Here is a 447571-nt window from a genome sequence, read left to right as displayed (position 1 = left end):
TGACCGCAAGCCAGATCCCGATCGCAGTCAAGGCGATGGTGAAGGCAAGCGCGGCGATATTGGCGAGCATGCGATGCCGGAAATCGTCGGGCTCGGCGCGGGGCTGCTCGTAGCGCGACAGGTCGAGCGGCTCGGGCGTCGCTGCATGCAGCTTCTGGACGACACCGCTGCCCCGATGGATCGCCGGAGAGGGCGTCGTGCGCGGCCTGAACTGGAGCACCCGGTGCTCGTCGTCCGAGGTTATGGGCCGCTGGGATTTCATGGGGCGGGGATTACTCCGAAGCAGCGATTTTTAGATAGCATAGGCGACATCGGGGGTGCAGAAAATCTTCTCAACGCGCACGTGTATTGCGCGTTCGCATGATCGTCCAGGACAGAAGCGCCCCATCACGGGCCCGGTTGTCATCCCGGCATCAGGGACCTCTGGGGTTGCGCCGCAACAGAGCTGGTCGCATCGCGCTTGATGCCTCGAACGCATGTTGCCGTCGCAAGACCCATGGCATAATCGGGAACCCGGACGACAGCCTGCAACCAGACGAGGCCCTCGATCATGACGACCAATGCGCGCGAGCCGAGAGTGCACCCGGTACCGATCCTGTCGCTTCGGCCGACGCAGATGACGGTCGGCATGCGCGAGGTCAAGGAGAAGCGCAAGCGCTGGCGCGAGCACGGCAAGAAGAAGCAGGCCGACCTGCTCGGCACCCACATGATCCCCGTCGTCGCCGGACCTGACGGGCGCTACTACGTGATCGACCATCACCATCTCGGCCGCGCGCTGCACGACGAGGGCATCAAACAGGTGCTGGTGACGGTGGTAGGCGACCTTCGCATGGTCGAGAAAGAGGCGTTCTGGGGCGTGATGGACAACAAGCGCTGGGTCTATCCCTACGACTCCAAGGGCGAGCGTCGCTCGTTCCGAGATCTGCCGAAATCGGTCGCCGACCTCAAGGACGATCCGTTCCGCAGCCTCGCCGGCGAGCTCCGCCGCATGGGTGGCTTCGCCAAGGACACCACGCCGTTCTCCGAATTTCTGTGGGCCGACTTCCTGCGCCGCAAGCTGACGCGCAAGGCCGTGGACGTCAATTTCGACAAGGCACTCGAGAAGGCGCTGGCCGCGGCCAAGAGCAAGGACGCAATCTACCTGCCCGGCTGGTGCGGGCCGGCATCGGACGATTAGGCGCGCAGCGTTCGCATCAGTCGCGCTGGAATATCTTGGCGCCGGGGTAGGCACGCCTGGCGTATGTCACGACCAGCGCGCGGTCCTGGGTCTCCAGGAAGGGCGTGCGGATTCGATACGAGCCGACGACGAGGTGCCACAGTCCATTGAGCCTTTGAATGACGATTTTCATGTGAGTCTTCCTCGAAGACGCTGCACGCGAGCAGCTCCTGCTTGTCGCGGCCGTCTTGCGAGTCTCGATCGTGACCACGGGCGTAAAATTCCCGGTACCGCCCGCGCCGTCTGACGACAACGACACTGATTAGTTGGTTACGACATGCGGTCCCGTGAGCCGGATCGGATCACAGCCGCTTGAACGCAATCATTTTCCGCGCCGATGAAACCGTCCTGAAACAGAACCAGCCCACTTACGTAGGGTGGTGGAGCTCATACAGGAGGCTCACATGCGTCGTCTGATTTTCGGAATTGCTTTGGTCGTAGTCGCTTCAGCTGGTATCTCGGCGTCGTTCGCTGCGGTTCACCAGGCGAGGACTTTGACGTTTGAGGAGCGATTTGCGCCGGCGCTTCCGTTGATGACGAAGCACTAGCAGCGTAGCGCCTCGTCGTCGCAAGCAACGTCGCGGCGGAATTACTTCGGATGTTGCTGATCCGGCGAGGAGAGCAGTCGCTCCATGTCGGCAGCGGCTTCACCGTCGCGGGCCTTCTGCAGCAACGCGTGGCGCTCGGCGCCAGCCGGCAAGTTTCTGGCTGCGGCGCGAGCGTCTTCCGTGAACTTGTTCAGGCGCTCCTGGAGTGACAGGGCTGGGCGCGTACGGTTGCGTTTCTTGGTCATGATTTGCCCTTTCGAGGGCCAAGCAGACCATGAGGTGGCAAGTCGCGTCCTTAACTTTTGTTGGAACCGGGCAAGGCGATCGCGGGTTTCCGTTCTGACGGCGCTGCGGCGCTAACAGTTCCATCTCCATGACCGGAGCCAAACACAGTGCCCAGCGACGCGATCCGCGCGGCGCTCATCGAGCGCCTGCGCCTCTCGTCCGCAATCGCGGACGAGGACATCAAGGAAATCGAGGCGCTGCCGATCTCGGTCCGGCACTATCCGGCCGAGACGGCGGTCGTGCGCGACGGTGAGCGGGCGACCGATTGCTGCCTGATTGCGGACGGATTCTGCGCGCGTTCCAAGACGATCGCGAACGGCAAGCGGCAGATCCTCTCGCTGCACATTCCCGGCGAGATCCCCGATCTCATGAGCCTGTTCCTGCACGTGATGGACCATGATCTGTCGACGCTGACGCCAGCGACGCTCGGCTTCATCAGCCATGAGACACTGCAGAAGCTGCATCGCCGCCGCCCGGGTATCGCCGAACTGTTCTGGCGCGACACGCTGATCGATGCGGCGATGTTTCGCGAATGGATCGTCAATGTCGGCCAACGCCCCGCGCCCGCGCGCCTCGCCCACGTCATGATCGAGCTGCGCGAACGTCTCAGGGTGATAGGCCGCGTCGACGGCGGCAATTTCGAGATGCCGCTGACCCAGGAGCAGATCGGCGAAGCCCTGGGGATCACCGCGGTTCACGCCAACCGGGTGATCAGGCAGCTGCGCCAGGAGGGGATCGTCGAACTCAATCGCGGCCGGGTCACCGTGCTCGATGAGCGAAAATTTCAGGAACTGGCGGATTTCGACGACCGTTACCTCCATCAGTCGCCAACCCTTTGAGGTCCGGATGCCGCGCTTTCATTTTGACATCCATGAAGATAGCCGTCTCATCCGCGACGAGGATGGGCAGAATTTCGCCAGTGTCGACGTTGCCCGCAAGGAGGCGATGCTGACCGGCGCATCCATCGCCCGCGAAGCATTCGTGGCCGGCAGCGCCGACCAGGTCGTCGTCGACGTGCGCGAGGACGAACATGCGCCGTGCCTGAAAATCTCGATCACGCTCGAGGTCGAAGAGCCGGCAGACGGCTAGTTCCGGCGCCTTCGCGCGAGACGCGGAGAGGGCACGATTGTTCCTCCGATGCGAAAACTTATAAGCCTGCGCGCTGTAACGCACCCCTTTGAGCGAGAGCCGCTCTTTTCTCGAGGTCCGAGCTCGCGAGCAGTATAGAGCTCGCGGAGCAACGAACCCCGTTGTCGACCCTCAACTAGGACTGCCGCTGGCTCCAATGGTCATCCAGCGTCGGTGTCTCCATGTCGAAACGGTCGCGAATGGTGGAGCAGGTGCTGCCGCCGAGCCTGGCGATGGCATCGAGCTTCGCCGGGTCGATGTGCAGGCGCTCGGCATCCACGACGTCCGAATGGTAATGCGCGAACAGAATTTCGCCGAGGATGATCTGGCGCGACTTGCCGAGTTCGAGGGTGACATGGCGGCGACATTCGAATGCCGCCGGCGCCTCCTTGATCCAGGGTGACGCCACGGTCTTGCCGGGCATGGCGGTCAGGCCTGCAGCCTCGAGTTCATCATGATCAGGCGCGAACGGCACGGCGCAGACATGCATCGCTTCGGCAATGGCGTGCGAGACGATGTTGACGGTGAAGACCTCGGTCAGCCGGATGTTGAGGCCGGTGTCCTTGAACCGCATGTCCGGGTGGTTCTCGACGCCGAGCGCAAGGATCGGCGGATCGGCCGACAGGCAATTGAAGAAGCTGAACGGCGCGGCGTTGATCTTCCCTTGAAGATCGACCGTCGTCACCAGCGCGATCGGCCGCGGCACGACGGTGCCGATCAGCAGCTTGTATTTGTCGCGCGCCGACAGTTCGCGGAAGTCGAACGTGACGTTGCCGGGGTCGTGAGTGCTGCTATCCATGGTGTCTCTCGGGTTCGAACGGTCGCGGGATCGCCGACAACCGCGAAGTTTCGCGGTAATTATCGGTGCTTCGGACCAATAAGCGAGCGGAAGATTTGAGCAAAGGCCGCTAGGTCTGCCTGGTGTCCTCGTGCGGCTGGTCCTTGCCTCCGAGCATCCGGTGCAGGTGATGCTCAATGCGGCGACCGATCGTGAGCACCACAAAGGCGAGCCCCAGCGAGACTGCAACGATCTTCCGTTGCCCGGCGCCGCAGACCACACCGAGGCAGGCGGCAAGGAAGGTGCAGGCGGCGCTGGTCAGACCGCGGACGCGAAATCGGTCGCTTTCATGGACGATCACGCCAGCGCCGAGGAAGCCGATGCCGGTGAGGATGCCCTGGATCACCCGGCTGGTGGCATCGATGACCTTGCCGGGCTCGGAGAGTTGCAGTGCCAGCAGCACCACGGTCGCGGTGGAGAGGCTGACGATGCCGAGCGTCTTCAGTCCGATCGGATTGCCGTGCAGATCGCGGTTGAGACCGATCGCGCTGCCGGCAAGCGTCGCGACGCCAAGGCGCAGCAGGATTTCGGGCCAGTCGAGCTCAATCATTTCTTTTCAGTCTTGGGCAGGCGGCCCATCAGATAGAATTCTTCGTTCGGCCGCATGCCGGTGAAATTCGCCAAACGGTTTGACAGCGCGAAGAAGGCCGAGATCGCCGCGATGTCCCAGATGTCGTCGTTACTGAAGCCATGCGGAGCCAATGCGGCAAAATCCTCATCGGCGATCCGCTGTGCGTCGGTCGAAATCTTCATCGCGAAATCGAGCATGGCTTTCTCGCGCGGCGTGATATCGGCCTTGCGGTAGTTGATCGCGACCTGGTCGGCGATCAGCGGATTCTTGGCGCGGATGCGCAGGATCGCGCCATGGGCGATCACGCAATATTGGCACTGGTTGGCGGCCGAGGTCGCCACCACGATCATCTCGCGCTCGGCCTTGGTGAGCCCGCCGTCCTTCTCCATCAGTGCGTCGTGATAGGCGAAGAAGGCGCGGAATTCGTCGGGGCGATAGGCCAGCGTCAGGAAGACGTTGGGCACGAAGCCGCTCTTTTCCTGCACGGCGAGCAGGCGCGTGCGGATGTCGTCGGGCAGGCTGTCGATGGCGGGTGCGGCGAAGCGTTGCGCAGGCTTTGTCATGGGCATGGATTCCGGCTTGGGGCTGGCAAACATAGTCGATGCGGGCGGGCGCCTCAACATCAAGCCGGGGCATGACGGCGGAAGCTATTCTCGCCGCAAGGCCACCGCGCGGACCTCCGACGGCGTCACGCCGAAGCGGCGACGGAAGGTGCGGTTGAAATATGAGAGATCGCTGAAGCCGGCATCGAGGGCGATTGCATGGATCATCCGATCGGCGAGGCGCGGATCGGTCAGCATCCGGTGCGCCCGTGTCAGCCGCATGGCGACGACATATTCCGAGAAGGTGACGCCTTCGGTTTCGAACAACATGTGAATGTAGCGTGGCGTCAAGCCCTGGCGGGCGGCAACGCTTGCCACCGACAGCTCGGGGTTCTTCAGATTGGAAAGAATATCGGCCTTGACCGTCGCCAGCCGGCCGGCGCGACCGCCACGCTGTTCGGCGAAAGCCTGAGCATCGCGCGTCGTGCCGAGCGTCAGCGCTGCCAGGTCCTGCACATGGGTTGTCACGACATGTCGCATCTCCGGGTCGTCGATCGCCTCCTCGGTTTCGAGCATGCGCAGGTAGCCGATCAAGAGCCGAATGGCCTGAGCGTCGCCGGCATGCGGCGCTTGCGTCAGTTCCGAGAAATTCGGGACGAGTGGTTCGATCAGATGGCGCCGCACTGATATCGTCATGAATTCGGCGTCCCGCCCTGTGCGAAGAAAGCTTGCTGCGTTGTCTCGTCCGATCAGGGCCTGACCCGGCTGAAGCACGAGATTATCGTCACCCGCATGTAGCGACACCTCGCCGGCGAGGGCTACGGTGACGATGAAGTCGCCTCCCTCGGACGTGTCGACCAGCGTGCGACTACGCAGCGGCGAACACTTGCCACGGTAGAGGGAGAAGTCGGACAGGAACCGACTGGTGCCGTTCAAGCGGAGCGGGGCTTCGGCGTCAGGTTCGATATCCACCCTGAAGTGCCGGCGGCCGAACTCCTCCCGAATCCATTCCAGCGTCTTGCGATCGGACGTCTCGGGCAGATCGAATTGCAGTCTGCTGAAATTAGGTTCGCCGGACAATTTCCCTCCCAACACAATTCTGCCGACGTAGGCGCCAAGACATCGGCGCGCCTCAAAAAAGGTGCCTTCCGCGAGCGAAGGCTTCGTCCGTGCTCAACCTAGAGAGTTGGAAGTCCTGGACTCAAGTGCGTCGGCAGGCAGCGCCGCCGATTTGTCGTCTGCTGCAAGAAAATCGTCAGATATTGCAAAAGCCGTCGCGGGCGGACATCCGATCGCGTCGCCCGAAACAGTGCAGGCAAGGTTCGGTTCTGCGAACCACCTTCGCGGCGGGCATTAAATGCGGCGCATCCAGTCCCAGATCGTGCGGGAGCCATGGCGTGTGGAAACCTCGCCCTGCCAGCCGGCGCTTGCAAAGGCACGCACTGCGCGTGGACTCATGTCGAACGTGCGGCGAAAGGCACGGCTGAAATTCGTGGGGTCCGTGAACCCGTAGCCTTCCGCAATCTCAGCAATTGTCCTGTGCCGACAGGCCGGATCGATGAGCGCAGTGCGCACGCGGCGCAGCCTGACTTTCTGGATATAGGCTGCAACGCCGCCATGAATGCTCATGAGATAGTAAAGCCTCCGCTCTGACATGCTGAAGGCGGCGGCGATCTTGTCGACCGTCAGATCAGTATCGATCGCATGATCGTCGATATAGCGGCAGATTTCCGCCGTCAAAATCATCTGCGGTCCGACCGAATTCTCTTCGCGAACCGTCGCATTAATTGCCGCCGCTGCGAGCTCGAGTGTCGGGCGGTTGAGGGCGGTTGCAGCTTCCGGATGGAGCTCGGCTCCAGCCCGGTGCAACGCATGCAAATGGCTGCGAAACAGCATGACCAACGGGTTCTTCCCGGAGATGATGCGAGCGTTCTGCTCATCCGGTGCTTTCAGCAGCGGAGCCAGCATCGGGCGCGGTACGACCATATAGAGATCGTCCTGGCCATTGAGCTTGGAGGAGCTTGTCTGCGCTTGGTCGAGGATCAGCAGGTCGCCGGACTGCACAAGCTCGTGCGATCGGTTCTCGGCGGAAGCGACGCATTCCTTGCTATGAAAGTGAAGCGTGTAGCCGTCGAGTCCGTCTCGTGCGTAGCGCGAGCGCGAGCGCGCGACGTCCTGTTTAACGCCAACCTGCAGGTCGCCGAGGATGAAACCGTCGAAGTGGTAAGCCTTGGTACGAATGCGAAGCGGCTCATCCGCCTCGTCACGGTGGAGGCGGATATTGTACATGCTGCCGAGGCCCTCCTGCCAGGCGGCGACGGCATCTTTGGCGGGCAACGTCGTCAAATCGAACACGGATTGTGGAATCGTTGGCGCAACGGTCTCCGGTTTTGCTCCATCGTCGCCGACGATTTTCGGCACTGACGTTGCCCCCTCTGATCCGGTTTGCACTTGCCGGCCGAAACGAGGCCGTCGCGCGACAACTTGCCACACGAGGACACCCTAGTCGATCCTTCGCGCGAGCAACTGGTTCGGGAAGGATAGTCCCGGGCGCCAGGTCGATCAGGCGCAGGTCCCGCGCGGTAGGATCGTAATTTCCCTCCGGTCCAATTGGACTTCTCTCGAGTCCCGCTCTCCTGTGGCGCGCTCGCAACACGGCTCCGAAACCGCTCGACGCTTCTTTCCTGTCCGCGCCGCGCTTCCTTCCTGACCAAGCGCTCGGCGGAGCGTCACCCTACGGTGCTCCGATATCGGAAGCGCTGAGGAATCAATGATGTTTGGAGCAGGGCCGTCGCCAACCGGGAGTGTCATGCGCCGATGGCGCGCCGCCGCCGGCACGTTTGCCGCGGGGGTGATGCTGTCGTGGTTCACGGCACCCGCGGAAGCCGCATGTGTGGTGACCGGAGGCGGGGTCCAGACCGGGCTCCAGTCCGGAGACACTGCGACCTGCACGGGCTTAGGCAACACCGCCGTTGCAACGGCAGGCGGGGCGAGCGGCGTTACGGTCAATGTCGGAGACGGCAGCGTGCCCACTGTCTTGGACGGCGCAGGTCTGCCGGGCGTCAAATTCCTTAATGCGACAAGCAGCTCGATCATTGTGAAGAATATTGCCGCGTTATCGTCCAACAATACAGGAATCCTGTTGACGCTCAGCGACAACAATACGGTCGCGGTGAATGCTGGGGCGGTCCTGGGCACCGGCAACGCGTTCGGCGCTTCGTCGCTCGGGCTTGATGGCTCGAATAACAACACGGTCAACATCGGAGGCGGCGTTGGAAGCCTCTTTTTCGGCACCAATGCGATCAGCATCGTCAATGGTTCGGCCAACAATCAGGTGAACATCCTGTCGGGCGGCACCGTTCTAGCTGCCGACCAACCGGCAATCCTGCTCAGCGGGGCCGGCAATGGGAATGTCATCAACAATGCAGGCAAGATCTCGAGTGCCTCGAGCCACGCAATCCTCGGCTCGAACAATGATGACACCGTCATCAATTCCGGTGTGATCAACGGGAATGCCTTCGGGGTGGCCGTCGACTTGAAGGGCGGCAACGACCTCTTCGAACTTCGTGCCGGATCGGACATCACGGGACAGGTCCTGGGCGGCGCCGGAATCAATACTTTGCGCTTCGGTGGGGCGGTCGACCAGACGTTCGATCTTTCGAACTTTGGTCCGAGCGGCCAGTTCCGCCAGTTCGACAAGCTGGAGAAGACCGGGACGTCGACCTGGACGCTGACGGGTGCCACAGCCGATGCCTCGTCCCTGGACATCCAGGCCGGCACCGTTCTGGTCAACGGCTTCATGTTCGCGATCGTCAGGGTGAACGGCGGCGTGCTCGGGGGTACCGGCACCGTCGGCGATGTGGTCGTGAAGAGCGGTGGCACGCTGGCCCCGGGCTCGGGCACGCCCGGCGGCGCGCTCGCGATTTCGGGCAGCCTCGCGTTTCAATCCGGCGCGATCTATCTGGTGCATCTCGATCCCTCGACCGCCTCGATCGCCAAGGTCTTGACCACGGCGACGCTGACCGGTGGCAGCGTGCAGACGGCGTTTGCGGCTGGCAGCTATGCCGTCAGGCAGTACACGATCCTGCATGCGGCCGGCGGCCTCGGCGGCACGACGTTCAGCGGCGTCAGCGGCAACGTGCCGGCCGGCTTTGCCGAAAGCCTCAGCTATACATCGAGCGATGTGCTCCTGAACCTCACGGCCGCGCTCGGCACGCTTCCCGGAGCCGGCCTCAATCAGAACCAGCGGAACGTCGCCACGTCGCTCAACGCCTTCTTCAACAATGGGGGGACGCTGACGCCGAACTTCGTCACCGTGTTCGGTCTTACTGGAAGAGATCTCGCCACCGCATTGACGCAGCTCTCGGGCGAGGCCGCGAGCGGCGCGCAGCAAGGCGCGTTGCAGTTCACGGGGCAGTTCCTCGGCCTGATGCTCAATCCGTTCGTCGATGGCCGCGGTGGGTTCGGCGGGGGAGCGGGTCAGGCGGCGTTCGGCTTCGCGCCCGAGCGTGCGAGCCTGCCGGGGGATGTCGCGCTGGCCTACGACAAGGCGATGAAGGCGCCAGCCTTCGAGGAACGCTGGACCGCCTGGGGCGCGGCGTTCGGCGGCTACAACAAGACGAGCGGCGATGCCGTGGTCGGCAGCCAGGATCTCACGGCGCGTGCGACCGGCGTCGCGGCCGGGCTCGATTATCATTTCAGCCGCAATGCCGTGGTCGGCATCGCATTGTCCGGCGGCGGCACCAAGTGGGATCTGGCGAACGGGATCGGCGGCGGCAAGAGCGACGCGTTCCAGGCCGGCGTCTATTCGGCGGTTCGTTCGGGGCCGGCCTATCTCGCCGCCTCGATCGCTGCGGCCAATCACTGGATGTCGACCGATCGCTTCGCGCCGCTCGGCGATCATCTCACCGCCAAGTTCAATGCCCAGACCATCGGTGCGCGCCTCGAGGGCGGCTATCGTTTCGCGACTTCGATTGTCGGTGTGACGCCGTACGCGGCGTTGCAGGGCCAGAACTTCCGCACGCCGTCCTATAGCGAGACCGATCTCACCGGCGGCGGCTTCGCTCTCGCCTATAACGGCCGCGCTGCCTATGATGCACGCAGCGAGCTCGGTGCGCGCTTCGATCGCGCCACCATGGTCGCGCCCAATGCGGCCCTGACCTTGCGGGCCCGTGCTGCCTGGGCTCATGACTGGGTGAGCGATCCGAGCCTGGCCCCGGCTTTCCAGGCGCTTCCCGGCGCGAGCTTCATCGTCAACGGTGCGACGCCCACGAAGAATGCCGCGCTTGCCTCGGCCGGCGCCGAGCTCAAGCTCGCCAACGGCGTCACGCTGTCTGCGAAGTTCGACGGCGAGTTCGCGAGCAGGGCGCAGACTTACGCTGGCACGGGGAGCCTGCGATATGCCTGGTAGTTGACGCGTGCCCTGGCGTCTCAAGCGCGATGAGATAAGGATGAATCGTCATCGCGCCTTCGGTTAATGTTTGAGCATGATCGTTTCGGAAAACCGCTTCGCATTTTTCCGGATCATGCTTTAGCGCAGCGGCTTCTTCAATAGCGAGAAGCGGTCGGGGTCGAGGCCCATCGAAGGCTGCAGCATCGGCGTTTCGGCCGGCGCGAGCGTCTTGGCGGGCGGGGCTGCGAATACCGGATCGTTCGGCACGTCGCGCTGCGAGGTCGCACCGCGCCAGCGCTCGAGCACGGCGCCGACGAAATGCATGTCGTGACCGGAGGTGACAGAGGGAACGCTCGAGATGGTGGCCTCGCCGCGCGGCAATTGATGCGGCGGCACTTCCTTGAAGCGCAGGCGCGTCGGCAGGGCGACGCCTTCGCCGAACGCCAGCACCTCGCGGGTGCCGAGCGACGGCACGAAGGACAACAGGTTCGCGGCCGCATCCGAGACGGCGGCACGCAGCAGTGCCTGGTCGCGGTCGTTGGCAAGACGCATCGTGAACAGCGTGTTGCACTGGGAGATGATGGTGGCGTCGAGCTCTGCGGGGCGCTGCGTGATCAGCCCGAGATAGACGCCGTATTTGCGGCCTTCCTTGGCGATGCGCGAGACCGCCTTGCGGGTCGGCCCGAAGCCGATATTGCGGTCGGCGGAGGCGTAGCGGTGCGCTTCCTCGCAGACGAACAGCATCGGCGAGACGCCGTCGCTCCACAGGCCGAAGTCAAACGCCATACGGCACAGCACCGACACGACGGAATCGATGACCTCGGCCGGGAAGCCGGCCAGCTGCATCACAGTCATCGGCTTGCCGTTGGCGGGCAGGCGGAACAGATGGCTGATCACTTCGGCCATGGTGTCGCCGCCGACGTTGGCGTTGTCGAACATGAAAGCATAGCGCGGATCGTTGCGGACCGCTTCGATGCGCGAGATCAGCTTGTGATAGATGATGCGCGAGGAGCGGTTTTCCAGCTTGCCCATGCGCTCGTCGATCAGCGAGATCAGATCGACCAGGCGGTATGGCACCGGCGTATCGACGGTGAAGCCGATCTGCTTGGGATCGATGCGCTTCAAGCCGAGGCGATCGGTGTTTTGATATTGCGTGTAGATGCCCTTGGCGATCGGGATGACCTCGGCGAGGACGTCCAGCTCCTCCGGCACGCCGGCGCGGCCGCCGAACAGCACGTCGACGATTTCCTCGAAGTTGAACAGCCAGAACGGCAGCTTCAGGTTTCGCGGGTTGAGCACCAGCGCGCGGTCGCCGAAGCAGCGACCATATTCGTTGTGCACGTCGAGCAGGAAGATGCGCAGGTTCGGGCGCGCCTTCAGGATCTCGTTGAGCAGCAGCGACACGCCGGTCGATTTACCGACGCCGGTCGATCCCAGCACCGCAAAATGCTTGGACAGCATTTCCTCGATGTCGACATAGGCGATGACCGAGCGGTCCTGCTGGAGGAAGCCGACATTGATCTGGTCCGACCCGGTCGGCGCGTAGATCGTGCGCAGCTCCTGGCTCGTGATCAGATCGACGGCATCGCCGATGGTCGGATAATTGGTGACGCCGCGCTGGAATTTGGCCTTGTCGGCGGCGTTGAGGATTTCGCCCAGCAGGTCGACCGAGGCGATCGCGATGTAGTCGCCGGCGCCCGACAGGTTCTCGCAGGACACCTCGGTGATCATGGCGACGATGACCGAGCTGGCGCAACGGATGCTGACGAAGCGGCCGACGGTGGCCCGAGCTTCCGAGATCGACATCTGGCTCTGCGCCAGAAGCCCGACCCGGGCGAGCGATCCACGTACCGAAATCACGCGTCCAAAGGATGTCACGATGGATGAACCTGAAAAGTCAGACTGTTTTGCTGACTATGCGGGGTCGTCGCTGCACAAACGGTTAAACGGCAGACGCGGTCGCTTTGTTAAATCCGCTACAATCCGGCCATTAGGCTTGTTCCGAATGCATACTCGTGGGCGGAATTTGTCCGAAAATGCTGGTTTTGTAGGCCTGAGAGCCCCAATTCGAGTTAAGGAAGATTTTACCATCCGGGCAGTCCGTCCGCCGTTTGAAAGAGATGGCTGCTCTCAACCGCCGAACGGCGCCGGTCGCAGGCGGCATGCGTTGATTTGTTGACGAGACCTAATCATTTGTACATTAGTACAAATGAACCGCAGGCCGATCGCCTGCCTCGGACGCGCCGATGATCATTGTGCCGCGCGCCCGATTGCGCGATCCCGCAAAAGGGATCGCAGCCAAGTTTTGGAGGAATTATGCAGCCCGAACCGATCCTCGATCTCGCCCATCTCGGCCACATGGAATTGCTGACACCCAAGCCCGACGAGAGCTTGAAGTTCTTCGTCGACGTCATGGGCATGACCATCAGCGGACGGAAGGGCGAGTCGGTGTATTTGCGCGGCTGGGACGATTACGAGCGCTATTCGCTCAAACTCACGGCCTCGAAGACCTCAGGCATGGAGCACATGGCGCTGCGCGCGCGCAGCCAGCAGGCGCTGGAACGTCGCGTCGCCGCGCTCAAGGGCTCGGGCTTCGACATCGGCTGGATCGACGGCGACATGGGGCAGGGGCCGACGTTCCGTTGCCGCGACCCTGACGGACACATCGTCGAGCTCTACTACGAGACCGAATGGTATCAGGCGCCGCCGGAGCTGAAGCCCGCGCTGAAGAACCAGGCGCAGCGTTTTCCCGCGCGCGGCGTCAATGTCCGCCGGCTCGACCATCTCAACTGCCTCGCCGTCGACATCAAGGCCAACCGCGAGTTCTTCGAAAACTATCTCGGCTGCCGCCTCACCGAACAGATCGTGCTCAATGACGGCCGCGAGGCTGCGATGTGGCTGACCATGTCGAACAAGAGCTACGATTTCGCCTATTCGCTCGACCATTCCGGGACGCCCGGTCGCTTCCACCACGTCACCTACGCGCTCGACAGCCGCGAGGAAATTCTTCGCGCGGCGGACATCTTCCTGGAGAACGGGGTGCATATCGAGACCGGGCCGCACAAGCACGCGATCCAGCAGACCTTCTTCCTCTATGTCTACGAGCCCGGCGGCAACCGTGTCGAAGTCGCCAATGCCGGCGCGCGCCTGATCCTCGCGCCCGACTGGAAGCCGATCGTATGGACGGAAGAGGAGCGCAAGAAGGGCCAGGCCTGGGGGCTGAAGACGATCGAGTCCTTCCACACCCACGGCACGCCACCGGTGGAGATGAAGAAGCACGCTTGATTCAGTGTGCGGTTGACGCTCGTACCCGTACGATCGTCTCGCGCACGCCGGTCCATGTCGGTTTATCCGGTGCGAACTGTCCGCGCAGGAAGGTGACAAGCTCCTCGACCTGCGCATCGCTCATGCTATTCCCAAACGCGGGCATGTAGCCGAGATCGCTCGATGCGGGTTCGGTGATGCCGTGCAGGATCACCTGCACGAGATTGTCCGCCGTCGCGCTGTGCAAATTGCTGTTGAGCGCGAGCGAGGGACGGCTGCCGAACAGCGGCAGGCCGCCGACCTCGTGGCAGACGGCGCAGGCGCCCTGATAGAGCCGCGCGCCTGAAGATGATGTCGCGGTGACTTGTGTTGCGCTTTCGAGCTTTGCCGCGAGTGCCGGCGCATCAGTCGCGGCGTCGTTGAACGAGCCGAGATACACCGTCATCGCGCGGATGTCCTGATCGGGCAGGGCTTTGAGATCCCTCACGATGGGCGCCATCGGACCGGCCGCGACGCCGTGATAGCGCGAATGACCGGTGCGCAAATAAGTAAACAGCTCGTCCTCGTTCCACGGGATGGGCGCATGCGAGAGCGAGGTCAGCGGCGGCGCTTCCCAACCTTCCGCAAAGCCGCCGGCGAGATAGGCCTGGCTCTGCTCGGCGCCAACAGCATTGCGCGGCGAATGGCAGGCGCTGCAATGGCCGAGGCTCTCGACAAGATAGGCGCCGCGGTTCCATTGCTCGGACTTTGCGGGATCGGGCTTGAACTCTTTGGTGTCGTGGAACAATGCATTCCAGCCCGCGAGCAGCGGGCGGAAGTTGAACGGGAAGGCGAGCGTGTTCGCAGGTGCCGTTGCGCGCACCGCAGGCTGCGCCATCAGGTAAGCGTAGAGCGCCTGCATGTCGGCGTCGCTGGTTCTTGAAAAGTGAGTGTAGGGGAAGGCGGGATAGAGTTGCCGGCCGTCGCGATGCAGCCCCTCGCGCATCGCGCGCTCGAAGGCGGGATAGGACCAGGCGCCAATGCCGGTCTCGACGTCGGGCGTGATGTTGGTCGAATAGATCGTGCCGAACGGCGTCTCCAGCGCGCGGCCGCCTGCGTTGACCCCGCCGCTGATGTTGGTGTGGCACTCCGCGCAATTGCCAAGCGCCGCAAGCTGCGCGCCGCGCGCGATCGTTGCAGTGGAATAGACCGACGCATCGGGCCGGGCGACCGGCGCGATCGCACGCCCGGGCAGAAGCGCGGCGCCGATGCCGATCGCGGCGGTGCAGACGGCCGCGATCGTTGCGAAGACGCCGGCGCGTTTGGCGAACGGGTTCTCCCAGATGCGGGACCATTTGGGCGTTGCGGGCGCAGGTAGGGCTTGCGGCGCCGGCGACATTTCGCCGTGCAACCCCTTCAGGATGCGTTCGGGTGTAAACGGTGGCTCGCGAAAGCGTACGCCGGTGGCGTCGAAGATCGCATTGGCGATGGCCGCAGCGCTCGGCACTGACGCGGACTCGCCGACGCCGAGCGGCGGCTGGTCCTGACGCGGTAGCATCAGGACGTCGATCTTGGGCACCTCAGGGAACGGGATGATCGGATAAGCACCCCATTCCCGCGCTGTCACCGCGCCGCGCTCGAACGAGACCTCCTCCATCAGCGCGCGGCTCGTAGACTGGATCACATTGCCGTGGATCTGGTGGCGCACGCCGTCCGGATTGATCATCAGGCCGGAGTCCTGACCGGCCACGACGCGCGTGACGCTGACATCTCCGGTGGTTTTGTTCACGGCAACGTCGGCAACCCAGGCCGACCACGCGGCGCCATAGCCGGGAAACTTGCTGTGGACGTAGAGCGCATAAGCAAAGCCGCGCCCGTGCACGATCTCGCCGTCCTGCTCTTTGCGTATCGGACGCGGCATCCAGCCCGCGCGTTCGGCGACCGCATTGACGAGATCGACGGCGCGCTGGTCCTTGAGATAGCGCAGGCGGTATTCGATGGGATCGACGCCGGCCTCGGTCGCGGCCTCGTCGATGTAGGATTCATGCGCAAAGGTGTTCGGTAGCGCCGAGACGCCACGAAACCAGGAGGCGCGCACGATCGGCGCCATGTCGTGGGCGACGACGCGCATGTGGTCGTAATCGTAAGGCGGGATCGCGGTGCGGTCGCCCATTTGGAGCACGGCGGGCTCGGACGAGATGCGCCCCGTGAGCAGCAGCGCCAACGTCGGCGCGGCGTTCGAGGGATATCGCGTGGCGAGATCGTAACCGGCGATGCCGCCATCGGCATCGAGGCCGCCGTTGACGTCGATGAGCTGTGCCGTGCCCTTGGGCTCCCAGGCGTGCTCCTGCTCGCGCGTCAGCTGCACGCGCACAGGACGACCGACCGCGCGCGACAGCAACAGCGCATCCGCTGTGACGTCGTCGGCGCAGTTTCGGCCGTAGCAGCCGGCGGCTTCGAGACGGATGACCTCCACCTCGCTCTCGGGACGTTCAATCAGCAGTGCGAGATCGGCGCGCAGCACGTGCGGATTCTGCGTGCCCGACCAGACGCGAATATTGCCGTCCTGGAAATCCGCGACCGCGCAGGACGGGCCGATGGAGGCATGCATCTGGTACGGCCAGACGTAGGTGCGTTGCATCGGCTTGGTGGCGCCTGAGATCGCAGCATCGACATCGCCCTTGTCGATCAGCGTGCGGGGTATCGACGGATGGGCGCGAAGCGCTGTCTCGACATCGGCGAGATCGGTGAGTTTTGGCGTCGGCTTCCAGCTCACTTTAAGCTGCTCGGCCGCACGAATCGCATTCTCCTCGCGCTCAGCGACCACGCCGACGAAATCGCCGATGCGCACGACGGCGATGAGGCCGGGGACATCACGCACGGAGGATTCGTCGACTGCGATCAAGCTTGTGCCAACGAACGGGCCGGCATCGACGCCGGAATAGGGCGGGCGGACTACACGGCCATGCAGCATGCCCGGCAAGCGGATATCGTGCACGAAGGTCAATTCGCCCGTGGCCTTGGCGGGAAGATCGACGCGCGGCATCGACTGGCCGACGATGGCGTAGTCGCTGACGGCCTTGACCTGCACGTCGTCGGCCAGTTCGAGGCGAATGGTTTCGCCACCAATCAGCTCGCCATAGCTGACGCTGCGATTATGGCCGCGCACGAGGCCGTCTTCGATCTTGAGCTCGGTTTCCGGCAGCTCCAGTCGCTCGGCCGCGCGCGCGATCAAGAATTGTCGTGCTTGTGCTGCGGCCTTGCGCAGCGGAACGGCCGTGATCTGGATGGTTTCACTGGCAATCGTCGCCCCCTGGTTCGGCACGACCGCGGTGTCGCCGAGCACCACGACGACACGCGCAAACGAGACGTCCAGTTCCTCGGCGACGATCTGGCCGAGCGCGGTGCGGATTCCCGTGCCGAGATCGACATGGCCGTTATAGGCCGTGACCGAACCGTCCGCGGTGATGCGGATGAAGGTTTCCGACGTGACCTCGTCCACCGTGCGGACGACGATGAGCGAACCTCGCTCAGCTGCATTCGAAACGGGAGAGGCCATCAATCACGGGCCTCGGCGAGCTGGCTAGAGGCGCGCATCACGGCGCGCAGGATTTCCACATGCGTGCCGCAGCGGCAGAGATTGTAGCGCAGCGCGGCCAGCGCTTCCTGCTCAGTCGGCTGCGGGTTGATCGCGAGCAGCGCCTTGGTGGTCATGATCATGCCGTTGAGGCAGTAGCCGCATTGCGCGGCCTGCTCGTCGATGAAGGCCTGCTGCACCACGTCAGGCTTATCGCTTGTGCCGAGGCCTTCGAGCGTCACGATGTCGCGCCCGGCGCAACCGCTGACCGGAATGACGCAGGCGCGGGCGGCCGCGCCGTCGATCAGGACAGTGCAGGTGCCACATTCACCCAGGCCGCATCCATATTTGGGCCCGTTGAGTCCGAGATCATTGCGCAGCACGTAGAGCAGCGGCGTCTGGCGCTCCGCCGTAACGTCGTGGATCCTGCCGTTCACGGCGAGGCGGATCGGTGGCTGCGTCATCCTCGTTCCCAAACCCTGCGATCGCGAAATTTCTACGTCGCGACGATACCGTTTGTACACAAACGTGCAAGCCGTCATGCCGCAGTGCAGCGTGGCTGCCCGCTTTGTGGACAAGGCAGGGAGGCAAATGAGGTTTTATTCGGCAGGCGCGCCTTTTCGCGCGCGGCGCCGCTTGACAGCTATCGGGACCGCGCGCAACATCGTTCGTACACGAATGATAACCGCACTGTCTGCTGGCTTTGACATGGTGATGGAAACAACGAGCGCGGCCACCGACAAGATCCGCTGCGATGCCTGTCCGGTGATGTGCTACATCAAGCCGGGCGCGGCGGGCGCCTGCGACCGCTATGCCAACCACGACGGCAAGCTCGTCCGCGTCGATCCGCACGTCATTCTCGAGCGCACGGTGTCGCAGGGCGGCAAGCTGGTGCCGTTCAGCCGCAGCGAAGACTGGGACGGCAAGCTCGTCCACGAGCCCTCGACCTTCGTGACCGCGATCGGCGCAGGGACGACCTATCCCGACTACAAGCCGGCGCCCTTCATCGTCTCCTCCGAGGTCGACGGCGTCGACATGGTGACTGTCGTCACCGAGGGCATCTTCTCCTATTGCGGCGTCAAGGTGAAGATCGACACCGACCGCTATCTCGGGCCTGAGACCGCGACCGTGCGCGCGCAGGGCGAGGCGGTCGGCCATGTCACGACGAGCGAATACGGCTCGCAGATGCTGTCGCTCGGCGGCGTGCATCATCTCACGGGCGGCTCCAAGAAAGAAGGGCGCGTCACCTGCGACACGCTGATGGATCTCGCCAATTGCAAGGCGGTGGAGCTGACCATCGACGGCGGCGCCAGCGTGGTGGTGCAGGCCGGCCAGCCGCCGATCGTCAACGGCGTGAAAGAAGAGCGCATGCGCGTCGGCTGCGGCTCGGCGACCATCGGCATGTTCGCCAAGCAATGGCATGGCAAGGTCGACGAGGTCGTCGTGGTCGACGACCACATCACCGGCGTGCTCAGCGAGCATCAGGCGGGAAAACTGCTCGACATCGCCGACACCGGCATCAAGATGAAGGGCCGGCGCTCGACGCCCGGCCGCTATTTCCAGGTCGCCGATCCCGGCACCGGATGGGGCGGCACGAATATTTCCGATCCCTTGGCGATCCTCGGTCCGTTCGACGCCAAGGAGGCCAAGCCCGGCCTCTCGATGCTGATGGTGTCCACGACCGGCGAGCATTCCTCTTACTACGTGCTCGACGAGGCCTTGAAGCCGGTCGAGACGGAGATGCCGGTCGATCTGAAATTCTCGGTCGAGCGTATCCAGGAAAATTGCGAGCCGGCGCTGTGCACGGTGCTGTTCATGGCCGGTGCGGGCGGGTCCTTGCGTGCCGGCGTCACCGACAATCCGGTGCGGCTGACGCGCTCGGTGAAGGATGCGCTGACGCGCGTCACCAGCGGCGGTGCGGCGGTTTATGTCTGGCCGGGCGGCGGCATCACCTACATGGTCGATGTGACCCAAATGCCCGCGGGCGCGTTCGGCTATGTGCCGACGCCGGCGCTGGTCGCGCCGATCGAATTCACGATGAAACTGTCCGACTATGCTGCACTCGGCGGGCACATGGACTACGTCAAGCCGCTGTCCGAGGTGAGGGGTGGCGATGATGTCCGTCCGCTCCCCTGGCAGAACCCGATCCCGGGACGGCGGGCATGACACGCCTCCCGCAAATCGCATTGCTGTCTGATGGCCGGCGGCTGCATTTGCAGGATGGACCGATTGATCTGATCGTCGAGGCGAGGGGGGGCGAGCATCAGGTGCACGCGGCGTACGAGGCTGCGGCGCGCCGGTTCACCGGGCTGCTCGACGAGCTCTGCGCGGAGCTGCCGGAATTGCGGAGGGCGGCGCTGCCCGCGGCGTGTACGCTGACCGGTACGGTGGCCCGGCGCATGTATGCTGCCGTTACGCCCTACGCCTGGGATCGCTTCATCACGCCGATGGCTGCAGTGGCAGGCAGCGTGGCCGAAGAAATTCTCGGCGCGATGCTTCATGTCGCGACGCTCGATCAGGCCTATGTCAACAATGGCGGCGATATCGCGCTGCACCTCGGCGCGGGCCAGCATTTTTCCGTCGGCCTGATGGATCGGCCCGATCGCGACGGCGTGATGCACGCCATGAGGGTCGATGCCGACGATCCGGTCCGCGGCATCGCGACCAGCGGACGTCACGGGCGCAGCTTTTCGCTCGGCATTGCCGATGCGGTGACGGTGATGGCGGCAACGGCCTCGCAGGCCGACGCGGCCGCGACCGTGATAGCCAATTCCGTCGATCTGCCCGGACATTCCGCCATCGTCAGGCAACCCGCCAACGAGCTTCAGCCCGACAGCGATCTCGGCACGCGTCTGGTTGTCAGCGACGTCGGTGAATTGTCGCAGGAAGAGATCGCCACCGCGCTCGAAACTGGCGCGGAATGTGCACGTCAATTATTCGATCGCGGATTGATCGAGGGGGCCGTGCTCAGGCTTTGTGGTGATATGCTTGTCATCGGACCTAAGGATATAGAAGAGCAACGGCCGCGCCCGCTGGTGCTTGAGAACGCGGTCAGTGCCTGAACAGGGAAGCGAAGCATGAGCGCGATCATCCGCAAGATCGTTACCGTCGTCGAAGAGACGCAGATGGAGATGGGCCGCCAGGTCTCGCCGCCGACCCGGCGTGCGGCGGCGATCGCCGTGATCGAAAATCCCTTTGCCGGAAAATATGTCGAGGATCTCTCGCCGCTGATCGCGATCGGCGAGGAGCTTGGTGATTTGCTGGCAAAGCGCGCGGTGGCTGCGCTCGGCATCGATGGCGCCAAGGCGCAGAGCTATGGCAAGGCCGCCGCCGTCGGCGAGAACGGCGAGCTGGAACATGCCGCCGCCATCCTTCATCCCAAGATGGGCGCGCCGGTGCGCAAGGTGCTGAGCAAGGGCGCGGCGCTGATTCCCTCGTCGAAGAAGCGCAGCGGCCCCGGCACGACGCTGGACATTCCGCTTGGGCATAAGGACGCTGCCTTCGTGCGCAGCCATTTCGACGGCATGGAGGTGCAGATCAACGACGCGCCGCGCGCCAATGAGATCATGGTTGCGGTCGCCGTCACGGACAGCGGCCGTCCGCTGCCGCGCGTCGGTGGGCTGACGGTCGCCGAGATCAAGGGCGAAGACGGCTTGAAATAAGGGACAGTCCGGAGGGCGGGCACAGTCTCTCCGGCAGGATCGTGGTCGAGAGATAAAGTTCAAAACTGGAGGTTGGGATGCGAGCAAGAAATTATTTCGTCGGCGCGGCCTTCGCGCTTCTGGCTGCCGGCATGGGCCATTCGGCCCTGGCTGAGGACATCAAGATCGGCGAGATCAACAGCTATTCGCTGTTGCCCTCCTTCACCGAACCCTACCGCAAGGGCTGGCAGCTCGCGGTCGAAGAGATCAACGCCGCAGGCGGCATCAACGGCAAGAAACTCGTGGTCGTCTCCAAGGATGACGGCGGCAAGCCGGCGGACGCGCAGACCGCGGCCAACGAGCTCGTCTCCAGCGAAGGCGTCGCGATGCTGACGGGCACGTTCCTGTCTAACATTGGCCTTGCGGTCTCTGACTTCGCCAACCAGAAGAAAGTGTTTTTCCTCGCGGCCGAGCCCCTGACGGACGCCGTGACCTGGGCAAAGGGCAACAAGTACACCTTCCGCCTGCGTCCCTCGAACTACATGCAGGCTGCGATGCTGGTCGAAGCCGCGTCCAAGCTGCCGGCAAAACGCTGGGCGACGATCGCGCCGAACTACGAATACGGTCAGTCGGCGGTCGCGGTGTTCAAGAAGCTGATGTCGGAGAAGCGCCCCGATATCCAGTGGGTCGACGAGCAATGGCCGCCACAGGGCAAGATCGATGCGGGCCCGGTGGTGCAGGCGGTGGCGCAGGCCAATCCGGAAGCCATCCTCAACGTTACCTTCGGTCCTGACCTCGTCAAGCTCGTGCGTGAAGGCAACACCCGCGGCCTGTTCAAGGGACGCGAGGTCGTGTCGTTCCTGACCGGCGAGCCCGAATATCTCGATCCGCTCAAGGACGAGACGCCGGAGGGCTGGATCGTCACCGGCTATCCCTGGTACTCGATCAAGACGCCTGAGCACGATGCGTTCCTGAAGGCCTACCAGGCCAAATACAACGACTATCCGCGCCTCGGCTCGATCGTCGGCTACCAGACCATCAAGGCGGCCGCGGCGATCCTGGCGAAGGCGGGCTCGACCGACACCGACAAGATGATCGCGGCGGCCGAAGGCATTTCGATGCCGTCACCGTTCGGCGAGATCACCTTCCGCAAGATCGACCACCAGTCGACCCTCGGTGCCTTTGTCGGCAAGACCGCGCAGAAGGATGGCAAGGGCGTGATGGTGGATGCGTCTTACAAGAAGGGCTCGGACTATTTGCCCAGCGACGCCGAAGTCGAGAAGCTGCGGCCGAAAGATTGATGCCTCCTTATCTCTCCCTCTCCCCGCTCTTGGCGGGGAGAGGTGAAGTTCAGATCTAACCCGGACCGCCGATGGCCTTTTACGTCGTACAGTTTCTGACCGGTCTTGCCAGCGCGGCGTCGCTGTTCCTGGTGGCCTCGGGCCTGTCGATCATCTTTGGCGTGACGCGGATCGTGAATTTCGCCCATGGCGCCTTCTACATGATCGGCGCCTATATCGCCTTCACGCTCACCGAACGCTTCTCCGGCGCCTTCGGCTTCTGGGGCGGAGTTGTCATGGCGGCGCTGGCGGTGGCGCTGATCGGCGTGCTCGTCGAGATGGTGTTGCTGCGGCGCATCTATCACGCGCCCGAGCTGTTCCAGCTGCTCGGCACGTTCGGCCTCACCTTGATGGTCGAGGATCTCGTCGTGCTGATCTGGGGCCCCGACGATCTCGTCGGCCGCCGCGCGCCAGGCTTCAAGGGCGCAGTCGATTTCTTCGGCCAAAACATCCCGAGTTATGATCTGTTCCTGATCGTGCTTGGCCCGGTCGTGCTCGGCATTCTCTGGCTGCTGTTCCAGCGCACGCGTTGGGGCGTTTTGGTGCGCGCCGCGACGCAGGACCGTGACATGGTCGCGGCGCTTGGCGTCAATCAGAAATGGCTGTTCACATCGGTCTTCGCGGTCGGCGTCTTCCTTGCTGCGCTCGGCGGTGCGCTCCAGATCCCGCGCGATGCCGTGCATCACGCCATGGACCTGCGCATCATCGTCGAGGTCTTTGTGGTGGTGGTGATCGGCGGCCTCGGCAGCATCGTCGGCGCGTTCGTCGCGGCCGTGCTCGTCTCCGAGCTGAATGCCTTCGGCATCCTGATCTTTCCGAAGATTTCCATCATCCTGGTCTTCCTGGTGATGGCCGCGGTGCTGATCGTCCGGCCTTGGGGCCTGTTCGGCAAGCCGGAAGCGGCCGCGCGCAAGACGCCGGGGCTGTCAGTCAATCCCTGGCGGCCGCTGACGTCCAACGAGCGGCTGGCGTCGCTGGCCGCGCTGGTCATCGCCGCGCTGCTGCCGCTGTTCGCCGGCAATTACGCGCTGACTGTCGGCTCTGAGATCGCGATCTTCGTGATCTTCGCCGTCAGCCTGCATTTCCTGATGTCGGTCGGCGGGCTCGCATCCTTCGGCCACGCCGCCTATTTCGGTCTCGGCGCTTACGGCGTCGCCTTCCTCGCCAAGATGGCGGGACTGCCGATGATCGTCTGCCTCTTGCTCGGGCCGTTGCTCGGCTGCATGGGCGCTGCCGTGTTCGGCTTCTTCGCCGTGCAGCTCTCCGGCGTCTACTTCGCGATGCTGACGCTGGCCTTCGCGCAGATCGTGTGGTCGATCGCGTTCCAGTGGGTGAGCGTGACAGGCGGCGATAACGGCATCTTGGGCGTCTGGCCTGCGAGCTGGGCGGCGAGCCCGTCGCATTTTTACTGGCTGGCGCTGGGCGTCGCGGCGCTGGTGACGATTGCGCTCAGGATCGCGGTGTTCTCGCCGTTCGGCTATGCGCTCCGCGCCACGCGCGACTCTCTCCTGCGGAGTGAGGCGGTCGGCATCAATGCCAAGCGCATCCAATGGACCGCCTTCGTGATCGCAGGCACCACCGCGGGCATCGGCGGCGCGCTGTTCGCTTACCTCAAGGGCAGCGTCTTCCCCGATAATCTCGGCATCTCGCTCTCGGTCGATGCGCTGGTGATGGTGCTGCTCGGCGGCGTCGAGACCGTCTCGGGCGGGGTGATCGGCGCCATCGTCTACAAGGCCCTCAACATTTGGCTCGTGAGCCAGACTGATCTGTCAAAGCTCGTGCTTGGCGGCTTCATCGTGCTGATCGTGGTCGTCTTCCCCAAGGGCATCGTCGGCATGCTGGAAATGCTAGCGCAGCGTCGCAGGAAGTCACCACCGCCGGGATCCTCCTTGCTGGCCAAGCCGATCGAGTCCGCCGAATGAGCCTTGCACCCCCACTTCTTGCGGTCGAAGGTCTGACCAAATCCTATGGCGGCATCCACGCCGTGCGCGGCGTCTCGTTCTCGCTGCGATCAGGCGAAATTCTGGCGCTGATCGGTCCGAACGGCGCGGGCAAGAGCACCTGCTTCGACATGCTCAACGGCCAGAACAGACCTGATAGCGGCCATGTTCGCCTGCTTGGTGAGGAGACCACGGGCAAGAAGCCGCGCGAGATTTGGCGCATGGGCGTGGGACGCACCTTCCAGATCACCGCGACCTTCGCCACCATGACGGTGCGCGAGAACGTGCAGGTCGCGCTGATCTCGCATCGCAAGCAGCTGTTCGATCTCTGGGGCTCGGCGCCGAATGTCGACCGCAGCGAGGCCGGGCGGCTGCTCGAGCTGGTCGGCATGGGCGGCTATGCCGACCGTCCCTGCGGCGAACTCGCCTATGGCGACCTCAAGCGGCTCGAGCTTGCGGTCGCGCTCGCCAATGATCCAAAGCTCCTGCTGATGGATGAGCCGACCGCCGGCATGGCGCCGCGCGAGCGCGTCGAGCTGATGCGGCTGACGGCCCAGATCGCGAAGGAGAAGTCGATCGGCGTGCTCTTCACCGAGCACGATATGGACGTGGTGTTCGAACATGCCGATCGTATCATCGTGCTCAATCGCGGCACGCTGATCGCCGAGGGGTCGCCGGCCGAGGTGCGCGGCAATCCGCAGGTGCAGGCGATCTATCTCGGCGAGGGCCTGCTTTATGAGGGCGGCCATCGCGAGGGAGCCTCGGCATGAAGCTTACGGTACAGGACCTCAACAGCCATTACGGCCCCGCGCATATCCTGTTCGACATCGGTTTCGAGGTCGGAGAGGGTGAGGTGGTGGCGCTGCTCGGGCGCAACGGCGCCGGCAAGTCGACCACGTTTCGCTCGATCGTCGGCCTCGTCGCGCAGCGCACCGGCCGCATCGTGTTCGAGGGCAAGAATGTCTCGGCGAAACCGACCCACGAAATCGTGCGCGAAGGGCTCGGCTATGTGCCGGAGGAGCGGCGCATCTTCACGGATTTGACGGTGGAGGAGAATCTCGAAGTCGGCCGCCAGCCGAAACGGCCCAATGCACCGCACTGGGATCGGGAAAAGCTGTTCGCGCTGTTTCCGAACTTGGGCGAGATGAAGAACCGTCCCGGCGGCCGCATGAGCGGCGGCGAGCAGCAGATGCTGACGATCGCGCGTACGCTGATGGGCAATCCGTCGCTGGTGCTGCTGGACGAGCCCTCGGAAGGCCTGTCGCCGAAGATCGTGGAGCAGATGGTCGATGCCATCCTGACCATGAAGAAGGAGGGCGTCAGCATCGTCGTCTCCGAGCAGAATTTGCACTTTGCGCGGTTGATTTCCGATCGCGCCTATATCATCGAGCGCGGCCGCATTTGTTTCGGCGGTACCATGGCTGAGCTCGACGCGCGTCCGGACATCCGTGACGCGCATCTGTCGTTGTGAGGGGCGGGGGACGGATGGCGAGAAGCGTCACGGCGAAGAAGAGCGTCAAGCAGGGCAAGCCGCCTTACGTGCTCGACGAGCAGGTCGGCTTCATCCTGCGCCAGGTCTGGCAGCGCCACAGCTCGATCTTCTCCCGCGACATCGGCACCAATCTGACGCCGACGCAGTGGGCGGCGCTGTCCAAGCTCGCCGAGACCGGGCCGTGCTCGCAGAACCAGCTCGGACGTTTGACTGCGATGGATGTCGCGACCATCAAGGGCGTGATCGACCGCCTCACGGCGCGCGGCCTGACCGAGACCAGCCAGGATCCCGAGGACGGACGGCGCCTGCTGGTGAGCCTGACGCGTGCCGGTCAGCAGCTTGCGGAGAAGCTCGCGCCCAATGCGATTGCGATCACGCGGGAGACGCTGGCGCCGCTGGATGCGAAAGAGCGCGAGTTGCTGATGGCGTTGCTCAATAAGCTGAGGTGATTTCTAGTTTGTCACCGTCACCCTGAGGTGGCCGCTTCTTTAACGGCCCTCGAAGGGCGACGGCCCGGCTGCACCATCTCGGCCTTTTCATCCTTCGAGGCCCGCCTTGCTCCGCAAGGCGTGCACCTCAGGATGACGGGTCTGGTGTTTGCGCAAAGATTACTTCGCCACCACTTCCGGCACTCTCCCTGCCGGCGGTGTATTCCGGCTGCGCTGTGTCCGCACGATGCCGTCGATGATGGTCATGCCGATGCCGGGGAGGTCGCCGAGCTGGACGCTCTCCAAAATGTTCTTGCCGGGCGAGTGCTGGGCCTTGTCCATGATGACGAAATCCGCAGCGCGGCCCACTTCAATGAGGCCGCAGTCGAGCTGGCGCATCCGCGCGGTGTTGCCGGTGGCAAGACAGAACGCGAGCTCGGCCGGCAGTTCGCCGATCGAGGACAGCATCGAGACCATGCGCAAAATACCGAGCGGCTGCACCCCGGAGCCGGCCGGCCCGTCGGTGCCGAGGATGACGCGGTGCAGATCGCCCATCTCGCGTGCGATGCGCAGCGTGTAGAGCGCCGAGCGCTCATTGCCGTTGTGAACGATCTCGAGCCCGCGCTTGCAGCCCTCGCAGATGCAGCGGATCTGGTCGTCGGGCAGGGCAGTGTGTCCGCCATTGATGTGGCCGACCACGTCGGTGTCGGCCTCCAGCACGACGTCCTTGTCGATCAGGCCGGAGCCGGGGATCGACGGGCCGCCGGTGTGGATCGTGCTCTGGATGCCATATTTGCGCGCCCAACCGACCATCTTGCGCGCGGTCGGGCCGTCCTTGACGCCGCCAAGGCCGACTTCGCCGAGCAGCTTGACGCCGGCGGCGGCCATCTCCTTGAAGTCTTCCTCGACCATTTCGCATTCGATCACGGGCGCGCCGGCGTGAACCTTTACGCCGCCCGGACGAAGCGTCCAGAACGCGCGCTGGGCGAAGATCGCCATCGCCTTCAGCCCGACGACGTCGCGGGGGCGGCCGGGCATGTGCACTTCACCCGCCGAGATCATGGTGGTGATGCCGCCATGGAGCGAACTGTCGATCCAGTTGATCTGGTTCTGCCGCGGCGTCCAGTCGCCGGCCACAGGATGGACGTGGCTGTCGATCAGCCCGGGGGTCACCGTCGTGCCGTTGGCATCGACGATGGTGGTTGCACCTTCCGTGTTGAGGTCCTTGTAGCGGCCGATCGCAGTTATCTTGCCGTTCTCGGCGACGATGGTGTCGCCGTCCAGGATCGGCTTTTCCAGGGCGCCGGACAGGATCAGGCCGATATTGCGGATCACCAGCTTCGAGGGTCCGGTAGCCTGGGGTGCGTCATGCGCCATGGAAAGGGCTCCTAATTCCTAACTGCAACGCTTTCGATCTTGGGCAGCCTTGACCGCGGGATCAAGCAGGATTATTCATTAGTATACGAATGATCGTGTACAAACGACGCATAGCTGACCGCCTCGGAACCGCAGAGAAGCGAAACGGAAGGGTGAGATGAGCAATTTCAATCAGGAAAGCGTTTTGAGCGTCCACCACTGGACCGACACGCTGTTCTCCTTCAAGACCACCCGCAGCCCGACCTTCCGTTTCCGTAACGGCGAATTCACCATGATCGGGCTCAAGGTCGGCGAGAAGCCGCTGCTGCGGGCCTACAGCGTCGCCAGTGCCAATTACGAGGACACCCTCGAATTCTTCTCGATCAAGGTGCCTGATGGTCCGCTGACCTCGCGGCTCCAGCATCTGAAGCAAGGCGACGAGATCATCGTCAGCCGCAAGGCCACCGGCACGCTTGTCATCGACAATCTGGAAGCGGGGCGCAACCTCTACCTGATCGGCACCGGCACCGGCCTTGCGCCGTTCCTGAGCGTGATCAAGGATCCTGAAACCTACGAGCGGTTCGAGAAGGTCGTGCTGCTGCACGGCTGCCGTCACGTCAAGGAACTCGCCTATGGCGAGATGATCACCGAGCATTTGCCGAAGGACGAAATGCTCGGCGAGTACATCCAGAACCAGCTGATCTACTATCCGACCGTGACCCGGGATCCCTTCCGCAACCGCGGCCGCATCACCGACCTCATCACCTCAGGGAAGCTGTTCACCGATATCGGTTTGCCGGCCATCGAGGCCGCCCATGACCGCGTCATGATTTGCGGCAGCCCGGCGCTGGTGGCGGATACCCGCGTACTGCTGGGCGAGCGCGGCTTCGTCGAGGGCAACCACGGCGAGCCTGCCCAGTTTGTGGTCGAGAAGGCGTTCGCCGAGCGCTAAACGCAGCGCTTTCTCGCAATAAGACCGTATTTTCGCCGCGGCGCGGGCGTTGCCCCGCCGATTCGGCGCTTGATACACTGTGGGAGCGAATCAGCGGAGTTCCCACATGGTTGCGGACAGCGACAGCAACATCGCCTGGCACCGGGTTCAGTTGAAGAGAAACCGCGCCGAGTTGAAGGCGCTGGAGACCGCGCGCTTCACGATGGGCGAGATCGCGTCCTCCAAGCGCAACGGCCAGACCCAGAAGACGATCGGGGACCTCAAGCGCAAGATCGCGCAGTCCGAGCGCATCATCGCAGAGCATGACAAGCGCACGCGCAGGCCGCTCGGCACTGATCTGCAAAGCCTCAGCAATGGCAGCTGGAGCCATTGGGATGCCTATACGACGCAACAGCAGCGCAAGACCGGGCCACGCTCGCCGGGGCGGGGATAGCGAAAAGCCGGTTCCGGCCCTTGCGCCATTGGCCTCGCTCACCATCTGGTTGAGGCGCCACCAACCAATTCGGTGATCCCATGGCACCGCGCCTCGATTTCACCAGCGAGGCCTTCTTTCGCGATCCGCCCACGGCCATCGCCGCGCTGCGCGCGCAAGGCCCCGTGGTCGCGACCCGCTTTCCTCTTGTTGGCGACGTCTGGATCAACACCACCCACGATGCCACCGCGCAGGTGCTGAAGGACAGCGCCATCTTCACACTGCGCAAGGAAGACGGCGAGGTGGCAGGCCTGCGCTGGTGGATGCCAGGGCTGGTCAGGACGATCGCCAACAACATGCTGACGATGGACGAGCCGGACCATACACGGCTGCGCAGCATTGTGGACGAAGCCTTTCGCCGCCGCGCCATCGTGGCGATGGAGCCACGCATCCGCGCCATTGCGGATGGTCTGGCCGATGAGCTGTTTGCGAACGGCAGCCCGGCCGATCTGGTTGAGCGCTATGCGCGTATCCTGCCGCTGTCGGTGATCTCCGAGCTGCTCGGCCTGCCAATGGCCGATCGCCCGCGCTTCATCGCCTGGGCCAATGCGATGTCCTCACTGACGAACGCCGTCAGTTTCTTTCGCCTGCTGTTCGCGTTCCGCAAGATGCGTGGCTACCTCGAAGGGCAGTTGCAGATCGCGCGCGAGCGGGGCGGCGAGGGCCTGATTGCCGAGCTGGTCCAGGTCGAACGCGAGGGAGGCGAGATCACGCCGGACGAAATGGTCTCGATGGTGTTCCTGCTGCTCGCGGCGGGCTCGGAGACCACCACGCATCTGATCAGCGGCTCGGTCTACGAGCTGCTCAGAAATCCGGGATTGCGAGACTGGATGGAACAGGACTGGAGTCGCGCCGGGCTCGCCGTCGAAGAGTTTCTGCGCTTCGTCTCGCCGGTGCAGTTTTCTAAGCCGCGCTACGTGCGGCGGGATGTCGATCTCGAAGGCGTGCGCGTGAAGAAGGGCGATCGCGTCATGGTGATGCTCGCCGCCGCGAATATGGATCCGGCGGTTCACGAGCAGCCGGAGCGCCTCGATCTCGAACGCAAGCCCAACCGCCATATCTCCTTCGGCACCGGAATCCATTTCTGCCTGGGGCATCAGCTGGCGCGGATCGAGGGCGCCTGCGCGCTTCAGGCGCTGTTCACCCGCTGGCCGCGGCTCGGTCTCGCAGTCGATCCGTCGCAGATCCATTGGCGCAAGCGGCCGGGCCTTCGCGCGATTGCAAAACTGCCGGTCATCGCGTCCGATGGTCACCCCGTCGATTTGCGCGACGCGGCGAGATCGCGCTCCCAGCCGAACACCGAGCGGCCGTCGAGATCCGGCGAGACTTCACGCTCACCGGCGATATAGGCTTCGACCGATGGTCCGCTTGCGGTGCGCTCAAGCCGCCGTGCCTGATCGTCGAGGCGCTTGATCGCCTGCATCTCTTCCTCGCGTCCGAGTTTTGCGCTCTGGATTGCGCCCTTCAGCACGCGGATGGTCTCGTCATAGACCTTGATCGGAACGGGGTAGGGATGCCGGTCCTTGCCGCCATGTGCGAGCGAGAAGCGCGCAGGGTCCTTGAAGCGATAGGGCGCGCCGTGCACGACCTCGGCGACCATCGCCAGCGATCGCACGGTGCGCGCGCCGACACCCGGCGTCAGCAACAGCTCAGGGAAATCAACTGGTCCGCGTTCGGCTGCTGCGGCGAGCGTACCGTGCAAGCGGCGTGCGAACACATCTTTCGGCCTGACGTCGTGATGGGCGGGCATGATCAGATGCGGCAGCAGCGCTTGTGCCGGCTCGGGCGCAGTGCCCGAGAGCCGCTCGAATTCGGTGAGGATGCGATCGGGGCCGAGATCGTTGAGCAGCTCGAGCTGTGCGTTGCGCGAGGTTTCGGCGCGATGGTCGGTGAGATTGACGATTTCGCCCTGCTGCGGCCCGTCAATGGCGCTGTGGGGCGCGTCGACAAAACTCTTTAACGCTTCCGAATGCCAGTGATAGCGGCGGGCCTGGCGCTTGTCGCCGTTCATGCCCTGCTGCACCACCGTCCATTTGCCGTCAGCGGTGACGAAGAAGCCGTGCAGATAGAGATCAAAGCCATCCTGCACGGCGGCACTGTCAACCTTGGCCACGAGGCGGCTGGCGCGCGTGAGCTTTACGCCGTCGAAGCCGACGCGATTGCCGAGCTGCAACAGCTCGTCCGGCGTCTTGCGCGAATGCTGGCCGCGGCCGCCGCAGACATAGATGCCGAGCTCGTCCTGGAGCGGGCCAAGCCCTCGCTTCAGCGCGCCGATCACCGACGTCGTGATGCCTGAGGAATGCCAGTCCATCCCCATCACGGCGCCGAACGACTGGAACCAGAACGGGTGCGAGAGCCGCTGCATGAACGCATCGCGGCCATAATGCAGCACAATCGCCTGCGTGACGATGGCGCCCAACGACGCCATGCGGCTCGCAAGCCACGGCGGAACCCGTCCAGTGTGCAAGGGAAGATCGGCGCTGCCGGTTCGGCGAGTCATGATAGCCAACAAAATAGCGCAATTTGGCGACGGTTGCACCAGAGGGATGCTGCATTGCACTGAGCGTGGGAGCGAAGCCGCGGGGAGAGCGTTGGGTCGCCAACGCAATTGCGGGGACATGAATGAATCGCCAAGCCGTCATGACCGACATCGACAGGATGTTCGGGTGGGTACCGTCATGGTTTATTGGTCTCGGCCTGGTCGCCGGGGCGATGCTGATCGCGCTCTCGTTCTATCGGCTCGCGGCCTGGCTGCTCAACCGCACCTTCGGAACCCGGCTTCCGCTGCTCAGCGTGTTCATCGAACGCACGTCCGGCCCGGCGCAGCTCGCGCTGTGCCTTGCAGCCGTCGCGCTGGTTCTGCCGCTCGCGCCGTTGGACGATGCGTTCCGCACGCCGTTGACGCGCCTGTTCATCGTCGCCTTCATCGCGCTGATCGGCTGGATCTCGATCCGGATCGTCGACATGAGCGCGGCGCGCTATTTGCAGAATTTTCGCGACGTCACCGAAAACTTCGTCGCGCGAAAGCACGTGACGCAAGTGCGCGTGTTCAAGCGCGTGACCGACATCATCATCGTGATCATCACGGTGTCGACGGCGCTGATGACGTTCGACTCGGTCAGGCAATACGGCGTCAGCCTGTTCGCCTCGGCTGGCGCCGCCGGTATCATCGTCGGTCTGGCGGCGCGGCCGCTGCTCAGCAATCTGATCGCGGGCCTGCAGATCGCCATCACCCAGCCGATCCGCATCGAGGATGCCGTGATCATCGAGAACGAGTGGGGCTGGGTTGAGGACATCGCGGCGACGTATGTCGTGATCCGACTGTGGGACTGGCGCCGCATGGTGGTGCCGCTGTCCTATTTCATCGAAAAGCCGTTCCAGAACTGGACACGCGACACGGCCTCCCTGATCGGTGTCATCGCGCTCCATGTCGACTATCGCGCCGACGTGCCGCGTATCCGGCAATGGCTGAAGGGTGTGGTGAAGGACTCCAAGCTTTGGGACGGCGCAGTGGTCAATCTCCAGGTGATCGACGCGGACCATCGTACCATCGAACTGCGCGCGCTGGTTAGCGCGAGGAATGCGCCGCAATCCTGGGATCTGCGCTGCGAGGTCAGGGAGAAGCTGATCGCCTTCATCCGCGACGAGATGCCGGAGGCCCTGCCGCGCGAGCGTGCCATCCTGATCCCGTCGGGAGGAGGCGGTGATGTCGAATTCCTGCAGCACGCGACGGCGTCGGAGAAGATGCGGGCGAGCGCGCGCAACTAAGAGGGGATCCTCATTGCGCGCGGATGTCAGCGGCCTTCAGCACCGGCTCCCATTTGGTAGCCTCGGCGTGCATGTAGGCGTCAAAATCCTTGGCTGACGAGCCCACCGGAGTAGCGCCGATCTTGCTCAGCGTGGAGATCACGCTCGGGTCCTGGAGCACAGCCTTCAGATCGGCCTCGAGCTTTGCAACGATCTCGGGCGGCATTTTTGCAGGTCCCAGCATGCCCCACCAGACCGAGACGTCATAACCTGATACGCCTGATTCAGCGACTGTCGGCACATTGGGCAGTGCCTTGGAGCGCTCGGCCGAAGTCACCGCGAGCGCGCGTACGGGGCCGCCGTCGAGCTGGCCGATCGCCTCAGCGAGTGGATTGATGCTGAGCGGAATCTCGCCTGATATCACGGCGGTCAGCGCCGGCGCGCCGCCCTTGTAGGGGATCGCGACGATCCTGGTGCCGGACATGTGTTTCAGCAGCTCGCCGGCGAGATGTGCCGAGGTGCCGTTGCCGGACATGCCGTAGGAGAGCTTGTCCGGTTCTTTCTTCGCGGCGGCGAGGAGATCGCCGAGGGTCTTGTAGGGGCTGTCCTTGGCCACGACGATCGCGAGCGGTGACGAGGCGACTTCGGTGATCGCGGTAAAGTCCTTGAACGTGTCGTAGGGCACGCTCGGATAGATGAACTGGTTGAGCGGATGGCCGCTGGCGACCAGGATCAGCGTGTAGCCGTCGGGCGCGGCCTGCGTCAGCGCCTGCGAGGCGACGATGCCGCCGGCGCCGGGGCGGTTGTCGATCACGGGCTGCTGGCCCCAGTTTTTCGCGAGAGCCTGGCCGAGCGTGCGGGCGAGCACGTCGACGGCCCCGCCTGCCGCGTAGGGCACGAGGATATGGACCGGCTTGCTCGGATAGAGGTCGGCGGCACGCGCGGCGCCGCAAGCGAGCAGCAGACCGGCGCCGAGCATCAGGCGGCCGATCGTCGTATTCAACCCCAGCATATTTCAGCACTCCCTGAGAGCATTCGTGCCCGCGGAGCTCTTCGAGGCGCTCCGGGCGTTGCTCGTGGTTTTTGTTGACGAGACCTGATCTTTTGTACGATAGTACAAATCAGATGGCACGCAAGCCCACCAGCAAGGAAACGACCCGCAAGCCGAATATGCGCGAGGCGATCCTCGCCGCGGCCGAGGAGCTGTTCGCCACCAACGGCTTCAACGCCGTCTCGGTGCGCGATATCGCGCATGCGGCCGGGGCCAATCCCGGCAGCGTCACCTATCATTTCAAGACCAAGGACGGCCTGCTGCTGGAGATCTACCGGCGGCATTGCGGCCCGATGAACCTGCGCCGCTCCGAGCTGCTCGCCGCCGCCAAGCGCGTGCGCGATCTCCAGGACCGGCTGGAAGCGATCGTGCGGGCCTATGTGGTGCCGGCCTTTACCTCGGGTAGCGATCTCGCCGGCGGTGGGGCGCGCTTCACGCGTCTGCGCGCGGTGATGTCGGCCGAGGGCAACGAGGTCGCGCGAAAAATCATCGCGCAGACGTTTGACGACACCAGTCACGCCTTCATCGACGCGATCCACGAAAGCCTGCCGCACATTCCGCGCACCGACATCGTCTGGCGCAGCCACTTCCTGCTCGGCGCGCTCTATTACTCGCTGGTGACGCCGGACCGTGTCTCGCGCCTGTCGCGTGGCGAGGCCGATGGCAGCGATGCCGCCAGCGCCATCGAGCAATTGGTGCAGGCCACTGTCGCGGCGTTCCAGGCGCCCGCACTGGATCAGGCCGCGCCCGCAAGGCGACGGACTGTCGCAAGCAGCAAGACTTGAAAGAAACCGCCAGAGGGTGAGGCGCGTCACAGCGCATTCGCTCGCAAGCGGACAAGTAACGGGGTGTTTGAGGAAATGAACAGGCGAGAGTGCTTGCATCTCTTGACCGGGCTGGCCGGAGCCGCGCTCGGGAGCGAAGCGCGTGCGGAAGAGCCGAAGGCGATTCCGACGATCGCGCCGCCGGATCCCAATCCCAAGACACCGTCGTTCAAGCTGCCGCCGAAATCATGCGACAGCCACACGCATATCTTCGGGCCCGCGTCCCGCTATCCCTTCTCGGAAAAGCGCCCCTACAATACGGCCGACGCGCCGCTGGAGATGTTCCGCAGCGTGCACGAGAAGATCGGCGTCGAGCGCTGCGTGATCGTGAACGCGACCGTGCATGGTACCGACAACCGCGTTGTCACCAATGCCATCGCGCAGAGCGAGGGCGCCTACAAGGGCATCGCCAATGTCAGCGACGAGATGACCGAGAAGGAGCTTGCCGCGCTCGACAAGGCCGGCATCTGCGGCTGTCGCTTCGCCTTCCTCAAGCGCCTCGGCGGCGTCGGCGACATGACCAAGTTCCAGCGTATCGTGCATCGCGTTGCCGAACTGGGCTGGCACATCGATGTCTATTTCGAGCCCGGCACGATTGCCGAATTTGCGCCGATCCTGACTGCGCTGCCGACGCCCTACGTGATCGATCACATGGGGACCGTTCAAGCCGCGAAGGGTCTCGGCGATCCCGGTTTTACCGCGCTGCTCGAACTCCAGAGGAGGGACGAGAAGTGCTGGGTCAAGATCACCGGTCTCGAGCGCGCCTCCGCGGGCGGTAAGCCGTTCCATGATGCCGTGCCGTTCGCGAAGGCGCTGATCGACAACGCGCCGGAGCGCGTCATCTGGGGTACCGACTGGCCGCATCCCAACGTCAAGGTCATGCCCAATGACGGCGAGATCGTCGATCTGATTCCACTCTTCGCCCCGGACAAGGCCACCCAGCAGAAACTGCTGGTCGACAATCCCGCGCGGCTGTTCAAATTCAGCTGATGAAGATGACGTACACGCCCACCATTCCGCCGCCGGATCCCAACACGCGCACGCCAAAATTCAAGCTGCCGAAGCTATCCTGCGATGCGCATTGCCACATCTTCGGCCCCGGCGCGAAATACCCTTACGCGCCCGACCGATCCTACACGCCGCCGGATGCGCCGCTGGAAGATTTCAAGATCCTGCACGCCAAGCTCGGCGTGGAGCGCGCAATCATCGTCAATGCCAGCGTCCACGGCACCGACAACACGGTCGCACTCGACGCGATCGCGCAAAGCAACGGCGCCTACCGCGCCGTCGCCAATATCGACGATACCATCACCGAGCGTGGCTTGCGCGTGCTGCACGAAGGCGGCTTCCGCGGCTGCCGTTTCAATTTCGTCCGCCATCTCGGCGGTGTGCCCGACAAGCGCGTGTTCGACCGCATCGTCGCGATGGTGACGCCGCTCGGCTGGCACATCGATCTGCATTTCGACGCGATCGACCTGCCTGACTATGCCGACATGCTGACAAGGCTGCCGGTGAGCTACACCATCGACCATATGGGCCGGGCGAAGGCCTCCGAGGGGCTCGACCAGCTTCCGTTCAAGATCCTGATCGAGCTGATGCAGCGCGATGAAAAATGCTGGGTCAAGATCTGCGGCTCGGAGCGGGTGTCCTCGGCTGGCCCGCCCTTCACTGACGCCGTGCCGTTCGCGCGAAAGATCGTCGAAACCGCGCCGGACCGGGTCATTTGGGGCACCGACTGGCCGCATCCCAACGTCAAGGTGATGCCGAATGACGGCGACCTCGTCGACCTGATTCCGCTGTTCGCGCCCGAGCCGGAGTTCCAGCAGAAGATCCTCGTCGACAATCCCGCGCGTCTGTTCGAGTTCGACCGATGACCGCGATGGCGATCGACAAGCCGCGCCGGCGCGCCTGGTGGAAGGAGCTCTGGATCCAGGTGCTCATCGCCATGGCGGCCGGCATCGCACTCGGGATCGTCAACCCCGAGGCGGGCGCCAAGATGCAGCCGCTCGGCGACGCCTTCATCAAGGCGATCCGGATGCTGATCGCGCCGATCATCTTCTGCACCGTGGTGCATGGCATCGCCCACATGGCCGACATGGCGCGGGTCGGGCGCGTCGCGGTCAAGGCCATCATCTATTTCGAGATCATGACCACGATCGCGCTGATCATCGGTCTGATCGCGGTGAACGTGCTCAAGCCCGGCGCCGGCATGAACATCGATCCCGCCAGCATCAATGCCAGCGCGATCGAGCCTTACGTCAAGCAGACCGCCGTGATCGGCTTCGTTCCGTTCCTGATGAACATCGTGCCCGCGACCTTCATCGGCGCTTTTGCCGAGGGCAACATTCTCCAGGTCCTCTTCATCTCCGTGCTGTGCGGCTTTGCGCTGGTGCAGCTCGGCGAGCGCGCCGCGCCGCTGGTCCATCTGATCGACATCGCCGCCAAGATGGTGTTCGCCGTCGTTGGTTTCGTGATGTGGGCGGCGCCGATCGGGGCGTTCGGCGCGATTGCCTTCACCGTCGGCAAGTTCGGCGTGGGATCGCTGGCCTCGCTCGGCAAGCTGCTCGGCGGCTTCTATCTCACTTGCGTGATCTTCATCATCGTAGCGCTCGGCCCGGTCGCGCGGCTCTGCGGCTTCTCGCTGCTCAAGCTGATCCGCTACATCTGGGAAGAGCTGCTGATCTGCATCGCCACGACATCGTCCGAGACGGTGCTGCCACGGATGCTGACGAAGCTGGAGAAGGCGGGCTGCGAGCAGAGCGTCGTCGGGCTGGTGATCCCGACCGGCTATTCCTTCAATCTGGACGGTACATGCCTCTATCTCGCTGCCGCCTCGGTGTTCCTGGCGCAGGCGACCAATACGCCGCTCGGGCTCGCTGAGCAGATCGAGCTGCTGCTGATCCTGCTGGTGACGTCAAAGGGCGCGGCAGGGATCGCAGGGGCCGCCTTTGTCGTGCTGGCGGCGACACTGTCGGCCACCGGCACGATTCCGGTGACGAGCGTCGCGCTGGTGCTCGGCATCCATCGCCTGATGTCGCAGGGGCTGACGCCGACCAATCTGATCGGGAACGCGGTTGCGACCATTGCGATTGCCAAATGGGAAGGCGCGCTCGACGGCGAGCGCCTGAAGCGCGTGCTCGACGGTGAGGAACCTGCGGCCGTCGCCGCCTGATGAACCTGCTGCCGGCATGACGCGAGCAGCCTATGACGTTGATGAACGAAAGAGGAGAGTTCTCCCATGAAAACAGGTCTCGTGATCACCGCCCATCCTGGCGATTTCGTCTGGCGCGCCGGCGGCGCCATCGCTCTGCATGCGAAGAAGGGCTATCGCATGAAGATCGTCTGCATGTCCTTTGGCGAGCGCGGCGAGAGCCAGTTTGCCTGGAAGGAAAAGGGCGCGACGCTGGAATCGGTCAAGGCTGGCCGCAAGGACGAGGCGGAGCGGGCGGCCAGACTGCTGGGTGCCGAGATCGAGTTCTTCGATTGTGGCGATTATCCGCTCAAGCTCACCGAGGCGCATTTCGACCGCATGGTCGACATCTACCGCGAGCTCAATCCGAGCTTCGTGCTGACGCACGCGCTGGAAGATCCCTATAATTTCGACCATCCGAACGCAGCGCATTTCGCGCAGGAGACCCGCGTGGTCGCGCAGGCCATGGGCCACAAGCCCGGCGCGCAGTACAAATACTCTGCGCCGCCCGTTTTCCTGTTTGAGCCGCACCAGCCCGAGCAGTGCAATTACAAGCCGGATCTGCTGCTCAAGATCGACGAGGTCTGGAAAGAGAAGTACGAGGCTTTCCAGATTCTCGCCGCGCAAAAGCATCTCTGGGGCTATTACGAGCGCGTCGCGCTCAACCGCGGCATCCAGGGTAGCCGCAACACCGGTGTGCCCATGACCTATGGTGAGGCCTATCAGCGCCTGTTCCCGACGGTCGCGGAGGAGTTGGCATGAAGCGGGTCTTCATTCGCAATAGTGTCTGACCTGAAGGGAGTAGCGCGGATGGATCGTCTCAAGCTGAAAGCCGTGCTCGGCAGTCACCCTCATGTCAAGGCGGTGAAGAGTGGCGAGCTCCGCTCCGACCTGTTCGAGCTCGACTTCATCGAGTACACGCCGACCAACACGGCATTCAAGCCGATGGTGCGTGAGCAGGCCTTTGACGTCTGCGAAATGGCGATCGTGACCTATCTGATGGCGAAGGCCCACGGCAAGCCGCTGGTGCTGCTGCCGGCGACCATGCTCGGCCGTTTCCAGCATGCCTATGCGCTCTACAATCCGGCGCACGGGACGCTCGGGCCCGGCGATCTCGAAGGCAAGCGTGTCGGCATCCGCTCGTTCACGACGACGACCGGGGCCTGGATCAGAGGTATCCTTGCCAACGATTACGGCGTCAATCTCGACAAGATCCGCTGGGTCACCTTCGAGGATCCGCACGTCGCCGAATATGTCGACACCACCGAGCGTGCGCCAAAGGACAAGAAGGTGTTGCAGATGCTGCTCGATGGCGAGGTCGATGCCGTGCTCGGCGAGACCTCTGATAATCCCAGGCTAAAGCCGCTATTTCCCGATCCGGCGGCGGAGGCGGCCAAATGGTATGCGCGCCGCGGCGTCGTGCCGGTCAATCATCTCGTGGTCGTGACCGAAAGCCTTGCGGGATCGCGTCCCGATGTGGTCATGGGTGTCTATGATCTGCTCAAGCGGAACAAGGAACAGACGGGGCCGGCGGCGACGCCCGACCTCTTGCCCTTCGGGATCGAGGCGAACAGGAAACCGTTGGAGCTGATCGTCGACTACGCATTCCAGCAGGCGCTGATCCCGCGCCGCTATGCGGTCGAGGAGTTGTTCGACGCGACGACACGAGGACTGAACTGATGGCGGATCCGAAACGCTGGCAGATCGGGCTGGTTGGCTATGGCGAGGTTGGCCGTATCCTGGCCGAGGATCTGCGCCAGCAGGACATCAAGGTCGTAGCTTACGACATCAAGCTCGAAGGCGAGCAGGGCGCTGCATTGAAGGAGCACGCTGCGAAATTCGGCGTGATGCTTGCGGCTTCTCATGCGGAACTGACCGCGAAATCCGACTTCATCATCTCGGCCGTCACCGCCAGTCAGGCCGTGCCGGTCGCAAAAGCCTGCGCTGATGCTATCAACCAGGGCACCTGGTTTCTCGATCTCAATTCGGCCTCTCCAGGCGCCAAACAGCGTGCGGCAGCGCTGATCGATGGCGCTGCCGGACGTTATGTCGAGGGCGCGGTGATGACCTCGGTGCCGCCTTATCGGATCAAGGTGCCGCTGCTGCTTGGTGGCCCCGGCGCAAGAGAGCTGGAGCCGCTACTGAACGCGATCGGCTTCGCGGCGAAAGTCGCGAGCGACAAGCTCGGCGTATCCTCGGCCGTCAAGATGTGCCGCAGCATCATGATCAAGGGCCTGGAGGCCATGGTGATCGAAAGTTTCACCACGGCACGTGCCTATGGCGTCGAGGATGCGGTGCTGGCTTCACTCACGGAAACCTTTCCCGCGATCAACTGGGAGAAGCAGGGCGCCTATTTCTTCCAGCGCGTGATCGAGCACGGCCGTCGCCGTGCCGAAGAGGTGCGCGAGGTCGCCGAGACGGTGCGTGAGGCCGGGCTGACGCCTTGGTCTGCGCAAGGCACGGCCGAGCGTCAGGCCTGGGTCGCAGATCTCGCAGATGAGGGTCTGTTCGGCTCGAAGGGGACGAAGGAATTCGCTCGCAGCGCCGATTGGCGCATTGAGGCGGATCGCATTCTGGCGAAGATCAAGCGTTAGCGCTGAGGAACCGCTCAGCTCAGGACGCCGCTGGCGTGGTGCAGGCCCGATATTTCATCGCGGGCGAGTTCGATCAAGTCGATCAGGCGATTGGCTTCGCGGACGACGTCCTTGGTGCGCGAGCTCTTGAACTCGGTCAGGATCATGCGAATGCATTTGTCGGCTGTATCGAGCGTGCGCAGCCCGCGGGCCATGTCGTCCTGCGAGCGGATCGTGGCGATGTCGAGCCCCGACAACACTTCGCCGATGCCACTCAATCGCTTGACGGCCGTCTCGGCGGGCGTCTTGGCCCGGATGGATTGATAATCAATGCTGCTGAATGCGCTGAACGTATCCATAACTTCCCCAGAGAACGCAGATGGTCAGTGCGCATGCCCAATTATGGTTAGGGCCACCTTTCTAGCAACGCGGGGAGCTACGGTCCGGGATTCTACCGGACTCGGATTTCGGGGCGAATTGACGGTGAATCGGGCCAGAAAAGGCTGGTGATCAGCGCTGTTTCCCGACAATCCTACCGTCGCGCGCAACGAGCATACCTGCCTTGTACACAGCGCGGCCTTGTGGCACGGCGACCACGGCCTCCGGAACGTGCTCGGCGTCCAGCGCCACGAAATCGGCCTTGGCGCCGACATGCAGGCCGTAACCTTCAAGCCGGAGCGCCTTGGCACCTGATGTAGTGACGATTTCGAACGCGACGCGCAGTTCCTCATCGACGTTGAAACCCGAGCGATAGCCGAGCGTCGTTGCCCGCCGCAGCATGTCGCCGTCGCCATAGGGCCACCAGGAATCCCTGATGTTGTCGTTGCCGCTGAACACGGTGACGCCGGCGCTGCGTAGCGCCAGGATCGGCGGGAAGGCCCGGGCGCCCGGCGCATTGGTCATGATCGCGACGCCGGAGCGGGCGAGGATGTCGGCGATGCCCTTGAGCTGATCCGCTATGATATCGCCGAGCCCGTAAGCGTGGCTGATGGCGACATGGCCTTCCATACCGAGCGCACGCGTGCGCGCCGCGATCTGCTCGATCTCGAAAGCGCCGAGCGTGCCCATGTCGTGCAGGTGGATGTCGACATCGACGCCGTGCTTCTCGGCGACGCCGAACACGACGTCGAGATGCTTCTCGACATCGCGATCAAAGCTCGCGGGATCGAGCCCGCCGACGAGGTTCGCACCGAGGCCGATGGCCTCGTCGAGCAATTGCGGCGTGCCCGGGCTCGTCAAGATGCCGCTCTGGGGAAAGGCGACGAGCTGGATGTCGATCAAGCTCCTGTATTCCTCGCGTACGCGCAAGATCGTCTCCAGCGACTTCAGGCCGACCGAGCCATCGACCATGACGTGGCTGCGCATCTGCGTGGAGCCGTTGATGATGCAGAGATCGAGCTGGTTGCGCGCCCGCACGTCCATCGGCGCCGCCTCGGCCATGTTCTCGGCCTGGAAGGCCACGCGTTCGTGCACGTTGAAGCCGGCGGTGCACGGCTTGTGCGGCCGCCAGGCGTCGCCATAGAAGCTGGTGTCGAGATGGATGTGGCCCTCGACGAAGCCGGGAACGATCAGGGCATTGCCGAGGTCGACAGTCTCGGCACCGCTTGCGGGGGCGTCCGCCGGCAGCAGTGCGGCGATCAGGCCGTCCTTGACCGCGATGTGGTGCCGCGCCCCGCCGTCGAAGCGTGCGTTCAGGAAGATCTTGTCGAAGGCCATCCGGTTGCTCCCGTCGGGTCGATGTGTCGCGCGGTTCAGGTTCGCGGGTGAAGCAGCGCGGCCGGCGACCGCTCAAACGTCTGTCGCCCGGCCTTGAAGCCCATAAGGATATCCGGCAGCTCCGCAATGGCGAAGCGGCTGTCCTTGATATCGAGCACGACGAGATCGGCGGCGTTGCCGACCGCGATTCCGTAGTCTTTGAGATTCATCAGCCGCGCCGGCAGCTCGGTGACGAGATCGAGGCAGGTGTCGAAATCGCCGACTGAAGCGTGGGCGACATTGGCGTAAAAATTCGCCATCCGCAGCAGCGAAGCATCGCCGAACGGCGTGAAGGGGTTGAGCACATTGTTGGTCGCGACCGAGCAGACGATGCCGTCGCCCGCAAGCTTGTGTGCGAGCGTCAGTCCGCGCGGTGCGTTGTGGGTGGCCTCGCGCCCCATCAGGTAGAGATCGGTTGCGGGCAGCACGGTGACGGCGACGCCGGCGTTCGCAAGCTGGACGGTGGCTGCCTTCAGCCGTTCCGGCGGCAGGGCCGAGAGTTTGGTTGCATGCCCGATCGCGACACGCCCCCCGTAATTGCGTTGCTCGGTCTGCCTGATGACCTCGTCGAGATGTGACCAGGAGGGATCGAGATCGAAGTCGAGATGAAGGTCGACATCGAGATCGAACTCCTGGGCGAGATCGAAGATGCGCGCGAGATGCGCGTTCGGATCGGTGTCGGTATAGGGGCAGCCGCCGATCGCATCGGCGCCGTCGCGCAAAGCCTGAACCAGCAGCTCGTCGCTGCCGGGGTCGTTGGTCAGGCCTTCTTGCGGGAACACGCACAGCTCAAGATCGATCGCCCAGGCGTAGTCGCGCTTGAGCGCCTTGACCGCCTCGAAGCTGCGCAGGCCGATGCGCGGGTCAATCTCGACATGGGTGCGCATCCGCGTCGTGCCGTGCACGACGGCGCGTTCGAGCACCTTGGCGCCGCGCGCATAGACGTCGTCGGTGCTGAAATCCCGCTTCATCGCTGAGACGGCCCGGATGGCATCGCCGAGTGTGCCGTGAATGTGTCCGCAGCGCTCGAGCAGGCAGGCCTTGTCGAGATGAATGTGGGTGTCGACGAATCCGGGCAGCGCCAGCCGTCCCCCGAGATCGACCTCGACGGCTTCGCATGCCAGCCTGGGTGCGATCGCCGTGATGCGTCCGCCCGTCACGCCGATATCGACGGGCGTCGGGGATGATCGCGTCAGGGCGTTGCGGAAGATCAGGTCGAAGGCGGTCTGGGCTGTCATGGAGAGCGTCTGGCTTGATAAAGGCGGCGAGTCCTGGATGGTGGCAATGTAGCGGAGACGAAGGGCCTGCCGCCATATCGAAAGCCGCGATAGCTGGTAGACGCAGGCTGGTCTGGTGGCTGGGGCGTGGCTGGGCTATCAACCGCTCGATTGCGCCCGGCATGGCGGCGCAAGCGATTCTGGGAGCTCTCGATGCGTCTACTCGCCGTTCTCTTGGCCGTCACTTGTCTTGCCGGCGCAGCGTCAGCCGAGGAGCTCTCCGGTACGCTCCAGAAGGTCAAGGAGACCAGGAAGATCGCGTTGGGCTATCAGGAAGCCTCGGTGCCCTTCAGCTATCTCGACGGCAACCAGAAGCCTGTCGGCCTTGCCATGGATATCTGCCTCAGGATCGTGGACGCCGTGAAGAAGCAGCTCGGCATGCCCGACATCGCCGTCGACTACGTCGCCGTGACCTCGTCGAATCGCATCCCGCTGATGGTGAACGGCACGCTCGACCTGCACTGCTCGGCGACCACCAACAATGCGGACCGGCAGAAGCAGGTCGCCTTCACCAACACGCATTTCCTCAGCGCGACGCGATTTGCCGCCAAGAAGGCCGCGAAGATCAACACCATTGACGACCTCAAGGGCAAGGCGGTGACGGCAGTGGCGGGTTCGGTCAATTTGAACCAGCTCGCCAAGGTCAATACCGAGCGCAATCTCGGCATCAAGATCATGCCGGCCGTCGACCAGGCCGAAGCCTTCCTGCTGCTCGAGACCGACCGCGCGCAGGCCTATGCACTCGACGACATTCAGCTCGCGGTCGCCATTGCGCGCTCGAAGGAGCCGGCGCAGTTCATGATCAGCGACGAGACCTTCTCAAAGCCAGAGCCCTACGGGATCATGCTGCGGCGGGAGGATGCTCCGTTCAAGGCGTTGGCCGATCGCGCGACCGCCGATCTTTACGCGAGCCCGGAGATCGAGGTGCTTTACAGGAAGTGGCTGGAATCGCCGACTCCGCCGAACGGCATCAATTACAATGTTCCGATGTCGCCGGCCCTGCGCAGCGCCTTCAAGACCCCGAGCTCGAGCGCCGATCCGGACGTGTACGTCGTAAAGTGAGGCGAGGGCGGCTTCCACCTCTCACCGCCGGAGAGGAACCGCCGTGCCAAAACGTTACATTTGACAAAGGCGGGCGAGGCCAGGGTCGAGGAGACCAACCCACCCGCTGCGGCGCATTCGGGTGAGCCTGCTGAAGGATATCGGCGCGGACGAACTTGCGATAACCTTCGAGACGCTCCAGCGCATCGAGCAGCAAGTCAGCCGCCTGCTTGAGGCGAAGACGTTTCCAGAGGCGAAATAGTCATGCGCGAAAGTGAGCCGTTCCTGGTCCGCCACGCGGATCTGATTTTCGCCTTGAAGACGTTTGCCGCGTCGATGCTGGCGCTCGTCATTGCGCTCGCCATGGACCTGCCGCGGCCCTATTGGGCGATGGCGACCGTTTACATCACCTCGCAGCCGCTCGCCGGCGCCACCAGTTCGAAGGCCTTCTTCCGCGTGATGGGCACGCTGGTCGGCGCGATCATGACGGTGGCGCTGGTGCCGAACCTGATCAACGCGCCGGAGCTCCTGTGCCTCGCGATCGCGCTGTGGGTCGGGTTCTGCCTCTATCTGTCGCTGCTCGACGGCACGCCGCGCAGTTATGTCTTCATGCTGGCCGGTTACACGGTCGCGCTGATCGGCTTCCCCTCGGTGTCCCAGCCCGGAGCGATCTTCGACACCGCGGTGGCGCGGCTGGAGGAGATTTCGCTCGGGATCATTTGCGCGAGCCTGATCTCCACCATCGTGTTCCCCCGCAGCGTCGCACCGGCCGTGGCCCATCGCGTGGACACTTGGCTTTCCGATGCACGCCGGCTGAGCGAGGTTGTCCTGCTGCGCGAAGGCACCAACGAGACGCGCCGCGGCAAGCGCCTCAAGCTCGCGACCGACATCGTCGAGATCGACACGCTTTCCACTCATCTTGCCTATGATCGCCTGACCGACCGCAATGCCGTGACCGGCCTCGGCGAGATCCGGCTGCGGATGTTGACGTTGCTGCCGGTGATTGCCTCGATCGAGGACCGTCTGGCTGCGCTCGGCGAGGAGGCCCTGCGGCGCCAGCCGGAGCTGAAGCGCTTGCTGGAGGATCTTGCGCAATGGATCGCGAGTGACGTCAGCGCGCGGCAGCCGGCCGACCGTCTCCGTGGCGCGATAGCGGAGCAGCAGGCGGGCCTGAACGACGGTGCGTCCTGGGAGCGAATCATCACCACCAGCCTGCTGTCGCGGTTGCGCGATCTGGTCGACCTCTCGCGCGACTGCCGCGCGTTGACCGAGGCCATCGGCGAAGGCCGCAGCATCTCGACGATCGATCTTGCCTTCCATTCCGAAGCCGGCGCAGCGCCGGTGCGCCACAGGGATCGCGGCCTGGCGCTATGGTCGGCGGCAGGTGCTGCGACCGCTATCCTGATCTGCTGCGCGTTCTGGATCGGCACGGGCTGGCCGGACGGCGCCTCGGCTCCGATGATGGCGGCCGTAGCCTGCTCGTTCTTCGCCGCGCAGGATGAGCCGGCGCGATTCATCCGCAGCTTCGGCCTGTGGTCGCTGGTCGCCATCGTCGTGGTCGCGATCTATCTGTTCGCGCTGGTGCCCGCGATCTCTCATATCGAGGTTCTCATCGTCGCGCTGGCGCCGACGTTCCTGCTCTACGGATTCCTGATCGGCCGGCCCGCCACGGCGGGCACCGGCATGGCGCTCGCCGCTAACACCGCGACGCTGCTCGCGCTGCAATCGACCTACATCGCGGATTTCGCGTCCTACGCCAATTCCGCCGTCGCGTTCTTCGTCGGCGTCATCATCGCCGAGATCGTGACGCGGATCGCGCGCGGGGTGGGGGCGGAGTGGATCGCCAACCGCCTGGTGCTGTCGAGCTGGACCACGATCGCAGTCGCTGCCGAACGGCGCGGAAAGCGGGATCGTGCCGAGTTTGCCGGGCTCATGCTGCACCGTCTCGGGCTGCTGGTGCAGCGTATCGCGTTCCTGTCGGAGAGCGATCGCCGCGACGCCGATAGTCTCGTGCAGCTCCGCATCGGCATCAACATCATCGATTTGCGCCGCGCGCGCTACGGCCTTGCGGCGTCGACCATCGCCGTCATCGACGACATGCTCGACCAGCTCGCTGTCGCCTGCCGCAATTATGCCGGCGGAGGCATGCCGCGCGAGCTTCTGGTCAGCGTCGACCGGGCGCTAGGTCAGGCGGTGAAGGATCCCAATGACAGCGCGCGCGAAGATGCCCTGATCGGCCTCGTCGGCATCCGCCGCGGCCTGTTCCCGGCCGCGCCGGCCTATCGGCCGCGCGAGGATGCGAGTGTGGCGGCATGAGATATGTGATCGACATCTACGGCGTGCTGGTGCCGGCGCTCTTACTCTGGATCATCATCGCCTATGTGCTGAGTGCGCTGCTGCGCCGGATCATGCAGCGCTTCGACCTTTACCGCTTGGTCTGGCACCGCGCGTTGTTCGATTTCGCAGTCTTCGTCTGCCTGCTCGGCGGCGTCGTCTATCTCTCGGAGTATCTCTCATGAAAGGAAATTTCGCCTGGCTCGGCCGGATTGCCGTGACCATCATCGCTGTGATCGCGGCGATCGGTGTCGGCCGCGAGCTCTGGGGCTACTACATGGAGCAGCCCTGGACACGTGACGGCCGTGTGCGTGCCGACGTGGTGCAGGTCGCACCTGACGTCTCCGGCTTCGTCACCGACGTCCTGGTCAAGGACAACCAGAAGGTCCATCGCGGCGACGTGCTGTTCAGGATCGATCGTGAGCGCTTTGCGCTGGCGCTGCGGCAGGCCGATGCGTCTGTCGCCGGGCATCAGGCGACGCTCGATCAGGCCAATGCCGATCTGAAGCGCTATACCGCGCTGACGACGGACGCAGTATCGCAGCAGAAGCAGGAGCAAGTGCTCGCGACCCAGCTTCAGGCCAAGGCCGCCTTCGATGCCGCGGTCGCCGATCGCGCGGTCGCCCAGCTCAATCTCAATCGCAGCGAGGTGCGGGCATCTGTAAATGGCGTGATCACCAATATGGACCTGCGCCCCGGCGTTTACGTCTCCGCGGGCAGGGGCGTGATGGCGATCGTCGACAGCGACACGCTGCACGTCGAGGGCTATTTCGAGGAGACGAAGCTTGCGCGCATCCGCGTCGGTGACAGGGTTCAGGTCCGTCTGATGGGCGAGAAGGGTACGCTGTCAGGTCGTGTCGAGAGCATCGCCGCGGGCATCGAGGACCGCGACCGTGCCGAGGGGGCGAGCCTGCTTGCCAACGTCAATCCGACCTTCAGCTGGGTGCGTCTCGCCCAGCGCGTGCCCGTGCGCATCGCGCTGGATCCGGTGCCCGAGGCAATCTCGCTGGTCGCCGGCCGCTCTGCGACGGTCGAGGTGCTGAATCACCCCTAACCGATTTCCAGATAGTCCGGGCCGGGCAGCTCGGGGAATGATGCGGTCGGCAGCGTCTGGTACCAGAACGCGACCGAGGCAACGTCGTCTTGCAGCGGGAGATATTTCGATTCCTTGACGCCGGGCAGCCAGCCGAGGGCCTGGATGGTCACGCGCAAGTCGCTCTGGAAGCGGATCGGATCGGGGATGTGCCAACGGTACAGGCCGAAGCGCTGCTGCGACTTGTAGACGCCGTCGGGCCGGATCACCTGCGGCAGGCCGGCATAGGGCGTGGTGAACTCCACATAGCGGGATTGTCCCTGGCCGGCATGCGCGACATGGGGATCGAAATTGTAGGCGCCGCAGAAATAGTCCTCGGTGCCGGTGCCGCAGATCGTCGGGAATTCGCCGTCGCCGTCGATGAAGAACTTGATCTCGCCTTCGCCCCACCAGCCGTTGTTATTGACGCCCCAGGCCATGTAGGTGCCGACATAGTGACCGCGGCCATCGATGCCGTCGAGGATGGTGTAGACGTCCTTGTAGGGCAGCGGATTGGTGCGGCGGAACTGCGCATGGAAATAGGCGCAGTCCGCGGGCACCTCGGTCAGGGCGTAGTTGATCTGGTAGTAGACGGTCAGCGCCTCTTCGCTGCGGTTCTCCAGCGTGAAGCGGGCGCGCTTGCGGAACGGCATCTCCCAATAGCAGTTGAAGGCCCGTCCCGGATTGACGCAGACCGCGAGCGACGACACCTGCGCAAATTCCTCCCAGCCACAGGCGAAGAAATCGCCCGCCGGGCACTCCACGCTCGGATGCGCCTGGTCGTCCCAGTAGACGCGCAGGATGGAATGGCGCAGCCGTCCGCGTGCCAGCGTCATCCAGATCTGCTGGATCGCGCCCTGACCCTCGATGTCCGCGAGCGTGAAGGTCGCGCCGGGCTCGATCACGACAAAGGGAGACACCTTCCAGCCCTGGCCGAGGTCGCGGGCCTGACGCGCCGCCGGGCCATCGACGGACATGCCGCCCTTGCCCTTTTCGCCGGTGAAATTCTCGGGGCTGATTGAACGCGTCTGCGCATTCGACAGGCGCGACAGATTGCCGAGATGCAGGCCCAATCCGGAAAACGCCATGATGTCCTCGATCAGGAGTTAGCGATACCGGGATATATCGCTCCCGAATCTACCAAAAGATGAAGATGACGGCGTACCGAAAGCCAGAGACTACGCGACGCGATACGCTTTGAACTTCTCGCGCAGCGCCGATTTGAGCACCTTGCCGGTCCCGGTCATCGGGAATTCGTCCAAAAATTCGACCGCATCCGGCATCCACCAGCTCGCGATCCTCGGGCGCATGTGGTCGAGCAGGGTCTTGCCGTCCACGGTCGCGCCCTTCTTGCGGACGACCAGAAGGAGAGGGCGCTCCTGCCATTTCTCATGCGCGATGGCGACCACGGCGGCTTGCAGCACGTCAGGGTGGGACAGCGCGATGTCCTCGAGCTGGATCGACGAGATCCATTCGCCGCCGGACTTGATCACGTCCTTGGAGCGGTCGGTCAGCGTGACGTGGCCCTGCGGATCGATCACGGCCATATCGCCGGTGATCAACCAGCCGTCGTGATCGAGGCCTTCGTCGAGCTTCATGTAGCCGGAGGCGACCCAGGGCCCTCTGGCGCGCAAGTGCCCGACCGTCTTGCCGTCGCGCGGCAGCTCAACGCCTGAATCGTCGACGATGCGCAAGGTCGTGCCGAAGCAGGCGCGACCGGAGACCTGGCGCCGGTCGAAGAATTCGGTTTCGCTGAGATGCTCCGAGCCGGGCCGGAGGCCCGGCATCGAGCAGCCCAGCGCCTCCGTCATGCCCCAGGCCTGAATATAGTCGACCTTGTAATCGCGCTTGAGTTTCTCGACCATCGCGCGCGGCGGCGCCGAGCCCGATGACAACGTTGCGCGCAGCGTCGAGAATTTGTTGCCGGTGCGGCCGAGCCAGTCGAGCAGGATCAGCCAGAAGCTCGGCACGCCGGCCGAGAGCGTCACCTTCTCGCCCTCGAGCAGCTCATAGAGCTTGTCGGGCTCGTAATTGCGGCCAGGCAGGACCAGCTTCGAGCCGGTATAGGGCGCGGTGAACGGCATGTTCCAGCCGTTGCCGTGGAACAGCGGGGCCATCGGCATCATCACCTCGCGCACGCCTTCGACATGTCCGGGCAGGAAGTCGAAATTGCAGCAGGTCATGGTCTGCAGGATCGCCGCGCGGTGCGAATAGATCACGCCCTTCGGATTGCCTGTCGTGCCCGACGTGTAGCAGATGGTCGATGCGGACTTTTCGTCGAACTCCGGCCAGGCGAAGCCGGTGTCGCTCTCCTTTTCGAGCAGCTCCTCGTAGCAATGCACGTTGGCGAGTTTTGTCTCCGGCATCCGCTCGCGCGAGGACATGATGACATAGGCCTCGACCGTCTTCAGTTGCGGCGCGATCGCTTCGACGATCGGCAACGTCGCGCGGTCGATGAACAGCAGGCGATCTTCCGCGTGGTTGATGATGTAGACCAGCTGTTCGGGAAACAGGCGCGGATTGACGGTGTGCAGCACGTAGCCCATGCCCGGCGCGGCGTAGAACATCTCGAAATGGCGATGCGTATTCCAGGCCAGCGTGCCGACGCGATCGCCTTGCTTCATGCCGAGCCGCTTCAGCGCCAGCGCCATGCGCTTGATGCGCGGATGGGCGTCGGCATAGGTGTAACGGTGGATGTCGCCTTCGATCTCGCGCGCGACGATTTCCGCTTCGCCGTGGTAGTCGGCGGCATACTGGATCAGGCCGCTGATCAGCAGCGGCATGTCCATCATCAATCCCTGCATCGTTCCCTCCAGATCGCCACGTCGTTGCGTGGCATACGCTATGATTTGCGCGAAAGGTTAGCGGAACGCCGCGCGGCGTTCACGCAAAAAGCGATGGACGCGATTGCATGCGTCACTTTTTCGGGGCTAAGTGGCGCCAGCTCCCGGCGAAGCAGCGGGCCGCGGTGGAGGAGATCGATGTCAGCGGAAAGACACAAGACCGGAGCAGCCGGCGTACCTACGGTCGACATTCAAGCCTTGCGTGCGCGCTATCGCGACGAGCGTGACCTGCGTCTGCGCTCCGAAGGCAAGGCGCAATATGTCGAGGTATCAGGCGACTTTGCCCGCTATCTCGACGATCCCTGGGCCGATGCTGGCTTCACGCGCAAAGCCTTGAGCGAAGAAACCGAAGTGCTGATCGTCGGTGGTGGCTTCGGCGGCCTGCTGTGTGGCGCGCGTCTGCGCGCGGCCGGTATCAACGATTTCCGCATCGTGGAAAAGGCCGCCGATTTCGGCGGCACCTGGTACTGGAATCGCTATCCAGGCGCCGCCTGCGATACCGAAAGTTACATCTATCTGCCGCTGCTGGAAGAGACCGGCTACATGCCGGTGCGCAAATACGCGCGTGCGCCGGAGATCTACGAGCACTCGCGCCGCATCGGCCGTCATTTCGATCTGTACGAGCGCGCGCTGTTTCAGACCGTGATCTCGCGCATGACATGGCAGGAGCAGGAGGGGCGCTGGCTGGTCGAGACCGATCGCGGTGATCGCATCCGCGCGCGCTTTGTGATCCTGGCTGGAGGTCCGCTGAGCCGGCCGAAGCTGCCGGGCATCCCCGGCATCGAAAGCTTCAGGGGCCACAGCTTCCATACCAGCCGCTGGGACTATGCTTACACCGGCGGCAGCGCGGAGGGCGGTCTCGATGGTCTTGCCGACAAGCGCGTCGGCATCATCGGCACCGGCGCCACATCAGTGCAATGCGTGCCGCATCTCGGCCGTTCGGCCAAAGAGCTCTACGTGTTCCAGCGCACGCCGTCCGCGATCGGTGTGCGCGCCGACCGCCCGACGGATACCGCCTGGGCGGAAAGCCTGAAGCCCGGCTGGCAGCGTGAGCGGATGGACAATTTCACCGCGGTGATCTCAGGCGAGCCGTTCGAGCACGATCTGGTGCAGGACGGCTGGACCGGCCTGCTCGGCGAGATCCTGCTGGCGCCGCGCCGTCAGCCGCAGCCGGTGACCTCGATGGAAGAGGCGCTGAAGGTGATCGAGCAGGCCGACTATCGCAAGATGGAGGAGATCCGCGCCCGCGTCGATGCGATCGTGAAGGATGAGGCGGCCGCAGCGGCGCTCAAACCCTGGTACAAGGCATTCTGCAAGCGGCCGTGCTTCCACGACGAATATCTCGACACGTTCAACCGCCCCAACGTGCATCTGGTCGACACCAAGGGCAGGGGCGTGGAGCGCATCACGGAGAACGCGGTCGTGGCTGGCGGCAAGGCCTACGAGCTCGACTGCCTGATCTACGCCAGCGGTTTCGAGGTTGGCACCGACTATGCACGCCGCATGGGGTTTGAAGTCTACGGTCGCGACGGCAAGAGCCTGTCCGAGCGCTGGCGCGATGGTGTCAAGACGATGCATGGCTTCTACAGCCGCGGCTTCCCGAATTGTTTCCTGATCGTGACGGTGCAGGCCGGTCAAAGCGCCAACTTCCCGCACATCATCGACGAACAGTCGCAGCACATCGCCTATGTCATCGCTGAGGCACGCAAGCGCGGCGCAAGAACGTTGGAGCCGACGCTCGCGGCCGAGAACGCCTGGGTCGATGAGGTCGTGAAGGCCGCGGTCGGCCGCCAGACTTATCTGGCCGAATGCACCCCCGGCTACTACAACAACGAAGGCGTGTTCGATCCGGTCGCGGCGCGCAACAGCCAGTATTGGCGCGGGCCGATGGCGTTCCTCCGGCTGCTCGCCATCTGGCGGAAGGAGGGCAATCTGGACGGGCTGGAATTGACCTATGGAGCCGACGCGAAGAGCCAGGGGGCTCCGCTCTCGGCATGAACGGCATGATCCCGGCTCCATCAGGTGCGACCCGGCTCTACGTCATCATCGGCGATCCCATCGCACAGGTGCGTTCACCCGCGGGTGTTTCCGCGGAGTTCGCTGCGCGCGGCCATGACGGCATTCTCGTCCCGGTTCAGGTTGCGACCGACGATCTTGCTGATTTTCTCTCGGTGGCGAGCCGGTTGAAAAATCTCGACGGCATCGTCGTGACCATTCCGCACAAATTCGCCTGCTACCAGGCGTGTGCCAGCGCGAGCGATCGCGCGCGCTTCCTACGCACTGCGAACCTGATGCGCCGGCGTGCCGATGGTTCGTGGCACGGTGACATGGTGGACGGTCTCGGCTTCGTCGGCGCCGCGCGGACGAAGGGGATTGATCCCAAAGGGATGCGAGCTCTTCTTGTCGGCGCCGGTGGGGCCGGCTCGGCCATCGCGCTGGCGCTGGTCGAGGCCGGCGTCAGGGAGCTCGCCATTCACGATAGCTCGGCCGAGCGACGGGATGCGCTGATCGGCCGGCTCAACGAGCTCGGCAAAGCACCCGTGCGGTCGGGCAGCGGCGATCCCGCAGGCTTCGATTTCGTCGCCAATGCGACACCCGCCGGGATGAAGGGCGGCGATCCGCTTCCCGTCGACGTTATCAGGCTGGCGCCGTCAACTTATTGCGGCTGCGTCATCACCAAGCCGGAAATCTCGCCCTTCATCGCGGAAGCCCGCAAGCTCGGCTGCGTCACCGCGACCGGCACCGACATGTACCGGCAGCACCAGGGCATCATGGTGGATTTCCTGCTCGGGACCGACGGCAGCCTTTGATTCATGTCAAGCGTATTGCGTGCATCGATTGCACCGGTCGGGGCTTGAGCTGATACGGCTGACGTAGGATCATGCCCATGCGCGAGCCGGTCGCGCAATTTGAAAGAAGGATACGCTGGAATGACTGAGGGCAGGACCGTTGCGACGGCGATGATCGGCGCGGCCGCGCTGCTGTTGTTCCTGGCCCCCTCGGCCATGGCTGCGCAATGCGGCAACGGGCCCGGCGGATTCGAGGCCTGGAAGCGCGAGTTCAGCGCGGAAGCGCAGGGCAAGGGCATCGGCCAGACCGCGATCGCGGCGCTGATGCAGACCAATTATGCCAGCGCGACGATCAACGCCGACCGCAGCCAGCACAGTTTTTCGCTGTCGCTCGACCAGTTCCTGGCCAAGCGCGGTGCGACCACCATCGTCGCGCGCGGCCGGTCGCTGAAGCAATCGCAGGCCGCGATGTTCGCCTCGATCGAGCAGCGTTATGGCGTGCCGCCCGGGCCGTTGATTGCGATCTGGGGCATGGAAACCGGTTTCGGCAGCCAGCGCGGCAACCAGAACATGCTCTCGTCGATCGCAACGCTCGCCTATGACTGCCGTCGCCCCGAATTCTTTACCGAGCAGCTCTATGCGGCGCTGAAGTTGGTCGACCGCGGCGCGCTGTCTGGATCGACCCGCGGCTCCATGCATGGCGAGGTCGGCCAGACCCAGTTCATGCCCAAGAACATCCTGGCCTATGGCACCGGCAATCTCGACGTCGCCGCCAACGCGCTGAGCTCGACCGCGAACTTCCTCAAGGCCAACGGCTGGCGTGCGGGAGCCGGTTACCAGCCCGGCGAACCGAATTTCGCCGCCATCCAGGCGTGGAATGCGGCCGGCGTCTACCAGAAAGCCATCGCGCTGATGGGCCGGCAGATCGACGGGGGTGGCGGGGCGGCGGCCGTGCGTTGAGCTGCTCCGCAAGGCGTGACTGGGCGTCTCAGAGAAAGTTGTTGCTTTCGGGAACTGACGGCACGAGGTTTGCTTTGATCAAGTTCAGGGCTGGGCATGAGGAGACTCAACATGGCTACCCAGATCGTGATGGATCAGACCGGCGATACGCGCCACGAGTTTGATCCTGAAAATGCCGAAGCGTTGGCGCGGGCCGAACAGCGCTTTCGGGAATTGACCGGCGCGGGCTTTACCGCGGCGTACCGGACCGGACCCGGCGAAGTCACGCGTATCAAATCGTTTGACCCGACCGCGCACGAAACGCTGTTCTATCCCCGCCTGGTCGGCGGTTGATCTGAACGGTCCATGATCGCGGTCTTCAGGCTTCGCGCGCCCGCGCGAGCGCGTCTGCACGCGCTCCGCGAGCTCTACCGGCGCTTCTTTGGCGAGAACACGCCAGAGGCGCGGGGAAGGAGGCTATTGGCTGAATGGCTCACCGACGAGCAGCGCGCTCAGTTCGAGCAGCACCGGCACTTTGACGTCATCGGCTGCGACAGCGGCAAGCGTTATCGCATCCACTACGGTACTGCGGCCAATGTCCACGAGATCGACGCGTCAGGCAATGCAACGATGGGGTGGTGCTTCGTCCCGTCAGGCTTCCTGGTGCCCGGCGACGTCATGCTGGCGCAGAAGATCGCGCTCGAGACGGACGAGAAGGGGGCGCTGGCGCTCGCCAACCGGTTTCCGCCGGCGACGCATTCAGAGCATTTTTACCGGCGTCCGTTCTAGGCTACCGGGATCGCCGGTCAGAAGTGGGTGGTGCGATAAGCGTCCACCGCATGCGCCGCGAAGACGCCGATGCTGCAAAGCACGAGGAGGGCTGAGATCAACTCGATCATAGCTCATCCTCCCCAAGCGGCTGGGCGACGAGATGTTGGCAGCAGGCATATTCGCTGATCAGGTCGAGGAAGAATTGCATGACGCACGTCCCTGTATGATTTTGACAACCAGATAACCGGCCGTCTGTTTCAGGCGTGTTTCGTCGAGATAGGAAAGGGGTTTCGCGGGGAACCGGGACCTGGCCTGCAGGCCGCCGAACCGCTACATCCCCGTCACCGATCCATCCTCTGGCCGTGCGCAATGCGCGCGCGGCATGTCACATTTCGAGGCAAAATCATGGCTCAGGTCGCCTGGTTCGACGATCTCACCCTGGGGATGCGCTTCAAATCCCCCGAGGTCATGGTCAGCGAAGCCGACATTAAGCGGTTTGCCGCCGAGTTCGACCCGCAGCCGATGCATCTCGATCATGAGGCCGCCAAGGACACCCTGTTCAAGGGGCTGGCTGCCTCGGGTTGGCACACCGCGGCGATCGCCATGAACCTTGCGATCCAGACCCGCCCCTTCGGCCCGCACCCGCTGATCGGAGCCGGTGTCGACGGGCTGCGCTGGACCATTCCGGTGCGGCCGAATGACCGGCTGCATCTGGTCGGCGAGGTCATGAGCCTGACGCCGTCGAAGTCGAAGCCGCAGGGCATCGCCATGGTCAAATGGACGATGTTCAACCAGAACGGCGAGGAGGTTTACACCTTCACCCCGATCGCGATTGTGCCGCGGCGGGCGTAGGGAGCGCGCATTTCGCCACCGGCTGCGTCGAGCCGGCCCTTGCGGCCTTCCAGGAGAGATGGTCAGCTTGGCGTGGGGAAAACGCTGGAGGCTGACATGAAACGATTCTGCCTTGCCGCTGGACTATTCGCCGGGGCCTTGATCGCCGGGCCTGCGCTCGCGCAACAATCCAAGGTCGGTGACTGGACCATCGAGAAACGCAGCCAGGACACCCATTGCAACGCCAGCCGCGGCTACAAGGACAAGGACGACGAGAACCGTGACTACGTCATCGTCATCACCTACTCGGACAAGGCCATCGTCATCGTGATGATCTATGACGGCTGGGAGTGGGACAAGGTCGGCGAGATCCTGCGCGCCGACGTCGGCACCGACGATGCCGACATCATGTCGAAGGCGAAGTGGGAGGTCATGGACAAGACCACCGTGCGCGGCATCTTCGAATACGATCAGTCCATCATGGACCGCCTGTCGAAAGCCAAGCGTCTGACGCTGGACTTCGAGGACGATGACGACGACAGCATCGAGATGCAGATCCCGCGCGCCGGCGAGGCGCTCGCCGCGCTGAAGTTCTGCGAGGAGAACCGGAAATAGAGATCCGTGCCCTCAGGCGCGGTCGATTGAGCAGGCAGCGAGCGGACGCGTGATATCAGGCTCACAGTCCGCCCGCTGTTCGCTTTTATCCTAGTCTTTGGCGAAAACGTCCAAGCCGCACCCTGCGGTTGACGTTACGCAAGGACGATGTTCGATATTCCAGCATTTTTATCTTACGTTTTTGCTTCGTCCCCGGCGTCGTTCGTCCGATGACAATGCTGGAGGCGAACAGGTTCTCCGCGCTCGTCGGCGAGATCTACGATGCAGCGGTCGACCCAGCGCAGCGCGGTGCCGCGCTGGAGCAGGTCGCGGGGTTCGTCGGCGGCTCCGCCGTGACCATTCTCTCGCGGGATGCCGCCAGGCTCTCGCTCGAGATCCACCAGCACTACGGAACGGATTCCCGTTTCCGCGAGCTCTATCGTGACAGGTTTGTCGAGCTCGATCCGCTGCTCGATCGCCACCTTGATCTTGCTGTCGAACGGACCGTCGGCGTGGCCGACGTCATGCCCTATTCGGACTTCGTGGCGACCAGCTTCTACCGGGAATGGGTGGAACCGCAGGGCGCGGTCGACCTCGCGACCGTCACGCTCGAGCGGTCGACTGCACGCACGACGATTCTTCAGGTCATGCGCAGCCGGTCGCGTGGAAACGTCGATGATGCGATGCGCGAGCGCATGCGGTTGATTGCGCCGCACATCCAGCGTTCCCGCGTCATGAGCAAGCAGATCAGGGCCCGCTCGCACACCGTCGCCGATCTTGCGGAGGTCCTTGATCGCCTCAGCACCGCAATCTGCCTGTTCGATGCGGAGGGACGGGTTGTCCACGCCAATGCGGCTTGTCGCAAAATGCTCGCTGACGGCGGTCTGCTCGCGATCGTCGGCGATCGCATCGTGGCCCGCAACACCCAAGCCGACAAAATATTCCGCAGTATGTTCGATGTTGCCGCCAACAGCGGAATCGGCCCGGCCGAGCGCCGCAGGATCGAAATCATGACGTCGACCGACGGTCAGCACTACCTGGCTCACGCCTTTCCGCTGACGCACGAACGCAGCCTGCAACGCGACGGGGTCGCGACGGTGCTGTTCCTGCAAAAGGCTGCGATGGCCGCCCGGCTCGCAACGGAGGCGATCTCTGCTGCATTCAGGCTGACACCGTCTGAGATCCGTGTGTTGACGGCCATCATCGAGGTCGGTGGAGTTCCCGATGTCGCGGCAAAGCTCGGAATTGCCGAGACCACGGTGAAGACCCATCTCGGCCGTCTGTTCGAGAAGACCGGCGCGGGCAGGCAGGCCGATCTCGTGAAGATCGCGGCAGGCTTTGCTGCTCCGTTCGTTCAGGCGACCGGCCCTGACGACGCCGTGTGATCCAATTCATATTGTGCCCGACGAAATTGCGCGATCTCATTCCATTGTGAAGGCGAGGCGACGCGCGTCCTCCGAACGTATGACGCGTGTCATTTGACACTTTCGTATGGAACGTTTCCTGAAATGAGAAGGGCAATGCGCGCCACAACGATAATGCGCGATGGCACCGGATACGGGTGCGGGGAAACAACAGCGCGTGGCCGAGCCTGCTCTTCGGTTGGAGAGATTGCAGTGAGCAGCAAGGATCAGTCTTCCATTCTCAACGTGTCGACAAACGGCGTTCCCGAAAACGAACGTCTCGCGCTGCTGCGCGAATTCTATCGCTGCGGGGTGGTCAAAGCCGAGGTCGCCCCGAACGAAGGGCAGCCGCTCGACGCGAGCTTCAACTGTTACGCCGTGCCGGAAGCGCAATTGATGACGGGGAAGTTGTCGGGAGCTCGACTCATCAGGACGAAGGAACTGGTTGTCGACGGTGACGACAGTCTTGCCTTGGTCGTGGTTCGATCCGGAGCCGTCGGGATATCTGCGCGAGGTCGCGAACTGCTGCTCGGTCCTGGAGAAGCGGTGTTGGCCAGCGCCGAGGATACGGTAGTGCTCGAACGGCATCTGGCCGGCGATTGTTTCTCGCTTCGCGTGCCGCGGCGCATTCTCGCGCCGATGATCATGGATGTCGACGACGCGGTCATGCGCATCATCCGGGACCGGCCCAGCGAGATCAGGGTGCTCGTCGACTACGCGACCTCGCTGGTTCGGGAGAACGGGTTTGCGACGCCGGCGTTGCGCCAACTGGGTGTCGGACATTTGCATGATCTCCTGGCTCTCGTGCTCGGTCCCACCGACGACATCAGGGAAAGCGCTGGTCGGGGCGGCGCGAAGGCCGCCCGCTTGCGCAAGGCAAAATTCATGATCGTCAACAATTGCTGGCGGCAGGACTTGTCGGTCGCCGGCGTCGCGCAGGAACTCGGCGTCACGCCACGCTACCTCCAACGCCTGTTCGAAGCCGACGGCAAGACATTTTCTTCCTTCCTGATCGAGCAGCGCCTGAAGCGAGCCCATCGCATGTTGCGGGAACCGGAGTTCGCCGAGCGTCCGGTCTCGTCGATCGCCTACGACGTCGGCTTCGGCGATCTCTCCTATTTCAATCGCTCGTTTCGACGGGCCTACGGCGCGACGCCGAGCAACGTCAGGAGCGGCGCGGCGGAGTGAGCTCTTCCCGGCGAATTTGAGCAACCTGCCGTTCTTTCGAGCGCAAGCAGGGAATTTTTCACATGATCCTTGATCGTGGAATCATGACTGTTGCGGGAGTGTTGGGCAGGGGTGTCGTTGTTGCTGACGTGCTCTGCGGCACGCCGGTGCCGTATTCCGCCGACTACGTATTCCGGCGCGTGGAGTAGATATGCGCCGATTCTTCTTCGACCTCTTGGTCGGCAATGTCGTGAAGATCGATCCGGGTGGCATGGTGTTCGAGAATGCGCGGGCGACATTCGTCGTCGCCGACGAGATGGCAAAGCATCTCTTCGTCTGGCGCGATGATCTGCGCGATCGCGATGCCTGGATCCGCGTCAGGAATGACGGCGGCCGCGAGATATATCGCGCCGCGGTCTGGGCAGAGAGCGCGGAGAAGGCGGGCTGGGACCAGGCATAGTTCCTGCCGGCGGTGTCGCAACTCTGCACCAGTCGCAGCCGAAAGGGCCTCAGTTCGTTTTGAGCCGAAACCCAGTCGCATTAGTCCAAGTCGGATGATGGGCGTCCTTCTACCTTGGCGATCAGCGATTCACGGATCGCGGCGTCGCCCTCCTCCGATCGGAGGAGGGCGATCGCAACAGGCTGCACGCGCGTCGCGTGGCAGGCTTCGTTTGGGGAATGAAATGAAACGAAGGCTTCTTATGACCGTCAGCCCCCGCGTGCTGCGGATCCCGGTGTCCGCGCTGCTGCTGGCGCCATGGATCATGACTGAACGCGCGGAAGCCGCCTGCACGCCGCCGTCACCGGTCAATGATGCGGTCGTCACCTGCTCCGGAACGGTAACCAATGCGAACGGGACGATCGGCTATGGATCGGCAACCGACACCGGCAACACCATCAACGTGACCTCAGGCACATTCTTGAACGGCACGACCTCCGGCGTCACGCTTAACCGGGGCGCCATCAACAATGCCGGCGCCATCCTCGGCGGCACCGCGGCGTCGAATGACGCCACCGGAATTGCGGCCGGTGGGGACCTCGACCTGAAGAACACCGGAGATCGCGTTCAGGCAGCAGGGACCAATGGTATCGCCATCAGCAGCTCTGGTACGGTGAACATTGAGAATGCAGCAGGCATCTTCGCGATCGGCACAGGTGGAATCGCGATCCAGGCAAACATTGTCAACCTGGCGACCAACTCCGGCCAAGTCGATGGACTCCGGTTTGGAATCTTTGCAACGACCTCCGTTGTGGTCAACAACACCAGCTCCGGGTCAGTCTTCGCAGACGGAACGAACGGCGCAGCGATCACGACATCCGGTAGCGTCCTCATCAACAACGCCAACTCCGTTTTCGCAACATCGAGCGGCAGCGTGGCAATTCGCGCCGGCACCGTGACTGTCGCTAGCAACACCGGCACGATCGCGGGAGGCTTGGCCGGCATCTCCTCCGCCGGGGCGGCCACGATCAACAACGGCGCTTCTGGCGAAATTGAATCCACCCTCGCGAACAGCGTCGCCATATCGAGCGGGAGCGCTGTCACGGTTGCCAACGCCGGCGAGGTTATTGGCAACGCGGTGGGAAGCCGGGGCATCGCAGCGAATACCGTCGTGGTATCCTCGAATTCCGGAAGGATAGAAGCCGGAGCGCAAGGCGTCTTTGCCAATACGGCAACGGTGACGAACGGCAGCGGTGGCACCATACAGGCGCTCGACCAGAACGGATCCGCCGTCAATGCGCTGATCGCGAACGTCTCGAATGCCGGACAGATCCTGGCATTGAACGGCGGCGGCTTCGCTATCCTCGCCGGAACGGTGATCGTGACGGCCAACACCGGCACGATCTCAGGCGAGTTCAATGCGATCCGATCGCCGTCAGGTTCCGTGACGGTCAACAACAACGGTGGCACAATCCAGAGTACGAACTTCAATTCCACCGCGGTGTTCGCCAAAACGGACGCGACCATCGTCAATGCGGGCACGATCAAGGGCGGTGCAGGCGGCGGAATCGGAATCCGCGCCGATGGCACGGCGACGGTCGACAACGCCGCCGGCGGGCTGATCTCCGGCGGCCAATTCGGCATCAGTGCCGTCGACGTCAAGCTCAACAATGCCGGCATCGTGGAATCGAGCTTTGCGGCCGCTGGCGTCGATGCCCGGACAGCCGAGATCACCAATTCCGGCACGATCCGAGCGAATGACGGCGCCGCAATTCAAGCGTTCGATGCGCTGACGCTGAGCAATTCCGGAACGATCACCGGTGCACCGGCCGCGGAGGCCATTTCCGTTCGGGGAACCGCTGCGATCAACAATGCGGGCATCATCTCCACGGGCGTGCGCGGTGTGTCGGTCGATGGCGCCGCAACCATCGTCAACTCGGGTTCGATCTCCGGTGAAACCGGTGTGCAGGTGCGGGGCGGGGCTGAGATCGCGAACTCCGGCACGATTACCGGAACCGGCGGCACGGCGATCAAGCTCTCCGCCAACGCGGATACGCTGACGCTGCGGCCGGGATCGAAGATCAACGGCGTGGTCGATTTCGGCTTCGGCAACGACGTCGTCAACGTCGATTTCGGAGTGCGCAGCAGGGTATCGTCGCTGACAACGATCGACCTGCCGACCTTCATCAATTTCGACGGCACGATCAACACCATCACCTCGGGATTCAATGGTCCGTCAGTCGTCTCCGGAACGACGCTGGCAACCCTCGACCCCACTGCGCTCGCCCAGACGGACCGCACGCTGATGGACTTCACCGGCGGTGTGTCCTCGCTGGTGCGGGGCCGCTTGAGCGGCGCTGGGTCCGGCGCGAACAACATGATGGCGATGGCCTTTGCGCCAGATACCGCGCAGGCCGGCCCTTTCACCAAGGCACCGAAGAGTCTCTGGACCGATCCGGCGCCGATCACGGTCTGGGCCAACAGCTTTGGCGGTCAGCGCATCCAGGACGAAACCGCCGCAACCCTGCGCGCGACCTCGACCGCGTGGGGCGGTGCGATCGGCCTCGACCGCAAGGTGCAGCCGAACTGGCTGGTCGGCGCCTTCCTCGGCGGCGGGCAGGGCGGCCTCTCGGTCGACCTCAACTCGCAGTCGGTCGACACCGTTTATGTCTTTGCCGGCGCCTACAGCCGCTTCGAATGGGCCGCGCAGTTCTTCGATTTCACGCTCCAAGGCGGCAATGCCGACAACAAATCGCGGCGGCTGGTGCTCAACAATGCCGCGGTCGGCGGCATGGAGACGGCGACCGCCAGTTACAGTGGCTGGTACATCAGCCCCGAACTCGCCTATGGCTACAAGCTCGATATCGGCAACGGCTATCTGCTGACGCCGACGGCGCGGCTGCGCTACGTCGCGGGCCGGTTCGACGGCTATAGCGAGGCCGGCTCGGCGCAAGGCTTGTCGGTCGGCAGCCGCACGCTCCAGGATCTTGAGGAGCGTGGCGAGGTCGATCTCTCCAGGGTGACACGCTTCGACGGTGGCGCGCTCACGGCGAACGTCCACGGCGGCGTGATCGCACTCCAGCGCGTCGGCGACACCGGCATCAACACGGTGCTGCTCGGGCAGAACCTGTCCTTCGACACGCCGGGCAGCCGAAGCACGATCGGCGCGGTGGCGGGCTTCGGCCTCGACTATCGCACGACCAGGAACGTATCCGTGTTCGGTGCCGTGGAGGGCATGGTGATGTCCGACCAGAGCCGCACCGGAACCGCGAAAGGGGGCCTACGCGTCGCGTTCTGAGCCGGCATCAGCCCTGGCGGCCTGAACGCGGCGCTTGCCGGCCGGGCTCCATCCGCCCGGCCGGCGCATCCTCCGATCGGAGGATACCGCATGCGGGGGTTGTGATAGCTTGGTGATCGCTGTCTGAGTTGAACCTTTTGCTTCTGTGATAGACTCACCTAGGCCGCCGGGCATGAAGAACATTTCGCTATCGCCTGTTTGACCATTGGCTCTTTCGATGCCCCGACCTCCAAAACAGTCCGATTTGATCGAGCGCATCTATGATGCCGGTCTCGATCCTGGGTTGTGGGGCGACGTGGTCGTCATGCTCAATGGGTTCATTGGCAGCCGGGCCTGCGGTCTGATTTCGAAGGATCCGATCAGCAAGTCCGGTGCGACGCATTATTATTGCGGGGTCGATCCGCACTACATCCAGCTCTATGCGGAAACCTACGCCCGGTACGATCCCCTCGCCAGGCTTCCCCGCTATGGCGAGGTGCGCAACATCCCGGACCTCGTGAATTTCGAGGAATATCGCCGTGGCCGCTTCTATCAGGAATGGCTGCGCCCACAGGGCTGCGCCGATGTCGCCAACGTGGTTCTGGAGCAGTCGCAGTCGTCGTGTCCGATGTTGCTGACCGTGATTCCGGGTAAGGAGATGCTCGACGCGGTGCAGCGGGCGAGGATGCAGGCCGTCGTCTCGCATGCGAGCCGGGCCCTGGTGATCAATCGAGCGATCGAGCGGAAGCAGCAGCGCGCGACCGCGCTCGCTGACGTCGTGGATCAACTGAACGCAGGCGTGATCCTGCTCGATGCGGCCTGCAATATCGTCCACGGCAATCCGGCCGCGGAGGCGTTGCTCGCCGCCGACGACGTCCTGCGATCGGTTTCGGGGCGGCTCGTGGCAAGATCGTCCGCAGCAAATTCCGTCCTGCGCGAGACCTTTCGTGACGCGGGAGAGGTTGCCTTGGCGGCGGCCTCGGACCAGAAAATTCCGCTGATGTCGCACGACGGTTCCTACTACATCGCGCAAATCGTCGCGCTGCCCTCGCTGCTGCGTAACGGAGCAGAATCGGTTGGCGGCGCCATCGGAGCCCTGTTTGTCTGGAAGGCCGAGGTCGACAGTCAGTCGTGCGCCGGCCTGATCGACCGTACGTTCGGATTGACGCCTGCGGAGCTCAGGGTTCTGCAATCCATCGTCGAGGTCGGCGGAGTTCCAGAGACCGCGATCGCGCTCGGCATCGCGGAGACGACGGTGAAGACGCATCTGCATCGCGTCTTCGCCAAGACGGGTGTTTCGCGTCAGGCCGACCTCGTCAAGCTCGCGGCCGGGTTTTCCAATCCGCTCGTCCACTGACGCATCAGGGCGCTGAAGCAAGCATCAGCGCGTCGCCTTCAAATTCATCATCAGAATGTTATTGCGCGTCATTCGTTTGGGTGACGCGATTTGCTGCGTTCTCTCCTACCAGAACGCACACGATTTCTTGTTCGTCGCGCTCGAGCTTCGTGTGAAGCAACTCACAGCGCGCGGACGTGAAGTCCATCAATCTCGCTTGCAGGTTGAAAGGAGGTTGTCATGCCAACACCGTTCCGGAGCCTGGTTGGGACGTTCCACGGCGTTGCCAATCGCATGCTCGCAGCGCTGCATCAGCAGCGTGCGATCGAGGCGCGGCGCGTGTTGCGGCGCTATCGCCATCTCCTGGAAACGCAGCATGAAACATTGCCTTTGAACGAAATCGATTCTGTCTGCAGCGAAGAGGAATTTATAGAAGATGCCCACCGATCTGATGCGCACCAGCGTTCGGCCAGTCGCCGCAGTCTCGAGCACACGTAACCTCAATAGTGTCGCGCTGGCTCTCACCGCGGCCCTCGTCACGCTTCAACTCGCCGGTCTCGTCATGCTGGAGCGAGCTCACGCGCATGCCATGCAGGTGTCGTTTCCGCGCGAGCCTGCGGCGTGCGCGGACAGCACCGTAGCGCCCGTATCCCAGATTCCTTACGACTGAGCGGAGGGCGGACCATGCCTGACGTCGCGACCCTCCTGCTGCTCAGCGTTGCCGTGTTCGCCGGAGCCTTCGTCTCGGGGCTCTCCGGCTTCGCATTCTCGGCGGTGGCGGGCGCGGTCTTGCTGCGCGTGTTCCAGCCGCTGGAGGCGGTGCCGCTGATGATGGCGTGCAGCATCGGCGTGCAGGCAACCAATCTGTGGGCGCTTCGGCGCAGCATCCGCTGGGAGGGAAGCCTCCTGTTGATCGTCGGTGGACTGATCGGCGTTCCCATCGCAGTCTCGCTGTTGCAATCGACCGATACGCATCTGCTCCGGCGCGGCTTCGGCATCGTCGTGTCCCTCTATGCCGGCTACATGCTGCTGCGACCGACGCTGGTGACGGCCAGCGAGGCAGTCGGCCGGCACTGGGTTGCGCTGATCGGATTCGGAGGAGGGCTCGTCGGCGGGCTCACCGCCATGCCTGGCGCGATCCCGACGATCTGGTGCGACATGCGCGGCATGCCCAAGAGCGAGCAGCGCGGCCTGGTGCAGCCGTTCATTGCGGCGATGCAGGTCTTTGCGATCGCTCTGCTGGTGGGACACCAGGACCTCTCGTCAAAGGTCTTCGTCGACCTCGCCGTCAGCCTGCCTGCGCTGTTTGCCGGATCCGCGCTTGGCGTGATCGCGTTTCACCGGGTCAACGAGACGGTCTTTCGCAAGACTGTGCTCGTGCTGTTGTTGATCTCCGGGATATCCCTGATCTAGTGGCCGGGATTGGTGACTGAGCCCTGAACTGGCGCGGCGTTGGTGTCGCTGGTGTGATGCACCAGCGGCTTCATGCCGGTGATGGTTCGCAGCAGTACATAGAACACCGGCGTCAGGAACAGGCCGAACACGGTGACGCCGATCATGCCGGAGAACACGGCAACGCCCATCGCGCGCCGCATTTCGGAACCTGCGCCGGTCGAGAGCACCAGCGGCAGCACGCCCATGATGAACGCCATCGAGGTCATCAGGATCGGACGCAGGCGCAGCCGGCTCGCCTCGATCGCGGCCCGGATCGGCGTGCGGCCGGCGAATTCGAGCTCGCGCGCGAATTCGACGATCAGGATCGCGTTCTTGGCCGAGAGTCCCACGAGCACGATCAGTCCGATCTGGGTGAAGACGTTGTTGTCACCTTTCGAGAGCCAGACGCCGAACATCGCAGCCAACAGGCCCATCGGCACGATCATGATGATCGAGAGCGGCAGGGTCAGGCTCTCATAGAGCGCGGCTAGCACCAGGAACACCAGCAGGATCGCCAGCGGAAACACCCAGAGCCCGGAATTGCCGGCGATGAACTCCTGATAGGTCAGGTCGGTCCATTCGAAGGCGAAGCCGGGTGGCAGCACCTCCGCCGCAATCCGCGTCGCTGCTTCCTGCGCCTGGCCGGACGAATAGCCCGGCGCGGCCGCCGCGTTGATGTCGGACGACAGGAAACCGTTATACCGGATCGCACGCTCCGGACCTGCGCTCTGGCGGATCGTGAGCAGCGCCGACAATGGCACCATGTCGCCGGATGATGAACGCACCTTCAACTGCCTGATGTCGTCGGCCCGGGCGCGGAACGGCGCGTCGGCCTGGACATAGACGGAGTAGGTGCGGCCAAACTTGTTGAAGTCGTTGACGTAGTAGGACCCGAGGTAAATCTGCAGCGTGTTGAAGACCTCCGTCACGGGCACGCCAAGCTGCAACGCCTTGGTGCGGTCGATGTCCGCGAACAGCTGGGGCACGTTGACCTGGAAGCTCGAGAACACGCCGGCGATCTCCGGCGCCTTCTGCATCGCCGCCATGAACGCCTTGGTTGCATCGTTCAGGGCTTCATAGCCCAAGCCAGCACGATCCTCGATCTGGAGCTTGAAGCCGCCGATGGTGCCGAGACCGTTGACCGGCGGCGGCGGGAACATGGCGATGAAGGCTTCCTGGATGCCGGCATATTTCTTGTTCAGCTCGGCCGCCAGCGCGGGACCGCTGAGTGAGGGATCCTTGCGCTCGTCGAACGGTTTCAGCGTCGAGAACACGATGCCGGCGTTGGAGGAGTTGGTGAAGCCTGATATCGACAGGCCCGGGAAGGCGACCGAGCTCTCGACACCGGGCTGGGTCAGAGCGATGTCGCTCATCTTGCGGATCACCTCTTCGGTGCGGTCGAGCGTGGCGCCATCGGGCAGCCGCGAGAAGCCGACCAGATATTGCTTGTCCTGGCCCGGCACGAATCCACCAGGCACTTGCTGGAACAGGAAGGCGGTGACGCCGACGAGGACGACGTAGAGCCCCATCACCGCAGCCTTGCCGGAGATCACCTTGGTGACGGTGCCGCTGTAGCTGTTCGAGGAGTAGGTGAACGCCTGATTGAAGCGGCGGAAGAACCAGCCGAGGCTCTTCTCCATGATGATCGTCAGCCGGTCCTTCGGCTCGTCGTGACCCTTCAGCAGCAGCGCCGACAGGGCCGGTGACAGCGTCAGCGAGTTGACGGCCGAGATCACGGTCGAGATCGCAATCGTCAGCGCGAACTGCTTGTAGAACTGCCCCGTCAAGCCTGAGATGAATGCGAGGGGCACGAACACGGCGATCAGCACCATCGCAATCGCGATGATCGGTCCCGACACCTCGCGCATCGCCTGATAGGTGGCATCGCGCGGAGACAGCCCGCCCTCGATGTTGCGCTCGACGTTCTCGACCACGACGATGGCGTCGTCGACCACGATGCCGATCGCGAGCACCAGGCCAAACAGGCTGAGCGCGTTGATGGAGAAGCCGAACACGTGCATGACCGCAAACGTGCCCACGATCGACACGGGCACGGCGAGCAGGGGGATGATCGAGGCGCGCCAGGTCTGCAGGAACAGGATCACGACCAGCACCACCAATGCGATCGCCTCCAGCAGCGTGTGGATCACGGCCTCGATCGAGGAGCGCACGAACTGGGTGGGGTCGTAGACGATCTGATAGGACACGCCCTCCGGCATGTTCTTCTTGATCTCGGCCATGGTGGCGCGGACGTGGTCGGAGATCTCGAGCGCATTGGAGCCCGGTGCCTGGAAGATCGGGATCGCCACCGCCTGCTTGTTGTCGAGCAGCGAGCGCAGGCCGTATTCGGAGGCGCCGAGCTCGATGCGGGCGACGTCGCGCAAGCGCACGACCTCGCCGCGTGTGCCGGTCTTGACCACGATGTCGCCGAACTGCTCCTCGTTGGCGAGCCTGCCCTCCGCGTTGACGGAGAGCTGCAGGTCGATGCCCTTGACGTTCGGCGACGAGCCGACCACGCCGGCGGCGGCCTCGACGTTCTGCGCCTGGATTGCCTTGACGATGTCGCTCGCGGTCAGGCCATGCTCGGCCGCCTTCTGCGGATCGACCCAGACCCGCATCGAATAGTCGCCGGCACCGTAGAGCTGGACGTCGCCGACGCCGTCGATGCGCGCGAGGCGGTCCTTGACGTTGAGCACCGCATAATTGCGCAAATACGTCATGTCGTAACGGTTGTTCGGCGACAACAGATGCACCACCATGGTGAGGTCCGGCGAAGACTTCTTGGTGATGATGCCGAGCTGGCGCACCACGGCCGGCAGGCGCGGCTCGGCCTGCTGCACGCGGTTCTGCACCAGCTGCGTCGCCTTGTCGGGGTCGGTGCCGAGGCGGAACGTCACCGTCAGCGTCATCGCGCCGTCGGTGGTCGCCTGGCTCGACATGTAGAGCATGCCTTCGACGCCGTTGATCTGCTCCTCGATCGGCGTCGCCACCGTCTCAGCGATCACCTTGGGATTGGCGCCGGGATAGGTTGCACGCACGAGCACCGAGGGCGGCACGACATCGGGATATTCCGAGATCGGCATCGCGAACAGCGAGATCAGTCCGGCGAGGAAGATCAGCACCGACAGCACGCCGGCGAAGATCGGACGATCAATGAAGAACTTTGAGAGATTCATGGCTTTGCCCCTGGGCAATATCTTTCTCGTCTCCACACAGCTCCGCCGTCATTCCGGGGCGCGCTAAGCGCGAACCCGGAATCCAGAGGTGATGTGCTCTGAGCCTCGTTACTTCGAGATTCTCAGGTGCGCTATTGCGCACCGTAGTTCGCGCTACGCGCGCCCCGGAATGACGGTGACTAGCGTTGCACCACGTCCTGGTTGCTGTGGTTGGAGGCCTGCTGTCCGCGCGCACCCATCGCGGCCACTTCCATCTTGAGGAGAGCGCCAGGACGCACGCGCTGCAGACCGTTGACGACGATGCGATCGCCGGGCTTCAGACCCGCGGTGACGATGCGCAGGCCGTCGACCGCGCCGCCGAGCGTGATCGGCCGGTAGACCGCACGGCTGTCATCGCCAACAGCCATCACGAACTTCTTGTCCTGGTCAGTGCCGATCGCGCGCTCGTCGATCATCACCAGCGTCTGCTGCTTCGGCTGGCCCATCCGCACGCGGGCGAATTGGCCGGGGATCAGACGCCCGTCGTCGTTCTGAAAAACAGCGCGCACACGAATGGTGCCACTCTGGCCGTTGACCTGGTTGTCGATGAGCTGGATGTGGCCCTTGGCGGAGAGTCCGCCTGAGGTCGCCATTTCCACCGGGATCTGATCGAGATTGCCGCGCTTTCCCGACACCTCCGCGATCGAGTTCAGTGCGCGCAGCACAACCTCTTCATCGGCGTCGAAGGAGGCGTAGATCGGATTGACCGAGACCAGCGAGGTCAGAACGGGAGAGGCGGTGCCGGCGGCAACGAGATTGCCGACGGTGATTTCGATCTTGCCGACGCGGCCGTCCACGGGCGCGCGCACCTCGGTGTAGTCGAGATTGAGCTTCGCGGTCTGCAGAGTCGCCTCGGCCGCCTTCACATTGGCGATCGCTTCACGATTGGCATTGTCGCGCTGGTCGTAGTCGCGCCGCGTGACCACGGCATTGCCGACCAGTTGCGCGCCGCGCTCGAGCTCGCCCTGGGTGAAGACGACGCGCGCTTTCGCGGCCTCGAGCTGCGCGTTGGCCTTGTCGACCTCGGCCTCATAAGGCGCCGGATCGATCTTGAACAGGACGTCACCGGCCTTCACCAGTGCACCCTCGGTAAAATTGGTCGCGAGGATCGCGCCGGCAACGCGCGGCCGAAGCTCGACGCGGTTGATGGCCTCGAGCCGGCCGGAGAAATCGTCCCACAGCACGGTCTGCCTTGGTTCGATCAGCGCGACGGTGACGGGAACGGCCTGTTCGGCTGCCGCCGCCGTTGCGGTCGCCTGCGCGGCGCGAAAATAATGGCCGGTCGCGATCGAGCCGGCCACGGCGAGGGCGCCCACAACAGCAACGCCGCTGAGAAGTCGGCGGATCCGGCCGGGACGAGAGGTTGTTTGGGTGGGGGGCATTTGCGCGCTCCAGATATGTAGTGTTTACTACAGATGTGGAGCTGGATACCGCAGCGCAAGATACTTATATACCGTTCGCTAAGAAAATTGTACCCGCTTACCGCAAGATTGGGAAGGCGGAAGAGAAAAGAAAGATAGAACAAATAGATAGGACCAGGCGTTAGATCGAGGGACGACGCCGAATCCAAGGAGGATAGTGGCATGGGCATGGGACGCCCCCGCGAATTCGACGCTGATGTCGCGTTGGATCGGGCGATGGAAGTGTTTTGGCGCCATGGCTATGAGGGCGCCACGATCGCCCAGCTCACGGAGGCCATGGGTATCAACCCGCCGAGCCTCTATGCCTGCTTCGGCAACAAGGAAGGCCTGCTCAAGGCCGCGCTCGACCGCTACACCAAACTGCGTGGCGCGTGGATGGACGAAGTGGTGTCCGCACCGACCGCCCGCGAAGTCGCCGAGCGGATGCTGATGGGCATCGCCGAGAAGCAGACCGATCCCGCCAATCCGCCGGGCTGCCTGCTCGTGCAAGGCGGCATCGCCACCGGTGCCGGCTCCGAAAACGTCCCCTTCGAACTCGCAGCGCGCCGCGCCCAGAACGAAGAGCAACTGCGCGAGCGCTTTGTCCGGGCCAAGGCAGAGGGCGATCTCAAGGACACGTCGGATCCCGCAGCACTCGCGCGTTATGTCTCGGCGGTGTCCGTCGGCATGGGCGTGATGGCCTCTTCAGGCTCTGATCGCGAAGCGCTGCGGCAGGTGGCTGATGTCGCGGTGCAGGCGGTTGAGGCGCAGTCGGAGCGGGAGTAGGTTTGAACTCGTTAAGCGGCAGGCCGCCTAATGTCCGCTCAGACTCTTGCAGCCGCGGAAAAGCAGCATTCTCTCAATGTCGCTCAACGGCCAAGAGGCGGCGTTGATAAATCGCACCAAGACACAACTTATGTGGCCCAGGACTTATGTGGCCCATGCGTATTTGCAGATGATGACCGCCACGAGCAGTGCGAACATGAGCAAGTAAGAGAATTGCGAATTGGAAATCGTCTCTATGGGCCATTTCAGAATTGACGGCGGGACGCGCAAATAGTGTGCGTCTAGTGACGTCAGCCGGACATACACGAACCCGGTCCCGATGTAAGCCGCGCCAACAAGACTAACCAGTTGCCAGAAAATCATCACGCGCCTCCATCCGCGAGCCCGCCGGCGACAACACGATTCTAGAATGTTCGCGGCGAACCGTCGGCGTAGACCGGCTGCAACAATTCTTCTTCAAAATCCGCGACCATCTTCTGCTGGTTATCGATCCAAGTGCATTCGTATTTGACGTGCGGCATCATCTGGAGCCGAGGATATGCCATCGTCACCATCATGATGGGACCCCCGCTCTTGTGTCTGACGAGGTTGCCGGGTCTGAGAGAAGGGTCCATGGCGCTTCCTAGAGTAACGATCACCAGTTTACGGCCGTTCGCCAAACGCTTCACACGTCAAAATTGAATTAGGATACCGCGCCGTTAACGCCGAGTTTGCCTCGGGGCCGCGAGTACGTCGGCTCAAGGTCAAAATGCGAAGAGCTCAGGTTGAGCAAATCCGGTCCGCCCTACGGCGATGAGCGAACCTCCGTCAGACGCGGCGCAACTTCGCTGACGGGCCAACAGACGATATGGCCAGCGTCCTGCCTGGATGGCACCGCAAACAAAAAAAGCCCCGGCGCAAGCCGGGACTTTCTTCGCTTCCCGGAGGAAGACGTTCAATCAGTACTTCGCAACCACCGGACCACCGAATTGATAGGCCGCGCCTACGCGCACGCTGTCAATGTCGAGGTTGCCCCAGTTCGCGCGCCAGCCGCAACCCGCGCAAGCTGCTGCCCCGTTGGCTAGGACGGCCGGTACGATGCCGCTCGCACCGTCAAATCCGTAGTGGAGGTATTCGACGCGAACCAGCCACTGCGGCGCAACTCGCCATTCGACGCCGGCGCCGGCGACCCAGCCGACTTGGTTTCGTGAGAAGGCAACGGCCGAGGTCCCAAAACACGTGGTGGCAGCGGCGCCCGGACATCCGAATCCGAACAGGCCAGCCGGATTCGTCGACGGGGTGAACACGGCAGAGTACTTGGTATCAGTAAAGGCCACACCGCCTGTGCCGTAGAGCAACACGTTGTCGCCAGCACCCACGACCATGCCGACGCGTCCTCGCAACGAAGCCAACCACTGGGTTGAGCTGTTTAACTGCATGTTCGTGCCCAACGGGGGGAAGTTGGCGGGCTGCCCCGTGAACGAGCCGACGACGGTTTGGGCGTCGCTTCCCGTCTTATTGTCCGTCCATGTTATATCGCCCTCGAAGCCAAACACCCACTTGTTCTGCTGCCAGTTGCAGCCTCCATAGCCGCCGCCCAAGACGCTGTCGCGCGACAAACCATGCGATGTGGGTAGAACGCCGTACCCCGCGATTCCCGCTCCGTTGATCGCAGGCGCTCCGAAGCCCGGTGAGGGGAACGCCGATGTGTCCCCGTTCTGATGAGCGTGGTACCAGCCGACGTCACCACCGATGTAACAGCCGGTCCAGCTTACAACGACCGGCGGCGGCAGTGGAGGCGCCTTGACGGCCATGTCAGCCGCGTATGTGGAGCCGACGCTTGCGATGATCATCGACGACGCGATCGCCGATTTAAGAGCAGCCTTCATGCAGACTTCCCCCTTAGAAATTATTGATAATGCAAATTCCAACGGCAGCGTAATTTGAGGACGTGCGATTGACGAGCGCAAACGCCGGTTCCATTTGGCTTACCAGCATTTTCCTCGACCGATGTTGCCGGATTGCAACCTCAAAGGGTCAGCATCGCTGATGCATTTCAAGTTGGTGCGCCAAGCTGCCCGGACTGCGTGAAATATTTTTCATGAGCGTAGCCGTCCGTTCGGACGACCTGGTCTCATTGGCTTGCGCAAGTATGCGGCGCTCCGCAGCGGTTGTGTGGGGTGTTCGTCCAGGATATTTCGGTGAGCCCGTTCGAGCCCCTTGTTGCCAAGTACACGCTCCAGCTCGCCGCCGGAGAGTGCAGCAAAGCAAGACGCCCCGATGTCAGCCATCGGAGCGTCATGAGCGAGAGAGCGTGGAGCTATTGGTTCTCAGGACACTTCGCTCAGAACGGGCGCCGCCGCTTCCTCCGTCTTCAGCTCCTCGAGGCTGCGATGCCTGGGCTCGATGCCAAGCGCCCAGACCGTGATGATCTGAATCACCAGCAGCCCGATCATCAGCGCCATCACGCCGGCAACGCCGCGCGATTCAAACAGCGACACAACGAGGAACGGTGTGACGATCGTGGCGCCGCGCCCCAGCGTATTGACGATGCCGGAGGCGCGCAGGCGAACCTCGGTCGGAAACAGCTCGGGGATGTAGATGCCGAACAGCAGGGCCACCAGGACGTAGATCGGCACCGTCAGCGCAAAGCCCACGGCCGGCAGCAGGATCGGATCCGAGATCATGGGATAGAGGATGCCCAGCGCCACCGAGACCAGCGACGCCCCGATGATGGTCGGCTTGCGGCCCCAGCGATCTGCAGTCAGCGCACCGATCGCCGAGCCGATCGGCGCACCGAGTGCCATCAGCAGCGAATAGCCAAACGAGGTTGCGATCGAGAGACCCTGCTTGACGAAGAACACCGGAAGCCAGGTGACGAAGCCGTAGAGCAGGGTGTTGATGGTGATGAGGCAGACCGCACCGACGATCATCCGCGACAGCAAGGGTGCGGTGAACAGCGTGCCGAGATCGGCAGCGACCGGGGCCGATGTCGTGGCCACCGGCGCGGGCAAGGGCTGGCCTTGTGCCGCTTCTTTCTCGATGGCCTGCATCAGCGCTTCGGCCTCCGCGGTCCGTCCGACCGCTTCCAGCCAGCGCGGCGATTCCGGCAGTGACTTGCGCATGTACCAGACGATGAGCGCGCCGATGCCGCCGAGCACGAACATGGAGCGCCAGCCGAACTGCGGCACCACCACCGACGCGACCAGCAGCGCGACGGGCAGGCCGGTGACGACGCACACGGTGGTGAAGCCGAGCCATTTGCCGCGGGTCCGCGCGGGCACGAACTCCGTCATCGTCGAATAGCCGACGACATTCTCCGCCCCGAGCCCGACGCCCATCACGAAGCGGCAGGCAATCAGGAAGGCCATGCTTGGCGCGAACGCGGCGGCCAGGGAAGCGAGACCGAAAAGCAGCAAATTGAATTGATAGGTGAAGCGGCGTCCGTAGCGGTCACCGAGAAAACCGGTGCCGAACGATCCCAGCATCATGCCGACGAAGGTCGCGGAGATGAAAACCGCGTTTTGGGCGAGGGTTGAGAAGCCCGTCTTCAGCGTCACGCTGAGCACGGTCCCGGCGATGTAAATATCAAAACCGTCGAAGAACATGCCAATGCCGATCAGCAGCATGATGCGGCGGTGGAATGGCCCGATCGGCAGCCGATCAAGACGGCTGCCTGCGTTCACCGATGTCGACATTGACGCTCTCCCTTGACTGAAATCCCGATGATGCGGCCCGCCTTCTCTGGGCGATCTGCCGCGTGTCGTTCTGCTAGTTCAGCCGTTTCTGGCTGGCCGTGTCGCGATACCAGTCGAACGGCTGCTCATGCGTGGCGACCATCACGCTCTTGGTGTTGAAGTGGTCGTCAAAACTTTCTGTGCCGCATTCGCGGCCGATGCCGGAATCGTCGACGCCGCCCCAGGGCGAGGCCGGATCGAGCCGGTGGTGGTCGTTGACCCAGACGATGCCGGCCTTGACGGAGGCGGCGACGCGGTGGGCGCGGGCGACATCCCGGGTGCGGATCGCCGCGGCGAGGCCGAAGGGCGAGTCGTTGGCAAGCCGCAGCGCGTCGGCCTCGTCCTTGAAGGGCGTCACCGAAGTGAAGGGACCGAACACTTCCTCCTGGAAGATGCGCATATCGGAGGTGACGTCGGCAAAGACCGTCGGCTCGACGAAATAGCCAGCGTCGTGACCCGGCACCTTCGCGGCAACGCCGCCGGTGACGAGACGCGCGCCGTCTTGGTGGCCGTAGCCGGAATAGGTGAGCACGCGGTCGCGCTGCCGTGCCGAGATCACGGGGCCGAGCTGGGTGTTGGCATCGAAGGGATCGCCGATGCGGATCGTGCGGGTCTTGGCTTTCAGCTTTTCGACGAACTCGTCATAGATCGAGGCCTGCACGATGTGACGCGATGCGCAGACACAGGTCTGCCCGGCACCGATGAAGGCACCGAACGCCGCGTAATTGACGGCGCGGTCGACGTCGAAATCGTCGAACACCATCACCGGTGTCTTGCCGCCGAGCTCCATGGTCTGATGCGCAAACACCTTTGCGGCCGCGCTGCCGGCGATGCGGCCGGCCTCGGTGCCGCCGGTCAGGACCAGCTTGTTGATGTCGCCATGCTCGGCGAGCATCTTGCCGGCGCTCTGGCCGAGACCGAGAACGATATTGAAGACGCCAGGCGGCAGGCCGGCCTCGGTGAAGATCTGCGCGAGCTTCAAGGTCGTCAGCGGCGTGTATTCGGACGGCTTGACCACGGTGACGCAGCCGGTCGCCAGCACCACGGCGAGCGACTTGCACAGAATCATCAGCGGATGATTGAACGGTGTGCAGTTGGCAACGATACCGATAGGGGTGCGAAGCGTGTAGTTGAGATACGCGCCCTCGACAGGGATCACGGAATCGCGGCGCGACAGCGCGACGCCGGCAAAGTAGCGGAAGAAGTCGGGGAGCCGGGAGAGCTGGGCGCGGGTCTCATTGATCGGGCGGCCGTTGTTGAGGGTCTCCAGCCGGTACAGGCTGTCGAGATTGGCCTCGAAGGCATCGGCAAGCTTGTTGACCAGCCGGGCGCGTGCGCGCGTGTCCATGCCGCCCCAGGCCTTGCCTTCGAAGGCGGCGCGTGCGCTTCGCATGGCGCGGTCGATATCCTCAGCGGTCGAATTGGGAATGCGGGCGATCACATCGCCGGTCGCAGGATTGCGCACGTCCAACATCGCGCCGCCTCCGGCTTCGACTTCCCGGCCATCGATGAAATTGCCGTGAATTTCGACGTCGATCGAGGCGGGTTTCGACGGAACGTTCATGATGACCTCTCTTCGACGATGACGGCGTTGCGCTTGAGCGCCGGCAGAACGCGTTTTTCGGTGGCCCCGATATGGGCCTTGATGATGCGTGCCGCGGTTCGCGTTTCGCGGCTCTGCATGGCGTCGATCAGCGCGACGTGTTCGGCGACGAGTTTCGCCGGGTCGTGTCCCTTCAGATTCGAAACGCTGACGCGGACCAGCCGATCGGCCTGGCCGATCAAATCGCAGAGCGCCGTTGCCATGCGGCGATTGCCGGACGCATGCGCCAGCGCGGTGTGGAAGCCGCGATTGTAGACGATGAAGTCTTCGTGGTTGCCCGAGAAGCGGCGAAAATCGTCGAGCGATTTCAAGACGCTGTCAGGCGCACTCTCGATCGCCTCGGCAACGCAGGCCGGCTCCAGCGCAAGGCGGAAGCGTAAGAGGTCGCGCGCATCCGAGAGCGAGATCGGCGTGACCCGATAGCCCTGGCGCGGCTGCACCGTCACGAGGTGCTCGCGCTGCAATCGCAAAAGCGCGTCCCGCACCGGTTGCCGGCTCACCTCATAGCGCTCGGCGAGGTCCTGCTCTCGCATTTCATCGCCAGGAGCAAGGCGGCAAGCTAAAATATCAGCTCTCAGAAGATCGTAGATATTCTCGCGCAAAAGCATGACCTGTAGGACCTCCGTGAGTATAATCTCTCAGTCCTGATATTTCACGTCAAGGCCTCAATGCTTGAATTCCCGGCGATTTGATTTATCAATCGAGCCAATAGGACGCGCGGGTCGCGCGTGCTCTGACCGACGCAATCGAGAAAGACCGGACATGGACAGGCTTCTTGCCAACGGAACCGTCAACGCCGCGGAATCGGGCGAGGGGCCGCCGTTGTTTCTCTTTCACTCGCTGTTGTCGGATCGCGCGAGCTTCGATGCGATCGCGCCGGAGCTTGCGACATCGTTTCGAACCATCGTGCCGGAGCTGCCCGGGTTTGGCCGTTCAGGCGCCGTGGAGGGCGGCCTTGCTGCGGTCGCGGACCGGATGGCCGAGGCCGTACGGGATGCGGCGAACGGCGCGCCGGCGATCGTGCTCGGCAACGGCTATGGCGGCTTCGTCGCCTTGCAGATGGCGATCCGGCATCCTGAGATCGCCGCCAAGCTCGTTCTCGCCGACAGCGGCGCTGCGTTCTCGGAGCCCGGCCGCGAAGCGTTTCGCAACATGGCGAGGGTGTCGCGCGAGAAAGGGCTGGAGGCGATCACCGACGTCGCCATGCGGCGCCTGTTCGCGCCGGAGTTTCAGGAGCAACATCCTGAGCTGATGAAGGATCGTCGCGCAGCGTTCCTGCGGACGGATCCCGATGTCTTCCGTGCCGCGTGCGATGCATTGGCAAGCCTCGATCTCCGCGCTCAACTCGGCACGGTGAAGGTTCCGGTCCTCGTTCTGGTCGGTGAGCACGATGAGGCGACGCCGCCGCCGATGTCGCACGAGCTCGCCGCCGGATTGCCGCACGCCAGGCTCGAGATCATTCCGGGCTGCGCGCACGTGCCGCAGCTGCAATCGCCGCGGCAGTTTCTCGTTGCTCTCAACGGCTTCTTGTTCTGATCGGCGCGGGCGCCGCGTTCGAAATGGCGATGGCTTCCGAACCGTTAATGGTTCGGAGTGATTGCGAATTCACGACTGGGGATCATGCCATCGTGCGCCTGTTTTGCCCGACGTGTCAAACGTCCGCCGTCGGCGAGGCGCGGGGCGTGAGGCGCGAATTTCTCCAGTGATTTGTACTGTGCATGGGGTTGTTTTCGCGTTTTCGATTGAGCGCCCTCACGCAGCGAGGCGCCTTCCTCAAATGGCAGCAGCGCATCCAGGCCGCAGAAGCCGCGTCGATGGGACTATACGCACTGCTGCCCACGTGGCATTGGGAACGGTGAGGCCGTCCGGGGGGGAGGTCTCGGCCGACCCGCTGGACAACTGACCGCCATGTTCGCCCTGACTTTCCTCGGCACCTCCGCGAGCGTTCCATCTGCAGAACGTAACCATCCAGCGCTTCTCCTGGAGGCCGCGGGCACGCGCATGCTGATCGACTGCGGGGAGGGGACGCAGCGCCAGATGCTGCGAAGTGGCGCCGGCTTTCGGCGGCTCGACCGCATTCTCCTTACGCATGGTCATCTCGATCACGTGCTGGGCATTCCCGGTCTCTTCTCGACTCTGGGATTGCGACAGATCTCCGACGTGATGAGCATCCATGGCGGGCCTGGGACGCTCGATATCGTGATCTCCATGCTCGCGGGCCTGTGGGGCGCGGGAAGGGCGCCGATCTCCGTACAGTTCGCGCCGCTGTCTGAAGGGCAGGTCATTGACGCCGGCGACTTCACCATCGACTGCTTTCCGGTCCGCCATCGCGACACCGACAGCTTTGGATTCTCATTCCAAAGTCCGGCGCGCCGCCATCTGTTGTCTGATCGCCTCTCAGCGCTGGGTGTGCCTGATGGTCCGCTGCGGGGCGAGTTGGCCGCAGGGCGTACCATCACGGTTGAAGGCGGCCGGACGATTGATCCGGAAGATGTTTTGGGGCCGCCAAGCGGCGGCAAGAAGCTCGTTGTGATCGGCGACACCGAGACCACCAATGGGCTTTCGAAGCATGTCGCGGATGCCGATCTGCTTGTGATCGAGGCGACGTTCCTGGATCGGGATGCGCCGACGGCGCGAGACTACGGCCACCTCACGGCAGCAGAGGCGGCCCGGTTTGCGGCCACCAACAATGTCCAACAACTCGTGCTGACTCATCTTTCGGGTCGCTATGAGGACGATGAGATCTTGGCCGAAGCGGCAAAGATCTTTCCGAGCGTCAGGATCGCCGCCGATCTGGAACGTATCGCTGTTTAGGCAGTGCGTTGCACGACCATTAATCTTACCTGTCAAGGTTGACGCGACTTCATTCCCGCAGCCACGCGTCAGCGCGATATTTTCGCGGATCAAAAGTCAGCTTGTACTGAGAGTATTTATGTCCCGTTCCGTTGAATTGATCGTTGAGGGCTATGTGAGGCTGAACGATCGTGATGCGCTGGAAGGTATCTTGACGCATCGCCAGGACCTCCTGCGGCAATTGGTGGCCGTGACTGGTGTCGATCCGAAGCAGGCCATCGCGCAGGTCAGCGAGGAAATCACCATTATCGAAGCCGGTCTCGCGACGCTCGTTCCGGAATAGCCGCCGCCAAGATCGCGTCCCGCCTGGAGATGCCGATCAGCTCAACAGTCCTGACTTGATCGCGAGCTCCTGTACTTTGCTCGTCAGCCGCATCAGCTTCGGCAGCGCCTGATCGCGGAAGGTCGGCATGTCCATGCGCATGGCATCCACGGTGACGCTCAGTCCGGCGATGACAGAACCCTGGGCGTCGAGGATCGGCGTCGCCAGCGTGCGCAGACCATAGGCGTTCTCGCCATCGGAGACGGCATGGCCCTTCTTCTTCACCTGGTCGAGCCGGGCGAGCAGGGCATCGAGATCGGTCAGCGTCCGCTCCGATAGCTTGACGCGGGGGCGTGACTCCAGCCGCGCAATCTGCTCATCGCGCTGAAGATGCGCCAGCATGGCATGGCCGAGAGCAGCGCTGTAGGCCGGGATGCGGGTGCCCGGCCGGCGATCCATCTTGTAGCGGTCGAGGCCTGCACTGACGCGTGCGAGATAAATCACGTCACCGCCATCGAGTATGCCGAGCGAGGCCGCATCGCCGACCTCGGGCACGAGGTCGCGCAGCAACGGCTCGACGATGGCGCGCAACGATCCGTGCGATAGCACGGTGTAGCCGAGATCGAGGCAGGCAACGCCGAGACGGAACCGGCGGCTCTGCGGCACCGCCTGGAGGTAGCCGAGCTCGATCAGGGTCTGGATCAGCCGGAACGCCGTGCCGCGATCGAGATCGGCGCGCGCGGCAACTTCGCTCAATGTCAGCTCGAACGCCTCGCTGGTGAAACTCTTGAGCACCGCAAAGGCCTTGCCGACGGATGCGACGTAATTCTTGGAGTTATTCTTCGGATTTTTGGGCTCCGGTGATTTTGCAGCCGCGTCCGCTGTGCGCTTCGCCGCTTTGTTTTCGACCTTGGCCATGCCTGAATGCCCTATCATGACAGCTACGGCCCTTGACGCCGCGGCAGCCTGCTCTTACCAACGAGGCAGATTATAACAAATGTTCGCATTCCGAACAACATCGATCTGACGATCGGAGGAAGCTTTGTCGACATCGTCGTTGCACCCCCAGTCCTTGAACTCCCACGGCGTGTTCTCCGCGGCGCTGACGCCGCTCGACGCCGATCTCGCGCCTGATCACGCGCGCTTCATCGCGCATTGCCGCTACCTTCTGGACGAAGGCTGCGATGCCATCGCGATGCTGGGTACGACGGGGGAGGCGAACTCCTTCTCGGTCGCCGAGCGCACTGCATTGTTGGAGGCCGTGATCGCCGGCGGCATCAAGCCGAACCAGTTGCTGCCGGGCACCGGCGTCGCGGCCTTCACCGAGACCGTCGCGTTGACGCGCCACGCACTGTCGGTCGGCGTCGGTACCGTGGTGATGTTGCCGCCGTTCTATTACAAGAACGTCAGCGATGACGGCGTCTATGCCGCCTACAGCGAGATCATCCAGCGCATCGGCGATGCCAGGCTCAAGATCGTGCTCTATCACATCCCGCAGATGTCGATGCAGCCGATCTCGCATGCGCTGATCGAGCGGCTGCGCAAGGCGTATCCGTCGACCATCGTCGGCATCAAGGATTCCTCGGGGGACTTCGCCAACATGACCGCGATGGTCGAACGTTTCCACGGCTTTGCGGTGCTGACCGGAGCCGACCCCCTGTTGCTGCCGCTGCTGCGCAAGGGCGGCGCGGGCTGCATCACCGCGACCTCGAACCTCGTGGCGCGCGATCTTGCCTATGTCTTCAAGCATTTCCGCGACAGCGACGACGACGCAGACCTTGCTGCAGCGCAGGCGCGGATCGTGAAGGCGCGCGAGCTGGTCTCGCGCTTCGCACAGATGCCTTCGCTCAAGGCGCTGATGGCCGAGCGCACCGGTCACGCGGGCTGGCAGCGCCTGCGGCCGCCGCTTGAGACCTTACCCGCAGCTCAAGTGAAAGAATTGCTCGCGAGTGCCGCGGCATTCGCGAAAGCCGCTTAGAGGCGGACGCGCACGACGAGGCGATCCGATGTCCGAACCTTTCGGAGAGGCGTTGACCAGCGTCCGTATGCTTGCCGACGACCTCACCGGGGCGCTCGACACCGCGGCGGAGTTCGCCGGCCCGTGCGGACCATTCGACGTCGTCTGGGGAGAGGCGCCTGTTGCGTCAGATTCCCTGAGCCTTGCGATCGACAGCGGCACACGTGAACGTTCGAAGGCCGAGAGTGTCGAGATCGTCGCTCGGCTGGCGCCGCTGCTTTGGGACGGAGAGATCGCCTACAAGAAAGTCGACAGCCTGCTTCGTGGCGCATGGGCGGCCGAGCTCGGTGCCTGCCTGAGCACCGGCCATTGGGCGTCTTGCGTCGTCGCGCCTGCTTTCGACTATCAGGGACGCCGCACGGTCGAGGGCCAGCAATATGCGCGCACCGTGCAGGGCGACTGGCATCGTGTCGGCGACAACCTGCTGGACCAGTTGAGGCAGGACGGCATCGCGGCGCTACGTGGCAGCTCCGACACGCTGCCGCAAGGCGGCGTTCAGGTGTTTGATGCCGAGAGCGATCTCGATCTTGATCGCGTCGTCGAAATGGCCCGGCGCATGCCAGGACCTGTGCTCTGGTGCGGCAGCGGCGGTTTGGCCGGAGCGCTTGCGCGAAATCATGGGGCCGCAGCGCCGTCGGTTCTGAAGCGTCCGGTGCTGGGCTTGTTTGGTTCCGATCAGGCGACATCAGCCTCTCAGCTCGCGGCGTGTGGCGAGGCCACCATTGCGTTGGCTGAAGGCGAGGGCGGCGCCGTTGTTGAGCGGAAGCTCATGGATGACGGTGTGGCCCTGGTGAAATTCACGCTTGCCGAGGGCCTTGCGCGTTCCGAGGCGGCGCGGCGGATCGCGCATGAATTGACGGCACTGATCGCGTCGCTCGATCCGCCTGGAACCCTGATCGTTGCTGGCGGCGAGACGTTGAAGGCCGTATGCCTTGCCCTCGGCGCGCGTGCGCTCCAGGTCACGGGTCGCATCGCGCCGGGCTTGCCGCGTTCGACGCTGCAAGGTGGCCGCTGGGCCGGCGTCGACGTCATCTCGAAATCCGGAGCGTTCGGCGCGCGCGAGCTGTGGCGCGATCTGCTGCGGGCCAATCATTTTCTCAACTTGGAGAATCCGACATGACCTCTCGTCACCTTGCCATCACCATGGGCGATCCTGCCGGTATCGGGCCGGAGATCATCGTCAAGGCCTGCGTCGGACTGAAGCACCGGATCGCAAAAGGCGATCTGCGTCTGTTGATCATCGGCAGCGGCGCGGCGCTGGATGGCGCGAAGGCCGCGCTCGGCGCCAACGTTGCAATCCCGCAAGTCACAGCCGATGATAGCGACTGGCCGAACCTCTGTTATCTGCAAGCCGACGCCGAAGGCGAGCCGATCAAGCCCGGCGTGCTCAGCGCCGATGGCGGCCGCTTTGCCTACAAGGCGATCGAGCAGGGCGTGCGCCTGACACAGGCTGGTCGTACGGCGGCGATCGTCACGGCGCCGCTGAACAAGGAAGCGCTCAACAAGGCCGGCTATCATTTCCCGGGCCATACAGAGATGCTGGCGCATCTCACCGGCGTGCGCGGCTCGGTGATGCTGCTTGCCCACGGCAACATGCGCGTCAGCCATGTCTCGACCCATGTGGCGCTGGAGGACGTGCCGAAGCGTCTGACGCCGGAGCGTCTGCGCATGGTGATCGATCTCACCGATGATGCGCTGCGCCGGCTCGGCATTGCAAAGCCCAAGATCGCGATCGCCGCGCTCAATCCGCATGCCGGCGAGGGCGGTCTGTTCGGCCGCCAGGACATCGACGTTTCCGCGCCGACGATCGCCAAGGCGGTAGCGGACGGTCTCGACGTTGTCGGCCCCGTGCCCGGCGACACCATCTTCGTCAAGCTGCGCGCCGGCCAGTTCGACGCGGCGGTCGCGATGTATCACGATCAGGGGCATATTCCGGTCAAGCTGCTCGGCTTCCAGGTCGATCCCGCCACCGGCCGCTGGCAGGAGCTGTCCGGCGTCAACATCACGCTGGGCCTGCCGATCATCCGCACCTCCGTCGATCACGGTACCGCTTTCGACATTGCCGGACAGGGCATCGCCAACGAGCACAGCCTGATCGAGGCCATCGACTATGCCGAGCGGCTCGCCGCGGGCGCTTCCAAGTAACGAGATCGAGCCTGAGATGACCAACGCCTTCACGCCCATCGAAATCCTTCGCCCCACCATCCTCGAGTTCGGTAATGGCACGATCACCGCGGCCGCGCGCTTCGCCGAGCGGATTGGAGCCAGGCGACCACTGGTCATCTCCGACCCCTTCAATGCGCGCCGCGTCGACACGTTGGCGCTGCCGGGCTCAGTCAATGTGTTCGGCGAGGTCAAGCCTGAGCCGGACCTGCCCAATCTCGAGAAGGCGGTAGCGATGGCGAAAGAGGTCAGGCCCGATCTCGTCGTCGGCTTCGGCGGCGGCAGCGCGATGGATCTCGCCAAGCTGGTCGCGGTGATGTGCACGTCGGATGTGCCCTTCGCCGACATCGTCGGGCCGGAGAAGGTGGCCGGCCGCAGCGTCCCGCTGATGCAGGTCCCGACGACGTCCGGCACCGGCAGCGAAGCCGGCACCCGCGCGCTCGTCACCGATCCCATCAGCCAGAACAAGCAGGCGGTGCAGAGCCGCTTCATGCTGGCCGATATCGCCATCGTCGATCCTGATCTGACGACGACCGTGCCGAAGGAGATCACCGCCGCCACCGGCGTCGATGCGCTGGCGCATTGCGTCGAGGCCTATACCAGCCGCAAGGCGCATCCGACGATCGATCTCTACGCGCTCGAAGGCGCGCGGCTTGTCGGGCGTTATCTCAAGCGCGCGGTCGCCGATGGTGGTGATCGCGAGGCGCGCGCCGGTCTCTCGCTGGCCTCGCTCTATGGCGGCTATTGCCTCGGGCCGGTGAACACCACCGCCGGTCATGCCGTGGCCTATCCGCTCGGCACGCGCCATCACATCGCCCACGGTCTCGCCTGCGCAATGATCTTCCCGCACACGCTGGCGTTCAACATGCCGGCGGTCGAAGAGAAAACGGTCGCGGTGCTGCGGGCGCTCGGTTTGCCCGAGCAGAGCGATGCGAAGCGCGCATTCGAAGCCACCTATGCGTTCTGCAAGAATCTCGGTGTCGAGATGCGGCTGTCGGCACTCGGCGTGCCCAGGAATGATCTTGGCCTGATGGCCGACGAGGCTCACGCCATCAGGCGCCTGCTTGACAACAACCCGCGCGATCTAAGCCGGGATGCGATCCTCAACATGTACGAGGTCGCGTTCTAGGCCTCTCCGCATCAAGATGGACGGGCGAGCGATGGCGGCGGCACGAAGCCGCCGAATTCGCGTTCGATCAATCCGGCAAGTGCGATCGTCGTGCGGTCCTCCAGATACGGTCCGATGATCTGCACGCCGATTGGGAGACCCGACGGCGACCGGTCGATCGGAACGGCGGTCGCCGGCAGTCCGCAGGTCGATGCCGGATCGGCCCAGATGAAGCAGGCGTCGGCGTAGGGATGTGCCTTGCCGTCGATGTCGAGCTGCCGCGCATCGAACGGCTCGGAATGATCATGCGGGAAGGCCGGCACGGCCGCTGCCGGGTAGATCACCGCGTCGAAGTCGCGGAATAGCGCGTGCCACTGCGCCTGCAGACGCAGGCGCATCGCATCGGCTGCGAGCCAGTCTCGATGGATCATGCCCCAGCCGCGGGCGCGCTCGGCTTGCAGGCTGCGGTCACCAGGCGCGAGCGCAGCGGCCAATTGCTGGGCTTCGGTCAGGGCCTCTGGTGTCAGGCGCGGACTGCGCGCTGCGTTCAACAACCTCATATAGAGGCGCGCCGAGTCCGCGAGATCGGGCAGCGCGGTGCTCGATCGCGAAACGTGTGCGCCCGCTTTGGCGAGCCGCTCGGCCAGTCGGACGATCGCCGAACGCACGGCTTCGCCCGTTGGCATCAACGGATGGCTATCGATGGCGAGGATTCTGAAATCCCTGAGGCTGTTGTGCCGGGAGGAGGGCAAGGCGAGGCGATAGCCGATGCCGTCGCGGGCTTCGTCGGGCCCGGCAATCACGTCGAGCGCCAGCGCGAGGTCGAAGGCGGTGCGCGCCATGGGGCCGACGACGGCAAGATCGCCCTGGCCCGGAACGGGCGGCGCCGGCGGGAGGCTGTAGCCTCGCAGCGGGACCAGGCCGAGGCTCGGCTTGTGTCCGAACACGCCGCAGAAATGTGCGGGCACGCGGATCGAGCCGCCGATGTCGGAGCCGATCGACAGCGGACCGAATCCCGCCGCCAGCGCTGCCGCGCATCCGCCTGAGGAGCCGCCAGGCGAACGGCCGAGGTCCCATGGGTTCTTCGTGGTCCCGTAGATCTCGTTGTAGCTTTGGAAATCCCGCAGTCCGATCGGGATATTGGTCTTGCCGATGATGATTGCGCCGGCCGCCTTCAATCTGGAGACGAGCAGCGCATCCTCTGCCGGCCGGAAATCCCGAAAATGCGGAAAGCCCCATGTGGTCGGCAGGCCCGCGACGTTGAAGGGCTCCTTCAAGGTCACGGGAATGCCGAGGAGCGGGCCCCGCTCGCCGCGGCCGAGCGCGGTATCGGCGACGCGCGCAGCGTCTCGTGCGCGATCGAAGTCGCGAACGACAACCGCGTTGATGTCGCCGTCCAGCGCCTCGGTGCGCGCAATCGTGTGCGCGAGCAGCTCCGACGCCGACAGCTTTTGCGCAACCAAAGCGCTCTGCAGTGCGCCGATTGAGCCGTAGTCGAGGTCGGGGGTGTCTGCGGGTAACCCTCGCTGCATCGGAATCTCCAATTGGAATCTCCAAGTGTCTCGCAGTCATTTCGGCGCCGGCACGGCCACCGACCAATGCTGACATTTAGAGATTTGGGCGGCCGGGCGGGAGAGGTTCCTGAGCACGCGCATCCGTGCACAGCCGCGCTTGCCAGCCTATGGCTGAGCGGGTAGAAGGCTGCACGCCTGAGCCGTGATTTGCGCAAATTGCGCTGCCGGCCACAGTCGGACAAATCAGTAAGGCATTGAATTTGTTCGACTATTCCGTTGGGGAATGGTGTAACGGTAGCACAACAGACTCTGACTCTGTTTGTCTTGGTTCGAATCCAGGTTCCCCAGCCAAGCGTCAGATTCCCGACCGGAAGCGCTGATTGATCCGCTGATCGCGGAACCTCCCTGTCAGCATTGCACCCCTTGCTCCGCTCGGACCAAATCAAGCGCATCGGAGGACGACGCGAACTATGCAGGCGTCCTGCGCAGTTCGCTCGCGTTCACATGTCGTCGTGTTGTGTGTTGAGTTCTTGACGTTTGCAGATGCAGATGCCGGCAAAGATTGTCGCCGTTTGCCTTCGCAGAATTTCGATCATCACTCGCTGCACATCATGCGGCTCGTTTGAAAGCTTGGTGATTCTGTCCGCGATATTGAGAGGCTTCTCTCTGATTGCCCTGCAGCGGCTCGGCGAGAGCGAGGCATTTGCAAGATTTGCCGGCGAGCCATCCGGGCTGTTGCTTCCGGCTTTCGGACGACCTGAAGAGCGACGCCTTCCGCTCATCGAGATGTCCCGCGGTCGCTGCGAGCCTCTGATTCCAGTGATTGCGGGGATGCGGGGCCAGTTCGGCTCGCCGGGGATGGACGCTTTTGCGATCCTGGCCTGGTCCGTAGCCCGAAGCGGCTGAAATTTCCCCTTTATTTTCAAGTCGCGGTTCGCTCAGGAGCGCGCCTTTCGAGCGCTTTTTCCTTGCGGTCCGATTCGACCTTTTCAAGCTCGGAAGTTGGTCTCCCGGGATCGGCTTCCCAACCCCGCTGCGAGGAGTTCCATTGGCAACCTTGCGCGTCACGCAGCTGTGATCGATATTTTATGCAGCGTAATCAATTAGTTATTTATTCTCCGCCCCAAAAATGTTGCGTGATTTTTGTGCAACACCTGACCGGATTCGGATTGTTGGGGGCTGTTTGGGGCCGTTCGGTTGTTGCGTGTGCATCGGCCATCGATCATGGTGATCAGGCGACGGAGGGGGGCATCCCAAGGTCGTCCCGTTTAGGTCTTTCGCTTAAGTCCCTCGCGTTCATGCGGGTGTGTCCGAAGACGCGAAGGCGGCCAAAGCGGTGATTTAAAGGGGGTTGGGGAATTGGCCGTTCGGGTCAGTGACCTTCCCTGAAGAGCAACTTGGAGGTTTAACATGAAGTTGGTTAAGAGCCTTTTGCTCGGCTCAGCGGCGGGTCTGATCGCCGTGGGCGGAGCTCAAGCAGCCGATCTCCCCGTGAAGGCCAAGGCGGTCGAATACGTGAAGATCTGCTCCCTGTACGGTGCGGGTTTCTACTACATGCCGGGCACCGACACTTGCATCAAGTTCGGTGGCTACCTGCGCGCTGACGTCTGGGCCCAGGGTGGCGACTACGGTTTCCGTCAAGGCGCGAACCAGGGTTCGAACAACCGTCTGACGAACTACTGGGGCGAACGCGCTCGTATGGACTTCACGGTCGATACGCGCACGGCGACCGAGTATGGCGTGGTTCGCACCTTCGCCGACATGGTCTTCTCGTGGGATACGACTTCGGTCACCGGCAGCGCCCCGTCGGCGTTCTCGACCGGTTCGGCTTCGCTCGGCCTGTACCATGCGTTCATCCAGTTCGCCGGCTTCACGTTCGGCCGTACGGTCTCGATCTTCGACGCTCCGTGGCAGAGCTATCCGGCTGGCGGTCCCGACACCCTTCCGGGCGGTTCCAACCACGTGACCGGTATCAACCAGGTTGCCTATACGGCTGATTTCGGCCAGGGCATCACCGGTTCGATCGCGTTGGAGGATGAATCGACCTCCGCTGGCGGTCAGACGAACCTCTGGAACCTGTCGGGCGCGACCGCGGCCAACATGGTCCAGGGCATCTACGGCAACAACAGCTGGGGTGGCACGCGCGCTCCCGACATCACCGGTGCGATCCGTGTTGACCAGGCCTGGGGTCTGGCTCAGATCTCGGTCGCCGCGCATGACATGCACGCCGCCTACTACGGCCTCACCGAGCCGACGGGTCATCCCGGCGACAAGTGGGGTTGGGCGGTTCAGGGTTCGTTGTCGATCAAGAACATCCCGACTGGCGCGGGTGACTCGATCAACTTGCAGGCGGTCTATACCGACGGTGCGAGCCGCTACAACTTCCAGAGCCTGTTCCCGCAGACGTTCTTCATGTACAGCGGCACGGGCCTGGCTGGCGCCTATCAGGGTCTCGGAATCGCCGGCATTGCTGATGGTGTCTTCACCACCGGCTCTGGCATCGAAACCGTCAAGACCTGGGGCTTCCGTGGTGGCTACACCCACAACTGGAACCCGAACTGGGCGAGCGCCATCTATGGTGGCTACGGCGCCGTGCAGTACGGTGGTGCTGGCAAGGCTACGATCTGCGCGAACATGGTTGGTCTGCTCGGCCTCACCGGCAACTGCAACCCCGACTTCAACTTCGCTGTGATCGGTGTCAACACCATCTGGACCCCGGTCAAGAACCTGGCCTTCACGGCGGACGTGAGCTGGTCGCGTCTTGACCAGAAGTACTCGGGCACCGTTGCGAGCCCGGGCGTTGCGGCCGCTGCCAAGCCGGCAGCTCTCTATGAGATGAAGGACCAGGACTCGGTCGCCCTGCTCCTCCGCGCTCAGCGTAACTTCTAAGCTCACTCCTGAGCCGATAACGAAGACCCCCAGCGGTTTCGCTGGGGGTCTATTTTTTTGCCTGTCACTTTGATCATCGTCGCAGCGCGAAGGAAAAGCCAAACGAGTTGGTGGCATCAACAATGTCGCGCGCGAAATCGATATACACGCGGTCTTTAGTGCTTTGCAGCGCGACGGCGCTGCCGTTGTTCTCTCCGGCAAAGGCGACTAGAGTTTTTTGCACCAGTTCACCTGAAAACCGACCCGTCGTCGGGTGCGGAATCCAATCATATGGCGCAGCAAAGCCGCAACAAGGGAGCCTCGGCTCCCATCTCACTCCATCCGTCGGCTGGTCTGGACCAGGCAATTGCAGCGCACCGTTCCGGCAATCTGTTGGAGGCGGAGCGGGCCTATACGACCATCCTGAAGGGAAGCAAAACGCATCCTGTAGCGCTGCATATGCTGGGGCTATTGCGCGCTCAGCGGGGTGATTTCGCGGACGCCGAGCCGCTGCTCAAGAAGGCAGCTCGCCTTGATGGCGGCAATCCCCACGTTCTTTTCAACTATGCCAACGTGCTGCGTGCATTGAGCAAGACGGACGACGCGCTCGTTTGGCTTGCGAAGGCGATTGCCCTTTCGCCTGATTTCGCCGATGCGTATCTCAATCGCGGAGCGATCCTGATGGCGCGGCAGGAGCTTCACGGGGCCATCGCGGAGTTTGAGCGCGCCATTGCGATCGCGCCATCGAGCGCGGCGTTCGCAAACCGGGGCAGCGCGTTCCAGCAACTCGGTCAGCTCGACCAAGCGCATGACAGCTACCAGCGTGCGGTCGCGCTCGCACCGTCGAATCCACAGAACCATTTCGCTTTGTCCGAGGTCCTTGGCCAAATGGGCCGACACGACGAAGCGATCGGAGCGCTCGAAAGAACTGTCGCACTGGACAAGGCCTTCCCGTTCGCGTTGAGCAAGCTCGTTGATTCCAGGCGGAAGCGCGCCGACTGGCGCAGTTTCGAACGTGAACAGGCCGGCCTGGACGAGGCCGTCGAGTCAGGCGTGGCGGTCGATCCCTTCACGTTCCTTCATGCCTCGTCGTCTCCCGCACGCCAATTGACCTGCGCGAAGACATTTGTCGCCAAGGTCGCCCCGGAGCGAGGTGCGGCGAGGCCCAGAACGCCGTCACCGGTTTCCCGGCTGCGGATCGGGTACATGTCTGCCGATTTTCGCAATCACGCCATCGGGCACTTGATGGTCGGAGTCATCGAGGAGCACGACCGCGAGCGCTTCGAGGTCAGCGCCATTTCCTACGGACCCGACGACCGGAGCGAGTTGCGCGACCGCCTGAAGGCAGCATTCGAGCGCTTCGAAGACGTCAGCCATCTTCCCGACGAGGACGTGGTCAAGCTGATACGCCAGCTCGACATCGAGGTTCTCGTCGATCTGGGAGGCTTCACCGCCGGTGCGCGGCCGAGGATCCTCGCGCACCGGGCGGCTCCCATCCAGGTCAACTATCTCGGCTACCCCGGCACGATGGGCGCGCCCTACATGGACTACGTCATGGCCGACCCGATCATCGTCCCCGAAGCAGAGCAGAAGCATTACAGTGAGAAGGTGATTTATCTCCCCGACAGCTATCAGGCGACCGACGCGAGGCGATCGCTCGCAAATGTACCTGCCAGGAGCGAGGTCGGGCTGGCGGACGATGCATTCGTCTACTGTGCGTTCAACAGGACGTCCAAGATCACGCCTGTGCTGTTCGATGTCTGGATGAGGCTGCTTGCCAAGACCGCCGGCAGCGTCCTCTGGCTGCTCGATGGGGACCCGATCGCGAAGGAGAACCTGAAGCGTGAGGCCGTTGCGCGCGGCATCGCGGCAGAAAGGATCGTGTTCGCCTCACATGCGCCTGCCGACGCACACTTGGCGCGCCACCAGCTCGCCGATCTGTACCTGGACACGCTGCCCTACAATGCCCATACGGCGGCCAGCGACGCTCTCTGGGCCGGCTTGCCGGTTGTGACCTGCCTCGGCACCGCCTTTGCGGGACGCGTTGCAGCCAGCATCCTGAACGCTGTCGGCCTGCCTGAACTGGTGACGCAATCGCTGGACGACTATGAGAGCTTGGCGCTTCGGATCGCGCATGATCCCGAACTTCGAGCCGCCCTGAAGGGCAAGCTGGCGTCGCAGCGGACCACTTGGCCGCTGTTCGATACGGCCCGCATGACGCGGCACATCGAAAAGGCCTTCAATGAAATGTGGCGACGGCATTGCGCTGGCGAAGCGCCGGCCTCGTTTGCCGTCTAAATCTCATCATGAGGTCGCCTTGGTGTGAAGCCTCATGTCATTCCTTCCATGGGCTTCGCATGACTGACAACGAACCGGACCTGCTCAATAATCTCATCCGGCCGGCACGGCTGACCTCGGTCGTTGATATCGGGGCCAATCCGATCGATGGCGAGCCGCCCTACAAGGCGATGCTGCAACGAAGGCTTTGTACCGTCGTTGGCTTTGAACCGCAGGACGAAGCGCTTGCAGAGCTCAATGCCCGCAAGAGCGACCTCGAGAGCTACTATCACTATGTCGTTGGGAATGGGCACAAGGCCAAGCTGCGTCTATGCCGAATCCCGGGAATGACGAGCCTGCTGCTTCCGGATCAGAATGTGCTGTCGCATTTTGCCAAATTTTCCGAATGGGGCACCGTCGTCAGCGAACATCCGGTCCAGACCCGCCGGCTCGACGATATTGCCGAAATCCGGGATCTGGATTTCCTGAAAATCGACGTTCAGGGCTCCGAGCTGGCTGTCTTCGGAAGCGGGCGGCAGAAGCTGAAGCAGGCCGTCGCCATTCAAACGGAGGTCTCGTTTCTTTGTCTCTACAAGGACCAGCCGACATTCGGCGATATCGATGGCGAATTGCGCAAGCAGGGATTCGTTCCTCACGCCTTTACGGCCATTAATCGGCGTATGATCGCTCCCTTGAGCGACCCATCCAATCCCTATGCGGCGATGAACCAGTTGCTGGAGGCCGATATCGTCTATGTGCGAAACTTCATGCGGCCGGCCGACATGACCGTGGAGCAACTCAAGCATCTGGCAATGATCTCTCATCATTGCTACCGCTCATTCGACCTTGCTGCGAACTGTATTCACCACCTGATCGCGCGCAAATCGATCCCTGATCAGTCGATCCACGATTACATGGCGTCGATCAAGCTTCCGCAAAGCTGACCTGCGCTGGTCGCGCCGGGATCAGAAGTTACAATCGCGGCTTCACGATGCCGTTGCCGGCGGGCGAGCTGAACGGCTGACCGCCTCGCCTGAAGCAGTGGCAGTCAAGCAGGTGTCTCGAAGGACGACCGTAAATTACTTGATCTTGTCGTAGGCCGCCGCGAAATCGTTCAACGGCATCGGGATCGCGATCGTCTCCTTGGCCATGTTCTGGAAGGAAACCTTCAGCTGCTTGCCCGAGCGAAGGCTCGCAAGCAGGTCGGGCGCGATCGGCGTCGAGGCGTAGCAGCCGCGGTTCTCGCAGGTCTGGATCTGCAGATCGATCGCCTTGCCTTCGTCGACCTGAAGCTTGGCGCCGAGCGGAAGATTGAGACCGAGCGGCAGCTGCAGCAGTGCAACCGGCGTGCGTGTGTCGGGCGCGATGCGGATGTTGACCAGGACGATGGTCTGGCCGGTCTTGGTCAGCACTGCGTTCTGCTCGATCGCGCATTCGAGCGGGGCGTCGCGGCTCGCGCTGGTGCAGCGTGCGATCCAGCCAGGCTGCGGCGGCGTGCCCTCGGCTTGCGACTGGGTCGGAGCGGGCGCGGGCTGGGCCGCGAGGGAAGGGGGAGCCGCGTTCTTCTTGGCGCCCTGCTGGGCAGACGCGGTGCCGCTCGACAACAGGACAGCGGCGGCAAGGGCGACGAGTCTGGATTGCATGGGCATGGCGTGACCACGTTGGCGTGAAGCGAGGGCTTGGCTGTAGCGTCGCGAAAGCCGCGACGCAACTTTACTCGGCGGCTTCCTTGACGGCGCCGTGCGCCGACGTCTCGTGCCGATCCGCGTCGGTCGAGCTGCCCTTGAACAGGTTCGAGAACTTGTCGAGATAGAGATAGACCACCGGGGTGGTGAAAAGGGTCAGCGCCTGGCTGACGATCAGGCCGCCGACCATGGCGTAGCCAAGCGGCTGGCGGATCTCGGCGCCGGTGCCGTGGCCGAGCATCAGCGGCACGCCGCCGAGCAGTGCTGCCATCGTCGTCATCATGATCGGGCGGAAGCGCAGCAGCGCGGCCTGGCGGATCGATTCCTCCGGCGTCTTCCCGTCGCGCTCGGCTGCGATGGCAAAGTCGACCATCATGATGCCGTTCTTCTTCACGATGCCGATCAGCAGGATGATGCCGATCAAGGCAATGAGGCTGAAGTCGAAGCCGGCCGCCATCAGGATCATGAGCGCCCCGACGCCGGCCGAGGGCAGGGTCGACAGAATCGTGATCGGATGAATGTAACTTTCGTAGAGGATGCCGAGGATCAGATAGACCACGACCAGCGCCGCGAGGATCAGCAGCGGCACGGTGCCGAGCGATTGCTGGAACGCCTGCGCGGTGCCCTGGAAGCTCGAATTCAGCGTCGCCGGCGCGCCGAGATCGGCCATCGCCTTCTGAACGGCCTGGGTGGCCTGGCCGAGCGCAACGCCCTGGGCGAGGTTGAAGCTGATCGTGATCGCCGGGAATTGGCCCTGGTGGCTGATCGAAAGCGGACGAACCGGATCGGTGGTCCAGGTCGCAAAGGTCGACAGCGGCACCTGATCGCCGGTCAGCGGCGATTTCAAATAGAGCTTGTTCAGCGAATCCAGGTTGCCTTGCATCTCCGGCAGGATTTCCAGGATCACCTTGTAGGTGTTGAGCTGGGTGAAATACTGCGTAACCTGCCGCTGGCCGAAGGCATCATAGAGGGTGTCGTCGATCAGCTGCGGCTGGATGCCGTAGCGCGAGGCGGTGTCACGGTTGATCTTGAGCTGGACCGTGGTGCCCTGGGTCTGCTGGTCGGTCGCGACGTCACGCAGCTCCGGCAGCGTCTGCATCTTGGCGAGAATTTTCGGCGCCCATTCGTTCAGCTCGGAGAGATCGGCATCCTGCAGCGTGAACTCGAACTGCGTGCGTGTCGGCCGGCCGCCGAGCCGGACGTCCTGGGCCGCCTGCATGTAAAGCCGCGCGCCCGGCACCTTCTCGAACTGCGGACGGAGCCGTCCAATGACCTGCTGCGCCGAAACGTCGCGCTGATCGCGGGGTTTCAAGGTGATGAACAGGTTGCCGTTGTTGCCGGCCCGTCCGCTGCCGCCGATGGCCATGGCGACGCTGGCGACGGCAGGATCTGCCTGTATGATCTTGGCGAGCGCCTCTTGCCGTTCCTTCATGGCCGAGAAGGAGATGTCCTGCGAAGCTTCTGAGGTTGCGGTGATCAGGCCGTTGTCCTGCTGCGGGAAGAAGCCCTTGGGGATCAAGACGAAGAGATAGACTGACAGCGCAAGCGTTGCGAAGAAAATGACGAGCGTCGTGCGCTTCCAGCTCAAAGCGATGTCGAGGATATGCTCATAACCGCGCAGCATCGCGTCAAAGGCGCGTTCGCTCCACTGATAGAAGCGGCCGTGTTGGATCTCCCCATGGGCGCGCAGGAAGCGCGACGCCATCATCGGAGTGAGTGTCAGCGAGACGATCATTGAGACGAAGATGGTCATCGCCAGCACGACGGCGAACTCGCGGAACAGACGGCCGATGATGCCGCCCATCAGCAGCAGCGGGATCAGCACCGCGACCAGCGAGATACTGATCGAAACGATGGTGAAACCGATTTCCTTCGCGCCCCTGAAGGCGGCAGCCATCGGCGCTTCACCTTCCTCGACGTAGCGGGAGATATTCTCGAGCATGACGATGGCGTCGTCGACCACGAAGCCGACAGCGATCGTCAGCGCCATCAGGGACAGATTATCCAGGGTGTAGCCGAACACCCACATCAGGGAGCAGGCGCCGAGCAGCGCCAGAGGCACCGTGATCGTCGGAATCACCGTCGCCCAGAAGCTGCGCAGGAAGATGAAGATGACCATGACCACCAGGAAGATGGTCAGAAGCAGAGTGTACTGCACGTCCTCGACCGCGGCCCGAATGGTCTGGGTTCGGTCGCTCATCAGCTCGATCTTGATCGCCGGCGGGATCGCCGCAACGAGGCGGGGCAAGGCCGCTTTGATCTTGTCCACGGTTTCGATGACGTTCGCGCCGGGCTGCTTGAACACCACCAGGAAGACGCCGCGTTTGCCATTCGCCCAGGCGGCCTGTTTGGCGTCCTCGGGGCCGGTGACAGCCTGGCCGATGTCGCGGATGCGCAGCGGACCGCCATTGCGATAGGCGATGATGACGTCGTTCCAGTCCTTCGACTGCGTCAGCTGATCGTTGGCGTAGATTGTATAGGCGCGCTTCTCGCCGTCGATATTGCCTTTGGGACTATCGACTGTCGTGATCGCTATCTGGGTCCGCACGTCCTCCAGTGACAAGCCCTTGGCGACGAGCTTGGCGGGATCGATCTGGACCCGGATGGCCGGCTTCTGCTGACCGCCGATGATGACCTGTGCGACACCGGAGATCTGACTGATCTGCTGGGCAAGCTGCGCGTCGACCGCATCGCTGACGCTGGTCAGGGGCAGCGTCTCGGAGGTGGCGGACAGAAGCAGGATTGGAGAGTCCGCCGGATTGACCTTGCGATAGGTCGGCGGCGAGGGCAGGTTTTTCGGCAGTTGACCGGCGGCGGCGTTGATGGCGCCCTGCACGTCGTTCGCGGCGCCGTCGATGCTGCGATTGAGGTCGAACTGGATGGTGATCGAGGCGGTGCCCAGATAGCTCGTCGAGGTCATCTGCGCGATGCCGGGAATCTGGGCGAACTGGCGCTCCAGCGGCTGGGCGACCGATGAGGCCATCGTCTCCGGGCTGCCGCCCGGCAGATTGGCCGTGATCTGGATGGTCGGGAAGTCCACCTGCGGCAGCGGCGCCACTGGCAGCAGCGGATAGGCGACGAGACCGACAAAAAGAATGCCGGCCATCAGCAGCGATGTGCCGATGGGATAACGGATGAAAGGTGCCGAAATCCCGCCTTCGGTCATTCCTGCTGAACCTTGTTTTTCTGGACCGGATCCGAACTCGCGACAGTCGTCGAGACCAGGCTGCCGGGCTGAACCTTGTACTGTCCGCCGGTAATCACCTGCTGACCGGGACTCAACCCTTCATCGACGACCGAACGTCCGTCGATGGAGTAGCTGACCTTGATCTTGCGGACCTCGGCCTTGTTGGCTGGGCTGACAGTGTAGGCGTAGAGGCCGTTGGTCGAATGCTGGACCGCGTCATCGGGGACGATGGTCGCGTCCTTCAGCGTCCGTACCAGGAGGCGTGTCGACACCGATTGTCCCGGCCACAGCGCGTGCTCCTTGTTGTCGAACACCGCCTTGAGCCTGATAGTCCCGCTGGTCGTATCGACCTGGTTGTTGATGACGGCAAGCTTGCCTTCGGCCAGCGTCTTTTTGCCGTCGGTGGTGAACGCGATCACCTTGAGCTCGCCGGACTTCTGGCCCTCGCTGATATAGGGCAGCTGATCCTCCGGCGCGGTGAAGATCACCGTGATCGGCTCGACCTGCGCGATGGTGACGACGCCGGTCTGGCTCGAGGCGTTGACGATGTTGCCGATGTCGACCTGGCGAAGGCCTGCGACGCCGGTGATCGGCGACTTGACCTGGGTATAGTCGAGCTGGGTCTGGGCGTTGGAGATCGCGGCTTCGTCGGAGGCGATCTGGGCGGTGAGCTGGGCAACGGTGGAGCGCTGCGTATCGGTCTGCTGCCGCGTCGCGAATTCACCGAGTTTGGTGTAGCGCTGAAGGTCGAGATTGGCGTTGGCGAGGTTGGCCTCGTCCTGGGACTTCTTGGCCTTGGCCTGGTCGAGGGCGGCCTGGAACGGGCGCGGGTCGATCTCGACCAGAAGATCGCCTTGCTTGACCATTTGGCCCTCGGTGAAGGCGATCTTGTCGATCTGGCCATCCACCCGGGTCCGGACTTGGACGGTGTTGAAGCCCTGAACGGTGCCGAGGCCGGTCAGGTAGACCGGGAAGTCGGCCTTCTGGACCGGTGTGATGCTGACGGGCACGGCAGGGGCGCGCGGCGCACCCTTCTGAGCCGTTTGGGCTTTTCCGGCCTCCGCGGCCCGATATCGCTGCCAGCCGTAATAGCCGCCGCCGGCCACGGCTGCGATGATGACAATCCACAGGATCGGCCGTGACTTTTTCATTTGTGAGCGTATCGGCTTGTATGCCCAAAACAACGAATTGCGGGGCAATCAATGGGTTCCAGCGAGGCTTGTATATTACACGCCAAGTTCCAGTGTAAACAGCACTATCAGTTGAGAATCCTAAACAATTGGAAAGCTTTGCACCCCGTAGGCAAACGGGTGACGCGCCGGTGTGCAGTGCTGCATTTTCCTCTGATGAACGAGGAGCGTGCGAGAGACAGGAAATGCTCGCGGACGGCGTGGGCCTGCGACGGGGGCGCGAGTGAGCGCGCCGTGCGGGGAAGGCGAATTTGCCTTCGCGAGAACGGTTCTAAACCACCGGGGCCGCGTTTCGGTTGTCACCAAAACCAGCGTCGTTCATATCAGCGCCGCCATATCAGGAGTGCGGAATGGACGAATTGAACGGCAAGCTGATCGCGTGCCAGATCTTGATCACGGGATTGATCGCGCGCGTCGCCAATGAACAGCGCGATCCCTTGCGCTTCCTCACAGACTTCCGCGACGAGATCAAAGCCGTCGTTGGCGGCGTCAACATCGCCGGCATGGACAACACCGACCGCGTGCGTGTAACCGCGCAGCGCACCGTCGATGAATTGTTCTCGCTCATGAAGCCGCCGAGCAGCGACTGACGCCTGCGCGAGATGATGCGCGAAGACAAGTGCCTCAGCGTTCTGCTGCATCAATGTGTCGCGCGACACTTCAGCTTTTTCGAAATCGATTTTTTAGAATCGCTTTCATCTGGACCTATTCAAGTGCTGTCTCGGGCCCCGTTGCATTGACCAGATTTTTTGCGGTCGATAGCACCACCCTATCGTTCGTCGCGCATGTTGCGCATCGGCGAGTTTGGAATGGGGTGCGTTGGAATGGGGCTGGTGATGGCTCCGCGATCGCTGCGTGCGATCACGGCAAGAAATTCAGTTGAAGAGAAGCTCGAGGGCAATTCCGGCAAGTCGGCATCAGTCGTTGCCGGCCTGATTGCGGTGGCGTCGGTGTCGAGCGGCGCGCAGGCGCAACAATCAAGCCTGCCTCCGGTGAATGTCGATGCGCCGGTCGAGCGTCCGCGCCCGGCGGCCTCGAAGCCGTCGCCCGAGCAGGTCCGCGCGCGCAACGCGCTTCGCCGCGCCGCGCAGCGCCAGCAGGCGCAGCAGCAGGCTGCTGCTGTTGCGCCGGCCCCGGCCGGAGCGCTCGATCGAAATCCCTACGCCGATCCGGCCGCGCCCTACAAGGTCGACCACGTCCAGGCGTCCGGCAAGTTTCCCGAGCCGATGCTGAACACGCCGAAGACGATCACGGTGCTCAGCAAGGAAGTGCTCGAGGACAAGAACGCGACCACGCTGAAGGAGATCGGACGCTCGACCGCCGGCGTGACGCTGGGATCGGGCGAGGGCGGCAATGCTTTCGGCGACCGCTTCTTCATCCGCGGCTTCGACGCGCGCAACGATGTCTTCATCGACGGCATCCGCGATCCCGCCGTGTCGATCCGCGAGAACTTCTTCACAGAGCAGATCGAGATATTGCGCGGGCCGGCATCGTCCTATGCCGGACGCGGCACCGCCGGCGGCGCCATCAACATCGTCACCAAGCAGGCCGGCGACGTCAACTTCAAGCGGATGGACACCGAGTTCGGCACCGACATGACCAAGCGCGTCACGCTCGACGTCAACCAGGTCATCGATCCGACCTTCTCGGTGCGCACCGGTGGCCTGTTCCAGGACGCCAATGTCGCCGGCCGCAATTACGTGACCGACGATCGCTGGGGCACCTTCCTGTCGACCAAGTACACCCCGACCAACGACATCAAGATCACGACCAACTACGTCCACACCGATCTCAGCGGCCTGCCGGATTTCGGCGTGCCCTTTTACAAGCAGGGCAATTTGCCGGTGACGTCGGCCGGTATTCCGCGCGGCAACTGGTACGGCTTCCTCAACCGCGACTTCCAGACCGCGCGGCAGGATTTCGGCACTGCAACGGCCGAGTACAAGGTCAACGAAGCCATCACGCTGACCAGCAAGGTGCGCGGCGAGCATTCGCTGCTCAATTACATCGGAACGCTGCCGCAGAATCCGATCACGACCAATCCCAATCCGTTGCTCTGGACCACGACGGCGAGCGCGCAGAGTCGCTACCAGACAGCGGACGTGTGGGCCAACCAGAACGAGGCCACGTTCAAGCTCGACACCGGCGGGGTCAAGCATACCGCAGTGTTCGGCGCCGAATACACCAACGAGAATGTCTCGATCGATCGTTACGCGGGTCTGACGTCGGAGCTCGCCGGCTCGCCCTTCACGAGCAACGGGGCGATCTCGGGGGTTAATCTCTACTCACCTCAGTACACGTATCTCGGTGGCTTCGGGTCGGCGTCGCTGACAGGCAACCCGACACGCTATGGCGTCAACACCAGCAGCGTCTACGCCATGGACACCGCGAACTGGCAGGACACCATCATCCTGAACGGCGGCATCCGCTACGACGGCTACAACATGAGCTCGTCGACCAACTCCGCCTATCTGAAAATGAACTCCGATCTGGTCAACTACAATGTCGGCCTGGTCTACAAGCCGATGTCGATCGGCAGCCTTTACGCGGCCTATGCGACCTCGGCCAATCCGTTCGGCTCGGAGCTCGACGCGACCGGCACCGATTACGGCGGCGTTCCCGCCAACACGGCCGTCCTGCTCGGGCCCGAGCGCAACAAGGCGGCCGAGCTCGGCACCAAATGGGAGCTGGCTGATCGTCACCTGCTGGTGAGTGCCGCATTGTTCCAGACCACGAAGGACAACGCGCGCGAGACCAATGCGGCGGGCGTGCTCACCTCGAATGCGGCCTACCGCATCCAAGGGATCGACATCGAGGCCGAGGGCAAGATCACCGATCGCTGGAGCGTCTTCGGCGGCCTGGTCCTGATGCAGTCCAAGGTCACACAGAGCAACATTGCGTCCAACATCGGCCTTCAGCTCGCCAACGTCGCGCATCAGTCGTTCAGCATGCTGACCAAGTACAAGTTCGACGGCGACTGGGAAGTCGGCGGGCAGGCGGTATACCGCTCGAAGGTCTATGGCGGCACGTTCGCCGCCAACACCGGCAACGAGCTGCCGAGCTATTGGCGCTTCGATGCGTTCGTCGAAAAGAAGATCGACAAGAACTGGACCATGAAGTTCTACGCCCAGAACCTGACCAACAAGCTCTACTACGACACGCTTTACCGGAGCGCCGTGCCGTTCGTCGCAGTCGCGCCGGGGAGGGCCTTCTACATCATCACGACGGCCAAGTTCTGATGAGGTCCTTGTCAACCCGCCATAATCGCGATGCACGAGACCGTGCATCGCAAGGACAAACATCGGCTCCAGTTTAGAACGCTTACAAACTCGCGTTTAGAACGGTTTCAAACTCAAGTTTAGAATCGTTTTGATCTGGATGGATTCAAGATTGCTCTCGCCGTGACTGCGTTGACCCTCACTGCCCCGCTCGATACGACCAGTGTGTCGCACTGTCACGGTGCGACACACTGCAGCAATGGAATGGGGCGTAGGATGGGCATGGCAAGGGCTCCGCGGTCGTTGCGTTCGACCGCGGCACGGCAAGCATTGGTCGGCAATTTCGATGGTGCGGCCGGCAGGACTGTTTCCACCGTTGCAAGCCTGATCGCAGTCGCCTCCGTATCGAGCGCAGCACAAGCGCAGCAAACAAGTCTGCCGCCTGTCAACGTCGACGCACCCAAGGAACGGCCACGCTCCACCACCGCGAAACCGACGCCTGATCAGGTCCGCGCCCGCAACGCGTTGCGGCGTGCCGCGCAACGTCAGCAGGCTGCAGTGGCTCCGGTCGTCGATGCAGCCGCACCGTCGCCCGACCGCAATCCCTATGCGGATCCCGCTGCGCCCTACAAGGTCGATCACGTCCAGGCCGGCGGCAAGTTTCCGGAGAAGCTGGTCGATACGCCGAAGTCGATCACGGTGCTCAGCAAGGAAGTGCTCGAGGACAAGGGCGCCACAACGCTGAAGCAGGCGATCCTGAGCACGGCCGGCGTGACGCTCGGCACTGGCGAGGGCGGCAACGCCTTCGGTGATCGCTTCTTTATCCGCGGCTTCGATGCCCGCAACGACGTCTTCATCGACGGCGTGCGCGATTCCGGCGTAAGCGTGCGTGAGAACTTCTTCACCGAGCAGGTCGAGATCCTGCGCGGTCCCGCGTCGTCCTTCGCGGGCCGCGGCACGGCGGGTGGCGCCATCAACATCGTCACCAAGCAGGCCGTGACCGAGAAGAGCTTCTATAACATGGACACGACGTTTGGCACCGACCAGACCAAGCGTGTTACGCTCGACGTCAACCAGGTGATCAATCCGTCGCTCGCCGTTCGTGCCGGTGGCTTGTTCCAGGATGCCGACGTTGCGGGGCGGGACCGGGTCAAAGACAATCGCGATGGCGCCTTCGTCGCCACGACCTGGAAGCCGACCGACGCCATCAAGATATCAGGCAATTACATTCACACCGAACTGACCGGCATTCCCGATTTCGGTGTGCCGTACTATCGACCGAGTACGTCGTCGACATCAGGCGGTCCTTTCCCGGATTTCGGCGTCAACCGGAATAATTTCTACGGCTTCGTCAACCGCGACTTCTACCGGACCGGCCAGGACATAGGCACGATCAATGCCGAAGTCCAGGTCACGCCCGATCTGTTGCTCACCAACAAGATCCGGGAATCGCATTCGACGCAGAACTACATCGGCACACTGCCGGAATCGCCGACGCTGGCCACAGGCGCTCCATTCACGGCCTATACTTTGAGCGCCAACCCGCAGAGCCGGTACCAGGCCACGGACGTGTTCGCCAACCAGACCGAGGCCACGTACAAGTTCGACGATTATGCCGGCTTCAAGCATACGTTGCTTGCGGGCATCGAATACGACAATGAGCGATCGTCAATCGACACTTACACCGGGCTTGGCTCGGAGATCACGACGGGGACAACGCCTTTCACCGGTTCGGGATCGACGTCCGGGGTCAGCGTGTTTTATCCGCAGGCCACCGACAATCCCTTCCCGATACCGGGAGGCTTGACCGGCAGGCCGACCAAGATTGGAATCGAAACGATCAGCGGCTACGTCGTGGACAGCGCGAATTATCGTGACGTCCTCATTCTCAACGGCGGCTTCCGCTATGACGATTACAGCATCAAGACGTCGGCCTTCACGGCGGCGGGTGCTTTCGGGCAGCAGAGCGCGGAATTCCTGGTTCCGGACTACAACCTCGGCCTCACGCTGAAGCCGCTGCCCAACGGCAGCGTCTATGTGGCCTATGCGACCTCGGCGAACCCCGTGGGCGCGGAGTTCGACGGTACCAGCACCGCCTATGGCGGCATCAATCCGAATTTGGCCGGCGGCAACAACCAGATCTTCGGGCCCGAGAAGAACAAGGCGATTGAGCTCGGTACCAAATGGGAGTTGTTCGATCGCCACCTGCTTCTGACCGCAGCACTGTTCCAGACGACCAAGGAGAACGCGCGCGAGGCGCAGAACGTCGGAAGCACCGTCGCCGCCGCGGCGCTTGGCTGCACCTATGCTCCGGTGGCTCCGGCAACCACCGTATCCTGCATCACGGCGGGGGCGGCTTATCGCGTCCGCGGTATCGATCTCGGCGTCGGCGGCAAGATCACCGATAAGTGGAGCGTGTTTGGAGGCCTCGTGCTGATGCAGTCGGAGGTGACGAAGTCGCTCGCGCCGCCGGCCAATACGACACTCTATGCCTCGAACGTCGGGCGGCCGCTCGCCAACATCGCGCACCAGTCGTTCAGCCTGCTCTCGAAGTACCAGCTCAACGACACCTGGGAGTTGGGCGGGCAGGCGGTGTACCGCTCGAAGATCTATGGCGGCACATTGCTCGCGGCCAATCAGGGCACGTCAATCCCAAGCTACTGGCGGTTCGATGCGTTCGCGGAAGCCAAGATCAACAAGAACTGGCGCCTGAAGCTGTTCGTCAACAACATCTTCGACAAGCGCTACTACGACGCGCTGTACCAGAGCGCCGCGCCCTTCGTGCTCGAAGCACCCGGACGCGCCGCTTACGTGGTGATCTCGGCGCGCTACTGACGGAGACATGAGCTGCCATGCTGACATGCATAGAAGGCGTGCTGAACAAGGATGATGTGGCGGAATTCCGTCGCATCATGGACGCCAGCGAATGGGAAGACGGCCGTTCCACCGCGGGCGCGCAGTCGGCCATGGTCAAGCGCAACGAGCAGTTGCCGCCGGACAGCGAGGTCGCGCGCAAGCTCGGCCATCGCATCATCTCGGCGCTGACGGCGAACCCGCGATTTCTGGCCGCCGCAATCCCGCTCCAGATCTTTCCGCCGCTGTTCAACCGCTATGCGGCGGACAGCGGTCACCATTTCGGCCTGCATGTCGACAACGCCATCCGCGGCGACCGCCTGACCGGTCTTCGCATCCGCACAGATCTGTCGGTCACGCTATTCCTGAGCGAACCCGAGGATTACGACGGTGGCGAACTTGTGATCGAGGACACCTACGGTTCGCACGAAGTGAAGTTGCCAGCCGGGGACTGCGTGCTCTATCCCTCGACCAGCCTGCATCTGGTCACCCCGGTGACGAGGGGGGCGCGGGTTGCGTCTTTCTTCTGGCTTCAGAGCATGATACGGGACGATCAAGCCCGCAGCATGATCTTTGACCTCGACACCGCGATTCAGGCGTTGGTGGAAAGGCTCGGGCGCGACGATCCCGAAACGGTCAAATTGACGGGTATCTATCACAACCTCATTCGCAGCTGGGCCGAAGTATGAAGATCGCATCTTTCCACAAAAGCCTCGCTGCAGCCGCGCTGCTGACGGCCACCTGGCTCGGAGCGCCGGTTTCTGCCCAGACGCAACCCCAGGCGGCGCAGGCTCTTCCCGCAGCGCCTGCACCTGTGACGGCCTCGCCGGCGCCGGCTACTCCCGCTACTGCGGCGCAACCAAGCGTTGTTGCGGCGCCGTCGACCGTGGCCCCCACGGCGGCTGCGCCGGTGGCCGCGATGCCCAGCGGCCCCGCGACCGAGGCTGCCATCGCCCCGGCGCCCGAGGCAGCGCCGAAGGCGGCCATCGCGCCGGCCATGAAGGAATTGTCGCCCTGGGTGATGTTCATGTCGGCGGACATCATCGTGAAGGCGGTGATGATCGGGCTTGCCTTTGCCTCGCTCGTGACCTGGACGGTGTTCATCGCGAAATCGATCGAGCTGTCGATGGCCTCCGCCAAGCTTCGCTCGGCGCTGAAGAAGATTGCGGAGGCGCGCTCGCTCGCGGAAGCCCAGATGGCGCTCGGTACAAGGCAGGGCATCCTGCCGTCCTTCCTGGCGGCGGCGCTTCGTGAGGCGCGGATGTCCGCCGGCCTGTCCAGCGACATCGGCATCAAGGAGCGCGCAGCCTCGAGCTTCGCCGAGATCGTGCGCGCGGAAGCGCGCCGCATCCGCGTCGGTATGGGTGTGCTTGCGACCATCGGTTCGACGTCGCCGTTTGTCGGTCTGTTCGGCACCGTGTGGGGCATCATGAACAGTTTCATCGGCATCTCGAAGTCGCAGACGACGAATCTTGCTGTGGTTGCCCCCGGCATCGCAGAGGCGCTGCTCGCGACCGCCATCGGTCTCGTCGCCGCTATTCCCGCCGTCATCATCTACAATTACTTCTCGCGCGTGACGAAGGGCTATCTCGAGCTCGTCAGCCGGGCCTCGGGAGCCTCGGCACGGCTGTTGTCGCGCGATCTCGACCGCAGCCATGGCAGCGCGCATTCGCGCGCGGCGGAGTAAGCCATGGCCGTTTCGCTCACCGACAACGATGACGACGACGATTTCTCGGAAACGCATGACATCAACGTCACGCCGTTCATCGACGTCATTCTGGTGCTGCTGATCATCTTCATGGTCGCAGCCCCGTTGTCGACGGTCGACCTGCCGATCGATCTGCCGACATCAAGTGCGACCCCGCAGAAGAAGCCGGACAAGCCGACCTATGTCAGCATCAAGCCCGATCTGACGCTCGCGATCGGCGAAAATCCGGTCAAGCGGACCGACCTCGTCAGTTCGCTCGACGCCATCGCCGACATGAGCAAGGACAAATACGTGTTCCTGCGTGCCGACAAGGCCGTGCCGTACGGCGAGTTGATGGGCGTCATGGAAATCCTGCGATCCGGCGGCTATTCTCGGATCAAGCTGGTGGCGCTCGAGGCACCTCCTGCGGCGGCCGGGCCGGCGCAAGGGGCAGTCCAACCCTGATGGCGGCGCGATGACCGACCCTGTGTTCGAGGCGAAATCCTCGCGGCCGTTGTGGATCCTGGCCGCTGTTGCGGCGATTGGCCTGCACATTGGCGGGGCCGCGCTGGCGCTGGCGAACCTTCGCCCTGATGACGCTGACGATGGTCTCGGCGCCAACGGCGCGGAATACGCCGTCGAAATGACCTCGCCAAAGCTCCCCGAGACCGATCTGCCGCCTGGCCCGGACAGCGAAGCCTCGCAGTACCAGCCGCAGCAGATGCAGCAGCAGGCCGAGGTGAAAGAGACCGATCTGCCGAAGGATATCCCCCAGGAAGCCGAGGACCCGGACCGCCTGGTTACCGAGAACGACTCCAAGAAGCCGGTCGAGGACACCACGGAGGTGGCCAAGGTCGAAACGCAGGCGGTCGAGGAGATGCCGAACGCCCAGGAATCGGCCAGGCAGGCGCTGAACGAGGACGCGCGCGAGGGCGAGAAGGCGGCCGCCCCCCATCAGGGCATCGGCAAGGACATCCGCAAGCTGACGGCCGAATGGGGCAAGCGGATCAGTGCCTATTTCGAGATTCACAAGCGCTACCCCAAGGAGAAGAGCAAGACGACGACGGTCAAGCTCAGCCTGGTCCTGAACCGGCGCGGCAATGTCGTGTCCGTCAATGTCGCGGAGTCCTCAGGGGACCCCGCCTTCGACGATGCGGCCATTTCAATGGTGCGTCGCTCGGATCCGGTGCCGGTTCCGCCGGCTGAGCTGACGGATGACCAGTTCGCCTTTAGCCTGCCGGTGAATTTCAAGAAGCCGTCGAAATAGCGGCGTGGCCGTCAGCGCCAGTAGAACTTGATCCCGACATAGACCACGACCAAGCACGCAAAGATCAACGCCACCGGCAGGGGGCGCTTCTGCGTTCCCCCGACCGTCGTCGCCCCGAAGAAGCTGGCCTTTTTCGGTTTGGGGGCCGGGCGCCGGAAAGCGGTAACATTGTCCTTTGCCGGTTCGGCCGGCCGGGTGCGGACGTCGGGCGGGTTTCCACCGCCGCCCATCTCCAGATAGTAGGATTTATAGACCTCGGCGATGGTGGCCTCGGACGCTTCGTCCTCGTTCATCCGCTCCAGCAGCTTCTTGTAGCCATCGAGGAAGCCCTGTGCATCCGGTGGCAGCGCCGACAGCCCATTCAGCTTGGCCATCATCTTCCAGGTGGCGAAATCGGCGCGGGCACGGGTGTCGGCGCGTCGCGCGATCAGCATATCGGCAGCTTTGACCAAGTTGGCCTCTAGCCCTCAGGCTTGTCTTCAAGTGCAGGGTCGGGTGTACGGCTTCAACTACGCATTGCCGGTAGCGAAGAGAACAGCTTGAATCACATAACCGGTCAACGTTCGCAGTATTGCTGAAATAACATCAAGATTTAGACCGAACTGGGAACCCGCCAGCGGCAACAGGATCAGGAGCGCGATCAGGATCAGCATGCCGAACGGCTCGAGCCGGGACAGGGGCAAAGCGAGCGGCCGGGGCAACAGCCCGACCGCGACCCGTCCGCCGTCGAGCGGCGGGATCGGCATCATGTTGAATACGGCCAGCACGGCGTTGATCAGCAGCGCATTCTTGAGATTGTCAAAGATCCATTGCGCTGAGCCTGCCGGCGCCCAGGGCAAAACGTGGAGCGCGAGGCCTGCGAGCAGCGCCAGCAGGATGTTGGTGATGGGGCCGGCGAGGGCGACCCAGACCATGTCCATCTTCGGATTGTTGAGCTTGCGAAAATTCACCGGCACGGGCTTGGCATAGCCGAACAGGAACGGCGAATGCGCGAACAGCAGCATCGCCGGCAAAATGAGCGTGCCGAACGGGTCGATATGGCGGAGCGGGTTGAAGCTGACGCGGCCGAGCTGCCAAGCGGTGTTGTCGCCGAGCCGGTGCGCCACGAAGCCGTGCGCGGCTTCATGGAACGTGATGGCGAGCACCAGCGGCAGCACCCACACGGAGAGATCATAGAAGGAAATGTTCACGTCGTATCTTGCCCGTATGTGCCTGTCGCCTTGCAGACGACCCGGCCAAACCGGCGGTGCAGCAACGCTTCAGCTCAACATAGGGTGGCCGGTTCCGAAATGCCACGCTGCAAATGATCGGCGAGCAGCGCCGCCGGGCGAGGCAGCTTGCGCGCGCGGTGCAGGCGGATGTCCGCCGCGGGCAGCGGCGGCAGACCATCGCGCAGGCCGAGAGTGCGCAGGCGAGGCGGCAGGGTGCCTGCCTTCACTACGGTGACCGCGAGGCCCTGCGCCGCGATCGCTTCCACCGCTGCCAGCGTCCGGCTGACAAAGGCGAGCCGCCAGGGCCGGTAGGCGTGATCAAGCGCCTCGGTGGCCCATTGGCGGAACAGGCAGCCGCGCGGGTAGAGCGCCACGGGCAGGGTGTCTTCCGCCACGGCGCGACAAGAGGCGGCGGCCGCCCAGACGGCCTGCTCGCGCCGCAACAGCTCACCACCGCCGCGCCCTTCCGGATGCATGGCGATAACGAGATCATAGGCCTCGCCGAGCCGGGCCGGCATGGTCGCGGTCAGTCCGGTCTCGACCTCGACCCTGACAGTCGGATGGCTTTTGGCAAAGTCCGCCAGCAGCGGCGGAATGACGATCGTGCCATAATCGTCCATCACGCCGAGGCGGATGACGGCCTCCGGCTTGCGCCCATGCAGAGCACCGACTGCCTCGGCATGAAGGGCAAGGATTCGCTGCGCATAGGCGCGCAGCTCCTGGCCCGCCGCGGTCGGCACGACGCCGGAGCGATTGCGCTGAAACAGCTTTGTGCCGAGCCGCTCCTCAAGTCGCCTGACCTGCACGCTCACCGCCGACTGGGTCCGGTTGAGCTGGTCGGCCGCGCGCGTGAACGAGCGATGCTCGGCGACGGCGAGAAAAGCCCTCAGCAAATCGGGATCGAGATCGGACGCGGTCATGATGGAACGTTATCCCAGCATGACGGAAATTCTATTCCCAGTTTTGGCACGCCCCGTATGCTGTTCGTCGACCTGTCCGAGTGGAGGAATTGTGGGCGAGATTTTTGGCGTTCTGGCCGCAGTGCTGTCGAGTGCGCTGGGCGGCACCTCGATCGGCGCGACGCGCTATCTCGTGAGCAGTATCGATCCGCTGGCGATCGGCTCGTTCCGGTTCGGCATCGGCTTTTTGCTGCTGCTGCCGCTGACCTTGCTGCGAGGCGATCGTTGGCCGGCGCGAGGCGACTGGGCTGTTGCTATTGGGCTCGGCATCCTGTTCTTCGCGCTGTTTCCGATCCTGTTCAATGCATCGTTGATTTTCACGACGGCCGCGCGCGGTGCGCTCGCGCTGTCGACGCTGCCGCTGTTGTCGCTGGTGATCGGCGCCGCCCTCGGCAGCGAGGCCCTGAGCTGGCGCAAATCGATCGGTGTCGTGGTGGCGACGCTTGGTGTTGCCGTCGCGCTGCTCACCGACCTCAGTTCGGCGCCATCAGGCGCCTGGCGCGGTGATCTCCTGATGATGGCGGCTGCACTGTGCATGGCACTGTACGGCATCTGGTCGAAGCCGGTGATCCGGCGCTCCAGCCCGATCGCCTTCACGACCATGAGCATGGCCGCAGGCGCTGCCTGTCTCATCGTGCTCTCGAGCGTCCGTGGCAGTTTCGCACCCATCGCAGATTTCGGCAGGTCGCAATGGCTCGCGGCGTTCTATCTCGGCGCATTTGGTGCGGCGCTGACCTTCTATCTCTGGGCCTTCGCGTTGGAGCGGACCACGCCGACGCGCGTGGCGATCTCGGTGACGGTCAATCCGACCACGGCATCGCTGGTCGGCGCCTGGCTGCTGCATGAGCCGCTGCGCTGGAATCTCGCCGCCGGCATCGTCGCGGTGTTCGCCGGGATCTGGCTCGCCACGACGACTGGACGGCGCGTTGAGGCCGCCGGCCTGTCTGCTTCAAGCCGCTCCTAAGATCACGCCGGGATCGTTCCCTGATATTGCGTCAGGCCGTCGTCGAGCTTCACCCAGACGAGCTTTTCCGAGACCCAGATGTGTTCGGTCGGTGCGAAAGCGTTGCGGTCGTCGAAGGTCGCGAGTGCGACGCCTGCCAGCGTGCCGTTGCGCCGCCAGGAGAACAGCCGCGTGCCGCAGGTCTTGCAGAACACGCGATCGATCGCTTCGGACGACTTATAGCGGCCGGTGTCTCCCTCGACGGTCAGCATTTTCTGGTCGAACTGGGCGCGGGCGAAATAGGGCGAGCCCATCGCCTTCTGGCACATGCGGCAGTGACAGATGCGCACGTTCAGCGGCTCGCCCTCCGCCTTGAACCGCACCGCGCCGCACAGGCATCCACCTTCTCTAATCATGCCACCCGCCATTCGCTGACTTGCCGCGCCATGTTCCAGTTGAGCTCATCGAGGTCGCCATCCATGTTGGTGTTCGGCCGGCTGACATTGGTGAAGGCGGCCCAGCAGAAGCCGCCATGGGTTCTGACCGCAATGGTGCTGGTGCCTGGCAGGCTGCCATTGTGCCACCAATTGTCTGATTTGTTGATGCAGAAACCCTTGGCGTAATCAGGGCTGTAGCTCGGCGCTGATGTCATCGTCTGGATGGTGTGCGGCCGCAAAATGTTCGCCGGCCGTGCATAGCCGTCGACATGCATCAGGAATTGCACGAGGTCGGTCGGCGTCGCGATCCAGCCGCCATGGGAATCCATGCGGTGGACGTTCATCTCGTAGGGACTTTCGACCTTGCAGTAATAGGCGACTTCGCCCGCCTGGCGCTGATCGCGAGTGTTGCCTGCGAGCGTCATGTCGTTGACGCCGCAACGGCCGAGCACTTCGGCGCGGACATGCTCGGCGTAGCGCTGGCCGGTAAGCTTCTCGATCACCCGGCCCAGCACGCAATAGCCGAAATTCGAGTAGGCGTAGTGCTGGCCCGGCGGACGGTCCAGCGGCCGGTTGGCCAGCGTCCAGGTGATCAGCTGCGCATGATCCATGTGCGGATGCGTGAACATGGGATCGTGGTTGTCGTTGGTCCAGCCGCCGCCGGTGTGTGTCAGGAGATGCTCGAGCGTGATCTGGTCGATGCCGGGCGAGGTGGGCGGCGCGCCGTAATCGGTGCCGAGCAGCGCACCGGGGCCGAACACGCGGTCGCCGAGCTTGACGCGGTTCTCCTCGATCAGCCGGAACAGCGTGACCGATGTGATCATCTTGCTGACGCTGGCGATGCGAAACAGGTGCTGCGGCGTCGTTGCTTCGTTCTGCTCGCGATCGGCCACGCCAAAGGCGGCCTGGTGCACGATCGCGCCGGCATAACCGATCGCAAAGGAGAGCCCCGGCACGTCGTATTTGCCCATGAAGGTCTGCGCCAGTCGGCCCATCGCTGCGCGTTCGGCCGGCGAGGGCGGGCGGATGCTTGGCGGGTTCGGCGCGAGCTGCGCGATTGCAGGATGCGAAAATAGCGACAGCGCGCCTGCGCCCGCTGCGAGCTTCACAAAATCGCGTCGCCTGAGCTGCATGGTCCGCCCCTTCGGAGTCCCCTTGGGGCGGCCAATGGCTCAGTAGGTCGCCCGTCCCCCGGAAATATCAAAGACCGCGCCGGTCGAGAAGCCACAATCCTGAGATGCAAGCCAGCTCACCATCGCGGCGAGCTCTTCGACCAGCACGAAGCGCGCTTTGGGGATCTTAGACAGCATGAAATCGATATGCTGCTGCGTCATCTGGTCGAAGATCGCGGTCTTGGCCGCGGCCGGCGTGACTGCATTCACGAGAATGTCATGCGCGGCGAGCTCCTTGCCGAGCGACTTCGTCAGCGCGATCAGGCCGGCCTTGGAGGCGGAATAGTGCGCGGCGTTCGGGTTGCCTTCCTTGCCGGCGATCGAGGCGATGTTCACGATCCGCCCGTATTTCTGCTCGAGCATCACAGGCACGATCGCCTTGCAGACGATGAAGGGGCCGTCGAGATTGATGCGCAGCACCTTGCGCCATTCCTCGAGGTCGGTTTCCCAGACCGGCTTGTTGACGCCGGCGATGCCGGCATTGTTGATGAGGATATCGATCTTGCCGAAGGCGGCCAGCGTCGCATCGCGGGCCTGCTCGACGCCTGCGGTGTCGGTGACATCGACCTTGAAGGCGCGAACGTTGTCGCCGATGTCCTTGGCGGTTTTCTCGGCCAAGCCTGAGTCGAAATCCCAGATCGCGACCCGGGCGCCGGAGGCGACGAAACGTTCGGTGATGGCGCGGCCAAAGCCCTGCGCGCCGCCGGTGACGACGGCGACCCGATCGTTGAGATCAATCTTGTTCATCAGATGTGATCCGGGTGGACGTCAGAGCATGTAGCCGCCGTCAACGACGAGGTCGACGCCAGTGGTGAAGGCACTCTCGTCGCTGCCGAGATAGATCGCCATGTTGGCGATTTCGTCGGCCGTGCCGAGCCGACCCATCTTCTGGCGCGAGATGAACATCTCCTTGCCCTGCGGGCCTTGCGCGGCCGCGCGGTCGAGCATCGAGGGGGTCTCGACGGTGCCGGGGCAGATCGAGTTGCAGCGGATGCCCTTGGTGATGAAGTCGAGCGCCACTGCACGCGACAGCAGCGACACCGCTGCCTTCGATGAGCTGTAAACGTAGCGGTTCGCCGGCGGCCGCAGCGCCGCGCAGGACGAGATGTTGACGATGCTGCCGCCGCCGCCTGCGATCATGTCGGGCAGGAAGGCCTTGATGGTCCGGTGCATCGACTTGACGTTGAGGTCGAACGAGAAATCGAAATCCTCTTCCGAGCAGTCCAGGATGCTGCCGTGGTGCACGAAGCCGGCTGCGTTGAGCAGGATGTCGATCTTGCCGACACGCTTGGCGAAGGCGTTCACGTCGGCGGTGTTGCGGACGTCGAGCTTGGCGACCTCGGCGATGCCTTCCTTGGTCAGGCCTGCGATGCCGGCCTCGTTGATGTCGGTTGCGATGACGGTCGCGCCCTCACGTGCGAACGCAACGGCGCATGCGCGCCCGATGCCGGCCGCTGCGGCCGTGATGACGGCGCGCTTGCCCTTGAGGCGGTCTGCCATGTTGTTTTTCTCCAATGTGTTCATTCGAATGCCAACCCCACCTCATTGCGAGGAGCTCGTGACAAAATTGCGGAGCAATTTTGCACCGATGCGACGAAGCAATCCAGGACTGTCTCCGCGGAGATATCTCTGGATTGCTTCGCTTCGCTCGCAATGACGGTGTGGCTGCTAGTGATTATCCCGCGGCACGCCAAACGCCGAGGCGACGTTCTGGTAGCGCGTGGCGAGCTCCATACAGGCGCCGGTCGATTGCTGGCCGACGGTGTTGCGATAGATCTCCTGCCACGGCGTCTGGTTCGGCGGATGCTTGAAGCCGCCGGCGGCCTTGAGGTCGGCGTGACGCTTCTTCAGCTCCTCGTCCGTGATCAGGATGTTGGCGCTGCCCTTGTTGAGGTCGATGCGGACCTTGTCCCCGGTCTTGAGGATCGCGAGCCCGCCATTGGCGGCCGCTTCCGGCGAGGCATTCAGGATCGAGGGCGAGCCCGAGGTGCCGGACTGGCGGCCGTCGCCGATGCAGGGCAGGGCGAGGATGCCACGTTTGATCAGCGCGGCCGGCGGCTGCATGTTCACGACCTCGGCGCCACCGGGGTAACCGATCGGGCCGGTGCCGCGGATGAACAGCACGCAATGCTCGTCGATCCCGAGCGCGGGATCCTCGATCCGTTCATGATAATCTTCCGGCCCCTCGAACACGACCGCGCGTCCTTCGAACGCGTTCAGGTCTTTCGGGTTGCTGAGATAGCGCTCGCGGAACTCCTTTGAGATCACGCTGGTTTTCATGATCGCGGAATCGAACAGATTGCCGCGCAGCACAAGGAAGCCGGCATCCTTCACCATCGGCTTGTCGTAGGCCCAGATCACATCCTGATCGGGCTTGGGCGCACTTGCGCAGTTCTCGCCGATGCCGCGGCCGTTGACGGTGAGCGCGTCCTCATGGATGCGCTTGTGCTTCACGAGTTCGCGAATCACGGTGGGCACTCCGCCGGAGCGATGGAATTCCTCGCCGAGATAGAAGCCGGCCGGCTGAAGGTTGACGAGCAGTGGCACGTCGTGACCGACTTTCTGCCAGTCGTCGATTGAGAGCTCGACGCCGATGTGGCGCGCGAGCGCGTTGATGTGGATCGGCGCATTGGTCGAGCCGCCGATGGCCGAATTTACCACGATGCAGTTCTCGAACGCTTTGCGGGTCAGGAAATCCGAGGGCTTCAGATCCTCCCAGACCATATCGACGATGCGCTTGCCCGTCTCATAGGCGATCTGGCCGCGCTCGCGATAGGGCGCCGGGATCGCCGCGCAGCCCGGCAGCGAGAAGCCAAGTGCTTCTGCAAGCGCATTCATGGTCGAGGCCGTGCCCATGGTGTTGCAGTGGCCGACCGAGGGGGCCGAGGAGGCCACGATCTCCATAAACTCTTCATAGTCGATCTCGCCGGCGGCGAGCCGCTCGCGCGACTTCCAGACGATAGTGCCGGAGCCGGTGCGCTCACCGTCATGCCAGCCGTTCAGCATCGGGCCACCCGACAGAACGATCGCAGGCAGGTTGACAGTCGCAGCGGCCATCATGCAGGCCGGCGTGGTCTTGTCGCAACCGGTGGTCAGCACCACGCCGTCGAGCGGATAGCCGTAGAGCACCTCGACCAGGCCGAGATAAGCCAGGTTGCGGTCGAGCGCCGCCGTCGGGCGCTTGCCGGTCTCCTGGATCGGGTGGGTCGGGAACTCCATCGCAATGCCGCCGGCCTCGCGGATGCCTTCGCGGACGCGGTGGGCGAGCTCGATATGGTGGCGGTTGCAGGGCGACAGGTCATTGCCGGTCTGGGCGATGCCGATGATCGGCTTGCCGGATTGCAGCTCGGCACGGGTGAGGCCGAAATTCAGGTAGCGCTCCATATAGAGCGCGGTCATGCCCGGATTATGCGGATTGTTGAACCAGTCCTGCGAGCGCAGATGGCGGCGGGTGCCGTTGCCGGCGGGCGCGTGCCCATTGGTTGGCTTTTTTGTCATGGGTTTCTCCTTCAATGCAAACGCACGGGCCGACGTTTGGGATGTCGATCGGTGCGCTGCCCGGCAGTGCGAGCAAGTAAAGACGGCCCGCCTGCTGGCGAACATTTCCTCATCGTTGGGATATTACTCACGGGTCGTTGGTAACGCTATCATTTTGTACGGCGGGCGCCCATTCACCCGCGCGGGGGCTCGCCGTCGGCCGTTGTGCTTGTGAACTCTGCCGTTCGATGACCGTGAAGCCGAGATCGAGCACGGGCTTTTCGGGACGCTTTCCCTCGATCGCCTCAATCAGCATCGCGGCAGCTGTGCTGCCCATCTCGTAACGGTTGGTCCGCACGCTCGTCAGCGTCGGCACCGAGGAGGCCATGAATTCGAGGTCGTTGAAGCCGACGATTGCGATCTGATCGGGGACCGGGATCTCGCGGCGGCGGCATTCGAAGAGAACGCCGAGCGCAAGGTCGTCATTGGCGCAGAACACCGCGTCGATGTCAGGCTCGCGCGCGATCAGATCGGCAAACAGCGCGCCACCCAGCGTCACCGAGGTCGGCGTCGCCGTCGTCACGATCAGTCTTTGGTCGAACAGGCCGGCGTCTTTCATGGCTGCGGCATAGCCGTCGAGCCGGCGCTGCACCCGGGGATCCATGCGGGCGCCTACGAAGCCGATCCTGCGGTGGCCCTGTGCGAACAAATGCGCAATTGCTGCGCGCGCTGCATCATAATGGGAAAAGCCGATCATCATGTCGACCGGATTGGGCCCAATCTCCATGATCTGCACGATTGGGCAGTCAGCCGCCTCTAGCATCGCGCGGGATTCGGTGGTCTGGTCGATGCCCGTGACGATCAGTCCCGCCGGCTTCTGCGCCAGGAACAGGCGCAGCAGCTTCTCCTCCTGAAGAATGGAGTAGCGCGTGTTGGACAGCTGGATCGAATAGCGGCTGCCTTCGGACGCATCGTAGATCCCGCGGAGCACATCGGAAAACACGTTGTTGGTCAGTGACGGAATCAAGACACCGATCACCTCGGTGCGCTGCGAAGCCAGCGCCCGTGCCGCAAGGTTGGGCACATAGCCGAGCTCCCGGGCCGCGCTTTCGACCCGCGTCCGCTTGGCGACCGACAGCGCCTCGGGATTGCGGAAGAAGCGGGACGCTGTGATCGGGCTGACGCCGGCCAGCTCGGCGACTTCCGCCAGCCGAATCTTGCCAGACTTGGTGCGCTTTCGACCCATTTGTTGCTCTTAACACAGCCTATCCCGCAAACAAAGGATCGTTGACAGCGCTACCAGCAGCGACTAACCAAAGACAAATTGCCAAACCCGCACAAACTGCTGACAATGTCGCCTGTTAAGAGGGCTTCAGGTCAGCGAAGTTCAGAAAAACAAGACGGTGGCGGCGCGCCAGTTGCGTCGTCTAAGTCGAAGGAGGGAGCTAGATGTCGTCTGTGCAAATCCGCGACGTGCGGAAATCGTTCGGCAATTTTGAAGTCCTGCACGGCGTCTCGATCCCGATCGAGGACGGCCAGTTTGTCGTCCTGGTTGGCCCCTCCGGCTGCGGCAAGTCGACGCTTCTGCGCATGCTCGCAGGCCTCGAGAACATCACATCAGGCACGATCTCGATCGGCGACCGCGTCGTCAACAATGTCCAGCCCAAGGAGCGGGACATTGCGATGGTGTTCCAGAACTACGCGCTCTATCCGCACATGACCGTCGCCGAGAACATGGGCTTCTCGCTGAAGCTGCGGAATGCCGGCTCGGACGAGATCAGCAAGCGCGTCAAGCGTGCCGCTGAGATTCTTGCACTGACGCCATTGCTCGACCGCTATCCGCGCCAGCTCTCAGGTGGCCAGCGCCAGCGCGTCGCCATGGGCCGCGCCATCGTGCGCGATCCCCAGGTGTTCCTGTTCGACGAGCCGCTGTCGAACCTCGACGCCAAGCTGCGCGTCGCCATGCGGACCGAGATCAAGGAGCTGCACCAGCGGCTCAAGACCACCACCGTTTACGTCACCCACGACCAGATCGAGGCCATGACCATGGCCGACAAGATCGTCGTGATGCATGACGGCATCGTCGAGCAGATGGGCACGCCGCTCGAGCTCTACGACAAGCCGGAAAACCAGTTCGTCGCCGGCTTCATCGGCTCGCCGGCCATGAATTTCCTGAAGGGGCACATCCGCGTCAACGGCGTTGCCACCTTCGAGGGACCGAACGGCGTCAAGCTGCCGCTCAAGAGCGCGCCGGCTGCCTCGGACGGCAAGCCCGTCGTTTACGGCGTCCGTCCCGAGCACTTCACCATTGCCGACGACGGCGCCGACGCCGAGATCGTCGTGGTCGAGCCGACCGGCTCGGAGACGCAGGTATTTGCGAAGGTCGGTGGCGAGCAGGTCGTCGCGGTCTTCCGCGAACGTCACCAGTTCAACCCGGGCGACAAGGTCAAGCTGAAGCCCGATCCGGACGTGATTCACTTGTTTGACGAGGCGACAGGCAAACGCCTGTAGCGACTTCAGAACGACCAAATACAATTAAAAAATCAGGGAGAGAACGATGAGCGATTTCGACAGGCGAAGTGTGCTTAAAGCCGGCCTGGGCGGCGCAGCGTTGCTGGCTGGCCCGGGGATCGTCCCCGTCCGGGCTGCGGAGTGGACCAACACGCCGGAGCCTAACGCCTCGATCCGCGTGCTGCGCTGGAAGCAGTTCATCCAGGCCGAGTTCGACAAGTTCGCCGAGCAGACCAAGAAGTTTTCCGAGAAGACCGGCATCAAGGTGAAGCTCGAGGCCGAGAGCTGGGAAGACATCCGCCCCAAGGCCGCGGTCGCCGCCAATGTCGGCGCGGGTCCGGACCTGATCATCGGCACGCTCGACGATCCCTTCAAATTCCCGGAGAAGCTGATCGACGTCACCGACGTTGCCGACTATCTCGGCAAGCAATATGGCGGCTGGTATCCGGTGGCCGAGCGCTACGGCAAGAAGGGCAACAACTGGATCGCGATTCCGCAAGGCGCGACCGGCGGCTGCCTGAACTACCGCATCAGCCACATGAAGGCCGCGGGCTTCGAGCAATTCCCGAAGGATACCGACGGCTTCCTCAAGCTGTGCCAGGCCCTGAAGAAGAACAATACGCCGGCCGGCTTCGCGCTCGGCCACGCCACGGGTGACGCCAACGGCTGGTGCCAGTGGGCACTGTGGGCGTTCGGCGGCAAGGTCGTCAACGACAAGAACGAGGTCGTGCTCGATTCTCCCGAAACGATCGCAGCCCTCGAATACGTCAAGCAGCTCTATGCGACGTTCATTCCGGGCGTGCTGTCGTGGAACGACTCGAACAACAACAAGGCGTTCCTCAACGGCGAACTCAGCCTTACCCTGAACGGCATCTCGATCTGGACCGTCGGCAAGACCTCGCCCGATCCGAAGCAGCAGGAGATCGCCAAGGACATGGACCATGCGCCGATGCCGATCGGGCCCGTGGGCGTGCCGACCGAGCAGCAGAACGTCCTCGTCTACTACGGTTACAAGCACTCGAAGTATCCGAAGGCGGTCAAGGAATACATCAAGTTCATGATGGATAAGGAGAACTACGACGCGTGGGAGGTCGCCTCCAACGGCTACGTCTCGCCGCCGCTTCCGGCCTATAATGACAATCCGGTGTGGACCTCCGATCCCAAGATCACGCCGTATCGCGACTGCCTGAAGCGTTGCCGCGACAACGGCTATGCCGGCGATCTCGGCTACGCCTCGGCCGCCGTCATGGGCGACTTCGTCGTGGTCGATATGTTCGCCGAAGCCGCCTCTGGACAGGCCACGCCGCAGGAAGCAGCAAAGCGCGCCGCCGAGCGCGCCAAGCGCTACTACCAGGTCTGATCTGCTACCACCTCGGCGGCGCCCGGTTTGCTGGGCGCCGCCGTTGTCGTTCTTGAAGGGGAGTCCGACATGGCCGTTATCGCCGAGCCCGCCGCTGCGCAGGTCAAGCGCAGCAGTTTGTGGAGCAGGGCGTTCGAAAGCCGAAACTTCCTGGGCGCCATGTTCATGGTGCCGGCAATCGCCATCCTCATTCTGTTTCTGGCTTACCCTCTGGTGCTCGGCCTGTGGCTCGGCATGACCGACACCAAGATCGGAGGGGTCGGGCGCTTCATCGGCTTCGGAAACTTCGTCTCGCTGGCGAAGGACTCCGTGTTCTGGCTGTCGGTGTTCAACACCATCTTCTACACCGTGGCCGCCAGCATCGTGAAATTTGCGATCGGTCTTTACCTGGCGCTGCTGCTCAATGAGCGGCTGCCGTTCAAGTCGATGATCAGGGCTATCGTGCTGTTGCCCTTCGTGGTGCCGACGGTGCTCTCGGCGATCGCGTTCTGGTGGATCTATGACAGCCAGTTCTCGATCATCTCCTGGGTGCTGATCAAGGCCGGCTTGATCACGCGCTACATCGACTTCCTCGGCGATCCCTGGAATGCGCGCTGGTCGGTGGTTGTCGCCAACATCTGGCGCGGCGTGCCCTTCGTTGCGATTACGCTTCTCGCCGGACTCCAGACCATCTCTCCCTCGCTTTACGAGGCCGCTAATCTTGACGGCGCCACCAATCTGCAGCGATTCCGTCACATCACGTTGCCGATGCTGTCGCCGATCATCGCTGTCGTGATGACGTTCTCGGTGCTGATGACGTTCACCGACTTCCAGCTGATCTACACCATCACGCGCGGCGGTCCGATCAACGCCACGCATCTGATGGCGACGCTGTCGTTCCAGCGCGCCATCACCGGCGGCAATCTTGGCGAGGGCGCAGCGATCTCGAATGCGATGATCCCGTTCCTGGTTGCGGCGATCCTGTTGAGCTTCTTCGGGCTTCAGCGCTCCCGCTGGCAGCAAGGCGGAAGGGACTGACCATGAGCACCGCGGACGACCAAAGCGTCGGAATGGACTACCTCGAACGTTTTCCGCGGAAGTTTCTCCGCGTCTACCTTCCGCTCGGCCTGATCGTCGTCTTCCTGTTGTTTCCGTTCTATTGGATGACGGTCGCGACCTTCAAGCCGGACGCGGAGATGTACGACTACGAGAAGTACAATCCGTTCTGGATCGTACATCCGACGTTCGAGCACATCACAAAACTGTTCTTCGAGACCGACTATCCGCTGTGGATGTGGAACACGGTGATCGTCTCGGTGTCCTCAACTTTCATCTCGCTGTTCGCCAGCGTCTGCGCCGCCTATGCGATCGAGCGTCTGCGCTACAAGGGGTCGCGTTATGTCGGCCTTGCGATCTTCCTTGGCTATCTCGTACCGCCCTCGATCCTGTTCATTCCGCTCGCCGCGATCGTGTTCCAGCTCGGCCTGTTCGACGGCAATCTGGCGCTGATCCTGACCTATCCGACTTTCCTGATCCCGTTCTGCACCTGGCTGCTGATGGGCTATTTCCGCACCATTCCCTATGAGCTGGAGGAATGCGCGCTGATCGACGGGGCCACGCGGCTGCAGATCCTGGTCAAGATCACGCTTCCTTTGTCTCTGCCGGGAGTGATCTCCGCCGGCATCTTCGCCTTCACGTTGTCCTGGAACGAGTTCATCTACGCGCTGACCTTCATCTCCTCCTCGGAGAACAAGACCATTCCGGTCGGCGCCATCACCGAGCTCGTCAATGGCGACGTCTACCATTGGGGCGCCCTGATGGCGGCGGCCCTGACCGGCTCGGTCCCCGTAGTTATCCTTTATTCCTTCTTCGTAGAGTACTATGTGTCGGCAATGACCGGCGCCGTGAAGGAATGACCAGCGGGGCCTGCCTGAGAACGCGCCAACATGTCTCAAGAGCGACGCGTTCCGGCCAATAAGAAGGAGTAGGCTCTTGCACATTCTGGTTCTGGGCGCCGCCGGCATGGTTGGCCGCAAATTGTGTGAACGTCTCTTGCGCGACGGCCGTCTCGGCAAGAGCGACATCACCAAATTGACCATGCACGACGTGGTCGAGCCCAAAAAGCCGGAGAAATCAGGTTTTACCGTCGAGACCGTCTCGGGCGATTTCGCCGTGCCGGGCGCTGCCGAGAAGCTGATCGCCGGCCGTCCCGACGTGATCTTCCATCTCGCCGCCATCGTCTCGGGCGAAGCCGAGCTCGATTTCGACAAGGGCTACCGCATCAATCTCGACGGCACGCGGATGCTGCTGGATGCTGTCAGGCTGGTCGGCGGCGGCTACAAGCCGCGCGTGGTGTTTACGTCCTCGATCGCGGTGTTCGGCGCGCCGTTCCCGGATGCGATCGGCGACGAATTCTTCCACACCCCGCTGCTCAGCTACGGCACCCAGAAGGCGATCGGCGAGTTGCTGCTCGCGGACTATTCCCGCCGCGGCTTCCTCGACGGCATCGGCATCCGCCTGCCGACCATCTGCATCAGGCCCGGCCTGCCCAACAAGGCGGCATCGGGCTTCTTCTCCAACATCCTGCGCGAGCCCTTGGCCGGCAAGGAAGCGATCCTTCCGGTGTCCGAGGACGTTCGCCACTGGCACGCCACGCCGCGCTCGGCCGTCGGCTTCCTGCTGCACGCCGGCACCATGGACCTCGCCACGGTCGGTCCCCGCCGCAATCTGACGATGCCGGGCCTGTCGGCGACCGTCGGCGAGCAGATCGCGGCCTTGAAGCGCGTCGCCGGCGAGAAGGTTGCTGCCCGCATCAAGCGTGAGCCCGATCCTTTCATCGTCGGCATCGTCGGTGGCTGGCCGCGCAACTTCAACGCAAAGCGGTCACTCGAGCTCGGCTTCACCACCGCCGAGAAGAATTTCGACGATATCATCCGCATTCACATCGAAGACGAGCTGGGCGGCAACTTCGTCGCCTGAGCTATCAGACGAACAGCGTGGATATGACGATGGCGAGCGTGGCTTGCATCGGTGAATGCATGGTCGAGCTTCGGCAGGCCCAGGGCGGCCAGTCTGCCGGGCAGGGCGGTGGCCTGTACTCGCGTGGCTTCGGCGGCGATACCCTCAACACGGCGGTTTATCTGGCGCGGCTCGAGGTCAAGGTCGACTATCTCACCGCGCTCGGCGACGACGGCCTCAGCGAGGAAATGATCGCGGCTTGGAACGCCGAGGGCGTCGGCACGCGCCGTGTCGTGCGGCTGCCGGGGAAGCTGCCCGGCCTCTACATGATCCAGCTCGATGCCAACGGCGAGCGCCAGTTCTTCCACTGGCGCGACAGCGCGGCGGCGCGGCAGTTGATGAGCCTCCCGGAGACCGACGAGCTGCTCAACTCGCTGATGAGCTATGACATCGTCTATCTCTCCGCGATCACGCTCTCGATCTACGACGCGGCCGGGCGCGATCGCCTGTTCGCGGCGATCAAGCGCGCACGCCTGCTCGGCACCCGCTTCGTGTTCGACACTAATTTCCGCGCACGCGGCTGGCCCGATCGCGACGTCGCGCGCGAGGTGTTTGCCGCGGCGTTTGCGGCCGCCGACATCGTGCTGACGTCGGCCGAGGATCTGCTCGCGCTCTATCCCGGCGAGAGCCCCGAGCAATTGATGGCGCGCATCCCGACGCCGGAGCTGGTGTTCCGGCTCGCCGAGCCCGTCAGCCTGCTGCGCTACCCCGGTGGTACCCACGAGGTCCGCGCTGAACCCATGACGAAGCCCGTCGTTGATACCACCGCTGCCGGAGACAGCTTTGCCGCGGCCTATATCGCGGCCCGGCTCGGCGGCTCCGATCCGGTCGAGGCGGCCCAATCAGGCCATCGCCTCGCCAGCCTCGTGATTTGCTATCCCGGCGCCATCATTCCGGGCTATGCCATGCCGCCGAAGAAGCGGCACCGGCCGGCAACCACGCGCCAAGCCACGAAGTAACGCGACCACGTCAACGAAAAGATCCCTGAGATGCCCACTGCTGCCCAACAGAACCACCTCGTCGCGCTGTTCAAGGCCGCGACCGTCATTCCCGTGCTCACCATCGAGCGGATCCAGGATGCCGTACCGTTGGCAAAAGCCCTGGTGGCCGGCGGCGTTCGCACGCTGGAGGTGACCATGCGGACGCCCGTTGCGATCGAGGCGGCGCGGGCGATGATGGCCGAGGTCCCCGATGCGGTGGTCGGCATCGGCACCATTCTCACTCCGGCCGACTTCACCCGTGTCGAGAAGCTCGGTGTCGCCTTTGGCATCAGCCCGGGCCTGACCCCCGATCTCCTCAAGGTCGCCGGAGATAGCTCCCTGCCGTTCGCACCCGGTATTGCCACGGCGTCCGAGCTGATGACGGCGCTGTCCTACGGCTTCGACGTCGCCAAGTTCTTCCCGGCCGAGCAGGCCGGCGGCATCAAGGGCCTGCGCTCGCTTGGCGGGCCGTTCCCGAATGTGCGGTTCTGCCCGACCGGCGGGGTGGGCGAGGCCAATGCAGCGACCTGGCTCGCCGAGCCAAATGTGGTCTGTGTTGGCGGTTCCTGGCTGTGCCCGACGGCGGAGATCAGGGCCGGGAACTGGGCCGGCATAACTGCCATCTGCCAGCGCACCCTCCAGGCCCTTAAACCCGCGTGAAGTCTTGCCATCCCTCGGCTAAGACTTAGGTCAGCAAGAGACCGCCAGGGAGAGAAGACCATGACTGCCAGCATCGTCGGATGGGCGCATACGCCGTTCGGCAAGTTCGACACCGAAACTGTCGAAAGCCTCGTCACCCGGGTCGCCAATGAGGCGATGGCCGATGCCGGCATTTCGGCCTCCGATGTCGACGAGATCGTGCTTGGCCATTTCAACGCTGGCTTCTCGGCGCAGGATTTTACCGCCTCGCTGGTGCTCCAGGCCGACCCGAAGCTGCGCTTCAAGCCGGCGACCCGCGTCGAAAATGCCTGTGCCACGGGGTCTGCTGCCGTGCATCAGGGCCTGCGCGCGATCGCCGCTGGCGCCGCCAAGATCGTGCTGGTCGTCGGCGTCGAGCAGATGACCCGCACGCCCGGGCCCGAGATCGGCAAGAACCTGCTCAAGGCCTCCTATCTGCCCGAGGACGGCGACACGGTCGGCGGCTTTGCCGGCGTGTTCGGCAAGATCGCCAGCTCCTACTTCCAGAAATACGGCGACCAGTCCGATGCGCTGGCGCTGATCGCGGCCAAGAACCACAAGAACGGCGTCGCCAATCCCTTTGCCCAGATGCGCAAGGATTTCGGCTTCGACTTCTGCCGCGCCGAGAGCGAGAAAAATCCTTATGTCGCCGGCCCCCTGAAGCGCACCGACTGCTCGCTGGTGTCCGACGGCGCCGCCGCGCTGGTGCTAGCCGACGCCGAGACCGCCAAGGGGATGAGCAAGTCGATCGGCTTCCGTGCCACCGCGCATGCGCAGGATTTCCTGCCGATGAGCAAGCGCGACATCCTCCAATTCGAGGGCTGCACGGTTGCCTGGCAACGCGCCTTGGCGAAGGCTGGCGTGACGCTGTCCGATCTCTCCTTCGTCGAGACCCATGACTGCTTCACCGTCGCCGAGTTGATCGAGTACGAAGCGATGGGACTGACGCCGAGGGGGCAGGGAGCCCGCGCCATCAAGGAGGGCTGGACGCTCAAGGACGGCAAGCTGCCGGTCAATCCGTCCGGCGGCCTGAAGGCCAAGGGCCACCCGATCGGCGCTACCGGCGTCTCCATGCATGTGATGACCGCGATGCAACTCGCCGGGCAAGCGCCCGAGGGCATGCAGCTGAAGAACGCCAAGCTGGGCGGCATCTTCAACATGGGCGGCGCCGCGGTCGCCAACTACGTTTCGGTTCTCGAGCCATTGAAATAGGTCTTGTAGGGTGGGCACAGGCGCAAGCGCCGTGCCCACCTTTTCCTTGCGTTAGATCATGGTGGGCCGGTTTCAGCTCGCCTTAATGCTCCTGATTGATTTGCAGGGAATGCATCATGGGCAATGACTACGAAGATTCACTCTCTATCGAAGCTCTCAACGATCGCATCGCGATCCTCGAGGACAACATCCGCCAATTGATCGAGCAGGCTGCCGCCGCCTCCGGCGAGCAGAACGAGTCGCGCATCGCCGACCGCATCAACCAGCAGAACGACGAGCTCGAGCGTCTCATGAAGATCCGCGAATCCCGCCAGAAGAAATAGCGGCTGCGTCCATGCGCATGCGGCCATACGCCGGCCGCCCTTGCGCATGTGCCGTTACTCCCCTTAGCTGGACCGAAATCGCGCATCTTGAGTGCGCGCAATCGGGAGCGAACCAATGGGGCCGTTGAAGGGCATCAAGGTCGTCGACATGACAACCGTGCTGATGGGCCCCTATGCGACCCAGATGCTCGGCGACTACGGGGCCGACGTCATCAAGGTGGAATCGCTCGACGGCGACGTCACCCGCCTGATCGGCCCGATGCGGCACACCGGCATGGGCCCGGTGTTCCTCAACACCAATCGCAGCAAGCGCTCGATCTGCCTCGACCTGAAGAAGCCCGCAGGCCGCGAAGCCGTGCTGCGGCTGCTGAAGGATGCCGACGTGCTCGTCTACAACGTCCGCCCGCAGGCGATGGCGCGGCTGCAGCTCGGCTATGACGTCGTCTCGGAGATCAATCCGCGCCTCGTCTATGCCGGCGTGTTCGGCTTCGGCCAGGACGGGCCCTATGCTGCTAAACCCGCGTATGACGATCTGATCCAGGGCGCGACCGCGCTGCCGGCGCTGATGGCTCAGACCGGCGACGGTGTGCCACGCTATGTGCCGAATGCGCTAGTCGATCGCATCGTCGGCCTCACCGCCGTCGGCGCGATCTGCGCCAGCCTCGTGCATCGCGACCGCTCCGGGCGCGGCCAGCGGGTCGACATCCCGATGTTCGAGACCATGGCCGGTTTCGTCATGGGCGATCACATGGGCGGGCTCACCTATGAGCCGCCGCTCGACAAGGGCGGCTATGCCCGGCACCTCTCGCGCGACCGCAGGCCGTACAAGACTTCGGACGGCTATCTCAGCGTGATCGTCTACAACGACAAGCAGTGGGAGAATTTCTTCAAGGCGACAGGCCGCGACGATCTGCGTGCCGATCCAAAGTTCGCGACTTTCGCCGGCCGCGCCGCCAATATCGATGTCGTCTATGCCGAGCTCGCGCGTATCTTCGAGGCGCGCACCACCGCCGAGTGGATCGACCTTTTGACCAGGGCCGATGTGCCCGTCATGCCGATGCACGATCTCGCCTCGATCCTGCACGACGAGCATCTGGAGGCGACCGGCTTCTTTCCGGTCGTCAACCATCCCACCGAAGGCCCAATCCGCAGCATGAAGGTGACGGCGACCTGGTCGGAGACCGAGGCTGAACCCGTGCGCCTCGCGCCACGCCTCAACGAGCATGGCGCGGAGATTCTTCGCGAGATCGGCTACTCCGCTGACGAGATCGCTGCCATGGTCCGCGACGGCGCCACGCGCTCGGCGCCGGAGTAGGAGAGCGCCATGAGCTTCATCACCGGCGTCGGCCTCACGCCTTTCGGCAAGCACGACGGCTCATCCTCGCTCGACCTGATGAGCAAGGCGGCGCAATTCGCTCTCGACGATGCCGGCCTCAAGCGTGCGGAAATCGACGGTATCCTCTGCGGCTATTCCACCGTCTCGCCGCACATCATGCTGGCGACGGTGTTCGCCGAGCATTTTGGCATCCGCCCGTCCTACGCCCACGCCGTGCAGGTCGGCGGCGCCACCGGCCTTGCGATGACCATGCTCGCCCATCATCTTGTCGAAGAGGGTGTCTGCCGTAACGTGCTCGTCGTTGCCGGCGAGAATCGCCTTACGGGCCAGAGCCGCGACGCCTCGATCCAGGCGCTGGCACAGGTCGGCCACCCCGACTACGAGGTGCCGCTCGGTCCGACCATCCCCGCTTACTATGGCCTCGTTGCTAGCAGATACATGCACGAATACGGCCTGACCGAAGAAGACCTCGCCGAATTCGCGGTGCTGATGCGTGCGCACGCCTGCACTCATCCCGGCGCGCAATTCCACGATCCCATTTCGGTTGCCGACGTCATGGCCTCGAAGCCGGTGGCGATGCCGTTAAAATTGCTCGATTGCTGCCCGGTGTCCGACGGCGGCGCGGCGTTCGTCATCAGTCGCGAGCGGACCGGCGACGCCGGCGTGCGCATCCGCGGGTGTGCCCAGGCGCATACGCATCAGCACGTCACCGCCGCGCCGGGCTTAAGCGAGCTCGGCGCCGAGATCTCCATCGCGCGCGCGAAGGAGGCCACGGGCCTGGCGATATCAGACGTGCGTTACGCCGCGATCTACGACAGTTTCACCATCACACTCGCCATGCTGCTGGAAGACCTCGGCCTTGCTGGACGAGGCGAGGCGGCTGCGCGCGTGCGATCGGGTCATTTCGGCCGCGACGGTGCGATGCCGCTCAACACCCATGGAGGCCTGCTCAGCTACGGCCATTGCGGCGTCGGCGGGGCCATGGCGCATCTGGTCGAGGCGCATTTGCAGATGACGGGGCGGGCGGCGAATCGCCAGGTGCGGGACGCCTCGATTGCGCTGCTGCACGGTGACGGCGGCGTGCTGTCGTCCCACGTCAGCATGTTTCTGGAGCGAGTGAGATGAGCGAACGTCTGGCCGACTGGACCAGGGGCGAAGAGGCCATCACCTACCAGACCTGCGCCGCGTGCGGTCATGTCCAGTATTTCCACCGCGCCTTCTGCGCCGCATGTGGAACCGCAGGTCCGCGCGAGGCGCGTGCCAGCGGCAAAGGCAGGGTCTACGCGACCTCGCTGGTCTGCCGCGCCGCCACGACCGAGACGCGCGCGCACGTGCCCTACAATATCCTGCTGGTCGATTGCGCCGAGGGATTTCGCATGATGGCCCATGGCGACAACGGATTGGCCATCGGCGATGCGGTCACGGCGAGCTTCAAGCCTTTTGCCGGGAAGCTGGTACCGTTTTTTACGAAGTAAGGGATTTCGCCATTCGGGGGCGGTCATGGGACCGAGCCTGGAACGGGAATTCTGGGCCTGGCCTGTGCGAGGGCCACCCCGGAATGGCGAAAACTGTAAAACTCCAACTCAGCGCGCGTAGAACAATATGCTGGCGATGACGAGCATTGCCATCACCGCCAGCATATGCGCGAGCGCTTCCGAGGCCGCCCCCTTGGAGGCTTCCTTCATGCCGTTTTCTCCCTAGACTTGGGCGTGACTCATCGTTGCGTGGTAAGCGCGCAGACGGCCAATTGTTTTTACTCGGAACACCCCACTCGAGTATTCACCGCAATGTGTCCCCACGCGGCGAATATCGACTGTGCCAAGGTCGATCAGCAATGCGGCGGCAATTTGACTCGATGATGTTGCTCCTGCGTCGGGCTGCGAATAGAGTTTTTGGGAACTTATTCCGGTAACGACAATAAGCCTCAAAGGCGTCAGGAAAAACTCAAGGTAAATCATGGCCCGTATCGACTACAGCGATCCGTCCAAGGCGTCGGACCGCACCCGCGAAATCCTCGACAAGAACCGCAACGCCAACATTTTCCGCATGATGGCGCACTCGCCGAGCTATTTTGAGCAGTATTGCCGACTCGGCGGCGCCATCAGGCACAAGGGCGAGCTCGACCCCATCGTGCGGGAGCTCGCGATCACGCGCACCGGGATTCTGTGCGAGGCGCCGTACGAGATCATCGCGCACAAGCGCATCGGCAAGAATGTCGGCGTCACCGACGCGCAGAACGAGGCGCTCGAGAACTGGCAGGCCGCAGACTGCTTCGATGAGACGCAGCGCGCCGCACTCGCCTTCACCGATGAGATCGTCAAGCTGAAGAAGCCGACGGATGCGACCTTCAAGGCGATTGCTGCAAGACTGACGCCGGCGGCACTGGTCGAGCTTCAGCTCTCGATCGGCTTCTACATCATGACGTCAAAGTTCTTGGAGACATTTGAGATCGATCTCCAGCCCGTCACCGAAGTGGTGGGCTGATCAGGCGCGAGCCGCGAGGAATGGCCATGACGATCGATGAATATGCGGTCTGGGCCGCAACCATTGCGAAAGTCGATGAGCAGCCCTCGAACGAGCGGCTGTCCTATCTCGGGTTGGGCCTCGCCGGTGAAGCCGGCGAGGTCGCCGAGCACATCAAGAAGCTGCTCCGCGACGACTGGCTCGACAAGGCGGGTCTCGTCGAAGAGCTCGGCGATGTCATTTACTACTGGGCCTGTCTGTGCGCCGCCACCGGCCACCAGCCGTCCGAACTGCTGAAAGCAAGTGCTGCCAAGATCAAGCGGCGCATCAGCGAGGCGGCGAGCCGCTAAGCTTAGCTTACATCGACGTCAGGATATCCACCTTGGTGTTGGCAACGATCAGGCGATCGGCCAATAGCTGCGCCAGATTGCGCATGATGCGCTCGCTCGCCCGCGGGTGCTGCCTGCGAAAGCGCTCAAAGTCCTTCAGCGGGACTTCAAATGCCGTCGCTGCCATGTCCGCGAACACGTCGGCGGAGCGGGTGGTCTCGATCAACGCCATCTCGCCAAAGGCCATGCCGGCGGTGAGCGTCGCCAGGCGCACGCCATCGGGCAGGGTGACGTGCACCGCGCCGCTGCGCAGGAAGAACAGGGCATCGGCAGGATCGCCGGTCGTGACGATCTTTGCGCCGGTCTGATAGGTCCTGATGGTGCAGATCGAGGCAAGATCCGTCAGCTCTTCCGCGCCGAGGCCGTCGAGTAGCGGTTGCTCCGACAGCTCGGTGGTCTCGTGAAAGTCGATCGAGCCGCCGTAGCGATAGACGATCTGGTCTTCCGCCCATTCGATCGCGGTGTCGAGCAGATAGAAGTCGCGGACGTTCTTCAATTCGGCCGTCCATTCGCGCAGCGTGTCCCATTCCTTGGAGGCGCGACGAACGCCTGAGATCACCACGGTGACATCAAGCGCGGCGAGCCCCTCGAAGGCTTCGGCGAACAGCCGGGCGCCGGCGCGGGTCGTGGAGGTGACGCGGTGCAGGTCGAACACGGCGATTTGCGGTCGCGGCCGCCCGGCGAGCCGCCGCGAGACATAGTCGACGGCCGACAATGACAGCACGCCAACCAGCTCGATCACGCGCACGGCTTGCTCGTGCGCGGCGAGGATGTCGCGCTCCTGCTGACGGCGGACGCGGCGTGACGGGCTCTTGCCGATATCGTAGTCGGCGATCACGGCGTTGCGGGCGTCGTCGCTGCGGTTGAGCATGTGCAGATCATAGTGCGAGGACAGCGCCTCGCAGACCTTGATGCCGCGCACGCTGTTTCCATGCTTGTCGAGTTTTGGCGAATAGCTGCCGAGCCCGAGACGGGCAGGGAGTGCAGCCAGGATGCCGCCGCCAACGCCGCTCTTGGCGGGAATGCCGATGCGGTAGATCCACTCGCCGGCATAGTCGTACATACCCGACGACGTCATTACCGACAGCGTGCGCGAAATCGCATACGGCGTCACCACCTGTTCGTTCGTGACTGGATTGACGCCGCGATTGGCCAGCGTTGCGGCCATCACCGCGATGTCGCGCGCGGTGACCAGCACCGCGCATTGCCGGAAATAGACGTCGAGGACGCCGGCGACATTGTCCGAGATCACCGCATTGGTCTTGAGCAGATAGCCGATGGCGCGGTTGCGGTCGCCGGTCTGGCTCTCGGAGGAGTAGACCGCCTCATCGACGGCGAGATCGCGACCGGCAAAGCGGCTGAGCGCAAGCCGGATCTGCTCAAAGGCCTCAGGGCCCTTGCTGTCGTAAATCAATCCCGTGCAGGCGATCGCGCCTGCATTCACCATCGGATTGAACGGATGGTTGTCCGCATTGAGCCGGATCGAGTTGAAGGGATCGCCCGAGGGCTCAACACCGATTGCGCTCTCGACCTTGCCCGCGCCCAAGAGATCCAGTGCCAGCGCAAACACGAACGGTTTTGACAGCGACTGGATGGTGAAGGGCACCCTGGAGTCGCCGACTTCATAGACGTGGCCATCGAGCGTGGCGAGGCTGATGCCAAAATAGGCAGGGTCGGCTTTGCTCAGCTCGGGGATGTAGTCCGCAACCGCGCCCGAGGTCTCCGCGGAGAATTCATTCAGGCATGTGTCGAGAAACCGCAGCAGCGGCGGCTTCGAGCGGGTCCAGGCGGAGGCATGCGACGGTTGCGCTATCATCGCTCACTTGTGCAACGCAATCAGGGAACACGCAACCCGTCCGGCCTCCTGTGGTGGCGCCCGAACGCAAGATGCCGCGCGCCATTCCGATATCATCTGCTCCAGATTGTCACGGCCGCGAGGAGCCGCTGATGGCGCGTGCTCAGCTCGCGACGATCGCGATCGCTTGTCCCTCGGCAACGAGGTCATCGATCTTCACGAGCAGTAATTTCAGCGTGCCTGATGCAGGAGAGGCTACCGGTATCTCCATCTTCATGGCCTCGACGACCACAACGTCGTCGCCATCGGCGACAGTTCCTCCAACTTGCACGGGAGTTGCGCAGATGCGGCCGGCGACCTCCGTCACGATCTTAATTTCTGGCATGCCATCGCCTTTTTGTTGTCGTCGCAAAATGCCTGAGGTAGCGTCGTTCACAAAGTGGAATTTAATTCCGCAGAGCGGAACAAACGGTAGGGATCATGGGACGACGATCGGAGCGGTTAAGCAGGCAAGGTGCGCTCGCTGGTGATGCCGGCGAGGGTGATGTCATCCAGGTGGTGTCGCGCGCGTTCGACGTGTTGCGATGCTTCGAGGGCCACGAGGCGCGGCTCGGCAATCTCGAGATTTCAAATCGCTGCGGCCTGCCGCGCTCGACGGTGTCGCGGCTCACGCACACGCTGACGCGCATGGGGCAGCTCGTCTATTTGCCGCGCGATCAGAAATATCGGATCGGTCCGAGCGCGGTAGCGATGAGCGCTTCGATGATGAAGGGCGCGCAGCTGCGCAGCATGATCCGGCAGCGACTTCAGGAAGTCGCCGAGCAGTTGCCGGGCACCGTCGGCTTCGTCGTGCCTGATCGCTTCCATCTGGTCTATCTTCAGTTCGCACGCTCGCCTTCAGCGCTCGGTCTGCACGAGGGCACCGGTAGCCGCATCTCGATGGCCTCCACCGCGGCGGGCGCGGCCTACACCGCGGCCTTGGCGCCTGAAGTCGGCGATGCCTTTATCAACGACATGGAGCGCGAAGCGCCGGAGGCTGTAAAGATCCTGCGGCCCCGCATCGAGGCCAACAGGCAATCGCTGCGCGAGCGCGGCTATGTCACGGCTTGCGGCCTGTGGAGCCCGCACATCAATGGCCTGGCGGTCCCGATCTGGTCGCCGCAGTACCAGACCTTCGTGGTCGTCACGATCGGTTTGCTCTCGGCGATGTATGACGAGCAGCGTCTGCATGCCGAAGTCGCGCCGCTGATGCTGGCGCTCGGCCGATCGCTTGGCAGCCTGATGGAGGGCGCCGAAGGCGATGCCTTCAACAACCGCATCTCGCGCAAACCGGTCGCAATATCGGTGCATAACAATAACAAGCCGATGAGTTCGGAGGGAGTGAATGAACTGGAAGACGGAACTCGACGAGCTCGCCCGGCGCGAAGCCTTCGCGCGGGAGATGGGCGGCGTTGACAAGGTCAAGCGACAGCATGACCAGGGCCGGCTGACAGTTCGGGAACGCATCGACAGACTGATCGACAAGGGTAGCTTCCACGAGATCGGTGCCGTCTCCGGCATCGGTGAGTACGATCCCACGGGCGAGCTGAAGACCGTGACGCCGGCGAACTGCGTGTTCGGCCGCGCGCGCGTCGATGGCCGCACCGTGGTCGTGGTCGGTGACGATTTCACCGTGCGCGGCGGCTCGGCGGACGCGTCGATTTCGGCAAAGCCCTTGATGGCGGAGGAGATGGCGCACGACTTCCGCCTGCCCATCTTCCGCATCATCGAAGGCTCCGGCGGCGGCGGCTCGGTCAAGACCATCGAGACCAAGGGCGCGGCGAATCTGCCTGGCGGTATCGGTGGCACGCGCTGGTATCGCTTCACGACGGAGAATTTGTCGCGCGTGCCCGTGGTCGCGCTCGGCCTCGGCTCGGTCGCGGGCCTTGGCGCGGCGCGCCTTGCCGCCAGCCACTATTCCATCATGACCCGGAAGTCCGCGATGTTCGTCGCAGGGCCACCGGTGGTGAAGGCGCTCGGCCAGAACCTCTCGAAGGAAGAGCTTGGCGGCGCCGATATCCAGACCAAGGCCGGAGCGATCGACCATGCCGTCGATACCGAGGAAGAGGCCTTTGCCTGCGCGCGGCGCTTTCTGTCCTATCTGCCGTCGTCGGTCTACGAGCTGCCGCCGACGCTGCCTTGCATCGACAATCCGGAGCGCACGGAAGAAGCGCTGATGAAGGCGGTGCCGCGCAACCGCAAGCAGGTCTACAAGGTCAGGCCGATCATTGAATCGGTCGTCGACAAAGGCTCGTTCTTCGAGGTCGCCAGCAATTTCGGCAAGCCGATCATCGTTGGCCTGGCGCGGCTCGAGGGCAGGGCCGTGATGGTGCTCGCCAGCGACAGTTTTCACTATGGCGGCTCCTGGACGGCGGATGCCTGCCAGAAAGTGGTGCGCTGGGTCGACTTCGCGGAGACCTTCCATCTGCCGATCGTTTATCTCATGGACTGCCCGGGCTTCATGATCGGCCTCGATGCCGAGAAGGCGGCGACCATCCGCCACGGCGTCCGCGCCATGGCCGCGGTCAACCAGACCACCGTGCCCTGGTGCACGGTGATCCTGCGCAACGCTTTTGGTGTGGCCGGCGTTGTGCACCAGCCCGCCGACCGCTTCTCGATCCGCTACGCCTGGCCGTCGGCCTATTGGGGCTCGCTGCCGCTCGAAGGCGGCATCGAGGCCGCTTACCGCGCCGACATCGATGCGGCCGAGGACAAGGCAGCAAAGCTGAAAGAGATCGAGGAGCGTCTCAACAAGCTGCGCTCGCCGTTCCGCTCGGCCGAAAAATTCTGGGTCGAGGAGATCATCGATCCCCGCAAGACGCGCTCGCTGCTCTGCGAGTTCGCGCGCCTCGCCGAGCCGCTGCGGAAAGCGGGGCCGCCGGAGAACATGACGATCCGGCCGTAAAGCTCGGCTGCGGGGAAGTTAACGCAGGTTAATCGCACACAAAGGCAGCCCTTTTCCGCCGCTCTTCAGGCCCATTTCAGCCAAACCAATATTGGTTGTTGCCGATCGGGGCAGGACCCTCCAACCCAGAGTCCTGCAATGATCAAGCAAGTTGTTTCTGCGTGTCTCGCTATTGCCGCCAGCTCCATTGCCGCGGAAGCGCGGCCTCATCGGAGTCTTCAGGCGCCAGAGTGTAACGTCACCATGCCGTGCGATTTCGCGTATGCGCAGACGCGCCGCGAGCGGGCTCCCAGGCCGTCATTGCAGGCCTATCGCTCAACGCAAATGACGGTGACCGATGCCGGCGCCACGGCCACCACGATCAGCGTTGCCGGCGAGCGCGTCGTCGGAGGCCGACCCGCCGGCTGCCCGTCGTCGTTCTGTGGCTGCGGCGCAGCGATCCGTGTGTTCGGCCATGTCGTGCCGGAATTGAATCTTGCATCCAACTGGCTGCGCTTTCCGCGCGCGGCGCCGGCGCCGGGGATGGTCGCGGCGCGCCGCGGGCATGTCTTTGTTCTCGAGCAGTCTCTCGGCGGCGATATGTGGATGGCGTATGACGCCAACTCGGGCGGTCACGCCACACGTATGCACGCGCGTTCGCTGCGGGGCTATACCGTCGTCAACCCGCGCGGCTGAGGAAACGGCGAGGGTGCTCGACCCCCATCACACCCGCAACACCTTGCCGGGATTCATGATGTTCTGCGGGTCGAGCGCGCGCTTGATGGTGCGCATGATGTCGAGCTCGGTCTTCGAGCGGTAGTCGCTGAGCTGGTCGAGCTTTTCGATGCCGATGCCGTGCTCGGCCGAGATCGAGCCGCCCATGGAGGTGATGAGGTCGTTCACGGCGCGCGTAATCGCGGCGGTGTATTGGTTCAGCGTCGGCTGATCCATGCCATCAGGGCCCATGAAGGAGAAATGCAGGTTGCCGTCGCCGATATGCCCGAGCGGATAGGGACGAATGCTCGGGAGAATGTCGAGCACGGCCTTGAGCCCCTTGTCGATGAACTCCGGAATTCTGGAAATTGCCACCGAGATGTCGTAGCTGATCCCCGGTCCCTCGGCGCGGGAGGCCTCGGCCATGGCTTCCCGGATGCGCCACATGTTGCGGGATTGACTGACGGTCTGCGCGATCACCGCGTCGAGCACGCGACCGGCCTCGAGTTGGTCGGCGAGAAACTGCTCCAGCTTCTCCGACATGCCATCGGCCCCGTCCTGTCGCGGGCGCGAGGACGACCATTCCAGCAGCAGGTACCACGGCGTATCCGCCTTGAGTGGATCCTGGACGCCGGGAATGTGGCGCATCACGAGATCGACCGCCGCGCGGCTCAAGAGCTCGCAGGACCCGACATTGTCCTCGGAGGCCGCATGCGCCTCGGACAGGATCTCCAGCGCCGCGCGCGGATCGCGAACGGCCAGCCACGCGGTGGAGATGTCCTTCGGCGCCGGCCACAGCTTGAGCACGGCCTTGGTGATGATGCCGAGCGTCCCTTCGGCGCCCATGAAAAGGTGCTTGAGGTCGTAGCCGGTGTTGTCCTTCTTCAGCGCCCGCAAGCCGTTCCAGACATCGCCATTGGGCAGCACGACCTCGAGCCCGAGCACGAGATTGCGGGCATTGCCATAGCGCAGCACCTGCACACCGCCGGCATTGGTCGAGAGGTTGCCACCGATCATGCAGGAGCCCTGGGCACCGAGGCTGAGCGGCAGGAACCTGTCGTGTCTGGCCGCGGTCTCCTGAAGCGTTTCCAGCACGCAGCCGGCCTCGACCGTCATGGCATAGCCGACGGGATCGACGTCCAGCACGCGGTTCATCCGGCCCAGCGACAGCACGATTCCGGTGTGCGCAGGCCAGGGCGTCGCCCCGCCCATCAGCCCGGTGTTGCCGCCCTGGGGCACGATTGCGATGCCATGCTCGTGGCACAGCCGGACGACTTGCGAGACCTCCTCGGTGCTGCCAGGGCGCACGACGGCCCCGGCGCCGCCAACCAGCAGGCCACGCCAGTCCCGTACGAAGGGCTGCATGCCATGCTCGTCCTCAATAAGCCCCTTTTCGCCCACGATCGCGCGCAACCCGTCGCGGATCTGGGCGGTCAAGGGCACGGTCGGAATGGTGGGGACGGGCGACGGGAAGGCAGTCGGCATGTTGTTTCCTCAGGCGCATCTTGGTGTGCACTGTGCGCGCGAAGCGCTTGAGGTCGTATTGTCCACGTTTGGGCCGTCAAGTCTAACGGCAATATGTCCCGAGCGAGACCGTGGGAGGCAACGCCCGGCGGCCGCTCTGGAGGGCGCCCCAGCGCGAACGGTAGGCCGTCTCGATGCAGCCCGTGCTATTTTTGCTGAATACGGCTGAGATAATCGATCACAGCGAGGATGCGCTTTCGCACGACGACCTCAGGCTTTTGATCCGGACCGGCCTTTTCCCAATACGACGGATCGACATAGTGAGGCAGATTGACGATGGGATTGAATCGCTCTCCCCAGACTGGCATTTCGCGCGTGCCATGAGCGGGGACGGTTTTCGTTCCATCGATGGCTTGATAAAGAGCGTCCGTGGGAAACACGCCGTTGTTGTTCTTGGCCAGCATCGTCAGATCGGCAGGCGGTACGCGCAGCTGGGCGCTGACCGGACCCTTGCCCCTCGCATCCACACCATGACAACTCGCGCAGGACGACTGAAACTCTCCCTTGCCGATGTCGACGTCTTCGGCCTGGGCCGCGGCGGTGAAACCAGCGGCAAGACCGGCAATAATCAAACACTTAAGACTATGTTTTTCCATGTCGCGCTCCGACGCCGGCTTGCAAGGCTTCAATTCCTAGCTGCTATGTTCCCCGATCGCTTGATGCACATCAAGACCCGCTTGCGGCACCGGCCTGCGAATGTTCCGGGCTCATGCGGATTCGTGCAGGCGCGGCTTTGGGCCAAGGTTCTGGGAAAGGGAGCATCGCGCCGTCCGCGCACGGCTTGCCGGAGCGGATGATTGATCTGGATCAATCGGAATTGCCGGTAGCTGCCCTTGTTTGCTGGATACACGCGCTGGCGGCGTCAAAATCGAGGCCGGCAACGAGCGATTGTCAGACTGCTCCGGAGCCAGTTGTGCGCGCCGGAAGGAGAACCGGATGCATCCTCGGGGCCGTACCGCTGCTTCTATGCACGTCGCCGCTGCCGTGCTGACGGTGCTGGTCTCCGCCTCCTGCTCGATGCGCCCTCTGCAGGGCGTTCTGGTGCCGAGCAGCGAGGCCGTTGAAGCGGCCTCCCAGGTCCCAATCCTGATCGGAACGACGCGCGCGCGATCCAGCAGTGACCCCGGCGAGATGTTCAGCCGCGAGCCGTCCAGCGAAATGGCTTTTGCGCAAGTCACAGTGTCGATTCCACCGGATGGATCGCGCAAGGCCGGTGAAATCCAGTGGCCATTGTCGCCTCCCGGGGACCCGCGCAAGGAGTTCGTCACGGCATCGGCGGGCTATCTGGATCGCACCGAATTCGGCGCTGCCGTATCCAGCGCGGCAAAGGCCAGACATCTGACCAAGACGTTGGTGTTCGTGCACGGCTTCAACAACCGTTTTGACGATGCGGTGTATCGCTACGCGCAATTCGTCCATGACGGCCGGCTTCCCGTCATTCCGATCCTGTTTTCTTGGCCATCGCAGGGGGCCGGCAACCTCGGGTCATACGACCACGATCGCAAGGTCGCGGGCCGATCGGGCTCGGCATTGACCGAGCTGCTGGACACCGTCAACGCCAATCCCGCCGTCAAGGAGATCACGTTCGTCTGCCATTCCATGGGCTGCCTGGTCACGCTCGATGCGTTGCGGAGCAGGGCCTCGCACGGCGGATCGGTGCCGAAGCTGAAGAATGTCGCGCTGGTCGCGCCCGACATCGGCTTCGACGAGTTCATCAGCGCGGTCGGAGCTTTGGGGCCGCGGCGCCCCCGCATCGGCCTGTTTCTGTCGCAGGATGATACGGCTCTCAAACTATCGAAGTCGCTCGCCGGAGGGACAACGCGCCTCGGCGATATCAATCCGCAGGATGAGCCGTACAAAAGCGCGCTGGCGCAGCAGAAAATCCTGGTGTTCGACCTCACGCATCTTGGCGGAGACGATTCCCACTCCAGAGCCTTCGGCGAGGTAGGTTCCGTCATGGGGATGATCAAGCAGAGGCTCGCGCAGGGCCAGCAGCTCGGTGAGGATCCGTCGCGAACAGCCTCTCACTAGCGCGGCTTTGGCATCGTAAAGCCGAGCACGTCCTTGACGCCAATGATGAGGTGGTCGAGATCGCAGCCCGCAATGGTGGGATCGCTCCTCCCGATCGGTTCGGGATCATCTCGCGGATCGGTGACGCCGCGGTGCGCGGCGCCACCACCACGATCAGGTGCTAACTAGGCCATCGCGGGTTTTGCTTGCGGCTTCGGCTGCCGCGACAGTGTCAGCACGATCAGCGAGGCAAATACGCAGAGCGTACCGGCGACGAAGAAGGCCGGCAGATAGCTTTGCAGCAGCGTCCGCGACAGGCCCGCGCCGAAGGCGGCCGTGCCGGCGCCGAGCTGATGGCCGGCGAAGATCCAGCCAAACACCAGATTGGCGCGCTCGGGTCCGAACTTCTGCGCCGTTAGCCGCACCGTCGGCGGCACGGTGGCGATCCAGTCGAGGCCGTAGAACATCGCGAAGATGGACAGGCCATAGAACGAGAAATCGCTGAAGGGCAGGAAGATCAGCGAGAGCCCGCGCAGGCCGTAGTACCAGAACAGCAGGAAGCGGTTGTCATACCGGTCCGACAGCCAGCCCGACATGATGGTGCCAAAGAAGTCGAAAATGCCCATCGCCGCCAAAAGGCTCGCCGCCTGCACCTGCGGGATACCGAAGTCGAGGCACATCGGAATCAAATGCACCTGGACGAGGCCATTGGTCGAGGCGCCGCAGACGAAGAAGGTCGCAAACAGGATCCAGAACGCGCTCGACTTCGAGGCATCGCGCAGCGTGCCGAGCGCCACTGATGTGATCGAGCCGTGATTCACGGGCGGCGCGGGCAGGGGCTCGGTGCCTTCGTCGCCGAACGGGCGCAGGCCGAGGTCGCTTGGGCGATCGCGCATGATCAGCAAGACCGCGGTCGCGGAGACGCCGAGCATGATGCAGACGAAGGCGAGCGCAAGCCGCCAGCCGAAGCGCTCGGTCAGGCTTGCGAGCAGCGGCAGGAACACGAGCTGGCCGGTGGCGACGCTCGCTGTCATGATGCCGATGACGAGGCCGCGGCGCGCTGCGAACCAGCGCGTTGCGATGGTCGCGCCCAGCACCAGCGCGGTCATGCCGGTGCCGATGCCGATCACCACGCCCCACAGCGCCACGAGCTGCCAGACCTGCGTCATGCCGAGCGAGAGCACCAGCGCCGAGACGACGAAGAGCTGCGCGGTCAGCGTGACGTTGCGCAGGCCATAACGGTTGAGGAGAGCGGCGGCGAATGGCGCCATCAGCCCGAACAGGATGAAACGGATCGAGAGCGCCGAGGAGATCTCCGCCGTGCTCCAGCCGAACTCCTTCTGGAGCGGAACGATGAACACGCCGGGCGCGCCGACCGTGCCCGCGCTGATCAGGGCGGCGAAGAAGGTCACCCCGACCATCACCCAGCCGTAATGGATGTTGCGACGGCCTAGCGTGGCCGAAAGCCAGTTCGAGATCATTGCCCTCAATCCAGGTTGGCGGGCTCCGGAACACCCGCGTCATTGTTGCAGTCTGGCACGAGATCGGGAAGTCTGAAATGACAGACTTCCCTCAATTTCGGACGTTACGACGGTTAGTGTGCGAGACGCTCGACCGCGATCGCGGTGGCCTCGCCGCCGCCGATGCAGAGCGCCGCGACGCCGCGCTTGAGGTTGTTGGCCTCGAGCGCATGCAGCAGGGTCACGATCAGCCGGGCGCCGGTGGCGCCGATGGGATGACCGAGCGCGCAGGCGCCGCCGTTGATGTTGAGTTTTTCGCGCGGGATGCCGAGATCGCGCTGTGCTGCCATCGCGACCACCGCAAACGCTTCATTGATCTCAAAGAGATCGACATCGCCTGCGCTCCAGCCAACCTTGTCGAGCAGTTTCTTGATCGCCGGAATCGGCGCAGTGGTGAACCATTGCGGCTCCTGGCTGTGCGTAGCGTGGCCCTTGATCTCGGCGATGGCAGGCAGGCCGTTGCGATCGGCGAGCGAACGTTTCGTCAGCACCAGCGCAGCGGCGCCGTCGGCATTGGCGGAGGAGGCCGCCGGCGTGATGGTGCCATTGGCGCGGAAGGCTGGCTTCAGTCCGGGAATCTTGGCGGGATCAACCTTCAGTGGATGCTCGTCATTGGCGATGACGCGCGGGCCTGCCTTCTCGGTCAGCGTGATTGGCGCGATCTCCGCCTTGAACGCGCCTCCCTCGACGGCCTTGCGGGCACGGCTCAGCGTCTCCATCGCATAGGCGTCCTGGTCCTTGCGGGTGAACTGATAGGCTTCGGCGGTGGCTTCGCCGAAATCGCCCATCGAGCGGCCGGTCTCATAGGCGTCTTCGAGGCCGTCCATCATCATGTGGTCGATGATGCGATCATGGCCGGCGCGATAGCCGCCGCGCGCCTTCGCGAGTAGATAGGGCGCATTGCTCATGCTCTCCATGCCGCCCGAGACGACGATCTCGGCCGAGCCGGCGCGAATGATGTCGTGCGCCAGCATGGTCGCCTTCATGCCGGAGCCGCAGACCTTGTTCACAGTGGTAGCACCGGTGGCATCGGGTAGAACAGCGCCACGCGCGGCCTGGCGCGCTGGCGCCTGGCCCTGGCCGGCCGGCAGCACGCAGCCCATGAACACCTCGTCGACCTTCTCGGGCGCGAGCTTGGCGCGTTCCAGCGTTGCATTGATCACATGCGAGCCGAGCTTGTGGGCGGCAAGCGGCGACAGCTCGCCCATGAAGCGGCCGAGCGGAGTACGGGCGGCGGAGACGATGACGACGGGATCGACGGCTTCGGCCATGACAAACTCCCTGTGATGATCCGTTAGATTATGATCATCATATGATGCGGCGCAAAAAATGCAACCGCGCCTGGCATGAGAAAATGTCGTAGTTCGGATGAATTGATCGTCCGATTGGCGCTGGACCGCCTACCGCTTCCTGTTCACGAACGCGCCCATCAGTCGCGTCGGCTCGTCCGTCAGGAACGACTCGCCGAACACCTTGACGCTGAGGTTCACCGACTCGGTGAGCGGCAATTCCTCCCATTGCCGCAGCAGTGCCTTCTGCGACCGCAGCGCCTCGGGGCCGCATTCGAGCAGCGCCTTCACGAGGTGCTCGATCTCGGCATCCAGCCCGTCCGCCGGCGCGATCTTGTCGATCAGGCCCCAGGACAGCGCCGTCGACGCATCGATGTTCTCCGCGGTCATCACCAGCCAGCGCGCGCGGGCCCAGCCGATCAGGCGCGGCAGCAGTGCAGCGTGGATCACCGAGGGGATGCCGACGCGTACCTCCGGCATGCCGAAATGCGCATCATGCGCGGCGATCCGGAAATCGCAGGCGGCTGCGACCTCGAGCCCGCCGCCGAGGCACCAGCCGGGCATGCGCGCGATCATGGGGGCAGGGAATTGCCGCACGGCCTCGCAGAGATCGCGCAGGCGGCTGATGAAGGCCTCGGCCGACTTTTGGTCGAGCTTGGCCATCTCCTTGATATCGGCGCCGCCGATCATGCTCTTCTCGCTTTGGCCGCGCAGTACCACGACGCGGATGCTGCGGTCGGTGGCGAGCTTTTGCAGCCCTTCCCTCACCGCCTCGGTCACACGAGAGCCCAGAATGTTCAGCGAGCCGGCGTTGCAGATCGCGACATGAACGACGCCGCGCGCATCGCGCGTTACGCCGCAGTGGTTATTGAGCATTTCCATCTGATGTCTCGAAGGTTTCCTGGACGGGCGCAAGGCGCGTCAGTCGACGCCACTTCCGGGCCGAAACGCCTCGCTTGTCAAGCGGGCGAGGACGAAGTTGCCAGCGCGAAGTCCGTGGAATAGTATGACGTATATCATACAAAGAGGCGGCCATGACCGAACCCCATCAGCGCGACTTGTTTACGTCCATACTTCGGCGCGAGCGCGTCGTGGACTGGCAGGTCCCGGCGCCGGTCGCGAAAGTGGCCATGGGTCTGTCGGGCATGGACGCCATGCTTGGCATCCGCGACGGCAGGCTGCCGCCGCCGCCCTTCGCAAAACTGATCGGCTTCATCGTGGGCGTAGTCGAGCCGGGCCGGATTGTGATGGAACTGGAGCCGCGCGAGGATCTCGAAAATACCATCGGCCTTCTGCATGGGGCGACCGCGGCCGCTCTGCTCGACACCGCCATGGGCTGTGCGATTTCGACTCGGCTTGAGGCCGGCCAGTCGTCGGTGACGCTCGACCTGAAGATGACCTTCCTGCGTCCGCTCTCGGTCCGGTCGGGGCTGATCTCGGCCGAAGGCAGGGTGATCAAGCTCGGGCGCCAGACCAGCTATACCGAGGGCTTCGTCCGCGACGGTAAAGGGGCGCTCGCAGTCCATGCAACTGCAACCTTTTCCATGGTCGGCAACATCTTTACCGGGAATTAATGCGCCGCTGGGCTGATATCCGTGTTATGAGATGACCTCCGACATCCAATGAGAGCCGCATGCGCTATTCCAGGGAACACAAGCAGGAAACCCACGACCGCATCGTGAGGAAGGCGTCCGTGCGGCTTCGGGAAAAGGGTGCCCACGGCATCGGCGTCGCCGACCTGATGAAGGAGGCGGGCCTCACCCATGGCGGCTTCTACGCCCATTTCGATTCGCGCGAGGCGCTGGTGATCGAGGCTTTTGCCTACGCCATGGACCGCTCGATGGAGCACTGGCGCAAGCAATCCGATCAGCTTGCGCCCGAGAAGCAGCTTGCCCAGATCGTGGAGACCTATCTCTCTGCACTGCACCGCGACAATCCCGGCCATGGCTGCTCGATCCCCGCGCTCGGCGCCGAGATCGCCCGCGAGAGCCCGAAGACGCGAAAGGCATTTGCCGGCAAGCTCGATGAGATGGTCGAGATGATGACCGATTTCATCCCGAACGTTCCACGCAAGGCCGCGCGCAAGCAGGCGATCGCCACGCTGGCCACGATGGCGGGCACCATGCTGCTGGCGCGCATTGCCGGCTCCAGCGAGCTGTCGGATGAAGTGCTGAAGGCCGGTAAGGAGAGTGCCCTCGAGGGCGCGAAGCGTGAGCCGAAGGTAACTGCTGCGAAGAGGGCGAAGCAGAACTAGGCGAGATGCCGCAGTGTATGCAAAGGCGCGCAAGCGCCGTGCCCACGATCTCTCTCGTTCGCAAAAAATGCGTGGGCACGCTTCCGCCTTCGCTCTGCGAGCTACGGCGGACAAGTCGCTTTGCCCACCCGGCGATTTCTCACCGTCCCGCAAACAGCGCCCGCTCACGGTCCACGATCTCGCCGATGTAATCCGCGACCGCCCGGATCCGCGCGAGATCCTTGCTGTCGGCGTGCATCAGCATCCAGAACGTCCTGGTGATCGAGATCTCCTCGGGCAGCACCGCCACGAGCTGCGGATAATCGCTCGCCATGAAATGCGGCAGCACCGCGATGCCGAAGCCTGAGAGCGTGGCGTTGAGCTGCGCGATCAGATTGGCGCTGCGGAAGCGTGCCGAGATGCGCGGCGACACCTGCGGCAGGTAGTCGAGCTCAGGCGTGAACAGCAGCTCTTCGATATAGCCGACGAAGCGGTGCTGCGGCAGATCCTGCCGCGAGGCGATTTTTGGGAAGCGGTCGAGATAGGCGGGGGCGGCATAAAGCCCGAGGCGGTAGTCGAGCAGCTTGCGGCCGACGATGCGGCCTTCCTTCGGCATGGTCAGGCTGATCGCGATGTCGGCCTCGCGCTTGGAGAGACTGAACAGCCTTGCGGTCGCCACAAGTTGCAGATCGAGATCGGGATAGCGGTCGGCGAACGGGGCGAGCCGCGGCGCCAGGAAGGCGGTGCCGAAGCCGTCGGGCGCGCCGATCCGCACCGTCCCGGTCAGCCGTGCCACCGAGCCGCCCACCTGCTCCTGGTTGGCGACAATGGTCGATTCCATTGCTTCGGCGCTGTCGGCGACGCGCTGGCCGGATTCGGTGAGGAGATAGCCGGTCTTGCGCCGGTCAAACAGCTTGGCCGAAAGGTGCTTCTCCAGCCGGTCCACACGCCGGATCACGGTGGCATGGTCGACCCCGAGCTGCTTTGCCGCAGCCGACACCGAGCCGCCCCGCACGATGGCCAGCACGAAGCGGAAGTCGTCCCAGTCGATGCTACCTTGATCCAGCATTTTCGCACATCTATGGTGCATTATCTCAGACTTGAATCCTATAAAATGCAGGTCGATAGGATTTGTCAAAGCGAACAGGCTGGCCTCAAGGAGATCATTCCATGCGTTCAATCGGACATTTCATCGGCGGCAAGGAGGTCAAGGGCACCTCGGGCCGCACCGCCGACGTCTTCGAGCCGATGACCGGTGACGTCCAGGCCAAGGTCGCGCTGGCGTCCAAGGCCGAGGTTCGCGCCGCCGTCGAGAACGCGCGCGCCGCCCAGCCCGAGTGGGCCGCGACCAACCCGCAGCGCCGCGCCCGCGTGATGATGAAGTTCGTCGAGCTGGTGCAGCGCGATTACGACAAGCTCGCCGAGCTGCTTGCGCGCGAGCACGGCAAGACCGTGCCCGACGCCAAGGGCGACATCCAGCGCGGCCTAGAAGTCGCCGAGTTCGCCTGCGGCATCCCGCATCTGATGAAGGGTGAGTACACCGAGGGCGCCGGCCCCGGCATCGACATCTATTCGATGCGCCAGCCGCTCGGCGTCGTCGCCGGCATCACGCCGTTCAATTTTCCGGCGATGATCCCGATGTGGAAGTTCGCGCCGGCGATCGCCTGCGGCAACGCCTTTATCCTCAAGCCGTCCGAGCGCGATCCCGGCGTGCCGATGCTGCTCGCCGAGCTGATGATCGAAGCGGGCCTGCCGGCCGGCATCCTCAACGTTGTCAACGGCGACAAGGAAGCGGTCGACGCCATCCTCGACGATCCCGACATCAAGGCCGTCGGTTTCGTCGGCTCCACGCCGATCGCGCAGTACATCTACGAGCGCGCGGCCCAGAGCGGCAAGCGTTGCCAGTGTTTTGGCGGTGCCAAGAACCACGCCATCATCATGCCCGACGCCGACATGGACCAGGCCGTCGACGCGCTGATCGGTGCGGGTTACGGCTCGGCCGGCGAGCGCTGCATGGCCGTCTCGGTTGCCGTTCCCGTCGGCAAGTCCACCGCTGATCGCCTGATGGACAAGCTGATCCCGCGCGTCGAATCGCTCAAGATCGGCACCTCGATCGATCCGTCCGCTGACTACGGTCCGCTGGTGACGCGCGAGGCGGTCGAGAAGGTCAAGAGCTACATCGACATCGGCATCAAGGAAGGCGCGACGCTCGCCGTCGACGGCCGCGGCTTCAAGATGCAGGGCTACGAGAAGGGCTTCTATCTCGGCGGCTCGCTGTTCGATAACGTCACCAAGGACATGCGGATCTACAAGGAGGAGATCTTCGGGCCCGTGCTCTCGGTCGTGCGCGCGCACGACTACAAGGAAGCGCTGGCGCTGCCGTCCGAGCATGACTACGGCAACGGTGTTGCCATCTTCACCCGCGACGGCGATGCCGCGCGCGACTTCGCAGCCAAGGTCAACGTCGGAATGGTCGGCATCAACGTGCCGATCCCGGTGCCGATCGCCTATTACACCTTCGGCGGCTGGAAGAAGTCGGGCTTCGGCGATCTCAACCAGCACGGCCCGGACTCGGTCCGCTTCTACACCAAGACCAAGACGGTGACCTCGCGTTGGCCGTCCGGCGTCAAGGAAGGCGCGGAATTCTCGATCCCGCTGATGAAGTAATCCTCCCAGGAGCGAGGCCGGGATGCAGTTCGCTCTGAACGAGGATCAGGTCGCGGTTCGCGACATGGCGTTGGCGTTTGCGGCTTCGAGGATCGCGCCGCACGCGCTGCGCTGGGACGAGGAGAAGCACTTTCCCGTCGACGTGATGCGCGAGGCGGCCGCCCTCGGCATGGGCGGCATCTATATCCGCGACGATGTCGGCGGCTCCGCGATGTCGCGGTTCGACGCGGCGCTGATCTTCGAGGCGCTGGCGACGGGTTGTCCAACCACCTCGGCCTTCATCTCCATCCACAACATGGCGAGCTGGATGATCGATGCCTTCGGCAGCGACACCCAGCGCCATCAATGGTTGCCAAAACTCTGCTCGATGGAGCTGATCGCGAGCTACTGCCTGACCGAGCCGGGCGCCGGCTCCGACGCAGCGGCGCTGCGGACGCGTGCGGTGCGCGACGGCGATCATTACGTGCTCAACGGCCAGAAGCAATTCATCTCCGGAGCCGGCGGTACTGATCTGCTGGTCGCCATGGTGCGGACCGGCGGCGATGGCCCCGGCGGCATCTCGACGCTTGTCATCGACGGCAAGACGCCTGGCGTTTCTTTCGGTGCCAACGAGCGCAAGATGGGCTGGAACGCGCAGCCGACCCGCGCCGTGATGTTCGAGAACGCCCGCGTCCCGGTCGCGAACCGGCTGAGCGAGGAGGGCGTCGGTTTCAAGATCGCGATGGCAGGCCTCGACGGCGGCCGCCTCAACATTACGGCGTGCTCGCTCGGCGGCGCGCAGACCGCGCTCGACAAGGCGCGTTCCTACATGAAGGAGCGCAAGGCGTTTGGAAAGCGTCTGGACGAATTCCAGGCGTTGCAGTTCAAGCTCGCCGATATGGCGATCGAGCTCGAGGCCGCACGCACCTTCCTGTGGCGTGCCGCGGCTGCATTGGATCGCAAGGATCCCGACGCCACCATGCTCTGCGCGATGGCCAAGCGTTTCGGGACCGATGTTGGCTTTGAGGTCGCCAACCAAGCGCTTCAGCTGCACGGCGGCTACGGTTACCTCAGCGAATACGGCATCGAGAAGATCGTGCGCGATCTACGCGTGCACCAGATCCTCGAGGGCACCAATGAAATCATGCGGCTCATCGTGGCGCGCAAGTTGATCGAGGGCGCGCGATGAGTTCGGTGGAAGAGGGCGATCTCGTCGCCCGTGTCGAGGGCGCGGCCGGCATTATCAGGCTGAACCGTCCCAAGGCGATCAATGCCGTCACGCTGGAGATGTTTCGCGACATCGAGAAGGCGCTCGACCGCTTCGAAGCCGATCCCGCTGTTGCCGTGATCATGCTGGAAGGCGCCGGCGAGCGCGGCCTGTGCGCCGGCGGCGACATCCGGGCGCTCTGGGAGAGCTCGAAAGTCAACGGTGATCTCGGCAAGATCCTGTGGCGCGAGGAATACATTCTCAACGCCCGGATCAAGAAATTCCCTAAGCCCTATGTCGCCTTCATGGACGGCATCGTCATGGGCGGCGGCGTTGGCTTGTCCGCGCATGCGAGTCATCGGGTCGTTACGGATCGGACCAAACTTGCGATGCCTGAGGTCGGGCTCGGTTTCTTCCCCGATGTCGGCGGCACCTATTTGTTGTCGCGCTCGCCCGGCGAGATCGGCACGTTCTTCGGCCTGACCGGTCAGACCATGAATGGACCGGATGCTATCCATGCGAAGTTCGCCGATTGGGTGGTCCCGGCAGTGAAATTGCCGGAGTTGCGTGAGGCCCTGACCGAGGTTCGCCCGGGCTCGACTGCCGCCGACGTCAGCAAGCTGATCAGGGATTTTGCGACTGGCGAGACCGCCGGCCCGGTGGCGGCGAAGGAGCCCGCGATCGATGCGCTGTTCGGCTTCGACCGTATGGAAGACATTTTTGCGGCGCTCAAACGCGACGGCTCCGACTTTGCGCTGGCGACGCTGAAGACACTCAACGAAAAATCGCCGCGTGGCATGGTGGTGACGCTGAAGCTGCTGCGGCTGGCGCGCACTGCGTCAAGTCTGGAAGAATGCCTGGTGCGCGAATATCGCGCCGCGAACGAGGTCTTTCGCAGCGACGATTTTCGCGAGGGCGTCCGCGCCGCCGTCATCGACAAGGATCGCAATCCGAGCTGGTCGCCACCGCGGATCGAGGATGTGACGCCGAAGATGCTTGCACCCTATTTCGCCGAGATCGGCGCCGACGAGCTCAAGTTCAACTAATCAACGAAACGAGCGGAGGAAACGACAATGGCCACGATCGCATTCATCGGTCTCGGCAACATGGGCGGCCCGATGGCGGCTAACCTCGTCAAGGCCGGGCACAAGGTGGTGGCATTCGACCTCGTCGCGGCCTCGCGCAGCCAGGCCAAAGCCGACGGCGCCAGTATCGCGGACAGTGCGTCAGGCGCGGTGAAAGGCGCCGATGTGGTCGTCACGATGTTGCCCGCCGGCAAGCACGTGCTCGGCGTTTGGAACGATGTCGTGCCGGCCATGACCAAAGGCGCGCTGATCATCGACAGCTCCACAATCGATGTCGAGAGCGCGAGGGCCGCGCACGCGCTCGCTGCCAAGAACGGCGTGCTCTCGGTCGACGCGCCGGTCTCGGGCGGCACCGGCGGCGCCAAGGGGGCAACGCTCACCTTCATGTGCGGTGGCGAGGAGGGCGCGTTCGCGGCGGCAAAGCCTGTGCTGGAAAAGATGGGCAAGAAGATCGTCCATTGCGGCGGCGCCGGCGCGGGCCAGGCCGCAAAAATCTGCAACAACATGATCCTCGGCATTTCCATGATCGCGGTGAGCGAAGCCTTTGCGCTGGCTGAGAAGCTCGGCCTCTCGCATCAGGCGTTGTTCGACGTCGCCTCGACTTCGTCGGGCCAGTGCTGGTCGCTGACCACCTATTGCCCGGTTCCGGGCCCGGTGCCGACGTCGCCCGCAAACAACGATTACAAGCCGGGTTTCGCCTCGGCGCTGATGGTGAAGGATCTGACCCTGGCGCAGGACGCCGCGAAAGCGACGGGCGCCGCGACGCCGCTCGGCAAGCATGCGCAGGAGATCTATCAGTCTTTCGACGCAGCCGGCCAGGGCGGGGTGGATTTTTCCGGAATTATCAAGCACGTTAGGGGGCTAGCCGGGAAAGCTTAATGACGACATTTCAGGACGCGCGCGCGCTTCTTCTCGCACACCGCACGGATTACGAGACAGCGGTCAGGGATTTCCGCTGGCCCGATCCTGCGCCCTTCAACTGGGCGCTCGACTGGTTCGACGCCGAGCTGGCGGCGAACGCGGAGAGTAGGGATCGGCCCGCGCTCTGGATCGTCGATGCCGCGCAGGACAAGCAGACGAAGCTGTCCTTCGCGACGCTCTCGAAGCGCTCCAACCAGGTTGCCAACTTTCTTCGCGCGCAGGGCCTCAAGCGCGGCGATCATCTGCTGTTGCTGCTCGGCAATGTGGTTCCGCTGTGGGAGACGATGCTGGCCGCGATCAAGCTTGGCGTCGTCGTCATCCCCGCAACCACGCTGCTGACCGCCGACGAGTTGCGCGATCGCCTCGAGCGCGGCAAGGCGAAGGCGGTGGTGGCCGCGCAGGACCAGGTCGCGAAATTCGCGAGTCTTGGCGTGAACGATGTGGTGCGTATCGTCGTGGGCGAGGCGTCCGATGGCTGGCTTGCCTATGACGAGGCGGCGAACGCTTCAGAGAGTTTTGCGGCTGACGGTCCGACCAATGCCGACGACCCGATGCTGCTGTATTTCACCTCGGGCACGACGGCAAAGCCAAAGCTCGTCAGGCACAGTCAGCGAAGCTATCCTGTCGGGCATCTGTCGACCATGTACTGGATCGGGCTGAAGCCCGGCGACGTCCATCTCAACATCTCCTCTCCCGGCTGGGCCAAGCACGCCTGGAGCTGCTTCTTCGCACCGTGGAATGCAGGCGCCACCGTGTTCGTGGTCAACCAGCCGCGCTTCGACGCGAAAGGCCTGCTTGCCACCATCGGCCGCTGCGGTGTCACCACGCTGTGCGCGCCGCCCACCGTGTGGCGATTGTTCATCCAGGAGAACCTGGCCTCGTTCAAGGTAGCCCTTCGCGAAGTCTGCGGCGCCGGCGAGCCGCTCAACCCCGAAGTGATAGACCAGGTGCAGGCCGCCTGGGGCCTGACCATCCGAGACGGCTACGGCCAGACCGAAACCACGGCACTTGCCGGCAACTCGCCGGGCCAGAAGATCAAGGTCGGTTCGATGGGCCGGCCGTTGCCGGGCTATCGCGTGCAGGTTAGCGATGCCGACGGCCATCCGGCCGGGGAGGGCGAGGTGGCGCTGCTGCTGGGCGCTGATCGTCCGGCCGGCCTGATGCAGGGCTATCAGGGCGACGACGGCAAGCTCTCGGGCGCCGAAGGCGAGCTCTATCGCAGTGGTGACGTGGTCTTCGCAGACGAGGACGGCTATCTCACCTTCGTCGGCCGCTCCGACGACGTGTTCAAATCCTCAGACTATCGCATCAGCCCGTTCGAGCTGGAGAGCGTGCTGCTCGAGCACGAGCTTGTCGCCGAAGCCGCGGTGGTACCGAGCCCCGACCCCATCAGGCTCGCGATCCCCAAGGCCTTCGTGCTGCTGACCGCAGGCGCCGAACGGACGCCCGAAACCGCGCTCTCCATCTTCAGACACCTGCACACGCGGCTTGCGCCGTTCAAGCGCATCCGCCGGCTCGAAATCGTCAGCGAACTGCCGAAGACGATCTCTGGCAAAATCCGCCGCGTGCAGCTACGACGGCTCGAACGCGACAATGATCGCGACGATCCGCTGCGCGGCCGGGAATTCCGTGAGGAGGATTTTCCCGAACTGCCGAAAACGAGAAGTGAGACCTAAGTGAACGAAATCTGGAAGAAGCCGCCGATCACGCTCGAGGCCTATCAGGCCATGGTCGGCAAGGAGATCGGCGTGTCGTCCTGGCACCTCATCGACCAGCCCCGGATCGACACCTATGCCGACGTGACCGCAGATCACCAGTTCATCCACGTCGACCCCGCGAGGGCGAAGCAGGAGACCGCGTTCGGCACCACCATCGCGCACGGTTTTCTGACGATGTCGATGTTGTCAGTGATGTCCTATGAGGTGATGCCGGCGATCGCCGGCACCACGATGGGCGTCAATTACGGCTTCGACAAGCTGCGCTTCATCTCGCCGGTGCGCTCGGGCAAGCGCGTTCGCGGCCGTTTCGTCCTGGCGGAAGCCAAGCTGCGTAAGCCGAACGAATTGCAGTCCCGTACCAATGTGACGGTCGAGATCGAGGGCGAGGACAAGCCGGCGCTGGTCGCGGATTGGCTCGGCCTGATTTATTTCGCGTGAGGCAGGCCGTGTTGGCCGGGCTTGACCCAGCCATGCATCGCTGCTCAAAAGCCTCTCAATTTTGATGGGTGGCCGGCGCAAGCCCGGCCGTGACACCTAACATCCAGGAAGCACACTCATGGCAATCAGGTTCGACGGACGCGTCGCCATCGTCACCGGCGCGGGCAATGGTCTCGGCAAGGCGCATGCGCTGGGCCTTGCGAGCCGCGGTGCGAAGGTCGTCGTCAACGATTTCGGTGGCGCCCGCGATGGCACCGGGGCTTCGCTCTCGCCGGCCGAAGCCGTGGTCGAGGAGATCCGGAAAGCCGGCGGCACCGCAATGGCCGACGGCGCGGACGTCTCGAGTTTCGAGCAGGTCACCGCCATGGTCGAGCGCGCCACCAGGGAGTGGGGCAGCGTCGACATCATGTGTGCCAATGCCGGCATCCTGCGTGACAAGTCGTTCGGCAAGATGGAAGCAACCGATTTTCAGAAAGTGCTGGACGTGCATCTCGTCGGCACTTTTTACTGCTGCAAGGCGGTGTGGGCCGGCATGCGCGACCGCAACTATGGTCGCATCGTGCTGACGACATCGTCCTCGGGCCTCTATGGCAATTTCGGCCAGGCCAATTACGGCGCGGCCAAGTCAGGCATGGTCGGTTTGATGAATGTGCTCGCGGAAGAGGGCCGCAAGAACAACATCCGCGTCAACATCATCTCGCCGACGGCGGCGACCCGTATGACCGAAGAGCTGCTGCCGCCTCAGGCGCTTCAATTGATGAAGCCGAATGCGATCACGCCGGCCGTCGAGTACATGCTGAGCGAGGACGCGCCGACCCGCACCATCATGGGTGCCGGTGCGGGCTCCTTCGCCGTGATCAAGATCATCGAGAGCGAAGGCATCAACCTGCCGGAATCCGACTGGACCCCGGACGCGATCGCCGCGCATTTCGCCGAGATCAGCGACATGTCGAAGGCCAAGGCGCTCGCCGGTGCGTTCGAGCAGACGCAAAAGTATGTCGCGCAGGCCGCGGCGCGGGCGGGGATCAAGCTCTGAGCGACGTCGCCGTCATCGGTGCCGGTCCCGCCGGGCTGATGGCGGCGGAAGTGCTGGCGCAAGGCGGCGCCAGCGTCACCGTCTACGATGCCATGCCGTCGGCAGGCCGCAAGTTTTTGATGGCCGGCCGGGGTGGACTCAACCTCACCCACAGTGAGCCGTTGGCGGATTTCCTCCCTCGCTACCGGGAGGCGATGCCTCACTTGCGCGACGCGATCGAGGCGTTTCCTCCCGACGCGCTGCGTGACTGGAGCGCAGGCCTCGGGCAACAGACCTTTATCGGCAGCAGCGGGCGTGTGTTTCCAAAGACGTTCAAGGCCTCGCCCCTGCTGCGTGCCTGGCTGCGCCGGCTCGATGCGGCGGGTGTGCAATTCGCCTTCCGCCACCGCTGGGCCGGATGGGACGAGCAGGGTCGGCTTGAATTCCAGACGCCCGATGGCACGCGCGCCGTCGCCGGCAGTGCAACAGTGCTCGCGCTTGGCGGTGCGAGCTGGCCGCGGCTCGGCGCGGATGGCGCATGGGGCGATTTGCTCGCAGCAAAGGGCATCACCGTCTCAAAACTGCGGCCGGCGAATTCCGGCTTCACTGTCGCCTGGTCCGATGTGTTTCGCGATCGGTTTGAAGGCCAGCCGCTCAAGGGCGTGGCACTGACGATCGGCGCGCGCACGGTGCGTGGCGAGGCGATGATTACGCGTGCCGGCATCGAGGGTGGCGCGATCTACGCGCTGTCGGCAGAGCTGCGCGATGCGGTGCTGGGGATCGGGCAGGCGACGTTGACAATCGCATTACGGCCCGATCTCGACACGGCCGCACTGACCACGCGCCTGTCGGGCACGCGTGGCAAGCAATCACTGGCGAATTTCCTGCGCAAGGCGGCACAGGTGTCGCCGGTCGGCATCGGCCTGATGCAGGAGGCGGCCATCGCCTCCGGCCGGTCACTGGCTGCGTTCTCGCCGGCAGAGCTTGCGCATCTGATCAATGCCATTCCGATCCAGCTGACCGGCGTTGCCTCGATCGATCGCGCCATTTCCACCGCAGGCGGGATTGCCTTCGACGAACTCGACGACCACTTCATGTTGCGCAAGCTGCCCGGCGTGTTTGCCGCCGGCGAGATGCTGGACTGGGAAGCCCCGACCGGCGGCTATCTGCTGCAGGCCTCGTTCGCGACGGGGGCAGCAGCGGGCAGGGGCGTGCTGGAGTGGCTCGCCCAATTGCAGAAATCGTAAGGTGGGCAAAAGCGCACAGCGCCATGCCCACCATCTTTCGTAGTTGGGACACAAAGTCGTGGGCCCGCTTCGCTTGGGCCCACCCTACGGCAGCGGCGATCTACCGCAGTTTCCCTCGCGCCGCCACCGGCAGCGTACCGATGATCTCGTCGCCGCGGACCATCAACACCTCGTCCATCATGTTGACGACGACACAAACGTGGTTCGGGACGATGCGGACGACGTCGCCGACATTGGGCCGCGTGTTGCTGCGGGAGAGATCGAGGAAGCCGTGCTCCTCGGCGAACTTCGCGATCTTGGCTTCGGGGTGCTCCAGGATCAGGCCGTGGCCATCGAGGCCGCCGGTGTCCGTCGTCAAGGTCTTCGAGCCGGCATCGAGAATGCCGCGCTCGGGGGCGGCGCGGCTCACCACCGTCGAATAGATATGCAGCGCGCAATCGTCCCAGGTGGCGGAGCCGGCCGCGACCTGCATGCGGTCGTTGTAGATATAGGTGCCGAAGCGATGCTCGGTGCCGCCTTTGAGCTTGCCGATGTTGACGAGGTTTGGCGTGCCGCCGGTCGAGACGATTTTTGCGTCCAGCCCGTGCGCGCGCACGCCGGCGAGCGCCTCGTCGTAGAATTTCTGCGCGTCCGCCCAGCCGGTCTCGGTCGGATACAGCATGAAGCCGGCGAACGCGAGCCCCTTGGACGCCGCGATCTCGCGCGCCAGCGCAATCGCTTCCGCCGGCGTCTCGACGCCCGCGCGCTTGCGACCGGTGTCGCATTCGACCACGACCGAGAGCGGGCGGCCCGAGGCCTCGGCGGCCTTCGGCAAGCCCGCGACGACCGTCGAATTATCGGCGGCGACCGTCATCCTGGTCTTGGCATTGAGCGCGCCGAGCCGCGCCATCTTCTCTTCGCCCAGGAGATTGTAGCTGATCAGGATGTCGTCGATGCCGGCATTGGCCATGATCTCGGCCTCGCCGATCTTCTGGCAGGTGATGCCCTTGGCGCCGGCCGCGACCTGCATCTTGGCAATGGTCGGGTTCTTGTGCGTCTTGATGTGCGGGCGATTGGCAACGCCGGCGTCATCGCAGGCCTTCTGAATCCGCGCGATGTTGCGCTCGACCTTGTCCATGTCGATGACAGCACAGGGCGTGCCGTATTCGCGGGCGATCTTGGCGGCGAGGGGTGTGGTCATGGGTTAAGCCTGTTCAATTTCTTCGCGGAGCATTTCAAGTTCAAGCCAGCGCTCTTCGGCAGCGGACAGTTCTTCATGCGCCTTGGCGATGGCGGTCGACGTGTCGTCGAATTTCTTGCGATCCCTGGCATAGAGATTGGGATCGTCGAGGACGCGTTGCAGACTGGCGATATCGGCGTGCAACGTTTCCATCTTCTTCGGCAGCGTCTCCAGCGCGTGCTTCTCGTTGAAGCTCAGCTTCCTCTTCGCTGAGGCGGGGACAGCGGCGCGTTCCTCTTTCTTTTCTGTTGGCGCCGGGGTCTTCGTGGTCTCACGCTTGAGATCCGCGCCGCGCTGCGCCAGCATGTCGCTGTAGCCGCCGGCATATTCGATCCACTTGCCGTTGCCCTCAGGCGCGATCACGGAGGTGACGACGCGGTCGAGGAAGTCACGGTCATGGCTGATGAGGATGACCGTGCCCTCGTAGTCGCCGAGCATTTCCTCCAGCACGTCGAGCGTCTCGAGATCGAGATCGTTGGTCGGCTCGTCCAGCACCAGGAGGTTTGATGGCTTGGCGAGCGCACGCGCGAGCATCAGCCGTCCGCGCTCACCGCCGGAGAGCACCTCCAGCGGCGTGCCGCGTTGCTCCTGTGCGAACAGGAAGTCCTTCATGTAGCCGACGACATGCTTGGGCTTGCCGCCGACCATGACGTGATCGCCGCGGCCGCCGGTCAGCGCTTCGGCAAGCGTCGATTTGGGGTCGAGGCTTTCGCGGTGCTGGTCGAGCGTTGCCATCTCCAGATTGGCGCCGAGCCGCACCGTCCCGGAATCCGGCTGCATGCCGCCGGTGAGCAGATTGACCAGCGTGGTCTTGCCGGAGCCGTTCGGCCCAATGATGCCGAGCCGGTCGCCGCGCTGGATGCGGGTGGAGAAATTGTCGACGATCACGCGATCGCCAAAGGCCTTGGTGATGCCCTTGGCCTCGATCACCAGCTTGCCGGATTGTTCGGCCTCGGTCGCGGCGAGACTGGCTGTGCCGGCGGTGCCGCGATAGTCGCGGCGCTGGTCGCGCAGCGCATGCAGATTGGCGAGCCGCTTGACGTTGCGCTTGCGCCGGCCGGAGACGCCGTGGCGTAGCCAGTGCTCCTCGTCCACGATCTTGCGGTCGAGCTTGTGCTGGTCGCGCTCTTCTTCCGCCAGCACCTCGTCGCGCCAGGTCTCGAACGAGGCAAAGCCGCGATCGATCTGCTTGATCTTGCCGCGATCGAGCCAGGCGGTGGAGCGCGAGAGGTTGGCGAGGAAACGCCGGTCGTGGCTGATGATCACAAGCGCGCTGCGCCGGGAGTCGAGCTCCTTTTCCAGCCATTCGATGGTGGAGAGATCGAGATGGTTGGTCGGCTCGTCCAGCAGCAGGATATCGGGTGAGGGCGCCAGCACCCGCGCCAGCGCCGCACGGCGCGCTTCGCCGCCGGAGACGTTGGCCGGGTTCTCGTTGCCGGTGAGCCCAAGCTGCTCGACCAGATAACGCGCCTGGTAGGGATCGTCGCCTGGTGCAAGGCCTGCCTCGACATAGGCGAGCAGGGTCTTGTGCTCGCCGAAGTCAGGCTCCTGCGGCAAATAGCGGACGGTGGCACCGGGCTGCACGAAGCGCGTGCCGCTGTCGGGCTCGACGAGGCCGGCCGCGATCTTCAACAGCGTCGACTTTCCGGAGCCGTTGCGGCCGATCAGGCAGACGCGCTCGGATGGCGCGACGTTGAGCTCGACGCCGGACAGCAGCGGCGTGCCGCCGAAGGTCAGCTTGATGTCTTTCAGTTGAATCAGCGGCGGCGCCATGATCAGCCCTGACTCGTAGCAGCCTGGTCAGCGCGGCGGCGCTGGATCCGTCGCAGCGTCTGGTCGAGCGCCGAGAGAAAGGCGGAGCGGTCGCGCGGTGCGAACGAGCGCGGGCCGCCGGTGACTTCGCCGGCCGAGCGCAGATCCGTCATCAGATTGCGCACCGCCAGCGTCATGCCGATCGATTCCTCCGTGAACGGCTTGCCGTTCGGCGCGATCACGTCGGCGCCGGCCTTCACGCAGCGGCTCGCCAGCGGAATGTCCGAGGTGATGACGACATCGCCGGGCCTCGCCCGTTCCGCGATCCAGTCGTCGGCCGCATCCATGCCCGAGCCGGCCGCGATGCGCTCGATCAGGGGCTCGTGCGGCACGCGGATAAAATTGCCGGCGACCACGCTCACCGGCACGCCGTGGCGGAGCGCGACGCGATAAATCTCGTCCTTCACAGGGCATGCGTCGGCGTCGACATAGATGCGGGTGGGGGTGTTGGTCATTCGCCGCGTGGTACCGCATTCGGGCCGCAAAGGCGAGGGGATTGACCGGTGTTCCCCGGGGCCTACGATCAGCCCCGAAACAACAAGAATTTTGGGGAAGCCAAGCCATGCCGAACCGGCTCGAAACCTGGCGCGTCGAGGCCTACAACACCGCCAAACAGTCCGAAAACAAGATGCATGACGACACGGTGGCGCGCCGCTTCGGCTTTTCCGGTGGGCTGGTCCCCGGCGTCGACGTCTTCGCCTACATGATGCACGTGCCGGTGGCGCGCTGGGGCCGCGATTTCCTCTCCCGCGGGCTGGTCGAGGCCCGCTTCATCAAGCCTGTCTATGACGGCGAGACCGCCGACGTCGATGCGACCGAGCACAACGGCCTGCTCACGATCGAGGTGTTCAGTCGCACCGAGCTGTGCGCCACTGGCACTGCCTCGCTGCCGGCGGCGGCGCCAGTGGTGTCATTGGGCGACTATGTCGAAGTCCCCGCGGTCGCTGAGCGCAAGCCGGTCAGCCCCGACATCTTCGAGGTGGGCAAGTGGCTCGGCACGGCGCCACGTCGCTGGGCCGGGCAGGACGCGAGCGACTATCTCGCCGACATCAGGGAGACCGATCCGATCTTTGCGCGCGAGGGCCTCGGTCATCCCGGCCTGATCCAGCGCGTCATGAACCGCGTGCTGGTCGACAACACCATTCTGGGCCCCTGGATTCACGTCGGCAGCCGCATGCAGCTCTTGTCAGCCGCGCGCGCCGGCGACGAGATAGTGGCGCGGGCAAAGGTCACCGCGAATTACGAGAAGAAGGGCCACCGCTTCGTCGAGCTCGACGCGCTCGTCGTCGCGAATGGTGCGACCCCGATCGCGTACTGCCAGCACACCGCGATCTACCAGCCGCGCGAGCAGGCGGCGGCGTAGCATCCAGCACCGTCATTCCGGGGCGGTCCGTCAGGACCAAACCCGGAATCTCGAGGTTCCGGGTTCGATGCTTTGCATCGCCCCGGAACGACGAATGTCGCCTACGCCGCCTTCCCCTTCGCGTCCTGGATCGCGCGCCACACCCGTTCCGGGGTCAGCGGCATGTCGATGTGCTTGATGCCGTGGTCCGAGAGCGCGTCGAGCACCGCGTTCACCACCGTCGACAGGCTGCCGGCGCAGCCGGCTTCGCCGCAACCCTTGCTGCCGAGCGGATTGGTGGTGGCCGGCACCGGGTGATCGCCGACCGTCATGTTCGGCACATCCTCGGCGCGCGGCAGCGCGTAGTCCATCAGCGACCCCGTGATCGGCTGGCCGCTCTCGTCGTAGCGGACATGCTCCATCAGCGCCTGGCCGATGCCCTGGACCACGCCGCCATGGAGCTGGCCCGCGACCAGCATCGGGTTGATCACGGTGCCGAAATCGTTCACCGCGCTGTAGCGCACGATCTGCACCACGCCCGTCTCAGGATCGACCTCGACCTCGGCGACGTGGCAGCCGTTCGGGAACGCCGAGGCGATGGGATCGCTGGTGTGATCAACATCGAGCGAGTCAGGCACACCATCCGGCATTTTGCCGTCATGCAGCTTCTTGGCGAGCTCCATGATGTCGATGCTGCGGTCAGTGCCGGCGATGGTGAAAGCGCCATCGGCGAATTCAATGTCGGCCTCCGAGGCCTCCAGCATATGCGCGGCGGCGCGCTTGCCCTTCTCGATGACGAGCTTTGCGGCGCCCACGATGGCCTGGCCGCTCGCGGTGATCGAGCGCGAACCGCCGGTGCCGTTGCCGGTGTGAACGATGTCGCTGTCGCCCTGCACGAGCTTCACGCTCTCGAAGGGAACGCCAAGCTGCGCACACAGCACCTGAGCGAACGGCGTGGCGTGGCCCTGGCCGTAGTCGAGCGTGCCGGTGATGAGCTGCACGGTGCCATCGGGATCGAACACGATCTTGCCGAGTTCGGGGCCTGGCGGCGCGGTGACCTCGAGATAGGAGCCGACGGCGATGCCGCGCAGCTTGCCGGCCTTCTTGCTCTCCTTCTTGCGCTTGGCAAAATTCTCGTGGTCGGAGATTTCCAGCGCTTTGTTGAACACGGCCTGGAAGTCGCCGCTGTCATAGGTGACGCCTGACGAGGCCGGGAAGGGCATCTGGTTCGACTTGATGAAGTTGCGCTTGCGCATCGTCAGCCGGTTGATGCCCATCTCGTCGGCGGCACGGTCGATCAGCCGCTCCATGTAGTAGTTGGCCTCGGGCCGGCCGGCGCCGCGATAAGCACCCATCAAAGTGGTGTTGGTCAAGACCGTCTTGATGTCGATCGCCATTAGCGGCGTCCGGTAGACGCTGGAGAAGTTCTTGCCGGTGTTGAGCGAAAGCGGGCTGGGCGCAACGCCGGTGATATAGGCGCCGAGATTGCCGTAGCCGGACAGTCTTGCTGCGAGGAAGTGCCCCTCGGCGTCGAGCGCCAGCTCGGCGTGGATCTTCTGCGCGCGGCCGTGGCTGTCGGACAGGAAGCTGGTCGAGCGCTCGTCGAGCCACTTCACCGGGCGTCCCAGTGCCTTCGCGGCGTACAGGATGCACATGTACTCGGGATAGTTGACGTTCTTCATGCCGAAGGAGCCGCCGACATTGGCGGTGAGGATTCGCACCTTGTCGTTCGGCACCTTCAGGTTCTTGGCAAGGTTGGCGCGGTTGCCCGCGACGCCCTGGGTCGGCATCTGGATGGTGTAGCGCTCGGTCTTCTTGTCGTAGGAGGCAAGGCCGACGCGCGGTTCCATCGACACCACCGCGACACGGGTGTTCTCGATGTCGACCTTGGTGACATGGGCGGCGCTGGCGAAGGCCGCGTTCACCTTCTCCGTGTCGCCATAGTGATAGTCGAGCGCGACATTGTTGGGGATGTGATCGTAAAGCTGCGGCGCGCCCGGCTTGGCAGCTTCCTCGGGATCGGTCACCGCCGGCAACGGCTCGATGTCGAGCTCGACTGCCTCGGCCGCATCGCGCGCCTGCGCCAGCGTCTCCGCGACGACGAAGGCGACGGGATCGCCGACGAAGCGGACCTTGTCGGTTGCCAGCGGATGGCGGTTGGTCTGGAGCAGGGGCGAGCCGTCGCGACTCTTCAGCGGCAGACCGCAGGTGAAGGGGCCATAGCCGGCGGCATTGAGATCCGTCCCGGTCCACACGCCCAGCACGCCCGGCATCGCCTTGGCCGCGTCAACGCCGATGCCGCGGATCATGCCATGGGCATGGGTGGAACGGACAATCACGGCATGGGCCTGGCCGGGCAGATTGAAATCGTCGGTGTAGCGGCCCTTTCCGCGCACCAGCGTGTCGTCCTCCTTGCGGCGGACGGGCTGCCCGACCCCATATTTTTGCAGTGCAATAGCGTTTTCGAGCGTGGACGATTTGGTGTGTTCTTGCATGGAGTTGACCTGAAAAGCCGGCAATTGCGCGATTTGGGGGCGCCTGGAGGACCGGACCCGCCAAAAATAGCCCACGGTCCCGTTCACGACAACGCACGAATGGGCATGGTCCTATGTGATGCGATGTTGCGCATGCCAGCCGCGCTGCTAATGTTTCAGGCGAAAAATCAATTCCGGATCGGCCCCTTAGGGTCGTGGAAAGACAGTTTGTATGAATGACGACACGCGGCTCCGCGACGGCCTTGCGCCGCACGGTGAGCTGGAGGGGTCGATGGCGGCGGTGGCGTTGGCCACGGAGCCTGCAGTCCCTGCGCAGGCGCCGGGAACCGGCGTCTATGCGGCGCTGGACCTCGGGACCAACAATTGCAGGCTCCTGATCGCCTGTCCGACCCACGATGGTTTTCGCGTGGTCGATTCCTTCTCGCGCATCATCAGGCTCGGCGAGGGCGTCTCGGCGACGGGATGCATCAGCGAGGCTGCGATCGATCGCGCCATCGCCGCGCTCAGCATTTGCCGGGACAAGATCAACCTGCGCAAGGCCAAGCGGCTGCGGCTGATCGCCACCGAAGCCTGCCGCGCGGCCTCGAATGCGGAAGGTTTTCGCAGCCGCGTCGCGGCCGAGACCGGCATCGAGCTGGAGGTGATCGACCGCGAGACCGAAGCCGCGCTCGCGATGCTCGGCTGCTCGCCGCTGGTCGATCCCAGGGGCCGCGGCGCCATCCTGTTCGACATCGGCGGCGGCTCGACCGAGCTGGTGCGGATCGAGCGCGACCCGCAAGATCCGGAGCCGCGGATCAAGGCGTGGATGTCGATCCCGCTCGGCGTCGTGACGCTGGCCGAGCAATTTGGTGGTCGCGACGTGACGCCGGCGATCTATGCCGCAATGGAGCAGGAGGTCGCCAATCACGTTGCGCCGTTCGCTGCGGAGCACGGCCGCGATCTCACCGACATGCATCTGCTCGGCACGTCGGGCACCGTGACGACGCTCGCCGGCATCCATCTCAATCTCGTGCGTTACGATCGCCGCCGCATCGACAGCATCTGGATGAACGATCCCGACATCACCGCGACCATCAACAAGCTGCTCAGCATGAGCTACGAGGAGCGCGCGGGCAACAGCTGCATCAGTGTCGAGCGTGCTGATCTGGTGCTGGCTGGCTGTGCCATCCTCGATGCCATCAGGCACGCGTTCCCGCTGCCGCGCCTGCGCGTCGCCGACCGTGGCCTGCGCGAGGGCATGCTGGTCGAGATGATGCGCGAGGACGGCGCGCTCAGGAGCTGGTGAGATGGCGAAAGACACCACCGGCCGCTTGCACGTCCAGGTCAAGACCGGCGGCAAGCGCAAGCTGTCGTCGAAGCTGTGGCTGGAGCGGCAGCTCAATGATCCCTATGTCGCCAAGGCGAAGGCCGCGGGCTATCGGTCGCGCGCCGCGTTCAAGCTACTGGAGATCGACGACAAGTTTCGCTTCTTAAAGCCGGGCATGGCCGTGGCCGATCTCGGGGCCGCACCCGGCGGCTGGAGCCAGATCGCGGCCAAGCGCGTCGGCTCGGTCGAAGGCAAGGGCAAGGTCGTCGCCATCGACCTGCTGGAGATGCCGGAGATTCCCGGCGTCGATTTCGCGCAGCTCGACTTCATGGACAACGACGCGCCCGACAAGCTCACCGCGATGCTGGGTGGCGGCGCCGATGTCGTGATGTCCGACATGGCCGCCAACACCACCGGCCACCGCAAGACCGACCAGCTCCGCATCGTCGGCCTGGTCGAGACGGCGGCTGCCTTCGCATGCGATGTGCTCAAGCCCGGCGGCACGTTCCTCGCGAAGACCTTCCAGAGCGGCGCCGACGCCGACCTGCTCGCGCAGCTCAAGCGCGATTTTGCGACGGTGCGTCATGTCAAGCCGGCAGCAAGCCGGCAGGATTCCTCCGAGCGCTATGTGCTCGCGACGGGGTTTCGTGGGCGCAGTTAGAGTGCGCCGATCATCGGCGCTGCGATTGGTTTGGACGCTCGAGCCTTAGGCCACTTTTTTCTCGAAATTGGCATACACGCTGAGCTTCAACCAAGCGCGGAGGTCGGTGGCCAGCTTGCTGCTCCCGGTCAGGACAAGCCGACCATCATCCGACATCTGGTCGGCAGTTACGTATCCAAGCCAGATCTCGGTCATCGATTGAAGATCCGTCGACACGTAGAGATCGACATCGAAGCCTGGATCGACGAGGCAGAGGTCAACGTCCTTGTTCGGCTCCACGATCAGCCAATAGTTGCGCTCCGAGTTGGGTCTGTCCTTGAAAATGAATTGGATGGTGTTGCGGCGTGGCGGCATCGGATCGGTATTGAGAGTTCGCCTGACGTCCCACATCAAAAGATTGGCATCGAGGTTCTTCAAGGTTGCTTCTGTCGTCACCCATCTGTGGCCCCAGGCGCCGATGGCTTCGATGATTGGGCGCAGCTCCGTCCCCGCTTCGGTGAGATGATATTCGTGGACGCCGGAGTCCCGCTCTGCGGCGACGCGGGTGACGATGCCCGCGGCTTCGAGCTCTTTGAGTCGCTTGGATAGAAGAGCAGGCGACATGCTGGGGACGCCTCGCCGCAGCTCATTGAACCGGGTCGATCCCATTACCAGCTCTCGCAAGACAAGCAGCGTCCAGCGAGAGCAAATGATTTCGGCTGCCATTGAAACTGGGCAGAACTGATTGTAGCCGCCATCCGCCATTCGATTGCTTCCTTTCGGCCAGTCGTCTCCGAGGTCGCGAGGCTAGGAGGAAGTCGACAGATTGGCCAGTACAGAATCTGTACCGCTCCGGTTCAGTTACGGAACTGGATGCCTTCGGGCAGTTATGGCTCGCTGTTGTCCAATCGCGAGATGCGATGCCGCTTCCGGCGGGTTGCCGGGCAACAGGAGATGACTGATGTCAGTGACGACGCTCCCCCTCGACTATACTTCCATCAAACAACGACAGCGCACGGTCTGGTCGGCAGGTGACTATGCGATGATCGGGACCACGCTTCAGATCGTGGGCGAGCGGCTGTGCGAGGCTCTCGATCTGCGGGCTGGGAGCCGCGTGCTCGATGTCGCCGCCGGTAACGGAAACGCGACGCTTGCCGCTGCGCGCCGCTTCGCGCAAGTCACGTCCACCGACTATGTCGGCGCGCTTCTCGAGCGGGGTCGGGAGCGCGCCGCCGCCGAACGCGTTGCCGTCGATTTCCAGGAGGCCGATGCCGAGGCGCTGCCGTTTCCCGACGGCAGCTTCGATACTGCGTTGTCTACATTCGGCGTCATGTTCACCCCAGATCAGGATAAGGCGGCGGCCGAGCTCGTGCGTGTGGTGCGCCGCGGTGGAAAGATCGGGCTCGCCAACTGGACGCCGGACGGATTCATCGGTCAGCTCCTCAAGCTCGTCGGAAAGTATGCGCCGCCGCCGTCCGGCGTTAGGTCGCCGACGCTGTGGGGCACCGTCGCGCGGCTTGGCGAGCTGTTTCCCCGTCAGCAGATCAATGCCTTGGAGCAGACGTTCACTTTCCGGTACCGGTCTCCGGCCCATTGGCTTGACGTTTTTCGTTCATTCTACGGTCCCACCAACCGCGCATTCGCCGCGCTGGACGCGGACAAGGCAGCGGCGCTGGAGGCCGACATTCTCGATCTGCTGGAGAAATCGAATTGGGGCGATCGCGGCGACCTCGTCGTTCCCAGCACCTATCTCGAGGTGGTCGTTACGATCACGTGAGTGCTGGATGAACGACGGGGCCACGACTGTCCGGTCCGTGGGCCGCACGAAAGTCCCGGCGGTCGAGTGATCATTGGATCGAACAGGTAGAGGCCTCGCTACAGACGGGCAGCGGCCTCTACACTCCGGTCACATTTCGGACCATGCAGATCCATGGTCTACGCAGGAGTGACTCCATGAGATGTTGTGCCGACGTTCGCGACACGAACCAAAGGTGTCTCACCGAACAAGAACGTATCGAGGAACGCTTTCTCGAACAATTCGCTCTGCTTGAGGACGGTCTGGCACATCTTCAACTTCAGATGCGCCGCATGTCGGAGGGCGCCAAGCAGTTTGGCAGCCTCGCGAGGCAGATGCGGCGAGCAACCTATCCCGCAGATCGCGGCGACGAAGGCATGTCCAGTCGGTTCGAGAACCGCGGAGGTCATTCGGTCAAAGGCGAGTAATCCTTTTCCGAGCCTGACGCGGATTGAGCGACGGTTTCCGGGCTCCGAATCTGAGCGATTGGTATCGTGGGCTACCCAAGCCGCTGATCGCGCATGTCCTGCGTATCTTCGGTCGCCGCTTTCACCGCAGCGCTCGCGGCGCTCTTCGCCGCGCCCTTGCGGCTTGCGACCTCGATCGCCTTGCGGCCGGAGATCTCGTGGCCTGCATCGCTCGGCATCTGCCAGAAGAACCAGCTCGAGGCCGCCGAGGTCAGCGCCACCACGACAAAGGCCGGCATGAACACGGTGGCATTGAGCTCGCTGACATGGTTCAGCCACATCGTCGTCTCCACCGAGGCGGCGCCGACCGCGACGCCGGCGGAGACGGCGAGCTGCTGGTTGACGCTGACCAGCGTGGTGGCGCGGCTCATCTGCGGGCTGTCGACCTCGGCATAGGCCACCGTATTGATCGCGGTGAATTCGAGCGAGCGGAAGAAGCCGCCGACCACCAGGATGACCATGATGATCAGCAGCGGGGTCGTCACCGTGAACAGCGCGCAGACGCCGAGGAAGAACGCGCTGACGATCGCATTCACCGTCATCAGATTGCGGAAGCCGAAGGCGCGGATGAGGCGCGCCGCCAGCGTCTTCATGCCCATCGCGCCGAGCGAGGAGGAGAAGGTGACAAGGCCGGAATGGAACGGCGACAGGCCGAAGCCGATCTGCATCAACAGCGGCAGCAGAAAGGGCAGGGCGCCGATGCCGAGCCGGAACATGAAGCCGCCGATAATAGCCGCGCGCAATGTCGGCAAGGTCAGCAGCGAGAAATCCAGCACCGGCGAACCCGTCCGTCGGGCGTGAATGACGTAGAGCGTCATCGAGATCGCGCCGCCCGCAACCAGGGCCGCCACCGTGCTCCAGGGCAACAGATTGAGGCCGGCGACCGAAAGACCGAACGCGATGCCGGCAAGCCCGACACCGGCGAGCACCATGCCGTAGAGATCGAACTTCTCCTGTGTCTCGCTCTTGATCGGCTCAATGAACTTCAAGGCCATGAAGATGCCGAGCAGTCCGATCGGGATGTTGATCAGGAAGATCCAGTGCCACGACGCGTAGGTCGTGATGAAGCCGCCGAGCGGCGGGCCGATCACGGGGCCTATCAGGGCAGGGACCGTCACCCAGGCCATGGCGTTGACCAGCGCGCTCTTGTCGACCGAACGCAGCAGCACGAGGCGCCCGACCGGCGTCATCATCGCCCCGCCCATGCCTTGCAGGATGCGTGCGACCACGAAGCCGGTAACCGAACCTGACAGCGCACAGCCGACCGAGCCGATCATGAACACGCCGACCGCGATCGCGAACACCATGCGCGCGCCAAACCGGTCGGCGGTCCAGCCACTCGCCGGGATGAACACGGCGAGTGACAAGAGGTAGGACGTGATCGCGAGCTTCAGCGTCAGCGGGCTGGTGCCGATGTCGGCCGCGATCGCCGGCAGCGAGGTGGCGATGACGGTGGAATCCATGTTCTCCATGAAGAGAGCCGTGGCCACGATCAGCGGAATGATGCGTTGCTTGTCGAGCATGTCGGGTTGGTCATGGAAATGGAGCGGGGGCGAGAATTTCGGCTTATCATCGCCATCCCGCCGGGACTATTGCGGATGAACGCATAGCACCTAAATCCTGAACCCACCCCCTTTGTCATTCCGGGGCGCGCCACTTGGCGCGAGCCCGGAATCCATTGGGCCGCAGGGACCGCTGCGGAATGGATTCCGGGCTCGCGACTTCGTCGCGCCCCGGAATGACTGCGGGGATGGGCAATCCCCGCCGAATTTGCGCAAAAAAGCCTGTGCATGGCTGGCCAGCGGTCCGATTTGCTTTGATTCGTCACGCGGACATGCTATCGACCCGCGTCAACCCCACCGATGGGCTCCGATTCTCAAGGCGATGCCGCAAGGTACGCCGAGGGCGGCGCTCATCCATAATCGTTTGCGGCACGGCCGCAGGAAGGAGTTGGCATATGGCCACGGTGCAACTTCAGGGCATCCGCGAAGCTTTTACGTTCGATGACGTGCTGTTGAAGCCGGGCCTGTCCGACGTCATGCCGGGCGAGGTCGACATCCGCTCCCGCGTCACCCGCGCCATTCCACTCAACATCCCGATCATGGCCTCCGCCATGGACACCGTCACCGAAGCCCGCATGGCCATCGCCATGGCGCAGGCCGGCGGCCTCGGCGTCATCCATCGCAATTTCGATCCCGAAGGCCAGGCCGCTCAGGTGCGGCAGGTCAAGCGCTACGAGTCGGGCATGGTGGTTAACCCGCTCACCATCAGCCCCGAGGCCACGCTCGACGATGCGCTCAAGCTGATGAGCGATCACGGCATCTCCGGCATTCCCGTCGTCACCGGCGCAAGCAAGGCGACGCCCGGCAAGCTGGTCGGCATCCTCACCAACCGCGACGTGCGTTTTGCCACCGACCGCCGGCAAAAAGTCTCCGAGCTGATGACGCGCGAGAACCTCGTCACGGTGCGCGAGAATGTCAGCCAGGACGAAGCCAAGCGGATGCTGCACCATCACCGCATCGAGAAGCTGCTGGTCGTCGACGATCAATATCGCTGCGTCGGCCTGATCACCGTCAAGGACATCGAGAAGGCCGTCGCCCATCCGCTCGCTTGCAAAGATGCGCAGGGGCGCCTCCGCGTCGCCGCCGCCACCACCGTCGGCGACACCGGCTTCGAGCGCACCGAGCGCCTGATCGATGCCGGCGTCGACCTCGTCGTCGTCGACACCGCGCACGGCCATTCCCGTCACGTGCTGCATGCGGTGAACCGCATCAAGCGTCTCTCCAACTCCGTGCAGGTCGTCGCCGGCAACGTCGCGACGTCGGACGGCGCGCAGGCGCTGATCGATGCGGGCGCTGATTGCATCAAGGTCGGCATCGGCCCGGGCTCGATCTGCACCACGCGCATCGTCGCCGGCGTCGGCGTGCCGCAGCTCACCGCGATCATGGATGCGGTCGAGGCCGCCAAAAAGTCCGACATCCCCGTCATTGCCGATGGCGGCATCAAGTTTTCCGGCGATCTCGCCAAGGCGCTCGCCGCCGGCGCTGACATTGCGATGGTCGGCTCGCTGCTCGCCGGCACCGACGAGACGCCCGGCGAAGTGTTCCTGTGGCAGGGCCGTTCCTACAAGGCTTATCGCGGCATGGGCTCGGTCGGTGCGATGGCGCGTGGATCTGCCGACCGCTACTTCCAGCAGGACATCAAGGATTCCCTCAAGCTCGTGCCTGAAGGCATCGAGGGCCAGGTGCCCTACAAGGGCCCGGTCGGCAACGTCATGCACCAGCTCGCCGGTGGCCTCCGCGCTGCCATGGGCTATGTCGGCGCCAAGGACATGAACGAGCTGCACGCGAAGGCGCAGTTCGTCCGCATCACCGGCGCGGGCCTGCGCGAAAGCCATGTCCACGACGTGACCATCACGCGCGAGAGTCCGAACTATCCGGGCGGCGGTTAGTTCTCGCTTTCGTGCCTGATCCGCGGTCTCGTGCCCCGCGAAGGCGGGGCATCCAGTACGCCACGGTTCCTCGGTTCAATCACGACTGTCTCGGAGTACTGGCTCGCCCGCCTTCGCGGGCGATGACAACGAGCGTGTTGGGATTTGCTTCATTCCCGCGTACCTCCTAAATGACTGCAACAAGCAGTCAGGAGGAAGCCATGTCCCAAGATCAGCATAGCGCCAAACGCATCGTTCTCGCCGCGCGTCCCGTCGGCGAGCCCAAATCATCCGATTTTCGTCTGGAGGAATTCGCGGTGCCGACGCCGGGCGCTGGCGATGTTCTGCTGCGCACGATCTGGCTTTCGCTCGATCCCTATATGCGCGGGCGCATGAGCGATGGTCCGTCCTATGCCGCGCCGGTGCCGGTCGGCGGCGTGATGGAAGGCGAAGCGGTGAGCGAGGTCGCGGCCTCCAACAATCCTGATTTTGCCAAGGGCGACATCGTGCGCGCACGGACTGGCTGGCAGACGCATGCGATCTCGAACGGCAAGGGTCTCATCAAGGTCGATCCCAAGCTCGGTCCGATCTCGACCTCGATCGGCGTGCTCGGCATGCCCGGGATGACCGCCTACACGGGCCTGCTCGACATCGGCAAGCCGCAAGCCGGCGAGACCGTCGTCGTCGCCGGTGCCTCCGGCGCAGTCGGCTCCGCCGTCGGCCAGATCGCGAAGATCAAGGGCGCACGTGCGGTCGGCATCGCCGGCGGCAAGGACAAGTGCGACTACGTGGTGAAGGAGCTCGGCTTCGATGCCTGCATCGATCACCGCGATCCTGATCTGGCGGCGAAGCTGAAAGACGCCTGCCCGAAGGGCATCGACGTCTATTTCGAGAATGTCGGCGGCGCGGTGTTCGAGGCGGTCTTCCCGCTGCTCAATCCGTTCGCGCGCGTGCCGGTCTGCGGCCTGATCGCGCATTACAACGACACCGAAGCCAAGCCGCCGAAATGGGCCGCATCGATGATGCGCGCGACGCTGACCAAGCGGCTGACCTTCCGCGGCTTCATCGTCTCCGATTTCGCCTCGCGCCATGGCGACTTCCTGCGCGACATGTCCGGATGGGTCCGCGATGGCAAGGTGAAGTACAAGGAGTTCGTCACCGACGGCCTGGAGAGCGCTCCCGGCGCCTTCATGGGGCTCCTGAAGGGCGCCAATTTCGGCAAGCAGCTGGTCCGGGTCGGGCCTGACAAGGCGTAAAGCCAGGGCTTCTAGCGTCTCCAGGAGGCCTGGGGCGTCCTGGAGTTGCGCCTGTGCCACATACGGGACGTTGCTGGTTAACAAATAGTTACCGATCGGCCACACCTGCCCGTAAAAGGCGCAGCGTGTGACCGAGGGTTCATTGACGCCAAGGCGAAGGCATTGAATCATCGCGCATATTTCAGGTGCTGCGATGTTAGAGATCGGTATTTTCTGCGTAATCCTGCTGGCTGCCGGCTATTGGGCGGCCATGTATGTCATGGGCCGCCATGACGACGTCATCCACGGCAAGTTCGTGCACAGCGAGGAGGAGGGCGAGTCTGCTGCTCCCGCGATGCCGGCGCCTCCGCCGCGCTTTCCGAAGCCATCGGTCAGGACGACCGACCGCGTCAACGTGGTCCCCGCCAATGGTCCGGCGCCGCAGCCGGTGAGCAGCGAGGCGCTGCAGTCGTTGCTGGCTGCAATCCAACACGATCTCAAGAGCTTCGCCTGAGAGCTGAGCTAGTGCTCGCCGCCCATCTGGGCGAACAGCTCTTCGATGTCGATATCGACCTGGCCCGCGGCGCGGACGTGGCGGACTTCAAAACTGTCTGACGCGAAGCGGTACTCGACGAGGCCCGTCTCCTTGATCGCGATCCGATCCTGGCGTGTGTCATTGATCTTGAAGCCGGCTGAGGGCGCCCAGACGTGCCTGACGTGGCGGGACGTGAAGTCGCGGCGCTGATGCACGTGACCGCTGGCGACCAGGCGGAGATCGGCGCGCGCGAACATCTCGATCAGCCGCGCGCGCGCCGGCTGCGGCACGTAGCGGATCGAGGTCTCCGGGAGTTCAGGATCGTCGGGCAGGTTGAGAAACAGCGGCTTGTGGATGAACAGCGCGACCGGCCTGCCGTTCACCTCGGCGATCTCCGAAGCGAGCCAATCGAACTGCTCGGCCTCGAACGCGAGCCCTGAATTCATCACCAGCGAGTTGAGGCCGATGAAGCGCCAGCCGGCAGCATCGAATGACCAATGGTCCTCGCCGATGATGTCGCGAAATTGCTGGCGGTGCGCCTCGGTGACCGGCGGCTTCGGCGCCGGCCCGAGCGCCGTCGGATTGTCACCGATGTCGTGATTACCAGGGATGTAGCGACAGTCGACGGGCAGGGCGGCGTGCAGGCTCTTCGCGAACGCGACATCGTCGCGGCTCGTCGGTCCGTCGAACGACACGTCGCCGGTGTTGATGACGAGATCGGGCCTGCTTGCATCGATGTGCTCGCTGACCGCCTGGAAGTTTGCGATCAGGCCGGCAAAGCGCCGGCCGAGATGCGTGTCGGAAATCTGCGTGATGCGAAATTCGGACATGCGCGAAGTATCATCTAGCCAAACGTCGGAACGATGACATCGGCGCAAGATCGGCGATGAAACAAAGTTTAAAGCACGCGATAGCGGATCGTGTAGGCGTCCTGCTGCGCGACGCTGCCCGCCACGGGCGAGGCGATGCGGTCGGCGAGATGCCAGGGGCCGAACTGCTCGGTGCGATGCGGCTCGGCCGGCAGGCGCAGGCGGAACTCGAACGTGCCCTTGCCCGGCAGGTTCACCACCAGCATGCGGTCGGTGGTGCGATGGGTGAGGGCGACCGCGCCGCGCAGCACCGCGCGTCCGTCAGTGAGGTCGCTGACGCCGTCGACCAGCGCAAGTGTCTGGTTGCGATCGGTGTGCAGCTCGATCTGAGCGTCGGCGGACGCAGCCGTCAAGGTTTCGCGTGGCATCCGGATCTCGAACTCCACCGCCGGCTTGGACGGGTTGAGGCCGAGATAGGCAAGCGCGGCGTGGCGCATGTCGAAGGCAACGAACGCGAGCAGCGCGGCTGCCGCGAGCACCGCCAGTCCGTGCCTGACGACATCGCGCCAGGTGCGGTAGGCCAGGCGGAAATAGACTGTCATCGCCAGCGCGACGGCGAGCGCCGCCGCGACGCCTGACAGCGCCGACATCCAGATGCCGAGCTGGCCGTCGGCGGATTCGGACCAAAGGCTGGACAGGGTGCTCATGGCGGCTCGCCTCGAAGGCCCGCAATGGGGCAAAATCGCTTTAACAATCGCTGGTTGGTCGCGGACTCGGGAACGCTGGTTCAACTCCCTGATTGTCAGCGTGAGAAGTCGCGGCTAATGACGGTCCGCGGCATACCGCCTCACGGGAAAGTTCCGATGTCCGTTCAAATGGTCCTGCTGCCTGTTTTCGTGCAGATCGGGCTGACCTTCGCGCTGCTGATCGGCATGGTGTTCGGGCGGCGGAATGCGCTGGTCTCGGGCGAGACCAAGATCCGCGACATCGCGCTGGGCGAGCCGAACTGGCCGAAGGGCGCCACGCAAATCGCCAATTGCTACCGCAACCAGTTCGAGCTGCCGGTGCTGTTCTACGCCCTCATCGCGCTGGCGCTGCCGCTCCGCCATGCCGATCTCTTCATCGTGCTGATGTCCTGGGTGTTCGTGGTGACACGCTTTGCCCATGCCGGCGTGTTCGTTACCTCGAACGATCTCGGCCGGCGCTCTACGGTCTGGCTTGCCGGCGTGCTCGTGCTGCTGGCGATGTGGATTTACTTCGCACTCAAAATTCTGTTGCTGATCTAGGCGTTTGCTCGCCGATCCTGATCTGAAAGATTCAAATGACTCCCGCTGCCCGGCTGTCCGCAGCCATCGAAGTGATCAACACCATCGAGAAGGACCGCGTGCCGGCGGCGAAAGCGCTGAAGGAGTGGGGCACCGCGCACCGCTTTGCCGGCTCCGGCGACCGCGCCGCCATTGCCGGTCTCGTCTGGGGCGTGCTGCGCCGCTTTTCCTCCAGCGCCTACCTGATGGATTCCGATACCGCCCGCGCGCGGCTGATCGGCATGCTCCGCCTCGAGCGCAACATGGACACCGCGACCATGGCCGCGATGTTCGACGGCAGCCGGTTTGCACCTGAACCACTGACGGACGCCGAGCAGGCCGCGCTCAGCCATCGCTCACTGAAAAACGCGCCCGCCGCGATCGCCGGCGACTATCCGGAATGGCTCGATTCCCATCTTGCAAAAGTGTTCGGCGAAGACCGCGCCGCCGAGGCGGTGGCGATGGCGAGCCGGGCGCCGCTCGACTTGCGCGTCAACACGCTAAAATCCAATCGCGACAAGGTGCTGAAGGCGCTTGCTCATCTTCATGCGAAACCGACGCCGTGGTCGCCAAACGGCCTGCGCATCGAGCTTTCAGCCGATGCGCGCAACCCCGGCATCCAGGCGGAAGAGGATTTCATCAAGGGCGGCATTGAAGTGCAGGATGAAGGATCGCAGCTTGCGGCCCTGTTCACCGCGGCAAAGCCGGGCGAACAGGTGATCGATCTCTGCGCCGGTGCCGGCGGCAAGACGCTGGCGCTCGCCGCCTTGATGCAGGGCAAGGGTCGCCTCATTGCCACCGACCGCGACAAGCGCCAGCTTGCGCCGATTCACGAACGCCTGTCGCGCGCCGGCGTCCACAATGCCGATGTCCGCACCCCCAAGGGCGAGGCCGATCCGCTTGTCGATATCAGCGCGACCGCCGACCTCGTCGTCATCGATGCGCCCTGCACGGGAACAGGAACCTGGCGCCGCAACCCCGATGCCAAATGGCGCATGCGGCCGGGCGCGCTCGAGATCCGCCTGAAAGACCAGGCCGAGGCGCTGGAGCGCGCGGTTCCGCTGGTGAAGCAGGGTGGCCGCATCGCCTACATCACCTGCTCGGTACTGTCGGAGGAGAACGGCGAGCAGGTGAGGGCCTTCATCGCCAGGCACCCGGAGTTTGCGGTGGTGCCGCCGGAGCAGACCGCGAGCGTGCTCTGGGACAAGGCCGAGGACTTCGCACAAGCCGCGCTGCAATCGCCTGAGGGCTGGCTGATGACGCCAAGGCGCACGGGGACGGATGGCTTCTTCGTGTCGGTCCTGAAGAAGGCGAGCTAATCCCAAACAAAAACCCCGCGAACCGGATCCCGGTCGCGGGGTTTCTTGTCTCAACACTCTGCCGGTACGTCCGTGGTCAGAGCGTCTGCGCGGCCACTAGCCGGCGCGGAGGTTGTCAGCCGAGGACTTGCCGCTGCGGCGGTCCGCGACGATGTCGAAGGAAACCTTCTGGCCCTCGTTGAGGGTCGACAGACCAGCGCGCTCGACGGCGCTGATGTGAACGAAGACGTCCTTTGCGCCGTCATCCGGCTGGATGAAGCCAAAGCCCTTTTGGTTGTTGAACCACTTCACGGTGCCCATTGCCATAGTCATTTCCTTTCAATTGACGATGCACTCAGGGGGACAAATGCGCATTTTGCGCCCACGTCCCGATTGGTCGATTTTGGAGAAATACCTGAAACGTGCTCGCCCATTGGAAATGAGACGGAGCGGCCCAGTCGTTCGGCCAAGGATCGATGATCACAATCTAGCGATTTTTTGGGGCAACTTCAAGGCGGCACGCCCAGACAGCGAGTCGCGCGACATTTGCTATTTTGCGCTGCACACCGGGCCCCGAAAGACAGTTCCGTCAATCCACGATGAAGAGCGTCGCGCCCACTGATGTCGAGGAGCGATGCGCGGCATCCCCGAAATCCGAGACCTGGTAGCTCATCCCCGGCGTCAGCTTGAACTTGCGCCCGTCGCGCAGCTCGCTGTCGAGCTCGCCCTTGAGCACGTAGAGCACGTGCCCACGATCGCACCAATGATCGGCCAGATAGCCCGGCGAATACTCGACCATCCGCACGCGGAGCTCGCCGATATCAAGCGTGCGCCACAGCGCGTGCCCGGTCTCGCCGGGATGCCTGGTGGCTTCGACCTTGCTCCAGTCGGTGACGGTGAACGGCGAGGCGGGGAGTTTCATGGGTGGGTCCTGTTTCAGAGCCGGCGAGGCCGTTGTTAGCGCAAGCTGTCGCCACAGTCTCCGTTGTTGCAAGCTTGGGCACATGCGTCCCTCGCTCTCGCTGTCATCGCCCGACTTGATCGGGCGATCCAGTATTCCGAGACGTCCGTGGTTCATCGAAAAGCCGCGGCGTACTGGATTCCCCGCCTTCGCGGGGAATGACAGCGGTGGTTGGCACTCACCCCACCAGATGGTTTGCCGATCCCTGCACGATCAGCCCCGCATCATTCACCCGCAGATACTCGCAGATCCTTTTTCCGCGCTCGTTCTCGTAAAACACCACCAGACTGTCGGGGCTGACGAACACGTCGATCAGCGAGAAGTGCAGTTCCGGCAACAACCCCAGCGCCTTGCTCCAATAGGCACGCAGAGCATCCTTGCCGCGCACGGTGCCGCTGGCATCGAACCCCATCGCGGGGATGCGGTCCGAGGTCATCACGGTGGCATCGTCATAGAGGGTGAGCACGCGCTCGAGATCGCGCGCATTCCAGGCCTCGACCCAGGTGCGGCCGAGTGCGGCGAGCGTTGAAGGCTGATGGAATTTCGACATGGCGTTCTCCCTGATCGGCCCCTGGTTCGCGGCGAGGCAATTATGTCAATAATACTTACCTATATCCATTTGTCCATGCCCAAAGAAGCATGTGGGCGCGCGCAGAGGCGTGGTTGCGGGCCGGGGGCTCATCGCGTATTGGCTTGCCATGACAGCAGCACAGAACGACCGCTCCGCGTCGACGCCCTCGGTGGCCTCGGCGCACGACAAGATTCTCATCGTCGACTTCGGCAGCCAGGTGACGCAGCTGATCGCGCGTCGCGTGCGCGAGGACGGCGTCTATTGCGAGATCGTCCCGTTCAACAAGGCCGAAGAGGCCTTCAAGGAGATGAAGCCGAAAGCGGTGATTCTCTCCGGCGGCCCCGAGTCGGTGCATGAGGCCGGCTCGCCCCGCGCGCCGCAGCTGATCTTCGCCTCCGGCGTGCCCGTAATGGGCATCTGCTACGGCCAGATGACCATGGCCGCCCAGCTCGGCGGTGAGGTCGAGGGCGGCCATCACCGCGAATTCGGTCGCGCCGACGTCGAGGTCAAGGCCGACAGCAAGCTGTTCGAGGATGTCTGGTCGTCAGGCAGCAAGAACCAGGTCTGGATGAGCCATGGCGACCGCATCACCAAGATGCCGCCGGGTTTCTCCGTCGCCGGCACCTCGCCGAACGCGCCCTTCGCGATCATCCAGGACGAGAAGCGCAAATATTATGGCCTGATGTTCCACCCCGAAGTGGTGCACACGCCAGACGGCGCAAAACTGATCCGCAACTTCGTGCGCAAGATCGCCGGCCTCACCGGCGACTGGACCATGCGTGCCTTTCGCGAGGAGGAGATCGCAAAGATCCGCCAGCAGGTCGGCAAGGGCAAGGTGATCTGCGGCCTTTCCGGCGGCGTCGATTCCGCCGTTGCCGCCGTGCTGATCCACGAGGCCATCGGCGATCAGCTCACCTGCGTGTTCGTCGATCATGGCTTGCTGCGTCTCGACGAGGCCAAGACCGTCGTCGACCTGTTCCGCCACCACTACAACATCCCGCTCGTGCACGTGGATGCGTCCAAGCAATTCCTCGGCGAGCTCGAAGGCGTCACCGATCCGGAAACCAAGCGCAAGACCATCGGCCGCCTCTTCATCGAGGTGTTCGAGGCTGAGGCCAAGAAGATCGGCGGCGCCGACTTCCTCGCACAGGGCACGCTCTATCCTGATGTGATCGAGAGCGTCTCCTTCACCGGCGGCCCCTCGGTGACGATCAAGTCGCACCACAATGTCGGCGGTCTCCCCGAGCGCATGAATATGAAGCTCGTCGAGCCCCTGCGCGAGCTGTTCAAGGACGAGGTCCGCAAGCTCGGGCGCGAACTCGGCCTTCCCGAAATCTTCGTCGGTCGCCATCCGTTCCCGGGCCCGGGCCTCGCCATCCGCTGCCCCGGCGACATCACGAAAGACAAGCTCGACATCCTGCGCAAGGCCGATGCCGTCTACATCGACCAGATCCGCAAGCACGGCCTCTACGACGAGATCTGGCAGGCTTTCGCCGTGCTGCTCCCGGTGAAGACCGTCGGCGTCATGGGCGATGGCCGCACCTACGACTACGTCGTGGGCTTGCGCGCCGTCACCTCCACCGACGGCATGACCGCGGACTTCTACCAGTTCGACATGAAGTTTTTGGGCGAGACCGCCACGCGCATCATCAACGAGGTGAAGGGCGTGAACCGGGTGGTGTATGACGTGACCAGCAAGCCGCCGGGGACGATTGAGTGGGAGTAGGGGGAGGCCTTAGCGGGCACGCCTCCGAGAAGATCTGGTCACGCAACAACTGGACGAGTGGGAAGCGCGCCGTGAAATACCTGCGCGCCGGCGACCGCATCAAGCCGCAACTCCCTGATCCACATATCGATCGCGTCTGCACGTAGACGGAACAGGCAATAGGTATTCCGCTCGCCGGGAGGTAGCCTGTCATTTTTTGCACCCGCACTACCGTTGGCGATGACGTGGATTGGTGCTCCGGCCAACTCACCGTTGAGGGGAAGGCTATGGTACATGGCGATCTTCGGCTTGTGCTGGTGTCCGTGAAGAGCCACGTTAACGCCTGCACGCTGCGCAGCGGCAAGGATATCCGACGCGTCGAGTGTCAAAGTAACCCCCTTGGACTTCGGAGCTTCGACGTTTGCTACGGGAAGTAAGTGATGGTGGATCGCCAGAAATCGGAAGGTCGGTCTTTCCGGTTTTTGCTTTGCTAGATCCCCAATGGCGTCTAAGCCGTTGCGTCCCACATAGCCATACTCAGTCCACTCGGTGGCTGCGATTGTACATGAGTTGAGCACGCACACGTCGAGATCCGCTGCGCCAAGATGGACTCTACGGACGTAGTTTAGCGATGCTTTCCAATCGCGACCGATCAATTCGTCGACGAAGGTTCTGAACATCGTTTCGTGCTCGTAATTGGCCTGCTTCTCCACCGCGTTCGAGCGAACGTCGAGTTTCGAGGGGTCGGAATAACGCACCACGTCGTGGTTGCCGGGCACGACGATGATTTGATCCCTCTCGAGTCCAAGCCGCTTGCGGAGTTCTTCGAATTCGGCAAGCGCAGCGCGACGTGGAGCTGTGGCCCAGTCACCGTGAGTCATAAAGTCGCCTGTTACGATGACTGCTGCGACCTCGTTCGTTAAGCCCAGCCGGTCGAGATCGGCAACTATACATGTCGTGAGCGTCTCGCGGCCGTCACCGATCGTGACGTCCTCCCCTTGGAGGCGAAAGCCGTAGTCTTTGCCGAAATGCAGGTCAGAAAGATGAAGGACGCATGATCGTCCGGGTGCTTCAGCAGCCTCTGCTATGTGACCAAGAGCTGGGTCGGCAACTGCGCCGATCCAGAGGAAAGTTTGCTCCCTGATCGCGTCAGCCAGTGCTTGGTCGTATTTCAAGTCTTCGATAGTCTGGAGCATGAAGACGCCAGCGGTCTCATCGAGATGGTCTCTATAGTAAGACGGGACGATGCTTGCTTTCGCCGCTTTCGGTTCAACAAAATCGACGCAGATGCACAGATATGCGCGCTCGGCGGTGCGATCGATCAGAACGATGCTTATCTTCTGCTGGTCTTTTAAGAGCGTTAGGATCTTTTCCGTCTCCGCGGTCTCGAACGTCTTTTTCCACCAGCCCCATCCGACTATGCCTTGTTCCGCGATCAATTCGCGGTGTGCCTCAATGGTGTTTACACCCGGCGTGGTGTCGCGGAATCGGAGGGCTATTGCTGGTGATGCCATTCGATCAATCTCCGATATGGTGGGCGTGGGATGCTCCACGCGAGCAGGGCTGGCTCGCCGATTAGCGCTCGTTCGAACCCCTTTGCATCGGGCGCGCGCAAGGCCTGTCTTAGGATATCGATTAGACGTTGCGATGATCCTAGGGTCGCGACTTCTCCGTCGGAGCTCCAGAGGTCAATTTGATCGATGCGCGGTGCGCGAGCGCTGACATAGGGCCAACGCCATCCGATCGCCGACGCGACGGGTTCCATTTTGACGGGGCCGAGGCCTGAGCGCTTCCTTATGGCAAGCTGATAGTTATCAATCGTGAAACGCAGCCATTCATCAGAAGCGGTCCCCGCCGAAGTGACAGGTGGGGCTGTATTAATATCTAGACGAACAAGTTCTCCGATCAGTGGTGATGTAGAGAGTTCGGCAGTTGCTGCATATCTGCGCGCCAGAGTTTCAAACTGAGGCATGAGGTAGTGAAGTGTTGCCGTATGGCGACTAATTTCAGCCCATTCCGAGAAACGTTTGAACGCATGCGTCAGCTCTGAAATCGCCGAGGGGCGCGTCACACTGGGCCAAACCGAAACGAAGACAGTGCCCCCCGGACCAACGGCCCTCGCGGCCGTCTCAGTCCAGGTCGTCAGTTGTGCCGGATACCACGGTGGATCTACGAGCGCAGCACGGTAGTTGCGATCAGCGGTGAAGCTGGCGGCATCGCATTTGATGTGATGGTGTACACCTTGAAGCGGTTGGCGATCCACTAGCGTTACGTCAATTCCGGTTGCCTCGAGTAGACGAGCGACCGTTGGCGACCCGATGGTAACGATCGGACCCAACCTGCAAACCAAGTCCGCCAGCGCTTTAGCTGTCGCTTCGTCGTAGCGCCAGTCAAAGTCGAGGGGATGCGGTGCAGGAGGGGGAGCTGGCGATCTCGAATTCGCTCCTATAGTAAGCGGCGGTTCACCGATTGGATCGTCTCTCTCCAGATTCACGTGGCAGGACGCTTAATTTGTGCGGGGCTGGGCCAGAAAAATCGAGAAACACCGGCGCAAATATTCAGGACTTCTGACGATATGCTTTTCGGAAATACTTCAGGTTGTCAACAACGTCAAATGCCATCCTTTAGAAGGGGGGACTCTGCGCGGTTGCCCGATCGAATTGCCTGGCACGGGCGACCCCGTCTAGGAACGTATCTCCTGCGCGATCTCCCACATATGACCGGACGGGTCGGCAAAGGCGGCCGTGCGACGACCCCAGGGGCGATCGATGGGACCGTTCACCAGCTCGACGCCGTTTTGCCGGAGCTTCGCGCAGGCTTCATCGACATCGGCGACGCGAATGGTCATGAGCATGCGAGGCCCAGTGCTTGAAGCCGCCGGCACCATCGGCTCCACGAGCTGCGGTGCCTCCGTCTCCTGCAGCAGATTGACCATGACGCCCCCGAGCCCGATCACGCTGCATACGGCGTCGGAATAGATCGGCCTGGCGTCGAACGCGGCCTCGTAGAATGCCCGCGTGCGCGCGAGGTCGTCAACGAAGAGCGTCACGCACTCCAGATTGTTCAAGCTGTTCATTTCGAGGGACCTCGGTTGACCAGGCGGTGTTTTGACAAAAGATAATGACGTATTTGGAAATAAGGAAGCGGATCGCCATTTCGCGATATCTTGCCAAACCGCAAGATCGGTCGAGCGCGTCGTGGCCATTCCGGCCTAACTCATGCCGCCACGAAAGGAAGGACGATGACGGCAGCGCTGCAAAACTATCGGGACCGGATGCGGCGGGTGCTGGACTATATCGACCGGCATCTCGACGCTGATCTGGACCTGGAAACGCTGAGCGGCGTTGCCGCCTTTTCGCGGTTTCATTTCCATCGGCAGTTCACGGCGACCTTCGGGTTGTCAGTGCATCGCTATGTCCAGCTGGCCCGTATGAAGCGCGCTTCCTACCTGCTGGCCTACAGTGACGCTGACAGCGTCACCGACATCGCGATGGAGGCCGGTTACGATGCCCCTGACGCCTTCGCCCGCGCCTTTCGGCAACGGTTCGGGCAGTCGCCGTCGTCGTTCCGCAACGCGCCCGAATGGGAGCCGTGGCTTGTGGCCTTCGGGCCTCTCGATAGTGCGAGGAGCAAGCTCATGAAGATCTTTACCACCGACGACGTGACGATCCGCGATGTGCCCCCCACGCGGGTGGCGATCATGGAGCATCGGGGCGACCCGGCAAGGCTCGGCGACACCGTCAGGCGGTTCATCGCCTGGCGCAAGGCGGCCGGGCTGCATCCCAGGACAAGTCCGACCTTCAATGTCTGGCGCTCCGAACGGCGTCCGTCTTCGCCGGCCGCTTACAGCACGGACCTCTGTGTCGGGACCGACCTGCCGATCGAAGCGAAAGGCGAGGAGATCAAGGTCGGCGAAATCCCCGGCGGGCGCTGCGCGGTGCTGCGGGTCGTCGGCTACACCGACAATCTGGAGCCCGCCGCGCTCTATCTCTATCGCGACTGGCTTCCGGCGAGCGGCGAGGAGGCACGCGACTTCCCGCTCTATTGCCGGCGGCTGAGCTTCTTCCCCGAGGTGCCGGAGTACGAGACTGAAGCCGACGTGTTTCTGCCGCTGAAATAGCGCGCTGTGCCGATCCTGTATGTTGCCTGCCTATGCCGCCGCGAGGCCTTGTTCCAGGGTTCGCTTCTCGCGGCGGTACGTCTCGGTGATGGCGTTCGAGACGGCCTTGATGCGCGCGGCGCGCTTCATGTCCTGATGCATGATCATCCACAGCGCGCGCCGCGCCGGCGGCCGGTCGGGCCAGACGCGGACGACGTCAGGCGCGCGATCGCCGAGAAAGCAGGTGACCTCGGCGATGCCGGTATGGTTCGCCGCGGCGCGAAGCTGGATGAAGGGGCTGTCGGAGCGAAGCGCGACCTGCGCGCCGTCGATCGACTCCCCCATGAAGAAAGGGCCCATTGCGGTTGGCGTGCCGCTGTAGGTGATCAGGTCGAAACCCGCCAGCCCCTGGCCCTGCTTCGGCGCGCCCTTGCTCGCCAGATAGCGTTTTGAGGCGTACAGCGAGAAGGCGACGTCGCCGAGCTTGCGGCAGATCAGGTCCGAGGCCGAGGGCCGCGCGAACCTGACGGCGAGGTCGGCTTCGCGCCGCGCGATGTCGAGTGTGCGAACGCCGGTGATCAGGTCGACGCGCAGCTCCGGATGGGTCTTGCGCAGCGTTGCGATCGCCGGCGCGACCAGCTGGTAGCCGAGCGCCTCGGTCGTGGCGACGCGAACCGAGCCCTTCAGCAGCGCGTCATGTCCGGCGACGATGCGCTCGAGATCAGCAGCGGCGCTCTCCATCGCCGCGCATTGGCGCAGGATCGCTTCGCCGGCCGGCGTCGTGACGAAGCCGTCAGGATTGCGGTTCAGCAGCGTCACGCCGAGCTGCTTCTCCAGCAGCGCAATTCGCCGCCCCACCGTGACATGACCGACGCCAAGCGTGCGCGCCGCCGCCGAAAGGCTGCCGGCACGCGATACGGCGAGGAAGAAGCGGATGTCGTCCCACTGCCAGGTCATGTGCGCTCCCTGTTCATTTCCGAACAACATATGTGAACAAATCGACCATACAAGCCGCGCCCCGCGCGTCTATGTGATCAGGCGCGGCCGACGCCGCCGTTTCAGAACAAGGAGGCCCGCCATGACCGCACTCAAGAGACCGATGGGCGCGCTGCGCAGCGTCGTCGTCGCATTCGTGCTCGCTTTGACAGGAGGATCATTGATGACCATCCCGGCCGCCGCTCAAACCCAAACCCAATCCCAAACCCAAGCCGCTGCGCCCGCCGTAACTGGCGTATTCGTCATCCTGACCGTGAAGCAGGGCGTTGCCCGCGAGCAGGTGATGGCGGTGCTGCCGGCTGAAATCCGGGCGACGGTGCAGCTCTATCTCGGCGGGAAAATCCGCGAATGGTATTCGCGTGGCGATGGTCGCGGCGTCGTCTTGCTGCTGGACACCAGGGACGTCGCCGAGGCGCAGGCGATCATGGACGGGCTGCCGCTCGGCCAGGCGCATCTGATGGATCACGACTACATCCCGGTCGGTCCGCTGCAGCCGCTTGGCCTGCTCGTGGCCAATCCCGCTGCGACGAAGGGAGCACGGTGATGTCGAGGGAGCCGACGCTGTCTCGCCGCGACATGCTCTGGGCGGCGGGCGCGCTCACCGCCGGTGTCGCATTGGCGCGGCCGTCGCGCTCTGCTGCGACCGGGCTCGCTGCCGCAAATGCGGAGCCGTCCTCCTGGGTGGATCCCGCGATGCCGGAGGTGAAGCATCGCATGATCGAGGCCAATGGCATCCGCCTTCACATCGCCGAACAGGGCGAAGGTCCGCTCGTCATTCTCTGTCACGGCTTCCCCGAGTGCTGGTACTCCTGGCGGCATCAGCTCGGCGCGCTGGCGAAGGCCGGCTTCCATGCGGTGGCGCCGGACCTGCGCGGCTATGGGCACAGCGACCGTCCGGAAGAGGTCGAGAAATACACGATCCTCCACGATATCGGCGATGTCGTGGGTCTCCTCGATGCCTTGGGCGCAAGGCAGGCTGTCATCGCCGGGCACGACATCGGCGCTGCGATCGCGTGGCAGGCGGCGTTGTTGCGCCCGGACCGCTTCTCGGCCGCGATCGCCATGAGCCCGCCGTTCCGGCCGCGCGCGTTCGGCGACAGCGCGGCGCCGCCGACCACGCTGATGCCGCGCAACGAGGATGCGGTGTTCTATCAGCTCTTCCTGCAGACGCCTGAAGCCGAAGCCGGGCTGGGCCGCGATCTGCGCCACACCTTCCGCTCCCAGTTCTATCTGCAATCGGGCGATCGGCCGCCGTCGGCTTCAGGCGGATTTGCCGCCGGAATGGTGCCGCGCAAGGGCAATGTCCTGGCCGAGCCGCCGGCCTTGCCGCCATGGCTCACGGAGGCCGATCTCGACGTCTATGTCGAGGCCTATGCGCGAAGTGGATTCCATGGCCCGCTTGCCTGGTGGCGCAATGTCGATCGTGGCTGGGAGCTGATGTCCGCCTTCAACGGGGCGATGGTCACCGTGCCCGCGCTCTATCTCGTTGGCGACCGCGATTTCGTTGCTGCCGCATTTGGGCAGGATATCAAGAGGCAAGCAGCGTTCGTGCCGAAGCTCCGGCCGCCGATTGTGCTGCGGGATTGCGGCCACTGGACCCAGCAGGAACGCGCGGGCGAAGTCAGCGCCGCCATGATCGATTTCCTTCGGAGCCTCTAGGGCCATCGCCGATGGCGCGCCGGATGTTCCACTCTCTGGCGCTATCGCATGAATATAAGACTTGACTTATATTAGTGTCGATCGATATTCGTCCTCGCGCTCAACGACAGGGAGGACAGCAATGGAGATCGACGTCGCCAGGGCATTGGGGCTCGTGACGCGCTCGGTGCGCAATTTCGAGAAAGACGGGAAGCCGGCCAGCGCGGTGACGCTGACCAGGCTCTACGACACTGATGTCGAGGACCTCTGGGACGCCGTGACCAGCAAGGAACGCATTCCGCGCTGGTTCTTGCCGGTCGAGGGCAACCTTCAGACCGGTGGAAAGTACCAGCTGAAGGGCAACGCAGGCGGCACCATCACGGCCTGTACGCCGCCGACGCATTTTGCAGCCACATGGGAATTCGGCGGCGCCGTCAGCTGGATCGACGTCAGGCTTGCGGCGGAACGCAGTCAGGCGCGGTTGACGCTGGAGCACACCGCGATCATCGAGGATCACTGGACTCAGTTTGGCCCGGGCGCAGTCGGGATCGGCTGGGATCTCGCCATTGCCGGCCTCGAGCGGTATGTTGCGACGGGAGCGGCAGTCGACCATGCAACGGCTGAGGCATGGATGGGTTCTCCCGCGGGCAAGGACTTCATGGCAAATTCGGGCGAATATTGGCGCGCGGCTCATGTCGCAAGCGGCGTCGATCCCGACACGGCGAAGCAGCGGTCGGACCGCACCATCGCGTTCTATCGCGGCGAGATGCCGCCCGACGTCGCACATCCGGGCACGGGAAGCTGATGCACGTCTTTGAGGTCCTCGCCGATCCCGTGCGCCGCCGCATCCTCGAGTTGCTGGCGCCGGGCGAAATGGCATCCGGTGAGGTTGTCGAAGTCATTGGGGCTGAGTTCGGCATCACGCAGGCGGCCGTATCGCAACACCTCAAAGTGCTGCGCGAAAGCGGCTTTGCCACAGTTCGCGCGGAGGCGCAGAGACGGCTCTATCAGGTTGATGGCGCGGGGCTTCGCGCGGTCGATGCCTGGGTCGGCCAGTTCAGGACTTTCTGGGAGCCGAAGCTCGACGCACTGGCGACGGAGATCGCGCGCGGCAAGCGGGCGCGTCGGCACGCGCCATTGACGAAGCGGGGCGGGAAGAGAGCCTGACCGCTTCGTGGAGTGGAGAGCCCCGAAGGCGCTATCTCGATGCCGGATGCCATTCCGGCAGCTTTGGGAGTTCGGGATCGAGATAGTCCCAGGCATAGCCGCGCGAGCAGAACAACACGACGGACGGCCTGAATGTGCTGGCATCGTCCAATGTGCCGACATAGATGCCGATGTAGTCCGGCTTCTCCTCCGGCTTGTTGTAGATGGGCGAACCGCAGTTCGGACAAAAGCCTTTGCGCTTGACGGCGCCGCTGTCCGCGGCGCGTGCGATCTCGCGCACCTCGCCGGTCACGGAGACCGCCTGGCGCGCGAACACCAGGACCGAGCTGTGGCCGCTTCCGGTATCACGCTGGCAGTCCGTGCACTGGCATTGAAAGCCGCGGATCGGTGCGGCAGCGATGGTGTAGCAAACCGCGCCGCAGGCGCAGCGGCCGGAAAAATTCATTCGTCACTCTCCCGCGAAGAAGTCGACGGATTGCCATCATATCAGCCCAGACACGTTTCTCCACATCGAACAGCCGGCGCCGGCTCAAACAAGCTCGATGGACGGCACGTCAGTCGCGCGACATCTTCTCAAACCGCTTCACCAGCCGCTCCCGCTTCAGCCGTGACAGCCGCTGGAGCCAGAACATCCCGTCAAGCTGATCAATCTCGTGCTGGTGGCAGACAGCGCGCAAGGTCTCGGACTCCTCGGTCTGCGAGATGCCGTCGAGATCCCAATAATTGATCCGCACGCGGGCGTGGCGCTGCACCTCGTCATTGACGCCGGGCATCGAAACGCTGCCTTCCTTGTGCATGATCATCTCGGGCGAGGCCCATGCGATCTCGGGATTGACGTAGGTCTGCGGGCCCGCCTTGGCATCGAGCTCGAGCACCACGACGCGCAGGGGCACGCCGATATGGGGCGCCGTGATGCCGATGCCGGGCGCGGCGCGCATCGTTTCAAGCAAATCCGCTGCAAGCTCGCGCAAGCCATCGTCGAAAGCGGTGACGGGGCGGGCGGGCACAGTGAGCCGGCGGTCGGGATAGCGGACGATCGGGCGAATGGCCATGAAGTCTCGGCGCCAGAGGCGCGGTGCAATCGAATTGTCGGGATGATGCCATGATGCCGGTGTTTTGCCCGACGTGTCAAATCGCGGCTTTGGCGCGGCAGGTTCCGGAGTCAGGAGTTGTCAGCATCAAAGTCGGTGTTCCCGCTGCGGCCGTCTACTGTGCATGGGGTTGTTTTCGCGTTTGCCGCGACCAGACGGGATTTCGGGCTCCGTCCGGCCGTGCGCGGTCGCGACGGTCTGCGAAATAAAGTAGGATCGCCTGTCTGCTTTTGCCATTTCCATTCGTCTTCCACCCAGAGAGACCTGACGGGAGACCAAGATGACCTCTTCCAGATATCGCTGGGTGATCGTCGCCGCCGGCGGCTTGCTCGGATGCGTCGCCATTGGCGGCATGTTTTCGCTGCCGGTGTTCCTGCAGCCGATCGCGAAGGACACCGGCTGGTCGGTGACCGGCATCTCCAGCGCGATGACCATCGGCTTCCTGGCGATGGCCTGCAGCAGCATGATCTGGGGCACGCTGACGGACAGGTTCGGGCCGCTGCCGGTGGTGCTGACCGGGTCGACCGTGCTGGCGCTCAGCCTGTTCGCCGCCAGCCACGCGACCTCGCTGATCGCGTTCCAGTTCGTGTTCGGCCTCTTGGTCGGCGCATCCTGCGCTGCGATCTTTGCACCGATGATGGCGACCGTCACCGGTTGGTTCGACACCCATCGCGGCCTCGCCGTCTCGCTGGTGTCGGCCGGCATGGGCGTGGCGCCGATGACGATGGCGCCGCTCGCGGCCTGGCTGGTGTCGCATCATGACTGGCGCACCGCGATGCAGATCATATCGCTGGTGGTTGCCGTCATCATGATCCCGGTCGCGCTGCTGGTGCGCCGTCCGCCGGCGCTCGCGCATCCGCAAGGTCAGGCAGCAGGCCCGGGTGGCCCGCAGGCCGACATGACGGTGGGCGAGGCGTTGCGCTCCCCGCAATTCCTGATCCTGCTCGCCACCAATTTCTTCTGCTGCGCCACTCATTCCGGCCCGATCATCCACACGGTCAGCTACGCCGTAAGCTGCGGCATCCCGCTGATCTCGGCGGTGACGATCTACAGTGTCGAGGGTCTTGCCGGCCTCGGCGGCCGCATCGCCTTCGGCCTGATGGGCGATCGCCTCGGTGCCAAGCGCGTGCTGGTCTCGGGCCTGTTCGCGCAAGCCTTCGGCGCGCTCGCTTATGTCTTTGCTCACCAGCTCACGACCTTCTACGCGGTCGCGACGGTGTTCGGCTTCATCTATGCCGGCACCATGCCGCTCTATGCCGTGATCATCCGTGAAAACTTTCCGCTCAAGATGATGGGCACCGTGATCGGCGGCACGGCGATGGCCGGCAGCCTCGGCATGGCGACCGGCCCGCTCGCCGGCGGCATGATCTACGATGCGTTCTCCAGCTACGCCTGGCTCTATATCGGCTCCTGGGCGATGGGCCTGGGCGCATTCCTGATGGCGATGACGTTCCGCCCGTTCCCGAAGCCGCAAGCCGAGCCGGCTCCAGCGCCGGTGGCGGCGTGACGAACTCTACGACCGGATCTGTTTTTCGAAGAACAGGTCCGGATACGGGTCGTCGTTGAAGCGCGGGATCTCGCGCCAGCCGGTGGTGCGATAGAGCTGACCGGCCTCCGGCAGCGCGCTGTTGGTGTCGAGCCTCAACAGCGCGATGCCGAGCGAGCGCGCGGCCTGTTCAGTCCGGTCCATCAGGCGCTTGCCCAGCCCCAATCCGCGCGCCGAAGGGGCAACCCACAGACGCTTGATCTCGGCATAGCCGTGATCGGTGCCCTTCAGGCCGACACAGCCGATCGGCAGCGTGTCCGACATCGCCACGATGAAGCTGCCGCGCGGCCGGCGCATGTCCTTGGCGTCAGGATCGCGTGACAGTGAAACGTCAAAGCCTTGTTTGAAGCGGCGTCCGAGCTCGGCGTAGTACTCAGCCAGGCAATAGCGCGCCTCGTCGCTGCGCGGGTCCAATTCGGTGAGCGCGATGCGGTCGCGTGTCAGCGCGGAGGCGATTAAATCCATCGCCGCAAGCAGCGCCTCGCGTTGCGAGTTGCGGGCAAGAAAACCTTCGGCCTGACTGTTCGACAAGTCCTCATAGGCTGCGAACTCGCGCTTGCCTGTGCGCGTCAGGCTCACCACGCGGCGCCGCGCATCCTCCTCATGCGCGTGCGTCTCGACCAGGCCTTCGTCTTCCAGGCCGCGCAATAGCCGGCTCATCAACCCGGAATCGAGGCCGAGATAATCGCGGATCTCGCCGATTTCGGAGCGCCCGTGTCCGATCGCGTTGAGCACACGCGCCGCCCCGAGCGGCCGCCCGCGCCCGAGGAAGGACGTATCGAGCGCGCCGACGGCGGAGGTCACGGCGCGGTTGAAGCGGCGGACGCGGGAGATGGGGTCGAGCATTATCTGACTTTAGTCAGATAATTGCTTCAGTCAATGGCGAGCGGATGATCTCGTGGCGGCCGCGCCGCTGCGACGGTTCTGGACCCCAAACCGGTCACCCTTCGGACCGGATCAGCTTGATATCCTGGTCGGCCGCCCAATCCGCAACATCCTCGCGCTTCAGCGCGGTTGCCATCAGGTCGGGAAACTGATCCGGCGTGCAGGCAAAGACGGGGATGCCAAGACTGGCAACTCTTGCCGAAAGCACGGGGTCGTAGGACGGACGGCCGGTGTCAGTCAGCGCCAGCAGCACGATCACGTTGATCCCGCGCGTCGCGAGCCGGGCCAGCCGGTCGACCAGCGCATCCGCATTGCCGCCTTCATAGAGATCGGTGATCAGGATCAGATGCGCCTTGGACGGGCGCTCGATGCGCTCCTCGCAATAGGCGACCGCGCTGTTGATGTCGGTGCCGCCGCCGAGCTGAACGCCGAACAGGACCTCGACGGGATCGGCGAGGTCTTCGGTCAGGTCGACGATCGCAGTGTCGAAACAGACGAGCTTGGTCGCGACAACAGGCAGCGAGGCCATCACCGCCGCGAAGATCGAGGCATAGACGACGGAGCTTGCCATCGACCCCGACTGGTCTACGCACAGAATGACTTCCTCGAGATCGACGATGCGACGCTGCTGGCGCAGGAAGCCGATCAGCCGTTCCGGCACCACGGTGCGATACTCTGCCTGGTAATGGCGCAGATTGGCCTTGATGGTGCGCGGCCAGTCGATGTCGGCAAAGCGCGGGCGATTGGTTCGCAGCGAGCGATTCAGCGCACCACGGACCGCGTCCGCCGTGCGTCGCTCGAGCCGTTCCATCAGCTCGGCCACCACCTTGGCGATGACGATCCGTGCGGTCTCCTTGGTCTTCTCGGGCATCACACCACGCAGCGCGACGAGGTCGGCGATCAGGTTCACGTCGGCTTCGACGGTTGCGAGGAATTCCGGCTCGAGCAGCATCTGGCGCAGCCCCTTGCGCTCGAACGCGTCCTTCTGGATCACCTGGACCACAGGAGCCGGGAAGAACTCCCTGATATCTCCAAGCCATTTCGCGACACGGGGTGCCGAGCCGCCGAGACCGCCGCGGCCCTTCTTCGGCGCGTCGTCGCCGTTGCCGTAGAGCGCCGTCAAGGCTTCGGACATGCGGCGGTCGCTGTCGGAGAGCGCGCTTGTGTTTTCGGCATCCTCTGCGTCAACGCCGAGGGCCAGCGTCCATCGGCGATTGCGCTCGTCGGTCTCGCTCATCGGGGGGCTCCGGCGTTCAGCAGCGCGATCACGCGCGCCTCGTGCTGCTGCCAGATCGCGGCGGCATCTGCGATCAGCCGATATCCTTTCGCGCCGCCGCTGTTCCGAGCAAACAACGCGTCCATCAGCCGCCTGCGCTCGTTGCGGTCCAGTGCCGAGAAGACGCGGCGAAACAGCGGCAGGCTGGCAGTGAAGGCGTCGTCATCGAGAGACAGCAGCCAGCCGTCGACCGCGCCGCGCAGCGCCGCGTCGTGGATCAGCCGCTGGCCTGCGCCCTCGAAGAAACCTTCGAAGAAACCTGCTGCGTCGGCAATTGGCGTGCCCGGCGACAGCATCCGCGCCAGCAGGTCGGCGGTGTGATCGGCCGCCAGCAACTCCGCCTCGTACAATAGCCGTGCCGCAGTGCCGGCGATCAGCCGGGTGGCCTGGCCATCGTGCAGCAAGGCCGTCAGCGCCGCGCGCCATCCGGCCACGACGTCGGTCTCGAGCTGGGCCAGCTGGATCGCCGCATCGCCCGCGAGGATCGCGCCGCGCAGCTTGGCTGCGGCAGGAACATCCAGATTGCGCGCGGCGTAGGGCAGGGCAAGCGCCGCCTGTACCACGATCCGCGGCATCAGGGCCGCGAGATGCTGGGCGGTGCCGGCACGCGCCTCGCCATAGCGCAGGATGTCGGCCATCGGCGGCAGCGCGTCGAGCAGCGACTGGCCGTCGCTGGTGAGGGCTGCCTTGGTTTCGAGCGCCGCGATGCCGGATTCGGTGGCCCCAGGCAGATCCGCGATCATGGCGTTGCGCACGAGGCCCGCCAGCGCGCCGAGCTCGCTCTCCTTGCCCATGGCTTCGATCAGGCGGCCGGCAGCGGCTTCCATGATGGTCGAGCCATAGAGCAGGTTCTCGACCAGCCGCACCGCGAATTCCGGCTCCCAGCGCAGCTGCCAGTTTTCGCGGAACGTCCCGCGGCTGCGGCCGGCGTCCGTCAACCGTCCCCAGGGCACGTCGAGCGCATTGAGCCGGTGCAGCAGCGTCGAGCGCATCAGCCCGCTTTCGCTGCGCAGATCGAGTGTCAGCGGCCGTTCGAGCGCTTCCGGTTTCAGCCTCGTCGCCTTCTGTTGTCTTTGGAGATCTTCCAGCAGCGGCGCCAGCGGCGTCGCCGACGGAATCGAGCCGACGCCCGCGCCGACCAGGAGCTCGGCGGCGATGTCGTTCCACATGGCGCGCTCGCCGTTGCACAGGCACGCGATCGCCGCCTGGCGCAGCTCCTCGAAGCCGGGCGAGGGCCGTTCGCGCAATGCCGCCAGCGCCACGCCGAGACGCTGCGCCTCGATCACGGAGGCGGTCGAGACGAAATGACCGCGATCGCGCAGCACACGCGTTACCTTGGCAAGCCAAAGGGCGACGCGGTCGCCGTCGTGCGTCTCCCAGAGATGCGCGCACCAGCCGGGCGCGACCACGCCTGCGCCATAGCCGCTCGCGCGCGACAGGCGCGGCGCGGTCCACGGCGCCCAGGTCGCCTTGATCTTCGTCTTCGGCCGCCCCTTGAGCAATTCGCGGTCGGTCGCGAGGCTGCGACGCTCGGCCAGCGCCGGCACGTGCCAGGCGCCGCAGACGACCGCGACGGCACCGTCGCACTCCTTCGCCGCCTTGGCGATCTCGATCCGCATATGCGCCTCGCGCGCGGCCTCCCGGGTCGATACCGCCTTTTCGTCCGCGCGCAGCGCCGCCATCGCATCGGCCACGGCCGCGAACACAGGACCTGTCGCTGGATTTTCCTCGATGACGTCGGACCACCAGGACTCGCCGTCGTCATAGCCAGCAGCGGTAGCGAGCGCCCCGATCGGATCACGGCTGACCGGATCCTCCTCCGATCGCGCGGCAATTTCCCCGGCGATGTCCGCGGCTGAGGCTCCCAACCTGTCGGAGGCAGGCAGATCGATGAAGCGCAAGGCCGCGCCGTGCCGCACGGCCCAGCAGGCGGCTTGGTATTCCGGTGAATAGGCGGCGAAGGGAAAGAAGCTGGCGTTGGCCGGATTGTCTTCGGCGTAAGTGAGCAGCGCTACCGGCGTCACCATTTCGGGGGAGGCGAGCATCGGCAGCAGGTCGGAGGCATCCGCAGGGCCCTCGATCAGCACCGCGACGGGCTGGAGCGCGTCGAGGGCTTCGACCAGCCGCCGCGCTGATCCCGGCCCATGGTGCCGGATGCCGAAGAGATGGACGTCGCCGGCCATGATGTCAGATCAGATCGGTCAGCGAGGCATAATAGCCTTCGAAGCCGCGCTTTTTCTTCAGCACGGTCTCGAGATATTCGCCGAACACCGCGGTGTCCTGCACGGGATCCTTGACCACCGCGCCGATCATGTTGCTTGCCAGCGTCTCCGGCGTCAGCTTGCCGTCGTTGAAGAAGGTTGCCTGGCTGATGCCGCCGACCATCACCGCGATCGCCTCGGCGGTCGAAAGGCCGCCGGAGGGAGATTTCAGCGCGACCTTGCCGTCCTCGGTCGAGCCCGAGCGCAACTCGCGGAAGATCGCGACAACCCGCGCCACCTCGTCGGCGACGTTCTTCGGTGCGGGCAGATCGAGGTTCTGCGCCATCTCGCCGACGCGCTTGACGACGATCGACACTTCTTCTTCGGCGCTGTCAGGCAGCGGCAGCACGACGACGTTGAAGCGGCGCTTGAGCGCGGATGACAGCTCGTTCACGCCCTTGTCGCGATTGTTGGCGGTCGCGATGATGTTGAAGCCGCGCTGCGCATAGACGGCGGTGTTGAGCTCCGGGATCGGCATCATCTTTTCGGACAGTACAGTGATCAGCGTGTCCTGCACGTCGCTGCCCATGCGCGTCAGCTCCTCGAAGCGACAGAGCTTGCCGCCCTCCATTGCGCGCATCAACGGGGTCGGCACCAGCGCTTCTCGGCTCGGTCCGTGGGCAAGCAGCTGGGCATAGTTCCAGCCGTAGCGGATCTGGTTCTCGTCGGTCCCTGCGGTGCACTGGATCACGAGCGTGGAATCGCCGGTGACGCCGGCGGCCAGATGCTCGGAGACCCACGACTTGGCCGTGCCGGGCACGCCGAGCAAGAGCAGCGCACGATCGGTCGCAAGCGTCGCAACGGCGGTCTCGATCAGCCGCTTGTCGCCGACATATTTGGGTGTGATCGTGGTGCCGTCGGCCGCCTTGCCGCCCATCAGATAGGTCACGACCTGGCGCGGCGAGAGCGCCCAGCCCGGCGGGCGATGCCCTTCGCCGGCGGCGAGCGCCTTCAGCTCGCTCGCAAAGCTGTCCTCGGCGGGTAACCGCAGTTTCTCGCTCATGGCTTCTCTCCTTGATCGTCCAACGCGGCGTTGAGCCGCAGCATGTCGAGGCGCGGGTCGCCTTGCAGCAGGCCCGCAGTCGTCAGGCGCTGCAAGGTCTGCTGCGCCGCCGCCTGCGAGGCGAGCACGCCCAGCGCGTGAAATTCCTCAGCATGGTCCGACGGCTTGGCGTCGTCGCGCCTGATCTCGGCCAGCAGTTTTGCGCCAGCCAGCGCCGAGAGCGGATCGTCGAGGCGCGCCGCAACGCCGGCGATCACCTGCGCTATCTCGAAGCGGAAACCGTGCGTGCGCAAACCAGCCACGGCGAATTTGGCTCGCTCAGTGGGGGCGAGACGCGGTGCAAGCGCCACGATGAGGCCGGTCGCATCATGTTCGCTGACGATCTCGGCTGCCTGTACAAGCTGCGCATCGGTGCCGGTCTCTACAATCAACTTGATCAGCCCGGCATCGGCCGCCGGGTCCACCTTCCAGTCCCAGGCAGCGATCAAGTCCTGCGGGGCAAGGCCGAGCGCGCCGGCGAACGATGTCAGGTCGGTGCCGTCGAGCAGGGCTTTCCGTCGTTGCCATTGTGCCGGCGTTTTGGGCGTTTGAAAGTCGATCACGCGGGAGCGGCGCAGCAGCCCCTTCGTCTTCACCGAGAAGAAGCCGGCAAGCTCCGCGATATCCTCGCCCGCGGCGGGACCGTGGCCGAGTCGGGCGAGCATGGATGTTGCAAGCGCCTTGACCTTCGGCGCGCGATCGTTCGCTACGAGGCCTTCGAGAAAGGCAACGTCGTCATCGGACAACCGCTCCGAAAGCAGGGACACCAGGCGCGGCCGCGCATCGGCATTTTCGTTGCCGACTTTTGCTTCAAGCAGCGCGCGTGCCGCTGATGGATCGCGCCGCCTCAAGCCGATCAACGCGGCCTTGCGCGCGGCGGGCCAGAAGTCTTGCCAATTCTCTGCTGTGATCTGGTCGTTCGCCTGTCGCTGCGTCGTCGCGCCGGCAGCGGTGAATGCGCTCCAGTCGCGCCACGCGGCGTAGACATCGGGCGCGTCCTCGTCGCTTGCATCAGGCATCCAGTCGGCAGGATGGGTCGTCCAGCCGCGTGCGGCGAGGAAGTGGACGAGCTCGGTTCTGGACGCTGCGTCCTTGCTCGCCGCAAGGATCCGGCGCACCAGCGGTCGCAGCGCCTCTGCTACGGTCGGCAGTGCAAGCGGGGGAATGTCGGGCAGCACGCGCAGCGCAGACGCCGGCTCGGCCGTCACGGTTGCGCCGAGGAATTGGCCGGACAGAGCGAGCAGCCGCAACTCGGCCTCGACGGGATCGTCGCCAAGTTCAGTTCGCCAGAACGAAGCCGCAGCGGCTGCGGTCGAACCCATGGTCCAGCGCGTCACGACCGCCCCCATGGCCTCGAAGATCGCTTCCGCGCCCGCTGTTTCAGTCATGGCTGTCAATCCGACCCCAGGGAGACTGTGCGGCAAGGATCGTGAGTCGGTTGCCCGACCAGATCGCGGCGGTGCGCGTCAGCTCCGTGCCGGTTAGCAAGCCCTCAGCGCTGCCTGCGACGGGCAGCGTGGCCGTGCCATCGGCCGCTCGCCACCAGGCGGCTCCTGAATCGTCTCGCGCGATCCGCCCCTGCGGGAGAAGCAGGGGAAGCTCGATCATCCACGGCTCGGCCAGCAGCGGCCGCGTCAAGGCATCGGAGAGCGTGTGACCCGGCGCGGGCCATTCAGACACAAGCGTCTCATCCGCGGCGTCGCGCCGCACGAGCAGGGCGCGGAGCGGTTGCTGCGACGGATAGAAGACGAGCTCGCCCCGGAAGCGCTCGCCTGAGGTGAAAACCGAACCGCGACGTCCGGCACTTGCCGGGAAAAAGTCGAGCAGCATGGCGAAGCGCGGGCCTGACGCGGCAAGGTTGAGCAGCCATGTGGTCTGCGAGACCAGACCGTCGCGGCGCGTCTGCACCTGCTCGGCGAGAACCTCCCAATGCCCGTTCACGCGCGGCGACTGAGGATCGGCCAGCACCGTCTCGCGTGTCTCCGATGTCGCAACGGCGCGCCGGATCTCGGCGTCACGTGGCGTTGCCCGGAAGGCGCGCGCGAGCAGTACCAGCTTGCCAAGCTCAACGACCGCCCCGCGCGGCCGGTCGCCGGCGGCGAGCGCGAGCAGGCGGGAGGGCAATTCGTCGATCCGGCTGGCGAGCGCCGCGGCCTTGCCGTCGACCAGGCGCGCCGCGATGCGCCGGCATCGCGCCGTGGCATCATCGATGAAGCCTGACAATCCCAGGCGGAGCTGATCGCCGATCCATTGCTCCAGCGCATCCAGCGCATCGAGGATCGCGCGCTCGGTGTCTTCGTTGCGCTTGGCCGCCTGCGCCTCGCGCCGTGCGGCATCCTTCGGATCTTCGGGCGCTTCGGGCTCGAGGGCGCGTGCGGCGCGCAGATCCTTGTCGACCGCTGGGGCGCCAGCGCTCGCCGGCTTTGCGGCTGAGGTGCCGCGCCTGCGCCCGAGCCAGTCGCTGACCCAGGCCGGCGTGTCGGCGGGCGCGAACGGCACGATCGATTCCGCATTCAGCCACAACAGGCCGAGCACATGTTTGCAGGGAAATTTGCGCGACGGGCAGGTGCACTTGTTACCGAGGTCACGCAGGTCCGCCATCACCCGGTAGGGATTGGCGCCGGAGCCCGCGCATTCGCCCCAGATCAGCGCGCCATCCGGGCTGCCGCCGACGCCAGACCATTTCGCCGGCTTGGCAAGGCCGGCGGCCGCCTTGAGCGAGGATTGATCGGTAGCGAGTTGCTCGACCGCCTTCAGATCAATCGCCACGCCGGCTTCCCAATTCGAATCCAGGACCGGCAGTATATCGGGGCAGGATGAAAGCTCAATGTCGCCGCGCGCAGACGATCCGCTGCACGCGGAGATCGTCACGCGGGTGTGGCGACGCAAGCCCAAGCTCATTGCGCTTTTTGATTGTCAGCTTCGCCACGATCAGCCCGTGGGCCTGCGCCAGATAGGCCGTGAGCTGGGCATCGGGCAGCGCGTTGTTGCTGACGAGCTGCACCCATTTGGCCCGCGCGAGATAGGGCGCAGGCCGCGCCAGGCCGTGCTCGATCAGCATGGCATAAGCCATGTTCGAGACCTTGAACATGTAGCCGCCGGTCTCGGCCGTATAACCGCCGCTCAGCGCGAACATCTTGCCGCCGACCTTGAACACGGAGGTGCCTTCCCACTGCACCACCTTGGTGGCGGCGGGCAGGCGCAGGCAGCGTGTTTCGAAGCTCTTGGGAGTCATGCGATTGCACTAGCGGACACCGGCGCACCTTTGTGGCAGCATGTGTGTTCCAACCGAGGATGGGATGCCATGTCGCGCGTGTCGATCAAGACCCGAAACGATCTGCCGGAAGCATTGCGGCCGCTGTGGGACAAGATGACGACCTATGGTGCGTTCGAGAACCAGGCCGGTGCGATGGCGCATCGCACCTCGATCTTCAAGCACATGTGGTCGCTGCTGGTCGATCTCGCCAGCGACGGCATGATCTCGAAGCGCCATCTTGAGCTGGCGCTGGTCACGGTGTCACTGCTCAACAAATGCGACTATTGCGTCTCCCATCACGCGCCGAAACTTGCGGTGCAGGGAGTGTCAGCGGAGGGTGCCGCGCAGCTCCTCGATTACAAGGATCACCCCGAGCTCGATGAGCTCGACAAGCTCGTCGTTGAATACTCCATTGCTGTGACCAACACCTGGAACCGGACGCGCGACGAGATCTTTGCTCGCCTGCGCACCCATTTCTCCGAAGCGCAGATCGTCGAGCTGACCTGGCGCATCGCGCTGTGCGGTGCCTTCAACCGCTTCAATGACATTCTTCAGCTCGAGGTCGAGCAGGGCGGGTCCCACAGCGAGGCAGCCGAGTAGCGGCCGTCGGTCGCTGCTCCCGCTGGCGCATGATCACGGATCGGTGATTTGCGCCCCGGCTATCGCAAACTATATCGTAAGATATGTTTTGAGAAGGAGACGTACGATATGTTCGGCAAACACCGAGACCACAGAGACTTCCATTTCGGGCACCTCGCCCATTTCGCCATGGGCCGGCACGGCGGGCGGCATCGCTTCGGCCGCGGCGGCCATGGCTTTTTCGGACGCGGCGGCAACGATTTCCCGGGCGCACGCCGGCTGTCCTCGCAGGACCTCCAGCTCGTGATCCTGGCCCTGCTCGCCGACAGGCCGGCGCATGGTTACGAGCTGATCAAGATCATCGAGGAGCGGTCGGAGGGATTTTATACGCCGAGCCCCGGCGTGATCTATCCAGCGCTGACCTATCTCGAAGAGGTCGGTCACGCGAGCGTCGCGCAGGATGGCGGCCGCAAGCTCTACAGCATCACGCCGCAGGGCGAAGCGTTTCTTGCCGAGCAGCGCGGCACCGCTGATGCGATCCTGCAAGCGCTGTCGCGGATCGGACGGCGCATGGACGAGGTGCGCGAGGCTTTTGCCGGCGTCAGCGATCTCGATGCGGATGCCTCTGACGAATTGCATCGCGCCCGCCACAACCTCAAGCGCGCGCTGCGCAGCAAGCACGGCAGCGATTCCGCCGAGGCGCGTCGCATCGCCGGCATCCTGGAGCGCGCGGCGGCTGAAATCCTCGGCAAGTGAGGGACGCCAGATATGAATGATCGGCCGCACAGCCCGATTCAAGATCCGCGCGTCAACGCCGTGATCGCGCGCCTGCAAGGCGCGCGGCAGCGGCCCTCCGGTGGCGGCCCGCGCGGCGGCTCCGGCAGCCGCGATCCTCACGCCTATGCCGAGCAGGGCTTTTCGATTCATCCCGAGCAGGGCGAGCTGATCTATTTGTTGTGCCGCGGTTTGCGCGCCACCCGCGTCGTCGAGTTCGCGACCTCGGTCGGGATGTCCACGCTCTATTTTGCCGCCGCGCTCCGCGATAATGGCGGCGGCACGGTGATCGGCTCGGAGATCGTGCCGGCCAAGGTCGAAGCCGCCAAGCGCAATCTCGCGGAAGCGGGATTGGCCGACTATGCCGAGATCCGCGACGGCGACGCCCGCAAGACGCTGCGCGATCTCGGCGGCCCCGTGGACTTCGTGCTGATTGACGGCTGGCCGGGCGAGGGTGGCCCCTCGCTCGCCCGCGAAGTGATCGAGATCGTTGCGCCGCAGCTGCTCGTCGGCGGCTATATCATGAATGACAATGCCGAGCCCGACTTTCTCGCCTTCATCCGCGATCCCAAAAACGGCTTTGTGTCGATGACGCTGCCGCTCAAGGGCGGCACGGAACTGTCATTGAAGGTGAAGTGAGGCACAAGCCCTTGCGTTGCCTGACGGGCTAAAGCACGCCGCGAGGACGCAAATGTGTCTCTGCGTGGTCGGGCGAATTGAAAGAGCGCAGCGCGGTTGCTCACACTCCATCGGTTGTTGATGGAGTGATGCGCCGCTTTGTGAATTGTGCCCGCGGCTCAGTTGGCTACCATGAGATGGCTTCGGGAACACGGAGCCAGCAGCAAGCGGAGGCGACATGAGTGGGCAGGAACGCAAAGTTAAGGGATCGGACCTGTTCGTCGCGGCGCTGGAGAACGAAGGGGTCGACCGCATTTTTGGCGTGCCTGGCGAGGAAAATCTCGACCTCGTCGAATCGCTGCGCACCTCGAAAATCGAGCTGGTGCTGACCCGCCATGAGCAGGCCGCCGCCTTCATGGCCGCGACCCATGGGCGATTGACCGGCAAGCCTGGCGTCTGCCTCTCCACGCTCGGCCCTGGCGCTCTGAATCTCTCCACCGGTGCGGCCTATGCGAATCTCGGCGGAATGCCGATGATCCTGATCACCGGCCAGAAGCCGATCATGAGCAGCCGGCAGGCGCGCTTCCAGATCGTGGACGTGGTCGCGACCATGAAGCCGCTGACAAAGCTGTCGCGACAGATCGTCAGCGCCTCGTCGATTCCAACAGTGGTGCGCGATGCCTTCCGCGTGGCGATGGAGGAGCGGCCGGGACCGGTGCATCTCGAATTGCCCGAGGACATCGCAGGCGACGAGGTCGAGGCCGTTCCCGTGATCCCGGTCCATCCGATCGAGATCCCGGTCGCGCATCGCGCCGCGCTCGACCGTGCCGCCGAGATGATTCTGGCCGCAAAGCGTCCGCTGGTGATGATGGGCGCCGCGACCAGCCGGCCGCGGTCGACCCACGGCATTGCGAGCTTCGTGCGGCGGACCGGCATTCCGTTCTTCACCACCCAGATGGGCAAGGGCACCGTGCCCGGCGGCACCAATCTCTACATGGGCACCGCGGCGCTGTCCGAGCGCGACTATGTCCACGATGCCATCGATGCCGCCGATCTTATCATTGCGATCGGCCACGATCCGATCGAGAAGCCGCCCTTCATCATGGGGCCATCAGGGCCGAAGGTCATTCACGTCAGCTACACCTCGGCCAGCGTCGAACTGGTCTATTTTCCCGACGCCGAAGTGGTCGGCGACGTCGGTCCGAGCCTGGAGCTGCTCGCCGACCGGCTCGAAGGCAAGCTGCCGCAGGCGGCGGCGCTGTTGCCGCTACGCGAAGGGATCCTCAATCACATCGCCGACCGCGCCACTGAAGCGCGCTGGCCGCCGACGCCGCAGCGCATCGTGCACGACATCCGCCAGGTCATCCCGGAGAACGGTATCGTCGCGCTCGACAACGGCATGTACAAGATCTGGTTCGCGCGCAACTATCGCACCCGTGTCGCCAACACGCTGCTGCTCGACAACGCACTGGCGACGATGGGCGCCGGCCTGCCGTCGGCGATGATGGCCGCGATGCTCTATCCCGATCGCCGCGTGCTCGCAGTGGCCGGCGACGGCGGCTTCATGATGAACAGCCAGGAGATGGAGACCGCGGTCCGCCTCAAGCTCAACCTGGTCGTGTTGGTGCTGGAGGACAACGCCTACGGCATGATCCGCTGGAAGCAGGCGGTCGATCATTTCGCCGACTACGGCATGACCTTCGGCAATCCCGACTTTGCGCTTTACGCCAGGGCCTATGGCGCCAAAGGCCATCGTATCGAAAGCATCGACAGCTTCGGTCCGACGCTGGATGCCGCCTTCAAGGAGGGGGGCGTGCACCTGGTCGCGATCCCGATCGACTATTCGGAGAACGTGCGGGTGCTGGTCGACGAGCTGCGGGCGCGGCAGAGATAGCAGCAACTCTGCGGAAATTGCCCGGGAGGATCATACCAGCCATTCCTTGATATATATCGTTCTACGATATATTTCAGGCGCGAAGAATCCTCCCGACAAGAGACATTCATGCGCCAGACCCCCGACATCGCCGGCGGCCTCCCGCGTCCTCGCGGCAAGCCCGGAGATTTTACCGCCGACCGCCGTGTTCTGGTCCTGATCGGCATGGCGCTGCTGGTCGGCAGCATCAGTGCCGGGGCCGCCTGGGTGCTGCTGAAGCTGATCGCGCTGGTGACCAATCTGGTCTGGTTCGGTCACCTGAGCACCGCGAACGTCTCGCTGGCGAACGCCCATCCAGGGATCTGGATGGTGCTCGCGCCGGCGCTGGGCGGGCTGGTGATCGGGCTCATGGCGCGGTTCGGCTCGGAGAAGATCCGGGGCCACGGCATACCCGAGGCGATTGAGGCGATCCTGATCGGCGGCAGCCGGATGCAGCCGAAGGTCGCGATCCTGAAGCCGCTGTCATCGGCGGTGTCGATCGGAAGCGGCGGCCCGTTCGGCGCCGAGGGACCGATCATCATGACGGGCGGCGCGATCGGATCGATCTTCGCCCAGTGCTTCCATCTCACCGCGGCCGAGCGCAAGACGCTGCTGGTTGCAGGCGCTGCCGCCGGCATGACGGCCATCTTCGGCACGCCGATCGCCGCGGTGCTGCTCGCGGTCGAATTGCTGCTGTTCGAATGGAAGCCGCGCAGCTTCCTGCCCGTGGTGACGGGGGCGGTGATCTCGGCTGCGTGGCGTCCGCTGCTGTTCGGGACCGGACCGCTGTTTCCGTTCGCGGAGCGGCCGGACCTGCCTTGGTGGGGCCTCGTGGCTGCGATCGGCGTCGGCATTGTTGCCGGCCTGCAATCGGGGCTGATGACGCGGCTGCTCTACGCGATCGAGGATTTGTTCGATCATCTGCCTGTGCACTGGATGTGGTGGCCGATGCTTGGCGGCCTTGTCGTCGGCCTTGGCGGGCTGATCGATCCGCGTGCGCTCGGCGTCGGCTACGATGTCATTGCCGATCTGTTGTCCGGCCACATGGTGCGCGACGAAGCGATCCGGCTGTTGCTGGTGAAGTCAGTGATCTGGGTGGTCGCGCTGAGCTCGGGCACGTCGGGCGGCGTGCTGGCGCCGCTGCTGATCCTCGGCGGCACCGCCGGCTGGATGGAGGGCTTGGTGCTGCCCGGCGGCGCGTCGTTCTGGGCGCTGGTCGGCATGGCCGCGATGATGGGCGGCACGATGCGCTCACCGCTGACAGGCGTGATGTTCGCGATCGAGCTGACCGGCAATATCGACATGCTGCTGCCGCTGCTGGCGGCGACCGGCGCCGCGCATGCCGTCACCGTGCTGTTGCTCAAGCGCTCGATCCTGACCGAGAAGATCGCGCGCCGCGGCCAGCACATCACCCGCGAATACGCCATTGATCCGTTCGAGCTGATGCGTACGGCCGACGTCATGGTGACTAATGTCGACACGCTGCCGGTCGACATGACCATCGACGCGGCGGTGGCGTTTTTCACCTCCGACCAGCGCCGTCACAAATCCTATCCCGTCGTCGCTGGCGATGGACGGCTGACCGGCATGGTGACCCGTGCCGACGTCCTGCGCTGGCGCACCGAGGGCGATCATCAGGCGGCAACGCTCGATGACGTCGCGTCGGACAGCTCGAGCGTGGTGGCGCATCCCGATGATGTGCTGGGGCGGGTCGCCGATCTCATGGTTGCCTCCGATCTCGGGCGGCTGCCGGTGGTCGATCGCGTCAGCCATCGCGTGGTTGGCCTCATCGCTCGCAAGGATTTGCTGCGAATTCGCGCGGTCGTGAACGCGCAGGAGGAGGACCGCAACGCATATTTCCTGCGCGAAAAGGCGCTTGTGCCGGAGGCGCGGATCGCGGAAGGTCAGCCCCTCTGAACTCCAGCACCGACAGGAATGAGCATGACTCGCGTTCGTTGTGTTACCGAGATGGGCATGGGCGTCGACGTTCACGGCAGGGACGCCACCAAGGCGGCGAAACGCGCGGTGTCTGATGCCATCAGGCATTCGAGTCTCGGCTTCTTCCGGATGATCGGCAAGACCGCGAACGACATGTTCGTCGACGTTACCATCGGCGTGCCCAACCCTGAGGCCGTCGACAAGGATGCGGTCGCCAAGGAGCTTCCTTACGGCACCGTGACCGTCACCGCGGTCAAGGGCGGGCTGGAGATTCCCTCGGCCACGGAAGTGGCGAACGATCCCATCCTCATCGCCAATGCTGCCGTCATCGTCAGCTTCGACAAGGACTAGACCGGTGTCCGACAGCGATGAAGCATTGTTGGATCGTCCGATCTGGAGCGCGCTGACGACGAGCCATAAACATCTGGCCGAGGGCGGCCCACGCGCGCTACGCTATCCCGTGGACATGACGCCGTTCGCCGACATGGTCGACATGTCCGCTGAGAGTTTCGCCGCGCTGGGCGATCTCATGGCGCCCTCGCAGGTTGTCGCGCTGTTCACGCCGGAGGCGGTCGACGTTCCCGCCGGCTTCAAGGTGGTGCTGGCCGAGAGCGGTGACCAGATGATCGGCTCACCCGCCGACAGCCCGCTCCGCGATGCCGAGATCGTCACGCTCGGGAAGGCCGACGTGCCCGCGATGACGGCGCTGACCACCCTGACCAAGCCCGGGCCGTTCGCCGCGCGGACGCACGAGCTCGGGACCTTCCTCGGCATTCGTGCTGGCGGCGAATTGGTCGCGATGACGGGCGAGCGGATGAAGCCGGGCAAGTTCGTCGAGATGACGGCGGTCTGCGTCCACCCCGATTATCGCGGGCGTGGCTACGCGCAGGCGCTCCTCGCAGCTGTCGCGCGCCGGATCGAGGCGCGCGGCGAAATTCCGTTCCTGCACGTGTTTTCGAACAACGCATCCGCCATCGCGTTGTACGAGCGACAGGGCATGCGCATCCGTCGCCGGCTGCACGTGACGGCATTCATGAAGCAGGGGTGAGAGCCCGGCACGTACGCCGGAGCGGGCGCATCGGCTCGCGTCGTCGACGAGCAGCGAGTTCGGCTGCTCAATCTGCTCCGCGAACGGGCTTCCCCGCGGCTGATTTGTTGCTATATCCATCGCAATCATCTCGGGGAGGAACCGATTTATGGACGCCAGGACGCCAGATTTTTCCGCCGCGCGGACGGCGATGCAGCGCTACGTCGATCAGGAGATCATTCCTGGCGTGTCCTGGGCGGTGCTGCGCGGGCGCGAGGTGGTCGATCAGCAATGCGTCGGCTTCGCCGATCGCGAGGCGAAGACCGTGCTCCGGCCCGACCATATTTTCCGCGCATTCTCCAACACCAAGATATTCGTCACCTCCGCGATCATGCTGCTGGTCGAGGAAGGCCGCATCGGACTCGATGACCCCATCGAGAAATTCCTGCCGCAGCTCGGCAATCGCAAAGTGCTCAAGCAGGGCGCATCGAGCCTTGCCGATGTCGAGCCGGCAAAAAGCTCGATCACGATCCGGCATCTGCTGACCCATACGTCCGGTCTCAGCTACGGCATCTTCGATCCCGGCACGGTGCTGTTCAAAGGCTACAACGACGCGCGCGTGCTCAATCCGCTGACGCCGCTGACCGACATGATCGACAAGCTCGCCGATCTGCCGCTGTCCTATCATCCCGGTACGAGCTGGGAATACTCAGTGGCGACCGACGTGCTCGGCCGCGTGGTCGAAGTCGTCGCGGGCAAGCCGCTGGATGTCGTCTTCAAGGCGCGTATCTTCGATCCGCTCGGCATGACCGATACGGGTTTCTTCGTGCCCGAAGCGAAGCAGGGCAGGCTGGTCGCACATTACACCGGTGCCGACGTGCTCGATCCGATGAAGCCCGGTCTCACGCGCGCCGACGATCTGCCTTTTCCGCAGGCCTATCGACACCCGTTCCCGCGCCTGTCGGGTGGCGGCGGGCTGGTCTCGACCCTGCCTGATATGCTGGCCCTGGTGAAGGCGCTGCTCCCCGGGCCGGATGCGCTGCTGAAGCCGGAGACGCTGCAGCAGATGTTGACCAATCAGCTGCCGGCAGGTCAGACCATCCGCTTTGCCAATCTCGGGCCGATGCCTGGCAAGGGCTTTGGCCTCGGCGGCGCATTGACCTTCGCGCCGACGCCGTTCGATCCGCCGAATTCCACCGGCGAATTCCAGTGGGGCGGGCTCGCCGGCACCCATTGGTGGATCTGCCCTGAGGCCAATACCGCTGGCGTGCTGATGGCGCAGCGCCATCTCGGTTTCTGGAATCCGTTCTTCTTCGAGTTCAAGCGCCTGGCCTACCAGGCCGTCGGAGCCTGACCGCAAAAAATTGCGCATCCCCGCGAATCCTTTTCGGCCGTCGCGCCCTCCTAGTGGTCGAGGCAATCCGCCTCAACTCATTTGGGAGGATGCGATGGGGTTCTACAGGAAGAATATCGGCGGCCTGCACCAGGCGGTGCGGGTTGCCGCCGGGATCGCGGTCGCGGTCGCCGCCTTTGTCTATTTCACCGGCGCGTTGGCCTGGCTGGTCGCGCTCGGCGGCGCTGGCTTCGCGCTGACCGGCCTCGTCGGCTATTGCCCGATGTGCGCGATGGCGGGTATCGACCGGGGAGGCGTCTCGTGAGTGCGGCGGCGATCTCGCAAAACCTGTTCGAGGCCGCGCGGCTCGGCGACATCAAGGCGATTGCCCGCCTGCTCGAGACGGCGCAGCCTGACATCCGCCGCTACGCACGAGCGACGTGCCGCAGTTCGGCGGATGCCGAAGATGCCGCGCAGGAGACGCTGTGGATCCTGTTCCGGCATGTCGGCACGATCCGCTCGCTGCTCGCGTTGTCTGCCTGGTTGTTCAGCGTCGTTCGCCGCGAATGCCTGCGGCTCGCACGCAAAGCGGGCTTGGCCGTGCCTGTCGGTGACAGCGAGACGGAGGTCGCATTGCTCGCGCGGCCCGAGGCTGAACTGCGGCTCGATGTTGCCGCGGCGTTAGAAGCGCTGCCGCCGCATTACCGCGATGTCGCGCTGATGCGCGACGTCAGGGAAATGACCATCGATGAAATCGCCGAAGCCCTCGGTGCGACGCGTCAGACAGTGAAAGCTCGGCTGCATCGCGCCCGTGCCTTGATGCGCGAATACCTGACGAGATAAGCCATGACCGACTATCAGAGTTCTGACGACTTGAAATCGATTCCCGCTTTCGTCGCGCTGGCGCCGGTCGAGGCCAACGCGTTCCTCGCGTTCAACCATGCGGTCGAGCGCAAGGACGGATTGATCCCGCCCAAATATCGCGAGCTGATCTCGCTCGCGGTCGCGCTGACGACGCAATGCGCCTATTGTCTCGACGTGCATACGGCGCAGGCGGCGAAGGCAGGCGCCACGCGCGAAGAAGTCGCGGAGGCCGCGTTGATCGCAGCCGCTGTGCGCGCCGGCGGCACCCTTGGCCATGCGCTGCTGGCGCAGCGGCTGTTTGACGGACATCGCGGCGAGGGAGAAAACTAGATGTTGTGGGTGGGAGGCCATGCCTCCCACCCACGATTTGCGTTAGTCCTTCCACGGATCAAATTCGCCTTCGCCGGCCATGGCGACGGCGAACGGCCGCAGCGTGTGCAGCACCCGCACGGTGCCGGCGTGCTGCGCGAGCACGTCGGGCAGGCGACGATAGGCCATCGGGCTCTCGTCGAGATCGGCACCGATCAAGGTGACGCCGCGTTCGTTGAGCCAGCGGTCCATCTCGGCGCGCGAGAAGCGGCGCTTCGCTTCCTTTCGCCCGAACATGCGGCCGGCGCCGTGCACGGTCGAGTAAAGCGAAGCCTTGGCTTCCGGACTGTCGATGCCTTCGAGGATGACGGCGTCGTCGCCCATCGAGCCGCCGACAAATCCTTTCTGGCCGGGAAACGCCGGTGTCGCCCCCTTGCGCACCACCCACAGATCCTTGCCGTCGTGGGTCTCACGCCAGGCATAGTTGTGGTGGTTGTGCACGCTCTCGGTCACGCTGCCGCCGATGATCTGGCGGACGCGTTCGACGACCCACTCGCGGCCCGCATAGGCATAACGCCCGGCGAGCTGCATCGCCGCAATGTAGCGACGGCCGAGCTCGGAATCCTCGTCGACCACGGCGGGCGGGACGTTCATGCCGTCCTTGCCGCCGGCGGCCTTGAGGTAGCGCGTCGCGGACGTATGCCCGAGGCCGCGGCTTCCGAAGTGGACACCGATCCAGACGAAGCCCTCTTCGTCGCGCATGAGGTCGACATAGTGGTTGCCCGATCCGACCGTGCCGAGCTGGCCCACCGCCTTCTGGCGGTAGGCCTCCATGTCGCTTTCGCGCCAGGCATCGCCGTCGTCGAATAGCGCGTGCTCGGCCCGCTCTGCGTTGGCGCGGCCGACACCGAACGAGATCACCTTGGCGACGTCGCGGATGATCGTCGGAGCGACCGCCGCGATGTCGTCGAAGCGCGTGTCGAGCCGGGCCGCCATATTGCCGCAACCGATGTCGAAGCCGACGCCGGAGATGCTGATCTGCTTCTCGTAGGCGATGACCCCGCCGACCGGCTGGGCGTAACCGAGATGGCCGTCGGCGCAGATCACGCCGGACACGACGTTGCCGACCGCCATGCAATTGCGCATCTGGGCGATGGTCGCATCTTCATGCGGGCCGAAAATCTTCAGCGGCGCATTCTGGAAGCGGGCATCCTGCGGGCGCAGTGCGGCGATGGCGCCCGCGGTCGCATCGGCCTCGCGGGCCAGATGCTCCTTGCGCGCCGCGTCCTTGTATAAACACCAGGCCGGCCGGCCGCGTCCCTCGCCAACGCGCGAGTCCGGATCGACGCCGGCAGCGAGGCAGAGCTCTCGGGCGCGTTCCATGTAGGGATCAGGTCGTCGCATGATCGTGTGTCCTGCTTTGCATTCCGCCCGCACCATAGCCGGGACGGGCGGATCATTTCAGAGGTTTCAGTGGCCCCGGGCGCGATGTCTTGCGTCCGGGGCGGTTGTTGTGGAGGGATCAATTCAATGCCATCTCCGACGCCGCGATCCACGCGACCACGGCCTCGGAGAAGCCGTTGACGCGGGTCCAGGCGCCGTGGCCGACGCCGTGCTGATACGAGGCCACGTTCACCATGGTGCCGTGCGCCTTTGGCTCGCTCACGCGGTCGTGGCTCTGCTCGTCGGTGAAGACGATCAGTCGATCGCCCTTGCGGTCGATCTCCGCCACTGCCTTGCCAAGCCAGGTCCCGCTATGGGCCTGCGAGTTGATGATCGCGTCCCGAAGCGCGAAGCCGCGGCGGGGAGGGACCTTCACCACCTTGTCGGAGAAGGTGAAGATCTCGACCTCGTCGCAGATCTCGCGCGCCAGGATGGCAAGACCGCACGCCGCCTCCGCCCGCGTCATTTCCGACTGTGCGGAGAGCGGCGTGAACATCGAGCCGGATACGTCGATCAGGAGCCGGATGGGGCCGGGAAGCCGCACATGGTCCTTGACCGACTTGAGCATCGCAGTCTCGAGCTCAGGCTCGAAGTCCGGCGCGTAGCGCGCCGCTGTGATGAAGCGATAGGGAAGGATACGATCCGTCCGCATCGCCTCGATCGCGCCTGCGATGGTCTCGCGCGGGACCTCCGCATTCTGCATCAGCCGCAGGTTACGCAGCAGCGCCAGTCCGCCGAGCTTCTTCTCGGCGATCAGCCGCTCGAAGGTCTCGCGCTTGCTCTTGCCGGCCGAGAGCGAGACCTCCCAGGTGTCGGGGGAGGCAAGCTCGCCATCGACGAGCTGCTTCCACACCTTTTCCTGCTCGGCGTCCTTCGGCTTGGCGTGCACCAGGAACAGCACGTCCCGGATGCGCACCGCGCCGTCGCGGTCGTACTTCGCGAGCTGGTAGGCGTCGAACTTGGTCAACGCGCGGGCAAGGCCTTTCTTGACCTGCGCGGAGACCGGCTGACGCTTGCGCTGCTGCATCGGCCCAAGCGCATCCGCCCAGTAGATCGCGAGCAGCTCCGTCATCTCGTCGGGGCGCTGGATCACCTGGGCAAGCGTGTCGGCGACGAGCGCGCGATGCTTTTCGCTGCGCGCCATCTCGCGGATGACGAGCAGAGGCGCGTGCCGCAGCTTCATCACCTCGCGCGCCTCGATCGCGAGCTGCGCCACGCGGGCAGGAGCGACCTTGGGCACGAGGGCCTTGATGCGGTCGGCGATGGAGACGCCGTCCTCGTAGAACTGGTCCTCCCACAGGAGGCAGTTCATCAGCGCCCGCTTCAGCTCCATCTCGGGCGTGAAGCGCACGGCGCGCGCACCCTCACGCGTGAAGGCGCGAACGATCTTGTTGAGCTCGACCATGACGGCCTCCTCTGGGTTGATGGGGAATGAAAGCGGTGCCGGGGAACAAACGAGGCTGTACTGCTCCTCTCGGAGCTTCGCAGAGCGGGCTCGATGTCCGAAGAAGATCGAGGCACTGCCGCTGCGATCACGAAGTAACAGCGCTCTTCACCACCGGCGGTGGGGATGAGAAAGACACGATCCGGGAACGGGCGATGCTGAGACCCCAGCTTGCAGCTTACCCTGCGTGCCGGGTAGCGCTCTATCCTCTGAGCTACCGGTGCACAGTACACCGGGCGGGATTCGAACCCGCGACCTCTCGATTATCAGTCGAAGTAACAGCGATCTTCACCACGGACGGTGATGGGGTTGGCGGGGAACGGGCGACGCTGTTGCTGCCCTTGCGGGCGATCCGCCTTTCGGCGCGCAGGGTTCGAACCTGCTCGGCGCTCTCGCGCCTTCACCACGAAGTAACAGACATCTTCACCACCGCCAGACCGATGCTTTCGCATCGGCTGTTGAGGGGTACGCTGGGGAACGGGCGATATCGGCTCTCAGTGACGACAACACAGGCGCCGTCCTTGCGGACGGATCCTGCGCCGGGCCGCGTGCGAACCTTTTCCGAGGCCGCATCCCGGTGCGTGTGTCAAAGGCGGGGTTCGAGCCCGCTTTACCGCGGAGGAAGTATCCGACATCTTCACCACCAGCGTCGGTTGAGCCGCGATCGTCGCGACAAACCGAACTACGAAATTTCTATCGCGGCGCTGTCGACGCGCCGCCAATTGCGAACCCTCAGGGTTCGCTCTGCCATCGGTTTCCGGCTCTTCGCCTCGTTCCCTCCGGCAGGCCCCGCGCGCTTGGGCACGCGCATCGTTTGCGCGAGCCCCGAGATCCGGGTCTCTCGTTCCGGCCATGGCCGGGATGTTCGAACGAGCCGCGCGGCGGGCAACAAAAAACCCTCCGGAGCGGCAGGCTCGGGAGGGTCCGTGAGAAGCGGACTGTCGATCTTGCGGTCAGGCAAGATCGCTCCCATGAGCCAGGCATGCGCAATCGATTGGCCGGAGGCCATTCGACAGTCGCGCAAATCTTTCGTAGCTGTGCTTCATCACTGGGTTCATGCGTTTACGAACGGAAGTGTTCGTGAGGGCGCGGGACATACGCCCGCAACTTGCGGATGTCAAGCGACGCGAATGTGAAACTCGCGAGACGGGAAAGCGCGACGTGCCAAACTATCTCGGTCTCGATGGATTTCGGTTCGGCTGGGTTGCTGCCTGGATCGACGAGCGCGGCCAACATGGATTCGATTATGCACCTGGCCTGACGCGTCTGCTTGCGATGCCGCATGCGCGTGCGATGATCGACATGCCGATCGGGCTGAAGCCGAGCGGCTATCGTACGTGCGATTTGCATGCGCGCGAACTCATCGGCCCCGCCGTGTTTCTCGGGGCTCGCCGCGACCTCTGGAGATTTCCGGACATGGCCGCGGCGAACGGGCATTACTGGGAGCGCGAAGGCAAGGGCAGGGGCATCTCCGCGCAGCTCTGGAATATCAGGGACAAGATCAGGGACGTCGACGAGATCATGACGCCGGCGCGGCAAGCGACGATCGGCGAGGCACATCCGGAATTGATCTTCTGGAATCTTGCGGGGTGCGTCCGGCTTGCGACGAAGACATCGGCGGATGGTCGCGAGCAGCGCATTGCACTGCTGATGCAGCGCGGCTTCACGCGTTTGCCGAAATGGCTGACGCACCGCCACGGCACCGGCATCGGCCGCGACGATCTCATCGATGCCTGTGCCTGCGCGGTCGCTGCACGCGACAGCACGGAGCGCGTCGGCGGCGATGAAATCGATCCGCGCGGTTTGCGGATGGAGATCAATTACTGATGCGGCCGGCGGGTCATACATTCGGGAAAAACAGGCAAATTATTTGAACCCCGCAGGAACTGGCGATGACCGGTCTGCGTTCCCCGTGCGAACCTGTTTGAGAGAAGCTCGTGCGATGAATGATGCCAGTCAGTTCGCGACCGCCATGCTCGCGCTCGTTTTCGTCGGAGCATTGCTCGTCACCGGGCAGCTCTTCATCGAGCAGCGCGCCCAACGCGACGCGGTCTACGCCACTACGCACCTGCTGCGGCCGTTGTGATCGAGATTCTTCGACAGAGATCGGTGTAACGACGGCCCGGCCTTGCGCCATGTCCCGGCTCGCCTAGATTAGTCAGAATCTCACGCAAGCAGCCGGGGTCCCCATGCCTGATTTATCCGTCTTTCCGATCACCACGCGTTGGCCGGCGAAGAATCCCGAATTGCTTCAGCTTTATTCGCTGCCGACGCCGAACGGCGTGAAGGTCTCGATCATGTTGGAGGAGATCGGGCTGCCGTACGAGGTCCATCTCGTCGATTTCGGCAAGGACGATCAGAAAACGCCGGAGTTCCTCTCCCTCAATCCGAACGGCAAGATCCCGGCGATCCTCGATCCCAACGGTCCAGGCGGCAAGCCGTTGCCACTGTTCGAGTCCGGTGCGATCCTGCAATATCTCGCGGAGAAGACCGGCAAGCTGCTGCCGCAGGATGCCGGGCGGCGCTATCAGACCCTCCAGTGGCTGCATTTCCAGATGGGCGGCATCGGGCCGATGTTCGGCCAGGTCGGCTTCTTCCACAAATTCGCCGGCAAGGACTTTGAGGACAAGCGGCCGCTGGAGCGTTACGTCGGTGAGTCCAAGCGCCTGCTCGGCGTGATGGAGACGCATCTGTCCGGGCGGCAGTGGTTCATGGATGACGAGTACACCATCGCCGACATTTCCATGCTCGGCTGGGTTCGCAACCTCATCGGCTTCTACGGCGCTGGCGATCTGGTCGCATTCAACCAGTTCAAGTCGGTCGGTGCCTGGCTCGAGCGTGGGCTGGCGCGCCCGGCCGTGCAGCGCGGCTTGAACATTCCGAAGCGACCTTGAATCTAGCTCAGCGCCTTGTAGGTCATGTAGAGCGCCATCAGAGCGACGAGGGCGATCATGCTCCGGCGCAGCACCGTCTTGTTGACGCCGTTGGCCGCGCGGGCGCCGAGATCGGTCCCGACCCAGAGGCCGGCAACAATTCCGATGATGGCGGGCCAGCCGACCATCAGCCCCTTGCTCCAATAGATCCACGCTGCCGGAATGTTGGTCGGGATCACCGAGAAGATCAGGCTGACGAGTTGCGCCTGATGCTGTGGCACGCGCAAGCCCGCGGCGAGGCCGACTGTGATCGCGAGGCCGCCACCGATGCCCATGAAACCGGAGGAGAAGCCGGCAAGCCCACCGATGAGGAGCAGGGGAGGCCAGGGCAACTTGTCGCGATCACCGGCGCCGTCCCCGTCCTTGCGGTCGCTCCGCAGGATCAGCAGCGCGATCAGCGCGACGAGATAGGCGACATAGGTCCATTGCAGCACCGCGTCGGAGACGGCGGCTGCGGCATAGCCGCCGCCCATACCGCCGATCAGAAATCCGATGCCGATCCAGACGATCCATGGCAACGGGCTGCGATTGCCGCTCTGCCAGTAACGGCGCGCGCCCGCGAGGCCCGTCGGCGGTATCTGCGTGATCAGCGACGTGCCCTGAGCGACGTGCTGTTCGGCGCCGAGCAGCAGCACGCTGAAGATGACGAGGCCGCCACCCGGACTGGTGCCGCTGAAGCCCGATGCCAGCCCCGCGACGAGGCCGACACCGCCGCCGGCGAGAAGCTCGTGAATCCAGGACATCGCTTACGTCCTGGTTCGCCGCTTCATATCGGCCGTGGTCGGGCGAAAGCCGTCAATCACGGTGGTGACCGTCGCCATGCAGGCTGCGACGTCAAAATCTTCGCCCCAGCATTTTTGCAGCACAAAGCCCTGGAAAATCGCGATCAGCATGCGCGCGATCGCATCGGCGCCGATGTCGCGCCTGATCAGGCCGTCGTGTTGCCCGCGCTCGACCAGCGCCACGATCAGCGCGCGCGGCATGTCGATGCCCTCGACGACGCTGATACGAACGCGGCGGTTGCGCAGCGCCTCGGCCCAGCCGTGGATGCCGACACGGCGCCGTGCTTCGCCCATCGGGTCGGTCAGCCACTGCGCATAGACGCGCGCCAGCGCGTGCAGTCCCTCGATCGGATCGCCGGAGCCTTGTGCGACCGAGTTGAGGATAGCCTCGCGGCGATGCCGATCGTCGGCGAGCGCCTCGATCAGATCGTCCTTGCTCTGGAAGTAGAGATAGACCGCGCCGTGGCTCAGGCCCGACCGCTTGACGATGGCGGCCATGCCGGTCTGGTGAAATCCGTCTTCGGAGAAGCAGGCCAGCGCCGCTTCGAGGATCTGCTGACGCCGGTCTTCCCGCTTCTTGTCGCTGATCTTGGGCATCCATCCGGTCCATAAATAACTGACAGATCGATCGTTTTAGAAAAATGCCAAGACCAGCTCAGCTATAGCCGATCCATATAAAAAACGATCAGTCAGTCATTAATATTCGCGGAAAGGACCTTGGTCAAGCCTGGACGGCTGGGCCTTGGAAGGGAGGATGAAGTATGGGTGGCTGCGAAGGCGCTGCCGCCTAGAACAGCCGTCCGCCGTTCGGCACCGGCTTGCTCGGCTGCATCAGCACGACCTTGCCGTCGGCATCGGGGAAGCCGAGCGTCAGCACCTCCGAGACGACAGGTCCGATCTGGCGCGGCGGGAAATTGACGACGGCGGCGACCTGCTGTCCGACCAGTGTCTCGAGCGGATGGTTTTCGGTGATCTGTGCCGAGCTCTTGCGCACGCCGATGGCCGGGCCGAAGTCGATCCACAGCCGCCAGGCCGGCTTGCGCGCTTCAGGAAACGGCTTTGCGTCGACGATGGTGCCGACGCGGATATCGACTGCGAGGAACGTATTGAAGTCGATGGTCGGCGAGGCGGATGCGGCGGGATCGTGGGTGACGTGCATTGGTATGTCCGTTCGGAAGAGGTCGAAGGCGTCGTTCGCAATATTGTCGCGTGATCAGGAGTTGCGTACAACGCCACGGGACGTGAAACGCCCTAGAGATCACTCACGACGCATGCGCGAGGACCGTCTTGCCCAACATCATCTACGGTATCAAGAACTGCGACACCATGAAGAAGGCGCGCACTTGGCTCGACACTCATGGCGTCGCTTACGAGTTCCACGATTATAAGGCGGCCGGCGTCGAAAAGGACAAGCTCAAGCAATGGAGCGACAAGCTCGGCTGGGAAACGCTGCTCAATCGTGCCGGTACGACCTTCAAGAAGTTACCCGACGCCGACAAGGAGGGCCTGACGGAAAAGAAGGCGCTGGCGCTGATGCTAGCGCAACCATCGATGATCAAGCGGCCGGTGCTTGAGATCGGCGGCAAGCTCCTGGTCGGGTTCAAGCCTGATATCTACGACAAGGAAGTCGGCGCAAAGGCAAGCAAGAGCTAATTCAGCTCGATGATCTCGGCGCTGACGGCGGGACCGGACTGATCGGCGAATTCCACGACGTCGGCGGCCGCGATGCGGCCGGGGGCGCGGTGAAACAGATCGCGGTCGATCACCGTGCGCAGTTTCGGCCGCGGCGGCGCGTCATTTCCGCGCAGCAGATCCTTGATCTCGAAGCCGCCGTCCTCGCAGAAGGTCTTCACCGACGCGATGATGTGGCTGACCTTGTCGTCGGTCAGGAAAGGCAGCAACAGCCGTTCATAAGCGACGACACGGCCGTAGATGTCGTCGACATCGGCGACGCTATAGACCGGAAGTCCACGCGCGATGCATTCGTGATAGATCGGCATCACGAAAGGCGCCATTCGCGGCCCGACATAGTCCTCCAGCAGGATTCCCTTGCCGGTATGGCCGTAGGCGCGGGAGATCCGCGTGCCTTCGCTCTGGATGGTCAGGCGCGGCGTCGGCGTCGAATTGTCCACTGTGTAGTAGATGAGATCGGACAGTTCTTCCTCGAGCCGCGCGGGCTGATATTCCCAGATCGCAGGTGCAACCTGATGACGCGCGTAAAGTCGCAGCCACGTGTTCAGCAGGTCACGTTGCTTGATCGATTTGACGACGGAAGGAGCAGCGCTGGCAAAATCCAAAACAATAGTCCCGGCGAGTGAAACCCGCTGATAATCTCGCTCGCGGGAAAATTTTTGATGAAGGCTGGCGCACGGAAGCAAAGACCGTTAACGACGACTTGATGACCGGTGTCTTGTGAGCCGGGAAGCCGGCAGGCGACATCACGAGGCCTCCGACTAAGGGAGCATGAGGCTCCCCGCCAAAGGCCTGACCTGCTCAGCTTTCCGCCTTGCCTAACCCCCGTCACCTCCGGCATATTCCGCGCCCGGAGGCGGTGTTCCGGAACAGGCTCCAAGGCCTCCGGAAAGCCGAATTAACAAGGATAGCTACGCGTATTGCGCGGGCAGGGGGAAATCTGTTTGGCCGATGAGTTCATTCTCGAAACGGAAGGCTTGACCAAGGAGTTCGCGGGCTTCTTCGCCGTCCGCGACGTTGCGCTCAAGGTTCGCCGTGGGAGTATCCACGCGTTGATCGGCCCGAACGGTGCCGGCAAGACGACGTGCTTCAATCTTCTGACCAAGTTCCTCAAACCGTCTGCCGGAAAAATCCTGTACAAGGGACAGGACATCACCGCGATGGCGCCCGCAGACGTGGCACGCCTGGGGCTGGTGCGTTCGTTCCAGATCTCGGCGGTATTTCCGCATATGACAGCGCTGGAGAATGTCCGTGTCGCGCTCCAGCGCCAGCACGGCAGCTCCTTTGATTTCTGGCGCTCCAAGTCGGTGCTGAATCAGTTCAACGACCGGGCGCGCGAGCTATTGAACGATGTGGGTCTCAGCGAGTTCGCCAACACGCCAGCGGTCGAGATGGCCTATGGGCGCAAGCGCGCGCTCGAGATCGCAACCACGCTCGCGCTCGATCCGGAAATGATGCTTCTGGACGAACCGATGGCCGGCATGGGTCACGAGGACATCGACAAGATCGCGGCGCTGATCAAGCGGATCTCGGCGAAATACACCATCCTGATGGTCGAGCATAATTTGAGCGTCGTCGCCAATCTCTCCGACATCATCACCGTGCTGACGCGCGGGCAGGTGCTCGCGCAGGGGCATTATTCCGAGCTCACCAAGGACGAGCGCGTCAAGGAAGCTTATCTGGGAGCCGGTCATGCCTGAGACTGCAATGGCTGAGGCCCCGGTGACGGCTGCATCCGGCGGCAATATCCTCCAGGTTCGCAACTTGGAGGCCTGGTACGGCGAGTCCCACATCCTGCACGGGATCAATTTCGACGTGAATGCGGGCGAGGTCGTTACGCTGTTGGGGCGCAACGGCGCCGGCAAGACGACCACGTTGAAGTCGATCATGGGAATCATCGGCAAGCGTACCGGTTCGGTCAAGTTCAACAACCAGGAGATCATCCGCACGACCTCCGACAAGATCGCGCGCATGGGTATCGCGTTCTGTCCGGAGGAGCGGGGAATTTTCTCCAGCCTCGACGTGAAGGAGAACCTGCTGCTGCCACCGGTGGTGCGCGCAGGCGGATTGCCGCTCGAGCAGATCTTCGACCTGTTTCCGAACCTGAAGGAACGGCTGAGCAGCCAGGGCACCAAGCTGTCCGGCGGCGAGCAGCAGATGCTCGCGATCGCGCGCATCCTGCGCACCGGCGCAAGCTTTCTGATGCTGGACGAGCCGACCGAAGGTCTGGCACCCGTCATCATCCAGCAGATCGGTCACACCATTGCGCGGCTCAAGAAGGAGGGCTTCACGATCCTTCTGGTCGAGCAGAACTTCCGCTTCGCCTCCACCGTCGCCGATCGCTATTACGTGGTCGAGCACGGCAAGATCATTGACGGATTTTCCAATGCGGAGCTTGCCGCCAACATGGACAAGCTCCACACCTATCTCGGCGTCTAGTACGGCCAACGGTCGAACGGTCACGAGAGGATTTACGAGGGAAGTAGCATGACAAAGTCGATTGCATCGTTGTTGCTCGGCACGGCATTGGCCGTGACCACAGCTGGCGCCGCCTTCGCACAGGACAAAGCCGTCAAGATCGGCGCATTGTCCGATCAGTCCGGTCTCTATGCCGACCTCGGTGGGCCCGGCTCGACGCTTGCGGCGCAGATGGCGGTTGAAGATTCGGGCCTCGCCGCGAAGGGTTGGAAGATCGACATCATCTCGGGTGACCACCAGAACAAGCCTGACATCGGCACCGCGATCGCGCGGCAATGGTTCGACGTCGACAAGGTCGACATCATCGTGGACGTGCCGAACTCCGGCGTGGCACTCGCGGTCAACAATGTCGTCAAGGAAAAGAACGGCGTCTACATCAATTCCGGTGCGGCGACCTCGGACCTCACCAACGCGCAGTGCTCGCCGAACACCGTGCACTGGACCTACGACACCTACATGCTGGCTCACACCACGGGTCAGGCGCTGGTGAAGGCCGGCGGCGACACCTGGTTCTTCCTGACAGCAGACTACGCCTTCGGTGCGGCGCTGGAGCGCGATACCACTGCGGTCGTCACCGCCAATGGCGGCAAGGTGGTCGGCGGGGTCAAGCATCCGCTCAACACGCCGGACTTCTCCTCGTTCCTGCTCCAGGCGCAGGCCTCCAAGGCCAAGATCATCGGCCTTGCCAATGCCGGTGGTGACACCACCAACACGATCAAGCAGGCTGCCGAGTTCGGTATCGGCAAGGGGGGCCAGAAGCTCGCCGCGCTGCTGCTGTTCCTCACCGACGTCAAGGCGATCGGGCTGGAGACCGCGCAGGGCCTCAACTTCACCGAGACGTTCTACTGGGACATGAACGATCAGACCCGGGCCTTCTCCAAGCGGTTCTCGGAGAAGATGAAGAACGGCGCGATGCCGACCATGGTGCAGGCGGGTGTCTATGCAGGCGTGCGCCACTATCTGAAGGCGCTGGAAGCGCTCGGCGGCAATCCGCATGACGGCGTCAAGGTCGTCGACAAGATGAAGTCGATGCCGACCGAAGACGATCTGTTCGGCAAGGGCGAGATCCAGCCGAACGGCCGCACCATCCACAACGCCTATCTGTTCGAGGTGAAGAAGCCCTCCGAGTCCAAGGGACCGTGGGACTTCTACAAGCTCGTCGGCACCGTGCCGGGCGATCAGGCGTTCACGCCGCTCTCCGAGAGCAAGTGCGCGCTGCTCAAGAAATGAGACCAACAGCCCGCCGGCTGCGTGCCGACGGGCGCTACTTTGGGAAACGCCGAAGGGACTGGGTGCTGGATCGATGCAGGCTCTCTACGCACAGCTACTGGTGGGACTGATCAACGGCTCGTTCTACGCGCTGCTCAGTCTCGGGCTCGCCGTGATCTTCGGCATGCTCAACATCATCAATTTCGCCCATGGCGCGCTCTACATGATGGGCGCCTTCGTCGCCTATTTCCTCCTGAACATCGGCGGCATCAGTTACTGGTGGGCGCTGCTGCTGGCGCCTGTCATCGTCGGCATCTTCGGCATGATCCTGGAACGGACCATGCTGCAATGGTTGACCGGGCTCGATCACCTCTACGGCCTGCTGCTCACCTTCGGCATCGCGCTGATCGTGCAGGGCGTGTTCCAGAACTATTTCGGCTCGTCCGGCTTGCCTTATTCCATTCCGGACCAGCTCAAGGGCGGCGTGAATCTGGGCTTCATGTTCCTGCCGATCTATCGCGGCTGGGTCGTCATCTTCTCGCTGGTGGTGTGTCTGGCCACCTGGTTCCTGATCGAGAAGACGCGGCTTGGCGCCTACCTGCGCGCCGCCACTGAAAATCCGACGCTGGTGCGCGCCTTCGGCATCAACGTGCCGCGCATGATCACGCTCACCTACGGCCTCGGCGTCGGTCTTGCCGCGCTCGCGGGCGTGCTGTCGGCGCCGATCAACCAGGTGCGGCCGCTGATGGGCGCCGACCTCATCATCGTGGTGTTCGCGGTGGTGGTGATCGGCGGCATGGGATCGATCATGGGCTCCATCATCACCGGCTTTGCGCTCGGTGTGATCGAGGGCCTGACCAAATATTTCTACCCCGAGGCCTCCAACACCGTCGTGTTCGTGCTGATGGTGCTTGTGCTCCTGGTGAAGCCAACGGGATTGACGGGAAGGGCAGCCTGATATGACAGCCTTGACGGACGATACGCTGCCGGTCACCCCGCGCGCGATGCGTGACGAGATGATCTTGTTCGTGGTGATGGCGGTGCTGCTCGCGGCCGTGCCATTCAGCGGCATCTACCCCTTCTTCGTGATGCAGGCGCTGTGCTTCGCGCTGCTTGCCTGCGCCTTCAACCTTTTGATCGGCTATGGCGGCTTGCTGTCGTTCGGCCATGCGATGTTCATGGGCACGGCAGGCTATTGCAGTGCGCATGCGCTGAAGGTGTGGGCGCTGCCCCCGGAGCTCGGCGTCCTCGTCGGCATCGCCGCGGCGTTCGTGCTGTCGATCATCACGGGCTATATCTCGATCCGCCGCCAGGGCATCTATTTCTCGATGATCACGCTGGCGCTGTCGCAGCTCCTGTATTTCATCTACCTGCAGGCGCCTTTCACCCATGGCGAGGACGGCATCCAGGGCATTCCGCAGGGGCACATGTTCGGCGTGCTCGATTTGTCCAAGCCGACCGTGCTCTATTATGTCGTGCTCGTCGGCTTCCTCGCCGGCTTCCTGCTGATCTACCGCATCATCAACTCGCCCTTCGGCGAGGTCCTGAAGTCGATCCGCGAGAACGAGCCGCGTGCGATCTCGCTGGGCTACCGGACCGACCAGTACAAGTTCCTGGCGTTCGTCCTGTCGGGGACGCTGGCAGGTTTCGCCGGCGCACTGAAAGTGTTCGTGGCGCAGAACGCCTCGCTCACTGACGTGCACTGGTCGATGTCTGGCGAAGTCGTGCTGATGACGCTGGTCGGCGGTCTCGGCACCATCTTTGGTCCCGTGGTCGGCGCCTTCGTGATCATCGCCATGCAGCAATATCTGGCCGGCTTCGGCCAGTGGGTGACGGTGATCCAGGGCTCGATCTTCGTGATCTGCGTGCTCACCTTCCGCCGCGGCGTCATCGGTGAAATCGCGCATTACTTCCGACGATCGCTGTAACTCATTGATGTAACACGAGTTTCGTTGGCACGCGAATCCGGTGGATGATCCGGCTCCGCAAGCGCGAGATGACACGCGCGCGACGCGAAAATGGTCTATGACGGTTTTGTGACGGCTCGTTCGGGCCTGCCCATTTCCATCAGGTAGACTATCCCCATGATGCGTTGGTTTCGCGCTTTCCTGCCCAAGGAAGAACGGTTTTTCGACCTGTTCGACCGCCATGCCCAGACCGTGATCCAGGGCGCAATCGCGCTCCAGGGCGTGCTGAACGGCGGCGAGGAGACGCCGGTCTATTGCCAGCGCGTCAGCCAGTTCGAGAACGACGCCGACAACATCACCCGCGAGGTGCTGACAGCGGTGCGCCGCACGTTCATCACGCCGTTCGACCGGGGCGACATCAAGAACCTCATCACCTCGCTGGACGATGCCATCGACCAGATGCAACAGACGGCCAAGGCCGTGATGCTGTTCGAGGTTCGCACCTTCGAGCCGCCGATGCGCGAGATCGGTGCGCTGCTGATCGAGTGCGCCAATCTGGTCGGCCGTGCGCTGCCGCTGATGCAGGAGATCGGCAAGAACGTGGCGATGCTGACCGCGATCACGGAGGAGCTGACCAAGCTCGAGGGCCGCGTCGACGATCTCCACGACATCGGCCTGAAGGAGCTGTTCCTCAAGCACCGCAACGGCAGCGCGATGGACTTCATCGTCGGCGTCGAGATCTACGATCACCTTGAAAAGGTGGCCGATCGCTTCGACGACGTCGCGAACGAGATCAACAGCATCGTCATCGAGCAAGTGTAGCGCATGATCCGGAAAAGTGTGCAGCGGTTTTCCTTCGCGACAAACGCGGAACGCGTTTGCGCGGAGATCATCCGCAAGGCTTAGAGCAGGGGCCACGCCGTGGATGCTGCGTTGGGTCTTCCCGTCCTGGTCGGCTTGGTTGCCGTCGCGCTGCTGTTCGATTTCCTGAACGGCCTGCACGACGCCGCCAATTCGATCGCGACCATCGTCTCGACTCGCGTGCTGCGGCCGCAATTCGCGGTGTTCTGGGCGGCGTTCTTCAATTTCGTCGCCTTCATGGTATTCGGCCTGCACGTCGCCCAGACCATCGGCACCGGCATCATCGATCCCGCCATTGTCGACGCCCAGGTGATCTTCGCGGCGCTGGTCGGCGCCATCGTCTGGAATCTCGTGACCTGGGCGCTCGGCATCCCATCGTCCTCGTCTCACGCCTTGATTGGCGGCTTATTCGGTGCTGGCGTGGCAAAGGCCGGGCTCTCGGCGGCGGTCTGGAGCGGATTGTCCAAAACGGTGATCGCGATCGTGCTGTCTCCGCTCGTCGGCTTCCTACTTGCGATGATGCTGGTCGCGATCGTGTCGTGGCTTTCGGTGCGCTCGACGCCATTCGCGGTCGACCGCGCCTTCCGCATCCTGCAATTCGCCTCCGCCTCGCTCTATTCGCTCGGCCATGGCGGCAACGATGCGCAAAAGACCATGGGCATCATCGCCGTGCTGCTCTATTCGCAGGGCCAGCTCGGGAGCGAATTCTTCGTGCCGTTCTGGGTGGTACTGTCGTGCCAGGCGGCCATGGCGATGGGGACGCTGATGGGCGGCTGGCGCATCGTGCGTACGATGGGACTGCGGATTACAAAACTGACGCCGATGCAGGGCTTTTGCGCCGAGACTGGCGGCGCGGCGACCCTGTTCATGGCAACCTTCCTCGGGGTTCCCGTCTCGACCACCCACACCATCACCGGCGCCATCGTCGGCGTCGGGGCTGCCCGTCGGCTCTCGGCGGTGCGCTGGAATGTTGCGAGCTCGATCGTCTATGCCTGGGTCATCACGATGCCCGCCTCGGCAATCGTCGCGGCGCTGAGCTGGTGGGCGGTCCAGATCTTCAAGTAACGAGCTTCAGCCCGACGATGCCTGCCACGATCAGCCCGATGCTGGCGAGGCGAAGCGCTGTGGCCGGCTCGCCGAACAGGAAGATGCCGAGCGTGGCCGTGCCGACCGCGCCGATGCCGGTCCAGACCGCATAGGCAGTTCCGACGGGCAGGGACTTCAGAGCAATGCCGAGCAGGATCACGCTGCCGGCCATGGCCGCGAGCGTGATGACGGAGGGAACCAGCCTGGAAAAGCCCTCGGTATATTTCAGGCCAATCGCCCAGGTGATCTCGAGCAGGCCGGCGACGAACAGGACGCTCCAGGCCATGACGACCCTCCATTCAAGGCAGGGCCGTCCCCGCTAGGCTAATATGCTGGTGAACGGGGAGGTCGTCCTCCCCGGAAGCCGATATGGGGCTGGCCGAAGGGCTGTGCAATCACCAAATGAGGCTTGATCGCTCCCATTTTCCCTGCCAAACGCTCCCGCCATGTCCGACATTGCAGCCACCACAGCCGAATCGCCGGCCCGTTCCCCGCTTGCCGCAGAAGTGTCGCGGCGGCGCACCTTTGCGATCATCTCGCACCCGGACGCCGGCAAGACCACGCTGACCGAAAAGCTGCTGCTGTTCGGCGGCGCCATCAATCTCGCCGGTCAGGTCAAGGCCAAGGGCGAGCGGCGCAACACCCGTTCGGATTGGATGAAGATCGAGCGCGAGCGCGGCATCTCGGTCGTGACCTCGGTCATGACCTTCGAGTTCGAGGGCCTCGTGTTCAACCTGCTGGATACGCCGGGCCACGAGGACTTTTCGGAAGACACCTACCGCACGCTGACGGCGGTCGATTCCGCCGTCATGGTGATCGACGCCGCCAAGGGCATCGAGGCGCGCACGCGAAAACTGTTCGAGGTGTGTCGTCTGCGCGATATCCCGATCATCACCTTCATCAACAAGATGGACCGCGAGAGCCGCGACGTGTTCGAGCTGCTCGACGAGATCGAGAAGACGCTGGCGCTCGACACCACGCCGATGACCTGGCCGGTCGGCCGTGGCCGCGACTTCCTCGGCACCTATGACGTCATCAACGGCGGCGTGCGTCTGCTCGAAGGCGGCGGCGCCAAGACCGGTGCAGCGCAGCAGATCGAGATCGCCGAGCTTGCCAAGCTCAACGCCAATCTCGATGCCTCCGCGGTGAAAGACGAACTCGAGCTCGTCACCGAGGCCTCAAAACCGTTCGAGCTCGAGGCATTCCGCGAGGGCCATCTGACGCCGGTCTATTTCGGCAGCGCGCTGCGCAATTTCGGCGTCGGCGACCTGCTCGAAGGTCTTGGCAAGTTCGCTCCCGAGCCGCGCGCTCAGGACAGCGACCAACGCAAGGTCGAAGCCACCGATCCGCGCATGAGCGCGTTCGTGTTCAAGATCCAGGCGAACATGGATCCGAACCACCGCGACCGCATCGCGTTCGCGCGCCTTTGCTCCGGCAAGCTCAGCCGCGGCATGAAGGCGAAGCTGGTACGCACCGGCAAGAGCATGCCGCTGTCGAGCCCTCAATTCTTCTTCGCACAGGACCGTTCGGTGGCGGACGAGGCCTTTGCCGGCGACGTCGTCGGCATTCCCAATCACGGCACGCTGCGCATCGGCGACACGCTGACCGAAGGCGAGGACTTCAATTTCGTCGGCGTGCCGAGCTTCGCGCCGGAAATCGTCCGCCGCGTCCGTCTGACCGACGCGATGAAGGCGAAGAAGCTGAAGGAAGCCCTTCAGCAGATGTCGGAAGAGGGCGTCGTGCAGGTGTTCCGTCCGCGCGACGGGGCCCCGGCGCTGGTCGGCGTGGTCGGCGCACTGCAGCTCGACGTGCTCAAGGCACGGCTCGAAGCAGAATATTCGCTGCCGGTCGAGTTCGAAGTGAGCGAGTTCCAGCTCGCGCGCTGGATCTCCTCGGAGGATCGCAAGAAGCTCGATACCTTCGTTGCCGCCAACACCTCCAGCATCGCCGATGACGTCGACGGCGATCCCGTGTACCTGGCCCGGAACGAGTTCTATCTCGGCTACACCAAAGAGCGCGCCGAAGGCATCGAGTTCACCAACGTCAAGGACGTCAAGAAGAAGGGCTAGGGGCTCGTGCTGCCTACCGCCCTTAGGCTCTGCGGCCACACCCTCCGCTGTCATGCCCCGGCTTGGCAAGCCGGGCGACGACAGCGTACCTGAACGCGAGCATGTGAACGCCCGCAGGGTTGACGCGTTCATTGAGGATGCCACGTTTGTTCGCGTGACATCGCGGGCTCAAAGCATGTGGCGCGGCATTCTCGTTTTCACGTTGTTGGCGATCTCGACCGTTGCCTCCAACGCGCAGCGTCGCCAGATCAATCCAATCCCGTTTGCGCATGAGCCGTGCAGTGTGCTCGATGGTCGGCCTTGCACGCCGTCCTATTGCAGTCCGCTCGAGCCCGGCCCCTGCATTCCCGAGATCGACTATCCCTACGGCGAGAACCTTCAGCTCACGATCGAGAGCGTGCCGGCGGAGGCTGATCGGGCCAAGTATCAAAAGCCGGATCACGATCTCGATACGATCGGCGACCTCTTTGCCGAACTGCGCACGTGCTGGTCGCCGCCGTCCGACAATGTGCGCGCAGGCATGCAGATGGCTGTTCGCTTCAGCTTCAATAAAGCCGGCGGCCTGGTCGGCCCGCCGCGGCTGACCTTTGCGACTGCGGGCGTCCCCGCCGATATCAGAACCACTTACCTCAACGCGATCAATTCGTCTCTGAACGCCTGTCTGCCGCTGAAGTTCACCAGCGGCCTCGGCGGTGCTCTGGCCGGACGACCAATTGCGATCCGCTATGTCGACAATCGCGAGCCCGGAAAGTAGCGCATCAGTTGCGACCGGCGGCCAATCGATGATACCTCAGAGTCGGGGCGCTGGTTCAAGGGGAGGATGTCGTGGGTCTGTTGGTCATGATCCTGGGGCTGGTGCTGTTTTTCGCCGCCCATATTTTCACAACGAAGCGGGACGCACGCGCACAGGCGATCGCGCGCCTGGGTGAGGGGACCTACAAGATCCTCTATTCGGTCGTCTCGCTTGCAGGGCTGGCGCTGATCGTCTGGGGCTTTGCCCACTATCGCGCGACCGGCTGGATCGACGTCTGGTATCCGCCAAAGGCGATGAAGCACATCACGGTCGCGCTGATGCTGCCTGCCGTCATCCTCGTGGTCGCCTCCTACCTGCGCGGGCGCATCTATGCGACGCTGAAGCATCCGATGCTCGCCGGCGTGAAGCTTTGGGCGTTTGCGCATCTGCTCGCCAACGGCGATCTCGGCTCCATCATCCTGTTCGGCTCGTTTCTCGGCTGGGGCGTGTATGACCGCATTTCGCTGAAACATCGCACCGACAGCGGTGGCCCGCCGATCCCGGTGGGCGGCGTCACCAACGATCTGATTGCGATCGCAGTCGGCATCGTCGCCTATCTGGCGCTGGCGTTTGCATTCCATCCTGTCGTGATCGGCGTTCCCGTGATGGGCGGTTAACCGATCAGCGCAACATATCGCCTCCGTGCTGATGCGCGGAGTGTGACAAAAGCAACAAGACGAGGGCTCTCCGATGGACTGGTCACGATCTCAGATTCCGCCGATGCGGTCCGAGGCGCGCTTTGGTGATCGGGTGGTGCCGGCCTTCGTCGATCGGCCTTCGAGCTTGTGGGCAATGATAGCGCAGACCTCGGCGCGCAATGGCGACGGCGAGGCGCTGGTCTGCGGCAATGTCCGGCTGAGCTGGCGGCAGACGGTGGAGCAAGCCGCGCGGATTGCATCGGGCTTTCGCAAGCTCGGCCTGCAGCGCGGTGACCGGGTTGCGATCCTGCTCGGCAACCGCATCGAATTTCCGCTGTTGCTGTTCGCCGCCGCGCATGAGGGGCTGGTTACGGTGTTGCTCAGCACGCGCCAGCAGAAACCAGAGATCGCTTATGTGCTCGCCGATTGCGGCGCCAAGATCCTGATCCACGAGGCGGCACTCGCTGAACGGCTGCCGGATGCGCGCGATGTTCCTGACGTGATGCACCGCATTGCCGTCGATGACGACGCGAAGCTTTCGCGCTTCTCGGTGCTGGCGGACAACGCGCCGGCGTCGACGCCGATCGAGACGAACGAGGAGGATACTGCGATGATCCTCTACACCTCGGGCACGACGGGCAAGCCGAAGGGCGCGATGCTGGCCCATTGCAACATTGTGCATTCCTCGATGGTGTTCGTGTCCTGCCTGGAATTGACGGCGTCCGACCGCTCGATAGCAGCCGTCCCACTTGGTCACGTCACCGGCGTCGTCGCCAACATCACCACGATGATCTGCTGCGGCGGCGCGCTGATCATCATGCCGGAATTCAAAGCGGCCGATTACCTCAAGCTCGCGGCGCGCGAGCGCGTCACCTATACGGTGATGGTGCCGGCGATGTACAATCTCTGCCTGCTGCGGCCCGATTTCGATAGCTATGATCTCTCGAGTTGGCGCATCGGCGGCTTCGGGGGCGCGCCGATGCCGGTCGCGACGATCGAGAAGCTGAAGGCAACGATTCCCGGCCTGAAGCTCGCAAATTGCTACGGCGCGACCGAGACGACGTCGCCGTCCACCATCATGCCGGGCGAGCTGACGGCAAGCCATATCGACAGCGTCGGCCTGCCGTGTCCGGGGGCGCGGATCATTGCTATGGGGACGGATGGCCGCGAACTTCCACCCGGCGAGATCGGCGAACTCTGGATTCAGAGCGCCTCCGTCATCAAGGGCTACTGGAACAACCCGAAAGCGACGGCCGAGAGCTTTACCGCCGGCTTTTGGCATTCCGGCGATCTCGGCTCGATCGATCTCGATGGGTTCGTCCGCGTGTTCGACCGCCAGAAGGACATGATCAATCGCGGTGGCCTCAAGATCTACTCGGCCGAGGTCGAATCGGTGCTGGCCGGTCATCCCGCCGTGGTCGAGAGTGCGATCATCGCAAAGCCATGCCCGGTGCTGGGCGAGCGGGTCCACGCGGTCGTGGTCACGCGGGCGCAGGTCGGCAGCGACGACTTGCGGGCCTGGTGCGCCGAGCGACTGTCCGATTACAAGGTGCCGGAGACAATGGTGATCACCGCCGATCCCCTGCCGCGCAACGCCAACGGCAAGGTCCTGAAGCGACAGTTGCGGGAGCTCTGGTAGGGACCTCCCGCATCTCCAGACTATCCCGGATCGCGCGTTAACGCCTTGATCGGCCTTGCTTTGCCTTGCCACCGCCATATCGTTAGGGTATCGCCGCCGCCAAGTGGGGACGGGCTTTCGACGCGCGCGATCTAGCGCGCGCTCCCGGCCGGGCATGGGATTACCTTAAGTGTCTGAATTATTTGACGAAGTCGACGAGGAAGTACGTCGCGAACAGCTCAAAAAGCTGTGGGACAAATATTCGCTCTACTTCATCGCCCTGATGGTGCTGATCGTGGCCGCCGTGGGCGGCTGGCGCGGCTACCAGTACCTGGAGGCCAAGAAGGCCGCCGAGGCGGGCGCCACCTTCGAAAAGGCCGTCGAGCTGTCGGAGCAGGGCAAGCACGCGGAGGCTGAAACAGCTTTCGCCGATCTTGCCGCCAAGGCCCCGTCTGGCTATCGCATCCTGTCGCGGCTGCGTGCCGCAGCAGAGGTGTCGGCTCGCGATCCCAAGGCCGCGGCAAAGATGTTCGACGACATCGTCGCCGACCGCAGCGTCGGCAGCGAGTGGCAGGATTTGGCGAAGATCCGCGCGGCGAGCCTGCTGGTGGACAGCGCGAGCTACGCCGACATCCAGCAGCGGCTGGAAACGTCCGCCGAGCCCAAGTCGACCTTCCGCCACAGCGCCCGCGAGTTGCTGGCGCTGTCGGCCTGGCGCAACAACGATATGACCGCCGCCCGCAAATGGGTCGACGCGATCGCCGAGGACGGCGAAACGCCTCCTAGCCTGCGCTCGCGCGCCGAGGCGCTCCAGGCCCTGCTGCCGCCCGTCGCCAAAAGCTGACGGTCCTGAGAGCTGACTGAGACGAGATATCGATATGCGCCGCACGCCACGTTTGATTGCAGCCGCCGTCCTGATCGCCTTCACGGGCGTCCTGGGCGGCTGCTCCAGCGGCGGATTCGATCCGAGCGACCTGATGGACTTCCTCGACACCAAGAAGAAGCTGCCGGGCGAGCGCAAGCCTGTTTTCCCCGAGGGCGTGCCGGGCCTCGAGCAGGGCGTGCCGAAGGAGATGTACAAGGGCGCGCAGCAACAGCAGGACGCGCCGGCCGTCGCGGCGCTGCCGGCTGAGCCGCCGCCCGCCGAGCCCGCCAAATCGTCAAAATCGGCCAGGGGCAAGAAGACGAGGCAACCGGCCCCCACCGCTGCTGCACCGGCTGAAGCGCCGGCCGGCGAGGTCGACGGCGAGGCTCAGCCCGAGGCGGCACCGGCACCGGCCGCCCCGCCGCCCAAGCACAAGATCGTTCGCAAACGCACCACCGCGCCGCCGCCGGACCAGCAATCCACTCAGCAGCCGGCGCAACCGGCGCAGCAGACCACCCAGCAACAGCAGACGCAGGGAGCCTTCCCGGCGCCGATGCCCAGCGGCAGTTTCTCGCGCTGATATTTTTCACCGAATTGACAGGCGCAGCCTCCGCGGCGCACGAATGACCAATGTCCTTTACGATCGCCATTATCGGCCGGCCCAATGTCGGCAAGTCGACGCTGTTCAACCGCCTGGTCGGGCAGAAGCTCGCGCTGGTCGATGACCTGCCGGGCGTCACCCGCGACCGACGCGAGGGTGAGGCCAGGCTCGGCGATCTCGAATTCACCATCGTCGACACGGCCGGTCTCGACGAGGGCGCCAAGGGTTCGCTGACTGCGCGCATGCAGGAGCAGACCGAGGCCGCGATCGCGCAGGCCGATGCCCTGTTCTTCGTGATCGATGCCCGCATCGGCCTCACGCCGACGGACCGCGCCTTCGCCGATTTCGCCCGCAAGGCCAACAAGCCGGTGCTGCTGGTCGCCAACAAGAGCGAAGGCAAGCATGGCGATGCCGGCGCCATGGAATCCTTCGCGCTTGGCCTCGGCGATCCCATCCAGATTTCCGCCGAGCATGGCGAAGGCATGGGCGAGCTCTACGACGCGCTTGCCAAGCTGATGCCGGAGCCTGTCGAGGAGGATGAGGCCGAGGACGACGAGCCGATCTCCGAGGAAGAGGCTGCAACGCGCCCGATCCGGGTGGCCATCGTCGGCCGTCCCAATGCCGGCAAGTCGACGCTGATCAACCATCTGCTCGGCGAAGAGCGCCTGCTGACGAGCCCGGAAGCCGGCACCACGCGCGATTCCATCGCAGTCGAGATCAACTGGAAGGGCCGCGAGTTTCGGGTGTTCGACACCGCAGGTCTTCGCCGGCGCTCGCGCATCGAGGAGAAGCTGGAGAAGCTCTCGGTCGCCGATGCACTGCGTGCGGTGCGCTTCGCCGAAGTCGTCGTGATGATGATGGATTCGCAGAATCGCTTCGAGGAGCAGGATCTGCGCATCGCCGATCTGATCGAGCGCGAGGGCCGCGCGGTCGTGCTTGCCGTCAACAAATGGGACCTGATGGAAACCAAGGGCGGCGGCGCGATTTCGGGGCTGCGCCGCGATGCCGACCATTTGCTGCCGCAGCTCAAGGGCGTGCCGATCGTCGCCGTCTCCGGCCTGATGGGCGAGGGTATTGATCGCCTGATGCAGGCGATCCAGGACGCCTACGCGCTCTGGAACAGGCGCGTGCCGACATCAGCGCTCAATCGCTGGTTCGAGCAGGCGGTCCAGGCCAATCCGCCGCCGGCCGTCTCAGGACGCCGGCTGAAGCTGAACTACATCACCCAGACCAAGGCGCGCCCGCCGAGCTTTGTCTTGTTCTGCTCGCGCGCGGACGCGGTGCCGCAGTCTTATTTGCGCTACCTCATCAACTCGATGCGTGAGGCCTTCGATCTGCCGGGCACGCCGGTGCGCATTACCCTGCGCGAGAAGGCCAATCCGTTCGCCCACAAGCGCAAGCGGCCGTCGTGAGCGGCGATGCCGGCGAGGCGATAGCGCAAGGCGCTGCGCCAATCCGGCGCGGGGCCGCCGCCTTCATCTTCGTCACCATCCTGTTCGACATGCTCGCGCTCGGGGTGATCATGCCGATCTTGCCCAAGCTGATCGGGAGTTTTGTCGGCAACGACACCGCGCATGCGGCCCGCATCTTCGGCCTGTTCGGCACCGCATGGGCGCTGATGCAATTCGTGTTCTCGCCCCTGCTCGGCGCGCTGTCGGATCGTTTCGGCCGCCGGCCGGTGGTGCTGCTGTCGAATTTCGGGCTTGCCGCCGACTACGTGCTGATGGCGCTGGCACCGTCGTTGAACTGGCTGTTCGTCGGCCGCGTGATCTCAGGCATCACCTCGGCCAGCATCTCGACCGCCTTTGCCTATATCGCCGACATCACGCCGCCGGAGCGGCGCGCTGCGGTCTTTGGCAAGATCGGTGCGGCATTCGGCGCCGGCTTCATTCTCGGCCCGGCGCTGGGCGGTCTGCTCGGCGATATCGATCCGCGACTGCCGTTCTGGGCATCGGCCGCTCTCAGCCTTGCCAATGCGCTCTATGGGGTGTTCGTCCTGCCGGAATCGCTGGCCCCCGACAAACGCGCGCCGTTCCGCTGGACCAGCGCCAATCCGATCGGTGCGCTTCATCTGCTGCGCTCCAGCGCGGCGCTGGCGGCGTTATCGGTCGTCAACTTCATCGCGCAGGTCGCGCATGTCGTGCTGCCCTCGACCTTCGTGCTCTATGCGACCTATCGCTATGGCTGGGATTCCAAGACGGTGGGACTGACGCTCGCGATGGTCGGCATCTGCGCCATGGTGGTGCAGGGGCTCGCGATCGGCCCGATCGTGCGCGTGCTGGGCGAGCGCAACGCGTTGCTGCTTGGCCTGTGCTGTGGCGCGCTCGGCTTTATCGTTCTCGGCACCGCGCCGACCGGGCCGCTCTCCTGGATCGGTATTCCGATTCTGGCGCTGTGGGGCATCTCGGGAGCCGCGTCTCAAGCGTTGATGACGCGGCTGGTGGCGCCCGATCAGCAGGGCCAGTTGCAGGGCGCGACTTCGAGCGTGCAGAGCGTGTCACAGCTCGTCGGCCCGTTCCTGTTCACGCTGACGTTTTCCTATTTCATCGGCGCCGGCGCGCCGCTGCATCTGCCCGGCGCACCGTTCTTGCTTGCCGCAGCCTTGATGGTGGTGTGCGTGGCGATCGCTGTGCGGACCCTCGCGACCGCAAAGACGGTCCCGTAGAGTGGGCAAAGGCGCCCTTGCGCCGTGCCCACGATCTCTCTCGATCAGGTAAAATGCGTGGGCACGCTTCGCTTTGCCCACCTACGGCAGTCTCGTTCCGGGCTGGGAACGAGAATGCCCGGGACTAGCCCGGGCATGACGTCGTGGAGTTAGAGACCCTTACGCGCTTACTTCTTCACCAGCGGACATTCGCTGTCCTTGAGCGGCCTTGCGGCGTCTTCCGCAGAAATGGTCGAGACCAGCTTGTAATAGTCCCAAGGGCCCTTCGACTCTTCAGGCTTCTTCACCTCGAACAGATAGGCCGGGATGATGCGGCGGCCGTCCTCGCGAAGCGGGCCCTTGCCGAACAGCGGGTCGTCGGTCGGGATTTCTTTCATCTTGGCGACGACCTTGGCGCCGTCATGCGGATTGCCGCCGAGCGCCTCGAGCGCCTTGAGGTAATGAATCACGCCGGCATAGTTGCCGGCCTGGGTCATCGACGGCATTGCCTTGTTGGCCGTCTTTTCCTGGAAACGCTTCGACCAGGCGCGCGTGGCATCGTTGAGGTCCCAGTAGAAGGATTCCGTGAAGGTCAGGCCGTGCGCGGTCTTGAGGCCGAGCGAGTGGACGTCGTTGATGAACAGCAGCAGCGCTGCGAGCTTCTGGCCGCCCTCGACGATGCCGAATTCCGCCGCCTGCTTGATCGAGTTGGTGGTGTCGCCGCCGGCGTTGGCAAGCCCGACGATCTTTGCCTTCGAGTTCTGCGCCTGGAGCAGGAAGGATGAGAAGTCGGAGGTGTTGAGCGGATGCTTGACGCCGCCGAGCACCTTGCCGCCATTCGCGGTCACGACCGCGCTGGTGTCGCGCTCGAGCGCCGCACCGAAGGCGTAGTCGGCGGTCAGGAAGAACCAGCTGTCACCACCGGCCTTGGTCAGCGCCTTGCCGGTGCCGGTGGCGAGCATGTAGGTGTCGTAAGTATAGGAGATGGTGTTGGCGTTGCAGGCCTTGCCGGTGAGGTCGGCGCTGGCGCCGCCATTGTTGAGCAGGACGACGTTCTTTTCCTTGGCGACGTTGCTGACCGCCAGCGCCACGCCCGAGTTCGGCGTGTCCGTGATCATGTCGACCTTCTGGGTGTCGATCCACTGCCGCGCGATGTTGACGCCGACATCAGGCTTGTTCTGGTGGTCGCCGCTGACGACCTCGATTTTCCAACCCTTGGCAGCCAGACCGGAATCCTCGACCGCCATCTTGACCGCCACCACGGAGCCGGGACCGCCGATATCGGCGTAGAGGCTGGACATGTCGTTGAGCACGCCGATCGTGACGGTCTTGTCTTGAGCGGAAGCGGGTGATGCAAATCCGAAAGCGGCGGCACAGGCCAGAAGGGCCGCAGAGCGGCGCGCGAACATCGTCATAAAAGGTTTCCTCCATTGTCAAATATGCGGACGGCTCTCTTGCGGAGCCTCGGTCCGGCAAATTCCGTAGCCTGTCCCAGGGACGGCGGCAATGCACCTTAAGCCGGATCATGCTGCGTCGTAGCGTCATCCGTCGGTTAACTTTTGGGCAAGATGCGTTGAGACGCTATTTCAGCGCTCGGGCAGTCTGGATCCCGGCGAGGCGCGGCAGCCAATCAGGCCGGCGCGCGGAAGCTCATCAGGCTGCGCGTCTTGTAGTCGTAGAACTTGCCGGTCTCGGTCCAGTCGGGCGCGCACATCGGAACGATGAATTCGGCGACTTGCTCGGGCGTGTCGAGCGTCGCGGGATCTTCGCCCGGCATCAGGGTGGCGCGCATGCGGGTGCGGACCGGGCCCGGGTTGAATAAATTGACGCGGATGGCCGTATTCGCGGTCTCCTGCGCCCAGGCGCGCGCCAGCGTCTCCAGCGCGGCCTTGGAGGCGGCATAGGGGCTGACATAGGCCGTCGCCTTGTTGGCGGCGCCCGAGGTGATGAACACGGCGCGGCCGGCATCGGACTGCTTCAGCAGCGGCTCCATGCAGCGGATCAGCTGGAAGTTCGCGGAGACGTTGACGGCCATCACGTCGTTGAACGTCTTCAGCTCGATATGGCCGATCGGTGAGGAGGGGCCGAGCACGCCGGCATTGCCGACGAGGATGTCGAGCTTGCCGTAGCGCTCGTGCAGGCCCGCGCCGAGCCGCGCGATGCCGTCGGTATCTGTGAGGTTGAGTGGTACCAGCGTGGCGCTGCCGCCTACTTTCCGGATCTCGTCGTCGAGCTCCTCGAGGCCGCCTTGCGTGCGCGCGGTGGCAACGATATGCGCGCCGGCCTTGGCGAGCACGAGCGCCGTGGCAAAGCCGATGCCGCGCGAGGCGCCGGTGACGAGAGCGATGCGACTGGCGAGGGGTTTTGTCATGTCCGTGTATCCACGTCTTCGCGACGGGTTTTACAGACATGGGTCACCGAGACAAGCCCGGTATGACGCAATTATTGCCTCCGCGCCTTAGCGGTCGCGGGTCAATTGCTTATTATCGTCGTTCGAGCCGCTTTCCGAGTTTTTGGGCGTGACCTTCATGCCCTGGACGAATGCGAAGACGATGAAGCCGACCAAAAGCACCCCGCAAAGAATGGCGATGATCGTCTGCATCGGCGCCGCTTCGTCGTCAGCTCGCCTCCGCCAGCAGCGACAGCTGCCGCGGCTGCGGCTCGATCTGGGTCTGGTCGGTGAGGTGGGTCGGATAGACACCGGTGAAGCAGTGATCCGCAAACTTCGGATTGGCGGGGTCGCGGCCGGGCTCGCCCATCGCGCGGTACATGCCGTCGATCGACAGGAAGGCGAGTGAGTCCGCGCCGATCAGCTCGCGCATCTCCTCCAGCGAATGCGTCGCGGCCAGGAGACCGCCGCGGTCGGGCAGGTCGATGCCGTAATAGTCGGGATAGAGGATCGGCGGCGAGGCGAGGCGGAAGTGCACCTCCTTGGCGCCGGCATCGCGCATCATGCGCACGATCTTCTTCGACGTGGTGCCGCGCACCAGGGAGTCGTCGATCAGGATGATGCGCTTGCCTTCGATCGCGGCGCGGTTGGCCGAGTGCTTCATGCGCACGCCGGATTCGCGGATCGCCTGCGTCGGCTGGATGAAGGTGCGGCCGACATAGTGGTTGCGGATGATGCCGAGCTCGAACGGCACGCCCGAATGCTGGCTGTAGCCGACCGCCGCGGGCACGCCGGAATCCGGCACCGGCACCACGACGTCGACAGGCACATGGCTCTCGCGCGCGAGTTGCGCGCCGAAGGCCTTGCGCACTTCGTAGACCGAGCGGCCGTGGACGATGGAATCCGGACGCGAGAAGTAGATGTATTCGAAGATGCAGGGGCGCGGCGCCATCGGCGGGAACGGCTTGTGGATGTCCTGGCCGTTCTCGTCGAACACGATGACTTCGCCGGGCTCGATGTCGCGCACGAAGCGCGCGCCGATGATGTCGAGCGCGCAGGTCTCCGACGTCAGGATCGGGCAGCCGTCGAGATCGCCCAGCACTAGCGGGCGGATGCCACGCGGATCGCGCGCGCCGACCAGCTTCTTGTTGGTGAGCGAGACCAGCGCATAGGCGCCTTCGATCTCACGCAGCGCGTCGATATAGCGCTCGATGAAGCGGCTGCGCCTCGAGCGCGCCACCAGGTGCAGGATCACCTCGGTGTCGGAGGTCGACTGCATCATGGCGCCGCTTCTGACGAGTTCGCGGCGCAGCGTCAGGCCGTTGGAGAGGTTGCCGTTGTGAGCGACCGCGAGGCCGCCGGCATTGAGTTCGGCGAACAGCGGCTGGACGTTGCGCAGAATGGTGGCGCCGGTCGTGGCGTAGCGGACGTGACCGACCGCCATGGTGCCGGGGAGGCGATCGATCACCTCGCGGCGGGAGAAGGTGTCACCGACGAGGCCGAGGCGGCGTTCACTGTGGAAGCGGCTGCCGTCGTAGGAGACGATGCCGGCTGCTTCCTGGCCGCGATGCTGAAGGGCGTGGAGACCAAGCGCCGTGATGGCGGCGGCTTCAGGATGTCCGTAGATGCCGAATACGCCGCATTCCTCGCGGACCGTATCTCCGTCCAGGTCGTCCTGAAGCTCTAGCGCGGCGGAGCCGGGATCGCGTTCAGTGTGGGCGTCCTGGTCAGGGTGTCGCATCTCGTCCGCGCCTCTCTTTAGGGCTAAAATCAACGCGCCGCAGGTTTCTCGATCAGCTTCTTCAGGCTGTCACGAGCCGGTTTGCTGTAGCCGTCGCCACTGCCCGAAGGCTGCTGCTCGGTATCAGCTTGATCATCATCTGGTTTGTTTTTCTTGAATCTCTTCAAGATGGTGTTCTCGGGGTCGTCCGGCAAGAGGGACATCAGCCAATCCCCGGTTCCCTGGAGCACCACGCGGGATTTGGCCCCTGAGACCCAGTCCGGGCGCTGCTTGTCCGGCACCAGCCAGGTGAAGAACAGGAAGGCGACCACGACGATCAAGAGCCCGCGAGCCAGGCCAAACAGGAAGCCGAGGGTGCGGTCCAGCGCGCCGATGCGCGAATCCAGGATCATGTCGGAGATCCGGACCGTGATCACGGAGACCACGACCAGGGTACCGACGAACACGCCGGCGACCACCACCACGCTCGCGACGGTGTCGTTGTTGAAATAGGTCTTGGCGGTCGGCAGCAGCTTGGAAAACGAGTACAGCGTCACGATCGCCGCCGTGCCCCAGGCTGCGATCGAGAGGATCTCGCGCATGAAGCCGCGGACCATGGCGAGCAGGCCCGAGATCAGCATCACACCGAGCAGGATCAGGTCGAGGAGTGTAACTGGCATCGGCTGGTCTGGTCCGCTCGTACGCTCAAAGGGTGCTCAGCGAATCGGTGTTTGGCCGCCGCCCTAACTGAAGGCCAGACGACGTTCCCGGCAAGGCCGCAACCACGCAATCCCATGCTGCTTTTGTGACGGCTGTATAGCGGTGGGGGCGCTTGGCGTCACCTCCAGCTACCCCTCTCCACGGCGGAATCTTGCCGGTGTGGCATTTTTCTCCGCCGGCGGGGGTGGGTCGCCGCGGCGGGAGCCCTTGGCGGCGATCTCTGCAACCAGTGTCGTCAGGCTGTTCACCGCGTTCAGGGTCAGTCCCGCATCACCGCCGGCATCGCCGCCGCGGGCCGATTCGGGCAGCACGGCGCGCTTGAAGCCCAGCTTGGCTGCTTCCTTGAGCCTGGCCGGGGTCTGCGCCACCGGGCGGATGACGCCGGAGAGCGAAATCTCGCCGAAATAAACGGCATCGGTGGGTAACTGCGCATTAACCAGGGACGACACCAGCGCGGCGGCCGCGGCCATATCAGCTGCCGGTTCGTGGATGCGCAGACCACCCGCGACATTCAGATAGACATCGTGGCCGGACAGCTTGACCCCGCAATGGGCTTCCAGCACCGCCAGCACCATCGAGAGCCGGCTCTGATCCCAGCCGACCACGGCCCGTCGCGGGGTGCCGAGCGAGGTCGGCGCCACCAGCGCCTGCAATTCGACCAGAACGGGCCGCGTGCCCTCGATGCCCGCAAAGACTGCGGTGCCGGGCGTGCCGAGATCGCGCTCGGACAGGAACAGCTCGGAGGGATTGGTGACCTCGCGCAAGCCGAGCCCCGTCATCTCGAACACGCCGATCTCGTCGGTCGGGCCGAAGCGGTTCTTGACGGCGCGCAGGATGCGAAACTGCTGCGAGCCTTCGCCCTCGAAGGACATCACGGCATCGACCATGTGCTCGACGACGCGGGGGCCGGCGATCTGGCCGTCCTTGGTGACGTGACCGACCAGAATGATGGCAGCGCCCGACTTCTTGGCGAAACGAATGAGCGCCTGCGCCGACGCGCGCACCTGCGTGACCGTGCCGGGGGCGGATTCCACTGTGTCGGTCCACATGGTCTGGATCGAGTCGATCACGATCAGCCGCGGCACCGCGCCTTCGGACAGGGTCGAGATGATATCTTCCACCGACGTCTCGGCCGCGAGCTGCACCGGCGCGTCCGACAGACCAAGCCGCTCGGCGCGTAAGCGCACCTGGGCGATGGCTTCTTCGCCGGAGATGTAGACGATGCGGTGGCCGGCGCGCGCCATCATGCTGGTCGCCTGCGTCAGCAGCGTCGACTTGCCGATGCCGGGATCGCCGCCGACGAGCAGTACGGATCCGCGCACAAAACCGCCGCCGGTGACGCGGTCGAGTTCGGTCATGCCCGAGGACATGCGAGGCGCATCCGGGCTTTTGCCGGCCAGGCTCTCAAGCGCAAAGGTTCGGCCCTTGCGCTTGGAGCGGATCGAGACCGGCACGCTGCCGCTGGTGTCTTCCTCGGCGAGCGTATTCCACTCGCCGCAGGACTCGCATTTGCCCTGCCAGCGGTTGTAGGCCGCGCCGCAGTTCTGGCAGACGAAGGAAAGCGTGTTCTTGGCCATGAGTATGGTGAGTCGGAGGTTACAAAATGCGCTGATAGCACGGAACGGTGGGCGGCGCGGGTGTCCGTAAGCCCTTCCATGAGCCCATTCCGCGCAGCCGATACACCCTTTGTTAGCACTACGCCGCCGCATCATACCGGACTTTGCCAAATGTTAGCGGACGCGGGTCCAGTTTCGGAACCAAGACGGGGTGACGAAACAAATGACGATAATCTTGCGCATATGGCTCGCAGTGAGCATCGCCTGCGGCATTCTTGCGCCAGCCGGCTCCGCTGTTGCGGCCGATGCAAAACCGCTCAACATCGTCTTCGTGAGCCCGGGCAAGACCGGCGAGGTCTATTGGGACATGGTCGCCCAGACCATGCAGGCCGCCGGCCGCAAGCTTAACGCCAGGGTCGAGGTGCTGACCAGCGAGCGCAACTACCGGACCATGCAGGAGCTCGGTCTCGGTGTGGTCGCACGCGCCGATAAGCCCGACTTCCTCATTCTCTCGAACGAAGAGTCCGCCGCCGTTCCGATCCTGGAGGCCGCAGAGGCCGCGGGCATCAAGACGCTGTTGCTGTCGAATTCGTTGATCGGCGAGGATGCGAAACGTCTTGGACCGCCGCGCCACATTCTCAAGAATTGGCTCGGGGACATCACGACCGATCTGGCGACCGCAGGCGCGCGGATGGCGAATGCACTGATCGGCGCGGCCCGCAACGAAAAATGGCAAAGCCCCGACGGCAAGATCCATCTCCTCGCGATCGGCGGCGACGAGATCACGCCAGCTTCGATCGCCCGCAATGCCGGCCTCCAACTCGCGGTCGCAGCCGCGCCTGACGTGGTGCTGGATCGGATGCTGTTCGCGAACTGGACGCAGTCCGAAGCGGAGCAGGTCGCGGCCAATTATCTCGGCTGGGCGCAGCGCAAGGGCATTCGTCCCGCGGGGATCTGGGCCGGCAACGACCCGATGGCGCTGGGCGCGCTCAAGGCTGTCGCGGCCGCCGGCATCACACCGGGTGAGGCGATCCAGGTGGTCGGCCTCAACTGGTCGGAGGACGCGCTGCGCGAAATCAAGGCCGGCCGCCTGCTGCTGACCGATGGCGGCCACTTCCTGCTTGGCGGCTGGTCGATCGTGCTGCTCCGCGACTTTGCCGACGGTTGCGATTTCGCGGCCACCTCGCCGCATGTCGAGGTCAAGACGTCGGCGATCACGCGCGACAATCTCGCCTCCGTCGCTACGCTGATCGCCACTCATGCCTTCGACCAGATCGATTTTGCGCAGTTCAGGGCCAAGGCAGGACATTGTGGCCAATACGACTTCTCTGTGGAGGCTCTGATCTCCTCAATATCGCCTCCAGGCGGCGCCGGTGAATGATGCGGGACGCTGACGGGATGAACGGTTCGAGCAAGCCGGCACCATCGCGCTCGGTCGTTCGCGCGATGATCTGGGCGACCGTGCCCGTGCTGCTGCTGGTGCAGCTGTTCGCTTCGGCCGGCGTCGAGGTCTCGAGCTTCTGGTCGCAGATCAGGCAGCTCGATGCACGCATTGCCCGCGTTGCCGAGAGCCGCGCCGAGCTGATCGCCGAGCCGCTCTGGAAGATGCGCTACGACCGGGTCACAGGCGTGCTCAACGAGATCATGCACGACGAAACCATCGCGGCGGCCGCCGTCTACGACGACACCGGCGTCGTGGTCGCCCGCGTGGTGGCGCGGCCCGAGGTACAGGCGCTCACGGAAGTCTCGCGCCCGATCAACTACAGCAACGGCAACATGGCCGTTCAGGCCGGTCGCATCGCGATCGCCTATTCCTACGCGAGCCTCTATATGGACGCGGGCAGCAGGCTGGGGCTGCTTCTCGTCGTCGGTCTGCTCGCAACGCTTGCGACCGTGATCGCGATGCGGATCTCCGCCAACATCTTCATCGGCAAGCCGCTGGCTGCGATGATGTCGGCGATCCAGCGCAGCAAGCAGGACAGCCGCGCTTATCCAGCCGATGTCAAATCGTCCAACGAATTCGGCCAGCTCGCGATCGCCTTCAACGCGATGCAGCATACGACCTCGGGCGCGCTCGACCGGCTCGGCCACATGGCCTCGCACGATCCGCTCACGGGGCTGCCCAACCGCCGCACCCTGTCCGAGCGCCTGGCGACGTTGAGCCGGGATGCCGGCTCTCAGGACGCGCTGATCGCGTTCTGCTTCATCGATCTCGATGATTTCAAGGGCATCAACGACACCTTTGGTCACGACGCCGGCGACAAATTCCTGGTCCATATCTCGGAGCGGCTTCGGGGCACGGTCGAGGCGGAAGATTGGGTCGCGCGGCTCGGCGGCGACGAGTTCGTTGTCATTCGCCCCGAGGTCAGCAATGAAGCGGTCGCGCAGGCTTTCGCGCGGCAATTGCTGGAGGCGATCTCCGAGCCGATCATGCTGCATGACAAGCAGGTCGTGCCGCGCGCCAGCATCGGCCTTGCCGTGCGCCGTGCCGGCGATCCTGAATTGTCGCACTTGCCGGCGCTCGCCGACATCGCGCTCTACCACGCCAAGAGCAAGGCACCCGGCACCGTCGCGGTGCTGGATGAAGCGCTTCAACACGATTATCGCCGCCGCAGGGATCTGGAGCTTGCCATTCCGACAGGCTTCTCCGAGGGGCAGTTCGAGGTCTGGTATCAGAGCCAGGTCGACCTCGTGACCCAGGACATCATCAGCCTGGAGGCACTCATCCGCTGGCGTCATCCGGAGCATGGCGTGATCGGCCCTGGTGAATTCCTGCCGCTGATCGAGCGCAGCGGCAACAATGCGCGCCTGACGCGCTACGTGCTGACCGACGCCTGCCGCGCGCTGCAACAGCTGGCCGAGGCTGGCAGGCCGCACATCAGGATCGCGATCAATTTGCCGCCCTCGGAGCTTGCCGACCATTCGCTCGCCGCCTGCTTGCGCGAGACGTGCGAGCGGTTCGATGTTGCGCCCTCGTTGCTCGAGCTCGAGATCACCGAAGGATCGCTGATCAACAACATGGCCAGCGCATCGGACACGCTGCGCCGGCTGCGGCGCCTGGGGGCGACCATTGCGCTCGACGATTTCGGCACCGGCTACAGCTCGCTTGCGCATCTCAGGCGGTTTCCGCTCGACAAGGTCAAGATCGACAAGGCCTTCATCCGCGAAATTCCTGAAAGCGCCGAGGACAAGGCGATCGTCGGCGTGATCGCCTCGCTCGCGGGCACGCTGGGGCTCACGCTGGTTGCGGAAGGCATCGAACGGGCCGAGCAGGCGCAGGCGATGCGCGAGATGGGTGTGAGGCTCGGCCAGGGCTTTCTGTATCACAAGCCGCAGCCGCTCGATGCGGTCCTGCGCCAGCTTGCGGAAATTGGCGGCGGCGAAGACCGCGGGCTGGTCGACAGCCCGTCGATCGCGCCCGAATTCGCCGCTTGAGCGCTAGAGCATGATCCGGAAAGTGTGAAACGGTTTTCCGAAAAGATCATGCCAAACAAAGAGCTAAAGCGCGATGACGACTCAACTCAATCTCATCGCGCTTTACGGCTGCGTTGCATTCCAGAGCATCGAAAGCCCGGCTGCGATCATGATCGCGTCCATCACCAGGCGAAACATCTCCGGTTTCAGGTGCAGCACGAAGCGCTTGGCGACGAAGGCGCCTGCCATCAGCGAGGAGCCCGCGATCAGGCCCTTGATGAAGACCTCCTGCGTCAGCGCGCCGAAGCGCTCGAACGTCACCGATTTGGCGAAGTAGAGGCCGAGCGAGGCGGCAGCCTCGGTCGCGAGAAACGCGCCTCTGGAGAGGCCGTAGAACAAAAACAGCGGCACGCTGAGCGGACCGGTCGAGACCACGATGCCGGTGAGATAGCCGATGATCGCGCCACCGACGCAGAGGTGCCAGAGATTGGCCTTGAGGTCGTGCCGCGCCAGCCAGTGCCGCACCGGCACCATCGCGATCAGGAAGATGCCGATGGCGAGGTCGACCGTATGTGAGGGCAGGGCGAGCAGCGTCCGTGCGCCCAGCGCTGCGGCCGGGATGCCTGTGACCGAATAGGCCAGGCACGCCCGCCAGTCGACCTCGCGCCACCACGCCAGAATCCGCGAAAAATTTGCCATCACGGAAGCAATGGCCATGATCGGCACGGCCTCTTTCGGCCCATACGCGTAGACCAGCACCGGCATCAGCATGATCGACGAGCCCGTGCCGACGATGCCGGAAATGGTGCCTGCGATCAGGCCGACGCTGAGGACGAAGAGGAAGGCCAAGGGAGGCACGCTCCGGGGCTCGGGGAATGACAGTTCCCGATCAGTGCTTGCTGCTCGCGGTGCACAGGGAGCCGTCTATGGTGACATCCTGCCAGTGTTTTGCCCGACGAGTCAAATTGAATTTCGGAATAACCGCATAAGCTTGTCTGGCGGGAGTCGTCTACTGTGCATGGGGTTGTTCTTCATGATCTGTTTGGGTGCAAGTACTGCTGACAGCATGTTGACAGCAGGGGCGGGCTATGACCACCTCCTGACAAAGCGGGGAGCGGATCATGCCGGTCGAGGCAAGCTGTCATTGCGGTGAGACGGTGTTCGAGGTGACAGAGGCGCCTGCGAGCGTGACGCGTTGCACCTGCTCGCTCTGCGCCAAGCGCGGTGCGCTGTGGGCCTATTACACGCCGGCGCAATTTCGCCTGCTGTCGCCCCCCGACAATGTCGCGACCTATCTGTGGGGGAGCCGCACCGTCAAGCATCATTACTGCGCGAATTGCGGCTGCGGCACCTATTCGGAGTCGCCGGACTGGTCGACCGGCAAGCCCGATTTCGACAATCCCAAGGTCGCGGTGAACGCACGCCTGTTCGACGATTTCGACCTGGAGGCGGTGCCGGTCAATATGATCGACGGCAAGAATCTGTGGTGACGATCGCTTATTTGAGCACCACCCACGCCGGTGCATGATCGCTCGCACCTTCTTCGCCCCGCACCTTCTTGTCGACGCCAGCCTTTGTCAGTCGCGAGACCAGGGCGGGGCTCAGCAGCAGATGATCAAGCCGCAGGCCCGCATCGCGCGGCCACCGGTTCCGCTTGTAGTCCCAGAAGGTGTAGATGCGCTTGTCTCCGTGCAGTTCGCGGATCGCATCGCACCAGCCTTGCTCGACAAGCGAGGCGAAGGCCGCGCGGCTCTTCGGCTGGATCAGCGCATCCTTGTCCCATGAGCGCGTCGGATAAATGTCGATCTCTGTGGGCGCAACGTTGTAGTCGCCTGCGAGCACGACGGGCAGATCCTGCTTGAGAAAGGTCTTGGCGTGGCGCTTCAGCCGCGCGAACCAGTCGAGCTTGTAGTCGAATTTTGGCCCCGGCTGCGGGTTGCCGTTCGGCAGATAAATGCTGGTGACGATGACGCCGCGCACGGCAGCCTCGATGTAGCGCGCCTCGTGATCGTCGGGCCGTCCCGGCAGGCGGTCGCGCGTCAGCACGGGCTCGGCATTGCGGGCGAGGATGGCGACGCCGTTCCAGGTCTTCTGTCCACGCCAGACTGCGCCGTAGCCGGCTCTTTCGATCGCTTCTGCCGGAAATTCGCCATCACTTGCCTTCAATTCCTGAAGCGCGACGACATCAGGCTTTGCCGCGCGCAACCATGCGAGCAGATTGGGCAGGCGGCGGTTGATGTTGTTGATGTTGAATGTCGCAATCTTCATGTAGAGCTGATCGCCTCGTACGTCCCCACACCGGAGATACAATGTCCAAATTGACCTTTGCCGCCTTCATCGTCGTTGCTGCGATCTCCGGGACAGCTTCGGCACAATCGCCCGATCCGCGCGGCGCGTGCAAGGTGGATTACGACAAGTTCTGCGCCGGCATTGCGCCGGGCGGCGGCAAGATCATCGCCTGCCTCAACGCCAAGCGCGACCAGCTCAGCGCGACCTGCAAGGCGGCATTGGACAGCCGGAAGAAGTAAGCGGCGAGACGCTCAGCTCGGCAGTGGCGGCGGAGCCGAAGGCTGCTCGAGCGGTGGCGGGGAGGGTGGCTGTTCCGCGGCCTTCGCGGGTTCCGGCTTCACCAGCGGCTCGACCACGTTGCCGCCCTTGTAGACGCGGGCGTAGCGGTGGCCGAGGCTGGTCAGCACCTCATAGCCGATCGTGCCGAAATGATGCGCGAGCTCGTCGACGGTGATGCCCTCGCCGAGCAGCGTCACCATGTGGCCGCGGCGCGCCGCGTTCGGCGGCAGATCGGTGATGTCGATCGCAATCAGGTCCATCGAGATGCGCCCCGCGACCGGGCAGCGCTTGCCGGCGACGATCACCTCGGCACCGCGCGTGCCGTCATTGGAACTGGCGGCACGGAAATAGCCGTCGGCATAGCCGACCGCGATGATCGCAAGCTTGGTCGGCCGCCGTGCGGACCAGGTGCCGCCATAGCCGACGGTCTCACCGCGCTCGATCGAGCGGATCTGCACGATACGCGCCTTGAGGTCGACCACCTGCTGCATCGGATTGTCGGCCTCCGGCGTCGGATTGACGCCGTAGAGCGCGGCGCCCGGCCGGACCAGGTCGAACTGGAACGGCGCGCCGAGGAAGATGCCGGATGAATTGGCGAGCGCCGCCGGCACACCTGAGAATTCGCTGGCGATGCCGCGGAAGGCCGCGAGTTGCTTTGCGTTGATGGGGCTGTTGAGCTGCTCGGCCGAGACCAGGTGGCTCATCACCAGCGTGATGCCGTGATCGCCGGCATTGATGCGGGGGATGATGGCCTGCGCCTCCGAGAGCGTCAGCCCGAGCCGGTTCATGCCGGTGTCGATATGGATGGCAGCGCCGCCGGACCAGCCGGTGCGGCGGCAGAACACGTCCCATTCGGCGAGCTCGTTGAGATCGCCGATCACCGGACGGCAGTTGATCTTGGCGTAGTGCTCGCCGGTGTTCTGGAAATAGCCGCCGAGCACGTAGATCGTGGCGTCAGGGACCGCCGCGCGCGCCGTGCGGGCCTCCTCGATAGTGGCGACGAAGAAGGTCTTGCAGCCGGCCTTGTTGAGCGCCTGCGCGACCTGCGCGGTGCCGCAGCCATAGGCGTCGGCCTTGATCACCGCCGAGCACTCGGCCGGCACGGCGGTCTTCTCGAGCTTGCGCCAGTTGGCGATGATGGCGTCGAGATCGACGGTGAGCACGCCGCCAAAGGCGGCGAGCGCGGCAGCCTGGTTGGCCTCCGCGGAAAGAAGGCCGGATTGCGGGATCATGTTCGGGTCGGACGCCATTGTCATGGCGCCGTTTTACGCGAAGAGGCGGGGCCGGTTCAAGGAACTCAGTAGTCATCGCCGGCGCGAGCCGGCAGCTGAGCGTCTGGCGCGAGGTCGCCGAACCTTGTGACCGAGGCTTCGAACGCCAAATCGACGGTGCCGGTCGGACCGTGGCGCTGCTTGCCGATGATGACCTCGGCTTTTCCGTGCGCAAGGCTCATGTCGAGCTGCCACTTCTCGTGTTCGGGCGTTCCCGGGCGAGGCTCCTTCATCGCGAGATAATATTCCTCGCGGTACACGAACAGGACGACGTCGGCGTCCTGCTCGATTGATCCGGATTCACGCAAGTCGGAGAGCTGCGGCCGTTTGTCGTCGCGGGACTCGACCTGACGTGAGAGCTGCGACAACGCGATGACGGGAACATTGAGTTCCTTGGCGAGTGCCTTCAGGCTGGTCGTGATCTCCGTGATTTCCTGCACGCGGCTGTCGCTGGCGCGCTTGCTTGAGCCGGAGAGCAGCTGGATGTAGTCGATCACGAGAAGGTCGAGGCCCTTCTGTCGCTTGAGCCGGCGTGCGCGCGCCATCAATTGCGCGATCGACAGGCCACCCGTCGCGTCGACATAGAACGGCAGCGATTGCAGCTCGATCGAGACCTCCCGGATCTTCTCGAAATCGGCTTCCGAGATGCCGCCGCGGCGGATGTGGGAGGAGGGAACGCCGGTGCGCTCGGCCACGATACGCGTGGCGAGCTGGTCGGCCGACATTTCGCAGGAGAAGAATCCGATCACGCCGCCGTTGGCGGCCTTGGTGGTGCCGTCGGCCTGGAGTTCCGGAACGTAAGCTCGTGCGACGTTGTAGGCGATGTTGGTCGCAAGTGAGGTCTTGCCCATGCCGGGACGGCCGGCGACGATAATGAGGTCGGAGTGCTGCAGGCCGCCCATCTTGGTGTCGAGGTCGCGCATGCCCGTCGAAATGCCGGACAGTTTTCCGTCGCGCTGGAAGGCCTTGGCCGCGAGATCGACTGCGACCGCCAGCGCCTGCGAGAATTTCTGGAAGCCGCCGTCGTAGCGGCCGGACTCGGCAAGTTCGTAGAGCTTTCGCTCGGCGTCCTCGATCTGCGCCCGCGGCTGGAAGTCGACCGGCGCGTCATAAGCGACATTGACCATGTCCTCGCCGATGCCGATCAGGTCACGGCGCAAGGATAGGTCGTAGACCGTGCGCCCATAGTCTTGGGCGTTGATGATGGTGGTCGCTTCGGCCGCGAGCCGCGCCAGATATTGGCCGATGGTCATGCCACCGACGTCGGTGTCGGCGGGCAGGAACGTCTTCAACGTGACGGGCGTGGCGATCTTGCCCATCCGGATCAGGCTGCCGGCGGTCTCGAAAATGGTCTGGTGCAGCGGCTCGAAGAAATGCTTCGCCTCCAGGAAGTCGGAGACCCGGTAGAAGGCGTCGTTGTTGACCAGAATCGCGCCCAGAAGGCTCTGTTCCGCCTCGATATTGTGCGGCGCGCTCCGATAAGCGGGCGTTCCGGGCTCGGGCGCGAGTTTGAGGACGTTCGAATCAGTCAGGGCCATGGTCGACCGATAGCAATTTTCTGCGGCGGATGCGGGGCCGGGATAAAGCGCCGCTCCAGGCCAAAGCGGAAGCTAAAACTTCGTCACTATCAACCGATCTTAAAAGCGGTGGATGATTGGCGGCCGCGGCATTCGCCGCGCTTGACGGATTTTCACGGAACTCAAGCCCGAACCGGAATCGGCCGCGATCGCGCCACGGAAAAATCCGGAAGCGATGAACCTAATGATTTGAATGCAGACGTATTTAAAGGCGCGCGAAAACGGCGCGCTGGAGCTTCCGGGACGGATTCAGACCAGCAGGAGGTAGACCAGCGCAACCAGCGCCGCGCCGACGCCGGTGGCGATCAGGGCGTAATCGGTGCGGAGGTCGTCCTGCACGTCGAAGGAGGTTCGGGTCTCTTTGCTCATGGCGACGGTCTAAGGCAGCGCCGTCGAGAGGAATGTGAACCAGATCACATCTACCCGGATTCTTTCGGGGGTAGGACAAGGAACAGGCAGACGGGCAGGGGATTGTCTCCAACGCCCCGCCAACAGGGAACGAGGCAAGCGATGCGGCCAGAACGGCAGCAGCAGATCTGGCGAAGCGAGGCAGGCAGCCGGCTTTGGTTGTCCGGGCTGATCGCCGCCATGCATCACGCCGAGCGGCCCGAGATCCGGCGTCAGCCGGTCGCTCCAGAGGTCATCGTGGCGCTCAGGGCGCAACTGGCATTAACGGCGTCTTTCCGGGTTTCGCCGATTTCGACCCTTCGTCACTAGGACTTATTCACCAGCAAGCTTCAGCTTCGGTTTGGCGCCGCCCTCGAGGGCGCGCAGCCGGGCTTCCTCGTGGACGATATAATCGCGGGTCATCGGCACCACGCCCTGGCGCTTAGTCAGCTGGATCTGGAAGTTCATCATGCCCTGCTTGCGGAACGTCATCTCGCAGGCGGCCAGATAAAATTCCCACATCAACGCAAAGCGCTCGTCGTAAAGCTGCACGGCTTCCTCGCGCCGCGCAATGAAGCGCTCGCGCCAGGCTTTCAACGTCTCGGCGTAGTGCAGCCGCAGAATCTCGATGTCGCAGACCAATAGACCGGCGTTCTCGATTGCGGGCAACACCTCCGAGAGTGACGGGATGTAGCCGCCGGGGAAGATGTATTTGGCGATCCAGGGATTGGTCGAATCCGGTCCCTGCGAGCGGCCGATCGAGTGCAGCAACATGACGCCGTCGTCGCTGAGCAGCTCGGCGCAGCGCTGGAAATAACTGTCATAGAATCTGGCTCCGACATGCTCGAACATGCCAACCGACACGATACGGTCGAATGGCCCCGCGATGTCGCGATAGTCCTGGAGCAGGAAGCGTACCTGATGCGTCAGTCCCTTCTCGGCGGCGCGCGCATTCGCAAGCTGCAACTGCTCCGTTGACAGCGTCACGCCGGTCACGTCGGCGCCCGCGATCTCGGCGAGATAGAGACCGAGCCCGCCCCAGCCCGAGCCGATGTCGAGCACGCGCTGGCCGGGCTTGGCCCGCAGCTTTGCGGTGACGTGCCGCTTCTTGGCGAGCTGCGCGTCGTCGAGCGTGGCGTCGGGCGTCTCGAAATAGGCGCAGCTATATTGCTTGTCGGCGTCGAGGAAGAGCGAATAGAGCCGCGCGTCGAGATCGTAATGATGCGCGACGTTGCTGCGCGAGCGTGTCCGCGGATTGAACTGTCTCAGATGCCGGACGAGATAGCGCAGGTGCCACCAGGGCTTTGCCCAGCGCGGCAGCAGCTCGGCCTGGTCGAGCAGGATCGCGAGGACATCAGCTATGTTGCCACGCTCGACGACGAACTCGCCGTTCATATAGGCCTCGCCAAGCCCGAGCTCGGGATTGATGAGGATCTTTCGCTCTGCGTCTGATGTGGCGAAGCGCACGGCGATCGGCTCGCCCGAGCCATCGCCGACAGTGAATTGCGATCCCGTTGCCGTTGTCACTGTCATCGACCCGCGGCGAATGAATTGAGACAGGAAGCTACGTAACAATCGGTCCATCCACACCTTCCTCTTGAGCGAACCCGAAGAGATGCGACTAACCCGGCCTTTTCGCTCTGACGCTCAGGGTCCCGCTCGGGTTCCTATGCGTTTGCATCTAAATCTGGGGAGGGCTTTCAGGTGCCGCTATTGCGTTGTGTTCACGGCAGATATTCCCGAGGCGCTTAATCACATCCTTGCGCCTGGAGCCTGCTTCCATTCGCAGCGCAATCGGCTAAAAGGTGACCGCCGCCGCGCCGAATGCCGGCCGTATCTGTCGGATTTCAATGGAGATGATGGGAATGTCGAGCCGAGCGCTCAGCCTCGCCACGGTGCTGTTTCTGATCGGCTTCGGCGCCTCCGATGCCGTTCTGGCGCAGGCGACGAACCTCGAGGCCGGGAAGGCCCCATCCCAGATCTTCGCGCAGACTTGCAATGCCTGCCACAAAAGCCCGCGGGGGCTGTTGAAGACGGTGTCGCCGGGCTCGCTTCCAGGCTTCCTGCGTCAGCACTACACCACCAGCCCTGATATGGCTGGTGTGCTGGCCTCCTATCTCGTCTCCAACGGTGCCACCGACGCCCGCTATCAGTCCAAGGACGGCGGCAAGGACAAGAAGGACGGCGCCAAGGAGAAGGATGCCAACACGACTCCGGGACAGTCGCCCGAGCATCAGGGCCGCCGGCAGCGTCAGGAAGCCGCCAAGCCGGAGGGCGAGGGCGCGGCGACTCAGGCGCCTGAGGGCCGCCAGAAGCGCGCGGCGCGGCCGAGCGAGGAAGGTGCTAAGGAAGGTGCAAAGGAGGGCGCAAAGCCTGAGGCCACCACTGAACAGCCGCCCGAGGGCCGCAAGGGCAAGCGGCTGAGCAAGCGCGCCAAGCCGGCAACCGAAGACGCCGGCGCGCCGAAGGTTGAGCCCAAGGTCGATTCCAAGATTGAACCCAAGACCGAGCCCAAGATCGAACCGAAGAGCGAGAGCGCGAAGGTCGATTCCGAGTCCAAGCCCGACAGCGCGAAGCCGGCGGAGAAGCCCGCAGAAGCCAAGCCGGAGAGCGCCAAGGTCGAGCCGAGCACCAGCGAGACGCCGGCTTTGCGTCCCGATCCGGTGCCGCAGGTGACGCCGGCACCGCCGGCCGCCGCCAAGCCGGCTGAACCGGCTGCGCCCAAGCCCGCGGAAGCGGCCGTTTCCAAACCGGCAGAGCCCGCGCCCAGCGCCGAGCCGGCAGCTAAGGCGGCAGAGCCGGCGCCTGCTGCACCCGCCGCGGCTCCGTCGCCCGCGCCCGCCGAGTCGTCCGGCCCGCCGGCTCCGCCGATCTCGCGTTAAGCAGCACATCCCCTCGATCTCCGAAGGCCGCGCCCAGCGCGGCCTTCGTCGTCTTCAGCGCTCGCTTCGATCGCGATGCTGAGCGAGGATGTCAGTGCAAAAGCAAAAAGCCCGGCCGCCTGAGGCAGCCGGGCTTCGCAGACTTGCGTAAAGAGGAAGCTTACTTCTCTTCCGCAGCCGGGGCCGGCTCGACGTCGTCGTGCTGGGCTTCCGGATCGAAGAACTCGCCGGCGGCGGCGATCGCTTCGGCGGCCGCATCGCGGTCCTCGTTGCGGGTGGAGATGTCCTCGCCGCGGTTGATGCGCTCGGCCTCGTCCTGGCTGCGCGCAACGGTGACGGTGACTTCGACCTCGACCTCGGGGTGAACGGCGACGGTGATCGAGTGCTTGCCGATGGTCTTGATCGGCGCATCGAGCTGCACCTGCGGACGGGCGAGCGAGACGCCGTCAGCCTCGAAGGCGACAACCACGTCACGCACCGTGACCGAGCCGAACAGCTGGCCGGCTTCGGACGCCTGACGGATCACGATGATGTTCTTGCCCGCGATCTTCTCGGCGACCTTGGATGCCTCGCCCTTCGAGGCGAGGTTGCGAGCCTCGAGGTCGGCCTTCATGCCGTCGTACTTGGCGCGGTTGTCGGCGGTGGCACGCAGCGCCTTGCCGCGCTTGAGCAGGAAATTGCGGGCATAACCGTCGCGAACCTTCACGACTTCGCCCATCTGGCCGAGCTTGCTCACGCGTTCCAGCAAAATGACTTCCATATTCGTTCTCCTTTGAAGTGCTCTGGTTTTCAGTTTCGGGTTGAACTCAAGAGGTCGGCAATGGCGGCGGCTGCCGGTTGCGCAGGAAACGCTCGCGGAAGCCGAACACGGCATCCGCGAGGCCGAGGGCCACCATCGCGATGACAGGCCAGCCGAACAGGACGACGACGGCATAAGTTGAACCGAGCCAGAAGGTGCGGCTCTTCAGCGCGAGCGTCAGCGTATGCAGCACGGCGAAGCCGGTCAGCGCGTAAGCCATCATCAATGCCGCCGTGGCGATCTGCGCGGCGATCGCGAGCAGGCCGCCGGTGAAGCAGAAGGCGAGCGCGATGCAGAGCACCGCGAGTGTCATCGCCGGCAATTGGGCCGTCTTCATATCCGGCCAGGGGCGGCGCAGCCGGCCCGATGTCGCCGTCACCTTGGCGCTGAGCCAAAGATTGAGGGTGAGCGTCATCATCGAGACGATGGCGGCGGCAGCCGGCGCAATGCGCACCAGCGCGTCGATAAACTGGTCGGCCTCACCGGTGGCCTGGGGATCGGTCGCATGGAGGATGCGCGTCAAGCCACGGTGCAGCGTACCGGTGATGGTGTCGGCATCGGTGCCGAGCGTGAGCAGGGCGGCGATCGTGGTCAGCATCGCGAAGCCCGCGATCCACAACAGGATCTGGCCGACCGGATACCATTCGATTTCGGGTTCGGCTGGCGCAGCGATGGCTGCGGCAGGCGTCGCGCTCGAAACGTGCCGACCGAGCAGGACAAGATGGCCCAGCCACCAGGCCGGCAACGCGACAGTGACGGCAAAGGCGACACAATAGGGCAGGCCAAAGATGGCGCCGAGGCCGACCGCGGCGGCGATTCCGCCGAGACTCGCATAGAGCGGCCCCCAGCCGATCGCGGCGACCATCAGCGGCAGCGGTGCGAGATAGAACAGGACGAGCGAGATCAGCGCGCCCGACACGATCGAGGCGAACATCAGGGCCGACGCTGCGCCGGCGATCAGGGCTATCAGTCCAAACATCATCATCAGCTGTCCCGCTCCCTTCGAGCGGTTAGAGGCGCCTTGCCCCAACCATCGGCGACCGGACGACCCGGAAGCCTTATGAAATTCAAAGAGTGCGGCCGGCGGCTTGATCGCCGCCGGCCGAATCCGTCTTAGCGAATGACGTAGGGCAGCAGGCCCAGGAAGCGCGCGCGCTTGATGGCGCGGGCGAGCTCACGCTGCTTCTTTGCGGACACCGCGGTGATGCGGCTCGGCACGATCTTGCCGCGCTCGGAGACGTAACGCATCAACAGCTTGGAGTCCTTGTAGTCGATCTTCGGCGCATTGGCCCCCGTGAACGGGCAGCTCTTGCGGCGACGGAAGAACGGGCGACGTGCACCAGCTTCAGCCATTGTTCTTACTCCCCATCCGTCGTTTCAGCTTCGTCGCGCGGGCGGCGCGGGCCGCGATCGCCGCGGAAGCCACCACCATCACGATCGCCACCACGGAAACCGCCTTCGCGGTCGCCACGGAAGCCGCCTTCACGCTCGCCGCGGAAGCCGCCGCCACGATCGTCACGCTCGCGATCGCGGTCAGCCTTGCGCATCATTGCAGACGGACCTTCCTCGAGCTCTTCGACGCGGACGCTGAGATAGCGGATCACGTCCTCGCTGATGCGCTCCTGGCGCTCGATCTCGGCGATCGCCGCGGGGGGCGCGTCGATGTTGAGCAGCACGAAGTGCGCCTTGCGGTTCTTGTTCATGCGGTAGGTGAGGGAGCGAACGCCCCAATTCTCGGTCTTGGTGACCTTGCCGCCGAGACCTTCGACGATGCCGGTCATCTGCGCAGTCAGCTCTTCGACCTGCTGCGTGCTCGCGTCCTGGCGCGCGAGAAAAACATGCTCATAGAGAGCCATTGTCGTCCTTTCCTCGTGTTGGCGCATTGCCCGGCGTCAAGCCCTTAAGAGACCTTCGGAAAGGACTCTGGGATTAAGCTCAGAAGGCGGAAACACGGGACGACGGGCCGACTGGCCCTGCCACACCAAAATCACTGAGGATTTGCTGAGACCGTCCGTTCAGCTCCCGGCCGGGGTCTGCGGATGGCGCGCTTATACGGATTTTGGCCGGCTTTGCAAGGTTTGAGGCTCGGGTTTTCGGCCCAGATGGTTCCGGAACGGGCCGTGAGATCGGTCCTCCCATACCACATCCCGGCTTGATCTATTTGTTTGTATGTCATACAAATAAAGCAGGGGGAGGATCCATGGTGGAAAAGCCGGCGCACGAGCCGCTTGAGACGGCTGGCGATCCCAAGCACGCCGCGCGGGCGACGCGCTCGGCCGGGCGCAAGATGCGGTCTCTGCTGCTGGATGCGGCGAGCCCGCTGTTTCGCGAGCGGGGGCTATCAGGCACCGCGATCACCGACATTGCTGCCGCCGCCGACGCATTCCCGAGCCAGATCACCTATTACTTCCGCACCAAGGAGGCGCTGTTCGTCGAATGCGCCTGTCGCGATCTTCTGTATCTGGCCCGTGCGACCGAGCAGGCGGCGCTGAAGGCGCGCACGCCGCGGGACTACACGCAGGCATTGGCCGAGACCGTGACCGCGAGCGATTCGGTCGCGTTCTTTGCCGAGGCACTGACGCTGACGCGGCGGCGCCAGGATCTGGCGCCGCTGGTCGAGCGGACCATCGAGCGCCTGCATTCTGAAGGCGCACGCGCCTATGCGGGCCAGGTGGTGCGCCACGGCTGGCGCTCGCTGCGTGCGCCCGATGAAAGCTCGCGGCGGTTCTGGGCCGTCGCCATCGGCGTCATCCTGGAGGGTTACGCGATGGGTCGCTCGCCCGAAGCGCTCTGCGCCGAGATGCTGCGCGTGCTCGGCGAGCAGGCGAAACCGGCCGGTGATACTGCGCGCCTGCGTCTCGTCGACGAGCACGACACACCGAGCAATTCGAATGAGGAGGGGTAGGCGATGACTGCGCTTCGCATGCGTGCCCGCGATTTCCTGACCGACGATCAGCTCGCCGACGTGCGCCAGCGCGTGACCTGGAAGGGCGTCGCGATGATCGTCCACGCCTGGGCGCTCATCATTGCCGCGATCGCGCTGGTCGCGTGGTGGCTCAATCCGATCACCTATGTTCTCGCTGTCGCCATCATCGGCTCGCGCCAGCTTGGGCTCGCGATCCTCATGCATGACGGTGCGCATGGTTGTCTGTCCGCGGACGAGAAAACCAATCTGGCGCTGAGCCAATGGTTTTGCGCCTATCCTCTGTTTGCCGAAACTCGCAGCTATCGGCGCTATCATCTGCAGCATCACGCGCGCACGCAGCAGGAGGATGATCCTGATCTGGTGCTGTCGGCGCCGTTTCCGATCACGAAACTGAGCTATCGGCGCAAATTCATCCGCGACGTCACCGGACAGACCGGCTACCAGCAGCGCAAGGCGCAATTGCTCAACGCGCTCGGGCCGAAGGACTGGCCGTTGCGGCAGCGCGCCGCACATTTCTGGGACAAGCTCGGTCCGCAATGCCTCGTCAACGCCGCGATGTTCGCAGGTCTCGCGGCGGCCGGCGTGTGGTGGGCCTATCCGCTGCTATGGCTGGTGCCGCTGCTCACCTGGATGATGGTGATCACCCGCATCCGCAACATCGCCGAACACGCCGTCGTGCCTGACAGCAGCGACCCGTTGCGCAACACGCGTACCACGCACGCCAATTTCCTCGAGCGTCTGTTCATCGCACCGTACTACGTGAACTACCACCTCGAGCATCATCTCTTGTTCTACGTGCCCTGCCACAACCTGCCGAAGGTCCACCGCCTGCTCAGCGAGAGTCGCCACGCCGGTCGGATGGAAGTGCAGCCGAACTACGCCGCAGTGCTGCGGCTTGCCACCGCCAAGCCCGATCGGGATGACCGTCCCGGCCAGCTGGTGAGCAGTGCGCGCCGCGCGCGGGCGGGGGCGACGGTCGATTCCAACCAGACCAACGGTGGATTTTAGGGGCCGCATCCCCCAGGTGAATGCAAGCCGAAGTTCCTATCTTGGCTTGACATTCCGGCCCCGGACAGTGTCTACGGCCCCTTTCGGAGCATGGTCGGGAGCCAAGGCTCGGGCCGGACGTCATCGGCTGCCGGGTTCTCGTGGCACACGGGTTGAGCGATCCAGGGAGCGCGCCGATGACGGCAGCATTCACATTTCCGGGGCAGGGTTCCCAGGCGGTTGGCATGGGCAAGGCCCTTGCCGACGCTTTTCCGGCGGCGCGCGCCGTGTTCGACGAGGTCGACGCCGCGCTTGGAGAGAAGCTGACAGCGACCATCTGGGACGGCCCGGCCGAGACCCTTCAGCTCACCGAGAACGCGCAGCCGGCCCTGATGGCGGTGTCTGTAGCGACCCTGCGCGTGCTAGAGGCTGAAGCCGGGTTTTCCGTGGGACGGGATGCTGCCTTCGTCGCTGGTCACTCGCTCGGCGAATATTCGGCGCTGGCTGCGGCCGGCAGCCTGACAATCTCTGATACCGCGCGGCTGCTTCGCACCCGCGGTCTCGCAATGCAAAAGGCCGTGCCAGTCGGCGCCGGTGCCATGGCCGCGCTGCTCGGCCTCGATTATGACGCGGCCATGGAGGTCGCCAAGGAGGCGGCGCAGGGCCAGGTCTGTCAGGCTGCCAATGACAATGGTGGGGGCCAGGTGGTCGTCTCCGGCGACAAGGCTGCGGTCGATCGCGCCGTCGAGATCGCCAAGACCAAGGGCGCCAAGCGCGCGATGCTGCTGCCGGTGTCCGCACCGTTCCATTGCAAGCTGATGCAGCCCGCGGCCGACGCGATGGCCGAAGCGCTGTCCAAGGTCACGATCAAGGCGCCGGCTGTGCCGCTGGTCTCGAATGTGCTGGCCCGCGCAATCATCGATCCCGACGAGATTCGCCGCCGGCTGGTCGAGCAGGTCACGGGCACGGTGCGCTGGCGCGAGTCGGTCGCCTATATGGCGGGGCAGGGCGTCACCCGTTTCTTCGAGATCGGTGCGGGCAAGGTGCTAACGGGGCTCGTCAAGCGCATTGCCGACGGTGCCGTCGGCGTTGCGGTCGGTGGTCCTAACGACATTGCCGCCGCCAGGGATGCATTGGCCGCCGCGAAGCAGGCTTAAGTTTACGCACGATCTTACCGGAAAACCGCTGCACACTTTTCCGGATCGTGCTTCGAAGGAGTCTCTCAATGTTCGATCTGACTGGCCGAAAGGCGCTCGTCACCGGCGCGACCGGCGGCATCGGCGGCGCGATCGCGCAGGCGCTGCATGCGCAGGGCGCGACCGTCGCGATCTCAGGGACGCGCAAGGAAGTGCTGGATGAGCTTGCCGGCAAGCTCGGCGAGCGCACTCATGTGCTGCCCTGCAATCTCTCCAAGGCCGATGAGGTCGAGGCCCTGGTGCCGGCTGCGGAAGCCGCGATGGGGCAGGTGGACATTCTCATCGCCAACGCCGGCATCACGCGCGACAATCTGTTCGTTCAGCTGCGTGACGAGGATTGGGATGAGGTCATCAACGTCAACCTGACCGCGACCTTCCGCCTGGCGCGCGCCGCCACCAAATTGATGATGCGCAAGCGCTTCGGCCGCATCATTGCCATCACGTCGATTGTCGGCGTGACCGGCAATCCGGGGCAGGGCAACTACACCGCGTCGAAGGCCGGCCTGATCGGCATGATCAAGACGCTGGGCGCCGAATACGCCAAGCGCGGTGTCACCGCCAATTGCATCGCGCCCGGCTTCATCAAGACGCCGATGACGGATGCGCTCAACGACAAGCAGCGCGAGACCATCCTGGCCAAGGTTCCGGCTGCCCGTTTGGGCACGCCCGAGGATATCGCGGCCGCCGCGGTCTACCTGAGTTCGAACGAGGCTGCTTACGTCACCGGCCAGACCATCCACGTTAACGGTGGCATGGCCATGATCTGACGCGGCGTTCCGCACTGCCCACAAGGACAGTGCGGATGCGGCAAACGGCCGTTTCCAGAGTGAATTGAGGCGTGTAGTCAAGGCAGTTGAAGTATGATAACCGGACCTTCAACGGATGGGCAAAGAACGCCATTGCAGGTTTTTGAAACCCTGTATATTGGCGATGCGGAGCCTTGGCCGTCGTTCGCCGGGCCTCTATCGGTTAAGATGGGGTCAAATCAAAGTTCGTAAGCGAAGGCAGTCAACGACCACGACGGCTCGTATCGTCCCGGGGGGTCGGGTCTACAGGGAACAACACGAGGTTATGCAATGAGTGACATTGGCGAACGGGTTAAGAAGATCGTGGTCGAACACCTTGGTGTTGAACCCGAGAAGGTTGTCGACGCAGCGAGCTTCATCGATGACCTCGGCGCCGACAGTCTGGACACCGTCGAGCTGGTGATGGCGTTCGAAGAAGAATTCGGTTGTGAGATTCCGGACGACGCCGCTGAGACGATTCTCACCGTCGGCGACGCCACGAAGTTTCTCGAGAAGAACGCGAAGAGCTAACGCTCTTCATTTTCGCGGGGACAACATTGAAACCGGACGGGCCGCTTCCCAGCGGCCAGCCGGTTTCTTGTTATTGGCCGTGAATCTTTCGATGCGGAGTTTTCGGATATGAGGCGGGTTGTCGTCACTGGTCTCGGCATGGTGTCGCCACTCGGCTGCGGCGTCGATGCCACCTGGAAACGCATTCTCAACGGCGAAAGCGGTGCGCGCAGGATCGAGAGCTTCGATGTCTCCGATCTGCAGACCAAATACGCCTGCACCGTCGTGCGCGGCGACGGCGGCAACGACAGCTTCAATCCCGACAAGTGGATGGAGCCGAAGGACCAGCGCAAGGTCGACGACTTCATCATCTTCGGCATGGCCGCGGCAGGCCAGGCGCTCGACGATGCCAACTGGCATCCCCAGACCGAAGAGGACAAATGCGCGACCGGCACCATGATCGGCTCGGGCATCGGCGGCCTCAACGGTATCGCCGACACCGCGATCCTCCTCAAGGAGCGGGGCCCCCGTAAGGTATCGCCGTTCTTCATTCCTGGCCGCCTGATCAATCTCGCCTCCGGCTATGTGTCGATCAAGCATGGGCTGAAGGGCCCGAACCATTCAGTGGTCACGGCCTGCTCCACCGGCGCCCACGCCGTTGGCGATGCCGCCCGTCTGATCGCGCTCGGCGATGCCGACGTGATGGTCGCCGGTGGCGCCGAGTCGCCGATCAGCCGCATCGGCATCGCCGGCTTCAATGCCGCACGCGCGTTGTCGACCGGCTTCAACGAGACGCCCGAGAAGGCCTCGCGTCCCTACGACAAGGATCGCGACGGTTTCGTGATGGGCGAGGGCGCTGGCGTCCTCGTCCTGGAGGAGCTCGAGCATGCCCGGCGCCGCGGCGCGAGGATCTATGCCGAGGTGATCGGCTACGGCCTGTCGGGTGACGCCTATCACATTACGTCGCCGTCGCCCGATGGTGATGGCGGTTTCCGCAGCATGTCGGCCGCGCTCAAGCGCGCCGGCCTGACCGCGGCAGATCTCGACTACATCAACGCTCACGGCACCTCGACGCCGCTAGGCGACGAGATCGAGCTCGGTGCGGTGGAGCGTTTGCTCGGCAATGCCGCCTCCAAGGTGGCGATGTCCTCGACCAAATCGTCGACCGGCCATCTGCTCGGCGCGGCCGGCGCGATCGAGGCGATCTTCGCGATCCTCGCGATTCGCGATAATGTCGTGCCGCCGACCATTAACCTGGACACCCCGTCGGTGGAGACCGCGATCGATCTCGTGCCGCACAAGGCGAAGCAGCGCGAGGTGAACGTTGCGTTGTCGAACTCTTTCGGTTTCGGCGGTACCAATGCGTCGGTGATCGTCCGGCGTCTGGCCCAATAGTTTGCGTTTGAGACGAATCCACCGTTTTGCCGTATTCGGCGATAGTCATGTCTGTGGGCGCGTGCATTTGGCTCGGCAAGCGATTGTCTGGCTGCGATTGAACCGGCAGGATTCAGGTTGCTTCGATGAGTGAAAGGCCGCCCATTTCGCCCCGGAGTCCGCGGGCAGCGCTCGAGCCGGAGCAGGTCCCGCCGCCGCCGAAGCGTTCGGAGCGGGCGCGCAATCCGTTCGTCGTGGTCGGCAACGCCATCATTACCTTGCTTCTGATCGGCATGATCGGCGCCGGCGCGGCCTATTATTACGGCCGGCAGGTGCTGGAGTCGCCGGGACCGCTGAAAGAGGACAAGGTCGTGAATATCCCGCAGCGTGCGGGCAAGCGCGACATCGCCGAGACCCTGAACAAGGAGGGCGTCACCGACGTCAACCCATGGGTGTTCATCGGCGCCGTGGCTGCGCTGAAGGCGAGCTCGGACCTGAAGCCCGGTGAATATTCGTTCCAGAAGAACGCGAGCTTGCGCGACGTCATTGGCACCATCGTCGAGGGTAAGGTGGTCCAGCACGCCGTCACGATTCCCGAAGGCCTGACCTCCGAGCAGATCGTGGCGCGGCTCACCGACAACGACATCTTCACCGGCAGCGTGCATGAGTTGCCGCGCGAAGGCACGCTCCTGCCCGAGACCTACAAGTTCCCGCGCGGGACCCCGCGTGACCAGGTGATCCAGCGCATGCAACAGGCGCACAAGCGCGTGCTCGCCGAGATCTGGGAGCGCCGCAGCCAGGACCTGCCGGTCAAGACTCCTGAGCAACTGGTGACGCTGGCCTCGATCGTCGAGAAGGAGACCGGCAAGCCGGACGAGCGCAGCCGTGTGGCAGCCGTGTTCGTCAATCGCCTCAAGCAGAAGATCAAGCTGCAGTCCGACCCGACCATCATCTACGGCCTCGTCGGCGGCAAGGGCACGCTGGGACGTCCGATCAAGCGCAGCGAGATCACGCAGCCCTCGCCCTACAACACCTACGTGATCGAGGGCCTGCCGCCGGGCCCGATCTCCAATCCCGGTCGCGCCTCGCTGGAGGCCGCCGCCAACCCGGCCCGCACCCGCGACCTCTATTTCGTCGCCGACGGATCGGGAGGCCACGCCTTCACCGAGACCTACGACGCGCACCAGAGGAACGTCGCGAAACTCCGCGCGATGGAGAAGCAGATCCAGAACGACACGGTCGAGCCGGCCGACGATGCTCCCGCGCCGGCCACCGCTGCGCCGGCGGCCGCGGATACGGCACCCACCGCGACCACGCCGCCCAAGCCGACCCAGCAGAAGAAGCCGCCGGCGCGGCCGGGAGCGCCGGCCCGCCAGGGCGCGGTGCAGCCGTCACCGCCGGTGGTCCAGCGCTAGGCCTGCTCCCATCGGCGTCCCTGCAGACCTGCCTGCGGACTTTGCGGATTCCACTTTCCTGCAAAATAGTCTTAAGATTCGCGTGGCCTGATGGCCTTGCGAATCCCATGTATCCGGAGAATTTGACCTGATGGCGCTGTCGTCCATGACCGGCTTTGCCCGAAGCCACGGCGCAAGCGGGCCGTATACGTTCGAATGGGAGTTGAAGTCGGTCAACGCCAAGGGCTTTGACCTCAGGGTCCGGCTGCCGCAGGGATTCGACGAGCTCGAGGCCCACGCCAAGAAGCGCGCCGGCGAGCTGCTCTCGCGCGGCACCGTCTATGCCAATCTCAACGTCAAGCGCGCCAATGCGGCCGCCACCGTCCGCGTCAATGAGGACGTGCTCAACGCGGTGCTGAAGGCGGCCGCCGTCATCTCCGGCAAGATCGACGCCGTCGCGCCGAGCATCGACGGCCTTCTGGCCATCAAGGGTGTCGTCGAGGTCGCCGAGCCCGAGGGCGATGAGGAGGAAGACAAGGCCGCGCGCGCTGCCGCCGCCGACGCTTTCGACAAGGCGCTCGACGAGCTCGTGGCGATGCGCAAGCGCGAGGGCACCTCGCTCGGCCAGATCCTGACCCAGCGGGTCGACGAGGTCGAGCAACTCGCGAAGAAGGCGGAAAGCGCGCCCGGCCGCAAGCCGGAGGCGATCAAGGCGAAGCTCGCCGAGCAGATTGCCACGCTGCTCGACACATCAGACCGTTTCGATTCCGACCGCCTGATGCAGGAAGCGATCCTTATCGCCACAAAGGCCGACATCCGCGAGGAGCTCGACCGCATCGCATCCCACATCGCGCAGGCGCGCGAGCTGATCGGCAAGGGCGGCCCGATCGGCCGCAAGCTCGATTTCCTGGCGCAGGAGTTTCACCGCGAGGTCAACACCTGCTGCTCGAAGTCGAACGACATCGAGCTGACCAATACCGGGCTCGCCATGAAGAACGTGGTCGAGCAATTCCGCGAACAGGTCCAGAATCTGGAGTGATCGATGACGACGGGGCACGGCACTGACGGGGTCGAGCGGCGCGGATTGATGTTCGTGCTGTCTTCGCCATCGGGGGCGGGCAAGACGACGCTGTCGCGCATGCTGATCGACCGTATGCCGGGCCTTCGCATGTCGGTGTCCGCGACCACACGCGCGATGCGGCCCGGCGAGGTCGACGGCCGCGATTATCTGTTCGTCGACAAGGCCAAGTTCGACGCCATGGTGAAGGGCGACGAGCTCCTGGAATGGGCCACCGTGTTCGACAACAGCTACGGCACGCCGCGCGCGCCCGTCGAGACCGCGCTGTCGGCGGGGCAGGACGTGCTGTTCGACATCGATTGGCAAGGAACCCAGCAATTGCGCGAAAAAGCGCGCGCCGACGTCGTCAGCGTCTTCATCCTGCCGCCGTCGGCCGGCGATCTCGAGAAGCGGCTGCATTCGCGCGCGCAGGATTCCGACGAGGTCATCCGCAAGCGCATGAGCCGCGCCAGCCATGAGATGAGCCACTGGGCCGAGTACGACTACATCGTCATCAATCACAACGTCGATGACGCCTTCGCCGAGGTGCAGTCGATCCTGAAGGCCGAGCGCCTCAAGCGCGAGCGGCGGACCGGCCTCGTGAGCTTCGTGCGAGGGCTGCAAGGTCAGCTTCAAGGCTAGGCTCGATTCTCGGCTGCGTCAGCCGCGGCCCCTCGTTCGCCAGCCGTTCCAGCATCGCCGTGATGACGTCGACGTCGACGGCATTGTCGTCGCGCGCATGGTCCTCGTGCGCGTCCGCGTCGTGGACGTGCTCCTGATGCGCGTTCACATCGTGATCGGTCGTTTCTTCGCCATGGCCGTCGTCTTGGCCGTCGGCCGCGAGAGACGCTGTCGCCTCGATCTCGAACTCGCCATCGAAATAGTCGATCTCGGTCTTCTCGGGCTCCGCGGCCGCGACCGCAAGGGGACGGCTTTGCGCTGCGATCCGGCGGATTTCGTCGGTGAATGCGGCGATCTGCGGCGGCTCCGGACGCACAGCGTCGAAGTCCACCGGAAGCGGCCGCTCTGCGCGCGGCGCCGCGTGCCAGGGCGCGCGGCTGTTGCCATCATCCTGCCTGTCCCAATTCACGCGGCGATCGGCCGTCTGCACGCGCGCTCGGCCACCGGCGAAGCGATAGATTACGCTGGCGATGAGGCCGGCGAGCGCGAGCGCTCCGACGATCACGAGCAGCAATGTCGGGAGCGACCCCGTCGGCTTGTCAGCATTGTCGGCCGAGGCGGGCGCCACCGGGGCAGGGGATGCCGGCGGCTGCGCGCTCGGCTGGTCGATTGCTGGCGCGGGTGCCGCTGCCAGCTCCGGCGCGGCGGCTGCCGTCATGGTATCAGGCCAGCGCGTGGCGACGGCCGGCTGCTGCGTTTCGCCGCTGCTGGTGGGCGCGGGCTGAGTTGCCTTCGGCGCGGTCGCAGGCGCTGCTTGCGCGGGCGTTCCCTGCGGCACGATATATTCGGCGCGCGCATTCTGCACCGATTGCGGTGGCGATGAATCCGGTTGCGCCGAACCTTCAGCGGTCTGCGCGGTGGTTGTGGCCTTAGCGCCCTCGGCACGCAGATACCAACACTGCCGCTTGGTCCCGCGTTCCACGCGATAGTGCCAGTGCTGTCCCTGCGGCGCTGTGCCCTTCGGCGAGCCGAGACAGTCGCTCGCGGCATTCGCCGTGCTTGCAGCGGCAGGGGCGCTTGGCGCGTTCTGTGAGACAGCGGCCAATGGTGCGCCGGCAATAATGCTGCCGACCAGCGCGGATAGAAACTTTGCGGTGCGGTTGCCCATCCTGGTCTCCCGATTACGCATGACGCAACTCGTTACCTTCCCTTTCTCAACAAAGAGTTAGGTGGCAATGAGCCGCAAATCCGGAGAGGATGTGGCTTGAATCGGGCCTGCGCGGCGTTCGTTCCCCCGCGAATTCAGGCTTTTTGCCGGCGTTATTGCTTGCTCGCGGTCCAGGTTCCCGAGCAGCCGTCGGAGCGGCGGAACGTGCCGGAACCGCTGCGCCCGGACAGGCGGCCGGCGCCGGTATAGGTGATGCCGCCTTCACCATGCCCGAACGTGTGCACCGCGCCGTTCGGGCTGACGGTCCCGCTGACGCCTTCGGCGATCACACGGCCCGAGGTCACGACGGTCGCGCCGCTGACCGTGCCGCCACAGCCGACGCTGGTGACGGACCAGGCGCCGTCGAAGCTGCCTCCGCCACCGCCTCCACCACCGCGCCGTGACGACGAGCGGGGTTCGTCTGCGGCCGGTTTGCTCCGGCGCGCCGACGGCGCGGGTTCGGCGGAGCGGCCGGGCGCACTGTCCTGGCGCGAGCCGGACAGGGACTTCTCGTCATTGCCAATCGAGCCGCCGGCGCTGCCGGATTGCGCGAATGTGGCTGTCGAGGCGAGGGTGACGATGAGCGAGGTGAGCGCAAAGGCGCGGGCGAAGTTCGTCATGAGCAACCAATCCACATTATGAAAATCAACGACCGGAGCCGTCGGCGCAGACGGCCCCAATAATGCGGCAAGCTTTGCCAGCCTTTCCGCAATCGTCAAGCGCTGCGTCCTTCGCGCGCTGGACGCTGTCGCGCTGGACCAGCGACCAGGATTTGTCCGAGATTGCGAACGCGCCACAGCTCTTGCCGTAGAAGGAGAGCTCGATCGCACATTTGGCACCGGCGCAATTGCCGCGCGCATCCGCCACCGCCGCGCGCCGCGAGGCGTGATTCCACGAGATGCCCCATTTGTTGCTGTCGGGCCCGTAGACGATCGAGCCCCACGGCTTGAGATCCTCCATCTTGCGCATCCGCAGCAGCAGGCCCTCGGTCGCTTCGCCTGTTGGTGCCATGGCAATGCGCTGTTGAAGTTTCGTGATGGCGCGCGTCAATCCGTCGGGCGTGTCAGGATCGAAATTGAGCTCGTAGAGCCGCTCGTTCAACTCGCTGAGCAACGCGGCATCGCGCAACGGAACGCGGTCGGGGTCGGCACGGAGGCGCTCCGACGGCAGTGGATCGGGCTGCATCGCCGCGACCTGTGGTGGCGCGGTTTGCGTCGGTGGCACGAAGTAGAACGTGCCGTCGATTGGCGAGGACGAGACCCAGGGTTGCTGCGCGCCTGCGGTGGCGCGCTTCACGGCAAGCCCGACCTGGTTGAAGGTCTGGAATACGTCGAGGCCTGCGGTGCGGACGGTCGCGGCGAGCGCCTTGGTGTAGGGGCTGTGACCGTCGCTGCCGTCCTGGGCGACATTGCCGGGCTGTGTCGCGTAGGAGATCAGCGTGCCCTCGGGCGCGCGCATCTGCGCAAGGCCCCCTTCGGAGGAACGTAGGCCGCGCGAGCCGAAGGGATTGTTGCGGCAGGCATCGAGAATGACGAGGTTGAGCCGCGTGCCGGAGCCCTGCATCTGCCGCAGCACGAGGTTGACGTCGGTCATCTGGAAATCGACGTCGGCCTCGCGTGTCGGATTGGCGCCGACCGGGACGAGGTAGTTGGAGCCGGCTACCTGTACGCCGTGGCCGGCATAATAGAACAGCGCAACGTCAGCGCCCTGCACCTGCTTCCCAAAGCTCTGCACGGCGATGTCCATCGCGGCCTTGTCGAGATCGAGCTGGGCGTGGCCGCCGACCAGCGCGAAGCCGAGCGAGCCGAGCGTGTCGGCCATCAGCGTCGCGTCCTTGGACGGATTGTCGAGCGGCGTGATGTTCTTGTAGGCGGAGTTGCCGACGACCAGCGCGATGCGCTTCTCGGCCGATGCCGGCTGCGCGGCAACAAGCGTGGCTGCGATGAGCGCCGCCAGCGTCAGGACGCGATTGAAAATCCTCGCGTGCATGAAAGCCCCCAAATCAATGCCGACAATCTACCAGCCGGGCGCGCTCGCGAAAAGCGGTGTGCGACATTCCGTGCGGCAGCGAGCCTTCCAGGCCTCGCGGCCGGGAAGGGCAGGACACATCCATCTCGCGGCGGCTTTTGCCCGAGGCTTGCTTTGTGACTTCGCCCGATGGAGGCCAAAGCGATACACTTTTGCCCCCGTCGCACCGGCAGGGCCGAAGGGGGTCTATCTCCACACACTCGCCAGCTTCAGCGCCAACATGCCGAGCACGCCGCCGATCAATCCCACCATCACGTAGGATTGCGCGAACACGCCGGTTTGAATGAAGACCTGGCACGCGATCGCAAAGCAGATCGCGGTGACAAGGAGGCAGGCGCAGCCGGCGATGATCGCGAGATAGCGGATCGCGATTGCAATGGGCTTAGCGACAGGCCTGGCGGAGGATGCGGGATCGGTCATGCAGAAAGACTAACATGTGGCTGACGGCGCGCTGCTTCGCCGTCACGCACGGGCAAGAGCATCACTTGCTTGCGCAGCAATCGACCAGCAGGCGCCAGATGCGCTGGATCTCGATGGACCTCTGCATCTCGAGTACGTGGTTCTCGCTGGCGTGGGGGGAGGGAGCTACGACGTGGAATTCGCGCGGCGCGATCCAGCGTTCGGAGATCGGATCGTACCATTTGCCGGGGGTCATCAAGTTCGTATCTCCTCTTTAGTCCCCCTGGTTTCTGCGCCTAGCCCATGCGCCGGTTGCTGGTGTTCTGGGTGATGTTGCCGTGGGCAGCCTGCTCACGGATGTTCTGTTTCTCGTCGTCGCGATGGCCTTTGGTCGTGTCGACAGGAACTGTCGGCGCGCTGCCGGCGCCCTTGTGGCTCTGGTTCTCGTTGGGAACAGGTTGCACGGTTTTTGTCAGCGGCTTCGTCATGCAAATCGGACTCCGTTATTGCCTTGACGAGTGGTGAACGCGCTGGACGCACACGGCGTTCCAAGCTCGGGTCTGAAGTGATCGCAACGCGAACGCAGATCAACTGGCGCACTGGCCTTACGGGAAATTGAAAGAGATTGATGTCGGGCGCCGCCGCGCAAGCATTGTTGCCTGTCCGCCACGCTTCGAACTCTGTTCTTGACCGGAGAACACCGGATATTTCGAAAACGGAACACCCGCTCTGTGCAACAGTGAACACAGCGTATGCGCAGGTGACCCGCTACCCCAGGCGGGCCTCGCGCGCCGCCGACTGGCGGTTCGCCCGCCGATAGGCCTCGATCGCTCGGTTGGCGAGCATCAGCGGCCGGCGCTCGCCGGTCCTGAGTTGCGCCTCGATCGCATCGAGAATGATGTCCGCGGACGCATCAGGCGGCCCGAGCTCGCCGGTCTTCTCAAGGAAGCTCCAGGCGATGAAGAATGCGCTCTCGACCGTACAGCGAATGGACATGCGCTGCCAACGCGGTGCGACCGAAGCCGTTCCGGGCGCGGCGGCGAGACGTGCATCCCGCCGCCGACTGGTACTCAGTTCTTCAGCACGATACGGCCGACCACCTTGCCGCCGCGCAATTCGTCGATCCACTTCTGGACGTCGCCCATCGGCTCTTCGCGCATCGGCGTCGGCTTGATCTTGCCGGCGCGGGCGAGCGCCATCAGCTCATGCGCCTCGGCAAGCGTGCCGACCATGAAACCCTCGACGGTGAGGCGCTTGTAGACCCATTGCACCATCGGCAGCGTGAACTGGCCGCCCATCAGGCCTGAGATCACGACCTTGCCGCCGCGCGCGGCGACCGCGACCGCAAACGCCATCGATTTTTCGTTGCCGGCGAAGTCGACCACCTCGTCGAAGCCGCCGCCGGTCTCCTTCAGGATACGCTTGATCACGTCGGGCTCGGACGGGTCATAGGCGACCGCAGCCCCGTTCTTCAGCGCGGTCTCGCGCGCGGCTGGCGACAGATCGGCAACCGTGATCGGCTGCTTGAACATCGCCTGCGCGAACGACAGGCCCATCATGCCAACGCCGCCAAGACCGATCAGCAGCAGATTGCGTTGGCGCGGACGATCGACCAGGCGCTTGAGCGCGCCGTAGGCGGTGACGCCGGAGCACATCAAGGTCGCAGCCTGGTTGACCGGCAAGGGATCGTAGTCGAGCAGATATTTTGCGTCGGGCACCAGCACGTGGGTGGCGAAGCCGCCGTCGATGGAGACGCCGAGGAAGCGCTGCTTGGCGCAAAGATTCTCGTCGCCGTTCTTGCAGTCGCGGCACTGGCCGCAGCCGATCCAGGGAAACACCGCCTTCTTCGAACCGACGAGGCTTGCGGGCACATCAGGGCCGACTTCGTCGACGACGCCGGCGATCTCATGGCCGAGGGTGAAGGGCAGCGTCATGCCGCGCGTGGTGTCGAGCTTCTTGCCGCCGCCGAGATCGGCATAGCCGTCCTGGATGTGCAGGTCGGAATGGCAGAGGCCGCAGCGCTCGATGCGCACCAGCACCTCGGCAGCTTTGGGCTTGGGCGTATCGACGATGGTCTCGCACAGGGGCGCATCGAACTTGACCAGCGACTGCCGACGCATCAACGCCATTTTTCTTCCTCCGGAATTCTTGTTACCCAGCTTCGCTGCGTATATCCGCCAATTCACGCGCCATGGCAACAAAGCCGGAGATGGGGATCGTCTCGGCGCGCCGCGTCGCATCGACACCGGCGGCAGCCGCAAGCCGCGCAGGATCCGCTTGAAGCGATTTCAGGCTCTGCCGCAGCATTTTCCGACGCTGTCCGAAGGCCGCGGCTGCGACCTGCTCGAGCAACTTGCGATCGCACGGCAGAGGCTCGTGGCGCGGCACCAGCCGCACGACGGAGGAGGTGACCTTCGGCGGCGGCACGAAGGCGGACGGCGCAATGTCGAACAGGATCTTTGTCTCGCAGCGCCAGTTGGCGAGCACGCCGAGCCGGCCGTAGGCGTCCTCGTCCTCGCGCGCGACGATGCGCTCGCCGACCTCGCGCTGAAACATCAGCACCATCATGTCGTACCAGGGCGGCCAGGGCTCGATGGTGAGCCAGTTGATCAGAAGCTGGGTCGCGATGTTGTAGGGGAGATTGGCGACAATCTTGGCGCGCGCGCCGCCAAGCAGCGGTCGCGGGTCGAAGGTCATGGCATCGCCATGCACGATCTCGAGCCGGTCAGGGTAGCGCGCGGAAATATCCTGCAAGGCCGGAATGGCGCGCTCGTCATGCTCGATGGCAATGACGCGCTTGGCGCCGAGCGCGAGCAGCGCGCGGGTCAGTCCACCGGGGCCGGGGCCGATCTCGACAATGGTGCTCTCTTCAAGCGGCGCAGCCGCGCGGGCGATGCGCGCGGTAAGGTTGAGATCGAGCAGAAAATTCTGACCCAGCGATTTGCGGGCCGACAGCGCGTGCTGGCGAATGACCTCGCGCAGCGGCGGGAGGTCGTCGATCGCGCTCATCAGCTGTTTGCAGCCGCCATGCGGCTGGCAAGCTTCAGCGCGGCGATCAGGCTCGCCGGGTTGGCCTTGCCGGTGCCGGCGATGTCGAAGGCGGTGCCGTGATCCGGCGAGGTACGGATGAAGGGCAGGCCGAGCGTGACGTTGACCGCGTCGTCGAACGCCACGGTCTTGATCGGGATCAGCGCCTGGTCGTGATACATGCAGACGGCGCAGTCATAGCTGGTGCGCGCGGCTTCATGGAACATGGTGTCGGCGGGCAGCGGCCCCCTGGCGTCGATACCGTCGTTGCGCAGCACCTTGAGCGCCGGCGCGATCACGGTCTGCTCCTCGTGGCCGAGCGAGCCGTCCTCGCCGGCATGCGGATTGAGTCCGGAGATCGCAATGCGCGGTCGGGCAATGCCGAAACGGGATTTCAGCTCGGTCGCAACGATGCGCACGGTCGAGACAATGAGATCGCTCGTGAGCTGGGTGAGGGCATCGCGCAACGACACGTGGATCGTCACCGGCACCACGGCGAGTCGCGGCGACCACAGCATCATCACCGGCTGCGGCACGCGTCCGTCCGCTTCGGCGAGCTCTGCGAGGAATTCGGTGTGACCGGGATGGCGGAAGCCGGCGCGGTAGAGCACGCTCTTGGCAATGGGATTGGTGACGACGGCGCTGGCGTGGCCCGCCCGCACGTCGGCGACCGCTTCGCGGATCGAGGCGAGCGCGGCCGGTGCGCTCGAGGCGTCGGGCTTGCCGGGCTCTGCGGTCGCGTGCTCTCCGGTCGCAACCACGGGCAGGGCGTCGGCAAAGGCGGCCTCGGTCTCGCCTGGGCTCACCGAGGCGATCGCGATGTCGGCGCCGAGCCCCTTGCCCAGTGTCTTGGCGCGCCGGGCGATGAACGCCTCGTCGCCGCGCAGGTAAAAGGCGGGCAGGCCGAGCTCGCGGCGCCTCAGCCAGGCGGCGATGGTGATGTCGGGGCCGATGCCGGCGGGTTCTCCCAGCGTAAGCGCGAGGGGCTTTGTAGGAGCGGCCATCAGCGGTTGCGATATTCGATCATCGCCGCTTTGCGGAGTTCGTCGAGATAGGCCTTCTGGGTCTTCTCGTATTTCTCCACGTACATCTTGTCGCGGATCTCACGCTTCTTCGGCGTATCGATGGTGGTCGGCTTGCGGTCGCACAGCACCACCATTTCGATACCTGCCTTGGTCACCTCGGGCGCGGTCAGATGACCGATCGGGGTGTCGTCGAGCACCTTGCGCAGCGCCTCCGGCAGATCTGCCGTGGTCTTGGTGACGCTCTCGCGGATGGTGGCGTTCGGCGTCGCGCGGAACAGCGAATTGGCTTCCTCGCAGCTCCCGATGCGCGCGCGATAGGTCTCGGCTTCCTTCATCCGCGACTCCTGCAAGCCCGCAGACGAGCCGCGCGGCACGATCAGCACGATCGGCTGCATCTTGTATTCGGTGCCCTCGATCTGGAGCTTCTCGGTGCCGCCTTCGCGCACCTTGTCGGCGACGTCCTTCTCGCCGACGATCAGCTTCTCCTTGAACCGGCCGCGCACGAGGCTGGTCCAGACCATCTCGGACTTCATGCGGCTCTTGAGGACGTCGGGACGTATGCCCTTGACCTCGAGCGACTTCGTGAGCTGATCGGGCGAGATGCGCATGCGCTGCGCCATACCCTCGTAGGACTGGTTGACGTCGGCGGCGGTGGGATCGACGCCGTATTTCTTGCCTTCCTTGATCTTGATCTTGTCGTCGATCAGCGTGTTGATGACGTCCTGCCGGCTCGGCGTCTTCTGCGTTGTCAGCGTGTCGAGCTTGGAGCGCTGCTCGATGTCGAAATCGGTGATGGGATCACCGTTGACCATTACCACGATGTTTTGCGCCCGGGCCGGCGCGCCGGCGAGCACGAGCATGGCGACCAGCAAGGCGCCGAGAGCAGGAGGGAGGAGGCGGAACACAGGCAAGGAGGTCGTCATGGTTGTCGCTCGCATGTCAGCCGAAATGATCCTGCGATAGGGATCGCGCGGCCGGCATTTTGGACGGGTTCACTGGATGCCGGCGGAACTGCTGGCCCCCGTCGAGGTCGCCAGCGTGCGCAAGCCGATCTGGAACATGAACGCGTGGCTCAGCACGGGCGGCGTGGTGCCCGCGGAGTAGGCATACGAAGTTACATAGTTCGCCGCCAGCACGAAGCAATCGTCGACATAGCCGGCGCCGAGCACATATTGGTTGATCTTGTTGGCCTGGAGATCCCAGCGCGCCGAGCCCGTCACCACCCAGTTGGTCGCGACCTTGATCGAGCCCGTCGTCAGGATGCCCTCGCGCCGGGTCAGGTAGCCGAGCTCAGGCTGGGCGGCGTAATTGCCGTACAGCATGCTGACCGACCAGCGATTGAAATTGGCGCGGCCTTCCGCCTCGAAGCGCTGGAAGTTCCAGGTCTGCTCGTCCATGCGGGAGCGGACGCTGAACGTATAGGTGCTGTTCGGCGAATAGCTGGCGCTGGCCACGTAATCCGAGCGCGGCTTGTCCAGGCCGGAATTGATTCCGGTGTTGATGGAGTCCTGCACCGCGAAGGAGTTCATGCCGAACAGCTGGTAGGACTGGCCGAACAGCACCTTGATCGCGCCACCCCTGTCGAACTGCGTGGTCGACTGCACGCCGACATTGGCGCGGCCGCCGCCCTCGACGCGGTCATAGCCGGAGAACTTGTCGACACTGAACAGGTTCGAGGCGTCGAACACCATGCTCTGCGCGTCCTCGTTCGGAAGCTTGCCGGCATAGGTCTCGTTTGGACGGATAATGACCTGGGCGATCGGCTCGATGGTGGTCGAGCCCCAGGGCTGAACGTTGATGAACGGATAGCGGTATTCGAGGCCGACGGTCGGCATCAGGCGGAACGCCTGGGTGTCGCCGACGGGCAGGTAGTTCGCCACGCCCGGCTGGTTCGAAACCTCGGAGTTGATCGCGTCGGCGCGCAGGATCGCGAACGGCGTCCAGATCTCGCCGAAGGGATCGGTGTAGGACTTGCGCCATTGCGCCTCCGCCGACAGGCGGGTGTAGGTGCCGGGGAAGCCGCGCAGCAGGCACTGCGCCGGCGTGCGCGCGAGCGGATCGGCCGAGAGCATCGTGCACAGGCTGTTGGTATTGGCCAACGTCGTGATCGGATCGAACGTCGCGTCGTTACGCGTCAGATTGACGAAATTCGTCTTGTAGGAGACCTCGCCTCCGAAGATCGGATAATTGAGCACGTTCGAGTAGTCGATCACGGGATAGACGACCGGGACCTGCTGCTGGTTGCCCGAGAAGCTCAGGAAGTACATCGTGCGGGCATCGAAGAAGCTGCGATTGCCGACGCCGGTCAGATAGAGCTGCGAAATCGCTTCCGTCGGCAGATTCAGGAACGATCCGAGCGGATCGCGATAGGCCGACAGGCGGTAGTCCGACATGAAATAGTAATCGGACAATAGGACGCCGTCCCAGCCCCAGACCCATTTGTCGTTCAGAGCGAACTGGCCCTTGGTCTCGACGCCGCCACGGAACTGGCGGTCGCCGGGCTGGCCGACGAAATGGCCCGGATCGAGCTGGTCGATGCCGTAGACGCGAACCTGGTAGGCGCCGTCCTGCAGGCGCTGGCGGAACTCGGCCTGGAACAGCACGCCCTGCCTGGAGGTGATGCGCGGGTTGAAGGTTGCGTCCATATCGGGCGCGATCGCCCAATAGAACGGGACTTCGACCCCGTAGCCAAACGCCGTGTAGGAGGTGAAGCCCGGCATCAGGAAACCGGTCTTGCGCTTCACGGTCGGGTCTGGCGTTGAGAAGTAGGGCATGTAGGCGAGCGGCACGCCGAAGAATTCGAGCTGCGCCGTCTCGAAATACAGCATCTTCTCCTGCTGGTCGTGGATGATGCGGGCACCCTTGACCTGCCAGAGCGGCGGCTTCTTCGGATCGTCCCGGCACGGCGCGCAGGCCGTGTAGACGCCGTTCTCGAACACGGTGTAATTGCCCGAGGAGCGGTCGGCGCGGGTTGCGGCCATGCGGGTCTGATCTTCGGTGTCCACGCGCAGCGAATCGACGAAACCGTCGCGGTAGTCGTCGGACAGGTCCATCATCTCGGCATAGGTGATCTTGCCGTCGGCATCCGTCATGCGGATGTTGCCCTCGGCATGCAGCCGCTTGGTCTTCTGGTCGTAGATGACCCTGTCGGCCTCGACGCTGGTGCCATTGTAGAACAGCTGGACGTTGCCGACCGCCGAGACGCGCGAATTGTTGTAGTCGTAGTCGACCTCGGTCGCCTGCACGAGCATCTGGCCGTCATTGGCGGCCCGCGGCGGCTTCGGACGCGGCGGCAGCGGATTATAGGTGAAGCTCTGCGCGGCCGCAGGCGTCACCGCGGCATCCATCATCCCGGCGAGCGAGGCGACGGCAATAGCGGCGAGCACGAGCTTGCGGATTGACAAGCCGCCTCCGTTCGCGCGCACCACGTTGCGCTGCGCCCAGCCAGCCGGATGTCCTCGGCGGACGGCCGTCACTATCCGTCCTCCTGATACAGCAAGGCCAAAAAGCCGGTGAGGCCGCCCACCACTACGGGCAACCACGCCGCAGCGATCGGATGCATCAACTCAGCCTTGCTCAAGTCTTCAGTCACTTTCGACAGAACGTAGAGCAGAAAGCCTGCGCCCACGCCACTCAAAACCATCTTCTGTACGCCACCCATCCGGAAGAAGCGCAACGACACAGAGGCCGCGAGCATCACCATGGCGGCGAGCAAAAACGGCTGTGCCAGCAATTTGTGATACTGGAGTCGATAGCCGGCTGTCGCGAAGCCCGAGCTCTCGGACGAGCGGATGTAGCTCGGTAGTTGCCAAAAGGACACAGTCTCGGGTGTGGAAAAGCTGTTGCGGACCTGCGCCTCGGTCAGCGTCGTCGGAATCTCCAGGCTAGCCTGGTCGACCGGCGGGGCGTCGAGCGTGAAGCGGCGCACGCCCTTGAACAGCCAATGGCCGGACTCGAGCGTCGCCTCGCGCGCCTCGATCCGCTCCTTGAAGTGCTGATCTGTGTCAAACCGGAACAGCGTAAGGCCCGTGAGCCGGATGCCCTGCTGCTCGCTGCGTGCGGCGTTGATGATGGTCTGGCCGTCGTTGGTCACCTGGTTGAGCCAGAAGCCCGAGGCGTCCTGGATGCCGCCGCCGGGCGCCGAGCCGAACAGCTCGGCTTCCATGCGCTTGGACAGTTCGCGCAAATTGGCCGACATCGGATTGTAGGCGACCGTGGCGAGCACGCCGATCAGCAGCGCGCTGCCGAGCGCCGGCGAGATGAACTGCCAGGCCGAGATGCCGGCCGCGCGCGCCACCACGAGCTCGAGCCGGCGGGAGAGGGCGAGATAGCAGGTCATGGCGCCGATCAGCATGCAGAACGGCGTCAGCTTCTCCAGCAATTGCGGCACCCGGAACAACGAGGTCTCGGCCACCATGATCGCGGAGGCGGAGGCGAGCCCTGAAGTCTTGCGCACCATCTCGATGTAATCGACTAGCACCAGCAGCAGGAAAATGCTCGCGAACACGCCGAGTGCGGCGACCACGAAGCGGCCGGCGAAATAGCGCCCGAGCGTGTTGGTGAGCATGCTCATGCGGCGGCCGGCCGTCCGAACAGCCGCGCGATCCGCGCGTTCGACCTGTTGATGGCCTCCAGCAGGCCGGGCGGCGGCTCGACCACGATGCCGCCGACGATCATCCACATGCCGGTGCCGATCGCGACCACCAGCATTGCATATTGCACGCCGGCGACGAATGGCGTCTTCACGGCCATCACGGAGCAGGCAAAGCCGGCCATGCGCAGCCCAAACACCGCGAGCACCGAACCGCCGATCGAGAAGTTGCGGCTCTGCCGCGTCGTGCGCGGCGCGCCGAGGAAGGCGAAGGTCAGCGCCGCAAAGGCGAACGGATAGAGCGGCGCCATCAGGCGATCATGCAGCTCCGACCAGAACTGGCCGGGGACCGCCTTGTAGACGGGATCGTCCTGGGACGGCGTGAACAGCTCCCAAAGATAGCGCTCGCGAATGCCGAGGGTGACGTCGTGGCCCTGATTGCCGAACTTCGACATGTCGAAGCCGTAGCGGCCGAATGCCACCAGCGCGGGGTCGCGCTTGCCGGCCTCGAAGCGCTGGAGATTGCCGTCCTTCAGCACCAGGAACGATCCGTTCTCGTTCTTCACGACCTCGCCATGCTCGGCGACGATCGAGACGCGCTCGTTGGGATCGCGGCGGTCGTCGATGAAGATGCCGGCTAGGATCCCGCCGGGCAGCCGCTCGCGGATGCGGATCGTGAGGTTCTTGTCCAGCTGGGCGAAGCGGCCGGGCTGCAGGATGTTGGTGAGCACGTCGGCGGTGATCTCGGCGTCCCATTGCTTGATCCGCCGCATGCCGTCGGGGGCGAGGTAGGCCGCGATGAAGGCGACCAGCAGCGCCACCACGCAGGTGGCGTAGAAGAACGGATAGAACAGCCGGAACGGCGAGAAGCCGGCGGCATTCATCACGATGATCTCGGAATCGGTCGCGAGCTTGTTCAACGTGTGCGAGATCGCGATCATCAGCGCGATCGGCGAGATGATCAGCACCAGCGCCGGGATCACGAGGCTGGTGATGCCGAGGAAGGTCATGATGGTCTGACCCTGGCTCGTCATCAGGTCGATGCCGCGCAACGCCTGCGTAATCCAGATCACGCCGGTGAGGCTGACCAGGACCAGCGCAAACGACGCCAGCGTCGTGCGGAAAATATACCTGTCAATCGACCCCATGCGCTACCGCACGAATCCCACCAAAGCCCCAACGCGCGCACCGGAATTCCGGCTGTTCGACCAATCCCCTGACGGGGATCCCCGAGGTCGCCCAACCGGCTCTTCCGGCAGCTTACTTTCTCACTACCATCCCTTTGATCCGTCAACAAAATGGCTGACCCGTGGCACCGTCAATATATGGTTAATATTTCCCTCGATGTGACCTCCACGCCACGGGCGGTGCTTGGCATCGACCGCCGATCTCGCCCATAGTGTGGAAAGCAGAGTGAATCGCCGTTCAGGTCCGGCTTTCGACCGTATCGATCGATCGGCAAAAAGCCCCATGTTTTCGAGGAGTTACCCATGTCCGATGCCATCAAGGTCGGCTTCGTCCCGCTCGCTTCCGCCGCCCGTGGCATTCTGGTCGTATTTTGTGACGATGCTCTGAAGGTTGGCCCGGCAACCGCCAAGGCGCTCGGCGGTGCCAGCGAACTTGTGAAGCGGGCGGCGGGGGCCGGCTCATTCAAGGGCAAAAGCGGCGCCGCCCTGGACATCCTCGCCCCCGAAGGCCTGAAGGCCGAACGGTTGATCGTGATCGGGACCGGGAAGACCTCGAGCCTGAAGGGCAACGACTTCCTCAAATTCGGCGGCATGGCCGCCAGCAAGCTCAAGGCTGGTTCCGCGTCCATGACCATCATGGCGGAACTGCCTGATGGCGCCATGAACACCGAGCAGGCGGTCGCGATCGCCTCGGGCCTGCGCTTACGCGCCTACAAGTTCGATCGCTACAAGACCAAGAAGAAGGACGGCGAAGAGGGCGCCTTGCGCGCCGACGTCTCGCTGGCGGTCGGCGATGCGACTGCTGCGAAGAAGGCCTTTGCCTCGGCCGGCGCGGTCGTCGACGGTGTCATCATCGCGCGCGATCTCGTCAACGAGCCGCCGAACGTGCTGTATCCCGAAGAGTTCGCGCGTCGCGCCGGCCAGCTGAGGAAGCTCGGCGTGAAAATCGAGGTGCTCGACGTCAAGTCGATGCAGAAGCTCGGCATGGGCGCGCTGCTCGGCGTCGGCCAGGGTTCGGCCCGACCGAGCCGCACCGTGATCATGCGCTGGGACGGCGGCAAGAAGGGCGAGGCACCGGTCGCCTTCGTCGGCAAGGGTGTCTGCTTCGACACCGGCGGCATCTCGATCAAGCCGGCCGGCAGCATGGAGGACATGAAGGGCGACATGGGCGGGGCGGCCTGCGTCGTCGGCCTGATGCATGCGCTCGCGGCGCGCAAAGCCAAGGTCAACGTGGTCGGCGCCATCGGCCTCGTCGAGAACATGCCCGACGGCAATGCGCAGCGCCCGGGCGACATCGTCACCTCGATGTCAGGCCAGACCATCGAGATCATCAACACCGACGCCGAAGGGCGCCTCGTGCTGGCCGACGTGCTCTGGTACGTCGCCAAGAAGACCAAGCCGAAATTCATGGTGGACCTGGCGACGCTGACCGGCGCGATCGTGGTCGCGCTCGGCACCGATCATGCCGGCATGTTCTCCAACAATGACGAACTGGCCGAGCGTCTGCTCGCGGCCGGCATCGAGAGCGGTGAGAAGGTCTGGCGCCTGCCGCTCGGCCCCGAATACGACAAGCTGATCGATTCCCAGTTCGCCGACATGAAGAACACCGGCGGCCGCCACGGCGGCTCGATCACCGCCGCGCAGTTCCTGCAACGTTTCGTCGATGGTACGCCCTGGGCGCATCTCGACATTGCCGGCACCGCGATGGGCGCGCCGAAGACCGACATCAACCAGAGCTGGGGCTCGGGCTACGGCGTCCGGTTGCTTGATCGTCTGGTGGCCGATCATTACGAGCGCAAATGACAGAAGTTCTTTTCTATCATCTGCAAAACATGACGGTTGAGAACGTCTTGCCGCCGCTTCTCGAGAAATCGCTCGAGCGCGGCTGGCGGGTCGTGGTGCAGTCAACGTCACCCGAGCGCGCCGATGCGCTGGATGCGCATCTATGGACCTATCGCGACGATTCCTTCCTGCCGCACGCGACATGGCGGGTGAACGATGTTGCCGAGCAGCCGATCGTGCTGGCGATCGAGGCAGACAATCCGAATGGCGCCAATGTCCGTTTCCTGGTCGACAACGCCGCCTTGCCCGAGGATGCGGAAGCCTATGAGCGCATGGTGCTGCTGTTCAACGGCGACGATCCGGACGCGCTTGCGGCGGCGCGCAGCACTTGGACGGATTGCAAGACGCGCGGATTTGAGGTCACCTATTGGCAGGCCGACGAACGGGGAAGGTGGCAGCGGCGAAATTAGCGGCCGTTCCAGGTTAATGATAATTTGGGCTTTCAAGGGCAGATTGGTTTCGGCCACCTTCATGCCGCAAAGTGATGTTGGGACAATCGCTTAGGGCAGCTCCTTCACGCGGGGAATTTAGGTTATCGTGCGACATCAAAAGCTTCCAAAGTCGCTCCTGGTATTGGTCGCCGTCGCACCGCTGATGGCGGGCTGCGCGGGCGCATCCGACATGCTGACGTCCGCCAAAGACGCTGAATGGTTCAACAAGCCGAGCCGCCTGTTCATCAAGAACATCTCGATCGAATCGCCGCCGCTGACCCCCGACAAGCCTGTTGGAGCTGAGGATCTCGTCAGCGCCGACGGCGCTTGCCCCGGCATGGCGCCGCCGCCCGGTCCCGCCGACGCCAATGCGTCGACCACTGCACCGGCGCCAGTTGGCGGCACAGTCGCGCTCGGCCACACCGAATGCGACGTGGTGCGCGGCATCGGCGCGCCCTCGACCGTCAATCTCTCCAGCGATGCCGCTGGCCGTCGCGTCGCGGTGGTCACGTGGACGACGGGTCCGCGCGCAGGCATCTACACCTTCACCTCGGGGCGCCTCACCGCGATCGAAGGCACGCCGGAGCCGCCGGTCGTCGCCAGGCCGGTGAAGCCGAAGGCGAAGAAGAAGGCGGCGACCTGACAGGTCGCCGGGGCGGCTATGATCGCCCGTTCATTGCATCTTCGAACGACAGGGGGTGGCCGCTCCGTCCCCGGAACGTGATTGTCTCGGGCCAAGTGGTTCCGATCTCGCTGAGCAGCTGGCGTGCGAGCGGTTTCCAATCCGCATCCGGCTTTTGCGAGTAAATGCTCAGCGTCATGCCTTCGTCCGCAAGAGGAGAACGCGAGTACGCGAGCCATGGCGCGTCGTAAACGTCGATGTTAACTCCGGCATCGTTGCACAGGTTCAGGCTGCGCCACATCAGGCGTCCTTCTTGCGTGTGTTCATCGCGCAGAAGCGACAGCTCATGCGCTTGACCAAAGTCAGCAAATTTTGCTCGAGCTTTGCCAGGCGTCGGCCGGCACTTTCAGATTTGCGAAGATTTCTGTTCGGGCCGACGTGAAGATGACGTGGCAGCTTCTATCCCTCACGACGATGGGGAGTATGAATATGCCGCAGGTCAGCGCAGCGGCGGCAGACACGATGCTCCACGATTTCGCATTGGACTCGGAGGGCCGCGTGGTTGCCCAAAAGGCGACGCCGCCGACAAGGCCCGACAACCCCGCGAGTCCCACGCTTCGGACGTAATCAGTCCAGCCAAACTCAGTCGGCAAGTCATTGCTGAATGTCGGCTTGCCGCCACTGATCATGGACAGCAATGCCAGGATGCCAAATGGCGTTGCGCCGACGAGGAAGCCTCCGAGCGCGCAGGCAACAATCCCGACGCGCGACCGTTTGCGGCGGACCAGCAGAAAGAGTGGAAGACCAAACAGCAGGGCGTGCGCAATTGCGGCCGTGAACATCATCATGGCCGCGTTCAGACCTTGCGTCACAAGAACGATGGTGATCGCGTCCTCGACCTGCAGAAAATGCGGGATGACTGCAAGCGTCGCCGCGAACGACGCGAAAACGGCGCCGGCAAGCAGGCGCATCACTTGCTGGACTCGCATCTCCAGGCGCTCATCCTTGGCGTCGACCGCCAGGATGCGAGGGGACAGTACCACCAATCATCAGGCGGCCTTGCGCCCCTTGATCGCGGTGGCCGATGCATGCACCGTGATCGCACCAGACGCGCTTGACGGCAGTCGCGACTGTAGTCGGCGCCTAAGCTCCGCGCTCTCCGCGTCCGAGAGCTTTCCCACGATGCCGCTCGGGCTGCTCACCACCATCGACAGCCAATAGTCGTCGAAATCGGCAAATGTCCGCTCGACGACCAGCTCGCGGGTCTCGACCTCGCGCAGACCGAGCTCCGCCCAGAGCGCCTTCAGCGCCTCAAAGCGAGAGATATCCGCACTCGGCGGGCGCGCCGCGGGGATGCGCAGGGCATCCAATTCTTCCCACAGCGGCTGCGTGGGCGTGCCGCCCCGCATGATGTCCCAGGTATAGGACGCAACCATGCCGCCGGGCTTGGTGACGCGGACCATTTCCGATGCACCCTTGCGCGGGTCGGGAACGAAAAACAGGACCAGCGCCATCACCGCGACGTCGAAGCGATTGGCGTCGTAGGGAAGGGCCATCGCATCGCCGATCGACAGCTCGACTGGCTTTGCCGTGAACTTTTGCCGCGCCGTCGCAATCTGTGCGTCGGAGGGATCGATCGCGCAAACCGACGAAGGAGCGGCCTTCGCAAGAATAAGCTCGGTGAACGCACCGTTGCCGGCGCCTATATCCGCCCAGGCCAGTCCCGGGCGCCTTACCAACCAGTCGAGGAACAGATTGCCGGCCGATCGGCTCCAAGGCGCCATGAAACGTTCGTAAGCCGCGCCGTCGGTGAATCTGATCGGTTCAGGTGACGACATCTGCGATCTCCCTCAAAATTGCCTATTCAAAAATGTTCCTTGGCCGAAAAGGTTACTGCCTGCTCCGTAGCACGGTGCGCGACCTGCCGCAGCAAATTCCGCAAAGGCATCTTTACCGAGCGTGTCGACATAGTTTCGCAATGCGAACCGAGCGCATCGCAACGTGCGCGCGCCATCACGTCCGCCGCGGTCCAAGATCGGCGCGCAGGAAATCTGGAGGAAATCTCCAGAAATAAACACGCCCGTCTCAAGCAGCCATTCAAGAATGTCGTGTTCGCGGCTGCTACGCCTCGAAGGAGGGGCTAGATCGATCGAAGGATAATTTGGATGTCTATTACCTCGGTTTTTTCCCCGGTTACGGGGCAACTCACCATCTTCGGCGACAGTGCGAATAACGGCCTCGTGATCGGTCGCGACAAGTCCGGTCGCATCCTGGTCAATAACGGTTCTGTGAAAACGGTCGGTGGCGATCCCACTGTTGCCAACACCAACGCGATCGAGATTTTCGGGCAAGGCGGCGACGATACGATCACCGTCGACGAAAGCCACGGACCGATGCCGGCGGTTCAGATTTTCGGAGGCGACGGCAACGACAGGATCACGGGCGGCTCGGGCAACGATCTTCTGTTCGGTCAGGCCGGCGACGATGTGATCAAGGGCGGCGGCGGCAACGATCTGCTGTTCGGCGGCGCGGGCAACGACACGCTCGACGGCGGCAGCGGCAATAACCAGCTTTTCGGCGAGGCCGGTAACGACCTCATGATCTGGAATCCCGGCGGCGGCAGCAACGTGTTCGAGGGCGGCGACGGCAACGACACCGCGCAGATCAACGGCAGCAATGCCTCGGAGACCTTCACCATCACGGCAAACGGGACGCGCGTGCGGTTCGACGAGACGAGCCCGGCGCCATTTTCGCTCGACATCGGCACGACGGAAAATCTCGTGTTGCACGGCGGCGGCGGCGACGATGTCATCACGGCCGGCAACGGTCTCGGCAGCCTGATCTCGCTCACGCTCGATGGCGGCGCCGGCAATGATACGATCACCGGCGGTGACGGCAGTGATCTCTTGATCGGCGGCTCCGGCAACGACATCGTCAGCGGCGGACGCGGCAACGACGTCGCCCAACTCGGCTCAGGCGATGACACCTTCATCTGGAATCCCGGCGACGGCAGCGACACGGTAGAGGGCGGATCCGGCAACGACAAGCTCGTGTTCAATGGCGCCAATATCAACGAAAACATCGATATCTCGGCCAATGGCGGCCGGGTACGCTTCACCCGCGATGTCGCCAACATCACAATGGACCTCAACAGCATCGAAGCGATCGAGTTCGATGCGCGCGGTGGCGCCGACAACGTCAACGTTGGCGACCTTACCGGGACCGGCGTTAAGCAGGTGCTGGTCGATCTCGGTGCCGTTCCCGGCGGCACGCAAGGCGACGGCGCGGCCGATACGGTGACCGTCAACGGGACCAACGGCAATCAACATATCCAGGTCACGGCCGTCGGCACTACGGTCACGGTCACCGGTTTGCCTGAAGTCGTGACCATCGCGAATGCGGAGGCCGCCAACGACCGGCTGGTTATCCAGGCGCTCGGCGGCAACGACGTCGTTGACGCATCCACGCTCGCAGCGGTGATCGGCCTCACCATCGACGGCGGCGCAGGCAACGACACCATCACCGGCAGTCAAGGTGCCGACCTCCTGATCGGCGGCGATGGCAACGACAAGGTCACCGGCGGCCGCGGCAATGACGTGGCGCTCCTCGGTGCGGGTGACGATCTCTTCACCTGGAATCCCGGTGACGGCAGCGATACCGTCGAGGGAGGGGCGGGAACGGATACGCTCGTGTTCAACGGCTCTAATGTAGCCGAGAACATGTCGATCTCGGCGAACGGAAGCCGTGCGCTTCTCGCCCGTGACGTCGGCGCTGTGACCATGGATCTCAACGGCGTCGAGCACGTGCAGATCGCCGCGGCCGGCGGTGCCGACAACATCACGGTCAACGACCTCTCCGGCACCGACGTCACGCAGGTCGCCATCGACCTCAGCGCCGGCCCGGGCAGCCAGAGCGGCGACGGTGCTGCGGACCGCGTGACGGTCAATGGCACCGCCGGCGATGACACCATCAAGGTTGTGACCTCAGGCGGATCGATCGTGGTCAACGGTCTGGCCGCCCAGGTGACGGTCGCGCACGCCGATGCCGGTGATGTGCTCGCCGTCAACGGCGGAGGTGGCAACGACGTCATCGATGCTTCCGCGATCAAGGCCGGCCAGCTCGCCAGCTTCAACATCAACGGCGGCGACGGCAACGACATCATTACCGGGAGCGCCGGCAATGACATCGTAAATGGCGGACGCGGCAACGATGTCGCCAATCTCGGCGCCGGCGACGATACCTTCGTCTGGAATCCCGGCGACGGCAGCGACACCGTCGAAGGCGGCAAGGGCACCGACACGCTGCTGTTCAACGGGGCCAACATCAACGAGAACATCGGCATCTCGGCCAATGGCGATCGGGTGCTATTCACCCGCGACGTCGCCAGCATCGCGATGGACCTGCACGGGGTCGAACACATCGACTTCAACGCGCTCGGCGGCGCCGACAACATCACCGTCAACGATCTCTCCGGCACCAGCGTCAACCAGGTCAATCTCGACCTCGGCGCTAACGACGGCGCCGCCGATACTGTGACCGTCAACGGAACCGCCGGCAGCGACGTCATCACGGTGACCGAGCACGACGGCATCATCACGGTGTCGGGCCTCGGCCAGGACATCAACATCACCGATGCGGGGGCCGGCGACCGGCTCGTCATCAACGGCCTCGACGGCGATGACGTCATCACAGCCTCAGGCCTGCAGGGTGGCATCCAGCTGGTTGCCAACGGCGGCAATGGCGACGACGTCCTGATCGGTGGCTCCGGCAACGATACGCTGCTGGGTGGGGCAGGGGACGATGTTCTGATCGGTGGCCCCGGCCAGGACGTCCTCGATGGCGGCACCGGCAACAACGTCCTCATCCAGGATGGCGCGGCGATGGCGGCCGCGATGCTGCTCAACCAGGCCATGGCGGGGAGCTTCGTTCCCGCAGGCGATGGCCATGGCGCAATGCCCCTGGCCGATCCGCACACGGCGCAGACCCAGACGCTCGCTCCGCCACAGCACGCCTGACGGCAAGGCCGGCCGGAATGAGCCCGTCCAGCGCGCCGACGAAGGTGCGTTCCCTCCCCCCTTGTGGGGGAGGGCTAGGGAGAGGGGTAGCCCAGAAAAAGGTGCAGGTTGTTGATGACGCAGCAAGCGCGAAAGCGACGGAAAGAGTCCCCGTATGGCACCCCCCTCCCTGACCTCGAGAGCGAGCTTCGCTCGCCTCGGACCCCACAAGGGGGGAGGGAACGGAGAGAGTGCTGCCGTGGGCCAAACTCGATTCAATGTAGACCCGTCTCGCTCAAGCCGCTCCACTCCAGAGAACGCCCATGGCAGTGAATGCGGTGTCTACCGATACCGGTCTCGACGCTCTCCTGACCTTGCTTCATCTGCAAGGCGTGGCCGCCGACCGCGATCAGCTCAGGCACCGGCAAGGTGCGGCAAGCTTCGGCGCAGCGGACATCATCCGCTGCGCCAGATCTCTTGGACTGAAAGCCCGGACCTATCGCACGCGGTGGAGCCGGCTGGCGGACAGCCCGCTGCCGGCGATCGCGGTCCTGCGTGACGGCAGCTTCATGGTCATCGCCAAAGCCTCCGCCGACAAGGTGCTGGTGCAGTCGCCGCATGCGCAGCGGCCGGTATTGATGGAGCGCGACGAGCTGTCTGCCATCTGGGACGGCGGCTTGATCCTGATGACCCGGCGGGCCGGGTTATCCGACCTCGGACGGCGTTTCGACATCACCTGGTTCATCGCCGCGATCGGCAAATATAGAAGGCTGTTCGGCGAGGTGGTGGCGGCCTCGTTCTTCCTCCAGCTCTTCGCGCTGGTCTCGCCTTTGTTCTTTCAGGTCGTGATCGACAAGGTGCTGGTACATCGCTCGCTGTCCACGCTCGATGTGCTCGTCATCGGTCTCGTCGTCGTCTCGCTGTTCGACACCGCGCTCGGCATTCTGCGCAACTATCTGTTCTCGCATACGACCAACCGCATCGACGTCGAGCTGGGCGCACGCCTGTTCCATCATTTGCTGGCCCTGCCGATGGCCTGGTTTCAGGCGAGGCGCGTCGGCGATTCCGTGGCGCGGGTCCGCGAGCTCGAGAACATCAGAAATTTCATCACCTCGTCGTCGCTGACGCTGCTGGTCGACCTGGTCTTCACCTCGGTGTTCCTGGCGGTGATGTTCGCCTATTCGCCCGTGATGACCTGCATCGTGCTGGCCTCATTCCCGTTCTACATCGCGATCTCGGCGGTGGCGACGCCGCTGTTTCGCCGCCGGCTGGAGGAGAAATTCCGCCGCGGTGCCGAGAACCAGGCGTTCCTGGTCGAAAGCGTCAGCGGCATCGAGACGCTGAAGGCAATGGCGGTCGAGCCGCAGATGCAGCGCCGCTGGGAGGAGCAGCTTGCAGGCTACGTCTCCGCGAGCTTTGGCGTCACCAGTCTCGGCAACACCGCAAGCCAGCTCGTGCAGCTCGTCAGCAAGGTCGTCACCGCGGCGATCCTCTATGCCGGAGCGCGGCTGGTGATCGGCGACGCCCTGACCGTCGGCGAACTTGTGGCCTTCAACATCTTCGCGGGGCGCGTCTCGGCGCCGGTGCTGCGGCTGGCGCAGGTGTGGCAGGATTTTCACCAGGCGCGGCTCTCGATCGCGCGTCTTGGCGACATCCTCAACAGCGCGGCGGAGCCAGCCTATTCCGCTGGCCGCGCCGGGCTGCCACCGCTCCGGGGCAACATCCGCTTCGAGCGCGTCGCGTTTCGCTACCGGCTCGAAGGGCCGGAAATCTTGCACGACGTCTCGTTCGAAATTCCGGCCGGCCAGACCGTCGGCATCGTCGGCTCCTCGGGCTCGGGCAAGAGCACCTTCGCAAAACTGGTGCAGCGGCTCTACGTGCCGCAGAGCGGCCGCGTGCTGATCGACGGCATGGATCTGGTGATGACTGATCCAGCCTGGTTGCGGCGGCAGATCGGTATCGTGCTCCAGGAGAACATGCTGTTCAACCGCTCGGTGCGCGACAACATTGCGCTGGCCGATCCGACCCTGCCGATGGACCGCATCATGGAGGCGGCAAGGCTTGCGGGCGCGCATGATTTCATTCTGGAGCTGCCCGAGGGCTACGACACTGTGGTCGGCGAGCGGGGCTCGACACTCTCGGGCGGGCAGCGCCAGCGCATCGCGATCGCCCGCGCACTGGTGACCAATCCACGCATCCTGATTTTCGACGAAGCGACCAGCGCGCTCGACTATGAGAGCGAGCGGATCATCCATGACAACATGAAGGAGATCGCGAAGGGGCGCACCGTCCTGATCATCGCGCATCGTCTCTCCACCGTTCGCGGCGCCGATCGTATCTTCACGCTGGAGCACGGCCGCCTGGTCGAGGACGGCACGCATGACGCGCTCATCAGGAACGGCGGCCGCTACGCCACCCTGCACAGGCTTCAGGGAGGGATTTATGAGGTCGGCTAGATTAGTGCCGGCCTCGAAGCCGGAACCGTCAGTCGTTCCCTTCAGGAGCGGGAAGAGCCGGCGAGCCGAGGAAACCGCCTTCCTGCCCGCAGCGCTGGAGATCACCGAGACCCCGCCGTCACCGCTCGGCCGAGGAATCGCGTTTACGTTGATGGCCCTGGTCTGCGTGGCGCTCGCATGGTCCGCCTGGGGCACGATCGACATCGTGGCGTCAGCGACCGGCAAGGTCGTGTCGAGCGGGCGAAGCAAGGTGGTGCAGCCGTTTGAGACGGGCGTTGTGCGCGCCATCCACGTGCAGGACGGGCAGGTAGTCAAATCGGGCGACGTGCTGATCGAGCTCGATCCGACCGTGAATGCAGCCGAGCGCGACCATCTGCACGACGATCTCATGGCCGAACGGCTCAACAGCGCGCGCCTCCGCGCCGCCTTGAGCGCCGGCGAAGATGGCGCCGCTGATCTCGTTCCGCCTGATGATGCCGATCCGTTGCTGGTCGCGACGCAGCGGCAGCTTCTCGCCAGCCAGGTCGGCGAGCACCGTGCCAAGCTCGCCTCGCTCGAGCGTCAGGAAGCGCAGAAGGAGGCCGAGCATCAGACCATCGCAGCGACGATCCACAAGCTGGATGCACTGCTCCCCGTGACCGAGCAGCGCGTCGATATCCGCAGGACGCTGATGGAGAAGGAGATCGGCTCGAAGCTGACGTATTACGAGACGCTTCAGCTCCAGATCGAGCAGCAGGAGGAGCTTGGTGTCCAGCGCAGCCGTTTGAAGGAAGCCGAGTCGGCCGTCGCCGCGATCCGGGAGACCCGCATCCAGGCGGTGGCCGAATATCGCAAAAGCCTGTCCGACGAGCTCGCCAAGAGCGAGCAGAAGGCAAATGGCCTCGCGCGCGACCTGATCAAGGCGCAGCAGCGGACCAACCTCCAGCAGTTGACATCACCGGTCGACGGCGTCGTCCAGCAGCTTGCGGTCCATACTGTCGGCGGCGTGGTCACGCCGGCGCAGTCGCTGCTCGTGATCGTGCCGTCAGACACGCACCTCGAGATCGAGGCGATGATCTCCAACCGCGACATCGGCTTCGTCGAGGCCGGGCAGGGCGCCGCGATCAAGATCGACACCTTCAACTTCACTCGCTACGGCCTGCTGCAAGGCCGCGTCGTCAGCGTCTCGCAGGACGCGATCATCCGCGACCGTCCGCCGGAGCGCGGCGACCGCGCGCCGGGCGCGCAACACGACAGCAGCGAGCCGAACGGGCAGGAACTCAGCTACAGCGCGACCATCGCGCTCGATCGCACACAGATGCAAGTGGACGACCGGCTCGTCAACCTGACCCCGGGTATGGCGGTGACCGCCGAGATCAGGACCGGCTCACGCACCATCCTGAGCTACCTGCTGTCGCCGCTCCAGCGCTACCGGCACGAAATCATGCGGGAACGCTAGCTTCGCCAAGCTATAGCTATTTCAATAGGTTGTGTCGCGGCTCCAGGGCGCTCCCGCAGCGGCCCGAGAGGCGGGTCTCAGCGAGTGCCGATGATTGCGATTGTGAGCATTGCGACAGCAATTGGTGATGTCTGTTCCCAATTGAGATGATTTATGCGTGGCGCCGGATGAAAGAGCCATCGGCGAAACCACATCAGCAAATCTCCCGCGATTTAGTCGTTTAGCTTTCGAGTGATGCTCAATTGCGGACCGATTGATCGGGGCGCTTGCGTTGCGCTGGATCAATTCGGGCTCTCAACACCTCCGTTATCGTCACGTGCTCGTACTGTGGAGGCTGGCATGCGCATGGCGTCCGAACATCATTCAATGTTCAAGAAGTCAATGAGCGGGAGCAGGGCTCGTCCCGTTACGGGCGCGGTTCATCCGGCCAGTCAGCGTCCGGCGCGCGGGTTCAAGCGGACGATCAGATCGGTGTTCCTTGCGTTGCTGGTCTCGCTTGCCGCCGCGGCGCCAGCGCTGGCGCAAGTGGTCGCCGACGGCAATGCCGCGCTTACCGGTTTCTCCGGCGTGACGCCGCCGGTGGTGGTGGCGCCTGGCGTCAATCCGCTCGACAAGACCTATATCGATCCCAACGGCGTATCGGTGCGCGTCGTCGATTTGCAGAGCATGGGCGGGCCGCCGCAGGCGCAAGTTGTGACTGCGCCGAAGCCGTTCGCGGCCACGGCCGCACAGGTCGGCCAGGTGTTCGGCATCACGCTCGACAATGCCAGCCCGCCAAACATCTATGTCGCGGCGACATCCGCCTACGGCCTGCCGATCGTGGTGCCTGACAAGGACGGCGATGGCTTGGCCGATCGTGTGCAGCAGGGCGCCGCGAATGCCAGCTTCATGAGCGGCCTGTTCGGTCCGTCGTCGGGCGGTCCCGGTTCGATCTGGCGCATCGACGGCACAAGCGGCGCGGTGCAGTTGTTTGCCAATGTCACGCTCAACGGCGCCGCCAATCCCGGTCCCGCGCTCGGCGGGCTCGCCTTCGATGGCGCTTCGCAGTCGATCTTCGTCGCCGACCGCGCGACCGGCATGATCCATCAATTCGGACTCGACGGTAGCGAGCGTGGCCGCTTTGATCATGGCGTGCAGGGCCGCCCGGCGGCCGGCGCGCAGCCGGTTCCGTACAATCCTGCGATGCGGCTTGATATTACTGCGCCCGCGTTCTCGACCGAAAATCCGGCGACCTGGCGCTACGCGCCGGCGGCGCGGCTGGTGTTCGGCCTCGCGGTGCATGACGGCCGTCTTTACTACGCGGTGACGGAAGGCCTGCAGGTGTGGTCGGTCTCGATCGCCGGTGGCAGCTTCGGCAAGGATCCGCGGATCGAGGTTACGGTGCCGCCGAGCCTGGCGCCGACCGAGATTTCCAAGATCCTGTTCGATGCGCGCGGCAACATGCTGCTCGCCGAGCGCGCCGCGCCGACCGGTGACTACGCCATGGTCGCGCTTGCCCAGGAGGGCGTTTCGCGCGTGCTGCGTTACACGCCGGTCTCAACCGGCAATCCGTCGGGACCGCGCTGGCAGGCCCAGCCCGATCAGTACGCGATCGGTTTCCCGGCGCAGATGACCAACGGCAATGGCGGCATCGCGATCGGATATCGATACGCGGCCGATGGTGCCATCGACCGCACGAGTTGCGGCGGCTTCCTGTGGTCGACCGGCGAGCGCTTGCGTGTCGCCAACGACACCGCGACCACGCTGAGGCTTTCACTCGGCGGCCCCGCCAATGTCAACGGCATGCAGGGCAATGGCGTCGAAATGGTTGCACCCGCCAACGTGCCGCCGTGGTCGAGCTATTTCATCGATAAGGACGATCGCTTCGACGATCCGGCCGCGCGCGGCCAGATCGGCGACATCGCGATTCCGCTTGGCTGCGCGCGCGTGACGCTGCGCCTGCCGCCGATCCTGCGCCCCTGGTATCCCGGCTTTGGTTTCGGCATCGGACTGCCGCTGCCGCCGGCCGGACCGTTCTGCCCGTGGCCAGGATCGCATGGCTGCACCTGCCTGCCGGGTCAGCCCTGCATCTGCCCGCCTGGCAGCAGCCAGCAGCCCGGCTTGCAATGCTGCCCCAGCTTCCAAACACCGGGGCCCGGCGGCCAGTGCACGTCGTTGTGTGCGAACGGCGCTAACGATGCGGCTTCGAGCGCGATGTGCTTCTTCGGCGCCATGCCGCCGCCGGATCCGAACAATATCGATTACACCGACATCACCTGTTTCGACGGCACGCAAATCAATGCACAGACCGGCGGTCTTTGTCCCAAGCCACCCGGTGCGGTGTGTATGGCCGGCTTCACGCTGGTCCCCGCCAAGCACGACGGCGGCGACATGTGGACGGACTACACCTGCGAGTCGACTCCACAGGAGAACATGTGTGCGCAGCCTGGACCGAATGGTCATCTCCAACAGATCGGGCTCGACGGCCAGTGTCACGAGCTGTGCTCGGGCGATTCGCTGGCATTCCCGACCACACAATGTTGCCCGGCCGGCATGGTGCCGAACGCGTTCGGTGTCTGCGGCCCGCAGCAGGGAGGCTGCCCGCCGCAGCAGCTGACCTCGACGGGCAAGTGCTGCCCGCAAGGTCAGAAACCGTTGCCCAACGGCGAGTGCGTCATAACGCTGAACTTCTGTCCGCCGCAGCAATTGACCTCGACCGGCCAGTGCTGCCCGCAGGGCCAGACGCCGCAGCCGGACGGCAGCTGCAAGCAGCAGCAATGTCCGCCGCAGCAGCTGACCATTTCGGGCCAATGCTGCCCGCAGGGCCAATTCCCGCAAGCCAACGGCAGCTGCGGCGGCCAGCAGCAGGTCTGCCCGGTCGGCCAGCTGACCTCAACGGGCGTGTGCTGTCCGGCGGGAGAGACGCCGCAAGCTGACGGGAGCTGCGGCCAGCACAGCTGGTTGCCGTCCTGTCCGCAACAGCAGATCAGCAATACCGGCATCTGCTGTCCGTCGGGCACCACGCCGCAGACTGATGGGAGCTGTCAGGGCTGTCCGGCCGGCACGGTCGCCAGCCCGCTGACTGGTGCCTGCATGCAGCAGCAGCCCTGCCCAAGCAATACCGTGCAGAAGGCGAACGGGCAGTGTTGTCCGTCGTCGCCGGGTATCGTCGCCGCTGGAGCCGCGCCGGCCTGCTTCTGCCCGACCGGACAGACCTTCGACGGCCAGAAGTGTGTCGGCGGCAGCCAGGCTGCAACCGGCTGCTTCCCCGGCTACACGCAACTGCCTGGCGGCGGCTGCTGTCTCGCGAGCCAGGCGACGCTTGACGGCGTCTGCTGTCCGCCGGGCCAGCATCCCGACGCCAACCGTCGCGCCTGCGTCGGGACTGCACCCTTGCCGCACGTCGCGCCGCCCATCATCAGGGCACCGCCGGTCGTGGTGCCTCCGCCCAAGGGCGTCGTCGTGCCGCCTCCGCACGTCGGCATCACTCCGCCGCCGCGTATCGGGGTGACCCCGCCACCGCCGAATATCGGCGTGAAACCGCCGCCGCGCATCATCGTGACGCCCCCGCCGCATATCGGGGTCACCCCGCCGCCCCGGGGCGGCACCTTCGCCCCCCGCAAGGAGCCGGAGAAGGTTCGCTGAGCAGAATCAGCATTAAGCAAGCAAAGAGGGCCGGTTGGCCCTCTTTGCACGATCAGGGTTTGCCGCGAGGTGCAGGCCTCGTCTGGCAAATCCCTCGGCTACTGTGCATGGGGTTGTTTTCAGATTTTAACGGGACGCCTAATCGGCCGGTCGCCAAAGCTAGCTGGCCGCCTCGTCGAACTGTGCGCTCGCCTCCAGCCACTGCTCCTCCGCCCGCGCCAGCGCGTCGGCGGCGTTGGCGCGCGCCTTCGACAGTTGCGCGGCCTGCTTGGGGTCGCGCGTGAAAATGTCGGGGAGGGCGAGCGCGGTGTCGATCTTGGAGATGATCTCGGTGACCCGGGCGATCTCGCTCTCGGCTTCGGCGATGCGTTTCTTCAGCGAGCCGCGATTGTCTGATTTCACACGCTGAGGCTTTTCGATTTGAGCGCTGCGCTCGCGCTGAGCGGGTTCCGCATTGCGCGCGGACAGCACCAGGCGCCGATACTCGTCGAGGTCGCCGTCGTAATTGGTCACGGTGCGGTCGGCGACGATCCAGAGCTGGTCGGCGCAGGCCTCGATCAGATAGCGGTCGTGCGAGACCATGATGATCGCGCCGGGAAACTCGTTGATGGCCTCGGCCAGCGCGGCGCGGCTGTCGATGTCGAGATGGTTGGTCGGCTCGTCCAGGATGATCATGTTGGGGCCGAAGAAGGTGGCAAGCCCCAGCAGCAACCGCGCTTTCTCGCCGCCCGAGAGCTTTCCCGCCTTGGTGTCGGCGGCCTTGCCGGAAAAGCCGATCGCGCCGGCGCGTGCGCGGACCTTGGCTTCGGGTGCATCGCTCCCCATCAGCTTGCGGACGTGGTCGTAGGTCGAGGCGTCCTCGTTCAGCTCGTCGAGCTGGTGCTGCGCGAAATAGGCGATCGACAGCTTGTCGGCGCGCGTCACCTTGCCGGAGAAGGGCGCAAGACGCGCGGCGAGCAGCTTGACCAGCGTCGACTTGCCGTTGCCGTTGGCACCTAACAGCGCGATGCGATCGTCATTGTCGATGCGCAGCGTGACGCGATTCAGCACCGGCGTTGCCGGATCGTAGCCGACGGACACGTTGTCGACGGCGATGATTGGCGGCGATAGCAATTTCTCAGGTGCCGGAAAGGTGATCTCGCGGACGTCCTCGGTCACCAGCGCCGTGATCGGCTTGAGCCGCTCCAGCATTTTCACGCGAGACTGTGCCTGGCGCGCCTTGGACGCCTTGGCCTTGAAACGGTCGACGAAGGCCTGCAGGCGGGCGCGTTCGGCCTCCTGCCGCTTGACGGCCTTGGCATCGAGCAGCTCGCGTGCGGCGCGCTGCTCCTCGAAAGAGGAGTAGCCGCCCTTGTAGAGCGTGAGCTTGCCGCGCTCCAGATGCAGGATCTGGTCGACCGAGCTTTCAAGCAGGTCGCGGTCGTGGCTGATCACGATCACCGTGCGCGGGTAGTGCGCGAGATGATCTTCCAGCCACAGCGTGCCTTCGAGATCGAGATAGTTGGTGGGCTCGTCGAGCAGTAGAAGGTCGGGGGCCGCGAACAACGTCGCGGCGAGCGCGACGCGCATACGCCAGCCGCCGGAAAATTCGGCGCAGGGACGCAGCTGGTCCGCGGCGGAAAAGCCGAGGCCCGAGAGAATTGCGGCGGCGCGGCTCGGCGCTGAATGGGCGTCGATGTCGACGAGGCGCGTCTGGATCTCGGCGATCCGGTGCGGATCGGTGGCGGTCTCGGCCTCAGTGAGCAGCGCTTCGCGTTCGAGGTCGGCCTTGAGCACGACCGAGATCAGGCTTTCGGGCCCGTTCGGGGCTTCCTGCGCCAGACTGCCGATACGCCAGCGGGGCGGCAGGGTCACCGAGCCGTGCTCGGCCGAAAGCTCGCCGCGGATCACCTTGAATAGCGTCGATTTGCCGGTGCCGTTGCGCCCGACCATGCCGACGCGTGCGCCCGGCGTGATCTGCACAGAGCTGTCGTCGATCAGAAGGCGTCCGGCGAGACGGACGGAGAGGTCGGTGATGGTGAGCATGCGGCCTTGTCACCGCAGGCGGGATCAAACGCAACCCGATTTTTTGTCAGTGCGGATCGAGGTCACGCTTCCTCAGCTCGTTCAAGAGCTGCTCGAGATGCGTCGGGAGCCGGGGTTCGGGGCGCATGCTCTGCTGAAGCCGCTCGCCCACGGCATCGCAGATGGAGCGGCTGGTGCGCCGGTCGATCTGTTCGCTGTCATCGGCAAAAAGGCCAGCCATCTCAGGGTTCCCAGTGTTCAAAGTAACGACACGGTACCAAGTCATTGGCCCCCAAAATGGTTTCGCCAAGCGTTGGGGATGGCTGGGATTCTAGTAAAAATTGTATGAATTCGCTGTATCTGCCCAAAGATAAGGCCCCGGTGGGGGGGATCACCGGGGCCTCTCTTGGAAGGTACTGCGGGGGGAACAGTACCTCGGGTTGTCAGGGAATGAGTTGTTCGGGCTCAGTAGCACCGGTTGATCAGCCGCCAGCGGGGTCCCCAGGGGGTCGGGACCAGCCGGCGCACATAGCAGCCGCCGTAACCGTAGGAGACGGGCGCAGCGTAGACGCGCGGTCCGCCCCAGCCCCAGCCACCGCCGTGATACCAGCCGCCGCCATGCCAGCCCCAGCCGCCATGCCAGTGAGCGGAGGCGGAGGTGGGGGCGAGTGCGGCCCCTAGGGCGACCGCGGCGACTGCAGCGAGCGAAAGTTTCCTCAACATCGTGATCTCCTCAAAACTGCCGGCGCGGGGCAATCGCGTCGATGGAAAGGCCGCCGAAACGGTCCGCCTCGTCAGAAGCCTTCGGTTTCGATGGAGCTGACGATACGCCAGCGAGGCTGAACCAAACCCTGACAGGGCCTTCAGATTGGGTTCATCTGGGTGAAATCGTTGTAATCCATGTTGGAATCCGGCCGGGATTTCAGGTCTTCGCCCGCGGCGAAGCGCCCTTCGGGGCGTTCCGGCACTCGCTTGCCGGATCGCAAAGGCGCCGATATAAGCCCCGCAACTCCGAACGACCCTTTTTCTCTTCAAGGACAAGATCATGGCCATCGAACGCACTTTCTCGATCATCAAGCCCGACGCCACCGCGCGTAACCTGACCGGCGCCGTGAACGCCGTGATCGAGAAGGCGGGCCTGCGCATCGTTGCACAGAAGCGCATCCGCATGACCAAGGAACAGGCCGAAACCTTCTACGCCGTCCACAAGGCCCGTCCGTTCTTCGGCGAACTGGTCGAGTTCATGACCTCGGGCCCGGTCGTGGTTCAGGTGCTGGAAGCCGAGAACGCCATCGCCAAGTACCGAGACGCCATGGGCGCGACCGATCCGTCGAAGGCGGCCGAGGGCACCATCCGCAAGCTCTACGCCAAGTCGATCGGCGAGAACTCGGCTCACGGCTCGGATGCTCCGGAGACCGCTGCGATCGAGATCGCGCAGTTTTTCTCGGGCAACGAGATCGTCGGCTAACCAGCCGATCGGTTAAGTCGACAGGGGACTCATTGTGAACTGGCTCGGGCAGATCTTCGATCCCGCCACGATCGGGGCATTCTTCACCCAGTTCCGCAATGAGATGGCTGAGCCGACCTTCTGGATCGCGGTCGGCAAGATCATCTGGATCAACATCCTGCTCTCAGGCGACAACGCGCTGGTGATCGCGCTTGCCTGCCGCGGCCTCAAGCCGCGGCATCGGCTGTGGGGCATGGCGCTCGGCGCCGGCGCGGCCGTCCTGCTGCGGATCATCTTCACCGGCGTCGTCGCAAGCCTGATGGCGCTGCCGTACCTGAAGCTGGTCGGTGGCCTGGCGCTGATCGTGATCGCGGCAAAGCTGGTGGTGCCGGAGAACGAGGAGGAGGACGTCGAGTCCGCCTCACATCTGTGGCAGGCGGTGCAGATCGTCGTCGTCGCCGACATCGTCATGAGTCTGGACAATGTCATCGCGGTCGCCGCCGCCGCCAATGGCAGCGTGCCGCTCCTGGTCCTCGGCCTTGCCATCAGCGTGCCGCTGATCGTAGCCGGTGCGGCGCTGATCATGGCGCTGTTGTCTAAACTGCCGATTCTGGTCTGGGCCGGTGCGGCGCTGCTCGGCTGGATCGCTGGCGAGGTGATCGCGACCGATCCCGGCATCGCGCCGAAGCTGCATTCGCTCTCGGAAGGTCCGTTCGGCGTTTCGCTGGACCGGATGCTCGGCACTCTGCATATCCCGCCGCAATTCGCCCATGGCGGCGAGGGCGCCGAATATCTTTGCGGCGCGCTTGGTGTCGTCGTCGTGCTGCTGGTCGGCGCGATCTGGCGCCGGCGCAGCCTGCATGCCGCCGCGCTCGAAGCCTCCGAGGCACACGCCAAGGCGTCTGCCGAAGGCTGATTGTTCAGTCGATGATGCCGAATTCCGTTACGGGCGTCGCCCAGTAGACGAGTTTGGTGCCGGCAAACGAAACTCTGAGCCGCTCGATCAGGCGGGTGGCGTCGTCCCGCGCCAGTACGACCTTCACCATGGCTTGATCGGCATGGCCCTGGACGCGTTCAGCGGCGGTGTGCAGTCGGACTTCGCCGCCGTGCCCGGCCGCGTGGGAGGCGGTGAAGCCCGAGACAAGGTCGCTCTGTTCGGCGAGATAGTCGAACACCTCTTCACGAAGCTGACGCGGCACGATCAGCGTGAGGCAGACCGGCTGGTCGGTCATTTGGCCACCTTCGAGGTGCCGCCGTAGCGGCGATACAGGATCGGCAGAAGGATCAAGGTCAGTACCGTGGAGGACAACAACCCTCCGATGACGACGACCGCAAGCGGTCGCTGGACTTCGGATCCCGGACCCGAGGCAAACAGCAGCGGAACCAAGCCGAGCGCCGTGATGCTCGCGGTCATCAGCACCGGCCGAAGCCTGCGCATGGCGCCTTCGACAACGATACGATGCTCGCTCAGGCCGTGGGCACGCAGTTGATTGAAGTGGGAGACCAGAACGACACCGTTGAGGACGGCAATCCCGAGCAGTGCGATGAATCCGACCGAGGCGGGTACCGACAGGTACTCACCCGTGGCGACTAGCGCGAACACGCCGCCGATCAGGGCGAAGGGAATGTTCACGAGCACAAGCAAGGCTTGGCGGATGGCGCCGAACGTGGTGAAGAGCAGCACGAAAATCAGACCGATTGCCACGGGGACGACCACGGATAAGCGTGCCGAAGCGCGTTGCTGGTTCTCGAACTGTCCGCCCCACGTCAGCCGGTAGCCATCTGGGAGCTGGAGTTCCGCGCCAACCTTCTGGCGGGCCGCTTCGACGAAGCCGACCATGTCGCGGCCCCTGATGTTGGCTCTAACGACGCTCATACGGGTGCCATCCTCGCGGTCGATCTTGACCGGGCCGTCGACGCGTTGAATTCGCGCGACTTGCGACAGCGCGACGTGCTGCCCCGATGCGAGCGTCAACGGAAGGCTCGCGAGCAGCGTCGGCGCCTCCCGGGTCGTTTCGCTGCCGCGGACGAGAATGGGAGTGCGGCGTCCCTCTTCCAGCGCGGTTCCGATCGTTCGGCCCTCGATCTGGGTGCGGAGCGAGTTGGTGATGGCGTCAACCGTCAGGCCGAGACGTCCGGCCTCCATTCGATTGACGGAAACCGTGTAATATTGAGCGCCTTCGTTGAGCGTGGTGTAGACGTCCTCTGCACCATCAATGCCGGAGAGGATGGCCGACAGCTTTGCTGCCGTTTCATTCAGCTTTGCGATGTCAGGACCGAATATCTTGACTGCGACGTCGCCTCGCACGCCGCTGATCATCTCCTGCACGCGCATGTCGATGGGTTGGGTGAAGCTGAGCGAGATGCCGGGAAAGCCGGCAAGAACATCGCGCAGCTTTTGGAGCAGGGCTTCGCGGTCCTCGGTCTGCCGCTCGGCCGCCGGCTTCAGCACCAGGAACGTGTCGGTCTGGTTGGGCCCCATGGGGTCGAGGCCGAGCTCGTCGGATCCGGTCCTTGCGACGATGCCGGCGATATCCGGCACCGCGAGGAGTGCGGTCTGCAGCCCCCGATTCATGGCAAGCGATTCGTCGAGATTGACGGAGGGAAGCGTCTCCACGCTGACAATGACGTCGCCTTCGTCCATCGTCGGCATGAACGTCTTGCCGAGTTTCGAATAGGCAAAGCCCGCGGCGACGAGGCCGATCAGCGCCGCGGCCATCACCTTGCGCTCGTTGCTCAAGGCCCAGTTCAAGGCCGGCGCGTAAACGCGCTGGGCCGCGCGAACCACCAGGGGGTCGCGATGTGAGGCAGATTTGAGCAGGAAGGACGTCGCGACCGGAATCACGGTGAGAGCAAGCAGCAGTGAGCCGGCGAGCGCAAAGATGATCGCCAGCGCGACAGGAATGAACAGCTTCCCCTCAAGTCCCTGGAGCGTTAGCAGGGGTACAAACACGATGATGATGATGAGGACGCCCGAGGCCACCGGCTCCAGGACTTCGCAGACCGAGCGGTACACCAGATGGATCAGGGGAGGCCCTTTGCCGGGGGCGTGCTGACCGAGGTTCCCGACGATGTTCTCGACTACGACGACCAGCGCGTCGATCAGCATGCCGATCGCGATCGCAAGTCCGCCGAGACTCATCAGGTTGGCCGACATTCCCACGACCCGCATGACGATCAGTGCAATGACGATGGCCAGCGGCAGGCTGAGGGCGATCACCAGCGAGGCTCGCCAGTTGCCGAGGAAGAGCAGCAGCAGAACGATGACAAGGGCGGTGGCCTCGCCGAGAGCTCGCACGACGGTCCCCACGGCACGATCGACCAGACGACTGCGGTCATAGAACACGTTGATGGAAACGCTTTTCGGCAGCGAGGACTGCAGCTCCACAAGGCGTGCACGCACGTCGCGGACGAGCTGTCCCGCGTTGGCGCCGCGCAAGCCGAGCACGAGCCCCTCGACGGTTTCGCCGCGCCCATTCGACGTGACCGCACCATAGCGCGTCAGTGTCCCGACTTTGACGCTCGCCACGTCGTTGACGAGGATCGGTACCCCCTCGCGCACCTCCACCACGATGGCCTTGATGTCCTCGATCGAACGGATGCTGCCTTCGATCCGGACCAGGGCGCTGTCCTCGCCCTGGTTCACCCGTCCGGCGCCATCGTTGCGGCTGTTGGCCTCGATCGCCCGGCGAAACAGGTCGTAGGAAATACCACGGGCGGCAAGTGCATCATTGCGCGGAACGATCTCGAAGGCGCGCACGTAACCGCCGAGCACGTTGACGTCGGCAACGCCCGGCACTGTACGCAGGGCCGGACGGATTATCCAATCGAGCAGGGTGCGACGCTCGGCGAGCGAAAGCTCGTCGCTGTCGATCGTGAACATGAACATTTCGCCGAGGGGGCTCGTAATCGGCGCAAGACCGCCGGTCACCCCGTCGGGGAAATCACGTGAAATGTTCGATAGTCGTTCGGAAACCTGGTTTCGCGCCCAGTAGATGTCGGTGCCGTCTTCGAAGTCGACGGTGATGTCGGCCAGTGCGTATTTCGTGGTCGAACGCAGGATCTTCTTGTTCGGCAGTCCGAGCAGTTCGAGTTCGACGGGCACCGTGATGCGCTGCTCGACCTCTTCGGGCGTCAGGCCCGGCGCCTTCATGATGATCTTCACCTGAACCGGCGAGACGTCGGGAAATGCGTCGATCGGCAGGCTTGGCAGGAGGACGGCACCAGCACCGATCAAGAGCAACACGCTCAGCACGACGAATAGCCGCTGCGAAAGCGCGAATGCGACCAGGTGCCGGAGCATTTATTGCCCAAGCCCCGAGAGAATGCCGCGAAGCGCCGAGATGCCGCCGATCGCGATCTCGTCGCGGTCGGTGATCGGGCCGGATATCACGACATGGTCCTGGTCTTCGGCCAGGAGCGTGACCGGAACGAGTCGGAAACCGCCGTCGAAAGCGACGAACACCGACGTCTGCTCGCCCCGCCTGATCAGCCCCGCATAGGGAATCTCCCAAGCGCTTTCGCCGGCGGAGAGGAAGCCGATGCGTGCTGCGGCCGTCTGGCCGGGATGCAGCTCGCCGTCGTTGGGGACCTCCGCGCGGACCAGGATGGTCTGGGTCGCGGGATCTGTTGTCTCGGAAACCAGTACGACCTTGCCGGGCGTGGAATAGCCTTCGATTTCGACTTTCGCGCCAGCGCGGATCGCGGGAATCTTGGTAGCGGGAACCGCGATTTCGGCCCATAGCGGCGACAGCCGCGCCAGCTTTATTAGCGGCGCGGATTGTTCGAGCCGCTGCCCCGGCGATATAACCACGTCGACCACGGATGCGCTCTGCGGCGCGTTGACGGTCAGCGTGGCGCTGATCGAGGCGTCCTGACCGAGGCGCGAAATTGCCTCGTCGGACATGCCGGTCAGACGCAGCATCTGTCGGCGTTCGGCGGCGACGAGCGTCGCCTGGCGCGCCTCGGCCTGGCTCGCCTCCAGCACGCGTTGCGGCACGGCTTTGCCCTCGAACAAATCCATGTTGCGCTTGAGCTGCTGGTTTGCGAGCAGCTCCTGCGCGATCGCGTGCAGGTAGTCGCGCTGTTGAGAGACGAAGCTTGGACTTTCCAGGGTGACCAGTGGCTGGCCAACCGAAATGCGATCGCCGCGGCCGACCGATAGATTGGCGACCATGCCGGCCACGGGGGCGCTGACGACCCACAATTGCGGCGTGGGAATCACGATCTGGACGGGGTATGGCAGCGTCAGGTCGGTCTTGCTTGCGATCGGATGAACGACGCGCACGCCAAGATTTCTCGCCTGCGGTTCACTCAGCTTGAGTTCGTCCTGCGCTCCTAGCGCCGAGGGTGAAAGACCAAGGGCAAGTGCGAACAGGACACAAGCAGCCATTTTCCGACCGCGGATCGAGAGGCAAAGCCCAGGTTGCAGCTGCATGGCAGAAGTGGTCCGAAACAACGCGGCGACACGTTAATCCGGCATGGTTCGGTCGAGTTGATTTGCATCAACCGGCGCCGGTTCTGCGACAGAATGCAGCGCTGCTCAGCGTCTGACGATCGAACCGCTGCGCCCGATCAAGCGGGCGAGCTGCTTGAAGCGGCTACCAACGCGGTCGGCGACGAGATCGCCAAGCCGGTGCTCGAACACCAGCATCAAATTGCGGCCCCGGCTGCGGAAATGCGTGGCGGGCAATACGCCCGGGCGCGCGGCCGAGATCAGATGCGCGACGCGAAACGCCGCGCCAAGCAAACGGGCGCGCTCGAGCTGCGCCGGCGTCAGCAACTCCTGCATGGTCAGTGGCGGCTGATTCTCTTCGCTGAGGCCCGCATAACGATAGAACACGGACAGTCCGACGAAGGCGCGCTCGCGGTGGTCGATTGCGCCGAAATTGGCGTTGACCACGAGGCTCAGCGTCTGCTCGCCGCGATGATCGGGATGGACGCGCCAGCCGATGTCGGACAAGAGACAAGCGGTGTGGCGCAAACGGCGGTCCTCTTCGGTCTCGCGCAGCTTCACCACGCGCGCGAGACGATCGGTCCAGGCGATCAGCTCGCGGGCATGCTTGGCCGAGCGTGACAGCAGCTGATTCAGCTCTTCGGCGGCGCAGATCAGCCCGTCCTTGTTGCGCTCGGTCTCCGGCAGCTTCTCATGCAGCAGGCCTTCGCGCACGCCGAAGGTCGAGAACACGATAGTTTTCGGCTTTGCGACGCGGATGACGTGCTCAAGCACGAGCGCTGCGTAGGTGAGGAGAGGGCGCCGCGCATCGGCGACGACCTCGATATCGGCGAGCATGTTGGCGGCAGCGAGGCGCCGCAAGCGGCGCGCAAAATCGAGCGCCTCGGCCGCTTGTATGGAATAGCCGTGCATCACCTGGAGCGGATAGCCGCTTTGGATGATGTGGATGCGCGCAAGCGCGCGCCAGGTGCCGCCGACGGCATAGAAAGTGCGGCCGCGGCCGGCGGTGAGCAGGTCGACCTCGTCGATCGCCTCGCGCACGATACGGTCGGCGCGCTTGAGCGATTTGTGCGCGAGGTCCTGCAGCGCGAGGCCGCCGAGCGGCAGCGTCACGCCGCTGCGCACGGCGTTCCTGCGTACGTCGATCAGCTCGAGCGAGCCGCCGCCGAGATCACCGACGATGCCGTCGGGATAGTGGATGCCCGAGATAACGCCGAGCGCCGACAGCTTGGCTTCGCGCGGTCCCGACAGGATCTCGATGTTCACGGCGCAGATGCGCTCGGCTTTTGCGATGAAGTCGGGGCCGTTGGAGGCATCGCGGCAGGCGGCGGTCGCGATCGCGAACACGCGGCCGACCTGCATCACGCGGCACAGCGCGCGAAAGCGCTTCAGCGACGTCAGCGCCTTGTCGACGGCGTCAGGCGCGAGCAGGCCCGTGCTCTGCACCTCGCGTCCGAGACCGCACAGCGTCTTCTCATTGAAGATCGGAATCAGGCTCCGCGCCAGCGCCTCGTAGACGACGAGACGAACCGAGTTGGAGCCGATGTCGATGACCGCGACGCTAGCGCCACGCTTGCGCGGCCGTTTCACGGCAAAGATCTCCGGTCAGGACTGATGGCGTTCGTTCCGGCGCGTGAGACGGCGCGGCGAGGATTCCTTGAGCGACTTTCCACGGCCAGACAGACTCGGATTTGTCATGAAGTAATTGTGCACGTTGAAAGGTTCATCGCCCTTCGCGGCCTTCATACGCGTTGAGGACCCGTCCGGCAACAATTGCCAGCTCTGCTCATTGTCCTTGAGATTCGCGACCATGATCTGTTCGAGAACCTGCTGATGCACCGTCGGATTTTGCAGCGGACACAGCACCTCGACACGGCGGTCGAGGTTGCGCGGCATCATATCGGCCGACGAGATATACACAGCCGCTTTCGCGCTCGGCAGGCCCTGGCCCATGCCGAAGCAGTAGATTCGGCCATGTTCCAGGAATCGTCCGATGATCGACTTGACGCGGATGTTCTCCGACAGGCCGGGAATGCCGGGGCGCAGGCAGCAGATACCGCGGACCACCAGCTCGACCTGCACGCCGGCCTGTGAGGCCTCGTAGAGCGCGTCGATGATGTCGGGGTCGACAAGTGCATTCATCTTCATCCAGACCGCGCCGGGCTTGCCGTGACGGGCGTGCTCGGTCTCGCCCTGGATGTGCTCGATGATGCGCTTGCGCAGGGTCAGCGGCGACACCGCCATCTTTTCCAGGTCGCTCGGCGCGGCATAGCCCGTGATGAAGTTGAACACGCGCGCGGCGTCGCGGCCGATGGTCGGTTCCGAGGTGAAGTAGGACAGGTCCGTATAGATACGCGCGGTGACCGGGTGATAATTGCCGGTGCCGGTATGAACGTAAGTGGTAAGGCTGCCGCCCTCGCGGCGCACCACCATCGAGAGCTTTGCGTGCGTCTTCAGTTCGAGGAAGCCGTAGACGACCTGCACGCCGGCGCGCTCCAGGTCGCGCGCCCAGCGGATGTTGGCTTCTTCGTCGAAGCGCGCCTTCAGCTCGATCAGCGCGGTGACGGATTTGCCCGCCTCGGCCGCTTCGGCAAGCGTGCGCACGATCGGCGAGTTGTTGGAGGTGCGATAGAGCGTCTGCTTGATCGCGACGACGTCGGGATCGCGTGCGGCCTGTTGCAGAAACTGCACCACGACGTCGAAGGATTCGTAAGGGTGGTGGACGATCAGGTCCTTCTGCCTGATGGCCGCGAAGATGTCGCCGCCATGCTCGCGCACGCGCTCGGGATGGCGCGGCACGTAAGGGGTGAATTCGAGGTCGGGCCGGTCGAGCCGGGTGAGCTGCGACAGCTCGTTCATGGCGAGCACGCCGTCGACCAGGAATACCTCGTCGTCGGCCGCCGACAGCGCGTGCTGCACGAAGCTGCGCAGCTGCTCCGGCATCTTGGCGTCGATCTCCAGGCGGATCACCGATCCGCGGCGGCGTCGCTTCAGCGCGGTCTCGAACAGGCGGACGAGGTCTTCAGCTTCTTCCTCGATCTCGAGCTCGGAGTCGCGGATGATGCGGAACGCACCCTGGCCGTGGAGACTGTAGCCGGGGAACAGGCGGTTGATGAAAAGTCCGGTCAGCTGCTCCAGCGAGATCAGGCGGACCTTGCCCTCAGCCGGCAGGCGGATGAAGCGGTCGATCTTCCCGGGCATGCGGATCAGCGCGTTCATCGGCTTGCCGTCGGCCTCCCGCGTCAGCTGGAGCGCGATGGTGAAGCCGAGGCTCGGGATAAACGGGAAGGGGTGGGCGGGATCGATCGCCAGCGGCGTCAGCAGCGGAAACACGTTGTTGAGAAAATAGTCCTCGAGCCAGATCCGCTCTGTCTTGGTGACCTCCTTGCCGTCCACCAGCACGATGCCGACCTCGGCCAGCGTGCCGCGCAGGTCGCGCCAGATTGCCTGTTGGTCGGAGGCGAGCTGGGAAACGGTGCGGTTGATCAACGCCAGTTGCTCCGACGGGGTCAGGCCGTCAGGGGCACGCTCGGCAATGCCCTCGCGGACCTGCGCCTTGATGCCGGCGACGCGGACCATGAAGAACTCGTCGAGGTTATTGGCCGAAATCGACAGAAATCGCACCCGCTCCAGCATGGGGTGGCTGGGGTTGACCGATTCCTCCAGGACGCGACGGTTAAAATGTAGCCAGGACAGCTCGCGATTGATGAATCGCTCGGGGCTCGAGGCGATCGCCGGCGGGCCCTCGGTCTCCGTGGCTTTTTCTTTCGTTTCAACAGCTTGCGCGGAGTCCATGAGAAGTCGGTCCTTCCAGTTTGCCCCAATTTGCGACTTATGCGCAAAACCGGCCAGAGCATGTGTTAATGCGATGACGTTTCGATGACATTGATGTTCCGCCGCCGCGCCGCGTCAAGCGGGCCCAAGGGGAGGTTAAGGGGAGGTCGAAACGTCGCGAAGCAGTTCGGCGGCGAGCGCCCGGGTGACGGGGCGGCCGAGCCGCAGCGCCTCGCTGTCGAGCAGTTCCACGGCATGCCGGGCGGCGGCCGAGGAGCGCTCCAGCCGGGTCGCGAGGTAGCTCACAACAGCTTCGTCCACGGCGAGCTGGCGGTCGGCGCAGAACTTGACGATCAGGCCGCGGAACAGCTGGTCATCTGGTGGCGCGAGTGAAATCACAGGGATGGTCCGGAGCCGGGAGCGCAGGTCGCGGAGCTCGACCTCTACCGCCGCAGGTGCCTCGCGTCCGGTGAACAGCACAAAGGCGCCGTCCTCGCGGGCGAGGTTCATCAGATGGAAGAGAGCACGCTCGTCAAAATCACCGGCCTTGAGATCCTCGACCACCAGCGCGCTGGTCGCGAGCGCGCCGGGGACGGTTGGGGCACTCAGCGCGTTGGCCGTGGTCGAGCGAGCGCCTGATACCTCGGCCCAGATCGCGGCGAGATGGCTCTTGCCCGAGCCTTCGGGGCCGGCGAGCCACATGATCCGGTTCGGCCATTCCGGCCAGCTGTCGACCAAGGCGAGACCGGCGGCATTGGCAGGGCCCTCGAGGAAATTGTCCCGGCTGAGGCTCTCCGCATGCGGAAGCGAAAACGCCAATTGTCGGGGATGAACGCGGCCTGCCACGCTTGCTTTGCTCCGAGCCGGCGCGCCGGCCTTGTCTGACGATGATGGACTTATTCGATCGGGAGTTGGCCTTTTGCGGGGCCGCATCCCCTCTCATTTGGCTTCGATCGTGCTCATGTGACGCAGCCACTCCACGAGATAGAGCGACACCGAGGACAGGGTGAACACCGTGACGAGGCCCATCAGGACTATATCATACGGCGACGGCTTGAAGCCGAAGGCGAGCGCGGCCAGCACCAGCGCCGCGTACGCAACCTGTGCCGCTGTGTTTAGCTTGGATACTTTCGACGGCCTCATCTCGACGGGCTTGTCAAACAGCCAGGACACGATCACCGCAGTGACGATCATGATGTCGCGGGACACGACCAGGATCACGATCCAGCGTGGGATGTCGCCCCAGATGCCGAGCGACAGGTAAATCGACACCAGCAGCGCCTTGTCGGCCAGCGGATCGAGCAGGGCGCCGAGCTCGCTGGTCATATTGAAACGCTTGGCCAGAAAGCCGTCGACGGCGTCGCTGATGCCTGCGATCAGGAAGACGGCGAACGCCACCTCCATTTGGCTCGACACGATGGCCCAGACGATGATCGGGACCAGCATGATGCGGCCCAGGGTAATGATGTTCGGAATACTCACACGGCGCTTCCCGGCACCCGACCTGACCTTGAATCCGACCTCTAAGAGGCTGAACCGGTTGATATCTCTACATAGTATAGGGCGGCGCGCCACGCTTGCCATTGCGCGTCCCCGGAATTCGACGTAACCAGCCGCAAACCCACTGGAAATCGGGCATGACCGACCGCAAAAACGGCCTCACTTACGCCGATTCAGGCGTCGATATCGACGCGGGCAACCGCCTGGTCGACCTGATCAAGCCGATGGTGCGCGCCACCGCACGGCCGGGCGCCGATGCCGAGATCGGCGGATTCGGCGGCCTGTTCGACCTCAAGGCGGCCGGCTTCAAGGACCCCGTCCTGGTCGCGGCCACCGACGGCGTCGGCACGAAGGTCAAGATCGCGATCGAGACCGGCCTGCATGGCGGGATCGGCATCGACCTCGTCGCCATGAGCGTCAACGACCTCGTGGTGCAGGGTGCCGAGCCGCTGTTCTTCCTCGACTATTTCGCCTGCGGCAAGCTCGACCCGGAGGCCACGGCCGCGATCGTCGCCGGCGTCGCCGAGGGTTGCCGCGAATCCGGCTGTGCCCTGATCGGCGGCGAGACCGCGGAAATGCCCGGCCTCTACAAGGACGGCGATTACGATCTCGGCGGCTTTGCCGTCGGTGCCGCCGAGCGCGGCACGCTGCTGCCGCGCAAGGACATCGCTGCGGGCGACGCCGTGATCGGCCTGGCCTCGTCGGGCGTGCATTCCAACGGCTTCTCGCTGGTGCGCAAGATCGTGGAACAGTCCGGCCTTGGCTTCGAGGCGCAGGCACCGTTTGCCCCGGTCATGACGCTCGGCGGCGCGCTGCTGACGCCGACGAAGCTCTACGTCAAATCCTGCCTGCGGGCGATCCGCGAGACCGGTGCGGTGAAGGGCCTCGCTCATATCACCGGCGGCGGTTTCACCGACAACATTCCGCGTGTGCTGCCCTCGCATCTTGGCGTCGGCATCGATCTCGCACGCCTGCCGGTGCTGCCGGTGTTCAAATGGCTGGCCGCGCAAGCCGGCATCGCCGAGCTCGAAATGCTGCGCACCTTCAACTGCGGCATCGGTATGATCGCGATCATCGAGGCCGAAAAGGTTGATGAGGTGGTGCGGGTCTTCACCGATGCCGGTGAGACCGTCGCCCAGCTTGGCACCGTGATCCCGGCCGAGGGCGAGCACCGCGTCGTCTATAACGGCCACCTCGACCTGGCACTGTGATGACTGGCGCTGCGGTGAAACGGCCCGTCGCCATCCTGATCTCCGGCCGCGGCTCCAACATGTCCGCGCTAATCAAGGCAGCCAGCGCGGCCGATTTTCCGGCAGAGATCTCGCTCGTCATCTCGAACAAGGCCGACGCGCCCGGGCTCGAGCGAGCCAAGGCGGCCGGCGTCAAAACGCAGGTGATCGAGAGCAAGCCGTTCGGCAAGGATCGCGCCGGGTTCGAGAAAGTGCTGCAGGCCGTGCTCGATGAGCACGGCATCGAGCTGATCTGCCTCGGCGGCTTCATGCGCCTGTTCACTGCCGAATTCGCCAGGGCGTGGTACGGGCGGATGCTCAACATCCATCCGTCGCTGTTGCCATCATTTCCCGGCCTCGACCCGCACGGCCAGGCCTTGCGCGCCGGCGTGAAACTGTCTGGCGCGACGGTGCACTTCGTGATCCCCGAGACGGACGCCGGCCCGATCGTCATGCAGGGCGCTGTCCCCGTCAGCGACCACGACACGGCCGAGACGCTGTCCGAGCGCATCCTCGAAGTCGAGCACCGCATCTATCCCGCGGCGCTGAGCCTGCTTGCGACCGGCAAGGTCAGGATCGAGGGCGACGTCTGCAAGACGGCGGGGAGTGGGGCGTCAGAGAATTTTCTGATTGCGCCGGTGGCGAACTGAAGCACACTCGTGTTTCGTTGCTCCCAAACAAAATCCCCCGGCGGAGCCGGGGGCATCGTCGTGAGCTCTCGCTGATAGCTTTGAGAGAGATCAGGAGACCTTGAGGTTCTCCGCGGACGACTTGCCGCGGTTCTCCACGAGGTCGTATTCAACCACCTGGTTTTCATTGAGGGTGGAAAGTCCGGCACGCTCGACGGCCGAGATGTGGACGAACACGTCCTTGTCGCCGCCGTTCGGCTTGATAAACCCGTAGCCCTTGGTTGGGTTGAACCATTTGACGGTGCCCTTTTGTGGCATCCTCAGTCTCCTCCGCTAGATACTAAAAAGACGCGGCCGCTTTTCGCGTGCCACGTCACAAACGGGCTTCCGGAAGTCTGTTCGAGTCTTGAGCCTGTCGCGAAACGCACAGCCGAGCGGCCAATTCCGATTGTGTACGATATTCCAACACGAAAACCGCGCGCTAGCAAGCTGCGTGCAAACTTCAAGACCGCACTGGAGACATCCCGCTGCAATTTGCGACCTGTGGCAGCGGAACCACAATTGGAGGAATCACCCGGCGAAAGCACGCGGACCGGTTGACCCCTTGTGGCAGTTCAGCACAAATCGTCGCACCTGCTCGCCCTTCGTGTTGCATTTTTGCGGGCCGCCATTTTGCTTCGGGAATAGTCGTCATGTGCTGCACTCGGCGGCCCCAAGGGATACTGCAGACGATCGGGCTGGACCGTGTCCGCCGGATCGTGATGGCGATCGCCATGACGCTTGCGGCCGTCACGTTGATCCCGGCGACAGCCGCCTTCGCGCAGACCCCGACGCCGACTTCGTCTCCGACACCCACGCCAACGCCGACGCCCAGCCCGACACCGTCGCCTTCGCCATCACCGACCCCTGGGGCGACGTCGACCAATGCCAATCAGTCAGCCGGCAACAGCACGCTTAATCTGGGTTCGAATTTTCTGGAGCGGCTGGGCGGCCAGGCCTCGAGCGGCTTCAACCGGGCCTCGCGCACCAATCCCGGCGGCGGTGGCGCGTCGGAGAGTGCAGAGGATCCGCGCTACCGCACCTGGTACGAGGGGTACGGCATTTCGGTCCGCACTGATCCGCAGGGTGATTTCGTTGGAGACAAGCGCACGACATTCGGCGGTGTCGCCGGCTTCGGTGCACGGGTCGCGCCAGGCGTCAATCTCGGCTTCTCCGTTGACCAGAGCCACACCGACATCGACGTGCCGCTCGCGCTTCAGTCGGCGACGCTCGACCTGACGCAGATCGGTTTCAACGGTTCCGTCGACAAGGGGCCTTGGACCTGGGCCTTCGCTCTGGTGCACGGGTTCGGCAAGGTGCATTCCAGCCGCGATACCGGCTTCGGCCTTGCCGTCGCGGGGTATCACGCCACAGTCGACGGCGCGCTCACCGAGATCAACTATTACTGGACCAAGGATCAGATGCGCATCGTGCCCAAGGGCGCGCTCGAATATGTGCGCGCCACCAGCGCGGCATTTCAGGAGGCCGGGGGACTTGATCCCCTCAATGTCGGCTCGAGCGCGATCTCGCGCGCACGCGTCATGATCGGCGCCGAGGTCGGGCGCTACTTTATCTTCGACCGGAAAATCCTGGATCTCTCGGCTTACGGCAAGTTCGTCGACAATTTTTATCAAGACCTCGGCTCGGTGCAGGTCAGCCTCGGGACCCAGAACATCATCGTCCCCGGCATCGGCGAGAGCCGTTACGGCATGGACGCCGGCGCGTCGGCGTCGCTCAGCCTGACCAACACCGCGCGCCTATATGTCAATTACGACGGCAAGTTCCGCAACGAGCTGACATCGCATCAAGGCACCGTCGGCTTCGAATATCGGTGGTGAAGGGACTGCTCCGTCCCACTCACGTCGGCGTCGCCGCAATGTATCCGGACAATCCAAAGCCTTCGCGCGCCGCTGTCATCATCGGCACCAAAGCGTTCGGATGGATGAAATCGTCGCGGAAGCAGGGATGGGTTTTGGGATCGAAGATCTTCTTCAGCCAGTCGACCACGATCTTGTGCCGCTCGGAGGTGCGGAACTCCTTGTGATAGGTGAGCCAGAGGTCGGCGTGGTGGCTGACGCCGAGGTCGACAGCAACGAGCGGGGCTCCGAGCGCAATCGACACCGTCGGCAGGAAGCCGATGCCGGCGCCGCGCTCGACCGCGTAGAGCACGCCGACGGACGAGTTGGTCTTGATCCCGACGATGCCTTCGAGCGATTTGAGCCCTAGGATGCGCGCATAGGCACTGTCGTCGACCTGTGGCGCGTTCTGCTTGACGATACGATGGTTCGGCAGTTCGGCAAGCGTCGTGGGCAGGCCGTAGAGGTTCGCATATTCCCTGGAGACGAAGGGGTAGATGTGCAGCCGGCCGAGCTTGGCCACGATGAGATCGGGATTGGTCGGTGGCTCGAGCTGGATCGCGATGTCCGACTCCAGTCGTGCGACGTCAGCCTGCTCCATCGCGCAGCGCAGATCGACGGTGATCTTGCGATAGGTCTTCTGGAAATCGATCAGCCGCGGCAGGATCCAGAAATTCCCGGGACCTTCCGTCACCGCGACGCGCACGGTGCCCGACGTATCGTTCAATGAGCGTGAGGCGCGGCGGAAGACATTGAAGGCGTGACGCTCCATATGCGCGACGTCGGCAATCATCGCGGTGCCTTCGTCGCTCAGCGTGAGCCCGCTCTGGTCGCGCAGGAAAAGCTTGCAAGCGATGCTCTCTTCGAGCCGGTCGATCCTCCGCATCAATGTGGTGGAGGTGAGCCCGAGCTCTTCGGCGGCGTTGCGGAAACTTTTAAACTTTGCGCAAGCTAAAAACAGCTTCAAATCGTCCCAGGACGCATTTAGCGCTTCTTCATGGTGCTGCATCAATGCAGCACCCCGGTGCGATACTTGCTGCATACTCCTGATCTCCAGCCGCTAAGCTTCTGCTGGTTGCGGCGTACAAAACCCCTGAACGATAGAGGGACGACATGAGGATGGAAAGGGGCTCGTTTGCCGCAAGGCATGATTTCGATGCCTTGCCGCTGAGCCCCGAGGTGGATGTCCATTGCGCGCAATTCGGGGAAATCGGCGCGCTTTCGGATATGGCGCATCGGCTGGTGCCGGGCGTGCAGATCGGGGCGATCGAGCTTGCAAGATATTTCGCTTTCGATCGCCAGAGCATCCTGACCTTCACCCGGAACGGTACGCTGCTCGGCGGCATGGCGTTTCTGTTTCTCAATGACCGCGGGCATGACGCGTTGTTGCTCGACGAGATCTGCCTGACGGCGCCCGACACGCGCCATCTCGCCGCGGCGAATGAGGAGGTTTCCGCGATCTACATCTGGGCGATCGCCGCGACCGGCCGCGGCATCGCCGGTCTTGGCAAGGCTGCGGCTCATCTTCGCCAAATAAGGTTTCGCGGCGCGGACTGCTATGCGCAGCCGTCAACCGTGGCCGGGCGCGAAATCATGAAGGCGACGGGCTTCGAGCCGATCGCCAGCTTTCAGCCTGACCTCTGGTGTTACGAGCGACCGTGGCATCGACAGCCGATGCGTATGCCTGGCGCGATCATCCAAGCAAGGAGTTTTTCAGATGCACGGCACTAGGATTCCTCTCGCCAAGCCTGACTCCCGCGCCATCACCATCCGCCTCGCGCGCGATCCAAGCGACCTCATGCTGGTCACGGCCATTCGCTCAGCGGTCTATCTTGCCGAGCAGGATTGCCCTTTCGATGAGGAGTTCGATGGCAACGACATGGTTGCCGCCCATTTCATCGGCTACATCGGCAACGAGCCGGCGGGCTGTTTGCGGGTGCGTTTCTTCGGCGACTTCGCCAAGGTGGAGCGGCTTGCGGTGCGTCATCAATATCGGCGCTCGCGCCTCTCGTTCAAGCTGGTGCAGGCCAGCATCGACTTCGTGAAGCGCAAGGGGTTCCGCAAGATTTACGGCCAGGCGCAGGACCGGCTGGTCGACTTCTGGGCCCATTTCGGCGCCAAGCCGCTCGGCCACAACAGAAAGATCACGTTTTCGGATTTCTCCTACACAGAGATGCTGCTGGAGATAGAGCCGGGGCCGGATGCCATCACGCTGGACAGCGATCCCTACGTCATTATCCGTCCCGAGGGCGACTGGGATCGTCCGGGTGTGCTGGACGCTTCGGCGGGGCGGACGGTAACCTCGCCGTTGCGGGACCTCGCACTCGCCGACCGCTGAAATAGGTGCAACTCTGCGCAAGACAATGCCGGTCTCCCACGACGATCCGCTGGTCCTGATCTGCGCGGATCTCCAGAAGGAATATCTGATCCCGGGGCGTCGCCATGTCATTCTCGACGGCGACGCCGCAATCCTGCGCTGCCTGGAGCTGCTGGCGTTGTGGCGGAGCAACCTCTGGCCAGTGATGCATCTGAAACGGGTTGCGGAGGCAGCGTGGTTCGATCCGTCATCCAGGCTGACCGATTGGATCGCCGAAGCCAAGCCCCGGCCCGGCGAGATGACGTTCGAGCACGCGTTGCCTTCGGCTTACAGCTCCTCCCGTTTCGCCGACCACATGTCCAGCCTCCGTAACGTGCGCTGCGTGATGACGGGCTTTTCCCTCGACGAGACGATCCTTGCCACTGTGGTCGAAGGGTTTCATCGGAGCCACCGTTGCCGGGTGGTCGGCGATGCCGTGGCCTGCCGACAGCCCGCCACGGGCGAAGCGGCCGACTACAAGCAGTCGCTGATGAATGTCATCGGCAATTTTGCTACTGTCCAGTCCAGCGCTGAATTGATCAGAAGCAGCGGCGCCGTCGCGGTCTAGGCGGACGCGATCGGCGGATGGACAGGCGGGACATTGTCACGGGGAAACGAGCTCAAGGAACTGGCGAGCGACCTGTCGCGTGCCCTCGAGGCAGCGCGCCGGATCGGTCTGCCCACGACCGTCTATTTGCTGTCGATGGCGCTGGTCGAGGTGAAGGAAGCTATCAACGCTGTCTGCGATGACGACGACGGTACGGCCTGATGTTTGCGTGCCAGCGGCCGAGCGATCTCGTCAGGATCGACCGACGGCGCGCCCCAGGATCTGAGATGCGTCGGCGCCGTCGTTGTTGCCCGCGTAAGCAACAAACTGATCGGGCCTCACCAGGATCAGCCGCGCCTCATATCTCTCACGGCCGTCTGAGGCGGTATCCCGGATCACCTTCAGCGGGATGCCAAGCCCTGCGGCGGCTCGCTCGAAGGCGGCTCCCGCGGTGTTTTCAGTCAAATCGATCAACGTGAAGCCGTCGCCTATTTCCTCGAAGACATTCTTGCCCGACGACAGAGGCTGCGGCGCCAGATGATGGCCGGCGCGCGCCGCATAGGCGTGCGAGCCGATCGCGCTGCTGACGCCGCCGGTCGGGCCGAATACGATCGGCGATCCCTCGTAATTCGGCTCGAAGGCGTTGACCTCCGCGCGCGCGCCGGAATGACGTGCGTGCCAGGCAGCATCGAAATCCGCCGGGTCCCGCGCCGGATCGTGTTGCCGCAGAAAATCCCGATCGCGGAAGATCGATGCCTCGATGAAGTCGCGCGCAGTGGACGCAAAGACCGGGCGGCGCTCGGCATCGTAGCTGTCGAGCAGAGCGGCGGGTGCCCAGCCATGCAGGGTTGCAGCGAGCTTCCACGCCAGATTGACGGCGTCCTCGAAGCCGCTGTTGATGCCATAGCCGCCGTAGGGCGGGTGGCTGTGCGCGGCGTCTCCGGCGACGAAGATGCGGCCTGCGCGGTAGCTGTCTGCGAGCGTGAAACGCAGATCCCAAAATCCGATGTGCTCAAATTCGACGTCGAATTCTGCGCCCGCGGCCTCGTGAAGCAGGCGCCGGAAATCGAAATTGTCGCGCGTGGTGTCATTGGGCACTGGGGCGTGGAAGAACCAGGTGGTGCCGAGATCGACGCGGCCGAAGAACTTCCAGTAGCCCTCGAGGTCCGGATGCAGCACGTTGTAGAAGGACTTGCCCGGATATTTGCTGAGCAAGCGATGCAATTCGGTTGAACGGAACACCAGGAGAACCATCAGGCGATCGTGGTCGGAGCGGGTCTGGGTGATACCCGCGTGCTCGCGCACGATTGATCGGCTGCCGTCGCAGCCGACAACATAATCGGCGCGCAAGCTCTGCTTCGTCCCTTCGCCGTTGACGATTTCGATGACGACGCCATCGGCATCAGACCGCACGTCCTGACAAGTCCAGCCATAGCGCAGATCGATATCGGGAAGCTGCGCTGCCCGCTGCCGCAGCACGGCTTCGGTTGCGTATTGCGGCAGGCGCTCATTGTCGGTGAAATAAAACGGCCGAACCAGTTCGCGCTGGAGCCAATTGTAATTGGTGCCGCTGAGCAGCGTGCCGTAGCTGGTCATTCCGCCGATGCCGTAATCGGGTGGAATGGTGCGGGCTGCCCGCAGCGCCGCCTCCGCGCCCCAGAAATGGAAATGTTCCATCGTCCGCTGCGTGAGGTTCTGTCCCTTGGGGATCGGCAGCGGTTGCTCATAGCGCTCGACCACGATGGTCTTGATGCCGCGCTGGCCAAGTCCGATCGCCAGACCCATTCCAACCGGTCCGCCGCCGACGATCACGACGGGCGCCCCGTTGTTCGCCTGAGCCTGTGTCACGTCGCTTCCCCGTACCTGTTGTCGCGCCTGGCGCGACCGCTTGTTCTGATGGGTCGTCACTGACATTTCGTCAAGTTGAATCTCAAATGGTGAGATTATTTTGCATCATCGTCGGCTGCGGCCGAGATCTGCCGTGCCGCTTCGCGGACCTCCGAACTAATGCGGTCGATCAATTCGCCATTGGCATGCTGCCCGCCGATCGTGATGCAGAGGCTCGCGATCGGATATCCAGTATCGAGGATCGGTGCGGCAATCCCGACCGCGCCGGCCGTCACTTCGCCGAAGGCAACGGCAACGCCCGCGCGCCGCACGCGCTTCAGCGCCGCCAAGACGTCGTCGGGCGTGTCGCCGACGCCGACGTTGCGCAGATCATCGGCGTAGCGCGAGACCAGCGGCATGACGCGCTGCTTGGGCAGGAAGGCCATGATCGAGCGCGCAATCGCGCCGCGTCCCATCGCCATCGGTCTGCCGCGCGGATAGCTGCTCGCCGGCGCAACGGCCGATGCGATCGAGGCTACACACAGCATCTTGTCGCCGTACCAGCGCACGATGAGTGCCGTGCAGGGATACGCCGCGGCGAGGCGTTCGAGGTGCGGCGTGGCAGTTGCGATCAGCGGATCGGAGCGGCGGCTGAGATAATCCATCTCGACCACGCGGGGCCCAAGCGCGAACCGCCCGCCGCGCGTCGGCATGACGAAGCCGCTGTCCTTCAGGCTCTTCAGATAGCGATACAGCGTCGGCCTGGTGTAGCCGAGCTCCTTCATGAGTTCCTCGGGCGACCATTGCGGACGTGCCTCGGTGAAGAGATCGAGCAGGGCAAGGACCCGATCCTGACTGTTTGCCTTGACCAATTTCGGTTCGTTTCCAGCTTTGCGTTTGACCGTACGAGGCGCGTTCGGAGAGGCCGTAAAACAACGAAATCCTCGCAGCTTGCGCTGACAATAATCTCACTATAAGAGATTAGTGAAGAAAAAATAATGCAGGGTGACCGGGGAGGGCGCGCATGGCCGTCACAGCAATGAGCGAGGCCGCAGCCGATACGGTCGACGTTCCCGCCTTTGTCGACCGGCAGCCGGTCGGTGCCTTTCAGATGCGGGTGCTGCTGGTGTGTGCCGCCGTGCTGTTCATCGACGGCTTCGACACCCAGGCTATCGGCTATGTCGCGCCAGCCGTGGCGCAGGAATGGAAGCTCGTGCGCAGCAGCCTCGGGCCGGTGTTCAGCGCCGGACTTCTCGGGCTCATGATCGGCGCGCTGATCTTCGGTCCGATGGCCGACAGGATCGGCCGTCGTCGCATCATCCTCGCGAGCACGCTGGTGTTTGGCATCGGGACTTTGCTCACCGTGTTCGCGCCGGACGCAAATTGGTTGATCGCGTTACGTGTGCTGACCGGGCTAGGGCTGGGTGGTGCGATGCCGAACGCCGTCGCGCTCACCTCCGAATTCAGTCCGCATCGCCGTCGCGCCACGCTTGTGATGATCATGTTCGCCGGCTTTTCGATCGGTGCGGCCCTGGGCGGGCTGCTCGCCGCTGCGCTCATTCCCGCCTTTGGCTGGCGCTCGGTGTTTCTGGTCGGCGGCGTCGTGCCGCTCCTGCTGCTGCCGTTCCTGCTCAAGGCACTGCCGGAATCGATCCGGTTCCTCGCGATGGTCGGCGGCCGCGACCACGAGGTGGCGAAGCTTCTGAAGCAGATCGCCCCGAATACCCCTTTTGCCAGCGAGGCGAAATTCGTTGTGCAGGAGCCGAAATTGGAGGGCCTGCCTGTCGCACATCTGTTTGCGGAGGGGCGCGGATGGGTGACTCTTTTGCTCTGGATCGTGTTCTTCATGAGCCTGCTCGACCTTTATCTGCTCTCGAACTGGCTCCCCACCGTGTTGAACGATCTCGGCGTCTCGGTGTCGGCGGCCGCCGCGATCGGCGCCATGCTGCAGGTCGGCGGTGTCGTCGGCACCTTCACGCTCGGCCATTTCATCGATCGCTTCTCGTTTCGTGCGCTGTCGCTGACCTATCTCGTCGCCGCGGGGGCGGTCGCGGCCATCGGCCTGGCCAGCCAGTCGATCGTCCTGGTCACGATCGCGATCTTTGCATCCGGATTCTGCATTGTCGGGGGGCAGATCGCCTCGAACGCGTTGACGGCGACATTCTATCCGACGGCGATCAGATCGACCGGCGTGGGATGGGCGCTCGGCATCGGCCGTATCGGCTCGATCGTGGGGCCGCTCGTCGGCGGAGCGATGCTGGCCCGCGACATGGGGGCGCAGTCGCTGTTTGCCGCGGCGGCGGTCCCGGCGCTGGTGGCCGCGGTCGCGGCCTTCGTGCTGGCCCGGCGGAATTAACCGCGGCGACGCGGCCGGATGTCAAAACGCCAGCGCTGCTTTCCTGCAACGCTCATGTGCACGCGCTGTCGACGAAATGACGTTGCAAGTTGCGGCGCAGCGCAATAGCCAAGGTATCGACGTTTTGTTTGGACAAGCCTCATCTTCGGATGGAGGCTGCGTCATGACGTCGGATGACGCACCAGTTAGGGAATCCCCGCGATGACGATGCTGCCCAATTCGCAAGAAGCCCGCGATGTGGCCTACCAGCTCCACGCCTATACCAACGCGCGCGCCCATCAGCAGGCAGGTCCCCTGGTGATTGAGCGCGGCGAGGGGCCCTACGTGTTCGACGCGTCGGGCAAACGCTATTTCGAGGCCATGGCGGGCCTGTGGAGCGTCGGGCTGGGCTTCAACGAGAAGCGGCTGGTGGAAGCCGCGCACAAGCAGATGCAGGCACTGCCGTTTTATCACACGTTCTCGGCCAAATCGCACGGGCCCTCGATCGACCTCGCCGAGAAGCTGGTTGCGCTCGCGCCTGTGCCGATGAGCAAGGTGTTCTTCACCAATTCCGGCTCGGAGGCGAACGACACCGTCCTCAAGCTGATCGCCTATCGTTCGAATTCGCTCGGTCAGCCGCAGAAAAAGAAGGTCATCAGCCGGATGCGCGCCTATCACGGCGTCACCATTGCGTCCGCAAGCCTCACGGGCCTGCCCAACAACCACCGCTCGTTCGATCTTCCGCTGCCGAATATCCTGCACACGGGCTCGCCGCATTTCTACAAGGACGGCGCGCCCGGCGAGAGCGAGGAGGCGTTCGCAACGCGCCGGGCCGAGGAGCTCGACGCACTGATCCTGAAGGAAGGCCCTGACACAATCGCCGCTTTCTTCGGCGAGCCGGTGATGGGAGCAGGCGGCGTTATCGTGCCGCCGGCGACCTATTGGGATAAGATCCAGGCGGTGCTGAAGAAGTATGACATCCTGCTGGTTGCCGACGAGGTAATCTGCGGCTTCGGCCGCACCGGCAAGATGTTCGGCTGCGAGACCTACGGCATCAAGCCCGACGCGATCGTGGTCTCCAAGCAGATCACCTCCAGCTATTTCCCGCTCTCGGCGATCATCATGAACGACCGCATGTTCGAACCGATCGCGGACGAGAGCAACAAGATCGGCGTGCTCGGCCACGGCTTCACCGCGGGCGGCCATCCGGTCGGCTCGGCGGTTGCGCTGGAAAACCTCAAGATCATCGAGGAGCGTGGCCTGGTCGCGCATGCCGCCGAGCTTGGCGGCTACATGCAAGGCAAGCTTCGCGAGCTCACCAGCCATCCGCTGGTCGGCGAGGTCCGCGGTGTCGGAATGATCGCAGCGCTCGAACTCGTGCTCGACAAGGGCCGCAAGACCGCTGCCGCGACGCCGGGCGCCGTCGGCGGCATGGCGAGCCGCATGTTGCAGGAGCGCGGCGTGATTGCGCGCAACATGCTCGATGCCATCGCCATCTGCCCGCCGCTGATTACCACCAAGGCCCAGATCGACGAGCTGGTCGCGGCGATTACGGGGGTGCTGGATGATATGAAGCCCGAAGTCGCGAAGCTGCCGCAGGCGTGAGGTCTCTCCTCGTCATTGCGAGGAGTCCTTGCGACGAAGCAATCCAGAGTCCTTCCGCGGAAACAGTTCTGGATTGCTTCGCTGCGCTCGCAATGACGATGTGGCTGGCAATCGCGCCTGCTACGCAACGCCACTACGCCCGCTGAACTCCGATCACGCGGCCCTTTTCGATCGCCAGTGCCAGCTCGCCGCGCTTGAGCTTCAGTGCGGCATCGCCGAACAGCTCGCGGCGCCAGCCGCGCAGGGCCGGCACGTCGGCGTCGTCATCGGCCGCGATCTCTTCGAGATCATCGACGGTGGCGATCACCTTGCTCGCCACGGCGTGACGCTCGGCGGTCATGCGCAGCAGCACCTTCAACAGCTCGACGGTGGCCGCGCCATTGGAATTGTTGCGCGGCTTCTCCAGCTTCGGCAGCGTGGAATGATCCCGCGCCAGCCCGCGCTCGACGGCAGCGACGATGTCAGCGCCCCATTTGGACTTCTCAAAGCCCTTTGGCACCGAGCGCAGATGCGCGAGCTTCTCCAACGTGTTCGGCGCGTGAGTGGCGATGTCGCTGATAGCTTCGTCGCGCAGCACGCGGCCGCGCGGCACGTCGCGGCTCTGCGCCTCCTGCTCGCGCCAGGCAGCGACTTCCATCAGGACCGCGAGGTCCTTTGGCTTGCGCACCCGCGTCTTCAGCCGTTCCCAGGCGCGCTCGGGATGGAAGTCGTAGGTCTTGGGCGAGGTCAGGATTTCCATCTCGATGGAGACCCATTCGCTGCGGCGGCGCTTCTTCAGATCGGCGTCGAGCGCGGCGAAGACATCGCGCAAATGCGTGACGTCGGACACCGCATAGTGCATCTGCTCCTTGGTCAGCGGCCGGCGCGACCAGTCGGTGAAGCGGTGGGTCTTGTCCGGGCGGTGGCCGGTGACCTTCTCGACCAGAGCGTCATAGGCGATGCTGTCGCCATAGCCGAGCACCATCGCCGCGACCTGGGTGTCGAACACCGGATGCGGGATGATATTGGCCTGGTGCCAGATGATCTCGATGTCCTGGCGGGCGGCGTGAAAGACCTTCAGCACGCCCTCGTTGGCCATCAGCTCGAAGAACGGCTTGAGGTCGATACCCTCGGCCAGGGTGTCGATGACGATCGCTTCCTCGGGGCTGGCCATCTGCACCACGCACAACAGCGGGTAATAGGTGGTCTCGCGTAGGAACTCGGTATCGACAGTAATGACGGGGTGCTTGGCCAGCCGGCTGCAGGCAGCCGCGAGGTCAGCGGTGGTGGTAATCAAATCCATGAACGGCCCATGACACTTGATACCAGCCGTTCTGCCGAAAGCGCTGTGATGTCAAGGGGCTCTAAGCGAATTCGAGCCTTGCATTGGGGCCAGAATCGCCTGAAGCGGGCAAAATTCCTATTCGTAACGGATCCGGTGCGAGGATTTGCGGGCGCAGGGCAGCGCCACCACCACCAGGCACATGCCAACCAGCGCCAATCCCAGGAACTCGAAAACCAGCAAATCCACGGCGGAAATCTCCAGAAACATCGTTAGATTTGTCGGGGGTGCGTTGAGGGTCTGTTAATTCTCGTGGTTACCGGCGCCGCGGGCGGTCGGATGGTGGATGGGGGGTTAACGGGGGTACCCGACCAAAAGAAATTCGGCGCCCCGCGTGACGGAGCGCCGATGTTCGTTTGCCGGTGCGGGCAGCCTTACGGCAGCTTCAGCGACGTTTCCGCATTGTACGGCTTGAGCGTCTCATCCGCGGCTTTCTGAGCGGCGACGAGGGCTTCCTTCGGCTGCTTCTTGCCGTTGAGGACCAGCATCACCTCGTCCTCGAGGTTCTTGCGAACCGGCACGGTCTTGTAGGTCGCGAACCAGGGCTTGGCGACGTCGAGCTGCTCGACAGCGGTCTTGGCGTCCGGGTTCTTGTTGAGGAAGTCGACCATGTCCGGCGTCTTGTAGGCGGCCATGTTGGGCGCGAAGTAACCCGTGGCGCGGCTCCACCAGGCGCTCTTCTCGGGCGAGGTCATCCACTTGATCAGCGTCCAGGCGGCCTTTTGCTTGTCGGCTTCGACGCCGGCCGGAATGATCAGCGAGGCGCCGCCGATCGGCACGGCGTTGCGGACATTGCGCGGGATGAAGGCGACCTTGTAGTTGAACTTGGCGTTCTCGCGCACATAGGTCAGCGAGCCCGTCGACAGCATCATCATCGCGGCGTTGCCGGAGATGAAGGAGGTGCTGACGGCAGGGCCAGGCGTGGCGCCGGGCGGGTGAACCTTGTGCTTGCTCACGAGGTCGCTCCACCAGGTCAGCGCGCCGAGCATCGAAGGCGTGTCGTAATAGACTTCGCCGCCGAACTCCTCGTTGTAGTAGCGCCCGCCATTGGTCATGGTGAGCGTTTCCATCATCCAGCCGCAATAGTCATAGGCGCAGGGGATCGCGATGCCCCATTGCGTGACCTTGTCGCCCTCGCGCTTGGTGAGCTTCTTGGCCCAGTCGGTAAGCTCGGCCCAGGTCTGCGGCGGCTTGCTCGGATCGAGGCCGGCTTCCTTGGCCTTGTCGGCGTTGATGTAGAGCAGCGGCGTCGAATTCTGGAAGGGGACGCCATAGACCGAGCGATTGATCACCGCATTGCCGCTGAGCGCCGGGAAAAACTGGCCGAGGAATTGCTCCTTGGTGCTGCCGTCGGCGGCAATCAGACTGTCGAGATTGGTCAGCTCGCTCTCGATCTGCATGTCGAGCAGGAAGTTGGCCGACATGATCACGGCGGACGGCGGCTTGTCGGCCTTGATCGAGGCGCGCGTCTTGATCAGCGTGTCGTCATAGGAGCCGGTGTAGACGGCGGTCGCCTTGATGTCGGGGTGACCGTCGTTGAACTCCTTGATCAAGGTGCCCATGTCGCGGGCGAGCTTGCCGTCGACGGGCACGGGGAAGAACAGGTCGATCTCGGTCGGACCTTCACCGGCGAGGGCCGGAAAGGCGAGCGCACTTGCCAAAGAGCCTGCCAGGGCGAGGCCGAGCGTGAGCCGGCGGGAGAACAGCATCGGAAAATCTCCTATTTGATGCCTGAGGTGACGAAAGAACTGATGAAACGCTTCTGGAAGATCAGGAAGGTGATGAGCAGCGGTGCGATCACCATCAGCGTGCCGGCGGCGATGGTGCCCCAGGCCTGCGTGCCTTCGGCGGTCGCGGTGAAGACCGACAGGCCAACCGTGAGCGGCCGCTTGTCCGGCGAGTTGATCACCATCAGCGGCCACAGGAAGTCGTTCCAGTGGCTGGTGACGGAGATGATGGCGAAGGCGGAGAAGCTCGGGATCGACAGCGGCACATAGATGTGGCGGATGCGCTGGATCAGACTGGCGCCATCGATCAGCGCCGCGTCTTCCAGCTCGGTCGGGATGGCCTCGAACGCCTGGCGCATCAGAAAGGTGCCGAAGGCGGAGGCGAAGAACGGCATCATCACGCCGGCGAGCGTGTCGTAGAGGCCAAACTGCGCGATGATGCGCAGGTTCGGCACGATCAGCAGCACCGGCACCAGCATCAGCTGCATCAGGAACAGATAGAAGATCAGCGTCTTGCCGGCGAAATCGAGCCGCGCGAACGCGAAGCCCGCCAGCGTGATCGTGAAGAACTGCACCAGGAGGATGCCGGTGCAGATGATGGTGGTGTTGAGGAAGTAGCGCGGGAAGTCGCCGATCTCCCAGGCGTCCCTGATATTGTCGAGCGTCGGTTTGAGGCTCGGGATCAGCTCGGCCATCAGGTTGATGCCGTCGGAGGCCGGGCGCAGGCTCGCAACCCCCATCCACAGGAACGGGATCAACCAAGCGAGCGCGAGCAGCACCGTCAGCAGGAAGCCGAGCTTTGGCGTGATCTCGTTACGGGTGGCGAGCGGGGCGTCCTTGTACAGCTTGTCGATCAGCTTCATGGCCCGCCCTCGCGCTTCGCCATGGTGCGGAACGACAGCGCAGTGAGCGCCATCAGGGCGGCGAGGGTCAGTAGCGTTGCGGCCGAAGCCATGCCGATGTCGTAATGTTCGACGGCCTGCTGGTAGATGTAGAACAGCACGAGATTGGTGGCGTTCGACGGGCCGCCTTTGGTCATGACGAAGACGTGGTCGACCTGCGTCACAGCGTTGAGCGTGGCAATGACTGTGACGAACAGGAAGGTCGGCTTGAGCTCCGGCAGGATGATGTAGCGCAGCCGCATGAAGGGACCGGCGCCATCGAGATGCGCCGCCTCCATCACATCCTCCGGCACAGCCTGGAGGCCGGCGAGGAAGAACAGCATGTAATAGCCCGCGTTCTTCCAGATGGTGATGACCATGATCGCGTAGAGCGCGATGTCGGGGTCGCCGAGCCAGTTCGGCAGCACCGGCAGCAGCCGGCCGAGATAGTAGTCGAGCAGGCCGACATTGGGCAGGAATATGAACAGGAATAGCGCGGATGCCGCGACCATCGGGATCAGCACCGGCAGGAACAGCGCAGCCCGCAGTGCGCTTGTCACCGCATTGGTGCGCGCGAGCGCCAGCGCGAACAAGAGCGCGAGGCCGATGCTGGGGATCGCGGTGCCGATGGCGTAGATCGCGTTGTTGACGACAGCGCCGGTGAAGGCCGGGTCCGCCAGCACCGCAGCGATATTGTCGAGGCCGACAAACCGCAGCGGCGCCTTCGGTGTGGCGCGCTGGTAGAGCGCATCGATGACCACGCGTCCCATCGCACCGTAAGTGAACAGCGCGAGGAAGACCACCGAGGGCAGCAGCAGTAGATAGGCTGGGAGTGAAGCTTTGAGGCGCGCGGCGAACCGCGTCACGATATGCAGGCGCGGCGGCGCCGATGCCGCGACCGGGAGAGCCGCGAGTTCTGCGAGGCTCATGTCACCGTGCCGGGAAATTGAGCGCATAGTCGCGGCCGTCGACGCCCGCGGGCGGGTCGAAGGGGAAGCGCAGACTGGTGTCGAGGAAGTCGTGGCTGTGCACGACGAGGTTCTCGTCGTCGATCAGCACCACGCCATAGGCCGGCGGCTCGTGGCTTGCCAGATGGTCGGCGGCGTTGGCATCGAGCTCGAACCAGACCTGGTGGTTGGTGCCGCGCAGCGTCGAGAACGGGATCTTGCCGTAGCTGCCGAAGATCGGCCGGTGCACATGACCGAAGAAGAGGTGACGGATGCGCGCGCGATAGGGCGCAATCACCTCGGCGAATTCGGCGCTCTGCTTCAGCGCGATCTCGTCCATCGCGTGGACGCCGACCGGGAAGGGCGGATGGTGCATGAACACGACGAACGGTTGGTCGGCTGGCGCAGCTGCGAGCGTCTTGGCCAGCCAGTCGAAGCGCTTTGCGCACATCTCGCCGGCATGGCTGGTCTCGTCCAGCGTGTCCAGGAACACGAACAGGCCGTGCTCGGTGGTGCGGGTGCCCTGCACGAAACCATTGGGATCGCGCGGCGCGGCTTTCAGGCTGTCGAGACAGGTCACGCGCTTGTCGTGATTGCCGACCATGGCGATGTAGGGCATTTTCAGCGCGGCCATCGCCTCTGCGAAATTGGCGTAGGACTCGGGCTCGCCCCAATGGGTGAGGTCGCCGGTCACGACCGCGAAGGCGGCATCGGACTGGTGCTTGTTGATGTCGGCGATCGCCGCATCAAGCCGCGTGCGCGGGTCGAGGCCATAAAGCTTCAGCCCGGGGTTGGCGAGATGCGTGTCGGTGATGTGGATGAACTTGAAGGGCATGGCGCGCTTGTCAGGACTCTTGGAGGACGGGCGCCTCCGGCAAGACGGCCCGCCAGCCGGTTAGAGTGAGAGTGTTTCAGTTTGATGACAGTGGTTGCCTGTGCTCCAAATTGTTGGGCAGAACGGCAGCGGTGGTCAATCCGCTCATCTCGCGGTGCGGTAGTCGCCCGATTGCGCTAAAAGATCGAAAACAACCCCATGCACAGTAGCCGGTGGTTGCTGGACGAACGGCAAAGACGCGTTCGACATCCGTTGACACGTCGGGCAAAACACCGACATTATGGCGTTATCGGAAAATCCGCAGAGCGTCGCCAGGCGCCTTGCGAGGCTGACCGGACGGGCGAGGTGCGAGGTCTCGCCTACCTCACGTCCCGCAGAACGTCTGCAGCACCCGCTGATCCGGCAGCGGCGGATCGGCGTAGGCTGTGTACTCCGGCTGCTCCTCGAACGGTTTGGCCAGCACTTTCACCAGCTCCTCGAACGGCGCGTAGCTGTCGTCGTTCACTGCGGCCTGGATCACGGCCTCGACGCGGTGGTTGCGCGGGATGAAGATCGGGTTGACGGTGTGCATCGCGGCCTTCCGCTCAGTCGCGCTCTGTGGCTCCAGCGCGATGCGCGCGCGCCAGCGGCCGGCCCACTCGTCGAAGGCCGCCGGCTCCATGAATTGCGCGCGGACGTCGGTGCTGTCGTCGCCTGCGGCATCACCGAGCTTGCGGAAGGTGAGGGTGAAGTCGGCCTGGTTCTTCGCCATGGCGTCGAGCAGGTCCTGGATCATCGCCTCGTCGCCGTCACGCTCGGTGAACAGGCCGACCTTCCTGCGCAGGCCGGCCTGATAGGCGGCGCTGAACGTCTCGGAGAAAGCGCCGAGAATGTCCTGCGCTTCCGCGACCGCCTTTTCCTGGTCGTCGGAGAACAGGGGCAGCAGGCATTCGGCAAGGCGCGTCAGATTCCACAGGGCGATGCGCGGCTGGTTGGCGTAGGCGTAGCGTCCCATCTCGTCGATCGACGAAAACACTTGGGCGGGATTGTAGGCATCCATGAAGGCGCAGGGGCCGTAATCGATGGTCTCACCGGAGATGGAGCTGTTGTCGGTGTTCATCACACCATGGATGAAGCCGACCAGCAGCCAGCGCGCGATGAGCTCGGCCTGGCGCGCGACGACGCCGGCGAGCAGGGCGTGATAGGGCCGCTCGGCGTGAAGCAGGTCCGGATAGTGCCTGACGATCACATGATCGGCGAGCCGGCGGATCGCATCGGTGTCGCGGCGGACGGCGAAGAACTGGAAGGTGCCGACGCGGATGTGGCTCGAAGCGACGCGCGTCAGCACCGCGCCGGGCAGCACGGTCTCGCGGATGACGGGCTCGCCGGTGATAACGGCGGCGAGTGAGCGCGTGGTGGGAATGCCGAGCGCGAACATGGCTTCGCTGACGATATACTCGCGCAGCACCGGCCCGAGCGCGGCGCGGCCGTCGCCGCGGCGGGAGAACGGGGTGGGACCCGAGCCCTTGAGCTGGATGTCGCGCCGGACGCCGTCGCGGTCGATGACCTCGCCGAGCAGGATGGCGCGGCCGTCGCCGAGCTGTGGCACGAAATGCCCGAACTGATGGCCGGCATAGGCCATGGCGATGGGATCAGCGCCGGCGGGAACCGTCTTGCCGGCCAGGATTTCGGCGCCTTCCGGGGTCTCCAGCACATCAGGATCGAGCCCGAGCTGGACCGCCAGCGGCCGGTTCAGCTTGATCAGCCGGGGCGCGGATACGGGGGTCGGCGCGACGCGGGCAAAGAAGCTGTCCGGCAGCGCCGAATAGGAATTCTGGAAGGGGAAATGGACCGTCATGGCCTCAAGATAGGGCTGGAATGCCCGATGGCAAAGGCTTGGGCCCAATTGGCCCAAAAAGGGGCCTTCGGGGCCCAAAACAGGGCGTTCCCTTGGTTGCCGCCTTGGTCCTCCCGAGGTAAACCCTGCCGCAACTTCGGACCGGTCGTTTCAGGCCGTCCGATTCGCTTCCTCCGACCTTGATTTTGGGACGACCATGCATCGCTACCGGTCACATACATGCGGCGCGCTCCGCGAGAGCAACATCGGCGAGACCATCCGCCTCTCGGGCTGGGTCCATCGCGTTCGCGACCATGGAGGCGTGCTGTTCATCGATTTGCGCGACCATTACGGCCTGACCCAGTGCGTGGTCGACCCGGACTCGCCGGCGTTCTCGCTGGCCGAAAAGCTGCGCTCGGAATTCGTGGTCAAGATGGACGGCAAGGTCCGCCGCCGCCCCGAAGGCACCGACAATGACGAACTGCCGACCGGCAGGGTCGAGGTTTACGTCAGCGAGATCGAGGTGCTCGGGCCGGCAGGCGACCTGCCGCTGCCTGTGTTCGGCGACCAGGAATACCCCGAGGATATCCGCCTGAAATACCGCTTCCTCGATTTGCGTCGCGAGAAGCTGCACCAGAACATCATGACGCGCGGCGCGGTGGTCGACTCCCTGCGCAAGCGGATGAAGGAGCAGGGCTTCTTCGAATTCCAGACGCCGATCCTGACGGCCTCGTCGCCGGAGGGCGCGCGTGACTTCGTGGTGCCGTCGCGCATCCATCCCGGCAAGTTCTACGCGCTGCCGCAGGCGCCGCAGCAGTACAAGCAGCTGTTGATGATGTCGGGCTTCGACCGCTACTTCCAGATCGCGCCCTGCTTCCGCGACGAGGACCCGCGCGCCGACCGTCTGCCAGAGTTCTACCAGCTCGACGTCGAGATGAGCTTCGTCACCCAGGACGATGTGTTCGCCGCGATGGAGCCGGTCATCACCGGCGTGTTCGAGGAGTTCGCCAACGGCAAGCGTGTCACCAGAAACTGGCCGCGGATTCCGTTTGCTGAGGCGCTGCGCAAATACGGCACCGACAAGCCAGACCTGCGCAACCCGATCGAGATGCAGGACGTGTCGGAGCACTTCCGCGGCTCCGGGTTCAAGGTGTTCGCGCGCATGCTCGAAGACCCGAAGAACCAGGTCTGGGCAATCCCGGGCAAGGGTGGCGGCAGCCGCGCCTTCTGCGACCGTATGAACTCGTGGGCGCAGGGCGAAGGCCAGCCCGGCCTTGGCTACATCATGTGGCGCGAGGGCGGCGAGGGCGCGGGGCCGCTTGCCAACAATGTCGGCCCGGAGCGCACGGCCGCGATCCGCGAACAGCTCCATCTCAAGGAGGGTGATGCCGCGTTCTTCGTGGCCGGAGACCCGGAGAAGTTCTGGAAGTTCGCCGGCATGGCGCGCACCAAGGTCGGCGAGGAATTGAACCTGATCGACAAGGATCAGTTCGCGTTCGCCTGGATCGTCGACTTCCCGATGTACGAGTATGACGAGGAGAACAAGAAGGTCGACTTCTCGCACAACCCGTTCTCGATGCCGCAGGGCGGCCTCAACGCGCTGAAGTCGCAGGATCCGCTGACCATCAAGGCGTTCCAGTACGACATCGCCTGCAACGGCTACGAGATGGCGTCGGGCGGCATCCGCAACCATGTGCCCGAGGCGATGGTGAAGGCCTTCGAGATCGCCGGCTATGGCGAGCAGGAGGTCGTCGAGCGGTTCGGCGGCATGTACCGCGCGTTCCAGTACGGTGCGCCGCCGCATGGCGGCATGGCCGCCGGCCTCGAGCGCATCGTCATGCTCCTGTGCGGCACCAACAATCTGCGCGAGATATCGCTGTTCCCGATGAACCAGCAATATGCCGACCTCTTGATGGGTGCGCCGTCGGAAGCCACGACCAAACAGCTCCGCGAGCTGCATGTGCGGGTGAACCTGCCGCAGAAGTGAGGTTGCTTCCGCCTCTCCCCGCGCTTGTCTCGCCGAAGCTTCAGCGAAGGCGGATGCGGAGAGAGGCCGCGCTGCACCCACATCGTCATTGCGAGCGCAGCGAAGCAATCCAGAGTCTTTCCGCGGAAGGATCCTGGATTGCTTCGTCGCAAGGGCTCCTCGCAATGACGGGGAGAGAGCGGCGCCTTTCCCCTACAGCCCCGTCGACGCCTCGATCCGGAATTGCGCCAATGCGCTCTGTGGATCGGTCTGCAGCAGTTGCATGATCTGCATCAGCGGTGCCTTGGCGCGGGGTGTCAGCTTGATGACGAGCGTCTGGCCCGGCGTCTCGATGAAGCTGGCGATGGCGTCCACCGCCGCACCAGCATCCGGATTGGCGGAGGCGATCTCCTCCCGATGCACCCTGACGCTGTCGGCGAGCGCCTGGCGCGCGGCGTCGCGGCTCACATTCTGACTGCGAGCGTACTGCGTCGCTGCGGCTTCGACGCCGCCATTGTCACGCAGCGCGAACGCGAGCGCGCCGGCCTCGATCCTTGCTGCCTGGCCCATGAGCTGCGCGGGATCGGTCGAAAACACCTCGCGCGACACATTGCCGAGCGTGATGCCCAATTGCGCTTTTGCGATCCCTCCGATGTCGAGCGTCGCCGGCGCCAGGGCGAAGCTGCTCGACTGTTCTGTCCACGCCGCGCCAAGATCGAGGTCGATTGCGAGCTTGTCGATCCCGGCGCCGATCAACGGGAGTTGCTTCGGGTCGGACGGATCGGTCGGCGTGACAAATTTCGCAACCACGTGCGCCTTGCTCGGGATCGAGCCGACCAGCTGCCCCCAGTCGAGGCTCACCGTGTCGATCGTGACCAGCTTCTTGGTGGTCTTGAAGGGCGCAACCACGCCCTTGATCTCGGCACCCGCCAGCACGCCGAATAGCCCTAGCATTTGATCCGGCGAGGGCGGCCGCCCGGCACTCTTCGTGAGGTCTGCGGCCCAGCGCATCAGGTTCCCGACGCTGAAGGACTTCAGCGCGAAGCGCTCCATCTTGAATTGACCCTGCGGAGACGCCGTGTCGACGCCTTCGATCGCGAATTCGCCATCCTGGTACCTGACAAGATTGATGCTGCCCGTGCCTTGCGGCGTTGCCATCGACGTCTTGCCCATCTCGATCTTGCCGATGCGAAGGCCTTCGTAGAAGCTGGCAAGCTTCTCCATGATCTCGCGCGTTTGCGCCGGCGTCGGCGGGGCTGATTTGTCCTGCGGCAGCGCTGCAAACAGGTCGGCCAGGCGGAATTTCGACGGCTGAACGGCGATGTCGCTCATGCTGAAGCTGTCGATATCGACGCGCACCCCTTGTGCCGATTTGAGCACATAGGGGCCAGCGGAGACCTGCCGGTAGACACGACGGTAGTTGTCGTCAGCCGTCGTCTGCGGATCGAGCGCGGCGCGGATCACGGTCGCATCGAAATCGTCGACGGCGATGTTCGATAGTTCGCCCGTCAGCCTGTCCGGCTTGCCCGGCTGCTTCACGTCGATCGAAATGGTCGCGCGATCCGCTTTCATCGCATCGACCTTGCCGTGCACGATGTTCTGGATCGCCAGCCCTGAGTAGGTGACCTCACCGCTGCCGCCGGCCGAGCCGCCGGAATCGAAGGTCATTGTCAGGGTCGGGGCCGTGAGCGATGACGCCCTGATCCCAACATACTGGTCGAGCGCATAGCGGTACATCTCGATCAGGGAGTTGTCCGGCAGTGCAGTCCAGCTGCTGTGGACGGGACCGGCATAGTCGCGAATCGTGAGCTGCGGGAGCTTGTAGGACACCTTCAGCTTGGCCGGACCAATCTGGTCCAGCGCGACCTCAAAGTCGGTGATGTCGATGCTGTCGGCTGAAACCCTGAGTTCGTCGACCTGGCGAACGCCAATGCCTTTGATGCCGGCGATCCTGACCTGCGCCTGCGGCTGCTTGCCGGGATCGATGACGATGTCTTCGATAGCCAAGGTGCGCGTCCGCAAATCGAACTCGACCTTGCCGTGGCTCGCCTTGCCGCCTTGCTCGCGGATCTGCTCGAACGCCGCCTCGACCTCGGCGGTGGCGCGATGCTTGGCGTAGGCGTTGAAGCCGAACCAGCCGCCCACGGCGAGCACGGCTACAACGATCAGGCCGATCAGGATCCGCTTCATTCCCAGCTCCAGTTGCTCGTAGTGGGCTGCGCAACCTGCCATATTTGGGAAACGTCGCAAGGTCTAGGGAAAGCTAGCGCTTTCAGATATTTGACGGATGGCCCTGTTGATGGGGCCGCAATCGGATGTTGCCACCGGGCCTTCGGCCGTGCTTCATCCCGTTTCCACGACCCGGAAATAGCGTCCGCTTGGACGACCGCTCCGGATGATGCATTTTGAGGCCGGTAACGCGAGGCAAGAGACCGCATGTCGTCCTATTCTGATGATCTCCACCAGGCGGCGCTGGCCTATCACCGTCTGCCGCGCCCCGGAAAGCTCGAGATCCAGGCGAGCAAGCCGCTGGCCAACCAGCGCGACCTCGCGCTTGCCTATTCTCCGGGCGTTGCGGCCGCCTGTACCGAGATCGCCAAGAACCCGGCGGAAGCCGCGACCCTGACCACCCGCGCCAATCTGGTCGCCGTTGTCTCCAACGGCACCGCCGTGCTCGGCCTCGGCAATATCGGCCCGCTGGCCTCCAAGCCTGTCATGGAGGGCAAGGCCGTCCTGTTCAAGAAATTCGCCGGCATCGACGTGTTCGACATCGAGATCGCCGCCGACACCATCGACCGCGTGGTCGAGACGGTCGCTGCGCTCGAGCCGACTTTCGGCGGCATCAATCTGGAAGACATCCGAGGACCGGAGTGCTTCGAGATCGAGGCGCAGCTGAAGGAGCGCATGAAGATCCCGGTCTTCCATGACGACCAGCACGGCACCGCGATCATCGTTGCCGCTGCCATCACCAATGGGCTCAGGCTGAACGGCAAGAAGCTGTCGGACGTCAAGATCGTGGCGTCGGGGGCAGGGGCCGCCGCGATCGCCACGCTCAACCTTCTCGTGTCGATGGGCGCACAGCGCAAGAACATCTGGGTCTGCGACATCGACGGCCTCGTCCATGAGGGCCGCAACACCTCGATGGACCGCTGGAAGGCGGTCTATGCGCAGAAGACCGACAAGCGCACGCTCGGCGACGTCATCGGCGGCGCCGACATCTTCATCGGCCTGTCGGCACCCGGCGTGCTCAAGCCCGAGATGGCCAAGGCCATGGGCGAGAAGCCCCTGATCATGGCGCTGGCCAATCCGACGCCTGAGATCATGCCGGAAGAAGCGCGAAAAGTGCGTCCCGACGCCATGATCTGCACCGGACGCTCGGACTATCCGAACCAGGTCAACAACGTCCTGTGCTTTCCCTTCATCTTCCGCGGCGCGCTCGATGTCGGCGCCAGCGCCATCAACGAGGAGATGAAGCACGCCGCGGTCGAGGCCATTGCGCAGCTCGCGCGCGAGGCGCCGTCGGATGCAGTCTCCCAGAGCAGCCTCGACACCGGCGAGACGGGCGGCTTCGGCCCGGGCTCGCTGATCCCCAGCCCCTTTGATCCGCGGCTGATCCTGCGGATCGCGCCGGCGGTGGCGAAGGCGGCGATGGAATCAGGCGTCGCGACGCGCCCGATCACCAATTTCGACGAATATCGCGCGCTGCTCGAGCGCTTCGCCTTCCGCTCCGGCCTCGTCATGAAGCCGATGTTCGCCAAGGCCAAGACCCAGCCGGTGCGCGTGATCTACGCCGAAGGCGAGGACGAGCGCGTGCTACGCGCCACGCAAGTGGTGCTGGAGGAGAAGCTGGCGACGCCGATCCTGGTCGGCCGCCCCTCGGTGGTGGAGGCGCGCATCAAGCGCTTCGGCCTCTCGATCAAGGCGGGCAAGGATTTCGATCTCGTCAATCCCGAGGACGATCCGCGCTATCGCTCCTATGTCCAGTCTTATGTCGAGGTCGCCGGCCGCCGCGGCGTGACGCCTGATGCGGCGCGCACGGTGGTTCGCACCAACAACACTGTCATCGCCGCGCTCGCCGTGACGCGCGGGGAGGCGGACGCGATGCTCTGCGGCGTCGAAGGCCGCTATATGAGCCATCTGCGTCATGTCCGCGAGATCGTCGGCTTCTCGCCCGGCATCAGCGATTACGCGGCGCTTGCGCTGCTGATCACCAGCAAGGGCGCGTTCTTCATCGCCGATACCCAAGTGAGGCCCAATCCGAGCGCCGAAGAGCTCGCCGAGATCGCCTCGCTCGCGGCGGTCCACGTCCAGCGCTTCACCATCAAGCCGAAGATCGCCTTCGTCTCGCACTCCGATTTCGGCAGCTACGACACCGACTCCTCGCGCAAAATGCGCCGGGCGACGCAGCTGTTGAAGGAGAAGCACCCGGAGATCGAGGCCGATGGCGAAATGCAGGGCGATACCGCGCTCTCCGCTGCGGCGCGCCGCATGGTTCTGCCGCACTCCAAGCTGGAGGGCGAGGCCAACATCATGATCATGCCGAACCTGGACACCGCCAACGTCGCCTATCAGATGATCAAGTCGCTGGCGGACGCGCTGCCCGTCGGCCCGATCCTGATCGGCCCGGCGCGGACCGCCCACATCCTCACGCCCTCGGTGACCGCGCGCGGCATCCTCAACATGACGGCGGTCGCGGTTGTGGAGGCGCAGGAGCGTGCAGCGCGGCAGCAGCCGACGTTGTTTACGTAAGGGTGGTGGCCTCCTTCGCCTCTCCCCGCGCGCGGGGAGAGGCCGGAATTTGCGGAAGCAAAGTCCGGGTGTGGGGGAGTCTCCGCGAGTCCACTCTCATCGTGATTGCTGAGGCAGCCCCTCACCCCAACCCTCGCAGCGCGAGCGAAGCCCGTCGCGGCCCCGTAACAACGGGGAGAGGGAGCAGCCACCCCACCATTCTTGAATAACTTTCAGTTTCCCATTTCCCCGTTTGAAAACCGCAAACGGACTCTTCATAATCCTAGAAGCGCGTTCCGTGCTCAGCATTTGCCAAGGGGCCGACCATGCCAGCGTTCGTGACTTTCGGGCGGATCCTGTTCGCCGTGCTGTTCATCTACACGGGCGCGACCAAGCTCATCGCCATCCAGGCGACGGCCGATTTCATTGCGGGCAAGATCGTAGTGCCCGATGTGATCGCGCCCTACGCCAAGCAGGTCGAGACGGCGACCGCGATGACCACGCCGCAGCTTCTGGCGATTGCGATCGGCGGGCTCGAAATCGTCGCAGGCCTGATGATCGCACTGAATTTCGGCGCGCGTTTCTTCGCAATGCTGATGGTGATCTACATCGCGGTGTCGACCGTCCTGTTCTCCGATTTCTGGAACCAGACTGCGCCTGAGAACGCCGCGGTGGTGATCGACGCGCTGAAGAATCTTTCGATCATCGGCGCGCTGTTCATGATCATGGGCTATGGCCGCGCGACGCGCTCGGCCGAGACGGCTTACGGGGACGTTTGAGCGCTAAAGCGCGATGAGATTGGGTTGAATCCTCATCGCGCTTCAGCTCTTTGTTTGAGCATGATCTCCGCGCAAACGCGTTCCGCGTTTGTCGCGAGGGAAAACCGCTTCACACTTTTCCGGATCATGCTCTAGGCCCGCCGCCATGGCGTGACCGTGACGTCATGCGTTGCGTCGAGCACGTAAGGCGTGCCTGGCGTCATCCCGTGTGACGTCAGCACCTCGTGCGGCGTCCGCCTGGGCACATCGACGAAGCAGCCCTCTCCGCCGGGCAACTGCACATGGGGGGCTTCCGACAGCCAGAAGGTGTCGTAGCGGTCCATGAACATGTCGAACACCACGGGGCCGCCAATGATCGCGACCCGCCCCGAGGCGACATCGGCAAACGCGCAGGCCTCCGCGAAGCTCGAATAGTCCGGATTCCACAGCGTCGCGTTTGGCATCTCGGGATCGACGGTGAGGGCCTTGATCTTGCGGGTCAGGATCAGCCGCTTGCGCTTGGGCGAGTTCGGCTGCCCCTCGTGCGAGTTGCGGCCGTGCACGATCAGCGCGGCGCCATCGAGCGCCTGCTCGAAGAACAGTTTGTCGCCTTCGAACTTCAGACTGTTGGGCATGACATGGCTGGCGTCGGCAAGCATGCCGTCCGCCGAGACGATGACGTAGCCTTCGAAATGGAACGACAAATGACGACTATTCGGAAACGGTCGTCACCACGGAATTGACCGGGCGCGTGCTGACCGTCGGCAGCTTGACGTCCTTCATCAGCTCTTGGTCGTATTCGGGGAGCGAAGCGACCGGCGCCTTGGCGCGCATCGCCACGATCTTGTAGCCGCCGGCCTTGAGGCGGTTCAGAAGCTCGGGCAGCGCTTCCGCCGTGTGCTTCTGGAAGTCGTGCATCAGGATGATGCCCTTGCCCTTGTTCTCGAGCTTCTTCATCACGGTCTCGATCACCTTCTCGGGCTTCGAGGCCTTGAAGTCGAAGGAGTCGATGTCGCAGGAGAAGATCGCAACGTTGCGGTTGCCGAGATAGGTGACCATCTCCGGCGGATGTTGCAGCGCCGGGAAGCGGAAGAACGCGGCCGGCGAGATGCCGCCGAGCGCCCATTTCACGGCGCTGATGCCCTTCTCGATCTCGTCCTTGCGCTGCGCTTCGTTCAGCTTCTTGTCGTTGAGGTTGGCGTGCGACCAGGTGTGGGTGCCGATGACGTGACCGGCCGCGTAGACCTGCTTCAGGATCTCCGGCTCGTAGGTGGCGTGCTTGCCGATCGAGAAGAAAATGCCGGTAGTGCATTGGTCGGCGAGCGCCTTCAGCACGGCAGGCGTGTTGCGCGGCCAGGGACCGTCGTCGAAGGTCAGGACGACCTCCTTGTCGCGCAGGAAGTCGAGCTCCTTGAAATGCTCGAAGCCGAAGCCGGGGCCGCCTGTCGTGTCGATCTCCACGGTGCGGGCGACGCCCAGCGCGTTCGGATTGTTGCAGGCGGCGCGCGCCGGCTGCGGCGCCTGTTGCGGCGGGGGCGGGAAGGCTGCGCTCGGTTGCGCAGCAGCTGCCGCGGGGGCAGCGGCTGCTGGAGCTGCGGCTGCGGCCGGTGCTGCTGCGGGCGCGGCCTGGGTGGCGGCTGCGGGTTTTGCGGCAGGGGTCTGCGACCATGCCGCGCCTGTCAGCGCAACAGACATCGCGCTTGCCAAAATCAGTTTTGCCGCCACACGCATGGTGTTGTCCTCGAGATTGATCCCGTTGGTCCGCCGTGGCTTTTCGCCTCCGGCCGAACCCTTCCTGCCCCTCACCATCTTAGCCTAGATGGTGCTCCATCGCCATTGCAACGGCTGTTTGGCGCTTCGCCGCAATTGTGCCCAACCGCGTTGCCGCCGGCCCATCAACTATCGGCCAATGCCCGGGCTATCGCGGTTTTGACGCGCGTGTCGGCCGGCTCCACGGCTGAAGGAAACACCTCGGCGATATAACCGTCGCGGCCGATCAGGTATTTGTGGAAGTTCCACTTCGGAACCTCCTTCGGCCGCGCCTCGGCCGCCCATTTGTAGAAGGGATGGGCCTTCGCCCCTGTCACGACCGCCTTAGCCGCAATCGGGAAGGTAACTCCGTATTGGTGGTGCGCGGTCTCCGAGATCTCGCTGGTGCCGCCAGGCTCCTGGCCGCCGAAATCATTGGAGGGCACGCCGATCACGGTAAGGCCGCGCGCGCGAAACTCGGTCCAGAGCTCCTGCAGCCCGGCATATTGTGGCGTGTAACCGCACAGCGAGGCCGTGTTGACAACCAGCAGCGGTTTACCGGTGAAGGCGGCGAGCCTGATGTCGTCACCGGACAAAGCGGGGAATGAAAAGGCGTAAGCCGGGATCCGGCTCATGCCGCCATCGGCCCGCACGCGCGTTGCCGATGTGGCTGCTGCGAGCAGCGCAGTGGTGATGACGGTTCTGCGGTTCAACATGGCGGTGTCCCCCGGATGTGATCCGGGGCGGAGCTTACTCCGCCGTTGCGACTGGCCTGCTCAACACCGCGTTATCGCGACGCAGGCTCTTATTTTTGACGCGTTTTCTTTACGCGAACCGGCATCCACTTCGCTTGAAAACGCTTTAGTACAGGCGGACGATGAAGTCGGTGCCTTCGCCGGTCTCGCCCTGGTTGATGCCCTGGTCGGACACGATCACCGAGCCGCCGGTGGTGAGCATCTCGTTGATCTTCGCCATGGCGTCGGCCGGGATCGTGATGCGATCCAGTGCCTCGGCCGGGCTATCAGGCGTGATGACAGGCTTTGCGGCAACGGGGATCACGGCAGCGCCACGCTGCCGGCGCACCACGTGACCATCCTCGTCGCGCGCGGCGGCGCGGACGGCGACGGGCAGCGACACCACCGACCAATGGAGCGCATTCGAGTCGGACTTGTCGACCTCGGCCGTGAAAACATGGGTCCCGAGCGGCCGATCGCTTGCCGCGATCGTGACGGGCACATCGAACAGCGGCGCAAAGTTCTGCCGCACATAGAGCTTGGAGTCCTTGCGGCTGATGAACACCGCGATCTGACCGGTCCGCTTCGGCAGGTCCGGCTTCACGGAAGGCGCGGGATCGGCGACACGGGTCTGGTCTTTCTTCGCATCCGGCGAAGCAGCTTGCGCTGGTGCCGTTGCGGTCACAGGCGCGTCGGGCTTCTTCTCGGTCTCTGCCGTATCGGCCTTGACCGGCTCGGACTTGACGGGGTCCACAACCGCTTCCGCCTTCGGCGCCTCGACCTTCGCAGGCTCGGACTGTTCGGACTTTGCCGCCTCGACCTTGTCGGCCGGTTTCTCGTCCGACGTCGTCTTGGGAGCGTCCGCAACGTCAGTGGGCTTTGCTTCGGTGCTCGCCGCATCGGCGGGCTTGGCGGCGTCGTCCGTCTTCGAAACCGTCTCAGGCTGCTTGGCCGGCTCGGAGGCCTCGTCAGACTTGGGGTCGGTCTTGGCCGCTTCCTCGCGAACCGGTGCATTTCCGGTGGTCACATCCGACATCACGGTGTGGCCGACCGTCGAGCGCAGCTCGAGCACGCCGTCGGCGCTGGCGGTCTTCTCGAAAGATATGGTCTCGACAGGCTTCGCATCCGTGACCCTGGTGTCAGGTGCGCCCTTGTCCGCCTTGTCGCCGACGCTCGTCGTCGGCTCGAGGCTTGCTGCGGGCTGCGGCGGGACGCGCAGCGAAGCGAGCATCGGGTGCGAGAAGCTTTGCGGCGTCATCTGACCGGGCGAGACGATCACGCGCGCGCCCATCTTGGTCCAGTTCCACATCTTCACCGCGAACGCCATCGGCATGCGGATGCAGCCGTGCGAGGCCGGATAGCCCGGCAGCACGCCGGCATGCATGGCGACGCCGGACCAGGTGATCCGCTGCATGTACGGCATCGGCGCGCCGCTGTAGATGTTGGAGTGGTGGAATTTGTGCTTCTGGATGACGCTGAACACACCCATCGGCGTCGAGTGGCCCTTCATGCCGGTCGACACCGGCGACTCCGCGAACACGCCGTTGGAATCGTAGATCGTCACCTTCTGCCGCTCGATCGAGACGACGATGACGAGCGGGCCTTGCGGCTTGGCGCCGGTCTCTTTCTCGACGAGCGCCTCGTCCTTTTTCTTGGCCGCCGAGCCGCGCTTCTGCGGCTTCTGTCGCAGCTCCGCCGGATACCGCTGTTGCGGGGCGTAGTAGGACGCGCCCGAGTAGTCCGGATAATAATAGAACGCTGCTTCCGCCTGGCTCGCTGTTCCGATCGCACCCGCCGCCGCCAAAATCGCGACCTGCCACAGCCTTACCGGCGCGGCCGAAAAGGGGGACCCGTTCACGCTATTCATTCCTCGAATCCACAATCCAAATCAGATGTTAGTGTCGCAGAGGGGATACGCGTTCACCAGCATGGCGGTTCTGCCGTCCGCTACTTTTGTTCAAGACGTAACAAAAAAGCCTCACAGAGCGGTAAACGGCGGCCGTGCCCGCCTGCCGTCATCTTCCTGACGGGACCTTCCGTGCCTACATTGCTGGGACTTGTTACCGGAGAACTTCATGTCATCTCGTTTCCCCGGTCTTTCCGGCATCCGCTTGAAAGGCCTTGCTTTATTGCTCCTGGCTCTGGTCATCCCTCTGGCTTCCGCATCGGCCGCCGACGAGCCCGATCTGATCTTCCGCCGCTCCACCGTGTTCAAATGGATGAGCCCGAATGACAGGCTCGCGACCTATGGCCTCGACGACCCCGAGGTCGAGGGCGTGGCCTGTCATTTCACGGTGCCGGAGAAGGGCGGCTTCAAGGGCTGGCTGGGACTTGCCGAGGAGGTCTCGGACATCTCGCTCGCCTGCCGCCAGGTCGGCCCGATCAAGTTCAAGGACAAGATGGAGCAGGGCGACGACATGTTCCGCAGGCGCCGATCGCTGTTCTTCAAGAAGATGCAGATCGTGCGCGGCTGCGACGCCAAGCGCAATGTGCTGGTCTACATGGTCTATTCGGACAAGCTGATCGAGGGATCGCCGAAGAACTCGACCTCGACGGTGCCGATCATGCCGTGGGGACCGGCTGACGCAAACGTCCAGAAGTGTGGCGACTTCTTCACTCAGTGACGCACTTGCGTTCACTCAGTATTGTGATCGCGCTTCAACCGCGGTTTGACGAGGTGCGAGCCGCTCAGCCGCACGAACGCCTGGGGCGCGGCCTCGTAGCCGCGTCCTGATTGCAGCGCCATCGCGCCGGGGCGGTCGCCGGTCTGCCGATCGGCGCGGTCCGTAGGCTGCGCCGCGTCGCGCACCGTTGCGCGATCTTGCGCGATCATGATGGCCATCCCTCAACTATGTGCCCTGATAATGACGGGCCGTTCGGTTTCGAAGGCTTCGGTCGCGTCCGATCGATTCTGGGTTCATCGGCGGGACCGGCCCTCGTTTGCCGACCTCTTCAGCAGAAAACCGTAAAATGCATGTGAAGCGCTGACGTCGCCGAGATGACCGCTTCGCCTCGAGTGGTGTGGATGGTCGTTCTCATCGAGGTTCAAACCCTCAAGCGCCCCATCTGAAATGATTGATGTTTTCGGCAGATTGTTTCGTCGCGCCGCCGGCGACGAAACAATTCTGATCGGGAACGAAACCATTTTGGGCTTTGGGCGCATCACGGGAGAAACCGCTGATGGTTATCAGGGTGACAACGACGACGGCAGCACCGCCGGCCACGCAATTCGGAGACATCCCATGCGCGCGCTCAGCTTCATCCTTGCTTTCGGTTTCGTGCTCGCCGGTTCCTCGCTCGCCGGCGCACCGGACGGCAATCTGCCCGGCATCGGGACCTTCCAGTACAGCGGCTCGCCGATCACCACCACGGCGCCGCAGCCGATCGTCCTTGCGGCGCGCCTCTGATCCCCCAACGAGAAAATCAGCCCGCAAAGGCGCCATCATGTACCTTCGTTTCTGCGCCGCGGTGTTTTTGTCCCTTCTGACCATCAGCTCCGCTCAGGCTCAGGTGCGCTCACCGAGCCGGTTGCCGGATCCGCGCACGGAGTTCGTGAGGCAATGTGCGCCGCGCATGCTCGGGCGCTGGGAACATCCGGAAGAGGTCTGCGGCTGCCTGCATGATCATGCGGCTGCCGTCGTTGAGGATCGCGACCTGCGCGAGGCGCTGCTGCGCGGCATCAGCGAGACAGGCGTTCCCACGATCGAGACCGATTGGGTGCCGGCGGCAAAGCAAGGCGAGATCGGCGCGACCTTCACCAAGATCGCCAAGCCGACCTTGCAGTGCATGTTCGACCCGGCGAAGTCCTAAGGGTCTATTGTTTGAGCATGATCTCCGCGCAAACGCGTTCCGCGTTTGTCGCGAAGGAAAACCGCTTCACACTTTGCGCTAACGCGGCCCTTCGGGTCCGGATCATGCTCGTCACCTCGACTTCGGACCGAACCGCGGCACGCAGGATGCTGTCCGCGCGACGCCCTTGTCCGTCATCTTCGAGCCGCGCACTTCCTTGACCTGTCCGGCTGGGCAGGTCCCGTCATCCACCTGCACGCGCTGGCCGAGCTTGAGATCGACGATATCCTGTTCACGTCCAACCGTGGTCGCGTAGGCCGCAGGGGCAAGCGCGGAGGAGATCAGGAGCGCGACGCAGGCTGCGCGGCCGAGTGAGACGACAAGTGACATGATGAGAGATCCCGGAATCGATTCCGCGATGTTTAGCAGCAGGCTCTGATTTTGATAGTGAACCTTTGTCAGGCCCGCCGGGCCTGATGGCCCTTGGTGCGTAATCTGGCCCGCGCTTCCTTCGCGAGGCGTTCGGCGGCGGCGACGAGTTGTGGAACCGCATGCCCTGAAAATCCCAGCACGAAACCGGGCAGGGGCCGCGCCCGCGCATAGGTGTCGGCGAGCAGCCAACCTTCCGCGCCTGCGGCCTGCTTCGCCTCAGCTGCGACCGCGGGGGCAACCGATGGATCGAACCGCGCCACGAGATGAAGGCCCTGCGACGGCACCGGGACCGACAGCACACCATCTGACGCGGCTTCGAGCGTCTCGGCCAGCGCATCGCGTGCCTCACGATAAAGCTTTCGCACGCGCCTCAGATTCGCGGCGAATGCGCCTGAGTTAAGCATGTCGGCGACTGCGCCCTCCATCAGTGTGGCAGGAAAGCGATCGAGCGCGGCGCGCGCGGTCGTGACGTCTGCAATCAGGCGCTCGGGCAGAGCGCAATAGCCGATGCGCAGGCCCGGAAACAGCGTCTTGGCGAAGGTGCCCATGTAGATCACGCGCTGCAGATGATCGATGCCGGCAAGCGACATCAGCGGCGCGCCGTCGTAACGGAACTCGCTGTCGTAATCGTCCTCGAAAACAAAGGCGCCGGCCTGCTTCGCCCAGTCCAGCAGCTCAAGCCGCCGCGGCATCGACATCTGCACGCCCAGAGGAAACTGATGCGACGGCGTCACATAGGCCGCGCGTGCGTGTGGCGCGGTGGTGCTGCCCCTTGCGACTTGCATTCCGTGCGCGTCAACGGGAACGGGCACGGTGCGGTAACCGCACTGCGCGATGGTCTTGCGCGCGGTGGGATAGCCGGGGTCCTCGCACCAGACTTGATCGTTGGGTTTCAAGAGAGCGCCCAGCACGATGCGCAGCGTATGCAACGTGCCAGAGGTGAGCATGATCTGGTCGGGGTCGCAGCGCAGCCCACGCGCCGACAGCAGATGATCGGCGATCGCGACGCGCAATTCGCGGCTGCCGCGCGGGTCGCCGTAATGCAGGTGCTCGCTGCCAAAGGCGCGCATTCGCCTGCCGACGAAGGCGCGAAAACGTTGCACCGCGCGCTCGTCGATGTGGGTGCAGCCGAGCGAAAGCGCGCCTTGTTTCGGCGTTTCGACAATTACCTTCGGCTTCTTCGTCGCGGCGGCGGGCGCCGGGATGCGCGCCGCCACGAACGTGCCGGAGCCGACGGTCGCTTGTGCAAATCCGTCGGCGATCAGGCGCTCGTAAGCCGTGACCACCGCGTTGCGCCGAAAGCCGGTCTGCTTCGCCAGCGTCCGCGAGGGCGGCAGCGGCTCGCCAGGTTTGACGAGACCAGAGACGATCATCTCGCACAGGGCCTGGTACAGCCGGTGCGCCGAGGACGCGCCGGCTGTGATGTGCGGGCCGGTGAGATCGAGCGGCAGCTCGGCTTTCCCGGGAGAATTGGTTGGAATTTTTCGCATGGAATTGGCACTATCGCAGACCAAATGCGACGCTACAACTAGCCTGGAAGTGTTCCCGATGCGACAGGAGCGGCCGTGAGCCAGATCGAAAGCCAAAAGTCCTATCAAGCGTCCTATCCAACATCAGCGCGCAATCAGGTGAAGCGCCGGCACGACCGCGGCTTCTACGATCACGCTACCGTTCACCGCATCCTGGATTCCTCGATGATGTGCCACGTCTCCTACGTGATCGACGGCCAGCCCTATTGCACGCCGACCTTCTTCTGGCGCGAGGGGACCAAGCTCTACTGGCACGGCTCGAGTGCCAGCCGCATGTTGCGCAACCAGGCCAAAGGTGAGCGCGTGTGCCTGACGGTCGCCCATCTCGACAGCCTTGTGCTGGCGCGCTGCGGCTTCAATCACTCCGCCGATTACCGCGCAGTGATGGCGTTTGGCACCGCCTATCTCGTCACCGATCCCGTGGAGAAGGAGCGCGCGGTGGTCGCGATGGTCGACCGCTTCTTCCCGGATCGCACCGCGAGCCTGCGCGCCAGCAATGTCCAGGAGATCAAGGCGACCTCCTTCATCGCGATGGAGATCGAGGAGGCCTCTGCAAAAGTCCGCGCCAAGGGTGTCGCCGACGACGATGAGGACTATGAATTACCGATCTATGCCGAGCGCATTCCGGTCCGCACCGTTCTTGGGGCGCCGGAACCATGCCCGCGGCTGCTCGATGGCGTCAGCCGGCCCGCGACGCTGAATGTCTATTCCGAGGGCCGCCTGCTCGAAGATGCATTGCGGGATGCATATTTTGTGGAGTACCCGAACGGCTGAAATCGGCTAGCTTGCGCGCACCCTCGATCAATGGATGCCCGGAGTTGCCTGATGAACGCCGAAACGCAACAGAGGATTCTTGACGCCGTCGACGCCGGCTTCGAAGCCCAGCTTGCGACCACTCGCGATTTCGTCGCGATCCCTTCGACCCGCGGGGCGGAGGGGCCGTGCCAGGACATGATCGGCGACCTCCTGCGGGCGCGCGGCTACGAGCTCGACGACTGGCACATCAATGTCGATGACTTGAAAGACCTCCGTGGCTTCGGGCCGATCGAGCATGATTTCTCGAGGGCACGCACGGTGGTCGGCACCTATCGGCCGGCGACGGAAGCGGGCAAATCGCTGATCCTCCAGGGTCACTGCGACGTGGTGCCTGCGGGCCCGCTGGAACTGTGGGACACGCCGCCGTTCTCGCCCGTCATCAAGGACGGCAAGATGTTCGGCCGCGGCGCCTGCGACATGAAGTCGGGTACGATCGGCGCACTCTATGCGCTCGACGCGATCAAGGCGGCCGGTCTGAAGCCGACCGCGCGCATTCATTTCCAGTCAGTGATCGAGGAGGAAAGCACTGGCGTCGGCGCACTCTCGACGCTTCAGCGCGGCTATCGCGCCGACGCCTGCTTCATCCCCGAGCCGACCAGTGGCAAAATGGTGCGCTCGCAGGTCGGCGTGATCTGGTTTCGCCTGCGCGTGAAGGGTCATCCGGTCCACGTCGCGCATGCGGGCTCGGGCGCCAACGCGATCATGGCGGCGTATCACCTGATCCAGGCGGTGCAGAAGCTCGAGATCGAATGGAACGGGCGGGCCAAGGCCGACCGTCACTTCAAGACGCTCAACCACCCCATCAATTTCAACCCCGGCATCATCAAGGGCGGCGACTGGGCTTCCAGCGTCCCAGCCTGGTGCGACGTCGATTGCCGAATCGCCGTCCTGCCGGGCTGGTCGATCGCCGATCACCAGAAGGAAATTCTGGCGTGCATCGCCGCGGCCTCGCGCAACCACCGCTTCCTCGCCAACAATCCGCCTGAGGTGGAATGGTCCGGCTTCCTGTCGGAAGGCTATGAGCTGACCGATTCCGCGGCGCCGGAAGCGGCCTTCGGCAAGGCCTTCAACAAGGTCTATGGCGGCGCGGTCGAGGACCTCGTCTTCACCGCGCTCACTGACACCCGCTTCTACGGCCTCAACCACGGCATCCCCAGCCTGTGCTTCGGCGCCAGCGGCGGCGAGATGCACGGCTTCAACGAATTTGTCGATCTGGAATCGCTTAAGAAGACGACCAAGGCGATGGCGCTGTTCATCGCGGAGTGGTGTGGGGTTGAGAAGGCGTAGGCGTCGCCACGACCACGGTCCCGTAGGATGGGCAAAGGCGCACTTGCGCCGTGCCCACGAGCTTTCTCGATTTCAACGAAACCGTGGGCACGCTTTCGCTTTGCCGACCCTACAGCATCTTGGTTGTGGCGCCAGTTGCCCGAAACAACGGCTCGCCAATTCCTTTAAGCTTAAAATAAAGACTAGGATGCCGCCGTGACCGGTGGCAGACTGGTGCCCGGTTCGCTGAACGAGTCCCCGGGAGTCACGATGCGCGATTGGGATGATGCTTATGCCAACTCGGCCCATATCCCGGGCTCGGACAAGATGCCGGCGCAATGGGCGGAGCGGGCGGCGGCCTATCGGGCGGGGCTGAAGCATTTTCGCGCCGACGTCGCCTATGGCTCCGGTGAGCGTCAGAGCTTTGATCTGATCCTGCCCGATGGCGACAGCAAGGGTCTCGTCGTGTTCGTGCACGGCGGCTACTGGATGCGCTTCGACAAATCGGCCTGGACGGACCTCGCCGAAGGCGCGCGGCGTCACGGCTGGACGGTTTGCTTGCCGAGCTACACGCTGGCCCCCGCTGCGCGCATTTCCGACATGACCGCGGAGATCATTGCCGCGACCACGAAAGCAGCCTCGCTCGTCGGGGGACCGATCCGGCTCGCCGGGCATTCGGCGGGCGGTCATCTCGTCACGCGCATGCTGTGCGACGACAGCCGGCTCGAGCCTTCAGTCTACAACCGCATCGCCGGTACGCTTTCAATCAGCGGGCTGCACGATCTGCGCCCGCTTCTGAAGACGAAGATGAACGAGACGCTGCGCATGACCATGGAGGAGGCGGCGCTGGAGAGCGCGGCGCTGCATCTGCCGCGGGGCCATTCGCCCGTTACCGCCTGGGTCGGTGGCAGCGAGCGGCCGGAATTCATCCGCCAGTCCGATTTGCTGGCCAACGTCTGGACCGGCTTTGACGTGCCGACGCGCCTTGTCGTCGATCCCGGGCTCAACCATTTCACCGTGATCGACGCGCTGAAGGATCCGTCCTCGCAGATCACCGCGCGCCTGATCGGGCTCGACTGAGCGAGGGCAGGGATGATCGATCGAAAGTGCCCGTCATGACGTCCAGCGATTATGATCCCTCAAGCGAAGGCGCCGAGACGGATTTCGCCCGGCGCATGTCCTACGGCGACTATCTGTCGCTGGATGCGATCCTCGGCGCGCAGCATCCACTTTCGGAGGCGCATGACGAGATGCTGTTCATCATCCAGCATCAGACCACGGAGCTGTGGATGCGGCTCGCAATCCACGAGCTCAGCGCCGCGCGTCGTGCCATCGCCAAAGATGATGTGGCTCCTGCCATGAAGATGCTGGCGCGGATGTCGCGCATCTTCGAGCAGCTCAACAATGCCTGGGACGTGCTGCGGACGATGACCCCGAGCGAATACACCCGCTTCCGCTCCCAGCTCGGCCAGTCCTCGGGCTTCCAGTCGCGGCAGCACCGGCTGATCGAATATCTGCTCGGCAATCGCAACCACGCCATGCTGAAGCCGCACGCGCACGACGTGGAAACGACAAAACTGCTCGAGGCCGAGCTTGCGACGCCGAGCCTCTATGACGAGGTGCTGCGGCTTGCGAACCGCAACGGGCTCAAGATGCCGGCCGCTGTGCTGGCGCGCGATGTCCGTGAGACCCACAGCTTCAGCGAGGGCGTGCTTCACGCCTGGCGCGAGGTCTACCAGGCGCCGGAGACGCACTGGATGCTGTACGAGCTCGCCGAGAAGCTGGTCGATTTCGAGGATTATTTCCGGCGCTGGCGCTTCAACCATGTCACGACAGTCGAGCGCGTCATCGGCTTCAAGCGCGGCACCGGTGGCACCGGCGGCGTCAGCTACCTCAAGCGTATGCTGGAGGTCGAGCTGTTCCCTGAGCTCTGGCGCGTGCGCACGATTCTGTAGAGATGACCATGTCCAGGCTTCGCGTCTACGACGACACCAAAGCGCTGTTTCATCTGCCTGAGGGCGTGATCTATCTCGACGGCAATTCGCTCGGCGCGCTGCCGCTTGGCGTCGCGGAGCGCGTCAACCGTGTCATCACCGCCGAGTGGGGCAATGAGCTGATCCGCGCCTGGAACACCGCAGGCTGGTATGCCCAGCCGCGCCATGTCGGCGATCGCATCGCCCGGCTGATCGGCGCGGAGGCGGGATCGGTGATGGTTGGCGATACGCTTTCGCTCAAGGTCTACCAGGCGCTCGCCGCCGCGCTCGACATGAACGCATCGCGCAAGGTGGTCCTGTCGGACACCGGCAATTTTCCGACTGATCTCTATATGGCTGAAGGCTTGATCGCGACGCTCGGGCGGGGTCATCAGCTGCGTCTGGTTGCTCCGGAGGAGATCGAGGCCTCGCTGTCGGAAGAGATCGTCGTCCTCTATATCACCGAGGTCGACTACCGCACCGGCCATCGTCACGACATGGCGAAGCTGACCGCGAAGGCGCATGGGCTGGGCATCGTTACAGTATGGGATCTCGCGCATTCGGCCGGCGCGCTGCCGGTCGATCTCGCCGGCTGTGGTGTCGATTTCGCCGCCGGGTGTACCTACAAATACATCAATGCTGGCCCCGGCGCGCCGGCGTTTCTCTATGTCGCGCCGCGTCATGCCGACGGCGCCCGTGCGGCTCTCTCCGGATGGATGGGCCACGCAAAGCCGTTTGCGTTTGAGCTTGGCTATGCGGCCGCCGGCGGCGTCGAGCGCATGCGTGTCGGCACCCCGCCGGTGCTGGCGATGGCGGCGCTGGAGGCTTCGCTCGATATCTGGGATCGGGTCGACCTCAAGGAGGTTCGCGCCCGCTCGCTGGCGCTTGGCGATCTCCTGATCGCGGAAGTCGAGCGCCGTTGTCCATCTCTGAAGCTCGTGACCCCGCGCGTTCACGAGCGTCGTGGTTCGCAAGTCTCGTTCGCCTTCGAGGGCGGCTATGCCGCGATGCAGGCTGTGATCGCTCGCGGCCTTATCGGCGATTTCCGTGCGCCCGACATCATGAGGTTCGGAATCACGCCGCTGTACATCGGCGAGAGCGAGATCATGCGGGCGGCCGAAATTATCGAGGAGGTGATCGCGGGGGAAGTGTGGCGGCGGCCGGAATATCAGGTCGTCAACGCAGTGACCTGAGAAGGGGGCGGTCTCCACGGTGGAGCGCCGGCGTCACGGCGGCCATTACCCCGGACGTCATTGCTTTGCCGCGCGAACCAATTCACGTTGAGGCAACAAGGAATTGGGAGGAGTTCTGATGACGCCGCTCGAAAAACTTAAAGCGATGAAAATGCCGTTCGCGGAGCTCAAGGGCGTTGAATTCGTCGAAGCGGGGAAGGATCGCGTCGTCGCCCGGATGACGGTGAGGCCCGATCTCTGCACCCTGAATCGCACCATCCATGGCGGCGCCGTGATGGCGCTCGCCGATTCCGTCGGTGCTGCCGCGACCGTGATCAACCTGCCAGAGGATGCCAAGGGCACGACGACGCTGGAGAGCAAGACCAACTTCATTGGCGGCGCCAGGGAGGGGGCCACCGTGATCGCGACCGCGACCCCGGTTCACCGGGGGCGCCGGACCCAGGTCTGGACCACTCGGCTGGAGACCGAGGACGGCAAGCTGGTCGCTGTGGTGACCCAGACGCAGCTGGTCCTGTAAGACTACGGGGCCTTGATTTTATTAACGAATTGGTCGCCCCGATGCCGGAAACTTGAGCAGGTTCCCGTCTTGATAATTTTGTTGCGACGCACAATATTGGAGGCCTAGGGATTCGAACGCCTCCTCGAGGGACACCAAGAGGAGTTTTGACGTGACACTTGATGAGACCGTTCGCGCGACGTCCGTTCCGGGCTATGTGCGAACCCTGAGCCAGCAGGAAGAGTTGCCGCTGTTGCGCGACCACTTGCTCAGGCTTGATGCCGAAAGCCGGCACGACCGCTTCAACGGCTTTCTCGACGACAGCTTTATCGAGCGCTACGCGGCGCGCTGCGCGGATGACGGCACCGTGATCGTTGCCTACATCGTCGACGGCGTGGTCCGTGGTGCGGCCGAGCTGCATCCGCCGGAAGGCGATTCGCTGCCCGAAGTCGCTTTCAGCGTGGAGGCCTCCGCGCGCCGCCAGAACGTCGGCACCGTGCTGTTCAGTCGCCTGATCGCGGAAGCGCGCTGGAAGGGCTACAAGAGCCTGCGCATCACCACGGGCGCGGAGAATCACGCCATGCGCGCGCTCGCCAGGAAGTTCGGCGCGAGCCTGCAATTCCGCCATGGCGAATCCACCGGCACGATCGACCTGACCAAGACGCCAGAGGACGAGCTTGCCGATCTCGCCTCGGCGCCGTTCAAGGCCGGCCGCGCGCTCCTCAGCTTCAACTCGACTTGCTGGAAGCTGATCTCGAGCATGTACCCCAATCGCGCGGCCTGAAATCAAAAGGCCTGAATCAAAAAAGCGGATCGGCTAGGGCCGGTCCGCTTTTTGATTGAAGCGAGGAAATGAGGGCTCAGGTGCCGGTGCGCTTGTCGTTGCCGAAGCGACGAACGACGCGGCGTTCAACCACAACCGAGCGCTGTGCGCCCTGTTCGCCAGCGATCACGCGTGTCGCGGTGATGCGGCTGTTGGTGCGGGCCTGCTTCTTCACCTCAGCCTGAACCACGTCGAGCGGCATGCCCATCAGCGAGGCAGCGATCTCGGCCTGCTGCTCCTGGTCGTCGGTAATGCCGACAGCGGCGAAGATCGCCTCGTCCAGGGTGGGCGGATCGTGGCGCACGCGCCGCGTGCCATATTTGGTATTCCAGTCTGCGCTCATAACGGCCTCATTTTGATGCCGGGATACCTAGTGCCGGGAATGTTGCATTGCAATATGAAATCCGTGTGGCATCTCAGCTATGCACCGGTCGGGTGTCATGACGGTGACGGGGCACCGATCTCGGGGCGTTGCTGCGGCCAGCGCTTCAGCGCCGCATGTCCTGCCTGCGTCAGTCCGTAGATTCCCCGGTCGGCGCGCTCGAACCAGCCATACACATTGTTAAGCAAGATCTTGCCGGCATCGGGACAGCGCTCCCGCAGCTCGCGTATCCGCCGCGGGCCCGCCGCGAGCTCGGATGCGCAGGCCAGCGCCTGCTGCCGGTAGGCCGTCATGATCGGCGCGCGGGTGCTGCCCCCGAGCACCGGATCGCCCTGGCGGCGCTGATGTTCGGCAACCAACCGCGAGCGCGTCTTCGGCTCGCGGCGCGGTGCGGCCGTAGGCGGCTTCACCAGCACCTCGACCTGGCCCTTGTCGGTTACCCCGAGCATACCGAAGCCGAGACGGCGACACAGATTGCGATAGCGCGCATCGCTCTCGCGGCCCTTGCCGCGCGCCGATATTTTGGCCGCGATCCAGATCTCGTCGCCCGCCGGTGCGCGATCGACCGCTTGAAGGATCAGTTCGAGATTGAAGGCGAGCTTGAGCTCGCCGATCACCACCACAGGCGGATCGCCGGCGCTCAGGCCCACGAGGTCGCAGCCACGGATCTCGCCCTTCACGTCGAAGCCGAGGCCTTCGAGGAATCGTTTGACGGGGAGGTAGAGCGCGGTTTCCAAGGCGGTGTCCGATCGGAGAATCAGTTACCGGCAGTTTAGCCCGGATCGGACTCGCACTGACCCGGCCAAGCCAGCTATATCCCCGCGCGGGGAACAGGGCGCTTGCATATGACGATCAGGAACGGGCTTTATCACATCCGGATCGAGTTCCTGGATAGTGTCCAGGGCGGCAATCAGGGTGTCATGGTGCTGCGCGACGGCACCCTGCGCGGCGGCGACTCGTTTTTCTTCGCCTATGGCAGCTACACCTGCGCCGACGGCAAGTGGAAGGGCGAGCTGACCAACGAGGAGCATTCGCCCACATTCGATGAGCGTCCAGTGTGGGGCCGCAAGGTCGTGACCATCGGCTTCAGCGGCACCTATACCGACGAGACTGCCTATGGCGAGGGTATTGCGCTCGCGGGCAAGCAGAGCATCCGCTTCAAGGGCAATCTGCGGCTGCTGGTGCCGGATTGAGTTCTCTCATTGTACAAGACGGTCATAGTCGGCATGCGAGCCGATCCAGAACCAGACGTAATCCCCATTGGCTTCGACGGCCAGGGCGCGATAGCGCAATCCGACTCGGGCAGACCAATATCGTCCGACGCGCTTGAATTGGAGCGAGGGGTGATTGGGATCGCTCTTCAATAGCCTGAAATTGGCGTCAGCCAGCCGTTGAACGTTGGCTGGCAAAGCCTCGTAAGACTTCCAGAATCTCGGCGATGCCGCGTGTTTCACAAGTCGCGGGTTTGGCCGGCGCGATACGCGCTCAACGCTTCCTCGGCAAAAGCATCTAGCTTGCCCGCTTTGGCGTCTTGCTCCAGGGCCTGATCAAAGCGGTGCGCATCGAACTGCTCAAACCATGCGCGGAACTGCGCCAATTCTCTTGGCGTCAGTTGCTCAATCGCCCGCTCGATATCCTCGGTCGTCATGGTTCCAAGATAGCAATATTAGGGGCCGACGAAAAGGCTACACACGTCCGCTCACCGGAATGAGCGCACCGGTGACGCCGCTCGCGGCGTCGCTGATGAGGAACAGGATCACCTCGGCAAGCTCCTGCGGCGTCACCCATTTGGCGAAGTCCGCTTCCGGCATATCGGCGCGGTTGGCCTTGGTGTCGATGGTCGACGGCAGCACGGCATTCACCGTGACCTTGCCCTTCCATTCGTTGGCCAGCGCCTCGGTGAGGCGGTGCACGCCCGCCTTCGATGCCGCGTAAGGCCCCATGCCGGAGCCGGCCTGGAGCGCACCCATGGCGCCGATATTGACGATGCGGCCGGCCTTCGAGGCGGCAAGGTGCGGCAGCGCCGCATGCGAGGTGTTGAGGGCCGTCAGCAGATTCAGCGCATGCATGCGCTGCCACGTCTTGATGTCGCCGTCGCCGACCTTCTCGAAGGCAAACCCGCCGGCGATGTTGATCAATGCGTCCAGTCTGCCGAAATGCTTCGCGGCAGCCTCGACCGCTGTCTTCGCCTGCGCTGCGTCAGAGAGGTCGACGCCGCCGATCTCGATGCGCTCGGTCGTTGCCGGCATCTGAGAGGGCGCATAATCGATGCCGGCGACCCGCGCACCGCGCGACAGCGCGATATCGGCGACCACCTTGCCAAGCGCGCCGAGCGCGCCGGTCACGACGACGATTTTTCCCTGCACGGTCCTCTCCCTCGTCTCAGATCGCGCCGACTATTGCGCGAGGCCGGTTGGAGTTGCAATGGCGCCCGCATCAGGGCTGGGCTATAAATGCAACTTTAGATCGTTTGAGGAGATTGTTTCATGCCCGATCCTTTTCCGCCCATCGAATTTCCCTCCGAGATCGTCGACCTGAAATATCCCCTGATGCGGCTCCGGCAAGCCTTCGACGGAAAGGGCGTGGTGCGGATCGTGGCCATGGGGTCGTCGTCGACGGCCGGACGAACCGATGTCGTGCCTTATCCCTATCGCCTCGAGATGTATCTGCGGCAATACGTCAAGGACGTCCTCCATCGGACCGATATCCGGATTGACGTGCTCAACCGCGGTATTGGCGGACAAGAGGCAAATGAGGAGCTCGGGCGGTTCGAGACAGATATTTTCCCCGATGATCCCGCGCTGGTGATCTGGCAGGTGGGGACGAACGCGGTCTTTCACAACGACCAATACGACGTTGACGTCGTTGCCGGGAACATCAGGAAGGGGCTCGCGCAATTGCGTGCCCGCGGTTTCGAGGTCGTGGTGATGGACCCGCAATATACGACGAAGATGCTGTGGGATGATCGCGCCGACCTGTCGGACAGAATGGTCCGGTTGATCCGCGAAGCTGCCAATGACGCCGGCGTTAGTCTGTTTCAGCGCTGGGCCCTGATGCGGCATTGGCACGTGCAGAACAACGTGTCGTTTGAGCAATTGATCGACGTGACCGATCCCGACAAGCTGCACCAGAGCGACTGGAGCACCATGCAGGTCTCACTCGCTCTCAAGGACGTCATCGTCAAAGCTGCGGGGCTGACGGCGTGAGAGGGGCGCTGCCGGATCACGCCTGCAGATAACGCTCCTTCAGCGCGGTGCGCTCGGCCGCGCCAAGCTTGAGGCCGTCGCGCAAGTAGGTTTCGACATCGCCATAGTCGCGGCTGACGGCATCGAACGCGGCCGCGAGATAAGAGGCGTTGACCGAGCCGATCGCGTCGAGGGCGTCGTCGGGCACATCGGAGACGCTCGATGTGTCACGCCTGTAATGGCGGTTGGTCAGCAGATAATCCTCGGCAATGACGTCGTCGGGCACGCCCAGCGCATGCAGGATCAGGGCGCTGGCAAAGCCGGTGCGGTCCTTGCCGGCGGTGCAGTGGATCACGAGCGGGGCGCGGTCCTCGAGCAGATGGCCGAACAGCATTCGGAAGCTATTCGTGTTGTGGCGGACATAGTTGCGATAGGACTCGCGCATGAGTTCGAGCGCGACCGGTCCGGTCAGCGCCCCCCTGGCGAGCTCGGCGCGCAACGAAGCTACCACCGTCGGCTCGATCGGCAGCGAATGCACGGCGATCTCGTTGATGACGCACGCGCCGGCTGCGCGCTCCTCGACGCCGCGGAAGTCGAAGGCGCTCTTGACGCCGAGCGCACGGACGATCTCGATGTCTGCCGCGGTGAGCTGGCCGAGATGATTGGAGCGGAAGATGTGGCGCCAGCGCGTGGTGCGGCCGTCCAATGTGGCGTAGCCGCCGAGATCGCGAAAATTACTGGCGCCCTGCAAGGCGAGGTGGCGGGCAGGGGAGTCTGACATCGGAGCTGCTTTTGTTATGTTGTCGACGGATCATTAGAGGGGGCGATCATGAGCCGGCACAAGGCTGTTGTTTGGGGGACCATCATGCTGGCCGCTGGAATTTCCGGCGCGCGGCAGGCCGACGCGCAGACGTTCCGGACCTATCGCTGCGCCGATGGTACGCAGTTCATCGTGGCGTTTTATGACGGCGACAATCGCGCCTTCCTCCAGATCGACGGCGAGCCAGTGACGCTTGGCAAGCGATTGGCCGTTTCTGGCGCGCGCTATTCGGGGGCGGGTATCACGTTGAAGATCGACAAGACCGGGGTCACCACGGTCAAGCATTTGAAAAGGCCGGTCACGGCCTGCGCGGTGATTGAAAAGCCCGCCCTCTAAACGAACGTCCGGCCAGAATCAAAAAGGGTCGAAACGTCGTTGTTTCGACCCTTTTTCAAACTCCCGTCTGGCACTCGAAAGAGCGCGGCGGTCTCAATCCAGGCACTGGCATTAGCGTTCCCATTTGGGCTTTGCTTCGTCGACCGCGTCCTGATGGTACCAGCTATCGCTGCAGATCGAGGCGTTCGTGGGAAGGGACGCGTGATCGGCAGGAAGGCGGGTCTCGCCATAGCGGTGCCCCGCGAGAGCCGCGCGGCCCCCGACAGGGAATTGGTAGATCTTCGCTGATCCGTGACTTAGACCATTGTTCATCATTGCGATTGCTCCTCGGTCGAAGCGCCTTGGCCTCCATGGTGCGCTCGACTCGTTCTGATGTGGTTACTGGAATCCCCATATCGGCCTCGCACTCCCAAAAGCAAAGTGCTGAAAACGAAATCAGTTTCCGCCTAATTCTTGGGCAGATGGCCATCTGCACCCCCTAAGGCATCGGGTCGATGACTAACGTCTGGGCCATTCCAAAGGTTGCTAGGCAGGCGCAGGCCGCTTTTCGAAAGTTGCCGGACGTTGATGCGCGTTTGATCGGCAACCTCAGGCAGGGACCTGCCTGCTCCAGAATCGGGCGTTTTCCGCGGGATTTTTGCAGTGCAGCTTCACGAGAAGGTGCGCTTCTATGACGCACGCCGGTGTGGACCGTTTAGGTCGGGCGGCCAGTTGCGGCGGCGGTGGAAAACCTGCCGAACTGCGGCCTTTTGGCACGCAAAATGCTTGTAAGGGGCCGGCCGATGATGGCCGGGTACAAACGTGCGGGGCTCTCAACCCCACCTTTCGCATCATCTACAGAGAGGCTCAATGACCAAGTATAAGCTCGAGTACATCTGGCTCGACGGATATACGCCGACTCCGAACTTGCGCGGCAAAACCCAGATCAAGGAATTTTCGTCGTTCCCGACCCTCGAGCAGCTTCCGCTGTGGGGCTTCGACGGCTCCTCGACCCAGCAGGCTGAAGGCCACAGCTCTGATTGCGTGCTGAAGCCGGTCGCCGTCTTCCCGGACGGTGCGCGCACCAACGGTGTGCTGGTGATGTGCGAAGTCATGATGCCAGACGGCAAGACCCCGCATCCGTCCAACAAGCGCGCCACCATTCTTGACGACGCCGGCGCCTGGTTCGGCTTCGAGCAGGAATACTTCTTCTACAAGGACGGCCGTCCGCTGGGCTTCCCGGAATACGGCTATCCGGCGCCGCAGGGTCCGTACTACACGGGCGTCGGCTACAAGTTCGTCGGCGACGTCGCTCGCAAGATCGTCGAGGAGCATCTCGACCTCTGCCTGGCGGCGGGCATCAACCATGAAGGCATCAACGCTGAAGTCGCGAAGGGCCAGTGGGAATTCCAGATTTTCGGCAAGGGCTCCAAAAAGGCCGCCGACGAAATGTGGATGGCCCGCTACCTGATGCTGCGCCTGACCGAGAAGTACGGCATCGACATCGAGTTCCACTGCAAGCCGCTCGGCGACACCGACTGGAACGGCTCGGGCATGCACGCCAACTTCTCCACCGAGTACATGCGTACGGTCGGCGGCAAGGAGTACTTCGAGGCGCTGATGGCCGCGTTCGACAAGAACTTGATGGACCACATCGCCGTCTACGGCCCGGACAACGACAAGCGTCTGACCGGCAAGCACGAGACCGCGCCGTGGAACAAGTTCAGCTACGGCGTGGCTGATCGTGGTGCCTCGATCCGCGTTCCCCACTCCTTCGTCAACAACGGCTACAAGGGCTATCTGGAAGATCGCCGCCCGAACTCGCAGGGCGACCCATACCAGATCGCTTCGCAGATCCTGAAGACGATCTCGTCCGTGCCGGTCGACAAGAAGGCCGTCGCCTAAGATCGTCCCGGCCCGGGGCAGGGGGCTGGCCCGGGTTGTCTTTCGATCCGCCGGAGCTGCAAGGCTCCGGCGGATTTTTGCGTTCCGAGTGCAGCGCTTGTTGTGGGTCTCGCATCCATGCCGGGGTGAAGCCTGTCCATGTCAGCCGAAACCGGGCTAGACTAGTCGTCAGGATGCGCGCGGAGCCGGGGACACGGCTGGTGTTTGAAGGCTTCTACAAGGTACGATTTCAGCTCGGCGACACCGTCGGCCGGAGCGTGATGCATGCCGGCAATGGCAAGATGCTCGGCGGCAATTCGGCGTTTGCCCATATCGGCACCTACGAGAAGACCGAAGGCGGCGTCGACATCGTTATCAACACCGTCCGCCACAACCCCGATCCGAACTACCGCGCCATGGCCGGCACCGATGATGCGACGCTGATCGCGAAAGGATTTGCGGACGGCGATCTCTACCGCTTCAAGGGCGAGCTGAAAGAGCTGCCCGGCGTGCCGTTCCAGTCGGTGATGACACCGATCACGGAGGAGGAGCTGCCGATCGCCGGCGGGGCCGGCGAGGCCAGCATCACCGATGGCCTCTACTCGATCCATCTGCGCATGCTCGACGGTGTCGACGGCGGGCTCACAGGCGTGATGCTGCTCAACCGGGGCCGCATCCTCGGCGGCGATGCCTCGTTCTATTACCTCGGCAGCTACACCGCCGCGAACGGCCGCTGGAAGGGGCAGATCCTCAACCAGGAGCACACCCCGGCCAAGGACGATCCGATCTTTGGCGGCCACGAGGTCGGCATCGGCTTTGCCGGCACCTATGATTGCGATCAGGCGATGCTGGAAGCGACTGCACTGGCCGGCAAGCGCAGCCTGCGCCTGACCGCCACGCTCAAGCTGATGCATCGCGCCTGATCGTACCGGGAAAATCACATGGAAAATGTTCGCATGCTCTCGACGCTCGGCCTGATGGGCGCGATGCGCAGCCTGTCCGCCGCGTTCGAGACCGCAACGGGCATTCACGTCGAGGCCGACTTCGCGCCGACCCTGGCGCTGCTCAAGCGCCTGCGCGCCGGCGAGGCGGCCGATCTTGTCATTCTCACACGCGAAGGGCTCGACGAGGTGATCGGCGAGGGCCGGGTGATCGCGGACAGCGCAGCCGACCTCGCGCGCTCCTATGTCGGCCTCGCCGTGCGGGCCGGGCAGGTGCATCCCGATATCTCAAGCGAAGCCGCGCTGCGCAAGGCGCTGCTCGCGGCGCGGTCCGTCGCCTATTCGCGTCTCGGTGCGAGCGGCGTGTACTTCGCACAGCTGATCGTGCGGATGGGCATCGCGGCCGAGATTAACGCCAGGGCCACCATCGTCGAGCAGGGTTTTACGGCGGAGCGGCTCGTCAGCGGCGAGGCTGACCTCGCCGTGCAGCAGATCAGCGAGTTGAAGCAGGTCGATGGCATCGAGGTGATCGGCCCGGTCCCCCACGATTTGCAGATTCCGGCGGTGTTCTCTGCCGGCCGCATGACGAATGCGAAGCAGGCCGAAGCCGCGGACCGGCTGTTGCGCTATCTGGCATCGCCCGAGGTCGTACCGGTGTTGCGCCAGTCGGGGCTCGAGCCTTGAATTTGCCGGCACGCGGACGCAACGTGATGGCCATGCGGACTTATCTCTTGGCCATCCTCGTCACTCTTGCCGTGCCGGTCGCCGCGCATGCGCAATCGGCCGATCTCGTGCTGTGCGACCGTGTTGCCGCCGATCCCAGCGACCCGGACAAGCCGGCCGACGTGAAGGGCGTGCCTGAGATCGCTGCCGCCGACATCACGACCGCCATCAAATTCTGCAAGCAGGCAGCAAGCACGTCGCGCCGCGCGATGTTTGCGCTCGGCCGCGCCTATGCCGCCAACCGGCAGACGGCGGAAGCGCTCGCCGCCTGGCGCAAGGCGGCCGACAAGGGCTCCAGCGCTGCGATGGTCGAGCTCGGTGTCGCCTATGGCACCGGCTCCGGTGTCGCCAAGGACGAGGCGCAAGCGCGAAAGCTGTTCGAGAAGGCGGCGCAATCAGGCAATCCGCGCGGCGTCTCCAACCTCGCAGCGCTCGGCAGCGCCGGTGGCGGGGCGCCGGCCGATCCGGCGCAGGCGCGCACCCTGCTCGGCAAGGCGGCCGAGACCAATGCGGAGGCGCAGTACCAGCTCGGCCTGATGCTCGCGAATGGCAATGGCGGCGAGAAGGATGACGTCGCGGCGCGCGCGCTGTTCGAGAAGGCGGCGGCGCAAAACCATCCCGGCGCGCTGGAGCGGATGGGCGCCTTCGCGCAGGAGGGCCGCGGCGGGCCCAAGGACAAGGACGCTGCAAAGGCCTATTACGAGCGTGCCGCAGCGCTCGGCGACGAGGACGCCAAGAAGGCGCTGGAGCGGCTGCGTTGCCCCTATGCGATCAAGGACAAGCAGGGCAAGCTCGTCACCACGCTGTGCTTCTAGAGCTCGCTCGACAACGCTTTGGCGCGCGACCCTTGATCAAGCGCAAGGCCCTTCGGATCAGCGCGTCGTAGACGGGGTCTACAAAAAGACTGGAGACTTGCGATGATGCCTCGAATTTGGGTGCTGGCGTTGGCCTTGATGGGAGCGGCGACGGCCGTGGCGGCGCAGGATCTCAGATCGCCGTCGGCGGACCAGTACGTGCCGCGGCTCGGCGACATCATGAGTGCCGCACAGACGCGCCATCAGAAGCTCTGGCTCGCCGGCAAGGCGCAGAATTGGGAGCTTGCGGCTTTCGAGCTGCGCCAGCTCAAGGCGAGCCTGGTCGAGGCCGCCTTGCTCTATTCCGGCATCCCCGTCAGCAATGTTACAACACTGGAGCCGTCGCTGCAGGCGACGTCCGACGCGATTGCGGCAAAAGACGGCCGCAAATTCGCAAAGGCCCTGGGCGATCTCACCGAGGGCTGCAACGCCTGTCACCGCTCGATGGGACGCAGCTTCGTCGTCATGAAGGTTCCCTCCGATCCACAGCCGTTTGCCAATCAACTGTTTCCGCCACAGGCAAAGCCTTGACGGAACGGACCGCGTGCAAAGCGGGTTGACGCACAAGGCCGCGACAGGAGGCGCAACCATGATCCGCAAGCTCGCATCCGGCGAATACCGGCTCTATTCGCGCAAGGTGAATCCCAAGACCGGCAAGCGGCGCAATCTCGGCACCTTCAAGAGCCGCGCCGCCGCCGAGAAGCACGAGCGCGACGTGCAATATTTCAAACGTCACTGACGGCTGCCGAATGCTCTCCACGAGGCAGGGTCAACGCAAAATTCGAAAACAACCCCATGCACAGTAGGCAAGTGGTTGAAGTTCAAAGCAGTCGGGTCGCGAAAGCGTATTTTGCTGATTTTACGAATTTTGGTTGGCCTGTCGGGCAAAACAGGGGCATGATGGCATCATGGCACGTTGGGCTCCGCGAGCGCCGCCGCGGGGACAAGCCGGATGGTTCTGATCTGGCATCGCCATGCCGCCCGCGTTTCATCGAAGCTGAAGGCGCGAGGCGATCGTGTCTCGGTCGCTAGCGGAAGAAAGCCCGGGCTGCTTCCGAGATTGCCTCGCGTGCCTGACTGTCGTCGATCGAAGGTCGGCCGTCGCCGGACTGAGGTCCATAGTTTCCGAACTGGCTATGGACCATGCCTGGAATTCGAACAATTTGCGCATCAGCCGGCAGTTCCCCCGCGTGTTGCCCAATCGTCTCGGGTGCAATGACGCCATCGCTGCCCGCCACGATGGTGAGCACCCGGAGCCGCGACATCGAAATATCGGAGCCACAATAGGTCCCAAGCAACACCACTCCCTGAAGATCGTCGAGGTGGTTGCTTGCATAGTAACAGGCAACTGCGCCCCCAAGTGAATGCCCGGCCACATACCATCGCCTGATCCCGGTCAATTGCTTGCGCATCTCGTCGGCTTGCCCAATCGACAAGGCCGCGATGTTGAGGCGCGGTCGTCCAATGACAACGTTCACTCCGGCTTTGCTCGATAGCGCGGCAAGCTTGGAGAGATATGCCTTCGGCTCGATCCGGAGGCCCGGATAAAACAAGACACCGATTGCCGAGGGGGCAGCGGAGGGGCGAATGACAAGGAAACCATCGCGTTCGCTGATCACAACGCCGGGATCGTTCAGGGCGCTGATCTGCGTAATGGGCTCTGCCTTGTAGGTATCCAAAGCCCATGAGACGAAGCCACATCCGAGAAAGGTCGAGAGTCCGACGCCAATGCCGATCGCGATCAGCACCTTCTTCACGTGTCATCCTCGTCCAGGATGCCGCCGAGTCGATCAAGACGACGCTCCCACGAGGTCCGGCATTCGCTGACCCAGTGTTCCAGCGTCTCGAACCCCGACGCATCCAGGCTGCACATGCGCACGCGCCCGTTCTTGCGAGACGTGAGCAAGGCGCAGGACTGAAGGATGCGCAGATGCTGCGTCACAGCCGTCACGGTGATACCGAGCGGCTTGGCGAGGTCCGATACGGACATCGGGCGCGTGCTCAAAAGGCGAATGATCCGGCGCCGCGTGGAATCACCGAGGGCATCCAGGATTCGATCAACCTTGCCGACGCGCAAGGCCATGGACGTGGCCATTCGACATGCTCCCGTTCTTGTTGCAGGTGTCTAGACGACCGGCTCAAGTCGATCGAGGAGTGCGCGCCATCCGGCTTCGCGGAGTTTGGGGCCATCCGCGCCCTCGAAGAAGACGGCTTGGTGGGTCAGAACCAGAAGCGTTCTCGAATTCTTTGAGCGCAACTCCGCAGTCACGAGGGATGCGGATATGCGCCTGTCTCCCAACGTCATCGTGGAAGCCGTAACGATGCGGTGATCCGCGACGATATCCAGAAAGCGCCCGTCATAGGCGAGTGCAATCGAGGCAAAGGGAGTGCCCTTCTTGAAGCGGTACAGGGCGCTCTCTTGCCCTCCGACCTCGAAGTCCATGCTGTAGTGCTCGACGTCATGGTCAGGGCTTTCGGCAAACCAGCGCCGCTTCCTGGACGTCTCGGAAAAGGCAGCAAATACCTTGGCCGCCACCTTGGGATAGGTGCGCTCGATGACGAACGTGTCGTGGACGATCGATTGGTCGGCCATTTGCGATCCTGCTTATTAGTGAAGCGTAAACTTCAGTATTAAGGGGCGGCCAAATAGTCAAGTGAAAACTTCAGTATTGCTGATGGCGGAGCAAGACGGGTGTCACCGACGCGCAGCATGATCGTGCGATTCGGTTGGACACCAACACATCCATTCGCTGGATTGGCTGCCTTGCGAAAGACCGCCGGCACGAGCAAGCAGGGCCGCAGCGATGTTCTCACTTCTCATCCCAAAGACGCTTGGCCATTTGAAGCGTTTCGGAGGAGGGCGGTCGCGGTCAACCTCCTGTGGTAGCGAAGCTCGCTGCCGCGGTGCATTAATACGGGCGTCCTGCCAAACTGGATCGTGATCCAAGCCACAACTCGCCACTAGCCTCCTTGCCGCAGAGCCTCGACAGGATCGAGCCGTGCGGCGCGCCACGACGGATAGAGCGTCGCGAGGAACGAGAGGGTCAGCGCCATGATCACGACCGCTGCGGTCTCGACGAGATCGAGTTCGGCCGGCAGCTTGGACAGAAAATAGAGTTTTGGCGGGGACAGGTCGGTGCGGGTCAACCAGGACATGAACTGCCGGATCGATTCGATATTGGTGCAGACAAGAAGCCCGACAACGAAGCCGACCAGCGTTCCGGCCACGCCGATCGCTGCGCCTGTGATCATGAACGTTCGCATGATCGCGCCTTGCGAAGCGCCCATGGTCCTGAGGATGGCGATATCGCTGCCCTTGTCCTTCACCAGCATGATCAGGCCGGACACGATGTTCAGCGCGGCCACCAGAACGATCAGGCTCAGGATCAGAAACATCACGTTGCGCTCGACCTCGAGTGCGCCAAAGAAGGTCGCGTTGCGCTGCCGCCAGTCGACCAGGAAGATCGGTCGACCGGCCGCGTCCGCCACCGACCTCCGAAACAGATCGATGCGATCGGGATTGGCCGTGAACACCTCGATCGCGGTTACATCCTGATTGCGATTGAAGAAGGCCTGCGCTTCTGCGATCGGCATGAAGATGACGCCGAAATCGTATTCGGACATCCCGATCTCGAACACAGCCGTGACTCGATATTTCTTGACACGCGGCATCACGCCCATCGGCGTGACTGCGCCGCGTTGTGCCACGAGCGTGATGCTGTCGCCGGCCTGAACAGAAAGTTGATCGGCAAGGCCTTGGCCGATGGCGACGCCCTGGCCCTCGTCAAAACGGTCGAGTGACCCGTGCTTGATGTTGCCCGCGATCGAGGGAAGCCGATTGAGATCTTCAGCCCTGATACCGCGCACCAGGACGCCCGAGGCGTTCGATGAGGATGCCAGTGCCGGTCCGTCGACGACCGGTACCGCCAACCTGACGCCCTCGATCTGGCTGATGCGCTCGGCGACATCCTTCCAGTCGGTCAATGGAGTCTCCAGCGGTTGCGCCACGAGATGCCCGTTGAAGCCGAGGATCTTGCCGAGAAGCTCGGCGCGGAAGCCGTTCATCACCGCCATGACGATGATCAGCGTGGCGACCCCGAGCATGATGCCCAGGAATGAAAATCCCGCGATGACCGAGACAAACCCCTCCTTGCGACGAGCCCGCAAATAGCGCGCCGAAAGCATCCATTCGAACGGAGCAAAGGCGCCTGCCTGCCGCGAATTCATCACCGTCTCGTCCATGCCATCCGATCGTCATTCTCTCCTGTTGTACCCGGATTGGCCATAGCGGGTACGCGTCCTTGTCGTGATGTCGCTGTCGAAATAGAAGAGCGCCGGCGAAGGGCGACAATCCGGTCTTCGGCCGTTACGAGGTCGGGATCGGCTTTTCCGGGACCTCGAAGGTATGGCACTTGCCGGCAAGCGCTCGCCCATCAGGCGGCGGGAACGGGGTGGAGTCGTCGTCGCGCGTCGGCAGAGAGTACGGCCATGGCACAAGAGGCCAGACGTGCTCGCACGGTGTCGGCGCGCGAGGTCAACACAATCGGCACGCGAGCGCCCAGCGCGATGCCTGCGGCATCGGCCTTGGCCAGGAAGGTAAGGTTCTTCGCTAGCATATTGCCGGCCTCGAGATCAGGCACGACAAGAATCTGAGCCTTGCCTGCGACCGGAGATTTGATGCCCTTGATCTCTGCCGCTTTCGGATCGACCGCATTGTCGAAGGCGAGCGGGCCGTCCAGGATGCCGCCGTTGATCTGGCCGCGATCCGCCATTTTGCAGAGCGCGGCCGCATCGATCGTCGAGGGAATCTTGGTTGTTACCGTCTCCACGGCCGATAGCAGTGCGACGCGCGGGTGAGACCCCAGCCCGATCTGGACAAACAAATCAATAGCATTCTGCACAATGTCACGCTTCGCATCGAGGTCGGGAAAGATATTGATCGCCGCGTCCGTGATGAAGAGCGTTTCGGCATAATTCGGCACATCCATTACAAAGACGTGACTGATCCGCCGGTTCGTGCGCAGACCGTTGGTGGTCGCCGTCACGTACCGCATCAACTCGTCGGTGTGCAGGCTGCCCTTCATCAGCACTTCGCCTTTGCCTTCATGGACGAGTTCAACGCCTCTGGCGGCAGCCGCATCGCTGTGCGGCGCATCCACAATCTCGAACTTTTCGACGTCCAGATCGTGTCTGGCCGCCGTGGCCCTGATCTTGTTACTCGGTCCTACGAGGATCGGTTTGATGATGCCAATTTCGGCGGCTTCGCAGACGCCCGTTAATGATGTTTCGTCGCAAGGATGGACGACGACGGTCGTTGCGGGAGAAACGTGTCGGGCAGCCGCGATCAGGCGCTCATATTTCGCGTGGGGCGCAGTGTTGGATTCGACTTGGACCGCGCTCATGGCTCATCCTCTCTCTCTCTCGCTCGCGACGCGATGGCGCCACTGCGATCAGTGCAGAACTCAATATTCATACGATCGAACAAAGCGTTCACTTTGATGTCGCGCAAAAATCGACTGGGAACCCGATCTAACGTAACGCACCCAATAGTTAGCAAGTCCGTTTCACCAGCGCGCGCCGGCCTGCGCCTGCGTGCACCCCGAACGGGTGAGCGCCCGAAGCCGTCTTTCAGGCCCCAGCCGAGAAGCACTCCTCCCAGGGAAATCCGTACCCCGCCGGGCTTCCCCTGGGGCCCTGCATGGCCTATTACGCTGCAACGCAAAATTCCCCCGAAAAGACCCCATGATCCGCCTCGACAACGTCAGCAAGCAAGCCGGCCACCAGATCCTGTTCATTGAAGCCTCCGCGGCCCTCAACAAGGGCGAGAAGATCGGCCTCGTCGGCCCAAACGGCGCCGGCAAGACCACTTTGTTCCGGATGATCGCGGGCGAGGAGCTGCCCGACGAGGGGCAGGTTTCGACCGATCGCGGCATCACCATCGGCTATTTCAACCAGGACGTCGGCGAGATGGCCGGTCATAGCGCGGTCGCCGAGGTGATGAATGGCGCGGGTCCCGTCAGCGAGGTCGCGGCCGAGCTGCGCCAGCTCGAGGCCGATATGGCCGACCCCGACAAGGCCGACCAGATGGACGAGATCATCGCCCGCTATGGCGAGGTGCAGCACGCCTTCGAGGAGCTCGACGGCTACGCGCTCGATGGCCGGGCGCGCGAAGCGCTGTCCGGCCTCGGCTTCAGCCAGGAGATGATGGACGGCGACGTTGGCAAGCTCTCCGGCGGCTGGAAGATGCGCGTGGCGCTGGCGCGAATTCTCCTGATGCGGCCTGACGTGATGCTGCTCGACGAGCCGAGCAACCACCTCGATCTCGAAAGCCTGATCTGGCTCGAGAAGTTTTTGCACGATTACGAAGGCACGCTCTTGATGACCTCGCATGACCGCGAGTTCATCAACCGGGTGATCTCCAAGGTGGTCGAGATCGATTCCGGCTCGCTGACGACCTACACCGGCAATTACGAATTCTACGAGCAGCAGCGCGCGCTGAACGAGAAGCAGCAGCAGGCGCAGTTCGAACGCCAGCAGGCAATGCTTGCCAAGGAGATCAAGTTCATCGAGCGCTTCAAGGCGCGCGCCTCGCACGCCGCCCAGGTGCAGAGCCGGGTGAAGAAGCTCGACAAGATCGAGCGAGTCGAGCCGCCGCGTCGCCGCCAGACGGTGGCCTTCGACTTTCCGCCGGCGCCGCGCTCGGGCGAGGACGTCGTCGCGTTGAAGAATGTCTACAAGGGCTATGGCAGCAAGCGGATCTATGACGGGCTGGACTTCATGATCCGCCGCAGGGAGCGCTGGTGCGTGATGGGCGTCAACGGCGCCGGAAAGTCGACGCTGCTCAAGCTCATTGCCGGCGCGAGCGAGCCGGACGAGGGCACGGTGGCCTTGGGTGGCAGCGTCAAAATGGGCTATTTCGCCCAGCACGCGATGGATCTGCTCGACGGCGAGCGCACCGTGTTCCAGTCGCTGGAAGATCAGTTTCCGACTGCGGGGCAGGGCAGCCTGCGCGCGCTCGCGGGCTGCTTCGGCTTCTCCGGCGACGACGTCGAGAAGCGCTGCCGCGTGCTCTCAGGCGGTGAGAAGGCGCGCCTCGTGATGGCGAAGATGCTGTTCGATCCGCCGAACTTCCTGGTGCTGGACGAGCCGACCAACCATCTCGACCTCGCCACCAAGGAAATGCTGATCAATGCGCTGGCCGATTTCGAAGGCACCATGCTGTTCGTCTCGCATGACCGGCATTTTTTGGCGACGCTGTCGAACCGTGTGCTCGAGCTGACGCCGGAGGGCATCCACCAATATGGCGGCGGCTATACGGAATACGTCGCGCGCACCGGGCAGGAGGCGCCGGGGTTGCGGAGCTAGTGTTCCGCGGGCGCGCCTTGACGCGCTAACGCTGCCCGTTACGCTCCCCCAAAAAGGGGAGCGAACAACCATGAAGCAACTCAGGATCGGCGATATCACCATCGATGCGGTGATCGAGCGGGAAGGGCCATGGCGGCGGCCGCAAGATTTTTTCCCTGGATATGACGACCGCGTATTCAAGCATCATCTGCCGACGATGGAGCCCGAGGTTTTCGACGTCGCGCGCGGCATGATGGTCATCACCTATCAGACGTTTGTGGCGCGGACGCCGCGCTACACAATCCTGGTCGATACCTGCACCGGCGAAGACAAGGGCCATCCGCCGCCGTTCGACTTTCCGGGCAAGGAACGCTGGCGCAACGAATTGTTCGCGCTCGGCATCGGCTTCGAGCAGATCGACTACGTCTTCTGCACCCATCTGCATATCGATCACACCGGCTGGAACACCACGTTACGCGACGGCCGCTGGGTGCCGACCTTCCCGAACGCAAAATATGTCTTCCACAAGTGCGAGTACGCGGCCTGGGAGGCCGAGAACGCCAAGGGCAACAACCCACCCGGCACGGTGTTCCGTGACAATTGCCTGCCGATCGTCGAGGCCGGGCAGGCGCTGCTGGTCGACGACGACTATGCGCTCGACGACACCGTCACGCTGACGCCGACGCCGGGGCATTCGCCGTGCCATTGCTGCGTGAATATTTTCTCGAAGGGCCAGCGCGCAGTGGTCGCCGGTGATCTCATGCATCATCAGATCCAGTGCCGCGAGCCGGAGTGGTCGTCGAAGCCGGATTGGGATGCCAAGCAGTCGGCGGTGTCGCGGCGAAAGTTTTTCGCCTCCGTCGCGGACACCGACACGTTGATCCTGCCGATCCATTTCCCGGCGCCGACGGTTGGATTGATCAAACCGTTCGGCGCCGCGTTTGATTATCGCTTCAAGCGGGAGTAGGGCGCGTCCGTTCGCTCGGATGCTCTAAAGCGCGATGAGATTTGGTTAAATCGTCATCGCGCTTAAGCTCTTTGTTTGAGCATGATCTTTTCGGAAAACCGCTTCACACTTTTCCGGATCATGCTCTAGTAGGTATAGAACATCCGCTGGATTTCCTTGGTGTCTGATGTCTTGGTCAGCGCCAGCATCAGCAGGATCCGCGCTTTCTGCGGATTGAGCGTATCGGACACGACGAAGTCGTGCTCGTCGTCCTTGGCTTCGCCGTTGCGCGCGACGATGCCGTTGCCGACGCGGCTGCTCCGGACAATCACGACACCCTTCTTGCGGGCCTCGTCGAGCGCCGGCTCGACCGCGGGCCGGGCCAGGCTGCCGTCACCGACGCCGGCATGCACGATACCCTTGGCGCCGGCGGCAACAAACGCGTCGACCGCGACGCGGTTCATATTGGCATAGCCGTAGACGATATCGACCTGCGGCAGGGTATCGAGGTTGGAGACATCGAATTCCGAATCCGCCGTGTGCCGGCGGGTCGATTGACGATAGAAATACGGCTTGTTGCCCTGCATGTAGCCGAGAAAGCCGAGCTCGGGCGTGCGGAAGGTGTCCGCGGTCGAGGTGTTGTTCTTGGTGACCTCGCGTGCCGCGTTGATCTGGTCGTTGAGGGCGACGAGCACGCCCTTGCCGACCGCCTCTTCACTGCCTGCCAGGATCACCGCATTGAACAGGTTGATCGGCCCATCCGCGCTGATCGCCGTCGACGGCCGCATCGCACCGACAATGACGACAGGCTTCTTGCTCTTGACCACGAGGTCGAGGAAATAGCTGGTCTCCTCGATCGTGTCGGTGCCGTGCGTGATCACGATGCCGTCGACGTCGTCCTGCGCGAGCAGCGTATTGACGCGCTTGGCGAGCTTGAGCCAGTAGTCATTGTTCATGTTCTCGCTGGCGATCTGGAAAACCTGTTCACCCTTGACGTTCGCCACCGTCTTCAACTCGGGAACGGCGTTGAGGAGGGTGTCGATGCCGACCGTAGCTGCAGTGTAACCGACCACGGTGGTGCTGCTCGAGCCGGTGCCGGCGATGGTGCCGCCGGTCGCCAGCACCATGACGTTGGGCAAACCGGGGCCCCTCGCGTTCGCCGCGTCAAGACTGACGAGCAGTGCAAAGAGCACGCTCATCGTCGCCATCATGTGATTCCGCACTCGAAACTGCCACATCTCGACCACCCTTTTTCCAGAAGTCTTCTCGATGCGCCCCCGCTTCACTCAGCACCGCATGATCGGTCAGCCGAACCTTTCTGTCCAGGGTGGAGATGATTTTGGTTTGCGCGTTCGGCGCGTGCGGGTGGACCGCGAAAGTTTGGTCGTCCCAATTCTTGGAAATGGGAACGTCAATGCCCGGACCTTCGTCTCGCCTCCGAGGCTTGGGCCTCGGAGGCGGGACAGGCCCGGGCATGATGAAGTCGCGGAACGGTTGCTTACGAAAGCAGCAGCAAATTCAAGAATGGCGCGAACGCCGGGCGTCTTATGCGCCCATCTCGCACTTCTTCATGAAGCTGTTCTTGGCAGCACCGGCGAGCGGCTTGCCGTCGGAGCCGACGGCCTTGGGCGTGCAGGCGTCTTCCTTGCACTTCTTCATGAACGAGGTCTTGGCCGCGCCGGCGAGCGCCTTGCCGTCCTTGCCGACCGCCTTGCTCTCGCAGGTGTCGTCCGCAAGGGCCGAGCCCGCCGCAAAGGTGGCGACGAGCGCAGCCAGGAAAATCCGTTTCTTCATTGCGTGTCTCCCTAAACCAGAAATGGCGTCGCGGATTGGAGCCCGGAATCGTGGCGCAATCAAGCAGGATCGCGGCGCAGCCTTGGCTCTCGCGTCATTTTTTCCAGCCGTTGACGATCGCAATGGCCTTGACCAGAGCGTCGTCCATCGCCGAAAAATTCCCGTGACGCGGTTGAAGATGGTGCTCGCGGCAGTGAAGGCGCGAGGTCGCAAGGTTTCCGGAGGACGAGGTCATCATGACCTGCGTCGCGATGGGCTATCAAACGATAGCTTCGCCGCGGACGCCGTGCGTTCGGATCGCGAAGGCAACGAGTCGCTCGTACGTTACGTCGGATTCGTCGACTGAACAGGAGAGGAGGAGATTATTCCCTGACGATTTTTTTCGTGCGGACTCATAACGGCCCTTGCAATCTCCGTCGCGCAGGAGGAACAATATGCGGACTGGTAGGTTTGTTGCTGGCGCGAGGGAATTGACATGCGGCGGCTGGCTAGCCTGGTTCGATGGTTCTTCGGTCCGCGGATGCGGCACCCGATCGATGATGATCCCAGTCTTCCTTTCACCCCTGAAGAGTTCGGCAGGCTGATCCGCAGCGGCAAGCGCGAGGACATGAAGATGCTCGCCGAGGGACTGGCCTGTCGCTCGATCCCGCGTCGCATCAAATTCCGGGCGACGCACTAGAACGCGATAATCCGCGACGTCATTCCGGGCCGACGATCCTGCACGGGTTACCTCGAGAGTGCGACGTCCCTGAAGGAGGTGACCAGCGCTTTCTCCAGCTTTCCCGTCATCCCGCAGAGAATGTTGTAGGCTTCGTTCCGCGGCATCGTCGGCTTGTAATGCCGGTGCTCGATCAATGCGGCGAAGATGTCCGAGATCGTGAGAATGCGCACGATATCGTTGATGCTGCCGCCCGCCAGCGCGTCAGGGTATCCGCTGCCGTCGAGATATTCATGGTGGTGGCGCACCGCATCGAGAATTTCCGGCGAGATCTTCTCGTGGTCCTTGAGAAAGTCGTAGCCCGCTGCCGGATGCGTCTCGATCATGGCGCGCTCGGTGTCGTCGAGCCGGCCGGGCTTGTCCAGGATCGCAAGCGGGATCCGCGCCTTGCCGATGTCATGGAACATTGCGGCCGAATACAGCCGCTCCATATCGGCTCGTCCGACGCCGAGACTGAGGCCGAAGTCGATGGCCACGCCCGTGACCAGCAGGCAGTGCTGGTAGGTTCCCTCGTGGTGGCGACGCACGGTCGTGAGCCATTCGGACAAGCCATGCTCGGTGATACGTTCGGCAATCTTGCGGCCGGCGTCCTTGGTGCCGTCAACGTCGAGCGGCTCGCCCATGGTGACGGCCGTGAACATCGACGAGATGGCGGTGGCCGCGGTCTCCACGGCGTTGTCCTGATATGTCGAGCCGCCAGCTGAATCCGCTGCCGACCCGTCTGGATCAGCCAGTGCGGCCAGCAGCTTGATCTTGTTGAGCGGTCCGGGGAGGACGAGCGTCGCGCCGAGCGCGTAGGCTTGCGAGATGCTGACGTGCGAGGAGTGCTCGACGAGGAAGATGCGCTTGGTGGCCTTTGCCAGCCTGGCGGATCGCTTCTTGATCGCCGCGATGTTGTCGACGTCACGCAGCTCCGCGCGGATCACGACCGCAAATGGGACTTGCGACAGCTTGGCTTCCGCGTCGAGCCGTTCGCCGGCAACGGTGAACTGCTGCTCGAGCACCGAGCAGATGCCGGACAGTTTGTCCGAGGAATCGGCCAGCACATGCACGAAAGGACGCGCCGAGGGTGCTGATCGCATGCTGCCGTCGCCTTTGACGGAGCCGGTTATGGTTCGCGCGTTCTGCACGGAAGACCTGGACTGTCGTTGCGTTGAACGAAGCTGATGATGTCTTGAACCTTACTGACTAGGGGCTTTGCGCGGCGGCGGCCTTCGTGCTCGCCGGTTTCTTCTTGCCGTCCGCCGTGACGAAGTGAACGCCGGCGGTGGTGCCGTCGATCCAGACCAGCTCGCAGCGCCGATAGGCCAGCCCCGTCGACGACAGCACCAGGAAGAATTCCTTGGCCTGCAGCACGTCGAGCGTGCCCTCGACCTCGAGCTTGGCACCTGTTTGCGACACGTCGAGCAGCACGCAACTGCGCCGCCAGGTGCCGTCCGAGCCCATCAAATTGACGGGCTGCCGGTGATCCATTTTCACGCGAGGGTCCTTGCGGCCATCGAATTTCATCGGCTATTTCCCCATTGCCGCGCCGCGTGTGTCTGCGCTGGCTGCGATTTCTCCCCAGCGCACCGTCCACTGGCTGGTCGACAGAAGAAGCGTCTCGAAGAGGAGTTGGGCGCGCTCGCGCTGGGCGAATGATAGCCGCGTGCCGCTGCGGTTGCTCAGGATTGCGAGCGTGGTCGCCCAGTTCAGGCGCGAGGCCCGGCAGGCCATCACCAGGCCCTCGCAATCCTCGTCGGCCATGACGTGCTCAACGATCTCGATCGGAGCGCCTGACAGCACCGATAGGGCTGTGAACAGATTGGCGGTCTCGCCGCGGATTACAAAACGATTCACCGTTGAATCGTTGAGCTTCCCGACGCGGTTGAGGGCAACGATCTCGGGCCTCGCATTTGCATAGTCGGCCGAGGAGGGCAGCTTCAGCGCGACAGGTGCGGGATGCTGTACCGGTGGCCCGGCGGAGGCATTGGGCTTGGCCGCGGCTTTCGGTCCGGGCGAAGCCGAGAGCAGCTTGCGCAAGACCAGGTCCGGCGTGCCTGGCCGGAGCGCCAGAAGCTTCGTGATCTCGTCGTCTGCCACACCGGTCTCGATGAGCAGGGCGTAGACCGCATCGGAAAATCTGGCCCCAGGGTTCTTGATCAGGGCCAGGCGAACCGCGCGCGTGCCGCGAGCGGCGAGCACTTCGGTCACGGCCGCCTCGATCCCATCACGGGCCGAGATCGCGAGTTGGTGGGCTTCACGGCACGATGTCGCGATTGCCGTGAGGTCGGCGGTCGTGAGGGCCTGCGATCTCAGCAGGAGCGGGCATGCGATGGCTGGATCATCGTGGGATGCCAGATGTCGCAATGTGGCCTGCGGAGCAATGTCCAGCCCGGCAAGTGCCTCGCTCAGCTCCGCCAGCGCAGCAGGCGCGACGCGTCCGGCCAGCCGAAGCAAGACGCTGTCGACGACGTTGACCAGCAGTTCCTGAGGCCTGTCGCGACCGGACGCGAGCAGGCGAACAATCCCTGAAAGGATACGCGCGCAACGGTCCGGCGGGCAGACTGCGACCGCTTCTTCCAACTCAACAAGAATATCGGCAGGCGAATTTGCCATCATGGCAGGGAGCCTGAATTCAAAAATGACCTAGAATATCGAACAGGTTCATTGCGTCTTAGAGGTGTTAATTTAGATTATACAATTTGATCTTGTGGGTATTGGCGCACCGCCCCGGCGTCGGAAACGATATCGAAATTTGGCGAGCTTTGATGGGGCGGCTTGTTCTTTCGATCGGACGCTCGCCAACTGTCCGGATAGATCGGATGGTTTTTTCGGCCTAACGGGACAGCTCAAAGGGGGATCGAACCGGCGTCGCTGCCGGACGCGCATCGGTTTGGATGCGACGTTTCAAATTGCCATGAACAGTATTGATGATGCGCCCGGGTTGGCGCTCAAGACATTTCGCTTCTCCGACGTCGATGAATTTCGGTATGCCATACGGGGCCTGAATTTCCAGTTCACGCCTTTCGTCAGGAGCATTTCGTCTGAGCAGACAATCCTGTCATTGCCCGGATGTGACGTGAACGTGACGCGTGCGTTTCCCCGCGTTGTCGATGCACAACTCGTCGAAAACTGCACGGCGATCGGCTTCATGATGGACGATCTCAACGTGCCCGTTCGCTTCAACGGTTCGCAGCGTGCCCGTCCAGTCATCGTCATTGGCAGCAGCGGCGCTGCCTACACCACGATCGAGGAGGTGCAGCGGCAGATCGCCTCGGTCGTATTCAGGCCGGAGGTGACGGATCGGGGGTGGCCGGCGGCGACTTCAATCTTCAAGATCTACGAGACGACCGCGGCCGGTCTGAACCGGCTGCGTGACGTGGTTCGGGAGGTTCTGGCCGTTGCGGCCGAGCCGGTTGAGGCCGCGGCGATGCCATTGAAGGCGGCGGCCATGAAGGAATCTCTGCTCGGCGCCGTTGACCAGGCATTCGAAAGCCTGGTTCCCGCACGATGGACCTTGCGCGCGAACGACGAGCGCAATTTCAAGATCTTCCAGGACATCCGCGCGCTTCTGTCCGACGATTTGTCGCAGCCAATCTATAGCGAGGAGATCGCACGCAAGCTCGGTTTCTCCGTCCGCACGATGCATGATGTGGTCCGCCGCTATCGCGGCATGAGCCTGCATCGCTACTTGCGGGTCCACCGCCTGTGGCTGGTCCGCCGGCAGCTCCTCGCAGGCGCCGAGAGCGTGAAGGCTGTCGCGCTGGCTTTCGGTTTCTGGCATCTGTCCGATTTTTCCCGCAGCTATCGCGACCAGTTCGGCGAGACACCCTCGGAAACGCTGGGCCGCAGACGCCGGCGATAGCGCGATAAAGGGACTGGGGCCGGGCTCCGGTTTCGTGCTAGCATGCCGGCATGAGCAACCGCATTCTCGTCCTCTACGGATCCTACCGTTCCGACCGCATGGGCATCCGCCTGGCGAATTTCGTCATCGATCGCCTGCGCAGTCGCGGCGAGCAGGTGGAGTTCATCGACGCCAAGGCCATCGGCCTGCCGATGCTCGATCGCATGTACAAGGAATACGCCAAAGGCGCGGCGCCCGAGGCGCTGGAGAAGCTCGCCGGCCAGATCCGCGGTGCCGACGGCTTTGTCTTCGTCACCGGCGAATATAATTGGGGCATCCAGCCCGGCTTGAAGAACCTCACCGACCACTTCCTGGAAGAGTGGTTCTGGCGACCGGCTGCGATCGTGAGCTACTCCGCCGGGCGCCTGTCGGGCGCGCGCGCCTCGACCGCCTGGCACGGCACACTGTCGGAAATGGGCATGGTGGTGATCTCGAGCACCATCGGCGTCGGACCGATCGCGCAGACCCTGTCGGCCGAAAGCGAGCCAATCGGCGAGGGCGGCAAGGCGCTGGAGCGCTCCTTCCCGCGCTTTGCCGATGATTTGCTGTGGTGGATCGAGGCGGCCAAGGCTCAGCGGGCGCGCAAGGCGCCGCCGTACTGAGCTAGAGGGCTGCCAAGCTACGCCTACGCAGCCCTGACTTCGCCGAGGAAGCGATCGAACTGGCCGGCGAGGTCACGCGACTGCGTCGAGAGCTGTTCGGCGGCGCCGAGAACTTCCTTTGCGGCGCTACCTGTGTCGTCGGCGGCGCGCTGCACGCCCGATATGTTGGAGTTGACCTCCAGGGTGCCGCGTGCAGCTTCCTGGACGCTGCGGGCGATCTCCTTGGTGGCCGAGCCCTGTTCCTCGATCGCGGCCGCAATCGCAGTGCCGATCTGGTCGATCTCGGCGATGACGTCGGCGACGTTGCGGATCGCGGTGACGGTCTCGTCGCTTGCGGTCTGGATCGCCGTGATCTGCTCGGAGATCTCCGTGGTGGCCTTGGCGGTCTGGCCGGCCAGCGATTTCACTTCGGATGCGACCACGGCAAAGCCGCGACCTGCGTCGCCGGCACGGGCGGCCTCGATCGTCGCGTTGAGTGCCAGCAAATTGGTCTGTTCCGCGATGCTCTGGATCAGCGTGACGACGTCGCCGATCTTCTGCGCGCCCTCGGCAAGCGCACGCGCGGTGTCGCCGGTGCGACGGGCGTTGTCGACAGCGCGGGCCGCGATCTCGGTCGATTGTGCGACTTGGCGGCCGATCTCGGCGATCGAGGAGGTGAGCTCTTCGGTCGCGCTTGCGACCGTCTGCACGTTGGTCGAGGTTTGCTCGGATGCGGCGGCGACGACCGCGGCCTGGCTGTTGGTCTGGGCCGCCGTCGTTGTCATCGACTGCGCGGTGCTCTCCATGGTGGAGGAGGCCTGTGACAGGCCGCCGACCAGCTCGGTGACCTTGGCCTCGAAGGCGCGGGTCAACTCGTCGAGCGCCTGGGCGCGGCGCATCTTGCCGTCGTTCTCGGCCTGCTTCTCCGCCGCGAGCCTGTCGGCGCGGATCATGTTGTCCTTGAAGACCTGGACGGCGGCGGCCATCGCACCGATCTCGTCGGAGCGGTCGGCGCCGGGGATATCCTCCGCAAGCTCGCCGTCTGCAAGCCGCGACATCCGGGTCGTCAGGCCGACGATCGGGGCGCAGACGCGGCGGCGAACCATTACGATGAGGCCGGCGCTGGCGATCAGCACGGCGAGCAGGCCGACCAGTGCGATCGTAAAGCTGGTGCGCGCGGCGGCAGACGCGCCGGCGAGGATCTGCTCGGCATTGTCGTAGAAGGCATCGCGGACGCCGATGATCGCGCCGAGACCGACTTGCGATGCGGCGTAGTAGGTGTCGACGTCGTGCTCGTATTTGCCGGTGACTGCGCCGTCCTTGACGAGTTTCTGCTCGCGGCCAAAGCCCTCGACATAGACGGTGTTCATCGTCTCCAGTGCAGCTGCGACATTGGCCGGCGTGGTCGGGTTGCCGCGCAGCTCCTGAAGCGACATTACGAGCTGGTCGTTGCGGCCCTGCGTGCGGGCGACATCGACTTTCTCGGCGTCGGTCGCGATCTTCTTCGAGCCAAGGAGATTCTTGTGCAGGCTGGCGTTGAGGCCGCCGATGTCACGCAGCGTCATCGCGATATTGGCATAGCTCGCCTGGCGGTAGGCATCGCCGTTGAGAATCGCCATGCGGCGGACCTGCTCGTTGAGCAGCGCGGTGACGCCGGCATTGAGCACGGCATTGTCGGCGACGATCTTTCTGGCCGCGTCCTTGCGCGCTTCCGCGGGTCCCGAGATCGCCTTGTCGACGGCTTCGCGGAGCGCGGTGAACTTCGCATTGAGGCTGTCGATGTTGCTGCCGATGGTGGTGCCGTCGTCAAACGGGCCTGGCAACTCCTTGCGCACCGCGTTCATCCGGTCGCGGGCACCGTCGGTCTGCTTGCGCAGCTTGTCATGCTCGGCGAGCTGCGCCGGGTCGACGGTCGCGGGCCCATACAGGATGTTGGTGGCAAAGCCGCGCTCGGGGTTGAGATAGCGCGGGATGTCGCTGACGGCGCGGACGATCGCGAGCCGGCCCTGTGCCTCCGCGATCCGCTCGATCGTCTGGTATTTCGTCACGGCGACATAGACGGCGAGGCCGCCGCCGACGGTCGAGAGCGAGACGATGGCGGTGGTCAGCAGCGTACCGATTTTCATGATTCGTCCGGCAATTGGCGCGGGTGGAGAATGATTTTCTCCAAGAAAATAGGGGCAGCCTGTTAACCGCGGGTTTACGCTGCTCGCGCCGCAGGTGTGCCGGCTAGGTCTTTCGATCGAGAGCTGCCAGGATTTCCAGCGTCGCATCATCGCGCTTGCCGGCGAAATATCTGGCGAGCGCTTCGTCGAAGACGGAATCGTCGGACACGGCGCCGAACAGCGTCATCGACGAGCGGAATTTGGCATCGTCGGGCGCGCCGAGGATCGCATTGATGGTTCGCCCCTGCACAGCGAGGACTAGGCGGGTGCATTGGGTCAGGCGTGGGCCGAGCACGGGGTGGGCGAGATAGGCTTTGGCCTCTGCCCGCGAGCCGATCGCATAACGCTGTGACATGGCGCTGAAGCCGAGGCCGGCGATTTGCGGAAACACGAACCACATCCAGTGGCTTTGCTTCCGGCCCTGGCCCAGCTCCGTCAAAACGGCGCGAAAAACCGGGTCTTGGGCCTCCAGGAAGCGCGCTAGATCGAAAGGATCGGTCATTGGGTACCTCCGGAGGGCTTGCCGGCCGCGATTATGCCTAACTTTTGGCTCCCAATGTGGTAGCTGGTATAGAGTCTCCGGGTGGGGGTTGGGTCCCCCGGGGGTGTCGATTTGGGGATCTGATGGTTTCCGACCGCGTACGCGCCGACAGGCTGTTGTCGCGCCGCCGTATTGGGCGAGCCGAGACGATATTACTGTCCATGGCCGCGATCGCGCTGGCGCTGGGTGCCGCCGCGTGGGTCGCGGATATTGGCGTGTCGAATTCAGGCGATTCGAGCTCGCTCGTAGCCGCCGCGCTTCCGCCCGGCAATTCTCCTTCGTTCAATGATCGTTTCGCCTCGCTGTCCGGCAGCAACCCGCGCGAGCTCGGTCTGCGGACCATGGAGCGCTCCGCCCTGAACGCGGTTCAGCTCAAGCTACGCGACGCCAAGGCGATGCTCGCCCAAAAGCTCCAGGGCGACGACTGGCGTTCGACCTTGATCGATAACGATCAGCCCGCAACCGAAGAGACTGCAAAGCCCTCGCAACGCGCCGACGCCGTGCCGATGCCGCGCTCGCGGCCGGTCCAGGCCGACTTCTCCGCGCAGATCGCCTCGAGCCAGGCCTTTGCCGACGCCAATCCCCGCGTCGACAACCGCAACTTCTTCGAGAAATTCACCGACAAGATCAGGCTGGCCTCGCTGACCCCCGGCGACGGCCTGTTGGGCAGGGCGCCGGATCTCGCCGCGCTCGGCTACGATTCGAAGACGGCGGTCTATGACATCAAGGCCAAGGCGCTCTATTTGCCGAGCGGTGTCGCGATCGAAGCCCATTCGGGCATGGGCGCGCTGATGGACGATCCTGATCATGTCGACCAGCGCATGGTCGGTGCAACCCCGCCTGCGACCTACGACCTCAAGCCGCGCGAAAAACTGTTCCACGGCGTGCGGGCGCTGCGCATGACGCCGACCGACGGCACCAGTGCGCTCGGACGCGTCGGTCTGCTCACCCACACCTACATGCTCGGCCCGCGCGGCGATTCCAACGGCTGCGTCTCGATCAAGGACTATGATCGCTTCCTCAAGGCCTACGACAATGGCGAGTTCAACCGCCTGGTCGTGGTGCCGAGCCTGAGCGGTGCGACGACCGCCTCGCAGCGCGCCAGCACCGATTCCTGATCTTTACCAGGTCCGGCGGGGCTGCCGTTTTCCCTTCGTTAAGCCGTTGTCGTCCAGAAGCAGCCCATGAGTGATCCAGCAAGCTCCGAGACCCCGCTGCGCACGACGTTCAAGATCAAGCTGAACGGTGACACGCTGGCGATCGCGACCGTCGGACAGGCCTATCAATTCCTCACCAACTTCAAATCGGTCGAGTGGATGGAATTCCGCTCGCTGCATGAGGAGGCCGTCGCGGCGCTGGAAGGCGCTGCCGGCAACGCCATGCTCGCGGTCCAGGCGACGAATGCCGTGCGCGCCTTGTTCGTGAGCGCGAAGCTGCTTTAGGCAAACTATCTCTCCTCCTCGAACCGGCTTCTCTGCGCCCGCGACGAAGTCGTGCGCGCAGATGCGCCGAGGAGAGACTACATGGACATTGCCAAATTCATCGCGGGAGTCGACAGCGCCACCGGCGAAGCGCCGACCGAGGCCGCGCTTGCATCGTTCGAGAAGGTGCTCGGGTGTCGTCTGCCAGATGATTATCGCCGGTTTCTGCTGGGCTGCGCGGGCGGCTATTTCCAGGGCTCCGCCGAGTTCAACTGGCCGCAAGGGCATTGGGCCGGTGCGATCCAGGAGGTGTTGGGATTACGGAGCGACGAATGCTCGCTGGTGCAGACGCGACAGACGCCGCAATGGCCAACCGTGGATGAGCTCCTGTGGATCATGAGCGATCACGGCGGCAACCCGATCTGCATGACGATCGACAAGGCGCATTTCGGCAAGATCTGGTTCATCGATCACGAGGTCGCCGAATACGACAAGCCGTGGACGCTTGCTGAGGCGATGTCCGACCGGTGGGGTTACGTCCTGCCGCTCGCCCCGACGTTCAGCGAGTTTATTGCGGGTCTGTACGAGGAGGTGGCTTAGGCCGAGCTGGTGCCCACACTCCGTCATTGCGAGCGCAGCGAAGCAATCCAGAGTCTCTCCGCGGAGACAGTCTGGATTGCTTCGCTGCGCTCGCAATGACGGGGATAGAGCTTGGGTTCAAACAACCCGTGCCCCGGACGCTGGGCGTCCGGGACACGACACGGAGTTACGAACGATCAGTGCCGGTCGCCGCTGTGGCCATCGTCATCGTCGTCGAAGTCGTGGTCGCCGCCGCGACCAAAGCCGGGATCGACGCAGGCAAAGTTGGCGGCATCGCTGGTCAGGCCGCTGCCCTTGTATGCTGCGATCCTGGGATAGACGCAAAGCGGCCGCGTCCCTCCGGTCGGGAAGTTCTGGGCAACACGCGGGTCGAACAGGCCGCCGGCCGGGTAGGGCGAGGCGGTGTTGGTGTTGGCCGCGACGATGCGCTCCGGCGCAATGCCGTTCTCGACCCAGTCGGTGATGGCCTTGAGCTCGTTGGTGGCGAAGTTGTTGGTCGCCGCGCCGCCGCCGCAATGCGCCATGTTGGGCACCATGAACAGCCGCGCGAAATCGGTCGCGTGCTTGTCCATGCGCTGGTTCATGTGGCGATACCAGCGGGCGATTGAAGCGCCCGAGAAGATGCCGTCATTGACCGAGGATGAGATGATCAGCTTGCCGCCGCGCGCCCGGAACGGACGCAAGTCCGTTGCGACCGCCGCCATGAAGTCCATCGAACTCTCCGGATAGGCCGCGGTCTTCGTGAAGATTTTTGGCGCATCGGTGTCGAAGTTGAACTTGAACACGAAGGCTTCCTGGCCGGTGGGCCCGTTGACCGGCGTGACCACGGGCGGCGTCTGGAAGATCATCGGGATCGCACCGGCGCCGAGCGTCAGATTGATCGCGGTATTGACACCAGGCACCGGCGCAGTGACGACGTTCCAGAGTTGCCAGCCTGCGCCGGGCGCCGAGGGCGGCGTCCAGATGCCGGCGTCCCAGAACCAGTTCGAATAGAGCCGCTCGCCCCTGGAGTTGACCGGGCCGGCGTAGATCTTCTTCAGCGCATCGACCTGGCCGCTGGTGAGGCAGGTGCCGCCATGCGGCGTGCTGCCGTGCGAGCCGGTGGCGCAGGTGTAGCTTGCGAGCGCCGGATAGACCTTCTTGGCCGTGCAGGCGTGGTAATTGTCGATGATGCCGTCGACGAGGCCGTCGAGCGCATCGCAAGCGCTCAGGATCGCGGCCGATGCCACCTGAAGGTCCTGCTGCGGGAAGGTGTCGGGGATGAACGGCTGGCCGTTGACGTCCTTGCTGGTGGAGAGCGTGCCGAGCACTTGCTCGTTCCAGGCCTCGGCGAGCGCCGCCTGCGGCAGGTTGAAGCCGGGGTTTTGCGAGATCACGCCGTCGAACAGCCAGGGCGACCGCTGCGACGCCACCATCGCGTCGCGGCCGCCATTCGAGCAGCCCATGATGTAGGAATAGACGGTGTCGAGGCCGTAGAAATAGGAGATGATCTGCTTGGCGGTGGTCGCGGTCTTCTCGATCCCGTTGTAGCCGTAGTCGCGGCGCGCTTGCGCATCGATGGCGAAATGCGCCGAGCCGCCGGCATTGGCGTCGTCGTCCTGATAACCGCCGACGGCATTGGCCGGATTGTCCTCGTGGCCGCCGTCATCGGCTGCGACCGCCCAGCCCTGGCCGACCTCGACGCCGGCTGCGCCTTGCGGGTCGGCATTGAGGCCGCCGTCGGTGCCGCCCCCGCCCATCATTTCGAAGCGGCCGTGCCAGGTGTTGGGAAGGTTGAGCGCAAAGCCGATGCCGTAGGTGAAGTGATCTGGATCCTGCGTCGAGACGCGCTTGTTGATGATGCCGACCACGTTGCAATAGCCCGACTTTTGCGTCGCGCTCAGGATCTGCGTATTCGGCAGCGTGAGGCCGGTGAGGGCAGTGCAGGACGCACGTGGCGCCACGCCGCTGGGCGGCAATCCGTGCGCCGTGGCCTGGGGACCAAGAGACGCCCAAGTGGCGATGATCGTCGATGCCAGGAAAAGTCGTTTCATGTCATGTCCTCCCAGTTTCATGATTGCTGCGTGAACGAACACGCCCGGCGCGCCGCAAGACGGCAAGGCTTGGCGGCGTGATCTGCGATAGTGTTGTTGGAAGAGAAGCTCGCGCGCCCATGGTCGGCGCCAGCGCGGCATCGGCCGCGCGCAAAGTCGTTCCGCCGCGCATGCACGATGGCATGCGGATCGGCGTCCACCCCCGATGACGGCACCGAATTTCGCTCCCCTTGAACCCGCTCGCATGACGGCGGGCTTTCACGATGCTTAAGGGAGCGATGTTGCCGTGTCAACATGACGCATCGCGCGATATTGCTGTGCAACCTGTCGTAGAAGCTGTAGATGCGAGGACGGAACCCGCCCGGCTTCTCGATCGGGCCACGTTGCGTTAGGTTAGCTGTCCGAATCCGCCGGATGCGCCTGCACCGGCTCTGCGAAAGATGCGGGTCGATGCAGCCAGGCAAGGCACGGGTGAGGAAACGGATCGCACGACCGCAGCGGCCAGCACGCGTGACAAAGCCGTCGCGATCGGCGCCCCGCGCCGTGTCCGGCACCAAGCCGGCCAAGGCGAAGCCGCTTGCGCTTGGCGACCTCACGCAATTGCTGGGCTACAGCATCCGCAGGGCGCAGCTCTGGATCTTCAAGGAGTTCAGCCGGCAATTGGCGGCCTTCGAGATCAGCCCCGCGCAGTTTTCCGTGCTCTGCGTGATCGATGCCAATCCCGGCGTCAACCAGCTCGCGGTCGCGCAGCTGCTGTCGATCGAGCGGGCAGGGCTTGGCAGGCTGGTCGATCATCTGGAGAGCCGCGGCCTGGTGCGGCGTACCGCGTCGGCGGTCAACCGCCGCTACTACGTGCTCTATCTGACCGAGGCCGGTATCGCGTTGCTCGCCCGGCTCAGGCCGGCGGCTGCCGAGAGCGACAAGGCGCTGGCGGCCAAGATCGGACCGCGCGCCTACAAGGAATTGCGCCAGGCCCTGTCGATCTTTGTCGAGGACGCCTGAGCGATCCGCAACGCGGCGATTTGGCAAGTCGCCCCTCCTTTATCATGGCTTGAACTGCATGGCAGGAACGGGCAAACGGTCCGCGAAGACGGTGGATTACGCCATCCATTTCAAGCCTGATTCAGAGGGAGAGAGCCCAACATGAAACGCCGTACATTCCTTAAGGGAGGCGCGGTCGCCGGCGCGACGACGCTGGTGGCTGCCCCCGCGATCGCGCAAGGCGCGCCCGAGATCAAATGGCGCCTGACCTCGAGCTTCCCGAAGTCGCTCGACACCATCTACGGCACGGCGCAGACCTTTGCGAAATATGTTGCCGAGGCCACCGACAACAAATTCCAGATCCAGACCTTTGCCGCCGGCGAGCTCGTTCCGGGCCTGCAGGCGCTCGATGCCGTCAGCGTCGCCTCGGTCGAGATGGCGCAGACGCCGCTCTATTTCTACATCGGCAAGGAGCCGGCGCTGGCCTACGCCACCGGCGTGCCGTTCGGCATGAATCACCGCCATCAGGAATCGTGGTGGTACTTTGGTGGTGGCGCTGAGCTCGCCGACGAGGCTCTCAAGCCCTTCAAGGCCCACGCCATCCTCTGCGGCAATTCCGGCACCCAGATGGGCGGCTGGTTCCGCAAGGAGATCAAGACCGTCGACGATCTCAAGGGCCTCAAATTCCGCATCGCCGGCATGGGTGGCCACGTGCTGGCGCGGCTCGGCATCGTGCCGCAGCAGCTTGCCGGCGGCGACGTCTATGCGGCGCTGGAGAAGGGCTCGATCGATGCCGCTGAATTCGTCGGTCCCTACGATGACGAGAAGCTCGGCTTCCAGAAGGTCGCCAAATACTACTACTTCCCCGGTTGGTGGGAAGGCGGCGCGATGCTGCACATGATCGTCAATGACGAGAAATGGGCGAGCCTGCCCAAGCAGTACCAGGCCATCGTCAACCAGGCGGCCTCGGCTGCCGGAGCCTGGATGCTGGAGAAGTATGACAGCGTCAATCCGGCCGCGCTGAAGCGCCTGATCGCCAACGGCGCGGAACTGAAAGCGTTTCCGCAGCCAGTGATGGAAGCCTGCTACAGCGCGACCCAGGATCATCTGAACGAGCTCGCCGCCAAGAGCGACCTGTTCAAGCGCACCAAGGACAGCCACGATGCGTATATGAAGGAGCTGCTGTTCTACACGCAGATCGCGGAGAATTATTACGACAATTATCTGCTCGGCAAGATGCGCAACAAGAGCTGATTGTGAGGAGGGCGGCGGTGTTTGCGTCGCGCCCGGCTCTCGTAGGGTGGGCAAAGGCGCTCTTGCGCCGTGCCCACCATCTTTACGATAGATCGATGGAGTTGGTGGGCACGCTTCGCTTTGCCCACCCTACGAGATCTGTCGTGCGGCTTAGGCCGCCCCCAACCCCAGCTTCGCATAGATGCGTCTTGCATAGGCGCCGAACGCATCCGTCGTTTTCAGCGGCAGGTCGCGCGGGAAGGGCAGGTCGATCGGGAAGTAATCGGCCATCTTCGCGGGGCCCGCGGTCAGCACAGCGCAGTGCGAGGACAGGAACACGGCTTCCTGGATCGAATGCGTGACGAAGACGATGGTCTTGCCGCTCTCGCGCCAGATCCGCAGCATCTCCAGATTCATCTGCTCGCGCGTCAGTGCGTCCAGCGCGCCGAACGGCTCGTCCATCAGGATCAGCTTTGGATCGTGGATGAAGGCACGCGCAATGGCGGTGCGCTGCTGCATGCCGCCGGAAAGCTCGCGCGGATATTTCTCTTCATAGCCGGCAAGTCCGACCAGCTTGAGCAGGTCGCGCGCCCGCTCGCGTGCGGCCTTGATCGGCAGTCCCACGATCTCGGCGGGCAGCAGCACATTGTCCAGGACGGTGCGCCATTTCAGCAGCAACGCTTGCTGAAACACCATGCCGATGTCGCGGCTCGGATCGAACGGGCTGTCGGCATTGCCGATCGTGACCGTGCCGCCATCGGCCTTGTGCAAGCCCGCCAGAATCTTCATCACCGTGGTCTTGCCGCAGCCGGACGGGCCGACCAGCGAGACCAGTTCACCTTCCTGCACGTCCATCGTGACGTCGGACACCGCCAGGAATTCGCCACCGCCGCTGCGGTAGATCTTCCGAACGCCTTGCAGGCTGATGAAGGGCTTTGGGCTCATGCCAGCCATTTGCTCAAATTGGCAGCGACGAAGGAATCGTCGCTGAGGTCGGCATGCTCGCGCGTGACGCGATCGATCTCCTCCTTCTGGCCGGGGCTGAGGCCCTCGTTCGGATCGAGGCACCATAGGCCCCGCATCAGGCCCTGACGCCGCAGCACCTCGTGACAGCCGGCGATGCAGCCGTGGAAATTGTTGGCGACGTCGAAGAAGGCGCCGTTGCAGTCGGTGACGCGGGCATCGAGCGCGAGCAGATCGGCCGGCACGCTGTCCTTGTGTCGCGCCTGTCTGCAGCGCTCGAACTGCTTGATGGCGCTCGCCGTCCACACCGACCAATGGCCGAGAAGACCGCCCTTGAAATAGGTGCGCGTGGTGACGCCCTTGTCGCGCAGGTCGAATGGCAGCATCAGATCGAGCAGGATGTGGTCGTCGTTGCCGGTGTAGAGCGCGACGCGGTCGAGCGCGCCGGCGGCGGCGACGCCACGCAGCACGTCGAGGGTGCGATAGCGGTTGAACGGCGCGATCTTGATGGCGATGACATTGTCGATGGAGGCAAAGCGCTGCCAGAACCGGCTCGACAGGATGACGCCGCCGACGGCCGGCTGGAGGTAGAAGCCGACCAGCGGGATTTCGACGGCGACCGCCGTGCAATGCGCGATGATCTCGTCCTCGGAAGCGCCCTTCATTGCGGCGAGGCTGAGCAGGCCGGCGTGATAGCCGATGTCGCGTGCCGTGCGGGCCTCAGTGACGGCCTGCTTTGTTGGACCAGCAAGGCCCGCGACCATCGCCAGCGGCCGCCTGGTCCAGTTTGCTGCCGTCTCGGCGGCAAGCTCCAGCACGGGTCGGTAGAGGCCGACATCGCGGATCGCGAACTGCGTGGTGTGGACGCCGACCGCGAGACCGCCGGAGCCGGCGTCGATGTAGTAGCGCGTCAGCGCGCGCTGATGTCTCTTGTCGAGCTGGCGCTCGGCGGTGAGGGCGAGCGGATGCGCCGGCAGCACGGTGCCTTCGGCAATCAGCTTGCGGATGTCGCTGTTGATCTGGCTGTGGTGCATGATGTCCTATCCGAATTCAGGGCCGGCAACGGCGAACGGCATTTCATCGCCCGCTGATGTGGCGGGGCCGAGCCGCATGCGCTGGAACGGTCGTTCGATGGTCCAGCCCGAGGCGATCAATCCTTCCAGGAACGCGGCCTGCGGGGCGACCACGTCGATCAGCAGCGGTGCGTTCTCGGATCGCGCGATCGCGTGAACCAGCGCCAGCGCGTCGGCGGCATTGTCCGCAAACAGGGGGCCGATATGGCGCGCGGTCCTGCCGTCGCGGATCAGCGCGATCGCGCCGTGCGAGGCGACGATGCGCGAGCCGGAGCGCTGCGCAAAGGCGGTGAGGAGGGCGCTGCGGTCGAAACCGGTGGCGCGCAGGTCCCGCGTGCGCAGCGTATCGAGCGATGCGGCCGGCGGCGGTGGCGTGGGGAGGCGCGGCGGCATGACCAATTTCAATCGCCGCAGTTGCAGCGTCGGGGTAAAGCCGAGCGGCCCGTAGACGGCAGCGCCCTCGGGCGTCGCATCGAGCCAGCTGGTCAATCCGTTCTTGCGTGCGGTTTCAAGGCAGGCGTCGACCAGGCGCGTTGCGAGGCCGCGCCGGCGATGGCTCGATGTCACCAGCACCATGCTGATCCAGGCGTTGTTGCCGGAGTAGGGCAGCAGCGCAGCGGTAGCGACAAGCAGTGGGCCGTTGCGGATGCCGAACACGACGCCCTCGTGCAGGAAGACGCGCCAATCCTCTTCGGTCTGGTTCCACTTCGCTTCCGTCGACAGTACCAGCCCGGCGATCGCATCCTCGACGCCGAGCTTGATGACGGGCAGCCCGTCAGTAACGGCCATCGCGCACCTCGTATTTGGTCGGCTTGCCGAGGCTCGGCATGGCGCGGGAGACCCAGTCGGCCGTCCAGGCAATCAGCTGCTCGGTGTCGACGACCGGCGGGCCGAACAGCTCGACTGATTTGGACGTGTCGGTGAGCCAGGCGGTCGGCTCTTCCTTGCCCATCAGCGCTGGCGCACGGCCGAACCTTGCACCGAACTTCGTGGCGAGGTCGCGCACAGCAAGGATCTCGTGCCCGCTGACATTGATCGGCGAGGTCGGCGCCGTGCAATGGGCCAGACACCGCAGCGCCTGCGCGGAGGCATCGCCCTGCCAGATGAAATTGACATGGCCAAGGCTGACATCGATCGGCGTGCCCGTGAGCACCTTCGTGGCAATGTCGTGCAGCACGCCGTAGCGCATGTCGATCGCGTAATTGAGCCGGAACAGCCGTCCGGGCGTGCCGAACTTGTGCGAGAAATACTCGAACATGCGTTCGCGCCCGACGCAGGATTGGGCGTATTCGCCGGGCGGGTTCGGCGCCATCTCTTCGGTGGAGCCTTTGCCGTCGACCGGCACGAACGGATAGACGCAGCCGGTCGAGAACGCCACGATCCGCGATGACGGGAAGGCCTGCGCCACCAGCGCCGGGACATGCGCATTCATTGCCCAGGTCAGCGACAGATCGCCCTCGGCGCCGAACTTGCGGCCGGCCATGAAGACGATGTTGGGCGCCTTCGGCAGCGCCTTGATCGCGGTCTCGTCCAGGAGGTCGCAATTGATGGTCTCGACGCCGCGCGCGTGCAGCCAGTCCTTGATGCCGGCCTCGCTAAAGCGCGCCACACCGATGACGCGGCGATCCGGCGCCGCAGCCTTCGCCAGCCCCGCCAGCGTCGGGCCCATCTTGCCGGCGACGCCGAGGACCATGATGTCGCCCTCGACCTTCTTGAGGTCATCGATCAGCGCCTGCGTCGGCCGGCACAGCAGATCGTCGAGGGCTGCGATGTCAGGAATGGTCTTCGGCAGCGTCTGGCGGGTGAGCAGCATCGATCGGTCCTTCGTTAGGCTTGCCGTCTCAGGTTTGTCTTGCGTCGCCGACGACGAACATGTGTTCGAGGGCGAGCACCAGGCCGTAGAGGGCCACGCCGAGCAGCGTCAGCAGCACGACGGCCATGACCATCGCGGGCGTGTCGAGCGAGGACTGCACCTGGATCATGAGGTAGCCGAGCCCGCGCTCGGAGGCGATGAACTCGCCGACGATCGCGCCGGCGACCGCGAGGATGGCGCCGACCTTCATGCCGGAGAACACGTAAGGCAGGGAGCCCGGCAGCTGGATCTTGCGGAACAGCGTCCAGCGCGACCCGCGCAGCGATTTGACGAGATCGAGCAGGTCGGGCTCGACCTCGCGCAGGCCCCGCGCGGTGGTGAGCAGGATCGGGAAGAAGCAGATGCTGAAGGCGATCAGGATGTTCGGCAGGATGCCGTACGAAAACCAGACGATGAAGAGCGGTCCCAGCGCGACCTTCGGGATCATGTTCAGCGTCACGAACAGCGGAAGCAGCACCAGGCTCACCAGCGGCGCCCAGCTGAAGATCACGGCGAGCGCGACGCCGACGACGGCGCCGAGCGCGAAGCCGCCGAGGATCTCGATCGCCGTCACCAGCGTATTGGCGCCCCAGGCGTAGCTGGCGGTTCCCAGCGTCTGCACCGTCGCAAGCGGCGAGGGAAGGATGAATTTCGGCACGTGGAAGGCGTCGACCGCGACCTGCCAGAGCACGAGCACGGCGAGGTGCACGATCAGGACGATCGCAAAGCTGCGCGCCGGCCTTGCTCCGCCACCTGCCACCATCCGCTCCCTATTGCTTCGGCCTCGCTGCCGCAAGCCGAACCTAACCGTCCGCGGGGCAAGTTTCAACCAGCTGGTTGATTACGGCCGGAGCGATTGCAGCACCAGATCGGCGACATGCCGGCGGCGCGCGCGCCGGGCCGTACGGCTCGACAGGTCCTTGCCGAAGATCGCCGACAGCGTCGGCGTATTGGAGAAGAAGAAATAGGAGAGGCCCGCAATGGAGATGTAGAGCTGGATGGGGTCGATCCCCTTGCGGAACATCCCTGAGCGCACGCCCTCATGGAGGATGTGCGAGACGCTCTTGACCAGCGGCGAATGCATCGCCTCCAGCCGCGTCGAACCGCGGACATGGCGGGCGCCGCCGCGGTTCTCATCGTTCAAAAGTACGATGAAATCAGGGTTGGCGGCCAGATGGTCGAACGAGGCCTCGATCAGCCGGCGGATCGCCTTGTCCGGCGGCAGGCCTTCGAGATTGAGCCTGCGCTCCTGTTCGCGGATGTCCTCATAGACCCATTCGAGTACGGCGAGGTAGAGCGCGTCCTTGTCGCCAAAGTAATGGTAGACCAGCTGCTTGTTGACGCCGGCGCGCTCGGCGATCTCGTCGACGCGGGCGCCCGCAAAACCGTGCCGGGCGAACTCCTGGCGTGCCGCGGTGAGCAGTTTCTTGCGGGTAGCGACGGGGTCGCGGCGCTGCGGCACGGTGTCGCCTGAGCGTTTTGCGGGCATTTCCAACCAAACAGTTGACAAGTTGAGGACGGGCTTGTTGCATTGGTAACCGGACATGGCGGGAGCGACAAGCCGGGTCGCGGGAATGAGGAGAGTACGATGAAGCGTTTGCAGGCTGCGATCGTAACCCTGATGCTCGGATTGCCGGTGGCCCCGGCAGGTGCGGGCGAGGCGGTCAACCTGATCCTGAACTGGACGCCGACCGCCGATCATTCGCCGTTCTACTATGCCAAGGCGCAAGGCTGGTACGAGAAGGCTGGCATCGACCTCACCATCGAGGTCGGCAAGGGCTCCGGCGTCTCCGCCGCCAAGGTCGGCTCCGGCGGCTCACCGTTCGGCATCGCCGATCTCGCCACCATGCTGGTCGCCAAGAGCAAGGGCGCCGACGATGTCGCCCTGATGAGCATTTACGCAAATACCGGCCAGACCTTCTACTGGCTGAAGAGCTATGGCGTGAACGGCGCGAAGGACTTTGCCGGCCACAAGATCGGCAATCCGCCCGGCGATGCCTCGCGCGTGATGTGGCCTGCGTTCGCGAAGGCGGCGGGTCTCGCGCCTGACTCCGTCAGCTTCGTCAATATCGGTCCGACCGCCAAGATCGCAGCGTTGAAGAGCCACACGGTCGACATCATCAGCGACTTCTACAACGAGCACGATCTGAAGGTGATCGAGTTCGGGCCGGACCTCGGCTACGTCAACTGGAAGGACATCGGCCTCAACCCTTACGGCAATTCGCTGATCGTCAACGGCGCGTATTTGCAGAAGAACCCGAAGCTCGTCGAGGATTTCGTGCGCATCTCGCAGAAGGCCTTTGCCGCCTGCGTTGCCGACGTCACGCCATGCCTGAAGGCGCTGCTCGACCAGGTCTCCGGTCTCGACAAGGAGAACCAGGAACGCCAGTGGGAGCGCATCAAGTTTCTGATGACGGACGAGTTCACCACGACCAAGGGCCTGGGCTGGATCGACGGCGAGCGGATGAAGAAGGATTACGAGCTGGTCCAGACCTATCTCGGCATGGAAAAGCCGTTCGACGTGACCACAGCGTTCACGACCAAGATGCTCGACCCCGCCATCAAGATGGATGCGAGCAAGGTGAAGAAGTAGGGGCTGTCGACGAAAGCGCTTGCCTCATAATCCAGAGTCATGCCCCGCGCAGGCGGGGCATCCAGTACGCCGCGGCCTATCGATTGACCCAAAACCGTCTCGGAGTACTGGATCGCCCGCCTTCGCGGGCGATGACAGTTCGGGTGTACCACGTAACCCCACGGAGAAATTAACCGGCCATTAACCATATCGACGGCATCGTTAACCATTCAATAACAGGGAACGAGTCGGCCGCTATGGAGGCTGCAGCAAAAGTCCAACGCCAAATGGTGCGCCTGCGCGGTCGCTCCTACGTGGCCTTCGTGTTCGTGCCGACGGTTCCGATCCAGGACTGGCTCCAGGAGATCGACACCACCATCGCGCGCTCGCCGGGCTTCTTCGCCGGACGGCCTGTGGTGATCGACCTGTCCTCGGTCGATCTCAGCCAAGCCGGCATCGGCCATCTGCTCACCAGCCTGCAGGACCGCAACATCCGCGTGCTCGGCATCGAGGGCGTGGACGAGGGCAGGCTGACCCCGTCGATGCCGCCGCTGCTGTCGGGCGGGCGCAGCTGCGTGATCGAACCGACGGCCCCGAAGAAGCCGGAGGCCAAGGCCGAGAGCAGGCCGACCTCGCTGCTGCTTGAGAGCCCCGTGCGCTCCGGCCAGACCGTGATCTTTCCGGAAGGCGACGTCACCATTCTGGGCTCGGTCGGCTCCGGCGCCGAGGTCGTCGCCGGCGGATCCATCCATATCTACGGCGCGCTGCGCGGCCGCGCCATGGCGGGCGTTAACGGACACACGAGCGCGCGCATCTATTGCCAGAAGATCGAGGCCGAACTGCTTGCAATTGATGGATTTTATCAAACTGCGGACGACATCGACAGCGCCTTGCGCGGCAAGCCGGCCCAGGCCTGGCTGCAAGGCAACACCATGCGAATTACTGCGCTGAACTGACCAGAAGGAGATATTTGAAATGGCCAAGGTACTGGTCGTGACATCAGGCAAGGGCGGCGTCGGCAAGACGACCACGACCGCCGCGTTGGGAGCTGCGCTGGCGCAACGCGGCGACAAGGTCGTCGTCGTCGATTTCGACGTCGGCTTGCGCAACCTCGACCTCGTGATGGGCGCCGAACGCCGCGTGGTGTTCGACCTCATCAACGTGGTGCAGGGCGTGGCAAAGCTGCCGCAGGCGCTGATCAAGGACAAGCGGCTGGAGAATCTCTGGCTGCTGCCGGCCTCGCAAACCCGCGACAAGGATGCGCTCACGGAAGAGGGGGTCGGCAAGGTCATCGCCGATTTGCGCAGCCGCTTCGACTGGGTAATCTGCGACAGCCCGGCCGGCATCGAGCGCGGCGCCTCCATGGCGATGCGCTTTGCCGATGAGGCCGTGATCGTCACCAATCCGGAAGTGTCCTCGGTGCGCGATTCCGATCGCATCATCGGCATGCTGGATTCCAAGACCGTGCGGGCCGAGAAGGGCGAACGGGTCGAGAAGCACATTCTCATCACCCGCTACGATCCCTCGCGCGCGGCGCGCGGCGAGATGCTGACTATCGACGACATCCTGGAAATCCTCGCAACGCCCTTGCTCGGCATCATCCCGGAGAGCCAGGACGTGCTGCGCGCCTCCAATGTCGGCACGCCAGTGACGCTGTCGAACGCCGAAGGCGCACCCGCGCGAGCCTATATCGACGCGGCGCGCAGGCTGTGCGGCGAGACCATCGCCATGCAGGTGCCTGTTGAGCGCAAGGGCTTCATGGATCGATTGCTGCGACGGAGGGCTGCATGAGCATGGGTCTGCTCCGGCTTCTCCGCGGCAACAAGGCATCCGCACCCGTCGCTCGCGAACGGTTGCAGATTCTGCTTGCCCATGAACGCGGAATGCGCGGCCAACCCGATCTGCTCGGTGTGCTGCGTGAGGAAATTTTGGCCGTCGTCTCCAAGCACGTGATGCTGGATCCGACCAAAGTGATCGTACGGCTCGAGCGCGGCGACGAGGTCTCGACCCTCGAGGTCGACATTGAGGTGCCCAACGATTTCGAGCGCAAGAAAGTGGCGGTCGGGTAGGGGTGCCCCGCCGACGCCGCTCCCGATTTGGGGTGGGTGAGAAGGCGGTCCGCTGGGCACAGCGGGCCGCCTTCGTCGTTTGCAGATGAGCGGAACGAGACGCGCTATTCGGTCGTTGTCACCAAACCGCGGAGCGCCGAGCCGGGCGCTGCGGTGTCCTCATAACGGGAGAACGCCCATGATGTCCGAGGTCCAGGTTCACACCGTCGCCCGGCAGATGCTGGAACAGCATGGTTTCGCGGCGATTGCCAAGGCTGCCGAACAGGCGCAGGCCTGCGAGGGGCGTGGGGAGGCTGACGAGGCCAAGGAATGGCGTCACATCGCCGATGCCATGAAGATCATGCGGGGCCCGGCCCACAGCTGAGCGCCGTCAGGTCTTTCCGGTTCCGTCGTTGATCATGTCGAGGACGCGGCTCGCCAGCGCCTCGACCACGAATGGCTTTGTCAGCACCTGCATGCCGGGCGCGAGCTGTCCGTTGCCGATGATGGCGTTCTCCGCATAGCCGGTGATGAACAGAACTTTCAGCTCCGGACGCGTGAGACGCGCCGCATCCGCGAGCTGGCGGCCGTTCATGCCGCCGGGAAGGCCGACATCGGTGACGAGCAGGTCGATCGTCGCATCCGATTGCAGCATCCTTAGTCCGGTCGGGCCGTCATGGGCCTCGATCACGCTGAAACCGATCTCTTCCAGCGCGTCCGTCAGCAGCATCCGGATCGACGGCTCGTCGTCGACGATCAGGATGGTGTGGCTCGCCTGCGGGCGCTCTGAGGTCTTGCTGGCGAGCAGAGACGGTTTGTCATCGTCCTTGCCGTAATGCCGTGGCAGATAGAGGCACATGGTCGTGCCCTGGCCGACCTCGGAATAGATCCGCACCTGTCCGCCGGACTGGCGCACGAAGCCGTAGACCATGGAGAGGCCGAGGCCGGTGCCCTGGCCGATCGGCTTGGTGGTGAAGAACGGATCGAAAGCGCGCTCGATCACCTCGGCGGGCATGCCGATGCCGGTGTCGGTGACGCAGAGCGAGACATATTGCCCGGGCTCGAGATCGCGCTCGCCCGCGCCATGTTCGTCGAGCCAGCGATTGGCGGTCTCGATGGTGATGCGGCCGCCACCCGGCATGGCATCACGGGCATTGATACAGAGATTCAGGAGCGCGTTCTCGAGCTGCGAGGCATCGATCAACGTGGCCCACAATCCGCCTGATGTGACGACCTCCAAGGCGATCTCGGGACCGACGGTGCGGCGGATCAATTCCTCCATACCCATCACGAGCCGGTTCAGGTCCGTCGGCCTGGGATCGAGCGTCTGCCGACGCGAAAAGGCGAGCAGGCGGTGGGTCAGCGCGGCCGCGCGCTTGGCGGCGCCTTGCGCTGCGTTCACATAGCGGTCGATCTCCTTAATGCGGCCCTGGCCGATCCGTGTCTGAAGCAGTTCGAGCGAGCCGGTGATGCCGGTGAGCAGATTGTTGAAGTCGTGGGCGATGCCGCCGGTGAGCTGGCCGACAGCTTCCATCTTCTGCGACTGGCGCAACGCCTCCTCGGCCTGACGCAATCGCTCCTGCTCCCGCAGGCGTTCGGTGACGTCATAGACAAACTGGTAGGCACCGATCAGCTGACCGTCGCCATCGCGCAGGCAATTGAAACGCATCTCGTAGGATCTGCGGGCGCGGCCCGGGTCGCCGAACTCGCCGATTTCGACGAATTCCTCGCCCGCAAGGGCCCTGGACCAGACGGCCTTGATAGCTTTGCAGCTGCTCCGGTTGATCCTCAAGCAGTTCAAGCATGTTGTCACCGACCTTCGGCATGGTACCGAAAATACGGTGAAATTCGTGGGCAGAGGCGCTGTTGATCGCAAGCCAGCGGAAGTTGGGGTCGACGACCTGCACGAAGGCGTTGGTGCCCTCGACGATGTCGGCCATGAGCTTGCGTTCGGCCAGCGCCGCGACCACCCGCGCCTCCAGCGTTTCGTTGAGCTGCTGCAGCGCCTCTTCGGCGCGCTTGCGCTTGGTGATGTCCTGGAAAAGCACGGCGACCTGCTTGCGGCTGGCTGGTTCAACCCGGAAGGCGGCGAGCTCGAGGTGGCGGCCGGTCGCGACCAGCTCGCGCTCGAAGCGGATCGGGAGGCCGGTACGCAGGACGCCGCCGTAAAGCTCGACCCAGCCGTCGGCTTCATCCGGGACCATCTCGCGGACCTTCTGGCCGACCACGTTGGGAATGCCCGCATGCTGGGTGTAGGCGGGATTGGCCTCGACATGGACGTAATCGCTGAGCGGACCATGAGGACCGTCGAAGAACTCGATGATGCAAAAGCCTTCGTCGATCGAGTTGAACAGCGTTCGATAGCGCTCCTCGCTTTCGGCGAGGGCGGATTCGACCTTCTGGCGCTCGCTGACCACGGCGATCCGCTGGGCCTTGAGGCGTGTGTTTTCCTCCTCAAGCGCCTTCAGGCGGCGTTGCAGGTCCTCAAACTCGATCGAATCCACAAGCGCTCGCGGGGTTGGCGTTTCCAGGACAGCTCTCCAGCCTGTCCACGCATTCTATTGGGCGGGGGCCCCGCGGCAAGCCGTCCACCTTAACCCGACCGGAACCGGCCGGGTTCCCCTAGGATCGGCAGCTCAGCGCTCGCCCTGCTCGGCGCCTTGCGGCAACGGCTTGTGCTGGGTCTGCGGCTGCGCCCGCTCGCCGGTCTCCTTGCAGGGAAGCTGCTCCCAGGATCCATCCGGCCCCTGCTGATAGGCGCTGCAGGACGAAGAGGCCGCCTTGTCCTCGCCCTTCTGGGCGTCGGCATTTCTCGCCAGCGCTGGCGCTGCCAGCACGGCGCTCACCGCGAGCGCACCGGCGAAGACAAGATGAGGTATCCGCATGGGGTTCTCCGAGTTGAATACGACCCGCATGCTGGCCAGGAATGTGACGATTATGGGCCGGAGCGTCGGTTCCGCCGCGGCGTGCTTAACGGCCAAGCTAGGCCTAGCCGCCCTTGCTGCGGATCAGACCGGCGAGGCTGGTCTTCTGCTTTTCGCACCAATTGCTCATGCCGAGCCGGCGCTGGTCGAGGTCGGTCGTCTGGGTTGCGACCGCGACCTCCGCCATGATGTCGTCGGCCTGCTTCTCGCCCATCTTGCCGCCGGTGTGCATCCAGGCAATGGCCTTGCGCACCTGCTCGGTGGTGCCGTCGGGCAGTTGCATCTGCTGAGCCTTCTGCACCAGATCCTGATAGACCACGTCCGTACCAGGGCACTCGACCTTGGCGGCGAAGGCCTGCAAGACCATCGTCACATAGTTCGAGCGGGTGTGGTCGTCAGCCGCCTGGGCTGGAGCTGCGATCAGCAACAGGCCTGCCATCAGAAAAGGGGCGCGCATCCCTAGGTCCTCCTCGTTTTTTGAGGAGGCTAGCGTCCTGAGGGCCGCTCCGCAATGGTGGCGGGGCGCGATTGTTGCCTGTTCGTGCGGTGCAGGCGCTTAGCGCCGCCAGGCCGGCACGGGATCGAGCGGCGTGCGATAGACCTCTTTATGATCGCGATCGGTGACGCGCACCGAGCAACCTTTCCGCTGCAGCTCAGGCTTCACCTGCGACAGCTCGCTTGCGAGTTGAACGGCACGATCAGAGGCGACCTCGATGTCTTCGAGGATGATACCGCCCTGGTTCTTGAACTCTTCACCGTCAACGAGATCGAAGGAATAGTAAGGCATCCGAATTCCCCGGTGTGACGACCCAGATCTTCACAGGAAGGCTTCAACGGAAGTCTTCGACACATGCTGGATCGTAGCACTGAGTCGATCTCCAACCGATGAACGGAGCGCGCAATCTCTGTGCGTATGGCGCAGAAATGATGTGCAACGTTCGGGTGCTTTAAGATTTTATTAAATATAACAGCCTGATCATAAGGCATGGAATTGCAGCAGAACCGGGCTCCGGGAACCGGCAGCTGCAAGAGAAGGCCGGCGGCATAAATCCCGACGGCCTTTTCTCTTTGCGCACGTTCGCGCATCACCGTAGTCGCACGGACTCACATCGTCACGTCGAGTCGGACAGCTTGCGTCGTCGATGGATGCGGCTCTAGCGCAGCGGCATCGGCGGACGCACGACGGGTCCGTCATCATCAGCAACAGCTTGTGTCGTCGCGACCGGCGGCGCGACCGGTGGCGGCGGCACCGCGGCAGCCTGCGAAGGCGGCGGAGGTGCTAAGGGCGCGGGCGCGTAAGCCGGCGCGTAGGTGTGCGACACCACGGGCTTCGGTTTGCGAACAGGCATCGGCGCCGGAGCGCGCGGCGGCAGCGCCGACACGCGTGCGGGCGGATTGACCGGTGATTTCGCCTCGGCGATCGGCTTGGGCGCTGGCGACTTCGCCATCTCGCGCACCATCTGTTCCTGACCAGCCTTCAACTCGGCGATGTTGGCCTTGAGCTGCTCGATCTGCTGCGCCATCGCGGCGATGTCGCGCGTCATCGATTCCACTGCAGGCGCAGCATCGGTTTGTGTAGCTGCAGGCGCGGCGGGCGCGGCAGCGGCCGTGGCAACTGGCGGGGCGGGCGGTAGCACCGTTTGATCAGCGGTCTGATCCTGCGCGACGGGCGGTGCCGCCTGCGCGGCTGCAACCGGTGCTGTCTGCGACGTCGAAGGTAGCAGCGACGCCAGGGTCGGCGTCCATTCGGCGAGCATCTGCGTCGCAGTGTCGCCGTGCTTCTCCCAGGCGATCGTCGCGGCGGCACTGCCGCCCGCAAACAGGAACGTGAGGAAGGCGCCGCGGAGCCATTTGCCTGCGGCCGATCGCTTCGGCTCGATGCGATCGTCGCTTGCGGTGACGCGGACGGCGGTGTCGACCGAAGGTGCAACTGCTTGGGGCGCGGCTGCTTGCGGCTCCGATACGGGACTGAACTTCGGCTCGATCGCGAATTTCCGCTCCAGCGGGAATTTTGGCTCGGGACGCGCCGTGAACTCCGGTGCCAGCGTCGGCGCCTCGCTGCCCACGCGCGACGCTTTGATCACGTCAGGCGAAATCTGTACCGCGTCATGCGGATCGTTGTCCTTGACCGTGTCCTTCACGATCTCATCGACGATCTGGCGGCTGTTCAACGTCGCGAGCATTGCAGCTCCTTATGACCCCATGGTCGTCCGCATTGGCGCGAGCCGATCTGTTGCTTGAGCCCATCCGAACTCTTTGCCCCACGAGTCCAGCCGGATTTGACCAAAGCAAGGCGAGGCGGTGGAGACATCGCGACCGTCTTCTGCCAGATGTGGTGATGGAACCTGATGTGCGGAACACAGGCATGTGTTCCGCATTGCCTTGTTTTCAGCACGATTTGGGCAGCATCTGCGCCTGCTGGGGGTGCTGCTATCCGCTATCGGGGGGCCGGTGGTGCCAAGATATCTCCTCGTTTTGTTCGTTGCTGCGTTGCTGCCGCTCGGCGGCTGCATGCAGACGACTCTCTCGCCATCGACGGATGCGAGCATGACGGCGCGCGACCGTCAGCTGCTCGCGCACACGCCTTACGCCCAGGCGAATGTGCCCGAGCAATATCTCCGTCACATCGTCGATTATCCGCGCAAGGAGCAGCCGGGCACCATCCTGGTCGATACCGATGCACGCTACCTCTATTACGTGCTGCCCGACGGCAAGGCGATCCGCTATGGCGTCGCGGTCGGCGAGGAGGCGATGGCCTTCTCGGGTGTGGCGCGCGTTGGCCGGCTGGCGGAATGGCCGGACTGGGTGCCGACCCCCGAGATCCAGGCGCGATTGGGGCCCTATCCGGCGCGCGTGCCCGGCGGCCCCGCCAATCCGCTGGGTGCGCGTGGCATCTATCTCTATGTCGGCGACAAGGACACGCTCTACCGCATCCACGGTACCAACCAGCCGGAATATATCGGGCAGGCGATCTCGTCGGGCTGCATCCGGATGCGCAACGAGGATGTGATCGATCTGTTCGACCGGGTGAAGCTCAACGCGACTGTCGTGGTGCTGCCGCCAGGACAAAACGCGCAGATCGAGTCGAGGTCGAGCTGGCGCGGATAAGGCAACCGATCTGACCTGTCACGTCGGTCGCTTCACCGAAGCTTGATGGCGCGGCCGGCGACGGGATCGCCGCAAAGGTGAATTGCTTCACAGGCGTTTTGCTGCAGTTGCGCTATGCCTCCATGGCTCGTTGCCATTGGAGGCATCATGCAAAATTTCATTGAACAATTTGATGAGAACGATCGCCGCATCGTGCGCCGGTGGCGTTTGGCCACGCTCGGTTTCTATGGATCGATCCTGGCCGGACTGGTCGTCTACGCGGCGCTGCACTGGACGCCCGAGGTGAATTACGCCTCGGTCGATTCGGTGGCCCACGCCAAGCTTGCGGGCGCGTCGAGTGGCGGCGGACCCACGCCGTTCGCGCCCTAATTGTCGGGACGGGCGATACGCCATTGCAGCGTCGTGGCGTTGCCGTTGGCATCGCCCGGCGCCTTGTCGGCCGGTGAGGTGTAGAGCGGGCGATAGCGGTACGCCCACATCTTGCTGCCGTCCTCACGGTTGATCACGGTAAAGTCGCCGATGGGCTTGGCTTCGGCGGTTGCTGCGAGTGGCACCCAGTTTTCGGTGCACTTGCCGTTGCAGTTCGACGTCTTGCCGGTGGTGTCGCGCTCGTAAGTGTAGAGGGTCATGCCCTTGAGATCGACGAGCTTGGGGCCCTGCTTGGTCAGGATCACCCTCGCGGGCGCGGTCGTCGCGTCGGGCTTCGGCGGAGGAGGGGCTTCGCCGCCGCCGTGCCCGTTCGCGAGCGCATGGCCGGCGGACAGCGCGATGACTGCGATCGCAAGGACGAACCTGAACATCCGAAACTCCAACCCGGCAAAGTTAATCGCGCGTTAAGCGCCGAATTGGCAGCGACGGTAGCAGCCGAAGGTTAGTTCCTGGTTTCACCGGCCTGCGACATCTACGTATCCGGGAACCGGTCATGCCTTGATATCGCGCAACGGGGCGCGGCTGAGGTCATTGCCGGCGGCGATGGCCTTGCGCAGCAGCCTCATCAGTTCCTCGCCTTCCCTCGCGCTGAGGCCGCGGAGCATGATCGCTTGGGCGGATTCAACCGCCGGCGTGATCTTGCGCAGCGTGCGACGGCCCTCGTCGGTGATCTCGAGCTCGCGGGCGCGACGGTCGCGGGGGCTGGCGCGGCGCTCGGCAAGTCCCTTCTGCACCAGCCGATCGACCACGCCGGTGATGGTGGTGCGGTCATAGGCGATCAGGCCGGCGAGCGTGACCTGGTCGAGCCCCGGATTGGCCTTGATGGTCGCGAGCGCCGCGTACTGCACCGGGGTGAGGTCGAAGCCGGCTTCGCCGACCTCGGCCAAAAATACCGCCACCGCGATCTGTTGAAATCGCCGCGCCAGATGGCCGGGCATGTCGTTGTTGTCTTTCACCGAATTCTCCATGAGGGCAGGGACGGCGGCGGATCATTGACGAGTATACTGATAGTCAGTATACTGATCAATATCGAATAACTCGTCAACGGGAGAGGTGCGCATGCAATTCCATCTCAACGGATTCCAGCCGGGCGACCCTGAAATCGCCGATCCCGCAGAGCGCGTGCAGGTCCCAGGGGCCGCAGGCGCCGTGCCTGGCGAGGTCGATGTCCTCATCGTCGGCTGTGGCCCTGCGGGCCTGACGCTCGCGGCGCAGCTCGCCCAATTCGGCGACATCAAAACCTGCATCGTCGAGCAGAAGCCGGGCCGACTCGCGGTCGGCCAGGCCGACGGCATCGCCTGCCGCACCATGGAGATGTTCCACGCCTTCGGCTTCAGCGAGCGCGTGCTGAAGGAAGCCTATTGGGTCAACGAGACGACGTTCTGGAAGCCGGACGAGCAGGCAGCGGAGAAGATCGTCCGCAGCGGTCGTGTGCAGGACGTCGAGGACGGGCTGTCGGAATTCCCGCACGTCATTCTCAACCAGGCGCGCATTCATGACGGCTTTCTCGACGTCATGCGCAAATCACCGGCCAAGCTCGAACCCTATTACGACAGGCGTCTGCTCGACCTCCAGGTCGATCCGGCCGCAGGTCCCGACGATCACGCGGTGACCGTGCGCCTTGAACGTAGCGACGCGGCGAATGAAGGCAAGGTCGAGACCATCAAGGCGCGCTACGTCGTCGGCTGCGACGGCGCGCGCAGCACGGTGCGCAAATCGATCGGCCGCGAGCTGCATGGCGATTCCGCCAACCACGCCTGGGGCGTGATGGATGTGCTGGCGGTCACCGATTTCCCCGATATCCGCTTCAAGACCCTGATCCAGTCGGCGACGGATGGCAGCCTTCTCATCATTCCGCGCGAGGGCGGTTATATGGTTCGCATCTATGTCGAGCTGGCAAAACTCGATGTCGGCGAGCGCGTCGCCAATCGCAACATCACGGCTGAAGACGTGATTGCGAAGGCGCAGCGGATCCTGAAGCCGCATACGCTCGAGGTGAAGGAGATCGCCTGGTGGTCGGTCTACGAGATCGGCCAGCGCCTGACCGACAAGTTCGACGACGTGCCTGAGGCCGAGATCGCGACGCGGCAGCCGCGCATCTTCATTGCGGGGGACGCCTGCCACACCCATAGCCCGAAGGCCGGGCAGGGCATGAACGTTTCGATGCAGGACGCCTTCAATCTCGGCTGGAAGCTTGCGGCGGTGCTGCGGAAGCAGAGCGCACCAAGCCTGCTGCATTCCTATTCGGCCGAGCGGCAAGCAGTGGCGAAGGAGCTGATCGACTTCGATCGTGAATGGGCCGGGATCTTGGCCTCGGCGGCGAAGGCCGGCGGCGCCAATGCAGCGAAGACACAGGATTATTTCGTCAGGCATGGCCGCTACACGGCGGGCACGGCGACGCATTACGCGCCGTCGATCCTCACTGCCGCGCCCTCGCATCAGCATCTCGCGAAAGGCTTCGTCATCGGCAAGCGCTTCCATTCCGCGCCTGTCATCCGGCTTGGCGATGCCAAGCCGGTGCATCTTGGCCACGCAGGGCAGGCGGACGGACGCTTCCGCATCTATGCGTTCTCGGGCGCGGAAGATCCGAGCGCGGCCGGTTCCGCCATTCGCGCGCTTTGCAGTTTCCTTGCCGAAGCCAGGCAATCGCCGGTGAAGCGATACACGCCTGCCGGCGCCGACATCGATGCCGTGATCGATCTGCGGGCGGTGTTTCAGCAGGACCATCGCGAGCTTGCGATCCAAGCGATGCCCGCGCTGTTGCTGCCACGCAAGGGGCGCTACGGTCTGCTCGACTACGAAAAGATGTTCTGTCCCGATCTCAAAAGCGGCCACGACGTCTTCGCCATGCGCGGCATCGACCGGAAGGCCGGCTGCATGATCGTGGTGCGCCCGGATCAATACGTTGCGCAGGTGCTGCCGCTCGATGATTTTGCTGCGCTGTCGGCATATTTCGACGGCTTCATGTTGCAGAAGACCTGACGCATGCTCCGCCGATGAACGGCGGATGAATATCGAACTCAGTGCAAGGTGCGCATCTCACTCTTTTGGCGGATGCGACGCTTGCGAGCGGAACGCTTTCTTCCGCTCGCGCGTTCCGCCTCTCAGAGGAGGACTTCGCCATGAGACTGAGAACCGCTTTAGTTGCCGCATTGCTGCTTGCACCGACGGCCGCACTGGCTGCCCCTGGGATCGTCACCGTCTCGACCGGCTTGCGCGCCGGCCCGGGTGCGGGCTTTCCGCTGGTTGATCGCGTCCCCGAAGGCGCCCGCGTCAACATCCATGGTTGCCTGCGCGGCAACGCCTGGTGTGACGTGAGCTTCTCCGACGACCGTGGCTGGGTATCGTCGCAATATCTCGAATATCTCTACCGCAATCACTACGTCTATCTCCCCGACTATGTCGACGAGGTCGACGTGCCGGTCGTTCCCTTCGTGCTGAGCTCGTACTGGTCGAGCTATTACGAGGGACGTCCCTGGTATCGTCGCCATGCCTACTGGAATAGCTACTGGACTTCGCATGAGCGCTTCGCGACGCGGATGACGATCGATCCGCACGCCGCCCGTATCGGCCGTGCGGCGACGCGCGACGCTGCGGTCGCGTTGGGCCGCGATGCGCACGCCAAAGACAACATCAAGGGCAATGTCGCGGTCTCCGGGCGCGACGCCGTGACGGTGCGGCATGATGCGGCCATCGCCAAGCGCGATGCTGCGGTTGGCATCGATCGGAATCGCGCCGAACGAAGCCAGCGCTTTGTCAATGAGCGCACCGCCGTGCAGGCGCGCAATCCCCGCGATGCGCAGGCGCGCATGATGCACCAACAGGCGGCAAGCCGTGCCGCGCTACGCGCGCAGCCCACGGCGCGTGTCCATGAAGCACCGCGCATGTCGGCCGCACCCGCTGCGCGACCCGCAATGCCGCATATGGCTCAGCCCAATGTGAGCCACGGCGCGCCGATGAATGCCCATGCGCAGATGCCAGCGCCGCGTCCGGCTGCGCCTGCGCCGGCAGCCGCGATGCCGCATCCGGGCGGCGGCGGCGCTCCGCACGTCAACGCCGCTCCGCATGGTGGTGGGGCGCCCGGCGGCCATGAAAAGCACTAAGCTCGCCAACGAAAGCCCGGCGCTCGCGCCGGGCTTCTTGTTTGGGTTGGCGCGAGTTCCGTGCGCGTACAATTTAAGACGGTTCTTCGCGGGCAGATTTCATCGAACGTAAGATGTGTATCCAAAGATGTAAGCATCCACTCGGGGCAGCGGGGCTACGGGAGGATGATGACGATGAGACAGAACCAGGCGGAGTCGCGCCGTCAAAGTGTCGCGAAGCGGTCGATGACGAGAGAGGCCAAGCAACTGGCCGGCCTGATTGCCGGCTTGCGCAAATCCCTCGACGGCATCCACAAGGAGCGGGCGAGCACAAAACTCTCCGGAGCCGAGATGGGAATGCTCGACGAGCGCCGCAACAATTTGTTGCTCACCATTGCTGCCCTGGACGACCGTTTGTCGGCGGTGCAGGGTCTGATAGATCTCGGCCGGCCGCATGTGATCCGCGTCCACTAGAGCGGATCCCGGGCGCTATCGGTTCTGTCGCGGCGGCGATAGGCCGGAGCCTGGCTGGCAGCCCTGCACCTGCGCAATCGCAGGCGAGCCCTTCAACCAGCTCCAGGCAAGCAAAATCACATTCAAGATGCGGTCCATGACGAGGCGCAACCGCTCCGAAGGGGCGGGTGCCGGCTCACAATGCTGCCGCGGACGGCACCAAATTGCCACGCTCCCGGCGAATTGCCGCCAAAGGCCGCTGCCACGACGAGATCGGGTGCAGGGCAACGCAAGGGGATGCGCATTGGCCTACAAGATGATCGCAGAACGCGACAATGAGAAGTACAGTTTTGCCCGCGAGAGCCGATTGCTCATCGTGGCGAAGGCGAAGGTTTGGGCAAGCGAAGGGTGGCGGGTCGTCATCACCGATCAGGACGGCAAGGACTACGCGCCGCCGGAATTCGATCAGTTGCTGGCGGCTTGACCGCAGGACGGGCTAGGGGACGACATTGAGATCGCCATTTCGACCGGGGCGCGAGGTCATCGCGCCTCTGATGTTTCTTGGGACCGTTGCTGCGGCTGCCGCAGTGCTGGCGACGCCGTTCGTCTCCGCGCAAAATCTCGACGCGGGCAAACCGCCCGAGAAGCTCTTCGCCGACGGCTGCTCGGCCTGCCATCGCAGCCCGCGCGGGCTTGCCAAGGGGCGCTATACTCTGACGCTGTCCTGGTTCCTCCAGGATCATTACTCGGCCGGCCCGGATACGGCGAAGGCGCTCGCGGCCTATCTGGTATCGGTCGACACCCCGCCTCCGGGCCCTGCGGCGAAGCCCGGACCCAAGTCAGCGAAATCCAAACCGCGTCCGCCCAAGCCTGCTGTGCAGGGCCAATAGTCGCCCGACTACTGGCGCCGATAGCTCTGCGCGATCAGGCGGTCATGCACGGCGCGCAGGTCGGCGTTCATGCGGGTCTGTCCCGTCGTGACGAAGGACAGCCAGGCGCCATCGGCGGCGAGACGGACGATCTGGAGCCCCAGTGTTGCGTCCGTGGCGCGATGCCGTTTCAGGCGCGCTTTCATCCACTCGTTCCAGAGCCGGCGCAAAGACGGATCGGTGACGGCCACCATGCTCAGCGTCGCCCAGGGCGTTGTGAAGCCAAAGGCCTTTCCGGTGAAGACGGCATTCACATAGGCGCGCGTAAAACTGCCACGCGGATTCGGATCCGCCTCGATGGCGGCGTCGATCTCGGCATCGACGCGGCCGAGCAGATCGGCGAACAGGCCTTCGATCAGCGCCTGCTTACTGCCAAAATGGTGAAACAGCCCGCCCTTGGTGACGCCGGCAGCGGCCGCCACCGCCTGGACCGTGATGCCGGAGACGCCGTGGTCCGTGGCGATATCAGCCGCGCAGTCGAGCAAAGCGCGCCGCACCTGCTCGGGCTGCTTGGTGCGGGTGTAGGCGCTTGCAGGCATCAATGCGCTGTGGTCTGCGAGAACAGGTTGATGACGACGACGCCCGACACGATCAGGGCGATGCCGGCGAAGGCTGCGGCGTCCAGCATCTGGCGGAACAGCACGAAGGAGACGGTGGCGGTCAGGATGATGCCGACCCCGCCCCAGATCGCATAGGCGATGCTCAAGGGGATCACCCGGATCGCGACCGACAGCGCATAGAACGAGGCGACATAGAACAGCACCATCGCCAGCGTCGGCCAGGGCCGCGTGAACTGCGCGGACTGCTGCAAAAAGACCGATGCCGTCACCTCGAACACGATGGCGAGAGCTAGTGCGGCATAGGAGGTGAAAGCAGACGTCATGGCGATCTCGAGCGTGCGGAAAGATACCGCGCGGTAGGTATGTTCAGCATGCGCAACGTGGCTTTTGTCGGGAGCAACTATCACGTGTGAGTGACGGGCCTGCGACAAGGCAAAACCTGAGGGATTTGCGCGGTCGACGGCACAAAACCGCCGCACGACGGATCGTCGGGCGGCTTCGGGATGCGCGATATGTTCGATCCGGCCCTAACGGATCCGCACGGACAGCTCGACATCCTCTGCGAAGGGTGTGGACATGTAGCCGCTGCCGGGCGCGCGCACGCGCGCCAAATAGTCGGGGCTGTCGTCGGCGTTGTCGGCCACGATGATTGCGCCCGGCCTCAAACGGTCTTCGACCAGATCGAGGATATCAGGATAGAGCGCCTTGGCGCCGTCGAGCAGCACGAGGTCGATCTGATCTGGTAGATCGACGCTCAGCGTCTTCAGCGCATCGCCTTCGCGGATTTCGACGAGATCAATCAGCCCGCCGTCCCTGAGGTTCTCGCGGGCCCGCGCGGCCTTGGATGGTTCGAATTCGCTGGTGACGAGGCGCCCGCCACCATTGTCGCGCAAGGCTGCAGCCAGATGCAGGGCCGAGATGCCGAACGAGGTGCCGAACTCGACGATCGCCTGGGCGCGCGAACTGCGCGCCAGCATGTACAGCAGGCTGCCGGTCTCGCGCGAGACGGCGAGCGGCGCGTCCTTTAGGCGTGCGTAGAGGTCGCGGTAACCGGTCTTGCTTCGCATCATCCTGACGCGGTCGGCGTCGGTCACATCGGCGAAGGCGGCTTGCAGGTCGCCGCGAGCTGCTTCGTCCTGGTCGAACAGACGATGCAGCAGCGGTGCAAGCGATGTGATTGTTGGGGTGGTCATTTGGTCTCTCCGAGGTTCACGGCTGAGCGCGTGCTTGCGTGCGAATTGAAATACGACTAATTCGTCGCATTTCCTATTCGCATTCCCCGGGCGCTCCATGGCTGGTCGTCGAAGTCGTTCAGTTTCTTCACGAAAACAGCCGCAACAGGCGCGCTCCAACGAGCTCGTTGCGGCCATTCTCGACGCCGCGGTTCAGGTTCTGACGAAGGAGGGCGCACAACGCTTCACCACCGCGCGGGTGGCTGAGCGGGCCGGGGTGAGCGTCGGCTCGCTCTATCAATATTTTCCGAACAAGGCGGCGATCCTGTTCCGTCTGCAAAGCGACGAATGGCGCAGCACGAGCGAGCTTCTGCGCGGCATTTTGGCTGACAGGACGCAGCCGCCGCCGGCGCGGCTGCGCGCGCTGGTGCATGCCTTCATTCGTTCGGAATGCGAGGAGGCCGCGATCCGCGGCGCCCTCAGCGATGCCGCGCCGCTTTATCGCGATGCGCCCGAGGCGCAGGAGGCGCGCGCGGCGGGCGAGGGCATTATCGCGGCTTTCATGCGCGAAGCGCTGCCAAAGGCCTCGGAGGCTACGCGCGAACTCGCCGGGGAGCTGATCAAGACGACGTTGGCTGAGGTTGGCAAACGGTTTTCGGAAACACCGCGCGGCGAGGCGGAGATCACTCGTCGCGCTGATGCGCTGGCCGACATGTTCTGTGCCTATCTCGGTGAGCTGGCGTACCGCGGAAGTCATCCCTGACATCTGCGTTTGCGGGCCAATATCGTTCGAGATCGCGGGGATGTTGGGATAGCCTCGCGCACCGTCCTTTCAGATCGAGTCCGCGCCAGGCTTGCCACGACAGGTTTTTGATCCTACGGACCCCTCGCATGCTCGTCATTTCGATTCAAAGCCAGGTCGTCCACGGCCATGTTGGCAACAGCGCGGCGGTTCACGCCATGCAGGCGGAGGGCGTCAACGTGGCCGCCGTGCCGACGACGCTGCTCTCGAACCATCCGCGCTATCCGACCTTGCGCGGGCGGGTGCTCGACGCCGAACTGATCGCCGATCTGCTGAGAGGCGTCGAGGAACGATGCCTCGTCGATGAGGCCGCTGTGCTCGTCACCGGCTATCTTGGCTCATCCGACAATGCCGTTGTCGTCGCCGATTTCGTCGAGCGGGCGCTGTCGCGCAATTCCAAGCTCCTCTATCTCTGCGATCCCGTGATCGGCGACGACGGTCGCGTCTATGTCGCCGACGGAATTCTGGATGTGGTCCGGCGCCGGCTGGTGCCGGCGGCGCACGTGATTACGCCGAACCAGTTCGAGCTCGAGCTGCTCGCCGGCGTCAAATCTGCTGATACCGAGGGCCTGCGCGCCGCGGCGGCCGCGCTTGCCGGGCAACGCCGGATAGATGTCGTCGTCACCGGCTGCACGCTCGCGGACACGTTGGCGGGGCAGGTGGAGACGATCCTGTGTGCCGACGGCCGATTGTCGCGCTTCGCAACGCCGCGCTTGCCGATCCGTCCCTATGGCACCGGCGATCTCCTGACCGGCCTGATCGCGGCGCATCTTGCCAAGGGCACGGCGATCGAGGCGGCGGTGCGGCTTGCTGTCCGGACTATTTTCGCCGTGCTCGTTCGTACGCAAGCAGCAGGATCAGCCGAGATGCGTCTCGTGCCGCTGCCTACGTCAGGCACTTAAGATCGGGATCAGGTCGTCCGCTTCGCGGACGATTGCGCCGACTTTTGCGATTTTGCGGAGCTCTTCTCGCGTGCAACCTGCGCCTTCGATGGCTTGGCCGATGACTTGACTGATGACTTGGCGCTGGCCGCAACGCGCGCCTTTTTAGATTTGGTGTTGGCGGCTTCCTTGCGGTCGGTCGAGATGCCGCGCTTCGAAATATATTCCGGACCATCGATCGGGCCGACATGCGGCGGATCGTGGTCGAGATAGGGCCGGCCGATGCCGAGCGCCTTGCCGTTGGTGTCGACCCATTTCCACAGCACTTCCGTCGAGGCCCAGCGCTGGGCACGGTTGTTGCCCTGGGTGCTGACGATGTCAGCCGCGAGGCCGTGGCCGTAGCCGCCGCGCAGGCTGCCGCCGTGATAGGAGCGGTTGGACGCCGCCTTCAGGCCGCTCGCAATCTCCTGGCGATAGTCGTCACGGAACGCGCTTGTGATTCCGGGTGAGAGTCCGGCGGCTTCCGCCGCGAGCAGCATGCGGAACAGCTTCTGCTTGAAGCTCTTGTCCATGCCGCCGATGACGTAATCCATCAGCGGCATGTTAACGTGCTCGGCAGCCTTCGGGTCTTTCCAGGCAAAATCCTCGTCGACGAGTTTTGTGAAGCTGCGCATCACCGTGACCATCTTGCCCTTGCGCTTGATGGTGACGGCACGGCGGTCCTGGACCTTGATCGAGTCTTCCTTCGGTGTGCGCTGATAGAGCGCCCAGAGATAGCGATCGACGCAGGCATCCATCGAGAAGCATTCATCGAGCACGGCCACCGTGTCGGCCGGCGGCGAGGCCTTGCTCTCGGCCACGGGCCCGCTCGCGATCGCGGCGGGCGACAGCGCGTCCTGTGGGACGACGTCGCCGGGATCGGCGGAGGCGAGCTTGATTGTGGGCTCCGCTGCGGGCGCAGCCTCACTCACGGCAGGCGCGGCTTCGTTGGTGACGGCCGCAGCTTCGCTCGCGGCGGGGGCCGGTTCGGGCGCGACCTGAGGCGCGGGCGACGCTACAGGCAGCACTTCGGTCGGATCGGCCGAGGCGAGTTGGACGGCGGGAGCGGGGGCTTCGGGCGGCGGCGCTTCGACCAGCGCTACGCTCGGTGTCGCGGCCGCGGCGGCGGCGATGTCGGCGGTCAGCGCGATACCATCGTCGATCGTTGCGGCACGCGGGATGTCGGCAAGTTCGAGGCGGGTGAGATCTTTCGCGTGGGAAACTGCGGCTGCATTAGCGCCGCTGTTCTCGATCAAGGCCGGGGCATAAGCAGAAAGGGACAGAGCCAGCCAGCCGACCATCACGGCCGAGGGGCACGCAACAGCAACAAGAAGAGACCGCCGATCATTCATGATCCCTGCCTCCAAGGTTCGCGAACGAACCAGATTGCATAGCCAAGCACGCGGCGCGTCAATTGTTTGAGGGATGATGTGGCGGCGCAATGGCGCAAATCTCCCAAATCAGGCTTTTCAAGCCGGTGTTGCGCAAATGCAACTCGGGTTCCCGGAGGTTCCCATCGCGCCGGGGGCGGAAAAACCAGAAAATTCGGCTTCATTTGCCTATCAAATTGGATGGTGCGGATTTACTCAATCTTGGATTGTGATGATGCATTCCTCCCGTGCCGGCAACGTCCGGTTGATCTGGGAAGGACATGCTTGTGAAATTGAAATGCCTGTTGATTGAATTTGCGGCCGATGAATCCGGCGCCACCGCGATCGAATACGGCCTGATTGCAGCGGGCATCGCGCTTGCGATCATCGAGGTGATTTATGCGCTCGGCACCAACCTCGTCGCGAAGCTGCAATCCCTGGCGACGGCATTGAAATAGACCGTTCGCGTTAAGCATACCGGTATGCAAAGCTGGTGATGTTGCGTTGCGGTAAAACATGTCGCAATGCAGCAAATGTGGCTTACATGGGCTCCGAACTTCTCTTTGGAGCATCACCATGAACAAGAAAACGATGTCGATCGCAGCTGCTGTCCTCGCTCTTGCGGGCTCGACTGCCACCTTCGCTGCCGAGTTGCCGTCTTACGAGGCTAACGGCATTCCAGCGTCCCCCGTGCAGGTCCGCGTGCTCGGTGCCACCCATGTCGAGCAGCAGGTGACGGCGCCTGCCACCAGCATGACGGCGCTCCAGGCCAGTGTGCTGACGCCGCGCAAGCAGAAGACTGCGAATGTGACCACGGGTTCCGCCCGGTAAGCTGACATTACGCTGGGCTAAAAGCTCGGTGGCAAAGCGTTCACGACGTCAATGGCCGGGCTTGTCCCGGCCTTTTTTTGCGTCGTCTCTTCTCCGTCGTCGACAGCGTGATCAATCACACTGCGCGCGATCCGGCTCAGTTTGCCTATCGATGCGCTGACTGAGAATTCTTCAGTAAAAAATTGTCTCGCATCGCGCGACTTGTGTACCGCGGTTCAAAACGAGTGTGATCTGCTTAATAGTTGTTTTGCTGGTCGCGGCGCTTGATGCGGGCGCCGCATATTGGCGGCCAAGAATCGTTTTTGATAATGGAGCCGTCATGCCCGTTGCACAGAAAGCCGTTGTTACCGCCACTTCGCCGCGTGAGTTCATTGTTCGCCATCTCGCGATGTTCGCAGCCGCCGCGCTGTTCGTATTCGTGCTCAGCCTGACCTATGGGCTCGATCTCAGCCCCGGCTTCTTCTGAACGGCTCCACGCTCCGCTTGCGCGTTGCGCGCAGGCTAGACGGCGAACGGCCATAGAGCTCGGCGAAAGCGGCGTTGAAGCGGCGCAGGCTACCGAAGCCCGACTGAAACGCAATGTCCGTTATGGTGTGATCGCCGCTGTCGAGCAGGCGCTTGGCGCGCTGGACGCGGAGCGTTTTGGCAAGCTGCTGCGGTGTTGCGCCGATATGGCGCTCGAACAGCCGTGCGAGATGGCGCGATGAGATGCCGAGCCGTGTCGCGAGCGTCACCACGTTATCCTCGTCGAGCGCCCCCTCATTGATGAGCTTGACCGCGCGCGCGACCGTCGCGCGGGTGCCGTTCCAGGCCGGGCAGAACGGCGCGGTCTCGGGGCGGCAGCGCAGGCAGGGGCGGTAGCCGGCAGCCTCGGCCGCCGCCGCTGTCGGATAATATGCGACGTTGCGCGTCAGCGGGTGCTTGGCCGGACAGACCGGACGGCAATAGATTCCCATTGTCTTCACCGCGGTGAAGAAACGGCCGTCATATTTGGGATCGCGGCGCAGCCGCGCGGCGTTGCAGGTCTCGAAACTCAGCATGAGCGCATGATAACGCATGCCGGCACAGACGAAAGCGCCGCGGGATGACCGAGTCCGATTGTGGCGAGCCGCGGCCCAGGTCCCGGCCTAGAACGCGCCCCTCACGCCAACACAAGCGAGGAAGCGCATCGTGACCAGCCCGAAGGACATCGTTCTCAACGCCTGGAAAACCTTTTCTTCACGCGATGCGGATCGCATTGTGGCGCTGTTCACCGAGGATGCCGAGTGGATCGCGCCGAAAGGCAATGCCACGGCGGTTGCGCTCGACCACACCGACCACATGGTCGGCGCCAGGCAGATCGCGCGCTTCATTGCGGGGGAGATGCACAGGATGTTCTCCGCAATCGATATCGCCTTTCGCGGCGTGTACGCCGATGGCGATGTCGTGATCGTGGAGGAGCGGATGCGCGCGACGCTTGCAGACGGCAAGCCGTACGAGAACGAATATTGTTTTGTGTTCACCCTGGCCGGCGACTGCATCCGCGAGGTGCGGGAATACATGGACACGCGCAAGGGATGGCGCATGGTGTTTGGCGAGGAGCCGCGATGATCGGGCCATCGCGTGCCAGCCCTGCAGTCGCGTGGGTTGAGCCGATGCGCGCACTGACATAAGGCTGCCCCATGGATCAGCGGACGAGCGGCGCTGACGCTCTCACTCAGACGAACGATCGGACGCCGGCGCTGCTTGGCGTTGTCTGCGGGCTGTCGGCCGCGCTGTTCTGGGCGCTCGGCTTTGCCGGCACGCGGCATGGTCTGAAGGTCGGATTCACGCCGGTCGATCTCCTGGTGCATCGCTACGTCTGGTCCGGCATCGCCTTCCTGCCGCTGGTCTTGCGCGCAGGCATCTCGGACCTCTGCGGCATCGGCTGGGGCAGGGGACTTGCGCTGATGGTGCTCGGCGGCCCCGTGATGTCGCTGATCTCCTACACCGGGTTCCTGTTCGTGCCGCTCGGCCATGGCAGCGTGATCCAGCCGTCCTGCGCGACCCTCGGCGGCCTGTTGCTGGCTGCGCTGTTCCTCAAAGAACGGATCTCCGTCTCACGCCTGACAGGTGCGATCGTCATCGTTGGCGGCCTCGGCGTGATCGGCGCGGAATCGATCGGCCATATCGGCATCGACGGCGTGCAGGGCGATCTGATCTTCGTGCTGACCGGTTTGATGTTCGCCGGCTTCGGGGCGCTGCTGCGGCACTGGCGCGTTTCGGCGGTGTCGGCCGCGCTCGTCATCAACGTGCTGTCGTTGCTGCTGCTGCCGATCTACATCGCGACGGTCGGTCCTGCCCATATTGCCGCGATCGGCCTCACCGAGAACGCGATCCAGGCGCTGGCGCAGGGCGTGCTTGCGGGCCCTGCGGCGCTTTATCTCTTTGCCGTCTCGGTCCAGCGCCTCGGCGTCGCCCGCGCGGCCGTGTTTCCGGCCTGTGTGCCGGCGCTCACGCTGCTCACGGGATGGCTGCTGCTCGGCGAGCCGCCGACGATGCTGCAGGCCGCAGGTCTCGTGATTGTGCTGTGCGGATTCTACCTCGCGCAGAGGCAGAGGTAGCGCGGGCGGCGACTAACCGCTCTTCGGGGGGCTGCAGGTGACGGTGCAGCTGTTGAAATCACAGACGAGGAGCTGCTTCTTCGCCGGACAGGCCTTCAGGCTGCTGATCGGTTTGGGGGAGCCGCCGGGGACGACCATTTCAAGCGTGGTGCAGTTGCCATAGCGGGAGCAGGAGCCGCTCGGGAAGAGAATGTCGGTGCAGCGACAGGTCTGCGCCGCGTTCACCGGTGTGCTGCCGATGAATGCGATGGGTGCGACGACGAGCGACGCGGCCAGGACGAACTGACGGAATTGCATGACGGCCTCCCTATGATTGTAAAGTACGCGGCAAGTTACCACAGGGAAGGTTCCGCGCTTGTGAAGCGCCTCACAAGGCTGCGCGCGCGACGCCGCGCGTCAGAGCCAGTCCTTCACCCTTGGAGAGCAGGCCTTCTTGCGCGGGTTCCAGACATAGTCCGGTCCGCCGCAGGGCGGGCGGGGGCGCGTCGTGACCGGACATTCATTCCAGACCCGCGCGCCGGATTCCCAGCCATCGACGACGCAAGCGCCGAAAATGCTGGTGTGGCAACCGGGACCGCAGAGGCCGTCGGCGTTCGCCGCGGTGACCGCGCCAAGCAGCAGCACCGGTGTCGCAAACGTCAGCAGGATTCGTGGAAAGATCTTCATGATGCGCTCCTCCGCCAGCCGCGCGGAGCATAGCACCAAATCCGCCGGCCGAGAACGGCACCCGCGGCCCGCCTGCATGCGAGCGCCGCCTCAGGCCTTCTTCACGAACTCCGACTTCAGGTTCATGGCGCCGATGCCGTCGATCTTGCAGGCGATGTTGTGCCCGTCCGTGGCGTCCTGGAGACGGATGTTGCGGACCTTGGTGCCGCCCTTGACGACCGAGGACGAGCCCTTGACCTTGAGGTCCTTCATCACGATGACGCTGTCGCCATCGGCCAGAACGTTGCCGTGCGCATCGCGCACGCCGGCCTCGACAGGCGCATCCAAGGTCGCGCCGGCGACCGCGCTCCACTCATGGCCGCACTCCGGGCAGATCCAGAGGTCGCGATCCTGATAGGCGTGTTCGGAGCGGCAGTGCGGGCATTGGGTGGCGTCGGTCATGATGGTCTCGGTCTCGGAGCTTGGGAGTGGAAGGTGGCGGGCCGTCAGCGAAACAACGCGACGAAGATCACGTAGAGCCAGCCCAGGATCCCGTGGATGATCGCCCACAGGATCGAGTGATTGTTGGTGTAGGAGATCGCGATGGCGAGCGCCGAGCCGAAGCCCACACCGTATTTCGCGCCCTCGACGCGGACGCCGTAATAGCGATTGCCGTTCATGCTGGTCTTTCCCGCAAGATTGCGCTGCCATCTCTTCCTATGCGCATTGCAGCCGCCCCTTGACGCAGATCAATTGGCCGCCGCGCGCGCCGACTTAGGCTTATCAAGTCACCGCAGCGAAGGCGAGGTCGGAGCGATGTCGCGCAGCGTTCGAATTTATGTCGGCCTTGCCGTCCTGATCGCGTTGTCGGTGCTGTTTCTCCTGGGCGTCGTCCACACCGCGGCCGGCGCATCCGGGCTTTCCCCGCGCAAGGTCGCTGAAGGACATCGCCTCGCGCAGGCCTGGTGTCAATCATGTCATGCCGTCGAGCCTGACATGGCCGGGTTCTTCGACCTGGCCCCGAGCTTCCAGGCCGTCGCCGACCGCAAGGGCACCACCGCGCTCTCGCTCAAGGTGTTCTGGCGGACCAGCCACCACGACATGCCGAACCTCGTGATCGCCCCCGATCAGGCCGATGCATTGTCGGAGTATATCCTGAGCTTGAGAGGCAATTGACGGCGGTGATCTGATTTCGCGAAAACAACCCCATGCACAGTAGAAATGCCTGCGCTTTTCGGATTTCGGCGATCCCGAATAATCCTTGACCCGTCGGGCAAAACAGGCGCATGATGGCAGGGTGGGCCAGTGCGATGGTGCTGCTCCATCCGGGCTACAAATTGCTGCTCACGACTCCATGAACCGCGCGGTGCCTGATACCCGGATCGAGCTGCCTTTGGCCGGACCGATCTCGGCGCGGATCAGCGAGCGTGCGCCCATGTCTTCGCCCTGGACGATGTCGATGGCGCCGCCATGCGGCCAGCCGATGTCGCGCAGATGGCCGGCGAACGCGGCGGCGGCCGCGCCGGTAGCGGGATCCTCGACGACGCCGCCGGCGGCAAAGGCATTGCGCACATGGAACAGGCGCGGCGTCTCCACGCTCACCAGTGCGATGGTGATGAGATCTTCGCGCGCCATCAGCGCGCGGCCGCGCTCGAAATCATAGGCCATGCGCGCCAGCGCCTCGCGCGATCGCAGGGCCAGCAGGACATGATCGGCCCCGCCGTGAATTTTTGCCGGCGGAAGCTTTGGGTCGAGATCGCTGCTCGCATAGCCGAACAGGTCCAGCAATTCATCGCGCAACGAGGGATCGAGCGGCGCGCTGCGCGTGGGCGGCGACTGCAAGGCGGCCGCGATGGTGCTGCCGTCGCGCCGGCCCGACACGGAGATCGTGGCATCGTTCAGATGCAGCTCGAAAGCCCTCTCGCCAAAGCGATGTGCGAGCGCGGCGCCGAGCGCGATGGTGGCATGGCCGCAGAACGGCACTTCCATCGCCGGCGAGAAATAGCGGACGCGCCAGGCCTCGCCTTCGGGCGCGGCAAAGGCGGTCTCGGAGAAGCCGACCTCAGTCGCGATCGCCTGCATCTCAGCGGCATCGGGCAGGGCATCGCCGATCCAGACCCCGGCGGGATTGCCGCCCCTGATGCCGTCGGAGAAGGCGGAGATGCGGAGGACTGACATGAGATGATCCTGTTGGCGGGGCGGCAGCCTTCGGCGATTTGGGCTACGAAGGCAAGGCTACTGTTCAAGGCTACTGTTCGCGGGCGTTGCGCGTAAAGTAGGCGTGAATTCTGACGGCTTGCCGAACAGGCCAGTTCGGCTTTGCCCCGACGAGCTGGCGAGTGACCGCTTCGCGCAGCGCATGCAGGTCGAAATGAAGACCTGCCCAACCAAATGCAATCGCGATGGAAAAAAGGCCGTAAAAAAACTCGGCAGTTGTGACCGGCTGGTGGGTCAGCAGCCTCGCAAATGGCGTTGCGCTTTGAATACCGGCCAGGGCTGCAATGAACTTGATCAGGCTCCAGACCACGAACTGCTCGATATGCCAGACGTATTTTGGTGCAATGGCGGCGCCGAATATGCCGGCAAGCAGGTAGGTCAGCAGTTGGGGGCCCACACAGACGCCCACGATTGCGCCGATGAGAAGGAGCTCCTCCCTGGTGCCGGTGAGATAGCCGTAAATCGAGGTGCATATGCTCTCGTAGTCGCTGCAAACCCTTGTGAGACGATCGTGGTTTGGGGCTGCAACGATTTCCAAGGCAAGGAAAAGCAGGAAGAAAAGCGAGTTGATGTACCAGATCAAATAGAGTTCGCGGGCGTGCCGCTTTCTCAAGCGGCTCGCTGTGCATAGCGCGGCGATGGCTGCAGCGATGACGGAGACCAGGCCCCAGCCGTCCCAATCCGCCATTTCAACATCTCCGGCAGCAAGAGATCGTCATGAGATACGTTCGATCGCCGACCTTGTGCTTAGCGCCGTCCCGCACAGTAGCCCAAACCCATGCAGGTCGTCCCGCCGATCGTAAGGGCGCCACTGCCCAGCGCACCCGCGGTTCCTTTCCAGTTGCTGGTTTGGTCGTCTGGGCTGGACAATCCAGAATTCTCGATCGGCATCAGCCGATTGGGCATTTGGGGAGGTCTGTCGGCGTCAACGAGGTGGGATGGCCATTCATCCTGCAGCCTTGGAGCCGGCGTCGGGATTATCCTCTCATAGATGTAGGGGTGCTCGATCGGCCGAACCACCGGGCTGGTCTCCAGCTTCCAGAAGTTCTGCATCGCCTTTGTCGACGCCTTGCCCGCTTGGACAAGCAATCCGGTCATTTCGGCGATTTCCGCAGGGGGAGGAAGTTTCCCCGCATAGGCCCCGGTGCCGGGTGCACAAACAATGAGAATTGCAGAAGCAGCAAGTATTTTCGCACGCATGGCGGTCCCTCCATGAGCAAATGACTTTGACTGCAAATTATTCGCCAGCTCGGATGGACGCCCGCTGCAGGGCTACCATGCTTGTAATGTTGCTTCCGCAATCTGCGGGGCAAAACGCCCCGGAGAAGCAATATGTCCACCTGCATCTTTGGCGTGTGACGGGGACGATCGGTTCATAACGCCGTTCGAATTGGTCTTCACGGTTGCGCGATTATCCGAAAAGGGCTTCCGGTACAGGCCTATTGCGCTGCGCAATTCGGCTGTTCGTTGAGGTTACGCGCTACCCCCTGCAACTGCCACCGGGGCAAGCCTGGCATAAGCGCCCCTTGCGATAACGGCATCCACTTTAATCTCGAGGAGATTCTGCAATGCCGATCGCGGGGCAAAAGCTGGCCTTTGTCATGGCCTCGTCCAACCATGGCACCATGATCGTCAACCGCTTCGACTATCGCATGGTCGGCCCTGACCGCGGCTACGGCGTAGGCTATCAGATCCTGGAAGCGGCGGCTTTCGATCCCGGCGAAGTCAAGATCGCGCTGGAATTGCTGGCCTTGCGGCGCAAGCACCATGGCGACGGCATCATCGCCATCGATTGCGGCGCCAATATCGGCGTGCACACCATCGAATGGGCGTCGGCCATGACCGGGTGGGGCTCGGTGATCGCGATCGAGGCGCAGGAGCGGATCTATTATGCGCTGGCAGGCAACATCGCCATCAACAATTGCTTCAATGCGCTCGCCGTGCACGCCGCGGTGTCGTCGGAGCCAGGCACGATGCAGGTGCCGAACCCGAACTATTTCACGCCGTCGAGCTTCGGCAGCCTGGAGCTGCGCCCGCGCCCCAGCAACGAATTCATCGGCCAAGAGATCGACTACACCAACAACACGGTGCTCGTGCGCAAGATGACGCTGGACGAGCTCAATCTGCCGCGCGTCGATTTCATCAAGATCGACATCGAGGGCATGGAAATGGAGGCGCTCGTAGGCGCCCGCGAGACGGTCAGGGCGCATCGCCCGATCCTGCTGATCGAGAAGATCAAGACGGATCTGCGCCAGCTCGAGCAATGGCTTGATGACAACGGCTACCGGTTGATGACGCTCGGCATCAACATTCTCGCCATTCACCAGAGCGATGCGTGCCTGAAGGACATCAATGCAGCGCAAGGTGCCGGCCGGCAGCCACACGCGGCTTGAGGGAGGGCGGAGGTCTGGGCGAACTCCCGTCGGGTGGGCAAAGGCGCAAAGCGCCGTGCCCACGATATCTCTCGGTCACAAACAATGCGAGACTGTTCGCGCGGCGGCCTACCACCAATACGGCCAGCGCCATCCCTCATAGCGAATATAGGACGGCACGAACGGCGGCCCATAGGGATCGACGCGGTCGTCTTCGGGCCGATAGCGATAGCGTGGCACGACGTTGTAGTCCCACGGCGTCGGCCTGAGCACGGGCGCCGTCACGATGAGCCGCTCCTGGGGCGTGCGCACGACGACGGCCTTCCGCGTCCGGGCTTCGGCAGCGGACGTGCCGAGCAACACCAGGGCCGTTCCGAGAGCGCAGGCGATTGTCTTGATCTGCATGTGTTGGTCTCCTTGCTGGAAGAGTGCAAAAGGACGCCCGGCAAGGCAAGCTAATTCCTCCGCTGAACCTTTTGGGCCGCCGGCCGTTCTCTGTGTCAATGGAGAACGAATACAATGATGTTTGATTTGCGGGCCATGGCGATCGCGGCAAGTTTCACTCTGGCGTCCATCGCGGTGGCGGCGGCCGAGGGTCCGCAGGATCAGCCTGCAAAGCCGGCCACGAGCACGGCCGACCATGCCGGTCCAGCCCATCCGATCCGTGTTATCCTTGCGGCTCCCTGGGAGACAGCCCCGTCTTCGTCAGGCGCACAGGTCACGGTGCAGAAATAGTGCCGCAGGATGGGCAAAGGCGCCCTTGCGCCGTGCCCACGATCTCTCTCGGGTACAAGCAATACGTGGGCACGCTTCCGCCTTCGCTCTGCGAGCTACGGCGGCCGCTTTGCCCACCCTACAGCACCGGGATCGCCGGGTCCTGCGTTAACCCCCGCGACAGCTGTTGCCATCTCCGCGCTTCCACGGGTTGCCCTGGATATCGGGCCTCTGTACCTTCTCGTTGCAGATGAACTGATGTTGCATCCATGGATTGGCTGAAATGACCGTCGTTGAGGGCGTGGTTGCGGAGGAGGGGGCGGGCCGGAACGAGGCGCCGAAAATGCCGCCCGGCGTGCTGGTCGAAGGCCCTGTCGTCGACGCCAAGTTTCGCGATTCCTACATCTCGTTCGCCCTGATGATCGCGGGCTCGATCGGGGCGCTGATCTGGGCCTTCACCTACGGCCTTGGACGCGTGGAGATCTCGGTCTTCCTCGGCATGTTCATGCTGACGACGATGGGAATCGGCTTCATGCATCGCTACTTCGTCCACCGCAGCTATCGCTGCGGTCCTGTGATGCGGACGATCCTGGCTGCGATTGCCACCATGGCGGTGCAGGGCTCGATCCTGAAATGGGTGAGCAACCACCGGCGGCACCATCTTCACTCCGACAAGCCCGGCGACGTTCACAGCCCTTACTATGACGGCTTCGGTAACCGCATCGAAGGCTTCGCCAAGGGCATGGGACATGCGCAGGGCGGCTGGGTGTGGGACCAGGCAACCACCGATGCCGAATACTACGCCAAAGATATCCTGGCCGACCCGATCGCGATGTTCTTCACCCGGACGCGCTGGTACTGGTACGCGCTGTCGGCGCTGATCATTCCCAGCGGCATCGGCTACGCGGCCGGCGGCGTGCACACGATGATCGGCTGCGTGCTGTTCTCCGGCCTGTTCCGCAGCTACATGATGACGATGGCGACCTCGCTGGTGAACTCGGTGTGCCATAGCGACGGCCGCTGGGGCTACCGCCGTTACGAGCTCGACGACGGCACCACCAACGAGCTGGTCACCACCCTCATCACCTTCGGCGAGGGCCTGCACAACAACCATCACCGCTTTCCGCGCGATGCCTATCTCTCGCACGCCTGGTACGAGATCGACATCAACGGGCTGATCATTTTGGGATTGGGGAAGCTCGGGCTGGTGACCGATATTTTCATTCACCCGGAGAACGAGCGGCGGCGGGACTGAGCGGGTGGCCGGCAATCAGTAGCGGCCGCCGCTGCCTTTTTGCTGCGTGATCCAGTCCGACAATGTTTTCGGGGACGATTTCGCAGGCCGGCCCGGTGATGCCTTCGGATTGTCGCGGACGCCTTTCGTCGGACGGGTACGCAACACTTCCGTTGCGTTGACGCCCCTCAAGGCAGCCGTCGATGCCTCTGCGGCTTCCTTCTCGAGGCGCAACTGTTTCAATCGCGCCATCTTGATGCGCTCTGCCTCGACCTCGGGCCCCTCGGACAGGAACTTTCTGTGCTGCGCAAGCTCGGCCGGAACCACGACTCCGAGAATGGTGGTCTCGCCAAGCGCCTTGCAGGCTTCGAGCCGCTGCAGTCCCTCGACCAGGACGAGACGGTCTCCCTCGGTCCGGACGGAGATGGGGGCCTGTTGCCCGATGTCCAACATGCTTTCCGCGATCTCTCCGACGATCTCGGGCTTGATGTCCTTCTTCCTTTTCGTGGGAACGAAGATTTTCTCGATCGGGAAGCTTTCCGGCTTGGACATCGCTTGTCCTCCGCGTCTAACCGGTTCCGTTGCAAAGCCGGTGGGGTGGCAAGTGTAGGGGTGAAAGGCGCGGTCGCAAAGGTATTTCGGGCGGCGTGGCTGGGGGGCTAAGGATCGAGGGTATCTGGCTGATTTGGGAGCCGGGTGCGCAGCAAGTTCACCAGTTCGGCGATCTTGAATGGTTTGGTCAGGATGTAGTCGAATCCGACGCGCTTCATGTTGTTCATGTTGGCTTGCATGGCATCCGCAGTCAGCGCGACAACCGGAATGTGCGCGGTGGAAGGGTCCTCGCGCAAGCTCTGCAGAACGTCGAAACCCTTGCCGTCGGACAGGTGAATGTCGGTGATGACGAGATCGGGCTTCACCGATCGCGCAATGGCGATCCCGTCCTTGACGGTCTGCGCATCGAGCAAGCGGATGCCTCCCGCATTTTCGACGACGCCACGCATCAATTCGAGATTCGGGATCTTGTCCTCGATATAGAGAACCGTGTTCCGCGCAAGTGGGGTGGCCGCAGGCAATGGCGTCGCAACCTTCGCTGACGTCGTCGCGCCCTCATCGGCGGCCGGCAGGTCGACCCAGAATTTGCTGCCTTCTCCTTCGGTGCTTTCGAAGTCGATGCGACCGTTCATCGCCAGCACCAGTCGGCGGCTGAGGGCAAGACCGATGCCGGTCCCCTCGACCTGGGTGAGTTCGGCGCCGAGGCGATTGAACGGCTGGAAAATCTGGTCGCGAAGCGCCGGACGGATGCCCGGTCCGGTATCCCGGACGATGAAGCGGACCATGCTGCCGACCGGGATCGCCGACAGCTGAACCCAGCCGCCCGGGATGTTGTACTTGATGGCGTTGCTTCCGAGATTGAGCAGGACCTGGATCAGACGAGTCCGGTCGGCGGTGACGAGCGGAAGGTTTGCCGAGGTGTCCACCGTAAAGACAATGCCGCGCTTGCGGGCCTGGAGCTCCAGCGTGCGGCTCGCTTCGGTCATGATTTCCAGGCAATCGAGCGTCTCGAGGTCGAGCTTGACGTGTCCGGCCTCGAGGCGGGCCATGTCCAATATGTCATTGATGACATTTTCGAGATGCTCGCTCGCCGTCATGATGTTCTCCGTGTAACGAATCCGGCGATCGCGCGCGAGCGTATCTCCCGCCCCGTGCAGCAATTGGGCGAAGCCGGAAATGGCGCCGAGCGGCGTTCGCAACTCGTGGCTCATCGACGCCAGAAATTCCGATTTCGCGCGATTGGCTTGTTCGGCCACCTGCTTTGCGACCACTGCCTCGCGCGTCTCGGCTTCTCTCTGGAGGCGTTCGCGCTCGCGCAGCGCAATCAGGTGCGAGGCTCTGACCAGCGCCTGGCCGACCTCGTCGATCTCGATGATGTCGGTGACGGGAATCGACGGCAGTCCCGGTGACCCCAGTGCAAGGGCCGGGGCGCTGAGCCTCCTGATCGAACGGCTGATGCGGGCACCGAAGATCGCGGCCGCGAGGCAGCCCATCGCAAGCATGGTGCCGGCAGTTGCAGCGTTGAACGCGATCGATTGCCGGGCATCTGCAGTCAGATCGGCGAGCGGAATGCCCATGCCGACCGTCCAACCGGATCGGGGGGAGCGGCTGAAGCTGCTGAAAATCGGGATGCCTTCGACCGTCGTGGTTTCGATGCTGGCCTCGGCGACTTCCGTGAAGCGCCGGACGAATTCCGCCGCGCCCTTCTTGCCGACGAACTGGTCCGGGGCATGCGTGCGCGCGACAATGGTGCCGGTGCCGTCGAAAATCGCGGCGACCCAGCTCGGCGGAATATTCTGCCTGCGCAGGATCCCGCTCAGGCGATCGGGCGTGATGCCCATGGCCAGCGTGTAGATGATCTTGCCGTTCGCGAGCACCGGCACCTCGACCACGAACACCCAATTGTCGACGACGGGACCGAGGAAAAGATCGGAAACGACGGGTTCGCCGGTTTCGAGGATCCGCCGCACGACGTCGGGCTGTCCATGCCGGGGCAGGGGAGCGCCAAACGGCCGCAGCGTATTGAGGACCTGCTGCGCCGCGGGATCGGTGAGGACGATGTTGGTGCCGGTCAGAACGGTCAGCGCCTCGCGCGCCTGGCCATAGAAGCCCTCGAGGTTGCCGGAGGAGAGATGAGGCGATGTTGCGAGCGCCTGCAGCGCGGATTGCACCCCGTACAACTCGGCATCGACGGCCTGGATCAGCGCGCGGGTGGTGGCAACCGTGCTCTGACCGACAGAAGCGGTATTTTGCCGGTAGGAATGCACGATCATGAAGCCCGCCGCCAGCGTCACTGGCAGAACGCAGGCGATGACCAGGCAGATCAGCCAGAAGCGAATGGTCCTCTGATGCCACATGACGCTCTCGCGCTGGCTCGCAACGATGCAACGTCGTTGCGCGCCGGTGGTCCCACTTGGGAGATTCGACCGTCACTGACGATCGAAACAGAGTTGTCATGACCGTTAGCGACTCACTGGGTCTTGATCCAGCGCAAGATATGCCCGGTCGGTCGGAAAGAGTGCTACGAGCGCCAGCGTCCGCGCGCGGCAATCCTCGGGGGATCAACCGTGCGCGACACAACCATTGCGATAGATCGCAGCGCGCAGCGTGGATTGAGCTCTTTGCGAAACCCATCATCTCTCGCCCACGCCCCCAAAAGTCAGACCGCAGATGTGAATTACGCCACAGACGGCGGCCATCCAGTCTGCTTATCTGTCGCCATCACGCCTCTCATGCGCGCGCTTGGCATTGCGCATCGGGCGCCATCGCATTTCGAAACTGTTGGGTGATCGCTATGGGCGTTTTTCATCGCACAGCCATGCTTTGCAGCTGGTTCATCGAGTCCACCATGAGCGGGTGTACCGAGAGATTTCGCGTGCGCTGAACAAGCGCACAGAGAGTTTCCCGAGGCCCCGCCGGTGACGGACGGGGCTTTTTCATGTTCGCAATCTGCCCATTCCGGATCGGCGGCGCCTTCGCGAGAAGGAGGCAGGGTCATGTGGAAGTATGTTGGACCCGATTTCGCTTTCGACGTGGTGAAAGGAATGGTCGCCGGAATAGCCTCAATGGCCTTTCAGGTCGTGGCGCCGCGAACCTTTCGTGCCGCAAAGCAGTTTCGCGCGCGCTGGGTTGCGAGGAGGGCGGCGAGGCAGGCTGCGAGACAGGCGCGTCGAGATGCGGTGGCGGATGACGAGCGGTGAGGGGCTGATGGTCCGGATGGAGCGCGTAGGGTGAGTTGGGCGTAGCGAATCCCATCAACAGTCGGGGTGGCGTGATGGGTTTCGCAATGGCTCAAGCCATCCTTCGGGCTTTTGCCCGAGAGAGGTTCACCTATGCTGCATGTTCCGGGGATCGCGTCACGTCGCCACGTCCGGCAAGGAGGCCTGCAACGGATATGTCCTCGTCAAGCGCTTCCCAATGCAAACCGACGCGGCTGAGTTCGACCTGCTCGCGTTCGGCGGGCGTCGCATGCAGCAGACGCGGAAACCATGCGAGCGGTATGCCGAGTGTCCGGCCGTCGGACAGTTCGACCCACATCGTGTGCTCGTCGAAGCGAACGCTAGTTGCCGAAATGGTCATGCCAAGCCTTCAGAAGAAGATCGCGGTTGTCTTCTACCACGCGCAGGATATTCGAAAGTTCCCGCGGATTGAAGCCATAACTGTCGGCGATTGATATGGCGGGCTCAAGCCAGATCTTGGCGTCCCGGCCGCCGCCTTTGACGTGGACATGCGGCGGCTCGGGTGGCTGGCCTTCGTTGGAGAAGAAGTAGTAGCGCAAGCCGCCCTGGCGCAATGCAACTGGCATCTTGGCCTCCGGGCGGCTTGCGCTATTGGTCTTAGCTGCACCCCGTCGTGCTGCCGCACGTATCGCACTTCATGCAGGTGCCATTCCGCACCAGCGTGAAGTTGCCGCACTCGCTGCACATCTCGCCTTCGTAGCCCTTGGCCTTGGCTTCCGCGCGGCGCTCGGCCTTGCTGGGGGCCGCAACCGTTGCGGCGCTGCCGGCCTTGCTCCACTGGAGGGCTTCCAGCTTCTCAGTGGGGGAGAGGTCGTGGGCCACTTCCTGCTTCAGCGCGACCGCGCCTTCCAGGACATCGCCGACCCGCGCGCTCGCGCCGTGGGAGGCCAGCGCCGTGACCTTGCTGCCGCCTGACGGAGCGTTGTCGCTGCCGGAGACGACCGCGGCCGAGCCGCCGCGCATCACCACCAGATTGTCGGTGCGGGAGCGGGTGAGGCCGCGCGAGACCAGCTTGGAGGCGTGGTGGCCCGTGTTCTCGTCCGGCTCCTTGCCTTCTTCCACGCCCTTGCCGAGCGCGTCGAAATTCGACTCGGTCGGATCGACATGGGCGAGATCGAAGCGCGACATGTAGCTCACCGCCAGCTCGCGGAAGACGTAGTCGAGGATCGAGGTCGCGTACTTGATGCTGTCGTTGCCCTGCACGGGGCCCGCCGGCTCGAAGCGGGTGAAGGTGAAGGCGTCGACATATTCGTCCAGCGGCACGCCGTATTGCAGACCGAGGGAGACCGCGATCGCAAAATTGTTGATGAAGGAGCGGAGAGCTGCGCCTTCCTTGTGCATGTCGATGAAGATCTCGCCGAGACGGCCGTCGTCATACTCGCCGGTGCGCAAGTAGACCTTGTGGCCGCCGACGACCGCCTTCTGGGTGTAGCCCTTGCGACGATCCGGCATCTTCTCGCGCTCACGCATCACGATGATGCGCTCGACCAGCTTCTCGACGATCTTCTCCGAGACCTGGGCGGTGCGCGCCGCCATCGGCTTCTCGTAGAGATGGTCGACCGCATCGTCCTCGTCCTCGTCATCGCTGATGAGCTGCGAGTTGAGCGGCTGGCTGAGCTTGGAGCCGTCGCGATAGAGCGCGTTGGCCTTCAGCGCCAGCTTCCACGACAGCATGTAGGCGGACTTGCAGTCCTCCACCGTGGCGTCGTTCGGCATGTTGATGGTCTTGGAGATCGCACCCGAGATGAAGGGCTGGGCAGCGGCCATCATGCGGATGTGGCTCTCGACCGACAAATAGCGCTTGCCGATCTTGCCGCAGGGATTGGCGCAATCGAACACCGGATAGTGCTCGGCCTTCAAATGCGGGGCACCTTCCACCGTCATCGCGCCGCAGATGTGGACGTTGGCCGCCTCGATCTCGCGCTTGGTGAAGCCGACGGCCTGGAGCAGGTCGAAGCCCGGAGCCGCAATGGCTTCGGCGCCGATGCCGAGCTGGTCGCGGATGAAATCTTCGCCAAAGGTCCACTTGTTGAAGGCGAACTTGATGTCGAAGGCGGTCGGCAGGGCCTTTTCGACCTTGGCGATGGCTTCATCGGTGAAGCCCTTGGCCTTCAGCGTCGAGGCGTTGATGCCGGGCGCGTTGGAGAGCGAGCCGTGGCCGACGGCGTAGGCTTCGATCTCCGCGATCTCGCTCTCGCGATAGCCGAGCGCGCGCAGCGCCGCGGGGACCGCACGGTTGATGATCTTGAAGTAGCCGCCGCCGGCGAGCTTCTTGAACTTCACCAGCGCGAAATCAGGCTCGATGCCGGTGGTGTCGCAGTCCATCACGAGGCCGATCGTGCCCGTGGGCGCGATGACCGTGGTCTGGGCGTTGCGATAGCCATGCTGCTCGCCGAGCTCGAGCGCCGCATCCCAGGCCGCCTGCGCGTGGGCAACGAGGTCGGCTTGCGGGCAGGAGACGAGGTCGAGCGGGACCGGGTTGACGCTGAGCGCCTCGTAGCCGGAGGACTCACCATGCGCGGCGCGGCGGTGGTTGCGGATGACGCGCAGCATGTGCGCGGCGTTCTTCTTGTAGCCGGGGAAGGTGCCGAGCTCGGCCGCGATCTCGGCCGAGGTCTTGTAGGTGATGCCGGTCATCACAGCGGTCAGCGCGCCGCAGAGCGCACGGCCTTCCTTGCTGTCATAGGACAGGCCCATGGTCATCAAGAGGCCGCCGATATTGGCGTAGCCGAGGCCGAGCGTGCGGAACTCGTAGGAGAGCTCGGCGATCGCCTTCGACGGGAACTGCGCCATCATCACGGAGATTTCGAGCACGATGGTCCAGAGCTGGCAGAGGTGCTCGTAACCCTTCACGTCGAACTGCTTGGTCTCGGTGTTGTAGAAGGTCAGCAGGTTCGCCGATGCCAGGTTGCACGCGGTGTCATCCAGGAACATGTATTCCGAGCACGGGTTCGACGCGCGGATGTCGCCGGACGCCTTGCAGGTGTGCCAGTCGTTCATGGTGGTGTTGAAGTGCAGGCCCGGGTCGGCCGACGCCCAGGCGGCGTAGCCGATCTTCTCCCAGAGGTCGCGCGCCTTCAGCGTCTTCGTCACCTTCTTGGAGGTGCGGGCGTTCAGATTCCAGTCGCCGTCGGTCTCGACAGCGCGGAGGAAGTCGTCCCGGAGCGAGACCGAGTTGTTGGAGTTCTGGCCGGAGACGGTGAGATAGGCTTCGCTGTCCCAGTCGGTGTCGTAGGTGTCGAACTGGATGTCCTTGTAGCCCTGCTTGGCGAACTGGATGACGCGCTTGATGTAGTTATCGGGCACGAGGCTGCGGCGCGCGAGCTTGATCTCGCGGCGGAGTGCTGGGTTCTTCTCGGGATCGAAGCAATCGTCGCCCGAGCCTTCGCAGTTCACGCAGGCCTTCAGCACCGCCTTCAGATGCTTCTGGTTGATCTTGGAGCCGGTGACGAGGGCGGCGACCTTCTGCTCCTCCTTCACCTTCCAGTCGATATAGGTCTCGATATCGGGGTGATCGACGTCGACGACGACCATCTTGGCCGCGCGGCGCGTGGTGCCGCCCGACTTGATCGCGCCGGCAGCGCGGTCGCCGATCTTGAGGAAGCTCATCAGGCCGGACGAGCGGCCGCCGCCGGACAGCTTCTCGCCTTCGCCGCGCAGGCGGGAGAAGTTGGAACCGGTGCCGGAGCCATATTTGAACAGGCGGGCTTCGCGGACCCAGAGATCCATGATGCCGCCCTCGTTGACGAGGTCGTCACCGACGCCCTGGATGAAGCAGGCGTGCGGCTGCGGATGCTCATAGGCCGACTTGGACTTGGTCAGCTTGCCGGTGAAGGGGTCGACGTAATAGTGGCCCTGGCCGGGGCCGTCGATGCCATAGGCCCAATGAAGACCGGTATTGAACCATTGCGGCGAGTTCGGCGCGACCATCTGCATGGCGAGCATGTAGCGGAGCTCGTCATAGAACGCCTGCGCGTCCTCGTCGGAGGAGAAATACTTGCCCTTCCAGCCCCAATAGGTCCAGCAGCCGGCGAGGCGGTCGAACACCTGCTTGGACGAGAGCTCGCTGACATAGCGCTCCTTCTCAGGCAGAGCGGCCAGCGCCTCGGTGTCGGGCACGGAGCGCCACAGGAAGGAGGGGACGGATTCCTCCTCGACCTTCTTCAGGCGCGCGGCAACGCCGGCCTTGCGAAAGTACTTCTGGGCGAGCACGTCGGAGGCGACCTGCGACCATTCGGCCGGGACCTCGACGCCGTCCATTTTGAACACGACCGAGCCGTCGGGATTCCTGATCTCCGACGTGGTCAGGCGGAATTCGATTCCCGCATAAGGTGACTGTCCCGAAGTGGTGTGGCGCCGCTCAATCCGCATGGTCTTGCCCCGTCCTTATCTTTGACCGGATACGCCCCTCGTTGAAGGCGTCCGGGTCGACATTTCGTTTCGCGTTTCCTTCAGGGCCTTGTCAGGCCCTTGAGCACCGCAGTTCAGCCGGTGGATCCGGCCCAGTTTCTCCCGACGTGATTGATCGATGCGCGCACCGATCATCCGCCGGCATGTCCAGACACATCCGCCCCCAAGGGGATGAGCCCGACATGCGTTCAAACGCCCCACAACGTCACAACGCCACTAGATGCCATCCGAGCCTGTTGCCGGCCCGTTCTGGCGCCCGAAAAATCCGCCTGCCGAGGGCAGACAAGCCCTCATCCCGCTGCCTTCGTCTGGCCTGGCGGAGTGCAGTTATGCGGACCCTTTGGGGGAGTGCCGGCGGGACGCAAACTCACTCGCGCCGAACGGTCCGAAAGCTAGGACTCTCCAAAGCGCCCGTCAAGAACTAGTGCGAGTTCCTGAATCAAATACTAAATATGGTGGATTGCGGGGGATAACAGGGGGCAAAGCCCGCACCTGTCTGGACCCAAGTATCAGTGAGTCCTCAGGGATTCCCAACCGAAAAAATTTGCATCCCGTGATGATCCGGACCCTTCATCCCGCTGTTCACAGGGCAGGTATATTTTTGGCCGATGGGATTGCGTCAGGCAGACTCACGTAATGGTACGGAAGCTGAGGGCAGGCATGCCCCCCGAGGTGGTGGTCGGCCGCACGAATCCGCGCCAAGCTGACCTCTGATTTTGCCGGACTGCCCCCATGCTTGATTCGACTCGCCCGGTGATGCGGCCACGCATCGCTCCGGCCGGCCTGATGTTCCTCGCCATCACCTCGATCGGTTGGGGATTCAATTGGCCGGTCACCAAATTCCTGATCGGAGAGTTGCCGCCGCTCACCTTGCGGGGCGTCACCGGCGTGCTTGGGGCGATTCTGCTCGCCGCGCTGGCGCTGGTGCGCGGCGACAGTCTGAAGGTTGCCGTCGCGATCTGGCCGCGGCTGCTGACGGCGGCCGTCCTCAACGTCACCGGCTGGATGGTGCTGATGGGACTGGCGCTGCTCTGGCTGCCGGCCAGCGAGGCGGCGCTGATCGCCTACACCATGCCGGTCTGGGCCTCGCTGATCGCCTGGCCCGTGCTCGGCGAGCGGCCGACCGTGCTGCGCACGCTGGGCCTGGTGATGGCCTTTGCGGGCCTGGCCTCGATCATGGGCGGCAACGGCATTGCCGCCAGCGCCGAGAAGGCCCCTGGTATCATCATGGCGCTGTGCGGCGCGCTCGGCTTTGCCGTCGGCACGGTATTCTCGAAGAAATACCCGATCCACCTGCCGCCGGTCACGGCCGCCGCCTGGCAGATCGGCATCGGCTGCCTGCCGATCTCGATCGTGGGCCTTCTGGTCGAGACCTCGCATCTGGACAAGGTGACGCCGACAGGCTGGTGGCTGCTGATCTATTCGACCGTGGTGCAGTTCTGCATCGCCTATGTCAGCTGGTTCGCAGCACTCGCCCGCCTGCCGGCTTCGGTGGCGGCGATCGGGACGATGGCGGTGCCTGTCATCGGCGTCGTCGCATCCGCGATCGCGCTGCACGAGCCGCTCGGACCGGGCCAGATCGCTTCGCTGATCTTCACGCTGGCGGCCGTGGTGCTGGCGACGCGCTAGCCCGCCGGCATCCCGCTGCCGCCGCCCAGCGCCTTCCGGATCATCTCGGCGAGCTGGTTGCGACGATACGGCTTGGTCAGCAGCATCACGCCGTCATCGAGCTTGCCGTGATGGACGATGGCGTTATCGGTGTAGCCGGAGGTGTAGAGCACCCGCACACCCGGCCGGCGTTTTGCCACTTCGTCGGCGAGCTCGCGGCCGCTCATGCCGCCGGGAATGACGACGTCGGTGAAGAGCAGGTCGAAGGCCTGGCCGGCGTCGATCAACTGCAGCGCCGTCTTGCTGTCGGCGGCGGCGACGGTCTTGTAGCCGAGGCTCTGGAGCTGGGCGGTGACGAAGGTGCGCACCAGATTGTCGTCCTCGACGACAAAGATGGTCTCGGCGCCGCCTTCGGCCTGCGGCCCAATGGGGCTTGTTGCTTCCACTACGCCCTGGCCCGGCGGCAGATAGAGCTTGATCGTGGTGCCGTGGCCTTCCTCACTGTAGATCTTGATGTGGCCGCCTGACTGCTTGACGAAGCCGTAGACCATGGAGAGGCCGAGACCGGAGCCTTTGCCGACCTCCTTGGTGGTGAAGAACGGCTCGAACGCGTTGTCCTGCACGCTCTGCGGCATGCCGGTGCCGGTGTCGCTGACGGCGAGCATGACGTAGGGGCCGGGCGTGACGTCCGCATTGGCCTGCGCATAAGCCTCGTCCAGCACGACGTGATGGGTCTCGAGCAGCAGCTTGCCGCCGTTCGGCATGGCATCGCGGGCGTTGATCGCCATGTTCAGCACGGCATTGGTGAGGCGGGACGGATCGATGTGCGAGGTCATCGGTCCCTTTTCGAGCACGGTCTCGATCTGGATCTGCTCGCCGAGGGTCGGGCGCAGCAGTTTTGCGATGTCGGCGATGGCGGCGTTGATCTCGACGTCGCGCGGCTGCAGCGGCTGCTTGCGCGCGAAGGCCAGCAAGTGCTGGATCAGGTCGGCGCAGCGCGCGGCGGCATCGTCGATCAGGCGCGCGGTGCGCTGCAGCTCGGGCTGATCCTTCAGCCCCGCCACCAGCGTCTCGGTATTGCCCGAGATCACGGTCAGCATGTTGTTGAAGTCGTGCGCGACGCCGCCGGTCAGCTTGCCGATCGAGTCGAGCTTCTGCGACTGATACAGCTGCCGCTCGGTTTCACGCGAGGCGGTCGCGTCGTGATAGACCAGCACCGCGCCGGAAACGTTGCCTTGCCCGTCGCGCATCGGCCGGCCGCTGATCATCAGATGGCGCGTGCCGTTGCCGCTGTGCGGGCGGACGATCATCTCGAGCGCTTCGAACTCGTCGCCGCGCAGCACGCGCGCGGAAGGCAGCTCGTCGGATTTGAGCGGCGTGACGCCGTCGCCGTGGAAGACGTCGGACAGCACGCGCAGATTGCCAAGGCTCATGCCAGCCCGATGCAGCAGCATGCGCTCGGCCGCCGGATTGGACAGCAGCACGGTGCCTTCCTTGTCGATCACCAGCACGGCCTCCGCCATGCTGCGGAACGTGCTCTGCAGCACGTTGACCGACAGGCGCAGTTCGTCATGGGCGGTGACGAGGTGCTCGGTGCGTTCGGCAACGGCGGCCTCGAGCGCCACCTTGGCCGCCTGCGTCTGCTCGAGGGAGCTTTGAAGCTGCACGGTGGCACGCTGGCTCTCGCGCATCACCATCACGACCAGCAACAGGATCACCAGGGCGCCGGCGACGTCGATGCCGAGCAGCACGATGCTGGTGCGGCGGGAATCTTGCGATCGCGCGCTGAGCAACCGTTCTTCCCCCGAGCTCAGGCGGTCGAGGTTACCTATCACCGTGTCCATCAGGCTGCGGCCTTCGCCCTTGCCATTGAGCGCGGCAATGGCCGCCTCATCGTTCGCCGCGCGCATGCGCATCGCTTCGGCGGCGACTTCGACCCGGCGCAGCACCAGCGGCTCGGTGGCATCGAGCAGCGCGATCTGATCAGGATTGTCGCGCAAGCCGCGCTTGAGGTCGGCGAGGGCGGGCGCGATCTGGGCGTGCGCCGCCTGGAATTCGTCATTGAAGCTCGAGCTGCGGTAGATCTCGTACCCGCGCGCGGCGCTTTCGGCGTGGCGGATCAGGGCGCGGAGATCCGAGATCTTCTTCAGCACCTGGACGGTGTGGCTGACCCAGGCGGTGTCCGACCGCGACTTGACGTCGAGACCGATCGAGGCCGCGGTGATGAGCAGGAGAACGGCAAGTCCAGCACCGAGAATGACGCGCTGCGAGGGGATCAAGGGGCCTCTTTCTGGTCCTTCGGCGGCGCGCTCTCGCCGAGGCATTCCCGGATCGTGGTCAGCAGCGTTTCGGGCGTGAAGGGCTTGCGCAGGCAGCGCGCCGCGCCGAGCTCCAGCGCCATGCGCAGGAAGTCCGGGGAGGGCGAGGCGGACGAGGCGAAGGCGTAGCCCGACATGGCGATCAGCGGAATCGCCGGTGCGCGTTCGTGAAAGATGCGGATCGATTCAAAGCCGCGCATGTGCGGCATGAAGATATCGACCAGCATTACGTCAAACGGCTGCGCTTCCAGCGCAGCAAGCCCGGTTTCGCCGCCGTCAGTCAGCGTGACGTCGAAGCCCTGGCGCAGAAGGAGGACCTCGATGGTCGCGCCGACCATCGGATCGTCATCGACCACGAGAATACGCGGCATGACCTTTCCCAGTAGATCGAAGTCCCCACAGCGATTGGTGATATAGGCGAATCGTGTGCCGGGTCAATTTTGGATTGGGCCGGAATGGATATGCACGGAGCAATGCATAGCGCCTTTGCGAGTTCCTGATTATCCGCGGTCGGTGAGGCAGGCGAATTCCGTCGGATTTCAATGACAGGTTGAGGCAAATGCGCGCAATCGGCGAAGGCTGTCCCGTGAGATCGTCATTCGCCCAGCCTACGCGATCGATGGTGGTCGTCCTTGTTGCCCAGCAAATCAAGGGCGGCACCGATGATCCGGCGCCGCCCTTGAATGATGAGCGTCAGGTCGCCTTACGGGCAGGGATGGCGTAGGCCGTCATAGCCGAGATAGGTGCCCGAGGCCGGGTCATAGGACCGATAGCGCTGGGCGCAATAGGCCGACGAATCGCCTCCTGTATCGGGCACCACGGCGACGGACGCGCTGTCGTCATAATAGCCGTCGTCATAGTAGTTATCGCCGTAATACGGGCCGCCGCCATAATAGGCGTATGAGCCGAGGCCGCCGATTGCTGCGCCTGCCGCGAAGCCCGGCCAGAAGCCGCCACGGTGGTGCCAGCCGTTGCCATGCCAGTTGCCGCCGCCATTCCAATGTCCGCCTGATGCCGCGAAGTTGCGGCCACCGCCGTTGAATGCGACTCCGCCGTTCGGGCGCGCGGCCGCTGCGAAGCCACCGCCGCCCCCACCGAAGTGGGCGCCGCCGGAGAAGCCGCCCATGCGGGCACCGCCGCCACCGAAATGTGCTCCACCGCCGCCGCCGGCAAAATGACCGCCTCCACCACCGTGGCCACCATGGCCTTGGGCGAAGCTCGGTGTCGCCATCGGAAGGACCAGCGCCAGTGCTGCGGCAGCGCTCAAAACTCTCAGACTTCTCATGTTCAACTCCTTTTCCAGCAAGCAAACCCGCGGAAAGGGCCGTTGTTCCTGGGTTCACGCCGCTGTGCGCGTAATGTCCAGATTTTCACGCGGCGGCTGTACCTGGCATGAACCGATTGTGCGCGCTCTGCGGCAGCGGTGCGCGCCGGGGGCACCGCGCGTGGCGTAGAGCATGGCCGCACTGGGCGAACTGGACATTTGGCCGTCCGGATGGCATCAGGACCCCACGAAGCAGGGCCCTTGCCGCATGAAACAATTCTTCCTGAAGCTCTTCACCTGGTGGAACGGCCAGACCTTTGGCACCCAACTCTGGACCTCCAGGTTCGGGGAGCTGGTCGGCCAGGACGAGCAGGGCAACCGCTACTACCGCACCGCCGGCGGCAAGATCGATCCGACGCTCGGTTTCGAGCGGCGCTGGGTGATCTACAACGGCTATGCGGAAGCAAGCCGGATCCCGACAGGCTGGCACGGCTGGATGCATCACGTCGTCGACACCCCGCCGACCGAGGAGAACTACCAGCCGCGTGAATGGCAGAAGCCGCACCAGCCGAATCCGACAGGTACGGCCAAGGCCTACCGTCCGGCTGGATCGACGCTCGCCAGCGGCAAGCGCCCGAAGGCGACCGGCGACTACCAGCCCTGGACGCCCAGCTAGCTCAGGCCATCTCCATCTCCGGATCGGATGCACTCGCATCCTGACGACATCGCTGTGGACAACGGGATCAGCGGGGATGCCGGCTGACGGGCCGTTGCGTCCGCAGGTGCGATGCGGCTCAATGAACCCATCTTACGGAGATGGGAGACCATCGCGTTCGGTTCGGGCAACAGTTCGCGACTGTCCCGAAATGCAGCGGCCGCCGAGGAAGGACTCGATCGGGAGATAGGCCCCCGGTTTGGAAGCTCCGACATCGCCCGATGAGAATGTGCGCCGCCGTGAGACAGGAAAGGCCGCTTGGGAAACCAGGCGGCCTTTTTCTGTTGGGCGCTCGCAATGACGACGTGATGCAGCTGTGCGCCGAAACTCCAGTCGCGTGCCCCGGACGCAGCGAAGCGCTTCTTCAGCGGTGCAGCGTTGCACGCTGCACCGCGTCCGTGACACGAGAGCCGCGTTTACACCAACCGCTCAGCCGCCCGCTTGGCGGCATCGAGGCGGCGCGCCTGGAACGGCGCGACGCGCTCCTTCATCAGCGCAAGGACCTCGGCCGGGGCCGTATCCGGCGAGCCGGCATTGAAGGGCGGAGCGGGATTGTATTCGAGGCGGAGCTGGATGGCCTCGGCGGTGGTGCGGTCGACCAGCAGGGACACCAGCGTGAGCGCGAAATCGATTCCCGCGGTGACGCCGCCGCCGGTGACGCGGTTGCGATCGACGCAGACGCGCGTCTTCGTCGGTGTCGCGCCGAACAGCGCCAGCATCTCCATCGCGCTCCAATGAGTGGCGGCGTTGTAGCCTTTGAGAAGCCCGGCCGCGCCCAGCACCAGCGATCCCGTGCACACCGAGGTGACGAATTTGGCGCTGGAAGCCTGCCTGCGCACGAAGTCGAGAGTTTCCTCGTCGTTGAGGAGAGCATCGGTCCCGAAGCCGCCGGGGATGCAGATCACATCCAGTTGCGGGCAGTCGGCGAAGGTGATGGTCGGCGTCAGCATCAGCACGGAATCGCTCGGCACCGGATCCAGCGTCTTCCAGATCAGGTGCACGGTCGCGCCGGGGACAGATGAAAACACCTGCAGTGGCCCGGTGAAGTCGAGCTGGGTGACGCGCGGAAACACCAGAAGACCGATCTGGAGCGATGCCGACATGAGAGCCTCCGAAGAAGAGCTTGACGGGCGCAAGATGGCATGCTGCCCTCCTGTCCAAAATGGCGTATTTCCCTCGCTTTCGGACATAACCATGATCGGCATCCTGATCTTCCCGGATTTCCAGCTGCTCGATGCGGCAGGTCCCATCTCGGTGTTCGAGATCGCGGCGCGCGCCAGTGGAAAGCCGCTTGCGCTGCGGGTGCTGGCGCTGAACGCCGGCGCCGTGCGCTCGTCCTCCGGCGTCGAGATGATGGCGCGCGATTTCAAATCGGCGAACGCGATCACGACGCTGGTCGTGGCCGGCGGCGCCGGCGTGTCGGCGCCGGCGCGATGTCCTGTGACCCTCGCTTTCGTGCAGCGGCTGGCCAGGCGCGGCGTGCGGATCGCCAGCGTCTGCTCGGGCGCCTATGTGCTGGCGGAAGCCGGCCTGCTCGACGGCCGCCGCGCCACCACGCATTGGGGCCGCACCCGCGAATTCGTCGCGCGCTATCCCAAGGTGAAGTTCGAGCCGGACCAGATCTTCACCCGTGACGGCAATGTGTGGACGTCGGCGGGTATCAGCGCCGGCATCGATCTCGCGCTGGCGATGGTCACCGAGGATCATGGCGAGGAGATCGCGCAGGCGACCGCGCGCCAGCTCGTGCTCTATCATCGCCGCAGCGGCGGCCAGTCGCAGTTCTCATCGCTCCTGGAATTGAAGACGCCGAACGGCCGTTTCGGCGCATTGCTCTCCTGGGCTCGCGAAAATCTCGATGCGCCGCTCACCGTGGAGAATCTCGCCGATCGCGCCGGCATGAGCGCGCGGCATTTCGCCCGCGCCTTTGCCGCGGAGACCGGCACGACACCTTCGAAGGCGATCGAGCGGTTGCGGATCGAGGTCGCGCGCGAGCGCGTGCAGTCCTCGCGCGAGGCGATCGAGCGCGTGGCGGAGACGACCGGCTTCGGCGATCCCGAGCGCATGCGCCGCGCCTTCATCCGCGCCTTCGGCCAGCCGCCGCAGGCGCTGCGGCGCGCGGCGCGGGCGGGGTAAGGGGCATCGCATCATGTGGACGAAATCGATCGGCTTGGTCTTGTTCGTCACACTTGCGATGACTGCATTTTGCCTTGGGCAAGTCGCGAGGCGGCGCTTTCCAAGAACCTACAATACTATCGACAAAGCCCTGTCCGGCGTCGAACTGGTGTTTATGGTCGTCGTGTTTTTCGGACTATTTTACTTCGCGCGCTGAAGGTCACGGCCGGGCCTCCAGCTTTTCGGCCACAACCGCGGGGGCTGAGATGTCCGTCCGCGTCAGCCGCCGCGCGATCGGCGTCAGCAAGTACGGCGACAGGTGGATCGGAAACTGCGTCATCGCGAAATAGAGCCAGGTCGTCGGCGGCAGCGCGCCTGATGTCGCCGCCAGCATCAGGCCGAGATTGCGCTGTGACACCATCAGGCCGAGCGCCAACGCGCGCTCAGTGCCAATGCGGCGGAACAGCACCGTCGTGACCGCGAGCAGCGTGAAATAGATCGCGAAGGACAGGGCTGCGAGGCTGATGGTGAAGACCGGTTGTGCCATCAGATCGCCGACGACGTCGCCCATGATCGCTGACGCGAAGACGAAGAGGATGATGATGTTGAAGCCGTCGATCGGCTGCTTGTGGCGCTGGATCGCCTCCGTGCCGAACAGCCGGCGGATGATCGTCGCTGCCAGCAGCGATGCTGCGAGGACGCCGAGTAATTTCAGTCCGAGCGTGAGCGGGGAGATGCTGAGCATGCCACCGAGAAACAGGCTTGCAAACAGCGAGGCGGTGAACGGCACGATCGCGGTTGCGGTCACCAGCGTGACCAGCACCAGCGTCGCGTCGAGGCCCATCAGGGCTGCGAGCGCCGGAGAGGCCATCATCGGCGAGGCCATGCTCTGCAGCATCAGCGCCAGCGCCAGGCCGGGCGCGCGGTCGGTGAGACCGGTTGCGTGTGCGACGAGGCCAACGATGACAGGCACGCCGATCGTGGTCCAGGCGGTGGCCGTCGCCACCAGCGCCGGCCGGCGCAGATGGCCATAGAGCGCCGTGAGATCGACCCGCATGAAGGAAATGCAGAGCAGGACGAGGATTGCCTCGGTGACGTAGGGACGCAGCAACGCGCCGAGCGGCGGCACGGCTGCGGCGATGAACACGATTGCAGCGACGGCGCGCGTACCCTGACTGCCGAGCCAGCTCAGGCTGCGCAGCGGAAGGGTGAAGATGGATCGAAGCGCTGAAGACATCAGGATGATGGCTTTGTCAGCCCAATGTCTTCAACCATGCGCCGATCTCGCTCACGGCAACATTGGCCTGTTGCAGCAATTTGCCCATGGTGAAGAAGCCGTGGAACTGGCCGGGGAAGTGCCTGGTGGTCACGGGCACGCCGGCCTGCTTCAGGCGCGCGGCGTATTCGTCGCCTTCGTCGCGCAGGGGATCGGCACCGGCGGTGAGCACATAGGCCGGCGGCAGGCCGGCAAGGTTTTCGGCGCGCGCAGGCGAGGCGCGCCAGTCATGGATGTCGGCGGCCCCGTTGAGATAATGGTCGCGGAACCAGCGGATCACCGAATGCGTCAGCAGCACGCTGGTCTCGGGCTCGCTGTGCGAGCCGTGCGTCATGGCGAAATCGACGGCGGGATAGATCAGCACCTGGCCCGCGAGCTTGGGGCCGTTGCCGTCGCGCGCGGCCAGCGCGACGACGGCTGCGAGATTGCCGCCGGCGCTGTCGCCGCCGATCGAAAGCCGCGCTGGGTCGATGTCGAGCTCGCGCGCATTCGCGGCGATCCATTTGGTCGCGGCAACCGCATCATCGGCGGCGGCCGGAAATTTATGCTCGGGCGCGAGGCGGTAGTCGATCGCGATCACGATCAGCGCGCCTGCATCAGCAAGCTGCCGGCAGGCCACGTCGTGGCTGTCGAGGTCGCCGATCACCCAGCCGCCGCCATGGAAGAAAACCAGCGCGGGCGCCAGGCCGTTCTGGAGCCGCGGCTGCTTCGGGACGTAGATGCGTGCGGGGATCGTGCCATGGGGAGCCGGGATCGACAGCGGCGCGACGCGGGCCAGCTCGGGCGGCTCGGGATTGGTGACCAGGCGGGCCTGGAGGTAATAGGCGCGCGCCTCTGCTGCCGTCAGCGTCTCGTAGGCGGGGCGGCCGGCGTCCTGGAACGCTTTGTAGATGGCGGCGGCATCGGGATCGAGCACGATGGGCATGGGGGAACCTGAGGTTTCTGGTTATCGTTGGACGTCGTTTCCGGGACGATGCCCGCTTCGGCCCCGGGGAGAGGCCTCCAACTATCCCATCGGTGGACCGGGATGGCCAGCCGGCGGCGGGCGGGGCAGGAATGCCGCCCTTTCCCCGCCGTATTCGCCGTGTTAACCGGTTGGCCTGCGAGCGGCGGTATCCCCTGTAGAATGTCCAACAAGCCCGATTCGCTGTTGAAGCCGCGCGAGATGTTCAAAACCTTCACCCTGACAGGCCTTGCGGCGCTGCTGGCTGCCACCGCGCTGACGGTTGCAACGCCGGTGCAGGCGCAGATCGGCACGATCTTCTCCGATCCGCCGCCGCTGCGGCCGCCGGGGACCATTCCCCGTGGCGGGCAGCCGCAACCGGCGCCGACCCCCGACGACGACGAAGAGGTGCCCGAGCTGCCGCCCCAGGGCCGCGTGCTGCCGTCGCGCCCGATGCCGCGCCAGGGCAATGCCATGCCCGGACCAGTCGAGACCCAGCCGCTGGCGCCGCCGCCGGGCACGACCGTTGCGCCCCAGAACCAGCCGCCGGCCGTGGCGGTCGCTCCCCCGGGAGGACCTGCCCAGCCGGGCGCAGCTCCGGGCCAGCGCCAGCCGCAGCAGAAGGGCGGGACCCAGCAGGGCGCCGTGCCGCAGGCGCCGGCGAGCCTGCAGCCGGGCGACGAGGTCGTCACCGAGCCGCCGGCCCAGAAGATCGTGAACAAGAAGGCGACCTTCTCCGGCCTCGACAAGATCACCGGGCGCATCATCAATTTCGACGAGGATATCGGCGAGACCGTGCAGTTCGGCGCGCTGCGGGTGAAGACGGATGCCTGCTACACACGGCCCGCGACCGAAGCCGCCAACACCGATGCGTTCGTCGAGGTCGACGAGATCACCTTGCAGGGCGAGGTGAAGCGAATTTTCTCCGGCTGGATGTATGCTGCGAGCCCCGGCCTGCACGGCGTCGAGCACCCGATCTACGACATCTGGCTGACCGACTGCAAAGAGCCGCAGCAGACCATTGCGACCGCGGCGCCTGATCCCGCGACCAAGCCGGCCGCGCCGCCGCCTCCGCCTGCCGCGCAGAAGAGGTCCGCGCCCAAGCAGGCCGTGCAGCAGCGTCCACCGCAGCCTCTGCCGCCACCGCCGCAGCCAGCCCCGCCGCCACCTCCGCCGCCGGAGCAGCGGCCTGGCCTGTTCGGTATTCCCGGGTTTGGCAGCCGGTAGGGCTGATTTACTGCCGCGAGGCGATGATCTCGAGTGCGCGCGCGCCCGGGATCGCAGCACCGCCAGACAGTCTCAGGAAATCGCCGGGCTCGCCGGCGAGCGCCTTGTCGAGCAGCGCGGTGTAGCGCCGCCGCGAGATTTCGACCGCACCAAAACTCTTCAGATGCTCGGTGACATATTGCGTGTCGAGCAGTTCGAAGCCGCCATGGATCAGCCGCGCGACCAGATGCACCAGCGCGACCTTGGAGGCATCGCGCGCTGTGTGGAACATGCTCTCGCCGAAGAAGGCGCGCCCCAGGCTCACGCCATAGAGACCGCCGACGAGATCGTCGCCCTGCCAGGCCTCGACGCTGTGGCAATGGCCGAGCTCGTAGAGGCCGCCATAGAGGTCGCGGATGCGCTTGTTGATCCAGGTGTCCTCGCGGCCCGCTTGCGGCGCGGCGCAGCCGGCGATGGTTGCCTTGAACGCGGTGTTGACGGTGACGCGGAACGCATCCGAGCGCACGGTGCGCGCCAGGCGCGAGGCGACGCGAAACCCATCGAGCGGGATCACGCCGCGCATTTCCGGCTCGACCCAGAACAGGGTCGGATCCTCGGCGCTCTCGGCCATCGGAAAGATGCCGCAGGCATAGGCCCGCAGCAGCACGGCCGGCGTGATTTCAGACGAGGCGGAGTCGCGCGAAGTCATGATTACGACAATAGCAGGATCGCAACGCCGGTGCGACGGGCGCGAACGGGCGCATCAGCCCGCCGCAGCGGTGTTCGCTTTGCCGGGAGCTTCGGGCGTGCGGCGGAACCGCAGGATGATGCGGGTTCCGGAATGGTTGGGATCGCGCTCGACGTTGGCGTCGAGCTTGGAAGCCATGGCCGCGACGATGCGCTGGCCCATGCCGGTGGAGCGCGGATCGGCCTTGACGGCATCGCCGACGCCGTCGTCGGTGATCGACAGCACGAGATCCTCGCCCTTCGAGGTCAGCTCGACATGAATGGGGCCCGCGCCATCGGGATAGGCGTATTTCACCGCGTTCATCACCAGCTCGTTGACGATGATGCCGACGGCGACGGCGCGATCGGGGTCGATCTCGATCGGCTCGGCCTTCACCGTCAGGCGCGACATCCGGTTGCCCTCGGCGGAGCGGCGGAGGTCCTCGAGCAGGGAGTCCAGATACTGGTTGAGCATCACGCTCTTCAGATCCTGCGAGGTGTAGAGGCGGCGGTGCACCTGGGCGACGGCGGCGACGCGGCCCATCGCGTTGGTGAGCGCGGCCTTGACCTCGTCCTGTGCGGCGGAGCTGGCCTGAAGATGCAGCAGCGAAGCGATGATCTGGAGCGAATTGCCGACGCGGTGATTGACCTCGCGCAAGAGCAGCTCGCGTTCGGCGGCAAGCGCGGCGTAGCGGTCGCGCGAGGCGTGGATCTCGGCCTCGGCTTCCTCACGCGCGCGTTGCAACTCGGCCTGGCGCAGCGCGCCTTCGGCCGCGACATGCAGCAGCGGAATGAAGTCGCCCTTGACGTCCTTGACCAGATAGTCCGCCGCGCCCGCTTTCAGCGCGGTGACGGCGATGCTGGAATCCTGCGAGGCCGTGACGAAGACCACGGGCGGGGCGTCCGGGATCGCCATGATCTGCTCGAGCGTATCGAGCCCGTCGAGACCCGGCATGTACTGGTCGAGCGCCACGACATCGATGCAGCCCTGTACTGCCGCGTTGCGGATGCGCTCAAGGCCTTCCTCGCCGCTCGCGGCATGAACGACCTTGTAGCCGCGCCGCGTCAGGCCGCGGTCGACCAGGCGCGCCAGCGCGTCGTCGTCGTCGATGTAGAGCAGGGTTGGCGTGCGCTGGGTCATGTGGCGGCGGGCGGGACCTGGATGACCGAGAAGAACAGGCCGAGCTGCCGGATGGCGTTGGCGAAATTCTCGTAGTTGACGGGTTTGGTGATGTAGACGTTGCAGCCGAGTTCGTAGCAGCGCTTGATCTCCTGGCTGTCGTCGGTGGTGGTGAGCACCACCACGGGCGAGGCCTTGAGATATTTGTTTTCCTTGATCTGCTTCAGGATATCGATGCCGCTCATGTCGGGAAGGTTGAGGTCGAGCAGGATCAGGAGCGCGTTGCCCTTCTGGGCGAGCCCGGTGCCGTCGGGGCCGAACAGATGCTTCATCGCCGAGGTGCCGTTGGTGAAGGAGAGGATCTCGTTGTTGACGCCGGAGCGGCGGATATTGCGCTCGATCAGCCTGGCGTGGCCCTCGTCGTCCTCGATCATGATGATGGTGACTGGCAATGTCATCGATCCGCGTTCCGGTTGCTCGCATTCCAATTGATGGGCAGCGTGATCGTGAACGTGCTGCCCGCGTTCAGTTCCGACGATACCGACATGGTGCCGCCGAGGCGGCGCACAAGTGCACGTACATGGGCAAGACCGATGCCCTGACCGGGCTTGTCCTGGGTTCCCGCCCGCCGGAACAGGTCGAAAATCCGCTGATGATCCCTAGGATCGATACCGCGGCCGTTATCGCTGATTTCGAAGATAGCGTAGCCGAGTTTGGTCCGCCCGCGAATTCTGATCTCGCCGGGAACCCCGTTCTTGAGGTACTTGATCGCGTTATCGATCAGATTGGAGAAGATCTGTTCCAGCGCAAGGCGGTCACTGACAATATTCGGCAGCGGCTCGATGTGGATCTCGGCCTGGGCTTCGGCCGCCTGGTGCGCCAGCGAGGAGACGATGGCCTCGATGAAATCGCGCGTGTCGATGCGTTCCGGCTGAAACTCGCGCCGGCCCTCGCGGGTGAGGTTGAGGATCGCCGAGATCAGCCGATCCATCCGGGCGATCGAGGATTTGATGAAGCCGAGCGCTTCGGAAAAGTCCGCCGACATCTGCTTGTCAGCGTCCTCAAGGGGGACCTCTGCAACATCGAGCGGCGGGCCGCCTGCCGGCACGCCCGTGAGCCCTCCGATCCGTCGGAAGATGTCCTTGCCCAATTCCTCGAGCTCGCTGGTGAAGCCCATGATGTTGACCAGCGGCGAGCGCAGGTCATGGCTGACGATATAGGCAAAGCGCTGGATCTCGTCGTTGGCTTCACGCAGGTCTGCGGTGCGCTCGTCGACAGTGGCTTCCAGGTTGACGTTGGAATCGCGCAGCCGTGCCTCGGCCTCGTCGCGGCTGCGCGCCGAACGCCGCACCAGCCAGATCGAGACCAATGCCAGGACGACGACGAGGCCGGAGCCGATGCCGGTGAGCGATGCAGCGAGCGTCTGGCTGTTGTCGGCGTTGACCGAGCGGAGGCGGAACAGGCGCTCCTCCTCGCGGATCATCGCGTTTGCCTCGCGGCTGATCGTGCTCGTGGTATTGGCAGCGGCGGCCTCGCGCACCAGCGCGGCGGCTTTGTCGAGCTGGCCCTGCCGGACGAACTCCATCTCCTGAGCGAACTGACCAAGCCGGGTCTCGATTGCCGCGCTGAGCTTCTCGATGCTCTCGCGCTGAGCCGGATTGTCTCCGGTCAAGCGCGTGATCCTGTCCAGCGCGGGCACGATTTCCGCGACAGCCTTTTCGTGGTCGGCCTTGAAGTTCTCGCCCTGAGTCAGGAGATAGCCGCGCGCGCCGCTCTCGGCCCGCCGCAATTCGAGCAGCAGCGCGTTCAGCTGGTTCTCCACCTCCAAGGTATGAACGACCCATTTATTGTCGCCGCGGGCCTTGTTGACGAGATAGACCGACCCTGCACTGATCGCGGTCAGCACGACGAGGCCGGCTGCGAACAGCAGGATCTGCCAAAATGCGCGACGTCGCTGCCCCTCGGCGGTCACGACAATCTCGCTCGATCATATCTGGAAATCAAAACGCCCCCTTGGAACTAGCCCACCGTCCAAAACGCGATGGGGGCCAAGGGGTTCCCTGAAGGCCAACGATTATTTCCCGGCCGGTTCCGTCTTGCCGGCGAGGTACTGTTCCAGCCAGTGGATGTGGTAGTCGCCGTTGATGATGTCGTCCTGGCGGACCAGGTCGCGGAATAGCGGCAGCGTGGTCTCGATCCCTTCCACCACCATCTCGTCCAGCGCCCGGCGCAGGCGCATCAGGCATTCGGCGCGGGTCTTGCCGTGGACGATCAGCTTGCCGACCAGCGAGTCGTAATAGGGCGGGATCGTGTAGCCCTGATAGACCGCCGAATCGATGCGGACGCCCAGCCCCCCGGGCGGGTGATATTGCGTGATGCGGCCCGGCGAGGGACGGAAAGTCTCCGGGTTCTCGGCGTTGATGCGGCACTCGATGGCGTGGCCGATGATCTGGATCTCGTCCTGCCTGGCCGGCAGCTCGCCGCCTGCGGCGATGCGGATCTGCTCCAGCACGAGGTCGATGTCGGTGATGCTCTCGGTGACGGGATGCTCGACCTGGATGCGCGTGTTCATCTCGATGAAATAGAACTCCCCGTCCTCGTAGAGGAACTCGATGGTGCCGACGCCGAGATATTTCATCTCACGCATCGCCTTGGCGCAGGTCTCGCCGATCTTGGCGCGCGCGGCCGCAGCCAGCACGGGCGAGGGGCCTTCCTCCCAGACCTTCTGGTGACGGCGCTGCAGCGAGCAGTCGCGCTCGCCGAGATGGATCGCGCCGCCGCGGCCGTCGCCGAGGATCTGAATCTCGATGTGACGCGGCTTCTGCAGGTACTTTTCCAGGTAGACGGAGGCGTCGCCGAAGGCGGATTTCGCCTCGTTGGCCGCCGTCGAGAGCGCAATCTGCAGATCCGCCTCGCTCTGTGCGACCTTCATGCCGCGGCCACCGCCGCCGGCGGCCGCCTTCACCAGCACGGGAAAGCCGATCTTCTTCGCGATCGCCATCGCGTCGTCGTTGGGACCGACCGCACCGTCGGAGCCGGGCACCACGGGGATGCCAAGCCGCTTGGCGGTCTTCTTGGCCTCGATCTTGTCGCCCATCAGGCGAATGTGCTCGGCCTTGGGGCCGATGAATTGCAGATTGTGCTCGCCGAGAATCTCGGCGAAGCGCGCGTTCTCCGACAGGAAGCCGTAGCCGGGATGCACGGCGTCCGCGCCTGTTATCTCGCAGGCCGCAAGCAGCGCGGGAACGTTGAGATAGCTGTCCTTTGACGGCGGCGGCCCGATGCAGACGCTCTCGTCCGACAGGCGCACATGCATGGCGTCGGCGTCGGCGGTGGAGTGCACGGCGACGGTTGCAATCCCGAGCTCCTTGCAGGCCCGCAGGATGCGAAGGGCGATCTCGCCGCGATTGGCTATGAGGATCTTGTCGAACATGGTGCCTCAGCGGGCGAAAGTCGCCACTCGCTTATTCAATGATGACCAGCGGCTCGCCGAACTCGACCGGCTGGCCGTCTTCGACCAGGATCTGCGTCACGGTGCCGGCTCGGGTCGAGGGGATCTGATTCATGGTCTTCATCGCTTCGATGATCAGCAGGGTCTGGCCGACCGAGACCTTGGAGCCGACCTCGACGAACGGCTTGGCGCCTGGCTCCGGCGCCCAATAGGCAGTCCCGACCATCGGAGAAGTCACGGCGCCCGGATGTTTCGACATGTCCGCGCCAGAAGGAGCAGGCGCAGCGGCCGGTGCTGCGACAATCGCGGGCGCAGCGGCTGCGACCGGCATCGGCATGGTCGCGGCGACGCTGATGTTGCGGGCAACGCGCAGGCGCAGGCCGGCGCGCTCGATCTCGATCTCGGTGAGGCTGGTCTCGTCGAGCAGCAAAGCGAGCTCGCGGACGAGCGCGGAATCGTCACTGGAAAACTTTGCGGCTGCTTTGTCGTCTGGCTGGCGCGCCATGTTCTTTGATCCGAATGTTCTGGGTGAAGAGGGGGCGTCAGGCTTTGGGCTTGATGCCGAGCTTGGCGGCAAGGCCCTGGATGGCGAGGCGGTAGCCCTCGATGCCGAAGCCGCAGAGCGAGGCGAAGGCCGCGCGCGCGGTGTAGGAGTGGTGACGGAAGCTCTCGCGGGCGTGGATGTTGGTCACGTGCACTTCGACCGTCGGGATCTGTACCGCGAGCAGCGCGTCGTGCAGCGCGATCGAGGTGTGCGAATAGCCGCCGGCGTTGATGATGATGCCCTTCATCTTGCGCCCATGTGCCTCGTGGATGAAGTCGATCAGCTCGCCTTCGCGGTTGGACTGCCGGCAGTCGGCCTTGAGGCCGAAGCTCGCCGCGGTCTCACGGCACAGTTTCTCGACGTCGGCCAGCGTGGCATGGCCATACTTCTCCGGCTCCCGTGTCCCCAACATGTTGAGGTTCGGTCCGTTGAGAACGAGGATCGTGTCGGTTGCTGGTTCGGCCATTCCAATCCCGGAAAGGTGTTTCGGCGTGGCGGGGGTTATAGGTAACAAAGTGACCTAGGGGAAGCCTTGAAGGGCCTTGGCGAGGGCTTCAGGCACCTCATCCAGCGTGCAAAAATCTGTGCGGAAACTACGGAAATTGCTTGTTAACCAGTTCCAATCGTGGCTGCGGTCCCAGGCGGGTGGGGACGGATGCCCCATAGGCCAAAAGCCCCTGCCGATGGCTCGGCAGGGGCTCATTTGGGCATCGGCGAAGCTGGTTAGCCTTCGATGATGTAGACGATCTCGCGCGTCTGCGGACGGACAATAATGTACTGGCCGTGCACGAAGATCACGTCATAGCCGCGCCATTCCGGGTAGATTTCGACAATCCGCTGCGGGAGCGGGTGGAAGTGGACGGACGCCGGAATCGTCGTGCCGACCGCAATATTGAAGTTGACGTTCGTCGTCTCTTCAATCTTCTGGGACTTGATCGCCGAGACGATCTGGGTGCGCTTCTCCGCCGGCGGCGCAGCGGTCGCCGAGGTGGCGGCGTTGCCGGTCGTCGTCTGCGACTTGCTGTCGGTCGTAGCCGGACGGTTCTCGGCATTGTTGCTCTTGGCGGCAGTGCCGGCCTTGTTGTCCTCAGCCTTCATGTTCTTGCTGTCGGACTTGGTGGTCGAGTCAGAGCTCATGCTCTTGGACTTGTCCTGCGTCGACTTGTCCTGTGCGCTCTGGGCGTGTTCACCCTTCGCCGCGCCGGCCTTTTCTTCAGCCGCGTTCTTGTTCATTGCGCCGGACTTTTCCATCCCGCCGGATTTCTCCGCGGTGCCGGATTTCTCCATCGCACCAGACGACTTCTCTTCGCCTTGCTTCATGGAGCCGCCGGCCTGACCCACCGTGCCCTTCTGCGGGCTTGCGGATTCCTTGCCCATGGTGCCGTGCTCAGCGCCGCCCGATGGCTGCGAGTGCTGCGTCGGCTGCGCGCCGGCGCCGGTGTCGTTCTTCATCGTGCCTTGTGCGTTCGCCAGACCCGTGCCTGCGATCAGCGCGAGTGCGGCAACCGAGATCATAAAGCGGTTCGACATCGAATTTCTCCTCACGTGTTTCTTTGCGTCATTGCCCGCGCCGACAACGGGAGGAGGTGTCACTTGTTCCGGAACATCTGCTGTTCCCCGGCATTTGTTTCCTAAATGCGGGATGAACGTTCGCGCCGGATTCACGCCAGGATTCGTGCTGAGCTTGGCCAACGAAAAAGGCCGGCTTCTCAGCCGGCCTCGTTGCGCGCGTGAATTGTAGAATACGTGATCAGCAGGTCGCCTCTCAGCAAGTCGCTTTGCCGCAGCGGGCGACGCCGATCTTTTCCTTGAGGCCGTCGAGGCCGACGGCGCCGACCACGATCTGCTTGCCGATCACGTAGCTCGGCGTGCCGTTCATGCCCATCGCTTCGGCCAGCTTGAAGTTCTCCTCGATGGTGGCGCGCACCTCGGGGCTTTGGATGTCCTTCTCGATCCTCGCGGTGTCGAGGCCGGCTTCCTTGGCCGCCTGCATGGCGCGCGCCTTGTCGGCCGCACCGCGACCGCCGAGCAGCTTCTGGTGGAAATCGAGATACTTCTTGCCGGAGGGATCCTGCATGCGCACTGCAACCGCGACCTGCGCGGCTTCGACCGAACCCTGGCTCAGGACCGGAAATTCCTTGAGCACGACCTTCAGCTTGGGATCGGACTTCATCAGGTCGAGCATGTCGCTCATCGCGCGCTTGCAGTAGCCGCAATTGTAATCGAAGAACTCGACGAAGGTGACGTCGCCGTCCTTGTTGCCGAGCACGACCTGGCGCGGCGAGTTGAAGATCGCATCCGAGTTCTGGGCGATGCTGGCTTCGTGCTTCTCGCTCTCTGCCGCGGCCTGCCGCTTGCTGAGCTCGGTCATGGCCTCCTCGAGCACCTCGGGGTGGGTGACGAGGTAGTTCTTGATGATCGCCTCTATGTCGGTGCGCTGGGCATCCGAGAAGCTCTCGGCCGAAGCCGGTCCCGTTGCGCCGAAGATGGCGAGCGCAAACAGTGCGGGAGCAAGCAGGCGCAGCGAAGGCATTGGCAAATCCTCTTATCCAGAGCAGGTTTCGAAATAACGTCCCGGCGGACTTAATGGTGGTGTCGTGACGTCAAAGCGGTCAATCGCGTGATCAGGCGTCGTTCTAGTTCCGTGGCGGCTTCGATGCCACGATGTCGTCGGCCTTGACCCATCCGGGCGTGCCGACGGCGAAACGGGTTTTCGCGCGCGTGGCGAGTTCGCGAGCGGTCTTGTTGTCGCCGCGCAGATAAGCGGCCTGGGCGGAGGCGAGATCCGCCTCGGCATAGTCTCCCTTCCGGCCATAGGCCATCGCGAGCTGGGTGAAGCCAATCGGCGCCTCGGGCTCGCGCGCCACCGCTGCACGGAGAATCTTGATGGCGTCGTCCGTGTAGGCCTTATTATCGGTTCCAACCAGAGCCTGCCCAAGTAACATCTCGATGAGGGCCGAATTGTTGGAAAGCGCGACGGCCTTGCGCAGGGGCGCAATCGCATCGGCGGGTTTGCCGCTCTCCAGAAGGGCCTGGCCGCGCACCTCGTAGAAATACGGGTTGTTGGGCTGGACCGCGATCAGGGCATCGATCTGGGCGAGGGCGCTGCGCAAGTCGCCATGCAGATAGGTGCTGATGGCGCGGGCATAGCGCGCTGGCAGGCTGTCATTGGTCAGGGGGTAGCGGCGATAGACCACTTCCGGCCGCTCCATGAAGGCGGAGATCTTGGCGCGCACCATATCATGGCGGAGCTGGAGCGCGGGATCGTCCTTCTTGTCCCAATAGGGACTGGTACTGGCGAATTCCTGGAGCGATGCGACGCGCTCTGCGGGCATCGGGTGCGACTGCAGATAGGGATCGGCGCCGCGCGCTGCGAACAGGCTTTCGCTGGTGAAGCGCTTGAAGGTCTCGTACATGCCCTTCGGCGATTGCTGCGTCGCGGTCAGGAATTTCACGCCGGCGCGGTCGGCGTTCTCTTCCTGCTGGCGCTGATAGGACAGTAGCGAGCGGCGGATCATCTCCTGCGGTCCGGCAACCGCAGCCGCGCCGGCATTGGCCAGGCCGTTATTGCCGTTGTTGCCGCCGCGGCTGGCGCCCGCCGCCATGGCGCCTGCGCCGAGCAGCATGGCGATGATCATCTGCGTCTGCGCGCTGGCGAGCTGCTCGCGCATCTTGGCCAGATGGCCGCCGGCCAGATGCCCGGTTTCGTGCGCAAGCACGCCGATGAGCTGGTTCGGCGTCTCCGACTGCAGGATGGCGCCGTAATTGACGAAGATGCGGCGGCCATCGGCGACGAACGCGTTGAACGAGTTGTCGTTGATGATCACCATCTGGATGTTCTGCCTCTCCAGACCGGCAACGCGCAGGATCGGGCGCGTATATTCGCGCAGCAGCTGCTCGGTTTCCGAGTCGCGCAGGGTCGGCGGCCCGCGGCCTTCCTGCGCCTGCGCCGCCGGGATCGGCAGCAACGCGATTGCAGTCGCCGTAATGAGGGCGGTGAGGGCGGAGGCCTTCTTGCGCAATGCGATCTGGAGCAACATCAAACGGGCTTGCAAGCGGACTTGGATGCAGTTTTGTGATTGGTTTTGGCGATTGGCGGCGGACCGGATACGCGATATGCCCTTATGAGCCGTATAATGCGGCTAGTCTGGGGCGCAAGCGCCCTGTTTTCCGGCCCGAACGGACCGGTTCGCCAGCGAAATAGCAGAATTCAATGCACGATGCGACATTAAGGAACCGGGTGGGGCAATGGCTCGAGCCCTCCCGCCGCAGCGATGTTCCCCCGTTCATGGTGATGGACGTGATGGCCGCGGCGGCCCGCATGGAGGCTGCCGGCGGCCATGTCATTCACATGGAGGTCGGCCAGCCCGCAACCGGCGCGCCGAAGACCGCGATTGCGGCCGCTCAGGCCGCGCTTGCGACGGGGCGGATCGATTACACCTCGGCGCTCGGCATTCCCAGTCTTCGTGAGCGCATCGCGCGTCATTATCGCGACGCCTATGGCTGTACCGTCAGCCCGGACAGGATCGTGGTGACCACCGGCTCCTCCGGCGGTTTCATTCTAGCTTTCCTGTCGATGTTCGAGCCCGGCGATCGCGTCGCCGTCACGGTGCCGGGCTATCCGCCGTATCGGCACATCCTCACCGCGCTCGGCTGCGAGCCGGTGTTGATCGAGACCACCAACGAGACGCGCCACGCGCTCACCGGCGAGGCGCTGCTCGCCGCCCATCGCAAGGCGCCGTTGAAGGGCGTGCTGGTCGGAAGCCCCGCCAATCCGACGGGAACGATGATGTCCCGCGAGGCGCTGACCGGTCTGATCGCCGCCGCCGAAGATGCCGGCATTCGCTTCATCTCCGACGAGATCTATCACGGGCTCGATTACGCGTTTCCTGCAGTGACGGCGGCAGCGCTGTCCGACCATGCGCTCGTGATCAACTCGTTCTCGAAGTATTTTTGCATGACGGGCTGGCGCGTCGGCTGGATGGTCGTGCCGGACATTCTGGTGCGCCCGATCGAGCGGCTGCAGCAGAACCTTTCGATCTCGGTGCCCTCGCTCTCGCAGATCGCGGCGGAGGCTGCCTTCGACGGCGCGGCCGAGATGGAGGAGATCAAGCATGGCTATCAGGAGAACCGGCGCATCCTGATCGAGGGATTGCCCAAGGCGGGCCTCGCCAAGTTCCTGCCGGCGGATGGCGCGTTCTACCTCTATGCCGATGTCTCGGATTTCACCTCCGACAGTTTCGACTTCGCCAAGCAGATGCTGGAGAAGGCCCATGTTGCGGCCACACCGGGCGTCGATTTCGATCCCGTTCACGGCCGCTCGTTCATCCGATTCTCTTATGCGCGCTCGCGTCAGGAGATGCAGGAGGCAGTTGACCGGATCGCTCACTGGCTTAAATAGCCGCCAGTTTTTGCTAGCCTTCCGGAGTGCATCTTGTCTGACCGAACTGTCCAGCCCGCCGCCACGTCGCGTTCTCCTCTTGCCGCAGTGATGTGGCCCGCCCGGCCCGGCGAAGCCGTCGGGCATTTGCGCGCTTTCGTGCTTGTTACGCTCGGCTCCGCATTGATGGCGCTATCAGCCAAGGTGAACCTGCCGCTGCCTTATGTGCCCATGACGCTGCAGACGCTGGTCGTGCTGACGATCGGCGCGACGTATGGCTGGCGCCTTGGCAGCGCAACCATGATCGCTTACCTCGCTGAAGGCGCGATGGGGCTGCCGGTGTTCGCTGGCCCTGTCGGTGGAATTGCACCGCTGGTCGGCCCGACCGCCGGCTATCTCCATGGCTTCGTGGCTGCCGCCTTCATTACGGGCTGGCTCGCCGAACGCGGCTGGGATCGCAATGTCGTGCTGCTGTTCGCGGCAATGGCGGTCGGCCATGTCGTCATCTTCATCGCCGGCTTCGGTTGGCTCGCCTATGGCATTGGCCTCGGCGGAACCAAGGCCTGGGTGGTCGGTGTCGCGCCGTTCATCGCGGCCTCAATCATCAAGAACGCGCTCGGCGCTGCGCTGGTGCCGGCGGCGCGTCGGATCGTCGACCGTCGCGGCTAGATTTCGCGTCACGGAATGTTCCAATTGACAGGGCCGGCCAAGTTGATCTTGGCTGGCTCTGAGCTTTTGAGGGGGAGTGAAACAATGACAACGACAACGATGGCTGGCGCGCCGGCTGCACCTGTTGCCGCCAAGCCATGGTATAAAGTTCTCTATGTCCAGGTGCTGATCGCCATCGTGCTCGGCGCCATCGTCGGCTGGCTGTGGCCGTCCGTCGCCACCAATGACTGGATCAAGGCGCTCGGCGACGGCTTCATCAAGCTGATCAAGATGGTGATCGCTCCGATCATCTTCTGCACAGTGGTCTCCGGTATCGCGCACATCCAGGATGCCAAGAAGGTCGGGCGCATCGGTGTCAAGGCACTGGTCTATTTCGAGGTCGTGTCGACATTCGCGCTGATCATCGGCCTCATCATTGGCAACGTAATCAAACCGGGCGCGGGCTTCGGCAGCGCGGCGGCCAATGCAAATGCCGTTGCCAACTTTGCCAAGCAGGCGGAAGCCCAGAAGTCGGTCGACTTCATCCTCCATATCATTCCCGACACCGTGGTCGGCGCCTTCGCGCAAGGCGAGATCCTGCAAGTGCTGTTGTTCTCGGTGCTGTTCGGCTTCGCCATCATGGGCCTCGGCGACCGCGGCCACGTGATCCGCAGCTTCATCGACGACGCCGCGCACGCGGTGTTCGGCGTCATCTCCATCGTGATGCGCGCAGCGCCGCTCGGTGCCTTCGGCGCGATGGCCTTCACCATCGGCAAGTTCGGTACCGGTGCGATCCTCAACCTGATGGGCCTGATCGCGACGTTCTACCTGACCGCCGCGTTGTTCGTGTTCGTCGTGCTCGGCATCATCGCGCGGATCGCGGGCTTCTCGATCTTCAAGTTCCTGGCCTACATCAAGGACGAATTGTTGGTCGTGCTCGGTACCTCGTCCTCCGAAAGCGCGCTGCCGACCTTGATGGAGAAGCTGGAGCGGCTCGGCTGCTCGAAGTCGGTGGTCGGCCTCGTGGTGCCGACGGGCTATTCATTCAATCTCGACGGCACCAACATCTATATGACGCTGGCGACGCTGTTCATCGCGCAGGCGCTCGGCTACGACCTTACCTTCAGCCAGCAGCTCACGATCCTGGTCGTGGCGATGCTGACCTCGAAAGGCGCGTCCGGCATTACCGGCGCGGGCTTCATCACGCTGGCGGCGACGCTGGCGGTGGTCGATCCGCGCCTCGTGCCGGGCATGGCGATCGTGCTCGGCATCGACAAGTTCATGAGCGAGTGCCGTGCGCTGACCAATCTCTGCGGCAATGGCGTCGCCTGCGTGATCGTCGCCTGGTGGGAGGGCGAGCTCGATCGCGACAAGCTCAACGCGCGGCTGGCCCAGCAGATCGATCCGACCGACATGGAAACCGCCGTCACGACGGACTAGCCGGATTTAACGGCGCGCTGCGCCGTTAAACCTTGAAGTAATAGGGCTGGTCGAGATCCTCGATCAGCCCTTTTTCTTTCGGCTCCCAGCCGAGAGCCGCGCGCGTCTTCGCGCTGGACGTCGGCACGTCGACGGGCGCAAAGCGTGCGAACCAGCCGAAATGCGCCTCGGCTTCCTCTGCGGATT

The 447571-nt window shown here is 64.0% G+C and carries 441 protein-coding genes, 1 tRNA gene and 2 pseudogenes (2 of these 444 only partly in view); 233 read left to right on the top strand and 211 right to left on the bottom strand.

Annotated elements, in window-relative coordinates; all coding sequences use genetic code 11:
- Positions 1-262, bottom strand: partial view of a hypothetical protein gene (locus L6639_RS02745; protein ID WP_237858724.1) — the 5' portion only. It extends 83 nt beyond the left edge of the window; only the first 262 of its 345 coding nucleotides appear in the window; its start codon is at positions 260-262; its stop codon lies off the left edge, out of view.
- Between the two features lie 288 nt (positions 263-550).
- On the opposite strand from L6639_RS02745, the gene L6639_RS02740 reads away from it, so the two are divergent.
- Positions 551-1177, top strand: coding sequence for a ParB-like protein (locus tag L6639_RS02740; protein ID WP_237858722.1), 627 nt, complete (start codon positions 551-553; stop codon positions 1175-1177).
- Between the two features lie 16 nt (positions 1178-1193).
- On the opposite strand, the gene L6639_RS02735 is transcribed toward L6639_RS02740, so the two are convergent.
- Positions 1194-1349, bottom strand: a complete 156-nt coding sequence (locus L6639_RS02735; RefSeq protein ID WP_237858720.1) for a hypothetical protein — start codon at positions 1347-1349, stop codon at positions 1194-1196.
- Between the two features lie 456 nt (positions 1350-1805).
- The gene (locus L6639_RS02730) at positions 1806-2009 is read right to left on the bottom strand and encodes a hypothetical protein (protein ID WP_237858718.1); all 204 of its coding nucleotides are present in this window, start codon (positions 2007-2009) and stop codon (positions 1806-1808) included.
- A 147-nt stretch (positions 2010-2156) separates the two neighbouring features.
- Here L6639_RS02730 and L6639_RS02725 point away from each other — a divergent pair, with 147 nt between their 5' ends.
- Both L6639_RS02725 and L6639_RS02720 read left to right on the top strand, forming a co-directional pair.
- Positions 2157-2888, top strand: coding sequence for a Crp/Fnr family transcriptional regulator (locus L6639_RS02725; RefSeq protein WP_237858717.1), 732 nt, complete (start codon positions 2157-2159; stop codon positions 2886-2888).
- 7 nt (positions 2889-2895) lie between these two features.
- Positions 2896-3138 (top strand): DUF6894 family protein, encoded by a 243-nt coding sequence (locus L6639_RS02720; RefSeq protein WP_237858714.1) that lies wholly within the window; start codon positions 2896-2898, stop codon positions 3136-3138.
- Positions 3139-3313: 175 nt separating this feature from the next.
- Here L6639_RS02720 and L6639_RS02715 read toward each other — a convergent pair whose 3' ends face one another.
- The 5 genes from L6639_RS02715 to L6639_RS02695 form a co-directional block, all read right to left on the bottom strand.
- Positions 3314-3976, bottom strand: coding sequence for a flavin reductase family protein (locus L6639_RS02715; RefSeq protein WP_237858713.1), 663 nt, complete (start codon positions 3974-3976; stop codon positions 3314-3316).
- A 109-nt stretch (positions 3977-4085) separates the two neighbouring features.
- On the bottom strand, positions 4086-4565 hold the full coding sequence (locus L6639_RS02710) for an MgtC/SapB family protein (RefSeq protein ID WP_237858710.1): 480 nt from the start codon (positions 4563-4565) through the stop codon (positions 4086-4088).
- Positions 4562-5149 carry a peroxidase-related enzyme gene (locus L6639_RS02705; RefSeq protein WP_237858708.1) on the bottom strand — a complete coding sequence of 196 codons (588 nt, stop codon included), beginning with the start codon at positions 5147-5149 and terminating at the stop codon, positions 4562-4564. The genes L6639_RS02710 and L6639_RS02705 overlap by 4 nt, the downstream gene beginning before the upstream one ends.
- Positions 5150-5233: 84 nt before the next feature.
- Complete coding sequence (locus tag L6639_RS02700) at positions 5234-6208, bottom strand: AraC family transcriptional regulator (RefSeq protein WP_237858706.1); 975 nt, start codon at positions 6206-6208, stop codon at positions 5234-5236.
- A gap of 273 nt (positions 6209-6481) precedes the next feature.
- On the bottom strand, positions 6482-7549 hold the full coding sequence (locus tag L6639_RS02695) for a helix-turn-helix domain-containing protein (protein ID WP_237858704.1): 1068 nt from the start codon (positions 7547-7549) through the stop codon (positions 6482-6484).
- 388 nt (positions 7550-7937) lie between these two features.
- Between L6639_RS02695 and L6639_RS02690 the strand changes: the two genes are divergently transcribed.
- Entirely contained in the window at positions 7938-10538 is a 2601-nt protein-coding gene (locus L6639_RS02690; RefSeq protein ID WP_237858702.1) for an autotransporter outer membrane beta-barrel domain-containing protein, read from the top strand.
- 120 nt (positions 10539-10658) lie between these two features.
- On the opposite strand, the gene L6639_RS02685 is transcribed toward L6639_RS02690, so the two are convergent.
- Positions 10659-12398: an ATP-binding protein gene (locus L6639_RS02685; RefSeq protein ID WP_237858700.1), complete on the bottom strand. Its 1740-nt coding sequence runs from the start codon at positions 12396-12398 to the stop codon at positions 10659-10661.
- 438 nt (positions 12399-12836) lie between these two features.
- Between L6639_RS02685 and L6639_RS02680 the strand changes: the two genes are divergently transcribed.
- Positions 12837-13805 carry a catechol 2,3-dioxygenase gene (locus L6639_RS02680; RefSeq protein WP_212233398.1) on the top strand — a complete coding sequence of 323 codons (969 nt, stop codon included), beginning with the start codon at positions 12837-12839 and terminating at the stop codon, positions 13803-13805.
- 1 nt (position 13806) lies between these two features.
- On the opposite strand, the gene L6639_RS02675 is transcribed toward L6639_RS02680, so the two are convergent.
- Together L6639_RS02675 and L6639_RS02670 are read right to left on the bottom strand one after the other, a co-directional pair.
- Positions 13807-17322 (bottom strand): molybdopterin cofactor-binding domain-containing protein, encoded by a 3516-nt coding sequence (locus L6639_RS02675; RefSeq protein ID WP_237858698.1) that lies wholly within the window; start codon positions 17320-17322, stop codon positions 13807-13809.
- The gene (locus tag L6639_RS02670) at positions 17322-17804 is read right to left on the bottom strand and encodes a (2Fe-2S)-binding protein (protein WP_237858696.1); all 483 of its coding nucleotides are present in this window, start codon (positions 17802-17804) and stop codon (positions 17322-17324) included. The genes L6639_RS02675 and L6639_RS02670 overlap by 1 nt, the downstream gene beginning before the upstream one ends.
- A gap of 244 nt (positions 17805-18048) precedes the next feature.
- On the opposite strand from L6639_RS02670, the gene L6639_RS02665 reads away from it, so the two are divergent.
- The 8 genes from L6639_RS02665 to L6639_RS02630 all read left to right on the top strand — a co-directional run bounded on the left by L6639_RS02665 (position 18049) and on the right by L6639_RS02630 (position 26202).
- Complete coding sequence (locus tag L6639_RS02665) at positions 18049-19506, top strand: 6-hydroxynicotinate reductase (protein ID WP_237858695.1); 1458 nt, start codon at positions 18049-18051, stop codon at positions 19504-19506.
- Positions 19503-20402: a UPF0280 family protein gene (locus tag L6639_RS02660; RefSeq protein ID WP_237858694.1), complete on the top strand. Its 900-nt coding sequence runs from the start codon at positions 19503-19505 to the stop codon at positions 20400-20402. Before L6639_RS02665 ends, L6639_RS02660 begins: the two co-directional genes overlap by 4 nt.
- Positions 20403-20417: 15 nt before the next feature.
- Positions 20418-21002: an amino acid synthesis family protein gene (locus L6639_RS02655; RefSeq protein ID WP_237858693.1), complete on the top strand. Its 585-nt coding sequence runs from the start codon at positions 20418-20420 to the stop codon at positions 21000-21002.
- Positions 21003-21079: 77 nt separating this feature from the next.
- On the top strand, positions 21080-22282 hold the full coding sequence (locus L6639_RS02650; RefSeq protein WP_237858692.1) for an ABC transporter substrate-binding protein: 1203 nt from the start codon (positions 21080-21082) through the stop codon (positions 22280-22282).
- 71 nt (positions 22283-22353) lie between these two features.
- The gene (locus tag L6639_RS02645) at positions 22354-24243 is read left to right on the top strand and encodes an ABC transporter permease (protein WP_237858691.1); all 1890 of its coding nucleotides are present in this window, start codon (positions 22354-22356) and stop codon (positions 24241-24243) included.
- Complete coding sequence (locus L6639_RS02640; RefSeq protein ID WP_237858690.1) at positions 24240-25031, top strand: ABC transporter ATP-binding protein; 792 nt, start codon at positions 24240-24242, stop codon at positions 25029-25031. Before L6639_RS02645 ends, L6639_RS02640 begins: the two co-directional genes overlap by 4 nt.
- The gene (locus L6639_RS02635; RefSeq protein ID WP_237858688.1) at positions 25028-25732 is read left to right on the top strand and encodes an ABC transporter ATP-binding protein; all 705 of its coding nucleotides are present in this window, start codon (positions 25028-25030) and stop codon (positions 25730-25732) included. The genes L6639_RS02640 and L6639_RS02635 overlap by 4 nt, the downstream gene beginning before the upstream one ends.
- Before the next feature lie 14 nt (positions 25733-25746).
- Positions 25747-26202: a MarR family winged helix-turn-helix transcriptional regulator gene (locus L6639_RS02630; protein ID WP_128952390.1), complete on the top strand. Its 456-nt coding sequence runs from the start codon at positions 25747-25749 to the stop codon at positions 26200-26202.
- 159 nt (positions 26203-26361) lie between these two features.
- On the opposite strand, the gene L6639_RS02625 is transcribed toward L6639_RS02630, so the two are convergent.
- Positions 26362-27558, bottom strand: a complete 1197-nt coding sequence (locus tag L6639_RS02625; RefSeq protein WP_128952389.1) for an amidohydrolase family protein — start codon at positions 27556-27558, stop codon at positions 26362-26364.
- Between the two features lie 157 nt (positions 27559-27715).
- Between L6639_RS02625 and L6639_RS02620 the strand changes: the two genes are divergently transcribed.
- From L6639_RS02620 to L6639_RS02610, 3 genes are all read left to right on the top strand, one after another.
- Positions 27716-28489 (top strand): ferredoxin--NADP reductase, encoded by a 774-nt coding sequence (locus tag L6639_RS02620; protein WP_237858686.1) that lies wholly within the window; start codon positions 27716-27718, stop codon positions 28487-28489.
- A gap of 106 nt (positions 28490-28595) precedes the next feature.
- A complete protein-coding gene (locus L6639_RS02615) occupies positions 28596-28922 on the top strand; it encodes a hypothetical protein (protein ID WP_237858684.1) in 327 nt (108 codons plus the stop codon).
- A gap of 80 nt (positions 28923-29002) precedes the next feature.
- Positions 29003-30310, top strand: coding sequence for a cytochrome P450 family protein (locus L6639_RS02610; RefSeq protein WP_237858681.1), 1308 nt, complete (start codon positions 29003-29005; stop codon positions 30308-30310).
- Here the strand turns inward: L6639_RS02610 and L6639_RS02605 are convergent.
- Positions 30211-31461: a DUF763 domain-containing protein gene (locus L6639_RS02605; RefSeq protein ID WP_237858679.1), complete on the bottom strand. Its 1251-nt coding sequence runs from the start codon at positions 31459-31461 to the stop codon at positions 30211-30213. The genes L6639_RS02610 and L6639_RS02605 overlap by 100 nt on opposite strands.
- A 122-nt stretch (positions 31462-31583) precedes the next feature.
- Here L6639_RS02605 and L6639_RS02600 point away from each other — a divergent pair, with 122 nt between their 5' ends.
- Complete coding sequence (locus L6639_RS02600) at positions 31584-32729, top strand: mechanosensitive ion channel family protein (protein ID WP_237858678.1); 1146 nt, start codon at positions 31584-31586, stop codon at positions 32727-32729.
- A 10-nt stretch (positions 32730-32739) separates the two neighbouring features.
- On the opposite strand, the gene L6639_RS02595 is transcribed toward L6639_RS02600, so the two are convergent.
- Positions 32740-33720: a tripartite tricarboxylate transporter substrate binding protein gene (locus L6639_RS02595; protein ID WP_237858677.1), complete on the bottom strand. Its 981-nt coding sequence runs from the start codon at positions 33718-33720 to the stop codon at positions 32740-32742.
- Between the two features lie 113 nt (positions 33721-33833).
- Here L6639_RS02595 and L6639_RS02590 point away from each other — a divergent pair, with 113 nt between their 5' ends.
- From L6639_RS02590 to L6639_RS02560, 7 genes are all read left to right on the top strand, one after another.
- Entirely contained in the window at positions 33834-34544 is a 711-nt protein-coding gene (locus tag L6639_RS02590; RefSeq protein WP_237858676.1) for a TetR/AcrR family transcriptional regulator, read from the top strand.
- A gap of 75 nt (positions 34545-34619) precedes the next feature.
- Positions 34620-35573, top strand: coding sequence for an amidohydrolase family protein (locus tag L6639_RS02585; protein ID WP_237858675.1), 954 nt, complete (start codon positions 34620-34622; stop codon positions 35571-35573).
- Positions 35573-36457: an amidohydrolase family protein gene (locus tag L6639_RS02580; protein WP_237858674.1), complete on the top strand. Its 885-nt coding sequence runs from the start codon at positions 35573-35575 to the stop codon at positions 36455-36457. The genes L6639_RS02585 and L6639_RS02580 overlap by 1 nt, the downstream gene beginning before the upstream one ends.
- Entirely contained in the window at positions 36454-37755 is a 1302-nt protein-coding gene (gene dctA, locus L6639_RS02575; protein WP_237858672.1) for a C4-dicarboxylate transporter DctA, read from the top strand. The genes L6639_RS02580 and dctA overlap by 4 nt, the downstream gene beginning before the upstream one ends.
- A 66-nt stretch (positions 37756-37821) precedes the next feature.
- Positions 37822-38535 carry a PIG-L deacetylase family protein gene (locus tag L6639_RS02570; protein ID WP_212086993.1) on the top strand — a complete coding sequence of 238 codons (714 nt, stop codon included), beginning with the start codon at positions 37822-37824 and terminating at the stop codon, positions 38533-38535.
- 48 nt (positions 38536-38583) lie between these two features.
- Positions 38584-39453, top strand: a complete 870-nt coding sequence (locus L6639_RS02565) for a substrate-binding domain-containing protein (RefSeq protein ID WP_237858671.1) — start codon at positions 38584-38586, stop codon at positions 39451-39453.
- Positions 39453-40367: a DUF1932 domain-containing protein gene (locus L6639_RS02560; protein ID WP_377807431.1), complete on the top strand. Its 915-nt coding sequence runs from the start codon at positions 39453-39455 to the stop codon at positions 40365-40367. Before L6639_RS02565 ends, L6639_RS02560 begins: the two co-directional genes overlap by 1 nt.
- Positions 40368-40381: 14 nt before the next feature.
- Here L6639_RS02560 and L6639_RS02555 read toward each other — a convergent pair whose 3' ends face one another.
- The 3 genes from L6639_RS02555 to L6639_RS02545 form a co-directional block, all read right to left on the bottom strand.
- The gene (locus L6639_RS02555; protein ID WP_237858670.1) at positions 40382-40705 is read right to left on the bottom strand and encodes a hypothetical protein; all 324 of its coding nucleotides are present in this window, start codon (positions 40703-40705) and stop codon (positions 40382-40384) included.
- Between the two features lie 151 nt (positions 40706-40856).
- A complete protein-coding gene (locus L6639_RS02550; protein ID WP_237858669.1) occupies positions 40857-42062 on the bottom strand; it encodes an amidohydrolase family protein in 1206 nt (401 codons plus the stop codon).
- Positions 42063-42097: 35 nt separating this feature from the next.
- Positions 42098-43339, bottom strand: a complete 1242-nt coding sequence (locus L6639_RS02545; RefSeq protein ID WP_237858668.1) for an amidohydrolase family protein — start codon at positions 43337-43339, stop codon at positions 42098-42100.
- Between the two features lie 192 nt (positions 43340-43531).
- Here L6639_RS02545 and L6639_RS02540 point away from each other — a divergent pair, with 192 nt between their 5' ends.
- The 4 genes from L6639_RS02540 to L6639_RS02520 all read left to right on the top strand — a co-directional run bounded on the left by L6639_RS02540 (position 43532) and on the right by L6639_RS02520 (position 47807).
- Positions 43532-44440 (top strand): amino acid ABC transporter substrate-binding protein, encoded by a 909-nt coding sequence (locus L6639_RS02540; protein ID WP_237858667.1) that lies wholly within the window; start codon positions 43532-43534, stop codon positions 44438-44440.
- Between the two features lie 243 nt (positions 44441-44683).
- Positions 44684-46735, top strand: coding sequence for an FUSC family protein (locus tag L6639_RS02530; RefSeq protein WP_237858666.1), 2052 nt, complete (start codon positions 44684-44686; stop codon positions 46733-46735).
- The gene (locus L6639_RS02525; RefSeq protein ID WP_237858660.1) at positions 46732-46938 is read left to right on the top strand and encodes a DUF1656 domain-containing protein; all 207 of its coding nucleotides are present in this window, start codon (positions 46732-46734) and stop codon (positions 46936-46938) included. The genes L6639_RS02530 and L6639_RS02525 overlap by 4 nt, the downstream gene beginning before the upstream one ends.
- Positions 46935-47807, top strand: coding sequence for an efflux RND transporter periplasmic adaptor subunit (locus L6639_RS02520; RefSeq protein ID WP_237858658.1), 873 nt, complete (start codon positions 46935-46937; stop codon positions 47805-47807). Before L6639_RS02525 ends, L6639_RS02520 begins: the two co-directional genes overlap by 4 nt.
- Here the strand turns inward: L6639_RS02520 and L6639_RS02515 are convergent.
- Positions 47804-48913 carry a glycoside hydrolase family 172 protein gene (locus L6639_RS02515; protein ID WP_237858656.1) on the bottom strand — a complete coding sequence of 370 codons (1110 nt, stop codon included), beginning with the start codon at positions 48911-48913 and terminating at the stop codon, positions 47804-47806. The genes L6639_RS02520 and L6639_RS02515 overlap by 4 nt on opposite strands.
- Before the next feature lie 90 nt (positions 48914-49003).
- Positions 49004-50629: a long-chain fatty acid--CoA ligase gene (locus tag L6639_RS02510; protein WP_237858655.1), complete on the bottom strand. Its 1626-nt coding sequence runs from the start codon at positions 50627-50629 to the stop codon at positions 49004-49006.
- A gap of 177 nt (positions 50630-50806) precedes the next feature.
- Here L6639_RS02510 and L6639_RS02505 point away from each other — a divergent pair, with 177 nt between their 5' ends.
- The 14 genes from L6639_RS02505 (at position 50807) to L6639_RS02440 (ending at position 65627) form a co-directional block, all read left to right on the top strand.
- The gene (locus L6639_RS02505; RefSeq protein WP_237858654.1) at positions 50807-52666 is read left to right on the top strand and encodes a flavin-containing monooxygenase; all 1860 of its coding nucleotides are present in this window, start codon (positions 50807-50809) and stop codon (positions 52664-52666) included.
- A gap of 5 nt (positions 52667-52671) precedes the next feature.
- Positions 52672-53478, top strand: a complete 807-nt coding sequence (locus L6639_RS02500; RefSeq protein ID WP_237859409.1) for a shikimate dehydrogenase family protein — start codon at positions 52672-52674, stop codon at positions 53476-53478.
- A 120-nt stretch (positions 53479-53598) separates the two neighbouring features.
- On the top strand, positions 53599-54417 hold the full coding sequence (locus L6639_RS02495) for a lytic murein transglycosylase (protein ID WP_237858653.1): 819 nt from the start codon (positions 53599-53601) through the stop codon (positions 54415-54417).
- A gap of 111 nt (positions 54418-54528) precedes the next feature.
- Entirely contained in the window at positions 54529-54750 is a 222-nt protein-coding gene (locus L6639_RS02490) for a hypothetical protein (RefSeq protein WP_194476437.1), read from the top strand.
- Between the two features lie 12 nt (positions 54751-54762).
- Positions 54763-55185 carry a hypothetical protein gene (locus tag L6639_RS02485; RefSeq protein ID WP_237858652.1) on the top strand — a complete coding sequence of 141 codons (423 nt, stop codon included), beginning with the start codon at positions 54763-54765 and terminating at the stop codon, positions 55183-55185.
- Positions 55186-55572: 387 nt separating this feature from the next.
- Positions 55573-56019, top strand: coding sequence for a MaoC family dehydratase (locus L6639_RS02480; RefSeq protein WP_237858651.1), 447 nt, complete (start codon positions 55573-55575; stop codon positions 56017-56019).
- Between the two features lie 96 nt (positions 56020-56115).
- A complete protein-coding gene (locus L6639_RS02475; RefSeq protein WP_237858650.1) occupies positions 56116-56613 on the top strand; it encodes a hypothetical protein in 498 nt (165 codons plus the stop codon).
- A 209-nt stretch (positions 56614-56822) separates the two neighbouring features.
- Complete coding sequence (locus L6639_RS02470; protein ID WP_237858649.1) at positions 56823-57977, top strand: helix-turn-helix transcriptional regulator; 1155 nt, start codon at positions 56823-56825, stop codon at positions 57975-57977.
- 153 nt (positions 57978-58130) lie between these two features.
- Positions 58131-59183 (top strand): helix-turn-helix transcriptional regulator, encoded by a 1053-nt coding sequence (locus tag L6639_RS02465; RefSeq protein WP_249798032.1) that lies wholly within the window; start codon positions 58131-58133, stop codon positions 59181-59183.
- 190 nt (positions 59184-59373) lie between these two features.
- On the top strand, positions 59374-59622 hold the full coding sequence (locus L6639_RS02460) for a DUF6894 family protein (protein ID WP_237858648.1): 249 nt from the start codon (positions 59374-59376) through the stop codon (positions 59620-59622).
- A gap of 241 nt (positions 59623-59863) precedes the next feature.
- The gene (locus L6639_RS02455) at positions 59864-62899 is read left to right on the top strand and encodes an autotransporter outer membrane beta-barrel domain-containing protein (protein WP_237858646.1); all 3036 of its coding nucleotides are present in this window, start codon (positions 59864-59866) and stop codon (positions 62897-62899) included.
- Positions 62900-63116: 217 nt separating this feature from the next.
- The gene (locus L6639_RS02450) at positions 63117-64235 is read left to right on the top strand and encodes a helix-turn-helix transcriptional regulator (RefSeq protein WP_237858637.1); all 1119 of its coding nucleotides are present in this window, start codon (positions 63117-63119) and stop codon (positions 64233-64235) included.
- 219 nt (positions 64236-64454) lie between these two features.
- Positions 64455-64712 carry a hypothetical protein gene (locus L6639_RS02445; protein ID WP_237858635.1) on the top strand — a complete coding sequence of 86 codons (258 nt, stop codon included), beginning with the start codon at positions 64455-64457 and terminating at the stop codon, positions 64710-64712.
- A 186-nt stretch (positions 64713-64898) separates the two neighbouring features.
- Entirely contained in the window at positions 64899-65627 is a 729-nt protein-coding gene (locus L6639_RS02440; protein WP_237858634.1) for a sulfite exporter TauE/SafE family protein, read from the top strand.
- Here L6639_RS02440 and L6639_RS02435 read toward each other — a convergent pair.
- Both L6639_RS02435 and L6639_RS02430 read right to left on the bottom strand, forming a co-directional pair.
- Entirely contained in the window at positions 65624-68824 is a 3201-nt protein-coding gene (locus tag L6639_RS02435; RefSeq protein WP_237858633.1) for an efflux RND transporter permease subunit, read from the bottom strand. The genes L6639_RS02440 and L6639_RS02435 overlap by 4 nt on opposite strands.
- 179 nt (positions 68825-69003) lie before the next feature.
- Positions 69004-70245 carry an efflux RND transporter periplasmic adaptor subunit gene (locus L6639_RS02430; protein ID WP_237858632.1) on the bottom strand — a complete coding sequence of 414 codons (1242 nt, stop codon included), beginning with the start codon at positions 70243-70245 and terminating at the stop codon, positions 69004-69006.
- Between the two features lie 201 nt (positions 70246-70446).
- Here L6639_RS02430 and L6639_RS02425 point away from each other — a divergent pair, with 201 nt between their 5' ends.
- Positions 70447-71049, top strand: coding sequence for a TetR/AcrR family transcriptional regulator (locus L6639_RS02425; protein WP_237858631.1), 603 nt, complete (start codon positions 70447-70449; stop codon positions 71047-71049).
- 404 nt (positions 71050-71453) lie between these two features.
- On the opposite strand, the gene L6639_RS02420 is transcribed toward L6639_RS02425, so the two are convergent.
- The 5 genes from L6639_RS02420 to L6639_RS02400 form a co-directional block, all read right to left on the bottom strand.
- Positions 71454-71663 (bottom strand): DUF2158 domain-containing protein, encoded by a 210-nt coding sequence (locus L6639_RS02420; RefSeq protein WP_276576221.1) that lies wholly within the window; start codon positions 71661-71663, stop codon positions 71454-71456.
- Between the two features lie 324 nt (positions 71664-71987).
- Positions 71988-72917: an outer membrane protein gene (locus L6639_RS02415; protein WP_237858629.1), complete on the bottom strand. Its 930-nt coding sequence runs from the start codon at positions 72915-72917 to the stop codon at positions 71988-71990.
- Positions 72918-73358: 441 nt separating this feature from the next.
- Complete coding sequence (locus L6639_RS02410; RefSeq protein ID WP_237858628.1) at positions 73359-74726, bottom strand: MFS transporter; 1368 nt, start codon at positions 74724-74726, stop codon at positions 73359-73361.
- Positions 74727-74799: 73 nt separating this feature from the next.
- On the bottom strand, positions 74800-76329 hold the full coding sequence (locus L6639_RS02405; RefSeq protein ID WP_237858626.1) for an aldehyde dehydrogenase: 1530 nt from the start codon (positions 76327-76329) through the stop codon (positions 74800-74802).
- Positions 76326-76976 carry a GntR family transcriptional regulator gene (locus tag L6639_RS02400; protein WP_237858624.1) on the bottom strand — a complete coding sequence of 217 codons (651 nt, stop codon included), beginning with the start codon at positions 76974-76976 and terminating at the stop codon, positions 76326-76328. Before L6639_RS02400 ends, L6639_RS02405 begins: the two co-directional genes overlap by 4 nt.
- 154 nt (positions 76977-77130) lie before the next feature.
- Between L6639_RS02400 and L6639_RS02395 the strand changes: the two genes are divergently transcribed.
- The 3 genes from L6639_RS02395 (at position 77131) to L6639_RS02385 (ending at position 79504) form a co-directional block, all read left to right on the top strand.
- On the top strand, positions 77131-77904 hold the full coding sequence (locus L6639_RS02395; RefSeq protein WP_237858622.1) for an alpha/beta fold hydrolase: 774 nt from the start codon (positions 77131-77133) through the stop codon (positions 77902-77904).
- A gap of 372 nt (positions 77905-78276) precedes the next feature.
- A complete protein-coding gene (rnz, locus tag L6639_RS02390; protein ID WP_237858621.1) occupies positions 78277-79182 on the top strand; it encodes a ribonuclease Z in 906 nt (301 codons plus the stop codon).
- 118 nt (positions 79183-79300) lie between these two features.
- Entirely contained in the window at positions 79301-79504 is a 204-nt protein-coding gene (locus L6639_RS02385) for a hypothetical protein (protein WP_128952352.1), read from the top strand.
- A 36-nt stretch (positions 79505-79540) separates the two neighbouring features.
- On the opposite strand, the gene L6639_RS02380 is transcribed toward L6639_RS02385, so the two are convergent.
- Positions 79541-80401, bottom strand: a complete 861-nt coding sequence (locus L6639_RS02380) for an IclR family transcriptional regulator (RefSeq protein WP_237858620.1) — start codon at positions 80399-80401, stop codon at positions 79541-79543.
- Positions 80402-80525: 124 nt separating this feature from the next.
- Between L6639_RS02380 and L6639_RS02375 the strand changes: the two genes are divergently transcribed.
- From L6639_RS02375 to L6639_RS02360, 4 genes are read left to right on the top strand one after another with little or no spacing between them, the layout of a single operon-like run.
- Positions 80526-81461, top strand: a complete 936-nt coding sequence (locus L6639_RS02375; protein WP_237858619.1) for a dihydrodipicolinate synthase family protein — start codon at positions 80526-80528, stop codon at positions 81459-81461.
- 52 nt (positions 81462-81513) lie between these two features.
- The gene (locus L6639_RS02370; RefSeq protein ID WP_237859405.1) at positions 81514-82620 is read left to right on the top strand and encodes a four-carbon acid sugar kinase family protein; all 1107 of its coding nucleotides are present in this window, start codon (positions 81514-81516) and stop codon (positions 82618-82620) included.
- The gene (gene pdxA, locus L6639_RS02365) at positions 82617-83645 is read left to right on the top strand and encodes a 4-hydroxythreonine-4-phosphate dehydrogenase PdxA (protein WP_237858618.1); all 1029 of its coding nucleotides are present in this window, start codon (positions 82617-82619) and stop codon (positions 83643-83645) included. The genes L6639_RS02370 and pdxA (L6639_RS02365) overlap by 4 nt, the downstream gene beginning before the upstream one ends.
- A gap of 16 nt (positions 83646-83661) precedes the next feature.
- Entirely contained in the window at positions 83662-84792 is a 1131-nt protein-coding gene (locus tag L6639_RS02360; RefSeq protein WP_237858617.1) for an iron-containing alcohol dehydrogenase, read from the top strand.
- Between the two features lie 11 nt (positions 84793-84803).
- On the opposite strand, the gene L6639_RS02355 is transcribed toward L6639_RS02360, so the two are convergent.
- Positions 84804-86303 carry an amidase gene (locus L6639_RS02355; protein ID WP_237858616.1) on the bottom strand — a complete coding sequence of 500 codons (1500 nt, stop codon included), beginning with the start codon at positions 86301-86303 and terminating at the stop codon, positions 84804-84806.
- Positions 86304-86562: 259 nt separating this feature from the next.
- On the opposite strand from L6639_RS02355, the gene L6639_RS02350 reads away from it, so the two are divergent.
- Positions 86563-86636, top strand: a tRNA-Gln gene (locus L6639_RS02350).
- 149 nt (positions 86637-86785) lie between these two features.
- Here the strand turns inward: L6639_RS02350 and L6639_RS02345 are convergent.
- Positions 86786-87067, bottom strand: a complete 282-nt coding sequence (locus L6639_RS02345; protein WP_237858615.1) for a hypothetical protein — start codon at positions 87065-87067, stop codon at positions 86786-86788.
- Between the two features lie 628 nt (positions 87068-87695).
- On the opposite strand from L6639_RS02345, the gene L6639_RS02340 reads away from it, so the two are divergent.
- From L6639_RS02340 to L6639_RS02330, 3 genes are all read left to right on the top strand, one after another.
- The gene (locus tag L6639_RS02340) at positions 87696-89174 is read left to right on the top strand and encodes a porin (RefSeq protein WP_237858613.1); all 1479 of its coding nucleotides are present in this window, start codon (positions 87696-87698) and stop codon (positions 89172-89174) included.
- A 270-nt stretch (positions 89175-89444) separates the two neighbouring features.
- The gene (locus tag L6639_RS02335; RefSeq protein WP_237858611.1) at positions 89445-91451 is read left to right on the top strand and encodes an O-linked N-acetylglucosamine transferase, SPINDLY family protein; all 2007 of its coding nucleotides are present in this window, start codon (positions 89445-89447) and stop codon (positions 91449-91451) included.
- Between the two features lie 59 nt (positions 91452-91510).
- Positions 91511-92374 (top strand): FkbM family methyltransferase, encoded by an 864-nt coding sequence (locus L6639_RS02330; protein ID WP_237858609.1) that lies wholly within the window; start codon positions 91511-91513, stop codon positions 92372-92374.
- 135 nt (positions 92375-92509) lie between these two features.
- Here L6639_RS02330 and L6639_RS02325 read toward each other — a convergent pair whose 3' ends face one another.
- From L6639_RS02325 to L6639_RS02315, 3 genes are all read right to left on the bottom strand, one after another.
- A complete protein-coding gene (locus L6639_RS02325; protein WP_237858607.1) occupies positions 92510-93079 on the bottom strand; it encodes an invasion associated locus B family protein in 570 nt (189 codons plus the stop codon).
- A gap of 64 nt (positions 93080-93143) precedes the next feature.
- Positions 93144-96281 (bottom strand): multidrug efflux RND transporter permease subunit, encoded by a 3138-nt coding sequence (locus L6639_RS02320; protein WP_237858605.1) that lies wholly within the window; start codon positions 96279-96281, stop codon positions 93144-93146.
- Positions 96278-97453: an efflux RND transporter periplasmic adaptor subunit gene (locus tag L6639_RS02315; protein ID WP_237858603.1), complete on the bottom strand. Its 1176-nt coding sequence runs from the start codon at positions 97451-97453 to the stop codon at positions 96278-96280. The genes L6639_RS02320 and L6639_RS02315 overlap by 4 nt, the downstream gene beginning before the upstream one ends.
- A 389-nt stretch (positions 97454-97842) precedes the next feature.
- Between L6639_RS02315 and L6639_RS02310 the strand changes: the two genes are divergently transcribed.
- From L6639_RS02310 to L6639_RS02280, 7 genes are all read left to right on the top strand, one after another.
- The gene (locus L6639_RS02310) at positions 97843-98082 is read left to right on the top strand and encodes a hypothetical protein (RefSeq protein WP_237858601.1); all 240 of its coding nucleotides are present in this window, start codon (positions 97843-97845) and stop codon (positions 98080-98082) included.
- Between the two features lie 234 nt (positions 98083-98316).
- Positions 98317-100731, top strand: coding sequence for a TonB-dependent receptor (locus tag L6639_RS02305; RefSeq protein ID WP_237859403.1), 2415 nt, complete (start codon positions 98317-98319; stop codon positions 100729-100731).
- A 255-nt stretch (positions 100732-100986) separates the two neighbouring features.
- Positions 100987-103545: a TonB-dependent receptor gene (locus tag L6639_RS02300; protein WP_237859401.1), complete on the top strand. Its 2559-nt coding sequence runs from the start codon at positions 100987-100989 to the stop codon at positions 103543-103545.
- A gap of 17 nt (positions 103546-103562) precedes the next feature.
- Positions 103563-104252 (top strand): Fe2+-dependent dioxygenase, encoded by a 690-nt coding sequence (locus L6639_RS02295; RefSeq protein ID WP_237858599.1) that lies wholly within the window; start codon positions 103563-103565, stop codon positions 104250-104252.
- Positions 104249-105250, top strand: coding sequence for a tonB-system energizer ExbB (gene exbB / locus L6639_RS02290; RefSeq protein WP_237858597.1), 1002 nt, complete (start codon positions 104249-104251; stop codon positions 105248-105250). Before L6639_RS02295 ends, exbB begins: the two co-directional genes overlap by 4 nt.
- Before the next feature lie 3 nt (positions 105251-105253).
- Positions 105254-105715: a TonB system transport protein ExbD gene (exbD, locus tag L6639_RS02285; RefSeq protein ID WP_237858595.1), complete on the top strand. Its 462-nt coding sequence runs from the start codon at positions 105254-105256 to the stop codon at positions 105713-105715.
- Positions 105716-105725: 10 nt separating this feature from the next.
- On the top strand, positions 105726-106517 hold the full coding sequence (locus tag L6639_RS02280; protein ID WP_237858594.1) for an energy transducer TonB: 792 nt from the start codon (positions 105726-105728) through the stop codon (positions 106515-106517).
- Positions 106518-106528: 11 nt separating this feature from the next.
- Here L6639_RS02280 and L6639_RS02275 read toward each other — a convergent pair whose 3' ends face one another.
- The 3 genes from L6639_RS02275 to L6639_RS02265 all read right to left on the bottom strand — a co-directional run bounded on the left by L6639_RS02275 (position 106529) and on the right by L6639_RS02265 (position 108648).
- A complete protein-coding gene (locus tag L6639_RS02275; protein WP_237858593.1) occupies positions 106529-106951 on the bottom strand; it encodes a hypothetical protein in 423 nt (140 codons plus the stop codon).
- A gap of 75 nt (positions 106952-107026) precedes the next feature.
- On the bottom strand, positions 107027-107707 hold the full coding sequence (locus tag L6639_RS02270; protein WP_237858592.1) for a site-2 protease family protein: 681 nt from the start codon (positions 107705-107707) through the stop codon (positions 107027-107029).
- Between the two features lie 74 nt (positions 107708-107781).
- Complete coding sequence (locus tag L6639_RS02265; protein ID WP_237858591.1) at positions 107782-108648, bottom strand: LysR family transcriptional regulator; 867 nt, start codon at positions 108646-108648, stop codon at positions 107782-107784.
- Positions 108649-108739: 91 nt separating this feature from the next.
- On the opposite strand from L6639_RS02265, the gene L6639_RS02260 reads away from it, so the two are divergent.
- Positions 108740-109651, top strand: a complete 912-nt coding sequence (locus L6639_RS02260) for a DMT family transporter (RefSeq protein WP_237858590.1) — start codon at positions 108740-108742, stop codon at positions 109649-109651.
- 2 nt (positions 109652-109653) lie between these two features.
- Here L6639_RS02260 and L6639_RS02255 read toward each other — a convergent pair whose 3' ends face one another.
- From L6639_RS02255 to gntR, 6 genes are all read right to left on the bottom strand, one after another.
- Positions 109654-110046 (bottom strand): GFA family protein, encoded by a 393-nt coding sequence (locus L6639_RS02255; protein ID WP_237858589.1) that lies wholly within the window; start codon positions 110044-110046, stop codon positions 109654-109656.
- Positions 110043-111200, bottom strand: a complete 1158-nt coding sequence (locus L6639_RS02250; protein WP_237858587.1) for a serine hydrolase domain-containing protein — start codon at positions 111198-111200, stop codon at positions 110043-110045. The genes L6639_RS02255 and L6639_RS02250 overlap by 4 nt, the downstream gene beginning before the upstream one ends.
- A 39-nt stretch (positions 111201-111239) precedes the next feature.
- Complete coding sequence (locus L6639_RS02245) at positions 111240-111986, bottom strand: SDR family NAD(P)-dependent oxidoreductase (RefSeq protein ID WP_237858585.1); 747 nt, start codon at positions 111984-111986, stop codon at positions 111240-111242.
- Between the two features lie 21 nt (positions 111987-112007).
- Positions 112008-112739 carry an SDR family oxidoreductase gene (locus tag L6639_RS02240; RefSeq protein WP_237858584.1) on the bottom strand — a complete coding sequence of 244 codons (732 nt, stop codon included), beginning with the start codon at positions 112737-112739 and terminating at the stop codon, positions 112008-112010.
- 168 nt (positions 112740-112907) lie between these two features.
- On the bottom strand, positions 112908-114737 hold the full coding sequence (locus tag L6639_RS02235) for an IlvD/Edd family dehydratase (protein WP_237858583.1): 1830 nt from the start codon (positions 114735-114737) through the stop codon (positions 112908-112910).
- A 127-nt stretch (positions 114738-114864) separates the two neighbouring features.
- A complete protein-coding gene (gntR, locus tag L6639_RS02230) occupies positions 114865-115962 on the bottom strand; it encodes an HTH-type transcriptional regulator GntR (protein WP_237858582.1) in 1098 nt (365 codons plus the stop codon).
- A 203-nt stretch (positions 115963-116165) separates the two neighbouring features.
- On the opposite strand from gntR, the gene L6639_RS02225 reads away from it, so the two are divergent.
- From L6639_RS02225 to L6639_RS02170, 12 genes are all read left to right on the top strand, one after another.
- Positions 116166-117227, top strand: coding sequence for an ABC transporter ATP-binding protein (locus tag L6639_RS02225; RefSeq protein ID WP_237858581.1), 1062 nt, complete (start codon positions 116166-116168; stop codon positions 117225-117227).
- A gap of 46 nt (positions 117228-117273) precedes the next feature.
- Positions 117274-118587, top strand: a complete 1314-nt coding sequence (locus L6639_RS02220) for an ABC transporter substrate-binding protein (protein WP_237858580.1) — start codon at positions 117274-117276, stop codon at positions 118585-118587.
- A gap of 69 nt (positions 118588-118656) precedes the next feature.
- Positions 118657-119604: a carbohydrate ABC transporter permease gene (locus L6639_RS02215; protein WP_237858578.1), complete on the top strand. Its 948-nt coding sequence runs from the start codon at positions 118657-118659 to the stop codon at positions 119602-119604.
- 2 nt (positions 119605-119606) lie between these two features.
- Positions 119607-120482, top strand: coding sequence for a carbohydrate ABC transporter permease (locus tag L6639_RS02210; protein WP_237858577.1), 876 nt, complete (start codon positions 119607-119609; stop codon positions 120480-120482).
- Between the two features lie 76 nt (positions 120483-120558).
- A complete protein-coding gene (denD, locus tag L6639_RS02205; RefSeq protein ID WP_237858576.1) occupies positions 120559-121545 on the top strand; it encodes a D-erythronate dehydrogenase in 987 nt (328 codons plus the stop codon).
- Positions 121546-121574: 29 nt separating this feature from the next.
- On the top strand, positions 121575-122543 hold the full coding sequence (locus tag L6639_RS02200) for a sugar kinase (protein ID WP_237858575.1): 969 nt from the start codon (positions 121575-121577) through the stop codon (positions 122541-122543).
- A gap of 30 nt (positions 122544-122573) precedes the next feature.
- Positions 122574-123224 (top strand): bifunctional 4-hydroxy-2-oxoglutarate aldolase/2-dehydro-3-deoxy-phosphogluconate aldolase, encoded by a 651-nt coding sequence (gene eda / locus L6639_RS02195; RefSeq protein ID WP_237858574.1) that lies wholly within the window; start codon positions 122574-122576, stop codon positions 123222-123224.
- 60 nt (positions 123225-123284) lie between these two features.
- Positions 123285-124454, top strand: a complete 1170-nt coding sequence (locus L6639_RS02190; RefSeq protein WP_237858573.1) for an acetyl-CoA acetyltransferase — start codon at positions 123285-123287, stop codon at positions 124452-124454.
- Positions 124455-124570: 116 nt separating this feature from the next.
- A complete protein-coding gene (locus L6639_RS02185) occupies positions 124571-124777 on the top strand; it encodes a hypothetical protein (protein ID WP_237858572.1) in 207 nt (68 codons plus the stop codon).
- A gap of 115 nt (positions 124778-124892) precedes the next feature.
- Entirely contained in the window at positions 124893-126092 is a 1200-nt protein-coding gene (locus L6639_RS02180; protein WP_237858571.1) for a CaiB/BaiF CoA transferase family protein, read from the top strand.
- A 9-nt stretch (positions 126093-126101) separates the two neighbouring features.
- Positions 126102-127238 carry a thiolase family protein gene (locus L6639_RS02175; protein ID WP_237858570.1) on the top strand — a complete coding sequence of 379 codons (1137 nt, stop codon included), beginning with the start codon at positions 126102-126104 and terminating at the stop codon, positions 127236-127238.
- Entirely contained in the window at positions 127235-127588 is a 354-nt protein-coding gene (locus tag L6639_RS02170; protein WP_237858568.1) for a Zn-ribbon domain-containing OB-fold protein, read from the top strand. The genes L6639_RS02175 and L6639_RS02170 overlap by 4 nt, the downstream gene beginning before the upstream one ends.
- A gap of 222 nt (positions 127589-127810) precedes the next feature.
- On the opposite strand, the gene L6639_RS02165 is transcribed toward L6639_RS02170, so the two are convergent.
- Positions 127811-128071 carry a hypothetical protein gene (locus L6639_RS02165; RefSeq protein WP_237858566.1) on the bottom strand — a complete coding sequence of 87 codons (261 nt, stop codon included), beginning with the start codon at positions 128069-128071 and terminating at the stop codon, positions 127811-127813.
- On the opposite strand from L6639_RS02165, the gene L6639_RS02160 reads away from it, so the two are divergent.
- Both L6639_RS02160 and L6639_RS02155 read left to right on the top strand, forming a co-directional pair.
- Complete coding sequence (locus L6639_RS02160; RefSeq protein ID WP_237858565.1) at positions 128070-128597, top strand: carboxymuconolactone decarboxylase family protein; 528 nt, start codon at positions 128070-128072, stop codon at positions 128595-128597. The two genes, L6639_RS02165 and L6639_RS02160, sit on opposite strands and share 2 nt — an antisense overlap.
- 26 nt (positions 128598-128623) lie before the next feature.
- Positions 128624-128926 (top strand): nucleoside triphosphate pyrophosphohydrolase family protein, encoded by a 303-nt coding sequence (locus L6639_RS02155; protein ID WP_237858564.1) that lies wholly within the window; start codon positions 128624-128626, stop codon positions 128924-128926.
- A 7-nt stretch (positions 128927-128933) separates the two neighbouring features.
- Here the strand turns inward: L6639_RS02155 and glsA are convergent, their stop codons facing one another.
- A complete protein-coding gene (gene glsA / locus L6639_RS02150; protein WP_237858563.1) occupies positions 128934-130781 on the bottom strand; it encodes a glutaminase A in 1848 nt (615 codons plus the stop codon).
- Positions 130782-130923: 142 nt separating this feature from the next.
- Positions 130924-131145 (bottom strand): biotin/lipoyl-containing protein, encoded by a 222-nt coding sequence (locus L6639_RS02145; RefSeq protein WP_237858557.1) that lies wholly within the window; start codon positions 131143-131145, stop codon positions 130924-130926.
- Positions 131146-131240: 95 nt separating this feature from the next.
- On the opposite strand from L6639_RS02145, the gene L6639_RS02140 reads away from it, so the two are divergent.
- From L6639_RS02140 to L6639_RS02130, 3 genes are all read left to right on the top strand, one after another.
- A complete protein-coding gene (locus tag L6639_RS02140; RefSeq protein WP_237858555.1) occupies positions 131241-132215 on the top strand; it encodes an IclR family transcriptional regulator in 975 nt (324 codons plus the stop codon).
- On the top strand, positions 132145-133704 hold the full coding sequence (locus tag L6639_RS02135; protein ID WP_237858553.1) for an acyl-CoA carboxylase subunit beta: 1560 nt from the start codon (positions 132145-132147) through the stop codon (positions 133702-133704). The genes L6639_RS02140 and L6639_RS02135 overlap by 71 nt, the downstream gene beginning before the upstream one ends.
- Before the next feature lie 138 nt (positions 133705-133842).
- The gene (locus L6639_RS02130; RefSeq protein WP_237858551.1) at positions 133843-134379 is read left to right on the top strand and encodes a hypothetical protein; all 537 of its coding nucleotides are present in this window, start codon (positions 133843-133845) and stop codon (positions 134377-134379) included.
- 27 nt (positions 134380-134406) lie between these two features.
- On the opposite strand, the gene L6639_RS02125 is transcribed toward L6639_RS02130, so the two are convergent.
- Both L6639_RS02125 and L6639_RS02120 read right to left on the bottom strand, forming a co-directional pair.
- Positions 134407-135882 (bottom strand): FAD-binding oxidoreductase, encoded by a 1476-nt coding sequence (locus tag L6639_RS02125; RefSeq protein ID WP_237858550.1) that lies wholly within the window; start codon positions 135880-135882, stop codon positions 134407-134409.
- Between the two features lie 185 nt (positions 135883-136067).
- Positions 136068-136517, bottom strand: coding sequence for a c-type cytochrome (locus L6639_RS02120; protein ID WP_237858549.1), 450 nt, complete (start codon positions 136515-136517; stop codon positions 136068-136070).
- 340 nt (positions 136518-136857) lie between these two features.
- Between L6639_RS02120 and L6639_RS02115 the strand changes: the two genes are divergently transcribed.
- Positions 136858-137952 carry an alpha/beta hydrolase gene (locus L6639_RS02115; RefSeq protein ID WP_237858547.1) on the top strand — a complete coding sequence of 365 codons (1095 nt, stop codon included), beginning with the start codon at positions 136858-136860 and terminating at the stop codon, positions 137950-137952.
- A 164-nt stretch (positions 137953-138116) separates the two neighbouring features.
- Here the strand turns inward: L6639_RS02115 and L6639_RS02110 are convergent, their stop codons facing one another.
- The 3 genes from L6639_RS02110 to L6639_RS02100 all read right to left on the bottom strand — a co-directional run bounded on the left by L6639_RS02110 (position 138117) and on the right by L6639_RS02100 (position 141622).
- Positions 138117-139412, bottom strand: coding sequence for an MFS transporter (locus tag L6639_RS02110; protein ID WP_237858545.1), 1296 nt, complete (start codon positions 139410-139412; stop codon positions 138117-138119).
- A 113-nt stretch (positions 139413-139525) separates the two neighbouring features.
- A complete protein-coding gene (locus L6639_RS02105; RefSeq protein WP_237858543.1) occupies positions 139526-140722 on the bottom strand; it encodes an acetyl-CoA C-acyltransferase in 1197 nt (398 codons plus the stop codon).
- A gap of 129 nt (positions 140723-140851) precedes the next feature.
- Positions 140852-141622: an enoyl-CoA hydratase gene (locus L6639_RS02100; protein ID WP_237858542.1), complete on the bottom strand. Its 771-nt coding sequence runs from the start codon at positions 141620-141622 to the stop codon at positions 140852-140854.
- A 152-nt stretch (positions 141623-141774) separates the two neighbouring features.
- Between L6639_RS02100 and L6639_RS02095 the strand changes: the two genes are divergently transcribed.
- Together L6639_RS02095 and L6639_RS02090 are read left to right on the top strand one after the other, a co-directional pair.
- Positions 141775-142314, top strand: coding sequence for a PaaI family thioesterase (locus L6639_RS02095; RefSeq protein ID WP_237858540.1), 540 nt, complete (start codon positions 141775-141777; stop codon positions 142312-142314).
- 59 nt (positions 142315-142373) lie between these two features.
- A complete protein-coding gene (locus tag L6639_RS02090; RefSeq protein ID WP_237858539.1) occupies positions 142374-142994 on the top strand; it encodes a TetR/AcrR family transcriptional regulator in 621 nt (206 codons plus the stop codon).
- 139 nt (positions 142995-143133) lie between these two features.
- Here L6639_RS02090 and L6639_RS02085 read toward each other — a convergent pair whose 3' ends face one another.
- A complete protein-coding gene (locus L6639_RS02085) occupies positions 143134-144042 on the bottom strand; it encodes a LysR family transcriptional regulator (RefSeq protein WP_237858538.1) in 909 nt (302 codons plus the stop codon).
- Between the two features lie 101 nt (positions 144043-144143).
- On the opposite strand from L6639_RS02085, the gene L6639_RS02080 reads away from it, so the two are divergent.
- The 8 genes and pseudogenes from L6639_RS02080 (at position 144144) to L6639_RS02045 (ending at position 153250) form a co-directional block, all read left to right on the top strand.
- Positions 144144-145640: a CoA-acylating methylmalonate-semialdehyde dehydrogenase gene (locus L6639_RS02080; RefSeq protein WP_237858537.1), complete on the top strand. Its 1497-nt coding sequence runs from the start codon at positions 144144-144146 to the stop codon at positions 145638-145640.
- A 22-nt stretch (positions 145641-145662) separates the two neighbouring features.
- Positions 145663-146808 (top strand): isobutyryl-CoA dehydrogenase, encoded by a 1146-nt coding sequence (locus tag L6639_RS02075; protein WP_237858536.1) that lies wholly within the window; start codon positions 145663-145665, stop codon positions 146806-146808.
- Positions 146805-147872: an enoyl-CoA hydratase/isomerase family protein gene (locus L6639_RS02070; protein WP_237858535.1), complete on the top strand. Its 1068-nt coding sequence runs from the start codon at positions 146805-146807 to the stop codon at positions 147870-147872. The genes L6639_RS02075 and L6639_RS02070 overlap by 4 nt, the downstream gene beginning before the upstream one ends.
- A 24-nt stretch (positions 147873-147896) precedes the next feature.
- Positions 147897-148790: pseudogene (gene mmsB, locus L6639_RS02065) on the top strand (3-hydroxyisobutyrate dehydrogenase); the annotation flags it as partial.
- Positions 148790-150508 carry an AMP-binding protein gene (locus L6639_RS02060; RefSeq protein ID WP_237858523.1) on the top strand — a complete coding sequence of 573 codons (1719 nt, stop codon included), beginning with the start codon at positions 148790-148792 and terminating at the stop codon, positions 150506-150508. The pseudogene mmsB and the gene L6639_RS02060, both read left to right, overlap by 1 nt.
- Entirely contained in the window at positions 150509-150988 is a 480-nt protein-coding gene (locus L6639_RS02055) for a MaoC family dehydratase (protein ID WP_237858522.1), read from the top strand.
- Between the two features lie 118 nt (positions 150989-151106).
- The gene (locus L6639_RS02050) at positions 151107-152024 is read left to right on the top strand and encodes an SDR family NAD(P)-dependent oxidoreductase (RefSeq protein WP_237858521.1); all 918 of its coding nucleotides are present in this window, start codon (positions 151107-151109) and stop codon (positions 152022-152024) included.
- A complete protein-coding gene (locus L6639_RS02045) occupies positions 152021-153250 on the top strand; it encodes a BaiN/RdsA family NAD(P)/FAD-dependent oxidoreductase (RefSeq protein ID WP_271605459.1) in 1230 nt (409 codons plus the stop codon). The genes L6639_RS02050 and L6639_RS02045 overlap by 4 nt, the downstream gene beginning before the upstream one ends.
- A 100-nt stretch (positions 153251-153350) precedes the next feature.
- Here L6639_RS02045 and L6639_RS02040 read toward each other — a convergent pair whose 3' ends face one another.
- From L6639_RS02040 to L6639_RS02030, 3 genes are read right to left on the bottom strand one after another with little or no spacing between them, the layout of a single operon-like run.
- Complete coding sequence (locus tag L6639_RS02040; RefSeq protein WP_237858510.1) at positions 153351-154430, bottom strand: D-TA family PLP-dependent enzyme; 1080 nt, start codon at positions 154428-154430, stop codon at positions 153351-153353.
- 3 nt (positions 154431-154433) lie between these two features.
- A complete protein-coding gene (locus L6639_RS02035) occupies positions 154434-156242 on the bottom strand; it encodes an ABC-F family ATP-binding cassette domain-containing protein (protein WP_237858509.1) in 1809 nt (602 codons plus the stop codon).
- A 2-nt stretch (positions 156243-156244) separates the two neighbouring features.
- Positions 156245-156736, bottom strand: a complete 492-nt coding sequence (locus L6639_RS02030; protein WP_237858507.1) for a YaiI/YqxD family protein — start codon at positions 156734-156736, stop codon at positions 156245-156247.
- Positions 156737-156843: 107 nt separating this feature from the next.
- Here L6639_RS02030 and L6639_RS02025 point away from each other — a divergent pair, with 107 nt between their 5' ends.
- Positions 156844-157644, top strand: a complete 801-nt coding sequence (locus tag L6639_RS02025; protein WP_237858505.1) for a hypothetical protein — start codon at positions 156844-156846, stop codon at positions 157642-157644.
- 101 nt (positions 157645-157745) lie between these two features.
- Here the strand turns inward: L6639_RS02025 and L6639_RS02020 are convergent, their stop codons facing one another.
- Complete coding sequence (locus L6639_RS02020) at positions 157746-160118, bottom strand: xanthine dehydrogenase family protein molybdopterin-binding subunit (protein ID WP_237858503.1); 2373 nt, start codon at positions 160116-160118, stop codon at positions 157746-157748.
- A gap of 211 nt (positions 160119-160329) precedes the next feature.
- On the opposite strand from L6639_RS02020, the gene L6639_RS02015 reads away from it, so the two are divergent.
- A complete protein-coding gene (locus tag L6639_RS02015) occupies positions 160330-161403 on the top strand; it encodes a Ppx/GppA phosphatase family protein (protein ID WP_237858501.1) in 1074 nt (357 codons plus the stop codon).
- A gap of 1 nt (position 161404) precedes the next feature.
- Entirely contained in the window at positions 161405-162085 is a 681-nt protein-coding gene (locus tag L6639_RS02010) for an RlmE family RNA methyltransferase (protein WP_237858499.1), read from the top strand.
- Between the two features lie 45 nt (positions 162086-162130).
- Here the strand turns inward: L6639_RS02010 and L6639_RS02005 are convergent, their stop codons facing one another.
- On the bottom strand, positions 162131-162829 hold the full coding sequence (locus tag L6639_RS02005; protein ID WP_237858497.1) for a winged helix-turn-helix transcriptional regulator: 699 nt from the start codon (positions 162827-162829) through the stop codon (positions 162131-162133).
- A gap of 196 nt (positions 162830-163025) precedes the next feature.
- Here L6639_RS02005 and L6639_RS02000 point away from each other — a divergent pair, with 196 nt between their 5' ends.
- Positions 163026-163841, top strand: a complete 816-nt coding sequence (locus L6639_RS02000; RefSeq protein WP_237858496.1) for a class I SAM-dependent methyltransferase — start codon at positions 163026-163028, stop codon at positions 163839-163841.
- Between the two features lie 517 nt (positions 163842-164358).
- Here L6639_RS02000 and L6639_RS01995 read toward each other — a convergent pair.
- Positions 164359-165849, bottom strand: coding sequence for an MFS transporter (locus L6639_RS01995; protein WP_237858495.1), 1491 nt, complete (start codon positions 165847-165849; stop codon positions 164359-164361).
- A 434-nt stretch (positions 165850-166283) separates the two neighbouring features.
- On the opposite strand from L6639_RS01995, the gene guaB reads away from it, so the two are divergent.
- From guaB to L6639_RS01980, 3 genes are all read left to right on the top strand, one after another.
- Positions 166284-167777, top strand: a complete 1494-nt coding sequence (gene guaB, locus L6639_RS01990) for an IMP dehydrogenase (protein ID WP_237858494.1) — start codon at positions 166284-166286, stop codon at positions 167775-167777.
- 200 nt (positions 167778-167977) lie between these two features.
- A complete protein-coding gene (locus L6639_RS01985; protein WP_237858493.1) occupies positions 167978-169012 on the top strand; it encodes an NADP-dependent oxidoreductase in 1035 nt (344 codons plus the stop codon).
- Positions 169013-169205: 193 nt separating this feature from the next.
- Positions 169206-169505: a hypothetical protein gene (locus tag L6639_RS01980; RefSeq protein ID WP_237858492.1), complete on the top strand. Its 300-nt coding sequence runs from the start codon at positions 169206-169208 to the stop codon at positions 169503-169505.
- 8 nt (positions 169506-169513) lie between these two features.
- Here L6639_RS01980 and L6639_RS01975 read toward each other — a convergent pair whose 3' ends face one another.
- Both L6639_RS01975 and L6639_RS01970 read right to left on the bottom strand, forming a co-directional pair.
- Positions 169514-170356 carry a metallophosphoesterase family protein gene (locus tag L6639_RS01975; RefSeq protein WP_237858491.1) on the bottom strand — a complete coding sequence of 281 codons (843 nt, stop codon included), beginning with the start codon at positions 170354-170356 and terminating at the stop codon, positions 169514-169516.
- 68 nt (positions 170357-170424) lie between these two features.
- Complete coding sequence (locus L6639_RS01970; protein ID WP_237858489.1) at positions 170425-171042, bottom strand: acriflavin resistance protein; 618 nt, start codon at positions 171040-171042, stop codon at positions 170425-170427.
- A gap of 156 nt (positions 171043-171198) precedes the next feature.
- Here L6639_RS01970 and L6639_RS01965 point away from each other — a divergent pair, with 156 nt between their 5' ends.
- On the top strand, positions 171199-171621 hold the full coding sequence (locus L6639_RS01965; protein ID WP_237858487.1) for an MAPEG family protein: 423 nt from the start codon (positions 171199-171201) through the stop codon (positions 171619-171621).
- 35 nt (positions 171622-171656) lie between these two features.
- Positions 171657-172958 carry an RsmB/NOP family class I SAM-dependent RNA methyltransferase gene (locus L6639_RS01960; RefSeq protein ID WP_237858485.1) on the top strand — a complete coding sequence of 434 codons (1302 nt, stop codon included), beginning with the start codon at positions 171657-171659 and terminating at the stop codon, positions 172956-172958.
- A gap of 96 nt (positions 172959-173054) precedes the next feature.
- Here L6639_RS01960 and L6639_RS01955 read toward each other — a convergent pair whose 3' ends face one another.
- From L6639_RS01955 to L6639_RS01945, 3 genes are all read right to left on the bottom strand, one after another.
- Entirely contained in the window at positions 173055-173264 is a 210-nt protein-coding gene (locus L6639_RS01955; RefSeq protein ID WP_027532363.1) for a cold-shock protein, read from the bottom strand.
- 262 nt (positions 173265-173526) lie between these two features.
- The gene (locus L6639_RS01950; protein ID WP_237858484.1) at positions 173527-173859 is read right to left on the bottom strand and encodes a DHCW motif cupin fold protein; all 333 of its coding nucleotides are present in this window, start codon (positions 173857-173859) and stop codon (positions 173527-173529) included.
- A 217-nt stretch (positions 173860-174076) separates the two neighbouring features.
- The gene (locus L6639_RS01945) at positions 174077-174448 is read right to left on the bottom strand and encodes a nuclear transport factor 2 family protein (protein WP_237858481.1); all 372 of its coding nucleotides are present in this window, start codon (positions 174446-174448) and stop codon (positions 174077-174079) included.
- A 148-nt stretch (positions 174449-174596) separates the two neighbouring features.
- Between L6639_RS01945 and guaA the strand changes: the two genes are divergently transcribed.
- Entirely contained in the window at positions 174597-176195 is a 1599-nt protein-coding gene (gene guaA, locus L6639_RS01940) for a glutamine-hydrolyzing GMP synthase (RefSeq protein ID WP_237858480.1), read from the top strand.
- 38 nt (positions 176196-176233) lie between these two features.
- On the opposite strand, the gene L6639_RS01935 is transcribed toward guaA, so the two are convergent.
- Complete coding sequence (locus tag L6639_RS01935; RefSeq protein ID WP_237858477.1) at positions 176234-177688, bottom strand: metallophosphoesterase family protein; 1455 nt, start codon at positions 177686-177688, stop codon at positions 176234-176236.
- Positions 177689-178857: 1169 nt separating this feature from the next.
- Positions 178858-179250, bottom strand: coding sequence for a VOC family protein (locus tag L6639_RS01930; RefSeq protein WP_237859400.1), 393 nt, complete (start codon positions 179248-179250; stop codon positions 178858-178860).
- A gap of 165 nt (positions 179251-179415) precedes the next feature.
- Here L6639_RS01930 and L6639_RS01925 point away from each other — a divergent pair, with 165 nt between their 5' ends.
- The gene (locus tag L6639_RS01925) at positions 179416-180294 is read left to right on the top strand and encodes an AraC family transcriptional regulator (protein ID WP_237858476.1); all 879 of its coding nucleotides are present in this window, start codon (positions 179416-179418) and stop codon (positions 180292-180294) included.
- A 30-nt stretch (positions 180295-180324) separates the two neighbouring features.
- Here the strand turns inward: L6639_RS01925 and L6639_RS01920 are convergent, their stop codons facing one another.
- Positions 180325-181230 (bottom strand): LysR family transcriptional regulator, encoded by a 906-nt coding sequence (locus L6639_RS01920; protein ID WP_237858474.1) that lies wholly within the window; start codon positions 181228-181230, stop codon positions 180325-180327.
- Positions 181231-181351: 121 nt separating this feature from the next.
- Between L6639_RS01920 and L6639_RS01915 the strand changes: the two genes are divergently transcribed.
- From L6639_RS01915 to L6639_RS01900, 4 genes are all read left to right on the top strand, one after another.
- Positions 181352-181813: a hypothetical protein gene (locus L6639_RS01915; RefSeq protein WP_237858472.1), complete on the top strand. Its 462-nt coding sequence runs from the start codon at positions 181352-181354 to the stop codon at positions 181811-181813.
- On the top strand, positions 181813-182928 hold the full coding sequence (locus L6639_RS01910) for an alpha/beta fold hydrolase (RefSeq protein WP_237858470.1): 1116 nt from the start codon (positions 181813-181815) through the stop codon (positions 182926-182928). The genes L6639_RS01915 and L6639_RS01910 overlap by 1 nt, the downstream gene beginning before the upstream one ends.
- A gap of 121 nt (positions 182929-183049) precedes the next feature.
- Positions 183050-183712, top strand: coding sequence for an SRPBCC family protein (locus L6639_RS01905; protein WP_237858468.1), 663 nt, complete (start codon positions 183050-183052; stop codon positions 183710-183712).
- A complete protein-coding gene (locus tag L6639_RS01900) occupies positions 183712-184074 on the top strand; it encodes an ArsR/SmtB family transcription factor (protein ID WP_237858467.1) in 363 nt (120 codons plus the stop codon). Before L6639_RS01905 ends, L6639_RS01900 begins: the two co-directional genes overlap by 1 nt.
- A gap of 31 nt (positions 184075-184105) precedes the next feature.
- Here the strand turns inward: L6639_RS01900 and L6639_RS01895 are convergent, their stop codons facing one another.
- Complete coding sequence (locus L6639_RS01895; protein WP_237858466.1) at positions 184106-184519, bottom strand: GFA family protein; 414 nt, start codon at positions 184517-184519, stop codon at positions 184106-184108.
- A 109-nt stretch (positions 184520-184628) separates the two neighbouring features.
- Positions 184629-185126 (bottom strand): peptide deformylase, encoded by a 498-nt coding sequence (locus tag L6639_RS01890; RefSeq protein WP_237858465.1) that lies wholly within the window; start codon positions 185124-185126, stop codon positions 184629-184631.
- Between the two features lie 319 nt (positions 185127-185445).
- Here L6639_RS01890 and L6639_RS01885 point away from each other — a divergent pair, with 319 nt between their 5' ends.
- Entirely contained in the window at positions 185446-186672 is a 1227-nt protein-coding gene (locus L6639_RS01885) for an MFS transporter (protein ID WP_237858464.1), read from the top strand.
- Positions 186673-186678: 6 nt separating this feature from the next.
- Here L6639_RS01885 and L6639_RS01880 read toward each other — a convergent pair whose 3' ends face one another.
- From L6639_RS01880 to L6639_RS01850, 7 genes are all read right to left on the bottom strand, one after another.
- Entirely contained in the window at positions 186679-187557 is an 879-nt protein-coding gene (locus tag L6639_RS01880; protein WP_237858463.1) for a bifunctional helix-turn-helix transcriptional regulator/GNAT family N-acetyltransferase, read from the bottom strand.
- A 94-nt stretch (positions 187558-187651) separates the two neighbouring features.
- On the bottom strand, positions 187652-188833 hold the full coding sequence (locus L6639_RS01875) for a VWA domain-containing protein (protein ID WP_237858462.1): 1182 nt from the start codon (positions 188831-188833) through the stop codon (positions 187652-187654).
- Positions 188830-191055 (bottom strand): DUF5682 family protein, encoded by a 2226-nt coding sequence (locus L6639_RS01870; RefSeq protein ID WP_237858460.1) that lies wholly within the window; start codon positions 191053-191055, stop codon positions 188830-188832. The genes L6639_RS01875 and L6639_RS01870 overlap by 4 nt, the downstream gene beginning before the upstream one ends.
- 4 nt (positions 191056-191059) lie before the next feature.
- Positions 191060-192136 (bottom strand): ATP-binding protein, encoded by a 1077-nt coding sequence (locus L6639_RS01865; protein ID WP_237858457.1) that lies wholly within the window; start codon positions 192134-192136, stop codon positions 191060-191062.
- Positions 192133-193563, bottom strand: coding sequence for a DUF5691 domain-containing protein (locus L6639_RS01860; RefSeq protein ID WP_237858455.1), 1431 nt, complete (start codon positions 193561-193563; stop codon positions 192133-192135). The genes L6639_RS01865 and L6639_RS01860 overlap by 4 nt, the downstream gene beginning before the upstream one ends.
- The gene (locus L6639_RS01855; RefSeq protein WP_237858454.1) at positions 193556-194944 is read right to left on the bottom strand and encodes an SWIM zinc finger family protein; all 1389 of its coding nucleotides are present in this window, start codon (positions 194942-194944) and stop codon (positions 193556-193558) included. The genes L6639_RS01860 and L6639_RS01855 overlap by 8 nt, the downstream gene beginning before the upstream one ends.
- A 55-nt stretch (positions 194945-194999) precedes the next feature.
- Positions 195000-195410 (bottom strand): MmcQ/YjbR family DNA-binding protein, encoded by a 411-nt coding sequence (locus tag L6639_RS01850; RefSeq protein ID WP_237858453.1) that lies wholly within the window; start codon positions 195408-195410, stop codon positions 195000-195002.
- A gap of 69 nt (positions 195411-195479) precedes the next feature.
- Here L6639_RS01850 and L6639_RS01845 point away from each other — a divergent pair, with 69 nt between their 5' ends.
- The 11 genes from L6639_RS01845 to L6639_RS01795 all read left to right on the top strand — a co-directional run bounded on the left by L6639_RS01845 (position 195480) and on the right by L6639_RS01795 (position 204806).
- The gene (locus tag L6639_RS01845) at positions 195480-196031 is read left to right on the top strand and encodes a carboxymuconolactone decarboxylase family protein (RefSeq protein WP_237858452.1); all 552 of its coding nucleotides are present in this window, start codon (positions 195480-195482) and stop codon (positions 196029-196031) included.
- Between the two features lie 108 nt (positions 196032-196139).
- Positions 196140-196766, top strand: a complete 627-nt coding sequence (locus L6639_RS01840; RefSeq protein ID WP_237858451.1) for a PadR family transcriptional regulator — start codon at positions 196140-196142, stop codon at positions 196764-196766.
- Positions 196767-196778: 12 nt separating this feature from the next.
- Positions 196779-197423, top strand: coding sequence for an O-methyltransferase (locus tag L6639_RS01835; protein WP_237858450.1), 645 nt, complete (start codon positions 196779-196781; stop codon positions 197421-197423).
- A gap of 217 nt (positions 197424-197640) precedes the next feature.
- A complete protein-coding gene (locus tag L6639_RS01830) occupies positions 197641-199296 on the top strand; it encodes an acetolactate synthase large subunit (RefSeq protein ID WP_237858449.1) in 1656 nt (551 codons plus the stop codon).
- Between the two features lie 108 nt (positions 199297-199404).
- Complete coding sequence (locus tag L6639_RS01825; RefSeq protein ID WP_237858448.1) at positions 199405-201231, top strand: chloride channel protein; 1827 nt, start codon at positions 199405-199407, stop codon at positions 201229-201231.
- Positions 201232-201255: 24 nt separating this feature from the next.
- Entirely contained in the window at positions 201256-201603 is a 348-nt protein-coding gene (locus tag L6639_RS01820) for a Lin0512 family protein (RefSeq protein ID WP_212066034.1), read from the top strand.
- A 4-nt stretch (positions 201604-201607) separates the two neighbouring features.
- Positions 201608-202300, top strand: a complete 693-nt coding sequence (locus L6639_RS01815) for a GNAT family N-acetyltransferase (protein ID WP_237858446.1) — start codon at positions 201608-201610, stop codon at positions 202298-202300.
- Positions 202301-202448: 148 nt separating this feature from the next.
- A complete protein-coding gene (locus tag L6639_RS01810; RefSeq protein WP_237858444.1) occupies positions 202449-203633 on the top strand; it encodes a serine hydrolase domain-containing protein in 1185 nt (394 codons plus the stop codon).
- Between the two features lie 94 nt (positions 203634-203727).
- Positions 203728-203937: a YgaP family membrane protein gene (locus tag L6639_RS01805; RefSeq protein WP_237858443.1), complete on the top strand. Its 210-nt coding sequence runs from the start codon at positions 203728-203730 to the stop codon at positions 203935-203937.
- The gene (locus L6639_RS01800; RefSeq protein WP_237858439.1) at positions 203934-204455 is read left to right on the top strand and encodes an RNA polymerase sigma factor; all 522 of its coding nucleotides are present in this window, start codon (positions 203934-203936) and stop codon (positions 204453-204455) included. The genes L6639_RS01805 and L6639_RS01800 overlap by 4 nt, the downstream gene beginning before the upstream one ends.
- Positions 204456-204458: 3 nt before the next feature.
- The gene (locus tag L6639_RS01795) at positions 204459-204806 is read left to right on the top strand and encodes a carboxymuconolactone decarboxylase family protein (protein ID WP_237858438.1); all 348 of its coding nucleotides are present in this window, start codon (positions 204459-204461) and stop codon (positions 204804-204806) included.
- Between the two features lie 42 nt (positions 204807-204848).
- Here L6639_RS01795 and L6639_RS01790 read toward each other — a convergent pair whose 3' ends face one another.
- Positions 204849-206189 carry an RtcB family protein gene (locus tag L6639_RS01790; RefSeq protein ID WP_237858437.1) on the bottom strand — a complete coding sequence of 447 codons (1341 nt, stop codon included), beginning with the start codon at positions 206187-206189 and terminating at the stop codon, positions 204849-204851.
- A 118-nt stretch (positions 206190-206307) separates the two neighbouring features.
- Positions 206308-207633, bottom strand: a complete 1326-nt coding sequence (locus L6639_RS01785; protein WP_237858435.1) for a TROVE domain-containing protein — start codon at positions 207631-207633, stop codon at positions 206308-206310.
- Positions 207634-208833: 1200 nt separating this feature from the next.
- On the opposite strand from L6639_RS01785, the gene L6639_RS01780 reads away from it, so the two are divergent.
- The 3 genes from L6639_RS01780 to L6639_RS01770 all read left to right on the top strand — a co-directional run bounded on the left by L6639_RS01780 (position 208834) and on the right by L6639_RS01770 (position 210566).
- The gene (locus tag L6639_RS01780) at positions 208834-209499 is read left to right on the top strand and encodes a DUF429 domain-containing protein (RefSeq protein WP_237858434.1); all 666 of its coding nucleotides are present in this window, start codon (positions 208834-208836) and stop codon (positions 209497-209499) included.
- 115 nt (positions 209500-209614) lie between these two features.
- On the top strand, positions 209615-209758 hold the full coding sequence (locus L6639_RS01775) for a hypothetical protein (protein ID WP_237858431.1): 144 nt from the start codon (positions 209615-209617) through the stop codon (positions 209756-209758).
- Between the two features lie 103 nt (positions 209759-209861).
- Entirely contained in the window at positions 209862-210566 is a 705-nt protein-coding gene (locus L6639_RS01770; RefSeq protein WP_237858429.1) for a glutathione S-transferase family protein, read from the top strand.
- A 2-nt stretch (positions 210567-210568) separates the two neighbouring features.
- Here the strand turns inward: L6639_RS01770 and L6639_RS01765 are convergent, their stop codons facing one another.
- The 3 genes from L6639_RS01765 to L6639_RS01755 all read right to left on the bottom strand — a co-directional run bounded on the left by L6639_RS01765 (position 210569) and on the right by L6639_RS01755 (position 212546).
- Positions 210569-211348, bottom strand: a complete 780-nt coding sequence (locus L6639_RS01765) for a sulfite exporter TauE/SafE family protein (RefSeq protein ID WP_237858428.1) — start codon at positions 211346-211348, stop codon at positions 210569-210571.
- 3 nt (positions 211349-211351) lie between these two features.
- Positions 211352-211984, bottom strand: a complete 633-nt coding sequence (locus L6639_RS01760; protein ID WP_237858427.1) for a TetR/AcrR family transcriptional regulator — start codon at positions 211982-211984, stop codon at positions 211352-211354.
- A gap of 190 nt (positions 211985-212174) precedes the next feature.
- Positions 212175-212546: a tRNA-binding protein gene (locus L6639_RS01755; protein ID WP_128961888.1), complete on the bottom strand. Its 372-nt coding sequence runs from the start codon at positions 212544-212546 to the stop codon at positions 212175-212177.
- Between the two features lie 128 nt (positions 212547-212674).
- Between L6639_RS01755 and L6639_RS01750 the strand changes: the two genes are divergently transcribed.
- Complete coding sequence (locus tag L6639_RS01750) at positions 212675-213040, top strand: ArsC family reductase (RefSeq protein ID WP_237858418.1); 366 nt, start codon at positions 212675-212677, stop codon at positions 213038-213040.
- Here the strand turns inward: L6639_RS01750 and L6639_RS01745 are convergent.
- Positions 213037-213684: a PAS domain-containing protein gene (locus tag L6639_RS01745; protein WP_237858415.1), complete on the bottom strand. Its 648-nt coding sequence runs from the start codon at positions 213682-213684 to the stop codon at positions 213037-213039. The genes L6639_RS01750 and L6639_RS01745 overlap by 4 nt on opposite strands.
- A gap of 339 nt (positions 213685-214023) precedes the next feature.
- Here L6639_RS01745 and L6639_RS01740 point away from each other — a divergent pair, with 339 nt between their 5' ends.
- The 7 genes from L6639_RS01740 (at position 214024) to L6639_RS01710 (ending at position 220599) form a co-directional block, all read left to right on the top strand.
- Positions 214024-214779, top strand: a complete 756-nt coding sequence (locus L6639_RS01740; protein ID WP_027535192.1) for an ABC transporter ATP-binding protein — start codon at positions 214024-214026, stop codon at positions 214777-214779.
- Positions 214772-215518 (top strand): ABC transporter ATP-binding protein, encoded by a 747-nt coding sequence (locus tag L6639_RS01735; protein ID WP_237858412.1) that lies wholly within the window; start codon positions 214772-214774, stop codon positions 215516-215518. Before L6639_RS01740 ends, L6639_RS01735 begins: the two co-directional genes overlap by 8 nt.
- A gap of 48 nt (positions 215519-215566) precedes the next feature.
- Positions 215567-216787 (top strand): ABC transporter substrate-binding protein, encoded by a 1221-nt coding sequence (locus L6639_RS01730; protein WP_237858411.1) that lies wholly within the window; start codon positions 215567-215569, stop codon positions 216785-216787.
- A gap of 73 nt (positions 216788-216860) precedes the next feature.
- The gene (locus tag L6639_RS01725) at positions 216861-217724 is read left to right on the top strand and encodes a branched-chain amino acid ABC transporter permease (RefSeq protein WP_237858409.1); all 864 of its coding nucleotides are present in this window, start codon (positions 216861-216863) and stop codon (positions 217722-217724) included.
- Between the two features lies 1 nt (position 217725).
- The gene (locus tag L6639_RS01720; protein ID WP_237858407.1) at positions 217726-218694 is read left to right on the top strand and encodes a branched-chain amino acid ABC transporter permease; all 969 of its coding nucleotides are present in this window, start codon (positions 217726-217728) and stop codon (positions 218692-218694) included.
- Between the two features lie 156 nt (positions 218695-218850).
- Positions 218851-219495 (top strand): DUF47 domain-containing protein, encoded by a 645-nt coding sequence (locus L6639_RS01715; protein ID WP_128952241.1) that lies wholly within the window; start codon positions 218851-218853, stop codon positions 219493-219495.
- 99 nt (positions 219496-219594) lie between these two features.
- Positions 219595-220599: an inorganic phosphate transporter gene (locus L6639_RS01710; protein WP_237858405.1), complete on the top strand. Its 1005-nt coding sequence runs from the start codon at positions 219595-219597 to the stop codon at positions 220597-220599.
- Here the strand turns inward: L6639_RS01710 and sugE are convergent.
- Positions 220592-220906, bottom strand: a complete 315-nt coding sequence (gene sugE / locus L6639_RS01705; RefSeq protein ID WP_237858403.1) for a quaternary ammonium compound efflux SMR transporter SugE — start codon at positions 220904-220906, stop codon at positions 220592-220594. The genes L6639_RS01710 and sugE overlap by 8 nt on opposite strands.
- 160 nt (positions 220907-221066) lie before the next feature.
- Between sugE and L6639_RS01700 the strand changes: the two genes are divergently transcribed.
- The 8 genes from L6639_RS01700 (at position 221067) to L6639_RS01665 (ending at position 229869) form a co-directional block, all read left to right on the top strand.
- Positions 221067-222689 carry a peptide chain release factor 3 gene (locus L6639_RS01700; RefSeq protein ID WP_237858402.1) on the top strand — a complete coding sequence of 541 codons (1623 nt, stop codon included), beginning with the start codon at positions 221067-221069 and terminating at the stop codon, positions 222687-222689.
- Positions 222690-222864: 175 nt separating this feature from the next.
- Positions 222865-223443: a hypothetical protein gene (locus tag L6639_RS01695; protein ID WP_237858401.1), complete on the top strand. Its 579-nt coding sequence runs from the start codon at positions 222865-222867 to the stop codon at positions 223441-223443.
- Between the two features lie 71 nt (positions 223444-223514).
- Positions 223515-224099, top strand: a complete 585-nt coding sequence (locus L6639_RS01690; protein ID WP_237858400.1) for an NnrU family protein — start codon at positions 223515-223517, stop codon at positions 224097-224099.
- A gap of 73 nt (positions 224100-224172) precedes the next feature.
- The gene (locus tag L6639_RS01685; protein ID WP_237858399.1) at positions 224173-225759 is read left to right on the top strand and encodes a class I adenylate-forming enzyme family protein; all 1587 of its coding nucleotides are present in this window, start codon (positions 224173-224175) and stop codon (positions 225757-225759) included.
- A gap of 169 nt (positions 225760-225928) precedes the next feature.
- The gene (locus L6639_RS01680; protein WP_237858398.1) at positions 225929-226582 is read left to right on the top strand and encodes a tetratricopeptide repeat protein; all 654 of its coding nucleotides are present in this window, start codon (positions 225929-225931) and stop codon (positions 226580-226582) included.
- A gap of 34 nt (positions 226583-226616) precedes the next feature.
- Entirely contained in the window at positions 226617-227183 is a 567-nt protein-coding gene (locus tag L6639_RS01675; RefSeq protein WP_237858396.1) for a hypothetical protein, read from the top strand.
- Positions 227184-227233: 50 nt separating this feature from the next.
- Complete coding sequence (gene der / locus L6639_RS01670; protein ID WP_237858394.1) at positions 227234-228616, top strand: ribosome biogenesis GTPase Der; 1383 nt, start codon at positions 227234-227236, stop codon at positions 228614-228616.
- Positions 228613-229869 (top strand): TCR/Tet family MFS transporter, encoded by a 1257-nt coding sequence (locus L6639_RS01665; RefSeq protein WP_237858387.1) that lies wholly within the window; start codon positions 228613-228615, stop codon positions 229867-229869. The genes der and L6639_RS01665 overlap by 4 nt, the downstream gene beginning before the upstream one ends.
- Positions 229870-230036: 167 nt before the next feature.
- Here L6639_RS01665 and L6639_RS01660 read toward each other — a convergent pair whose 3' ends face one another.
- From L6639_RS01660 to radA, 6 genes are all read right to left on the bottom strand, one after another.
- The gene (locus L6639_RS01660; RefSeq protein WP_377802666.1) at positions 230037-231263 is read right to left on the bottom strand and encodes an ABC transporter substrate-binding protein; all 1227 of its coding nucleotides are present in this window, start codon (positions 231261-231263) and stop codon (positions 230037-230039) included.
- A 215-nt stretch (positions 231264-231478) separates the two neighbouring features.
- Positions 231479-232219 (bottom strand): SDR family NAD(P)-dependent oxidoreductase, encoded by a 741-nt coding sequence (locus L6639_RS01655; protein WP_237858385.1) that lies wholly within the window; start codon positions 232217-232219, stop codon positions 231479-231481.
- An 87-nt stretch (positions 232220-232306) separates the two neighbouring features.
- The gene (locus tag L6639_RS01650; RefSeq protein WP_237858383.1) at positions 232307-232450 is read right to left on the bottom strand and encodes a hypothetical protein; all 144 of its coding nucleotides are present in this window, start codon (positions 232448-232450) and stop codon (positions 232307-232309) included.
- Between the two features lie 16 nt (positions 232451-232466).
- Positions 232467-233978 carry an amidophosphoribosyltransferase gene (purF, locus tag L6639_RS01645; protein ID WP_237858381.1) on the bottom strand — a complete coding sequence of 504 codons (1512 nt, stop codon included), beginning with the start codon at positions 233976-233978 and terminating at the stop codon, positions 232467-232469.
- 29 nt (positions 233979-234007) lie between these two features.
- Positions 234008-234637, bottom strand: coding sequence for a CvpA family protein (locus L6639_RS01640; protein WP_092234672.1), 630 nt, complete (start codon positions 234635-234637; stop codon positions 234008-234010).
- Between the two features lie 168 nt (positions 234638-234805).
- The gene (gene radA, locus L6639_RS01635; RefSeq protein ID WP_237858379.1) at positions 234806-236254 is read right to left on the bottom strand and encodes a DNA repair protein RadA; all 1449 of its coding nucleotides are present in this window, start codon (positions 236252-236254) and stop codon (positions 234806-234808) included.
- A gap of 202 nt (positions 236255-236456) precedes the next feature.
- On the opposite strand from radA, the gene L6639_RS01630 reads away from it, so the two are divergent.
- Both L6639_RS01630 and L6639_RS01625 read left to right on the top strand, forming a co-directional pair.
- Positions 236457-237614: an ABC transporter substrate-binding protein gene (locus L6639_RS01630; protein WP_237858377.1), complete on the top strand. Its 1158-nt coding sequence runs from the start codon at positions 236457-236459 to the stop codon at positions 237612-237614.
- Positions 237615-237631: 17 nt separating this feature from the next.
- Positions 237632-239668, top strand: coding sequence for a putative bifunctional diguanylate cyclase/phosphodiesterase (locus tag L6639_RS01625; protein WP_237858375.1), 2037 nt, complete (start codon positions 237632-237634; stop codon positions 239666-239668).
- Between the two features lie 102 nt (positions 239669-239770).
- Here the strand turns inward: L6639_RS01625 and L6639_RS01620 are convergent, their stop codons facing one another.
- Positions 239771-240496, bottom strand: coding sequence for a sulfite exporter TauE/SafE family protein (locus tag L6639_RS01620; RefSeq protein ID WP_237858373.1), 726 nt, complete (start codon positions 240494-240496; stop codon positions 239771-239773).
- Positions 240497-240768: 272 nt separating this feature from the next.
- On the opposite strand from L6639_RS01620, the gene L6639_RS01615 reads away from it, so the two are divergent.
- Positions 240769-241137, top strand: a complete 369-nt coding sequence (locus tag L6639_RS01615) for a GFA family protein (protein ID WP_237858372.1) — start codon at positions 240769-240771, stop codon at positions 241135-241137.
- Positions 241138-241144: 7 nt separating this feature from the next.
- On the opposite strand, the gene L6639_RS01610 is transcribed toward L6639_RS01615, so the two are convergent.
- Positions 241145-241915: an exodeoxyribonuclease III gene (locus L6639_RS01610; protein WP_237858369.1), complete on the bottom strand. Its 771-nt coding sequence runs from the start codon at positions 241913-241915 to the stop codon at positions 241145-241147.
- A 41-nt stretch (positions 241916-241956) separates the two neighbouring features.
- Between L6639_RS01610 and L6639_RS01605 the strand changes: the two genes are divergently transcribed.
- Entirely contained in the window at positions 241957-242175 is a 219-nt protein-coding gene (locus tag L6639_RS01605; RefSeq protein ID WP_237858365.1) for a cysteine rich repeat-containing protein, read from the top strand.
- A gap of 12 nt (positions 242176-242187) precedes the next feature.
- On the opposite strand, the gene alr is transcribed toward L6639_RS01605, so the two are convergent.
- Entirely contained in the window at positions 242188-243465 is a 1278-nt protein-coding gene (gene alr, locus L6639_RS01600) for an alanine racemase (protein ID WP_237859396.1), read from the bottom strand.
- A gap of 47 nt (positions 243466-243512) precedes the next feature.
- On the bottom strand, positions 243513-245024 hold the full coding sequence (locus L6639_RS01595; protein ID WP_237858363.1) for a replicative DNA helicase: 1512 nt from the start codon (positions 245022-245024) through the stop codon (positions 243513-243515).
- Positions 245025-245573: 549 nt separating this feature from the next.
- On the opposite strand from L6639_RS01595, the gene L6639_RS01590 reads away from it, so the two are divergent.
- Positions 245574-245780, top strand: coding sequence for a transcriptional regulator (locus L6639_RS01590; RefSeq protein ID WP_237858361.1), 207 nt, complete (start codon positions 245574-245576; stop codon positions 245778-245780).
- A gap of 3 nt (positions 245781-245783) precedes the next feature.
- On the opposite strand, the gene L6639_RS01585 is transcribed toward L6639_RS01590, so the two are convergent.
- On the bottom strand, positions 245784-247034 hold the full coding sequence (locus L6639_RS01585) for an SAM-dependent methyltransferase (protein ID WP_237858359.1): 1251 nt from the start codon (positions 247032-247034) through the stop codon (positions 245784-245786).
- A gap of 281 nt (positions 247035-247315) precedes the next feature.
- Between L6639_RS01585 and L6639_RS01580 the strand changes: the two genes are divergently transcribed.
- Complete coding sequence (locus tag L6639_RS01580; protein WP_237858358.1) at positions 247316-248332, top strand: hypothetical protein; 1017 nt, start codon at positions 247316-247318, stop codon at positions 248330-248332.
- 160 nt (positions 248333-248492) lie between these two features.
- Here the strand turns inward: L6639_RS01580 and rplI are convergent, their stop codons facing one another.
- The 4 genes from rplI to rpsF all read right to left on the bottom strand — a co-directional run bounded on the left by rplI (position 248493) and on the right by rpsF (position 250987).
- The gene (gene rplI, locus L6639_RS01575) at positions 248493-249092 is read right to left on the bottom strand and encodes a 50S ribosomal protein L9 (protein ID WP_237858357.1); all 600 of its coding nucleotides are present in this window, start codon (positions 249090-249092) and stop codon (positions 248493-248495) included.
- A 46-nt stretch (positions 249093-249138) separates the two neighbouring features.
- Positions 249139-250116 carry a DUF2232 domain-containing protein gene (locus L6639_RS01570; RefSeq protein ID WP_237858354.1) on the bottom strand — a complete coding sequence of 326 codons (978 nt, stop codon included), beginning with the start codon at positions 250114-250116 and terminating at the stop codon, positions 249139-249141.
- Positions 250117-250244: 128 nt separating this feature from the next.
- Entirely contained in the window at positions 250245-250484 is a 240-nt protein-coding gene (gene rpsR / locus L6639_RS01565) for a 30S ribosomal protein S18 (RefSeq protein WP_007592020.1), read from the bottom strand.
- Between the two features lie 5 nt (positions 250485-250489).
- Complete coding sequence (gene rpsF / locus L6639_RS01560; RefSeq protein ID WP_237858352.1) at positions 250490-250987, bottom strand: 30S ribosomal protein S6; 498 nt, start codon at positions 250985-250987, stop codon at positions 250490-250492.
- Between the two features lie 344 nt (positions 250988-251331).
- Here rpsF and L6639_RS01555 point away from each other — a divergent pair, with 344 nt between their 5' ends.
- From L6639_RS01555 to gmk, 9 genes are all read left to right on the top strand, one after another.
- Positions 251332-252036, top strand: a complete 705-nt coding sequence (locus tag L6639_RS01555; RefSeq protein ID WP_237858351.1) for a TetR/AcrR family transcriptional regulator C-terminal domain-containing protein — start codon at positions 251332-251334, stop codon at positions 252034-252036.
- Positions 252037-252039: 3 nt separating this feature from the next.
- Positions 252040-253065, top strand: coding sequence for a fatty acid desaturase family protein (locus tag L6639_RS01550; protein WP_237858350.1), 1026 nt, complete (start codon positions 252040-252042; stop codon positions 253063-253065).
- Positions 253066-253241: 176 nt separating this feature from the next.
- Positions 253242-254201 (top strand): ACP S-malonyltransferase, encoded by a 960-nt coding sequence (gene fabD / locus L6639_RS01545; protein WP_237858349.1) that lies wholly within the window; start codon positions 253242-253244, stop codon positions 254199-254201.
- A 68-nt stretch (positions 254202-254269) separates the two neighbouring features.
- Positions 254270-255007: a 3-oxoacyl-[acyl-carrier-protein] reductase gene (fabG, locus tag L6639_RS01540; protein ID WP_237858343.1), complete on the top strand. Its 738-nt coding sequence runs from the start codon at positions 254270-254272 to the stop codon at positions 255005-255007.
- A gap of 309 nt (positions 255008-255316) precedes the next feature.
- Positions 255317-255556 (top strand): acyl carrier protein, encoded by a 240-nt coding sequence (locus L6639_RS01535; protein WP_008130699.1) that lies wholly within the window; start codon positions 255317-255319, stop codon positions 255554-255556.
- Positions 255557-255664: 108 nt separating this feature from the next.
- The gene (gene fabF / locus L6639_RS01530) at positions 255665-256930 is read left to right on the top strand and encodes a beta-ketoacyl-ACP synthase II (protein ID WP_237858341.1); all 1266 of its coding nucleotides are present in this window, start codon (positions 255665-255667) and stop codon (positions 256928-256930) included.
- A 125-nt stretch (positions 256931-257055) separates the two neighbouring features.
- Positions 257056-258324, top strand: coding sequence for an endolytic transglycosylase MltG (mltG, locus tag L6639_RS01525; protein WP_237858340.1), 1269 nt, complete (start codon positions 257056-257058; stop codon positions 258322-258324).
- A gap of 130 nt (positions 258325-258454) precedes the next feature.
- Positions 258455-259342, top strand: a complete 888-nt coding sequence (locus L6639_RS01520) for a YicC/YloC family endoribonuclease (RefSeq protein WP_237858339.1) — start codon at positions 258455-258457, stop codon at positions 259340-259342.
- A 3-nt stretch (positions 259343-259345) separates the two neighbouring features.
- A complete protein-coding gene (gene gmk, locus L6639_RS01515; protein ID WP_237858336.1) occupies positions 259346-260002 on the top strand; it encodes a guanylate kinase in 657 nt (218 codons plus the stop codon).
- Here the strand turns inward: gmk and L6639_RS01510 are convergent.
- The 14 genes from L6639_RS01510 to lptF form a co-directional block, all read right to left on the bottom strand.
- Complete coding sequence (locus L6639_RS01510) at positions 259935-261149, bottom strand: hypothetical protein (protein ID WP_237858334.1); 1215 nt, start codon at positions 261147-261149, stop codon at positions 259935-259937. The two genes, gmk and L6639_RS01510, sit on opposite strands and share 68 nt — an antisense overlap.
- A 152-nt stretch (positions 261150-261301) precedes the next feature.
- A complete protein-coding gene (locus tag L6639_RS01505; RefSeq protein WP_237858333.1) occupies positions 261302-261808 on the bottom strand; it encodes a hypothetical protein in 507 nt (168 codons plus the stop codon).
- Positions 261809-261833: 25 nt separating this feature from the next.
- Entirely contained in the window at positions 261834-263177 is a 1344-nt protein-coding gene (locus L6639_RS01500) for a caspase family protein (protein ID WP_237858332.1), read from the bottom strand.
- A gap of 225 nt (positions 263178-263402) precedes the next feature.
- Positions 263403-263636: a hypothetical protein gene (locus L6639_RS01495; RefSeq protein ID WP_237858331.1), complete on the bottom strand. Its 234-nt coding sequence runs from the start codon at positions 263634-263636 to the stop codon at positions 263403-263405.
- A 61-nt stretch (positions 263637-263697) separates the two neighbouring features.
- A complete protein-coding gene (locus L6639_RS01490; RefSeq protein ID WP_237858329.1) occupies positions 263698-263871 on the bottom strand; it encodes a hypothetical protein in 174 nt (57 codons plus the stop codon).
- Positions 263872-263911: 40 nt separating this feature from the next.
- Positions 263912-264103, bottom strand: coding sequence for a hypothetical protein (locus L6639_RS01485; protein ID WP_237858327.1), 192 nt, complete (start codon positions 264101-264103; stop codon positions 263912-263914).
- A 280-nt stretch (positions 264104-264383) separates the two neighbouring features.
- Complete coding sequence (locus L6639_RS01480) at positions 264384-264611, bottom strand: hypothetical protein (protein WP_237858325.1); 228 nt, start codon at positions 264609-264611, stop codon at positions 264384-264386.
- A 74-nt stretch (positions 264612-264685) separates the two neighbouring features.
- Positions 264686-265744: an alcohol dehydrogenase gene (locus L6639_RS01475; protein ID WP_237858324.1), complete on the bottom strand. Its 1059-nt coding sequence runs from the start codon at positions 265742-265744 to the stop codon at positions 264686-264688.
- Positions 265745-265766: 22 nt separating this feature from the next.
- A complete protein-coding gene (rsmA, locus tag L6639_RS01470; protein WP_237858322.1) occupies positions 265767-266624 on the bottom strand; it encodes a 16S rRNA (adenine(1518)-N(6)/adenine(1519)-N(6))-dimethyltransferase RsmA in 858 nt (285 codons plus the stop codon).
- Positions 266624-267646, bottom strand: coding sequence for a 4-hydroxythreonine-4-phosphate dehydrogenase PdxA (gene pdxA, locus L6639_RS01465; protein WP_237858319.1), 1023 nt, complete (start codon positions 267644-267646; stop codon positions 266624-266626). Before pdxA (L6639_RS01465) ends, rsmA begins: the two co-directional genes overlap by 1 nt.
- Positions 267646-268590: a SurA N-terminal domain-containing protein gene (locus L6639_RS01460; protein ID WP_237858317.1), complete on the bottom strand. Its 945-nt coding sequence runs from the start codon at positions 268588-268590 to the stop codon at positions 267646-267648. Before L6639_RS01460 ends, pdxA (L6639_RS01465) begins: the two co-directional genes overlap by 1 nt.
- Before the next feature lie 69 nt (positions 268591-268659).
- Complete coding sequence (locus L6639_RS01455; RefSeq protein WP_237858315.1) at positions 268660-271143, bottom strand: LPS-assembly protein LptD; 2484 nt, start codon at positions 271141-271143, stop codon at positions 268660-268662.
- A complete protein-coding gene (gene lptG, locus L6639_RS01450) occupies positions 271143-272240 on the bottom strand; it encodes an LPS export ABC transporter permease LptG (RefSeq protein ID WP_237858313.1) in 1098 nt (365 codons plus the stop codon). The genes L6639_RS01455 and lptG overlap by 1 nt, the downstream gene beginning before the upstream one ends.
- Entirely contained in the window at positions 272237-273406 is a 1170-nt protein-coding gene (gene lptF / locus L6639_RS01445; protein ID WP_237858311.1) for an LPS export ABC transporter permease LptF, read from the bottom strand. Before lptF ends, lptG begins: the two co-directional genes overlap by 4 nt.
- 342 nt (positions 273407-273748) lie before the next feature.
- Between lptF and L6639_RS01440 the strand changes: the two genes are divergently transcribed.
- From L6639_RS01440 to L6639_RS01430, 3 genes are all read left to right on the top strand, one after another.
- Positions 273749-275248, top strand: a complete 1500-nt coding sequence (locus tag L6639_RS01440) for a leucyl aminopeptidase (protein ID WP_237858310.1) — start codon at positions 273749-273751, stop codon at positions 275246-275248.
- Positions 275245-275697, top strand: a complete 453-nt coding sequence (locus tag L6639_RS01435) for a DNA polymerase III subunit chi (RefSeq protein ID WP_237858308.1) — start codon at positions 275245-275247, stop codon at positions 275695-275697. The genes L6639_RS01440 and L6639_RS01435 overlap by 4 nt, the downstream gene beginning before the upstream one ends.
- Before the next feature lie 163 nt (positions 275698-275860).
- The gene (locus L6639_RS01430) at positions 275861-276361 is read left to right on the top strand and encodes a hypothetical protein (RefSeq protein WP_237859393.1); all 501 of its coding nucleotides are present in this window, start codon (positions 275861-275863) and stop codon (positions 276359-276361) included.
- Positions 276362-276377: 16 nt separating this feature from the next.
- Here the strand turns inward: L6639_RS01430 and L6639_RS01425 are convergent, their stop codons facing one another.
- The 3 genes from L6639_RS01425 to L6639_RS01415 all read right to left on the bottom strand — a co-directional run bounded on the left by L6639_RS01425 (position 276378) and on the right by L6639_RS01415 (position 278178).
- Positions 276378-276641, bottom strand: coding sequence for a hypothetical protein (locus L6639_RS01425; protein WP_237858306.1), 264 nt, complete (start codon positions 276639-276641; stop codon positions 276378-276380).
- A gap of 61 nt (positions 276642-276702) precedes the next feature.
- Entirely contained in the window at positions 276703-277386 is a 684-nt protein-coding gene (locus L6639_RS01420) for a hypothetical protein (protein ID WP_237858303.1), read from the bottom strand.
- A gap of 3 nt (positions 277387-277389) precedes the next feature.
- Positions 277390-278178 carry a class I SAM-dependent methyltransferase gene (locus tag L6639_RS01415; protein WP_237858302.1) on the bottom strand — a complete coding sequence of 263 codons (789 nt, stop codon included), beginning with the start codon at positions 278176-278178 and terminating at the stop codon, positions 277390-277392.
- Positions 278179-278505: 327 nt separating this feature from the next.
- On the opposite strand from L6639_RS01415, the gene L6639_RS01410 reads away from it, so the two are divergent.
- From L6639_RS01410 to L6639_RS01395, 4 genes are all read left to right on the top strand, one after another.
- Positions 278506-281355: a beta strand repeat-containing protein gene (locus L6639_RS01410; protein ID WP_237858301.1), complete on the top strand. Its 2850-nt coding sequence runs from the start codon at positions 278506-278508 to the stop codon at positions 281353-281355.
- A gap of 302 nt (positions 281356-281657) precedes the next feature.
- The gene (locus L6639_RS01405) at positions 281658-283790 is read left to right on the top strand and encodes a type I secretion system permease/ATPase (RefSeq protein WP_237858299.1); all 2133 of its coding nucleotides are present in this window, start codon (positions 281658-281660) and stop codon (positions 283788-283790) included.
- Positions 283777-285228, top strand: a complete 1452-nt coding sequence (locus tag L6639_RS01400) for an HlyD family type I secretion periplasmic adaptor subunit (protein ID WP_237858298.1) — start codon at positions 283777-283779, stop codon at positions 285226-285228. Before L6639_RS01405 ends, L6639_RS01400 begins: the two co-directional genes overlap by 14 nt.
- A 471-nt stretch (positions 285229-285699) precedes the next feature.
- A complete protein-coding gene (locus tag L6639_RS01395) occupies positions 285700-288852 on the top strand; it encodes a hypothetical protein (RefSeq protein ID WP_237858296.1) in 3153 nt (1050 codons plus the stop codon).
- 159 nt (positions 288853-289011) lie between these two features.
- Here the strand turns inward: L6639_RS01395 and L6639_RS01390 are convergent, their stop codons facing one another.
- The 3 genes from L6639_RS01390 to L6639_RS01380 form a co-directional block, all read right to left on the bottom strand.
- Positions 289012-290877 carry an ABC-F family ATP-binding cassette domain-containing protein gene (locus L6639_RS01390; protein ID WP_237858294.1) on the bottom strand — a complete coding sequence of 622 codons (1866 nt, stop codon included), beginning with the start codon at positions 290875-290877 and terminating at the stop codon, positions 289012-289014.
- A gap of 46 nt (positions 290878-290923) precedes the next feature.
- On the bottom strand, positions 290924-291097 hold the full coding sequence (locus L6639_RS01385) for a hypothetical protein (RefSeq protein WP_237858292.1): 174 nt from the start codon (positions 291095-291097) through the stop codon (positions 290924-290926).
- Positions 291098-291321: 224 nt separating this feature from the next.
- The gene (locus L6639_RS01380; RefSeq protein WP_237858290.1) at positions 291322-291579 is read right to left on the bottom strand and encodes a sulfur globule protein precursor; all 258 of its coding nucleotides are present in this window, start codon (positions 291577-291579) and stop codon (positions 291322-291324) included.
- A gap of 322 nt (positions 291580-291901) precedes the next feature.
- Between L6639_RS01380 and ndk the strand changes: the two genes are divergently transcribed.
- Entirely contained in the window at positions 291902-292324 is a 423-nt protein-coding gene (ndk, locus tag L6639_RS01375) for a nucleoside-diphosphate kinase (RefSeq protein ID WP_018645406.1), read from the top strand.
- 34 nt (positions 292325-292358) lie between these two features.
- Entirely contained in the window at positions 292359-293219 is an 861-nt protein-coding gene (locus L6639_RS01370; protein WP_237858288.1) for a TerC family protein, read from the top strand.
- 4 nt (positions 293220-293223) lie between these two features.
- On the opposite strand, the gene L6639_RS01365 is transcribed toward L6639_RS01370, so the two are convergent.
- From L6639_RS01365 to L6639_RS01335, 7 genes are all read right to left on the bottom strand, one after another.
- On the bottom strand, positions 293224-293535 hold the full coding sequence (locus tag L6639_RS01365; RefSeq protein ID WP_237858285.1) for a DUF3240 family protein: 312 nt from the start codon (positions 293533-293535) through the stop codon (positions 293224-293226).
- Positions 293532-296606 (bottom strand): efflux RND transporter permease subunit, encoded by a 3075-nt coding sequence (locus L6639_RS01360; RefSeq protein ID WP_237858282.1) that lies wholly within the window; start codon positions 296604-296606, stop codon positions 293532-293534. Before L6639_RS01360 ends, L6639_RS01365 begins: the two co-directional genes overlap by 4 nt.
- Complete coding sequence (locus tag L6639_RS01355) at positions 296607-297695, bottom strand: efflux RND transporter periplasmic adaptor subunit (RefSeq protein WP_237858281.1); 1089 nt, start codon at positions 297693-297695, stop codon at positions 296607-296609.
- A 150-nt stretch (positions 297696-297845) separates the two neighbouring features.
- The gene (ppx, locus tag L6639_RS01350; RefSeq protein WP_237858280.1) at positions 297846-299348 is read right to left on the bottom strand and encodes an exopolyphosphatase; all 1503 of its coding nucleotides are present in this window, start codon (positions 299346-299348) and stop codon (positions 297846-297848) included.
- Positions 299349-299363: 15 nt separating this feature from the next.
- The gene (locus tag L6639_RS01345) at positions 299364-301553 is read right to left on the bottom strand and encodes an RNA degradosome polyphosphate kinase (RefSeq protein WP_237858279.1); all 2190 of its coding nucleotides are present in this window, start codon (positions 301551-301553) and stop codon (positions 299364-299366) included.
- Positions 301554-301688: 135 nt separating this feature from the next.
- Positions 301689-302378 carry a P-loop NTPase family protein gene (locus L6639_RS01340; protein WP_237858277.1) on the bottom strand — a complete coding sequence of 230 codons (690 nt, stop codon included), beginning with the start codon at positions 302376-302378 and terminating at the stop codon, positions 301689-301691.
- 93 nt (positions 302379-302471) lie between these two features.
- On the bottom strand, positions 302472-303014 hold the full coding sequence (locus tag L6639_RS01335; RefSeq protein WP_237858276.1) for a CDP-alcohol phosphatidyltransferase family protein: 543 nt from the start codon (positions 303012-303014) through the stop codon (positions 302472-302474).
- A gap of 155 nt (positions 303015-303169) precedes the next feature.
- Here L6639_RS01335 and purM point away from each other — a divergent pair, with 155 nt between their 5' ends.
- Positions 303170-304243: a phosphoribosylformylglycinamidine cyclo-ligase gene (gene purM, locus L6639_RS01330; RefSeq protein ID WP_237858275.1), complete on the top strand. Its 1074-nt coding sequence runs from the start codon at positions 303170-303172 to the stop codon at positions 304241-304243.
- Between the two features lie 14 nt (positions 304244-304257).
- On the top strand, positions 304258-304911 hold the full coding sequence (purN, locus tag L6639_RS01325; protein ID WP_237858274.1) for a phosphoribosylglycinamide formyltransferase: 654 nt from the start codon (positions 304258-304260) through the stop codon (positions 304909-304911).
- Positions 304912-305001: 90 nt separating this feature from the next.
- Here purN and L6639_RS01320 read toward each other — a convergent pair whose 3' ends face one another.
- Positions 305002-305208, bottom strand: coding sequence for a cold-shock protein (locus tag L6639_RS01320; RefSeq protein ID WP_008551638.1), 207 nt, complete (start codon positions 305206-305208; stop codon positions 305002-305004).
- A gap of 374 nt (positions 305209-305582) precedes the next feature.
- Between L6639_RS01320 and L6639_RS01315 the strand changes: the two genes are divergently transcribed.
- Positions 305583-306767, top strand: a complete 1185-nt coding sequence (locus L6639_RS01315; protein WP_237858272.1) for an autotransporter outer membrane beta-barrel domain-containing protein — start codon at positions 305583-305585, stop codon at positions 306765-306767.
- 19 nt (positions 306768-306786) lie between these two features.
- Here the strand turns inward: L6639_RS01315 and L6639_RS01310 are convergent, their stop codons facing one another.
- Positions 306787-307827, bottom strand: a complete 1041-nt coding sequence (locus L6639_RS01310) for a LysR family transcriptional regulator (RefSeq protein WP_237858271.1) — start codon at positions 307825-307827, stop codon at positions 306787-306789.
- Between the two features lie 71 nt (positions 307828-307898).
- Here L6639_RS01310 and L6639_RS01305 point away from each other — a divergent pair, with 71 nt between their 5' ends.
- Genes L6639_RS01305 through L6639_RS01290 form a run of 4 tightly spaced genes read left to right on the top strand, consistent with a single transcriptional unit; the run spans position 307899 to position 309910 of the window.
- Positions 307899-308516, top strand: coding sequence for a hypothetical protein (locus L6639_RS01305; protein ID WP_237858270.1), 618 nt, complete (start codon positions 307899-307901; stop codon positions 308514-308516).
- On the top strand, positions 308503-309123 hold the full coding sequence (locus L6639_RS01300) for a GNAT family N-acetyltransferase (protein WP_237858269.1): 621 nt from the start codon (positions 308503-308505) through the stop codon (positions 309121-309123). Before L6639_RS01305 ends, L6639_RS01300 begins: the two co-directional genes overlap by 14 nt.
- Before the next feature lie 25 nt (positions 309124-309148).
- Positions 309149-309709, top strand: coding sequence for an isochorismatase family protein (locus L6639_RS01295; protein WP_237858268.1), 561 nt, complete (start codon positions 309149-309151; stop codon positions 309707-309709).
- 33 nt (positions 309710-309742) lie between these two features.
- Complete coding sequence (locus L6639_RS01290) at positions 309743-309910, top strand: hypothetical protein (RefSeq protein ID WP_237858267.1); 168 nt, start codon at positions 309743-309745, stop codon at positions 309908-309910.
- A gap of 30 nt (positions 309911-309940) precedes the next feature.
- Here L6639_RS01290 and L6639_RS01285 read toward each other — a convergent pair whose 3' ends face one another.
- Both L6639_RS01285 and L6639_RS01280 read right to left on the bottom strand, forming a co-directional pair.
- A complete protein-coding gene (locus tag L6639_RS01285) occupies positions 309941-311536 on the bottom strand; it encodes an FAD-dependent monooxygenase (protein WP_338076517.1) in 1596 nt (531 codons plus the stop codon).
- A 95-nt stretch (positions 311537-311631) separates the two neighbouring features.
- Positions 311632-312387: an IclR family transcriptional regulator gene (locus L6639_RS01280; protein ID WP_237858266.1), complete on the bottom strand. Its 756-nt coding sequence runs from the start codon at positions 312385-312387 to the stop codon at positions 311632-311634.
- Positions 312388-312539: 152 nt separating this feature from the next.
- On the opposite strand from L6639_RS01280, the gene L6639_RS01275 reads away from it, so the two are divergent.
- Both L6639_RS01275 and L6639_RS01270 read left to right on the top strand, forming a co-directional pair.
- On the top strand, positions 312540-313871 hold the full coding sequence (locus tag L6639_RS01275; protein ID WP_237858265.1) for an MFS transporter: 1332 nt from the start codon (positions 312540-312542) through the stop codon (positions 313869-313871).
- A 201-nt stretch (positions 313872-314072) separates the two neighbouring features.
- The gene (locus L6639_RS01270; protein WP_237858264.1) at positions 314073-315455 is read left to right on the top strand and encodes an aspartate aminotransferase family protein; all 1383 of its coding nucleotides are present in this window, start codon (positions 314073-314075) and stop codon (positions 315453-315455) included.
- A gap of 133 nt (positions 315456-315588) precedes the next feature.
- On the opposite strand, the gene rnd is transcribed toward L6639_RS01270, so the two are convergent.
- The 7 genes from rnd to L6639_RS01240 form a co-directional block, all read right to left on the bottom strand.
- Positions 315589-316737 (bottom strand): ribonuclease D, encoded by a 1149-nt coding sequence (rnd, locus tag L6639_RS01265; protein WP_237858262.1) that lies wholly within the window; start codon positions 316735-316737, stop codon positions 315589-315591.
- Positions 316738-316854: 117 nt separating this feature from the next.
- Positions 316855-316986, bottom strand: a complete 132-nt coding sequence (locus L6639_RS43025; protein WP_256439977.1) for a hypothetical protein — start codon at positions 316984-316986, stop codon at positions 316855-316857.
- A 164-nt stretch (positions 316987-317150) separates the two neighbouring features.
- Positions 317151-318485: an ABC transporter substrate-binding protein gene (locus L6639_RS01260; RefSeq protein WP_237858260.1), complete on the bottom strand. Its 1335-nt coding sequence runs from the start codon at positions 318483-318485 to the stop codon at positions 317151-317153.
- A gap of 11 nt (positions 318486-318496) precedes the next feature.
- Positions 318497-319366 (bottom strand): carbohydrate ABC transporter permease, encoded by an 870-nt coding sequence (locus L6639_RS01255; protein ID WP_237858258.1) that lies wholly within the window; start codon positions 319364-319366, stop codon positions 318497-318499.
- Complete coding sequence (locus L6639_RS01250) at positions 319363-320313, bottom strand: carbohydrate ABC transporter permease (RefSeq protein ID WP_237858257.1); 951 nt, start codon at positions 320311-320313, stop codon at positions 319363-319365. The genes L6639_RS01255 and L6639_RS01250 overlap by 4 nt, the downstream gene beginning before the upstream one ends.
- Position 320314: 1 nt before the next feature.
- Positions 320315-321166, bottom strand: a complete 852-nt coding sequence (locus L6639_RS01245; protein ID WP_237858255.1) for a phosphodiesterase — start codon at positions 321164-321166, stop codon at positions 320315-320317.
- A 364-nt stretch (positions 321167-321530) separates the two neighbouring features.
- Positions 321531-323003, bottom strand: a complete 1473-nt coding sequence (locus tag L6639_RS01240) for a protein adenylyltransferase SelO (RefSeq protein WP_237858253.1) — start codon at positions 323001-323003, stop codon at positions 321531-321533.
- Positions 323004-323199: 196 nt separating this feature from the next.
- Between L6639_RS01240 and aspS the strand changes: the two genes are divergently transcribed.
- On the top strand, positions 323200-324969 hold the full coding sequence (gene aspS, locus L6639_RS01235) for an aspartate--tRNA ligase (RefSeq protein ID WP_237858251.1): 1770 nt from the start codon (positions 323200-323202) through the stop codon (positions 324967-324969).
- A 192-nt stretch (positions 324970-325161) separates the two neighbouring features.
- On the opposite strand, the gene L6639_RS01230 is transcribed toward aspS, so the two are convergent.
- Positions 325162-327138, bottom strand: coding sequence for a hypothetical protein (locus tag L6639_RS01230; protein WP_237858249.1), 1977 nt, complete (start codon positions 327136-327138; stop codon positions 325162-325164).
- Between the two features lie 246 nt (positions 327139-327384).
- Here L6639_RS01230 and L6639_RS01225 point away from each other — a divergent pair, with 246 nt between their 5' ends.
- Entirely contained in the window at positions 327385-329697 is a 2313-nt protein-coding gene (locus tag L6639_RS01225; RefSeq protein ID WP_237858246.1) for an NADP-dependent malic enzyme, read from the top strand.
- 305 nt (positions 329698-330002) lie between these two features.
- Positions 330003-330455: a DoxX family protein gene (locus L6639_RS01220; protein WP_237858244.1), complete on the top strand. Its 453-nt coding sequence runs from the start codon at positions 330003-330005 to the stop codon at positions 330453-330455.
- 131 nt (positions 330456-330586) lie between these two features.
- Here L6639_RS01220 and L6639_RS01215 read toward each other — a convergent pair whose 3' ends face one another.
- The 4 genes from L6639_RS01215 to L6639_RS01200 all read right to left on the bottom strand — a co-directional run bounded on the left by L6639_RS01215 (position 330587) and on the right by L6639_RS01200 (position 334784).
- The gene (locus L6639_RS01215) at positions 330587-331138 is read right to left on the bottom strand and encodes a dihydrofolate reductase family protein (RefSeq protein ID WP_237858242.1); all 552 of its coding nucleotides are present in this window, start codon (positions 331136-331138) and stop codon (positions 330587-330589) included.
- A gap of 7 nt (positions 331139-331145) precedes the next feature.
- Entirely contained in the window at positions 331146-332165 is a 1020-nt protein-coding gene (locus L6639_RS01210; protein ID WP_237858240.1) for a polysaccharide deacetylase family protein, read from the bottom strand.
- Between the two features lie 164 nt (positions 332166-332329).
- Entirely contained in the window at positions 332330-332899 is a 570-nt protein-coding gene (locus L6639_RS01205) for a glutathione peroxidase (protein WP_237858239.1), read from the bottom strand.
- Positions 332900-333044: 145 nt separating this feature from the next.
- A complete protein-coding gene (locus tag L6639_RS01200; RefSeq protein WP_237858237.1) occupies positions 333045-334784 on the bottom strand; it encodes a L,D-transpeptidase in 1740 nt (579 codons plus the stop codon).
- A gap of 208 nt (positions 334785-334992) precedes the next feature.
- Here L6639_RS01200 and L6639_RS01195 point away from each other — a divergent pair, with 208 nt between their 5' ends.
- On the top strand, positions 334993-335541 hold the full coding sequence (locus tag L6639_RS01195) for a CreA family protein (protein WP_237858236.1): 549 nt from the start codon (positions 334993-334995) through the stop codon (positions 335539-335541).
- A gap of 11 nt (positions 335542-335552) precedes the next feature.
- Here L6639_RS01195 and L6639_RS01190 read toward each other — a convergent pair whose 3' ends face one another.
- Complete coding sequence (locus L6639_RS01190) at positions 335553-335750, bottom strand: hypothetical protein (protein ID WP_237858234.1); 198 nt, start codon at positions 335748-335750, stop codon at positions 335553-335555.
- 220 nt (positions 335751-335970) lie between these two features.
- Positions 335971-336141 (bottom strand): hypothetical protein, encoded by a 171-nt coding sequence (locus L6639_RS01185; RefSeq protein WP_237858232.1) that lies wholly within the window; start codon positions 336139-336141, stop codon positions 335971-335973.
- 18 nt (positions 336142-336159) lie between these two features.
- Here L6639_RS01185 and L6639_RS01180 point away from each other — a divergent pair, with 18 nt between their 5' ends.
- Together L6639_RS01180 and L6639_RS01175 are read left to right on the top strand one after the other, a co-directional pair.
- Positions 336160-336324 (top strand): hypothetical protein, encoded by a 165-nt coding sequence (locus L6639_RS01180; protein WP_237858231.1) that lies wholly within the window; start codon positions 336160-336162, stop codon positions 336322-336324.
- 37 nt (positions 336325-336361) lie between these two features.
- Positions 336362-336727, top strand: coding sequence for a hypothetical protein (locus L6639_RS01175; RefSeq protein ID WP_237858230.1), 366 nt, complete (start codon positions 336362-336364; stop codon positions 336725-336727).
- Between the two features lie 111 nt (positions 336728-336838).
- Here the strand turns inward: L6639_RS01175 and L6639_RS01170 are convergent, their stop codons facing one another.
- Both L6639_RS01170 and pdxR read right to left on the bottom strand, forming a co-directional pair.
- Complete coding sequence (locus tag L6639_RS01170; RefSeq protein ID WP_237858229.1) at positions 336839-337096, bottom strand: DUF6719 family protein; 258 nt, start codon at positions 337094-337096, stop codon at positions 336839-336841.
- A gap of 68 nt (positions 337097-337164) precedes the next feature.
- The gene (gene pdxR, locus L6639_RS01165; protein ID WP_237858226.1) at positions 337165-338628 is read right to left on the bottom strand and encodes a MocR-like pyridoxine biosynthesis transcription factor PdxR; all 1464 of its coding nucleotides are present in this window, start codon (positions 338626-338628) and stop codon (positions 337165-337167) included.
- A gap of 84 nt (positions 338629-338712) precedes the next feature.
- Between pdxR and L6639_RS01160 the strand changes: the two genes are divergently transcribed.
- The 7 genes from L6639_RS01160 (at position 338713) to L6639_RS01130 (ending at position 345195) form a co-directional block, all read left to right on the top strand.
- Positions 338713-339441, top strand: a complete 729-nt coding sequence (locus tag L6639_RS01160) for a pyridoxamine 5'-phosphate oxidase family protein (protein ID WP_237859388.1) — start codon at positions 338713-338715, stop codon at positions 339439-339441.
- Between the two features lie 51 nt (positions 339442-339492).
- The gene (locus L6639_RS01155; protein ID WP_237858224.1) at positions 339493-340770 is read left to right on the top strand and encodes an ArgE/DapE family deacylase; all 1278 of its coding nucleotides are present in this window, start codon (positions 339493-339495) and stop codon (positions 340768-340770) included.
- 249 nt (positions 340771-341019) lie between these two features.
- Complete coding sequence (locus L6639_RS01150; protein WP_237859386.1) at positions 341020-341829, top strand: alpha/beta hydrolase; 810 nt, start codon at positions 341020-341022, stop codon at positions 341827-341829.
- A gap of 35 nt (positions 341830-341864) precedes the next feature.
- Positions 341865-342704 carry a tryptophan 2,3-dioxygenase gene (gene kynA / locus L6639_RS01145; RefSeq protein ID WP_237858221.1) on the top strand — a complete coding sequence of 280 codons (840 nt, stop codon included), beginning with the start codon at positions 341865-341867 and terminating at the stop codon, positions 342702-342704.
- An 8-nt stretch (positions 342705-342712) separates the two neighbouring features.
- A complete protein-coding gene (gene kynU / locus L6639_RS01140) occupies positions 342713-343915 on the top strand; it encodes a kynureninase (RefSeq protein ID WP_237858220.1) in 1203 nt (400 codons plus the stop codon).
- A gap of 118 nt (positions 343916-344033) precedes the next feature.
- Positions 344034-344432 carry a PaaI family thioesterase gene (locus L6639_RS01135; protein WP_237858219.1) on the top strand — a complete coding sequence of 133 codons (399 nt, stop codon included), beginning with the start codon at positions 344034-344036 and terminating at the stop codon, positions 344430-344432.
- A gap of 151 nt (positions 344433-344583) precedes the next feature.
- Positions 344584-345195 (top strand): GNAT family N-acetyltransferase, encoded by a 612-nt coding sequence (locus L6639_RS01130; protein ID WP_237858218.1) that lies wholly within the window; start codon positions 344584-344586, stop codon positions 345193-345195.
- 76 nt (positions 345196-345271) lie between these two features.
- Here L6639_RS01130 and L6639_RS01125 read toward each other — a convergent pair whose 3' ends face one another.
- Positions 345272-345577 carry a hypothetical protein gene (locus L6639_RS01125; RefSeq protein WP_148779049.1) on the bottom strand — a complete coding sequence of 102 codons (306 nt, stop codon included), beginning with the start codon at positions 345575-345577 and terminating at the stop codon, positions 345272-345274.
- 95 nt (positions 345578-345672) lie between these two features.
- On the bottom strand, positions 345673-346353 hold the full coding sequence (locus L6639_RS01120) for a DUF2161 domain-containing phosphodiesterase (protein WP_237858217.1): 681 nt from the start codon (positions 346351-346353) through the stop codon (positions 345673-345675).
- 108 nt (positions 346354-346461) lie between these two features.
- On the opposite strand from L6639_RS01120, the gene L6639_RS01115 reads away from it, so the two are divergent.
- On the top strand, positions 346462-346809 hold the full coding sequence (locus tag L6639_RS01115; protein WP_237858215.1) for a GrlR family regulatory protein: 348 nt from the start codon (positions 346462-346464) through the stop codon (positions 346807-346809).
- A 6-nt stretch (positions 346810-346815) separates the two neighbouring features.
- Here the strand turns inward: L6639_RS01115 and L6639_RS01110 are convergent, their stop codons facing one another.
- The 3 genes from L6639_RS01110 to L6639_RS01100 are packed head-to-tail and all read right to left on the bottom strand — an operon-like array spanning position 346816 to position 347982.
- Complete coding sequence (locus L6639_RS01110; RefSeq protein WP_237858214.1) at positions 346816-347070, bottom strand: ParE family toxin-like protein; 255 nt, start codon at positions 347068-347070, stop codon at positions 346816-346818.
- Positions 347067-347264 carry a hypothetical protein gene (locus L6639_RS01105; RefSeq protein ID WP_237858213.1) on the bottom strand — a complete coding sequence of 66 codons (198 nt, stop codon included), beginning with the start codon at positions 347262-347264 and terminating at the stop codon, positions 347067-347069. The genes L6639_RS01110 and L6639_RS01105 overlap by 4 nt, the downstream gene beginning before the upstream one ends.
- A 37-nt stretch (positions 347265-347301) precedes the next feature.
- Entirely contained in the window at positions 347302-347982 is a 681-nt protein-coding gene (locus L6639_RS01100) for an SDR family oxidoreductase (RefSeq protein ID WP_237858212.1), read from the bottom strand.
- A gap of 120 nt (positions 347983-348102) precedes the next feature.
- On the opposite strand from L6639_RS01100, the gene L6639_RS01095 reads away from it, so the two are divergent.
- On the top strand, positions 348103-348822 hold the full coding sequence (locus tag L6639_RS01095) for an SGNH/GDSL hydrolase family protein (protein WP_237858211.1): 720 nt from the start codon (positions 348103-348105) through the stop codon (positions 348820-348822).
- A 16-nt stretch (positions 348823-348838) separates the two neighbouring features.
- Here L6639_RS01095 and L6639_RS01090 read toward each other — a convergent pair whose 3' ends face one another.
- Positions 348839-349582, bottom strand: coding sequence for a tyrosine-protein phosphatase (locus tag L6639_RS01090; RefSeq protein ID WP_237858210.1), 744 nt, complete (start codon positions 349580-349582; stop codon positions 348839-348841).
- 48 nt (positions 349583-349630) lie between these two features.
- Here L6639_RS01090 and L6639_RS01085 point away from each other — a divergent pair, with 48 nt between their 5' ends.
- The gene (locus tag L6639_RS01085) at positions 349631-349957 is read left to right on the top strand and encodes an MliC family protein (protein ID WP_237858209.1); all 327 of its coding nucleotides are present in this window, start codon (positions 349631-349633) and stop codon (positions 349955-349957) included.
- 111 nt (positions 349958-350068) lie between these two features.
- On the opposite strand, the gene L6639_RS01080 is transcribed toward L6639_RS01085, so the two are convergent.
- Positions 350069-350272: a DUF2735 domain-containing protein gene (locus tag L6639_RS01080; protein ID WP_237858208.1), complete on the bottom strand. Its 204-nt coding sequence runs from the start codon at positions 350270-350272 to the stop codon at positions 350069-350071.
- Positions 350273-350806: 534 nt separating this feature from the next.
- Here L6639_RS01080 and L6639_RS01075 point away from each other — a divergent pair.
- The 6 genes from L6639_RS01075 to L6639_RS01050 all read left to right on the top strand — a co-directional run bounded on the left by L6639_RS01075 (position 350807) and on the right by L6639_RS01050 (position 355077).
- Complete coding sequence (locus L6639_RS01075) at positions 350807-351841, top strand: glutamine synthetase beta-grasp domain-containing protein (RefSeq protein WP_237858206.1); 1035 nt, start codon at positions 350807-350809, stop codon at positions 351839-351841.
- A gap of 200 nt (positions 351842-352041) precedes the next feature.
- The gene (locus L6639_RS01070) at positions 352042-352743 is read left to right on the top strand and encodes a GrlR family regulatory protein (RefSeq protein WP_237858204.1); all 702 of its coding nucleotides are present in this window, start codon (positions 352042-352044) and stop codon (positions 352741-352743) included.
- An 18-nt stretch (positions 352744-352761) separates the two neighbouring features.
- Complete coding sequence (locus tag L6639_RS01065) at positions 352762-353445, top strand: substrate-binding domain-containing protein (RefSeq protein WP_237858202.1); 684 nt, start codon at positions 352762-352764, stop codon at positions 353443-353445.
- 32 nt (positions 353446-353477) lie between these two features.
- Positions 353478-354299 (top strand): tetratricopeptide repeat protein, encoded by an 822-nt coding sequence (locus L6639_RS01060; protein ID WP_237859384.1) that lies wholly within the window; start codon positions 353478-353480, stop codon positions 354297-354299.
- A gap of 102 nt (positions 354300-354401) precedes the next feature.
- Complete coding sequence (locus tag L6639_RS01055; protein WP_237858201.1) at positions 354402-354869, top strand: hypothetical protein; 468 nt, start codon at positions 354402-354404, stop codon at positions 354867-354869.
- A 58-nt stretch (positions 354870-354927) separates the two neighbouring features.
- A complete protein-coding gene (locus tag L6639_RS01050; RefSeq protein ID WP_084292415.1) occupies positions 354928-355077 on the top strand; it encodes a hypothetical protein in 150 nt (49 codons plus the stop codon).
- 289 nt (positions 355078-355366) lie between these two features.
- On the opposite strand, the gene L6639_RS01045 is transcribed toward L6639_RS01050, so the two are convergent.
- From L6639_RS01045 to L6639_RS01025, 5 genes are all read right to left on the bottom strand, one after another.
- Entirely contained in the window at positions 355367-356095 is a 729-nt protein-coding gene (locus tag L6639_RS01045) for an alpha/beta fold hydrolase (RefSeq protein ID WP_237858200.1), read from the bottom strand.
- Positions 356092-356433: an ArsR/SmtB family transcription factor gene (locus L6639_RS01040; protein ID WP_237858199.1), complete on the bottom strand. Its 342-nt coding sequence runs from the start codon at positions 356431-356433 to the stop codon at positions 356092-356094. The genes L6639_RS01045 and L6639_RS01040 overlap by 4 nt, the downstream gene beginning before the upstream one ends.
- Before the next feature lie 30 nt (positions 356434-356463).
- Positions 356464-356931 (bottom strand): SRPBCC family protein, encoded by a 468-nt coding sequence (locus L6639_RS01035; RefSeq protein WP_237858198.1) that lies wholly within the window; start codon positions 356929-356931, stop codon positions 356464-356466.
- Between the two features lie 368 nt (positions 356932-357299).
- Entirely contained in the window at positions 357300-358580 is a 1281-nt protein-coding gene (locus L6639_RS01030) for a lipoprotein-releasing ABC transporter permease subunit (protein WP_237858196.1), read from the bottom strand.
- Between the two features lie 191 nt (positions 358581-358771).
- Entirely contained in the window at positions 358772-359740 is a 969-nt protein-coding gene (locus L6639_RS01025; RefSeq protein WP_237858193.1) for a phosphate acetyltransferase, read from the bottom strand.
- 340 nt (positions 359741-360080) lie between these two features.
- Here L6639_RS01025 and L6639_RS01020 point away from each other — a divergent pair, with 340 nt between their 5' ends.
- Both L6639_RS01020 and L6639_RS01015 read left to right on the top strand, forming a co-directional pair.
- Positions 360081-361703 (top strand): ABC-F family ATP-binding cassette domain-containing protein, encoded by a 1623-nt coding sequence (locus L6639_RS01020; RefSeq protein ID WP_237858192.1) that lies wholly within the window; start codon positions 360081-360083, stop codon positions 361701-361703.
- 70 nt (positions 361704-361773) lie between these two features.
- Entirely contained in the window at positions 361774-362649 is an 876-nt protein-coding gene (locus tag L6639_RS01015) for an MBL fold metallo-hydrolase (RefSeq protein WP_237858190.1), read from the top strand.
- Positions 362650-362774: 125 nt separating this feature from the next.
- Here L6639_RS01015 and L6639_RS01010 read toward each other — a convergent pair whose 3' ends face one another.
- Positions 362775-363827: a type II asparaginase gene (locus L6639_RS01010; protein WP_237858189.1), complete on the bottom strand. Its 1053-nt coding sequence runs from the start codon at positions 363825-363827 to the stop codon at positions 362775-362777.
- A 346-nt stretch (positions 363828-364173) separates the two neighbouring features.
- The gene (locus L6639_RS01005) at positions 364174-364422 is read right to left on the bottom strand and encodes a hypothetical protein (RefSeq protein ID WP_237858188.1); all 249 of its coding nucleotides are present in this window, start codon (positions 364420-364422) and stop codon (positions 364174-364176) included.
- Between the two features lie 475 nt (positions 364423-364897).
- Between L6639_RS01005 and L6639_RS01000 the strand changes: the two genes are divergently transcribed.
- Positions 364898-365101 (top strand): hypothetical protein, encoded by a 204-nt coding sequence (locus tag L6639_RS01000; RefSeq protein ID WP_237858187.1) that lies wholly within the window; start codon positions 364898-364900, stop codon positions 365099-365101.
- Between the two features lie 47 nt (positions 365102-365148).
- Here L6639_RS01000 and L6639_RS00995 read toward each other — a convergent pair whose 3' ends face one another.
- The 3 genes from L6639_RS00995 to L6639_RS00985 are packed head-to-tail and all read right to left on the bottom strand — an operon-like array spanning position 365149 to position 367741.
- Complete coding sequence (locus L6639_RS00995) at positions 365149-366270, bottom strand: HD-GYP domain-containing protein (RefSeq protein ID WP_237858186.1); 1122 nt, start codon at positions 366268-366270, stop codon at positions 365149-365151.
- Between the two features lie 58 nt (positions 366271-366328).
- On the bottom strand, positions 366329-366649 hold the full coding sequence (locus L6639_RS00990; RefSeq protein ID WP_237858185.1) for a PilZ domain-containing protein: 321 nt from the start codon (positions 366647-366649) through the stop codon (positions 366329-366331).
- A gap of 3 nt (positions 366650-366652) precedes the next feature.
- Complete coding sequence (locus L6639_RS00985; protein ID WP_237858184.1) at positions 366653-367741, bottom strand: DUF2336 domain-containing protein; 1089 nt, start codon at positions 367739-367741, stop codon at positions 366653-366655.
- A gap of 298 nt (positions 367742-368039) precedes the next feature.
- Between L6639_RS00985 and L6639_RS00980 the strand changes: the two genes are divergently transcribed.
- Both L6639_RS00980 and L6639_RS00975 read left to right on the top strand, forming a co-directional pair.
- Entirely contained in the window at positions 368040-368987 is a 948-nt protein-coding gene (locus L6639_RS00980) for an AraC family transcriptional regulator (RefSeq protein WP_237859382.1), read from the top strand.
- Positions 368988-369037: 50 nt separating this feature from the next.
- On the top strand, positions 369038-369628 hold the full coding sequence (locus L6639_RS00975) for an NADPH-dependent FMN reductase (RefSeq protein ID WP_237858182.1): 591 nt from the start codon (positions 369038-369040) through the stop codon (positions 369626-369628).
- A 23-nt stretch (positions 369629-369651) separates the two neighbouring features.
- On the opposite strand, the gene L6639_RS00970 is transcribed toward L6639_RS00975, so the two are convergent.
- Both L6639_RS00970 and L6639_RS00965 read right to left on the bottom strand, forming a co-directional pair.
- Positions 369652-371733 carry a methyl-accepting chemotaxis protein gene (locus L6639_RS00970; RefSeq protein ID WP_237858179.1) on the bottom strand — a complete coding sequence of 694 codons (2082 nt, stop codon included), beginning with the start codon at positions 371731-371733 and terminating at the stop codon, positions 369652-369654.
- A 103-nt stretch (positions 371734-371836) separates the two neighbouring features.
- Entirely contained in the window at positions 371837-372274 is a 438-nt protein-coding gene (locus L6639_RS00965; RefSeq protein ID WP_237858177.1) for a DUF1810 domain-containing protein, read from the bottom strand.
- A gap of 122 nt (positions 372275-372396) precedes the next feature.
- On the opposite strand from L6639_RS00965, the gene L6639_RS00960 reads away from it, so the two are divergent.
- The 3 genes from L6639_RS00960 to L6639_RS00950 all read left to right on the top strand — a co-directional run bounded on the left by L6639_RS00960 (position 372397) and on the right by L6639_RS00950 (position 374334).
- On the top strand, positions 372397-373431 hold the full coding sequence (locus L6639_RS00960; protein WP_377818515.1) for a DUF2778 domain-containing protein: 1035 nt from the start codon (positions 372397-372399) through the stop codon (positions 373429-373431).
- 66 nt (positions 373432-373497) lie between these two features.
- Positions 373498-373755: a hypothetical protein gene (locus tag L6639_RS00955; RefSeq protein WP_237858175.1), complete on the top strand. Its 258-nt coding sequence runs from the start codon at positions 373498-373500 to the stop codon at positions 373753-373755.
- An 81-nt stretch (positions 373756-373836) separates the two neighbouring features.
- Positions 373837-374334, top strand: a complete 498-nt coding sequence (locus L6639_RS00950; protein ID WP_237858173.1) for an SMI1/KNR4 family protein — start codon at positions 373837-373839, stop codon at positions 374332-374334.
- Between the two features lie 176 nt (positions 374335-374510).
- Here the strand turns inward: L6639_RS00950 and L6639_RS00945 are convergent, their stop codons facing one another.
- Positions 374511-376367, bottom strand: coding sequence for a tannase/feruloyl esterase family alpha/beta hydrolase (locus tag L6639_RS00945; RefSeq protein ID WP_237858171.1), 1857 nt, complete (start codon positions 376365-376367; stop codon positions 374511-374513).
- A gap of 510 nt (positions 376368-376877) precedes the next feature.
- Here L6639_RS00945 and L6639_RS00940 point away from each other — a divergent pair.
- Positions 376878-377369, top strand: coding sequence for a MarR family winged helix-turn-helix transcriptional regulator (locus L6639_RS00940; protein ID WP_237858169.1), 492 nt, complete (start codon positions 376878-376880; stop codon positions 377367-377369).
- Between the two features lie 141 nt (positions 377370-377510).
- A complete protein-coding gene (locus L6639_RS00935) occupies positions 377511-378602 on the top strand; it encodes a TRAP transporter substrate-binding protein (protein ID WP_237858167.1) in 1092 nt (363 codons plus the stop codon).
- Between the two features lie 150 nt (positions 378603-378752).
- Here the strand turns inward: L6639_RS00935 and L6639_RS00930 are convergent, their stop codons facing one another.
- From L6639_RS00930 to L6639_RS00905, 6 genes are all read right to left on the bottom strand, one after another.
- Positions 378753-379535: an ABC transporter ATP-binding protein gene (locus L6639_RS00930; protein WP_237858165.1), complete on the bottom strand. Its 783-nt coding sequence runs from the start codon at positions 379533-379535 to the stop codon at positions 378753-378755.
- A complete protein-coding gene (locus tag L6639_RS00925; protein ID WP_237858163.1) occupies positions 379523-380578 on the bottom strand; it encodes a dihydrodipicolinate synthase family protein in 1056 nt (351 codons plus the stop codon). The genes L6639_RS00930 and L6639_RS00925 overlap by 13 nt, the downstream gene beginning before the upstream one ends.
- Positions 380579-380584: 6 nt before the next feature.
- Positions 380585-381406: a GNAT family N-acetyltransferase gene (locus L6639_RS00920; RefSeq protein WP_237858162.1), complete on the bottom strand. Its 822-nt coding sequence runs from the start codon at positions 381404-381406 to the stop codon at positions 380585-380587.
- The gene (locus tag L6639_RS00915) at positions 381393-382430 is read right to left on the bottom strand and encodes an NAD-dependent epimerase/dehydratase family protein (protein ID WP_237858159.1); all 1038 of its coding nucleotides are present in this window, start codon (positions 382428-382430) and stop codon (positions 381393-381395) included. The genes L6639_RS00920 and L6639_RS00915 overlap by 14 nt, the downstream gene beginning before the upstream one ends.
- Before the next feature lie 28 nt (positions 382431-382458).
- Positions 382459-383229 (bottom strand): ABC transporter permease, encoded by a 771-nt coding sequence (locus L6639_RS00910; protein WP_237858158.1) that lies wholly within the window; start codon positions 383227-383229, stop codon positions 382459-382461.
- Positions 383230-383310: 81 nt separating this feature from the next.
- On the bottom strand, positions 383311-383958 hold the full coding sequence (locus L6639_RS00905) for a TetR/AcrR family transcriptional regulator (RefSeq protein WP_237858157.1): 648 nt from the start codon (positions 383956-383958) through the stop codon (positions 383311-383313).
- Between the two features lie 99 nt (positions 383959-384057).
- Here L6639_RS00905 and L6639_RS00900 point away from each other — a divergent pair, with 99 nt between their 5' ends.
- From L6639_RS00900 to L6639_RS00880, 5 genes are all read left to right on the top strand, one after another.
- A complete protein-coding gene (locus L6639_RS00900; RefSeq protein WP_237858156.1) occupies positions 384058-385062 on the top strand; it encodes an ABC transporter substrate-binding protein in 1005 nt (334 codons plus the stop codon).
- Positions 385063-385298: 236 nt separating this feature from the next.
- Complete coding sequence (minC, locus tag L6639_RS00895) at positions 385299-385997, top strand: septum site-determining protein MinC (protein WP_237858154.1); 699 nt, start codon at positions 385299-385301, stop codon at positions 385995-385997.
- A 19-nt stretch (positions 385998-386016) separates the two neighbouring features.
- Positions 386017-386832 carry a septum site-determining protein MinD gene (gene minD, locus L6639_RS00890; protein WP_237858153.1) on the top strand — a complete coding sequence of 272 codons (816 nt, stop codon included), beginning with the start codon at positions 386017-386019 and terminating at the stop codon, positions 386830-386832.
- Positions 386829-387110 (top strand): cell division topological specificity factor MinE, encoded by a 282-nt coding sequence (minE, locus tag L6639_RS00885; protein ID WP_128952114.1) that lies wholly within the window; start codon positions 386829-386831, stop codon positions 387108-387110. Before minD ends, minE begins: the two co-directional genes overlap by 4 nt.
- Positions 387111-387288: 178 nt before the next feature.
- The gene (locus tag L6639_RS00880; RefSeq protein WP_094974415.1) at positions 387289-387474 is read left to right on the top strand and encodes a hypothetical protein; all 186 of its coding nucleotides are present in this window, start codon (positions 387289-387291) and stop codon (positions 387472-387474) included.
- Between the two features lie 6 nt (positions 387475-387480).
- Here the strand turns inward: L6639_RS00880 and L6639_RS00875 are convergent, their stop codons facing one another.
- The 6 genes and pseudogenes from L6639_RS00875 to L6639_RS00855 form a co-directional block, all read right to left on the bottom strand.
- Complete coding sequence (locus L6639_RS00875) at positions 387481-388902, bottom strand: PAS domain-containing sensor histidine kinase (protein WP_377818511.1); 1422 nt, start codon at positions 388900-388902, stop codon at positions 387481-387483.
- Between the two features lie 247 nt (positions 388903-389149).
- Positions 389150-389506, bottom strand: a pseudogene (locus L6639_RS43435) (PAS domain-containing protein); the annotation flags it as partial.
- A 219-nt stretch (positions 389507-389725) separates the two neighbouring features.
- Positions 389726-389974 (bottom strand): hypothetical protein, encoded by a 249-nt coding sequence (locus L6639_RS00870; RefSeq protein ID WP_237858152.1) that lies wholly within the window; start codon positions 389972-389974, stop codon positions 389726-389728.
- Positions 389975-390077: 103 nt separating this feature from the next.
- Positions 390078-390470, bottom strand: a complete 393-nt coding sequence (locus L6639_RS00865; protein WP_237858151.1) for a hypothetical protein — start codon at positions 390468-390470, stop codon at positions 390078-390080.
- A gap of 99 nt (positions 390471-390569) precedes the next feature.
- Entirely contained in the window at positions 390570-390800 is a 231-nt protein-coding gene (locus L6639_RS00860) for a DUF6894 family protein (RefSeq protein ID WP_057757659.1), read from the bottom strand.
- A 367-nt stretch (positions 390801-391167) separates the two neighbouring features.
- Entirely contained in the window at positions 391168-392196 is a 1029-nt protein-coding gene (locus L6639_RS00855) for a hypothetical protein (protein WP_237858150.1), read from the bottom strand.
- A gap of 271 nt (positions 392197-392467) precedes the next feature.
- Here L6639_RS00855 and L6639_RS00850 point away from each other — a divergent pair, with 271 nt between their 5' ends.
- A complete protein-coding gene (locus L6639_RS00850) occupies positions 392468-393121 on the top strand; it encodes a L,D-transpeptidase (protein ID WP_237858149.1) in 654 nt (217 codons plus the stop codon).
- A 147-nt stretch (positions 393122-393268) separates the two neighbouring features.
- Complete coding sequence (locus L6639_RS00845) at positions 393269-393490, top strand: hypothetical protein (RefSeq protein ID WP_237858148.1); 222 nt, start codon at positions 393269-393271, stop codon at positions 393488-393490.
- Here the strand turns inward: L6639_RS00845 and L6639_RS00840 are convergent.
- Together L6639_RS00840 and L6639_RS00835 are read right to left on the bottom strand one after the other, a co-directional pair.
- On the bottom strand, positions 393487-393921 hold the full coding sequence (locus L6639_RS00840; protein WP_237858147.1) for a COG4315 family predicted lipoprotein: 435 nt from the start codon (positions 393919-393921) through the stop codon (positions 393487-393489). The two genes, L6639_RS00845 and L6639_RS00840, sit on opposite strands and share 4 nt — an antisense overlap.
- Positions 393922-394041: 120 nt before the next feature.
- Positions 394042-394506: a MarR family winged helix-turn-helix transcriptional regulator gene (locus L6639_RS00835; protein WP_237858145.1), complete on the bottom strand. Its 465-nt coding sequence runs from the start codon at positions 394504-394506 to the stop codon at positions 394042-394044.
- Positions 394507-394609: 103 nt separating this feature from the next.
- On the opposite strand from L6639_RS00835, the gene L6639_RS00830 reads away from it, so the two are divergent.
- The 5 genes from L6639_RS00830 to L6639_RS00810 all read left to right on the top strand — a co-directional run bounded on the left by L6639_RS00830 (position 394610) and on the right by L6639_RS00810 (position 398975).
- The gene (locus L6639_RS00830; protein WP_237858144.1) at positions 394610-396532 is read left to right on the top strand and encodes an FAD-binding monooxygenase; all 1923 of its coding nucleotides are present in this window, start codon (positions 394610-394612) and stop codon (positions 396530-396532) included.
- A gap of 140 nt (positions 396533-396672) precedes the next feature.
- Complete coding sequence (locus tag L6639_RS00825; protein ID WP_237858141.1) at positions 396673-397653, top strand: SH3 domain-containing protein; 981 nt, start codon at positions 396673-396675, stop codon at positions 397651-397653.
- A 174-nt stretch (positions 397654-397827) separates the two neighbouring features.
- Positions 397828-398106, top strand: coding sequence for a hypothetical protein (locus tag L6639_RS00820; protein ID WP_164934154.1), 279 nt, complete (start codon positions 397828-397830; stop codon positions 398104-398106).
- 256 nt (positions 398107-398362) lie between these two features.
- Positions 398363-398569, top strand: coding sequence for a hypothetical protein (locus L6639_RS00815; RefSeq protein ID WP_338076515.1), 207 nt, complete (start codon positions 398363-398365; stop codon positions 398567-398569).
- 25 nt (positions 398570-398594) lie between these two features.
- Positions 398595-398975, top strand: a complete 381-nt coding sequence (locus tag L6639_RS00810; protein ID WP_377818508.1) for a hypothetical protein — start codon at positions 398595-398597, stop codon at positions 398973-398975.
- Between the two features lie 8 nt (positions 398976-398983).
- Here the strand turns inward: L6639_RS00810 and L6639_RS00805 are convergent, their stop codons facing one another.
- The 3 genes from L6639_RS00805 to L6639_RS00795 form a co-directional block, all read right to left on the bottom strand.
- Entirely contained in the window at positions 398984-399553 is a 570-nt protein-coding gene (locus L6639_RS00805; RefSeq protein ID WP_237858139.1) for a TetR/AcrR family transcriptional regulator, read from the bottom strand.
- Positions 399553-399897, bottom strand: a complete 345-nt coding sequence (locus L6639_RS00800) for a DMT family transporter (RefSeq protein ID WP_237858138.1) — start codon at positions 399895-399897, stop codon at positions 399553-399555. The genes L6639_RS00805 and L6639_RS00800 overlap by 1 nt, the downstream gene beginning before the upstream one ends.
- A 204-nt stretch (positions 399898-400101) precedes the next feature.
- Positions 400102-400767 (bottom strand): O-methyltransferase, encoded by a 666-nt coding sequence (locus tag L6639_RS00795; RefSeq protein WP_237858137.1) that lies wholly within the window; start codon positions 400765-400767, stop codon positions 400102-400104.
- A gap of 97 nt (positions 400768-400864) precedes the next feature.
- On the opposite strand from L6639_RS00795, the gene L6639_RS00790 reads away from it, so the two are divergent.
- Both L6639_RS00790 and pdxY read left to right on the top strand, forming a co-directional pair.
- On the top strand, positions 400865-401509 hold the full coding sequence (locus tag L6639_RS00790; protein ID WP_237858136.1) for a TetR/AcrR family transcriptional regulator: 645 nt from the start codon (positions 400865-400867) through the stop codon (positions 401507-401509).
- A 128-nt stretch (positions 401510-401637) separates the two neighbouring features.
- On the top strand, positions 401638-402450 hold the full coding sequence (gene pdxY, locus L6639_RS00785) for a pyridoxal kinase (RefSeq protein WP_237858135.1): 813 nt from the start codon (positions 401638-401640) through the stop codon (positions 402448-402450).
- A gap of 8 nt (positions 402451-402458) precedes the next feature.
- Here the strand turns inward: pdxY and L6639_RS00780 are convergent, their stop codons facing one another.
- Positions 402459-403820: a M15 family metallopeptidase domain-containing protein gene (locus L6639_RS00780; protein ID WP_237858134.1), complete on the bottom strand. Its 1362-nt coding sequence runs from the start codon at positions 403818-403820 to the stop codon at positions 402459-402461.
- Between the two features lie 76 nt (positions 403821-403896).
- Here L6639_RS00780 and L6639_RS00775 point away from each other — a divergent pair, with 76 nt between their 5' ends.
- From L6639_RS00775 to L6639_RS00760, 4 genes are all read left to right on the top strand, one after another.
- Positions 403897-404151 carry a hypothetical protein gene (locus L6639_RS00775; protein WP_237858133.1) on the top strand — a complete coding sequence of 85 codons (255 nt, stop codon included), beginning with the start codon at positions 403897-403899 and terminating at the stop codon, positions 404149-404151.
- Positions 404132-404296, top strand: coding sequence for a Flp family type IVb pilin (locus L6639_RS00770; RefSeq protein ID WP_212328575.1), 165 nt, complete (start codon positions 404132-404134; stop codon positions 404294-404296). Before L6639_RS00775 ends, L6639_RS00770 begins: the two co-directional genes overlap by 20 nt.
- Before the next feature lie 118 nt (positions 404297-404414).
- On the top strand, positions 404415-404669 hold the full coding sequence (locus tag L6639_RS00765; protein WP_237858132.1) for a hypothetical protein: 255 nt from the start codon (positions 404415-404417) through the stop codon (positions 404667-404669).
- Between the two features lie 319 nt (positions 404670-404988).
- Positions 404989-405135: a hypothetical protein gene (locus tag L6639_RS00760; RefSeq protein ID WP_237858130.1), complete on the top strand. Its 147-nt coding sequence runs from the start codon at positions 404989-404991 to the stop codon at positions 405133-405135.
- On the opposite strand, the gene L6639_RS00755 is transcribed toward L6639_RS00760, so the two are convergent.
- Entirely contained in the window at positions 405116-405709 is a 594-nt protein-coding gene (locus L6639_RS00755; protein WP_237858128.1) for a bifunctional transcriptional activator/DNA repair enzyme AdaA, read from the bottom strand. The two genes, L6639_RS00760 and L6639_RS00755, sit on opposite strands and share 20 nt — an antisense overlap.
- Positions 405710-405839: 130 nt before the next feature.
- Here L6639_RS00755 and L6639_RS00750 point away from each other — a divergent pair, with 130 nt between their 5' ends.
- Both L6639_RS00750 and L6639_RS00745 read left to right on the top strand, forming a co-directional pair.
- Positions 405840-406259 (top strand): nuclear transport factor 2 family protein, encoded by a 420-nt coding sequence (locus tag L6639_RS00750; RefSeq protein WP_237858126.1) that lies wholly within the window; start codon positions 405840-405842, stop codon positions 406257-406259.
- Positions 406260-406330: 71 nt separating this feature from the next.
- A complete protein-coding gene (locus tag L6639_RS00745; RefSeq protein WP_237858125.1) occupies positions 406331-407251 on the top strand; it encodes a DMT family transporter in 921 nt (306 codons plus the stop codon).
- A gap of 12 nt (positions 407252-407263) precedes the next feature.
- Here L6639_RS00745 and L6639_RS00740 read toward each other — a convergent pair whose 3' ends face one another.
- The 4 genes from L6639_RS00740 to L6639_RS00725 form a co-directional block, all read right to left on the bottom strand.
- Positions 407264-407548, bottom strand: coding sequence for a hypothetical protein (locus tag L6639_RS00740; RefSeq protein ID WP_237858123.1), 285 nt, complete (start codon positions 407546-407548; stop codon positions 407264-407266).
- Between the two features lie 99 nt (positions 407549-407647).
- Positions 407648-407917, bottom strand: coding sequence for a hypothetical protein (locus L6639_RS00735; RefSeq protein WP_237858122.1), 270 nt, complete (start codon positions 407915-407917; stop codon positions 407648-407650).
- 90 nt (positions 407918-408007) lie between these two features.
- Positions 408008-408358, bottom strand: a complete 351-nt coding sequence (locus tag L6639_RS00730) for a zinc ribbon domain-containing protein YjdM (RefSeq protein ID WP_237858119.1) — start codon at positions 408356-408358, stop codon at positions 408008-408010.
- A gap of 44 nt (positions 408359-408402) precedes the next feature.
- Complete coding sequence (locus L6639_RS00725; RefSeq protein WP_018644642.1) at positions 408403-408576, bottom strand: hypothetical protein; 174 nt, start codon at positions 408574-408576, stop codon at positions 408403-408405.
- 136 nt (positions 408577-408712) lie between these two features.
- Between L6639_RS00725 and L6639_RS00720 the strand changes: the two genes are divergently transcribed.
- Positions 408713-409072, top strand: a complete 360-nt coding sequence (locus tag L6639_RS00720; RefSeq protein WP_237858117.1) for a c-type cytochrome — start codon at positions 408713-408715, stop codon at positions 409070-409072.
- Between the two features lie 168 nt (positions 409073-409240).
- Here the strand turns inward: L6639_RS00720 and L6639_RS00715 are convergent, their stop codons facing one another.
- From L6639_RS00715 to L6639_RS00705, 3 genes are all read right to left on the bottom strand, one after another.
- On the bottom strand, positions 409241-410074 hold the full coding sequence (locus tag L6639_RS00715) for a PhzF family phenazine biosynthesis protein (protein WP_237858116.1): 834 nt from the start codon (positions 410072-410074) through the stop codon (positions 409241-409243).
- 70 nt (positions 410075-410144) lie between these two features.
- Positions 410145-410801 carry a hypothetical protein gene (locus tag L6639_RS00710; protein ID WP_237858114.1) on the bottom strand — a complete coding sequence of 219 codons (657 nt, stop codon included), beginning with the start codon at positions 410799-410801 and terminating at the stop codon, positions 410145-410147.
- 59 nt (positions 410802-410860) lie between these two features.
- A complete protein-coding gene (locus L6639_RS00705) occupies positions 410861-411313 on the bottom strand; it encodes a hypothetical protein (RefSeq protein ID WP_237858112.1) in 453 nt (150 codons plus the stop codon).
- Positions 411314-411681: 368 nt separating this feature from the next.
- Between L6639_RS00705 and L6639_RS00700 the strand changes: the two genes are divergently transcribed.
- Positions 411682-412506 (top strand): FkbM family methyltransferase, encoded by an 825-nt coding sequence (locus L6639_RS00700; protein ID WP_237858110.1) that lies wholly within the window; start codon positions 411682-411684, stop codon positions 412504-412506.
- Between the two features lie 108 nt (positions 412507-412614).
- On the opposite strand, the gene L6639_RS00695 is transcribed toward L6639_RS00700, so the two are convergent.
- Positions 412615-412890: a hypothetical protein gene (locus tag L6639_RS00695; protein WP_237858108.1), complete on the bottom strand. Its 276-nt coding sequence runs from the start codon at positions 412888-412890 to the stop codon at positions 412615-412617.
- A gap of 114 nt (positions 412891-413004) precedes the next feature.
- Here L6639_RS00695 and L6639_RS00690 point away from each other — a divergent pair, with 114 nt between their 5' ends.
- Both L6639_RS00690 and L6639_RS00685 read left to right on the top strand, forming a co-directional pair.
- Positions 413005-413220, top strand: coding sequence for a hypothetical protein (locus L6639_RS00690; RefSeq protein WP_237858106.1), 216 nt, complete (start codon positions 413005-413007; stop codon positions 413218-413220).
- A 262-nt stretch (positions 413221-413482) separates the two neighbouring features.
- On the top strand, positions 413483-414454 hold the full coding sequence (locus L6639_RS00685; protein ID WP_237858105.1) for an acyl-CoA desaturase: 972 nt from the start codon (positions 413483-413485) through the stop codon (positions 414452-414454).
- A 15-nt stretch (positions 414455-414469) separates the two neighbouring features.
- On the opposite strand, the gene L6639_RS00680 is transcribed toward L6639_RS00685, so the two are convergent.
- The 5 genes from L6639_RS00680 to L6639_RS00660 form a co-directional block, all read right to left on the bottom strand.
- Positions 414470-414985, bottom strand: coding sequence for a ParB N-terminal domain-containing protein (locus L6639_RS00680; RefSeq protein ID WP_237858103.1), 516 nt, complete (start codon positions 414983-414985; stop codon positions 414470-414472).
- 107 nt (positions 414986-415092) lie between these two features.
- Positions 415093-417342, bottom strand: a complete 2250-nt coding sequence (locus tag L6639_RS00675) for a hybrid sensor histidine kinase/response regulator (RefSeq protein WP_237858101.1) — start codon at positions 417340-417342, stop codon at positions 415093-415095.
- 973 nt (positions 417343-418315) lie between these two features.
- A complete protein-coding gene (locus L6639_RS00670) occupies positions 418316-418564 on the bottom strand; it encodes a DUF2442 domain-containing protein (protein ID WP_237858099.1) in 249 nt (82 codons plus the stop codon).
- Positions 418545-418790, bottom strand: coding sequence for a DUF4160 domain-containing protein (locus tag L6639_RS00665; protein ID WP_237858097.1), 246 nt, complete (start codon positions 418788-418790; stop codon positions 418545-418547). The genes L6639_RS00670 and L6639_RS00665 overlap by 20 nt, the downstream gene beginning before the upstream one ends.
- 31 nt (positions 418791-418821) lie before the next feature.
- Positions 418822-422595, bottom strand: coding sequence for a vitamin B12-dependent ribonucleotide reductase (locus tag L6639_RS00660; protein WP_237858095.1), 3774 nt, complete (start codon positions 422593-422595; stop codon positions 418822-418824).
- Positions 422596-423366: 771 nt separating this feature from the next.
- Here L6639_RS00660 and L6639_RS00655 point away from each other — a divergent pair.
- On the top strand, positions 423367-424263 hold the full coding sequence (locus tag L6639_RS00655) for a DMT family transporter (protein WP_237858094.1): 897 nt from the start codon (positions 423367-423369) through the stop codon (positions 424261-424263).
- On the opposite strand, the gene L6639_RS00650 is transcribed toward L6639_RS00655, so the two are convergent.
- The 3 genes from L6639_RS00650 to L6639_RS00640 form a co-directional block, all read right to left on the bottom strand.
- The gene (locus L6639_RS00650; RefSeq protein ID WP_237858093.1) at positions 424260-426521 is read right to left on the bottom strand and encodes a CHASE3 domain-containing protein; all 2262 of its coding nucleotides are present in this window, start codon (positions 426519-426521) and stop codon (positions 424260-424262) included. The genes L6639_RS00655 and L6639_RS00650 overlap by 4 nt on opposite strands.
- Complete coding sequence (locus L6639_RS00645) at positions 426518-426931, bottom strand: response regulator (RefSeq protein ID WP_237858092.1); 414 nt, start codon at positions 426929-426931, stop codon at positions 426518-426520. Before L6639_RS00645 ends, L6639_RS00650 begins: the two co-directional genes overlap by 4 nt.
- Before the next feature lie 332 nt (positions 426932-427263).
- Positions 427264-427845 (bottom strand): BA14K family protein, encoded by a 582-nt coding sequence (locus L6639_RS00640; protein ID WP_237858087.1) that lies wholly within the window; start codon positions 427843-427845, stop codon positions 427264-427266.
- Positions 427846-428092: 247 nt separating this feature from the next.
- On the opposite strand from L6639_RS00640, the gene L6639_RS00635 reads away from it, so the two are divergent.
- On the top strand, positions 428093-428500 hold the full coding sequence (locus tag L6639_RS00635) for an NADH:ubiquinone oxidoreductase subunit NDUFA12 (protein WP_237858085.1): 408 nt from the start codon (positions 428093-428095) through the stop codon (positions 428498-428500).
- A gap of 455 nt (positions 428501-428955) precedes the next feature.
- Here the strand turns inward: L6639_RS00635 and L6639_RS00630 are convergent, their stop codons facing one another.
- Positions 428956-429642 carry a DJ-1/PfpI family protein gene (locus tag L6639_RS00630; RefSeq protein ID WP_237858083.1) on the bottom strand — a complete coding sequence of 229 codons (687 nt, stop codon included), beginning with the start codon at positions 429640-429642 and terminating at the stop codon, positions 428956-428958.
- 91 nt (positions 429643-429733) lie between these two features.
- On the opposite strand from L6639_RS00630, the gene L6639_RS00625 reads away from it, so the two are divergent.
- Together L6639_RS00625 and L6639_RS00620 are read left to right on the top strand one after the other, a co-directional pair.
- Positions 429734-430672, top strand: a complete 939-nt coding sequence (locus L6639_RS00625) for a GlxA family transcriptional regulator (RefSeq protein WP_237858081.1) — start codon at positions 429734-429736, stop codon at positions 430670-430672.
- A gap of 13 nt (positions 430673-430685) precedes the next feature.
- Positions 430686-430868 carry a hypothetical protein gene (locus L6639_RS00620; RefSeq protein ID WP_237858079.1) on the top strand — a complete coding sequence of 61 codons (183 nt, stop codon included), beginning with the start codon at positions 430686-430688 and terminating at the stop codon, positions 430866-430868.
- Positions 430869-430871: 3 nt separating this feature from the next.
- Here the strand turns inward: L6639_RS00620 and L6639_RS00615 are convergent, their stop codons facing one another.
- Both L6639_RS00615 and L6639_RS00610 read right to left on the bottom strand, forming a co-directional pair.
- Positions 430872-431888: a Na+-dependent transporter gene (locus L6639_RS00615; protein WP_237858076.1), complete on the bottom strand. Its 1017-nt coding sequence runs from the start codon at positions 431886-431888 to the stop codon at positions 430872-430874.
- A gap of 16 nt (positions 431889-431904) precedes the next feature.
- Positions 431905-432852, bottom strand: a complete 948-nt coding sequence (locus L6639_RS00610) for an alpha/beta hydrolase (protein ID WP_237858075.1) — start codon at positions 432850-432852, stop codon at positions 431905-431907.
- Between the two features lie 201 nt (positions 432853-433053).
- Here L6639_RS00610 and L6639_RS00605 point away from each other — a divergent pair, with 201 nt between their 5' ends.
- Entirely contained in the window at positions 433054-434097 is a 1044-nt protein-coding gene (locus tag L6639_RS00605) for a DUF2155 domain-containing protein (protein WP_237858073.1), read from the top strand.
- 7 nt (positions 434098-434104) lie between these two features.
- Here the strand turns inward: L6639_RS00605 and aat are convergent, their stop codons facing one another.
- The 10 genes from aat to L6639_RS00555 all read right to left on the bottom strand — a co-directional run bounded on the left by aat (position 434105) and on the right by L6639_RS00555 (position 443957).
- A complete protein-coding gene (gene aat / locus L6639_RS00600) occupies positions 434105-434785 on the bottom strand; it encodes a leucyl/phenylalanyl-tRNA--protein transferase (RefSeq protein WP_237858070.1) in 681 nt (226 codons plus the stop codon).
- A 54-nt stretch (positions 434786-434839) separates the two neighbouring features.
- Positions 434840-435943 carry a sensor histidine kinase gene (locus L6639_RS00595; protein ID WP_237858065.1) on the bottom strand — a complete coding sequence of 368 codons (1104 nt, stop codon included), beginning with the start codon at positions 435941-435943 and terminating at the stop codon, positions 434840-434842.
- On the bottom strand, positions 435940-436380 hold the full coding sequence (locus L6639_RS00590) for a response regulator (protein ID WP_237858063.1): 441 nt from the start codon (positions 436378-436380) through the stop codon (positions 435940-435942). The genes L6639_RS00595 and L6639_RS00590 overlap by 4 nt, the downstream gene beginning before the upstream one ends.
- The gene (locus tag L6639_RS00585) at positions 436377-437894 is read right to left on the bottom strand and encodes a sensor histidine kinase (RefSeq protein WP_237858060.1); all 1518 of its coding nucleotides are present in this window, start codon (positions 437892-437894) and stop codon (positions 436377-436379) included. The genes L6639_RS00590 and L6639_RS00585 overlap by 4 nt, the downstream gene beginning before the upstream one ends.
- 102 nt (positions 437895-437996) lie before the next feature.
- Positions 437997-439355, bottom strand: coding sequence for an acetyl-CoA carboxylase biotin carboxylase subunit (accC, locus tag L6639_RS00580; RefSeq protein ID WP_237858057.1), 1359 nt, complete (start codon positions 439353-439355; stop codon positions 437997-437999).
- Between the two features lie 31 nt (positions 439356-439386).
- On the bottom strand, positions 439387-439878 hold the full coding sequence (gene accB / locus L6639_RS00575) for an acetyl-CoA carboxylase biotin carboxyl carrier protein (protein WP_237858055.1): 492 nt from the start codon (positions 439876-439878) through the stop codon (positions 439387-439389).
- 37 nt (positions 439879-439915) lie between these two features.
- The gene (aroQ, locus tag L6639_RS00570; RefSeq protein ID WP_237858053.1) at positions 439916-440383 is read right to left on the bottom strand and encodes a type II 3-dehydroquinate dehydratase; all 468 of its coding nucleotides are present in this window, start codon (positions 440381-440383) and stop codon (positions 439916-439918) included.
- Positions 440384-440640: 257 nt separating this feature from the next.
- Positions 440641-441447, bottom strand: a complete 807-nt coding sequence (locus L6639_RS00565; protein ID WP_237859374.1) for a DUF1236 domain-containing protein — start codon at positions 441445-441447, stop codon at positions 440641-440643.
- Between the two features lie 235 nt (positions 441448-441682).
- A complete protein-coding gene (locus L6639_RS00560; protein ID WP_237858052.1) occupies positions 441683-442450 on the bottom strand; it encodes a DsbA family protein in 768 nt (255 codons plus the stop codon).
- 103 nt (positions 442451-442553) lie between these two features.
- The gene (locus L6639_RS00555) at positions 442554-443957 is read right to left on the bottom strand and encodes a M48 family metalloprotease (RefSeq protein WP_237858050.1); all 1404 of its coding nucleotides are present in this window, start codon (positions 443955-443957) and stop codon (positions 442554-442556) included.
- A 173-nt stretch (positions 443958-444130) separates the two neighbouring features.
- On the opposite strand from L6639_RS00555, the gene L6639_RS00550 reads away from it, so the two are divergent.
- From L6639_RS00550 to L6639_RS00540, 3 genes are all read left to right on the top strand, one after another.
- Positions 444131-445318: a pyridoxal phosphate-dependent aminotransferase gene (locus L6639_RS00550; protein WP_237858047.1), complete on the top strand. Its 1188-nt coding sequence runs from the start codon at positions 444131-444133 to the stop codon at positions 445316-445318.
- Between the two features lie 90 nt (positions 445319-445408).
- On the top strand, positions 445409-445966 hold the full coding sequence (locus L6639_RS00545; protein WP_237859372.1) for a biotin transporter BioY: 558 nt from the start codon (positions 445409-445411) through the stop codon (positions 445964-445966).
- An 84-nt stretch (positions 445967-446050) separates the two neighbouring features.
- Entirely contained in the window at positions 446051-447385 is a 1335-nt protein-coding gene (locus L6639_RS00540; protein WP_237858042.1) for a dicarboxylate/amino acid:cation symporter, read from the top strand.
- 25 nt (positions 447386-447410) lie between these two features.
- Here L6639_RS00540 and L6639_RS00535 read toward each other — a convergent pair whose 3' ends face one another.
- On the bottom strand, positions 447411-447571 hold the end of the coding sequence (locus L6639_RS00535) for an SDR family oxidoreductase (protein WP_237858040.1). 724 nt of this gene lie beyond the right edge of the window; only the last 161 of its 885 coding nucleotides appear in the window; the start codon falls outside the window, past its right edge; its stop codon occupies positions 447411-447413.

Source organism: Bradyrhizobium zhengyangense, from assembly GCF_022012555.1.
Classification (GTDB): domain Bacteria; phylum Pseudomonadota; class Alphaproteobacteria; order Rhizobiales; family Xanthobacteraceae; genus Bradyrhizobium; species Bradyrhizobium zhengyangense.
Note: the sequence above shows the minus strand (reverse complement) of the source record. Positions and strands in the feature narration are given on the sequence as shown.

Excerpts from the sequence above, each read along its gene's own strand:
- L6639_RS02740 (WP_237858722.1), top strand. The coding sequence starts at position 551 with ATGACGACCAATGCGCGCGAGCCGAGAGTGCACCCGGTACCGATCCTG.
- L6639_RS02735 (WP_237858720.1), bottom strand. The coding sequence starts at position 1,349 with ATGAAAATCGTCATTCAAAGGCTCAATGGACTGTGGCACCTCGTCGTC.
- L6639_RS02730 (WP_237858718.1), bottom strand. The coding sequence starts at position 2,009 with ATGACCAAGAAACGCAACCGTACGCGCCCAGCCCTGTCACTCCAGGAG.
- L6639_RS02720 (WP_237858714.1), top strand. The coding sequence starts at position 2,896 with ATGCCGCGCTTTCATTTTGACATCCATGAAGATAGCCGTCTCATCCGC.
- L6639_RS02715 (WP_237858713.1), bottom strand. The coding sequence starts at position 3,976 with ATGGATAGCAGCACTCACGACCCCGGCAACGTCACGTTCGACTTCCGC.
- L6639_RS02710 (WP_237858710.1), bottom strand. The coding sequence starts at position 4,565 with ATGATTGAGCTCGACTGGCCCGAAATCCTGCTGCGCCTTGGCGTCGCG.
- L6639_RS02705 (WP_237858708.1), bottom strand. The coding sequence starts at position 5,149 with ATGACAAAGCCTGCGCAACGCTTCGCCGCACCCGCCATCGACAGCCTG.
- L6639_RS02690 (WP_237858702.1), top strand. The coding sequence starts at position 7,938 with ATGCGCCGATGGCGCGCCGCCGCCGGCACGTTTGCCGCGGGGGTGATG.
- L6639_RS02680 (WP_212233398.1), top strand. The coding sequence starts at position 12,837 with ATGCAGCCCGAACCGATCCTCGATCTCGCCCATCTCGGCCACATGGAA.
- L6639_RS02675 (WP_237858698.1), bottom strand. The coding sequence starts at position 17,322 with ATGGCCTCTCCCGTTTCGAATGCAGCTGAGCGAGGTTCGCTCATCGTC.
- L6639_RS02670 (WP_237858696.1), bottom strand. The coding sequence starts at position 17,804 with ATGACGCAGCCACCGATCCGCCTCGCCGTGAACGGCAGGATCCACGAC.
- L6639_RS02665 (WP_237858695.1), top strand. The coding sequence starts at position 18,049 with ATGGTGATGGAAACAACGAGCGCGGCCACCGACAAGATCCGCTGCGAT.
- L6639_RS02660 (WP_237858694.1), top strand. The coding sequence starts at position 19,503 with ATGACACGCCTCCCGCAAATCGCATTGCTGTCTGATGGCCGGCGGCTG.
- L6639_RS02655 (WP_237858693.1), top strand. The coding sequence starts at position 20,418 with ATGAGCGCGATCATCCGCAAGATCGTTACCGTCGTCGAAGAGACGCAG.
- L6639_RS02650 (WP_237858692.1), top strand. The coding sequence starts at position 21,080 with ATGCGAGCAAGAAATTATTTCGTCGGCGCGGCCTTCGCGCTTCTGGCT.
- L6639_RS02645 (WP_237858691.1), top strand. The coding sequence starts at position 22,354 with ATGGCCTTTTACGTCGTACAGTTTCTGACCGGTCTTGCCAGCGCGGCG.
- L6639_RS02640 (WP_237858690.1), top strand. The coding sequence starts at position 24,240 with ATGAGCCTTGCACCCCCACTTCTTGCGGTCGAAGGTCTGACCAAATCC.
- L6639_RS02635 (WP_237858688.1), top strand. The coding sequence starts at position 25,028 with ATGAAGCTTACGGTACAGGACCTCAACAGCCATTACGGCCCCGCGCAT.
- L6639_RS02630 (WP_128952390.1), top strand. The coding sequence starts at position 25,747 with ATGGCGAGAAGCGTCACGGCGAAGAAGAGCGTCAAGCAGGGCAAGCCG.
- L6639_RS02625 (WP_128952389.1), bottom strand. The coding sequence starts at position 27,558 with ATGGCGCATGACGCACCCCAGGCTACCGGACCCTCGAAGCTGGTGATC.
- L6639_RS02620 (WP_237858686.1), top strand. The coding sequence starts at position 27,716 with ATGAGCAATTTCAATCAGGAAAGCGTTTTGAGCGTCCACCACTGGACC.
- L6639_RS02615 (WP_237858684.1), top strand. The coding sequence starts at position 28,596 with ATGGTTGCGGACAGCGACAGCAACATCGCCTGGCACCGGGTTCAGTTG.
- L6639_RS02610 (WP_237858681.1), top strand. The coding sequence starts at position 29,003 with ATGGCACCGCGCCTCGATTTCACCAGCGAGGCCTTCTTTCGCGATCCG.
- L6639_RS02605 (WP_237858679.1), bottom strand. The coding sequence starts at position 31,461 with ATGACTCGCCGAACCGGCAGCGCCGATCTTCCCTTGCACACTGGACGG.
- L6639_RS02600 (WP_237858678.1), top strand. The coding sequence starts at position 31,584 with ATGAATCGCCAAGCCGTCATGACCGACATCGACAGGATGTTCGGGTGG.
- L6639_RS02595 (WP_237858677.1), bottom strand. The coding sequence starts at position 33,720 with ATGCTGGGGTTGAATACGACGATCGGCCGCCTGATGCTCGGCGCCGGT.
- L6639_RS02590 (WP_237858676.1), top strand. The coding sequence starts at position 33,834 with ATGGCACGCAAGCCCACCAGCAAGGAAACGACCCGCAAGCCGAATATG.
- L6639_RS02585 (WP_237858675.1), top strand. The coding sequence starts at position 34,620 with ATGAACAGGCGAGAGTGCTTGCATCTCTTGACCGGGCTGGCCGGAGCC.
- L6639_RS02580 (WP_237858674.1), top strand. The coding sequence starts at position 35,573 with ATGAAGATGACGTACACGCCCACCATTCCGCCGCCGGATCCCAACACG.
- dctA (WP_237858672.1), top strand. The coding sequence starts at position 36,454 with ATGACCGCGATGGCGATCGACAAGCCGCGCCGGCGCGCCTGGTGGAAG.
- L6639_RS02570 (WP_212086993.1), top strand. The coding sequence starts at position 37,822 with ATGAAAACAGGTCTCGTGATCACCGCCCATCCTGGCGATTTCGTCTGG.
- L6639_RS02565 (WP_237858671.1), top strand. The coding sequence starts at position 38,584 with ATGGATCGTCTCAAGCTGAAAGCCGTGCTCGGCAGTCACCCTCATGTC.
- L6639_RS02560 (WP_377807431.1), top strand. The coding sequence starts at position 39,453 with ATGGCGGATCCGAAACGCTGGCAGATCGGGCTGGTTGGCTATGGCGAG.
- L6639_RS02555 (WP_237858670.1), bottom strand. The coding sequence starts at position 40,705 with ATGGATACGTTCAGCGCATTCAGCAGCATTGATTATCAATCCATCCGG.
- L6639_RS02550 (WP_237858669.1), bottom strand. The coding sequence starts at position 42,062 with ATGGCCTTCGACAAGATCTTCCTGAACGCACGCTTCGACGGCGGGGCG.
- L6639_RS02545 (WP_237858668.1), bottom strand. The coding sequence starts at position 43,339 with ATGACAGCCCAGACCGCCTTCGACCTGATCTTCCGCAACGCCCTGACG.
- L6639_RS02540 (WP_237858667.1), top strand. The coding sequence starts at position 43,532 with ATGCGTCTACTCGCCGTTCTCTTGGCCGTCACTTGTCTTGCCGGCGCA.
- L6639_RS02530 (WP_237858666.1), top strand. The coding sequence starts at position 44,684 with ATGCGCGAAAGTGAGCCGTTCCTGGTCCGCCACGCGGATCTGATTTTC.
- L6639_RS02525 (WP_237858660.1), top strand. The coding sequence starts at position 46,732 with ATGAGATATGTGATCGACATCTACGGCGTGCTGGTGCCGGCGCTCTTA.
- L6639_RS02520 (WP_237858658.1), top strand. The coding sequence starts at position 46,935 with ATGAAAGGAAATTTCGCCTGGCTCGGCCGGATTGCCGTGACCATCATC.
- L6639_RS02515 (WP_237858656.1), bottom strand. The coding sequence starts at position 48,913 with ATGGCGTTTTCCGGATTGGGCCTGCATCTCGGCAATCTGTCGCGCCTG.
- L6639_RS02510 (WP_237858655.1), bottom strand. The coding sequence starts at position 50,629 with ATGCAGGGATTGATGATGGACATGCCGCTGCTGATCAGCGGCCTGATC.
- L6639_RS02505 (WP_237858654.1), top strand. The coding sequence starts at position 50,807 with ATGTCAGCGGAAAGACACAAGACCGGAGCAGCCGGCGTACCTACGGTC.
- L6639_RS02500 (WP_237859409.1), top strand. The coding sequence starts at position 52,672 with ATGATCCCGGCTCCATCAGGTGCGACCCGGCTCTACGTCATCATCGGC.
- L6639_RS02495 (WP_237858653.1), top strand. The coding sequence starts at position 53,599 with ATGACTGAGGGCAGGACCGTTGCGACGGCGATGATCGGCGCGGCCGCG.
- L6639_RS02490 (WP_194476437.1), top strand. The coding sequence starts at position 54,529 with ATGGCTACCCAGATCGTGATGGATCAGACCGGCGATACGCGCCACGAG.
- L6639_RS02485 (WP_237858652.1), top strand. The coding sequence starts at position 54,763 with ATGATCGCGGTCTTCAGGCTTCGCGCGCCCGCGCGAGCGCGTCTGCAC.
- L6639_RS02480 (WP_237858651.1), top strand. The coding sequence starts at position 55,573 with ATGGCTCAGGTCGCCTGGTTCGACGATCTCACCCTGGGGATGCGCTTC.
- L6639_RS02475 (WP_237858650.1), top strand. The coding sequence starts at position 56,116 with ATGAAACGATTCTGCCTTGCCGCTGGACTATTCGCCGGGGCCTTGATC.
- L6639_RS02470 (WP_237858649.1), top strand. The coding sequence starts at position 56,823 with ATGACAATGCTGGAGGCGAACAGGTTCTCCGCGCTCGTCGGCGAGATC.
- L6639_RS02465 (WP_249798032.1), top strand. The coding sequence starts at position 58,131 with ATGCGCGATGGCACCGGATACGGGTGCGGGGAAACAACAGCGCGTGGC.
- L6639_RS02460 (WP_237858648.1), top strand. The coding sequence starts at position 59,374 with ATGCGCCGATTCTTCTTCGACCTCTTGGTCGGCAATGTCGTGAAGATC.
- L6639_RS02455 (WP_237858646.1), top strand. The coding sequence starts at position 59,864 with ATGACCGTCAGCCCCCGCGTGCTGCGGATCCCGGTGTCCGCGCTGCTG.
- L6639_RS02450 (WP_237858637.1), top strand. The coding sequence starts at position 63,117 with ATGCCCCGACCTCCAAAACAGTCCGATTTGATCGAGCGCATCTATGAT.
- L6639_RS02445 (WP_237858635.1), top strand. The coding sequence starts at position 64,455 with ATGCCAACACCGTTCCGGAGCCTGGTTGGGACGTTCCACGGCGTTGCC.
- L6639_RS02440 (WP_237858634.1), top strand. The coding sequence starts at position 64,899 with ATGCCTGACGTCGCGACCCTCCTGCTGCTCAGCGTTGCCGTGTTCGCC.
- L6639_RS02435 (WP_237858633.1), bottom strand. The coding sequence starts at position 68,824 with ATGAATCTCTCAAAGTTCTTCATTGATCGTCCGATCTTCGCCGGCGTG.
- L6639_RS02430 (WP_237858632.1), bottom strand. The coding sequence starts at position 70,245 with ATGCCCCCCACCCAAACAACCTCTCGTCCCGGCCGGATCCGCCGACTT.
- L6639_RS02425 (WP_237858631.1), top strand. The coding sequence starts at position 70,447 with ATGGGCATGGGACGCCCCCGCGAATTCGACGCTGATGTCGCGTTGGAT.
- L6639_RS02420 (WP_276576221.1), bottom strand. The coding sequence starts at position 71,663 with ATGGACCCTTCTCTCAGACCCGGCAACCTCGTCAGACACAAGAGCGGG.
- L6639_RS02415 (WP_237858629.1), bottom strand. The coding sequence starts at position 72,917 with ATGAAGGCTGCTCTTAAATCGGCGATCGCGTCGTCGATGATCATCGCA.
- L6639_RS02410 (WP_237858628.1), bottom strand. The coding sequence starts at position 74,726 with ATGTCGACATCGGTGAACGCAGGCAGCCGTCTTGATCGGCTGCCGATC.
- L6639_RS02405 (WP_237858626.1), bottom strand. The coding sequence starts at position 76,329 with ATGAACGTTCCGTCGAAACCCGCCTCGATCGACGTCGAAATTCACGGC.
- L6639_RS02400 (WP_237858624.1), bottom strand. The coding sequence starts at position 76,976 with ATGCTTTTGCGCGAGAATATCTACGATCTTCTGAGAGCTGATATTTTA.
- L6639_RS02395 (WP_237858622.1), top strand. The coding sequence starts at position 77,131 with ATGGACAGGCTTCTTGCCAACGGAACCGTCAACGCCGCGGAATCGGGC.
- rnz (WP_237858621.1), top strand. The coding sequence starts at position 78,277 with ATGTTCGCCCTGACTTTCCTCGGCACCTCCGCGAGCGTTCCATCTGCA.
- L6639_RS02385 (WP_128952352.1), top strand. The coding sequence starts at position 79,301 with ATGTCCCGTTCCGTTGAATTGATCGTTGAGGGCTATGTGAGGCTGAAC.
- L6639_RS02380 (WP_237858620.1), bottom strand. The coding sequence starts at position 80,401 with ATGGCCAAGGTCGAAAACAAAGCGGCGAAGCGCACAGCGGACGCGGCT.
- pdxA (WP_237858618.1), top strand. The coding sequence starts at position 82,617 with ATGACCTCTCGTCACCTTGCCATCACCATGGGCGATCCTGCCGGTATC.
- L6639_RS02360 (WP_237858617.1), top strand. The coding sequence starts at position 83,662 with ATGACCAACGCCTTCACGCCCATCGAAATCCTTCGCCCCACCATCCTC.
- L6639_RS02355 (WP_237858616.1), bottom strand. The coding sequence starts at position 86,303 with ATGCAGCGAGGGTTACCCGCAGACACCCCCGACCTCGACTACGGCTCA.
- L6639_RS02345 (WP_237858615.1), bottom strand. The coding sequence starts at position 87,067 with ATGAGCGGAAGGCGTCGCTCTTCAGGTCGTCCGAAAGCCGGAAGCAAC.
- L6639_RS02340 (WP_237858613.1), top strand. The coding sequence starts at position 87,696 with ATGAAGTTGGTTAAGAGCCTTTTGCTCGGCTCAGCGGCGGGTCTGATC.
- L6639_RS02335 (WP_237858611.1), top strand. The coding sequence starts at position 89,445 with ATGGCGCAGCAAAGCCGCAACAAGGGAGCCTCGGCTCCCATCTCACTC.
- L6639_RS02330 (WP_237858609.1), top strand. The coding sequence starts at position 91,511 with ATGACTGACAACGAACCGGACCTGCTCAATAATCTCATCCGGCCGGCA.
- L6639_RS02325 (WP_237858607.1), bottom strand. The coding sequence starts at position 93,079 with ATGCCCATGCAATCCAGACTCGTCGCCCTTGCCGCCGCTGTCCTGTTG.
- L6639_RS02320 (WP_237858605.1), bottom strand. The coding sequence starts at position 96,281 with ATGACCGAAGGCGGGATTTCGGCACCTTTCATCCGTTATCCCATCGGC.
- L6639_RS02315 (WP_237858603.1), bottom strand. The coding sequence starts at position 97,453 with ATGAAAAAGTCACGGCCGATCCTGTGGATTGTCATCATCGCAGCCGTG.
- L6639_RS02310 (WP_237858601.1), top strand. The coding sequence starts at position 97,843 with ATGGACGAATTGAACGGCAAGCTGATCGCGTGCCAGATCTTGATCACG.
- L6639_RS02305 (WP_237859403.1), top strand. The coding sequence starts at position 98,317 with ATGGGGCTGGTGATGGCTCCGCGATCGCTGCGTGCGATCACGGCAAGA.
- L6639_RS02300 (WP_237859401.1), top strand. The coding sequence starts at position 100,987 with ATGGGCATGGCAAGGGCTCCGCGGTCGTTGCGTTCGACCGCGGCACGG.
- L6639_RS02295 (WP_237858599.1), top strand. The coding sequence starts at position 103,563 with ATGCTGACATGCATAGAAGGCGTGCTGAACAAGGATGATGTGGCGGAA.
- exbB (WP_237858597.1), top strand. The coding sequence starts at position 104,249 with ATGAAGATCGCATCTTTCCACAAAAGCCTCGCTGCAGCCGCGCTGCTG.
- exbD (WP_237858595.1), top strand. The coding sequence starts at position 105,254 with ATGGCCGTTTCGCTCACCGACAACGATGACGACGACGATTTCTCGGAA.
- L6639_RS02280 (WP_237858594.1), top strand. The coding sequence starts at position 105,726 with ATGACCGACCCTGTGTTCGAGGCGAAATCCTCGCGGCCGTTGTGGATC.
- L6639_RS02275 (WP_237858593.1), bottom strand. The coding sequence starts at position 106,951 with ATGCTGATCGCGCGACGCGCCGACACCCGTGCCCGCGCCGATTTCGCC.
- L6639_RS02265 (WP_237858591.1), bottom strand. The coding sequence starts at position 108,648 with ATGACCGCGTCCGATCTCGATCCCGATTTGCTGAGGGCTTTTCTCGCC.
- L6639_RS02255 (WP_237858589.1), bottom strand. The coding sequence starts at position 110,046 with ATGATTAGAGAAGGTGGATGCCTGTGCGGCGCGGTGCGGTTCAAGGCG.
- L6639_RS02250 (WP_237858587.1), bottom strand. The coding sequence starts at position 111,200 with ATGCAGCTCAGGCGACGCGATTTTGTGAAGCTCGCAGCGGGCGCAGGC.
- L6639_RS02245 (WP_237858585.1), bottom strand. The coding sequence starts at position 111,986 with ATGAACAAGATTGATCTCAACGATCGGGTCGCCGTCGTCACCGGCGGC.
- L6639_RS02240 (WP_237858584.1), bottom strand. The coding sequence starts at position 112,739 with ATGGCAGACCGCCTCAAGGGCAAGCGCGCCGTCATCACGGCCGCAGCG.
- L6639_RS02235 (WP_237858583.1), bottom strand. The coding sequence starts at position 114,737 with ATGACAAAAAAGCCAACCAATGGGCACGCGCCCGCCGGCAACGGCACC.
- gntR (WP_237858582.1), bottom strand. The coding sequence starts at position 115,962 with ATGGGTCGAAAGCGCACCAAGTCTGGCAAGATTCGGCTGGCGGAAGTC.
- L6639_RS02225 (WP_237858581.1), top strand. The coding sequence starts at position 116,166 with ATGTCGTCTGTGCAAATCCGCGACGTGCGGAAATCGTTCGGCAATTTT.
- L6639_RS02220 (WP_237858580.1), top strand. The coding sequence starts at position 117,274 with ATGAGCGATTTCGACAGGCGAAGTGTGCTTAAAGCCGGCCTGGGCGGC.
- L6639_RS02215 (WP_237858578.1), top strand. The coding sequence starts at position 118,657 with ATGGCCGTTATCGCCGAGCCCGCCGCTGCGCAGGTCAAGCGCAGCAGT.
- L6639_RS02210 (WP_237858577.1), top strand. The coding sequence starts at position 119,607 with ATGAGCACCGCGGACGACCAAAGCGTCGGAATGGACTACCTCGAACGT.
- L6639_RS02200 (WP_237858575.1), top strand. The coding sequence starts at position 121,575 with ATGGCGAGCGTGGCTTGCATCGGTGAATGCATGGTCGAGCTTCGGCAG.
- eda (WP_237858574.1), top strand. The coding sequence starts at position 122,574 with ATGCCCACTGCTGCCCAACAGAACCACCTCGTCGCGCTGTTCAAGGCC.
- L6639_RS02190 (WP_237858573.1), top strand. The coding sequence starts at position 123,285 with ATGACTGCCAGCATCGTCGGATGGGCGCATACGCCGTTCGGCAAGTTC.
- L6639_RS02185 (WP_237858572.1), top strand. The coding sequence starts at position 124,571 with ATGGGCAATGACTACGAAGATTCACTCTCTATCGAAGCTCTCAACGAT.
- L6639_RS02180 (WP_237858571.1), top strand. The coding sequence starts at position 124,893 with ATGGGGCCGTTGAAGGGCATCAAGGTCGTCGACATGACAACCGTGCTG.
- L6639_RS02175 (WP_237858570.1), top strand. The coding sequence starts at position 126,102 with ATGAGCTTCATCACCGGCGTCGGCCTCACGCCTTTCGGCAAGCACGAC.
- L6639_RS02170 (WP_237858568.1), top strand. The coding sequence starts at position 127,235 with ATGAGCGAACGTCTGGCCGACTGGACCAGGGGCGAAGAGGCCATCACC.
- L6639_RS02160 (WP_237858565.1), top strand. The coding sequence starts at position 128,070 with ATGGCCCGTATCGACTACAGCGATCCGTCCAAGGCGTCGGACCGCACC.
- L6639_RS02165 (WP_237858566.1), bottom strand. The coding sequence starts at position 128,071 with ATGATTTACCTTGAGTTTTTCCTGACGCCTTTGAGGCTTATTGTCGTT.
- L6639_RS02155 (WP_237858564.1), top strand. The coding sequence starts at position 128,624 with ATGACGATCGATGAATATGCGGTCTGGGCCGCAACCATTGCGAAAGTC.
- glsA (WP_237858563.1), bottom strand. The coding sequence starts at position 130,781 with ATGATAGCGCAACCGTCGCATGCCTCCGCCTGGACCCGCTCGAAGCCG.
- L6639_RS02145 (WP_237858557.1), bottom strand. The coding sequence starts at position 131,145 with ATGCCAGAAATTAAGATCGTGACGGAGGTCGCCGGCCGCATCTGCGCA.
- L6639_RS02140 (WP_237858555.1), top strand. The coding sequence starts at position 131,241 with ATGGGACGACGATCGGAGCGGTTAAGCAGGCAAGGTGCGCTCGCTGGT.
- L6639_RS02135 (WP_237858553.1), top strand. The coding sequence starts at position 132,145 with ATGAACTGGAAGACGGAACTCGACGAGCTCGCCCGGCGCGAAGCCTTC.
- L6639_RS02130 (WP_237858551.1), top strand. The coding sequence starts at position 133,843 with ATGATCAAGCAAGTTGTTTCTGCGTGTCTCGCTATTGCCGCCAGCTCC.
- L6639_RS02125 (WP_237858550.1), bottom strand. The coding sequence starts at position 135,882 with ATGCCGACTGCCTTCCCGTCGCCCGTCCCCACCATTCCGACCGTGCCC.
- L6639_RS02120 (WP_237858549.1), bottom strand. The coding sequence starts at position 136,517 with ATGGAAAAACATAGTCTTAAGTGTTTGATTATTGCCGGTCTTGCCGCT.
- L6639_RS02115 (WP_237858547.1), top strand. The coding sequence starts at position 136,858 with ATGCATCCTCGGGGCCGTACCGCTGCTTCTATGCACGTCGCCGCTGCC.
- L6639_RS02110 (WP_237858545.1), bottom strand. The coding sequence starts at position 139,412 with ATGATCTCGAACTGGCTTTCGGCCACGCTAGGCCGTCGCAACATCCAT.
- L6639_RS02105 (WP_237858543.1), bottom strand. The coding sequence starts at position 140,722 with ATGGCCGAAGCCGTCGATCCCGTCGTCATCGTCTCCGCCGCCCGTACT.
- L6639_RS02100 (WP_237858542.1), bottom strand. The coding sequence starts at position 141,622 with ATGGAAATGCTCAATAACCACTGCGGCGTAACGCGCGATGCGCGCGGC.
- L6639_RS02095 (WP_237858540.1), top strand. The coding sequence starts at position 141,775 with ATGACCGAACCCCATCAGCGCGACTTGTTTACGTCCATACTTCGGCGC.
- L6639_RS02090 (WP_237858539.1), top strand. The coding sequence starts at position 142,374 with ATGCGCTATTCCAGGGAACACAAGCAGGAAACCCACGACCGCATCGTG.
- L6639_RS02085 (WP_237858538.1), bottom strand. The coding sequence starts at position 144,042 with ATGCTGGATCAAGGTAGCATCGACTGGGACGACTTCCGCTTCGTGCTG.
- L6639_RS02080 (WP_237858537.1), top strand. The coding sequence starts at position 144,144 with ATGCGTTCAATCGGACATTTCATCGGCGGCAAGGAGGTCAAGGGCACC.
- L6639_RS02075 (WP_237858536.1), top strand. The coding sequence starts at position 145,663 with ATGCAGTTCGCTCTGAACGAGGATCAGGTCGCGGTTCGCGACATGGCG.
- L6639_RS02070 (WP_237858535.1), top strand. The coding sequence starts at position 146,805 with ATGAGTTCGGTGGAAGAGGGCGATCTCGTCGCCCGTGTCGAGGGCGCG.
- L6639_RS02060 (WP_237858523.1), top strand. The coding sequence starts at position 148,790 with ATGACGACATTTCAGGACGCGCGCGCGCTTCTTCTCGCACACCGCACG.
- L6639_RS02050 (WP_237858521.1), top strand. The coding sequence starts at position 151,107 with ATGGCAATCAGGTTCGACGGACGCGTCGCCATCGTCACCGGCGCGGGC.
- L6639_RS02040 (WP_237858510.1), bottom strand. The coding sequence starts at position 154,430 with ATGACCACACCCCTCGCCGCCAAGATCGCCCGCGAATACGGCACGCCC.
- L6639_RS02035 (WP_237858509.1), bottom strand. The coding sequence starts at position 156,242 with ATGGCGCCGCCGCTGATTCAACTGAAAGACATCAAGCTGACCTTCGGC.
- L6639_RS02030 (WP_237858507.1), bottom strand. The coding sequence starts at position 156,736 with ATGACCAACACCCCCACCCGCATCTATGTCGACGCCGACGCATGCCCT.
- L6639_RS02025 (WP_237858505.1), top strand. The coding sequence starts at position 156,844 with ATGCCGAACCGGCTCGAAACCTGGCGCGTCGAGGCCTACAACACCGCC.
- L6639_RS02020 (WP_237858503.1), bottom strand. The coding sequence starts at position 160,118 with ATGCAAGAACACACCAAATCGTCCACGCTCGAAAACGCTATTGCACTG.
- L6639_RS02015 (WP_237858501.1), top strand. The coding sequence starts at position 160,330 with ATGAATGACGACACGCGGCTCCGCGACGGCCTTGCGCCGCACGGTGAG.
- L6639_RS02010 (WP_237858499.1), top strand. The coding sequence starts at position 161,405 with ATGGCGAAAGACACCACCGGCCGCTTGCACGTCCAGGTCAAGACCGGC.
- L6639_RS02005 (WP_237858497.1), bottom strand. The coding sequence starts at position 162,829 with ATGGCGGATGGCGGCTACAATCAGTTCTGCCCAGTTTCAATGGCAGCC.
- L6639_RS02000 (WP_237858496.1), top strand. The coding sequence starts at position 163,026 with ATGTCAGTGACGACGCTCCCCCTCGACTATACTTCCATCAAACAACGA.
- L6639_RS01995 (WP_237858495.1), bottom strand. The coding sequence starts at position 165,849 with ATGCTCGACAAGCAACGCATCATTCCGCTGATCGTGGCCACGGCTCTC.
- guaB (WP_237858494.1), top strand. The coding sequence starts at position 166,284 with ATGGCCACGGTGCAACTTCAGGGCATCCGCGAAGCTTTTACGTTCGAT.
- L6639_RS01985 (WP_237858493.1), top strand. The coding sequence starts at position 167,978 with ATGTCCCAAGATCAGCATAGCGCCAAACGCATCGTTCTCGCCGCGCGT.
- L6639_RS01980 (WP_237858492.1), top strand. The coding sequence starts at position 169,206 with ATGTTAGAGATCGGTATTTTCTGCGTAATCCTGCTGGCTGCCGGCTAT.
- L6639_RS01975 (WP_237858491.1), bottom strand. The coding sequence starts at position 170,356 with ATGTCCGAATTTCGCATCACGCAGATTTCCGACACGCATCTCGGCCGG.
- L6639_RS01970 (WP_237858489.1), bottom strand. The coding sequence starts at position 171,042 with ATGAGCACCCTGTCCAGCCTTTGGTCCGAATCCGCCGACGGCCAGCTC.
- L6639_RS01965 (WP_237858487.1), top strand. The coding sequence starts at position 171,199 with ATGTCCGTTCAAATGGTCCTGCTGCCTGTTTTCGTGCAGATCGGGCTG.
- L6639_RS01960 (WP_237858485.1), top strand. The coding sequence starts at position 171,657 with ATGACTCCCGCTGCCCGGCTGTCCGCAGCCATCGAAGTGATCAACACC.
- L6639_RS01955 (WP_027532363.1), bottom strand. The coding sequence starts at position 173,264 with ATGGCAATGGGCACCGTGAAGTGGTTCAACAACCAAAAGGGCTTTGGC.
- L6639_RS01950 (WP_237858484.1), bottom strand. The coding sequence starts at position 173,859 with ATGAAACTCCCCGCCTCGCCGTTCACCGTCACCGACTGGAGCAAGGTC.
- L6639_RS01945 (WP_237858481.1), bottom strand. The coding sequence starts at position 174,448 with ATGTCGAAATTCCATCAGCCTTCAACGCTCGCCGCACTCGGCCGCACC.
- guaA (WP_237858480.1), top strand. The coding sequence starts at position 174,597 with ATGACAGCAGCACAGAACGACCGCTCCGCGTCGACGCCCTCGGTGGCC.
- L6639_RS01935 (WP_237858477.1), bottom strand. The coding sequence starts at position 177,688 with ATGGCATCACCAGCAATAGCCCTCCGATTCCGCGACACCACGCCGGGT.
- L6639_RS01930 (WP_237859400.1), bottom strand. The coding sequence starts at position 179,250 with ATGAACAGCTTGAACAATCTGGAGTGCGTGACGCTCTTCGTTGACGAC.
- L6639_RS01925 (WP_237858476.1), top strand. The coding sequence starts at position 179,416 with ATGACGGCAGCGCTGCAAAACTATCGGGACCGGATGCGGCGGGTGCTG.
- L6639_RS01920 (WP_237858474.1), bottom strand. The coding sequence starts at position 181,230 with ATGACCTGGCAGTGGGACGACATCCGCTTCTTCCTCGCCGTATCGCGT.
- L6639_RS01915 (WP_237858472.1), top strand. The coding sequence starts at position 181,352 with ATGACCGCACTCAAGAGACCGATGGGCGCGCTGCGCAGCGTCGTCGTC.
- L6639_RS01910 (WP_237858470.1), top strand. The coding sequence starts at position 181,813 with ATGTCGAGGGAGCCGACGCTGTCTCGCCGCGACATGCTCTGGGCGGCG.
- L6639_RS01905 (WP_237858468.1), top strand. The coding sequence starts at position 183,050 with ATGGAGATCGACGTCGCCAGGGCATTGGGGCTCGTGACGCGCTCGGTG.
- L6639_RS01900 (WP_237858467.1), top strand. The coding sequence starts at position 183,712 with ATGCACGTCTTTGAGGTCCTCGCCGATCCCGTGCGCCGCCGCATCCTC.
- L6639_RS01895 (WP_237858466.1), bottom strand. The coding sequence starts at position 184,519 with ATGAATTTTTCCGGCCGCTGCGCCTGCGGCGCGGTTTGCTACACCATC.
- L6639_RS01890 (WP_237858465.1), bottom strand. The coding sequence starts at position 185,126 with ATGGCCATTCGCCCGATCGTCCGCTATCCCGACCGCCGGCTCACTGTG.
- L6639_RS01885 (WP_237858464.1), top strand. The coding sequence starts at position 185,446 with ATGACCTCTTCCAGATATCGCTGGGTGATCGTCGCCGCCGGCGGCTTG.
- L6639_RS01880 (WP_237858463.1), bottom strand. The coding sequence starts at position 187,557 with ATGCTCGACCCCATCTCCCGCGTCCGCCGCTTCAACCGCGCCGTGACC.
- L6639_RS01875 (WP_237858462.1), bottom strand. The coding sequence starts at position 188,833 with ATGAGCGAGACCGACGAGCGCAATCGCCGATGGACGCTGGCCCTCGGC.
- L6639_RS01870 (WP_237858460.1), bottom strand. The coding sequence starts at position 191,055 with ATGGCCGGCGACGTCCATCTCTTCGGCATCCGGCACCATGGGCCGGGA.
- L6639_RS01865 (WP_237858457.1), bottom strand. The coding sequence starts at position 192,136 with ATGAGCGAGAAACTGCGGTTACCCGCCGAGGACAGCTTTGCGAGCGAG.
- L6639_RS01860 (WP_237858455.1), bottom strand. The coding sequence starts at position 193,563 with ATGACTGAAACAGCGGGCGCGGAAGCGATCTTCGAGGCCATGGGGGCG.
- L6639_RS01850 (WP_237858453.1), bottom strand. The coding sequence starts at position 195,410 with ATGACTCCCAAGAGCTTCGAAACACGCTGCCTGCGCCTGCCCGCCGCC.
- L6639_RS01845 (WP_237858452.1), top strand. The coding sequence starts at position 195,480 with ATGTCGCGCGTGTCGATCAAGACCCGAAACGATCTGCCGGAAGCATTG.
- L6639_RS01840 (WP_237858451.1), top strand. The coding sequence starts at position 196,140 with ATGTTCGGCAAACACCGAGACCACAGAGACTTCCATTTCGGGCACCTC.
- L6639_RS01835 (WP_237858450.1), top strand. The coding sequence starts at position 196,779 with ATGAATGATCGGCCGCACAGCCCGATTCAAGATCCGCGCGTCAACGCC.
- L6639_RS01830 (WP_237858449.1), top strand. The coding sequence starts at position 197,641 with ATGAGTGGGCAGGAACGCAAAGTTAAGGGATCGGACCTGTTCGTCGCG.
- L6639_RS01825 (WP_237858448.1), top strand. The coding sequence starts at position 199,405 with ATGCGCCAGACCCCCGACATCGCCGGCGGCCTCCCGCGTCCTCGCGGC.
- L6639_RS01820 (WP_212066034.1), top strand. The coding sequence starts at position 201,256 with ATGACTCGCGTTCGTTGTGTTACCGAGATGGGCATGGGCGTCGACGTT.
- L6639_RS01810 (WP_237858444.1), top strand. The coding sequence starts at position 202,449 with ATGGACGCCAGGACGCCAGATTTTTCCGCCGCGCGGACGGCGATGCAG.
- L6639_RS01805 (WP_237858443.1), top strand. The coding sequence starts at position 203,728 with ATGGGGTTCTACAGGAAGAATATCGGCGGCCTGCACCAGGCGGTGCGG.
- L6639_RS01795 (WP_237858438.1), top strand. The coding sequence starts at position 204,459 with ATGACCGACTATCAGAGTTCTGACGACTTGAAATCGATTCCCGCTTTC.
- L6639_RS01790 (WP_237858437.1), bottom strand. The coding sequence starts at position 206,189 with ATGCGACGACCTGATCCCTACATGGAACGCGCCCGAGAGCTCTGCCTC.
- L6639_RS01785 (WP_237858435.1), bottom strand. The coding sequence starts at position 207,633 with ATGGTCGAGCTCAACAAGATCGTTCGCGCCTTCACGCGTGAGGGTGCG.
- L6639_RS01775 (WP_237858431.1), top strand. The coding sequence starts at position 209,615 with ATGAATGATGCCAGTCAGTTCGCGACCGCCATGCTCGCGCTCGTTTTC.
- L6639_RS01770 (WP_237858429.1), top strand. The coding sequence starts at position 209,862 with ATGCCTGATTTATCCGTCTTTCCGATCACCACGCGTTGGCCGGCGAAG.
- L6639_RS01765 (WP_237858428.1), bottom strand. The coding sequence starts at position 211,348 with ATGTCCTGGATTCACGAGCTTCTCGCCGGCGGCGGTGTCGGCCTCGTC.
- L6639_RS01760 (WP_237858427.1), bottom strand. The coding sequence starts at position 211,984 with ATGCCCAAGATCAGCGACAAGAAGCGGGAAGACCGGCGTCAGCAGATC.
- L6639_RS01755 (WP_128961888.1), bottom strand. The coding sequence starts at position 212,546 with ATGCACGTCACCCACGATCCCGCCGCATCCGCCTCGCCGACCATCGAC.
- L6639_RS01735 (WP_237858412.1), top strand. The coding sequence starts at position 214,772 with ATGCCTGAGACTGCAATGGCTGAGGCCCCGGTGACGGCTGCATCCGGC.
- L6639_RS01730 (WP_237858411.1), top strand. The coding sequence starts at position 215,567 with ATGACAAAGTCGATTGCATCGTTGTTGCTCGGCACGGCATTGGCCGTG.
- L6639_RS01725 (WP_237858409.1), top strand. The coding sequence starts at position 216,861 with ATGCAGGCTCTCTACGCACAGCTACTGGTGGGACTGATCAACGGCTCG.
- L6639_RS01720 (WP_237858407.1), top strand. The coding sequence starts at position 217,726 with ATGACAGCCTTGACGGACGATACGCTGCCGGTCACCCCGCGCGCGATG.
- L6639_RS01715 (WP_128952241.1), top strand. The coding sequence starts at position 218,851 with ATGATGCGTTGGTTTCGCGCTTTCCTGCCCAAGGAAGAACGGTTTTTC.
- sugE (WP_237858403.1), bottom strand. The coding sequence starts at position 220,906 with ATGGCCTGGAGCGTCCTGTTCGTCGCCGGCCTGCTCGAGATCACCTGG.
- L6639_RS01700 (WP_237858402.1), top strand. The coding sequence starts at position 221,067 with ATGTCCGACATTGCAGCCACCACAGCCGAATCGCCGGCCCGTTCCCCG.
- L6639_RS01695 (WP_237858401.1), top strand. The coding sequence starts at position 222,865 with ATGTGGCGCGGCATTCTCGTTTTCACGTTGTTGGCGATCTCGACCGTT.
- L6639_RS01685 (WP_237858399.1), top strand. The coding sequence starts at position 224,173 with ATGGACTGGTCACGATCTCAGATTCCGCCGATGCGGTCCGAGGCGCGC.
- L6639_RS01675 (WP_237858396.1), top strand. The coding sequence starts at position 226,617 with ATGCGCCGCACGCCACGTTTGATTGCAGCCGCCGTCCTGATCGCCTTC.
- der (WP_237858394.1), top strand. The coding sequence starts at position 227,234 with ATGTCCTTTACGATCGCCATTATCGGCCGGCCCAATGTCGGCAAGTCG.
- L6639_RS01660 (WP_377802666.1), bottom strand. The coding sequence starts at position 231,263 with ATGACGATGTTCGCGCGCCGCTCTGCGGCCCTTCTGGCCTGTGCCGCC.
- L6639_RS01655 (WP_237858385.1), bottom strand. The coding sequence starts at position 232,219 with ATGACAAAACCCCTCGCCAGTCGCATCGCTCTCGTCACCGGCGCCTCG.
- L6639_RS01650 (WP_237858383.1), bottom strand. The coding sequence starts at position 232,450 with ATGCAGACGATCATCGCCATTCTTTGCGGGGTGCTTTTGGTCGGCTTC.
- purF (WP_237858381.1), bottom strand. The coding sequence starts at position 233,978 with ATGCGACACCCTGACCAGGACGCCCACACTGAACGCGATCCCGGCTCC.
- L6639_RS01640 (WP_092234672.1), bottom strand. The coding sequence starts at position 234,637 with ATGCCAGTTACACTCCTCGACCTGATCCTGCTCGGTGTGATGCTGATC.
- radA (WP_237858379.1), bottom strand. The coding sequence starts at position 236,254 with ATGGCCAAGAACACGCTTTCCTTCGTCTGCCAGAACTGCGGCGCGGCC.
- L6639_RS01630 (WP_237858377.1), top strand. The coding sequence starts at position 236,457 with ATGACGATAATCTTGCGCATATGGCTCGCAGTGAGCATCGCCTGCGGC.
- L6639_RS01625 (WP_237858375.1), top strand. The coding sequence starts at position 237,632 with ATGAACGGTTCGAGCAAGCCGGCACCATCGCGCTCGGTCGTTCGCGCG.
- L6639_RS01615 (WP_237858372.1), top strand. The coding sequence starts at position 240,769 with ATGCCGGTCGAGGCAAGCTGTCATTGCGGTGAGACGGTGTTCGAGGTG.
- L6639_RS01610 (WP_237858369.1), bottom strand. The coding sequence starts at position 241,915 with ATGAAGATTGCGACATTCAACATCAACAACATCAACCGCCGCCTGCCC.
- L6639_RS01605 (WP_237858365.1), top strand. The coding sequence starts at position 241,957 with ATGTCCAAATTGACCTTTGCCGCCTTCATCGTCGTTGCTGCGATCTCC.
- alr (WP_237859396.1), bottom strand. The coding sequence starts at position 243,465 with ATGGCGTCCGACCCGAACATGATCCCGCAATCCGGCCTTCTTTCCGCG.
- L6639_RS01595 (WP_237858363.1), bottom strand. The coding sequence starts at position 245,024 with ATGGCCCTGACTGATTCGAACGTCCTCAAACTCGCGCCCGAGCCCGGA.
- L6639_RS01590 (WP_237858361.1), top strand. The coding sequence starts at position 245,574 with ATGCGGCCAGAACGGCAGCAGCAGATCTGGCGAAGCGAGGCAGGCAGC.
- L6639_RS01585 (WP_237858359.1), bottom strand. The coding sequence starts at position 247,034 with ATGGACCGATTGTTACGTAGCTTCCTGTCTCAATTCATTCGCCGCGGG.
- L6639_RS01580 (WP_237858358.1), top strand. The coding sequence starts at position 247,316 with ATGTCGAGCCGAGCGCTCAGCCTCGCCACGGTGCTGTTTCTGATCGGC.
- rplI (WP_237858357.1), bottom strand. The coding sequence starts at position 249,092 with ATGGAAGTCATTTTGCTGGAACGCGTGAGCAAGCTCGGCCAGATGGGC.
- L6639_RS01570 (WP_237858354.1), bottom strand. The coding sequence starts at position 250,116 with ATGATGATGTTTGGACTGATAGCCCTGATCGCCGGCGCAGCGTCGGCC.
- rpsR (WP_007592020.1), bottom strand. The coding sequence starts at position 250,484 with ATGGCTGAAGCTGGTGCACGTCGCCCGTTCTTCCGTCGCCGCAAGAGC.
- rpsF (WP_237858352.1), bottom strand. The coding sequence starts at position 250,987 with ATGGCTCTCTATGAGCATGTTTTTCTCGCGCGCCAGGACGCGAGCACG.
- L6639_RS01555 (WP_237858351.1), top strand. The coding sequence starts at position 251,332 with ATGGTGGAAAAGCCGGCGCACGAGCCGCTTGAGACGGCTGGCGATCCC.
- L6639_RS01550 (WP_237858350.1), top strand. The coding sequence starts at position 252,040 with ATGACTGCGCTTCGCATGCGTGCCCGCGATTTCCTGACCGACGATCAG.
- fabD (WP_237858349.1), top strand. The coding sequence starts at position 253,242 with ATGACGGCAGCATTCACATTTCCGGGGCAGGGTTCCCAGGCGGTTGGC.
- fabG (WP_237858343.1), top strand. The coding sequence starts at position 254,270 with ATGTTCGATCTGACTGGCCGAAAGGCGCTCGTCACCGGCGCGACCGGC.
- L6639_RS01535 (WP_008130699.1), top strand. The coding sequence starts at position 255,317 with ATGAGTGACATTGGCGAACGGGTTAAGAAGATCGTGGTCGAACACCTT.
- fabF (WP_237858341.1), top strand. The coding sequence starts at position 255,665 with ATGAGGCGGGTTGTCGTCACTGGTCTCGGCATGGTGTCGCCACTCGGC.
- mltG (WP_237858340.1), top strand. The coding sequence starts at position 257,056 with ATGAGTGAAAGGCCGCCCATTTCGCCCCGGAGTCCGCGGGCAGCGCTC.
- L6639_RS01520 (WP_237858339.1), top strand. The coding sequence starts at position 258,455 with ATGGCGCTGTCGTCCATGACCGGCTTTGCCCGAAGCCACGGCGCAAGC.
- gmk (WP_237858336.1), top strand. The coding sequence starts at position 259,346 with ATGACGACGGGGCACGGCACTGACGGGGTCGAGCGGCGCGGATTGATG.
- L6639_RS01510 (WP_237858334.1), bottom strand. The coding sequence starts at position 261,149 with ATGGGCAACCGCACCGCAAAGTTTCTATCCGCGCTGGTCGGCAGCATT.
- L6639_RS01505 (WP_237858333.1), bottom strand. The coding sequence starts at position 261,808 with ATGACGAACTTCGCCCGCGCCTTTGCGCTCACCTCGCTCATCGTCACC.
- L6639_RS01500 (WP_237858332.1), bottom strand. The coding sequence starts at position 263,177 with ATGCACGCGAGGATTTTCAATCGCGTCCTGACGCTGGCGGCGCTCATC.
- L6639_RS01495 (WP_237858331.1), bottom strand. The coding sequence starts at position 263,636 with ATGACCGATCCCGCATCCTCCGCCAGGCCTGTCGCTAAGCCCATTGCA.
- L6639_RS01490 (WP_237858329.1), bottom strand. The coding sequence starts at position 263,871 with ATGACCCCCGGCAAATGGTACGATCCGATCTCCGAACGCTGGATCGCG.
- L6639_RS01485 (WP_237858327.1), bottom strand. The coding sequence starts at position 264,103 with ATGACGAAGCCGCTGACAAAAACCGTGCAACCTGTTCCCAACGAGAAC.
- L6639_RS01480 (WP_237858325.1), bottom strand. The coding sequence starts at position 264,611 with ATGTCCATTCGCTGTACGGTCGAGAGCGCATTCTTCATCGCCTGGAGC.
- L6639_RS01475 (WP_237858324.1), bottom strand. The coding sequence starts at position 265,744 with ATGGCGTTGATGCGTCGGCAGTCGCTGGTCAAGTTCGATGCGCCCCTG.
- rsmA (WP_237858322.1), bottom strand. The coding sequence starts at position 266,624 with ATGAGCGCGATCGACGACCTCCCGCCGCTGCGCGAGGTCATTCGCCAG.
- pdxA (WP_237858319.1), bottom strand. The coding sequence starts at position 267,646 with ATGGCCGCTCCTACAAAGCCCCTCGCGCTTACGCTGGGAGAACCCGCC.
- L6639_RS01460 (WP_237858317.1), bottom strand. The coding sequence starts at position 268,590 with ATGACGACCTCCTTGCCTGTGTTCCGCCTCCTCCCTCCTGCTCTCGGC.
- lptG (WP_237858313.1), bottom strand. The coding sequence starts at position 272,240 with ATGAGCATGCTCACCAACACGCTCGGGCGCTATTTCGCCGGCCGCTTC.
- lptF (WP_237858311.1), bottom strand. The coding sequence starts at position 273,406 with ATGGGGTCGATTGACAGGTATATTTTCCGCACGACGCTGGCGTCGTTT.
- L6639_RS01440 (WP_237858310.1), top strand. The coding sequence starts at position 273,749 with ATGTCCGATGCCATCAAGGTCGGCTTCGTCCCGCTCGCTTCCGCCGCC.
- L6639_RS01435 (WP_237858308.1), top strand. The coding sequence starts at position 275,245 with ATGACAGAAGTTCTTTTCTATCATCTGCAAAACATGACGGTTGAGAAC.
- L6639_RS01425 (WP_237858306.1), bottom strand. The coding sequence starts at position 276,641 with ATGTGGCGCAGCCTGAACCTGTGCAACGATGCCGGAGTTAACATCGAC.
- L6639_RS01415 (WP_237858302.1), bottom strand. The coding sequence starts at position 278,178 with ATGTCGTCACCTGAACCGATCAGATTCACCGACGGCGCGGCTTACGAA.
- L6639_RS01410 (WP_237858301.1), top strand. The coding sequence starts at position 278,506 with ATGTCTATTACCTCGGTTTTTTCCCCGGTTACGGGGCAACTCACCATC.
- L6639_RS01405 (WP_237858299.1), top strand. The coding sequence starts at position 281,658 with ATGGCAGTGAATGCGGTGTCTACCGATACCGGTCTCGACGCTCTCCTG.
- L6639_RS01400 (WP_237858298.1), top strand. The coding sequence starts at position 283,777 with ATGAGGTCGGCTAGATTAGTGCCGGCCTCGAAGCCGGAACCGTCAGTC.
- L6639_RS01390 (WP_237858294.1), bottom strand. The coding sequence starts at position 290,877 with ATGCTCACCATCACCGACCTCTCCGTCCGTCTCGCCGGACGCCTTCTG.
- L6639_RS01385 (WP_237858292.1), bottom strand. The coding sequence starts at position 291,097 with ATGGCTGGCCTTTTTGCCGATGACAGCGAACAGATCGACCGGCGCACC.
- L6639_RS01380 (WP_237858290.1), bottom strand. The coding sequence starts at position 291,579 with ATGTTGAGGAAACTTTCGCTCGCTGCAGTCGCCGCGGTCGCCCTAGGG.
- ndk (WP_018645406.1), top strand. The coding sequence starts at position 291,902 with ATGGCCATCGAACGCACTTTCTCGATCATCAAGCCCGACGCCACCGCG.
- L6639_RS01365 (WP_237858285.1), bottom strand. The coding sequence starts at position 293,535 with ATGACCGACCAGCCGGTCTGCCTCACGCTGATCGTGCCGCGTCAGCTT.
- L6639_RS01360 (WP_237858282.1), bottom strand. The coding sequence starts at position 296,606 with ATGCTCCGGCACCTGGTCGCATTCGCGCTTTCGCAGCGGCTATTCGTC.
- L6639_RS01355 (WP_237858281.1), bottom strand. The coding sequence starts at position 297,695 with ATGGCTGCTTGTGTCCTGTTCGCACTTGCCCTTGGTCTTTCACCCTCG.
- L6639_RS01345 (WP_237858279.1), bottom strand. The coding sequence starts at position 301,553 with ATGGACTCCGCGCAAGCTGTTGAAACGAAAGAAAAAGCCACGGAGACC.
- purM (WP_237858275.1), top strand. The coding sequence starts at position 303,170 with ATGACCGACCGCAAAAACGGCCTCACTTACGCCGATTCAGGCGTCGAT.
- L6639_RS01320 (WP_008551638.1), bottom strand. The coding sequence starts at position 305,208 with ATGCCACAAAAGGGCACCGTCAAATGGTTCAACCCAACCAAGGGCTAC.
- L6639_RS01315 (WP_237858272.1), top strand. The coding sequence starts at position 305,583 with ATGTGCTGCACTCGGCGGCCCCAAGGGATACTGCAGACGATCGGGCTG.
- L6639_RS01310 (WP_237858271.1), bottom strand. The coding sequence starts at position 307,827 with ATGCAGCAAGTATCGCACCGGGGTGCTGCATTGATGCAGCACCATGAA.
- L6639_RS01305 (WP_237858270.1), top strand. The coding sequence starts at position 307,899 with ATGAGGATGGAAAGGGGCTCGTTTGCCGCAAGGCATGATTTCGATGCC.
- L6639_RS01300 (WP_237858269.1), top strand. The coding sequence starts at position 308,503 with ATGCACGGCACTAGGATTCCTCTCGCCAAGCCTGACTCCCGCGCCATC.
- L6639_RS01295 (WP_237858268.1), top strand. The coding sequence starts at position 309,149 with ATGCCGGTCTCCCACGACGATCCGCTGGTCCTGATCTGCGCGGATCTC.
- L6639_RS01275 (WP_237858265.1), top strand. The coding sequence starts at position 312,540 with ATGGCCGTCACAGCAATGAGCGAGGCCGCAGCCGATACGGTCGACGTT.
- L6639_RS01270 (WP_237858264.1), top strand. The coding sequence starts at position 314,073 with ATGACGATGCTGCCCAATTCGCAAGAAGCCCGCGATGTGGCCTACCAG.
- rnd (WP_237858262.1), bottom strand. The coding sequence starts at position 316,737 with ATGGATTTGATTACCACCACCGCTGACCTCGCGGCTGCCTGCAGCCGG.
- L6639_RS43025 (WP_256439977.1), bottom strand. The coding sequence starts at position 316,986 with ATGTTTCTGGAGATTTCCGCCGTGGATTTGCTGGTTTTCGAGTTCCTG.
- L6639_RS01260 (WP_237858260.1), bottom strand. The coding sequence starts at position 318,485 with ATGCTGTTCTCCCGCCGGCTCACGCTCGGCCTCGCCCTGGCAGGCTCT.
- L6639_RS01255 (WP_237858258.1), bottom strand. The coding sequence starts at position 319,366 with ATGAAGCTGATCGACAAGCTGTACAAGGACGCCCCGCTCGCCACCCGT.
- L6639_RS01250 (WP_237858257.1), bottom strand. The coding sequence starts at position 320,313 with ATGAGCCTCGCAGAACTCGCGGCTCTCCCGGTCGCGGCATCGGCGCCG.
- L6639_RS01245 (WP_237858255.1), bottom strand. The coding sequence starts at position 321,166 with ATGCCCTTCAAGTTCATCCACATCACCGACACGCATCTCGCCAACCCC.
- L6639_RS01240 (WP_237858253.1), bottom strand. The coding sequence starts at position 323,003 with ATGACGGTCCATTTCCCCTTCCAGAATTCCTATTCGGCGCTGCCGGAC.
- aspS (WP_237858251.1), top strand. The coding sequence starts at position 323,200 with ATGCATCGCTACCGGTCACATACATGCGGCGCGCTCCGCGAGAGCAAC.
- L6639_RS01230 (WP_237858249.1), bottom strand. The coding sequence starts at position 327,138 with ATGAAGCGGATCCTGATCGGCCTGATCGTTGTAGCCGTGCTCGCCGTG.
- L6639_RS01225 (WP_237858246.1), top strand. The coding sequence starts at position 327,385 with ATGTCGTCCTATTCTGATGATCTCCACCAGGCGGCGCTGGCCTATCAC.
- L6639_RS01220 (WP_237858244.1), top strand. The coding sequence starts at position 330,003 with ATGCCAGCGTTCGTGACTTTCGGGCGGATCCTGTTCGCCGTGCTGTTC.
- L6639_RS01210 (WP_237858240.1), bottom strand. The coding sequence starts at position 332,165 with ATGCGTGTGGCGGCAAAACTGATTTTGGCAAGCGCGATGTCTGTTGCG.
- L6639_RS01205 (WP_237858239.1), bottom strand. The coding sequence starts at position 332,899 with ATGTTGAACCGCAGAACCGTCATCACCACTGCGCTGCTCGCAGCAGCC.
- L6639_RS01200 (WP_237858237.1), bottom strand. The coding sequence starts at position 334,784 with ATGAATAGCGTGAACGGGTCCCCCTTTTCGGCCGCGCCGGTAAGGCTG.
- L6639_RS01195 (WP_237858236.1), top strand. The coding sequence starts at position 334,993 with ATGTCATCTCGTTTCCCCGGTCTTTCCGGCATCCGCTTGAAAGGCCTT.
- L6639_RS01190 (WP_237858234.1), bottom strand. The coding sequence starts at position 335,750 with ATGATCGCGCAAGATCGCGCAACGGTGCGCGACGCGGCGCAGCCTACG.
- L6639_RS01180 (WP_237858231.1), top strand. The coding sequence starts at position 336,160 with ATGCGCGCGCTCAGCTTCATCCTTGCTTTCGGTTTCGTGCTCGCCGGT.
- L6639_RS01175 (WP_237858230.1), top strand. The coding sequence starts at position 336,362 with ATGTACCTTCGTTTCTGCGCCGCGGTGTTTTTGTCCCTTCTGACCATC.
- L6639_RS01170 (WP_237858229.1), bottom strand. The coding sequence starts at position 337,096 with ATGTCACTTGTCGTCTCACTCGGCCGCGCAGCCTGCGTCGCGCTCCTG.
- pdxR (WP_237858226.1), bottom strand. The coding sequence starts at position 338,628 with ATGCGAAAAATTCCAACCAATTCTCCCGGGAAAGCCGAGCTGCCGCTC.
- L6639_RS01155 (WP_237858224.1), top strand. The coding sequence starts at position 339,493 with ATGAACGCCGAAACGCAACAGAGGATTCTTGACGCCGTCGACGCCGGC.
- L6639_RS01150 (WP_237859386.1), top strand. The coding sequence starts at position 341,020 with ATGCGCGATTGGGATGATGCTTATGCCAACTCGGCCCATATCCCGGGC.
- kynA (WP_237858221.1), top strand. The coding sequence starts at position 341,865 with ATGACGTCCAGCGATTATGATCCCTCAAGCGAAGGCGCCGAGACGGAT.
- kynU (WP_237858220.1), top strand. The coding sequence starts at position 342,713 with ATGTCCAGGCTTCGCGTCTACGACGACACCAAAGCGCTGTTTCATCTG.
- L6639_RS01135 (WP_237858219.1), top strand. The coding sequence starts at position 344,034 with ATGACGCCGCTCGAAAAACTTAAAGCGATGAAAATGCCGTTCGCGGAG.
- L6639_RS01125 (WP_148779049.1), bottom strand. The coding sequence starts at position 345,577 with ATGAGCGCAGACTGGAATACCAAATATGGCACGCGGCGCGTGCGCCAC.
- L6639_RS01115 (WP_237858215.1), top strand. The coding sequence starts at position 346,462 with ATGACGATCAGGAACGGGCTTTATCACATCCGGATCGAGTTCCTGGAT.
- L6639_RS01105 (WP_237858213.1), bottom strand. The coding sequence starts at position 347,264 with ATGACGACCGAGGATATCGAGCGGGCGATTGAGCAACTGACGCCAAGA.
- L6639_RS01095 (WP_237858211.1), top strand. The coding sequence starts at position 348,103 with ATGCCCGATCCTTTTCCGCCCATCGAATTTCCCTCCGAGATCGTCGAC.
- L6639_RS01090 (WP_237858210.1), bottom strand. The coding sequence starts at position 349,582 with ATGTCAGACTCCCCTGCCCGCCACCTCGCCTTGCAGGGCGCCAGTAAT.
- L6639_RS01085 (WP_237858209.1), top strand. The coding sequence starts at position 349,631 with ATGAGCCGGCACAAGGCTGTTGTTTGGGGGACCATCATGCTGGCCGCT.
- L6639_RS01080 (WP_237858208.1), bottom strand. The coding sequence starts at position 350,272 with ATGATGAACAATGGTCTAAGTCACGGATCAGCGAAGATCTACCAATTC.
- L6639_RS01075 (WP_237858206.1), top strand. The coding sequence starts at position 350,807 with ATGACCAAGTATAAGCTCGAGTACATCTGGCTCGACGGATATACGCCG.
- L6639_RS01065 (WP_237858202.1), top strand. The coding sequence starts at position 352,762 with ATGGAAAATGTTCGCATGCTCTCGACGCTCGGCCTGATGGGCGCGATG.
- L6639_RS01060 (WP_237859384.1), top strand. The coding sequence starts at position 353,478 with ATGCGGACTTATCTCTTGGCCATCCTCGTCACTCTTGCCGTGCCGGTC.
- L6639_RS01055 (WP_237858201.1), top strand. The coding sequence starts at position 354,402 with ATGATGCCTCGAATTTGGGTGCTGGCGTTGGCCTTGATGGGAGCGGCG.
- L6639_RS01050 (WP_084292415.1), top strand. The coding sequence starts at position 354,928 with ATGATCCGCAAGCTCGCATCCGGCGAATACCGGCTCTATTCGCGCAAG.
- L6639_RS01040 (WP_237858199.1), bottom strand. The coding sequence starts at position 356,433 with ATGGCCACGTCCATGGCCTTGCGCGTCGGCAAGGTTGATCGAATCCTG.
- L6639_RS01035 (WP_237858198.1), bottom strand. The coding sequence starts at position 356,931 with ATGGCCGACCAATCGATCGTCCACGACACGTTCGTCATCGAGCGCACC.
- L6639_RS01030 (WP_237858196.1), bottom strand. The coding sequence starts at position 358,580 with ATGGACGAGACGGTGATGAATTCGCGGCAGGCAGGCGCCTTTGCTCCG.
- L6639_RS01025 (WP_237858193.1), bottom strand. The coding sequence starts at position 359,740 with ATGAGCGCGGTCCAAGTCGAATCCAACACTGCGCCCCACGCGAAATAT.
- L6639_RS01020 (WP_237858192.1), top strand. The coding sequence starts at position 360,081 with ATGATCCGCCTCGACAACGTCAGCAAGCAAGCCGGCCACCAGATCCTG.
- L6639_RS01015 (WP_237858190.1), top strand. The coding sequence starts at position 361,774 with ATGAAGCAACTCAGGATCGGCGATATCACCATCGATGCGGTGATCGAG.
- L6639_RS01010 (WP_237858189.1), bottom strand. The coding sequence starts at position 363,827 with ATGAGCGTGCTCTTTGCACTGCTCGTCAGTCTTGACGCGGCGAACGCG.
- L6639_RS01005 (WP_237858188.1), bottom strand. The coding sequence starts at position 364,422 with ATGAAGAAACGGATTTTCCTGGCTGCGCTCGTCGCCACCTTTGCGGCG.
- L6639_RS01000 (WP_237858187.1), top strand. The coding sequence starts at position 364,898 with ATGCGGCGGCTGGCTAGCCTGGTTCGATGGTTCTTCGGTCCGCGGATG.
- L6639_RS00990 (WP_237858185.1), bottom strand. The coding sequence starts at position 366,649 with ATGAAATTCGATGGCCGCAAGGACCCTCGCGTGAAAATGGATCACCGG.
- L6639_RS00985 (WP_237858184.1), bottom strand. The coding sequence starts at position 367,741 with ATGATGGCAAATTCGCCTGCCGATATTCTTGTTGAGTTGGAAGAAGCG.
- L6639_RS00980 (WP_237859382.1), top strand. The coding sequence starts at position 368,040 with ATGAACAGTATTGATGATGCGCCCGGGTTGGCGCTCAAGACATTTCGC.
- L6639_RS00975 (WP_237858182.1), top strand. The coding sequence starts at position 369,038 with ATGAGCAACCGCATTCTCGTCCTCTACGGATCCTACCGTTCCGACCGC.
- L6639_RS00970 (WP_237858179.1), bottom strand. The coding sequence starts at position 371,733 with ATGAAAATCGGTACGCTGCTGACCACCGCCATCGTCTCGCTCTCGACC.
- L6639_RS00965 (WP_237858177.1), bottom strand. The coding sequence starts at position 372,274 with ATGACCGATCCTTTCGATCTAGCGCGCTTCCTGGAGGCCCAAGACCCG.
- L6639_RS00960 (WP_377818515.1), top strand. The coding sequence starts at position 372,397 with ATGGTTTCCGACCGCGTACGCGCCGACAGGCTGTTGTCGCGCCGCCGT.
- L6639_RS00955 (WP_237858175.1), top strand. The coding sequence starts at position 373,498 with ATGAGTGATCCAGCAAGCTCCGAGACCCCGCTGCGCACGACGTTCAAG.
- L6639_RS00950 (WP_237858173.1), top strand. The coding sequence starts at position 373,837 with ATGGACATTGCCAAATTCATCGCGGGAGTCGACAGCGCCACCGGCGAA.
- L6639_RS00945 (WP_237858171.1), bottom strand. The coding sequence starts at position 376,367 with ATGAAACGACTTTTCCTGGCATCGACGATCATCGCCACTTGGGCGTCT.
- L6639_RS00935 (WP_237858167.1), top strand. The coding sequence starts at position 377,511 with ATGAAACGCCGTACATTCCTTAAGGGAGGCGCGGTCGCCGGCGCGACG.
- L6639_RS00930 (WP_237858165.1), bottom strand. The coding sequence starts at position 379,535 with ATGGCTGGCATGAGCCCAAAGCCCTTCATCAGCCTGCAAGGCGTTCGG.
- L6639_RS00925 (WP_237858163.1), bottom strand. The coding sequence starts at position 380,578 with ATGCACCACAGCCAGATCAACAGCGACATCCGCAAGCTGATTGCCGAA.
- L6639_RS00920 (WP_237858162.1), bottom strand. The coding sequence starts at position 381,406 with ATGGCCGTTACTGACGGGCTGCCCGTCATCAAGCTCGGCGTCGAGGAT.
- L6639_RS00915 (WP_237858159.1), bottom strand. The coding sequence starts at position 382,430 with ATGCTGCTCACCCGCCAGACGCTGCCGAAGACCATTCCTGACATCGCA.
- L6639_RS00905 (WP_237858157.1), bottom strand. The coding sequence starts at position 383,958 with ATGCCCGCAAAACGCTCAGGCGACACCGTGCCGCAGCGCCGCGACCCC.
- L6639_RS00900 (WP_237858156.1), top strand. The coding sequence starts at position 384,058 with ATGAAGCGTTTGCAGGCTGCGATCGTAACCCTGATGCTCGGATTGCCG.
- minC (WP_237858154.1), top strand. The coding sequence starts at position 385,299 with ATGGAGGCTGCAGCAAAAGTCCAACGCCAAATGGTGCGCCTGCGCGGT.
- minD (WP_237858153.1), top strand. The coding sequence starts at position 386,017 with ATGGCCAAGGTACTGGTCGTGACATCAGGCAAGGGCGGCGTCGGCAAG.
- minE (WP_128952114.1), top strand. The coding sequence starts at position 386,829 with ATGAGCATGGGTCTGCTCCGGCTTCTCCGCGGCAACAAGGCATCCGCA.
- L6639_RS00880 (WP_094974415.1), top strand. The coding sequence starts at position 387,289 with ATGATGTCCGAGGTCCAGGTTCACACCGTCGCCCGGCAGATGCTGGAA.
- L6639_RS00870 (WP_237858152.1), bottom strand. The coding sequence starts at position 389,974 with ATGCGGATACCTCATCTTGTCTTCGCCGGTGCGCTCGCGGTGAGCGCC.
- L6639_RS00865 (WP_237858151.1), bottom strand. The coding sequence starts at position 390,470 with ATGCGCGCCCCTTTTCTGATGGCAGGCCTGTTGCTGATCGCAGCTCCA.
- L6639_RS00860 (WP_057757659.1), bottom strand. The coding sequence starts at position 390,800 with ATGCCTTACTATTCCTTCGATCTCGTTGACGGTGAAGAGTTCAAGAAC.
- L6639_RS00855 (WP_237858150.1), bottom strand. The coding sequence starts at position 392,196 with ATGCTCGCGACGTTGAACAGCCGCCAGATCGTCGATGAGATCGTGAAG.
- L6639_RS00845 (WP_237858148.1), top strand. The coding sequence starts at position 393,269 with ATGCAAAATTTCATTGAACAATTTGATGAGAACGATCGCCGCATCGTG.
- L6639_RS00840 (WP_237858147.1), bottom strand. The coding sequence starts at position 393,921 with ATGTTCAGGTTCGTCCTTGCGATCGCAGTCATCGCGCTGTCCGCCGGC.
- L6639_RS00830 (WP_237858144.1), top strand. The coding sequence starts at position 394,610 with ATGCAATTCCATCTCAACGGATTCCAGCCGGGCGACCCTGAAATCGCC.
- L6639_RS00825 (WP_237858141.1), top strand. The coding sequence starts at position 396,673 with ATGAGACTGAGAACCGCTTTAGTTGCCGCATTGCTGCTTGCACCGACG.
- L6639_RS00820 (WP_164934154.1), top strand. The coding sequence starts at position 397,828 with ATGAGACAGAACCAGGCGGAGTCGCGCCGTCAAAGTGTCGCGAAGCGG.
- L6639_RS00805 (WP_237858139.1), bottom strand. The coding sequence starts at position 399,553 with ATGCCTGCAAGCGCCTACACCCGCACCAAGCAGCCCGAGCAGGTGCGG.
- L6639_RS00800 (WP_237858138.1), bottom strand. The coding sequence starts at position 399,897 with ATGACGTCTGCTTTCACCTCCTATGCCGCACTAGCTCTCGCCATCGTG.
- L6639_RS00795 (WP_237858137.1), bottom strand. The coding sequence starts at position 400,767 with ATGACCACCCCAACAATCACATCGCTTGCACCGCTGCTGCATCGTCTG.
- L6639_RS00790 (WP_237858136.1), top strand. The coding sequence starts at position 400,865 with ATGGCTGGTCGTCGAAGTCGTTCAGTTTCTTCACGAAAACAGCCGCAA.
- pdxY (WP_237858135.1), top strand. The coding sequence starts at position 401,638 with ATGCTCGTCATTTCGATTCAAAGCCAGGTCGTCCACGGCCATGTTGGC.
- L6639_RS00780 (WP_237858134.1), bottom strand. The coding sequence starts at position 403,820 with ATGAATGATCGGCGGTCTCTTCTTGTTGCTGTTGCGTGCCCCTCGGCC.
- L6639_RS00775 (WP_237858133.1), top strand. The coding sequence starts at position 403,897 with ATGTGGCGGCGCAATGGCGCAAATCTCCCAAATCAGGCTTTTCAAGCC.
- L6639_RS00765 (WP_237858132.1), top strand. The coding sequence starts at position 404,415 with ATGAACAAGAAAACGATGTCGATCGCAGCTGCTGTCCTCGCTCTTGCG.
- L6639_RS00760 (WP_237858130.1), top strand. The coding sequence starts at position 404,989 with ATGCCCGTTGCACAGAAAGCCGTTGTTACCGCCACTTCGCCGCGTGAG.
- L6639_RS00755 (WP_237858128.1), bottom strand. The coding sequence starts at position 405,709 with ATGCTGAGTTTCGAGACCTGCAACGCCGCGCGGCTGCGCCGCGATCCC.
- L6639_RS00745 (WP_237858125.1), top strand. The coding sequence starts at position 406,331 with ATGGATCAGCGGACGAGCGGCGCTGACGCTCTCACTCAGACGAACGAT.
- L6639_RS00740 (WP_237858123.1), bottom strand. The coding sequence starts at position 407,548 with ATGCAATTCCGTCAGTTCGTCCTGGCCGCGTCGCTCGTCGTCGCACCC.
- L6639_RS00735 (WP_237858122.1), bottom strand. The coding sequence starts at position 407,917 with ATGAAGATCTTTCCACGAATCCTGCTGACGTTTGCGACACCGGTGCTG.
- L6639_RS00730 (WP_237858119.1), bottom strand. The coding sequence starts at position 408,358 with ATGACCGACGCCACCCAATGCCCGCACTGCCGCTCCGAACACGCCTAT.
- L6639_RS00725 (WP_018644642.1), bottom strand. The coding sequence starts at position 408,576 with ATGAACGGCAATCGCTATTACGGCGTCCGCGTCGAGGGCGCGAAATAC.
- L6639_RS00720 (WP_237858117.1), top strand. The coding sequence starts at position 408,713 with ATGTCGCGCAGCGTTCGAATTTATGTCGGCCTTGCCGTCCTGATCGCG.
- L6639_RS00715 (WP_237858116.1), bottom strand. The coding sequence starts at position 410,074 with ATGTCAGTCCTCCGCATCTCCGCCTTCTCCGACGGCATCAGGGGCGGC.
- L6639_RS00710 (WP_237858114.1), bottom strand. The coding sequence starts at position 410,801 with ATGGCGGATTGGGACGGCTGGGGCCTGGTCTCCGTCATCGCTGCAGCC.
- L6639_RS00705 (WP_237858112.1), bottom strand. The coding sequence starts at position 411,313 with ATGCGTGCGAAAATACTTGCTGCTTCTGCAATTCTCATTGTTTGTGCA.
- L6639_RS00700 (WP_237858110.1), top strand. The coding sequence starts at position 411,682 with ATGCCGATCGCGGGGCAAAAGCTGGCCTTTGTCATGGCCTCGTCCAAC.
- L6639_RS00695 (WP_237858108.1), bottom strand. The coding sequence starts at position 412,890 with ATGCAGATCAAGACAATCGCCTGCGCTCTCGGAACGGCCCTGGTGTTG.
- L6639_RS00690 (WP_237858106.1), top strand. The coding sequence starts at position 413,005 with ATGATGTTTGATTTGCGGGCCATGGCGATCGCGGCAAGTTTCACTCTG.
- L6639_RS00685 (WP_237858105.1), top strand. The coding sequence starts at position 413,483 with ATGACCGTCGTTGAGGGCGTGGTTGCGGAGGAGGGGGCGGGCCGGAAC.
- L6639_RS00680 (WP_237858103.1), bottom strand. The coding sequence starts at position 414,985 with ATGTCCAAGCCGGAAAGCTTCCCGATCGAGAAAATCTTCGTTCCCACG.
- L6639_RS00675 (WP_237858101.1), bottom strand. The coding sequence starts at position 417,342 with ATGTGGCATCAGAGGACCATTCGCTTCTGGCTGATCTGCCTGGTCATC.
- L6639_RS00670 (WP_237858099.1), bottom strand. The coding sequence starts at position 418,564 with ATGACCATTTCGGCAACTAGCGTTCGCTTCGACGAGCACACGATGTGG.
- L6639_RS00665 (WP_237858097.1), bottom strand. The coding sequence starts at position 418,790 with ATGCCAGTTGCATTGCGCCAGGGCGGCTTGCGCTACTACTTCTTCTCC.
- L6639_RS00660 (WP_237858095.1), bottom strand. The coding sequence starts at position 422,595 with ATGCGGATTGAGCGGCGCCACACCACTTCGGGACAGTCACCTTATGCG.
- L6639_RS00655 (WP_237858094.1), top strand. The coding sequence starts at position 423,367 with ATGCTTGATTCGACTCGCCCGGTGATGCGGCCACGCATCGCTCCGGCC.
- L6639_RS00645 (WP_237858092.1), bottom strand. The coding sequence starts at position 426,931 with ATGCCGCGTATTCTCGTGGTCGATGACGATCCGATGGTCGGCGCGACC.
- L6639_RS00640 (WP_237858087.1), bottom strand. The coding sequence starts at position 427,845 with ATGAGAAGTCTGAGAGTTTTGAGCGCTGCCGCAGCACTGGCGCTGGTC.
- L6639_RS00635 (WP_237858085.1), top strand. The coding sequence starts at position 428,093 with ATGAAACAATTCTTCCTGAAGCTCTTCACCTGGTGGAACGGCCAGACC.
- L6639_RS00630 (WP_237858083.1), bottom strand. The coding sequence starts at position 429,642 with ATGTCGGCATCGCTCCAGATCGGTCTTCTGGTGTTTCCGCGCGTCACC.
- L6639_RS00625 (WP_237858081.1), top strand. The coding sequence starts at position 429,734 with ATGATCGGCATCCTGATCTTCCCGGATTTCCAGCTGCTCGATGCGGCA.
- L6639_RS00620 (WP_237858079.1), top strand. The coding sequence starts at position 430,686 with ATGTGGACGAAATCGATCGGCTTGGTCTTGTTCGTCACACTTGCGATG.
- L6639_RS00615 (WP_237858076.1), bottom strand. The coding sequence starts at position 431,888 with ATGTCTTCAGCGCTTCGATCCATCTTCACCCTTCCGCTGCGCAGCCTG.
- L6639_RS00610 (WP_237858075.1), bottom strand. The coding sequence starts at position 432,852 with ATGCCCATCGTGCTCGATCCCGATGCCGCCGCCATCTACAAAGCGTTC.
- L6639_RS00605 (WP_237858073.1), top strand. The coding sequence starts at position 433,054 with ATGTCCAACAAGCCCGATTCGCTGTTGAAGCCGCGCGAGATGTTCAAA.
- aat (WP_237858070.1), bottom strand. The coding sequence starts at position 434,785 with ATGACTTCGCGCGACTCCGCCTCGTCTGAAATCACGCCGGCCGTGCTG.
- L6639_RS00595 (WP_237858065.1), bottom strand. The coding sequence starts at position 435,943 with ATGACCCAGCGCACGCCAACCCTGCTCTACATCGACGACGACGACGCG.
- L6639_RS00590 (WP_237858063.1), bottom strand. The coding sequence starts at position 436,380 with ATGACATTGCCAGTCACCATCATCATGATCGAGGACGACGAGGGCCAC.
- accC (WP_237858057.1), bottom strand. The coding sequence starts at position 439,355 with ATGTTCGACAAGATCCTCATAGCCAATCGCGGCGAGATCGCCCTTCGC.
- accB (WP_237858055.1), bottom strand. The coding sequence starts at position 439,878 with ATGGCGCGCCAGCCAGACGACAAAGCAGCCGCAAAGTTTTCCAGTGAC.
- aroQ (WP_237858053.1), bottom strand. The coding sequence starts at position 440,383 with ATGGCCGAACCAGCAACCGACACGATCCTCGTTCTCAACGGACCGAAC.
- L6639_RS00565 (WP_237859374.1), bottom strand. The coding sequence starts at position 441,447 with ATGTCGAACCGCTTTATGATCTCGGTTGCCGCACTCGCGCTGATCGCA.
- L6639_RS00560 (WP_237858052.1), bottom strand. The coding sequence starts at position 442,450 with ATGCCTTCGCTGCGCCTGCTTGCTCCCGCACTGTTTGCGCTCGCCATC.
- L6639_RS00555 (WP_237858050.1), bottom strand. The coding sequence starts at position 443,957 with ATGTTGCTCCAGATCGCATTGCGCAAGAAGGCCTCCGCCCTCACCGCC.
- L6639_RS00550 (WP_237858047.1), top strand. The coding sequence starts at position 444,131 with ATGCACGATGCGACATTAAGGAACCGGGTGGGGCAATGGCTCGAGCCC.
- L6639_RS00545 (WP_237859372.1), top strand. The coding sequence starts at position 445,409 with ATGTGGCCCGCCCGGCCCGGCGAAGCCGTCGGGCATTTGCGCGCTTTC.
- L6639_RS00540 (WP_237858042.1), top strand. The coding sequence starts at position 446,051 with ATGACAACGACAACGATGGCTGGCGCGCCGGCTGCACCTGTTGCCGCC.